This is a genomic window from Pseudomonas sp. 20-5 (assembly GCF_056782835.1).
The window spans coordinates 3661779-4109453 of record NZ_CM165584.1 but is presented as its reverse complement, the minus strand read 5'-3'; the positions used below and the strand labels follow the sequence as shown (position 1 = coordinate 4109453).

Genomic DNA, 447675 nt, shown 5'->3' with positions numbered 1-447675 from the left:
ACCGCGCCGATGGCGTGCTGGCCGGCGGTGCGACCTTCCGCAACTCGTTCAGCCAGCGCTCCAACTACGCCTACCTGGGCAAGCGTTTCGACAGTGACAGCTACCCGGTCTACCTGAAGCTCACCGGCGGCCTGTTGCAGGGCTATCGCGGCGAATACCGCGACAAGATCCCGCTGAACCGCTTCGGCGTCGCGCCGGCGATCATCCCCTCGGTGGGCGTTCGCTTCGGCCCGCTAGGCAGCGAGCTGGTGCTGCTCGGCAATTCGGCGGCGATGATCAACCTCGGCCTGCGTCTCTGAGGCCAGGAACGGGCACGGAACGCTGGCTGGTCTAGGCTGTCGTCTGTTCCCCGAGCCGCGTTCCTGAGCGGTTCGTCACTCGACAGGAGACTCCCATGCAGATCGATCTGAGCGACAAACTGGCAATCGTCAGCGGTTCCACCGCCGGCATCGGCTTCGCCATCGCCAGCGGCCTCGCCGCCGCCGGCGCCACCGTGGTGGTCAACGGACGCAGCCAGGCGGCGGTGGACCGTGCGATCGCGGCGATCCGGAACGGCCAGCCGGATGCCAGGGTGCGCGGCGTCGCCGGCGACCTGGGCACGGCGGAAGGCTGCGCGGCTTTCGTTGCGGCCGAGCCGAAGGCGGACATCCTGGTCAACAACCTGGGCATCTTCGAGCTGAAGGACTTCTTCGACATCGAGGACGCCGAGTGGAGCCGCTTCTTCGAGGTCAACGTGATGTCCGGGGTGCGCCTGGCCCGCGCCTACGTCCCGGGAATGGTCGAGCGCGGTTGGGGGCGAGTGGTGTTCCTGTCTTCGGAATCGGCGTTGAACATCCCGGCGGACATGATCCACTACGGCTTCAGCAAGACCGCCAACCTCTCGGTGTCGCGCGGCCTGGCCAAGCGCCTGGCCGGCACCGGGGTGACGGTGAATGCGGTGCTGCCCGGACCGACCCTCACCGAAGGCGTCGCCGAGATGCTCCGCGAGGATGCGCAGAAGGCCGGGCAGAGCATAGAAGAGGCCGGCACCGCCTTTGTCCGGCAGCACCGTTCCAGTTCGATCATCCAGCGCCTGGCGACGCCCGAGGAAGTCGCCAACCTGGTGGTCTACACCTGCTCGACCCAGGCCTCGGCGACCACCGGCGCGGCCCTGCGGGTCGACGGCGGGGTGCTCGACAGCCTGGCCTGACGAGCGCGCAACGCCAGCGTAAAAATGCTCCTCGGCACTCGCGGCGCGGTGCCCGGCGGCCCTGGCCGGTTGCCGCGCCGGCGTCTGGCGGCGGCGCCCGTAAAGCTTGCGTAACGAGGCGCGACAGGAGGCGCCGGCAGGTCTAGAACGGCAGGTACCGTCATTCAGAGGATACCGCCACTCATGTCAGCAGCCTCGTTAGCCACCCTCGACGGGTCGCTCCGCATGACCCCCGTCGAGCAACCCCGACCGCCGGCTCTCGCCGACCTCGGCAGCCGCCTGATGATCGTCGTCGAGCGACGCGAGGACTGGGCCTCCTACCTGCCCAGCGAGGAAGTACTCACCGCCCAGGAATACCTCGAGCAATCGGCGCGCGACCACGGCGGCCGCCGCGTGCAGGTGATCAACCTGTGCCGCGGCTACAAGTACCTCGGCCTAGGCTACTACTGTTCGCTGCTGGCCGAGGCCCGTGGCCACCGGGTGATCCCGTCGCTGCGCTGCATCAGCGAACTGGCTCGCAAGTCGGTGTACGGGCTGGCCCTGGGTGGCCTCGACAAGGCCCTGGACAAGGCGCTGTGCCGTACGCCCTATGGCGCCACCGACGGCTTCACCCTGACCCTGTATTTCGGCCATACCGAGTTCGAGCCACTGGCCGACCTCGCCCGCCAGTTGTTCGAAGCCTTTCCCTGTCCGATCCTGCTGGTGGAGTTCCGTCGCCAGCAGGGCTGGCATATCGAGGGCGTGCGCCCTGGCGTGCTGAACCGCCTGCGCAGCGACCAGGAGGACGTTTTCGCCGACGCCCTCGACGGTTTCAGCCGGCGCGCCTGGCGCATGCCGCGTTCGCGGCGGGTGGCGCGCTACGACATGGCGATCCTCCACGATCCCGACGAAGCGCTGCCGCCGTCCAACCCGCAGGCGCTGGCCAACTTCGTACGGGTCGGCGCCAGCCTCGGCATCGACGTCGAACTGATCGGACGCAAGGACTACGCGCGCCTGGCCGAGTTCGACGCCCTGCTGATCCGCGAGACCACCCGGGTCGACCACCATACCTATCGCTTCGCCGAGAAGGCCGAGCGCGAAGGCCTGGTGGTGATGGACGACCCGGCATCGATCCTGCGCTGCACCAACAAGGTTTACCTGGCCGACCTGCTTGGTTGCCGGCAACTGGGCATGCCGCTCACCGAGATCCTCTACAAGGAACGCCCGCAGGACTGGCAGCGGGTGGCCCGGCGCCTGGGCTTCCCGCTGGTGCTGAAGATTCCCGATGGCTGCTTCTCCCGTGGCGTGGTCAAGGTCAACGACGACAGCGAACTGCTGGCGGCGGCGAGCGAGCTGTTCGAGCGCTCGGTCCTGTTGCTGGCCCAGGAGTTCTTCTACACCGAGTACGACTGGCGCATCGGCGTGCTCGACCGCCAACCGCTGTACGCCTGCCAGTACTTCATGTCGCGCGGCCACTGGCAGATCTACAACCACAAGGCCGACGGCCAGGACGTCAACGGCGAGTGCCGCGCCGTGCCGCTGGAGCAGGTGCCGCCGGCGGTGCTGGAGCTGGCCCTGGAGGCCGCCGGGCGGATCGGCGACGGCCTCTACGGGGTGGACCTGAAGCAGGCCGGCGACAAGGTGCTGGTCATCGAGGTCAACGACAACCCGAATATCGATGCCGGCGTCGAGGACGGCCAGCTCGGCGACGAACTCTACCGGCGCATCCTCCAGGCCTTCGTCCAGCGCCTGGAACTCAAGCACCGTGGCCAGTTGAGCAAGGCGCTGCGCTGAACGGCGCGCCTCAGTCCGGCCGGCGCGTGGCCAGGCGCAGGCCGGAGCCGCGGGCGAGGGCGGCCGGCCTGACGCAACGGACCCGGTAGCGGCCGCGCTCATCGATCTCGATGCCCTGCAACTCGGGAGCGAAACCGGGAAAGTGCTCGCCGAAGGCCTGCAAGGCCAGCAGGTAGTCGATCAGCGCCGGCGATTCCTCGGCCACCCGTTCGCCGGGCAACAGCAGCGGCGTGGCCGCCGGATGGACGCCGACCAGGCTGGCGACCACACGGCCGCCGAGCCTGTCGATCGCCACCGCTTCGGTTTCGTCCCTGACCAGGTGTCCATAGACCGTGGCCGGCGCCAGCGCGGCGTGGCCGGCAGCCCTGGCGGCGGCGTCGGCGAGGGCGGTCAGGTGCAGCCGCAGGCTGGCTTCGTGGATCATCGCGCAGAGTTCGCGCAGGCCGATGTAGCGGTACAGCGGCGAGCTGTCGAGCAACTCCGGCAACACCTGCTTCAGCGGCGCATCGTCGTCGTGCCGGCGTTTGAATTCGCACAGCCTGTCCACCAGCGGCTGCGCGTGTTCCGCCCTGGCGCCCTGGGGAAACAGCAGCAGGAAGCGATAGTCGCCGGTGCGCAACGGGGCGATGCCGTGCCGGCGCAGGTAGCGGCAGACCACCGCGGCGGGTACTCCGAAGCTGGCCGGGCGACCGCGCGAATCGAGGCCGGGGGCGCTCAGGGCGACGCGCAGCGGGTCCAGCCGAGGACTGCTGTCGAGTGTCTCGGCGAGCCCGTGCCAGCGCTTCGCCGGCGTCTCCCGGCCGGCCTCGATGCCAGGCCCCGGGTTGCCCCGCAGTATCTCGAAGAACCACGTATCGCCATCCTCCCTGGCGAGCCGCGCAGCGGCTTCCCAGAGCGCCCGGCGAAAGGCCTCGGCGATGTCGCCGGCGTGCGCCGCCGGGGCTCCTGCGGACGTCTTGCGGTAGGCCGTGGAGAGGTCGTTCAGCGGTGTCGCCAGGCGCTCCGCGGTGCTCCCCGAGCCGATCCGCCACTGCTTGGCCGGCGCCAGGTCGAGGCGTGCGCGGCCGTTGTAGCGGGCGCTCACCGGCGTGCGCGGGACCGGCGGGGCATAGTCGCGCAGCCGCCTGGGGCCTGCCGGGGCGCGCCATTCGCGCAGGTCGCTGTCGATGCGCTCGGCGATGAAGCGTGCGGGGCCGGCGGCCAGGTTGAAGCATCCCTGGGCCTCGTCCAGTAGCTGGCTGGACAACTGCTCGATGCGCAGTTGACGAAACAACAGGAACAGCGGGATGGACGGCGCGACCTGGCGGAGTTCATCGAGGGCCGCCAATTGTGCGGCCTCGTTCTCGCCTGTCGGCTCCGCGACGAGCAGGAGGATGCCGGCGGGGTGCGCGGCGTTGCCGAGAAAATCCAGGGCGACCTTGCGGCTTGGCGCCTGGAAGAGCCGATAGCCGCGTATTTCCAGTTGTCGACAAAGCTCGGAAAGACGATTCGCATCATTGGCCGCGTTTATGTTGGAAGTGACGAGTATTGAATGACGCGAAGGATTGTTTCGAGACATGCTGTTGTCCTTGTCCATTCGAACCGCTCGGTTTCGCCGGCAAAAGCGTCGCCCGGCACGCCGAAGGCTCTCGCGAGGCGCGACTAGTGATTGATGATGTACTTGGCGCTGGCGAAGGTCGGCGGGATATAGAAGTTCCACTTCTTTTGCCGGGCGAGTGCCTTGAAGGCGCCGATGCAACTGCAACCGACCTTCTGGAAGATGTTGCTCTTGTGAAACTTGACGGTACTCAGGGAGCGGCTGATCTGTTCGGCTATTTCTTTTTCCGAGAGACCGGAAAGCAGCAGGTAGATCACGTCCCATTCGCGCGAGGTGAACAACTCCGAGGGGGGCGTGAAGGTGAAGGTACCGATGCCGTCGGTGGCGATGAAGCCGCGCGGGGCGACCGAGGTCAGGGTCTTGGCATGGGCGATCACCCCGGTGCGGTTGCCGCGCCGGTCATACAGCGGCATGCGCTCGAAGTACAGGCAGCAGGGCGCCGGATGGTCGTCCGGCCTGAGCAGCGCCAGGGCCTCGATGCGCTTGCCGGTCTGGATGACCAGCTTGTCGTGCTCTTCGATGCTGGCACTGAAGGGGGACAGCAGGGAGTTCTTCTGGCCGAACCGCGGGGTGATCAGTTCGGTATAGCGACGATTGACATAGACGAAGTTGAGACAGTTGTCTTTCACACTCCAGGCCTCTTCGCTCTGCTCCCAGGAAATGATCAGTTCGATGGGAATGTGCACCGACATGTGGTGAGTCATGTCCAGCAGCTTTTCGATATCCAATAGCGTCATTGGCTACTCCACTCATTTACATGTGGGCGGGTCTTTGAATGGAAGAAAGATGGCGAGGCGAGTGCGTGCCGGGATGTTCGTTGGGACCTGCGGAAGTTTCTCTGGCAAGTGCTATCTTCTTTTCGGTGGCGTTCGACTCCTGCGTCTGCGAAGTGTTACCGGAGCAACTACGCCGGGGCGCAATTCGATTTCAGGTTATATCCGCGACCTCATGCCCAGGCTGTACTTTTGATCGAGTTTTTTTGCGCTGTTCTAATAGGGGGCGGGCGCGTTGTTCGAAAAGTCGATTGACAGCTGACGGAGGTGGCCAGGGTCCTATCGAACAATTCCAGGAATTCCCTTTTTCCAATGCGCGATGCCACCGGTCCGTACTTCGCTCGCCGGGGCCGTTGCGCGGCTATGGTGGAAGTCCCGAGGCCTATCGAGGCTTTGTCATGTCGCGTGTGCTTTTCCTGCTCCTGGCCATGGTGCTCGCCGGCCTGGGCCAACCGACCCTCGCCGCGCCCCTGCCGGACGAGCTGCCGGCAGCGTTGCCCGCCGCGCCGCCGGTCGCGCCGTTGCCCATGGGCAGCGCGCCACAGCCGCAACCGGAGGCCGCCGAGCCGGACCTGCCGGGTAGCGACGCGGCCAGCGCCGACGGGGAGGCGACGACCAAGGACGGCTTGAAGATCGGCAACGGCAGTCTCCGCCTGCGCCAGGACGATCCCGGGCCGACCCGGGAAAGCCCGCTGCGCGATCCCCGCCTGAATCCCTACGCACCGCGTCAGCCCTGACCGACGGCCCGCGCCCGGTGGTCGGGCGGGTCTAGGCTTGTGCTGCGGTCGGCGGCGTTCCACGGCGAGCGCCGACCGTTCGTCCGCGCCGCGGGCTTTTTTCCCCGCCACTGTCGAAAGGCGCCCTCGCCGGGCGACTACCGAACGAACGGATCGTCGATCCGCACCAGGAGCCCACCGCCATGAAATACCTCTGCCTGATCTATTTCGACGAAGCGAAGCTGGCCGCCGTGCCGGCCGAGGAGCTTGCCGCCATCGTCGACGAGTGCATGACCTACTCCGACCAGTTGGGCAAGGCCGGCCACTACATCGCCTCGCACGCCCTGCAGTCGGTGCAGGCCGCCACCACCCTGCGCCACCAGGGCGGGCGGCTGGCGATGACCGACGGGCCGTTCGCCGAGACCAAGGAGCAACTCGGCGGCTTCTACCTGATCGAGGCGCGCGACCTCAACCAGGCCCTGCAGATCGCCGCGAAGATTCCGCCGGGACGGCTCGGCTGCGTCGAGGTGCGACCGGTCAAGGAATGGGAGTGAGGGCGCCCGGCGCCGGAGGTGAAGCATGTGCCCCCTGTGCATCGCATCCCTGTCCCTGCTGTGCGCCGGCGGCGCTTCGCTGGCCGGCTTCGCCCTGGCGACCGGGCGCCGGCGCCGCTGGCGGAACGACCCCGGGCAGGCTGGAAAACCGAGAATTTCCGTGGAGAATCGGCAATGAATCCTTCTTTGCAGGACCACCCGGTGAGCAGCCGGGAACAATGGCTGGACGCCCGTCGCCGCCTGCTGGCGCGGGAAAAGCAACTCACCCGCCTGCGCGACCAGGTCGCCGCCGAACGACGCGAACTGCCCTGGGTCAGGGTGGACAAGGACTACCGCTTCCAGGGCGAGCGCGGTGAGCGTTCGCTGGCCGAGTTGTTCGGCGGCAATAGCCAGCTAATCGTCTACCACTTCATGTTCGCGCCGGGCTGGAGCGAAGGCTGCGTCGGCTGTTCGTTCCTCGCCGACCACATCGACGGCGCCAACCGGCACCTGGCGCACCACGACGTCAGCCTGGTGGCGGTATCGCGCGCGCCCCTGGAAGAGTTCCAGGCGTTCCGCCGGCGCATGGGCTGGCGTTTCGACTGGTACTCCTCGTACGGCAGCGATTTCAACCGTGACTTCGGGGTGTCCTTCGACAAGGCGCAACTGGCCGCCGGCAGCGTCGACTACAACTACCAGCCGACCCCCGACGCCGGCGAGGAAATGCCGGGTGCCAGCGTGTTCCTGCGCAATCCGGCGGGCGAGGTGTTCCACACCTATTCGGCCTATGCGCGCGGCCTCGACATCCTGCTCACCACCTACAACTTCCTCGACCTGACGCCCAGGGGGCGCAACGAGGACGCGATCATGGACTGGCTGCGTCACCACGACCGCTACGACGAGGCGCCGAAAAGCGCCTGCTGCCATGCGCAGGCCAGCCATTGAGGGAGCACGGCGAGCCGTTGCGCAGCCGCATCGAGGCGCTGTACCGCGAGGAGTCGCGGCGCGTGCTGGCGACCCTTATCCGCCTGCTCGGCGATTTCGAGCTGGCCGAGGAGGCCTTGCACGACGCCTTCATCGCCGCCGTCGAGCAGTGGCCGCGCGACGGTATCCCGCGCAACCCGCGCGCCTGGCTGGTTTCCGCTGGGCGCTTCAAGGCCATCGACAACCTGCGCCGGCGAGCGCGTTTCGACGCCTCGCAGCGACTGCTCGCCGAGCAACTGGAAGAGCAGGCCGAGGCGCCGGCGGAGGAGGGCGATGCGGTGGAAGACGACCGGCTACGCCTGATCTTCACCTGCTGCCACCCGGCGCTGACCCCCGAGGCACAGGTGGCGCTGACCCTGCGCGAGGTCTGCGACCTGCGCACCGAGGAGATCGCCCGCGCCTTCCTCGCCGCGCCCAGCGCCATCGCCCAACGCATCGTGCGGGCCAAGAACAAGATCCGCGAGGCCCGGATTCCCTACCAGGTACCGACCCTGGAGGAACTCCCCGAGCGGCTGGGCAACGTCCTGCAAGTGATCTACCTGGTGTTCAACGAGGGCTACTCGGCCTCCACCGGCGCCAGCCTGACCCGCGCCGATCTCAGCGGCGAGGCGATCCGCGTCGGCCGCCTGCTGGTCGAGCTGCTGCCCGACCCCGAGGCCCTCGGCCTGCTCGCCCTGATGTTGCTGCACGACTCGCGGCGCCAGGCGCGGATCTCGGCCAGCGGCGAACTGGTGCGGCTCGACGAGCAGGACCGCGCTCTGTGGGATCGTGGACTGATCGTCGAGGGGCTCGGCCTGGTCGAGCGGGCCCTGGCCAGCCGCCGCGTCGGGCCCTACACCCTGCAGGCGGCGATCGTTGCGGTGCATGCCCAGGCGCCGCGCGCCGAGGACACCGACTGGGCACGGATCGTCGCCCTCTACGACGCGCTGCTGTACCTGGCGCCGTCGCCGGTGGTCGAACTCAACCGCGCCGTGGCCTTGGCCATGCGCGATGGCGTCGAGGTCGGGCTGGCCGTGGTCGATGCGTTGCTGGCGCGAGGTGAACTGGCCGATTACCACCTGGCGCACTCGGCGCGTGCCGACTTCTGCCGCCGTCTCGGTCGCCGCCGCGAGGCCCGCGAGGCCTACCGCGCGGCGCTGGCCCTGGCGCGCCAGGAGCCGGAGCGGCGCTTCATCGAGCAGCGCCTGCGCGAACTCGATTGAAGCCGGCTCAGGCGCCGTTGGCGCAGGCCGTACGCGCTTCGCCGCCAACGCCACGGGTGAACCACCAGAACGCCAGGGCCGCCAGGCTGATCGCCGCGCCGAGCAGGCTCACCGCGTCCCAGCCGGCCCAGGCGTACATGGCGGTGCCGGCGCTGGCGCCGAGGCCGCTGCCGGCGGCGTAGAACAGCATGTAGCAACCCACCAGGCGGCTGTGGGCGCGCGGGTCGATGGCGAAGACCAGGCTCTGGTTGAGCACATGGATCGCCTGGCCGGCGAGATCGAGCAGCAGCACGCCGAGAATCAGCGCCGCCAGCGAATGCGCGCCGAGGGCGAGCGGCAGCCAGGACAGCAGCAACAGCAGCAGGGCGCCGCCGCTGAGCGCCTGGGCGTGGCCGCGATCGGCCAGGCTGCCGGCCCGCGCCGCGCCCAGCGCGCCGAGCGCGCCGACCAGGCCGAAGGCGCCGATGGCGCTGTGCGACAGCGAATGCGGCGGCGCGCCGAGCAGCAATACCAGGCTGCTCCAGAACACCCCGAAGGCGGCGAACATCAACAGCCCGAGCAGGCCGCGCACCTGCAGCACGCGCTGGCTCGCCAGCAGGCCGAACATCGAGCCGAGCAGTTGCCGGTAGGTCAGCCCCAGTTCGTTGCTCGGCGCCGCCGGCAGTACCCGCCAGAGCAGCAGGCCGAGCCCGCCCATGCTCGCTGCCGAGACCAGGTAGACGCTGCGCCAGCCGCCGAGGTCGGCGAGCAGCCCGGCCAGGCTGCGCGCCAGCAGCAGGCCGATCACCACGCCGCCCTGCGCCGCGCCGACCACCCGCCCGCGCTCGCCAGGCGCCGCCAGCGCCGCGGCGTAGGCCAGCAGTCCCTGGGTCATGGCGGTGCCGAGCAGGCCCAGTCCGAGCAGCCCCAGCGCCAGGCCGAGGGTATCGCCGGCGAAGCCCACCAGCAGCAGCGACAGCACCAGCAGCAGGAGCTGGACGAACATCAGCCGGCGCCGCTCCAGCAGGTCGCCCAGCGGCACCACCAGCAGCAGCGCCAGGGCGCAACCGGCCTGGGTCGCGCCGAACAGCAGGCCGACCCCGGCCTGGCCGATGGCGAACTCGGCACCGAGGACGTCCAGCAGCGGCTGGGCGTAATAGACGTTGGCCACGCTGAGACCGCAGGCGACGGCGAACAGCAGCACCAGCGCGGAGGGGAGGGAGGATGGCGAGGATGGCATGCGAAGCGCTCCGTAAGGTTTCAATATGAAACTAAAGCGGAGGCTAGGAATTTTGGTTTTAAAATGCAACCTAAATTATCGCAGCAGTGCGTCTATCGATCGCGACTCGCGCACAGTGGAACGCGGGCCCGCCGCCGATTCACCTGGCGGCGGGCCCGCGTAGCGGACGCTACCGGTCCTGCTCGCAGTTGACCATCCAGGCCACGCCGAAGCGGTCGGTGAACATGCCGAAGCTCGCCGCCCAGAAGGTCGGGCCCAGCGGCATCTGGACCGAGCCGCCCTCGGCGAGGGCGTTGAACAGGCGCTCGGCCTCGGCCTTGCTGTCGACGTTGAGGCTGATGGAACAGCCCTTGATGCCTTCGTAGGGATAGGCCGGGTGATTGTCCGAGGCCATCAGGGCGAAGCTGCCGACCACCAGCCGTGCGTGCATGATCTTGTCCTTCCAGTCGGCCGGGATGTCGCCGCACTCGGGGCTGTCGCCGAACGGCAGCATGGCCTCCAGCGTGCCGCCTAGGTGCTGGTGGTAGCAGCTGAAGGCCTCCCGGCAATTACCGTTGAAGATCAGGTAGGGGACGATTTGCATGGCGCTTTCCTCGTTCTTGGCGGAGTGCGGGGCGGTTCAGTTGCGTTTTTCCAGCTCGGCGCGCAGACGCTCCTCGCGCTCGCGCAGTTCCGGGGTGAACTCCTCGCCGAAGTCCTCGGCCTCGAAGACCTGGCGGATCTCGATCTCGGATTCGCCGTCGAATGGGTTCGGGCATCGCTTGACCCACTCGATGGCCTCTTCCAGGGAGGCCACCTGGAACATCCAGAAACCGGCGATCAGCTCGCGGGTCTCGGCGAAGGGGCCGTCGATCACCGTCCGCGCGTTGCCGGAGAAACGCACCCGGGCGCCCTTGGCGCTGGGCTGTAGCCCTTCGCCGGCGAGCATCACCCCGGCCTTGACCAGTTCCTCGTTATAGCGGCCCATCGCCGCGAGCAGTTCCTCGCTGGGCATCTCGCCGGCTTCGGAAGCCTGGGTGGCCTTGACGATCACCATGAATCTCATCTGCGTTCTCCTTGTTGTTCTGCGCAATGACGGCCCGTTCTGGCCCGCCTCCCGAACTGGTCGAACGGCAGGCCGGCGGATCGACAGGCGACGGCGGTTTTTTCGCTGGCCGGGGCAGTATAGGAGGCCCGCGCCGAGCGCCCGGGATGGCCGACGAGCGTCGCTGCGGAGTGTGCCGACCGCTGGGCGGGCCGCGCCAGCCGTAGCCTGCAGGGCTTCTACACTGTTCCGGCAGAGCCATTTCCGCGAGCCTCGGCATGCCCCGTATCGTCTTCGCCCCGGCCATCCAGCGGCACGTCGCCATGCCCGCGCTGGACGTCGGCGCCGCCACCGTCGCCGCCGCCTTGCAGGCGGCCTTCGCCCGCGAGCCGCGCTTGCGCGGCTACCTGCTCGACGACCAGGGCAGTCTGCGCCGGCATGTGGCGCTGTTCGTCGATGGCGTGCAGGTCCGCGATCGCCGGGGATTGGGCGATCCGCTCCAAGACGATAGCGAGATCTACGTGGTGCAGGCGCTGAGCGGCGGTTGACCAACAGAGGAGGACATCCGGTGAGCGAGCGACTCTATGTCGGCACCCGCAAGGGCCTGTTCGAGCTGCGGCGCAACGCGGCGGGCCAGTGGCTGCCGATGGCCAGCCACTTCCTCGGCGAGCCGCTGAGCATGCTCCTCGCCGACCCGCGCGATGGCGCGCTCTACGCGGCGCTGAACCTCGGCCATTTCGGCGTCAAGCTGTGGCGTCGCGACGCCGGCGCGACGGACTGGATGGAATGCGCGGTGCCGGTCTATCCGCCGCAGCCGCCAGCGGCCGAACCGCTGGAAGGCCAGGCGGCGGAGCCACCCTGGTCGCTACAGCAGTTGTGGATCCTCGAGCCAGGCGGCGCCGACCGGCCCGGCACGCTGTGGGCCGGGACCATCCCCGGCGGCCTGTTCCGTTCCGACGACCGTGGCGCCAGCTGGCGCCTCAACCGCGAACTCTGGGAACGACCCGAACGCGCCCAGTGGTTCGGCGGCGGCTACGACCATCCCGGCATCCATTCCATCTGCGTCGACCCACGCGACAGTCGCCACCTCACCGTCGCGGTGTCTTGCGGCGGCGTCTGGCAGAGCCACGACGACGGCCGCAGCTGGACCTGCACCACCAGAGGCATGCGCGCCGACTACATGCCGCCGGAGCAGAGCGAGGAGGCGGCGATCCAGGACCCGCACCGCCTGGTGCAGTGCCAGGCGCGCCCGGAGTTCCTCTGGGTGCAGCACCACAACGGCATCTTCCGTTCCCGCGACGGCGGCCTGCATTGGCAGGGCGTGGTCGCCGAGCCGTCCAGCTTCGGCTTCGCCGTCGCCGTGCATCCGCGGCAGCCGGACACGGCCTGGTTCGTCCCGGCGACCAAGGACGAATGCCGCATTCCCAGGGACGCCCGTTTCGTGGTCACCCGCACCCGCGACGGTGGCCACAGCTTCGAGACCCTCGAGCGCGGCCTGCCCGATGGCCCGGCCTACGACCTGGTCTACCGCCACGGCCTGGACATCGACCCCAGCGGCGAGCGCCTGGCCATGGGCTCGACCACCGGCGGCCTGTGGCTCAGCGAGAACGGCGGGGAGGACTGGCAGCAGCTCTCCGCCAACCTGCCGCCGATCTACTGCGTGCGCTTCGCCTGAGCGCGCGGTGCTGGACAGCCTCGGCGCGCTTGCATAAGTTCGTGGGTTTTCGCCAAGGAGCCCACCCCATGAGCCTCGAATCCGTCCGGCGGTTCTTCGCCGAGAAAGCCCCGGACCTGCGCATCATCGAGCTGGAAACCAGCACCGCCACCGTCGCCCTGGCCGCCGAGGCCCATGGCGTGGAGCCGGGGCGGATCGCCAAGACCCTGTCGCTGCGGGTCGGCGAGCGCACCGTACTGGTAGTGGCGCGCGGCGACGCGCGGCTGGACAACCGCAAGATCAAGGCCGCCTTCGGCGGCAAGGCGAAGATGCTCGGCGCCGAGGACGTGGTCGAGCTGACCGGGCACCCGGTCGGCGGAGTCTGCCCGTTCGGCCTGGCGACGCCGCTGGCGGTGTACTGCGACGTCTCGCTGCAAGCCTTCGACGAAGTGCTTCCGGCCGCCGGGGCGGTGCACAGCGCGGTCCGCATCGCCCCGCAACGGATGGCCGAGCTGGTGGATGCGCAGTGGGTCGATGTGTGCCAGGAAGTCCTCCAGGAAGCCTGACGGCAACTGCCGGGCTCAGGCCAGATTGAGCTGCCAGGACACCCCGAAGCGGTCGGCCAGCCAGGCGAAACGCTGGCTGAAGCCGTAGTCGCCGAGCGGCATCAGGGCCTTGCCGCCGTCGCTCAGGGCCTCGGCCAGGCGCTCGATCTGCGCGTTGCTCTCGCAGTCGACGAAGAAGGAGAACGCCGGGGTGAAATCGAAGGCGTGCCGCACATGGCTGTCGATGCAATGCACGCTCTGGTCGCCGAGGCGGAACAGCGCCTTCAGCACCGAGCCCTCCGGGCCCGGCCCCTCGGCGCCGTAGCGCTGGATCTGGAGGATCTCGGCGTCGTCGAACAGTGACAGGTAGAAGTTCATGGCCGCCTCGGCCTGGACCCCCTGGAACATCAGGAAGGGTCGTACGCGTGCGCTCATCGCGGTCTCCTCTGGAAGGCTGGCTCGAGGCTAGAGCCTAGCTCACCACGTTGCGGGTGAAACGCACCACCTCGTCGCCGTCGTTGACGTAGGCGTACGGCTGGTCGCTGGCGAAGGCATGGAAGTCGCCGGCCTTGATGCGCCGTTCGCCGTCGGCCAGTTCCAGGCGCAGGCGACCTTCGATGACCAGAACCATCTCCCGCCAGCCGGCGGCGTCGGGTTCCGATACGTAGCGCTCGCCCGGTCCCAGCGACCAGGCCCAGAGTTCCACCTCGCGCCGCGCCGGTGCGCTGGCGAGGAGGGTGGCGCGGCTCTCGGGGTGGTGGCCGACCCAGGCCACCGCATTGATCCGCGAGCGGTCGGTGGCCGGTGCCTGGACCAGGTCGGGGAACAGCACGCCGAGGGCGGCGGCGATACGGTCGAGGGTCGACAGGCTGACATTGACGTCGCCGCTCTCGATGCCCACCAGCATCCGCCGGCTGACACTGGCCGCGCGGGCCAGCGCTTCCTGGCTGAGGCCGGCTTGCAGGCGCAGGCGGCGGACGTTGCCGGAGACATGTTCGAGGACGCTGGGGCGTTCGGTAGGGTTGGGCAATATATTGCTCACTGTCGCGGTTTTGCGCATTATAGTGCACATCCCGTTTCCCGCAGTCCATCGGGCTGCTTCCCACTGCCGGACCTCTTCCATGACCTCCACCTCCCGCGGCCTCGCCGGAACGCTGTTGCCGGTCGGCCTGCTATTGATCGCCATGGCCTCGATCCAGAGCGGCGCCTCCCTGGCGAAAAGCATGTTCCCCCTGGTCGGCGCCCAGGGGACCACGGCCCTAAGGCTGTTCTTCGCCGCGCTGATCCTGCTGCTGCTCCTGCGTCCCTGGCGCAAGCGCCTGAGCCTGCAATCGCTGCGCTCGGTGGTGGTCTACGGCATCGCCCTGGGCGGCATGAACCTGCTGTTCTATCTCTCGGTGCGCACCGTGCCGCTGGGCATCGCGGTGGCCCTGGAGTTCACCGGGCCGCTGCTGGTGGCGATCCTCTCCTCGCGGCGCCTGCTGGACTTCCTCTGGATCGGCCTGGCGGTGTTCGGCATCTGGCTGTTGCTGCCGCTGGGCAACAGCGCCGAGCCGCTCGACCTGGTCGGCGCCGCCTATGCCCTCGGTGCCGGCGTGTGCTGGGCGCTGTACATCCTCTTCGGCCAGCGCGCCGGCGCCGACCATGGCGCCCAGGGCGCCGCGCTGGGGGTGCTGGTGGCGGCGATCCTGGTTGTGCCGATCGGCGTCGCCCACGCCGGCGCCGACCTCCTCGACCCGGCGCTGATCCCGTTGGCGCTGGGCGTCGCGGTGCTCTCCACGGCCTTGCCCTACACCCTGGAAATGGTCGCGCTGACCCGCCTGCCGGCGCGCACCTTCGGCACCCTGATGAGCATCGAGCCGGCCTTCGGCGCGCTCTCCGGGCTGCTGTTCCTCGGCGAGCGGCTGAGCCCGACCCAATGGCTGGCCATCGGCGCGATCATCCTCGCCTCGGTCGGCACTACCCTCAGCGTCAAGTCGCGTGGCGCCGCCCCGGCGCTACCGGCCAAGGACTGAGGCGGCCTCCGCGTCCTCCCGCTGCAGGCGCTCGTGCTGGCGGATGAAGCGCCGCGCGCTGCGCGCCAGGCGGATGCAGAGCATGATCGCCGCGCCGGTCAGGCCCACCACCAGGCCTTGCCACAGACCGCGCGGTCCGGTGGGTTCCTGGAACCAGTCGGTGAGGCCGAGGCTGTAGCCCACCGGCAGGCCGATGCCCCAGTAGGCGAACAGGGTCATGATCATCGTCACCCGGGTGTCCTGGTAGCCGCGCAGGGCCCCGGCGGCGGTGACCTGCAGGGCGTCGGAGAACTGGAACAGCGCGGAGAACACGATCAGCGAGGCGGCGATGGCGATCACCGCCGGGTCCGGCGAATACATCGCGGCGATCTGCTCGCGCAGCAACAACATCAGGCTCGCCGAGACGCAGGCGTAGCCCAGCGCCGCGGCCATCCCCACGCCGGCGGCGAAGCGCGCGTCGCGCGGCAGGCCGGCGCCGAGGTTGTGGCCGACCCGCACGGTCACCGCCATCCCCAGCGAATAGGGAATCATGAACACCAGCGCGCTGAAGTTCAGGGCGATCTGGTGGCCGGCCACCACGTTCTCGTCGAGCCCGCCGATCAGCAGGGCGATCACCGAGAAGATGCTCGACTCGGCGAACACCGCGATGCCGATCGGCAGGCCGACCGCCACCAGCGGGCCGATGGTCGCGCGATCCGGCCACTCCCAGCGCGAGAACAACTGGCTGGCGCGGTAGATCGAGGCCTTGTTCACCCAGAACAGCATGCCGAGGAACATGAACCACATCACCGAGCCGGTGGCCCAGCCGCAGCCGGGGCCACCCATCTTCGGCATGCCGAAGTGGCCGTAGATCAGCGCGTAGTTGATCGGGATGTTCAGCAGCAGCCCGCCGATCCCCAGCACCATGCTCGGCCGGGTCCGTCCCAGGCCGTTGGTGTAGCAGCGCAGTACGTGGTACAGCGCCGCCGCCGGGAAGCCCAGGGCGATGCCCTTGAGGTACAGCAGGCTCGGCCCGATCAGTTCCGGGCGCACTTTCATCAAGCCGAGGATCGGCTCCGACAACCACCACAGCACCGCCCCCGACAGCGGTCCGATCAGCAGCGCCAGCCACAGCGCTTGGCGCACCAGCGGCCCGGTGCCGGGCTGGTCGCCGGCGCCATGGCGCTGGGCGACCTTGGCCGTGGTGGCGAGCAGGGTGCCGGTCATCAGCAGGAACATCGGGATCCAGATCGAGTTGCCCAGCGCCACCGCTGCCAGGTCGTGCGGACTGGCGCGCCCGGCCATCACCGCATCGACGAAGCCCATGGCGGTGGTCGCCAGTTGCGCGATCATGATCGGCGCGGCGAGGGTCAGCAGTTCCTTGAGTTCGGCGCGGATGCGCAAGCCACGGGAAAGGGGCAGGGCGGGGCTGTTCACGGCAGTCCTTGTCTGGGCAGGGGAACCGCGTAGTTTACGGGTTGACGGGGTGGTCAGGAAGGGTCAGCAGGGTCGTGCCGGTTGCCCAGCCCCCCACCGCGCTACGCGCAGACAAACGACCCCGCGCTGCCCGCTTGAGGCCCGACCCCGTAGGGCGAATAACCGCCTGGCGGTTATCCGCCGGATACCCGTGACAGCGGCGGATGACATGCCCTGGAAACGCCGGACATCTCCCCCAGACTTTTCCGCAGCCTCTCTCAGACGCCCAGGAATTGGATAAAAAACCAGTAGGAGGAAGATGGAGGGGTCGCCAAGTCCATCTGTTTTCTTGGGGGCAGAAAAGACGCGGGCCGCAGGTGCAGGAACACCTACGACCCGCTAACCAGAGACCAGCTAATCAAGGAGCTGACCCATGGCTAAGGCCGATGATACGTCGAATCCCGCAATAACCGCACAGTCCCCTTCCACCTTCATCCCCCTGCGACGCACCTCGCAATGCAACCAGCACCCCGGTTGCGCCACCCTCTACCTGGACAGCAGCGCAGCCAGCGAAGACCTGTTCGACACCGCCCGCCGCCGGCTGGAGTCGGCGATCGGAACGCTGAGCGTCCTCGACCTGCTCGACGAAACCGAAGAGCCCGGCGAAAGCATCTGCCGCATCACCGGTTCCCTGCTGTCGTTGCTCAGCGACGCCCTGTCGCTGTTCGAGGCGGAGTACGCACGCAGACACCGATAACCGACGGAGGCGGTGCCCCCCGGCAAGGCCGGGGGGTTGAGTAGCGGGGCGAAAAGGGGATCCCTCTCCGCCCTGGCTCGGCAGTTGCGCGGGCGGGCGAAAGCCACCTGCCCGCTACGCACGCCAGCCCAGGCAATCCCTGACGATGACCGGTCTTTCATCTGCGACTGTTTCTCATTTACACTCGATCCCCATTCTTCGGAGCCAGGCTCCTTTCCTGGGTGCATCGTGCCGTTCGATCCCGCCAAGCCGACGCTGTTGTCCACACTGGTTCGTCACTACGAGGAACTGGTCGACCATGTTCGCCGGCGCTTCGGCGACCGGGGCATGGCGCGCGAAGTGGTGCACGACGTGTGCGTGCAGTTGCTCGAACGCGACGAGAAGGAGGACGTGCACACGCCCCTGGCCCTGCTGCGGAAAATCTCCCACGACACCGCCGTGAGCCGCTATCGTAGCGACCGTCGTCGAACCGCCTGGGTAGAAGCCGTCGCCGAGCTTCCGGAAGTCGCCTGCATGGCGGCGACGCCCATGGGTCGCCATGAGGCCGAGCGCGAGTTCCAGGCACTGGTCGACGCCATCGCCACGCTTCCTCCTCGCTGCCAGGCCGTTTTCGTCATGCACAAGATCCACGAAGTTCCCCAGGCGCAAGTCGCCGACCGCCTCGGCATCTCCGTCAAGACCGTGGAAAAGCACCTGCGCCTCGGACTGGCGGCCTGCCGGGAACGGCTCGGCCGCGGCGAGGCACGACCATGACCCAGCCCTCGAAACGGAATGGGCAGGTTCCGCTGGACGACGCCCTGGAGCGCCATCGCGACGCGCTGAAGGACCTGTTCCCGCTGCCGCCCTCCCGGCCGAAATCGCGCAAGGCAAGCAAGGCGGCCGGCGTCGCGCTATTGCTGGCGCTGGCCATCGGCGCCCTGGCCTGGCTGGACCCGGCCTACAAGCGCGAGCGCTTCGCCACCGCCATCGGTGAGCGGCGCGACGTGACCCTGGCCGACGGCAGCCAGCTCCTGCTCGACAGCGGCAGCCAGCTCGAGGTCAGTTGGCACCCGCTCAGCCGTCGGGTCGCGTTGCGCGCGGGGCAGGTGCTTTTCGAGGTATCCCCGGCGCGCTATCGGCCCTTCGTGGTGTCCGCGGGTTCGACCGACATCCGCGTGCTCGGCACCCGGTTCAACGTGCGCCGCCTGGACGACGATGTCCGCGTGACCCTGGAGCGTGGCCGGGTGGAGGTCGGCACCTCGGCTACGGCGCAAGCGCCAGTCGTGCTCCTGCCGGGCCAGCAGGTCGATGCCATTGGCGGGCAACTGATGCCGCTGGCCAAGGTCGATGCCGCCACGGCGATGGCCTGGAAAGACGACCGCCTGGTCTTCGAGCGCACGCCCCTGGGCGAAGCCGTCGCGCTGCTGCGCCATTATCGCAAGGCGCCCATTCTCCTGGACGACCCCAGCCTGGCCTCCCTCCGGCTGACCGGCGTCTTCGCCGCGCACAACGCCGACCGGCTGCTCGACCTGCTGCCGAGCATCCTTCCCGTGGCCGTGTCGCGGCAGGAGGACGGCAGCGTCGAGATCCAACGCAAATCGACGCGAAAATAATTCTCGGACGCAGGTAGGGTTTCCCGCGCGCCGTGGCGGCTATCCAGGAAAAGCCAACCTGCATAGGAAATCGAGACGTGCATTTTTCCCTCCGCAGTCGCCACCTGCGTCCTTCATTGCTCGCCAGCAGCCTGCTCCTGGCGGTGTCGGCCCAGGGCCAGGAAAAGCTCGACGTGGATCTGCCCGCCGCGCCGCTCGGCCAGGCGATCAACGCCCTCGCGCAACAATCCTCGGTACAGATCCTTTTCGCCGGCGATCTCGGCGCCGGCCGCCAGGCGCCCGCGCTGAAGGGGCGTTTCACCCCCGAAGAGGCATTGCGCCAGTTGCTCAGGGATAGCGGCCTGAAGGCGCAGGCCAGGGACGAACATACCTTCATCGTCGTTCCGGCCAGCGAAGCCGCCGTGCCCGCTACGCAAGCCCGCAGCGAACCGCTGGACATGGAGCAGATGGAAATCACCGCCTCGCGCACCAGCAGCGACCTGGTCTCCGCCACGCGCCAGTCCACCGTCATCGAGCATGCCCAACTGGAGGAGCTGCGCCAGGGCTCCGACAGCCTGGCCACCGTGCTGGCCAAGGCGGTGCCGGGGATGTCCGATTCCAGCCGCACCATCACCGAATACGGCCAGACCCTGCGCGGGCGCAGCATGCTGGTGATGGTCGACGGCGTGCCGCTGAACACCAACCGCGACTCCTCGCGCAACCTGGCCAACATCGACCCGGCGCTGATCGAGCGGATCGAGGTCATCCGTGGCAGCAGCGCCATCTACGGCAGCGGCGCCACCGGCGGGATCATCTCCATCACCACCCGTCCGGCCGGCGGCGAGAACCGCGCGGAAACCCGCCTCAGCGCCACCTCGTCGCTGACCCGGCTGGGCAGCGATGGCCTCGGCGGCCAGTTCCAGCAATACTTCGCCGGCTCCCTGGGGGCGCTCGACTATTCGTTCGACTTCGGCACCCGTCACGTCGGCGCTTCCTACGACGCCCATGGCGACCGCATCGCCCCGGAACCCAGCCAGGGCGACCTGTTCGACTCGAACGTCTACAACATCGGCGGCAAGCTCGGCCTGCGCATCGACGAGAACCAGCGCGTGCAGCTCGCCCTCAGCCACTACGACGCCCGCCAGGACACCGACTACGCCACCGACCCGAGGGTCGCCAGGCTGCCGCCGGGCTCGGTCCCGGCCAACGCGATCAAGGGCCTGGAGCTGGACGAGCAGAACCGCATCCGCAACACCCTGGCGAACCTCGAGTACGAGAACCTCGACATCCTCGGCAGCCGGCTCTCCGCGCAGCTCTACTACCGCGACTATTTCACCCGCTTCACTCCGTTCGACGCCCGCGCCGTCTCCACCCGCGGCGGCAATGTCGACCAGATCATGCAGAACAGCGAAGTGTTCGGCAGCCGCCTGACCCTGCGCACGCCGCTGGGCGAAAGCGGCAATACCGAACTGGTCTGGGGCGGCGACTACAACCAGGAACGCAGCGACATGCCGCTCGACGTGTTCGACCCGGCGGCCTACGACGCCAGCGGCGGGCTGGTCTTCGACAAGATCGGCAAGCTCACCTACATGCCGCCGCTACGCACCCGCAGCGCCGGCGCGTTCGCCCAGTTGCAGCATCGCTTCGACGAACACTGGTCGATCGACGGCGGCCTGCGCTACGAATACTCCACCGCCGAATTCGACGACTTCGTCCCGCTCTCCGAGTCCAAGGCCGCCTCGCCGGTGACCGTCAAGGGCGGCGACCTCGACTACGACGCGGTGCTGTCGAACCTCGGCATCGTCTATTCGCCGGTGGCTGGCCAGGAAATCTATGCCTCCTTCAGCCAGGGCTTCCAGTTGCCCGACGTCGGCATCCAGCTGCGCAACGCCCGCCGTGGCTTCGATATCGGCTCCTCGAACCTCGAACCGGTGAAGACCAACAACTACGAACTCGGCTGGCGCGGCGCCATCGGCGGCAACACCCTGGGCAGCCTGGCGCTGTTCTACACCACCTCCAAGCTGGGCGACGTGCAGAGCTTCAACAACGGCCTGATCCTCACCCGCACCAAGGAGCGCATCTACGGCGTCGAGGCCAGCGCCGACTGGCTCAGCGACGACGAAGTCTGGGGCGCGGGCGGCAGCGCCACCTGGATGCGCGGACGCGAGAAGCCGGACGGCAAGGACTGGCAGGACATGACCGGCTACCGCGTGCCGCCGCTGAAGCTGACCGCCTACCTGCAATACAAGCCGGATGCCGACTGGAACAACCGCCTGCAGGCCACCTTCTTCGACTCCAAGGACTACCGTCTCGACGGCGTGGAAAGCTTCGGCCGGCGCCAGGTCAGCACCTACACCACGGTCGACCTGGTCAGCCAGTACCGCATCACCCCCGACGACCAGTTGAGCCTGGGCATCCAGAACCTGTTCAACCGCGACTACTACCCGCTCTACAGCCAGTTGCTGCGCAACAACAACAACACCAGCCACCTGCCGGCGCCGGGCACGGTGCTGACGGCGAGCTATACGCACAACTGGTGAGGGGAGGGCGGAGCCACCGGGCCTGGGCCCGGTGGGTGTCTGGGCCGCGGCGTCGAGGGCTGCACGCCTTCGGAGAGAGGACGGTTGGGGGCGGGTTCTTGCGGGGGCGGCAGCTACCGGCCAATTGCGCTCAGTGTGCTGGGCACTCAGGGCCTGGATTGCGCGAAATCCCATACATCCTCCGGCCTGGAGAGCTTAGGGTTCGGAGTCGGGTGTGCCATCTTTGGCTGGGTAGGGATGCTCGGCGTGATACGCCGCATAGACTTTCTGAACCTCGGGATCATCGAGGTTTTCGTAGGTAATGTTCTCACCATCCATACCATCGAGTCCGTTGATTTGCCCGATGATCTCAGGCCACTGATCACGGCTGTGGATAGGCACAACGAATGGGACAAGGTAGCGGTCCAGGTGACCCTTGCCAGGATTGTGAATCTCATCGTCCAGGGCCTGGAGATAGTCGTCCTTACATGTGCTGGCCCAGTCGATGGCAAAGCCGGCTCGATAACTGAGCTCCATGTAGAACAGCAGAATCGAGCGTCCGTTGCCGTCTAGAAAGGGATGCGCAAAGCAAAGAAGTCCCATGACCTCACCGGGCTTCTGCATGAATCCCTGCTTCTTGCTCGCCAGGCTCAGGGCATAGTCCACCGCGCGTTCGATCATCGCGGGACTTTCGAAGAAGGTACGTCTGGGGGCGCCCTTGGGACCTTTCCAGATAGAAAGATGAGGGACCAGCTCGAGACGGTCACGCCCGGCCCAGGGGTAGAATTTCTCGAACAACAACCTGTGTACCTGCAAAAGGGCCTGGTAGTTCAGGTTCTTTGTGCGTTCGAGATAGGAAAGGGCTTCATCGAGCCCCATTTCGAAGGAGAAGTGTTCGTTTTCCTTCACTTCCGCCGGATCTTTCAGACCCAAGCTGTTGCGCAGGTAGCCAGTCGTTTCGAAGTCACCAAAGGGATCGAAACTCATCCACCAGGTATCTCTTTCGCCTTGCGCTTCTCGATGACGTAGCGGCGCTGGAGATCGAACGCCTGGGACTTGCTTAGTGCGCCTTTGCGCTTGAGGTTGATCAGCATCTGCTCAATGCTATCGAGAGATACCGAGTCGCCGGCCAGGCACGTGATGGTGAGCGCCATCCGGCTCAGACCATCGCGCTCCGCGCTAACGCCATTGGCCTGGGCAAGTCTCTGAATTTCGGTTGCGACTAAGCCTTTGCTCTTTTTCATCGGTAAACCTCTTTCCATTCCGCAACTTTAGCATCAAAGCCATACATACGCGGGACCGCTCGACAGCACGAACTCGGCTGCCCCAGCACGTCAGTGTCGCGGCACGCATCCTCCAGCCCTGCATCGAGTGTCCGCTCACGACCGGTTTGCCTGCGACGAATGGGCTCAGAACACGACCTGCCCCGACATGCCCGGCTGCACCTCACCGCCGATCCAGATATCGCCGCCGATCTGCTCGACGCTTATCCGCCCCCGGCGACCCAAGGCCGTGCCCTGGCTCGCCGTGTAGCGCCCGGGCATGACTCCCGTGCCGATCAGCCATTGCGCCAGGCTCGCGTTGAGGCTACCGGTAACGGGGTCTTCATTGAGTTCCTCGCCCATGAAGGCGCGCACTTCCACATCCGCCTCCGCCTGGGGACCTTGCCAGGGCGCGACCACGCCCACGTTGAGCCCGTCGAGCTTCGCGTAGTCCGGGCGAATGGCCAGGACCTCGTCACGCGTGGCCAGCCGAACGGCGACCCAGCCGGGTCCGTTGTCCACCCATTGGCTGCCGAGTACCTGCCCCGGGGACAGGCCAAGCCCGCTCTCGATCCGTCGCAACACCTCGTCTTCGACCGCTCCGCCACGAAGCAGGGGAGGCGCCGCGAACGACAGCAAGGCGCCCTTGCGGCGGATGCGGATCAGGCCCGCCAGACACTCCTGGACGATCTCGTCAGCAGCATTGCCGCCCCCCTGGTTCAGCCAGACCTGGCAGCTTCCCAGCGTCGGATGCCCGGCAAAGGGCAACTCCCGCAACGGGGTGAAGATCCTCACGCGATAGTCGGCTTCGGCAACGGTCGGCCGCAGCAGGAAGGTCGTCTCGCTCAACTGGGTCCAGGCGGCGAACTCGAGCATCTGCTGGCTGCTCAGGCGGTCGGCGCCAATCACCACGGCAACGGCGTTGCCTTTGAAGGGCTGTTCGGAGAAGACATCGACTTGCTCGAAGGGTAACGAAACCGGCATGGAACCTCCTGTTGTTGTGGCGGGGGAGGATAGGGCAGGGGCGGATGTCTGAAACCGGGGCACAGACTTTCGAGGGGCTTGGGGCTTCTTGTCGGGGCAGCAATCGGCCAGAAGCGGATTCAGGTAGACAAGATCATCTGCCTCTGCCAACCAAGCGATGCAATGGAAAATTCGGCCACGACAGGTAGCAGTGACCCACGGCAATGTCATAGCTGCCCCGCATATACGAGCGTACCTTTTACCTAATTGATAGGGAGATCAGGGCGATGATTTCGCACAAATTTGCAGATCATTCAAATGTTCAAGTTGTGCCGGAGAGACCTCCATCGAAGCGCAGGTTCGCCGCGACACAATGTCCTTTGAGTTCATCCGTCAGAGGCTCCGCGTCAAACAAGAATGCCAAATGTGCTAGGTGTGATGTTGCTGAGCTCATTAGCGGAACAGAATTCAAATCACAGTCTCATGCGACGTCGTACAGGTGGCTCACTGTGGGGGCAACACATTTTGCGTTGCGGAACCGAAGGGAATCACACCGATCGATGGCACTTTGACGCTAGCCAGAGCTAGTCCTATAGTGTTGCTATAACCACATACCTCAAAGGGATGTTGAGATGAAAAAACGTGATTTCCTGCTGCCCCTTGCCACCCTGACCGCCGCCGTTACCGCCAACCAAGCTTCGGCCTCCACCGTGATACCCGAGACCGATCAGGCTGACGAAAGCATGTCCATCGAGAACCACGGCGTGACACTGCCAATTGTTAACTTTGGCGAGCAAATGGTCACCGGTCGCCACGGTGACAACCTCTTTGGCTTCGTCCTCAAGCGTGGTGAGGACGGCAAGATGGTCGCTGCGCATTACTCACATAGCTCGCACGCTTCCCATAGCTCTCACAGCTCACACTATTCGAGCCGCTAATGGCTGGTCTCGCTGAGCTGACCTTCGATAGTCAGTTGTATGGTACCGAAGCGATCCAGAAGGCGGCATATCGCTCTATGCATGCCTTCACGGTCGATATTAAAGTCGATGGCGGGATCATCCTTTGCAAGCTGATCGGCAACATCACAACTGAGCAAGACGCGTTCGAACGGGCTGTCGAAGAGTTTCGCAAGGACGTCCTCGACTATCAGCTGCGTGCGCAGCTTCAGATTGAAACCGCTCCCATCCGAAACCTCATCATGGGATTGGCTTTCTCCAACGCCAGGCTGAACTGGAGTGAGTAAATTCCAGGGACTGGATGTCTATACCCGGCGAGATCGGTATGAGTTGCTGCCGTTCAAATTCGATCGCCTCGTAGGTGATGACTATGTCATTACCAACATGACCGGCGAACATCTTGTCGTGCCGATGCCTGAGCTGCGCGCCCTCCTCTCTAAAGCTCTTACCTCTGAGCATCCGCTCTATGCGTCGCTGCGTGCGAAGCATTTCATCCGATACTCCGATGAGCAGGCGCCGCTGGATCTTCTTGCGCTGAAACTCCGCACACGATTATCGCGGCTGACAGGCTTCACCAGTCTGCACATCTTTGTCGTGACACTGCGCTGTGACCATAGCTGCCCGTACTGCCAAGTGTCCCGGCAAATGGACGGGGAAACCTCGTTCGACATGACGCCAGAGATGGCGGACAAGTCGCTGGATTTCGTTTTCCGATCTCCCAACCGAGCGATCAAGATCGAATTCCAGGGGGGCGAGCCGCTCTTGAATTTTGAGATGGTGCGCTATGTGGTCGAGGCCGCCAAACGACGTAACCTGGTTGAAAAGCGTGATCTGGAGTTTGTCATCGCCACGACCCTTTCACTGCTCACCGACGAAGTCCTTGAGTTCTGCCACAAGCACGACATCATTCTATCGACCTCGCTCGATGGCCCTGCAGATCTACATAATGCCAATCGCCCGCGTATCGGTCGCGATAGCTTCGAGCGCTTCGAAGCAGGATTGGCCAAGGCTCGAAACGTTCTTGGCGTGGACAGAGTCAGCGCCCTGATGACTACCACGGATAAGAGCCTGCCTCGCGTCCGTGAAATCATCGATGAATACCTCCGCCTGGGCTTCAACGGTATTTTTCTAAGGGCACTTTCTCCGTATGGTTTTGCGATCAGAACTCGCAAATTCATGACCTACGATACGGAGCGCTGGCTGGAATTTTACAAGGAAGGCCTCGCGTACATCCTTGAGTTGAACAAGGCGGGTATCCCCTTCGTTGAGCACTACGCATCGCTGATCCTGAAGAAGATGCTGACTAGCAATGACCCCGGCTACGTCGACCTGATGAGCCCCGCTGGCGCCGGCATCGCGGCGATCGTCTTCAACTACGATGGATCGGTTTATGCCTCGGACGAGAGTCGGATGCTCGCAGAAATGGGTGATCAGTCGTTCAGGCTGGGCAACATCCTAACTGACAGCTACGAAGACATCATCCTCTCCGATGCGCTACTCGATGCCTTGGAGCAGTCTTTTACCCTAAGTGCGCCGATGTGCTCTGACTGTGCCTTTGAGCCCTATTGCGGCGCCGAGCCGGTCTTCCACCACGCCATTTTCAAAGATGTCTTGGGCCGGAAACCTGAGTCTTCGTTCTGCAAGCGGAACATGACGATCTTCAAACACCTCATCGGCCTGATGCAGTCTGATGCATCCACGCGCCGCCTCTTCATGCAGTGGGCCAACGCATGCTGAAACTCGCGGGGAAAGTCGGTCGAATCCAACTGATCGAAGTCCGAGATCGCCCGTTACTGCTGCAGGTGAGCACCAATCTGGGGCTCCCGAAGGTGCTGCGAGAGAATCGGGCGTTCCTGATTTCTTCGCAGGACATTCCGGAAGGCTACCAGCACTACCTCATCCCGGAATCTCTCGAATGGCGTGCTCAAGAGCTGGAAGGCAAGAGGTCCTTCACCTTGCTGCCCAATGACTACGACTACTTGGGCCACAACGACATCATCCGGTTGGACGGCCAGGCGATTAGAGTACTTTTCAGGGCCAACTCTGGTCATAACTCGTTACTGGTGACCGAGCAATGCAACCACTATTGCCTGATGTGCTCTCAACCACCCAAGAATATCGACGACAGCTGGATCCTCGATGAACTTGAGGCGCTGATACCCCTAATCCCCAGGGAAACGCCCGAGGTAGGTTTTTCAGGTGGAGAGCCGACCCTGGCTGGTATTCGATTCATCAATCTCATAAAGATGATGAAATCGTATTTGCCACGAACTGTTGTTCACGTGCTCTCGAATGGCAGGACATTCGCTGACGAGAGCTTTGCTCGCCAGTATGCGGAGATAGACCACCCCGACATCATGATCGGAATCCCACTCTACTCCGATGATCCCGACCTGCATGACTACATCGTTCAAGCACCGGGAGCATTCCAGGAAACCGTGCAAGGGATCCTCAACCTCAAGCGTCTTGGTCAAAAGGTTGAGATTCGGATCGTGCTGCACAAACAGTCAATCAGTCGCCTGCCGCAGTTGTGCGAATACATCGCAAGAAACCTACTGTTCGTCGATCACGTGACGCTGATGGGGCTGGAGATGATCGGCTTTACACGCGCCAATTTGGACGCCCTGTGGATCGACCCCATTGACTACCGGGATATTCTCAGTGAGGCGGTTGGCATTCTGGCAGCCTATCGCATGAACGTGTCTGTCTATAACCACCAGCTGTGTCTGGTGAGCAGCGATGTACTTCCCTATTACCGCAAGTCCATCAGTGATTGGAAAAACGAGTACGTACCTGAGTGCGAGGGCTGTGCGCGCAAATCGCAGTGCGGTGGTTTTTTTGCTTCTGGCGTGCGCAATGGTTACAGCAGAGCGATAACCCCTTTCCGAACATGACAGGCGGTTAGGCTGTACAGTCGCAGGAAGCACGGGGGCCCATGGATCTAGCTGACTTTCGATGTTAGAAAGTTGCCGTTTATCCGCTATGGGTTGGTAGCAGACCTCGGCGAGCGGCAGCTTCCGACCCGTTGCAGCCATTGGAAAAACCGCGTCTGATGACGGGGCAGCAAATTGAACGCCCACTCCACAAGCAATTTCCCGCCCCCACGAATCCAGATCGTGCCTACACACCGTCACGACGCAGTTACAGCATCAGGAATGCCCACACTCCCTGCGGCAGCGACATGAGTGGCTTCCCCTCCGCCAGTGTGCTCAGGAGTGCCTGGCGGAGGGCCGGCCGCGCTACACCCAGCGCCGGAACAACAGGCTGGCATTCACCCCGCCGAAGCCGAAGCCATTGGACAGCGCGTGTTCCATCGGCCAGCGCCGGGCTTCGCCGCGAACCAGGTCGAGGCCCTCGGCGTCGGTGTCGGGCGTTTCCAGGTTGAGCGTGGCGGGGGCGAGCTGGTCGCGCAGTGCCAGGACCGTGAAGATCGCCTCGATGCCGCCGGCGGCGCCCAGGAGGTGGCCGGTGGCGGATTTGGTCGCGCTGATGGCGAGCCCGCTGCCGGTGCCGAACACGGCCTTGATGGCGGCCAGTTCGCCCTTGTCGCCTACCTGGGTGGAGGTGGCGTGGGCATTCAGGTGCTGCACCGCGGCCGCTTCCACGCCGGCCTGGCGCAGCGCCTGCTGCATGGCCCGGCGGGCGCCGCTGCCATCTTCCGGCCCGGCGGTCATGTGGTAGGCGTCGGCGCTGGTGCCGTAGCCCACCAGCTCGGCGATGGGCCTGGCGCCGCGCGCCAGGGCGTGCTCCAGTTCCTCGATGACCAGTAGGCCGGCGCCTTCGCCCATGACGAAGCCGTCGCGGGCCTGGTCGAAGGGGCGCGAGGCGCGTTCGGGGCTGTCGTTGAAATCGCTGGACAGGGCGCGCGCGGCGGCGAAGCCGGCCAGGCTGACCCGGTGGATGGTCGCTTCCGCGCCGCCGCAGAGCGCCACGTCGACCTCTCCCGCGCGGATCATCCGCGCCGCGTCGCCGATGGCTTGCACGCCCGCCGCGCAGGCGGTCACCGGGGCGCCCAGCGGTCCCTTGAAGCCATGGCGGATCGACACATGGGCGGCCGCCATGTTGCAGAGAAAGGACGGGATGGTGAAGGGCGACAGGCGTCGCGGTCCCTTGCCGTCGGTGGTCCGCACCGCTTCGGCGATGGCATGGAAGCCGCCCACCCCGGAGGCGATGACGGTCGCCGTGCGCTCCTGCGCCTCGGCGCTCTGCGGCGCCCAGCCGGCCTGGGCCAGGGCCTCTTGCGCGGCGGCCAGGGCGAAGAGGATGAAGCGGTCCATCTTGCGTTGTTCCTTGGCGGCCAGCAGCAGGTCGGGATCGAAGCCGGCCTGCGGGTCCTGGACACGGTCGGGGACCTGGCCGCCGATGCTGATGGGCAGGTCGCCGATCAGCTCCGCCGGGAGCCTGGCGATGCCCGATTGCCCGGCCAGCAGGCGTTGCCATATGGGTTCGACTCCGCAGCCCAGCGGGCTGACCGCGCCCATGCCGGTGACGACGATACGTTTGCTCATGAGGTTCCGAGTCCTTCTGTTCCGTTGGAATAGCAGTCAGTGGACGTAACTATCATCATGAAAGTAACATGCGGACCAGCACTTTGTGAGCCTCGCCAAGGAAGAACCATGCAACGCAAGACCTTCGCCGATGCCGAATGCCCCATCGCCCGCAGCCTGGAACGGGTCGGCGAATGGTGGAGCATCCTGATCATGCGCGATGCGCTACAGGGCCTGCGCCGCTTCGACGAATTTTCCCGCAGCCTGGATATCGCGCCGAACATGCTCACCCGGCGCCTGAACGCGCTGGTGGAGGCGGGCCTGCTCGAACGCCAGCCCTACAGCCAGCGCCCGCTGCGCTATCAGTACGTGCCCACGGCCAAGGGCGAGGATTTTCGCGTCGTGCTCATGGCTTTCGTCGCCTGGGGCAATCGCCACTACGCAGAGGAAGGGCAGAGCGTGCAGCTCGTCGAGCGAACAAGCGGGCGGCCGGTGCGCTCGTTCATGGCGGCTCTCGCCGATGGCCGAACGGTACCGCTGGAGCAATGCACCGTGCAGGCCGGGCCTGCCGCCAGCGAGGAAATGCGCCAGCGCCTGGCGGCCATGCCGGAGCGGAGCGAGCTACCGGCTCGATGAACGGGCTCCCTGGCGTCCGCCGCCTGGTCGAGGAGACGGACGAGGCGTTCGCGGTTCTGTTCCTTGTAGCTGGCCATCGTTCGCGGTCGTGGTTGGGAAAAACGCGATCGTCGAGGCTTGCGCATGGCGCTGGCAGGTCCGCCTCGCGAGCCGTTCGGCAACACCGCGAGCCCTCGGCCTGCTAGAGTGTGCAGCCTCGTTCGCGGAGGTCTGCATGCGTATTCTCGCCGATGAAAACATTCCCGTGGTCGACGCCTTCTTCGCCGACCAGGGCTCCATTCGCCGCTTGCCCGGGCGCGCCATCGACCGCGCGGCGCTGGCCGAGGTCGACGTGCTGCTGGTGCGCTCGGTCACCGAGGTCAGCCGCGCCGCGCTGGCCGGCTCGCCGGTGCGCTTCGTCGGCACCTGCACCATCGGCACCGACCACCTCGACCTCGACTACTTCGCCGAGGCCGGCATCGCCTGGTCCAGCGCACCCGGCTGCAACGCCCGCGGGGTGGTGGACTACGTGCTCGGCTGCCTGCTGGCGATGGCCGAGGTGCGCGGCGCCGACCTGGCCGAACGCACCTATGGGGTGGTCGGCGCCGGGCAGGTCGGCGGGCGGCTGGTGGAGGTGCTGCGCGGGCTGGGCTGGAAAGTGCTGGTCTGCGATCCGCCGCGCCAGGCACGCGAGCCGGACGGCGAATTCGTCTCGCTGGAACGGCTGCTGGCCGAGGCCGACGTGATCAGCCTGCACACTCCGCTGAACCGCGACGGCGAACACCCGACCCGCCACCTGCTGGATGAGCCCCGCCTGGCCGCCCTGCGTCCCGGCACCTGGCTGGTCAACGCCAGCCGTGGCGCGGTGGTCGACAACCAGGCCCTGCGCCGCCTGCTCGAAGGCGGCGCCGACCTGGAAGTGGCGCTGGACGTCTGGGAAGGCGAACCGCAGGCCGACCCCGAACTGGCCGCGCGCTGCCTGATCGCCACGCCGCACATCGCCGGCTACAGCCTGGAAGGCAAGCTGCGCGGCACCGCACAGATCTACCAGGCCTACTGCGCCTGGCGCGGCATCGCCGAACGCGTGAGCCTGCAAGACGTGCTGCCGGAAACCTGGCTCGCCGGCCTGCAGCTCAACCCCGGCTGCGACCCGGCCTGGGCGCTGGCCACGCTGTGCCGCGCGGTATACGACCCGCGCAGCGACGACGCCGCCTTCCGCCGCAGCCTGACCGGCGACAGCGCCACCCGCCGCGCCGCCTTCGACGCCCTGCGCAAACACTACCCGCCGCGCCGCGAGATCACCGGCCTGCGCGTCGCCACCGGTGGACGGGCGGAGTTGCAGCGGGTGGTGCGGGCGCTGGGGGCGCAGTTGGTCTAGGAATGTGCGGCTGGTTCGATTCCTGTCTCCGGCACCAGTTCAGGTTCCAGTGAAGGCTACCAAAATCTCTGGAACTCCCGTAAAACCCGCCTTCTGGCGGGTTTTTTCGTTATGGCGTTCCGTCGGAATCCGACAGCTGCCAGCCGATTTAGGGGTAACGTTTGGGATAAAGTCGATTCGATAAAGGGGTTTACCCTTATGGCTCGTACTACTGCTCCCCTGACCGACACCGCATGCCGATCGGCCAAACCTACTGACCGCCCCTACAAGCTTTTCGACGGTGACGGTCTTTACCTCCTCGTTTACCCCAATGGCCGCAAAGGCTGGCGCTTCCGGTATGTGAAGCCGGATGGGCGAGAGGGGCTGACCTCGTTTGGCAACTATCCCGTCATCGGGCTTGCAGATGCTCGGCAGAAGCGTCTGGAGACTAAGCGGATGCTGGCTGAGGGCATTGATCCGATCGCGTCCAAGCAGCAGGCCAAGGCCGAAGCGGTTGTCAGAGGACACACATTTGAACGCGTTGCCTTGGACTGGCATAAGGAAATGTCCGTGAAGTGGGCGCCTGGCCATTCCCGGACAGTGCTGAGTCGTTTGAAGACTCACGTATTCCCGCTGCTAGGAGCGCGCGCCATCGTTGATCTGGATACCTTTGACCTCATGCAGCCACTGGAAGCGATCAAGAAGCGCGGCACGATCGATGTGGCCTTAAGGGTACAAAACTACCTTCAGAGCATCATGCGTGAGGCGAAGCGGCTGCGGCTGATCACGGTGAATCCTGCATATGACTTTGAGGGCTTCATCAGTGCGCCACGGGTTACGCACCGACCTGCACTCCCGCTGTCTCGTCTGCCTGAGTTGATGGACCGCATCGAGAACTACAAGGGACGTACTCTCACTCGGCTGACCGTCATGTTGTCGCTGCATGTGTTCGTACGCTCCAGCGAACTGCGCTTCGCACGTTGGAGTGAGTTCGACCTGAAGCGCGGCGTATGGGAGATACCTGACACGCGGCCCGCGTTGGACGGCGTTCCGTATTCGACCAGAGGGACGAAGATGGCGGGTGACATCCACCTGGTCCCGCTTTCACCGCAAGCGGTGGCGTTGCTCGAACAGATTCATGCGATCACGGGGTACTTCGATCTGGTGTTCACCAGTGACGCTCGCTCGTGGAAGCCTATGTCCGAAAATACGGTCAACAGCGCTTTGCGGAACATGGGCTACGACACCAAGACCGAAATCTGCGGGCATGGCTTCCGGTCCATGGCGTGCAGTGCCTTGGTCGAATCCGGGCTTTGGTCAGAGACGGCTATTGAGCGGCAAATGAGCCACAGGGAGCGCAACAACGTTCGGGCGGCATATATCCACAAGGCCGAGTTCCTGGAGGAGCGGCGAATGATCATGAGTTGGTGGAGCCGTTACCTCGAAGCGAACCGGCAGGAGCATATCTCGCCGCATGAGTTCGCGAATCAGACCGGGGCAAACGTTTCTAGCCTAAGAGCAAGGCGTGGCGCAGTCGAGTGAGCGCACGGCTTTGAAATTTCGGTGATCTGCTTTCCATACGGATCCATCCAAACAGGGCTGCAAAGCCGCCCTGTTTGGATGGACCTCATCTAAAAAAATCAAAAGCACCCAATCGGCCAATGGAAACTACGGGATTCCGTACACGGCCAATGCCATTTTCAACCACAAAATCCAGCGGGCGTGTCGCTTGACCCCCTCGAATTGCGGGCGTAGAAAAGACAGTGCAAAGGCTGTCGTTGACAGCACCCCAGGTGACCCGAGCCTTCAAGGTCACGCCGCTCTCGCGGTGGTTCTCCCCAAGGGCGATTAGCATCCGGCAGCTCGCCCGGTCACTTCCCAGTGATGGATGCTCTTATACTCATGGCCCTCGTGCGCCAGACACACCGTACCTCGCTGCCCTGCAGCAACCTATCCGCTTGGCCGACTATTGCGCCAACCTGCGGCCGTCTCTTTCTTCTGGAAAGAGACGGGCGCTTCTAACACTGCTGCAGCCCTGATCGCATAAGGCTTTGCGGCAATCCCCCTCGTGACAATCGGCGTGACAAACGCCGATGTCACCAGCAACAGCGCTGTAGATGATGGTGCCGCAGACCACGGAATGGACTGCACCTGACTGACAGTCAGGCATGCCCCGGTCATCGCATTGCTGCTTGCACATGCTCAGGATCTTCAGGCGCTGGTCTCGTCAGCCAGTGCTGCCTCCACCCGCCCACCGGTAATGGTGTTCAGGAGGCCAGATCATGAGATGCCCTTGCTCCCGGACGTAAGGAGCCGCCAGTCCCGCGAAGAGGACATTCCCCACAGGTCGCAGGGGCCTTGATCCCTGATAACACTCAGCATTTTTGGCGGGATGACGTGGGGCGAGGATTGGAGAGTAAAAGATGAGGTGACGGCATGGCATTGGTGGGTAGACGCGATGGCCGCAATTTCGGCTACGGCAGGCAATTGAGCTACGCAGGACCACAGGCGCTGAAAGACATGTTCGGCGGTGGCCACTACGGTACGGTCAAGGCGCACAGTGGTCGGTGGCAGGCATTCGTTAAGTGGTGCCGCTCCGAACAGGGGCCAGGTATCAATGATGCGCGGCAGATTGATCGGAAGGTATTGGCGGACTATGCGGCGTATCTGCGCGATGCGGTTGAGTGCGGTAGCCTCGCCATCAGCACCGCACAAAACCGGCTATCCAGCGTTAACAGAACAATGGCGGCGCTGCGCGGTGATCAGCGTGTCAAATTGCCCAGTCCGAGCAAGGCGTTGGGAATGCAGCGCAGCGGAGTTCGCCAATCGGCTCCGCAAGGCCAAGACCGCGAACAGGTTAAGCAGATCGTCGATGCGCTTTGTCGCGATCATCAACAACGGGCTGCAGCGATTGTTCTGTTGGCGCGAGCCACCGGCATGCGCCTGCGTGAGGCCATCCTGGCTGACCTGCCACGGTTAAGTCGTGAGGCTAACGACCTAGGTAGGATCAACATCCAGAATGGCACCAAAGGCGGCCGAGCTGGCGCCTCAGCGCCACGATGGATAGCGGTGGACCACCATGTTCAAGACGCACTTGGGTTTGCACGGCAGGTGTCGCCTGTGAGTAGCCGTAACCTGATTGCGCCAGACGAAAGCTATCTGAATGTTCTGCAGGAAATCATCCGCCCTGCGCGGGAAATCCTCCATGCCCACAATCTCAAAGGCCTCCATGAGCTACGAGCGGCGTATGCGTGTGATCGGTATGAGCAAATCACCCAACACCTCGCGCCCATCAACGGTGGCCAATGTCGCGAGATAGATAAGACCCTTGATCGTGAGGCTTGTAGACAAATCAGCTACGAGCTGGGGCACGGCAGGATCGACGTAGTCGCGGCCTACATAGGTGGCCGGGCATGAGTAAGCCATTCGATATGAATCTGTTCCTGGCTGGCGTTCTGACCGGCTCGCACGCAACCCGGCAACGCCATGTGCGACAGGCAAAAATCATCCAGGCCGAAATTGCAGGGCGCTGGCAAGTAGAAACACCATGGGGTTGGCGGCGAAAGCATGTGAATTGGTTTCTGACTTACCGGCTAGGTCAGCGTAGTAGGTCGACACAATACTACTACTTGCTGACCATCCGACTTTTAGCTCATCGATTAGGTAAGCCTTGGGTATTTAAGTGATAAAAATGCCATGGTCATAGGTAGACTTGACATAGTCACTAGACAGAATCATGGCAAATAGGTAGCGTCAAGAAATTGTGCTGACTGGCGCTGGAGCAAGGTAAGGGGGGGATATGTCAGAGGTAAGGATTAGCTCAGTAAAGTTTACAAATTTCAAAGCGCTTAGCAACTATTTTGTTAGTCTGGCTGAGACAAATATTTTAGTTGGGGCTAACAATGCAGGTAAGTCGACTGTAATCAGTGCTTTTCGAATACTTGATGTCGCTCTTAGGAGAGCAAGACGCCTAAAAGCTGAACGTGTTCCATTACCGGGTGGAGGATCTGGGCTTGGTCATCGAATTCCTGAGCAGCAAATAAGCGTATCTCTTGAAAATGTGGCGACTAATTACAATGGTGAGGACAGCAGGATTGAATTTAAGTTAACAAACAAAAATAAGCTTTGTTTGTTTTTTCCGGGTGATGGTGGTTGCATATTGTATTGGGAGGCAGAAGGGAATCTTATCACTACCACCTCGAGATTCAAGTCTGCTTTTCCTATCCTTATTCAAGTCGTCCCCGTGCTTGGCCCGCTTGAGCATGAAGAGGCCTATGTCTCAGAAGAGACTGTAAAAAACGCACTAAATACGCATAGGGCAAGCAGGCATTTCCGTAACTATTGGCACTACAATAAGAGCGAGTGGAAAAAATTTTCGGATATGATAGCGTCGACATGGCCTGGAATGTTGATGAACGAGCCGGAGCTCGATATAAGTAGTAGAACTTTGCGCATGTTTGTTGCTGAGGACCGTATTGATCGTGAAGTCTATTGGGCGGGATTCGGTTTTCAAATATGGTGTCAGCTTCTAACGCATCTGTCTAGGTCTGATGATGCCACTATAGTTGTAATTGATGAGCCGGAAATTTATCTTCATCCAGATGTTCAGCGTCAGCTATTAAATATTCTTAGGTCTTTGGGCGCAGATGTTTTATTGGCAACTCACTCTGTTGAAATAATGGGCGAAGCAGATCCGTCGGAAATACTATTGGTGAATAAAGGGGCAAAGCAAGCGAAGCGTCTCAGAGATGTTGAGGGCGTTCAATTAGCGGTCGAAGAACTTGGGTCAGCCCAGAACATCACACTTACTCATCTGGCGAGAACAAAAAAGATATTGTTCGTAGAGGGGATGAGTGACTATAAGAGCATTCGGCGGTTTGCTAAGAATTTAGGGCTCAGTGATCTTGCCTCGGGGAATGATCTAACAGCTTTCGAATCAGGAGGTTTTTCATCTTGGGAGAAAATCAAAGCTTTCGCCTGGGGGTTAAAGAATACTATTGATGCTCGAATGAAGCTCTATGTCGTGTATGATCGGGATTACTACTGCCAAGAAGAAATTGAATCGATTTTATGTGGGCTGAGGTCGGAGTTGACATCTGCGCACATTCACAGTCGGAAAGAGATGGAGAATTACTTTTTGGTCTTGCCAGTGCTTCAACGAGTGCTGGAAAAGCGTCTGCAATCGAGAAATCGAAGGTCTGGTGAAGAAGTAGTGCCAAACAAAGGGATCAATGAATATTTAGATGAGATTACTTCTGGGTTGAAAATTGATGCTCAGTCTCAATACATAGCTAGGCGCCTTGGTTATTGTCAAGGGAGGAAGGAAGATACAAGTACTTTAAGTAAGGTTGCTATTGAAACATTTGAGCGAATGTGGGCAGATATCAACTTGCGAATGCATGTAGTGCCTGGGAAGACTACGCTGCGACTACTTAGAGAAGTCGTGCAAAGAGACTACAATGTTAATATGACAGATGTTCAGATTATCGACGAATTTAATCGAGATGAAATTCCAGAAGATTTGTTGGGTTTAATTATGGGGCTGGATGCCTTTCGCAAAAGCTGAGTACTTCATAAAAAGTGATAGGGTGTGATATGAATTGCATATGCAGCTTGCAATATACCCATGGTTAGAAGTAGTTGAAATTGCGCAGCGGTTTTTTATAGGTGTATTAATTTAAAGTTAAGTTTTTATGGTAGTTGGAACGCTTCTAAGATTCGGGTTTCGCCTAGTATGCACCGCGGTGCCAGTACATCGGCATGGATTGCTGATGGAGAGGAAGACATAGTCGAGCGCTATCAAGGTGGATGAAAAACTAGCTAAAGGCTAGCTTCATCCGTCAATTCTTGATAGCGTAAGGCCATCATGCACGGTAGGTGAGTTTAGGAAACGTTATGGAAATCCAAGATCAGATAAAGAATATAGAGCTTTTTTCTCCTAGAGGAATAACTGCCGATTATTTGGCGGAGGTAGATGAAAGCGTTAAGGAAATAGACTCTCAACGTCCGTTGCAACCACACATTGTCGAGAAGCTACAGTCAGAAATATTATATGATAGAGTCCATGCTTCAGCTGTAATTGAGGGTAATAAGCTTTCGCGAAGAGAAACTATTGTTGTATTGAGTTCGGGAATTGTAGAAGCTGGGTCAAGGAAAGATCAACAGGAGGTGATAAATCTGGCGGATGCATGCTTGTATCTGCAAGAGTGTTTGGATAATAAAACTCCGCTATCAGTTCAATTGGTAAAAGAGCTGCATCAGAAAATACTTACTGATATTGACCCAGTTAATGCTGGGTGTTTTAGAGGGGTGGATGTTGCTATTTCAGGAGCAAAAATTTCTCCGCCATCACATTTGGATGTCCCACATCTAATACAATCGATTGTAGCCTTGGAAAACTCTGCCGCGGGACATCCAATACAAATTGCGGCATGGATACACTGGGCTTTTGCTCGAGTTCACCCTTTTGTTGATGGAAATGGTCGTGTAGCCCGCTTAGTTCAAGACTATGTTTTGCTAAAGAATAATTATGTTCCCGCATCAGTACAGCCGGAAGATAGAGAGCGAAACTATTACGAAGCGCTTGAAGGTGCAGATCTTGGCGATGGCGAAGATTTCCTTGAGATCGTTGCTAAAAACGTTCTCAGAACATCCGAAAGGTACCTTTCGATAATCAGAGATGAAAAGTCGAAATCGACATGGATCCAAGGCATCGCGAAAGCAGCTTCGGAAAAGGTCAAACAGACTGAGCATCGCAAGTTTTTGATAACTCAAAAGACCTACGACTCCTTAAAGCATGAGTTTGAAAGCATTTGTTCTGACTTGAATTCTCAACTTACAGATATGAGGGTTAATTTCAAGGACTATGGAAGCCTTGATTTTGATAAGTATCTTGATCTGAAGTCAAAAGGACGAGCGTCAAGGACTTGGTTGTTTGGTCTTAATTTTAAGTACGGCGAAATCGATCAGAGATTTATTTTCTGGTTTGCATGTCACTATCGTTCTGCTCAGGATATTCGAGACTTCGGGCAAAATGCGATAACTATACTGCTGTCAATGCAGGATAGCGCTGGAGGATACAAAAAACTGGAGGATTTCGAGTCCGAAGATCGCATAACGCTAAGGGAGTTGTTAGTCGTTGATCGTGAGTTCTATCGGAAAAGATATAATCCAGTTAAGCGATGCTCAGAGTGGGATGAGGAAGTTTCTACCACAGATATAGCGCAAAACTTTATTCAGGAGGTTTTGGCCAAGGTGGGTCTGATATAAATTTACCTTGATCTCGTGATTGTGGTGTTTTTAACGCACTATCCCATCTGCCATTATCTGCTGATGTCATTCTACAGATACTGGCAGACTTTGGTAAAAATATGCGAGTTGTTAGCGACCTCACGAGAGGAGGACGAATTCAGATTCGTTGATCTTGCAGGTATTAATATATAGATCAGCGTCGAGTGTCTGAGAGTGGTTGATAAAAATGGCCTAGGAATATTTGCTGTCTCCGTGTTGTGATATAAGCTTCTGGTGTGTACTTAAGTTTTAATCCCTCACTCGCTCGATTCGTCATATCACTTGAATCATGTCTGCAACTTTGGTTGGGAGTTTTTCTTTGTTCGATATGTTCTGTTGGTTTTGTGGTTAATTGGATGGGACGGTTGAGGTAAATTTAGGGGTAAAGTTATTATAAAGTTTTCTAGCAGATCAGCTAAATCAATGCGTTAGATATGGGTTCGATTCCTGTCTCCGCACCTACCCGAGCAACTGCTCAGGCGTCTCCTGCCGCCGATAGGGAAACACGTCGATCACCTTGCCCTCGCGGATCTGCTCCTGGAGGCCCTGCCAGTATTTGGCGTCGTAGAGGTTGCCGTGCAGCTTGGCGAATAGCCGGCGCTGGTTGAGGTCGACGAACAGGAAGCGCGGGAATTCTTCCGGGAACACGTCGTTGGGCCCCACCGAATACCAGGGCTCGGACGACATCTCGTCCTCGGGGAAGCGCGGCTCGGGGATGTAGCGGAAGTTCACCTCGGTGAGGTAGCAGATCTCGTCGTAGTCGTAGAACACCACCCGGCCATGGCGGGTCACGCCGAAGTTCTTCAGCAGCATGTCGCCGGGGAAGATGTTCGCCGCCGCCAGTTGCTTGATCGCCAGCCCGTAGTCGTTCAGCGCCTCGCGGGTCTGCGCCTCGCTGGCGTTCTCCAGGTAGATGTTCAGTGGGGTCATGCGCCGCTCCGTCCAGCAGTGGCGGATCAGCACCACGTCGCCTTCCATCACCACCGTCGACGGCGCCACTTCCAGCAGTTCGGCCAGGCACTCCGGCTCGAACTTGCTCACCGGGAAGCGGAAGTCGGCGAACTGCTGGGTGTCGGCCAGGCGTCCGACCCGGTCGTGGTTCTTCACCAACTGGTACTTCTGGATCACCGTGGCGTGGTCGACGCTCTTCGACGGGTTGAAGCGGTCCTTGATGATCTTGAACACCGTGTTGAAGCCGGGCAGGGTGAACACGCTCATCACCATGCCGCGCACCCCGGGGGCCATGACGAAGCGGTCGTCGGTGGTCGCCAGGTGGTTGATCAGGGCGCGGTAGAACTCGCTCTTGCCCTGCTTGTAGAAGCCGATCGACGTGTACAGCTCGGCCAGGTGCTTGCCCGGCAGCAGGCGCTTGAGGAAGGCCACCAGCTCGGCCGGCACCGGCACGTCGACCATGAAGTAGGAGCGGGTGAAGGAGAAGATGATCGAGACTTCCGCCTCGTCGGTGATCACCGTGTCGAACTGGATGCCGTGGCCCTCGCGGTGCAGCAGCGGGAACACCAGCGGCCACTGCTCGTCCGGGGTGAACAGGCGACCCACCAGGTAGGCGCCCTTGTTGCGATAGAACACCGAGCCGATCAGCTCGATGGCCAGGTCCGGGTCCTTGCACACCCAGTCCGGCAGGTTGCTGTGCAGCAGTGCGTCGATCCGTTCGAGGTCGCGCTCGCGGTCGTCGTAGGGCACGTCGAAGCGGTAGTCGTCGAAGATCTTCTCCAGCGCCTGGCGCAGGTCGCCGCCCGGCCGGTAGGTGCGGGTGTAGGGCGCGCGGGCGTGGGCGCGCAGCGAGGGCCGGGTGGTGTGCACGAACATCGTGCCGTCGCTGATGTTGTCGTGGCTGAACAGCCCGCAGAAGATCGAGTTGAACCAGGTCTCGGCCAGCTCGTCGTCCAGCCGCAGGTCGATCTGCGCGATGTAGGCGCTCTTGATGATCGGCCAGCGCTCCACGTCCAGCAGCTCGCTGTCGGCCAGCCCCGCGCGCAGCCCGGCCACCGTCTCGGCGACCTTTTCCTCGTAGAGGTTGATCCGCTGCGCCGAGGCGCGCTGCGCTTCCTGCCACTGCGCCTGCTCGAAGCGGGCACGGGCGCCGTCGGTGATCTCGCGGAACTGCTCTCGGTAATCGTCGAAACCGCGCAGGATGAGGGCGGCGATTTCGCTGGCTGGGGCGCTCTGGACCATGCTGGCGTCCTTTCGTTGTTCGAAGGTCGAGCTTAGCCAGAGCCGCGCGGCAGGGAAAGCGCGATCTCCGACCGGCTGGTCGAGCCCGGCGCAGACGCTTATGCTGGGTGGCCAGACAGCCCAGGGATGACCGCAATGACCGCCGAATCGCCGACGACCCGCCTCGAACGCTACAGCGAACGCCACGTGGAAGGCCTCACCGCCCTGTACAACGACCCCGCCGTGGCCCGCCAGGTCCTGCAGATGCCCTACCAGTCGGTGGAGCAGCGCCGCAAGCGCCTGCACGACAGCGTGGACGACGACCGCCTGCTGATCCTCGTCGCCTTGCACCAGGGGGACGTCATCGGCAGCGCCAGCCTCGAACAGCACCCGCGCATCCGCCGCAGCCACAGCGGCAGCATCGGCCTGGGCGTCGCCGTCGCCTGGCAGGGCAAGGGTGTCGGTAGCCGTCTGCTCGGCGAACTGCTGGACATCGCCGACAACTGGATGAACCTGCGCCGCGTCGAACTCACCGTCTACACCGACAACGCCCCGGCGCTGGCGCTGTATCGCAAGTTCGGCTTCGAGACCGAAGGAGAGATGCGCGATTACGCGGTGCGGGATGGGCGCTTCGTGGACGTGTACAGCATGGCGCGCTTGCGGAGGGTCGAGGGGCGGGTGGGAGAGTGAGGGGCGGGCGCGACGAGAGGCTGCGGACCGGCGCGACCTCCTGGCTCGCCGGGCTTCCGTTCCACGACAGGTTCGTCCTGGGCTTCGGGCATACGGTGACAGTGGACAAGCAGCGCGGCTGTTATCTGGGAGGCGAGGGCGCGTGACGAAGGATCCTGCGACGGACAGCGGCCTGAACGTGCGCCTGGTCGCCGCGTTCGCCGGCTGGAAAGGCATTCCCTGGCTGTGCTGGGCCCACAGCGACCTGTCCCCGCGGCTGGTCCTGCATGCGGACCGTGTCGAGTTCCGCGTCATCCGCACGCGCTCGAAGCCGTATTCCAGCATTTCCCGGGTGGACTACCGGAAATGGCACTACACCGAGAACATCGTACTGGAGTTCACCGACTCGCTGACGACCTTCATCGGCAATGCGATGAACCCCGCCACGGCACGGCAGGCGATTCGGTACTTGCAGGAAAAGGGCTGTCCGTTGTCGGAGCGGGCCAGCAACCTGGCCATGGCGTAGGGCGGATAACCGCAGTGCGGTTATCCGCCGGTTCGGCGCGGTATCAGCGGATAATGCCGTGGAATTATCCGTCTACGACTTTCCAAATCTCATCCATCCGTCGACCGCGTGACCTCTTCCCACGCCGCGATTTCCTCCTCCAGCGCCTTCAGCTTCTGCCGCACCAGCCCCAGTGCATCGCTGCCCAGCAGCAGGTGCGCCGGCGGGTTTTCCGCGTCGATGGCCTGGAGCATGGCGCGCGCGGCCTTGCGCGGGTCGCCCGGTTGCTTGCCGCTCTTTTCCTGGCGCGCCTGGCGGACCGGGTCGAAGAGCGCGTCGTAGTCGGCGATGGTGCGGGGGCTGCGGACCATCGAGCGGCCCGCCCAGTCGGTGCGGAAGGAGCCGGGGGCCACGGCGGTGACGGCGATGCCGAGGCCGGCCACCTCCTTGCCCAAGGCTTCGGAAACCCCTTCCAGGGCGAACTTGCTGCCGCAGTAGTAGGCGATGCCGGGCATGGTGATGTAGCCGCCCATGGAAGTGATGTTGAGGATATGACCGCGGCGGCGCCGACGCATGTAGGGCAGCACGGCCTGGATCATCGCGACCGCGCCGAACAGGTTGACCTCGAACTGCCGGCGCATCTCGGCCAGCGGCGACTCCTCGAGGATGCCTTCATGACCATAGCCGGCACTGTTCACCAGCACGTCCAGCGGACCGATGTCGCGCTCGATGGCTGCGACCGTCGGCTCGATGGCGGCGAGGTCGGTGACATCCAGCAGCCGGCCGAAGGCCTGGCCCGGCGCCACGGCTTCCAGTGCGCTCCTGGCCTCCTCGCTGCGCACCGTGCCCACCACGCGGTGACCGGCATCCAGGGCCTCGCGGGCCAGGGCCTGGCCGAAGCCGCTGCTGGCGCCGGTGATCAACAGGGTCTTGCGAAACGACATGTGTGACTCCGTTACGGGGGAATGAGTGCACAATACGCAGAAATTTCCCTATCTCAGAGACCGGAATTTCTCGTTTCATTGCCTGATTCTATGAGCGCATCACTGCCTGATTCAGAAGCCATCCGCTCCGCCGACCGACAGCGCATGGTCGCGTTGCTCGAAAACCTGGCGCCCCAGGAGGGCTACAACCTCACCGGGCTCGACAGCGTCCGCCTGCTGCGTTCGGATCGTCCGCTGGCGCGGACGCCGGTGCTCTACGATCCGGGGATCGTCATCGTTTGCCAGGGGCGAAAGCGCGGCTATTTCGGCGAGCAGATCTACCTGTACGACGAGCAGCACTACCTGGCCGTGGCGGTGCCGGTGCCGTTCACCATGGAGACCGATGCCACGCCAGAGCGACCGCTGCTGGCGATCTACCTGCATCTGGATTTCCCGCTGGCGGCCGGGCTGGCGGTGGAGATCGACCGTCAGCGCGCGCTTGCGCAGGTCGAAGCGCCGCGCAGTCTGATGTCCAGCCCTATGGACGCGCCGCTGCGGGCATCGGTGATGCGCTTCCTGGAGGCGCTGGGCGATCCGCTGGAGACAGCGATCCTCGCGCCTGCGCTACTGCGCGAGCTGTACTTCCGCGTGCTCACCGGCCCCCAGGGCGGCGCCATGCGCGCGGCACTGGCCATGCGCGGGCGCTTCGGCAACATTGCCCGGGCGCTGCGTCGCATCCACGCGCAATACGCCGAGCCGCTCGAGCTGGCGCAACTGGCGGGCGAGGCGGGGATGAGCGTGCCGTCGTTCCACAGCCACTTCAAGGCGATCACCCAGACCTCGCCGATGCAGTACCTGAAGTGCACACGCCTGCACCAGGCGCGTCTGCTGATGGTGCGCCAGGGCATGAGCGCCCAGGCCGCCTGCCATGCGGTCGGCTACGCCAGCGCTTCGCAGTTCAACCGCGAATTCAAGCGTCTGTTCGGCCGTTCGCCACTGGCCGAGGCCCGACGCCTGCGCGCGGGATTCTCGCTGCCGCCGGCGCAGGGGGGAGAGGAGTACGTGTCGTCGCATTAGTGGGGAGCGGACGCTGAGGTGGGCCCTTGCCATAGAAAATCGGCCTAGTGGCGCCCGGATGGGTTCGGACGAGGAAAAAGGAACGGATCCAACCGGTCATGCAACACTTTTCAGTTCCACTACAGGCAGATTGAGCTCGGACGACACGACCCCGTCGCGTTGCAAGGCCCGCCACAAGCTTCAACAGGGGCTGCTTTGAAGTGGCTGCGTGGTCAAGGGCCCGAACCGAAAATAGTACCTCTGTGCTATTCGAGCTTCTTCGCCGCGACGCTATAGTCCCGCCCTTGATCCCCGCGTTTCGCGGAAACCGGTTGTGCAGGACGCACGCGACTTGGAAGGAACCATGACTCGGCAATCCGTACTCGCCACCGGCCCGGAGGCCAGCGATTGGTGGTGCTTCGGCAGCGGCGACGAGCCGGCGCGCGAGTCGTTCTCTGCCGGTGGGCGTTCGCTTGCGGCGTCGAGGAAACCCGTCGGCGCACAGAGCGGAATGGCCGTGGCCGAGCAGGCGAACCGCGCGCAAGCGTCCGGGCGGGACGCCGCGCCGGGCCTGCGAACCTTCGACCTGCTGCCTGGCAACCCGCCGAAGAACCCCTAGACACGGAGTCAACCCATGCGCCGGATATTCATCGCGCCGTTACTGGCGTCGCTTTCCCTGGGCGGCTGTATCCAGATGGACACGCTGCCCGAGGTCTACGCCCGCAGCCAGTGGAAGGGCCGTTCCGCCGAGGAAGCGATAGCCTTCTTCGGTACGCCGCAGAACATGGAGCGCACCGCTGACGGCTCGCAGGTGGTGATGCAGTGGTACACCGACACCAGCTATTCCCGCTATGAAGTGGTGGGCTCCAGCTCGGAGATGCAGGGCAACGTGATGGTAAACACCAACTACTGGGATACCGTCAACCACCCCAATCGCTGCATCATTTCCGTCACCGTCGACAAGAGCAAGCGGATCACCCAGTTCGAGGCCGACGACGGCGAGTTGCTGCTGTCCCACGGCTGCGCTGGCATCAAGTACGGCCCGCCGTAGGCCTGAGCTCCTCGACCTGCCTTATCTCAGGAAGCGTGGCTGGCGGCCACCGGGCGCTCGCGCAGGGCGCGCAGGGTGGCGCGCAATTCCGTGGGGCGCACGGGCTTGGAGAGCAGGGCGATGTCGGTGTCTTCGACGCTGGCCTGGATACGCTCGATGTCGTGGCCGCTGATCACCAGCGCCGGTATCGCCTCTCCGCGTTGCCGCCGTACCCGCTCGATGCACTCGACGCCGGAGGCGTGGGGGCCGAGGTCGTAGTCGACGACGAGGATGTCGCAATCGGTTCGCCAGCCGTCCGCCTCGGTTTCCGCCTGGACCGTGCAGCCCCAGCGTTCGAGCAACGCCGAGGTGGCGCGCAGGACGTTGCGATCATCTTCCACCAGGCACACCCGCAAGCCGGTGAGCAGGCCGGCCTGCAGGGGATCGTCGCGGCGGGGCAGGGCTTGCGCGGCGACCGCCGGCAGGCCGTGCAGGGTCACCGCGGTGCCGCGTCCGACCCGCGAGCGCAGCGTCACCTCGATCCCGGTCAACTGCCCCAGGCGGCGGACGATGGACAGCCCCAGGCCGATTCCCTCGACGTCGCGGTCGCGCGTCTCGCGTACCCGGTAGAACTCCTCGAACACCCGCGGCAGGTGTTCCTCCGCGATCCCCCGGCCCTGGTCGTAGATGGCTACGGCCAGGCCGTCGCCTCGCCGCCGCACGCCGATCAGCAGCGGGCGCTCGGCGGCGTACTTGAGGCTATTGGAGAGCAGGTTCTGCAGCATGGTCGACAGCAGCCCCGGATCGGTTCGCGTCCACAGGCGGCAAGGGCGCAGGCGCAACTCCACCCCGGCCCAGCGGGCCGCCTCGGCGTTGCGCCGGACCAGGTCGCGCAGCAACTCGCCCAGGTGGACGTTCTCCTGCTTGGGCTGGAGCCGGCCGTTGTCGAGGGTGTAGAGATCGAGGATGGAGCGGAACAGTTGCGAGACGTTGAGCAGCGAGCGGTCGATGTTGTCCACCAGGCGCCGTTCCTCGTCGCCCAGGCGGGCGTCGCGCAGGCAGGCGGTGAACAGGCCGATGGAGTGGATCGGCTGGCGCAGGTCGTGGCTGGCCTGGGCCAGCAGGCGCGATTTCTCCTGGTTCGCCTGCAACGCTTCCTCGGTGGCCTTGCGCGTGCGCTCCAGCAGGAGGTGCGCGTAGAAGGGAATGACGGTGCTGGTGGTCATCAGCATCAGCACCATGAACGGCTGAGCCTGCCAGGCCGGGGTCAGGCGATAGATGACCAGTAGCGCGAGCAGCGCCAGGGCGGTGGCGATGGCCAGGTAGCGCGAGCCGTAGCGCATGCCGTTGCCCAGGTTGATCCAGACCATCACCGCGTACAGCGGCAGCGCCGCCTCGCCGCCCACGATCAGGCCGAACGAGGTGCCGGCGTAGTCGTGCAGCATGCAGAAGATCCGCCGCGCCGGGTAGTGCCCCGGCCAGCGCACGATGGCCTGGCGCAGCAGTATGGAGGCGATCAGGAACAGGCCGTAGTAGGCAACGATCGGCAGGTAGGTCTCGACCTTCAGGCCGGGCAGCAGGCCGATCAGCACCACGTAGAGAATCGCGCAGGTGGCCACGATCAGTCGCAGGTTGGCCTGGTCCAGCTCGGTATTCTTCTCGAACTTCATGTGCACCTCCGTGTGCATGGGAGCGCCGCGCGCCTTTTCCTCTGTTTCGCCCCCTTCGTCACGAAGACGGACGAAGGGTGGGCGCGGCGGTAGCGGGCTAAGGTAGCATGCGCGGCGGAAACTGCGACTCCTGGAGACTACAAGAATGACTGGCCGCATCATCGTCGCCGATGATCATCCGCTGTTTCGCGAGGGCATGCTGAGTATCCTCCAGCGCCTGCTGCCCGAGGCCAGGATCGAGGAGGCCGGCGATCTCGCCGGGGTCCTGCGCCTGGCTGGCGAAGGCGAGCAGCCCGATTCGCTGATCCTCGACCTGCGTTTCCCCGGCCTGACCCGCATCGAGATGCTCGCCGACCTGCGCCGCCAGTTCCCGCGCACCACCCTGATCGTCGTCTCGATGGTCGACGACCCGCAGCTCATCGGCGAAGTGATGAATGCAGGGGCCGACGGCTTCCTCGGCAAGAGCATCGCGCCCGAGGAACTCGGCCAGGCGATTCTGGCCATCCGCGCCGGGGAAGTGCTGGTGCGCTACGAACCCTCCGGTCTCCTGCCGCTGCAGCCCAGCCCGCGCCTGGAGGGGCTCACCGAGCGCCAGCTGGATGTCCTGCGCCTGCTGGCCCAGGGCAAGAGCAACAAGGAGATCGGCCGCGCCCTGGACATCTCCCACTACACGGTGCGCATCCATGTGTCGTCGCTGCTGCGGGCGCTGGACGTGCCGTCGCGGACCGCGGCGGCGGTGAAGTACCGGGCGGCTCTGGGGCATGGCGACGGGGAGTAGCGGCAGCGATGGGCCCGGCGCAGATCAGACGTCGTGCGCCTTGTCCTGCCGCCGGCATGGGGCCTTGGTCCTAACAGGCCAAGACCATGCGGCTCGGCACGTTCAGTAGCGCTGCGAGTATGGCTTGACAGTCGCTTGACTGCCTGAGTGAGACGGCAGCAGGTCCCGACAGAACCACTTCTGGTCAGACAGCGTTTTCAGAATTTTCTGCGCATACGTTCGAAGGGCGACTTGCTAGAGTCCTCGCTCCATGCCCGCGCAGCTGCATTTTTATAAGTGCGCTGTCCAGCTTAAGGAAAAGCAAAATGTTCGCGCCAGCCAATAGTGCGCACTTTGCGCTATCGATCCCCTCCGTACGCAACGACTTCAAGGTACTGGCTTTCGATGGCACCGAAGCCATCAGCACCCTGTATGCCGTCCGTATCGAATTGCTCAGCGAGAACCCCGATTTCGACCTGGAGGGTTTGCTCGGTCAACCGGCATTTCTCCAGTTCGGCCTGAGCGGCGAAGGGATCCATGGGCATATCGAAGACGTGTACGTGGGCGAAGCCGGTAGGCGCCTGGCGCGCTATCACCTGACCCTGGTGCCGGTATTGCACTACCTGCAGTTCAGCTTCAACCAGCGCATTTTCCAGCACCTGACAGTACCGCAGATCATCGCACAGGTGCTGGCAGGCCATGGTATCCAGCCTGATGTCTACGTCTTCAATGTCCACTCCAGCCCGGAACGCGAATACTGCACCCAGTACGGTGAAAGCGATTTCGATTTCATCCAGCGGCTGTGTGCCGAGGACGGCATCGCTTGGCACCACCAGCATTCAGCGGATAATCACCTGCTGGTGTTCACCGAGGACCAGGCCTGGTTCCCCGTGCTGGGATGCACGCCATACCGCCAGGATACTGGAACGGTCGCCGATCATCCGGTGGTCAATCGGTTTTCCCAGCGTTTCAGTTCCCGCACCAGCAAGGTAACTCGCCGCGACTACGACCTGCAGCGGCCAAGCCTGTTGCTGGAAAGCCAGTTCACCGCGGAGTTCGAGCCGGCCCTCGAGGACTATCGTTATCCTTCGCCGATCACCACGCTGGAGCGTGGACAGGTGTTGGCCAGACAGGCTCTGGAACGGCATCGTGTCGATTACCAGTTGGCCGAAGGCCAGAGCGATCAGCCGACGTTGCGCAGCGGTCACTTCTTCAAGCTGACCGAGCATCCGCGCAAGACATGCAACGAACTGTGGTTGTTGCTGAGCGTCACGCACTCTGGTCGGCAACCCCAGTCACTCGAAGAGTCCGTGACCGGGGATAGCCAGGCAGAAGACCGCTTCACCCAGGGTTATCGCAATACCTTCACCGCCATTCCATGGGATGTGTTTTTCCGGCCGCCGCTGCTGCCGCGCCGGCCCCTGCCGGGGTGCCAGACCGCTCGGGTCACCGGTCCGGCCGGCGAGGAGATCTTCTGTGATGAATACGGGCGGGTGAAGGTCGAGCTGCATTGGGACAGACGGGAACTGGGAAGCGACAAAAGCAGTTGCTGGCTGCGGGTTGCTTCCAGTTGGGCAGGCGAGCGTTTCGGCGCGGTGACCATTCCGCGCATTGGCATGGAAGTGGTGGTGAGCTTCCTCGAAGGCAACCCGGACCGCCCGTTGATTACCGGTGTCGTGCCGAACAAGACCACGCCTGTGCCCTACGCGCTGCCGGCGAACAAAAGCAGAACCGTATTGCGTAGCCGAAGTACGCCGAACAGCGGCGGTTACAACGAACTTTCGATCGAAGACCGGGCAGGCCAGGAAAAGATCTTCCTGCGCGCGCAGCGCGATATCGAGCAACTGATCCTCAACGACAGTCACACCAGCATCGGCAATGACCGTCACGAACGGATAAGCCGGGACAGCCGCAGCCTGGTCGAAAACGACCGCTTTGAGCAGGTGAACATGAACAGTTCCAGCCTGATCAAGGGCGATGAGCTGCATACCACCCAGGGTGAGCGCCACACCCGGATCGGCGGCAACGAACTGCTTTCCATCAGCGGCGCCGGCAGCATCGCCGTGGACGGCACCTGGGTCGTGCAAGCCGGATCACAGGCCCGCGTCACCGCCACCAATGTGCTGGTCGATGCCGGCGTGAACCTGACACTCAAGGCCGGTGGACAGCATATCGTCATCAACTCCGCGGGGATTTTCAGCAGCGTGCCGATCGTGCAGGGCGGAGCCCCCATGGCCGGCATCGCACCGCAGCAGGCACTCCAGGCTCTGGCCGAAGCAGCACAGACCGTCGTCGCCAATTCGCTGCCTCTCGTGGCTGCCGCCAGGCAACGCGCCGCGGACTTCTGCCCGCTCTGCGAAATCTGTCGCGATGGACTGTGCCGTGTTGGAGGTGCCGCATGACCACGGCCGAACAATGGCTGCAGAAACAAGGCGAGCTGGGCCGATACCTGTACCTGGTACTGGACTCCGATGGCCAGATCGACGAGCGCGATGCCTTGCTCGAAGGGCGCGAACCCCATCAGTACGGCAATCTGTATAGCGGTACGCCCGCCAGTTCGCTGGCGGCGATAGGTCCCTACCTGTTCCGGCTCGATGCGCTGGACCATCCGGTCATTCAGGCGTTGCTCAAGTCGCCCGAACGTCATTGGGGCTGGCTGGCCAGCAGCGTGAGCAGTGATCTGGAGTCGCTGGCCCGGCATTGGCGCACTCGCCTGGTAACGGGCGAGCGGCCGAACCAGGCGCTTTATCGCTTTCACGACAGTCGCGTGCTGGGTCGCGCCCTGGCACACCTGCAGCCGGAGCAGCGCCCGGCGTTCCTGGGACCGATCTCCAGCGCGTGCTACTGGCTGGCCGGGCGATGGCTCCATGCCGACAACCCCGCCCCTGGCGACCATCCCGTGCCGGCCGAACCGGCGTGGCTCGTTGTCCCCACGGCTTCGGAGACGGCGGCAGGTATTCAGTTCGACAACGCCTGGCGCTACCTGATCGCCGAGTGGACGGAGCCGTTTGCGGAATTGGCCGGGCAGCGGGATGCCGACGCCTGGCTTCGGGCGCAGTTGGAACTGGCCCGCACATGGGGCTGGCGGGCGCCTGAACAGATCCGCTTTCTACTGCTTCAACGCCTGCTCGCATCGGATGACGCCCTGCCCAGGTCCTGGTCACCCCTGCCTGACGAAACCCCCACGACGCATTTCGAGCGTGTGTATCAGGAGGTGCGGTTCTGGCAAGGAGACGCCCCCGTATGAACCGCACCCTTAAAAACATGACCCTTGCCAGTTGCCTTGTGCTGGCACAGGGCTGCACTGCCCTGGGCAAGTCCAACAGTTTTACCGTTACGGCGGACCTGCCGCCTGAGTTCACTTATGAAGCCACGGCAACTTATGTGCCGGCCAACGGTGAAACCTGCACGGTGCCGGGGGGAAAGGATACGCAAATTGGCTACAACTCGGGGCGGGAAAAATATGAACGGGATTCGAAGATATTGTTACGCCGTACGGTCAGTGGCTGCCCCTTGGTACTGCAGAATATCTATTTTTATGTATATGGTTGGTATGGCAAGGATTGGGGGGATTTCGGACGAGACTCAGCAATGATTGCCGTGCGCGAAAAGCTGGTCGAAGTGAAAAAGGGTACTTTTAATGCCGCCGGGGAAAGTGAGTTCTCCGGGCAGTGCCAGTTTCTATTCCGCACGGTAGGAAAATTGCGCCGTATCGTAAAAATCCTCGATTGCAAAAGGATGGATGAGACGGGCGTACGGCGCAAAGCGAAACCTTTCGTGGCTTACACCCTGGATCAACTGCCCGGCAAGACGGTGAAGTTGAGGATCAAGTTGGCTGATGAAGAGCGCCCCTATATGAAGGATACCTGGGTCAAGGTTCCTGGTGGGCGGAAGCGCTGTATGGGGAAAGGGTTTGAAGATCAATATGCATTCTGCTACGGAAACTACAAGGACTTCAGCACCTTCAGAATGCCGGATGGACGCAGTTGCACCCTCTATCCCGGTTGTACGGAAAACAAGGCGGTGACCCCATGACTCTTGGTCTGATGGAGGAGTGGGAAAAGCCGTTCTTCGCTGAGCGTATCCATACCTGCCCACTGCGCTCGCGCTCCAGCAACTTTCAACCCGTGGACGAATAACGTCCAAGACTGCAGTTATTGGCAAGGAGACGCCTCCAGATGAACCGCACCCTTAAAAACATGACCCTTGCCAGTTGCCTTGCGCTGGCCCAGGGCTGCACTGCCTTGGGCAAGTCCAACAGTTTTACCGTTACGGCGGACCTGCCACCTGAGTTTACTTACGAAGCCACGGCGGCCTATGTCCCGGCCAAAGGTGAGACTTGCACAGTGCCGGGTAGGCGGGATACCAAAATTGGCTACAACTCGGGCCGGGAAAAGTACAAACGTGATTCGAAGATTTTGTTACGTCGCACGGTCAGCGGCTGCCCTCTGGTACTGCAGAGCATCGATTTCTATATCTATGGCTGGTACGGCAAGGCTAGGGGGGACTTCGGGCGTGACTCGGCCCTGATCGTCGTACGAGACAAGCTGGTCGAGGTGAAAAAGGGCACTTTCAATGCGGCCGGGGAAAGCGAGTTTGCCGGGCAATGCCAGTGGCTGTTTCGTACAGCTGGGAAGACCCGTGTTCTGAGAAAGCTCCTCGATTGCAAAAGGATGGATGAGACGGGTGTACGGCGCAAAGCGAAACCTTTCGTGGCTTACACCCTGGACCAACTGCCCGGCAAGACGGTGAGGTTGAGGATCAAGCTGGTTGACGAAGAGAGGCCGGGGTGGGGCGACACTTGGGTCAAAGTGCCCGGTGGTTGGAAGCGCTGCATGGGCAAGAGTTTTGACGATCAAAGAGCCTATTGCAACGGCAACTACAAGGATTTCAGCACCTTCAGAATGCCGGATGGGCGCAACTGCACCATCTACCCCGGCTGTACGGAAAACAAGGCGGTGACCCCATGATCCCTGGGCCGATGGAGGAGTGGGAAAAGCCGTTCTTCAGCGAACGTATCCATGCCTGCCCGCGACGTACCCACTCGACCAGTTTTCAACTGGTGGATGAGCGGGGGGATGGCAGGCCCTATGCCGGTCTGGCCTATGAAGTCAGCGATTCTGAGGAGGTTGTCTACCTTGGCATTCTGGACGAAACAGGGACTGGGAAGATCAATCGGCACTATTGCGGGCCGGTGCTGCTCAAGCTTGATAGGAGTTACCAAGGAGGAGATGAGCTTTATAAGGACTTGAGGAATAGACCACATTACCCGCTCCCCATCACTGAACTGCAAGTGCGTGCCGAGAAGACCCGCTTTGTCAACCCTGACGGCGACCGCACCCGGTCCAACCCCGCCCAAGGCCAGGCCGATTCTTTCTGCCAGGTCGAAGTGAGCGAACTGGTGGAGCACCGGGCCCATCTTCCGCCCCTGGCGCCCCGGTTCTTTCCGCCTCGGCACCAGGTGCATGCGCTGATGCGCCGTCCCTCGGCCGCCATGGCGGAGTTGGGATTTGCTCCCAGGCCTCCCCGGGTTCGCGGTATCGCGCTGTTGCCGAACCGGCACCATGTGCTGGAGGTGCGCCCCTTGCGGGCGCTGAGTCCGCTCCTGTCCACGGGCGAAGCGTTCTGCTACCTCAACCTGTACCAGTTGGCGCTGATGTCGACCCTGAGCTATAGCTCGTTTGGCCAGGAACCCGATACGCAACCGGTGGAAACCGACAGCGTGAGCTTTCCGGCGCAACCCAGCGTCGGCAACTGGTTCGGCGATGCCCTGGCCAGGTCCGATGAGCTGTGGCAAGTGGACGCAACTCAGGCCGGCGGGAAGGCTTATTACCCCCTGTATGAAGATGTGGCCTACTCCAGGCGCCTGGAGGTCGTACCGTTCGACCCCGAACTTTACCCCGAAGTGAACAGCCCCGAGCTTGGGGTGGGTCAGGAACATCCGGCCAGGCTCCACTACTTGGATGACTCGGATACAAGGGGTGGTACCGATACGCAAGCCTATATCACCCACAATGATGAGCTGATCCTGCTGGTGGTACGCGGCACCGCGAGTATGGCTGACGTTCTGCGCGATGTGGATGCTGCGCAGACGCCGTTCGAGGAAACCAGCGGCAAGGTACACAACGGCTTTTACGAGTCGGCCAAGGTGGCCTTCAATTTTTTTACAACCTACCTGGATAAGTTCTACAGCGGGCAGAAGCTGTTGATCACCGGTCACAGCCTTGGTGGCGCAGTTGCGCTGCTGATCGCCGAGATGTTGCGGCAAAGACCGGAGAAATATCAAATCGTGCTCTACACCTACGGCAGCCCGCGCGTAGGCGACAAGACCTTCGTGGAAAACGCCAGGCCTCTGGTGCATCACCGCATGGTCAACCAGAACGATCCGGTGCCCAGTGTCCCGGCGGCTTGGATGAAAACGTCCTGGCGCATGTCGGGGGCGGGCGTCCTGCTGATGCTCTTCAACCCAGCCATCGGAGGGGCGGTGGTGCTCCTGAGTCCCGTCAACATCGTCGGCGAGCCTTACACGCACCACGGCAAACTGCGTCATTTCATGCCCGTGTCGTTTGCCGATGGCCACAAGTCCGCGATCCTGTGGACGCCCGGCTGCGAAAGCATTACCGAGCGCGGCGGCGCGGCGGTTTGCGCCAAGGCACTGGCTGCAAGGAATGGCTTGCCGGAGCGAGGCGGGCTGCTGCGGCAGATGCTGGATAATGCCGATCACAAGATGGTCGCCAGCTACATTCCGCATTGCTGGGCTTCCTTGCGCCGTGCACAAGAGGCCTTGGAGGAAGGCCGCACCGTGGTGACCCCGACCGAGTACGAGCGGGTCGGGGAAGCGCTGCAGGACTTCAAGGCGCAGTTGCGGGAAAAGGAGGCGGCGGCCTACGGTTCTGCCAGGGAACAACAGATAATGGGGCCATTGCGCGCTGAAATCGGCAGGTTGCAACAGACCGCTGTGCGACTGAAAGCATTGAGTGTCGAACGTGTCAGCGAGGCCAAGGTCTACGGCCGGGTTGCCGAGCGGCCCGAGGCGCTGGCGGTGAGCCTGGAGCGCTGGCTGGCGCACTCGTTCAATCGCTCGCATGAACAACTCGCGATGGCCCCGCCGGATGCCGACAGCAATGAGCGCGCGATCGCTACCCTGGTAGGCGGCCATGCCCCTGGAGCGGTGTTCGATCTGGACATCGATACGCTTGGATAGAGCGGAGTCAAACAAACCCTATCGAGGGCTCTATCCATATCCGCCTCCCCTCGGCTTTTTGCCTGGGACCTGTTCCAAGCCACATGGGCAGGCGCGCGTCGTAGCGACGTTCGCGCAATACCGACACGTGCTGGCGACGCCCGTCTTTCAGGGCATCGGTTTGAAGCGCGGTGAAGATGCGCAACAGGCGTGGCTTGTGGGTCATCTCCAGGCCGAGGACCATCGGACAGGCTAGCCGCTCGGCCGCCATCTGCCGTTGGGAGAAATGGCTGGCTGGGCACGGCTTGCCGCGTGGGAGCGGCTCTGAGGCGATGGCGGGTGCGCCGAGGCGTCGGGGCTGTTTTAATGGCGCACTCTCCATGGCCAAGGAAACGGACACATGCGTAGCCCGCTTGCCACGATCGCCTGCGCCTGCCTGCTGCTCGGCGGCTGCTCCAAGTCCGCCGAGGACAGCGCCAACCCGTTGCTGGGCAAGGATGCCGAGTGCCTCGAACTGTTCGCCCGCAGCAATGCGCTGTACTGCGACATCCGCGAGGACGAACGCGAATCCCAGGCGAAGGGTACGCCGCGCCGGCACACCGACTACGAGGTAGCCGATGCCGCCTACCTGCTCAAGGCCACCGGGGAGCGCTGCGCGATCGATACGACCTATGTCACGGAGTGTTCGGCGAAGGCCGGGCAGTGGCTGCAGAAGGCCCGCGCCAAGGCGGTGAAGCCCTAGTCGCAGCGCCCGCGCTCAGCGCAGGCGCGTCGCCAGCTCCGCCAGTTCGCCGCGCAGCCAGAGGCTGCCGGCTTCGTCGTCGGCCTGGCGCGACCAGTAGAGATTCAGAGTCACCGCTGGCAGGGCCAGCGGCATCGGCAGCAGGCGGTTGCCCAGGCCGCGGTTGATCAGTTCGGCGTAGCCTCGGGTCAGGGTCAGCAGGTAGCCGCCCTGGGCCACCAGCAACGCCGCCGACAGGTAGTGCTGGCAGCGCTGGCGCACCTGGCGGGTCAGGCCGAGGTGGCCGAGGGCCAGGTCTTCGATGCAGATGCCGCGTCGCCGCGAGGTCACCGCGACATGGTCTGCCGCCAGGTACTCCTCCGCACTCAGTTCGCCGGCGAAGCCCGGCCCGGCCATCACGCACAGGCTGTCGTCGAGCAGGTGCTGGCGGCGCAGGGCGGCGTCGGTGGGCCGGGCGATCTCGATGGCGAGGTCGATGCGTCCGGCGCCCAGTTCCGCCTTCAGGTCCGCCCAGTGCAGGCTGTTGCAGCATATCTCGATGTGCGGCGCGGCCTGGCGCAGGTGGTCGAGGATCGCCGGGAGCACCAGCGGTTCCAGTTGCTCCGGCATGTTCAGCTGGAAGGTCCGCGCGTCGCGCCGAGGGTCGAACGTCTGGCAGCGATTCATGCTGCGGTGCAGGCCGGCGAGGGCGTCATGGATGCCCGGCGCCAGTCGCTCGGCCAGCGGCGTCGGCGCTACTCCGCGTCCCTGGCGAACGAACAGCGGGTCGCCGAGCTGGTCGCGCAGGCGCGCCAGGGCGTGGCTGACGGCCGACTGGCTGAGATGCAGGAGGCCCGCCGCGCGGGTCAGGTTGCGTTCTCGATAGACCACTTCGAAGACCCGGAACAGGTTCAGATCGAAGCGGCTGAGGGGCGACCATTCATGTGGCTGATTCATGTTTGCGCGCGCCTGTCTGGGGAAGGCGCCAGCCTAGCAAGCATGCTCGCCGATAGGACCATGCATAGGCTTCATGGATGTCGATGAATAAGCCTCAGTTCTGCCGCTTCCTTCGGCTGCCTAAGATGCCTGCGACGATGACCAATGCGCCGCCGGGCCAGCTCCTTTCGCCGGCCGCCTGACCCGCTCCCCGGAGAACCTGCCGTGACCGTTCCCTTCAACGCCTTGCTGATCGCCAACCGCGGCGAGATCGCCATTCGCATCGCCCGCGCCTGCGCCGACCTGGGTATCCGCTCGGTGGCGGTGTTCGCTGAAGACGATGCCGCTTCCCTGCACGTGCGCAAGGCCGATGTCGCGCTACCGCTGGCCGGCCGTGGCGTGGCGGCCTATCTCGACATGGATCGGCTGGTCGCGCTGGCCCTGGAGCAGGGCTGCGAGGCGATCCATCCGGGCTACGGTTTCCTCGCTGAGAACGGCGAATTCGCCCGGCGCTGCCAGCGCGCGGGCATCCACTTCGTCGGGCCGCAAGCGGAAGTGCTCGACCTGTTCGGCGACAAGGCTGCCGCGCGTGCCCTGGCCGAGCGCCTGGAGGTGCCGCTGGTGGCCGGGATCAACCGCGCGGTCAGCGTCGAAGAGGCCGAGGCGTTCCTGGAAGGGCTGGGCGATGGCGCCGCGGTGATGCTCAAGGCCCTTGCCGGCGGCGGCGGACGTGGCATGCGCGCGGTGGAGGAGGTTGCGCAACTGGCCGATGCCTACCGCCGCTGCCGTGCCGAGGCGCAGGCGGCGTTCGGCCGGGACGAGTTATACGTCGAGCAACGGGTAGCGCGGGCGCGGCACATCGAGGTGCAGGTGCTCGGCGACGGCAGCGGTGCGGTCAGCCACCTCTGGGAGCGCGATTGCAGCCTGCAACGGCGCCAGCAGAAGCTGCTGGAGATCGCCCCCAGCCCGGACCTGCCGGAGGCCACCCGCGAGGCGCTGATCGATTGCGCCCTGCGCATGGCCGGCGCGGTGCGCTATCGGGGGATCGGTACCTTCGAGTTCCTGGTCGACGAGGAGCGCCCCGGGCGCTTCTATTTCATGGAAGCCAATCCGCGCATCCAGGTGGAGCACACCGTCACCGAGGAAGTCACCGGGGTCGACCTGCTGCACGCCCAGTTGCGTCTCGCCGCCGGCATGGAGCTTGCCGCCCTTGGTCTGGAGCGACCGCCGGCGATCGGCGGCTGCGCGGTGCAACTGCGGATCAACCTGGAGACCCTGGCGGTCGACGGCAGCGCCCGTCCGGCGGTGGGCACTATCGGCGCCTACGAACCGCCCAGCGGTCCCGGCCTGCGGGTGGACGGCTACGGCTATGCCGGCTATCGGGTCAGCCCCAGCTACGATTCGCTGCTGGCCAAGCTGGTCGTGCGCGGTGCGGATTATCCCGCCGCATTGCGCCGGGCCTATCGGGCGCTCTGCGAATTCCGCCTGGAGGGTGTGGCGAGCAACCTGGATCTGCTGCGCAACCTTCTGCTGCATCCGGCGGTACAGGCCAACCGGGTCGACACCCGCTTCGTCGAAAGCCACCTGGAGACACTGCTGGCGCCTATCCCGGCGAGCCATCCGCGGCTCCGCGCCGAGTGCCCGCTCGCTGAGGACGCCGCGCCTGCGCGGGTCGAGGCGCCACTCGGCAGCCTGCCGCTGCCTGCGCCGAGCAGCGGGGTGCTGGTGGCCCTGGAAGTGTCCGTGGGCGAACGGGTGCGTGCCGGCCAGCGGGTCGCGATCCTGGAAGCGATGAAGATGGAGTTCGAGGTCAAGGCACCTGGCGGGGGGATCGTCCGGCGGCTCGCGGCGAGCCTCGGGGAGCCGCTGGAGGAGGGCGCGACGCTGCTGTTCCTCGAACCGACGGAGGATGACGACGAGCAGGCACCGACCGAACAGGCGCTGGACCTGGCGCATATCCGCGCCGATCTCGCCGAGGTACTCGAGCGCCAGGCAGCGCTGGGTTATGAGCGTCGTCCGCAGGCGCTGGCCAGGCGGCGCAAGACCGGACAGCGTACCGCGCGGGAGAACGTGCTCGACCTGCTGGACGAGGGCAGCTTCAGCGAATATGGCGGTTTCGCCCTGGCCGCCCAGCGTCGCCGGCGCTCCGCCGAGGAGTTGTTGGAGCTGAGCCCCGCCGATGGCCTGGTCGCCGGTACCGGTACGGTGGGGGCCGCCAGCTTCGGCGCGCAGGCCGCGCGTTGCCTGGTGCTGGCCTACGACTACACGGTGTTCGCCGGCACCCAGGGGGTGATGAACCACAAGAAGACCGACCGCCTGCTCGGCCTGGCCGAACAGTGGCGCTTGCCGCTGGTGCTGTTCGCCGAGGGCGGCGGCGGGCGCCCGGGCGATACCGATTTCGTCGGCGTCGCCGGCCTCGATTGCCATACCTTCGTCGGCATGGCCCGGCTCTCCGGGCTGGTGCCGCTGGTGGGAGTGGTCTCCGGTCGCTGCTTCGCCGGCAATGCCGCGTTGCTGGGCTGCTGCGATGTGATCATCGCCACCCGCGACGCCACCATCGGCATGGCCGGCCCGGCGATGATCGAGGGCGGCGGCCTGGGCCGTTTCGCCGCCGAGGAGGTCGGTCCGACGGGCGTGCAGGGGCCCAACGGAGTGATCGACGTACTGGTGGAGGACGAGGCCGAAGCGGTCGCGGTGGCCAGGCGCTATCTCGGCTATTTCCAGGGCCCGCTGCCCGACTGGAGTTGCGCCGACCAGCGCGAGTTGCGCCACCTGGTGCCGGAGAACCGCCTGCGTGCCTACGACATCCGCCAGGCGATCGAGGTCCTGGCCGACCGGGGCAGCGTGCTGGAACTGCGGCGCCAGTTCGCTCCCGGCCTGGTCACCGCGCTGCTGCGCATCGAGGGCCGGGCGTTCGGCCTGATCGCCAACAACCCTGGCCATCTCGGCGGCGCCATCGAGGCCGCGGCTGGCGACAAGGCCGCGCGCTTCATGCAGTTGTGCGACGCCTTCGACATCCCGATCGTCTCGCTCTGCGACACCCCTGGCTTCATGGTCGGCCCGGAGGCGGAAAAACAGGCCACGGTGCGCCACGTCTCGCGGATGTTCGTCAGCGCCGCCAGCCTGACGGTGCCGTTCTTCACCGTGGTCCTGCGCAAGGGCTACGGACTGGGAGCCCAGGCCATGGCGGCGGGCAGCTTCCATTCGCCGCTGTTCACCGTCGCCTGGCCCAGCGGCGAGTTCGGCGCCATGGGCCTGGAAGGCGCGGTGCGGCTGGGCTTCGCCAAGGAGCTGGCGGCCGAGGAAGATCCCCAGCGGCGCGAGGCGCTGTTCCGCGGCATGGTGGACAAGGCCTACCGCAACGGCAAGGCGCTGAACATGGCCAGCTACCTGGAGATCGACGCGGTGATCGACCCGGCGGAGACCCGCGCCTGGCTCCTGCGCGGCCTGGCCGTCGCCGGAGAACCGGCGCCGAGGGCGGGGCGCAAGCGGCCGTTCGTGGATACCTGGTAGATGGTCGGCCCGCAGTGCCCTGGCGCCTCAGGACGACGGCGGCGCCACCTGAACCTGCGTGGCGACCGCCGCCTTGTCGATCACCGACCAGACGCCGGCGATGCGCTCGTCTTCGAATTCGTAGAAGACGTTCTCGGCGAAGCGTACCCGCTGGCCGTTGACCGGGATGCCGAACAGCCGGCCGCTGGGTGTGCAGTCGAAGTGCAGGCGGCAGGCGACGCCCGGCGGATCGACGAGCAGGCGTTCGATCTCGAAGCGCAGGTCGGGGATTGCCAGGAAGTCGCCTTCGAGCATCCGCAGGTAGCCGTCGAGTCCGATCTGCACGTCGTTGTAGCGCACCCGGTCATGGACGAAGTCGCCCAGGCGCGCCCAGTCCTGGCGGTTCAGGCAGTCGATGTAGGCGCGGTAGCGCTCGGCGAGTCGGTCACGGGTCATGCGGGTCTCCTTCGAGCTGTCCGGGCGGCATGAGCCAGACCCTAGCAAACCCGCGAGACGCCGTCAGTCGCTAGGCTTCAGCCCAGGCGCATGGACAGCTCGACATCCTCGGCGAAGGGCGTCGACAGGTAGCCGTTGGCCGGCGAGCGGACATGGGCCAGGTACTCGGGACTATGCTCGGCGTTGTCGGCGATCACCAGCGCGCCGGGGCGCAGGCGGCTTTCCAGCAGGGCGAGGACCTCCGGATAGAGCGCCTTGGCGCCGTCCAGCAGGACCAGGTCGATGCTGTCCGGCAGGTCCTTGGCGAGGGTTTGCAGGGCATCACCCTCGCGCAGTTCCACCAGGTCGAGCAGCCCCCCGGCGGCCAGGTTGCGCCGTGCCCGCTCGGCCTTGGAGGGTTCGAACTCGCTGCCGATCAGGCGGCCACCGCCGTTGTCCCGCAGCGCTGCGGCGAGGTGCAGAGTGGACAGGCCGAAGGACGTGCCGAACTCGACGATGCTGCGCGCCGAGCTGCTGCGCGCCAGCATGTAGAGCAGGCAGCCGGTTTCGCGGGAGACGGGCAGCGCCAGGTCCTTCAGGCGGCCGTAGAACTCGCGGTATTCGGTCTTGCTGCCCATGAGGCGCTTCAGTTCGGCCTCCGAGAGGTCGGCGAGGGCGGGACTGTCGCCCGGTGCGCTGGCTTCGGCTTCGGCGAACAGGCGTTGCAGGAGATCGGCGAGCGGGGCGTTGGTGAGGGTATTCATGGATGGCTCCGGGAATGTTTGAGCGCGTAAGTGCGTGGACCTAGAATGCGACGGATTCATCGCATTCCGCCATTCGCATTCCGGAGCCTTCCATGAGCGACAAGCGAAACCCGCGTATTTCCTCGCGCAAGCAGCCGCAGCAGGCCCGTTCCAGTGAGTTGGTGGCGAGCATCCTGGAGGCGGCTGTTCAGGTTCTGGCCAGCGAAGGCGCGCAACGTTTCACCACCGCGCGGGTGGCGGAGCGCGCCGGGGTGAGCATCGGTTCGCTGTACCAGTATTTCCCGAACAAGGCGGCGATCCTCTTCCGCCTGCAAAGCGACGAGTGGCGGCGCACCACGCGTCTGCTCGGCGAGATCCTCGAGGACACCACCCGGCCGCCGCTGGCGCGCTTGCGCCGGCTGGTGCTGGCATTCGTGCGCTCGGAGTGCGAAGAGGCGGCGATACGCGTGGCGCTGAGCGACGCGGCGCCGCTGTATCGCGACGCCGACGAGGCGCGGGAGGTGAAGGCGGAGGGCGCGCGGGTGTTCCAGGCGTTTCTCCGGGAGGCCTTGCCGGAGGTCGCCGAGGCCGAGCGCAGCCTGGCCGGCGACTTGCTCACCACCACGCTCGGCGCGGTCGGCAAGCAGTTCTCCGAACAGCCGCGCAGCGAGGCGGAGATCGAGCGTTACGCTGAGGCCCTGGCCGATATGCTCTGCGCCTATCTCGCCGCCCTTGACGAGCGCTGAGGTGCCGGGTGGACGGAGCAAAACCGTCGCTTGGCCCAGCGGCCCAGGTACGCGGCTGGCGCGTTCGTAGGCTTGGCGGAGCAGGCGTTTATCGGCGGAAGCGACCGGCGTCTGCCGGTCGCGGGAGGGATCAGGCTTCGGCGATGCCGGTGACGACGATGCCGAAGCGGCGCAGCAGCAGTTCCGCCGGCTCGTCGCTTTCCAGCTTGCCGGTGCTGTAGTGGCCCGGCTTGAGGTTGGCCTCGGCCCATTCCAGCAGGTGCTCGGCGACCTCTTCGGGGCTCGGCTTGTGGGGGAACGGCAGGACTTGGCGCTCGGTGGCTTCGTCCTTGCTGTAGGTGATTGCCCAATCGCTCATGGGTAGGCTCCTTGTTTTCGCTGAGTTGGCAGGCCGGCAGGGCCCGAAGGGTAGACCGGCGCGGTCGCGCAAGGGTTGCCCTGGCGCGATGGGCGGTCCGCGTCCGACTGTCGGCCGAGGGCGGAAAACACTTATGATTCAGCCACATGCTTTGTCTGGACCGGTCCCCGATGCTGTCTGCCGTACGGCGCTACAAGTCGATGCTCTCCAGCGCCCTGGCGCGTTGTTTCCCGCGTACCACCGCCTACCTGCAGGCCGAGCGCGAGGCTCGCGAAGCCTTGTTGCAGCCGGCCAAGGCCCGCTCCAGGAAGAACGCCGCGAAGGCTCCGGCCAAGGCCGCCGGCAAGCCTGCGAAGGGCGCCGTTCGGGGGTCTCCACGCAAGCCCGCTGCCGCCTCGCGGCGCGCGCCGCAGGGAATCTATCCGGCTGCCGCACTGAAGGTCGACGAATCCCAGGAGCGCGCCATGCGCGAGCAGGTGGCGCAGGCCGTGACGCTCGGTGTGGTCAGCCCGCCGTCCGAGGAACAGTGGGCGATGATCCTCTGCCGCCAGCCGCTGGCGCGGATCTTCGCCGGTGCCGGCTCGGGCAAGTCGACCACCCTGGTCCTGCGGGTGGTGTTCATGCTCTGCCACCTGGGCGTCGAGCCGCAGCGGCTGACAGTGATTTCCTTCACCAACGCCTCCTGTGCGCAGTTGCGCGAACAATTGCTGCGGCTGCTCGCGCACTGGCAGTACCCGTTCGACGCGGCCCAGGCGCGGCAGTGCGTGCGCACTTTCCATTCGGCGCTCGGCAGCCTGGCCCGCGAGGTGCTCGGCAATCCGCGCTGGTTCGAACAACTGGACGACCGCGACCCCGCCGCCGAGCCGGACAACCCCCTTGCCGCCGGACGCCTGCGTCCGGCCCAGCAGCGCCTGCTGAAGCAGGCCTACCAGCAGTGCTACGCGCAAAGTCCGGCGTTCCGCGCCAAGATCCACAAGCTGCTGGAACTGCCGCCGCCGGCGGAGCCGGAAGAGGGCGCGCGGCGGCAGCCGAAGGCGCCGCTGGAGCCGTTCAAGCTGGCCGGCGAGTTCCAGGCGTTGCCGCTGTACGAAGCCTTCCATGCCCAGGCCGGGTTCGCCGAGAGCCTGGGCCTGCGCGTCGAACGCCTGGACAGCGGCAAGCTGGAATGCGGGTTGCGCGAGAAGATCTTCGTCGAAGCCATGGCACTGTTCTGGGCGAGGTTCCAGGCGCTGTTGCGCGAGGAGGGCCTGATGACCTTCGACGCCGCGTTCCAGCAGCTCGGCGAGCGGATGGCCGGCGGGGCCCTGGCGGAAACGGCGCTGGCGCCGTTCACCCATCTGCTGATCGACGAGTTCCAGGATGTCTCGCCGCAGATCGTCCTCTGGCTACAGGCGTTGCACCGTCGCCTGGCGACCCAGGGCACCGCGCCGAGCCTGATGGCCATCGGCGACGACTGGCAGTCGATCTACGGCTGGCGCGGCAGTTCGCCGGAGCTGTTCATCGACTTCGACCGGCACTTCCCCTCGCGTGGGCGGGGACGCAAGAGCGCGCTGCTGGTGCTGGAAACCAACTACCGCTCCGTCGAACCGATCATTCGCGACGGCGAGAAGGTGCTGGCCGGGGTGCGTTTCAAGCAGGACAAGACCTGCCGCGCGTTCCGCCCGATCCAGCCGGGCGACCATGGCGTGAAGCTGGTGCAGCGTTTCGACCTGCGTGCGCAACTGCCGAAGCTACTGGCGGAAATCCGCGCCCAGTGCGAGCACGCCGCCGCTCGCGAGAGCAGCGAGCGCACCGCGGTGCTGTTGCTGAGCCGGCGCAACGAGCCGTTGCAGGCGATCCAGGCGGAGTTGGATCGCGCGCTGCCGGTGAAGGGCATGACCATCCATCGCGCCAAGGGCCTCCAGGCCGAAGTGGCGATCGTCGTCGACGACTGCCTGCCGGGCGAGAAGCATCCGTTGCGCAACGCGCTGTACGCGGCTTCGGGTTTCTTCCGCAACAGCTACGACCAGGCCATGGAGGACGAAAGCCTGCGCCTGGCCTACGTGGCGATTACCCGTGGCGTCAGCCGGGTGCTCTGGTACACGCGCAAGGCCCAGGGCGCCACGGCCCTGTTGGCCCGACGCTGAGGACGACCGTCTCGGCGGGCTACGCCTGGCGCTGCATCCAGGCGCTGAATGCGCGCAGGCGCTCGATGAACACCGCCGGGTCGGTGACCTGGTCGTCCAGTACGGCCTTGAAATATTCCAGGGCCGGCGCCTGTCCGGGGTGCCGCGCGCGAAACAGCGCCAGGTAATGCTCCAGGGTTTCCGGCCAGACGCTTTCCGTCTCCCCGCGAAGGATGTCGCTGGAGCGGATCAGCTTCTTCGCCGCTTCTCGTTGCAGGCGGCGGCGCTCCTCCTCCGAGGACGCGCTTTCCAGGCGTCGCGCATAGTCTTCCAGCACCTGCGCATAGTCGCCGTTGAGGGCCAGGGCGATGGCTTTCGCCGGACGCAAGGGCGGCAGGGCGCTGGCCAGGTCTTCGCCCCACAGGCAGCGGCAGCGGTGCTTGAGCCAATAGCCCCAGCTATCGCGGTTGGCCGGATCGCGGGCCTGGTCCAGGTGGCCGATATCGAAATCGATCTTGCTGACTTCCGGGTGGCGCGCCTGCAATGCCAGGCGCGCGGTTTCCAGTTGCGCGGCCAGTTCGGGGCTGGGCGGGTCGCGCAGGACCAGGGTCAGGTCGAGGTCGGAGCGCCCCGTGATGGCCTCGCCGCGGGCGACGCTGCCGTACAGGTAGATGCTGTGCACGGCCCGCTCGAACGGAGGCCGGGCCAGGGTCCGGCGCAGGTCGTCGAGCAGGGGGCGAAAGGCCGCCTGCGGTTCGACGCGTGGCGGCAGGGGGATGAAGCCATCGGGCATGTCCATGCCGACAGCCTAGCGACACGCCGCCCGCGCGTCGATCAGCCTGCGTTGCGGAACAGCAGCGCCTTGAGGCCCGCCGCGGGGTCGACATCGGGGAACTCCGGCGGATTCTCCAGGCGTTCGACGAAGTGCAGCGACGGCGCCTCGCGGGCGGTTTCCTCGAGGAGGAAGTCGGGGCCGATGGCCGGGTCATTGATACAGGCCAGCAGGGTGCCGCCGGGCACCAGCAGTTCCGGCAGGCGGCGGAGGATCCTGCGGTAGTCCTGGGTCAGGACGAAGCTGCCTTTCTGGAAGCTCGGCGGATCGACGATCACCAGGTCGTACGGGCCGAGCTTGCGCAGCTTGCCCCAGGACTTGAACAGTTCGTGGCCGAGGAAGCTCACCCGGCCGAGGTCGTGGCCGTTCAGGCGGTGATTGTCGCGGCCGCGGTTGAGCGGGCCGCGGGCCATGTCCAGGTTGACCACCTGGCTGGCGCCGCCGGCAATGGCCGCCACCGAGAAGCCGCAGGTGTAGGCGAACAGGTTGAGCACGCGGCGGCCGGCGGCCTGCTCCTGCACCCAGCGGCGGCCCAGGCGCATGTCGAGGAACAGCCCGGTGTTCTGGTTGCGCCCCAGGTCGAGGCGGAAGCGCAGTCCGTTTTCCACGATGTCCCAGGTTTCCAGCGGCTCGCCCGAAAGCCATTCGCAGGCGCTGTCTGGGCGGTAGCGGTGCTGCAGGACCAGGTGCCGGCCCTGGCTCGCAGCCCAGGCCGGCGCCGTGGTCAGTTGCCCCAGGGTCCGGCGCAAGGCCTGCAGTTCCTCCGGCTGCGGCTCCTTGAACAGAGTCACCAGCAGGACGCCCTGCAGCCAGTCCGCGGTCAATTGTTCCAGGCCCGGCCAGCAGCGGCCGCGACCATGGAACAGACGGCGGGTCTCCGCCGGCGCCGGGGACAGCGCGGCGAGCAGGTGCTGGAGGAGGGTATCGAGGGCTTCGCGATTCATGGCGGTTCGGCGTTGAAAAAGGGGCGGATTCTACCCGTTGCGTGACGGCCAGTCCGCCCCTTCGCTTCAATCGGGCGTCGCGGGCGCAGGCGCGGCGCTGGCCGGGCCGCCATCCTGGATCATCAGCAGGCTCTGCGGCGAGGACAGCGCGATGCCTTCGCTGCGCAAGCGGTCGAGGATGGTGAAGAGCAGGTCGCTGCGCGCGCCGGCCACCGAACGCGGGCTGTTGACGAAGCCGCTGGCGTTGAGCACCAGGCCGTTGCTGGCGAGATCCTTGAACGTCACCGAGGGCGCCGGTGCGTCGAGGATCGCCGGGTGTTCGGCGAAGGCCTGCAGGAGCAGTTCGCGGACCTTCATCGCGTCGGTGTCCAGCGGCAGGGTCAGGTTCACCCCGACCACCCCGAGGGCATTGCCCATGGTCACGTTGCGCACGGTCTGGGAGATGAACTGCGAGTTCGGCACGATCACCGTGGAGCGGTCGCCCATCTGGATCTCGGTGGCGCGCACGTTGATCCGCCGGATATCGCCCTCGACCCCGCCCAGGCTGACCCAGTCGCCGACCTTCACCGGCCGCTCGGTCAGCAGGATCAGGCCGGAAATGAAGTTCTGCACGATGGCCTGCAGGCCGAAGCCGATGCCTACCGAGAGGGCGCTGACCACCCAGGTCAGGCTGGTCAGGTTGATGCGCAGGGTGGACATCACCAGCATCGCCAGGAGCACGAAGCCGAGGTAGCCGACCAGGGTCACCAGCGAGGCGCGCATGCCGGCGTCCATGTTGGTTTCCGGCAGCAACCGCTCGCTCAGCCAGCGCTTGACGATGCGCAGGGCGAACAGGCCGCCGACGAACAGCATCAGGGCGACCAGGATGTCCTGCGGGACGATGTTCAGGTTGCCCAGGGTCTTGCTGCTTTCGCCCAGTTGGGCGAAGCCCTGCAGCAGTTCGCTGGGGCTCGAGCCGACCGGAAGGAAGGCCAGCAGCAGCGCGGTGAGCAGCAGCAGGGTGCGGCCGACCCCGGCCAGCACCGTGCTGGCCTGGGCCTGGTGGCGCGGCGACAGGCCGAGCGCATTGGCCAGCGCCAGGCCGCTGGGATGCTTGGGCGAGAGCAGGGTTTCGCAGATGTCGCCGAAGAAAGCGATCAGCAGGTAGGTGGTGGCCGCGATCACGCTGATCCACAGCAGCTTGCCGGTGAGGAAGTAGGCCAGCGACAGGTAGCCGGTGAACAGGGCGAGGAGGATCGCTGCGATCCATACCGAGGCGACGAAGGGGATCAGCCCGGCGATCCCGCCTGGCCGCTCCAGGTCGTGCTTGCGCCGCACATGGTGGTAGCGCAGCAGGGCGGCGGCGAAGATCAGCGCGGTGACCAGCGCGGTCAGGCCGTTGAGGGCGACGGTCAGGGCCAGGCTGGTGCCGGTGACGCTGTTGATCCGTTCCTCGGTGGCCACCAGCATCAGCGCCACCGCGAGGATCGCCGGGAACGGGCCGAGGGCGCTGGCGATCCTGTCCGGGATCGCCGGCAGCCGCCAGGATGGTCGCGGCAGCATCAGCAGGGCGCGGCCGAGGCCGGCGATGAAGGCGCAGAAGGTCGCCAGGCTCACCAGTTGATCGGTCAGGCTGGCCATGTCGGGGCTCAGGCTGGCGTTGCTTTCCAGGCCCCAGCGCATCAGCGACACCGCGCCGACGATGGTCAGGATGGTCGCCAGCCCGACCGCCAGGGCCAGGGCGCTGCGCCGCAGGCGGCCTTCCGGCAGCCAGCGGATCATCGCCCAGGTAAGCATGCGCTCCAGCAGGCGGCGGCCGAAGCTCCAGATCAGCACGGTGGCCAGCAGGGTTCCGGCGAAGGCCCAGCGGTGTCCGGGCGCGATGGCGCTGTCGAAGGCGACCAGGGCCTCCGCCTTCAGCTTGTCCAGCCGGCGCAGGTCGTCGTCGGTGGGACGGATCAGGGTCGACCAGAAGCTCGGGCTGAACGGTGTCGCCGCGCGGCTGCTGATCTGCGAGTTGAACAGGCTGCGGCGCAGGTTGACGATCTGTGCCGCCAGGTCGCGGGACGACTGGCCGAGCTGGGTGGCCTGGCGTTCGTCATCGAGCAGGGCGTTCTTCTGCCGGGTCAGGGCCTGGCGCTGGGCGGCGAGGCTTTCCGCCTCGTCGGGCTGCGGCGGGCCGATCACTTTCAACTGATCGTCGAGCCGCTCGATGTCGGCCACCCGTAGCGCGAGCAGGGCGTCGGCCTGGCGCTGGACTTGCAGCGCGCTCTGGCGCAACTCGGCGAGGAGGTCGTCGCTGGCGTCGGCGGTGACGCGCTGGCGGATCAGGTCGAGTTGCGCGTTGAGCTGGTCGAGGCTGGCGTCCTCGGCCAGGGCGGGCGGCGCTTCCAGGTCGACGGCCGCCTGCGGAGCCGGCCTGGCGGCCCAGGCCTCGCTGCCCAGGCTCAGGAGCAGGCCCAGGGCCATGGCGAACTGGCAGAGCAACATATGCAGGCTGGCGCGCCTCATCGAATCCCCCTTTCGATCCTGACTGGCTCAAGCAGTATGGACCGGCGCGGGCGCCGAGTAATTCCCCGCGTCGATAATCGCCAGGCGGCGCTAAAGGGACATGGATTCTGGCCATATCGATCCCTTTTTGGCCGCCGCCGCCGTTTTGCCGCGACCGCGCGCTGGGCAGAATCCCTCCACCAAGAACAAGAAACCTGCGAGGTCTCTCCATGCTGAGCGTCTACAGCGACGATCATCGTCTGCACTTCGGCCAGTCGGAACTGGTCGACGGCAAGCTGCAACCCTGTTTCGAAATGCCCAGCCGGGCCGACACCGTGCTGGCCCGGGTGAAGTCGCAGAACCTTGGCGAGGTGATCGCGCCGAAGGATTTCGGCCGCGAGCCGCTGCTGCGCATCCACGACGCCGCCTACCTGGACTTCCTCCAGGGCGCCTGGGCCCGCTGGACCGCCGAAGGCCACAGCGGCGACCTGGTGTCCACCACCTTCCCCGGCCGCCGCCTGCGCCGCGACGGGCCGATCCCCACGGCGCTGATGGGCGAGCTGGGCTACTACAGCTTCGACACCGAGGCGCCGATCACCGCCGGCACCTGGCAGGCCATCTACAGCTCCGCCCAGGTCGCGCTGACCGCCCAGGAGCATATGCGCCAGGGCGCCCGCAGCGCCTTCGCCCTCTGCCGTCCGCCGGGCCATCACGCCGGTGGCGACTTCATGGGCGGCTACTGCTTCCTCAACAATGCCGCCATCGCCACCCAGGCGTTCCTCGACCAGGGTGCCCGGCGCGTGGCGATCCTCGATGTCGACTATCACCATGGCAACGGCACCCAGGACATTTTCTACCGCCGCGACGATGTTCTGTTCGCCTCGATCCATGGCGATCCGCGGGTCGAATACCCGTACTTCCTCGGCTACGCGGACGAGCGCGGCGAAGGCGCCGGCGAGGGCTGCAACCACAACTATCCGCTGGCCCATGGCAGCGGCTGGGACCTCTGGTCGGCGGCGCTCGACGACGCCTGCGTGCGGATCGCCGGCTACGCCCCGGATGCCCTGGTGATTTCCCTTGGCGTGGACACCTACAAGGAAGACCCGATCTCCCAGTTCAAGCTGGATTCGCCGGACTACCTGCGGATGGGCGAGCGCATCGCCCGGCTGGGCCTGCCGACCCTGTTCATCATGGAAGGCGGCTATGCGGTGGAAGCCATCGGCATCAACGCGGTCAACGTGCTGCAGGGCTACGAAGGCGCGGCCCGCTGAGGAGCGAAGCATGCAATCGACTCGCAAGCTGCTGGCCGGCCTCGCGCTGGCCGTTTCCGCCGGGCTGGTCCAGGCCGCGCCGGAAGTACGGATCTACAACTGGTTCGACTACATCGCCCCGGACACCCTGAAGAACTTCCAGGCGCAGACCGGCATCGCGCCGAAGTACGACGTCTACGACAGCAACGAGGTGCTCGAGGCCAAGCTGCTGTCCGGGCATTCCGGCTACGACCTGGTGGTGCCCAGCGACAGCTTCCTGCCCAACTACCTGAAGGCCGAGGTGTTCCAGCCGCTGGACAAGAGCAAGCTGCCGAACTGGAAGAACCTCAACCCGGCCCTGCTCAAGGTGCTCGCCGGCAAGGACCCCGGCAACCGCTACGTGATGCCCTACATGTGGGGCACCAACGGCATCGCCTACAACCTCGACAAGGTCCGCGCGGTGCTCGGCGACGATGCGCCGCTGGACTCCTGGGACCTGGTGTTCAAGCCGGAGAACCTGGCGAAGCTGCAACAGTGCGGCGTGGCCTTCCTCGACTCGCCCACCGAGGTGATCCCCGAGGTGCTGCACTATCTCGGCCTGTCGCCCAACAGCCACCAGCCGGAAGACTACCGCCGAGCCGAGGAGCACCTGGCGAAGCTGCGCCCGTACATCACCTACTTCAGTTCCTCGAAGTTTGTCAGCGACCTGGCCAACGGCAACGTCTGCGTGGCCATCGCCTGGTCCGGCGGAGCGATGCAGGCGGCCAACCGGGCCAGGGAAGCGAAGAACGGCATACGCATCGAGTACCGCATCCCGAAGGAGGGCGCCGCGGCCTGGTTCGACGTGCTGGCGATTCCGCGCGACGCGAAGAACGTCGAGCAGGCGCACGCCTTCCTCGACTACCTGCTGCGCCCGGAGGTAGTGGCGCCGATCTCCGACTACGTGGCCTACGCCAACCCGAACAAGGCGGCGGACGGCCTGATCTCGGCGGAGTTGCGCGACAACCCGAACGTCTACCCGCCGGAAGAAGTGCAGGCCAGGCTGTATTCGGTGGAAATGCTGCCGCCGAAGCTGGAGCGGCTGCGCACGCGGACCTGGAGCAAGATCAAGACCGGCAAGTGAGCGGCCGCGGCCAGATGGCGGGTTCGCAGGACGGATAGCGTCCCCCAGGCCAGGCCAGGCAAGCAGGCCGGAACCGCCGCCCACGGCCCGCTGGAGGTCGCTTCCAGGCTTCGACCGGGCGCGCCGGCTTGTCCATAATGGCGCTGCCCGACGGTCGCCGCTGGCGGCCGCTTCCTTCCATGCCTGCCTGTGAGTCCGCCATGCGTAAGTCCGCCGATGCCTTCGCCTTCCAGACCATGCTGTTGCTCTGCGTGATCTGGGGCATCCAGCAGGTGACCATCAAGTGGGCGGCGACGGACATCGCGCCGGTCATGCAGGCGGCCATCCGTTCCGGCATCGCCGCCGCCCTGGTCGGCCTGCTGATGTGCTGGCGCGGCGGCTGGGAGGGCTTGCGCCAGGGCACCCTGGGCGCCGGCCTGCTGACCGGCACGCTGTTCGCCCTGGAGTTCCTGTTCATCGCCCTCGGCCTGCAATACACCACGGCTTCGCACATGTCGGTGTTCCTCTATACCGCGCCGATCTTCTCTGCCCTCGGGCTGCACTTCCTGCTTCCCAGCGAACGCCTGCGGCCCTTGCAGTGGCTGGGCGTGGCGGTGTGCTTCGGCGGCATAGCGGTGGCCTTCGGCGGAGGCCTGTCGTGGGCGGAAATGGATGGGCGGATGCTGCTCGGCGACGCTTTCGGCCTGCTCGCCGGGATGTCCTGGGGCGCGACCACGGTGGCAGTGCGCGGCACCCGGCTGTCCGAGGCACCGCCAAGCCTGACGCTGTTCTACCAATTGTTCGTGGCATGCGCCGGGTTATTGCTGATCGCTCTTTTCAGCGGCCAGTTCGGCGAGGTCCGCTGGACCCCGGTGAGCACCGCCAGCGTGCTGTTCCAGGGCGTGGTGGTGTCGTTCGCCAGCTACTTCTGCTGGTTCTGGCTACTGCGTCGCTACCTGGCGAACAACCTGGCGATCTTCTCCTTCATGACCCCCCTGTTCGGCGTCACCTTCGGTGTATTGCTGCTGGGCGAGCCGCTCAGCCTGAACTTCGTCGCCGGCGCGGCGCTGGTCCTCGCCGGCATCACCCTGGTCAGCGGCGAGCAGTGGCTGCGACGCCTGCTGCGACGCTGAGCGAGTGCGGCCGGCGCAACAGCAGGCCGGCGGAGACCAGGCCGAGCCCGGCGAGCGCCAGCGCCGGTTGCAGGCCGCCGGCGAAATGCGTGCTGAGCGCCGCCAGCAGCGGGCCGAGCAACTGGCCGAGGGCGAAACCGGTGGTCAGTTGGCCGGCGTTGCGCTGCGGCGTATGCGGCGCCAGTTCGCGGGCGTATTGCATCACCAGTTGCATGCCGGCGAGGAACGGCAGGCCGGTCAGCACTACCCCCAGGGCCAGCCCGCCGATCCCTGGCAGCAGGCAGGCGAGCACGCCGAGGGCCTGTAGCCAGAGCGCGCCGACCAGCCAGCGGCGGGTGCCGTCCGGGCGCTGCCGGCGCAGGCTGATCAGCACTACCCCGGTGGCCGAGGCCAGGCCGAAGCAGGGCCAGAACAGGTCGGCCTGCCATTGCCCGTGGAAACGCGCCGCGGCCATCTGCGAGAGAAAGGTGGCCGGGATGATATAGCCGAGGCCGACCAGTCCGTAGGCCCAGGTCAGGCGGCCGAGGCCGGCGTTCTCGCTTGCCGTGGCAGGCGCGTCGTGGCCGGCGCTGCGTGCGGCCGGGCGCGGCAGCAGCGGCAGGAGCATGAGGATCAGGACCAGCGCGAGGTCGGCGAAGAGCTTCCAGATGAACACCGAGTCCTGGCCCAGGGCGTTGCCCAATGCCGCCAGCAGGCCGGTGACCATCACCCCGATGCCGGGGCCGGCGAACACCAGCGCGCCCAGCCGGGCCCGACCGCTTTCCGCGGCGAGGCGCTGGCTGAGGGCGGTGACCATGATCAGTACCCAGGCGCTGGCCACGCCAAGACCGAAGCGCAGCAGCGCGTGCGGCCAGAAGCCCTCGGCCCAGACCGAGGCCAGGGTCAGGCCGAAGCAGGCCCATAGCCCGACCAGCAGGCGCAAGCGCGCCTGCCGCGCTTCGCGGGCGAACAGCGCGTCCAGCGCGCCGACCAGGTAGCCGAGGTAGTTGGCGGCGGCCAGCAGGCCGGCGCCGGTCAGGTCGAGCTGGCCTTCGCGGATCAGGTGCGGCAGTTGCGGGGTCAGGGAGAAGCGTCCGACCCCCATGGCGACCACCAGCGCCAGCAGGCAGGCGAGCAGGCCGACCAGCGGCGAACGAAGAAAATCACGGGACATGTGCGGATTCCTGCCGGGGGATGAATGGCAGCAGGTTAGGTCTTGCGGCAATTCTGTAAAAATGAATAATCGTGAATTACTTGTTCTGTTTTGGAGAATTAACCGTGGAGTTCGGCCAGTTGAGGATCTTCCAGGCGGTCGCCGAGGAAGGCTCCATCGCCCGCGCCGCCGAGCGCCTGCACCGGGTGCCGTCGAACCTGTCGACGCGCCTGCGGCAACTGGAGGAACAGCTTGGCGTCGACCTGTTCCTCCGCGAACGCCAGCGCCTGCAACTGTCGCCGGCCGGCAAGGTCCTGCTGGACTACGCCGCGCGGCTGTTCGCCCTGCAAGAGGAGGCGCGCGCGGCGGTGCAGGGGGGCGAACCGGTGGGCGACTTCGCCCTCGGCTCGATGTACAGCACCGCGGCGATCCACCTGCCGCCGCGCCTGGCGGAATACCACCGGCGCTATCCGGCGGTGAACCTGCAATTGCAGACCGCGCCCAGCGGCGAGCTGGTCGAGTCGCTGCTGGGCGGGCGCCTGGATGCCGTGCTGGTGGACGGCCCGCTGGACTTCGACGGTCTGGAGGGCCTGCCGATGTTCGAGGAGCGCATGGTGCTGGTCACCGAGAATGGCCACCCGCCGGTGCGCGGTCCCGAGGACGTGGCCGGCAGCGCGGTGATCGCCTTCCGCCCGCGCTGCTCCTATCGCCTGCTGCTGGAGTCCTGGTTCGCCAGCGCGCGGGTGAGCATGGGCCGGGTGATGGAGATCGAGTCCTACCACAGCATGCTGGCCTGCGTGGTGGCCGGCGGCGGGGTGGCGCTGATGCCGGTGTCGATGCTGCAAAGCCTGCCGGGGCGGGAGTCGGTGGCGGTGCATGCGCTGGCCGAACCGTTCGCCCGGGCGAATACCTGGCTGGTCTGGCGCAAGGGCATGGTCGGCGCCAACCTGAAGGCCTGGATCGGTCTCCTGCAAGGGCGGGAATCGGCGTTGGCTTGATTCAGGTCAGGGTCCGGGGCCGGTTTCCCGCAGTAAAGTTGTTTCCAAGGACGGAGTGGAACGTGCGGAGAGTGGGACGCCGGTCTACTCTTTCCTAGGGCGACCTGACTTGTCAGGTCGCCCGATTCTTCTTCCCTTGGACAAGGGGCCTGTCATGAAACTCTGGCTGCAAAACCTGGCGTGGCAACTCGGTGTCGCCCTTGGCCTGATCGAGCCCCCGCGCATGCAACCCATCCCGGTGGAAAACGACGAGCAACGCCGGCGCCTCGCCGCGCGGCAACGTCGCTGAGCCGGTTCCCCGACGCTCTGGCATCCGCCTGCGGCGCTGGCCAGAGTCCCGGTTTTGGTCTATCGATCGTGGTTCCTGAACCAGGCGACGATCATTTCCCTCAAACGCTCCCCGGAAAAGCTCGCGAAATGCCCGCCATGCACGGTGCGCACCGGTAGCTCGCGCAGGCGCGCGAGGCTGGCGGCATAGTCGTCGAGGTTGGAATGATAGGCGTCCTCGACCAGCGGACCGTCGTAGACGATGTCGCCGGAAAACAGCGTCTGTGTTGCCGCTTCCCACAGGCTGATGCCGCCCGGCGAGTGCCCGGGCGTGTGCAGCACTTGCAGCACGCGGTCGCCGAGATCGAGCACGTCGCCTTCGTCGATCAGTCGGGTCGCCGGCGCTGCTCGCACCCGGTATTCGGCGTAGCACAGCGGGCACTCCGGATGCGCCTCGAACATCTCGTCGCCGACATAGGCGCGCGCCAGGGTGTTGTCGCCGTCCGGCGCGGCGAGGATCTCCGCCTCGGCCGGATGCGCCAGGCGCTCGGCGAATTCGTGGTGGCCGGCGATATGGTCGAAGTGGGTGTGGCTGGCCACCGCCAGCAGCGGTCGTTCGGTGAGCCAGGGCAGTTGCTCGCGCAGGCTGACCAGACCGGAGCCGCTGTCCACCAGCACGTCGCGCTCGCGGCCCTGGACATGCCACATGTTGCAGCGATAGAAGGGGCGCACGTAGGGCTCGTGGATCAGGCTGATACCGTTGTAGAAGTGCCGGGTTTCGAACCAGCGGTCGCGGCTGACGATTCTCATCGCGGTCTCTGTCGGTGGAAAGGCTATCCCAGAAGGATAGGCGTTCAGGGTATGACCTTGCCCGGGTTGAACAGCCCGCTGGGGTCGAGCAGTTCCTTGATCTGCGCCATCAGCGCGAGCTTCAGCGGATCGGCGTAGCGTCCCAGGGCTTCCTTCTTCTCCAGGCCGATGCCGTGCTCGGCGGAGATCACGCCAGCGCATTCGCCCAACTCGCCGTAGAGGATTTCCTCCACCGCCTGGTGCAGCGGCAGCAGCGGGACGTCGGCGGCGAGCATGACGTGCAGGTTGCCGTCGAGGAAATGGCCGAAGAGGAAGACCTGCATGCCCTTCACCAGGTCGTCCAGGCGCCGCCGGATGCGCTTGACGTAGCCGGCCAGGGCCGGCACCGGCAGCGATACGTCGAAGGACAGGCTGTCGACGCCGGCGTGGATGGCCGCGTCGGAGTCTTCGCGCAGGCGCCAGATGGCCAGGCGCTGGGTTTCGTTGGCGGCGAGCAGGGCGTCTTCCACCAGCCCGTCCTCGAAGCAGTCTTCCAGCAGGGCGGTGAGCGCCTCGCCGGCATCCAGGTGGCGGTCCTCGGCCAGCTCCACCAGCAGGTAGAGAGGGCAGGGCGCCAGGCTCGGCGCGCTGTCGCCCATGGGGGCGGCGGTGCATTGCAGGTAGTCGTGCCAGAGGATCTCGCAGGCGAACAGGCGTTCGGCGTGCTCGCGGCGCAGGCGCGCGGCGATGGTGATCGCCGCGTCGACGTCGGGCAGGCCGAGCAGGGCGGTGGCGCCGGGACGCTGCAACGGCTCCAGGCGCAGTACCGCACGGGTGACGATGCCGAGGGTGCCTTCGGCGCCGACGAACAACTGCTTGAGGTCGTAGCCGGTGGTGTTCTTCAGCAGCCCGCGCAGGTCGCTGTAGACGCTGCCGTCGGCGAGTACCGCTTCCAGGCCGAGCACGCGCTGGCGCATGGTGCCGAAGCGGAAGGCGCGGATGCCGCCGGCGTTGGTCGCGACCAGCCCGCCGATGCTGGCGCTGCCGCGCGCGGCGAGATCGATGCCGGGGTCGAGTCCGGCCTCGGCGGCCAGCGCCTGGGCCTGTTCGAGGGTGACGCCGGCGTCGAGGTCGAGGGTCTGGCTGGCCGCATCCAGCCGATGTATGCGGTTCAGCCTGCGCAGCGAGAGCAGCACGTCGCCGGCTTGCGCGGCGCCGCCGCCGACCAGGCCGGTGAGTCCGCCCTGGGGTACCAGGGCGCGTCCCGCCTGGCGGCACAGACGCACCACGGCGGCGACCTGGTCGGTGCTTTCCGGCAGGACCAGGAAGCTTCCGGCGAGGTTCTGCGGATGGTAGCCGGGGTCCTGCCCGGCGAGCGCGGTACTGTCGCGCACGCCACGGGCGCCGAGGATCTCGCAGAGGGAGCGGTAGAGTTCGGAATCGTCCATGGCGGGCTCCGGGTCAGGGATGGAAGGGCGCGGCTTGCAGCACCTCGACGATCAGCGGACGGTCCGCCGGGGCGCCGCGCAGCAGTTCGCGCAGGTGTTCGAGATCGCGCGCGCGTTCGGCGGCGCAGCCGAAGCCGCGGGCGATGGCGAGGAAGTCCGGGGTGTAGATATCGACCCCGAGCGGAGTGATCTCGCGCCGCTCCATGTAGCGCTTGATCTCGCCATAGCCGTGGTTGTTCCACAGCAGCACGACGATGCCGACCTTGGCTTCCACCGCGCTGGCCAGTTCCGGCAGGGTGAACTGCAGGCCGCCATCGCCCATCAGGCTGACCACCGGGCGTCCCGGCTCACCGAGCTTGGCGCCGATGGCGGCGGGCAGGCCATAGCCGAGGGTGCCGTAGCCGGTGGAGGCGTTGAACCAGCGGCGCGGCTCGTCGAGATCGACCAGGTGGTTGCCGCTGTAGACGGTCTGGGTCGAATCGCCGACGAAGCGGGCGTCCGGCCACTCGGCGAGGATCGCGGCGAACAGCTGGCGATAGTGCGACCAGCCGGCGAAGTCTTCGGCCAGGCGCTGGCGCACGGCGGCGGCGCGCCGGGCCCCGGGGCTGTCCGGCGAGGCCTCGCCGCCCGGCAGTTCGGCCAGCAGCACGCGCATGGCCAGCCGGGCGTCGCTGTGGATGGCCAGGCTCGGCGTGTAGTTGCGCATCAGTTGCTGCGGGTCGATGTCGATGCGGATCAACTCGCCATCGAGGGCGAAGCCGCCGTCGAACACCACGTCGTAGTCGGTTTCGCCCAGCTCGGTGCCGATGGCCAGCACCACGTCGGCCTCGGCGGCCAGCTCGCGTACCGGCACGCAGGACTGGTTGCTGCCCAGCAGCAGCGGGTGGTCGGCCGGTAGCAGGCCCTTGGCGTTGATCGTCAGGGCGGTCGGCGCGTCCAGCGCGGCGGCCAGGGCACGCGCTTCGGCGGCGGCCTCGACGCAGCCGCCGCCGAGCAGCAGCAGTGGCTTCTTCGCGTTGCGCAGGCGCGCTGCGGCCTCGCGCAAGGGCGCGAGGGCCGGCGCCGGGCGGCTGGCGACGGTGCGTGGGCGCAGGGCCAGGTGTTCGGCGGGAGCGGTGATGACGTCGAGCGGCAGCTCGATGTGCACCGGCCGCGGCCGCTCGCTGTCGAACACGGCGAAGGCGCGGGCGAGCACCGCCGGCAGCTCCTCGGCGCTCATCAGGGTATGGCTGAAGGCGCAGACGTTGCCTACCAGGTTGCGCTGGTTCGGCATCTCGTGCAGGTAGCCGTTGCCGTGGGCCAGGCGCGCGCGTTCGTTGACGCTGGAGATCACCAGCATCGGAATCGAGTCGGCGTAGGCCTGGGCCATGGCGGTGAGGATGTTGGTCATCCCCGGGCCGGTGATGATGAAGCACACGCCGGGCTTGCCGGTGACCCGTGCGTAGCCGTCCGCCATGAAGCCGGCGCCCTGCTCGTGGCGCGGGGTGACATGGCGGATACGGCTGCCGGGCAGGCCGCGATAGAGCTCTACGGTATGCACGCCGGGGATGCCGAAGACGGTCTCGACGCCCCAGGCTTCGAGTTGCTTGACGAGGAATTCGCCGCAGGTGGTCATGGCCGTTCCTTTTTCATGTTCTCGGGAATGGAAAAGGCGAGGGAAAGTCCCTCGCCTGTCGGGGTTGTGCCTGGTTCAGGCGGCGCTGGCGACACCCGTCGGGCGCCGCGAGAACAGGCTGACCAGGACGAAGCTGAGCAGGCCGACCGCCAGGCTGTAGTAGATCGGCGTATTGGCGTCGAGGCCGTCCTTGATCATGAACACCAGTACGGTAAGGAAGCCCAGGGTCATGCTGGTGATGGCGCCGGCGGTGGTGGCGCGCTTCCAGTAGATCGCGCCGATCAGCGGGATCAGCATGCCGCCTACCAGCAGGTTGTAGGCCACGGTCAGGGCGCTGATCACGTCGCTGACCACCAGGGCGATGCCGAGCACTACCAGGCCCAGCAGCAGGGTCGCGATGCGGTTCTCGTGCACGTCGCCGTTGTCGGACTGGCCGCGGCCGCGGCGCAGGCGCGGCAGCAGGTCCTGGGTGACGGTGGTGGACGCCGCCAGCAGGCCGGCGCTGGCGGTGGACATCAGCGCCGCCAGGGCGGCGGCGATGACCAGGCCGCGGATGCCGTTCGGCAGGCTGTGCTCGACCACACTGGCGAAGGCGTTGTTGACGTTCTCCAGGTCCGGCAGCAGGACCTTGGCGGCCATCCCGATCAGCGCCCCGGCCATGCCGTAGAGCACGCAGTAGATACCGGCGGCGGAGCCGGCGACCTTGGCCACGGTCTCGCTGCGGGCGGTGAACACCCGCTGCCAGATGTCCTGGCCGATGAAGATGCCGAAGAAGTAGATCAGGAAGTAGGTGACGATGGTGTCCCAGCCGATCGCGGTGAAGTCGAAGTAGCTGGCCGGCAGCTTGGCTACCAGGGCGTCCCAGCCGCCGGCGTCGTTGATCGACAGCGGCATCAGCAGGAACACCAGGCCGACGGTCATGATCAGGAACTGCACGATGTCGGTCAGGGTCAGCGACCACATGCCGCCGATGGTGGAGTAGAGCACCACGACGCCGCCGCCGATCAGGATCGAGACCCAGAACGGCAGGCCGAACAGGACCTGCATGACGGTGCCGATGGCGATGGTCGAGGTGGCGCCGATCATCAGTGCGTAGACCAGCATGATCAGGGCGCTGGCGTGGCGCGCGGCGGGGTTGTAGCGACGCTCCAGGACCTGGGTGACGGTGTAGATCTTCAGCTTCAGCAGCGGCTTGGCCAGGAACAGGCTGAGGCCGACGATGCCGAGGCCGATCGCGCCGCACAGCCAGAAGCCGGAGATGCCATGGACGTAGCCCAGGCGCACGGTGCCGATGGTGGAGGCGCCGCCGAGGACGGTGGCGGCCATGGTTCCCAGGTAGAAGCCGGGGCCGAGGTTGCGGCCGGCCACCAGGTAGTCGTCGCGGGTCTTGGCGCGGCGCATGCCGTACCAGCCCAGCGCGATCATGCCCGCGGCGTAGATCAGAACGACGAATATGTCGAGGGCCATATCAGGTCTCCCAAGTTTCTCATTGTCATTGTTGTATCCGGCGAGGCGCCGGAAGCGCGGGACGCTGGCGTCCCGCCGTGTGTGTACCCCACCTCAGGCGGTGGCTATCGCCGGTGCCCTCCGCGTGCCGTGCGCGCGCACCCAGCGCGGTCCTCGCGGGCCATAGACGCAAGGCGGTTCCGGGAACAGGCGCAGCAGTGCCAGGTAGAGCAGGGCGGCCAGGCCGAGGGCGACCGGCAGGCTGAGGTCGATGCCGCCGGCCAGTTCGCCGAGCGGACCGACGAATTGCCCCGGCAGGTTGACGAAGGCCAGGCCGGCTGCCGCGCTGGGAATCCAGGCACCCATTCCGCGCCAGTTCCAGCCGTGCTCGAACCAGTAGGCGCCGCCGCGCTGGCCGCGGGTGAACACCTGCAGGTCGTCCGGGCGGTAGAAGCCGCGACGGGTCAGCAGGCCGATCAGCATGATCACCATCCACGGGGTGGTGCAGGTGACGATCAGCACGGCGAAGGTAGAGACGCTCTGCACCAGGTTGAAGGCGAAGCGGCCGACGAAGATGAAGCCGATCGAGGCGACCCCGATCAGCACCGTGGCCTGCACCCGCGAGAGCAGGCGCGGGAACACGCTGGACATGTCCAGCCCGGTGCCGTACAGCGAAGTGGTGCCGGTGGACATGCCGCCGATCACCGCGATCAGGCATACCGGCAGGAAGAACCAGCCGGGAGCGATGGCCAGCAGGCCGCCGACGTAGTTGTTGGCAGCGATGTAGTCCGGCGCGCGGACGGCGACGATGGTCGCGGTGGCGAGGCCGAACAGGAAGGGAACCAGGGTCGCCAGCTGCGCGCCGATCACCGCTAGCATGATCCGTGCCTGCGAGGTCTGGCGCGGGATGTAGCGGGCCCAGTCGCCCAGGAAGGCGCCGAAGGAGATCGGATTGCTCATGGCCAGCAGGGTGGCGCCGATGAAGGCGGCCCAGAAGCCCGGCTGGCCGAGTTGCACGCTGCCGGCGTAGGCGGCGTCGAAGGGGCCGGCGAAGGCGAACAGGCCGAGCAGGAACAGCAGGCTGGCGGCCCACACGGCGATCCTGTTGACCAGCAGCATGAAGCGGAAGCCGTAGATGCATACGGTCAGCACCAGCACGGCGAACAGGCCGTAGGCCAGGCCCAGGTTCAGTTCGCTCTCTTCCAGGCCGACCAGGCGCCGGGCGCCGCCGACCAGGGCATCGCCGGAACTCCACACCGAGAGCGAGAAGAAGGCGATGGCGGTCAGCAGCGAGAGGAAGGAGCCGACGATGCGCCCGTGCACGCCGAAGTGCGCGCCGGAGGAGACCGCGTTGTTGGTGCCGTTGAGCGGGCCGAACAGGCCCATCGGGGCGAGGATCAGCGCGCCCAGCGTGACGCCCAGCAGGATCGCCCACAGCCCGGCCTGGAAGGACAGCCCGAAGAGCACCGGAAAGCTGCCGAGCACGGCGGTGGCGAAGGTATTGGCGCCGCCGAAGATCATGCGGAACAGATCGACCGGCGTGGCGTTGCGTTCGTGGTCGGGAATCTGTTCGACCCCGAAGGTTTCGATGCGTGTGATTGCGTGTTGGTTATTGTTGTTATCCATGACGTTCTCCCGGGAGAGCTAGCTAGTCGATGGCAGGTACTCCGGCATCGCCGACAAGTGCTCATGGCAGGCCAGCCAACGGCCTTCTTGTTGTTCTAGGCGGAACAGGATGGTTTCCCGTTCCCGGTTCAGGCTTTCCGTTCCCTGGAGGCGCAGCCGGGTGGCGACATCGTGGCTGAAGATCGCCAGGTCGCCTTGCAGGCTGACGCAGGTATTGCTGGATTCGCACGCCAGCACTTCGAAGCCGTCCTCGCGTCGCCAGCGCTCCCACAACTTGCGGTAGGCCGCGCGCGAGCGCAGCGGCTGAGGCCAGTTGTGGAAGATGAAGCTGGCGTCCTCGCTGAAGGCGGCGAAATAGGCCTCGGCATCGTTGCGGGCGAAGGCCGCCACCAGTCGGCGGGCGGCCTCCAGCACCTGTTCGACGCGGTCGTCGGTCATGGTCGCGCTACGGCTCAGCGACGCACCACGCCCGGGAGGACGCAGAGCATTTCATAGAGCAGGTTGGCGCCCAGCAACGAAGTGTTGCCGGTGGTGTCGTAGGGCGGCGAGACTTCGACCAGGTCGCAGCCGATCAGGTCCAGGCCCTGGCAGCCGCGGATGATTTCCATCGCCTGGATGGTGGTCAGGCCGCCGATTTCCGGGGTGCCGGTGCCGGGCGCCCAGGCCGGGTCGATGCCGTCGATGTCGAAGCTCAGGTAGACGGGGCCGCCGCCGACCTTCTCGCGGACCTCGGCCATCAGCGGCTCCAGCGACTTGTGCCAGCACTCCTCGGCCTGCACCACGCGGAAGCCCTGCTTGCGGCTCCAGTTGAAGTCCTCGGCGGTGTAGCCCTGGGCGCGCAGGCCGATCTGCACAACACGGTCGCAATCCAGCAGGTCTTCTTCCACCGCGCGGCGGAAGGTGGTGCCGTGGGCGATCTTCTCGCCGAACATGTGGTCGTTGACGTCGGCGTGGGCGTCGACGTGGACCAGGCCGACCTTGCCGTGCTTCTTCTTGATCGCGCGGAGGATCGGCAGGGTGATGGTGTGGTCGCCGCCGAGGGTCAGCGGGAGGATGCCGTGACCGAGGATGCGGTCGTATTCCTGCTCGATGATGCGCACGGCTTCCAGCAGGTTGAAGGTGTTGATCGCGACGTCGCCGATGTCCGCCACGTTCAGCGAGTCGAAGGGGGCGGCGCCGGTGGCCATGTTGTAGGGACGGATCATCACCGATTCGGCGCGGATCTCGCGGGGGCCGAAGCGGGTACCGGAGCGCAGGGAGGTGCCGATGTCGAGGGGCACGCCGACGAAGGCGGCATCGAGGGCGTCGAGTTCGGCGGGGGACTGGACATGGGGCAGGCGCATCATGGTGGCGATGCCGCCGAAGCGGGGCATTTCATTGCCGCCCAGGGGCTGGTGGAGATTCTTGTCCACGGGGTGGCCTCACGGTCGTTGTGGTTGTTTTAGGGGTCGGACGGATTCTCTTCACAGCCGGTAGCGAGTCAAATCGCTGGCTACAAATAATCAGTTCAGAGATTTCTAAACTAACGGCGAAGCGGCTAGACTTCGCCGCCGAGCCCGGACGGCGGCCTTTGCCTCGGCCTGCTGTCCGAAATCCTCGCCCGCAAACCGGAGTCGCCGTGTCCAACGCCTTGCCCGACCTGCGCCTGTTGCGCATCTTCGCCGCGGTGGTGCGCCACCAGGGCTTCGCCGCCGCCCAGCAGGAGTTGAACCTGTCGACCTCGGCGATCAGCACCTACATGAGCCAACTGGAGAACCAGCTCGGCATCGTGCTCTGCCACCGTGGCCGCGGTGGCTTCAGCCTGACCAGCAAGGGCGAGCTGTTCCACCAGGAAACCTTGCGCATCCTCGGCGAACTGGAAGGCTTCGAACGCTACGCTCTGGCGTTGAAGGGCGAGCTGCGCGGCACCCTGAACCTCGGCGTGCTCGATTCCACGGTAAGCGACCCGGCGCTGCCGCTGGCCGAGGTGATCGGCGCCTTCAGCTGCGAACACCCGGCGGTTCACCTGCACCTGCTGGTGCAGAGCCCCTACGAACTGCAACTGAGCGTGCTGGAGAACCGCCAGGACCTGGCTATCGGCGCCTTTTCCAGTCGCATGAACGGACTGGTCTACCAGCCGCTGTACCGCGAACAGCACTGGCTGTACTGCAGCGACCGGCATCCGCTGTTCGACGGGCGGAGAATTTCCGCCGATCTGATCACCCAGCAACGCATGGTCGGCCGCGGCTACTGGAGCCAGGCCGAGCTGGCCCGGCACGGATTCAAGCACAGCGCGGGAACGGTGGAGAGCATGGAGGCGCAACTGATCCTGATCCTTTCCGGCGGCTACATCGGTTACCTGCCGGAGCACTACGCCCACCCGTGGGTCGAGCAGGGGCGCCTGCGCGCCCTGCTGCCGGCGACCTTCGGCTACCAGGCGCCATTCTCCCTGATCCTCCGTCGCGGCCGCTCGCGCGAGCCGCTGATCCAGGCCTTCCGCGACCAGTTGCGGACGCAGATGAGCCTGGCCTGAGCCCTAGAGATCGGCGTTGAGGGTGCGCGAGAATTGCTGCACCGCTTCTACCACCTTGTGCGTGCTCTCGCGGATGCCGAGGATCGCCGCGCCGGCCTCGTTGGCCAGCTCCACGCCGCGCCGCGCCTGTTCCTGGCTGTGCTGCATGTCGTCGATGACGCTGCGGGTGCCGGTCTGGATGCGACCGATCATGTCGGCGATCTCCTTGGTCGACTTGCTGGTGCGTTCCGCCAGTTGCCGCACCTCGTCGGCCACCACGGCGAAGCCGCGACCCTGGTCGCCGGCGCGGGCGGCCTCGATGGCGGCATTGAGGGCGAGCAGGTTGGTCTGCTCGGCGATCTCGCGGATGGTGTTGACGATCGAGGTGATCTGTTGCGAGTGCTGTGACAGTTCGCCGATGTTCAGCGAGGAAGCATCCAGGGTATTCGCGATCTTGAGCATTTCCTCCACCGCGCTCTGGATGATCAGCGCGCCGTGTTCGGCGACGGTGCGGGTCTCGGTGGACAGGGTGTGGGCCTGGTGGGCGTTGTCCGCCTCGGCCTGGTAGCGGCGCATGCGGTCGCTGACGTCGCTGGCGAACTTGACCACCTTGAACAGCTTGCCGTCGGCGTCGTAGACCGGGTTGTAGCTGGCTTCCAGCCAGACCGGCTGGCCGTTGCGGTGGACCCGGCGGAACTGCCCGGTAACGTACTCGCCGCGGTTCAGGCGGCGCCAGAGGTCGGCGTACTGCGGGCCGTCGCGGTAGCCCGGTTCGCAGAACTGACGGTGGTTGGCGCTGGCCAGCTCGGCTCGGCCATAGCCCATGGTGGCGAGGAAGTTGTCGTTGGCCGCGAGGACATTGCCGTCGAGGTCGAACTCGATCATCGCCATCGAGCGGGACAGGGCATCCAGCTTGCTCTGCATCTCGTGTTCCTGGTGGACGATGGCATCGATGTCGCTGGCGTACTTGACCACCTTGAGCAGTCGACCCTGCCCGTCGCGTACGGGGTTGTAGGTGGCTTCCAGCCAGAGTGGCCGGCCCTCGCGGGTAATGCGCTTGCAGCGGCCGGAAAAGTGTTCGCCGCGCCGCAGGCGTTCCCAGAAGCGCCGGTAGTCTTCCGATTGCGCGTAGGCGCCGTCGCAAAGCTGGCGATGCGGTTTGCCGAGGATCTCGTCGCGGCGGTAGCCCAGCAGGGTCAGGAAATTCTCATTGGCATCGGTGATATTGCCGTCCGGATCGAACTCCACGCGCGCCATGGAGCGGTCCAGGGCCGCCATGTGCAGGCGCTCGGCGGCGAGTTGCTGTTGCAAGTCGGCGTTCATCTGTCGGTACTTGCGAGTGAACATGAGAAAAATCCTTGGATAGAGAGAGGGGCTCATCCCTGTCTTCGGCGCCGATGGGCGGGAGTTGAGAGGGTGGGACGATTGTATTTTTTCATCGAACGACAAAAATTCGTCGTTATTCTTAATGGGTGAAACAAATTACCGCCATTCGTCGGAAATATGACGTTTTGCGAGTGAGAGGAAGCCCCTCCGCCTGTGGCACACTGGGCCCCTTCCAGGAGTCGTCCCATGCCACGTATCCGCTGCGAGCGTTGCGCTCGCCCCGCCAGCCATTGCCTCTGCGCGCTGATTCCCTCCTTGCCGTCGCGTACGCGGGTGCTGGTCCTGCAGCACCCCAGCGAGGTCGGGCACGCGTTGAATACCGCAGGATTGGCCGTCCTCGGCTTGTGCAATGCGGAGCTGCGGGTTGGCGAGCGTTTCGCCGAGGAGACCTGGCGGGTACCGGGCTACCGGGCCTGCCTGCTGTTTCCCGGCGAGCAGGCGCGTGCGCTGGCAGAGATGGCCGCCGAGGCCGCCGGCGAGCCCCTCCTGCTGGTGGTGCCGGACGGCACCTGGCGCAAGGCGCGCAAGCTCCTGCACCTGAACCCGGCCCTGGCGGCCTTGCCGCGGGTGAGCCTGGCCGAAGGCATGGCGTCGCGTTATCGCCTGCGCAAGGCGCCGGGAGAGGGCGCGCTGTCGACCATCGAAGCAATCGCCGCGGCGCTCGACGAACTGGAGGCGCCGCGTACCCACGAAGCCTTGCTGAAACCCTTCGATGCCCTGATCGAGGGGCAGATCGCGGCGATGGGCGAGGACACCTATCGGCGCAACCATCTCAGCCAGGAGCGCCGCCGCCGATAGCGGTCGAGCAGTTCCGGGATTGCCGTTTCGCGCCAGAACTCCGGGCTGACCATGCCGCTGGACATGCCGCCGTGGGCGTGGCGCGCGAGGTAGATCAAGGCATCGTATTCCAGCGAATGGCCGCTGAGGCGCTCGAAGGTCTCGCCGAGCAGGTGTTCCAGGGCCGCTGCGGAAGCCGGCCAGGACGCGTCCGCCAGTTGCCCGGCCATTTCCTGCCAGAGGTAGGGGTCGCCACGGCCGCCCCAGCGCGAGGGTTCCTGTTCGAAGAGTTCGGAGATGCGCGGTCTGGCCATGTCGGTCGGTCGTGTCTGTCGGAAACGAAAAGTATGCCCGATTGGCAGGGCCGCATGGGCGGAGTAGACTGCCGCGGTCTTTCCTTCCGTACGAGGTGTTCGTCCGATGCGCAATTGATGCTGCCGTGTCCGCACGGCCGGTTTTCCGTCCCTGGCCCGAGGGCCCGGGGGAATGCATGGCATCAAGGGGGTATCCATGACGAAGACGTCGACCCTGACGCTCGATGGCGTCTCTTTCCAGCTGCCGGACGGCAGCCTTCTGTTTTCCGATCTCGACGAAACCTTCGACACCCGGCACACCGGGCTGGTGGGACGCAACGGCGTAGGCAAGTCGCTGCTCGCGCGCCTGCTCGCCGGACACTTGCAGCCGTCCAGCGGCAGCGTCCGGCGCCAGGGGCGCGTGCGCTACCTGGCGCAGCAGCTCGAACCGGCCGACTACCCGACCGTCGCCGATCTGGCCGGCGTCCGCCCATGGCTGGAGGCGCTGGCGCGGATCGAGGCGGGTAGCCTCGACGCCGCCGACTACGAATGCCTGGGCGAGCGCTGGGACATCCGCCAACGCCTGGCCGACGCCCTGGCCGCCGAGGGGCTCGGCCATCTCCGCGCGGACACCCCGAGCGAACGCCTGAGCGGCGGCGAATGCATGCGCGTAGCGCTGCTCGGCGCATTCCTCGACGACGCCGACTTTCTCATCCTCGACGAACCGAGCAACCCTCTCGACGGGCCGGCACGCGCTTTGCTGCGGGCGCGGCTGGCGGCATGGGACGGCGGCCTGCTGCTGGTCAGCCATGACCGCGAACTGCTGGAGGGCATGCAGCGGATCGTCGAGCTGTCGACCCTCGGCCTGCGCAGCTATGGCGGTGGCTATTCCTTCTACGCGCAGAGCCGGGAGGAGGCGCGCGAGGCCGCCGAACGTCGCCTGGACCAGCGTCGTCTGGAGCGCAAGCGGCAGACCCTGGCCATGCGCGAACAGCAGCAGCGCCAGGAGCGGCGCCAGGCCAGCGGCCGGCGCGAAGGCAAGACGGCGAACCAGGCGAAGATCCTGCTCGGTGGGTTCAGGGAACGTAGCGAGGTCAGCGCCGGCAAGCTGCGCAACGCCCACCAGGCGGAGCGCGAGCGTCTCGACCGCGAGGTGCGCGAGGCTGCCCGGGAGGTCGAGGAGGCGTCGCCGCTGCTGCTCGATTCGCCCGATGCCGAACTGGCGGCACAGCGCCGGATCGTCGAGTTGAAGGGCGCGGTCCTGCCGCATCTGCGCGGGCCGTTGCGCGAAATCGACCTGCTCCTGAGCGGTCCGCGACGGCTGGCACTGGTCGGCCCGAACGGCAGCGGCAAGTCGACCCTGCTGCGGCTGCTGGCCGGGCAACGGGCGCCGCTGGCGGGGACCTGCGCGGTGACGGTGGGCGCCGCCTATCTCGACCAGCGGCTGAGCGTGCTGGACCACGGGCGAGGCGTGCTGGAGCAGTTGCTGGAGGTCAATCGCAGTCGCGGCGAAAGCTGGCTGCGCACGCGCCTGGCGCAACTCGGTTTGCCGGCTGAACGGCTCGCCCAGCCGTGCGCGACGCTGAGCGGAGGCGAACGCCTGAAGGCGGCCCTGGCCCTGGTGCTCTACGCCGACCGGCCGGCGCAGCTGCTACTGCTCGACGAACCGGACAACCACCTCGACCTGGCTGCGCGGCAGGCCCTGGAAAGCATGCTCGGGCAATACCGTGGGGCCTTGCTGGTGGTGTCCCACGACCCGGTGTTTCTCCGCCACCTGGCGCTGGACGGCGAACTGCGGGCTACTGCCGCGGGTTGGCGCCTGGAGGACCGATGAGCTGGCCATCCGCCGCGACCTGCAGGAGGCTGACTCCGCCGTGGCTGAAACCGATGGCGAGGAGTTTGTCGCTGACTGCCAGGCACAGCGGTATGGCGTCTGCCGTGCGGTAGCGCCAGCGACATTCGCCGCTGGCGAGGTCGCGTACCTCGACCTGACCATCGACCAGCGCCAGTGCGATCCATTGTCCGCCGGGCAACGGCGCGAAGGCGCTGACCTGGGCGGACAGGGTCGCGCCCCAGAGCGTGCCGCGGCTCTCCAGGTCGTAGCAGGTCAGGCGCTGGGTACCGTAGGCGTGATGCGGCGAGTTGTAGACCTTGGCGTTGAGCAGCAGGCGATTGCCCAGCAGGCAGCCGTGCAGGTTGTTGAAGTGCTCCGGGTGGCGCTCCAGGCGTAGCACTTCGCGGGTCTTGAAGGTCTGCGGGTCGAGGCGGAACAGGCCCTTGTCCTGGTGCTGCTCCGGCGGATTGCCGGCCAGGTAGAAGAAGGCTTCGCCACGGTCGATGCGCAGATGGTGGTTGAACAGGTCGTAGTGTCCGAGACGGCGCCTGTGGACGATCCGGCCGGCCGGGTCGAGCACGAGGTCTTCCAGGTCTTTGCCCTCGAGGGCGATCTGGCGGGCGAGAAAACCGCCTTGGGCGGATTGCGCCAGCAGATGGCGGCAGTCGCTCAGGAGCAGCGGTTGTCCCGGTGTCAGCGGCACCTTGAACAGTCGCTGGGCGGCATACCCGAGTTGCAGATTGACCAGCAGGCTGTCGTCCGTGGCGTTATGGAAGACCTGCAGGCACTGGCCCCGTTCGGCCAGTTCGAAGCTGCGCAGGCTGTCGTCGGCCAGATTCCAGAGCTCGAGCCGGGGGCTGGCGCGGGCGATGGCCAGGAGTTGGCCGTCGAGAAAGCACAGGTCCCACACCGGTGGACGATGCAGGAACCGCCGATCTTTGCCCAGGGCTAGGTTTTCCAGGATCGGCAGCGCTGCTTCGCGTTGTGTCGAGGCAGGGTAGAGGGCCCAGTCGAAGGGCAGGCGGGTGCCGGGCAGGTCGTCCAGCACCAGTGGGGCGTCGACCGGAAAGGCTAGCGAATGGCGCTGGCGGAACAACGGTCGGTCCTCCAGGTCGTCGCTGGGGGCGACGGTGAAGGCCAGGCGCCGGCCGTCGTCCTCGAAGTCGCAGGCGAGCACTTCGCGGTTGTCGGCGAGCAGCGATTGGGTCTTGCCGCTCGCGTAGTCCCAGGCCAGCAGACCGCCTTCGAAGAAGGCGCCGCCGTCGTAGCGTCCGCCGCCGATCACCAGTACGGGCCGGCTCGGGTGCCAGGCGATGGCGTTGAGCGGAAAGCCCAGGTCCGGCAGGACGGCGATGCATTCGAGGTCGCCGCCGCGGTACAGGCGCAGGCTCTGTTCGTAGACGTCGAGCTGTCGGCCCGGGTGTTGCCCATGAAAGGCGCTGGCCACCGCGAGGAGCGCGCCGCCGGGAGCCTGGAACACGGCGTAGGGCTCGCCGATGTCGGCGAAGGCGCAAGCGGGCAGCCTGCGGCCGGAAGGAAGCGGGGAGTTGGGCATGGGCGATACCGGGAAAGAGAGTCGGGCGCAGTGTCGTTCATTCGTCGTTTCGGGAAAAGCATGGGAAGCGCGGCTGTTCCGACCGGTCGTTTTCTTCTAGGATGGCGCTCCCTTCCTCCCTCGTCGCCGCCGCTGTGCACCGTCCATGCGTTGATTCGCGCCACGGGCATCCAGGCGACGAACCTCAGCGTGGCGCCCGGCCTGGCGGTCGCGGCTGCCTTTCGTTCTACCTGGAATCTTTCGGATAAAGGAATCCAGCATGCACATTCGCAAGCGCGTCGACGCCGACAACACGGCATTGGTCGACCTGTGGGAACGTTCCGTCCGCGCGACCCACGATTTTCTCAGTGAAGCGGACATCGTCGAGCTTTACCCACAGGTCCGCGACCTGTACCTGCCGGCCGTCGAGGTCTGGGTGCTGGTCGACGACGACGGCGTGGCCCAGGGCTTCATTGGCCTGAACCAGGCGCATGTCGAGATGCTCTTCGTCGAACCCGGGCTGCGCGGCCGGGGTATCGGCCGACGCCTGCTCGATCATGCGCGGGCGACCTGGCCGCGCCTGAGCGTCGATGTCAACGAGCAGAACCCGCAGGCCTGCGGTTTCTATCGACACTATGGGTTCCGCCAGACCGGCCGCTCCGCGACCGACTCGGCGGGGCGGCCGTTCCCGCTGCTGCACATGAGCCTCTAGGAGGGCGCGGCACCTCGCCACGTGGGGCGAGGTGCCGCGCAACATCCGGAAAAGTTTTCCCCGGCCAGATGCTTTCAACTGCAAGCATCCGTTTGAGACAGGTCAAACGTTGCGGCGCAGGCCTGCCCGATAGTTCTGTTCATCAGAACGAGGCGCAGGAATCCCATGAACGGCATCCCACCCCTGTCTTCCCGCGACGCCCATGCCAGCCCGCCGCAACGGGTGCTGGAACGATTGCACAGCTCCGCCGCCGGCCTGGACGCGGACGAGGCCGCCCGCCGCCTGGCGGCGCACGGCTACAACCGGTTGCCCGCGCCGAAACGCCAGGGGCCGCTGCTGCGCTTGCTGCGGCAGTTCCACAACGTCCTGCTGTACATGATGCTGTTCGCCTCGCTGGTCACCGCGCTGCTCGGCTTCTGGGTGGACAGTGCGGTAATCCTCCTGGCGGTGGTGGTCAACGCGCTGATCGGTTTCGTCCAGGAGGGCAAGGCGGCCAACGCGTTGGACGCCATCCGCGACATGCTTTCGCTGCATGCCCTGGTCCTGCGCGACGGCCAGCGCCAGGCGCTGGACGCTGAACGCCTGGTACCGGGCGACGTGGTGCTGCTGGCCTCCGGCGACCGGGTGCCGGCCGACCTGCGGCTGTTCGAAACGAAGAACTTCCATGTCGACGAGTCGGCCCTGACCGGTGAGTCGGTGCCGGTGGAGAAGGGCTGCGTCGCGGTGGCCATCGACGCGCTGCTCGGCGACCGCCGTTGCATGGCCTATTCCGGCACCCTGGTGACCAGCGGCCAGGCGCGCGGAGTGGTGGTCGCCACCGCCGGGGATACCGAACTGGGCCGGATCGGTACGCTGTTGCGCGAAGTCCGCACCCTGGCCACTCCGCTGCTGCGACAGATCGCCAGCTTCAGTCGCTGGCTGGCCCTGGCGATCCTGCTGCTGGCCGGCGCCACTTTCGTCCTCGGCACCCTCTGGCAGGGCCAGCCGATGGTGGACATGTTCATGCTGGTGGTGGCGCTGACCGCCTCGGCGATTCCCGAGGGACTGCCGGCGATCATGACGGTGATCCTCGCCCTCGGCGTACAGCGCATGGCCCGGCGCAACGCCATCGTCAGCCGCCTGCCGGCGGTGGAGACGCTGGGTTCGGTGACGGTGATCTGCTCGGACAAGACCGGCACCCTGACCCGCAACGAGATGACCGTGCAGCGTATCGTCACCGCCGACCAGGTAATCGAGGTCAGCGGCGCCGGTTACGCCCCGCTGGGTGGTTTCAGCCACAACGGCGAAGGCCTCGATCCCGCCGGACGCGACGATCTGCAGGAGATCGGTCGCGCGGCGCTGTTGTGCAACGAGGCGCGCCTGCACCAGGAGGGCGAGGCATGGCAACTGGAGGGCGACCCCACCGAAGGCGCGCTGCTCAGCCTCGGCCTCAAGCTGGGCCTCGATCCGCAGGCGCTGGCGGCGGAACGGCCACGCAGCGATGCGATTCCGTTCGAGTCCGAGCATCGCTTCATGGCCACCCTGCACCACGACCACGCAGGCCAGGCGATGGTCTACCTGAAGGGCGCGCCGGAGCGCATCCTCGACATGTGCGAGGCTGAACGGGTGGGCGACTCGGTGCGGCCGCTGGACCCGGACTACTGGCGGCGCCTGGCCACCGACACCGCCGCTCGCGGCCTGCGCCTGCTGGCCATCGCCCGACGGGCGATGCCGGCGGAGCAGCGCACGCTGGATTTCGCCGACGTGGAACATGGCTTCACCCTGCTGGCCCTGGTGGGCATCATCGACCCTCCGCGCGAGGAAGCCGTGGCCGCGGTCGCCGAATGCCAGGTGGCGGGTATCGCGGTGAAGATGATCACCGGCGACCACGTCGACACCGCGCGGGCGATCGGCGCCATGCTCGGGATCGGCATCGACCGGCCGGCGCTGACCGGCGCGGAGATCGAGTTGCTCGACGACCAGCGCCTGCGCGAAGTGCTGCCGGGCGTCGATGTGTTCGCCCGCGCCAGCCCTGAGCACAAGCTGCGCCTGGTGCAGGCCCTGCAGGCCAGCGGCGAGGTGGTGGCGATGACCGGCGACGGGGTCAACGATGCGCCGGCGCTGAAGCGCGCCGACGTCGGCGTAGCGATGGGCAACAAGGGCACCGAGGCGGCCAAGGAGGCGGCCGAGGTGGTCCTCGCCGACGACAATTTCGCCACCATCGCCAATGCCGTGCGCGAGGGAAGGGCGGTCTACGACAACCTGAAGAAATTCATCCTCTTCATGCTGCCGACCAACGGTGGCGAGGCGCTGATCGTGATCGCCGCGATCCTGTTCCAGTTGACCCTGCCGATGACGCCGGCGCAGATCCTCTGGATCAACATGGTCACCTCCAGCACCCTGGGCCTGGCGCTGGCCTTCGATCCGGCCGAGCGCGGCCTGATGCAGCGTCCGCCGCGTCCGCCGGCGGAGCCCCTGTTGTCGCTGTTCTTCGTCTGGCGGGTGCTGCTGGTCTCGCTGCTGATGATGGCGGGCGCCCTGGGCCTGTTCCTCTGGGAGCTGGAGCATGGCACCGGGCTGGAGAGCGCGCGGACCATGGCGGTGAACAGCGTGGTGGTGTGCGAGATGTTCTACCTGCTCAACAGCCGGCATATCTACGATTCGGTGCTCAGCCGCGAGGGCCTGTTCGGCAACCGCCAGGTCTTGCTGGCGATCGCCGCCTGCGTGGTGCTGCAACTGCTCTATACCTACGCGCCGCCGTTGCAGGCGCTGTTCGGCTCGGTCGGCCTGGCCCCGGGCGAGTGGGCGCGGGTGCTGCTGGCCGGGCTCGGCCTGTTCTGCGTCGCCGAACTGGAAAAGTGGCTATGTCGCCGGGTCCGTGCCCGGCAGGCCTGACGCCGCGAGGTCGCCCCCTTGGCCGCGGCGCTGTGCCTTTGCGCGTGCGCCGCGCACAGACGTCTGCGCCTCGGATCGCCCGGCCGAGAGCGGTCGCACGCGTGGCGATGGGCCGACAGTGAACCCGGGGACCAGGTGTGACTGGGTATTCAGTTCGCATAAAATGTGATCTAGATCACATTTAAACGTTTGCTTACCCTCTAGGACGGGTATCGTACTAGGTGCATCAAACGCTGCGGTCTATTGTTAAGTGGGACTGAAATGTGCCTTTCCGGCACAACGCCAACTCTATAGAGTGGGCTGACTGGACATCTTCAGGGGTCGTCGGGCACGGGCGCATGCGCCTCGGCAGGAAGCCGGGATTCTCGGACTGCCGTACAACGTGCCGGATATCGGGTGCCGAATCCATATTTGGCTGATTGGTTAATAGTTTAAGAAGAACGTAGCGCTATGGCCTTGGTTGACGGTTTTCTTGAGCTGGAACGCTCAAGTGGAAAATTGGAGTGGAGCGCCATCCTGCAGAAGATGGCGAGCGACCTTGGATTCTCGAAGATCCTGTTCGGCCTGTTGCCTAAGGACAGCCAGGACTACGAGAACGCCTTCATCGTCGGCAACTACCCGGCCGCCTGGCGCGAGCATTACGACCGGGCTGGCTACGCGCGGGTCGACCCGACGGTCAGTCACTGTACCCAGAGCGTACTGCCGATTTTCTGGGAACCGTCCATCTACCAGACGCGAAAGCAGCACGAGTTCTTCGAGGAAGCCTCGGCCGCCGGCCTGGTGTATGGGCTGACCATGCCGCTGCATGGTGCTCGCGGCGAACTCGGCGCGCTGAGCCTCAGCGTGGAAGCGGAAAACCGGGCCGAGGCCAACCGTTTCATGGAGTCGGTCCTGCCGACCCTGTGGATGCTCAAGGACTACGCACTGCAGAGCGGTGCCGGACTGGCCTTCGAACATCCGGTCAGCAAACCGGTGGTTCTGACCAGCCGGGAGAAGGAAGTGTTGCAGTGGTGCGCCATCGGCAAGACCAGTTGGGAGATATCGGTTATCTGCAACTGCTCGGAAGCCAATGTGAACTTCCATATGGGAAATATTCGGCGGAAGTTCGGTGTGACCTCCCGCCGCGTAGCGGCCATTATGGCCGTTAATTTGGGTCTTATTACTCTCTGATCTTGCCTCTCAGGTCGGCGAGCTGGCGATCGGTAATTTGCCCTTCTATATAGAAATGCAAAAGCAGATATATAGGGAAGGGCAGGTTCTCGCCATTCTCGAAACGACTGCCGCAGGATTGGCTTATCCCGAAGCGGCTCCAGAAAGTTTCCTGGCTTTCCCGTCGGGCGGTGCGGGTGGCCTTTGCCCGGAAGGCCATGTTTTGGGGCTGTGTTCTCTCGTGTGAAGCCATTGCTCTGATCTTTTCGGACGTTTCTTCGAGCCTAGCAAGGGTCCGGGTTCACCGAAATCTATCTCATTTGCTAGTTATAAAATTATGAAATTTGCATAAATTCTTCAGCTTCCTATTTGGAGGAAGTGAAGATGATCGTACAAATTGGTCGGCGCGAAGAGTTCGATAAAAAACTGCTGGGCGAGATGCACAAGTTGCGTGCTCAAGTGTTCAAGGAGCGCAAAGGCTGGGACGTTAGTGTCATCGACGAGATGGAAATCGATGGTTATGACGCACTCAGTCCTTATTACATGTTGATCCAGGAAGATACTCCTGAAGCCCAGGTTTTCGGTTGCTGGCGAATTCTCGATACCACTGGCCCCTACATGCTGAAGAACACCTTCCCGGAGCTTCTGCACGGCAAGGAAGCGCCTTGCTCGCCGCACATCTGGGAACTCAGCCGTTTCGCCATCAACTCTGGACAGAAAGGCTCGCTGGGCTTTTCCGACTGTACGCTGGAGGCGATGCGCGCGCTGGCCCGCTACAGCCTGCAGAACGACATCCAGACGCTGGTGACGGTAACCACCGTAGGCGTGGAGAAGATGATGATCCGTGCCGGCCTGGACGTATCGCGCTTCGGTCCGCACCTGAAGATCGGCATCGAGCGCGCGGTGGCCTTGCGCATCGAACTCAATGCCAAGACCCAGATCGCGCTTTACGGGGGAGTGCTGGTGGAACAGCGACTGGCGGTTTCATGACGGGGACCTGTCGGCTCGCGCCGGCGCGTTCTCTGTCGGAGAGGGAGCGCCTGGCGTCGATGCCGAATCCGCTGTAAAGCGAGTCCGACCCGCTCCGGACTCGCTATCAGGCATCCCCGGACCAGGGCGCCGGGCTGCCGAACAGGCGTCCCATGGCGCCACGCAAACCCATTTCCCGCAGTACTTCGAGTTCACCGAGGGTTTCCACCTGTTCCGCGATCAACGGTAGATCGATGCTGTGGGTGGTGCGATAGACCGCTTCGATGAACAACCGCTTGTCGCCTTCCCGGTCGACGGCGTGCAGGTAGCAGCCGTCCAGCTTGAGGTAGGCCAACCCCAGATGGGTAAGGTTGCCGATCAGGCTGAAGCGGCCGCCGAAATGCTGCAGGCCGAGACCGCAGCCCAGTTCGCGCAGGACCTGGCTGAGGCGTTCCAGTTCGGCCGCGGCTGGCAGGTGCCGCTCGTCCAGTTCCAGGGTCAGCTGGCGCGCCTCCTGCGGATGCGCCTTGAGCAGGGCCAGTAGCGGGGCAAACGTCTGCGCATTGCGGACACTGGCGGCCGACAGGCTCAGCGCCAGCGGCCGTGGATGGCGCCGCAGGTGCTCCAGGCTCTGTTCGAGCATCGCCAGGTCCAGGCGCGCGGCCCAGCCGAAACGTTCTATCCAGGGCAGGAAGCGCCCGGCGGCGATGGCCGTGGCCTGCGGGTCGAGCAGACGCGCGAGGACCTTGTGGTGGAGGACGCGCTGGGTGTCCAGGCAGTCCACCACCGGCTGGAAATAGAGCAGCAGGCGGCGCTCCGTCAGGGCCTGGTCGATCCAGTCGTGCCAGTCCTGGCTATCGTTGAGCGCCGCGAGCGCGGTGCCGTCCTGGCTCGCCCAGGGCTGGGCGGGCTGGCTTTCGGCCTGGGCCAGGGCCTGGTCGGCACGGGCCAGGAGATCCGCGGGCGAGTCGCCTTCGGCGAACGCGCTGATACCGAGATAGGCGACCGGCGTGAGATCGCTGGCACCGGTGCGAGCAAGGTTCTCCAGGCCTTCGCAGAGTTCCTCGGCCAGGCGTTCGGCCTGCTCGCGGGAGCAACCGGGAGCCAGCACGGCGAACTCGCCGCCGCGGCTGCGGGCCAGCAGCCAGTCGGTGCGCCCTTGCTGGCCGCAGGAGTCGACCAGCAAGCGGGCGACCGCCTGGATCAATTCATCCGTGCGTTGCCCGCCGAGACGCTGGTTGAGCCCGTTCAGGTCGTTCAGGCGCAGCAGCAGGAGCTGCCCGGCATGCTCGTGCTCGCCGGCACCCAGCTGTTCGTTGAGGCGGGCGTCGAACAGGCGCCGGTTGGGCAGGCCGGTGAGACTGTCCTGGTAGGCCTGGGCGCGTAGCTTGTCGCTACGCGCGGCCTCCTCGGCGAACAGCGTGCGAAGTTTCTCCACCATCTGGTTCATCGCCTGCACCACGCGGCGCAGCTCCGGCGTGCGCGGCAGCCTGGGCAGGCTGAGGAATTCCCGCCGGCTGATGGCATGGGCCTGGCGCACCATCTGGTCGAGCGGGCGCAGTTGGCGGCGCAGCAGCCAGCCGCCAAGCAGCAGGCTCGCCGCGCCGCAGGCCAGCAACCAGTAGAGGCTGCCCAGGGCGCTGTCCCACAGGCGCGCCAGGGCGAATTGCGGATGGCTGACCACCTCGACCCGCGCCGCCTGTTCCCAGCCGCGCATGATCAGCGCGTCGCCACCCTGGGGCTGGAGATCCACCAGGCGTTCGAACCAGCCGGGCACCGTACGCTCGGCATGCGCCTGCACGCGCTCGACCAGCGGCTTGCCGCTCTTGATGTCGATCACCCGGATGCTGGCGAAGTAGCCGCTGTCGAAGATCGAGCTGACCATCAGTTGCACCATCGCCGGGTCGTCCACGTGTGGCGTCAGGGACAGGCCGAGGGCGGTGGCGGCGTCCTGGGCGTGGGAGCGCAACTGGCCGCGCAACTGCTCGCGGGAGTTCTCCACGCTGCTGACGAAGCTGCCGCTGAAGGCGACGACGAGGAACAGGCAGATGGCGAGGAACAATTGCTTGAGCAGTGACATTCAATCCTCCTTGGGTGCGTCGAGGTCGAGGCCTTCGGCGCGCATCTTGGTCAGCAGGTCCTGCCAGCGCGACAGCTTCTTGCTGTCGCCGGTCCGGCGTCCGCCGTCGGCGCCGGGCAGCCAGAGGCCCTCGGCATTGAAGGCGTACACCGGCAACAGGTCGTCACGTTGCGAAGCGGGGCGGATCTCGCCGATCAGGTTGTCCAGCACCAGTGGGTCGGCGCCCGGGCTGGCGTACCAGGTCAGCACCATGTGCGCCTGGTTCAGGCGCAGGGCCTTGACGTAGGTGATGCGCAGCTTGTCGCTGGCGACGCCTAGGCGACGCAGGGTCACGTACTTGGCGATGGCGTAGTCCTCGCAGTCGGCGGCGCCCTTGACCAGCGCCTCGACCGGAGTCGCCCAATAGTCTTCCTGTTGCCAGATCTCGATGTCGTCGGTGAAACGCAGCGACCGGTTGAAGAAGTCGTTGACCGCGCGCAGCTTGGCCGCTTCGTCGAGCGTGCCGCCCTGTTCGAGCAGGCGGCCCCAGTCGCCCAGGCGTGATTTCGCCGCGCCCAGCTCGCCGTAGCGCTGCTCGGCACGGCTCAGTATCGACTCCAGGTCCCACTGCGCCAGCGCCGCGCCGACTGCCAGCAGCAATGTCGCCGCCAGCGACAGCAGCCAGGGGGCGTAGGCCCTGGGGCAGGGCCGGCGTGCGCCGGGGGTTGGGGACATCGAGCGGGCTCCGGAAGGACTCAGCGAAGTCTACGAGAGCGCCGGGCGGCCTGCCAGCGCGGGGTGTCCGGCGAAACTGACAGGATTGTCATTCAGGGGTCAGGGTGGGGTCCCGCTGCGCTGCTTATAAAGAAGAACGAAGTCGGCCGCGCGAGGCCGGCCACTGGGAAAGGTGGACAGATGCAGGCGTTGCGCAGTGGTGGGGGACGGGTCCTGGTGGGCATGCTGGCGGCGGGCCTGGTCGCCTTCGGCGGTTGGGCATGGCTCGGCGGCGACGCCGGGGCGAAGGCGGCGCCCGCGCCGGCCAGGGTCCCGGTGAACGTGGCGCGGGTGGAGCGGCGCGACGTCGAGCAACAGGTCAGCGGCATCGGCACGGTGACTTCGTTGCACAACGTGGTGATCCGCACCCAGATCGACGGCCAGTTGACCCGCCTGCTGGTGAGCGAAGGGCAGATGGTCGAGGCGGGCGAGTTGCTGGCGACCATCGATGACCGCGCCGTCGTCGCCGCGCTGGAGCAGGCGCAGGCCTCCAGGGCGAGCAACCAGGCCCAGCTGAAATCCGCCGAGCAGGACCTGCAACGCTACCGCAGCCTGTATGCCGAGCGTGCGGTGTCACGCCAACTGCTGGACCAGCAGCAGGCGACGGTCGACCAGTTGCGCGCGACCCTGAAGGCCAACGATGCCACCATCAACGCCGAGCGGGTGCGCCTGTCCTACACCCGGATCACCTCGCCGGTATCCGGCAAGGTCGGTATCCGCAACGTCGATGTCGGCAACCTGGTGCGGGTCGGCGACAGTCTCGGCCTGTTCAGCGTGACCCAGATCGCACCGATCTCCGTAGTCTTCTCCCTGCAACAGGAACAGTTGTCCCAGTTGCAGGCGCTGCTCGGCGGCGAGGCGGCGGTGCGCGCCTACAGCCGCGACGGCGGGAGCGCGCTGGGCGAGGGCCGGTTGCTGACCATCGACAACCAGATCGACAGTTCCACCGGTACCATCCGCGTGCGCGCCTCCTTCGATAACCGCCAGGCCCGGCTCTGGCCCGGGCAGTTCGTCGCGGTGAGCCTGCACACCGGGGTCCGGCGCGACCAGTTGGTGCTGTCGAGCAAGGCGGTGCGCCGCGGCCTGGAGGGTAATTTCGTCTACCGGGTCGCCGCCGATCGGGTCGAGGCGGTGCCAGTGCGGGTGCTCCAGGACATCGACGGCCTCAGTGTGGTGGAAGGCCTGGCCAGCGGTGACCAGGTGGTGGTGGACGGCCACTCGCGGCTGATGCCCGGCGCCCTGGTCGATATCCAGGAGCCGCGCCCGAGCCTGGCTCAGGCGGCGGAGCGGCAGCCGTGACGCCGCGCGCCGGGATTTCCGGCTGGTGCGTACGGCACCCGATCGCCACCGCGCTGCTGACCCTGGCCTCGCTGCTGCTGGGGCTGCTGGCGTTCCTCCGGCTCGGTGTGGCGCCGTTGCCGGAGGCGGACTTCCCGACCATCCAGATCAACGCCTTGCTGCCCGGCGGTAGCCCGGAAACCATGGCCTCGTCGGTGGCCACCCCCTTGGAAGTGCAGTTCAGCGCGATTCCCGGGATCACCGAGATGACTTCCAGCAGCGCCCTGGGCACCACCACCCTGACCCTGCAGTTCAGCCTCGACAAGAGCATCGACGTCGCCGCCCAGGAGGTCCAGGCGGCGATCAACGCCGCGGCCGGGCGGCTGCCGGTGGACATGCCGAACCTGCCGACCTGGCGCAAGGTCAACCCGGCGGACAGCCCGATCATGATCCTGCGGGTCAACTCGGAGATGATGCCGCTGATCGAACTCAGCGATTACGCCGAGACCATCCTCGCCCGCCAGCTCAGCCAGGTGAACGGCGTGGGGCAGATCTTCGTGGTCGGCCAGCAGCGCCCGGCGATCCGCATCCAGGCCCAGCCGGAAAAGCTCGCCGCCTACCAGCTGACCCTGGCCGACCTGCGCCAGTCGTTGCAGTCGGCCAGCGTCAACCTGGCCAAGGGCGCGCTCTACGGCGAGGGGCGGGTGTCGACCCTCGCGGCCAACGACCAGTTGTTCAACGCCAGCGACTATGACGACCTGGTGGTCGCCTACCGCCAGGGCGCGCCGGTGTTCCTCAAGGACGTGGCGCGGATCGTCTCGGCGCCCGAGGACGACTACGTGCAGGCCTGGCCGAACGGTGTGCCCGGGGTGGCACTCGTGATCCTCCGCCAGCCTGGGGCGAACATCGTCGATACCGCCGACGCGATCCAGGCCGCATTGCCGCGCCTGCGCGAGATGCTCCCGGCGACCATCGAGGTAGACGTGCTCAACGATCGCACCCGGACCATCCGCTCGTCGCTGCACGAGGTCGAACTGACCCTGCTGCTGACCATTGGCCTGGTGGTGCTGGTGATGGGCCTGTTCCTCCGCCAGCTGTCGGCGACCCTGATCGTCGCCACGGTGCTGGCGGTGTCCCTGAGCGCCAGCTTCGCGGCGATGTACGTGCTCGGCTTCACCCTCAACAACCTGACCCTGGTGGCGCTGATCATCGCCGTCGGCTTCATCGTCGACGACGCCATCGTGGTCGTGGAGAACATCCACCGACACCTGGAAGCGGGCGCCTCGAAGGTCGAGGCGGCGCTCAAGGGCGCGGCGGAGATCGGCTTTACCGTGATTTCCATCAGCTTCTCGCTGATCGCCGCGTTCATTCCCCTGCTGTTCATGGGCGGGATCGTCGGCCGGCTGTTCCGCGAATTCGCGGTCAGCGTGACGGTGGCGATCCTGATCTCGGTGCTCGCTTCGCTGACCCTGGCGCCGATGCTGGCTTCGCGCTTCATGCCGGCATTGCGGCATGCCGACGCGCCGAGAAAGGGCTTCGCCGAATGGCTGACCGGCGGATACGAGCGCGGCCTGCGCTGGGCGCTCGGGCACCAGCGGCTGATGCTGGTCGGCTTCGCCTTTACCGTGCTGGTGGCGGTGGCCGGCTACGTCGGGATTCCCAAGGGTTTCTTCCCCTTGCAGGACACCGCCTTCGTCTTCGGCACGAGCCAGGCTGCCGAGGATATCTCCTACGACGACATGGTCGCCAAGCACCGGCAACTGGCCGAGATCATCGCCAGCGACCCGGCGGTGCAGAGCTACAACCATGCGGTGGGCGTCACCGGCGGTAGCCAGAGCCTGGCCAACGGGCGTTTCTGGATCGTCCTCAAGGACCGTGGCGAGCGCGATGTCTCGGTCGGCGAGTTCATCGACCGGCTGCGCCCGCAACTGGCCAAGGTGCCGGGAATCATGCTCTACCTGCGCGCGGCGCAGGACATCAACCTCAGTTCCGGACCCTCGCGGACCCAGTACCAGTACGCCCTGCGCAGCAGCGACAGCACCCAGCTGGCGCTCTGGGCGCAACGCCTCACCGAGCGCCTGAAGCAGGTGCCGGGGCTGATGGATGTGTCCAACGACCTGCAGGTCGGCGCCAGCGTCACCGCGCTGGACATCGACCGGGTGGCCGCGGCGCGTTTCGGCCTCAGCGCCGAGGATGTCAGCCAGACCCTCTACGACGCCTTCGGCCAGCGCCAGGTCGGCGAGTACCAGACCGAGGTCAACCAGTACAAGGTGGTCCTCGAACTCGATGCGCGCCAGCGCGGCCGCGCGGAAAGCCTGGACTGGTTCTACCTGCGCTCGCCGCTGAGCGGCGAGATGGTCCCGCTGTCGGCCATCGCCAAGGTCGCGGCGCCGCGCTCCGGGCCGCTGCAGATCAACCACAACGGCATGTTCCCGGCGGTCAACCTGTCCTTCAACCTGGCTGCCGGGGTGTCCCTCGGCGAGGCGGTGCAGGCGGTGCAGCGCGCCCAGGAGGAGATCGGCATGCCCTCGACCATTATCGGCGTGTTCCAGGGCGCGGCGCAGGCCTTCCAGAGCTCGCTGGCCTCGCAACCGCTGCTGATCCTCGCCGCGCTGATCGCGGTGTACATCATCCTCGGCGTGCTCTACGAGAGTTTCGTACATCCGCTGACGATCCTTTCGACCCTGCCCTCGGCGGGGATCGGCGCGGTGTTCCTGCTCTGGGCCTGGGGCCAGGACTTCTCGATCATGGCGCTGATCGGCATCGTGCTGCTGATCGGTATCGTCAAGAAGAACGGCATCCTCATGGTCGACTTCGCCATCGTCGCCCAGCGCGAGCAGGGCATGAGCGCGGAGCAGGCGATCTACCAGGCCTGCCTGACCCGTTTCCGGCCGATCATGATGACCACCCTGGCCGCGCTGCTGGGCGCGATACCCCTGATGATCGGCTTCGGCACCGGTTCCGAGCTGCGCCAGCCTCTGGGCATCGCGGTGGTCGGCGGGCTGCTGGTGAGCCAGGTGTTGACCCTGTTCAGCACGCCGGTGGTATACCTGGCCCTGGAGCGGCTGTTCCACCGGCGCGGGGCGACGACCTCGGACGGCGGAACCGCTGGGGCGACGGCGACATGAGGCGTAACGGACGCGGCTTTCCTGGACGGCGGCGCGTGGCTAGGATGCAGGCAGGCATGCGTCCCGCCCGGGATGCGAAGGCGAACAGAGGATCGGGCGATAGATGCGGGTACTGATTGTCGAGGACGAGGCGAAGACGGCGGACTACCTGAACCGTGGCCTCAGCGAACAGGGGTTCACCGTGGACCTGGCGGACAACGGCATCGACGGTCGCCACCTGGCGCTCCATGGCGAGTACGACGTGATCGTGCTCGACGTGATGCTGCCGGGCGTCGACGGCTACGGCGTTCTGCGGGCGTTGCGCGAGCGGCGGCAGACCCCGGTGATCATGCTCACCGCGCGCGAGCGCGTGGAAGACCGGGTGCGCGGGCTGCGCGAGGGCGCCGACGACTACCTGATCAAGCCGTTCTCCTTCCTCGAACTGGTCGCCCGCCTGCAGGCCCTGACCCGGCGCGGCGGCAACCATGAAAGCCATTCGCAGATGCGCATCGCCGACCTGTCCATCGACCTGCTCAGCCGCAAGGTCTTCCGTGGCAACACCCGTCTGGAGCTGACTGCCAAGGAGTACGCGCTGCTCTGCGTGCTGGCCCAGCGCAGCGGCGAGATCCTGTCGAAGACGGCGATCGCCGAACTGGTCTGGGACATCAACTTCGATACCGACACCAATGTCGTGGAGGTGGCGATCAAGCGCCTGCGCGCCAAGCTCGACGGTCCGTTCGAGAACAAGCTGCTGCATACCATCCGGGGCATGGGCTACGTCCTGGAGAACCGTGCGCTGGCGGAGTCGGGCTGAGGTGGGCATGTCCTTGTCGACCCGCCTGGCGGGAATGTTCGCCGGCGCCGCGGTGGTGATCTTCGCCCTCATCGGCACCATGCTCTATTGCATCCTCGACCGCCAGACCGAGCGCCTGCAGCAGGGCGAGGTGGACGTGCGCTTCAACATGGTCTCGCGGATGCTCGACCATCCCGACCTGGCCGAGCGCTGGCCGCACCTGCAGGGCAAGCTGGACAACCTGAGCCAGGAGTACGAGCTGATTCGTTTCTGGATCGACAGCGACGACCCGCGCTATCACTACGGGCGCTTCAGCGAACCGGTGCAGCGGCTGATCGCCGATGGCGCCGGCCGCTACGAACTGGAGTTGCCGGAGCACCGGTACGCGCTGACCGCGCGGGTCGGCGTGTTGCCGGCGCGCGAGGGGCGGCCGCGGCTGACCTACGTCACCGCCATCGACAGCGCGGCGTTCCATGAGGCGCGGACCTCCACCCTGAAATGGCTGCTCGGCCTGTCCGCCCTCGGTGTGCTGCTGGCCTCGTTGCTTGGCCACTGGATCGCCCGCCTGGGCCTGTGGCCGGTGCATCGGCTGTCCGAGGAGGCCCGGCGGATCAGCCCGCGGCAGTTGTCGCAGCGCTTGCAGCTCTCGCCGCTGCCGGCCGAGCTGCGCGAGCTGGTGGGAGCGTTCAACGGCGCCCTGGACCGCCTGGAGCAGGCCTACGTGCGCCTGGAGTCGTTCAATGCCGACGTCGCCCACGAGCTGCGCACGCCATTGACCAACCTGATCGGCCAGACCCAGGTGGCGTTGTCCCGCGAACGCAGCGGCGAACATTACGAAGAGGTCCTGCAATCCAACCTGGAGGAGCTGGAGCGGCTGCGGGCGATCGTCAACGACATGCTGTTCCTCGCCCGCGCCGACCAGGGACGCCTGGCCTGCGAGCGCGAGGAAACCTCGCTGGCCGGCGAGATCGCCACCACGGTGGATTTCCTCGAGGTGATCTTCGACGAGGCCGGGGTCGGTATCGAGGTGCGCGGCGAGGCCCGCGCGCTGGTCGAGCGCGCCCTGTTCCAGCGGGCGGTGACCAACCTGCTGTACAACGCCGCCCAGCACACCGCCGCCGGCGGCACGCTGCGGGTCGGCGTCGAGCGGCGCGGCGACGAAGTGCGGGTGGCGGTGAGCAACCCCGGCGTGCCGATCGCCGACGAGCACCGCAGGCACCTGTTCGAACGCTTCTATCGGGTCGACGCGGCGCGCAGCAACAGCGAGGCCAACCACGGCCTCGGCCTGTCCATCGTCAAGGCGGTGGCGAGCATGCACGGCGGTTCGGTGTTCGTCGACAGCGCGGACGGCTGGAACACCTTCGGCTTCACCGTGCTGAGCCCCGAGCGGCGCGGGCCCGGCGACCGCTTGCCGCTGGGCGAGGGCGATCCGGCGCTGTCCTGAGCGGGCCATCAGGCGTCGTGCGGCGGGCGGGTCTTCTGGCGGAGGATATAGATGCTGACCAGTACCGCGCTGGTCAGCATGAAGCCCTGGGCCCAGGGGCGTCGGACCAGGTAGCAGGAAAGGGCGATGCTGGCCCACATCAGGCCGATGGCGTAGACCTTGCCCTTGAGCGGGATGCCTTCGCCGTCGAGATAGTCGCGGATCCACGGGCCGAGCCGTGGATGGCCGACCAGCCAGTGGTAGAAGCGCGGCGAGCTGCGCATGAAGCAGGCCGCCGCGAGGAGCAGGAAAGGCGTGGTCGGCAGCACCGGCAGGAAGATGCCGATCACGCCCAGGGCTACGCTTAGGAAACCCACGGCCTGGAGGCTATAGCGCACCCAGGCACGAGCGCTCGGGCGAATTTCCCGCTGCGCCACCGCGGCGCTCCTTAGTGCGTGCGCGGCTTGAGCAGGGCGGGCTTTTCTTCCGGCGCCTGGCAGAGCAGGAACAGGTTGGTCAGCAGGTCGGGAATCTGCGCGACCATGTCGTCCACCAGGTGGCGGTCGCGGGCGATCTCGTCGAACTCGGGCTGCTCGTCGAACAGGCCGGAGCCGACCATGATAGGCAGCAGCAGCTCGCTGACTTCCTCCTCGGCCTGCTCGAACCAGACTTCCTCGCGAAGGAACACGCCTTCCATGAAGCCGATGCACCAGCCGCGCAGGTCGGAGTCGTCCGGCTCGTCGCCGAGGTCGAGGTCGCAGGGCAGCTCGAGGTCTTCGTCGCTGGCCAGCACGCGGGTGATGTGCGCCTTGAGCTGCTCGAGGGAAGTCTCGATCTCCTGGCGCTCCTCATCGCTGCGGTAGTGCGGCGGTTCGGCGAACAGGGCGTCGATCCACTCCCGCTCCGGCACCTGCTCCGGGCAGATGGAGAGGGCGGTCAGGTAGCCGTGGGTCGCCACGTAGTCCAGCGCTTCTTCGTGCAGGTCATCGGCATCGAGGAAGGCTTGCAGACGGGACAGTTTTTCGGCGAAGGACATCAGGGTACTACCTCGGGAGGGATGCGGCTCTGGATTGTAGTCCAGACGGGACCTGCGGGCAAAGCGAGCGTGCCTGCTGCGGCGCCCTGGCGAGCGTTTCGCGGACGCTCTCGGCGAAGTTGGCCCGGACCTTGCTCCATCCCTTGCGCAAGCCACGATGCAATCCCTTCGCAAATGGAGAATTCCCATGGCCGTCGCCCCTGGTGTGTTGTTGCCGCCGACGCCTGATGTAAAGCCCAAGGCCGCTGCGCCGAAGAGCCAGCAGAAAACGCCTGAGCCCAGTAACGACAAGACTTCCAGCTTCTCCGACATGTATGCCAAGGAGACCGCGAAGAAGCCCGCCGAGCGCGCCGACGGTCCCGCGAAGGGTTCGCGGGACAAGCCGCGGGACGCCGGCAAGGAGGCTGCCGAGGCGCAGCCGACGGATGCCGCCGGGCAACCGGCCGTTGCCGAAGACGGCAAGCCTTTGCCGGCCGACGGCCAGGCCAAGGCCGACGGCGAAGATAAAGTCGAAACGCCGGTCGATCCGCTGCAACTGCTCGGCCTCGGCGGCGCCGTGCCGATGCTCGACGAGAATACCCAGGCGACTTTGCTGCCGCCGGCCGTGCCGACGGCCAGCAGTGCTCCGGCCAGCCTGACCGAAGCCAGCAGCGACCCGACCCTGGTCAAGCTCAACGGCGTTCCGGCAGTGAACATGGCCCTGGAGCAGGGTGCCCAGGACGCCGCGCAGGCGGCGAAAGGCGGGCCGGCGAAGAGCGCCGATCCGCGCCAGGCGAACCTCGGCGATGCCCTTGCCAGCCTGACTTCCGATTCCTTGCCCAAGGCCGTCGACGGCAAGGCGCTCGAGGCCCAGTTGCAGCAGACCGCCGAGCCGGCCATCGCCAGCGCCGCCTCCGAGAGCCTGCTGGAGAGCAAGGCGGAGCCGCGCGGCGAGCCTTTCGCGGCCAAGCTCAACGGGCTGACCCAGGCCATGGCGCAGCAGGCCCTGACCAACCGTCCGGTGAACGGTACGGTGCCCGGCCAGCCGGTGGCGATACAGCAGAACGGCTGGAGCGAGGCGGTAGTGGACCGGGTGATGTGGATGTCCAGCCAGAACCTGAAGTCGGCGGAGATCCAGCTCGACCCCGCCGAACTGGGACGCCTGGACGTGCGCATCCACATGACCGCCGACCAGACCCAGGTGACCTTCGCCAGTCCCAACGCCGGCGTTCGCGACGCCCTGGAAAGCCAGATGCACCGGCTGCGCGACATGTTCAGCCAGCAGGGCATGAACCAGCTCGACGTGAACGTCTCCGACCAGTCGCTGGCGCGGGGCTGGCAGGGCCAGCAGCAGGGCGAGGGCGGATCGGCGCGCGGACGCGGCTTTGCCGGCGACGCCTCGGGCGATGAGGAAACCCTTGCCGGAGTCAGCGAGATCCGCAGCCGGCCGGGTTCCTCGGCGGCGCGCGGTCTGGTCGACTACTACGCCTGAGGCGAACGACTGCATTTCCCCTTTGGGCCTCCTGCGGGAGGCCTTTCTTTTTCCGGAGCGGGCGATTTCGCAAAAGACGGGGATGATTTCCTGTGGCCAGGCTGTAATATCCGCGCCGTCTATCATCTCGGACAGCCCTCCGGGGCTGGCCCCAGGGGGCGGGGCGGCGTTGCAGAAATGGCATAACCCTTGCTCTGCCCCTGTGAAACCCTTCATTTGACGCTATAGCGACGGATTTTTGGCATGGCTAAGAAAGAGGCGACACCCGCCGACGCGGGGGCTCCGAGCGGCGGCAAGAGCAAGCTGAAGCTGATCCTGCTGATCGTGGTCGGCCTGCTGCTGGCGATCGGCCTGTCGGTGGGCGGCACCTGGTTCTTCCTCAGCAAGTCGCTGAAGGCCGAGAAGACCGAGGAAGTCGCCAGCGAGGCGGCGAAGCCGGGCAAGCAGCCGGCGCTCTACGAGATCCTGGCGCCGGCCTTCGTCGTCAACTTCAACCAGAACGGCCGGCAGCGCTACATGCAGGTCGGCGTCGCGTTGATGGGGCGCGACAAGGCGCAGATGGACGCATTGCGCGAGCACATGCCGCTGGTTCGCAATAAACTGGTGATGCTGTTCTCGAGTCAGAGTTTCGACTCGCTGGTGACGCCGGTGGGCAAGGAAATGCTCCGCCAGCAGGCGACCGCCGGATTGCAGGAACTGGCCAAGAAGGAAACCGGCCAGCTGGCTATCGAACAAGTGTTGTTCACCAATTTCGTGCTGCAGTAGGTATCCCATGGCCGTGCAAGATCTGCTTTCCCAGGATGAAATCGACGCGCTGTTGCACGGCGTCGACGATGGCCTGGTGGAAACCGAAGTCGAGGCGACGCCGGGATCGGTCAAGTCCTATGACCTGACCAGCCAGGACCGCATCGTCCGGGGCCGCATGCCGACCCTGGAGATGATCAACGAGCGTTTCGCCCGCTACACCCGCATCAGCATGTTCAACCTGCTGCGCCGTTCGGCCGACGTCGCGGTCGGCGGCGTGCAGGTGATGAAGTTCGGCGAGTACGTGCACTCGCTGTACGTTCCCACCAGCCTCAACCTGGTGAAGATGAAGCCGCTGCGCGGCACCGCGCTGTTCATCCTCGACGCCAAGCTGGTGTTCAAGCTGGTGGACAACTTCTTCGGCGGCGACGGCCGCCACGCCAAGATCGAGGGCCGCGAGTTCACCCCGACCGAACTGCGGGTGGTGCGGATGGTGCTGGAGCAGGCCTTCGTCGATCTGAAGGAAGCCTGGCAGGCGGTGCTGGAGATGAACTTCGAGTACGTCAACTCGGAGGTCAACCCGGCCATGGCCAACATCGTCAGTCCCAGCGAGGTGGTGGTGGTCTCCACCTTCCACATCGAACTGGACGGCGGTGGCGGCGACCTGCACATCACCATGCCCTATTCGATGATCGAGCCGATCCGCGAGATGCTCGACGCCGGTTTCCAGTCCGACCACGACGACCAGGACGAGCGCTGGATCAAGGCCCTGCGCGAGGACGTGCTGGACGTCCAGGTACCGCTCGGCGCCACCGTGGTCCGCCGCCAGCTCAAGCTGCGCGACATCCTGCACATGCAGCCGGGCGACGTGATCCCGGTGGAGATGCCGGAACACATGGTGATGCGCGCCAACGGCGTGCCCGCCTTCAAGGTCAAGCTGGGCGCCCACAAGGGCAACCTGGCGCTACAGATTCTCGAAGCGGTCGAGCGCTCGCGCTGACCGCTTCCCCCGGAGGAAAGACGAACCATGGCAGACGAAGAAAAAGTGACCACCGAGGAACAGGCACTGGCCGACGAGTGGGCGGCGGCGCTGGCCGAGGCGGGCGACGCCAGCCAGGACGACATCGATGCGCTGATGGCCCAGGGCGGCGCGACCCCCGTGGCGGAGCCGAGCACCCCGCGGGCGCCGATGGAAGAGTTCGGCGCTTCGCCGAAGGCGCCGACCATTTCCGGCCTGGAGGGGCCCAACCTGGATGTGATCCTGGACATCCCGGTGACCATCTCCATGGAAGTCGGGCATACCGACATCAGCATCCGCAACCTGCTGCAGCTGAACCAAGGGTCGGTGATCGAACTCGATCGCCTGGCCGGCGAGCCGCTGGACGTACTGGTCAACGGCACCCTGATCGCCCACGGCGAGGTGGTGGTGGTGAACGAGAAGTTCGGCATCCGCCTGACCGACGTGATCAGTCCCAGCGAACGCATCAAGAAGCTGCGCTGACATGCGTCGCTACCTGTTCGCCGGCTTCCTGCCGGCACTCGCCTCGCTGAGCGCGCCGCTGTGCGCCGCCGAGGGGACGACGGGTGCCGCCGCACCGACGGTGGGCGCCGCTTCCGGCGCCGCCGCGCAACTGGCCCAACTGGTGCTCGGCCTGGGCCTGGTGATCGGCCTGATCTTCCTGCTCGCCTGGCTGGTGCGCCGGGTGCAACAGGCCGGTCCGCGCGGCAACCGCTTGATCCGCACCCTCGCCAGCCAGCCGCTGGGTCCGCGCGACCGGCTGGTGCTGGTGCAGGTCGGCGAGGAGCAGATCCTGCTCGGCCTGACGCCCGGCCGGATCACGCCGTTGCACGTGCTCAAGGAGCCGGTACACCTGCCGGACGGCGAGCCGGCCACGCCGGAATTCGCCCAGCGCCTGCTGGAGCTGCTGAACAAGGACCCCAAGGGCAAGCCATGACTCCGCGCATCTCCCTGGCCGGCGCGCTCGCCGCGCTCTGCCTCCTGTTGCTGGCGCCGTGGCCGGCGCTGGCCGCCGACCCGACATCGATCTCGGCGATCACCGTGACCACCAACGGCCAGGGCCAGCAGGAGTATTCGGTCAGCCTGCAGATCCTGCTGATCATGACCGCGCTGAGCTTCATCCCGGCGTTCGTCATGCTGATGACCAGCTTCACCCGGATCATCATCGTCTTCTCCATCCTGCGCCAGGCGCTGGGCCTGCAATCGACGCCGTCGAACCAGGTGCTGGTGGGGCTGGCGCTGTTCCTGACCATGTTCGTCATGGCCCCGGTGTTCGACAAGATCAACAGCCAGGCCCTGCAGCCCTACCTGAACGAGCAGATTCCCGCCCAGGAAGCCCTGCAAAAGGCCGAGGTACCGCTGAAGGCGTTCATGCTGGCGCAGACTCGCACCTCCGACCTGGAGCTGTTCGTCCGCCTGTCCAAGCGCACCGACATCGGCAGCCCGGAGGCGACGCCGCTGACCATCCTGGTCCCGGCCTTCGTCACGTCCGAGCTGAAGACGGCGTTCCAGATCGGCTTCATGATCTTCATCCCGTTCCTGATCATCGACCTGGTGGTGTCCAGCGTGCTGATGGCGATGGGTATGATGATGCTGTCGCCGCTGATCATTTCCCTGCCGTTCAAGATCATGCTGTTCGTCCTGGTGGATGGCTGGGCGCTGATCATCGGGACGCTGGCGGGCAGTTTCGGCACCGTCTAGCGGTGGTGCCGCCGGCTTGACGCGCCGCTGGCGCACTGGAGAGAGACATGACCCCTGAGGTGGCACTCGACCTGTTCCGCGAGGCGTTGTGGCTGACGGCGATGATCGTCGGCGTGCTGGTGGTTCCGAGCCTGCTGGTCGGTCTCGTGGTGGCGATGTTCCAGGCCGCCACCCAGATCAACGAACAGACCCTGAGCTTCCTGCCGCGCCTGATGGTGATCCTGCTCACCCTGATCGTGCTGGGTCCCTGGCTGCTGCGGCAGCTGATGGAATACACCCAGACGCTGATCGGCAACATCCCGCTGCTGATCGGCTGATGCTGGAGCTGACCAACGCGCAGATCGGCGGCTGGATCGCCAGCTTCGTGCTGCCGCTGTTCCGGGTCGCGGCGCTGCTGATGACCATGCCGGTGATCGGCACCCAGCTGGTGCCGGTGCGGGTGCGACTGTACCTGGCGCTGGGCGTCTGCGTGGTGCTGGTGCCGAACCTGCCGCCGATGCCGCAGGTGGACGCGCTGAGCATGAAGGCCATGCTGCTGATCGGCGAGCAGATCCTGGTCGGCGCCTTGCTCGGCTTTTCCCTGCAGTTGTTGTTCCACGCCTTCGTGATCGCCGGGCAGATCATCTCGATGCAGATGGGCCTGGGCTTCGCTTCCATGGTCGACCCGGCCAACGGCGTCTCGGTGCCGGTGCTCGGCCAGTTCTTCACCATGCTGGTGACGCTGCTGTTCCTGGCGATGAACGGACACCTGGTAGTGTTCGAGGTAATCGCCGAGAGCTTCGTCACCCTGCCGGTGGGCGAGGGCCTGAGCGGCAACCATTTCTGGATCATCGCCGGCAAGCTCGGCTGGGTGATGGGCGCGGCACTGCTGCTGGCGCTGCCGGCGATCACCGCGCTGCTGGTGGTGAACCTCGCCTTCGGCGCCATGACCCGCGCGGCGCCGCAACTGAACATCTTCTCCATCGGCTTTCCGTTGACCCTGGTGCTGGGCCTGGTGATCCTCTGGATCGGCACCGCCGACCTGCTCAGCCAGTACCAGGTGCTGGCCGGCGAGGCCCTGCAATTCCTCCGTGAACTGGTGCGGGCGAAATAGCCATGGCCGAGAGCGAGAGCGGGCAGGACAAGACAGAGGAACCCACGGAGAAACGCCGCCGCGAGGCGCGCGAGAAAGGGCAGTTGCCGCGTTCGCGGGAGCTGAACACCCTGGCCATCCTCATGGCCGGCGCCGGCGGCCTGCTGATCTACGGCGCCGACCTGGCGGGCGCCCTGTTGCGCCTGATGCGCAGCAATTTCGAGCTGTCCCGGGAAACCGCGATGAATACCGAGAGCATGCTGCAATTGCTCGGCGCTTCGGCCTACCTGGCTGCCCAGGGGCTCTGGCCGATCCTGCTGATGCTGCTGGTGGCGGCGATCGTCGGGCCGATCGCCCTCGGCGGCTGGCTGTTCTCGATGGACGCCCTGCAACCCAAGTTCAGCCGGCTCAACCCGCTGTCGGGGCTGAAGCGGATGTTTTCCGCCAAGTCGCTGCTCGAACTGAGCAAGGCGCTGATCAAGTTCCTGGTGGTGCTGGCGGTGGCCCTGCTGGTGCTCTCCGCCGACCGCGACGCCCTCCTGGCGCTGGCGCACCAGCCGCTCGAGCAGGCGATCCTGCACAGCGTGCGGGTGGTCGGCTGGAGCGCCTTCTGGATGGCCTGCAGCCTGCTGCTGATCGCCGCGGTGGACGTGCCCTACCAGATCTGGGACAACCGCCAGAAGCTGCTGATGACCAAGCAGGAAGTCCGCGACGAATACAAGGACTCCGAGGGCAAGCCCGAGGTCAAGTCGAAGATCCGCCAGATGCAGCGCGAGATGGCGCAGAGACGGATGATGGCGGCGGTGCCGGAGGCCGACGTGGTGATCACCAACCCGACCCACTTCGCCGTAGCCCTGAAGTACGACCCGGCGGGCGGCGGGGCGCCGCTGCTGCTGGCCAAAGGCAACGATTTCCTGGCCCTGAAGATCCGCGAGGTGGCCCAGGAGCACAAGGTGATGGTCATGGAGTCGCCGGCGCTGGCGCGAGCGGTGTACTACTCCACCGAGCTGGATCAGGAGATTCCCGCTGGGCTCTATCTCGCCGTGGCCCAGGTGCTGGCCTATGTCTACCAGCTCAAGCAGTACCAGGCCGGCAAGGGCAAGCGGCCGAGCCCGTTGAAGGACCTGCCGATCCCGCCGGACCTGCGTCGCGACGAGTGACCTGGCTGGAGCTACGCGCCGCGCTGTGGCAGCCTTGGCCGATACCCGCTCGGGATGAGAGCTTTGCCGTTCATGGATCGAACCTTGTCTGATCGTATTTTCCCGCCTGTCCTCCTGTTGCTCGCCCTGGCCTGGCTGCTGCCCTGGATGCCTGCGCACGCCGAAGCGCCGGCGGAATGGGTCGCCTTGCCCCTGTCGGAGCGGGTGGTGGATGCCACCCACACGCTGGACGAGGCGACGCGCCAACGCCTGGTGGAGAAGCTCGAGGCGCTGGAGCGGCGACGCGGTGCGCAGATCGCGGTGGTGATGCTGCCGACTACCGGTACCCTCGATATCGAAGCCTTCTCCGACAAGTTGTTCCAGGCCTGGAAGCTCGGCCGCAAGGCGGTCGACGACGGTCTGCTGCTGGTGGTGGCCAAGGATGACCGGCGCATGCGCATCGAGGTCGGCTACGGCCTGGAGGGTGCGGTGCCCGATGTGGTCGCCGGGCGGATCATTCGCGAGCGGATGGCCCCGGCATTTCGCGAGGGTGACTACGCCGGCGGGATCGAGGCCGCGGTGGACGAGCTGATCCGCCTGGTCGACGGCGAAACGCTGCCGGCGGCCGCGTCGTCGGGTGCGCCGAAAGTCTCGCTGGGGCCATTGCCGGCGGAAGCCTGGGCGCTGCTGGTCGCCTTCATCTACGGATCGTTGGCCGGAGTGCTGTTGAGTGCCCGGGCGCTGCGCTGGCCCTGGCTGCTCGGCGGGGCGCTGCTCTGCTGGCTGTTGGGCACGCTGGCCGGCGCTTCCGGCGAATGGATGAGCGTGCTGCTGGTCGCTCCGCTGTGCATGCTGGTCGGCGGCGCGACCTTCGGCGCGCTGTGGACGGTGCGCCCGGCCTTCTACCTGGTGATCGGCGTACTGGTCTATGTAGCCCTGCTCGGGCTGGCGGCGCATTGGTTCAGCGCGGTGTCCTTCATCTACGGCCTGCTGTGGCCGGCCGGGGTGCTGATGCTGGCGGTTCTCTGCTGGTCGAACTACCGCCTGATGCGCTCGCTATGGCGCGAGCGGCGGAAAAGTTTCCACCGCCGACTGTGGGCGTTGCTGGCGGCCTACCTGCTGCTCGGACTGCTGTCCGGTGGCCTGGACGCACCGCTGGTCTGGCTGGCCCTGCTACCGTTCCAGCTCATGCTCGGGCTGCTGGTGTTCGGCCAGGTACGCCTGAGTGGGGGGGGTGGAGGCTCGTCGGGAAGCTCCGGCGGCGGTTCCTCCTCCTCTTCCTCCTCGTCGTCCGGCGGCTTTTCCGGGGGCGGTGGTTCCAGCGGCGGAGGCGGTGCCTCGGGCAGTTGGTAATGGGTTCCCATTCATTTCATTCGGAGACAAGGATGTCTGCAATCACGCGTTATCTCGCCATGCTTCGGCTGTTCGGCATGCTGCTCTGCGCCGCCGCGATTCCCTCCGTTGCCACCGCGACGGTGCCGGTCACCGTCGCGGTGGCAGCGTCCGATGTCGAGGAGGGGGCCGTGGAGGCATCGGCGGTCGGCGCCGAGGCCGAGGCAGCGCGCGATGCGGGCTACGAGTCCGCGGAGGTTCCAGCGCTGGCGCGGCGGGTGACCGACCTTACCGCGACCCTCGACGCCGCCGAGCGTGCCCGCCTGGAAGCTTCGCTGGCCGCGCTGGAGGCCCGGAAGGGTGCCCAGGTAGCGATCCTGATGGTGCCCAGCACCTATCCGGACAGCATCGAGGCCTATGCGACGCGGGTCTTCGAGGCGTGGAAGCTGGGGCGCAAGGGGATCGATGACGGCGTCCTGGTGCTGGTGGCGAAGGACGACCGGCGCATGCGCATCGAAGTCGGTTATGGCCTGGAAGGAACGATCACCGACATCGATGCCGGGCGGATCATCCGCGAATACATGACCCCTGCGTTCCGTCAGCAAGACTACGCCGGCGGCCTGGAAGCGGCGGCGCAGCGCCTGGTACGACTGATCGACGGCGAGGCGTTGCCGCCGCCGCCGCGCGACCCGCTGGAGCCCGGCGCGGTACGGCAGACCCTGGCTATCGCATTCCTGCTCGGCGCTCTCGGCGGGGTGGCGCTGCTGGTACGTCCGCGCGCCTGGTACTGGACCCTGGGGGCGGTAGTGGCGCTCGCTGCGGCGTTGGCACTGGGGCGGCACTGGCCGGCAGGGGCGATGGTGGCGCTGGCGGAGATGGTGGCGGTCCTGGGCGTCGGCTTCGGCGCGTTGCTCAAGTATTCGCGCGGTGCCCGCTGGTTCTTCGCCATTCTTGTGCTCTATGCGCTGGGGCTGTTCTGGGCCTACCGCCGTTATGGCCTGCCGGTGCTCCATTACGGATTGGCCGTGCCGCTTTCGCTGGGGCTGACCCTGCTGATGCTGGCCGGTGCCTGGCAGGGGCTGCGCAGAGGACGGCGCTGGGCCTACCTGCCGGGCCTGCTCGGCCTGCTGCTGACCCTGGCCCTGGAGTGTCTGCTGTTGCTGGTGGACGACCCGCTGAACAGCATCGAGGCGCTGATCATCCTGCCCGCCGCTTGCCTGCCGCTGCTCATCGGTTGCAATTTCAGCGCCGGCGGCTCGGGGGGAGGGCGTCGACGCGGCGGCGATTACGCTAGCTCATCGGGTTCCTCGTCGTCCAGTTCGTCCAGTTCGTCTTCGGACTCGTTCTCCGGCGGCGGAGGCTCGAGTGGCGGCGGTGGCGCCTCCGGTAGTTGGTGATTGGCGAAAACCCTTTTCAATCAATGAATTGAAAAGTTGGAACGGTTCCTGCAATGACCCGCCCGACGCGCATTCCGGCGTCAAAAGTTTGTTCGGCGCCCACCTACGGGCGCCATACGCAGGGCAGGGGAGTCGAGAGTGGATCGCACGCAACTGATCAGCAATGTGCGCAGCAACCTGGCGGGACTGGGGCGCGGCAGCCTCGGCGTGCCGGTCCTGCTGCTGGCCATGCTGGCGATGATGACCCTGCCGATCCCGCCATTCCTGCTGGACGTGCTGTTCACCTTCAACATCGCCCTGTCCATCGTCGTCCTGCTGGTCTGCGTGTACGCCCTGCGGCCGCTGGACTTCGCCGTGTTCCCGACCATCCTGCTGGTGGCGACCCTGTTGCGCCTGGCGCTGAACGTTGCCTCGACCCGCGTGGTGCTGCTCCACGGCCACGACGGCCATGGCGCCGCAGGCAAGGTGATCCAGGCCTTCGGCGAAGTGGTGATCGGCGGCAACTACGTGGTCGGGGTGGTGGTGTTCGCGATCCTCATGATCATCAACTTCGTGGTGGTGACCAAGGGCGCCGGGCGGATTTCCGAAGTCAGCGCGCGCTTCACCCTGGATGCCATGCCCGGCAAGCAGATGGCCATCGACGCCGACCTCAACGCCGGCCTGATCGAGCAGGAGGAAGCCAAGAAGCGCCGCAGCGAGGTGGCCCAGGAGGCCGACTTCTACGGTTCGATGGACGGTGCCAGCAAGTTCGTCCGCGGCGACGCCATCGCCGGCCTGCTGATTCTCTTCATCAACCTGATCGGCGGCGTCGCCATCGGCATGATCCAGCATTCGATGTCCTTCGGCGACGCCGGCAAGGTCTACGCCCTGCTGACCATCGGTGACGGCCTGGTGGCACAACTGCCGTCGCTGCTGCTGTCGACTGCGGCGGCGATCATGGTGACGCGGGTCTCCAGTTCCGAGGACATGGGCCAGCAGGTCAACCGGCAGATGTTCGCCTCGCCCAAGGCGCTGGCGATTTCCGCGGCGATCCTGATCGCCATGGGCGCCGTGCCGGGCATGCCGCATGTTTCCTTCATCGGCCTCGGCGCCCTGGCCGGTGCTGCCGCCTACTGGATCTGGCACCGGCAGAACAAGGCCAAGCAGGTCGCCGAGCAGGAGGTGCAGCGCCAGCAGGAGCTGCTGCCGGCGCAGCGCGCCCAGGAGGTCAAGGAACTGGGTTGGGACGACGTCACCCCGGTGGACATGGTCGGCCTGGAAGTCGGCTACCGGCTGATCCCGCTGGTCGACCGCAACCAGGGCGGGCAACTGCTGGCGCGGATCAAGGGCGTACGCAAGAAGCTGTCCCAGGAGCTGGGCTTCCTGATGCCCTCGGTGCACATCCGCGACAACCTCGACCTGCTGCCCAACGCCTACCGTCTGACCCTGATGGGGGTCAGCGTGGCCGAAGCGGAGATCTATCCCGATCGCGAGCTGGCGATCAACCCCGGCCAGGTATTCGGCAGCCTCAACGGCATCGCCGGCAAGGACCCGGCCTTCGGCCTGGAGGCGGTATGGATCGAGCCCGGCCAGCGCGACCAGGCGCAGTCGCTGGGCTACACCGTGGTGGATGCGAGCACCGTGGTCGCCACTCACCTGAACCAGGTGCTGCACAAGCACGCCCACGAGCTGCTGGGCCATGAAGAAGTGCAACAGCTCCTGCAATTGCTCGCGCGCAGCTCGCCGAAGCTGGCGGAAGAGCTGGTGCCGGGGCTGATTTCCCTGTCCACCCTGCTCAAGGTCCTGCAGGCGCTGCTCCAGGAGCAGGTGCCGGTGCGCGACATCCGTACCATCGCCGAGGCCATCGCCAACGTCGCTCCACGGAGTCAAGATCCCGGCGCGATGGTCGCCGCGGTTCGCGTCGCGTTGTCCCGCGCAATCGTGCAAAGCATTGTCGGGCTTGAGCCGGAGCTGCCTGTGATCACGCTCGAGCCGAGGTTGGAACAGATTTTGCTGAACAGCATGCAGAAGGCCGGACAAGGCTCCGAGGACGGCATGTTGCTGGAGCCGGGGATGGCCGAGAAGCTGCAACGCTCGCTGATCGAGAGCGCGCAACGCCAGGAGATGCTCGGTAAGCCGGCGATCCTGCTGGTTGCCGGACCGATCCGCTCGATGATGTCGCGCTTCGCGCGGATGGCGGTGCCCAGCATGCATGTGCTGGCCTACCAGGAAATCCCGGACAACAAGCAAGTCACCATCGTCGCGACGGTGGGACAGAACTGAACGAGGGCTGCGCCGGCTCCAGGGCTGGCACACCGGGCAACCTGAGGTTGCCGGCAAGACTACTGAACTGAGGGGTTCGGGCAATGCAAGTCAAACGCTTCTTCGCCGCCGATATGCGCCAGGCCATGAAACTGGTCCGCGACGAACTGGGTCCGGACGCCGCGATTCTCGGCAACCGCCGGGTCGCCGGCGGCATCGAGCTGACCGCGGCGCTGGATTACCAGGCCCCGCCGGCGCCGAGCAAGCCCAACCCGGCGCTGGAAGTGGAGCTGCGCAAGACCCAGGCGCGGATCGCCGAGGCGCGCGCCGAGTTGACGGCGCGTCCGGCGGAAAACCAGCGCAAGGACCGTCAATTGTTCGCCGAGGAGAAGCCGGCGCGTCCGACCCTGGCCGAGTCCATGACGGCGGCGCAGGCCAAGCCCCAGGCGGGCGGCCAGACCCTCGAGGCAATGCGTTTCGAACTGAACGGCCTGCGCGAGCTGATCGAGGTACAACTGGGTTCCATCGCCTGGGGCCAGTTGCAGCACCAGCGTCCGCAGCAGGCCAATCTCTGGCGGCGCCTGCAGCGCATGGGCTTGCCGGCGGAGCTGAGCAAGCCGTTGCTGGAGCGGGTCGCCGCGGTGGGCGATACGCGCCAGGCCTGGCGCATGCTGTTGGCGCACCTGTCGCGTGCCGTGCAGACCCCCGAGCAGGACCCGCTCGACGCGGGCGGCGTACTGGCCCTGGTCGGCCCGGCAGGCGCCGGCAAGACCACCACCCTGGCGAAGATGGCCGCGCGCTACGTCCTCAAGTACGGCGCCCAGAGCCTGGCGCTGGTGAGCATGGACAGCTACCGGATCGGCGCCCAGGAGCAGATCAAGACCCTCGGTCGGATCCTCAACGTACCGGTGACCCTGGTCGATCCCGGCCAGTCGCTGATCCAGGCCCTGGCGCCGCTGGCGCGCAAGCGCATGGTGCTGATCGATACCGCCGGCCTGCCGGCCAGCGACCCGGCATTGCGCATGCAGCTCGAGGCACTGGCGTCGCCGAGCCTGAACGTGAAGAATTACCTGGTGATGGCCACCACCAGCCAGAGCCAGGTGCTCAAGTCGGCCTACCAGACCTATCGGCACTGCGGGCTGGCGGGTTGCATCCTGACTAAGCTGGACGAGGCGGGCAGCCTCGGTGAATCGATGGCGCTGGCTATCGCCCAGCGTCTCCCGGTAGCCTATCTGGCGGATGGGCCGCGGATTCCGGACGACCTGCAGGTGGCGCGCAGTCACCAACTGGTCAGCCGGGCGGTGAGCCTGCAGGCACCGGAAGAGCCCAGCGAGGACGCCATGGCCGAGATGTTCGCCGGGCTCTACCAGCAACCGGCGCGGCGTGCCGGCTGAGGACGTGGGAAGAACCGCGCGTGGCGCGGGTGACGGAAGCGAAGGTGGCTTCCGCCGGGCCGGGAGCGATGGCGCATCGTTCCCGCCAATACCGGAGAGCGCTGGAAGGGGCGTTCCGGGAAGACGACAACACAAGGTATGAAGCAGATGGGTAGCATGCATCCCGTACAGGTGATCGCAGTAACTGGCGGCAAGGGCGGCGTCGGCAAGACCAATGTGTCGGTGAACCTGGCACTGGCTCTGGCCGATCTCGGCCGTCGCGTCATGCTGCTGGATGCCGACCTCGGCCTGGCCAACGTCGACGTCCTGCTGGGACTCACGCCCAAGCGCACCCTGGCCGACGTGATCGAGGGACGCTGCGAACTGCGCGATGTCCTCCTCCTCGGTCCCGGTGGCGTGCGCATCGTTCCCGCGGCCTCCGGCACGCAGAGCATGGTGCACCTCTCGCCGATGCAGCATGCGGGGCTGATCCAGGCGTTCAGCGATATCAGCGACAACCTCGATGTCCTGGTCGTCGACACTGCCGCCGGGATCGGCGATTCGGTGGTCAGTTTCGTCCGCGCCGCGCAGGAGGTGCTGCTGGTCGTCTGCGACGAGCCGACCTCGATCACCGATGCCTACGCCCTGATCAAACTGCTCAACCGCGACCACGGCATGACCCGCTTCCGGGTCCTGGCCAACATGGCCCACAGCCCGCAGGAAGGACGCAACCTGTTCGCCAAACTGACCAAGGTCACTGACCGTTTCCTCGACGTCGCACTACAGTATGTAGGTGTCATCCCTTACGACGAGTCGGTACGCAAGGCCGTGCAGAAACAGCGAGCCGTATACGAGGCATTCCCCCGCTCGAAGGCGTCCCTGGCCTTCAAGGCGGTCGCGCAGAAGGTCGATAGCTGGCCGCTGCCGGCCAACCCGCGCGGGCACCTGGAGTTCTTCGTCGAACGACTGGTCCAACACCCCGCGACAGGTTCGGCCGTATGACAGCGGCCTCTGGAGTGCGTATGTATAGCAAGGCGCAAGCGCAGAACTCCCAGGAGCAACTGATCCAGCGTTACGCACCACTGGTCAAGCGCATCGCCTATCACCTGCTCGGCCGCCTGCCGGCCAGCGTGCAGGTGGAGGACCTGATGCAGGCCGGCATGATCGGCCTGCTCGAGGCCGCGAAGAAATACGACGCCGGCAAGGGCGCCAGCTTCGAGACCTATGCCGGCATCCGCATCCGCGGGGCCATGCTCGACGAGGTCCGCAAGGGCGACTGGGCGCCGCGTTCGGTGCACCGCAACACGCGCATGGTGACCGACGCGATCCGCGCGATCGAGGCGAGAACCGGACGCGACGCTAAAGATCACGAAGTTGCTGCCGAACTCCAATTGAGCCTCGAAGATTACTACGGCATCCTCAGCGACACGCAGGGCAGCCGTCTGTACAGCTTCGACGACCTGTTGCAGGACGGCGAACATGGATTGCCGGAAGACACCAGCCTCAGTCACAACGAACCGATCCACGGCCTGCTCGACGAACGTTTCCAGGCGGCCCTGGCGGATGCCATCGCCAAGTTGCCGGAGCGCGAGCGCCTGGTGCTGGCGTTGTATTACGACGAGGAACTCAACCTCAAGGAGATCGGCGAGGTACTGGGCGTCAGCGAATCGCGGGTCAGCCAGTTGCACAGCCAGTGCGCCGCGCGTTTGCGCGCGCGCCTGGCCGATTGGCGGTCGGCCTGAACCGGCCTCGACCGCAGCTTGTAACCGTTAACGCAAAAGAATGTGTGGCGCGTCCCCTGGGGCGCGCTCTGGTCTGTACGGAGGTTTACTTGGACAAGAACATGAAAATTCTCATCGTGGACGACTTTTCCACGATGAGACGCATCATCAAGAACCTCTTGCGGGACTTGGGCTTCACCAATACCGCCGAGGCCGACGACGGCACCACGGCGCTGCCGATGCTGCACAGCGGCAATTTCGACTTTCTCGTCACCGACTGGAACATGCCGGGCATGACCGGCATCGATCTGCTGCGCGCGGTTCGCGCCGACGAGCGCCTCAAGCACCTGCCGGTGCTGATGGTCACCGCCGAGGCCAAACGCGACCAGATCATCGAAGCTGCCCAGGCCGGGGTCAACGGCTATGTGGTCAAACCCTTCACCGCTCAGGTCCTGAAGGAAAAGATCGAGAAGATTTTCGAGCGGGTCAACGGCTGAAGCCGGCCAAGAGGGTGTCATGGTGCTTGGTAACGATTCCACGGGCGACGAATTCGAATCGACCCTGAAAAAACATGCGCGCGAACTGGTGGACTGTCTCGAACGGGGGCACTTCCAGCAGGCGGTGCAATTGATCCAGGAGCTCAGCCAGGCCAGGGACCGTGGCCTCTACCAGGAAGTGGGCAAGCTGACCCGCGAACTGCACAACGCCATCGTCGATTTCCAGATCGACCCGCATTCCCCCCACGCGCAGGAAATGTCGCAGATCGCCGATGCCACCGATCGTCTTTCCTACGTGGTGGAAATGACCGAGAAGGCCGCCAACCGGACCATGGACCTGGTGGAGCAGAGCGCCCCGCTGGTCAACCAGTTGGGCGACGATTCGCGGGAGCTGCACCAGGAGTGGCAACGCTTCATGCGCCGGGAAATCGACGCTGACGGCTTCCGCGAGCTGGCCAAGCGCATCGAACAGTTCCTCGTGCGCAGCGGCGAGAACGCCGGCCAGTTGTCCTCGCAGCTCAATGACATCCTGCTGGCGCAGGATTACCAGGACCTGACCGGCCAGGTGATCAAGCGTGTCACCAAGCTGGTCACCGAGGTCGAGAGCAACCTCGTGAAGCTGGTCTGGATGGCCGGCCAGGTGGACCGTTACGCCGGAATCGAGCACGACCACGTGAGCATGCGCCACCAGGCCGCGCTGGAGCGTTCGGCCAAGGGCGAGGGGCCGCAGGTCGCCGCGGAAAAACGAGAGGATGTGGTGTCCGGGCAGGATGACGTGGACGATCTGCTGTCCAGCCTGGGTTTCTGACCCGCCCGGCTCAAGACTGCGGCATCGCTGCCGTTAAGTAAGCATTGAACGCTGGCATCCGCGGGCTGCTGGCACAGCCTTCGTCATGCCGGTGATCCCGGCGGGCGGGCTGAAGTCGGTCCGGAAAGCCGGGCCGGTATTTCCGGCAGGACAGCGGTCCTGCCGATCCTTTCGAGTAACACGTCTCTGGGAGCAGCCGAATGAGCTTCGACGCCGATGAAGAAATCCTCCAGGACTTCCTGGTTGAGGCCGGCGAGATTCTCGAGCAATTGTCCGAGCAACTGGTCGAGCTGGAGAGCCGGCCGGACGATATGGACCTGCTCAATGCCATTTTCCGTGGGTTCCATACGGTCAAGGGCGGTGCCGGCTTCCTCCAGCTGAACGCGCTGGTGGAATGCTGCCACATTGCGGAAAACGTCTTCGATATCCTGCGCAAGGGCGAGCGGCGCGTCAGCTCCGAACTGATGGATGTGGTGCTGCAGGCGCTGGATACGGTCAACGCGATGTTCGACCAGGTGCGCGAGCAGTCCGAACCGACCCCGGCGACGCCCGAGCTGCTGGCGGCCCTTGCCCGCCTGGCCGAGCCCGAGGGCGCCGAGCCCGCGGAACCTGTGCAAGCGCCACCGGCGGCCGTTCCGCCAGCCGAGCCTGCGGCGCCGCCGGAAGCGCCCGCGCAGAGTGCCTCCAGCGATATCACCGACGACGAGTTCGAGCAGTTGCTGGATGCTCTGCAGGGCGACGAAGCGCCGGCCTCCGCCGTTGCAGAAGCGCCCGCGGCTCCCGCTGGCGACGAGATCAGCGACGCCGAGTTCGAGGCGTTGCTCGACCAGTTGCACGGCAAGGGCAAGTTCGTCCCGCCGGCGGTCTCGGCCGAGCTTGCGCAAGTCCCCGCCAAGGCGGTCGAGCCGGCCGCGGCTGCCGCTGGTGACGATATCAGCGACGACGAGTTCGAGGCGCTGCTCGACGAACTGCACGGCAAGGGCAAGTTCGGCGATGTCCCGGAAGCCGCCGGCACACCCGCCGCACCGGCTGCCGCGGCTCCAGCGGCTGCGCCGGCGGAGCAGGGCAAGGCGCCGGCCGCCGCGGGCGGCGATGAGATCAGCGACGACGAGTTCGAGTCGCTGCTCGACGAACTGCACGGCAAGGGCAAGTTCAACGGCGCCTCCGAGGCCGTGGCGGCCGCCGCGGCGGTAGCCAAGAACATCGCGGCGAAGAGTCCCGCGGCGAAACCGGTCGCTCCGGCCAAGGCCGCCGCCGCGCGTCCGGCGGCGCCCGACAGGCCCGCGGCGAGCGAGGCGGAGACCACCGTGCGGGTGGATACGGCGCGTCTCGACGAGATCATGAACATGGTCGGCGAGCTGGTGCTGGTGCGTAACCGCCTGGTGCGCCTGGGCCTGAACAGTGGCGACGAGGCCATGGCCAAGGCCGTGGCCAACCTCGACGTGGTCACCGGCGACCTGCAGATGTCGGTGATGAAGACCCGCATGCAGCCGATCAAGAAGGTCTTCGGCCGCTTCCCGCGCCTGGTTCGCGACCTGGCGCGGAACATGAAGAAAGAGATCAACCTGGAGCTGGTGGGCGAAGAGACCGACCTCGACAAGAACCTGGTCGAGGCCCTCGCCGATCCGCTGGTGCACCTGGTGCGCAACGCCGTCGACCACGGCATCGAGAGTCCGGAGGAGCGCGAGGCCGCCGGCAAGCCGCGGGTCGGCCAGGTGGTGCTGTCAGCGGAGCAGGAGGGTGACCACATCCTCCTGATGATCACCGACGACGGCAAGGGCATGGACGCCGAGGTGCTGCGCAACAAGGCGGTGGAGAAGGGCCTGCTGGAGCGCGATGCGGCGGACCGCCTGACCGACCTGGAGTGCTACAACCTGATTTTCGCCCCGGGTTTCTCGACCAAGACCGAGATTTCCGACGTGTCCGGCCGCGGTGTCGGCATGGACGTGGTGAAGACCAAGATTTCCCAGCTCAACGGCACGGTCAACGTGTTTTCGCAGAAGGGGTCCGGCTCGAAGATCGTCATCAAGGTGCCGCTGACTTTGGCGATCATGCCTACCCTTATGGTGATGCTGGGCAGCCAGGCGTTCGCCTTCCCGCTGGTCAACGTCAACGAAATCTTCCATCTTGACCTGTCGCGCACCAATGTCGTGGATGGCCAGGAAGTGGTGATCGTCCGCGACAAGGCCTTGCCGCTGTTCTATCTCAAGCGCTGGCTGGTGCCGAGTGCGGCCCACGAAGAGCAGGGTGAGGGGCACGTGGTGATCCTGTCGGTCGGCACCCAGCGCATCGGTTTCGTCGTCGACCAGTTGGTGGGACAAGAAGAAGTGGTGATCAAGCCACTCGGCAAGATGTTGCAGGGCACCCCCGGCATGGCGGGCGCCACCATCACCGGGGACGGGCGCATCGCCCTGATCCTCGATGTGCCGAGCATGCTCAAGCGTTACGCACGGCGCATCTGACGCCGCGTATGGGTTTCCGGCGGCGCAGGAGCGTCGCCCTCTGAGGAGTAGCTATGGCAGTCAAAGTCCTGGTGGTGGACGATTCGGGGTTCTTCCGCCGCCGTGTCTCGGAGATTCTCTCCGCCGATGGACAGATCCAGGTGGTCGGCACCGCCACCAATGGCCGCGAGGCCATCGAGCAGGCGCTGGCCCTGAGACCCGATGTGATCACCATGGATTACGAGATGCCGCTGATGGACGGCATCACCGCGGTACGCAACATCATGCAGCGTTGCCCGACCCCGGTCCTGATGTTCTCCTCGCTGACCCACGAGGGCGCGCGGGTGACCCTGGATGCACTGGACGCTGGAGCGGTCGACTACCTGCCGAAGAATTTCGAGGACATCTCGCGCAACCCGGACAAGGTCCGCCAGTTGCTCTGCGAGAAGGTCCTGACCATCGCCCGTAGCAATCGTCGCTCGATCACCCTGCCGCCGCTGCCTTCGGCCACCTCGTCCAGCCATGCGCCGGCGTCGTCCTCCAGCGTCGGCGCGAGCGCGCGTGTTGGTGCCGGCGCGTCGCCGGCCCCGGCGTCGACCTCGGCGGCGCCGAAGCGCAAGGCCTACCGGCTGGTCGCGATCGGTACCTCCACCGGTGGACCGGTTGCCTTGCAGCGGGTGCTGACCCAGTTGCCGGCCAACTTCCCGGCGCCGCTGGTACTGATCCAGCACATGCCGGCGGCCTTCACCAAGGCCTTCGCCGAGCGCCTCGACAAGCTGTGCCGGATCAACGTCAAGGAGGCGGAGGACGGCGACATCCTGCGTCCCGGCCTGGCGCTGCTGGCGCCGGGCGGCAAGCAGATGATGGTCGACGGCCGCGGCACGGTGCGCATCCTCCCCGGCGACGAACGCCTGAACTACAAGCCCTGCGTCGACGTGACCTTCGGCTCGGCGGCCAAGGCCTACAACGACAAGGTCCTGGCGGTGGTCCTCACCGGCATGGGCGCCGACGGGCGCGAGGGTGCGCGCCTGCTCAAGCAGGGCGGCAGCCAGGTGTGGGCGCAGGACGAGGCCAGTTGCGTGATCTACGGGATGCCGATGGCCGTGGTCAAGGCCAACCTGGCGGACGCGGTGTACGGGCTCGACGACATCGGCCGGCACCTGGTCGAGGCGTGCCAGTAAGCGTGCGTGCAGGAATGAGGAGACTGCCTTCGATGGCCACCCACGTGACGAGCTGCGCGCGCCTTCGCCGAGCCGAGGGGACGCGCTGATGGATGTGCTCAGCCTGGTCGGGATCACCCTGGCGTTCGTCGCCATCGTCGGCGGCAACTTTCTCGAGGGCGGCCACGCCGGAGCCCTGCTCAACGGTCCGGCGGCGCTGATCGTGATCGGCGGCACCCTGGCCGCGGCGCTGTTGCAGACCCCGGTGAACGTGCTCAAGCGCGGCCTGGGCATGCTCGGCTGGGTGTTCTTCCCGCCGCGCGAGGATCTTTCCGGGGGAATCGACCGGATCGTCTCCTGGAGCATGACCGCGCGCAAGGAAGGCCTGCTCGGCCTGGAGAGCATCGCCGATGCGGAGCCCGATCCCTATGCGCGCAAGGGCCTGCAACTGCTGGTGGACGGCGCCGAGCCGGAAGTCATCCGCAGCATCCTCGAGGTCGACCTGTTCACCCAGGAAAGTCGCGACCTGCAGGCCGCCAAGGTGTTCGAGAGCATGGGCGGCTATGCGCCGACCATCGGCATCATCGGCGCGGTAATGGGCTTGATCCATGTGATGGGCAACCTGGCCAACCCGGCGCAGCTCGGCAGCGGCATCGCCGTGGCCTTCGTCGCCACCATCTATGGCGTCGGCTTCGCCAACCTGCTCCTGCTGCCGATCGGCAACAAGCTGAAAACCCTGGTACTGCGCCAGTCGCGCTACCGCGAGATGCTCCTGGAGGGCCTGCTGTCCATCGCCGAGGGCGAGAACCCGCGTTCCATCGAGTTGAAGCTGCAAGGCTTCATGGACTGACCGGAGCCGAGCATGCAGCGCCGCCGTCGCCACCAGGAGGAACACGAGAACCACGAACGCTGGCTGGTTTCCTATGCCGACTTCATCACCCTGCTGTTCGCCTTCTTCGTGGTGATGTATTCGATTTCCTCGATCAACGAGGGCAAGTACAAGATCCTCTCGGAGACCCTCACCGGCGTGTTCAACCAGCCCGACCGCTCGTTGAAGCCGATTCCCATCGGCGACGAGCGGCCGCGCACCACCGAGCCGGAGCGCACCAGCGTCGAGGAGCAGCCCAGCGACAACGCGGCCAGCGCCGACTCGCTGGAGCGGATCGCCGACAGCGTGCGCGATGCCTTCGGCGACTTGATCGCCTCCGACCAGTTGAGCGTGCGCGGTAACGAGCTGTGGATCGAGATCACTCTCAATTCCAGCCTGCTGTTTCCCAGCGGCGATGCGCTGCCCAACGATGCCGCCTTCGATATCGTCGAGAAGGTCGCCAAGATCCTGGCGCCCTACAAGAACCCGATCCATGTCGAGGGCTTCACCGATGACGTGCCGATCCATAGCCCGCGCTATCCCACCAACTGGGAACTGTCGGCGGCGCGGGCGGCGAGCATCGTCCGCCTGCTCGGCAACGATGGGGTCGAGCCGTCGCGGATGGCTGCGGTGGGCTATGGTGAATTTCAGCCGGTGGCGGACAATGCCAGCGCCGAGGGGCGGGCGAAGAATCGCCGGGTGGTGCTGGTGATCTCGCGCAACCTGGAGGTGCGGCGCAGCGTCAGCGGGGTCGGCAGCGGCAAGGCGCAACCGGATTCGGCGCTCCGCCACGCAGGCTCGGCAGCTGGCACGCAAGCTGCAGATACTGGCGGTACGCCGGCGCCCGCGCCGGCAACCGTCAATTCCCCGTCGCCTTCGCCATGAGCGCGCGAACCATGGTTTGCGTACGGGCGCCGGGGCCGAACTGGCCATTAGCGCGGCCCCAACCGGGTAGACCCATGCCAGGAAGAGTAGAGCAATGAAAGTCTGGGCAGTCGCCAATCAGAAAGGAGGGGTCGGCAAGACCACCTCGTCCATCGCCCTGGCCGGCCTGTTGGCGGATGCCGGCAAGCGCGTGGTCGTGGTCGACCTGGACCCCCACGGCTCGATGACCAGCTATTTCGGCTATGACCCGGACACCCTCGAGCACAGCGCCTTCGACCTGTTCCTGCACCAGGGCAACGTCCCCGAGGGGCTGCCGGCCTCGCTGCTGCGCAGCACCAGCAACGAACGCATTTCCCTGCTGCCGTCGAGTACCGCGCTGGCCACCCTGGAGCGCCAGTCGCCGGGCAAGAGCGGTCTCGGCCTGGTGGTCTCGAAGAGCCTGGCGCAGCTCTGGCAGGATTTCGACCATGCGATCATCGACAGCCCGCCGCTGCTCGGCGTGCTGATGGTCAACGCCCTGGCCGCCAGCCAGCACCTGGTGATCCCGGTGCAGACCGAGTTCCTCGCGGTGAAAGGGCTGGAGCGGATGGTCAACACCCTGGCGATGATCAACCGGTCGCGCAAACAGGCGTTGCCCTATACCATCGTACCTACGCTGTTCGACCGGCGGACCCAGGCTTCGCTGAGCACGCTGCGGATTCTCAACGAGAACTACCCGGACAACCTGTGGCAGGCGTTCATTCCCATCGATACCCGCCTGCGCGATGCCAGCCGGGCCGGGGTCACGCCGTCGCAGCACGACGGCAAGAGTCGCGGGGTGATCGCCTACCGCGCCTTGCTCAAGCATCTGCTGGCGCAGCAGCCGGCCACCCGGGTGGCCTGATGGCGCGCCGGTCGCCGCGCCGACAGGCGCATTCAAGCCGCACCGGAGTGCGGCCGATAACCGTTGTAGACCCCTGTCGCGGAATACCCACATGAGCGCCGCCACCGCCACCCGTTCGCAACTGGCCTTGCAGTCCTACCTGGATGCGTTGCTCCAGGAGGCCACTTTCGAGGACCTGGAACCTCTCGTCGAGACGCCGCCAGCGCCTGCGCCCGCGCCGTTGAAGCCTGTCGCGCTGGCGGTCGCCGAAGTGGCGACACCGGCCCCGGCGCTGGAAACGCTGCCGGTCGACCACGGGTTCGACGAGTTCGAGGCCGCGGTGCTCGAGGAGCAGGTCCGCGATGCGCGCCTGGTTCCGCCGGCGCCGGCGGCCCTGCTCGACGAACCGACGACGTTGCGCGAGCTGCCGGTCGAGCCACGGCCCCACGAAGTCATCGAGTTGCGCGTGCCGAGCGCCCCGGCGAGCGTCGGCGAGCCGCCGCTGCTCGACCTGCCGCTGCTCGACGACGGTCGTCCGGCCTGGGCGGCGGAGCCCTTCGAGTGCCTGCTGTTCGACGTCGCCGGGCTGACCCTGGCGGTGCCGCTGGTGTGCCTCGGCTCGATCTATCCGCTGGAGAACCAGGAACTGACCCCGTTGTTCGGCCAGCCCGACTGGTTCCTCGGCATCCTGCCGTCGCAGGCGGGCAACCTGAAGGTGTTGGACACCGCACGCTGGGTGATGCCCGAACGCTACCGCGACGACTATCGCGACGGCCTCAAGTACGTGATCTCGGTCCAGGGCTACGAGTGGGGGCTGGCGGTGCACCAGGTGAGCCGCTCGATCCGCCTCGACCCGGCCGAGGTGAAATGGCGCAGCCAGCGTAGCCAGCGGCCCTGGCTGGCCGGCACGGTCATCGAACACATGTGTGCGCTGCTGGATGTGGCGGCGCTCGCCGAACTGATCGCCAGCGGCGCCGTCAAGCGCCTGCACGGCGACCATTGATAGACAGCTTCCGCCACTTGCGGCGGTTTTCGAGAGGTTAGGGGAATGAGCAAAGCCACCGCGCAAAGCGCCGAAGATCCGATCCTGCAGTGGGTCACCTTCCGCCTGGACAACGAGAGCTACGGCATCAATGTGATGCAGGTCCAGGAGGTGCTGCGCTACACCGAGATCGCCCCGGTGCCGGGCGCGCCGAGCTACGTGCTGGGCATCATCAACCTGCGCGGCAACGTGGTCACGGTGATCGACACCCGCCAGCGCTTCGGCCTGGACCCTGCGCCGGTCAGCGACAACACGCGGATCGTCATTATCGAGGCGGACAAGCAGGTGGTCGGCATCCTGGTCGACAGCGTCGCCGAGGTGGTCTACCTGAAGCAGTCGGAAATCGAGACCGCGCCGAACGTCGGCAACGAAGAGTCGGCCAAGTTCATCCAGGGTGTCTGCAACAAGAACGGCGAGCTGCTGATCCTGGTCGAGCTGGACAAGATGATGACCGAGGAAGAATGGTCGGAGCTGGGCAGCATCTGATGCGTTCTACCGACACGAGGGCCTGCTGAGATGGAGGTCGTCGCGCTGGCACTGGCGCTCGCCGCCTGCCTCGGCCTGGCGGCGGCGTGCCTGTGGCTGCGCCGTGAATTGCGCCGCCTGCAAGCTGCGCTGGCGCAGCAGGCGGAGGAGGGCGCCGCGCGCGAGCGCCGGCTCAAGGAGCTGAGCAAGCGCATCGAGTCCTACCAGCAGGTCAACGTGCGCATGGGCGAGGCCTTGCAGGACCTCGGCAAGCAACTCGCGCCGCTTCCCGACCGGGTCGCGCGCCTGGAGCAGCGCGATCCGACCACGCTGTCGTTCAGCCAGGCCGCACGCCTGGTCGGGCTCGGCGCCAGCGCCGAAGACCTGACCCAGGCCTGCGGTCTGTCGCAGGCCGAGGCCGAGCTGGTGGCGCGCCTGCACGAAGCCAAGGGCAAGTGACGGTCGCCGGCCCGGCGCTGGCGCTGGCGCTTTTCAGGCGAGCAGGCGGCTCGCCACTTCTGCCAGTGTCACCTCTCCCCTGAACTCCCCGCAGCTCTGCGCCGGCAGGCGATCCTCGATGGCATGGGCGAAGCGCACCGCCGGGTCCTGCTCCAGCTTCTCCAGGTGTCGATGCAGGCGCGGAAAGTCGTGTTGCAGGTCGAAGTAGCCCAGCTCCCGTCCCCAGCGAGCGGTACCCGCGAGGTAGGCGTCGGCCACGCTCGGCCCTTCGCCGGCCAGCCACTTGCGGTCGCCGAGCAGCTTGTCGATCCGGTCATAGGCTCGCGCCGCGCGCGTCAGCGCCCTTGCCGTCGTGGTTGCGTCGGCGTCCTCCAGATAGAACAGGGCTCCCCAGGCCGAATGGCATTCGGTATGCAGGAGGGCGAGGGCGAAGTTCAGTTCGTCGAACTCGGCGCTGCCCTGCGGATAACCGAGCTTCCTGCACAGGTCGCGCGCCGCCAGGTGCTGGAGAATGGCCAGGCTTTCGCTGAGCGCGCGGCCGTCCTCCAGGAGCAGGGTGGGCGTCTGGCGAGCCGGGTTCAGGCGCACGTAGGTGCGCTCGCCGGTCTCCAGCGGCATCTCGATCCGACACAGGCGATAGGGGCGGCCGAGCCACTCGAGGGCCACGATCGAGCCGAAGGAACAGCCGTGGGGTACGCCATAAAACAGTACAGGTTCCATCTTCCATCTCCGTTCAGGTAACGCACGTTGCGCATCGCAACCGGGCTGAACGCAGGGTAGGGGGGATATAGGCTATATTCGGTCCTGATTTTTCCGGTGGATCGAAAAATGTCCAAGCCCACGGTGCGCGTGCTCGCCCTGCTCGAACTGCTGCAGAGCCACGGCCAGCTCAGCGGTAGCGAGCTGGCCAGGCGCCTGGAGGTGGATGGACGGACGCTGCGTCGCTATATCGTCGCCCTCGAGGAGCTGGGCATACCCATCTCGGCGGAGCGCGGACGCCATGGCGGTTACCGCCTGGTGGCCGGTTTCAAGCTCCCGCCGCTGATGTTCAGCGCGGAGGAAACCCTGGCCGTGTCCCTCGGCCTGCTGGCGGTGCGCAGTCTCGGCCTGGGCGAAAGCGAGCTGGCCCTGGAAAGTGCGCAGGCCAAGCTGAGCAGGGTGATGCCCGTTGCGCTGCGGCGGCGCCTCGTGGCGCTCCGCGAGACCGCCAGCCTGGACCTGGCCCGCGCCCGGGCGGGAACCAGTGTGGCGGCGCTGGCGACCCTCGCCGAAGCCGCCCAGGTCCGTGCGCGGGTCGAGTTCCGCTATCGCGACCCGCAGGGCGCCGAAACCCTCCGCCAACTCGATCCCTACGGCCTGGCCTATCGCAACGGCTGCTGGTACGTCAGCGGTTTCTGCCACCTGCGCCAGGCGTTGCGCTCGTTCCGTCTCGATCGCCTGGACGCGCCGCGCATGCTGGCGGAGCGCTTCGAGCGACCGGCGGATTTCGATACCCTCCGCCACCTGCGGGAGAGCTTCGCCCGGATGCCGCGCGCCTACCCGGTGGAAATTCTGATGCGGGCGGCGAGGGAGCAGGTGGTCGCGGTGCTCGGCGAGCCCCTCGGTCTGCTCGCCGAGGTCGATGGCGGTACGCTGTTGCGCGCCAGCACCGACGACCTGGACTGGTTCGCCCGGCGCCTGTGCGGCCTGCCGTTCGACTTCGAGGTCAGGCAGCCGCTGGAGTTGCGCGAGCCGTTGAGGCGCCAGGCCGAGCGTGTCCTGCGTAACCTGGGCCAGGAGGAAGCTTCGGATCACAGGTAGGCATTTAGAGGAAAAGTCCTATTAATTGCGCGGCTGTCGCTTTCTAGAATCGGTCCTGGTCAACCCGCACGTTTCCAGGAGGCCACAAGGATGCCTGCAATACCCCTGCGCGCCATGGTGCTGTGCGCCAACCCCGGCCGTCTGCTCAGGTACGGAGCGCTGTTCAACCGCTGCGGCTACTTCCACCTGAGCCTGTGCCTGGACCGACGGGAGCTGCGGCGCTCCCTGGACCAGGGTTACCCGTACGACTATTGCCTCTACGACGGATTCCGCCTGGACCAGGGCTGCAAGGGCACGCTGGCGATGCTGGGACGCAGCGGCAGCATCCGGCGCTTCCTGCTGGTGGGCGAACTCGATTGCCGCGAGAAGCGCCTGTTGTTCGAGTGGAGCAGAGGCCATGGCCTGAGCATCGGCGCGGTGTCCGACCGGCCTTTGGGCCAGGTCGCCCTGGCTGCGTTGATCAAGCGTGATCGTGGCTGCCCCGACCTCCTGCGCGGCATCGCCTGAGGCGGCTTCCGGGAAGATGAGGTAAGGTCGTTTTCCAACCTTCCATGGCGAGACAGCATGACCGTCCAGGCCGACATCCTCAAGGCGATCGAAGGCATCGAGCATGGCTTCCAGCAAGCCGGCCAGGCACTCTCCGAACGGATATTCCATTGCCGGCAGGTGCATGGCGCCGAGATCGTCGACGCGCGCTCGTTGTCGGAATCGGGACGGCATGCCGCCGACGGTGTTTTCAGCGAAGGGCCGCTGGCGGTCGCGGTGGTCACCGCGGACTGCCTGCCGATTCTCATGAGCAGTCGCGACGGTCGGGTGGTGGCCGCCCTGCACGGCGGCTGGCAGGGGCTCGTCGCCGGTATCGTCGGCGCGGCGGTGGCGCGCTTCAATGCGCGCGGCGTCGCCAGCGCGGACATCCGGGTCGCCATCGGTCCCGGGATCAAAGCCTGCTGCTACGAGGTGAGTGCCGGGTTCATCGAGGCGTTGCAGGTCGGCCACGGCCGCCTCTGGGAGGGCGCGGTGCCGCCCTGGAGCCAGCGTCGTCCGCTCCCCGAGCGGCCACCCCGGTTCGCTCCGCCCGAGCCAAGGCAGGCGGAGCAGGGCGCCTGGCTGGACCTGGTAGCCTTCTGTCGCCAGTTGTTCCAGGCCGCCGGCGTCGGGCCGGCGCAGATCGAAGCCAGCGCCGTCTGCACCTACTGTTCCGGCGATGCGTTCGCCAGTCATCGCCGACGCCAGCGCCTGGGCGAGGAGAAGCGTCAGCAGTACGCCTGGATCGCGCGCAAGCCGTGACCGCGTATCGGTATTGTCCGGAAATCCTGGATAGTCATGACGGTTGTCTGCTGTTTATCCGCCAATACCCGGCTTCTAGACTTTCCCTGTCGATGCGTGGCTGTCGCCACGCTCATTCCAGGAGAGTCCCAGCATGCCTGACATCACCCAAGCCGCCATCGTCACCGGCGCCTCCCGCGGCATCGGTCGCGCCATTGCCCGGCGGTTGGCCGCCGACGGTTTCGCGGTCGCGGTCAACTATGCCGGCAACCAGACCATGGCCGACGAGGTCGTGGCCGAAATCGTCGCCGCCGGCGGCACGGCCATCGCCGTGCAGGGCGACGTGGCCAGCCCGGAGGACATGGACAAGCTGTTCGAAGCCACCAGGGGCGCCTTCGGCCGCATCGACGTGGTGGTCAACAGCGCCGGCACGATGCCCTACCTGAAGATCGCCGACGGCGACCTGGAGGGCTTCGACCGGGTGATCCGCACCAACCTGCGCGGCGCCTTCATCGTGCTCGGCCTGGCTGCCCGGCATGTCGAGCGCGGCGGACGGATCATCGCCCTGTCCACCAGCGTGATCGCCCGGGCGCTGCCCAGCTACGGTCCGTACATCGCGTCCAAGTCCGGGGTCGAGGGGCTGGTGCACGTGCTGGCCAACGAGTTGCGCGGCCAGGACATCAGGGTCAACGCGGTGGCGCCCGGCCCGGTGGCCACCGAGCTGTTCTTCAACGGCAAGAGCGCCGAACAGATCGACCAGATCGCCAGGCTGGCGCCGCTGGAGCGTCTCGGCGAGCCGGACGAGATCGCCGCGGCGGTGTCCTTCCTCGCCGGGCCGGACGGGGCCTGGGTCAATTCCCAGGTGCTGCGGGTCAACGGCGGTTTCGCCTGAGCCGTGTGGGCGGGGCACGAAAAAGCCGGCGCGAAGGCCGGCTTTTTCGTGGTCGCCACTGGCGGTCAGCGGTCGTTCTTGGTCGAGGAGCCGATGGCGTTGCTCAAGCCCTTGCTGTTGTGATCGCCGGGGGTGGTGGCGGAGATCGCGCTGGCCTGCGACAGCCCGCGGCTGTCGCGGGAGCTGGCGATGCCGGAGGTGGCTGAACCATGGCCTTTGCTGGAGTGGCCGCCGAGGTTGCCGCCATGGCTGCCGCCCTTGCCGCCGCCATGACCGCCACCGTTGCCGCCGCCATTTCCGCCCTTGGCATAGGCGGAGCCGACAGGAGAAAGCTCGCCAGGCAGCAGGGTGCTGCCCGCGAACAGCAGGCCGAGAGCAGCTACGGCGAACAGGGTATGTTTTTTCATTTGAGGGATGCCTCCGCAGGCATGTGGTGTGCCGTCTAAAGACCGTTGCGCGAACGACAGGTTCTGTGGAAAGTGACGGATGGCGGGCCCTGCCGGTGGTTCCTCCTTCAGCGGTTGCGCCAGTGCTCGGCGAGCAATCCGTAGAGCGCCGAGTCGGAGACTTCTCCGGAAACGATCCAGCGTTGTGCGAGCAGGCCCTCCTGGCGGAAGCCCAGGCGCTCCAGGCTGGCGGCCGAAGGCCGGTTGCGCGGATCGATCTCCGCCTCCAGGCGGTTCAGGTCGATTTCATCGAAAGCGAACGCCAGCAGCCTGCGCAGCGCCTCGCCCATGTAACCCCGGCCCTGGGCTGCACGTGCCAGGCAGTAGCCGAGTTCGGCGCGGCGCGAGCCTTTCTCGAAATGGAAGAGGATACAACTGCCGAGCAATTGGCCGTCTTCTCGACGCTCGATGGCCAGGTTCAGGTATTCGCCGTCGACGAGCGCCTGGCTGTCCCGCAGGATCGCCTCGCGGGCCTGCGCAGGGGGCGTCCACGGCGGTGTGTTCCAGTAACGCATGACTTCCGGGTCGGACATCATGGCGAACAGCGGCGCGGCGTCTTCCTCTCGGAAAGTGCGTAGCCGCAGGCGCGGGGTGACCAACGGGTGGGGAAAGACGAAGTTCATCGGGCGCTCCTTTGCCGAGGTCGGAGGCTGCGCAGCTTAGCGCGCAGCGGCGAGGTCCTGGAGCTGATGTGCGTGCGGATGTTTCGCCGTGCGGGCTGGCTCAGTCGCCGGGACCGCCGAGTAGCAGCATCTGGTTGCCATCCGCGGCGTCCGGCGCGAATCCCTCGGGACACTTGCCTTTCAGGTGCCAGGCGAAGGCGATGATCTCGGCGATGGTGCGATACAGCGCTTCCGGAATGGCGTCGCCGAGTTCCAGGCGGGCGAGCAGGCGGACCAGCTCGGCGTTCTCGTAGATCGGTACCTCGTAGTCGCGGGCGATGGCCAGGATCGCCTCGGCCAGTTCGGCGTCGCCCTTGGCGGAAAGGGTCGGCGCGGCCTGGCCGTCGTAGCTCAGGGCGATGGCCTGGCGCGGGGCGGGTGACTGCTTTCTGTTCATGCGGTTTCGTCTACCCAGCGTTGTTCGATGGTCGCTCGCGGGCCCTGGGGCGGGCGGCCGCGTTGGCAGGTGATCTCGCCAACGGTCAGGCCGGCGTCGCGCAGGCGTTGGCGCAGGTGGCCGAGTTCATGCTCGACCAGCCGCGCGGTCGCGTCGCGCTCGGCCCAAAGCTGGCTGGACAGGCTGCCGCGTAGCAGGGTCGCCTGGGCGTGCAGCGGTCCCAGCGGCTCCAGGTCGAAGGCCAGTTCGACGCGCCAGAGGCTTTCGCGGGCCTCTTCGCCGGTCTTGCGCTGTTCTTCCTGGAACTTCACCTGCAACGGTACCACCGAGTGCTGATGGCGCATGGGCACCTCCATCTGCCAGGTCGCCAGTTGGGTGCCATCCGGCAGGGTGCTGGTCTGCGCCAGGCTCGACAGCTGATGAGTCTGCAGGCGGGAGATCGCCGCGGCGGCAAGGCGCAGCAGCGACTCCAGTTCCATGTCCTCGTCGAACAGTTGGAGAACCTTGCTCGGCAGGGGAAAGTTCAGTGCCTGGGTCTTGTTGGCGCTCTGTCCCAGGTTGCCCAGGGCGTTGCGGACAAAGGCCGGCAGCGCCTGGGCCAGGTTCGCCGTGTTGCCGGCGAACATGCCCGGCGCCTGGGCGCCGGTCGGCGGCAGCGGCGACAGCTGGGCGAACAGGCGCAACAGGTTGGCCTTCAGGTCCTGGCCGAGATGATCGGTGGCGCCCTGCATCAGGCGCGCCTCGAGGAACAGGCCGCTCTGCTGCAGGGCCTGGCCGAGCAGCTTGGAATCGCCCATCTTCTGCGCCTCCGGCAGGCCGGCGAAGAGGCGCTCCACGGCCTGGCGCAGGCTGTCCGGCAGGTCGTTGCGGCCGTTCAGCCCCTGCAGGGCGGCGAACAGGCCTTCCAGGGAAGCCTGGCGGGCGCTCTGCCCGGCCAGTTGCTGGCCCAGCGCAAGCTGGTCGAGGCGTCCGCTGAGCGGCAGGAAGTCGATCTGCTGGCTGTTTTTCACCAGCGCCGTGAGCAGGCTGCCGACCGGCAGCGCCTGGGGCGAGTCGAGGCTCAGCTTGCTGCCGGCGAGCGGCGTGTTGAGCAGGTTCAGCAGGACCCGGTAGACCACCTGCTGGGCCTTGTCCGCCGGCAGCGCGGTGCTGGACAGGACCTTGCCCTGGAGCAGGGTGCCGGGCGGCAGTTGCTCCAGGTCGAGGCTGCTCAGCGGGCCAGCGCCGGCCATGCTGTCGAGCAGGGTTGCAACCACGCTGGTGTTGCTGGTGGCGCTGACGTTGAGCAGGTTGCCCGGCACCAGCGGCCGATTGCTCTGCACTTCCACCAGGCTCTGCCCGCTGTTCGCCAGGGTCAGCTTGAGCAGGACCTGGAAATTGTTCGCCAGGCCTTCCTTGACCGCCAGCACCTCGGCCTTGCCCGACTCGCCTTCGCCCAGCAGGCCGGCCAGGGTCTGCACCAGCTTCAGGGTCATCTCGGCGTCGGCCTGGGCGTTGCCCTGCGATTGCGCCGGCGGCAGCGGGCGTGGGGCGGAGACCGGGGGTAGTGGCGGGGAAGCGCCTATCTCGGCTGGCATGGGTAACAACCTGTCTTAAACGACCCTGCGGAGGCTGGGGAAGGGCGTGTATAATGCCGCGCCTGTCAAACAGGCTGGCCGCGTCGTCACCAGTATAGCGGCCGTGTTTATCCCGACTTTAGGGTCTGTTCCGTGAAGGCCTCCGGCGCCGCGACGAGGAGAGACGCTTGGCGATGTTGTTCGATGTCCGATCCTGCTGAAGTCCCCACAGCCAGCCCCTTGCTGGAAACCGTCGGGCTCGCCTGCGAGCGCGACTGGCGCATGCTGTTCGAGCGCCTCGACCTGCGCCTGGCCGCCGGTGAGATGTTGCAGGTGGTGGGTCCCAACGGCAGCGGCAAGACCAGCCTGCTGCGCCTGCTGTCCGGACTGATGCAGCCGACCGCCGGGGAAGTCCGCCTGAACGGCCGGCCGCTCGCCGAACAGCGCGGCGAACTGGCCCGCAGCCTGCTGTGGATCGGCCACGCCGCGGGAATCAAGGGCCTGCTCAGCGCCGAGGAGAACCTCACCTGGCTCTGCGCGCTGCACCAGCCGGCCAGCCGCGAGGCGATCTGGCAGGCCCTGGCCGACGTCGGCCTGCGTGGCTTCGAGGACGTTCCCTGCCACACCCTTTCCGCCGGCCAGCAACGCCGCGTGGCGCTGGCCCGCCTGTACCTGGACGCACCGCCCTTGTGGATCCTCGATGAACCCTTCACCGCCCTCGACAAACAGGGGGTGGCGCAACTGGAAGCGCACCTGGCCGGGCATTGCCAGCGCGGCGGGATGGTGGTGCTGACCACCCACCACAGCCTGCAGCAGGTGCCCGCCGGCTACCGCGAGCTGGACCTCGGTGCGCTCAAGGCGGCCAGCGGCGCGACGGTCGAGCCGGCGTTGGGCGATCCGGCATGAGCAACGTCTTCAGCCTGCTTCTGGCGCGCGAGGCGCGCCTGCTGTTCCGCCGACCGGCGGAGCTGGCCAACCCGCTGGTGTTCTTCGCCATCGTCATCGCCCTGTTCCCCCTGGCGGTCGGGCCGGAAAGCCAATTGCTACAAACCTTGTCGCCCGGCCTGGTCTGGGTGGCGGCGCTATTGGCCGTGCTGCTCTCGCTGGAAGGGCTGTTCCGCAGCGATTTCGAGGACGGTTCTCTGGAGCAGTGGGTCCTTTCGCCGCACCCCCTGGCTCTTCTGGTGCTGGCCAAGGTGCTGGCACACTGGCTGTTTTCCGGGCTGGCCCTGGTCCTGATGTCGCCGCTGTTCGCGCTGATGCTGGGCCTGCCGGCCCGTTGCATACCGGTGCTGCTGCTTTCCCTGTTGCTCGGTACGCCGGTGCTGAGCCTGCTCGGCGCCGTCGGCGCGGCCTTGACCGTGGGCCTCAAGCGCGGCGGCCTGTTGCTGGCGCTGCTGATCCTGCCGCTGTACATCCCGGTGCTGATTCTCGGTAGCGGGGCGCTGCAGGCTTCGCTGCAGGGACTGCCCAGCAGCGGACATTTATTGTGGCTGGCGAGCCTGACGGCGCTAGCATTGACACTCACGCCATTCGCCATCGCTGCCGGCCTGAAGATCAGCGTAGGCGAGTGAGTCCGCCCGCCGAAGGCATCGGCGGGCGTGCGGTACCGGGCGGCTGTGCCGCCCACGCTTGACCCGGGCTGGCAGCGGAAGGTCTGCCCGGTATTTCCAAAGAGCCCTGTAAACAGAGCCTGATGATGAATTGGACATGGTTTCACAAGCTTGGGTCGCCCAAGTGGTTCTACGAGATCAGCGGCCGCTGGCTGCCCTGGTTCGCCGTGGCGGCGGCGCTGCTGATCGTCACCGGCTGCGTCTGGGGGCTGGCCTTCGCGCCGCCGGACTACCAGCAGGGCAATAGCTTCCGCATCATCTATATCCATGTGCCGGCGGCCTTCCTCGCCCAGTCCTGCTACGTCATGCTGGCCGTGGCCGGTGCCGTCGGGCTGATCTGGAAGATGAAGATCGCCGACGTGGCGGTGCAGTGCGCGGCTCCCATCGGCGCCTGGATGACCTTCGTCGCGCTGCTTACCGGGGCCGTCTGGGGCAAGCCGACCTGGGGCGCCTGGTGGGTCTGGGACGCGCGCCTGACGGCGATGCTGATCCTGCTTTTCCTCTATTTCGGCATCATCGCCCTCGGCCAGGCGATCAGTAACCGCGACAGCGCGGCCAAGGCCTGTGCCGTACTGGCCATCGTCGGCGTGGTGAACATCCCGATCATCAAGTACTCGGTGGAGTGGTGGAACACCCTGCACCAGCCGGCCACCTTCACCATCACCGAGAAACCGGCGATGCCGGTGGAGATGTGGTTGCCGTTGCTGATCATGGTCCTCGGCTTCTATTGCTTCTTCGCGGCCATGCTGCTGGTGCGCATGCGCCTGGAAGTGCTCAAGCGCGAGTCCCGCACCGCCTGGGCGAAAGCCGAGGTGAAGGCCCTGGTGGAGAAGGCACGATGAGCTTCGAATCGTTCGGCGACTTCCTCGCCATGGGCCATCACGGTCCCTACGTCTGGTCGGCCTACGGCATCAGCCTGCTGGTGCTGGCGATCAATGTCGCCGAGCCGCTGCTGGCCCGGCGCCGCTACCTGCAAGAAGAGGCGCGTCGTCTGCGCCGGGAGGCCCAGCAGTGAATCCGGTCCGCAAGAAACGTCTGATCATCGTCCTCGCCATCGTGGTGGGCGTCGGCGCCGCGGTGGGCCTGGCGCTGTCGGCCCTGCAACAGAACATCAACCTGTTCTACACCCCGACCCAGATCGCCAACGGCGAAGCGCCGACCGACACCCGCATACGCGCCGGCGGCCTGGTGGAAAAGGGTTCTCTGCAACGCAGCGAGGATTCGCTGAACGTGCGTTTCGTGGTCACCGACGGCGCCAAGGAAGTGACCATCGCCTACCATGGCATCCTTCCCGACCTGTTCCGCGAGGGGCAGGGCATCGTCGCCCTCGGCAAGCTGGGCGGCGACGGCGTGCTGGTGGCCGATGAAGTGCTGGCCAAGCACGACGAGAACTACATGCCGCCGGAAGTCACCAAGGCGCTCAAGGACAGCGGCCAACTGAAGCACTACGAGAACGGCAAGGCCGCCGGCGAGACCTCGTACAACCAGGAGGGCAAGTAGATGATCCCCGAACTCGGCCACCTGGCCCTGATCCTCGCCCTCTGCCTGGCCCTGGTGCAGTCGAGCTTGCCGCTGGTCGGCGCCTGGCGCGGCGACCGCCAGTGGATGAGCCTGGCGCGCCCGGCGGCCTGGGGGCAGTTCGCCTTCCTCGCCTTCGCCTTCGGTTGCCTGACCTGGGCCTTCCTGCGCGACGACTTCTCGGTGGCCTACGTGGCCGGCAACTCCAACAGCGCGCTGCCCTGGTACTACAAGTTCAGCGCCGTTTGGGGCGCCCACGAAGGTTCGCTGCTGCTCTGGGCGCTGATCCTCGGTGGCTGGACCTTCGCCGTGTCGATCTTCTCCCGGCAACTGCCGGAGGTCATGCTGGCCCGCGTGCTGGCGGTGATGGGCATGATCAGCACCGGCTTCCTGCTGTTCCTGATCATCACCTCCAACCCGTTCAGCCGCCTGCTGCCGCAGACCCCGATGGACGGCAACGACCTCAACCCTCTGTTGCAGGACGTCGGCCTGATCGTCCACCCGCCGATGCTCTACATGGGTTACGTCGGATTCTCGGTGGCCTTCGCCTTCGCCATCGCCGCACTGCTCGGCGGCCGCCTGGACGCCGCCTGGGCGCGCTGGTCGCGGCCCTGGACCCTGGTAGCCTGGGCCTTCCTCGGTATCGGCATCGTGCTCGGCTCCTGGTGGGCCTACTACGAGCTGGGCTGGGGGGGCTGGTGGTTCTGGGATCCGGTGGAAAACGCCTCCTTCATGCCCTGGCTGGTCGGCACTGCACTGATCCACTCGCTGGCGGTGACCGAGAAGCGCGGCGTGTTCAAGAGCTGGACCGTGCTTCTGGCGATCGCCGCTTTCTCCCTGAGCCTGCTGGGCACCTTCCTGGTCCGCTCCGGCGTGCTCACCTCGGTGCACGCCTTCGCCTCCGACCCGGAGCGCGGGGTGTTCATCCTCGCCTTCCTGCTGCTGGTGGTCGGCGGCTCGCTGACCCTGTTCGCCCTGCGCGCGCCGGTGGTCAAGAGCCAGGTCGGCTTCGCCCTGTGGTCGCGCGAGACCCTGCTGCTGCTGAACAACCTGGTGCTGGTGGTGGCGGCCTCGATGATCCTCCTCGGGACCCTCTACCCGCTGCTGCTCGATGCCCTCAGCGGCGCCAAGCTGTCGGTCGGCCCGCCGTACTTCAACGCCATGTTCCTGCCGCTGATGGCGGCGCTGATGGCGGCCCTGGCGGTCGGCGTGCTGGTGCGCTGGAAGGACACCCCGAGCCGCTGGCTGCTCGGCATGCTGACCCCGGTGCTGGTGGCCAGCGCGGTCCTGGCGGCGGCCGGTTCGATGTACTTCGGCGATTTCAACTGGGCGGTGCTGGCGGTGTTCCTGCTGTCCGCCTGGGTGGTCCTGGCCGGTTTCCGCGACTTCCTCGACAAGACCCGGCACAAGGGCGTGCTGGCCGGCGCCCGCAGCCTGACCCGCAGCTACTGGGGCATGCAACTGGCGCACCTGGGCATCGCCGTGTGCGCCATCGGCATCGTCCTCAGCAGCCAGTACAGCGCCCAGCGTGACCTGCGCATGTCGCCCGGCGACACCGTCGAACTGGGCGGCTACCACTTCCTCTTCGACGGCGCGAAGCACCACGAAGGGCCGAACTACACCTCGGACAAGGGCAGCATCCACGTCAGCCGCGACGGCAAGGAGATCGCCACCCTGCATCCGGAGAAGCGCCTGTACACCGTGCAGAGTTCGATGATGACCGAGGCAGGGATCGATGCCGGCTTTACCCGCGACCTCTACGTGGCGCTCGGCGAGCCGCTGGAGAACGGTGCCTGGGCGGTGCGCGTGCACGTCAAGCCGTTCGTCCGCTGGATCTGGTTCGGTGGCCTGCTGATGGGCCTCGGCGGCGCCCTGGCGGCGCTCGACCGGCGCTACCGGGTGAAGGTGAAAACACGTGTGCGCGAGGCCCTGGGCCTCGCCGGTCAGGGAGCCTGAGTCTTGAAACGAGCGATTCTGCTGCTGCCGCTGGGGATCTTCCTGATCGTCGCGGTGTTCCTCTTCCGCGGCCTCTGGCTGGACCCCAGCGAGCTGCCCTCGGCGCTGATCGGCAAGCCGTTCCCGGCCTTCGACCTGCCCAGCGTGCAGGACCCGGCCCGGCGCCTGACCGAGGCCGACCTCAAGGGCAAGCCGGCGCTGGTCAACGTCTGGGGCACCTGGTGCCCGTCGTGCCGGGTCGAGCACCCGGAACTGACCCGACTGGCCGAGCAGGGCGTGGTGATCTACGGGATCAACTACAAGGACGACAACGCCGCCGCCATCAAGTGGCTGAACGAGCTGCACAATCCCTACCTGCTGAGCATCAGCGACGCCGACGGCACCCTGGGCCTGGACCTGGGCGTGTACGGTGCGCCGGAAACCTACCTGATCGACAAACAGGGCATCATCCGCCACAAGATCGTCGGGGTGGTCGACCAGAAAGTCTGGCGCGAGCAACTGGCGCCGCTGTACCAGCAACTGCTGGACGAGCCGGAGGCCCGATGAAGCGTTTCCTCGTCACCGCGCTGCTCGGTCTCGCCCTCTGCGGCGTGGCCCGGGCCGCCATCGACACCTACGAGTTCGCCAGCGACGCCGAGCGCGAACGCTTCCGCAACCTGACCCAGGAACTGCGCTGCCCGAAGTGCCAGAACCAGGACATCGCCGACTCCAACGCACCGATCGCCGCCGACCTGCGCAAGCAGATCTACGGCCAGTTGCAGCAGGGCAAGAGCGACGGCGAGATCGTCGACTACATGGTTGCCCGCTACGGTGATTTCGTTCGCTACAAGCCGCCGGTCAACGAGCGTACCTGGCTGCTCTGGTTCGGTCCGGGCGCCTTGCTGCTGTTCGGCGTGCTGGTGATCGGCGTGATCGTCCTGCGCCGCCGGCGCACCGCTGCCAAGGTGCAAACCACCCTGTCCGCCGAGGAGCAAGCGCGCCTCGCCAACCTGTTGAAGAACGACAAATGATCGATTTCTGGCTCGCTGCCGGCCTGCTGCTGCTGGCGGCCCTGGCATTCCTGCTGATTCCGCTGCTGCGTGGCCGTCGCGCCCAGGCCGAGGAAGACCGTACCGCCCTGAACGTCGCGCTTTATCAGGAGCGGATCGCCGAGCTGGCCGGCCAGCAGGCCGCCGGCACGCTGACCGCCGAGCAACTGGAGAATGGCCGCGCCGAGGCTGCCCGCGAACTGCTCGCCGACACCGAGGGCAGCGGCGAAGAGCGTAGCTCGCGCCTGGGCCGGGCGGTCCCGCTGGTCGCGGCGCTGCTGGTGCCGTTGGTCGCGCTCGGCCTGTACCTGCATTGGGGCGCCAGCGACAAGGTCGAGCTGGCCCGCGAATTCGCCCAGGCGCCGCACTCCATGGAAGAGATGACTGCGCGCCTGGAGCGCGCGGTACAGGCCCAGCCGGATTCCGCCCAGGGCTGGTACTTCCTCGGTCGCACCTACATGACCCAGGAACGCGGCGCCGATGCGGCGCGGGCCTTCGAACGCGCCGCCGAACTCAGCGGGCGGCAGCCGGAAGTGCTCGGCCAGTGGGCGCAGGCACTGTATTTCTCCGGTGGCAAGAAAATGACCGCGCAGATCAAGGCCCTGGCCGACGAGGCGCTGAAGGGCGACCCGGCCGAAGTGACCACCCTTGGCCTGCTCGGCATCGCCGCCTTCGAAGAGCAGCGTTACGCCGACGCCATCGGCTTCTGGGAGCGCCTTGTGTCGGTGTTGCCGAACGAGGACCCGGCACGCTCGGCGATCCAGGGCGGCATCCAGCGTGCCCGCGAGCGCATGACCGAGGCCGGGCAGACCCCGCCGGCGCCGGCCGCGCCCGCTGCCGCCGGGGTGACCCTGACGGTGAAGGTGGATATCAGCGACGCGGTGAAGGGCCAGGTCAAGGCCGACGACAGCGTGTTCGTCTTCGCCCGCGCCGTCGGCGGCCCGCCGATGCCGTTGGCAGTGAAGCGCCTGACCGTCGCCGACCTGCCGGCCGAGGTCAGCCTGAGCGATGCCGACGCCATGATGCCGCAGCTCAAGCTCAGCGGATTCCCGCAGGTCGAGCTGGTCGCGCGGGTATCCCGCGCCGGCAATGCCATCTCCGGCGAATGGATCGGACGCGGCAAACCGTTGTCTACCGCCCAGTCGTCGGCGCAAGCGCTGACCATCGACGGCCCGGACCAGCCCCAGGCGGCCCGGCCATAACGACAATCGGTTGGGGAGGTGCGGCGGTGAAGGCGAAGTATCTGGGTCTGGCGATTCTCCTGGGCGGTCTCGGCGGGTGCGTGGTGCATCCGCCGCAGACCAGCGAACCGCCGGCCTCGCTGCCGCCGCAGAGCCAGCCGCAGCCCGGTCCGTCCAGCGCGCCCGGCGCCACCCCGCCGCGCATCACCCCGCAACCGCAGACTCCGGCGCAGCCCAGCCGCTCGCGTCCGCAGTTCGCCCCGCCGCCAGGCGGCAAGGGCGTCTGGGACGGCAGCCTGGGGGTCTATGTGATCCGCGGCGAGCGCGATCTCTACTACCGCCAGCGTACCTACTACCGCTGGGACGGCGGCTGGTTCTGGTCCACCAGCCCGCAGGGTCCCTGGACCGAGACCGACGCCCGCGGCATCCCGCCCGGTCTCAGCCGGCGCTACGCCAATCCATGACCCCTAGGGGTTCTCCGGGTCGTGCCCGAGCGACTGGATGAACAGCGAGAACAGTTCCGGTTGCGAGGAAATGTCCAGCTTGGCGTACAGGTGGCGCCGATGGACCTTGATCGTCTCCGGCGAGATCGCCAGGCGCTCGGCCATGGCCTTCGACGAGTAGCCGCGAAGGATCAGGCGAGCGATCTCCAGCTCGCGTTCCGATAGCACGCTGGCGCCGAAGTGGCTGAGGGCGTCGCGTATCTGCGTGGCCATCTCTTCCTGCGGTGCGGCCGGCAACAGGCGCTGGCTGCGCTGCTGCCAGTGCTGCTGCATCAGCGCCAGGACCCAGCTCGAGAGCAGCCCGAGCATCCCGCATTCCTCGTCGGCGAATATCCGCTGCATCCCCAGCGATAGCGACAGCGCGCCCTGGCCGGGTACCTGGAGGATGAACTGCACCTCGTCCTCCAGCACGTTGTCGTGGAAGTAGCTGAGGTAGTACTCGCTCTGCCGGAAATGGTCCGGGGCGATCTCCTCGAGGCGGTACAGTCCGCTGGCCAGGCCTTCCCGGCAAGCCTGGTAGAAGGGGTCGAGCAGGTACAGCCCGTTCAGGTAGGCGAGCATCGAGGCCGGCCCGGCCTGCGGTTCGGCGTCGTATTCCTCCAGGGCCACCGGCACGCCGTTGGCGGGGTAGAAGATCGCCAGGGCGTTGTCGAACGGCAGGTGCTGGCGCAGCAGCAGGATCAATTGCTTCCAGAAGCGGTTGCCGCCGATCTGTTCGATGGCGCGGCCCAGGCTGGCGTGCATGCCGATGTCCCGGAACAGGGTGTGCATCCGTATTCGCTCCACGGTGGGTTTTCGCAGGCTCCGGTTTGCGGCTTTTCCACCCGCCGCGTCAAGGGGCGTAACCCCAAAGGGTGATTGGCCCGCCGGTTCCGCGCTCCTAGAGTCGGCGCATAACCAGCGCCCCGGCAAGGGGCCGCCGCGAGTCTCCGTTACTGCCTCAACTTCAATAACAATCAGAGGACAACGACATGAGCTCTTCCCCCGCGCCCGAAAGTGCGCTGAAACCCACCCTGGGGGTGTTCGACGTGGTCGCCATCACCGTTTCCGCGGTCACTCCCGCCAGTTCCGTCTTCGTCATCGCCCCTTTCGCCATCCAGCAGGCCGGCACCGGCGCGTTCTGGGCCTTCGCCCTGGCCGGGGTGCTGGCGCTGATGTTCGCCTGGTGCTATGCCGAGCTGGGCAGGGCGCACAGCACCGCCGGCGGCGAGTATGTCTACGCCAAGCGCGTGTTCGGCGGCTTGGCCGGCTACGCCACCTTCCTCACGGTGCTGGCGATGCTGCTGTTCATCCCGCCGGTGCTCGCCACCGGCGCGGCGACTTACCTGAACGCTGCCCTCGGCACCCACTTCGATGCGCAGACCGTGGCCCTGGCGATCGTCGCCTTCAGCTACCTGCTGGGCATCCTCAACATTCGCGTCAACGCCTGGGTCACGGGCACCTGCCTGCTGCTGGAAGTGGCGGCGCTGCTGGTGATCGTCGGCCTCGGTTTCGGCCATGCGCAGCAGCCGGCGAGCGTCCTGCTGCAGCCGCAGGTAGTCGGCGACGGCGGGCTGCTGGCGATCGCACCCTGGGCATTGGTGATCGGAGCGGTCGGTACCGCGCTGTTCTCCTACAACGGTTTCGGCGGCGCGGTGCTGCTCGCCGAGGACATGAAGGACGGCGGCCACAGCGTGCATCGCGCGGTGCTCTGGTCGCTGGCGCTGGTGGTGCTGATCGAGATCGTCCCGCTCGCCGCGCTGCTGATCGGCGCGCCGTCGCTCCCGGCGATGCTCGCCAGCCCCGATCCGATCGGCTACCTGTTGAACAGCCATGGCAACGAGACGCTGTCGCGCCTGGTCAGCGCGGGAATCTTCCTCTCGGTGTTCAACGCCATCGTCGCCATCGTCATCCAGAGCGCCCGGGTGATCTTCAGCAGCGGTCGCGACGCGCTCTGGATGCCGGCGTTGAACCGTGCCTTCACCCGTATCCATCCGCGCTGGGAATCGCCCTGGCTGGCCACGCTGTTCCTCGCCATTCCCTCGGCGGCGCTGAGCTTCAGCTCCAACCTGGCCGAACTGACCTCGTTCACCGTGTTGCTGATCGTCATGGTCTACCTGATCGTCGCCCTCTGCGCGCTGTTCAGCCGGGTGCTGCGGCGCGACCGCGAGCATCCCTACCGGATGCCGCTGTGGCCGCTGCCAGCGCTGCTGGCGGTGAGCGGGGCGGGATACCTGCTGCTCAACCTGTTCCTGGCGGCCTCGGCCAGGGACGTGATGATCATTGTCGGACTGCTGGCGGTGTCGGTGATTCTCTACTGCACCTACGGCAAGCTCAGTCCGGCGTTCCAGAAGCTTTGAAACAGGAGTCCGCATGCGCGCTCGACAACTTGGCATCACCCTCGGCCTGGGCACTCCCGGCCCGTTCAACGCGATCACCGACGTTCCCGGCGTGCGCGTCGGCCACAGCACCCTGAACCAGCGGATCGACGGCAGGCAGGTTCGCACCGGCGTCACCCTGGTCCAGCCGCGCGCCGGTGCGGCGCGCCTGCAACCCTGCTTCGCCGGCTGCCATGTGCTCAACGGCAACGGCGACGCCACGGGCCTGGAGTGGATCCGTGAAGCCGGCCTGCTGACCACCCCGATCGCCATCACCAATACCCACAGCGTCGGCGCGGTGCGCGACGCGCTGATCGCCGAGGAGCGCGCCGAACTCGGCGACAGCGGGCTGTACTGGTGCATGCCGGTGGTGATGGAGACCTTCGACGGCCTGCTCAACGATATCTGGGGCCAGCACGTCGGCGCCCGCCAGGTCGGCGAGGCGCTGGCCTGCGCCGAGTCCGGACCGGTCCGCGAAGGTTCGGTGGGCGGCGGCACCGGGATGATCTGCCACGAGTTCAAGGGTGGCATCGGTAGCGCATCGCGGCGGCTGCCGGCGGAGCAGGGCGGCTGGACGGTGGGCGCGCTGGTCCAGGCCAACCACGGCCAGCGTCGCGAGCTGCGGGTCGATGGCTATCCGGTCGGCCGCCGGCTGGGCGACATCCCCTCGCCGTTCAGCGAGGAAGGCACCCCGGGCATGGGCTCCATCGTGGTGATCCTGGCCACCGACGCGCCGCTGCTGCCGCACCAGTGCCAGCGCCTGGCGCAGCGCGCCTCGATCGGCATCGCTCGCACCGGCGGTGGCACCGAGGACTCCAGCGGCGACGTGTTCCTCGCATTCGCCACCGGCAACCAGGACCTGCCGCCAGCCGACTATGCGCGCAAGGACCTGCCGCAGAGCACGCCGCTGCGGATGCTCAACAACGACCACATCTCGCCGTTGTTCGCCGCGGCGGCGGAGGCGGTGGAAGAAGCCATCGTCAACGTGCTGCTGGCCGGCGAGGACATGCGCACCGAGGACGGCCGGCTGGTGCCCGCGCTGAAGGGGGAGACGCTCCTGGCGGCGCTGCGCGAGACCGGCTGGCCGGGACGCTGAAAGCGGCTCAGCGCCAGCCGCGGGTGCGCGCCACCGCTTCGCTGAAACGCACCTGCCAGCGCCGGGCGGTGCCGGCGTCGACCCGCGGCTGGAACTCCGTGCGGGTGTTGCGCGGCTCCGCCAGCTCGTAGCCGAGGCCACGCGCGGCAAGGGCGGCGCAACCGAAGGCGGTGAGTTCGTCGAAGCGCTGGGTGACGATGCGCCGTTGCAGGCTGTCGGCGAGGAACTGGGCGAAGTAGGGGCTGCGCGCCAGGCCGCCGTCGATGGACAGGCGGTCGGTGACCTTCAGGTAGCCGTCCATCGCCTGGATCACCTCGGCGCTGCGCAGCACCACGCCTTCGAGCAGGGCCTGGCAGAGGTCCTCGCGGCGGGTGCCGGCGTCCATTCCCAGCCACATCGCGCCGGCGCTGCGGTCCCAGTGCGGGCATGCGAGTCCCGACAAGGCCGGGACGAAGGCCAGCCCGCGGTCGATGGCCGGCGGCCGGTCGAAGCCGGCCAGTTCCGAGAAGTCGCTGAACAGGCCAAGACGCCCGGCCCACTCGACTGCGGCGCTGGCATCGTAGACCCCGCCGTCCATGGCGTACACCGGCTTGCCATCGATCTGCCAGGCGATGGTGGCGAGCAGGCCTGTCTCCGGCGAGCGGATGATCCGCTCGCCGCTAAGGGTCAGGGCGAAGGCGCCGGTGCCGAAGGTGATCTTCGCATCACCGGGCTGGCGGCAGCCGTGACCGTAGAGCGAGGCCTGCTGGTCAACCACCGAGGCCGTCAGCGGAGTGTTGCCGATCACCCCGAAATGGCCGACGGTATCGCGGATTTCCGGCAGGCACTCGATCGGCACGCCGAACAGGGCGCACAGTTCGGGGTCCCAGCGGCCCTCGGCGAGGTTCATCAATGCGGTGCGCGAGGCGGTGGTGACGTCGGTGGCGAAGGTTCCGCACAAGCGGTCGAGAAACCAGGCGTCGCTGGTTCCCAGGCGCAGGCGGCCGGCCTCGAGAGCCCGGCGAGCGGCAGGAAGGTGCTCGACGATCCAGCCCAGCTTGCTGGCCGAGAAATAGGCATCGAGCGGCAGGCCGCTGCGTTCCAGGACCAGCGCCTCGGCGCCGCTGGCGCGTAGACGCTCGATGTGCGGGGTGGTGCGGTTGTCCTGCCAGACGATCAGCGGCGACAACGGCTCGCCGCTGCGGGCGTCCCAGGCCATGCAGCTTTCGCCCTGGTTGGCGAGGCCGATGGCGTCGACCCGGCCGCTGGCCTCCAGGCAGCGTTGCAGGTTGGCCAGCAGTTCCAGCGGATCGTGCTCGACCCAACCGGACTGCGGATGGTGTTGCTGGTGACGCAGCGCCAACTGAATATCGGCGCTGCCGTCCTGGCTGGCGACCAGCACGCGGGTACTGGTGGTTCCCTGGTCGAGGGCGGCGATTCGCATGGTCGGTTCTCTTCGCGGGTTCAGTGGCCGGAGGTGAGGAAGGCGACTTCCAGGCGCCGGGTGTCCGGCGGTAGGCGCAGGGCGGCCAGCGGCACCAGCAGGCGGCGCTCCGGCAGGCAGGACAGGGCGCGTTCCCACACCGGGCGACCATCGGCCAGTATCCGCAGGCGTCCGCTGGCGGCCTCGCTTACGCGTAGCTGTAGATGCGCCAGGCCGGGTGTCGGATCGTCCAGCAGCCGCTGCGGCACGCACAGCTTGAGCGGACCGCTGCAATCGATGGCGATACCGGGCGCGGCGACCGGCAGTTCGGCCCGCAGGTCGGCGGCCAGCAGGCCGGCGATCCTTCGTCCCTCGCGGAACGACCAGCCGGCGGTCTCGATCGGCCGGAGCAGGTTGCCGGCGGCGAAATAGGCGGGGTCGGAGCAGCGGCCGAACTGATCGATGCGCGGGCCGCCGCTGGCCGGGTCCAGTTCCAGGTGGCTGAGGCGGACCAGGCTCGATTCGGGAACGAAGCGTCCGCTGAGGAGGATGCCGTCGCAGGCGATCCGTTCGACCCGCCCGTCGCCCAGGCGTACCCGCGCCGCCTCGACCCGGCCGCGGCCTTCGATCTCCAGCAGCTCGCTGGAGAAGTGCATCGGCACTCCGCACAGCCTGGGAAACAACGATAGCGGCCAACGCGCGGTGGCCCGTGCGTTGCGTTCGAGCATGGCCACCGGGCGGATGCCGGCACGCCGGCAGCTCATCACGGCGGACAGGCTGACCAACTCGGTGCCGACGATCAGCGGCCGTTCGAACGGCTTCAGGCCTTGCAGATAGAGATAGGCTTGCAGCGCGCCGGTATTGATCACGCCCAGTGGCCGGTCGCCGCCCAGCAGGCGCGCCGAGCGCGGCGTCTCGCGTGCGCCGGTGGCCAGCAGCACGCGTGTCGCGCGCAGACTGCGCGGGCCTTCGGGGGTGGCCAGTTGCAGCAGACCGGCGGCGGCGAGAGCGACCACGCTATGGCGCAGGCGGATATCCACCCCGGCCCGTTCAGCCTGTTCGACGTTACGCAGCGCGTAGGCCGGGCCGGTCAACAGGCGGCCGTGCTCGCGCAGGCCGAACGGCGGATGCGCGCAATGCCGGGGTATACCGCCGGCCTCGCCGTCGCGCTCCAGCACGCAGACCCGGGCGACGCCCTGGCGGCGTAGTTCGATGGCGGCCGCCAATCCGGCGGGACCGCTGCCGATGATGGCGACGTCGACCTGTTCAGTGATGCTCATGGCAACTCCCGGTGGCGAGGGGCTGAGCGAGGCGGCCGGCGCTCAGCTCGGCGACCCGCGCGTTGCAGTAGAAACCCTGGCAGCGTCCCATGCAGGCGCGGGTGCGACGCTTCAGGCCGCCGAAGTCGCCGGCTGGCAGCGGGCCTTCCAGGGCGGCGAGGATTTCCCGGCGGGTGACCATCTCGCAGTGGCAGACGATCTCGTCGTAGCCGGGACGCTGCCAGTCGCGCGGCAGGTGTTCGGCGAGGTTCGGTACCTGCGGCCAGAGCGGCTCGCGAACCGCTTCGTGGAAGCGCCCACCCTGGTAGAGACGATAGACGTGGCGTGCGATGCCCAGCGCCGCGGTGAGACCGGTGGAACGGATGCCGCCGACACTGATCCAGTTGCGTCCGTCGACCTGGCGGATGCGGTATTCCTTCTTTTCGCTGGCCGGCCGCAACCCGGCGTAGGTGGCGGTGACCGGCATGCCGCGCAGGCCGGGGAGCCGCTCGACGGCGGCGTCGATCAGTCGCTGCAGGGTGTCGCTGTCGACCCGTGCCTGTTCGCGGTCGTCCTGTTCCTCGGCGGTGGGGCCGGCAAGCAGGTTGCCGAAGACAGTACGGGTGAATACCACGCCTTTGGTCCGCTCGTTGGGTACCGGCAGCAGGATGTGCCGCAGCAGCGCCGCGGCGGCCTTGTCGAAGACCACGAACTGGCCCTTGCGCGGATGGATGGCGAAGCTCGCCGCGCCGAGCAGGCGCTGTTCCAGTTGGTCACCGAAGAGTCCGGCGCAGTTGATTACCTGGCGCGCGCGCAGATCGCCGCGGCGGGTATGCAACAGCCATTCGCCGCCGTCGAAGGCGCCGTCCAGCACCTCGACGTCGAAACAGGCCTCGGCGCCATGGGCCTGCGCCTGTTGCAGATAGGCGAGCGGCGCGGACCAGGGGTCGATCAGATGCTCACCGGGGACCCGCACCGCACCGAGCACATTGCCGGCCAACTGCGGCTCCAGCGCCAGGACCTCGTCGCGACCGATCTGGCGGACGTCATCGACACCGTTGCCGTGGGCCTGCTCGACGATGGCCGGCAGGCGCGCCAGATCCTCGTCGCTCCATGCCGCCACCAGGGCGCCGGTTTCCAGCAGCGGCAGGTTGAGGCGCGCATGGATGTCGCGGTATTCGCGATAGCCCTCCTGCATGCAGGCCAGTTCGATGCTGCCGGGCGGCGCGTCGAAACCGGTATGGAGGATCGCGCTGTTGCCCTTGCTGGCACCGGAGAGGATGTCGGTGCTTTTTTCCAGCAGGACCACCCGTGCACCTTCCAGGGCGAAGCGGCGGGCCATGGCGCAACCCACCACGCCAGCGCCGATCACTGCAACGTCGAAGATCGCGGTCTTTGTCGCAAGCGGCTCAGTCATCGTTTCTGCCTGTTTCTTTTGGTATCAGTTTGCTTTTTGACCGTAACACTGATTTTTCACACAGAATTCTATGTGAAATTTGTTGTTTTAATGTGGCAACTGAAAGAGAAACAGTCAATCGATTAATCGACGGGCAGCCACCGGCACAGCCCCGGCCTGTCTCCGGGGCTGCGCGCGAGGGGAGTCAGGCCTGCGGGGTGCGCAGGGGGGCTTCGTGGACTTCCACCCGCGCCTGTTGCAGGGCTTCCCAGAGTTCCCCGGTAGGCTTGCGGTCGACCACCAGGCGGTTGATCCGGCTCAGCGGGAAGACCTGAAACAGGGCGCGCCGGCCGAGCTTCGAGGAGTCGGCGATAACCGTCAGTTGGCGGGCCTGGGCGATCATGGCACGGGCGATCTCGGCTTCCTCGATGGAAAAATCCATGGCGCCATCGCCGTTCAGCGCGCCGACGGTGATCACCGCATGCTCGGCGTTGAACCGGGCGATCTGCTCGATGGCCAGGGCGCCGACGTTCTGTTCGGATTCCGGGCGGTATTCGCCGCCGATCATGAATGCACGGTTGCCGGAGGCGCCGACGCTGCCGGCGATCAACAGCGAGTTGGTGATCACCGTCAGATGGCTCTGGCGCGCCAGTTCGCGGGCGAACAGCAGGGTGGTGGTGCCGGTGTCGATGAAGATGCTGTCACCGGGCCCGAACAGGCCGGCGGCGTAGCGGGCGACTGCGCGTTTTTCCTGGGCGTGCTCGTTCATTCGCGTCTGGAAGGCGTTCTCGTGCTCGCCGCTGGGCGGCAGGGCGGCCCCTCCGTGGAATTTGCTGACCAGGCCTTGTTCGGCCAGCGCGGTGAGGTCGCGGCGAATGGTTTCCTGAGAGGTGGAAAGGGTCCGCGCCAGTTCGTCCACCGAGATCCGCTCGCGCTGGCGCAGCAATTCGAGAATGTGGCGGCGGCGTTCCTCGGGGCGCATCGTGTTCTCCCATGGGCCGCATCCTGGTGCGGCGATTGTTACCGTGAATCGCCCGGTAGCGCCTGGCGGCGCTGGGCGGAAGGGGGCGGGGCGAGGCTTTGCGCAGGCCCGGCGGAAAATCCCACAGGTCCGTAAGGCAGGTACGCTCTTGGATTGGCCGCCTACTTGACCGTATGGGTGACCAATTTAGGTAAAACGAACCTTAAAATCAACACGAAAACCAAATTGTGGCACGCGAAATGCGAGTGTTCGCTTCGGCGGAGCGACCGGCGTGGCCGGCCTCCCGACCAGACAACCAGAAGAACGCATCCCGCTACGGGAGCCTGCCGAGGGGAGAACGACGCAGATGGCCGAGTTCGGAAACTATGTGATTTACCTGATCATGCTGGGTGCGGTACTTGGCGCGCTGGCTTCCATCCTGCGCCCGGAAAGCGGTCTGGGCCGCGAGTTCGTCAACGGCATCCACGCCATCGGTCCGGTGTTCCTCGCCCAGGCCGGCATCATGGTAGCCATTCCCTATCTGTCGAAGGCGATTTCCCATGCCCTCGGCCCGTTCTTCCAGACCCTCGGTTCCGACGTATCCATCGCCGCGCTGTCGATCATCGCGGTGGACATGGGCGGCTACCAGTTGGCCGATGCCCTGACCGCCAACCGCGACATGTGGATTACTGCCATGCTGGTGGGCTACACCTCCGGCGCGACCATCGTCTACCTGATCCCGGTCGGCCTGACCATGCTCGAGCGCAAGGACCACAAGTACCTGGCGCTGGGGGCGATGGCCGGGTTGATCAGCATTCCGTTCGCGGTGCTGGCGGCGTTGCTGCTGATTACCCTCAACCACATCCCGGTGCGCGAACTGGTATCGACCGGTTCGCCGGCCCTGCACTACCTGTCGCTGGACTTCCTCGACATGCTTCGGCTGCTGGCGCCGCTGTTCGTCTTCTGCTTCCTGCTGGCCGCCGGCCTGAAGTACCGGGCGACGGCGATGGTCACCGGGTTCCTGGTATTCGGCAAGGTGATGGACGCGTTCATCAAGATGGCCCTGGCGCTTTCCATCGTCCAGCACTTCACCGGAGTCTTCACCAAGGTCTTCGGCGGCTGGGGCTTCGACCCGATGTTCGCCGACGAGAAAGAGTTGTTCCGCGCCATCGAGATCGCTGGCTACATCGGCATCATGCTGGCCGGGACCTTCCCCATCTGCTACCTGTTCCAGCGCTACTGCAAGCGCCCGATGGCGGTCCTCGGCCGTTACCTGGGGCTGTCCCAGCCGGGCGCCACCGCCTTTGTCATGGTACTGGCGAACATCATCGCCACCTACCACCTGTTCAAATACATGAATGCTCGCGACAAGGTGCTTTGCGTGGCCCTGGGCGTCTGCGCCCAGGCCACCATCGGCGATCACCTGGCATTCACCGCCAACTTCCAGCCGACGCTGATCCTACCGATCCTGCTCGGCAAATTGTTCGGCGGCCTGCTGGCGGTATTCATCGCCATCCGCATCTCGGTGCCTGCCGCCGAGCGCTATGCGCGGCAGGAGCAGGAGCATGACGAGGCGGAAAAAAGCGCCCTGCACGCAGCCTGAAACATCCCCCGACGAGCGCCGCGAGCCATCGCGGCGTCGCTTTCCGCAACGAGGTAACCATGCGCAAGATATTCCTAGCCTGTCCCTACAGCCATGCCGACGCCGAGGTGGTCGAGCAGCGCTTCCGTGCCTGCAACGAGGTCGCGGCGACCATCGTCCGCGCCGGCCACGTGGTATTCAGCCAGGTCTCCATGTCCCACCCGATCAACCTGTGCCTGGCCGAGCTCGACCGCGCGGCGATCGGCAGGTTGTGGGCGCCGGTGGACGCCTTCTACATGGATCACCTGGAAGAGCTGATCGTCCTCGACCTGCCGGGCTGGCGAGACAGCGCCGGCATCCGCCGCGAGATGGAGTTCTTCGAGGCCGGCGGACAGCGGGTCAGCCTCTGGTCCGAGGTGGAGCACGAGTTTCGCTGAGGCGGCAGTGGCTGAACTGCAAGCCGAATGAAAAAGCCGGAAGCGCGAGCGCTTCCGGCTTTTTCGTCAAGCGGCGAGGGATCAGTTGGGGCTGTAGATCTGGTCGAATACGCCGCCGTCGATGAAGTGGGTCTTCTGCACGCTGCGCCAGTCGCCGAAGGTCTTCTCCACCGAGAAGAAGTCGACTTTCGGGAAGCGGTCGGCGAACTTGGCGAGGATCTCCGGGTTGCGCGGGCGCAGGTAGTTGTTGGCGGCGATGGTCTGGCCCTCGTCCGACCACAGGTACTTCAGGTAGGCCTCGGCCTGGGCGCGGCTGCCTTTCTTCTCGACCACCTTGTCGACCACCGCCACGGGGGGCTCGGCCTCGGCGGACACGCTCGGGTAGACCACCTCGAAGCCGCCTCGGCCGAATTCGCGGGCGATCATCTCGGCTTCGTTCTCGAAGGTCACCAGTACGTCGCCGATCTGGTTCTGCATGAAGGTAGTGGTGGCGGCGCGGCCGCCGGTGTCGAGCACCGGTACCTGCTTGAACAGCTTGCCGACGAATTCCTTGGCCTTGTTCTCGTCACCGCCGTTCTTCAGCACGTAGCCCCAGGCGGAGAGATAGGTGTAGCGGCCATTGCCGGAGGTCTTGGGGTTCGGCACCACTACCTGGACGCCGTCCTTGAGCAGGTCCGGCCAGTCCTTCAGGGCCTTGGGGTTGCCCTTGCGAACGATGAACACGGTGGCCGAGGTGAACGGCGCGCTGTTGTTCGGCAGGCGGGTCGCCCAGTCCTTCGGCACCAGGCCGCCGTTGTCGGCGAGGGCGTCGATGTCGGTGGCCTGGTTCATGGTGATGACGTCGGCGGGCAGACCGTCGATCACCGAGCGCGCCTGCTTGCTGGAACCGCCATGGGACATCTGGATGGTGATGTTCTCGCCTTTCTCCGCTTTCCAGTATTTCTGGAAGGCCGGGTTGTATTCCTTGTAGAAGTCGCGCATCACGTCGTAGGAGACGTTGAGCAGGGGCTGGGCGGCGTGAGCGGCGCCGCCGAGCGCCAGGCCGGCGGCCAGCAGGGAGGCGCTGAACAGTCGTTTCACAGGGCAGTTCCTTTGAGCATGTTGTAGTGGCTCGACTATAACGTCGGGTTATATGCAGGGTAAATATCAAAAACTGCTTTGCTTATTACCCGCTCGAGCCTATGCCGCGGCCGGCGCTTTGGCCAGCGCTAGTCGAGGCCGCTGACCGCCAGGTCCTTGGGATACTCCACGCTGAACTTCAGGGTGGCGCTGCGTTTCTCGCCGGGTTGCAGGGTCCAGTCCCACTTCAGCTTGCCGTCGTCCTCGCGCTTGACTTCCTGCGCCTTGGGTTCCAGCAAGGTGACCTGGATCTGCTCGTTGCGCGAGACCGGCAACTGGTCCTCGAACTGCACGCGTTCGGCGTTCTTGTGGTTGTTGCGCACGTCGATGCGGAATTCGTAGTTGACCCGCGTGCGGTTGCCGATCAGGCCGCTGCTGTCGGTATAGCGCTTGACCAGCTTGCGTTCGATGCCGATGCCCTCGTCGGCGCCCAGTGCCAGTTCGAAGCTCTCGCCGGGCATCACCCCGCGCAGATGGCCGCTGGCGACGAAGCTGTTGCCGAGAAAGGTATTCAGGGTGCCGGGGAGCAGCGGGTAGTCGCTGTCGTTGCGGGTCTCCGCCTCCAGGTAGGCGGTTTCGCGCAGGGCCGGGGCCGCCAGATAGCGCAGCTTGGCCGGCATTTCCAGGCGGGCGATGGTGACCTTCTGCGCGCTGCCGTCGCTGTTCAGGGTCGCCGGCACGGGGATGTGGAAAGAGGCGCTGGCGGCGCCGCTGCTGACCTCCGCGGTGGCGAGCCGCGCCTCGGCCAGCTTCGGCGCCGGGGCCGGCATGGCCATCTTCGCCGAGGTCCTGGCGATGGGAGCGGCTTGCGGCATGGGCGCCGGAACGTCCTGCATGGCCATCTCGGCACCGTAGTAGGCGTTGGGCGCGTCGATGTCGACGATCCAGGGATTCAGCCGCGGTACGTTGCCGCCCAGGGCCGGACGGGCGGTGGAGAGGGTCAGGTCGACGTCGGTCCAGTCTTCGCCGCTGCTCTGCCGGACCAGGCCCTGGTAGGTCAGTTCGATGGTCTTCGCGCCGTCGCGCAGGCGTGCGTCGTAGGTCGGCTGCCAGGAGGCGTCGCGCAGGGTGTAGTCGAGCTTCACCTCGACCTGTGCCGGTTGCTCCAGGGCGACCCGCAGGACCGCGCGCTTGAAGCGCTTGCCGTCGCCGTTGAGGGTGCCGCGCTGCTCCTGCAACTGCTGCTTGCGCTGTTCCAGTTCGGCGGCGCGGTCGTCCAGCTGGCGCTGCTCGGCGAGCAGGCGTTCGAGGTTGCCTTCGGTCAGTTGCAGCAGGCTTTTCAGCTCGTCGATGCCGGGCATGGGGCGATCCTTGCCGGGCTGGGTGCTGCCGCTCTGGATGTCGGCGAGGAACTTCTTCTGCGCTTCGAGCACGCTGCCGCGGTCATGGATTTCCCGCAGTTGCCGGTCTATCTCGCGCAGTTGCTGGTCGAGCTGCTGCACACGATTGTCGTCCGGGCGCTCGACCCGTTGCGCGGCGCTGCTGACGTCGAGCAGGGTGGCGGCGGCGCTGGCGCCGAGGGACGCGCGCAGGCTGGTGTCGTCGAGCTGGAAGGGCAGTTGCTCCAGGGCGATCTCATGCTGGCCCTTGGGCAATTGCAGGCGGGCGGTGCGGGTGACCACGGCACGGTCGGCGTAGACGGTGACCGCGCTGATGCGGCTGTCGACCGCTTGTGGCGCGGCCAGCAACGGAGCGCTGGCGAACAGGCCGGCGAACAGGAGCGGAGAGGCGGCGAGTCGATTCACGATATCTCTTCCTTGGGCGGATGGAGGGGCGAGGAACCCGTGCGTGCGGTCCCTTCCTGCTGCCTAAGACGCAAGTGCGGCGAAAGACGGGTTAAGCGGCGCGAAGAAATTTTCCCGTGCGGCTCAGGCCGGCTGTTCCAGGCGCTCCAGGGCACCGCGCAGGTTGGCGCGGGCGGCGGCCTCCCAGCGTTGCCGCAGCGGTTCGCAGTGGTACAGCGCCGGTTGCTCCAGCAACTGGCGCAGCAACTTGCCGCGCCCGGCGCGGAACAGCGGTTCCGGCACCCAGGCGTATTCGGCGCGGACGTCCGCCTCGTAGCGCGCGTAGACCGGCGCCGGCGCGGCGAGGATGGCGAGGTCGATATCCACCACCAGGGCGGCGTCGGCGTCTCCCGGCGGCGCCTGGTGACAGGTGGCCATGATCAGTTCGCGCAGGGCCGGCCGCAGCGCCGCCAGCCCGGCCTGGTCGAGCCAGTGCTCGGTGCTGGCGGCGCTGGCGGCCTCGTTGTCCTGGCGCTGGGTGTCGTAGACCAGGTCGTGGGTCCACAACGCCAGCTCCACCAGGTCCGGCCGCAGCGCCAGTTGGCGCCAGCGGTCGAAGTGCTCCAGGCAGGCGAGGATGTGGCGATCGCTGTGGTAGTGCCGGTCGGCCCCGCCATAGGCCGCCAGCAGCGCGTCGAAGGCATCCGCCGGCGGGTTGCCGCCGAGTTGCTGCCAGAGGGCGTCCCAGCGCTGCCGGTCAAGACTTCCCATGGCTGCCTTCCTCGCGAGGGAACAACGGGTTGCCGCAGCGGCAGCAGAATGCCGCCTGCACTTCGTGGGTCGCCTTGCGGCACACCGGGCAATCCCGCTGCAACAGGTTGGCCGGGTCCTGGCGCATCGCGGTGGCGAGTTCGGCGGTGAAGATCCCGGTGGGCACCGCGATGATCGAGTAGCCGGTGAGCATCACCAGGCTGGCGATGGCCTGGCCGAGCGGGGTCTTCGGGGTGATGTCGCCGAAGCCGACCGTGGTGAGGGTGACGATCGCCCAGTAGATGCCGCGGGGGATGCTGGTGAAACCGTGCTCCGGGCCTTCGACCACGTACATCAGCGCGCCGAACACGGTGACCAGGGTCATCACGGTGAGGAAGAACACGATGATCTTCTGCTTGCTGCCGCGCAGGGCGGTGAGCAGGAAATTGGCCTGGCTCAGGTACTGGCGCAGCTTGAGCACGCGGAAGATCCGCAGCATGCGTATCACCCGGACGATCAGCAGGTACTGGGCGTCGGGGTAGAGCAGGGCGAGGAAGCCGGGGAGGATCGCCAGCAGGTCGACCAGGCCGTAGAAGCTGAAGGCATAGCGCAGCGGCTTGGGCGAGCAGTACAGGCGCAGCAGGTATTCCACCAGGAAGATGCCGGTGAAGCCCCATTCGATGTAGGCCAGCAGGTCGCCGTAGTCCTGGTGGATCTCGTCGATGCTGTCGATCATCACTACCAGCAGGCTGGCCAGGATCACCAGCAGCAGCGCGCTGTCGAAGCGCCGGCCGTCGCGGGTGTCGGTCTGGAAGATGACGATGTAGAGGCGTTCGCGCCAGCTGTCGGGTGCGCTCATCGTGGCTCCTGATGATGGATGCGGCACCTTACCAGACTAGCCCGCCGGCGCCAGCGTTCCCCGCTCAGGAGCGCCGCCGGCCGAGGCGCGCGCCGAGGCTGCCGGCCAGGCGCAGGTAAAGGCGCTCGCCGCCAATGCAGAGCAGGCAGGCGAGGATGAACGGTGCGGTCAGCGCCGGCAGGCCGAGCAGGCCGAACAGCGGTTGCAGCGCCACCGCCAGGCCCATGCCGAGCAGTGGCGGCCAGACGCTGCGGTAGCGCAAGGCCAGGGCCAGCCCGGCAAGGGCGGCGTTCAGGCCGTAGAACCCGGCGAGCGCGCTCGCCCAGTCGTAGCCCAGCAGCCAGGCCAGCGGCAGGCTGGCCGCGGCGCCGGCGAGGGCCCAGGCGGCGGAGGGACGCGAGACCAGCAGCAGGCCGAGCCAGACCAGCAGCCCTGCCAGCGGTTCACCGAGGAAGATGATCTCGCCGATCCCCTGCGCTAGCGCCGCCAGCTCCGCCGTGCCGCTCCAGGCGCAGCTGAAGCAGCCGCCATGGGTCGCCGGGGCCAGGCCTAGCCAGGCGCCGAGGGGCACCAGCCACCAGCCGTTGAGGACGAAGCCCAGGGTATAGGGCGGAAGCCAGCGGCGTCGGCGCAGCCCATGCAGGAACAGGCGCTGCAACGCCACGCTGGCCAGGCAGCCGAGCGCTACCAGCGACACCAGCCCCGGCGACCAGGCGAAGCGGAATGCCAGCAGCATGCCGATCAGCACGGCGTTGTAGCCGTACAGCCCGGCCTCGATGTCGCTGTCGGCGCAGTGCAACAGGCGCGCCAGCAACGGGCCGAGGGCGCCGCCAAGGAGGGCGCCGGCGAGCAGCGGCGGCGCGCCGACGGCGATCGCCAGCAGACAGGCCAGGCCCAGGCGTGGGTCGCCCTGGAGGAACACCTGGCTGATGCCGCGCAGGAGGATTCGGGATGCATTGAGGAGAGATTGCAGGGGCATGGCGGTCAGTGCGGCAAGGGCCGCTCGGCAGGCACGGAGATGCCAGGCCTGCGCGAGGGGCGGGGGCGGTCATTGTAGGGTCTGGCGCGGAGGCGACGCACCCCGGACGAGAAGGCCAGGCGAGGGTCATGCATGCAGGGCGTTCCAAGAAGAAAAAAAGACCTCCGGCAGGAGTTGAACCGGAGGCCTTGAATGTCCATGGCCTGCATGGGAGTGCGCGAGGGAGGCCATGGTCCGACAAGAAGGTCTTTCCCGGATGGATGGAGACGCGGCCCCGTATTTCCGGCCCCATCCATCCGAGAGAGACAAGGGTGGCCCGACCCGCATGCCCGGGGGGACGGCGCGAGCCGGACCGAACTCGTTGCTTCAGAGATCTCCCAGCGGCGGCGCCACGGTCTCGATGCGCAGCATGTTGGTCGAGCCGGGGCGACCGAACGGCACGCCGGCGGTGACCACCACGGTGTCGCCGCGGCGCGCCATGCGCTGGGCCAGGGCGATGTCGAGGGCGGTCGAGCAGATCTCGTCGACGTGCGCCAGTTGCTCGTTGACCACCGAATACACGCCCCAGGCCACGGTCAGTCGCCGCGCGGTGCGCAGGTTCGGGGTCAGGCTGAGGATCGGCGCCTTGGGCCGCTCGCGGGCGGCGCGCAGGGTCGAGTTGCCCGACTCGGTGTAGTTCACCAGCACCGCCACCGGGAGGATCCGGCTGACCCGGCGGATCGCGCAGCTGATCGCATCGGAGACGGTAGCGTCGGGCTGCGGACGGTTGGCCTCGAGCTGGACGTGGTAGTCCGGCTCGGCCTCCACCTGGCGGACGATCTTCGCCATCATCTCTACCGCCTCGCGAGGGTATTGTCCGGAAGCGGTTTCCGCCGAGAGCATCACCGCGTCGGCGCCGGCGCCCACCGCGGTGGCTACGTCGGTCACCTCGGCGCGGGTCGGGGCGGGGGAGAAGCGCATCGACTCGAGCATCTGGGTGGCCACCACCACCGGCTTGCCGAGCTGGCGGCAGACCTGGACGATGCGTTTCTGGATGCCCGGCACGCTCTCCGCCGGCACCTCTACGCCGAGGTCGCCGCGCGCCACCATGATCGCGTCGGCGCGCTCGGCGATCGCCTCGATGGCGCTCACCGCGCTGGGCTTCTCGATCTTGGCCATGAGGAAGGCCTTGTCGCCGATCAGCCCACGGGCCTCGTCGATGTCCTCCGGGCGTTGCACGAAGGACAGCGCCACCCAGTCGACCCCCAGTTCCAGGCCGAAGGCCAGGTCGCGGCGGTCCTTGTCGGTCAGCGGGCTGAGTTGCAGCACCGCTTCCGGCACGTTGACGCCCTTGCGATCGGACAGCTCGCCACCCACCGCCACGCGGGTCTCGATGGCGTCGCTGTGGCAGTTGACCACTTCCAGGCGGATCTTGCCGTCGTCCAGCAGCAGGCTCATGCCCGGTTCCAGGGCATGGATGATCTCCGGATGCGGCAGGTTGACCCGCCGCTCGTCGCCGGGGGCGTCGCTGAGGTCGAGGGTGAAGGTCTGCCCACGCTGCAATTGCACGGCACCGGCGGCGAAGCGGCCGACTCGCAGCTTCGGACCCTGCAGGTCCATGAGCACGCCGATCGGGTAGTTCAGCTCCGCTTCCACCTCGCGCACCCAGGCGAAGCGCTGCGCGTGATCGGCGTAGTCGCCGTGGCTGAAGTTCAGGCGGAACAGGTTGGCGCCGGCCTCCACCAGGGCACGGATATCGTCGCGGCTGCGGGTGGCCGGGCCGAGGGTGGCGAGGATCTTGGCTTTCTTGTCGGCTGTCATGTCAGGACTCGAGGATGAGAATGGCGCGGAAGTCGTTCACGTTGGTGCGGGTCGGTCCGGTCACCAGCAGGTCGCCGAGGGTCTGGAAATAGCCGTAGCCGTTGTTGTCGTCGAGCTCGTCGCGGATCTTCAGCCCGGCCTTTTCGCCGCGCGCATGGGAGCAGGGCGTCATCAGCGCGCCGGCGTTGTCTTCCGAGCCGTCGATGCCGTCGGTGTCGCCGGCCAGGGCCCAGATGTTCGGTTCGCCCTTTAGCTCGGCGGTGAGGCTGAGGAGGAACTCGGCGTTGCGTCCGCCGCGACCGTTGCCGCGCACGGTGACGGTGGTCTCGCCGCCGGAGAGGATCACGCAGGGCGCCGCCAGCGGCTGGCCGTGCTTGCGGATCTGCCGGGCGATGCCGGCGTGGACCTTGGCGACTTCCCGCGCTTCGCCCTCCAGGTCGCCGAGGATCAGCGTCGAGAAGCCGGCCGCGCGGCACTTCACCGCTGCTGCGTCGAGGGCGTTCTGTGGCGTGGCGATCAACTGGAAGTGGCTGCGCGCCAGGCACGGGTCGTCGGGCTTGACGGTTTCCGAACGCGGGTCGGCGAGCCAGTCGAGGACGTTCTGCGGCACGTCGATGGCGTAGCGCCTGAGGATCGCCAGGGCGTCGGCGGAGGTGGTCGGGTCGCCGACGCTGGGGCCGGAGGCGATCACCGTGGCCTCGTCGCCGGGAACGTCGGAAATCGCGTAGGTGTAGACGCTGGCCGGCCAGCAGGCCTTGGCCAGGCGACCGCCCTTGATCGCTGAGAGGTGCTTGCGCACGCAGTTCATCTCGCCGATGGCGGCGCCGGACTTGAGCAGCGCCTTGTTCACCGCCTGCTTGTCCGCCAGGCCAATGCCTTCGGCAGGCAGCGAAAGCAGTGCGGAGCCGCCGCCTGAGAGAAGGAAGATCACCCGGTCGCTCTCGTTCAGGCCGCTGATCAGTTCCAGCACGCGACGGGCGACGCGCTCGCCGGCGTCGTCGGGCACCGGATGGGAGGCTTCCACCACCTCGATGCGACTGCATTGCGCGCCGTAGCGGTAAGGCGCCACTACCAGGCCCTGGATCTCGCCCTGCCAGTGCTTCTCCACCACTTCGGCCATGGCTCCGGCGGCCTTGCCGGCACCGATGACGATGGCGCGCCCGCTGCGATCTTCCGGCAGGTGGTCGGCCAGCACCTGGTAGGGATGGCCGGCTGCCACCGCGGTATTGAACAGCTCGGTGAGAAAGGCGCGTGGATCGGTACTCATGACAGGCTCCGAATTTCTTGTTGTCGTGCCGCCGGTCGGACCGGCGGTCGCAGCGTCGTCGACGCTTCCATTCCGCAGCACCCGCGCCGGCGGGAACTGGGGAATGGAAGCGAGGCGCCCGGACGCAGAGGCCGTGAATCTCCCGGCCGGGCGTTCGCTTCCTTTACCCCGCCTTGTGGGCGGGGAAGGAAGAGGGCGGCGGCGAACACCGGAGTTCGCCGACCGTTCCTCTCCCCGAGCCCTTCGAAAAGGGGTTCGTCGCTCCGCGCGGGGTGACGGCCCGCGCGGACTGCGGATCACTCGTCGCGGATCGAGAAGTTGGCCATGTGCTCCAGGCCCTTGATCAGCGCCGAGTGGTCCCAGTTACTGCCGCCGATGGCCGCGCAGGTGCTGAACACCTGCTGGGCGTTGGCGGTGTTGGGCAGGTTCAGGTTCAGCTCGCGGGCGCCGGCCAGGGCCAGGTTGAGGTCCTTTTGGTGCAGGCTGATGCGGAAGCCTGGGTCGAAGGTGCCCTTGACCATGCGTTCGCCGTGCACCTCGAGGATCCGCGAGGAGGCGAAGCCACCCATCAGCGCCTCGCGCACCTTGGCCGGATCGGCGCCGTTGCGGGCGGCGAACAGCAGGGCCTCGGCGACCGCCTGGATGTTCAGCGCGACGATGATCTGGTTGGCCACCTTGGCGGTCTGGCCGTCGCCGTTGCCGCCGACGCGGGTGATGTTCTTGCCCATCGCCTGGAACAGCGGCAGGGCGCGTTCGAAGGTGTTCGGGCAGCCGCCGACCATGATGCTCAGGGTCGCCGCCTTGGCGCCGACCTCGCCGCCGGAGACCGGGGCGTCCAGGTACTGCGCGCCGGTAGCCTTGATCTTCTCGGCGAAGCCCTTGGTGGCGGTGGGGGAGATCGAACTCATGTCGATCACCACCTTGTTCGGGCCGACGCCTTCGGCGATACCGTCCTTGCGGAACAGCACATCCTCGACCTGCGGGGTGTCCGGCACCATGACGATGATGAACTCGGCTTCCTGGGCCACTTCCTTCGGGTTGGCCAGGGCAATGGCGCCGGCTTCCAGCAGGTCGGCCGGAGCGGCGTCGTGGTGGGTGGAAAGGAACAGGCTGTGGCCGGCCTTCTGCAGGTTCTGCGCCATGGGCTTGCCCATGATTCCGGTGCCGATGAATCCGATCTTGGCCATGAGAATGTCTCCTGGTTCTGTCTGTCGAGTGGCTCCGCGCAGGGAAGCGGGAGCGTCTTGTTCGTGGGTGCGGATCAGACGACGTTGTGCGTCTTCATCCAGCCGAGGCCGGCTTCGGTGGTGGTGGCCGGCTTGTACTCGCAGCCGATCCAGCCCTGGTAGCCGATGCGGTCCAGGTGCTCGAAGAGGAAGCGGTAGTTGATCTCGCCGGTGCCCGGTTCGTGGCGGCCGGGGTTGTCGGCGAGTTGCACGTGGTTGATCGCCGCCAACTGGTTTTCCAGGGTGCGGGCCAGGTCGCCTTCCATGATCTGCATGTGATAGATGTCGTATTGCAGGAACAGGTTGGCGCTGCCGACCTTGTCGCGGATCTCCAGGGCCTGGCGGGTGTTCTGCAGGTAGAAGCCGGGGATGTCGAGGGTGTTGATCATCTCCATGACCAGGCGGATGCCTGCGGCTTCCAGCTTGTCGGCGGCGTAGCGCAGGTTGTCGACGAAGGTCTTCTCGACGCTGGCGCAGTCGTGCCCCTGCGGCCGGATCCCGGCGAGGCAGTTCACCTGGCGGTTGCCCAGCACCCTGGCGTAGGCGATGGCCTTGTCGACCCCCTCGCGGAACTCCTGGACCCGATCCGGGTGGCAGGCGATGCCGCGCTCGCCCTTGGCCCAGTCGCCGGCCGGCAGGTTGAACAGCACCTGCTCCAGGCCGTTGGCTTCCAGGCGGGCCTTGATCGCCTCGGCCTCGACGTCATAGGGGAAGAGGTACTCGACGCCGGCGAAGCCGGCCTTGGCGGCGGCGTCGAAGCGTTCGAGGAAATCCACCTCGGTGAACAGCATGGACAGGTTGGCGCAGAAACGGGGCATGTCTTGCTCCTATCGTTCGGTCAAACGTTCGGGAGGCCTTTCGCCGGGGGCGGGGTGCCGCACGCACCGTCCGCGCCTCCGGGAAAGGCCGGCGATCAGTCGAGCAGCGAGATGGCGGTCGGCGCGTCGGCGCCTTTCTCGGCCAGTTCCTCGAACTCGTTGATGGCGTTGATCTCGGTACCCATGGAGATGTTGGTGACGCGCTCCAGGATCACCTCGACCACCACCGGCACCTGGTGCTGTTGCATCAGTTCGCGGGCCTTGGCCAGGGCGGCGCCGATCTCGTTCGGGTCGAACACCCGGATCGCCTTGCAGCCCAGGCCCTCGACCACCGCGACGTGGTCGACGCCGTAGCCTTCCAGCTCGGGGGCGTTGATGTTGTCGAAGGCCAGCTGCACGCAATAGTCCATGTCGAAGCCGCGCTGCGCCTGGCGGATCAGGCCCAGGTAGGAGTTGTTCACCAGTACGTGGATATAGGGCAGCTTGAACTGCGCGCCGACCGCCAGTTCCTCGATCATGAACTGGAAGTCGTAGTCGCCGGAGAGCGCCACCACCTGGCGGCTCGGGTCGGCCTTGACCACTCCCAGCGCGGCGGGAATGGTCCAGCCCAGCGGGCCGGCCTGGCCGCAGTTGATCCAGTGGCGCGGCTGGTAGACATGGAGGAACTGTGCGCCGGCGATCTGCGACAGGCCGATGGTGCTGACGTAGCAGGCATCCTTGCCGAAGAACTCGTTCATCTCTTCGTAGACGCGCTGCGGTTTCACCGGCACGTTGTCGAAGTGGGTCTTGCGCTGCAGCGTGCGTTTGCGCTGCTGGCAGCTTTCCAGCCAGGCGGCGCGCGACTTCAGCTTGCCGGCGGCCTTCCACTCGCGGGCCACTTCGAGGAATGCGTCGAGGGCGGCGCCGGCGTCGGAGACGATGCCCAGGTCGGGCATGAACACCCGGCCGATCTGGGTCGGTTCGATGTCGACATGGATGAAGCGGCGACCTTCGGTATAGACCTCGACGCTGCCGGTGTGGCGGTTGGCCCAGCGGTTGCCGATGCCGAGCACCAGGTCGGATTCCAGCAGGGTGGCGTTGCCGTAGCGGTGCGAGGTCTGCAGGCCGACCATGCCGGCCATCTGCGGGTGGTCGTCGGGGATTACGCCCCAGCCCATCAGGGTCGGGATCACCGGGATGCCGGTCAGCTCGGCGAATTCGCGGAAGCGCTCGGCGGCGTCGGCGTTGAAGATGCCGCCGCCGGCCACCAGCAGCGGGCGCTCGGCTTCGTCGAGCATGGCCAGGACCTTCTCGGCCTGGACCCGGGTGGCCTTCGGCTTGCTCACCGGGAGGGGCTCGTAGGCGTCGATGTCGAACTCGATCTCGGCCATCTGTACGTCGAACGGCAGGTCGATCAGTACCGGGCCGGGCCGGTCGCTGCGCATCAGCTGGAAGGCCTTCTGGAATACATAGGGGACCTGGGCCGGTTCCAGCACGGTGGTCGCCCACTTGGCCACCGGCGCGGCGATGCTGGAGATGTCGACCGCCTGGAAGTCTTCCTTGTGCAGGCGGGCGCGCGGTGCCTGGCCGGTAATGCAGAGAATCGGGATGGAGTCGGCGGAGGCGGAGTAGAGGCCGGTGATCATGTCGGTGCCGGCAGGGCCGGAGGTGCCGATGCAGACGCCGATGTTGCCGGCCTTGGTACGGGTGTAGCCCTCGGCCATGTGCGAGGCGCCTTCGACGTGACGGGCCAGGACATGGTCGATGCCGCCGATCTTCTTCAGCGCGGCGTACATGGGGTTGATCGCGGCACCGGGGACGCCGAACGCGGTATCCACGCCTTCGCGGCGCATCACCAGTACGGCGGCTTCGATTGCTCTCATTCTGGCCATCGTTTTGTTCCTCGTTCTTATACTAATTGTGTACAAAAGTTGGAACGATTCTAGGCAGAGGGGGAGCGCAAGGTCAAGATGGGTTGTATACGCTTGAAAAAGCCGCTGAAATCCATTTTTTCATAATAAAAACAATTAGTTGTAATGCTTGTTAGTAGGCTTATAAAACCAGCGTTTGAAAAAATGTATACAAAATTATGTTCATATTGTTCTGGAATGTTGCTTTCGTAGGGCCGGTCGGCTACTAGATTGGGTACAAATTTTCGAACGCGCCCGCATAGCGGGTGGTTTCCCGATTTCTAGCCTTAACAACTCGAGAGGAACGACCATGACCACCATCAGTCTGGAAACCGCGCTGGGCATTACCCGCCAGGCGCTGGCGGTGGGGCGCGAGCTGTCCACCGCTCCCCTGACCATCGCGGTGCTCGATGCTGGCGGCCACCTGGTGGCGCTGCAGCGCGAGGACGGCGCCAGCATGCTGCGACCGCAGATCGCCATCGGCAAGGCCTGGGGCGCCGTGGCCCTGGGCAAGTCGTCGCGGCTGCTGGCGGCGGATGCGCAGCAGCGGCCTTCGTTCATTTCCGCGGTGAACACCCTGGCCCATGGCAATCTGGTTCCGGCGCCGGGCGGGGTGCTGATTCGCAACGACAAGGCAGAGGTGGTCGGCGCGGTCGGTATCAGCGGCGATACCTCGGATATCGACGAGCAATGCGCGATCCAGGGCGTGCTGGCGGTCGGGCTGGTGCCCGACGCCGGTTGAGCTTGCGGCCCGCTCACCAGGACCGGGCCTTCGCTCCCTTCTTCAGGTAGCGTACGCCGCCATCCACCAGGCTCTCCGTGCCATACCTGCAGCGGGGCTCGTTCGAGGCCAGGAATAGCGCGGCACTGGCGATCTCCAGCGGCTCCCCCAGGCGTCCCGGCCAATCTTCTCCCTCAGCGCCTGGGTGGCCTCGACATCGGTAGCGGCTTTGTCCAGCGCTGGCGTCCGGGTCGGCCCCGGGTTCAGGGCGTTGACCCGGATACCGCGCTCGAGCAACTCCGCCGATAGCGTCCAGGCGAGGTGTATGCGGAGCTGCCGCCGCGGGTCGAATACCGCGTCACGCCGCTCGGTGCGAAGCCGGCGCTGGGGCGGGGGCGGCACGTGATTGAGCGCGCCGCGGCGGGTCAGAGCGGCAGCGGCCGAAGCCGGCCGGTGCTCTTGCCGGATTGCCCGTCGGGCGTGCAGCCTTTCAGGACCAGGCGGGTGATGGTTTCCACCGCAGCGTCGTAGTCGGCGTCGCTGAGCTGTTCCTTGCCGGTGACGATGGAAATCTGCCAATCGAAGTCGGCATAGGTCTGGGTCGCCGCCCAGATGGCGAAGAGCAGGTGATGCGGGTCCACCGGGGCGAGCTGGCCACGGTCGATCCAGGTCTGCAGGCAGGTGACGTTGCGCTGGGCCTGGGCGTTCAGTTCGTCGAGGTATTCCTTCGGCAGGTGCGGCGCGCCGTGCATGATCTCGCTGGCGAAGACCTTGGAGGCATGCGGCAGCTCGCGGGAGATGCGGATCTTCGAGCGGATGTAGGCGGGCAGGGCGAGCAGCGGGTCGTCTTCCACGCGGAACGGTGCCGACGCTTGCAGCAGCGGCTCGACGATGCTTTCCAGCACGCAGCGATAGAGGTTTTCCTTGGACTGGAAGTAGTAGTAGACGTTGGGCTTGGGCAGGCCGGCGCGGGCGGCGATGTCGCTGGTCTTGGTCGCCGCGAAGCCCTTGTCGGCGAATTCCTCGCTGGCGGCGCGGAGGATCAGGCGCTTGTTGCGCTCGCGGATGCTGGTCATCAGTCCTTGTTCTTCATTGCTGCAACGGCGGCAGGAAGCCGAGGATGGTAGCACCCGCCCGGAGCGCCCCTCAAGCAAGGTGCGAGCGAGGCGGAGGCCCGGGAAATCCTGACCCGCCGGTTCATTTGCCCTATACATTTTCCGGTATTTGGAGTATTCGTTAGGGGTATCGAGTCGCCCGCTCGCACTCACCCACCGAGCGCCGGGCGAGCCCCCGGAACAGAACGAGTCACTATGTCCGATTCCCGTCTGGTCGATCCCTTCGGCCGTCGCATCACCTACCTGCGCCTGTCGGTGACGGATCGCTGCGACTTCCGCTGCACCTACTGCATGAGCGAAGACATGCAGTTCCTTCCCCGCGACCAGGTCCTCAGCCTGGAGGAACTTTACGCGGTGGCCGACGCCTTCATCGGCCTCGGCGTGCGGCGCATTCGTATCACCGGCGGCGAGCCGCTGGTGCGCAAGGGCATCACCGGCCTGCTGGCACGCCTGGGGCAGCGTGCGGAACTGGAAGACCTGGCGATCACCACCAACGGTTCGCAACTGCGCGAGCGCGCCGCCGAGCTGAAGGCCGCCGGCGTCCGCCGCCTCAACGTCAGCCTCGACTCGCTGCAGCGCGAACGCTTCGCCGCCTTCACCCGTAGCGATCGCCTGGAGCAGGTGCTGGACGGCATCCAGGCGGCGCGCGAAGCCGGTTTCGAGCGGATCAAGCTGAACTGCGTGGTACAGAAGGGCCGCAACGACGACGAGATCCTCGACCTGGTCGAGTACGCCCTGGCCAACCAGTTGGACATCAGTTTCATCGAGGAAATGCCGCTGGGCAGCATCACCAGCCACCGTCGCGAACTGACCCTCTGCACCAGCGACGAAGTCCGCGCGATCATCGAGCGCCGCTGGCCGCTGACCCCGAGCCTGGCGCGCAGCGGCGGGCCGTCGCGGTATTACCAGATCGGCGACGAGCCCAGCCGGATCGGCTTCATCTCACCTCACAGCAATAATTTCTGCGGCGACTGCAACCGCGTGCGCGTCACCGCCGAGGGCAAGCTGGTGCTCTGCCTCGGCCACGAGGGGGCGCTCGACCTGCGCGAACTGCTGCGCAGCCATCCCGGCGACCGCGAGCGCCTGAGCGCGGCACTGGTGGCGGCGCTGAACCTGAAGCCGGAGCGGCATCACTTCGACGCCCAGGAGCAGGTCCAGGTGCTGCGTTTCATGAGCATGACCGGCGGCTGACGGTATCCTCCTGGGACGATGGCACCAACGGCGCCATCCGCCGCTTCCTCCCCCATGCCACCCGGGTGACCGTGTTCCGGCACGCACCGCTCGCTGCCCCGTCCCGGGAAAAGCGACGCGGCGCAACGCCGAAACGCGGCGAAGAAGTCATGCTACCTGCCGCGCCAGCAAAGGAAAGCCTCCCATGCACCGGGTCCTGTTCATCTGCAGCCGCAACCGCCTGCGTAGTCCCAGCGCCGAACGGCTGTTCGCCGACTGGCCGGGCGTCGAGACCGATTCCGCCGGGCTGGCGGCGGACGCCGAGACGCCCCTGGAGCGGGAGCAACTGGAGTGGGCGACGCTGGTCGTCGTCATGGAGCGCCGCCACCGGCAGGCGCTGCTGCGCCGGCACGCCGCGGCGATGAAAGGCAAGCGCCTGGTCTGCCTGGATATCCCGGACGACTACGCCTACATGCAGGCGGAATTGCTGCATCTGCTGGAGCGCAAGGCGGGGCCTTTCCTTCGGCGGGACTGAGTGGTGCGGACCGCGAGCGGAAAAAAAGAAGCCGGACGAAGTCCGGCCCGAGGGAAGGGCGGACCGGGAGTGTCGCCGGTCCGCCAGGGAGTCAGGAGTGCTTGGGCGCCGGCGCGTGGCTGCCGCACAAGTGGCTGCGGTCGTTGCGGCTGAGGATGTTGAACAGCAGGTTCAGCACCACCGCCCAGATCGCGGTCATGGCGATGCCGCTATGGGTGATCGGCTCCATCCAGACCGGCAGGCGGGCGAAGAAGTCCGGGCGCACCACCGGCACCATGCCCATGCCGATGCTTACCGCCACCAGCAACTGGTTGCGGCGGTCGGTGATGTTGGCCTCGTGGAGGATCTGGATGCCGCTGGCGGCGACCATGCCGAACATGGCGATGCCGGCGCCGCCGAGTACCGCCGGCGGGATCGAGGCGACCAGGAAGGCGGCCTTGGGCAGCATGCTGAGGAGGATCAGGAAACCGGCGGCGGCCACCGTGACGTAGCGGCTGCGCACCCCGGTCATCTGCACCAGGCCGATGTTCTGGGCGAACGAGGAATGGGTGAAGGTGTTCAGGAAACCGGCGAAGAACGAGGCGCCGGCGTCGCAGAGCAGGCCGCGGCGCAGTTCGGTCGGGGTGATCTCGCGGCCGGTGATCTTGCCCAGGGCGAGGAACATGCCGGTGGACTCGACGAAGATGATCACTACCACCAGGCACATCGACAGGATCGGCGCCAGGTCGAAGGTCGGCGCGCCGAAGTGCAGCGGGGTGACGATGTCGAACCAGGGGCGCTCGGCCAGACCGCCGAGGTCGACCATGCCCATGCCGCCGGCGATCGCGTAGCCCAGGCCCATGCCCATCAGCACCGAGATGTTGACCCAGAAACCGCGCATGAAGCGGTTGATCAGGAGGATGGTGCAGAGCACCAGGCTGGAGAGGAACAGGAAGTGCAGGGAGCCGAAGTCTTCCGCGCCCTTGCCGCCGCCGGCCCAATTGATCGCCACCGGGAACAGGCACATGCCGATCGAGGTGATCACCGTGCCGGTCACCAGCGGTGGGAAGAAACGCACGATGCGCGACATGAAGGGGGCGATGAGCATGCCGAAGAAACCGGCGGCGATGGTCGCGCCGAAGATCCCGGTGATGCCCACGCCGGGCATCCCGGCCATCGCCACCATGCTGCCGACGGCGGCGAAGCTGGCGCCCATCATCACCGGCATGCGGATGCCCATCGGGCCGATGCCCAGCGACTGGACCAGGGTGGCGATGCCGGCGACCAGCAGGTCGGCGTTGATCAGGAAGGCGATTTCCTCGCGCGAGAGGCCGGCCGCCTGGCCGACGATCAGAGGCACGGCGACGGCGCCACCGTACATCAGCAGCACATGCTGGAAGCCCACCAGCAGCAGCTGCGTCAGCGGCAGGCGCTGGTCTACGGGTGAGTCGGGGATGCGGCGATCAGTTACCACGGACATGCAACACCTCAGGCGTTTTTATTGTTGTCAGTCGCAGGCGGACACCGGAAAAGGCAGGTTCCGGCGGCCGGGTATTTCTGGCCGAACATCCACCCCAGGCTTCAGGGCGATGCGGTGGGGTGTTTTATATCCCCGTTGTGTGCTCGATTCAATCGATTTTTTGTATACAAAGTAATTTTTTGTAGTTGACCAATCGGTCTACTACAGGCTTTCCAGAGCTGCTTCCACTGTATCCATAGAACTGGCGCCGGCTACCCCCGGGACGCCCGGCGGTGTACGACATTGGTCGGATAGCCGACGTGCTCTAGCCGCTGGGAGTTTTCAGCGACCCCTACCTCAGTGAGCGCAAGCCCGGTGCAGCAAGGCCTTGAACCCTGTCGCCCGGGATCAGCCATGGGTCTTTGCGGAACGCCTGCTTGCATTGGCGACTACAAGCAGCGACGTGCGCGAGAGCAACCGGCTATCTGAGCGCCAGTAGATCCTGGCGGCAATGGAGACGCTCAACGAGCAAAGAGAATGCCGCCAGCGCTTGCTGGAGTGCACAACGGCAGACTGGCCAAGGTGCCAAGGCTCTGGGCAGGTCAGGCTGGACAAGAAGCCGGCGGAGTTTTCCTGAGCGTTCTACAGGAGAGGCACGAAGGAGGTCGCCGAAGTCTTTCGGCATATCGAACGTCCCCCTTTTTCAGTTTTCGGCAGCGCCCAACGGGCCACTGGCAATCAGGCTGGCACCACAAGCTGTTTTCATCCCATGTAGCGCGACCGGGACCCCATTCACATCCAGCAGGGCGCTACCTTCGGTAATGGGGAAGGTTCCCTTGCACAAGGGACAAACCACTTGGTGGCCTACACCGGCCATCGGCTTGCCGTTGAGGTCGGTCTGGCCGAACGCCTCAATCACCGTGCCTCCATGGCTGGTGGTGTCGCCAAGGCGAATGATGTCCATCGCGGGTTGCTCCTATAGGTCGTCCAGCCAGCTGTCTTTTGGCTTCAGGCTGGAGAGGAATTCCTCATAGACATAGTGATCACCGAGCGTTTGGCCGCCAGGCGTAGCGGGTTTCGGAGCAGGGGAAGGACCGGCATTTCCGCCACGTGGCGATGAAGACGTCGGGCGCACGCGAATCGAATCGACAATGGTGTCCCACAGTTCCAATGCTTCTTTATCCGATTTGAAGGCAGGGGGCGGTGGTTTACCGTTTTCATTGCTGCGTTCCAGTACCGCCAGTCCCGCAGTAAGATTGGGCTCGGTTAGCGATTCCTCCTTGCCTTGAACCTCCCACATGAATGTGTAGGCGCGCTGTCCCTTGTTGCTTCCCGCAACCAAGTACTCCTCTCCCGGAAGGCTCCCCACAGGGTGCTTCCCCTTTCTCAATCTCTCGACTCCAGCAACCGTAGCGAGCATGTTCTGCACGAAGCCGTCGACTCGCTCAAGAAGGCTGTTTAGCTCAGATCCCGTGGAGGAGCGGAATTCAAAGCGCGCACCAGGGTGATTGGGAAAGGTAACACCTACGCCAAACTCTTCATCTTGAAAACTCTCCCCTGCAATATAGGCATGATCAATGCAAAAGCCCGGCTCAGTTGGAGCTTCTTTGGGCTCGCGAGAGCGAAGGCTTCGGGATATATCATTGATAGCTTCCTCCCCTTCCTTCTCTTTGTCGTGAGTAACTTCTCCTGAGTATAGAAAAACCTCTCCCTTGGGATGAGCCACAAAATATGAGTCAACCCTATAAGAAAGCAAACTAGCATTCGAATCCCAAGACCACAGGCTAATGGCTCCAGCCTTGTCTTCCGCCCTCCGAACAAACATGCTCTCCTTTGTTTTTTTATGAATGCCATTCCGTAACTCTTGCTCGCGATGGGCAATCCTGGCTGCTAGCTCAGCAGGTGTGCCATCTAGCCGTTGGATGTTGTCGCCCCATAGATAGTATCCGGCGTTAATTACCGCGTCAGGCGGCAGATCAATCAGAAAGCGACCAAAGCAATGAGTAATCCATCCGGTCTTGTCCATGGAAGGGCTCCGAGAAGAAGAAAACGAAGTACAACTGGTCATGCTGGTCAAGACCACCAACCCAAGTACAGCAAACAACCGACGGGGATGCATCATGTCCCTCCTTTGTCATTAGGATGCCAATCCGCCAACTGGGTGATTTTGATCACACCATATAGCGCTGCCCATTGGGCACGAGCATCGTTGTAACTCTCCTGGTGCTCATAGCCCCGTTTGGTATTGGCCTGTCCCTTGCCCTTGCTGCCATGCCGAAAGCTGGCCTTGACACCTGCCAGGGCAGGCGCCTGGCCGGAGTCGGTCGGTACCGTTTCGTCACCTCCGCTGCCGGAAGCGTCCAGTGGATTTCCCGCCTCCAGCGGACCCTGCACTATGGTGGGCAAGCCCCGGCGGAACCAACTGTTGTAAGTGCCGTTCTCATCGTCGTTGAGTGTGGCGCCAGGGGTTTCCAGAGGGGTCGGGTCACCTTTCCAGATCAAATCACGCCAACTATGGCGGCTATCGTCAGCACCGTAATGAACATAGGTTTCGACGTGGTAGCCCGCCGTAGCCAATTCATTATGAAAGTCAGCAATAGCATCAATTTTCTTCTCAAAAATTACCCTGGGATTTTTCTTTTTATTTTCAGTGTTTGATAAGTCTAGATATTGTGCATTTTGTTCAGGCACCAATCCATACCACGTAGAGCTCTTGTATATCTCTTCATAAGGATCCTGGTTCTGCGGATAAGCCCGAGGCTTTCCATCAATATCCTTGAGTACCTGGCCTTGCGCGTCGCACAGAAACAGCCAGGGACGTCCTTCCCGGTATTCGGCGCTAGGGGCCAACTCCAGCGCGCCGGCCGAGTTGGCGACAACGGCTGTCACTTCACCGGCATTTCGTCCCAGCACGACCTGTGCGATACCTTCATAGCCACAACGCATATGATGGTAGATGGTCGAGGAACCCGTCGCAGGTTGCACGCCATGCACCACCCCCAATACGCGCTCATAGCCGTGCAACTGCGTCAAGGCACGCGCCACCAGCCCTCCCATCGAGTGGGTGACCAGAATGACTTTCATACGACTCATTTGCTCGGGATCGAGACCATACTCCTTCTGGTAGAAGGGCCACACCGTGTTCTCGATGTAGTCGCGTACATCCAGCGCCGACTGCCGATTGGACTGTAGCCAGTTATAACCGGCGCACCAGACGTCGAACTGGTATCGGCTGGCCTTGAGCAATTCCTCTTCATCGATCGGCCCAACCTTTCCCTGCTCCTCACCCTGATCTGCGGGAGGAGAGAGGGCTTCGTCATTCCACCATGCCTGGAGTTCCCTACGGCTGACGATGTTATCCAGTCGCCTCTCCATTAATCCCATGACGGGGTTGTACGCACTGCGCATGACCTTGCCCCAGCCGCGTAGGCGGGCAGCGTCTTCATCCAGGCCAGACTGGCCGACATCGATCGTGCCTTGGTCATCGACTTCCACTCTCTCGGCTCTCAGAAGTTTTTGACGGACCTTTGGGCCCCTCCAGGCCCAAGTCCACAACGCACCAAACGAGGCAGCGAAGTCTCCCAGAGGCCACAGACCATTCGGCGGCCTCCAGACCTCGCTTTTATCTGCCTTGTTGCGCAGGTTGGTTCCCATGATCCCCGGAATGAAGATCACCGGCAGGGGAGCGGTCTGCCGAACCAGTGCCACCTTTTCGCTCTGGTTGTCGGTACGGGTCAACTGCGCCTTGTAGACAGGCCGTCCCAGACTGTCGCGAGAGCGAGGGATGATCACATCCTGATTCGGCTCGAGCGGTTCGCTGCTCATGTGTTGGACTCCGTGTCGCTGTTGTGACTGCCCTTGCCCAGGATGCGTATCTGCACCGGGTCCATGGCCAGGTGTTGTTGCTTGGGTAAACGGCCCTGGCTGTCGGTCATCAGTTTCACCACACCACCATCGCCTCGTATCACTTCAACGGCGATATTGGGTAACGGCTCCAGCGTGGCTTCGTCGCGCAGGACATACCGGTCATCGAACGGTGTCGAATCCCAGGCGTTGAAGCTGGTCGATGCATGAGCGGGACCGACATGACTGTGCTTCGCCGCCTTGACCACGAAGTTGCCGGGCATGCCCAGCTCGATGTTGCCGCCCTTGAGGGTCAGGTAGGCGCCGCCGCACATCAGGGTGATGTGCTCCTTCGCGGTGACCAGCACGTGCTGCTGGCTGGCGCTGACCTCCACGCTCTGCTCGGCTTCCAGGCGGATGTCGTTCTTCTGCGCCTGCAGCAGCATCGGCCCCTGGTGGGTGATCTGGCGCAGCTCGCCGCCCTGGGCGAACAGGCCGATGTCGCTGCCGGCGTTGATCACCACCTTCTGCCCGGCGGTCACCTGCTGGTTCTGCCGGGCCACGCTGTCGACGTGCTCGCCGGCGGCCAGGGTCAGGCTCGCCGGCGTCGCCGCAGCGATCCCTGCCGGACCGCTCAAGGCGATCGCCGGCTTGCCTCCGTTGCTCTTGCCGGACTCGTCGTTGGCGCCGTGGCCGAGGTCGCGCACGGCTTCCTGGAGGGTTTGCTGCGGCGCCGCGTCGTGCCCCACGCCCTGGTGCTCCCCGGCGTAGTCACCCAGCTCGCGGGCCAGCTCCAGCGCCGCCTCCAGCACCTGCACCACGACGCCTCGGTCGAGATGGCCGGCGCCGGCCCTGAGCTGCTCCTCGGTGCTCAGCAGCAGCCCCTTGGCCGCACGCACCGCGCCATGTTCGTCGGTGCGCAGTTCGAAGCCCTCGCCGCGCGGCTTGCCGCCTTCGGGCCGAGGATGGGTCAGGTAGCCCAGGTGCAGCGCGCTGGCACCGTGGTCGCTCATCAGCGCCGCACTGATCTGCGCCGTGGTGTCGTCGATGCGCAGCTCGTTGGCCCGACTGCCCTTGTACTCCTTGCTCTTGATGGTGCTGAGGATCTTGTGGTCGGGCAGCGCGTAGGGCGGTCGGTTGGTCGCCCGGTAGGTGCGCCCGGTGACGATCGGCTGGTCGCAGTCGCCGTCCAGGTAATCGACGATCACCTCCTGGCCAATCCGCGGGATCGCCATGTGTCCCCAGTCGGCACCCGCCCAGTTCTGCGCGACCCGTATCCAGCAGGTACTGAATTCATCGTGACGTCCCTCGCGATCCCAGGGGAACTGGACCTTCACCCGTCCCCACTCGTCGCAATGGATCTCTTCCCCTGCCGGGCCGACTACCGTCGCGATCTGCGGACCATCGATACGCGGCCGAGGCAGCGGTGCGGGACGCCATTCGACGTCCTCGGGTACCAGTTCGGCGCGCAGGTCGTAGCTCACCCCCAGAGGGGCGTCGGCGGACTCTTCCTCCTGGCCGGCATACTGGGTGCCGCGATGGACCACCCGCACCGGCCGCCACCAGGCGTTGAAGTCGGCACGCGGATGACCTTCCAGGGCAAAGGCGTGGCCCGGGATCAGCCGTGGGTCGTCGCCGCTGACCGATGCCACCCGCGCATCGCGCCGGTGCCCTCTGAGGCGGCTTTCGCTGAAAGGCCGGCCGGCGCCGCTCCGCTTGTAGCGACCGGGGTAGTCGTAGCGCTCGTAGGACGAGCCCTGATGCTCGAGCGCCTCGCCAGCGAGATGATGCTCCTGGTCGTAGGTCGGGCGCTTGAAGCTGTAGTCCCGCTGGGTCTGTCGAGCCGTACGAACATTTTCGCTGTAGCGGAAAGAATGAAGCACCGGCTGCGGGTTGTCGCCCTCCGGCTGGGCGCTGAACAGCACCGGGCCGCCGGCGATACGCTCCTGGACGTAGAGCCGGTCGCTGCAGACCAGGGTGTGGCGGTGTTCGTCGAAGCGGAAGTAGTAGACCAGGCCTTCCTCGAAGGCCAGCCGGTCGTGCAGGTAGTGATCGCTGTCGCCGGCCTGCACGCAGTATTCGCGTGGCAGGTGCTCATGGTAGATACGCTGTTCGTAGTCGAGCACCCGGTGCTCCTTGAGCAGCGCCTGGAGAATCTCCGGAACACTCTTCTCCTGGAATATCCGCCAGTTGCAGCACAGCTCCAGGCGCGCCAACTGCGGTTCCAGCAGCAGTTCGTAGCGGGTCCGGCGAAAACCCGAGCTGCCCTGGGTGAAGTGGCTGACGATGCCATGGACGTAGCGGGCCGGACGGCCGTCCTGCCAGAGGGTGAAGGTGCCCGGCTGGTCGAGTACCTGCCTGAAATCGATGGCGTTCTTGTCGCTGGCCAGCTTCAGGTTCAGGCGGAAAGGCTCGCAGAGCGCTTCTTCCAGTTCGAACTCGACGACATCGAACGCGAGTTTCCCTTCGCCGACGACGAAGGTGAATTTCAGGTCCCTTTGACGCATGGATCGTTCCTTGTTCCTGGCGGGCGGTTCCTCCCCCATCCGTTGGAGAAGCGAGCCCCACGTTACTCTTGCTCAGCCGCTGCCGAAAGTCTTGGCTCGGTGTCTATTTCGCGAAGTAGCGGACATTTTCGGCTCGACGGAGAACCGGCCGTACAGGTGTACGACCGGTGTGCCTGTCAACTCACCCTGCGACCGGGGAGCGCCAGTCGTCGGAGCCGGAGGTGCCGGAGACTTCGTGGGTCCAGGTGATCTTGCGGTAGGTGAAGTGCACGTCTTCCAGGTGGGTGAAGTGGGCGTTGCCCGGGTCCTGGCAGTTGTGCATGTAGTCCTTGATGTCGACGATGATCGCGTCTTCCAGGACGGTGGTGTAGTAGTGCTCCTGGGTGCCGGCGGCGGAGGTGCGGTACCACTGGATCTCGACCTTGGTCAGGCGCTCGCCGGAGGTCAGGGCGGCCAGCAGCAGCGGCGAGGCCTTGTCGAAGACCTTGGTGATGACCACCGGCTTGTGCACGCGCTGGCCGGTCGGCTGGCCGGACTGCGGGTCGCGCGGGATGATCACTTCGTGGTTGAAGCCCTGGACCATCACCTGGTCCTCGTGGCCTTCCTGGTAGGTGTTGCCGACCGAATCCTCGGTGAAGGCGCCGGCGGTGATCAGGCCCTGCTTGGTGCCGGTGATGGACATGTAGGCGGGGGTTGCCATGGATACGTTCCTTGTCGTTGAAAGTGCCCAGGCGATATGCCGGGGGCATCGGTGCTAGACAAGAACCGTGCCACTAGTCTTGAAACTCTTTTCCATCAAGGCGTTATTGGGGGAAGCCAAAAATTCGCTGGCGATTCTCATGAGAAGAACACTGAAAATTGTGCAACTTTTTGCACACCGCTTGCAAAAAGTTGCGCATTCTCTCGGAGCCCTTTGGGTGTTTGTTCCCTAGCGTTCTATCCACAACGTTATCAACCAAAAAGTTGCACAGTTCTTCATTGGCAAGGTAGGCGAAGATAGCGCCGCACGGTTTCGTTCCATCGGCCCAGGGTGAAGGAAAGTGAGTTATCGGAGAGGTTGGGGGGCTGAAAGATATGGCCAGTTATGGCCAAAAGCCCTCTATGGAGAGGGCTTTTGGGGTAGGGCCAGCAGGGTTGTTCTGCTGCGGGGAACCGGAGGTGCGGTTCTTCGCCTTTCGGCCAAGGCTCAGTTGATCTGTGCGCCCTTGGCGATCCAGCTGCCGATCAGGTTGCGTTCTTCCTGGGTCATCTGCGTGATGTTGCCCAGCGGCATGATCTGCGAGGCCACGGCCTGGGCCTGGATCTTCGGTGCCAGTTGCTGGATCTGCTGCGGGGTGTCGAGCATGATCCCGCCTGGCGCGGTGCTGAACAGCTGGCTGGTCGGTTTCGCCGAGTGGCAGACGGTGCAGCGCTCCTGGATCACGTGATGGACCTTGTCGAAGTCGGCTCCGCTCGCGGTCCCGGCATTGGAGGCCTGGGGCGCGGCTGGTGCGTCGCCGCCGGTCGCCGGTTGTGCCGGTGCCGCCGCCGGGGTGCTGGCCAGCGGTGCGGAAGCCTGCTGGTAGTTCGGCGTGGTGACGAAGGCCAGGGCGATCATGCCCAGCGCGCCGGCGGGCAGTGCCCAGGCGAAGCGGTTGCTTTCGTGGCGGGTGTTGAAGTAGTGGCGTACCAGTACCGCGAGCACCGCGATGGCGGCCAGGATCAGCCAGTTGTACTGGCTGCCGTAGGTGCTCGGGAAGTGGTTGCTGATCATGATGAACAGCACCGGCAGGGTGAAGTAGTTGTTGTGCCGGGAGCGCAGCAGGCCCTTGGCCGGCAGCACCGGATCGGGCTCGCGGTTTTCTTCGATGGCTTTCACCAGCGCGCGCTGGGCCGGCATGATCACCCTGAACACGTTGCCGACCATGATGGTGCCGATGATCGCGCCGACGTGCAGGTAGGCGCCGCGGCCGCTGAACACCTGGGTCAGGCCGTAGGCGGCGGCGACCAGCAGGACGAACAGGACCAGGCCGAGCAGGGCAGGGGTCTTGCCCAGCGCCGAATCGCAGAGGATGGTGTAGACGAACCAGCCGCAGACCAGCGAACCGATACCGATGGCGATGGCCGCCGCCGGCGCCAGGTCGCTGCCGGGGGCGATCAGGTAGAGGGTCGGGTTCAGGTAGAACACGATGGTCAGCAACACCACCCCGGACATCCAGGTGGAGTAGGCCTCCCATTTGAACCAGTGCAGGTTCTCCGGCATTTTCGGCGGAGCCAGCTTGTACTTCTCCAGGTGGTAGATGCCGCCACCGTGGATTGCCCAGAGGTCTCCGGACAGGCCTTCACGCGGGTTGCTGCGGTTGAGGTTGTTCTCCAGCCAGACGAAATAGAACGAAGCGCCGATCCACGCGATCCCGACGATCATGTGAATCCAGCGCACCAGCAGGTTCAGCCATTCGATGAGATGTGCTTCCACAGTCTTGTACCTCTTGCCCTGGCCGGCGGACCGGCGGCAGGACCTCTCTTATTGGTTTGATTGGGGGTCGAGGAGGAGCTGTTCGTCCTCGGTGAAGAAATGCTCGTCGCAGTTGTTCCCGGAACCGCTGCGATCGACCACCAGGAAGTCATCCCGCTTTTCGATCGTCAGCACCGGATGGTGCCAGACGCCGCGGTGGTAATTGACGCCCTGCCTTCCGTTGGTCAGGAAGGCGCGGACGAGGCCCGGTACAGGTACATCGCCAAGTGGCGCGACCACGACCAGAAAGGGGTTGCCGAGCAGCGGGATGAAGGCCTGGCTGCCCAGCGGATGGCGTTCCAGCATGCGGATGCGCAACGGCATTTCCAGCTTCTCGGCGCTGAAGATGCTGATGATCGCGTTATCTTCCGGCTGCGCGGTCTCGACCGTGGCCAGCTTGTGATAACGGCGGGTGGAGCCGTTGTTGATCATGAAATAGTCGCTGCCGGCGGTTTCGATCACGTCACCGAACGGGGCGAAGGCTTCCTTGGTCAACGGCTCGATCTTGAGAGTGCGCATACTGATCCTGTCGATTCTGTTTGTTGTATTCCGGACGCACGCGGGGCCCGGGTCTCACGGTAATTGTGGCCTGCCGAACAGGCGCAGGCGGCTGACGCCGCCGTCGGGAAAGATGTTCAGGCGTACATGGGTGATCGGGCCGAGGGCGTTGAGGTGCCGCTCGAACCGGTGTTCCTGGTGCATTTCCAGCTTCTGCGCTGGCAGCAGCTCGCGCCAGAAGAGGCTCTGCGCCTCGATCCGGGCCTCGTTCCCGCCTTCCACGAAGGCGGCCTGGATGCTGCAGCTTTCCGGATAGTTGCCCTTGAAGTGCAAGGTATCGACGACCGCCGCCTCGATGCTGCCGGGATGGCCGAGGGCGACGATCACCCAGTCGTGGCCCGGCGTGCGGCGGCGGCCGGTTTCCCAGCCGTCGCCCATGTTGATGGCACGTCCGGGGTTGAGCAGGTTGCCCATGCGTCCGAAATGCTGGTCGGAGCAGGCCAGCGCCCGGCCGCCGTTGACCGCTGCGGCCAGGTCGAGCGCCGTTCCCGGCGGCTGGTTGCTCCAGTCGCGGTAGGGCACGCCATAGAGGCGCAGGCGGGCGATACCGCCGTCCGGGTAGATGTTCAGGCGCAGGTGGGTCCAGGGACGTTCGTCGTCTATCGGGTGGTAGTGATGGCTATCGCCCTGCAGCCCCACCGCCGCCAGCACTTCGCTCCAGGACGTGCTGTCGTCCGGGTCGCCTTCGGCGCAGAAGCAGCCATCCAGGGAAGCCGCCGGCGGATGGTTGCCGGTGAAGAAGCGGGTGTCGATGTCGACGCCCTTCAGCACGCCCGGCACACCCAGGCGGATCACCGCCTGGTCATGGCCCTCGAAGCGCTTGCGGCGGGTTTCCCAGCCGTCCATCCACTTGCCGCTGTCGTCGAATACGCCTTCCTTCCACACCGGTTCGCCGGCCTGCAGCATGCGGCTGGCCGGGGCGAACCATTCGTCGCTGACGGCGACCACCTGGCTGCCCAGGCGTGCGTCGGCGAGGTCGAGGTAGTGGCGGAAGGGCGAGTGTTCGGCGTTCATGCTCGTATCCGCAGGCCTCAGAGCTGCTGCAGGCGGAACAGGGCGATCTTGTTGATCTCGGCCAGCGCGGTAGCGAACTCCTCGTCGGCGGAGTGCTGGATGCGTTCCTCGAAGGCCGCCAGGATCTGATGGCGGTTGCTGCCCTTCACCGCCTTGATGAAGGGGAAGCCGAACCTGGCCTTGTAGGCGTCGTTGAGTTCGGTGAAGCGGGCGAACTCCTCGGCGCTGCATTCGTGAATCCCGGCGCCGGCCTGCTCGGAGGTGCTGGAGGCGGTCAGTTCGCCACGGATCGCCGCCTTGCCGGCGAGGTCCGGGTGGGCGTTGATCAGCGCCAGCTGGGCCTCGCGGCTTGCCGACAGGAGAATGTCGGCCATGCGCTGGTGCAGGCCCTCGATATCGTTGAGGCTGTCGTCGATACCCAGGTCATAGGCCTTCTCGGCGACCCAGGGGGAGTGTTCGTAGATGTCGGCGAAGGCTTCGACGAAGGCCTCGCGGGACAGCGAGGCGGGGGTCAGGGTCTGGAAACGGCTCATGCCTCGGTCTCCTGGAAAGGATGCTCACGGTGCCAATGGCGGGCGATGTCTTCGCGGCGGGCGAACCAGACCTTGTCGTGGCTCTGCGCGTACTGGATGAAGCGCTCCAAAGCGGCCATCCGCGCCGGGCGACCGATCAACCGGCAATGCAGGCCGATGGAGAGCATCTTCGGCGCCGTCGCGCCTTCTTCGTAGAGCACGTCGAAGGCGTCCTTCAGGTACTGGAAGAACTGCTCGCCATTGTTGAAGCCCTGCACCTGGGTGAAGCGCATGTCGTTGGTGTCCAGGGTATAGGGAATCACCAGGTGCGGTTTCTCCGCGGTGCTGGCCGGGTCCCAGTAGGGCAGGTCGTCGTCGTAGGTGTCGGAGTCATAGAGGAAGCCGCCTTCCTCCATCACCAGGCGCCGGGTGTTCGGGCCGGTGCGTCCGGTGTACCAGCCCACCGGGCGCTGGCCGGTGAGTTCGGTGAGGATGCGGATGGCTTCGAGCATGTGCTCGCGCTCCTGGGCCTCGTCCATGTACTGGTAGTCGATCCAGCGGTAGCCGTGGCTGCAGATTTCGTGGCCGTCGGCGACCATCGCCCTGATCACCTCAGGGTTGCGCTGCGCCGCCATGGCCACGGCGAACACGGTGAGCGGCACGTTGCGTCGCTTGAACAGCTTGAGCAGGCGCCAGACCCCGGCGCGGCTGCCGTATTCGTAGAGCGATTCCATGCTCATGTGGCGCACGCCCTGCAAGGGCTGGGCAGCCACCATCTCGGAAAGGAACGCCTCGGACTCCTTGTCGCCATGCAGGACGCAGCGCTCGCCACCTTCTTCGTAATTGAGCACGAAGGACAGGGCGATGCGCGCATCGCCGGGCCAGTGAGGGTGGGGAGGGTTGTTGCCGTATCCGATCAGGTCGCGTGGGTAGTCAGCGCTCACAGCAGTGTTCCTTATTGTGGATGGGGCGGCGGGCCGGACGGGCCGGGGATGCCGTGATGGATTTATTGTATACAAGTTTGCCTGCGGTCTGTAAATACAATCCTGCTTGCCGATCCCTGCCATTCATCCAGCAAAAAACCTGCCCGACTGGTCAGTTAGCGAAGAATGAGGCCCTGCGGGGTGGGGCTTGTGGAAGGAATGCCCGATTTCGGGGCGGCTGCCGCATTTTCGGTTGTGGCGGTGTTTTTTGTATACAATTCATCGAAGGATAACTTATATTGCTTCGCAAGCGGCTCCCTGGCGGGCTGCAAGCGAGCGGCGCCGGGCAGGTCCCGGAGCGATCCCCATCGAACGAAGGCAAGAGGAGGAGTGGTGTCCGCCAGCGGGCGCCCGCAACCCATGGGACGTTTGACCACGCATGTACTGGATTCCGCACACGGCTGCCCCGGCCATGGCATCAAGATCGAGCTGTACCGGGTAGAAGGCCAGCAACTGGAACTGATCGCCACCACCCTGACCAACCACGACGGCCGCTGCGACCAGCCGGTGCTGCAAGGCGAGGACTTCCGTCCCGGGGTCTATCAACTGGTGTTCAACGCCGGCGACTACTATCGCGCCCGCGGCGTGCAATTGCCGGAGCCGGCCTTCCTCGACCAGGTGGTGCTGCGTTTCGGCATCGCCTCCGCCGACGATCACTACCACGTGCCGCTGCTGATCTCGCCCTACAGCTATTCGACCTATCGCGGCAGCTAGGTGCGTGCCACGAAACACTGACTCTCCGAGTCCTTTTCCCTGGCCCGCCATCGAGCGGGCTTTTTTTCGTTCGCGGGGAGTGCGCCGAGGGTTGCCGGTTATCCGCCACTCGTGGGCAGGAAGGGAAATGCGGCGCAGGGTACGAATGGGCGGGGGATGAAGCTGCGCGTCGCGAGCCCTGCGGGGCAACGACAGGTTCGAGGCGGATAGCCGCGTGCGGCCATCCGCCATCCGGGCGGGTCAGAGGAAGATGAACTTGGCGACGAAGATCACGAACAACGCATAGAGGCTGGCCGAGACTTCGCGGTGCTTGCCGGTGAGGACCTTCATCGCGACGTAGGTGATGAAGCCCAGGGCGATACCGTCGGCCACCGAGAAGGTCAGCGGCATCATGATCACCGTGACGATCGCCGGGATGGTCTCGGTGTGCTCGTCCCAGTCGATGTGCGCCATTCCGCCCATCATCAGCATGGCCACGTAGATCAGCGCGCCGGCGGTGGCGAAGGCGGGGATCATCCCGGCCAGCGGGGCGAAGAACATCGCGGCGACGAACAGCACGCCGACCACCACCGCGGTGAGCCCGGTACGTCCGCCGGCGGCCACGCCCGCGGCGCTCTCCACGTAACTGGTCACCGGCGGGACACCGAGCATGCCGCCGAACACGCTGGAGGCGCTGTCGGCCTTCATCGCCTTCGACAGATTCTCGATACGTCCGTCCTCCTTCACCAGGTGCGCGCGCTGGGCGACGCCCATGAGAGTGCCGGCGGTATCGAACATGTGCACGAAGAGGAAGGCCAGGATCACGCTGATCATGGTGACGTTGAACGCGCCGGCGATGTCCATCGCCAGGAAGGTCGGCGCCAGGCTCGGCGGCGCCGAGAACACCCCGCCGTACTGCACCAGGCCGAGGGCCCAGCCGACCAGGGTGACGCTGAGGATGCTGATGAGGATGCCGCCGAACACCCGGCGGTACTCGAGCACGGCGATCATCAGGAAGCACAGTGCCGCCAGCAGCGGGCCGGGCGAGGTGAGGTGGCCGAGCTTGATCAGGGTCGCCGGGCTGGCCACCACGATGCCGGCGGTCTTCAGGCCGATCAGGCCGAGGAACAGGCCGACTCCCGCACCCATGGCGAACCTGAGGCTGCGGGGGATGCTGTTGAGCAGCCATTCGCGGACCCGGGAGAAGGTCAGCAGCATGAACATCACCCCGGAGATGAACACCGCGCCGAGGGCGATCTGCCAGCTGTAGCCCATGGTGCCGACCACGGTGTAGGTGAAGAAGGCGTTCAGCCCCATTCCCGGCGCCAGGCCCACCGGCCAGTTGGCGTACAAGCCCATCAGGAAGCAGCCGAGGGCGGCCGCCAGGCACGTGGCGACGAACGCCGCGCCGTGGTCGATGCCGGCGTCGGCCATGATGTTGGGATTGACGAAGATGATGTAGGCCATGGTGATGAAGGTGGTCAGCCCGGCCGCCAGCTCGGTCCTGACCGTCGTACCATGCTGGCGGAGCTTGAACAGGCGTTCGAGCAGGCCGGTGGCGGGCGGTGTCGCAGCGTAGATCCCTTGTTCTTCTTGTTTGGTGCTTTCCACAGCAGGTACTCCTCATCGCTCTTGTTGTTAGGTCCTGCGGGCCGGTTGGTTACCAGGTCCCTGACGCGGCTCGAAGGTGATGTGAGGGCACGATTTTCTGACCTTTGGGTCAAGAACTCGTGCGAGCGATTATGCCTTTGTATACAAAAAGGTCAAAGAATGTTTGAGGGTGTTTCGCCACATTTTTATCAGCTTTCCGTCACGCGTCCTTCCGGGCGGTGCCGCGCGCTCGGAACGAGGGGCGGAAAGGGGTGGTGCGCCGGATGCCGCTGCTTGTGTACACTATTTCGCTATCAGCCGCCGGCGTGCCTCACCCACGCCCGTGAGCGAGGATCAGCCCAGGCCACAAGCCGGACGCACAAGGTTCGAGACCGATGACCGATCAGTTGCAACACATCAGGAAGCCGCCGCGCACCGGCAAGGCTGCCCGCAGCGGTACCCAGGACGAGATCGTCTACGCCCACATCTTCGACGCCATCCTCGAACAACGCCTGGCCCCCGGCACCAAGCTGAGCGAGGAAGCGCTCGGCGAGATATTCGGCGTCAGCCGCACCATCATTCGCCGCGCCCTCTCGCGCCTGGCCCACGAGCAGGTGGTGCTGTTACGGCCGAACCGCGGTGCGGTGGTCGCCAGCCCGAGCATCGACGAGGCCCGGCAGATCCTTTTCGCCCGCCGCACCGTCGAGCGCGCCATCACCGAACTGGCCACCGACAACGCCACCGCCGAGCGCCTGGCCGAGTTGCGCGAGATGGTGGTGCAGGAACAATCCAGCTTCGCCCGTGGCGACCGGGGCGCCGGCATCCGCCTGTCCGGCGAGTTCCACCTGAAGCTCGCCGAGATGGCGCGCAACGCTCCTCTGGTGAGTTTCCAGCGCAGCCTGGTGTCGCAGACCTCGCTGATCATCGCCCAGTACGAAAGCGGCGGTCGCTCGCACTGCTCGTTCGACGAGCACAACGAGATCCTCGACGCCATCGAGAAGGGCGACAAGGAGCGCGCGGTGACCCTGATGATGCACCACATGGAGCACATCGACAGCAAGCTCAACCTGGAGAGCGACAACGCTTCCGGCGACTTGCACGCGGTGTTCTCGCACCTCCTCGGCGGCAAGAAGAAGCCACGCCGGGCCAAGGCCGACAGCGATTCGGCGGCCTGATCCGAAGCATTGAAAAGCCCCGCGATGCGGGGCTTTTTCGTTTCCGCCGGGAGTCAGTCGCGGCGATGCACCGAGCGACCGGCGGCGAAGGTTTCCTTCACCGTGCGGTCGTCGCCGAGGATGGTCAGCGCGAACAGCCGTTCGGCCAGGCTGCCGGCCTGGCTCAGGCGGTAGGAGAGCAGCGGGGTGGCGTGGTAGTCGAGGACCACGAAGTCCGCCTCGTTGCCGGTGGCGAAGCTGCCGATCCGGTCGTCCAGCTCCAGCGCACGGGCGCCGCCGAGGGTGGCGAGGTAGAGCGACTTGAACGGATCGAGGCGGGCGCCCTGCAACTGCATGACCTTGTACGCCTCGTTCAGGGACTGCAGCTGGGAGAAGCTGGTGCCGGCGCCGACATCGGTGCCGAGGCCGACCTTGACCTTGTAGCGCTCCAGCTTCGGCAGGTCGAACAGACCGCTGCCGAGGAACAGGTTGGAGGTCGGGCAGAACGCCACCGCCGAGCCAGTCTCCGCCAGGCGCTGGCATTCGCCGTCGCACAGGTGCACGCCATGGGCGAACACCGAGCGCGGCCCGAGCAGGCCGTGGTGGTCGTAGACGTCCAGGTAGCCGCTGCGCTCGGGGAACAGCTCCTTCACCCACTCGATTTCCTTGAGGTTCTCCGACAGATGGGTGTGCAGGTATACGCCGGGATGCTCGCGCAGCAGCCGCGCCGCCATGTCCAGCTGTTCCGCGGTGCTGGTCGGGGCGAAGCGCGGGGTCACCGCGTAGAGCAGACGGCCCTGGCCGTGCCAGCGCTCGATCAGCGCCTTGCTGTCGCGGTAGCTGCTCTCGGCGGTGTCGGTCAGGTAGTCCGGCGCGTTGCGGTCCATCATCACCTTGCCGGCGATCAGGCGCAGGTCCAGGCGCCGGGCGGCCTCGAACAGCGATTCCACCGATTGCCGGTGCACGCTGCCGAAGACCAGCGCGGTGGTGGTGCCGTTGCGCAGCAGTTCCTGCAGGAAGATCTCGGCGACCTGGTCGGCATGGGCCTGGTCGCCGAATTGGCGCTCGGTGGGGAAGGTATAGGTGTTCAGCCAGTCCAGCAGTTGTTCGCCGTAGGAGGCGATCATCCCGGTCTGCGGGAAATGGATGTGGGTATCGATGAAGCCGGGGGTGATCAGCGCGTCGCGGTACTCGAAGACCTCGACCTCGCCGATCTCGCCGAGCAGGGTTTCGGCGTCACCGAGGCGAGCGACCTTGCCGTCCTCCACCAGCAACAGGCCGTCCTCGAAGTATTCGTAGGAGCGTTCGACGCCGACCTCCGCGGGGTCGGCGATGCTGTGCAGGATGGCGGCGCGGTAGGCTTTGGCGTTGCGGGTCATGGCAGTCTCGAAAAAAGGTTCGTGGGAGGTCCGCCGCCTGGCGGCGGACGCGGGGGAGCGGGGGGCCGCTCAGGATTCGTGGGCGCGGCGCGACTCCGGGGTCAGCCGGGTGACGCTCGACGGCCCCTGCTTGCGTTCCAGGCCGAAGGCGGCGTTGTAGGTGGCGATCACCTCGCCGGCGATGGAGATGGCGATCTCCGCCGGCAGCTTGCCTTTCACCTGCTCCAGGCCCATCGGGCAGCGCATCCGTTGCAGGCGTTCGGCGTCGACGCCACGTTCGCGCAGGCGGTGCTCGAACTTGACGCGCTTGGTCTTCGAGCCGATCAGGCCGAAGTAGGCGAAGTCGTTGCGCGCCAGGATCGCCGCGGTAAGCTCCAGGTCCAGCGGGTGATTGTGGGTCATGACGATGAAGTGGCTGCCGGGCGGCATCCGCTCGACCTCGTCGAGCACTTCGTCGTTCACCACTTTCTCCACGCCGTCGGGCAGGAGCGCGGGAAATTCGTGTTCCCGCGAATCGATCCAGCGCACCCGGCAGGGCAGGCTGGCGAGCAAGGGTACCAGGGCGCGACCGACGTGGCCCGCGCCGAACACGGCGATGTGTGCCTGCGGCTGGCCCATCGGCTCGAACAGCAGCACCGTGGCGCCGCCGCAGCACTGGCCGAGACTGGCGCCCAGGCTGAAGCGCTCCAGGCGGGTGTCCTGGGTCCGCGCGGCGAGCATTTCCCGGGCAATGGCCTGGGCCCTGTATTCCAGGTGGCCGCCGCCGATGGTGTCGTAGAGCCGCTCGGCGCTGACCACCATCTTCGAGCCGGCGTTGCGCGGGGTCGAGCCGCGTTCCTCGATGATGGTCACCAGGACGCAAGGTTCGCCGCTACGCTGCAACTCGGCCAGGGCGCTGATCCAGTTCATCTCGTCATCCTCCCGATCGCGGCGGTTCAGGCCGGTTCGACCGCGGCGTCCGCCGCTTGCGCCTGGGCGGCCTTCAGCCGGCGCATCTGTTCCACGCCCCAGAGCACCCGCTCGGGCGTCGCCGGCGCGTCGATGGCGGGTTGCGCGCGGTAGTCGGCGAGGCTGGCCACGGCGTCCTTGATCGCGCACCAGACCGAGATGCCGAGCATGAACGGCGGCTCGCCCACGGCCTTGGAATGGAACACGGTCTGCTCCGGATTCTTGCGGTTCTCCAGCAGTTTCACCCGCAGGTCCAGCGGCATGTCGGCGACGGCGGGAATCTTGTAGCTGGCCGGGCCGCTGGTCATCAGCTTGCCCTTGGCGTTCCAGACCAGTTCCTCCATGGTCAGCCAGCCCATGCCCTGGACGAAGCCGCCTTCGACCTGGCCGATGTCGATGGCCGGGTTCAGCGAGTCGCCGACGTCATGCAGGATGTCGGTGCGCAGCATGCGGTATTCGCCGGTGAGGGTATCGACTATCACCTCCGAGCAGGCGGCGCCGTAGGCAAAATAATAGAAGGGCCGGCCACGGGCCTGCTCGCGGTCGTAGAAGATCTTCGGCGTGCGGTAGAAGCCGGTGCTGGACAACGAAACCTGGCCGAAGTAGGCCTGCTGGACCAGTTCCTCGAACGGCAGGATCAGCTCGCGGATACGCACCTGGTTGTTGCGGAACTCGACGTCTTCCTCGCTGACCTTCCAGTGCCGTGCGGCGAACTCCACCAGGCGCCGCTTGATGGTTTCGGCGGCATTCTGCGCGGCCTTGCCGTTCAGGTCGGTGCCCGAGGAGGCGGCGGTGGGGGAGGTATTGGGTACCTTGTCGGTATTGGTGGCGGTGATCTGGATGCGCTCCACGTCGACCTGGAAGACCTCGGCGACCACCTGGGCGACCTTGGTATTGAGGCCCTGGCCCATCTCGGTGCCGCCATGGTTCAGGTGGATGCTGCCGTCGGTATAGATGTGGATCAGCGCACCTGCCTGGTTGAGGAAGGTCGCGGTGAACGAAATGCCGAACTTCACCGGGGTCAGCGCCAGGCCTTTCTTCAGGACCGGGCTGGCGGCATTGAAGGCACGGATTTCCTCGCGGCGGCGGGCGTACTCGCTGCTCGCTTCCAGCTCGGCGGTCATCTCCGCCAACAGGTTGTGCTCGACGGTCTGGTGGTAATGGGTGACGTTGCGCTCGTTCTTGCCGTAGTAGTTGAGCTTGCGCACCTCCAGCGGGTCCTTGCCCAGGCTGCGGGCCACGGCGTCCATGATCTCCTCGATGGCGACCATTCCCTGGGGCCCGCCGAAACCGCGGTAGGCGGTGTTCGAGGCGGTGTTGGTCTTGCAACGGTGGCCGTTGATGGTGGCGTTGCCGAGGAAGTAGGCGTTGTCCGAGTGGAACATGGCGCGGTCGACGATCGAGCCGGAGAGGTCCGGCGAATAGCCGCAATTGCCGGCCAGGTCGATCTGGATGCCGTGCAGGCGGCCATCGTCGTCGAAGCCGACGTCGTATTCGACGTAGAACGGGTGACGCTTGCCGGTGATCTGCATGTCCTCCATGCGCGGCAGGCGCATCTTCGCCGGACGCCCGGTGTGGTAGGCGACCACCGCGCACAGGCAGGCCGGCGCCGCGGCCTGGGTTTCCTTGCCGCCGAAGCCGCCGCCCATGCGGCGCATGTCGATGACGATGCGGTTGAAGGAAACCCCGAGGACCTCGGCCACCAGCTTCTGCACTTCGGTGGGGTTCTGGGTCGAGCAATAGACGATCATGCCGCCGTCTTCGCTGGGCATTACCGAGGAAATCTGCGTCTCCAGGTAGAAATGCTCCTGGCCGCCGATGTGCAGCGTGCCTTGCAGGCGATGCGGCGCGCCGGCCAGCGCGGCGGCGGAATCGCCGATGCGGTGCTGGTGGCTGTCGAGGACGAAATGGCGCTTGCGCAGGGCCTCGACCACGTCGAGCACCGGCTCCAGGTCTTCGTACTCGACGATCGCCGCCATGGCCGCCTTGCGCGCGGTTTCCAGGCTGTCGGCGGCGACCGCCAGGACCATCTGTCCGACATACTCCACCTTGCCATCGGCCAGCAGCGGGTCGCCGGCCACCACCGGGCCGATGTCGAGCTGGCCGGGAACGTCGGCGGCGGTGAGGGCGATGGCGACGCCGGGGAACTGGTAGCAGGGCGTCACGTCGAGGCGGGTGATGCGGGCGTGGGCGCGCTCGCTCAGGCGCGCATAGACGTGCAACTGGTTGGGAAACTCCAGGCGATCGTCGATGTAGATCGCCTCGCCGCTGACGTGCTTGGGGGCGCTTTCGTGCTTGACGCTGCGGCCGACTCCGGTGGTCAGCTCGGCGCGGAACAGGTCGGCCAGCTCTTCCTGGCTCTTGTGCGGCTTGCGATGGTTAGACATAGGCGGTCACCCGGGTTTCGACGGCGGGAGCGTGCAGCTCCAGGAAGCATTTGCGCAGCAGGTTCTGCGCGGTCAGCAGGCGATATTCCTTGCTCGCGCGGAAGTCGCTGAGCGGGGTGAAGTCGTTCGCCAGGGCGGCCGCGGCGCGTTCGAAGCTGGCGGCTTCCAGGCGCGCGCCTTGCAGCGCCGCTTCGCAGGCGGCGGCGCGCTTGGGAATCGCCGCCATGCCGCCGAAGGCGACCCTGGCGCGGGCGATCCGGCCATCTTCCAGGTCGAGGCTGATGGCGGCGCAGACCGCGGAAATATCGTCGTCGATGCGCTTGGAGACCTTGTAGGCCTTGAACGCCTGGCTGGGCCGGGCACGCGGGACCAGGATCTTCTCGATGAACTCGCCTTCTTCGCGGGCGGTGACCTTGTAGTCGAGGAAGTACTCCTCCAGCGGCAGCTCGCGGCGCCGTTCGCCGCGGCGCAGGACGATCTTCGCGCCGAGGGCGATCAGCAGCGGCGGGGCGTCGCCGATCGGCGAGGCGTTGCCGATATTGCCGCCGAGAGTGCCCTGGTTGCGGATCTGCAGGGACGCGAAACGCTGCAGCAACTCGCCGAAGTCCGGGTAGTCCGCGGCCAGCGCCTGGTAGCAGTCGGTCAGCGGGGTGGCGGCGCCGATTTCCAGGCAGTTGGCGCCCACTTCGATGCGTTTCATTTCGCGGATGTGGCCGACATAGATCATCACCGGCAGTTCGCGATGGAACTGGGTGACCTCCAGCGCCAGGTCGGTGCCGCCGGCCAGCAGGCGTGCCTGCGGATTAGCGCCGTAGAGGTCGGCCAGGTCGGCGACGGTGAGCGGCAGCAGGCAGCGCCGGTCACCGCTGTTCAGCTCGGCGGTTTCGCGCGGAGCGATGGCGCGCAATTGCTCGATGGTGGCGGCTTCCCGGGCGTCGAACTGGTCTGCGCGCTTGTGGCAGCAGGCCTGCTCGGCGGCGTCGAGGATCGGCCGGTAGCCGGTGCAGCGGCAGAGGTTGCCGGCGAGCGCCTCGTGGGCCTTGGCCGGATCGGCGCCGGCGCTGTTCTTCTGCAGGGCGAACAGCGACATGACGAAACCCGGCGTGCAGAACCCGCACTGCGAGCCATGGCAGTCGACCATCGCCTGCTGCACGTCGTGCAGGCGGTCCTGGTGCTTGAGGTCCTCGACGGTGATCAATTGCTTGCCGTGAAGGGCGGAAACGAAGGTCAGGCAGGAGTTCAGGCTGCGATAGCGGATGCGTTCGGCACCATCCTCGCCGGTGACCAGTTCGCCGACCACCACGGTGCAGGCGCCGCAATCGCCGGAGGCGCAGCCTTCCTTGGTGCCGGTCTTGCCGAGGTGCCGGCGCAGGTAGTCGAGGACGGTGAGGTTGGGGTCCAGGCGTTCTTCGACGCGGATCTCCCGGTTGAGCAGGAACCTGATCAAGGCGTGCCTCCAGGCGGGTTCTTGTTATTGAATTCTAGGCCTTGCAGGAGAACCGGCCGGAGTGGGGCGGTTTCCGCACAGGGCTCCACGGTAGGAGCTATGGAGGCGAATCTAGAAAAAACTGACTTTTGAGTCAAATAATTTTTTGACCTGTAGGTCAGTCAGTTTGCCCATAAACGAAAACGGCACCCGAAGGTGCCGTTTCCCAGGGGCGGGACGCTCAGATGCGCTGGGTGTCGGTAAGCTGGTATTCCTCGCCGGCATAGTAGGCGCGCACCTTCGGGTCCATCACCGCGCGCCAGAGCGGTGGGAACAGGGCGAGGACGATCATCCCGGCGTAGCCGTTGGGCAGTTGCGGGCTGCTGTCGTAGTGGCGCAGCACCTGGTAGCGGCGCTTGGCGTAGGCATGGTGGTCGGAATGGCGCTGCAGGTGGAAAAGGAACAGGTTGGTCAGGAGGAAATTGCTGTTCCACGAGTGTTCCGGCGTGGTGCGTTCGTAGCGGCCGTTGTCCAGGCGCCGCCGATGCAGGCCGTAGTGCTCGACGTAGTTGACGATCTCCAGCAGGGTGAAGGCCATCACCGACTGGCCGAGGAAGAAGATCGCTCCCAGCCAGCCGAAGGCCAGGCTGAAGCCGAGCAGGAAGAGGGCGCTGATGGCGTACCACCAGATCAGCTCGTTGCGCCAGTGCAGGGCCGGCAGGCCCTTGCGCTTCAGGCGCTCGGCCTCCAGGCGCCAGGCGTTGAGGAAGTTGTGCTTGTAGGCGTGCGGGAGGAACGAGTAGAGGCTCTGGCCGTAGCGCGAGGACGAGGCATCTTCCGGGGTCGAGACGTGTACATGGTGGCCGCGCACGTGTTCGACCTTGAAGCCGGCATAGCACACCGCCGCCAGCAGCAGGCCGCCGGCGTTCTGTTCCAGTTGCGGGTCCTTGTGGATCAGTTCGTGGGAGACGGTGATGCCGATGGCGCCCATCACGGTGCCCACCGACAGGATCCAGCCCAGTTGGCCGACCCAGTCCCAGCGGGTCTCGTGGGCGAGGATCCAGCCGGACCAGACGAGCATGCCCAGCAACAGCGGGACGGTGGCCAGGGACAGTACGCGGTAGTAGCCCTGTGCTTCCATCTCCGGCACTTCGCTGGCTTCCTCGGGGTTGGCCGGATCGCGGCCGACGATGGCATCGAGGATCGGGATCAGCCCGAACACCACGCTGATCACCAGCCAGGGCCAGGCGTTGGGGTAGTCGCTACCGAGCGACCACCAGTAGCTGAGCGGGATGCCGAGCACCGCGATCAGCCAGATCCAGTAGCCGTACTTTTTCAGACGCAGCATCCAGGCAGAGGAAAGCGAGGCAAACATGGGAAGTCCTCGTATTTATCTTGTTAGATTGTCTGACAATTGTCCTCCCTTGACCGGCCTGCCCCATCCCAACCTTCGTTCTGTCCGCCGCTTCGCCGGGAAGCCGGCGGGGTAACGCCCTGTGTTACACTTCCCATCCATATACCCCCGGAAAACGCGCCCCTGGATAAAAGGATCACCATGACGTTCAAGGCCCCGGACAGCCTGGCAGAGCAGATCGCCCACCACCTCGCGGAACGCATCATCCGGGGAGAACTCAAGGAACGGGAACGTATCCAGGAGCAGAAGGTCACCCAGACCCTCAACGTCAGTCGCGGCTCGGTCCGCGAGGCGCTGCTGATTCTCGAACGCCGCCACCTGGTGAACATCCTGCCGCGCCGCGGCGCCCAGGTGTCCGAACTGTCCCCGCAACATGTGGAAAGCCTCTACGCGCTGATCGTGCAGCTCTACATCCTGCTGGCGGAAAGCGTCGCCCGGCGCTGGCGCAGCGAAGCCGAGCTGGCACCGTTCCTGGTCATCCAGCAGCGCCTGCTGAACAACCTGGCGCAAAGCGATATCGACGGCTTCGTCGAGGCCAGCTTCGACATCATGCGCGCGGCCTTTCCTTTCGCGAACAATCCCTACCTGCAGGAGACCGTCGAAAACCTGCTGCCGGCGGTGAGTCGCGCCTACCACCTGGCGCTGGAACGGCGCAAGGCGGAAATGAACCAGTTCCTCGGCAGTTTTGCTCAGCTCCTGCAAGCGGTGATCGCCCGTGACGAGGCGAGGATCCGCGAGGTCCTGCTGGAATACGGCCGCCACAACTGCCAGCTGGTGCTGGCCGCGCTCGCCGAACGCTGATGGCGACCCTGGCGGGAGCGCACGCATGCGCCTGAAGAGCATCAAGCTGGCGGGGTTCAAGTCCTTCGTCGATCCGACCACGGTGAACTTCCCCAGCAACATGGCGGCAGTGGTAGGGCCGAACGGCTGCGGCAAGTCGAACATCATCGACGCGGTGCGCTGGGTGATGGGCGAAAGCTCGGCGAAGAACCTGCGCGGCGAGTCGATGACCGATGTCATCTTCAACGGCTCGAATACCCGCAAGCCGGTGAGCCAGGCGAGCATCGAGCTGATCTTCGACAACGCCGAGACCACACTGGTGGGCGAATACGCCCAGTACGCCGAGATATCCATTCGCCGGCGGGTCTCGCGGGATGGGCAGAACACCTATTTCCTCAACGGCACCAAGTGCCGGCGGCGCGACATCACCGACATCTTCCTCGGCACCGGCCTGGGGCCGCGCAGCTACTCGATCATCGAACAGGGCATGATCTCCAAGCTGATCGAGGCGCGTCCGGAAGACCTGCGCAACTTCATCGAGGAAGCCGCGGGCATTTCCAAGTACAAGGAGCGCCGCCGCGAAACCGAAAGCCGCATCCGTCGGACCCAGGAAAACCTGGCACGCCTCACCGACCTGCGCGAAGAGCTGGGGCGGCAACTGGAACGCCTGCACCGGCAGGCCCAGTCGGCGGAAAAATACCAGGAGCACAAGGCCGAGGAGCGCCAGCTCAAAGCCCAGCTGGGTGCCGTGCGCTGGCGCGACCTGAACGAGCAGGTCGGTCAGCGCGAGCGGGTCATCGGCGACCAGGAGATCGCCTTCGAGGCCCTGGTGGCCGAGCAGCGCGGTGCCGATGCCGGCATCGAACGGCTGCGCGACGGCCATCACGAGTTGTCCGAACGCTTCAACCAGGTGCAGGCACGCTTCTATTCGGTCGGCGGCGACATCGCCCGGGTCGAGCAGAGCATCCAGCATGGCCAGCAGCGCCAGCGCCAGTTGCAGGACGACTTGCGCGAAGCCGAACGGACCCGCCAGGAAACCGAATCGCACCTCGGGCATGACCGTACCTTGCTCGCGACCCTGGCCGAGGAAATGGCCATGCTCGCACCGGAACAGGAACTCAGCGCGGCCGCCGCGGAAGAAGCGGGCATCGCCCTGGAACAGGCCGAGCAGGGCATGCAGGCCTGGCAGCAGCAGTGGGATGCCTTCAACCAGCAGAGCGCCGAACCCCGCCGCCAGGCCGAGGTGCAGCAGTCGCGCATCCAGCACCTGGAGCAGAGCCTGGAGCGCCTGCAGGATCGCGAGCGGCGCCTGCAGGAGGAGCGTGGCCAGTTGGCGGCCGACCCCGAGGACGCGGCGATCCTCGAACTCAACGAACAGGTGGCGATCGCCGAACTGGCCCTGGAAGAACTGCAATTGCAGGAGCAGGGCCAAGCCGAGCGACTCGAACAATTGCGCCAGGAATTGCAGCAACTGGCCGCCGAACAGCACCAGGCGCAGGGCGAGTTGCAGCGCCTGAACGGGCGCATCGCTTCGCTGGAGGCCCTGCAGCAGGCCGCTCTCGATCCCGGACAGGGCGCCTTGGAGTGGTTGCGCGAGCAGGGCCTGGAACAACGTCCGCGCCTCGCCGAAGGCTTGCGTGTCGAGCCGGGTTGGGAGCTGGCGGTGGAGACCGTGCTCGGCGCGGATCTGCAGGCGGTCTTGCTGGACGGCTTCGACGGGCTCGCCCTGGCCGGCTTCGGCAAGGGCGAGTTGCGCCTGCTCAGCCCCGCTCGCGGAGCCGCGACGGCGGCCGGTTCGCTGCTGGACAAGGTCCGCGCCGACGCCGACCTGAGTCCCTGGTTGGCCCGGGTGAAACCGGTGGAGACCCTGGAACAGGCGCTCGCCCAGCGCGGCGCCCTGGACGACGGCGAGAGCCTGATCAGTCGCGATGGCTACTGGGTCGGCCGGCACTTCCTGCGGGTCCGGCGCAGCGACGAGGCCCAGGGCGGCATGCTCGCCCGCGCCCAGGAACTGGAGGCGTTGCAGGAGCGGCGGGAGGCCCTGGAAACCCGTGTCGCCGAAGGCGAGGAGCGTCTGGCTGCGGCCCGCGACGAGCAGCGCGAGCTGGAAGGCGCGCGCGAGCAGGTGCGGCGCCAGGTCCAGGAGGAGGGGCGCCGGCACGGCGAGCTGAAGGCGCAGTTGTCCGCGCAGCAGGCCAAGGTCGAGCAACTGGTACTGCGTCGCCGCCGTCTCGACGAAGAAGTGGCGGAACTGGCCGAGCAGCGCGCGCTGGAACAGGAGCAACTGAGCGAGGCGCGCCTGACCCTGCAGGAAGCGCTGGATAGCATGGCGCTGGACACCGAGCGCCGGGAAACCCTGCTGGCGGAGCGTGACGCCCTGCGCGAACGGCTCGACCGGATTCGCCAGGATGCCCGCACCCACAAGGACCATGCGCACCAGTTGGCGGTGCGGGTCGGCTCGCTGAAGGCGCAGCACAATTCCACCCAGCAGGCCCTGGAGCGCCTCGACCAGCAGTCGGCGCGCCTCAACGAGCGTTGCGAACAGCTCAACCTCAATCTGGAGGAGGGGGCGGCACCGCTGGAAGAGCTGCGCATGAAGCTCGAGGAGTTGCTGGAGCGGCGGATGGCCGTCGAGGACGAACTCAAGCAGGCGCGGCTGGCCCTGGAAGACGCCGATCGCGAACTGCGCGAGGTGGAGAAGCGCCGCGGCCAGGCCGAGCAGCAATCGCAACTGCTGCGTGGTCAGCTGGAGCAGCAGCGCCTGGAGTGGCAGGGGCTGGTGGTGCGGCGCAAAGCCTTGCAGGAGCAGCTCGCCGAAGACGGCTACGACCTGCATACGGTACTGGCCAACCTGCCCCTGGATGCCAGCGAACGCGATTGGGAGGAGCGTCTCGAGAGTCTCGCGGCGCGCATCCAGCGTCTGGGGCCGATCAACCTGGCGGCGATCGAGGAGTACCAGCAGCAGTCCGAGCGCAAGCGCTACCTGGACTCGCAGAACGACGACCTGGCCGAAGCGCTGGAGACGCTGGAAAACGTCATCCGCAAGATCGACCGGGAAACCCGCAATCGTTTCAAGGAAACCTTCGACCAGATCAATGCTGGCCTTCAGGCATTGTTCCCGAAGGTATTCGGCGGCGGTACGGCATATCTGGAACTTACCGGCGAAGATCTACTCGATACCGGTGTGGCGATCATGGCGCGTCCGCCGGGCAAGAAGAACAGCACCATCCACTTGTTGTCCGGCGGGGAAAAGGCGCTGACCGCGCTGGCGCTGGTATTCGCCATCTTCCAGTTGAACCCGGCGCCGTTCTGCATGCTCGACGAAGTCGATGCGCCATTGGACGATGCCAACGTCGGACGTTATGCGCGATTGGTGAAGGAGATGTCGGAAAAGGTGCAGTTCATCTATATCACCCACAACAAGATCGCCATGGAAATGGCCGATCAGTTGATGGGCGTGACCATGCATGAGCCGGGCTGTTCACGGCTTGTTGCAGTTGACGTGGAAGAGGCGGTCGCATTGGCTGAAGCCTGAGTGTCAGGCAGTGTAAACTTGTGCATGGGCATGTTAGTTTAATGGCCACTTTTTGTATCGCGTGGGAAAGTTCTGTCAGAACAAGGTTGGCTCCACGTTTCAAGGGACAGGACGTCCTTTTTTCATTTTTTATTCACCATTTTCACTAGGGGCTACGGAATTACATGGATATCGGTCTGCGCGAATGGCTTATCGTTATCGGGCTTATCGTGATCGCCGGCATTCTCTTCGACGGTTGGCGGCGGATGCGGGGCGGCAAGGGCAAGTTGAAGTTCAAGCTCGACCGCAGTTTCGCCAATCTGCCGGACGACGACGGCGACTCGGCTGAACTGCTGGGGCCGGCGCGCGTGGTCGAGCATCGCGAGCCATCCTTCGACGAACAGGACCTGCCCAGCGTCAGCGCCCGCGAAGCCAAGGAACGCAAGGGCGGCAAGCGCCAGGAAGAGCCGCGCCAGGGCGATCTGGACCTCGACGAGGGGCTGGCCCTGGAGGCGGACCCGAGCGATGCCGCCGAGACGGTGGAGCCGCGCAAGGGCAAGTCGAAGGGCCGCAAGGAGAAAGAGCGGGAGAAAGCCCCTGCGGTTGCTGCCGAACCTGCCCCGGTCGACGAGGTGCTGATCATCAACGTCATCGCCCGCGACGAGAGCGGCTTCAAGGGGCCGGCATTGTTGCAGAACATCCTCGAGAGCGGCCTGCGCTTCGGCGACATGGACATCTTCCATCGCCACGAAAGCATGGCCGGCAATGGCGAGATCCTGTTCTCCATGGCCAATGCGGTGAAACCGGGCACTTTCGACCTGGACGACATCGACAACTTCAGCACCCGCGCCGTGAGCTTCTTCCTCGGCCTGCCGGGGCCGCGCCATCCGAAGCAGGCCTTCGACGTGATGGTTGCCGCCGCGCGCAAGCTGGCCCACGAGCTGAACGGCGAGCTGAAGGACGAGCAGCGCAGCGTGTTGACCGCCCAGACCATCGAGCACTACCGCCAGCGCATCATCGACCATGAGCGTCGCAGCCTGATGCAGAAGCGCTGATCCGGCCACAGCCCCTTTCTTCGTACGGGAGGGGGCGAACTACTCTATAGAGCAGCCGAGGCTGCTCTTTTCGTTTCACGGACTCCCACCATGACCGACACCCAGGCTGCCGCCGAACGCATCGCGCAACTGCGAACCGAACTGGACACCCACAATTACCGTTACTACGTGCTCGACGAACCGAGCATTCCCGACGCCGAATACGATCGCCTGTTCCGCGAGTTGCAGGCGCTGGAGGCCGAGTACCCGCAACTGCTGACGCCCGACTCGCCGACCCAGCGGGTCAGCGGCACGCCGGCCTCGGCGTTCGGCGAAGTGCGCCATGAGATCCCCATGCTCAGCCTCGGCAACGCCTTCGAGGAGCAGGACCTGCTGGACTTCGACCGCCGCGTACGCGAAGGACTGGCCGACCTGTTGCCTGGCGGCGACCTGCTCGGCGGTGGCGCGGAGGTCGAGTACAGTTGCGAGCCGAAGCTGGACGGCCTGGCCGTCAGCCTGCTCTACGAGCGCGGCCAACTGGTGCGCGGCGCCACCCGCGGCGATGGCAGCACCGGCGAGGACATCACCAGCAACGTACGCACCATTCGCAACGTACCTCTGAAGCTGCATGGCGAAGGCTGGCCGGAGATCCTCGAAGTGCGCGGCGAGGTGTTCATGTCCAAGGCCGGTTTCGAGGCGCTCAACGCCAAGGCCGTGGAAACCGGCGGCAAGACCTTCGCCAACCCGCGCAACGCGGCGGCCGGCAGCCTGCGCCAGCTGGATTCGAAGATCACCGCCAGTCGCCCGCTGGAGTTCTGTGCCTACGGCTTCGGCCAAGTCAGCGGGACGCTGCCGGACACCCAGGTGGGCATCCTCGAGGCGTTCCGCGGCTGGGGTATCCCCATCAGTCGCGAGCTGCGCCTGGTCAAGGGCGCCCAGGCCTGCCGCGACTACTACGACGACATCGGTCGCCGACGCGATGCGCTGGCCTACGAGATCGACGGCGTGGTGTTCAAGGTCAACCGCATCGCCTTCCAGCGCGAACTGGGCTTCCGCGCGCGCGAGCCGCGTTGGGCGATCGCCCACAAGTTCCCCGCGCGCGAGGAGCTGACCGAGCTGCTGGGTGTCGAGTTCCAGGTCGGCCGCACCGGCGCCGTGACCCCGGTGGCACGCCTCAAGCCGGTGCAGGTGGCCGGCGTCACGGTGTCCAATGCGACCCTGCACAACATGGATGAAGTCGCCCGCCTGGGCCTGCGCATCGGCGATACGGTGGTGATCCGCCGTGCTGGCGATGTGATTCCGCAGGTCATGCAGGTGGTGCTCGAGCGCCGCCCGGCGGATGCGCAGGCTATCGAGGTGCCCGAGCATTGCCCGGTCTGCGGCTCGGCCGTGGAGCGGACCCAGTTGGTCAAGCGCAGCAAGGGCAAGGAGTCGATCAGCGAGGGCGCCATCTATCGCTGCGTCGGCCGCCTCTCCTGTCAGGCGCAGTTGAAGCAGGCGATCATCCATTTCGTATCGCGCCGGGCAATGGACATCGACGGTCTTGGCGACAAGATCGTCGAGCAACTGGTGGATCGCGGGCTGGTCGCCTCGCCGGCGGATCTCTATACCCTGACCTATGAACAGGTGTTCGAGCTGGAAGGGTTCGCCGAGCTGTCCACCAACAACCTGCTGGCGGCCATCGCCGACAGCCGCAAGCCTTCGCTGGCGCGCTTCATCTTCGCCCTGGGGATTCCCGACGTCGGCGAGGAAACCGCCAAGCTGCTGGCGCGTTCGCTGGGTTCGCTCGAGCGGATCGGCAAGGCGCTGCCGGAAGTGTTGACCTACCTGCCGGACGTCGGCGCCGAGGTGGCCTACGAGATCCACAACTTCTTCGCCGACGAGCACAACCGCCAGGTGATCGCCCAGTTGCGCGATGCCGAACATGGCGTGCAGTTGCAGGAAGAGGGCGAGGTCGCCGCGGAGTTCGCCGCTTGTGCCTCGCTGGCCGGTTTCATCGACAAGCTGAACATTCCCTTCATCGCCGCCACCGGCGCGGAAAAGCTGGCCAGCCGCTTCGGTTCGCTCGACGGCATCATCCGCGCCGACTGGCTCGATCTACGCCAGGTGGAGCGTCTGCCCGAGCGAGCGGCGAAAAGCCTGCGCGATTTCTTCGACGAGCCGGCCAACGTGCAGCGTGCCCTGGCCATCGAGGCGCAGTTGCGTGAGTTCGGCATGCATTGGCAGAGCGAGCGCAAGGCGGTCGAAGGCCTGCCTCTGGCCGGGCAGACCTGGGTGCTGACCGGCACCTTGGAGGCGATGAGCCGGGACGTGGCCAAGGACAAGCTGGAAGGGCTCGGCGCCAAGGTGGCCGGCTCGGTGTCGGCCAAGACCCACTGCGTGGTCGCCGGGCCCGGCGCCGGCTCGAAGCTGGCCAAGGCCAACGAGCTGGGCGTGAAGGTGCTCGACGAAGACGGCCTGCTGAAACTGTTCGACGAGCACGGCGTCGCCCGCTGAAGCGGCGGCGCTGCTGCGAAAGATTTCCGAAGACTGGAGTTAACGATGGACAAGGCAAGAAAGCAGCGGTTGCTGGGCGTGCTCGCATTGGTGGTGCTGTTCGGCGCCTACGTGGGTTGGAGCGAGCGGCCGCGCATCCTGCTGCATTACAGTGGCCAGGCTTCGGCGCCGATCGCCTACAGCTACAAGGAGCAGGGCGTGGAAACCTTCTCCGGGGAGATCCGGCCCGGCCAGGTCCGCGAGTTTCCGGTGAAGCTGTTCGGCGGCAGCGATTACCGGATCGCCTTCTCCTTCCATCGCGGTGAGGAGAAGTATGCGTCGTTCAGCACCAAGCCGGGCTGGGGCACCCTGGACCTGTATGTCGATACCGAGCTGAGCGTATCGACCCAGCCGCCGCCGGAGGGTCTGATCCAGCAGCAATGAACCGCTTTCGCGAAATGGATTGCAAACGTAAGTGCTTGAAGTGGTTGTAACTTACGCGCAAGCCGGTAGAATGGCGCGGCCTACCCGAGGGTAGGCTGCAATGGTGGCCCTGTCGGTCCCCCCGCAACGATTACCCGTCAACCTGGTCAGGTCCGGAAGGAAGCAGCCACAGCGGGAACATCGTGTGCCGGGGTGTGGCTGGCGGGGCCGCCTCCATTTCAGGCCCGCCATTTTCCGCACGCCGCCGCCGCTCTTATCGGTAGCGCTGCAGTATCTCCTCGATCTCTCCGCTGCGCTTCATTTCCTCGAACGTCTTCAGTATCGCTTCCACCGGAACCTCTGCGGAGTCCCGCACCATGCAGCTCACCGCCGTCTCTTCGAGCTGCGCGGCTTCCTGGAGTGGCGGCTGCCCCGGCGCCTGGCGGTTGCTCCAGTGCAGCGACAGTTGATGGCTGACCGCGTAGCGGTAGCGGCCGGCGCGCAGCTTTTCCAGCACCAGATCCTGGGTGCGCGCATCGTCGCGGCGCAGTCGGCCGATGTCGAACAGCGCTTGCAAGCGGGGATAGCTGTAGCCAAGGACGGTACCGATACGCTGGGCCGGCAGCGCCTCGGGAATCGGCGCGAAGCCTTCGCGGGCGACCAGGATGTCGCGTTGCACCAGCAGCGCGACGCTCCAGCGATAGCCGGGGAGGTCGTGGCTGAGCCAGGCGGGGCTGATGTAGCAGCGGACATCGATTTCGCCAGCGTTCATCGCCTGCTCGATGCGCCCGCGCGGGTAGGGGTGGTAGAGCGCCTTGCGGCCGACCTGCCGGGCAAGGGAGCGGGTGATGTCGTAGACGATGCCGTCGATCGGCTGGCCCCGTTGCAGGCGGACCAACGGCATGCTCCAGCTTTCCATCACCGAGAAGCGCAATGGCGTCGCGTCGGTCTCCGCGGCCGTCGCTGGCAGGGCCGCGAGCAACTGCAGCAGGAGCAGCGCAGGTGCGCCGAAATGAGGCATGAACGATGTCAGGGAAGGTAGAGTCATTGCCACCGACGAGGGCTGCTGAAGGGCCAGGGGAATTCTTAGCACGCAGTTTGCCAAGTCGGCGAGCGCAGAAGGGGTAAATTGCGCTAGCATTGGCCGACTTGTGCTTCCCTTCTGCGACGGTTTTCGATGAGTTATCAAGTTCTTGCGCGTAAATGGCGTCCCCGTTCCTTCCGTGAAATGGTCGGCCAGACCCATGTGCTCAAGGCTCTGATCAACGCCCTGGACAACCAGCGGCTGCACCATGCCTACCTGTTCACCGGTACCCGCGGGGTCGGCAAGACCACCATCGCGCGGATCCTGGCCAAGTGCCTGAACTGCGAGACCGGGGTCAGCTCCACGCCGTGCGGCGAATGCTCGGTCTGTCGCGAAATCGACGAAGGCCGCTTCGTCGACCTGATCGAAGTGGACGCCGCGAGCCGGACCAAGGTCGAGGATACCCGCGAGCTGCTCGACAACGTGCAGTACTCGCCGACCCGCGGACGCTACAAGGTCTACCTGATCGACGAAGTGCACATGCTCTCGTCGCACAGTTTCAATGCGCTGCTCAAGACCCTCGAGGAGCCGCCGCCGCACGTCAAGTTCCTGCTGGCCACCACCGACCCGCAGAAGTTGCCGGTGACCATCCTCTCGCGCTGTCTGCAGTTCTCCCTGAAGAACATGCCGCCGGAGCGGGTGGTCGAGCACCTGACCCACGTGCTCGGAGCCGAGAACGTGCCCTTCGAGGATGACGCCCTGTGGTTGCTCGGGCGCGCCGCCGACGGCTCGATGCGTGACGCCATGAGCCTGACCGACCAGGCCATCGCCTTCGGCGAGGGCAAGGTGCTGGCCGCAGACGTGCGGGCGATGCTCGGTACCCTCGATCACGGCCAGGTCTATGGCGTGCTCCAGGCCTTGCTGGAGGGCGATGCGCGCGCCCTGCTCGAAGCGGTGCGCCACCTGGCCGAGCAGGGCCCGGACTGGGGCGGCGTGCTTGCCGAAATACTCAACGTGCTGCACCGCGTCGCGATCGCCCAGGCCCTGCCGGAAGCGATCGACAATGGCCAGGGCGACCGCGAGCGGGTGCTGGCCCTGGCCCAGGCGTTGCCGGCGGAAGACGTACAGTTCTATTACCAGATGGGCCTGATCGGCCGCCGCGACCTGCCGCTGGCGCCCGATCCGCGTAGCGGCTTCGAGATGGTGTTGCTGCGGATGCTCGCGTTCCGCCCGGCGGACGCCGACGGCGTGCCGAGGACGCCGCTAAAGGACCTGGGGATCAGCAAGGCCACGACTGATCCCGCCAACTCCCCCGTGGCCGGCGCGGCCTCGCCTGCGCCGGTCGCTACCGTTGCTCCCGCGCCTGTCGTGGCTGCGCCCGTCGAAGCCCCGGCTGCCCCGCCGGCAGCGCCATCCGCGCCGCCGGCGGCGGTCGAGGCGCGCGTCACGGAAGCGGTTGTCGAAGAGCCCGCCGCCGCGGCAGAGGTCGTCGACTTGCCCTGGGAAGAGCCGGCGCCGAGCCTCGCTGCCGAGCCCGAGCCCGAGCCCGAGCCCGAGCCCGAGCCCGAGCCCGAGCCGCTAGCCGTGGAGGCTCCCTCGGTCCCTCCGGCAGTGGCGGTCGAGGCGGTGGTGGAAACCGTTCTGGAAGCCCTGCCGGCTGCGTTGCCGGTAGCACCTGACGAGCAGGACGAGCAGGACGACGAGCCACCGCCCGCAGACGACTACTACGAAGTCGACATGGATACCCTGGCCTACCTGGATGCCGCGCCCGAGCCTGACGTGGTCGTGGTGGAGGAGCCGCTGCCGGCGGCGAAGCCGGCCACCGGCCTGGCCGCGGAGTGGCTGGAGCTGTTCCCGCGGCTCGGCCTCGGCGGCCTGACCGCCAGCATCGGTGCCAACTGTACGCTGGTAGCTGCCGACGGCGACCACTGGCATCTGCATCTCGATCCGGGCCAGAGCGCGCTGTTCAACGCCACCCAGCAGCGGCGGCTGAACGATGCGCTGAACCAGCACCTGGGGCGCACCCTCAAACTGGAGGTGACCCTGCAGAAGCCTGAGCAGGAGACCCCGGCTCAGGCAGCGGCACGCCGGCGTGCCGAGCGCCAGCGGGCGGCCGAGGCATCGATCGATGCCGACCCGTTGGTCCGGCAGTTGCGCGAGCAGTTCGCCGCGGTGGTCCGTGACGGTACCATCGAACCTTTGGAAGCCAAGGCCTGACCGGCGCTTGGCGCACGCAACAAGACGACATTCGAGGTGAAGAACATGATGAAAGGTGGCATGGCCGGCCTGATGAAGCAGGCGCAGCAGATGCAGGAAAAGATGCAGAAGATGCAGGAAGAACTGGCCAACGCCGAAGTGACCGGGCAATCCGGCGCCGGTCTGGTCAGCGTGGTGATGACCGGGCGCCACGACGTCAAGCGCGTCAGCCTGGACGACAGCCTGATGCAGGAAGACAAGGAAATCCTCGAAGACCTGATCGCGGCCGCGGTCAACGATGCGGTGCGCAAGATCGAGCAGAACAACCAGGAAAAGATGTCCGGCTTCACCTCGGGCATGCAACTGCCGCCCGGCTTCAAGATGCCCTTCTGATCCCGCGTTCGTGCCGGGTCCGCCTTCTTCGGACGGCGCCCGGCAGCCATTCCCCTCCCTCTATCCGACGAGTCCTGCATGAGTTTCAGCCCGCTGATCCGCCAACTGATCGAGTCCCTGCGCATTCTTCCCGGTGTCGGGCAGAAGTCGGCCCAGCGCATGGCGCTGATGCTGCTGGAGCGCGATCGCAGCGGCGGCCTGAAGCTGGCCCAGGCGTTGACCGCCGCGATGGAAGGGGTCGGTCATTGCCGGCAGTGCCGTACCCTCAGCGAGGAGGAGTTGTGCCCGCAGTGCGCCGACCCGCGACGCGACGACTCGCTGCTCTGCGTGGTGGAAGGCCCGCTGGACGTATTCGCGGTGGAGCAGACCGGCTACCGCGGCCGCTATTTCGTGCTCAAGGGACACCTGTCGCCGCTCGACGGCCTGGGGCCGGAGGCGATCGGCATTCCCGAACTGGAAGCGCGGATCAGGGACGGAGCCTTCAGCGAGGTGATCCTCGCCACCAACCCCACCGTCGAAGGCGAGGCCACCGCCCACTATATCGCCCAGCTACTGGCCGGCCGCGGCCTGACCTTGTCGCGTATCGCCCATGGCGTGCCGCTGGGCGGCGAGCTGGAGCTGGTCGATGGCGGCACCTTGGCCCACGCCCTGGCCGGACGGCGGCCGATCTCCTGAGCTCTGTGCCTCCCGTATCCGTAGGACGGGCGGCCTATACGCCCTCGCCGATGGCCAGTTTCCCGTATTGAAAACCAAGCAAGCGCTAGGTAAGTTCTGAGGCTCCCATCAGGAGCCCGGCCATGACTGACTTCCAGCAGTACTTCGACGAGTCCCATCAACTGATCCGGGATTCGGTGCGCCGTTTCGTCGAGCGCGAGGTGTTGCCGTACATCGATGAATGGGAGGAGGCCGAGGAATTTCCCCGCGAACTCTATCTCAAGGCCGGCGCGGTCGGGATCCTCGGCATCGGCTACCCGGAAGCCTACGGCGGCAGTTGCGAAGGCGATCTGTTCGCCAAGGTGGCGGCCAGCGAAGAGCTCATGCGCTGCGGTTCCGGCGGCTTGGTCGCCGGGTTGGGATCGCTGGATATCGGCTTGCCTCCGGTGGTCAAGTGGGCCCGTCCCGAGGTGCGCGAGCGGGTAGTGCCGGCGGTGCTGCGCGGCGAGAAGATCATGGCCCTGGCGGTCACCGAGCCCTCTGGCGGCTCCGACGTGGCCAACCTGAAGACCCGTGCGGTGCGCGATGGCGATCACTATCGCGTCAGCGGCAGCAAGACCTTCATCACCAGCGGCGTGCGCGCGGACTACTACACGGTGGCGGTGCGTACCGGCGGCGAGGGTTTCGCCGGCATCAGCCTGCTGCTGGTGGAGAAGGGCACTGCCGGGTTCAGTGTCGGCCGCAAGCTGAAGAAGATGGGCTGGTGGGCGTCGGATACCGCCGAACTGTTCTTCGACGACTGCCGGGTGCCTGCGGAAAACCTCATCGGCGTGGAGAATGCCGGCTTCGCCTGCATCATGGCCAATTTCCAGAGCGAGCGCCTGGCCCTGGCGGTGATGGCCAACATGACCGCGCAACTGGCTCTGGAGGAGTCGCTGCGCTGGGCGCGCGAGCGAGAAGCGTTCGGCAAGCCGATCGGCAAGTTCCAGGTGCTGCGCCATCGTCTCGCGGAAATGGCCACGCAACTGGAGGTTTCCCGGGAGTTCACCTATCGCCAGGCAGCGAAGATGGCCGCCGGCAAGAGCGTGATCAAGGAGATATCGATGGCCAAGAACTTCGCCACCGATGTCGCCGATCGCCTGACCTATGATGCCGTGCAGGTGCTCGGCGGCATGGGCTACATGCGCGAAAGCCTGGTGGAGCGGCTGTATCGCGACAACCGGATTCTCTCCATCGGCGGCGGTTCGCGGGAAATCATGAACGAGATCATCGGCAAGCAGATGGGGTTGTAGGGCCGCGTTCTATCAGGTGAAGTCCAGGTCGTAATGCGCCTGGCCACAGTGCAGGCAGTCGAAGCGGTAGATGGCCGGATTGCCGCCGGGCGTATAGGCGTCGACGAGGCGTTGCCAGGTGATAGCCGGCCAGGCGAAATCGGCGAAGCGCTGCGCCAGGCCCTCGGCTCCCAGTTGCCCGATTTCCTCACGCCCCGCGTCGCCGCGAAAGGCGCAGGCATCCTCGCAGCAAACCAGCCAGCGCTCCTGCTGCCAGGAGGTGTAGCCGGGCGTGCGCTCGCAGACTTCGGTGACGATATCCGCGGCGACGCCGGCGTCGAGCAGCGGATAGTCGTCGGAAAAGCTCGCTTCGTAGCGCGCGGCCGCGCTGCCGTCGGCTATGCACCAGGGGCAAAGGCTGCCGGGCGGCAACTCGTGGCGGGAATAGGGCGAACCGGTGTAGACGTAGCCACGAGCCTTGCCACAGCACTGGCAGGTGGTGGCGGAAGCCTCGATGCTGCCGCTGGCGAGCGGTTCGGGATGGTAGCGGAAGTGAGGAAGGGGAGGGTTCATGACGGCCGTACCCTGGAGACTGGCCGTCGAGTATGACGTGCCGGGCAGCCTAGCGGCTACCCGGCGGGCCTGTTCACTCGCTGGCTTCGCGGGCGCCCTGGGGGCTCTTCGGGCGCGGCGCGAAGCGCGCTGCCAGGCGCATGCTGGCGGTGACCAGGCGCTGGTAGAGCACTGGTGCCAGGCGCAGCATCACGTCGATCGCGTGGGCGTCGGTGCCGATCAGGATGCGCCGGCTGTCGCGCTGCACGCCGCGCAGGATGACCTGGGCGGCCTTCTCCGGGGTGGTCCGCAGCAACTGGTCGTTGAATTGCTCGCGAGCCTTGTCCGGAGCCTGGCCGGTGACCTTGGCCATGCTCTCGTTCATTCGCGCGGTCTTGGCGATGTTGGTCTTGATCCCGCCGGGATGCACGCAACTGGCGGAGACGCCGGAGTCCTCCATGTCCAGTTCCTGGCGCAACGACTCGGTGAAGCCGCGCACCGCGTACTTGGTGGCGTTGTAGGCGCTCATGCCGGGCTGGGCGAACAGCCCGAAGACGCTGGAGACATTGACCACGTGGCCGTTGCCGGAGGCCTTCAGGTGCGGAAGGAACGCCTTGGTACCGTTCACCACGCCCCAGAAGTTGATGTTCATGATCCACTCGTATTCCGAGTAGTCGCTGCCTTCCACGGTACCTGCGTGGGCGACGCCCGCGTTGTTGAAGATCAGGTTCACCCGGCCATGTTCGCTGGCCGCCTTGTCGGCCCAGGCCTGCACCTGCTCGCGGTCGGCCACGTCGACGACCGCGGTGGAGACGCGTACCCCGCTGCTGGCGAGCAATTGGCGGGTTTCCTCGAGAGCTGCGGCATTGACGTCGGCCAGGGCCAGGTGACAACCCTGCCTGCCCAGCTCCACGGCCAGGGCGCGACCGATGCCCGAGCCTGCGCCGGTGATGGCGGCGACTTTGTTTTCGAACGACTTCATGCGGGTACCCCTTCGGCCTGTTGGCGGGCTTCGTTGCTCAGGGCGGCGAGCGGTGTCGTGGTGAGGTGGTAGGCGGAGGCGTCGAACTGCCGGGTCAGGGCACGGAAGCGCCAGGTGAATCCCGGCCACAGGGTGCAGTTGCGGCCGCTGACCGGATGCAGGTACCAGCTCTTGCAACCGCCCACGCTCCAGACGCTGCGGTCCAGCTTGCGCTGGAGGTATTCGTTGTAGCGTTCCTGCACCGGGGCCTTGACCTCGAGACTGAGCAGTTCGCGGCGCTTCATCAGCTTCAGCGCATCGAGGACGTAGGCGATCTGCGACTCGATCATGTAGACCATCGAGTTGTGGCCGAGGCCGGTGTTCGGTCCCATCAGGAAGAACAGGTTGGGGAAGCCCGCGGTGGTAGTGCCCTTGTAGGCTTCCGGGCCCTTGGTCCAGCTGTCCAGCAGGTCGCGGCCGTCGCGACCGAAGACCACTCCGCGGGGGATAGGGTCGTTGGCGGTGAAGCCGGTACCGAAGATGATCGCGTCGACCTCGCGTTCCCGGCCGTTGCCGTCGACGATTCCATTGGCGGTGACGGCGCGGATGCCTTCGGTGATCACCGTGGAGTTGGCGGCAGCCAGGGCAGGGTAGTAGTTGTGCGACATGAGGATGCGCTTGCAGCCGATGGTGTAGTCCGGCGTGACCTTGCGGCGCAGTTCCGGATCCTTGATCTGCTTGTGGATGTGGCGGATCGCCAGGCGCTGCACCAGCTTCATTACCTGCGGGGCGAAGGTGAAGCCCAGCACCCGCCCTTCGAGCAGGCTGTAGAGGCCGCCGCGCCAGAGCTTCTGCACCAGCGGGAAGCGCCGGAAGCGCCGGCGCTCGGTTTCGCTGATTGCCCGGTCGGGTTTGGGCAGGATCCATGGCGGAGTGCGCTGGTAGAGATCGAGCGCGGCCACCAGCGGCTGGATCTCCGGGACGAACTGGATCGCCGAGGCGCCGGTGCCGATCACCGCCACGCGCTTGCCCTTGAGGTCGTAGTCATGGTCCCACTGCTGGGAATGGAAGACCTTGCCCTGGAAGTTCTCCAGGCCATCGAGGCGTGGATAGGCCGGGGTGGACAGGCCGCCCATGCCGGAAACCACGGCGTTCGCGGTGTAATGGTTGCCCTGGGCGTCATGCAGGTGCCAGAGGCTTTGCCGCTCGTCCCAGGCCAGTTTGCCGATCTCGGTGTTCAGCAGGGTCTTTTCCTGCAAGCGGTATTTTTCCCAGCACTTCTCCAGATAGGCGCGGATTTCCGGCTGGCGGGCGAACATCCGCGTCCACTCCGGGTTCGCTTCGAAGGAGAAGGAATAGACGTGGGATTGCACGTCGCAGGCGCAACCAGGGTAGTTGTTGACTCTCCAGGTGCCGCCGACGCCGGCGTCCTTTTCGAAGATCAGGAAGTCGTCCTCGCCTTCCTGGCGGAGACGGATCGCCATCCCCAGCCCGGAGAAACCGGTGCCGATGATGGCGACCTTGCAGTGCCGGGCGGCGGCAGGGGTGGGTTGGGTACTCATGGCCAAGCTCCTGTTATGATTGTTTGCTGGCGTATACACTCGTCTACCTGCGAATGTAGACATCTGTATACTTCAGGGTCAAGCCAACCTTAGGTAGGGTCGGCGCGGCGCAACGGCCGAACTTGTGGCGCATGGAAACAACCAGGTGGAACATGAGCGATATGAACGAAACGAAGGACAGGGTTGCCGACGCTCCCGGCAAACGCGCCTTGCTGGAGGCGGCCTTGCGCCTGGGCAGCAGCAGCCGCAGCCTGGGGGCCATCGGCTTGCGCGAGCTGGCGCGCGAGGCGGGCCTGAATCCGAACACCTTCTATCGGCATTTCCGCGATATCGACGATCTTGGCCTGACCATGATCCGCGACATCTCTACCCAGCTGCGCCAGCCGCTGCGCCAGCTTCGCCGCGAGGCCGCGACTCGTGCGGCGCCCGGCGCCCGAGCGCAGACGACGCCGTTCGGGCTGGACCTGGAAAGGGGGCGGCGGGTCTGCCGGGAGACGGTGCGGCTGTTCTTCGACTTCGTGGAGAGCAATCCCGCCGCGTTCATCGTCGGCGTGCGCGAACTGCATGGGGCTTCGCCGGTGCTGCGTGGTGCCCTGCGTCAGATCATGGATGAGTTCGCCGAGGACATGTCGGAGGACATCATCGAATTCAGGTTGTTGCCGGCGGTGAGCGAGGCGACCATCCGTCGCCTCTCCAGCCTGATCGGCCGCCAGCTGTTTCAGTTGTCGCTGGACTATATCGGCCAGCCGGAGCGGCGTCGGGAAATCTGCGCCCTGGGTGAGGAACAGATACTGCTGTTGTTCACCGGCGCCGCGGTCCTGCAGATGATGGGCGTTTCGTTGGACGCCGAGGCGTCAGGCCAGCTTGAGCAGGCTCATGCCGGCCAGCAGCAGCAACAGGCCGAGCCAGCCGCGCCAGGCCAGGCGCTGGCCGAACAGCGCCCAGCCCATGGCGACGGTGGCGAGGATGCCGAAGCCGCCCCAGATCGCATAGGCGAGTGACAGCTCGATGTCCTTCACCGCCTGCGCCAGCGCGGTGAAGGCGGCCATCACGCAGAGGATCGAGGCGATCCCGAGGCCGCGCCTGCGGAAACCGTCGGAGTATTTCAACAGCAGGTTGGCGACGACCTCGAGGGCGATTGCCAGGCCGAGCCAGGCGAAGGGAATCCAGTTCAGGGTCAGCATGTGACGGCCTCCCCACGGGGCTGTGCCGGCGTGCCGCTGGCGTTGCGGGTGCCGGACTTGATCAGCAGGATGCCGGCGATCATCACGCCGAGGCCGACGGCCTTGTACAGGCCGATGCTTTCGTCCAGCCAGGCGACGCTGACCGCCGTGATCAGGACGATGCCAATGCCTTCCCAAAGGGCGTAGGCGACTCCGACGGGGACACGCTTGACCGCCAGGGCGAGGAAGAAATAGGACAGGCCGATCATCCCGTACATCAGCAGCATGCCTGCGACAGGGGCGTGGGTGGCGGCCAGTTTCATCGAGGTGGTGCCGATCACTTCGGCGCCGATAGCCAGTAACAGATAGATCCAGGAACGCATGTTGCCCTCCCATGGGCACCGCGGAATGGAGGCCGCGGCCAAAGATGACGAAGAGCGGTGGCGAGGGGCGGGAAAGACCGCGAAGCGCAGGGGCGGTCGCCACCGACAGCAGGTGTCGAGGGAGGGAGCTAGAGGTCGCCGGTCCAGTGACGCTCGCGGGAGACCAGACGGGAAGTGGGGAGAGGTAATGCCTTAGTGTTCAACATAATGAACATGATATTACCTCAGGGCATCGTAAAAAGCCAATCGATAGGAATTGACTAATTATTTCCTCCGTAAAATGGCGGATTCAGGAACGGTAGTCGAAACGGAGGCTTTTCCGTGTGCAATATCCTGTTCTTCTCTCGAATAAGAAACGCCAGGCGGGGCCTGGCGTCGGGGGCGGAGCGGCACTGGCGGAGGCGGGCTTCAATCGGCGAAGGCCAGTTTGTCCTTCCAGTATTTCTCCAGTTTCGCGGTGTCGTGGTCGCTGGGGTGGAAGCCCGGCCGGTAGTAGTCCAGGTAGGGCAGCAGCAGGCGGGTGAAGAAGCCCTTGCGCAGGCCGAACAGGGTGCCCAGGCCATGCTTCCAGGAGCGCCAGTTGAACAATTGGCCGTCCTTGCGTAGCAGGTCGAGCTGGAACCAGCCGATGACGCCGAAGAACATCAGGGTGGTCAGCATCATCACCAGAACCCGGGTGAAGTAGCCGCCGTAGACTTTCTGGTACACATCGTAGGCGACATTCTTGTGTTCGTTCTCCTCGATGGCATGCCACATCCACAGCTTGTACATCTTCGGCGACTGCATCTGGATGGTCAGGTCTTCGCGCTTGAGCAACTGCGCGGCCATGGTCGCGGTGAAATGCTCGAGGGCGCAGGTGATCGCCAGCTGGTGTTTCCTGGTGGTGACCTTGCTGACGTTTTCCAGCAGGACCTTGATCCGCAGTTCGAGGCACTCCAGGTCGACCCCGTGCTCCTCGGCATATTCGTTGTAGGCGGCATGCTCCTTGGAGTGCATCGCCTCCTGGCCGATGAAGGCGCTGACGTCCTTCTTCAGTTGCGGATCCTCCAGGCGGTCGCGCACCGCGCGGACGCTATCGACGAAGAATTTTTCGCCGTAGGGGAAGAGCGAGGACAGGTTGTTCATGAACTGGGTCATGAAGGGTTGGCCGTCCCACCAGTACTTCGGGGTTTCGCTGAAGCTGAAATCCATCCGCCGCACGGGGAAATTGGCGCGAACCGGGGAGGCGGTGCCAGTGGCAGTCATGGCTAACTCCTTTTGTTGTTCTGGGGAGGGGAAACGCACAGGTTTCCTCGGGTTCCCTATGGCGAGTTCGCTATAACACCTCTGAATGTGTCATTAGCTGATGTAATTATTGCAGGATTGTCCAACAGCGGGAGGTCATTCCTGGCCATTTCGAAGTCATTAATGGCCAGGTCGGCTCGACCAGACGGAAGATGGGGCGCAAGGAGCGAGCGCGGGGCGCCAGGGCGCCCCCCGGCGTATCAACGCTCGTCGAGAGCGAACGCGGTGAGACTGAAGGTGGAGATGCCGGCGTCCTGCAGGCGAGTGGAGCCGCCGAGTTCCGGCAGGTCGATGATCGCCGCGGCCTCGAAGACCCTGGCCCCGAGGCGTCGTACCAGGCTCGCGGCCGCCAGCAGGGTCCCGCCGGTGGCGATGAGGTCGTCGAAGATCAGTACGCTGTCGCCTTCGCAGAGGCTGTCGGCATGTACTTCGAGGAAGGCCTCGCCGTATTCGGTCTGGTAGCCCTCGGCGAGTACGTCGGCGGGTAGCTTGCCCTGCTTGCGGAACAGGACCAGCGGCTTGTTCAGCGCATAGGCCACCGCCGAGCCGATGAGGAAGCCGCGGGCATCCATGGCGCCGATGTGGCTGAAATCGGCCTCGATGTAGCGCTGGACGAAGCTGTCCACGGTCATGCGCAGCGCGCGTGGCGACTGGAACAGCGGGGTGATGTCGCGGAACACCACGCCGGGCTTGGGAAAGTCCGGCACGGCGCGGATCTGCGACTTGAGGGTGAACTCGTCGAAAATCATGGAAGATCCTGGGCTGGGCGTTTTTCGGGGCCCATCATACAACGGGCCCGCGCTGAGGCGGGCCCGTTGGCGGTTCGCAGGCGCTTCAGCCTTCCAGCTGGCCGCCGGCGAGGGCGCACAGCTCGATGGAGTCGAGGATGTGCACTTCCTTGCCTTCCGCGCTGATCAGGCCGTTCTGCTGGAAGCGGGTGAAGACCCGCGACACGGTTTCCACGGCCAGGCCGAGATAGTTGCCGATCTCGTTGCGCGACATGGCCAGGCGGAACTGCTGGGCGGAGAAGCCACGGGCACGGAAGCGCGCCGACAGGTTGACCAGGAAGGTGGCGATGCGCTCGTCGGCAGTCTTCTTCGACAGCAGCAGCATCATCTGCTGGTCATCGCGGATTTCCCGGCTCATCAGGCGCATCAGTTGGCGGCGCAGTTGCGGCAGCTGCTCGGACAGTTCGTCCAGGCGCTCGAAGGGAATCTCGCAGACCGAGGTGGTTTCCAGGGCCTGGGCGGATACCGGATAGGTCTCGGTATCCATCCCGGACAGGCCGACCAACTCGCTGGGCAGGTGGAAGCCGGTGATCTGCTCTTCGCCGGCATCGGTGATGCTGAAGGTTTTCAGGGCGCCGGAGCGCACGGCAAAGACCGAGCCGAAAGGATCGCCCTGGCGGAACAGGAATTCGCCTTTCTTCAGGGGACGACCGCGCTTGACGATCTCGTCCAGCGAATCCATGTCTTCCACGGTCAGCGACAGGGGGAGGCACAGCGGGGCCAGACTGCAATCCTTGCAGTGTGCTTGGGGCAGTGCGCGCACCTTGATGGTTTCGGCCATTGAGGGGTCCTTGCTAGGTTAAAGGCACAACAGGAGTAAGGGTAACGCAGCCGCGATGCGGGTGCCAGCCATAGGTCTGGCAACGACCATTTCTGACAGGCCGATGGCGTTTCCAATCAGTGACTTGCGTCAAACAACTGCGACTACCTGTCGCACCCTGTCAAGGGGCGACGAAAAGGGGGCTCAAGTTCGCGACGCGTGGGCCGATCCAATGGAAGAATTCCATTTTTCCCGGAGTGACTGGAATGTTGACCCTCAGTGGCTGGATCACCACCCAGGTGCCACCCTCGTCGCGCGCCGCCGCGGACGCCAAGGCCGCGCGGACCGGCACCGCCGAGCAGGCGGAAGACCCGGCCGCCGGCACCGACGCCGCCGATCAGCATGTACGGCTTTCCCAGGCAGGGCGCGAGCTGGCCGCCACCATGGGGGTGCCGGTGGAGGAGGAGGACGAGGATATCCCGCAGGAGTTGCGGCCGATGGTGAAGATGATCCGCCAGTTGAAGAAGAAGATCGAAGAGAAGCTCAGGGAGCTGCAGGAGGCCATGAGGTCGTCCGATCCGGGGGCGAAGGAGGCTCGCGTGCCTGAGTTGCAGAAGGAGTTGCAACAACTCAACTCCGCCCTGCAGACGGCGACGGCAGCGATGGCATCGGCCATCAAGGAGATGGGTATCAGCGACCCGGCGCTGATCATGAAGGTCATGGGCAGCCGGTAGAAGGGGCGGGGATTCACCGCCCTGTCGTGCGGGCAGGGCGGTGCGCTTTCAGATCACCCGGGAGAAGCGCTGCCGGTTGAGGCTGGGCAGGTAGCGGTCGAACAGCATGCAGATCGAACGCACCAGCAGACGTCCGGAAGACGTGATGTCGATGCCCTTGGCGTCCAGGCGGATCAGGCCGTCGGCGGCGAAGCGTTCGAGGTCGGGCCACAGCTCGGCGAAGTAACTGCGGAAGTCGATGCCGAACTCCGTCTCGATATCCTCGAAGGCCAGTTCGAAGTGGCAGATCAGTTGCTGGATCACCGCGCGCCGCACCCGGTCGTCGCTGTTGCAGTGCAGGCCGCGACGGATCGCCAACTGGCCGTTGTCGAGGCTGGTCTGGTAGTCGTTGATGTCGCTGCTGTTCTGGCTGTAGAGGTCGCCGATCTGGCTGATCGCCGAGACCCCGAGACCTACCAGGTCACAGTGCCCGTGGGTGGTGTAGCCCTGGAAATTGCGTTGCAGGGTGCCGTCTTCCTGGGCGCTGGCCAGCTCGTCGTCGGGCAGGGCGAAGTGATCCATGCCGATATAGCGGTAGCCCGCCGCGGCGAGTTGCTCGGTGGTGCGCTGGAGCATTTCCAGCTTCTGGCCCGGGCTCGGCAGGTCGTCGGCGTTGATCCGCCGCTGCGGCATGAAACGCTCGGGCAGGTGGGCGTAGTTGAACACCGAGAGGCGATCCGGCTGTAGCGCGATCACTTCGTCGACCGTGCGGGCGAAGCTGTCCGGCGTCTGTTTCGGCAGTCCGTAGATCAGGTCGAGGTTGATCGAGCGGTACTGCAGGGTGCGCGCGGCCTCGACGATGGTACGGGTCTCCTCCGGGGTCTGCATGCGGTTGACCGCCTTCTGCACCTCCATGTCGAAGTCCTGTACGCCGAGGCTGACGCGGTTGAAACCGAGTTCGCGGAGCAGGCCCATGGTCGACCAGTCGGCCTCGCGCGGGTCGATCTCGATGCCGTAGTCGCCCGAATCGTCGTCCAGCAGGTTGAGGTGGGTGCGCAATTGCGACATGAGTTCGCGCAACTGGCCGGGACTGAGGAAGGTCGGGGTTCCGCCACCGAAGTGCAGTTGCTCGACCACCTGCTCGCGGGAGAGGTGGCGGCTGACGATCTCGATCTCGCGGACCAGGCGCGCAAGGTACGGCGCGCTGCGCCCGCGATCCTTGGTGATCACCTTGTTGCAGGCGCAGTAGTAGCAGATGTTGGCGCAGAACGGGATGTGCACGTAGAGCGACAGGGGGTGTCCGGCCTTCCGGCTGTCGCGCAGGGCGTGCAACTGGTCGAACGGGCCGATGCCTTCGTGGAACTGCACGGCGGTCGGATAGGAGGTGTAACGCGGGCCGGAAAGGTCGTAGCGCCGAATCAGGTCAGCGTCCCAGCGAATGGTGTCGAGCATGCCAGAGATCCCCAGTTGGCGAGCTTTAGTCGGGAAGTCTAGGGATTGCGCCGGGAAGGCCTGTTGATTTGTATCAAGCGGGTGAATGTATACAGGATGTGTCGCCCGATGTTGGGACGGGCGTCCGTCAATGCCCCATCAGCCAGGCCTGGTGCGGTCCTGGGAGGGTCCAGAGGCCGAAGAGGATGACCATCAGGCCGCCCACGATGCGTACGCCGCGACGGCGCAGCAGGGCGGTCACCCGTTCGGCGGCCATGCCGGTGGCCAGCAGAACCGGCCAGGTGCCGAGGCCGAACGCCAGCATCAGCAGCGCGCTGTCCAGTGCCGATCCCTGGCTGGTGGCCCAGAGCAGGGTGCTGTAGACCAGCCCGCAGGGCAGCCAGCCCCAGATCGCTCCGAGCAGCAGGGCCCGTGGCAGACTGGAGACCGGCAGCAGGCGCCGGGCGAAGGGTTCCAGGTGGCGCCAGAGGCCGCGACCGAGCGCCTCGACGCGGGTCAGGCCGCTCCACCAGCCGGCCAGGTAGAGTCCCATGGCGATCAGCAGCAGCCCGGCGACCACCCGCAGCGCGCCGGCCAACGGGGTGCGCGCCACCGCCCAGCCGGCCAGGCCGAGCAGCAGGCCGGCGCAGGCGTAGCTGAGGATGCGGCCGAGGTTGTAGGCCAGCAGCAGGCGCAGACGACGGCCGCGCTGTTCGGCGGGAATGGCCAGGGTCAGGGCGCCCATCAGGCCGCCGCACATGCCCAGGCAGTGGCCTCCCCCGAGCAGGCCGAGGATCAGCGCGGAAACCAGCAGCGGCGCCAGTTCAGCCACGCGGTCGGTCCTCGGGTTTCGACGGCTTCTCCGCTTCGTCGACGCCGGCCTGGTGCTTCGGGTCTTCGTCGTCGAAGAGAATGCTGTGGGCGGGGCCGTCGAGATCGTCGTACTGGCCGCTGTCCACCGCCCAGAAGAACACGTAGATGGCGATGGCGACGATGACGATCGCGACGGGGATCAGGATGTAGAGCGCGGCCATACGGACCTCGGCGAAGGGATTCGGGTCAGCCGCAGGGCGTTGACCACCACCAGCAGCGAACTGACCGACATGCCGATCGCCGCCCAGCCCGGGGTGATCCAGCCGAGCGCGGCGAAGGGCAGGACCAGGCCATTGTACAGGCTGGCCCAGGCCAGGTTCTCGATGATGATATGGCGGGTGCGGCGCGCCAGCCGGAAAGCCTGCACCAGGCTGTCCAGGCGGTTGGACAGGAGCACCGCGTCGGCGCTGGTCTTGGCCAGGTCGGTGGCGCTGCCCATGGCGACGCTGATGTCGGCACCGGCGAGCACCGGTACGTCGTTGACTCCGTCGCCGAGCATCAGCACCCGGCGGCCCTCGCCGTGCAGGCGTTCGAGCATGGCCAGCTTGTCGTCCGGGGTCAGGCCGCCGCGGGCTTCGTCGATGCCCAGTTCGGCAGCGACGCTGGCGACCATCGGCGAGGCGTCACCGGATAGCAGGAGGGTGCGCCAGCCGCGCGCCTTGCAGGCGGCGAGCAGGGCGGGGGCGTCGCTGCGCAGGCGGTCGTCGAGACCGAACCAGGCCAGCGGTCCCTGCTCGTCGCCGAGCAGCAGCCACTGTCCGGAGTCGCCGGGCATCGCGGGCGTGGCGCTGCCGCCCAGGTTGCTGACGAAGGCGGCCTGGCCGATGCGCAGGCGGCGGCCTTCCACCAGGCCTTCGAGGCCCAGTCCCGGATGGCTTGCGACGCTGTCGGCGGCCTCCGGCGCACGGCCGAAGGCGCGGGCGATGGGGTGTTCGGAACGGTTCTCGAGGGCGGCGGCGAGGGCCAGGCAGCGATCCGCGTCGAGATCGCGCAGGGGTAGCACCTGCTTGAGCGTCAGGCGGCCTTCGGTGAGGGTGCCGGTCTTGTCGAAGATTACCGTGTCGATGTGGTTCAGCCCTTCCAGCACGTGCCCGCGCGTGATCAGCAGGCCGAGCTTGTGCAGGCTGCCGGTGGCCGCGGTGAGCGCGGTGGGCGTGGCCAGCGACAGGGCGCAGGGGCAGGTGGCGACCAGCAGCGACAGCACCACCCAGAAGGCGCGCTGGTGGTCGACCTGCCACCACAGCGCGCCGACCGCTGCGGCGACCAGCAGGACGATGAGCAGGAACCACTGCGCCACCTTATCGGCCAGTTCCGCCAGGCGCGGCTTGTCCGCCTGGGCGCGTTCCAGCAGGCGGACGATGGCCGACAGGCGGCTGTCGTCGCCAAGGGCGCCGACCTCGACGGTCAGCGGCCCCTCGACGTTCAGGGTACCGCCGGTGACGGCGTCGCCGGCCTGGCGTGGATGGGGCAGGTACTCGCCGGTGAGCAGCGACTCGTCGACGCTGGACTGGCCGTCGAGGATCACTCCGTCGGCCGGCAGCACGGCGCCTGGCGGTACCAGTACGCGGTCGCCGACGCGCAGTTCGCTGAGCAGGATGCGCTCGCCCTGGTTGGCGGCGTCCAGGCGCAGGCAGGACGCCGGCAGCAGGTTGACCAGTTGCGCGGTGGAGGCGGCGGTGCGCTCCCGCGCGCGGCGTTCGAGGTAGCGGCCGGCGAGGAGGAACAGGGCGAACATGCCGACCGCGTCGAAATACAGCTCGCCCTGGCCGGTGATCGTCGACCAGATGCCGGCGACGTAGGCGCCGCCGATCGCCAGCGACACCGAGACGTCCATGGTCAGGTGGCGGGTGCGCAGGTCGCGCAGGGCGCCACGGAAGAACTGGCCGCAGCAGTAGAAGACGATCGGCGTGGTGAGGATCAGGCTGACCCAGCGCAGGATGCGGTCCATGCCGGCGGAAAGGTCGAGGTTGAATTCCGGCCAGGTCGCCATCACCGCCATCATCACCTGGATCCACAGCAGCCCGGCGACACCGAGCTGGCGCAGGGCGCGGCGGTTCTCCATGGCCAGGCGCTCGGTGGCGCGGTCGGGTTGGAAGGGATGGCCGGCATAGCCGATCTGGCGCAGTTCGCCGAGCAACTGGCTGAGCGGCAACTGGCTGTCCTGCCAGCGCACGTGCAGGCGATGGTTGGACAGGTTGAGCCGCGCCTCGGCCACGCCAGGCAACTGGCGCAGGTGCTTCTCGATCAGCCAGCCGCAGGCGGCGCAACTGATGCCTTCGATCATCAGGCTGGTTTCCGCCAGCTCGCCCTCATGGCGGACGAAGCCGCCCTGTACGTCCGGGCGGTCGTAGAGCTGCAACTCTTCGCTGAGCGCCTTGGGCAAGGCTTCGGGATTGGCGGCGTTTTCGCTGCGGTGCCGGTAGTAGCTTTCCAGGCCGCCGGCGACGATGGCCTCGGCCACCGCCTGGCAGCCCGGACAGCACATGGCCCGCGTCTCGCCGAGCACGCGGGCCTCGAAGCGGCTGCCGGCGGGGACCGGCAAGCCGCAGTGGTAGCAGGGCAGGGGGGCGCTCATGGGCGCTTCGCTTCTGCTCCCTGGAGCGGTTCGTCACCCAGCTCCATGACCACGGTCGGCGATACCACCTCTTCCTCGAAAAGACGCCACTGGCCGCTGCCTTCCTGGCCGAGCAGTTCGACGAAGCGACGGCCCTCGACGGCGTCGGTCAGTTGCCCGACGTAGCGCTCGCGGTCGGAGTTGCTGCGCAGCAGCTCCACGCGGCGGTCCTTCTCCGGCTGGGTCGGCGAGATCAGGTTGAGGGTGAGCCGATCCGGACGGCTGTTGCCGGTCAGGCGCACTTCGACTTCGCCGGTCAGGTCGTCGACCTTGACCTTGGCGTGCACCTGCAGGCGTACGGCCAGGTTCTCGCGTTCCAGGGAGCGGTTGATGCCCTTGCCGGCCTCGTAGTAGTTGTCGGTGACCAGGGTGTCCTGGTTGCGCACCGCGATGGTGACCAGGCTCAGCCCGAGCACCACCGAGGTCGCCAGGAGGGCCACGATGAACCAGGCCCAGAAGTGTTTGTACCAGGGTTGAGGGTGGGTCTCGGACTGCATGCTCAAGTTACTCAACGGGTGCGTGGGCCAATGAAGCGACTCTTCGCTTCTTTATGGATGCTCGGGTCGTCGGCCGACTCGATGGTGAAGACGATCTCGTTGGTGGTCGAAGGCAGCTTCTCCGGCTCGATGGACAGTTCCATCGGCAGGTTGAGGATGTCGCCCGCCGCCACCTTCAGCTCGCGCCGGCCTTCCAGGGTCAGGCCTTCGAGGCCCTTGGCGCCGAGGATGTAGGTGTGGTCCTGCTGATCCTTGTTCATGATCTTCAGGCTGTACACGTTCTCGATGCGGCCGAGTTCGTTCTCGCGGTAGAGCACGCGGTCCTTGCTGACGTCGAAGCCGACCAGCGGACGCAGGACCACCGCGGTGATCAGGGCGGAGATCATCAGCACCAGGGCGATGGCGTAGCCGATCAGGCGCGGCCGGGCCAGGTGGGTCTTCTGGCCGTTGAGGTTGTGCTCGGTGGTGTAGCTGATCAGCCCTTTCGGGTAGTTCATCTTCTCCATGATGCTGTCGCAGGCGTCGATGCACGCCGCGCAGCCGATGCACTCGATCTGCAGGCCGTCGCGGATGTCGATGCCGGTCGGGCAGACCTGCACGCACATCGTGCAGTCGATGCAGTCGCCCAGGCCCTGGGCCTTGTAGTCGAGGGACTTCTTGCGCGGGCCGCGCTTCTCGCCACGACGCGGATCGTAGGAGACGATCAGGGTGTCCTTGTCGAACATCACGCTCTGGAAGCGCGCGTAGGGGCACATGTAGATGCACACCTGCTCGCGCAGCCAGCCGGCGTTGCCGTAGGTGGCCAGGGTGAAGAAGCCGACCCAGAAGTAGGCCCAGCCGTCGGCCTGGCCGGTGAGCAGCTCGGGAATCAGCTCGCGGATCGGCGAGAAGTAGCCGACGAAGGTCAGGCCGGTGACCAGGCCGATCAGCAGCCACAGGCTGTGCTTGGCGGTCTTGCGCAGCAGCTTGTTGCCGCTCATCGGAGCCTTGTCCAGCTTGATGCGCTGGTTGCGGTCGCCTTCGGTGACCTTCTCGCACCACATGTAGATCCAGGTCCACACGCTCTGCGGGCAGGTATAGCCACACCAGACGCGACCGGCGAACACGGTGATGAAGAACAGGCCGAAGGCGCAGACGATCAGCAGCCAGGAAAGCAGCATGAAGTCCTGCGGCCAGAAGGTGGCGCCGAAGATGTAGAACTTGCGCTCGGGTAGGTCCCACCAGACGGCCTGGCGGCCGCTCCAGTTGAGCCAGACGGTACCGAAGTAGAGGAGGAAGAGCGCCGCACCGCCCACCATGCGCAGTCGGCGGAAGATACCGGTGAAGGCCCGGGTGTAGATCTTCTCGCGCTTGGCGTAGAGATCGTTGTTATTGGTGTCGCCCTTGGCAGGCGGGGTGACGTCTTGAACGGGAATCTGTTTGCTCATCAGTGCGTACCACGGCAGTGGGGGGCGCCCGGCCGGTACATGCCGACAGGGTCAGAAAATAGTTGCACGCCTACTGATTATACGCCTGATCTATCAGGCTTTTTGCGGTAACTGTGCGACTTTTGGTCGCGTATTGTCCCATTCGCGCTTTTCTTTTGCACAAAATAAAACGGCGCCGGGGTTGCCGGCGCCGTCTGGGTCGTGGGGGAGGGAGCGCTTATTCGGCGCTCTTCTCGCCGTGCGACAGGCTGTATACGTAGGCGGCCAGCAGGTGCACCTTGTCGTTGCCCAGGTGTTCCTGTTGCGCCGGCATCACACCCTGGCGACCGTAGCGGATGGTCTGCTGCAGTTGCGCGAAGCTGGAGCCGTAGATGAACGCGCCGGGGTGGGTCAGATCGGGAGCGCCCATCGCCGGGGTGCCCTTGCCTTCCGGACCGTGGCAGGCGACGCAGGTGGTAGCGAAGACCTGCTTGCCGGCCTCGATGTCCGCCTTGGCGCCTTCCGGCAGCTTGCGGCCATCCATCTGGGTGAGGACGAAAGCGGCGACGTTCTTCACGCCTTCCTCGCCGATCACTTCACCCCAGGCCGGCATGGCGGCGTGGCGGCCAGCCATGATGGTGGTCTTGATGGTTTCCGGCTCGCCGCCCCAGCGCCAGTCGGCGTCGGTCAGGTTGGGGAAGCCGTAGGCGCCCTTGGCGTCGGAGCCGTGGCAGATCGAGCAGTTGGAGGCGAACAGGCGACCGCCCATTTTCACCGCCTGCGGATCCTTGGCGACTTCCTCGATGGGCATCGCGGCGAACTTGGCGAAGATCGGGCCGTATTTCTCGTCGGCCTTGGCCATTTCCTTTTCCCACTGGTGGACGCCGGTCCAGCCTTTTTCCTTGTCGGCGAATTCGTCGGCGGACTGGTAGCCCGGCATCAGGCCTTTCCAGGTGCCCAGGCCCGGGTACAGGGCCAGGTAGCCCACGGCGAACACCAGGGTGCCGACGAACAGCATGAACCACCACTTCGGCAGCGGGTTGTCGTACTCCTCGATGCCGTCGTAGGAGTGGCCCACGGTCTCGTCGGTGGTGCTGCTGCGCTGGCCCTTGCGGGTGGCGAAGATCAGCCAGGTCAGCGCCAGCAGGGTGCCGAGGGTGAGAGCTGTAATGTACAGACTCCAGAAGGTCGTCATTCTTTGTTACTCCTAGAAGCTTGCTCGACGTGCTTTTTGGCTTCGGGATCGTCTGCGAAGGGCAGCATCGTCGCTTCGTCGAAGCTTTTCTTGCGCTTGCCGCTGTAGGCCCAGATCACCAGGCCGATGAAGGCGACCATGATCACCACGGTGCCCAGTCCACGCAGAGTCCCGATATCCATCACACTCACCGTTTGCTCTTGATAGAGGTTCCCAGGCCTTGAAGGAACGCCACCAGGGCGTCCATCTCGGTCTTGCCCTTCACGGCTTCACGTGCACCGGCGATGTCCTCGTCGGTGTAAGGCACGCCCAGCTTGCGCAGGACTTCCATCTTGGTGGCGGTGTCCTTGCCATCAAGCTTGTTCTCTACCAGCCACGGGTAGGCAGGCATCTTCGACTCGGGCACCACGTTGCGCGGGTTGTACAGGTGCGCGCGGTGCCAGTCGTCGGAGTAACGGCCGCCGACGCGGGCCAGGTCCGGGCCGGTACGCTTGGAACCCCACAGGAACGGGTGGTCCCAGACGCTTTCACCGGCGACCGAGTAATGGCCGTAGCGTTCGGTCTCGGCACGGAACGGACGGACCATCTGCGAGTGGCAGCCGACGCAGCCTTCGCGGATGTAGATGTCGCGACCTTCCAGTTCCAGGGCGGTACGCGGCTTCATGCCTTCGACCGGGGTATTGGTCACGTCCTGGAAGAACAGCGGAACGATCTGGGTCAGGCCGCCGATGCTGACGGCGATCACCATGAAGATGGCCAGCAGGCCGACGTTCTTCTCGAGTATTTCGTGGTTCTTCATTTACGTCGGGCTCCTCAGGCGATCTGCGCGGCGGCTTCGTATTCGGCCGGCTTGGCAGCACGCACGGTGCGCCAGGTGTTGTAGGCCATCAGCAGCATGCCGGTGAGGAAGAAACCACCGCCGATCATGCGCACGATGAAGCCCGGGTGGCTTGCGACCAGTGCTTCAACGAAGGAGTAGGTCAGGGTGCCGTCCTCGTTGACCGCGCGCCACATCAGGCCCTGGGTGATGCCGTTGACCCACATCGAGGCGATGTACAGCACGGTACCGATGGTGGCCAGCCAGAAGTGCGCGTTGATCAGACCGATGCTGTGCATCTGCGGACGGCCGAAGACTTTCGGGATCAGGTGGTAGAGCGAGCCGATGGAGATCATCGCCACCCAGCCGAGGGCGCCGGCGTGCACGTGGCCGATGGTCCAGTCGGTGTAGTGGGAGAGGGCGTTGACGGTCTTGATCGCCATCATCGGGCCTTCGAAGGTGGACATGCCGTAGAAGGCCAGGGATACCACCAGGAAGCGCAGGATCGGGTCGGTGCGCAGCTTATGCCAGGCGCCGGAGAGGGTCATCATGCCGTTGATCATGCCGCCCCAGCTCGGTGCCAGGAGGATCAGCGACATCACCATGCCCAGCGACTGCGCCCAGTCCGGCAGCGCGGTGTAGTGCAGGTGGTGCGGGCCGGCCCAGATGTACAGGGAGATCAGCGCCCAGAAGTGGACGATGGACAGGCGATAGGAATAGACCGGACGCTCGGCCTGCTTGGGCACGAAGTAGTACATCATGCCGAGGAAGCCGGTGGTCAGGAAGAAGCCCACGGCGTTGTGCCCGTACCACCACTGGACCATCGCATCGGTGGCGCCGGAGTAGGCGGAGTAGGACTTGAACCAGCTCACCGGCAGCGACATGTGGTTGACGATGTGCAGCATCGCCGTCACCAGGATGAAGGCACCGTAGAACCAGTTGCCCACATAGATGTGCTTGACCTTGCGCTTGACGATGGTGCCGAAGAACACGATCGCGTAGGTGATCCAGACGATCGCCAGGAGGATGGCCAGCGGCCATTCCAGTTCGGCGTATTCCTTGGAGGTGGTGAAACCCTGCGGCAGGGTCAGCACGGCGCCCACGATCACGGCCTGCCAACCCCAGAAGGTGAAGGCCGCCAGCGTGTCTGAAATCAGTCGGGCTTGCGAGGTACGTTGCACCACGTAGTACGAGGTGGCGAAGAGGGCGCACCCACCGAAGGCGAAGATCACCGCGTTGGTGTGCAGGGGGCGAAGGCGGCCGAAGCTCGTCCACGGCAGGTCGAAGTTCAATTCGGGCCATACCAGTTGGGCGGCGATCAGGACACCGAGACCCATTCCAATGACCCCCCAGACCACCGTCATAACGGCGAACTGGCGGACCACCTTATAGTTATAAGCAGTCTGACTGATTGCTGTGCTCATGCTAGGGGTTCCACGGTTAATGGACTTTTTTAGGGACAAAAAATCGGCGGCAAGTATGGAGAAAGCGGGTGGGCATTGCAACGCGCCAGGCCAGGGGCGACGCCAGTTTGATGCCTGCTTCAGAGCGCTTTCCAAGGCGGCCGTATGGCTTTTTGGCGCTATCCGGGCGAGTGGGTTCGGCCGGTGAAGTTAGGTGTCCCGTCGCTCTGCCGGAGAGGGACGAATGCAGAGCAGCTTAGACGCGATTGAAAAGGATGGGTAGGAAAGGCGTCCGCTGGTGCGACACTTCGTCGCGCCGCCTGGGACTAAGGTCTGAGACCGGGGGAAGGACCCGCGCCCGGGAGGGCGCGGGTGGAGGAGGGGTCAGTTGCTGCCCTGGTTGTGCGACAGGTTGTAGATGTAGGCGGCCAGGATGTGCACCTTTTCCTTGCCCAGGTAGGGCTCCTGGGCCGGCATCTGGCCCTGGCGGCCATGGCGGATGGTTTGTTGGAGCTGGGCGTAGCTGGAGCCGTAGATGAACGCGCCGGGGTTGGTCAGGTTCGGCGCGCCGACCAGGGCGGTACCCTTGCCTTCCGGGCCGTGGCAGGCGACGCAGTTGACCGAGAAGATCTGCTTGCCGGCCTCGACGTCGGCCTTGGTGCCTTCCGGCAGCTTCAGCCCGGCGAGTTCGGTGCGGACGTAGGCGGCGACGTTCTTCACCCCGTCTTCGCCGAGGATGTCGCCCCAGGCCGCCATGATCGCGTGGCGACCGCCGAGGATGGTGGTCTCGATGCTCTGCGGGTCACCGCCCCAGCGCCACTCGTTGTCGGCCAGGTTGGGGAAGCCGAGGGCGCCCTTGGCGTCGGAACCGTGGCAGATCGAGCAGTAGGTGGCGAACATGCGGCTGCCCATCTTCATGGCGTGCTCGTCCTTGGCCACTTCCTCGATGGGCATGGCGGCGTACTTGGCGAAGATCGGCCCGTACTTCTCCTGGGCGATGTTCATCTCGCGTTCCCACTGCTTGTCCTGGGTCCAGCCGCCCTCGTAGCCCGGCAGCACGCCTTTCCAGTTACCCAGGCCCGGGTACAGGACCAGGTAGCCGACGGAGAAGACGATGGTGCCGATGTACAGCATGAACCACCACTTCGGCAGCGGGTTGTCGTACTCCTCGATGCCGTCGTAGGAGTGGCCCATGGTCTTTTCGGTAGTACCCTTGGCCTCGCCCTTGCGGGTGGCGAAGACCAGCCAGAGCAGGGCGATCAAGGTACCGACGGTAAGAGCTGTGATGTACAGACTCCAGAAGGTGGTCATTCTTTGTTACTCCTAGAAGCTTGCTCGACGTGCTTTTTGGCTTCGGGATCGTCTGCGAAGGGCAGCATCGTCGCTTCGTCAAAGCTCTTCTTGCGTTTGCCGCTGTAGGCCCAGATCACCAGACCGATGAAGGCGACCATGATCAGCAGCGTGCCGAGTCCTCGCAGCGTCCCGATATCCATTGCCGTCACCGTTTGTTCTTGATCGAGGTGCCGAGCACCTGCAGGTAGGCGACCACGGCATCCATTTCGGTCTTGCCTTTCAGCGAGTCCTTGGCGCCCTTGATGTCTTCGTCGGTATAGGGCACGCCGAGGGTGCGCATCACTTCGAGCTTCTTCTCGATGTCCTTGCCGTCGAGCTTGTTCTCCACCAGCCACGGGTAGGCCGGCATCTTCGACTCGGGCACCACGTTGCGCGGGTTGAACAGGTGTGCGCGGTGCCAGTCGTCGGAGTAGCGGCTACCGACGCGGGCCAGGTCCGGACCGGTACGCTTGGAACCCCACAGGAAGGGGTGGTCCCAGACGCTCTCGCCGGCCACCGAGTAGTGGCCGTAGCGTTCGGTTTCGGCGCGGAACGGACGGATCATCTGCGAGTGGCAGCCGACGCAGCCTTCGCGGATATAGATGTCGCGGCCTTCCAGTTGCAGCGCGGTATAGGGCTTCATGCCTTCGACCGGGGTGTTGGTCACGTCCTGGAAGAACAGCGGCACGATCTGGGTCAGGCCGCCGATGCTCACGGCCACGGCCATGCATAGCGCCAGCAGGCCGACGTTCTTCTCGAGTATTTCGTGTTTCATGCTCGGCTCCTCAGGCGATCTGTGCGGCGGCTTCGTATTCGGCCGGCTTGGCGGCACTGACGGTGCGCCAGGTGTTGTAGGCCATCAGGAACATGCCGAGCAGGAAGATGAAACCGCCGAGCATGCGCACGATGAAGCCGGGGTGGCCGGCGGCCAGCGCTTCGACGAAGGAGTAGGTCAGGGTGCCGTCCTCGTTGACCGCGCGCCACATCAGGCCCTGGGTGATGCCGTTGACCCACATCGAGGCGATGTAAAGCACGGTACCGATGGTGGCCAGCCAGAAGTGCGCGTTGATCAGGCCCAGGCTGTACATCTTCTCGCGGCCGAAGACCTTCGGGATCAGGTGGTAGAGCGAGCCGATGGAAACCATCGCGACCCAGCCGAGGGCGCCGGCGTGTACGTGGCCGATGGTCCAGTCGGTGTAGTGGGAGAGGGCGTTGACGGTCTTGATCGCCATCATCGGGCCTTCGAAGGTGGACATGCCGTAGAACGCCAGGGACACCACCAGGAAGCGCAGGATCGGGTCGCTGCGCAGCTTATGCCAGGCGCCCGAGAGGGTCATCATGCCGTTGATCATGCCGCCCCAGCTCGGCGCCAGGAGGATCAGCGACATCACCATGCCCAGCGACTGCGCCCAGTCCGGCAGCGCGGTGTAGTGCAGGTGGTGCGGGCCGGCCCAGATGTACACCGCGATCAGCGCCCAGAAGTGGACGATGGACAGGCGGTAGGAGTAGACCGGACGCTCGGCCTGCTTGGGCACGAAGTAGTACATCATGCCGAGGAAGCCGGCGGTGAGGAAGAAGCCCACGGCGTTGTGCCCGTACCACCACTGGACCATGGCGTCGGTGGCGCCGGCGTACAGCGAGTAGGACTTGGTGAAGGTCACCGGCAGCTCGAGGTTGTTCACCACGTGGAGCATGGCGACGGTGAGGATGAACCCGCCGAAGAACCAGTTGCCCACATAGATGTGCTTGACCTTGCGCTTGACCAGGGTGCCGAAGAACACCACCGCGTAGGCGACCCAGACCACCGTGATCAGGATGTCGATCGGCCATTCCAGCTCGGCGTACTCCTTGGACGAGGTGTAGCCCAGCGGCAGGCTGATGGCGGCCAGCAGGATCACCAGTTGCCAGCCCCAGAAGGTGAAGGAGGCGAGGGTGTCGGAGAACAGTCGCACCTGGCAGGTGCGCTGCACCGCGTAGTAGCTGGTGGCGAACAGTGCGCAACCGCCGAAGGCGAAGATCACCGCGTTGGTGTGCAGCGGGCGCAGGCGGCCGAAGCTCGTCCACGGCAAGCCGAAGTTCAGGTCGGGCCATACCAGCTGGGCGGCGATCAGGACACCGACGGTCATGCCGACGATGCCCCAGACCACGGTCATGATGGCGAATTGGCGGACCACCTTGTAGTTATAGGCGGACTCTGGGTTAGTGGTGCTCATGCTATGGGCTTCCATCCACGGTTATACGCTATGGCTTTTTCCGGCAGTTGGGATGCCGGGCGTCCCCCCATTGGGGCTGGTCTAATTGGCGTAATTAGCGAGAGGAAGCATGGATAATGGGGCGTTATGAAATATTGATCGGGATCAATTGGCTTCCCGACCCCCACTGCATACGAGGTGTGGCAAGTTGTCGCTGAAATGGAACCGCCCGGCCGGCTCGCTGTCGGCCACCCTGATTCTCGCCCATGGCGCCGGGGCGCCGATGGACAGCCCGTTCATGGAGCGCATCGCCGAACTGCTCGCCGCCCAGGGCATCGCCGTCGCGCGCTTCGAGTTTCCCTACATGGCCCAGCGCCGCGAGGACGGCCGCAAGCGTCCGCCGAATCCGCAGGCGCAGTTGCTCGACTGCTGGCGGCGAGTCCATGCGCAGGTCCGCGAGACCCTGGACGGGCCCTTGGCCCTGGGCGGCAAGTCGATGGGCGGGCGCATGGCCAGCCTGCTGGCCGACGAGCTGGGCGCGGATGCCCTGGTCTGCCTCGGCTACCCGTTCTACGCCGCCGGCAAGCCGGAGAAGCCGCGGGTCGCGCACCTCGCCGGGCTGCGCACGCCGACCCTGATCGTCCAGGGCGAGCGCGACGCCCTGGGCAACCGCGAGGCGGTGGCGGGCTATGCGCTGGCGCCGACGATCCGCCTGCACTGGCTGGCCGCGGCGGACCACGACCTCAAGCCGCTGAAGGCCTCCGGCCTGACCCACGAGCAGCACCTGGCGGCAACGGCGCGGGAGGTGGCCGGCTTCCTTCGCGGGCTCCAGGGCCATTAACGGTTCCTTAAGGCATCCCCTCATAAGCTGCGGCGCAACCACCCTCGCATCGAGGCGTGGGCGACTGACTTCTCTGAGGGGGGAAGACATGAACATGCATGCCGACGGTGAGCAGATCACCGCTATCGATACCCGCGAACGCATCCTGCTGACGGGGGCCACCGGCTTTCTCGGCGGTTCGGTCGCCGCCCAGCTGATCGCCGCCGGGCACGGCGCCAACCTGTCCTTCCTGGTCCGCGCCGAATCCCGCCAGCAGGGGCTCGAACGCCTGCGCGGCAACCTGCTGATGCATGGCGTCGACGAAGCCGACTGCCTGGCACTGCGGGCGGAGCAGATCCTCTGCGGCGATTTCCTCGACACCTCTTGGCTGGCCCGCGAGACGCCGCGCCTGATGCAGGTGGAGCGGGTGATCAATTGCGCCGCCGTGGCGTCGTTCTCGAAGAACCCGACCATCTGGCCGGTCAACGTCGACGGCACTTTCGCCTTCGCCGACGTGCTGAGCCGTTCGAAGCGACTGAAGCGTTTCCTCCACGTCGGTACCGCGATGTGCTGCGGACCGCAGCGAGAGTCGCCGATCAGCGAGTCCTGGGAATTCCCGGCGGCGGAGCAGCAACTGGTGGACTACACCGCGTCCAAGGCGGAAATCGAGCGGCGCATGCGCGAGGAACTGCCGGGCCTGCCCCTGGTGGTGGCGCGGCCATCCATCGTGGTGGGCCACCGTACCCTTGGCTGCCAGGCCTCCGGCAGCATCTTCTGGGTCTTCCGCATGGGCTTCGCCCTGGAAAGCTTCACCTGCGGCCTGGACGAGCAGATCGACGTGATTCCGGTCGACTACTGCGCCGAGGCGCTGATCGGCCTGGCGCTGAAGCCGTGCCTGGGGCACAGCCTCTATCATATCTCCGCCGGCCATCGCGCGGCCTGCACCTTCGGCGAGATCGACGAGGCCTTCGCCCGCGCCAACGGGGCGGCGCCGGTAGGCGAGCGCTACCGCAAGGTGGAGGTGGACGACCTCAAGGAACTGGCGAAGAGCTTCGAGTCGCGCATCGGCCCGGCCAATCCGCGTCTGGTCCTGCGCGCGTTGCGCTTGTACAGCGGCTTTGCCGACCTCAACTACCTGTTCGACAACAGCCGTCTGCTGGAGGAGGGGATCTCCGCGCCGCCGCGCTTCACCGACTACCTCGACGTCTGCGTGCAGTCGTCAAGCGCGGTAAGCATCCCGGCGCAGATGCAATGGGACTTCAAGTGACGGCAGGTGCGGGGAGCTTCCTCCCCGCGGCCTGATCTCAGCGGTTGAAGCGCTCGACCAGGGAATACTGGCTCTGCGCGGTGGTGGTCAGTTCCTCGCTCAGTTTCGCCGTGCGCAGCGCCTCGTCGGAGGTCTGCTCGGCCAGGGCGGCGATGGTGCTGATGTTGCGGTTGATTTCCTCGGCCACCGCGCTCTGTTCCTCCGCGGCGGCGGCGATCTGGGTGGTCATCTCGGTGATGTTGCTGACCGCCTCGCTGATGCCGACCAGCGCGCTGTCGGCTTCCAGCACCCGCTGGACCCCGGCTTCGGCCTGCTGCAGGCCGCTCTCCATGGTATGTACCGCATCGTTGGCGGTGTTCTGCAACTTGGCGATCAGGTGGTGGATCTGCTCGGTGGAGGCCGCGGTGCGTTGCGCCAGCGAGCGCACTTCGTCGGCCACCACGGCGAAGCCGCGTCCCTGGTCGCCGGCCCGCGCCGCCTCGATGGCGGCGTTGAGGGCGAGCAGGTTGGTCTGGTCGGCGATGCCCTTGATCACATCGACCACGCCGCCGATCTCGTTGCTGTCCTGGGCCAGGCGACTCACCGCGGCCCCGGTCTCGCCCACCGACTCCGACAGGCGCTGGATGGCGTTGCGCGTCTCCGCGGCGATGTCGCGGCCGCGCGAGGTCAGTTCGTTGGCCTTCTGTGTGGCGTCGGCGGTCAACTGGACATTGTTCGCCACTTCCTGGGTGGTGGCGGCCATCTCGTTGACCGCGGTGGCCACCTGTTCGGTCTCTGCGCGCTGCTGTTCCAGACCGGCGGAGCTGTGGTGGGCCAGGGTGTCGGCCTGGCGCGCCTGTTCGGTGAGGTATTCGGCGGTGTCCTGCAGGCGCGTCAGGCAGGTCTTCAGGCGCGCGTCCTGGCTGAGGATGGCCATTTCCAGGCGCGCCTGGTCGCCGCGGCTGTCGGTGTACATCTGCGCGATCAGCGGGTCGGAGGTGGTCTGTTCGGCGAGCCGCATCAGGCGCTTCAGCCCGCGCTTCTGCCAGCGCAGTCCGGCCAGGCCGAGCGGAACGGCGAGCAGGCCGGCGAGGATGAAGCCCCACCAGGAGTTCAGCCAGATACCGATGAGGAAGCCGATCTGGCTGATCAGGATGAACGGCAGCCAGTCGAGCAGTACCGGCAGCCAGCGGTCGCGCCGGGGGATCGCCGGCTTGCCGGCGCCGAGGCGACGGTAGAGGGCCTCGGCGCGCTGGATCTGTTCGGCGGTCGGCTTGACCCGCACCGACTCGTAGCCGACCACCGCGCCCTGGTCGTAGATCGGCGTGACATAGGCGCTGACCCAGTAGTGGTCGCCGTTCTTGCAGCGGTTCTTGACGATCCCCATCCACGGGCGGCCGGCTTTGAGGGTGGTCCACATGTGGGCGAACACCGCCGGCGGGACGTCGGGGTGACGGATCAGGTTGTGCGGCGCGGACATCAGCTCCTCGCGACTGAAGCCGCTGATGTCGATGAAGGCTTCGTTGCAGTAGGTGATGATGCCTTTGAGATTGGTGGTGGTGATCAGGCGTTGTTCCGCCGGATAGACGCGCTCGTGCTGGGTGATGGGCTGATTGTTGCGCATGGGCCTTCCAAAACAAGTGAAGCATTTACCTCTGCATCGGCGAAAACGCCTTTCACATGAGGGATTTGTGAATGCTTTCACGAGGAAAAACAGATAGCTATTGACCCAAAGCATGAGAACCGACCACGTGGTCGGATAGATGGCGGATTCGCTGATGGAGGTCAATGCGTTACGGTTTCGTGTCGTTCCCGGCGGCGCGCATGGGCTGGGGAGGGGCCTGGCGGATAAGCGCGAGGCGGCCATCCGCCGGTCCTGCGGGGTATCGGCGGATGACGCCGGGGCGTCGTTCGCCCTGCGAAGCGCTCGCGGCCCCGGGCGCCGGAATGAAAAAGGGGTGGCCGAAGCCACCCCTCCGCGCGTACCGCCGCTGCCTCAGAGCATGCTGCGCAGCACGTAGTGGAGGATGCCGCCGGCCTTGAAATACTCGACCTCGTTGAGGGTGTCGATGCGGCAGAGGACCTTGAAGCTGTCCTGGCTGCCGTCCTCGCGGGTCACTTCCACGCTGAGCGGCATGTGCGGCTTGAGTTCGCCGCCGAGGCCGCGGATGTTCAGCACCTCCTTGCCGGTCAGCTTCAGGCTCTTGCGGTCCTGGCCGTTCTCGAACTGCAACGGCAGCACGCCCATGCCGACCAGGTTGGAGCGGTGGATGCGCTCGAAGCTCTCCGCGATCACCGCCTTCACGCCCAGCAGGTTGGTACCCTTGGCCGCCCAGTCGCGCGACGAGCCGGTGCCGTATTCCTTGCCGGCGACGATCACCAGCGGGGTGCCGTCCTCCTGGTAACGCATGGCCGCGTCGTAGATCGCCAGTTTCTCGCCGCTGGGCACGTACAGGGTATTGCCGCCTTCCTCGCCGCCGAGCATCTCGTTCTTGATGCGGATGTTGGCGAAGGTGCCGCGCATCATCACCTCATGGTTGCCGCGACGGGAGCCGTAGGAGTTGAAGTCCTTCGGTTCCACGCCGTGCTCGCGCAGGTAGCGGCCGGCCGGGCTGTCGGCCTTGATGTTGCCGGCAGGGGAGATGTGGTCGGTGGTCACCGAGTCGCCCAGCACCGCCAGCACCCGCGCCTGCTCGACGTCGGCGATGGCCGGCGGCGCCTCGGCGATGTGTTCGAAGAAGGGTGGATGCTGGATGTAGGTGGAGTCGGCCTGCCACTCGTAGGTGTCCGACTGCGGCACCTGGATCGCCTGCCATTTCTCGTCGCCGGCGAAGACCTCGGCGTACTCCTTGTGGAACATCTCGGTGTCGACCTTCTGGATCGCCTCGGCGATTTCCTTCTGGCTCGGCCAGATGTCCTTCAGGTAGACCGGCTGGCCGTCCTTGCCGGTGCCCAGCGGTTCCTCGCTGAGGTTGATCCGCACGCTGCCGGCCAGGGCGTAGGCCACCACCAGCGGCGGCGAGGCCAGCCAGTTGGTCTTCACCAACGGGTGCACGCGGCCTTCGAAGTTGCGGTTGCCGGAGAGTACCGAGGCGACGGTCAGGTCGGCCTGCTGGATGGCTTTCTCGATCGGCTCCAGCAGCGGGCCGGAGTTGCCGATGCAGGTGGTGCAGCCGTAGCCGACCAGATCGAAGCCGAGTTCGTCGAGGTAGCGGGTCAGGCCGGCGGCCTTGAAGTAGTCGGTGACCACCTTGGAGCCCGGCGCCAGCGAACTCTTCACCCAGGGCTTGCGTTGCAGGCCTTTCTCCACTGCCTTCTTCGCCAGCAGGCCGGCGGCCATCATCACGCTGGGGTTGGAGGTGTTGGTGCAGGAGGTGATGGCGGCGATCACCACCGCGCCGTTCTTCAGGCGGTGGGTCTGGCCGTCGTGCTGGTAGTCGATCTCGCCGAAGGCGGCGTTGGCGCCGACCGCGGTGCCGCCGCCGCCCTCGCTGAGCAGGCGGCCTTCTTCGGTGCTGGAGGGATGCAGTTGCAGGCCGAGGAACTCGTTGAAGGCGCTGGCGACGTTCTGCAGGGCCACGCGGTCCTGCGGGCGCTTCGGTCCGGCCAGGCTGGCCTCGACTTCGCCCATGTCCAGGTGCAGGGTGTCGGTGAACACCGGCTCGTGGCCCTTCTCGCGCCACAGGCCCTGTTCCTTGCTGTAGGCCTCGACCAGCTTGACCGTGCTTTCCGGACGTCCGGACAGGCGCAGGTAGCCGAGGGTGATCTCGTCCACCGGGAAGAAGCCGCAGGTGGCGCCGTATTCCGGTGCCATGTTGGCGATGGTGGCGCGGTCCGCCAGGGGCAGGTCGGCCAGGCCGTCGCCGTAGAACTCGACGAATTTCCCCACCACGCCCTTCTTGCGCAGCATCTGCGTGACGGTCAGCACCAGGTCGGTGGCGGTGATGCCCTCGCGCAGCTTGCCGGTGAGCTTGAAGCCGATGACCTCGGGGATCAGCATCGATACCGGCTGGCCGAGCATGGCGGCTTCCGCCTCGATGCCGCCGACGCCCCAGCCGAGCACGCCGAGGCCGTTGATCATGGTGGTGTGGGAGTCGGTGCCGACCAGGGTGTCGGGGAAGGCGTAGGTCCTGCCATCCTCGTCCTTGGTCCAGACCGTGCGGCCCAGGTACTCCAGGTTGACCTGGTGGCAGATGCCGGTGCCCGGCGGTACCACGCTGAAGTTGTCGAAGGCGTTCTGGCCCCAGCGCAGGAAGGCGTAGCGTTCGCCGTTGCGCTGCATCTCGATCTCGACGTTCTGTTCGAAGGCCGATTCGCTGGCGAACTTGTCGACCATCACCGAGTGGTCGATGACCAGGTCCACCGGCGACAGCGGGTTGATCTTCTGCGGGTCGCCGCCGGCCTTGGCCATGGCCGCGCGCATGGCGGCCAGGTCGACCACCGCGGGAACCCCGGTGAAGTCCTGCATCAGGACCCGCGCCGGGCGGTACTGGATCTCGCGGTCGGAACGGCGCTCCCTGAGCCAGCCGGCGAGGGCCTTGAGGTCGTCGCCGGTGACGGTGCTGCCGTCCTCCCAGCGCAGGAGGTTTTCCAGCAGGACCTTCAGCGACATCGGCAGCTTGCCGAGATCGCCCAGGGTCCGGGCGGCTTCCGGGAGGCTGTAGTAGTGGTAGGTCTTGCCGTCCACAGCGAGACTGCGAAGGGTTTTCAGGCTGTCCAAAGCAGGCATTTCTGATTTCCTCACGGCGGGCCCGGGGGCGGCGGGCCTGGCCTCGTCCTGACGCCAGGCCCGTCGTCGAGCCGATAGTGCCTGGCTTCGCCCGGGACCCGCGGCGTCCGCGGACGCCAGGGTGCCGTTACCTCGGTAATGCGCGGTGGCCCGATCCCATCGGTACCGGCCGCTGGCGAGAGTCAGACTTTGGGATAGCGTTGTTCGAAACCTTCAAGCTAGACCGGCTCGAGGGCTCCTGCCATATACACTGGACCGACGAACGGTCGCTGCAGTTCCCTTGAGGCATGCCCGGCACTATAGTGCGCGGCCAAGGAGACAACCCCATGAATACCCTGTTGATGCACTGCCGGCCAGGCTTCGAAGGTGAAGTCTGCGCCGAAATCGCCGAGCATGCAGCCACTCTCGAGATTCCCGGCTACGCCAAGAGCAAGCCGGCCAGCGCCCACGTCGAGTTCGTCTGCCAGGACGCCGACGGCGCCGAGCGCCTGATGCGCCGCCTGCGTTTCGCCGACTTGATCTTCCCGCGCCAGTGGGCGCGCGGGCCCGGCTTCATCGAATTGCCGGAAAGCCAGCGCATCGAGGTACTGCTGGCGGAACTGGCGAGTTATCCGGTTTGCGGCAGCCTCTGGCTGGAGGTGCTGGACACCAATGCCGGCAAGGAGGTGTCGACCTTCTGCCGCAAGTTCGAGAAACCGCTGCGCGCGGCGCTGGTGAAGGCCGGGCGGTTGCAGGAGGACCCGGCGCTGCCGCGCCTGCTGCTGACCTTCCGCTCCGGCCGGGAAGTCTTCGTCGGCCTCGCCGAGCCGCGCAACAGCGCGCTCTGGCCGATGGGCATCCCGCGCCTGAAGTTTCCCCGCGAGGCGCCGAGCCGTTCGACGCTGAAGCTGGAGGAAGCCTGGCACCAGTTCATCCCGCGCAGCGAATGGGACAAGCGCCTGGCGCCGGACATGCTCGCCGTGGACCTCGGTGCGGCGCCGGGCGGCTGGACCTGGCAACTGGTTAACCGGGAGATGCGGGTGACCGCCGTGGACAACGGGCCGATGGCGGAGAACCTGATGTATTCCGGGCTGGTCGACCACCAGAAGGTCGACGGCTACCAGTACCGCCCGCGCCAGCGGGTCGACTGGATGGTCTGCGACATCGTCGAGAAGCCGGCACGCACCGGTGCGTTGATCGAGACCTGGATCGGCGAAGGGCTTTGCCGCGAGGCGGTGGTCAACCTCAAGCTGCCGATGAAGCAGCGCTACGCCGAGGTGCGCAAGATCCTCCAGCGCCTGCGCGAGAGCTTCGACGCGCGCGGCCTGAAGGTAGCGATCGGCTGCAAGCAGCTGTATCACGACCGCGAGGAAGTGACCTGCCATCTACGCCGCCTCGAACGCTGAGGGGCGGCGTCATTCCGGCCGGGGACAGGTGACCGGCCGCGCCGCATGCGCGACAATGCGCGGATTCTGTTGCGGAGTTTCCCGATGACCCATTCTGTCGACGCCATTCTCGACGCCACCGGCCTGAACTGTCCCGAGCCGGTGATGATGCTGCACAACAAGGTCCGCGACCTGGCGCCCGGCGGCCTGCTCAAGGTGATCGCCACCGATCCCTCGACCCGCCGCGACATCCCCAAGTTCTGCGTGTTCCTCGGCCACGAGCTGGTCGAGCAGCAGGAAGAGGCGGGCACCTATCTCTACTGGATCCGCAAGAAGGCCGACTAGGCCTTCCGCGGACCCCGCCATCCCTCGCGCTTCAGCGCAGCTTCTCCATGAGCTGGTAGTACCACATCCCGGCGGCCAGCATCGGATTGCCGAAGAGGTCGCCCAGCGGCACCCTGAGGTGCTTGCAACGGGCGAAGGTGTCGAACTGCTCCAGGCTCCCGCTCATCGCCTTGGCCATGATCTCGCCCATGATGTGGCTGGTGGCTACGCCATGCCCCGAGTAGCCCTGGCAGTACCAGACGTTGTCGGAGAGCTTGCCGAGCTGGGGGATCCGGTTCATTACGATGCCCATGGCGCAACTCCACTGGAACTCGATCTCCACGCCCTTCAGGCGCGGGAAGGTGCGCTCGATGCATGGCCGCAGCTCGGCGGTGATGTCCCGCGAGTCGCGGCCCGAGTAGTTGGCGCCGCCACCGAACAGCAGGCGGCCGTCGGCGGTGGGGCGGTAGTAATCGAGGACGAAGCGGCAATCGTAGACCGCCAGCCCCTGCGGGTTGATCTCCCGTGCCAGCTCGCCCAGCGGCCGGGTGGTAACGATTCCGCCCATGGCCGGGAAGATCATCCCCTTGAGCTGCCTGCGTTCGAGCTTGTGGTAGACATCGCCGGCAAGCAGGATCTGCTGCGCCTCGATCCTTCCCTCGCGGGTAATCACCGCCGGCCGCGGGCCGTGGACGATATCCAGCACCTCGGAATGTTCGAAGATCAGCGCGCCGAGGCCGGCCGCCGCCCTGGCCTCGCCGATGCACAGGTTGAGCGGGTGCAGGTGCATGTTGCGGGTGTTCTTCAGCGCGCCGCAGTACAGCTCGGTCTCCAGGTGGGCCTGGACGCCGGCCTTGTCCAGCAGGACCACCTGGTCGCCCATGCCGCGGCGCACCGCCTCCTCGTAGGAGGCCTGCAGCTCGCCCATGTGGCTGGCCTTCATCGCCGCGTGCAGGTGGCCATGGCGAAGGTCGCAGGCGATGCCGTACTTCTCCACCCGCTGGCGGATGATCTCGTGGCCGCGCCAGCGCAGGTGCCAGATGAAGTCCTCGACCTCGGCGCCCAGCCATTGGCGCATCTGCTTGTGCATCGCCGCGTCGCCGGACAGGCTGCCGGTGACCTGGCCGCCGTTGCGCCCGCTGGCGCCCCAGCCGATGCGATGGGTCTCGACCAGGGCTACCTTGTAGCCACGCTCGGCCAGTTCGACCGCCGTGGCGACGCCGGTGAAGCCGCCGCCGATGATGGCGATGTCGACCGTCACCGCGCCCAGCAGGGTCGGATAGTCGGTTTCCTCGTTGAGCGTGGCGGCGTAGTAGGACGGCGCGCGTTCCGCGGCCGGACGGGGATGGATTGCTGCGTTCATCGGGTATTCCTTGTTCCAGTGCGGCGCGTCCTGCCGGCGCGCCGCCGTATGCGGGCGGGTCCGGGATCTCAGGCCTGGGTCAGGTACCAGCGCCAGTCCTGCTCGCCGACCTCGCCCATGAATTGCCGGTATTCCGCGCGCTTCACCGCCAGGTAGACGCCGAGGAACGGCTCGCCGAAGGCTTCCCGCGCCCACTCGGAGCCTTGCAGGGTATCGAGGGCGGTCAGCCAGTCGGTGGGCAGGCGCTTGCCGGCCTGGGCGTAGCCGTTGCCCTCCACCGGCGCACCCGGATCGATGCCTTCGCGGATGCCGCGGTGGACCCCGGCGAGGAGCGCCGCGGCGGCCAGGTAGGGGTTGGCGTCGGCGCCGCAGATGCGGTGCTCAATATGCCGACTGGAGGCCGGGCCGCCCGGCACGCGCAGGCTCACGGTGCGGTTGTCGACGCCCCAGGTCTGCGCCAGCGGCGCGTAGCTGTTGGCCTGGAAGCGCCGGTAGGAGTTGGCGTTGGGACAGAACAGCAGGAGCGAGTCGAGCAGGCTGGCGAGCATGCCGCCGACCGCCTGGCGCAGCAACGGCGTGCCGGCGGGGTCGTCGCTGGCGAACAGGTTGTGGCCTTGTTCGTCGGCCAGGCTGACGTGCAGGTGCATGCCAGTGCCGGCCAGGTCGTCGAACGGCTTGGCCATGAAGCAGGCGAGCATCCCGTGCTTGTGCGCGATGCCCTTGACCAGGCGCTTGTAGCGGATCGCCTGGTCCATGGCGGCGAGGGCGTCGCCGTGGTCGAGGGTGATTTCCACCTGGCCCGGGGCATATTCCGAGATCGCCGTGCGTGCCGGCAGGCCCTGCGCCTTGCAGGCGGCATAGAGGTCGGCGAGGAACGGCTCGATCTGCTCCAGTTCGCGCAGGCCGTAGACCTGGGTCGCCCGTGGGCGGCCGCCATCGGCGTCGCGGGCCGGTTGCGGGCGGCCGTTGGCGTCGCGCTCACGGTCGAGCAGGTAGAACTCCAGCTCGGCGGCCATCACCGGGTGATAGCCCTCGCTCTTCAGCGCGTCGATGGTTCGCACCAGGAGGTGCCGCGGATCGGCGACGCTGGCGGGCAGGCCCTCGCTCGGGTGCATGCTGACCTGCACCGCCGCCGTCGGGATCTGTCGCCAGGGCAGGCGCACCAGGCTGCCGGACAGGGGGTAGGCGCGGCAGTCGATGTCGCCGACGTCCCAGACCAGGCCAGAGTCCTCGACGTCCTCGCCGTTCATCGTCAGCCCGAGGATGGTGCTCGGCAGCGGCCGGCCGCTGCGGTAGACGGCCAGCAGCTCGTCGCGGTGCAGCAGCTTGCCGCGCGGCACGCCGTTGGCGTCGAGAATGAACAGTTCGAAGAGTTCGATGTCGGGGTTGGCGGCCAGGAAATCCTGGGCTTCTTGTTCGCAGGCGAAGTTCATGGGGCTCTCTTGTCGGTCTTGTCCGGTAGCGTCGCGACGCTCGCAGCGGCGCTCCGGCGACGGCAGCGTCGCGGAACGGCATGCAAGCGGCAGGCCGGCCCCGCCGTTGCGCGGGGCCGGAGGGATATCAGGCGTGACGAGCGTCCGGCGGACGCGCGTGGCGGCAATGCCAGAGCGCCCAGAAGGCCAGTTCGAGAGGGAGGGAGAGCGGCTCCAGTTCCAGCCAGCGGCTGTGCTTGCGGGGTAGACGCGCGGGCGTTCCGGCCGGGTTGGCGGAAGGCTGGTAGGGCAGGGTGCGCGTCGTCGGTAGGTGCATGAAGGAAAACTGGGCCAGGGGTTGGAACAGCCTCGCACAGGCTGACGGGTGAATTAAATGCGCTTTTTACGACCTTTGCTTGAGCGAAATCGAAACCGAAGGAAAAAGAAGGGCGCCCCCGAATGGGCTGAAGAGACGCCCGGAAAGCGGCTCAACCCTTGTCGGCCTTGCCCGCGGCGGCGGCGAACCTGGCCAGGCGTACGTCGAGATGACGCGGGCGCCGGCCGGCGTCTTCGGCGTGCTCCTTGCGACGGATCGCGTTGCGCACCATCAGCGAACCGACATAGCGGATCGGCTCCGGCGGGAAGCGGCCGAGCGGCCCCTGGGTCAGCGGCGAACGGGTCCAGGGATTGTCCAGGCCGAGCGCCAGCGAAGAAAGGATCTGCCCGCCCATGTGGCATGGACCGACGCCGCTGCCGGAGTAGCCGAAGCCGTAGAACACATTGTCGCGGCCGTCGAGCCGGCCGAAGAACGGCAGGCCGGTCACCGAGCGATCCGACGGACCGTTCCAGCTGGCCTCGATGGCGACCTCGGCTAACTCGGGGAAGAACTCCCGCAAACTGCCGCGCAGTTGTCCGAGATACGGCGAGGGGCGGTCGAACACCGGCAGCATGCGTCCGCCGTAGGCGAAGGTGTTGCCGCCCTTGCCGAGCATCAGCCGGCCGTCCGGGGTGTTGTGGTAGTAATGCACGAAGATCCGTGAGTCGAGCACGCTGACCCCGCTGGTCAGGCCGATCTCCTGCAACAGGTCTGGTCGTGGCTCGGTGATGAGCATGTCGCTGGAGACGATCGCCACGCTGCGTTCGAACTGCGGGAAGGCCCTCGCCATCCAGGCGTTCAGCGCCAGCACCACGCGGCCGGCGACGACCCGCCCGTGGGGGGTGACCACTTCCGCCGGGCGGCCGTGCTCCAGTCCTCGCATCGGCGTGCCTTCGTACAGGCGTACCCCCAGTTGCAGGGCGACCCGGCGCAGGCCGCGAACCAGCTTGCCTGGTTGCACCGTCGCGGCAGCCGGCGAGAACCAACCCTCCAGGTGCCTGCGCGAGCCGGCCAGGCGCTGCACGTCGGCCAGCGGGCGCTTGGCGAAGGAGTTGATGCCGTGGCGCTCCAGAGCGGCGATCACGCTGTCGGTGCTGCCGACCTGGGCCGGGTTGGTGGCGGTATAGAGGGTGCCGTCCAGCCGGTAGTCGGCCTCGACGTCGTAGCGCTGGCAGAAGGCGCCGATGGCCCGGATGCTGTCCTCGGAGGCCTTGACCAGGCGGATCGCCTCGGTTAGTCCGAACAGCCGTTCCAGGGTGAAGAACTTGGCCGACCAGGACAGCGCGCAGCCGCCGTTGCGGCCGCTGGCGCCGGCGCCGCAGAGATCGGCCTCGACCAGCACCACGTCGAGCCCGGGATCGTGCTCCTTGAGCATGATGGCGGTCCACAGGCCGGTGTAGCCGCCGCCGACGATGCACACGTCGGCGCGGGTATCCCCGGCCAGCGGCGGGCAGGGTGCCGCATGTTCGGAGCGTAGGGCCTGGTCCAGCCAGAATGGGCGGAAGGTCATGGCTGTGCTCTCACTGCGGGCGGGCGGCGACGACGATCATTTCCACCCGCCAGCGCGGGTCGATCAACTCGGCCAGGCTACAGGCGCGGGTCGGCGCCCGGCCTTCGGGAAACCACTGGTCCCAGACCTGGTTGAGACCGGCGTAGTCCTCCCGGTGGGCTAGCAGTATGCGTACCGAGAGCACCTGGCCGCGGTCGCTGCCAACGCTCTGGAGCAGCCGGTCGATGTTCTCCAGGATCTGGCGGGTCTGGTCCTGGATGTCACCGCTGGGGTCGTCTGCGACCTGGCCGCCGATGTAGACCGTGTTGCCGTGCAGGGCCATCTCGGCCCGACGCTTGACGACTTCGAAACGTTCGATATGCATGAGGGGGTTCCCGGTTCGTGGAGAAGGACGCGGCGGAGGTTCCCGCCGCGGACGGTCAGGAGCGGATGGGACGGAAGTCCGCCAGGCTGGGGATATTCCGCAGGCTTTCCCGTGCGCCGCCGGGCCGGCTGTTCCAGTGCGGGAGGAGCACCGCGGTGGCGATCAGGGCTGCGATGGTGAAGCCGATGAACACCGTGTAGGTGTCGAAATAGCCGGGCAACAGACCGCCGAGGATCGCGCCCACCGAACCGCAGCCATTGACGAAGCCGGAGGCGGTGCCGGCGGCCTCGCTGGTGCCGAAGTCGATGGCGGCGGAGCCGCAGATCATCGAGTCCGGGCCGTACAGGGTCAGTCCCATCATGAACAGCAGGCCGACCACTATCGGAATGCTGCCGGTGGTCATCGCCGGGACGAACAGCGCCAGGCAGACGGTCAGCGCCAGCAGGCTGATCACGCAGGCCGGCATGCGCCGTGCGCCGAACAGCTTGTCCGAGGCGAAGCCGATCAGGATCGGGCCGAGCAGGCCGGCTACCTCGAAGGCGGTGGGAACGATCGCCGCGCCGACCTTGCCGAGTGCCGGCATGCGTTCGTAGACGATCACCGGTCCCCACAGGAGGATCGCGTAGCGCGCCGGCTTGAGCAGGAAGTAGGCCAGGCCGAGGCAGAGCACCGTGCGGTTGCGCACCACCTTGGCGAGCACCTGCAGGCTGCCGCCGTTGCCGCCTTCCGGCCTGAAGCCGGCATAGCGCACGGCTTCGCTCGCGGCCTGCGGTTCGACGGGAGGATGGCCGACGTCTTCCGGGCGGTTGCGCTGCAACAGCAGGAACAGCAGGGCCACGCCGCCGACCACCGCGGCGCTGGAGTAGAACGCCGCGTGCCAGGTACCGAACACGCTGTACGCCCACCAGCCGGCGAACGGCGAGGCGACCAGGCCGCCGAAGGCGTAGCAGGTGCTCCACAGGCCAAGCACCCGACCGCGTTCGTGGGTGGCGAAGAAACTGCCGATGTTCTTGCACAGCCCCGACCAGCCGGTGGACTGCGCCAGTCCCTGGACCACCATGCAGGTGGCGAAGATCGGCAGGGTGGCGAAGGTGCCCATGACCAGCGCGGCCAGTGCGGAGATCAGCAGGCCGCCGAACACCACGATGCGCGGGCCGAAGCGGTCGGCCAGCACGCCCCAGGTGAACTGGCCGACGGCATAGGCGGCGAGATAGATGGCGTCGAGATCGGCCATCGCCATCTTGTCCAACTGGAAGTCCGGATCTTCGGCGATGCCGAGCTTGGCGACGGAAAAGGCCTTGCGGGTGAAATAGAAGGCGGCGTAGGCCAGCCAGGTGATCGCGAATATCTGCAGGCGCCAGCGCTGGAAGCTGGACACGGGAGAGGACGGCAGCGCCGTCCCGGGACGTTGATTCATGGTTCTGACCTCGATCTTGTTATCGGTGCCGGCAGGTGTGAGGGGAACACGCCTTGTTGTTGTTCTGATGAGCACTTCCGCACCGCCATGTCGCGGTGCCTGGTCAGAGGGATCTGGAGTCGGCTTCACCTCCTGGGTAAGGGTTGCGGATGCCCAGGCAGGGGCTGGCTGCCGAGGCGCTGGCGCGCTGTGGTGAAGCGATGGAAACAATTCCGGATAAATAAATGAAATCGATTTATCAAATTTTAAATATAAGTTTTACTTGTTTGTCCGTAGGCCTGGCGCGGCGTGGGTCGAGGAAGTTGACCGAACGGTCATTCCCGTGTGCGCCGCCCATGGCGCGGAACCCCTTGTCCTGCCTGGAGTGGTGAAGGTCCATGTCGGTATCCCATGCGCAGTTGAAGGCTTTCCATGCAGTCGCCGTGTACGGCAGCTTCACGCGCGCCGCTGAGCGCCTGTTTCTCACCCAGCCGGCGGTTTCCGACCAGGTGCGCAAGCTGGAGGAGCGTTACGGCGTGCTGCTGTTCCACCGTAACAAGCGCTCGGTGCGCCTGAGCGAACTGGGCGAGCGCCTGCTCGCGGTGACCCAGCGGCTGTTCGCGATCGAGGCCGAGGCGGAGGAGCTGTTGTCCGCCTCCAGCGCCCTGCAGACCGGCACCCTGACCCTGGCGGTGGATGCGCCGGTGCACGTATTGCCGCAGATCGCGCGTTTCTGCGAGCGCTATCCGGGCATCGCGGTGCGGGTGGAGACCGGCAATACCGACGAGTCTCTGCAGCGACTGTTCAGCTACCAGGCCGACCTGGCCCTGTTGGGCCGGGACGTCAGCGACGAGCGGTTGCTTTCGCTGACCCTGCGCAACGATCCGATCGTCGCCTTCGTTTCGCTCAGCCATCCGTGGGCCGGGCGCGAGTCGATCCGGCTCGCCGATCTCGACGACATGCCGCTGGTGCTGCGCGAGCAGGGCTCGGTGACCCGCCAGACCCTGGAGGAGGAGATGAGCCGCGCCGGCCTGCGGATCCGTCCGGCGATCCAGGTCGAGGGCCGCGAGGCCTCGCGCGAGGCAGTGGTGGCGGGGATCGGCGTGGGGGTAGTGTCGGCCGCGGAGTTCGGCGCCGACACGCGGGTCCATGCGCTACCCATCGTCGATTGCCAGCGACGCCTGACCGAGACCCTGGTGTGCCTGCGCGAACAGCGTTCGCGGCGGATCGTCGAGACCTTCCTCGACCTGGTCGGCGAGGACCTGCCGGCGCCGAGCTAGGGCGCGGCTTCGCGCAAGCGAAAAAAAGCCCGGCGGATGCCGGGCTTCGAAGTCGTGCTGGCGGGCGCTCAGGCCTGCTTCTGTTCCTGCTCCAGGGACCTGTCCAGTTCGCGGCAGGCGCGCTGGATCATCACCTCGGTGATCGGGATCTCCCGGCCCTGGGCGTCGATGATGGCGCCACCGGTGTGCTGCTGCGTATTGAAGGGGATCACGCGGCGCTTGGCGGTATCGGTGTGTTGCGAATTCATTGCCCGTCTCCTCATCAGGTTTATCGGCAGTCTAGGGAGCGCAGATGAAACCGCCGTGACAAACGGCGGATGTCGTGCCGCTCCAACGCGAAAGCCATGGACCATAGCAATCTTGCAGTCGGCGTGCCAGCTTGCCGGCTACCGCTGGGTTTTTCTGGTTATAGTGGTCCGACCGGTGTGGGCGTCCTGGAGTTCGCCCGAGGATGAGTATGGACATGTTTCGCCTGGGGTTGGTGGTCAATCCCCTGGCCGGGCTGGGTGGCCCGGTCGCCTTGAAGGGTAGCGACGGGGTGGCCGCCGAGGCCCTGGCCAGAGGCGCCGAACCACGTGCGCTGGAGCGCACCCGGATAGCCCTGGAGTGCCTGTTGCCGCTGGTCGAGAAGATCGAGTTCCTGACCTTTCCCGGGGCCATGGGTGGCGAGTTGCTCGAGCGCATGGGCTTCCGCCATCGCCTGCTCGGCGAGTGGCAGGGAGCGGTCAGCAGCGCGGCGGATACCCGGTTGGCGATCGAGCGCCTGCAGGAGGCCGGTGTCGCCCTGATCCTGTTCGCCGGTGGTGATGGCACAGCACGGGATGTTGCCGGGGTGGTGCGCGAGCAACAGCCGGTGCTCGGCATTCCGGCCGGGGTGAAGATCCACTCCGGGGTCTATGCCATCAGTCCGCGCGCGGCCGGCGAATTGGCCAGGCGCCTGGTCGAGGGCGGCCTGGTGCGCCTGGCCAGCGGCGAGGTGCGCGACCTCGACGAAGAGGCGCTGCGCGCCGGCCGCGTCGCCGCGCGTTGGTACGGCGAGATGACAGTGCCGGAGGAGGGCCACTTCATGCAGCACGTGAAGCAGGCAGGGATGGAGTCCGAGGAGCTGGTGCTGGTGGACCTCGCCGACTGGCTGGCGGAAAACTGGGAAGACGGCGTGCGCTATGTGCTCGGACCGGGCTCGACCTTGCATGGCCTGGCGCGCAATCTCGGCCTGGAAACCACCCTGCTGGGCGTCGACGTGCTGGAGAATGGCGCGGTGATTGCCCGAGACGTCGACGAGGCGCGGCTGTTCGAACTGGTGGACGGTCATCCGGCGTACCTGCTGGTCACCGCCATCGGCGGCCAGGGCCACGTGATCGGTCGCGGCAACCAGCAGATCAGTCCCCGGGTGTTGCGCGCCATCGGCCTGGAGCGCATGCGGGTGGTCGCCACCAAGCGCAAGCTGGGGACCCTCGGGGGCCGGCCGTTGCTGGTCGACAGCGGCGACCCGGTGCTGGACGACAGCTTCCCGGACGCCATCCGGGTCTGGGCCGGCTACAAGGAAGAACTGCTGTATCCGCTGGGATACGCGAAGGACCAGGACGCGCCCGCGGGCGCTTAGGAGGAAAAGGATGTACAAGGACGTATCCGGCGCGCTGCGCCGCCTGTTGCTGCTCGCCATGCTCGGACTGCCGCTGGTGGCGGCCGCTGCGGTCGAACCGCAGCGACTGGTGGATGCGGCGCGTGCCCAGGTGGGCGTTACCCTGGGCTACGACCCGGCCTACCGGCAACTGGACTATCCGGGCGGCGACGTGCCGCTGCAGACCGGGGTCTGCACCGACGTGGTGGTCCGTGCGCTGCGCGGACAGGGGCTGGATCTACAGAAGGCGGTGCACGAGGACATGCGTCGCCACTTCGCGGCCTACCCGCAGCAATGGGGAATGAAAGGTACCGACCGCAACATCGATCACCGCCGCGTACCGAACCTGATGACCTGGTTCAGCCGCCAGGGCCTGGCCCTGGCGCCTAGCCGCGACGCTTCCGCCTACCGGGCCGGAGACATAGTCGCCTGGCGCCTGGACAACGGCCTGCTGCATATCGGCGTGCTTTCCGATCGCAGGCTGGAGGGCAGGCCGCTGGTGTTGCACAACATCGGTGCCGGCGTGCGGGAAGAGGACCTGCTGTTCCGCTACCAGGTCATCGGCCACTACCGCTTCCCGCAGGGCTGAATGGGCTGGGCAAGCCGTTCCAGCGGCGGATGAGCGCAGCTCGATTCCTCCGCCGCAGCCGCTGGACGACGGGCAAGAAAAAACCGGCCTGCGGCCGGTTTTCCTGTCTGCCCGGGCTCAGCGATATTCGCAGAGGTAGGCGGTGTCCTGGGCGACCTTGAGCTGGAACTTGCTGTTCGCCGGGACGGTGAACTGGCTGCCGCTGGCGTATTCCTGCCACTCGTCGCTGCCCGGCAGCTTGACCGTCAGCGCGCCGGCGACCACATGCATGATCTCCAGCTGGCTGGTGCCGAACTCGTATTCGCCTGCCGCCATCACGCCGATGGTGGCCGGGCCGGCGGTCATGTCGAAGGCGATGGATTTGACGGTGCCGTCGAAGTATTCGTTGACCTTGAACATGGGCTTCTCCTGAAGGGGTGAACAGGCGGGTTTGAAAAGGCCCGCCAGTATGCCCAAGCCTCGGAAAGGCGTCACTAGGCGGCGCGGGCCTCGTTCAATGCTCCACCGGCAATACCAGCGGCAGCAGCCGTGCGGTATTGCGGGCATCCTCCAGGGCGCGGTGCTGCTGGCCCTGGAAACTCATCCCGGCCAGTTGCAGGGCCGCGTTCAGGCCGACTGGGCGGGGCAACTGGCGGACTTCGCCGAAGCGTTGCTTGAGATTGACGTGCGGCACTTCGCTGAGCTGGCTGGTCAGCCCGTGCTGGCGCCATTCCTGCTCCAACTGGCGGCGGTCGTAGTCGCCCCAACTGGCCCAGCCGGCCAGTCGCGGACGATGCTGGGCGAGCCAGCGCTCGAAGGCTTCCCAGACCGTATTGAGATGGGCTGCGCCATCGACGTTGGCCTGGCTGATATGCGTGAGGTCGCGGCAGAAGTGGGTCAGCAGCGGCCGCCTGACCGGCCGTACGAAACGCTGGAAGTGGTCCAGTTCGCGGGCGTCCGCGGCGGCGACCAGGGTGGCGCCGATCTCGATGATTTCCATTTCCTCCAGGGGCCAGCCGCCTTCCGCGGTGGTGGCCTCCAGATCGATTACCAGCCAGTGAGGCATCGGAGCTATCCATACCAGGGTCCGCGCTGAGTATGGCGGGGCTTCCGGACCTCGGCAAACCGCTGTGCTAGGCTGCGGGATCGGATTTCGAGGAGATGACGGAATGACTGCGGTCGCATTTCTCGGCCTGGGCACGATGGGCTACCCGATGGCCGGGCACCTGCAACGAGAGGGCTACGACGTCTGTGTCTACAATCGCTCGTCGGCCAAGGCGCTGCGCTGGGTCGAGGAGTACGCCGGACGGCGCGCCGATACGCCGCGCGAGGCCTGTGCTGGCGCCGAGCTGGTGTTCTGTTGCGTCGGTAACGACGACGACCTGCGTGCCGTGGCGCTGGGCGAGCAGGGCGCCTTCGCCGGAATGGCGCCGGGCAGCCTGTTCGTCGACCACACCACCGCTTCGGCGGAAGTCGCCCGCGAGCTGTCGCTGCTGGCTGCCGAGCGTGAGCTGGGCTTTCTCGACGCGCCGGTCTCCGGCGGCCAGGCAGGCGCGGTCAACGGCGCCCTGACGGTGATGGTCGGTGGCGAGGAGGCCTTCTATCGACGCGCCGAACCGCTGTTGCGCAGCTATGCGCGGATGGTCCGGCGAATGGGCGACGTGGGTAGCGGGCAATTGACCAAGATGGTCAACCAGATCTGCGTCGCGGGGCTGCTCCAGGGCCTGGCCGAGGCGCTGCACTTCGCCCGGTGCGCCGGTCTCGATGGCGAGGCGGCGATGCAGGTGATCGGCAAGGGCGCGGCCCAGTCCTGGCAACTGGAAAACCGCCACCAGAGCATGCTGGCCGGAGAGTTCGACTTCGGCTTCGCCGTGGACTGGATGCGCAAGGACCTGTCGATCCTGCTCGCCGAGGCGCGGCGCAACGGCGCGCAGTTGCCGGTCACGGCGCTGGTCGACCAGTTCTACGCCGAAGTGCAGGCGATGGGCGGCGGTCGTTGGGATACCTCCAGCCTGATCGCCCGGCTGCGTTCGTGACGCGGCTCAGGCGCGGAAGATGAAGTACACCGCGCCGAGCAGGCACAGGCCGGCCCAGAGGTAGTCCAGTTTCAGCGGCTGCTGCATGAAGTAGACGCTGAACGGGACGAAGATCGCCAAGGTGATGACTTCCTGCATGATCTTCAGTTGGCCGACCGAGAGTTCGGTGTAGCCGATGCGATTGGCCGGTACCTGCAGCAGGTATTCGAACAGCGCGATACCCCAACTGATCAGGGCGGCGATGATCCAGGGCTTGCTGTTGAGAGTCTTCAGATGACCATACCAGGCGAAGGTCATGAACAGGTTGGAACAGGCTAGCAACAAGGCGGTTTGCAGCCAGACGGGCATGATGGGTGGGCTCCGGGGGATTGGGACGGCGCCGCAGCCTAATTGGCTGCGGCGATAAATCCAAGTGGGCAGGCATCGACCGGTAGGGGCTGGTGCTCGGAAAAGGATGAAAGGTATGCGGTTGCACAAACGCTCGCTGGTCTGGGGGCTCGCCTTGAGCGGGCTGGCCGTCGTGCTGGCGGCCGCCTGGTGGGCGAGCCAGGCGTCGCGGGAGCCGGCTCTGTGGAGCGAGCTGCGGGTGCCGCCGGCGTTTGCCATCCCGCGCGATTTCGACCTGGGCGAATACCGCTTGAGCTGGGGCGGCAAGAGCCTCGCCCTGTCAGTGGCGGGTAGCGCTCGGCCGCCGTTGTGGGAGAGCGAGGGCGGTTTTCTCGGGGCCGGGCGGGAAAGCGCCGGTCGCCTGCAGTTGCGCTGCCAGGAGCAGAGCCTGGAGAGCTTCGAACTGGTCGGTCGACGCTTGTCCCTGAAGGGGCACCTGCGCTGCGCCGATGGCCGGCTCAGCGCCTACGAGCTGTCGTTCGAGCCGCGCCAGGGCGGCGTGGAGGTGCGCGTCGCGCTGGCGGACAGCGAGCTGAACCGGGTCGCCCTGTCCTGGCGGCGTGGAGCGGGGGAGCGCTTGTCCGGTATCGTCGATGACGAGGCGGAAGGTCGCTCCTGGGTCTTGCCGGCCGGGATCGCTGGCTACTGGAGTTCCGCTGGCAACGCCTTCCTCGGCCACTCGACGGCGGCGCAATCCCTCGACCTGCGCGAGCCGGGCCGCGTGCAATGGCGGGCAGCGACGGAGTCGGCCAGGGCCTGGCTGTTCGCTGCCGGCAACCGCGAGCAGTGGCAGCTTCGCAGCGCACGTCTCGAGGCGGAAACGCGCCGCTGATCCGCCGGGCTTGGCGGCGGCCTGGCCGGTCCGTATTCTTTGCGCCCGTTTCGGACGGCTGTCCTGGCCGCTCCTCTGCCAACTTTCGGGCGAGATCCTTCCCATGCAATGTAGAGCCGGCTGCGGCGCCTGCTGCATAGCACCGTCGATTTCCTCTCCGCTGCCGGGCATGCCGGCCGGCAAGCCCGCGGGCGTACGCTGCCTGCACCTGGACGAAAACCATCTCTGCGGGCTGTTCGGCCGACCGGAGCGACCGGCCGTATGCGGCCAGTTCGGCGCCGATCCGGAAATCTGCGGCGACAGCCGTGAGCAGGCGCTGGCCCTGATCGCGGAGTGGGAAGTCATCACTGCCGCTTGAACGGGTTGGAAGTCTGGCTGTCTCACGCCATACTGCTGCGCATCCTGCGCCGAAGGCTCAGGATCGCGGCTTGCAGGGCGTCGACCGCCCGGCCGGCGAACCGAAAATAACCATAAAGAGAGGAACAGGAACGATGCGTGGCATTTTGCGTATGACCGTGCTGGCTGCCGCAGTGTTCGGGGTGGCCGGCAATGCGCTGGCCGAAGACTGGAAGCTGGCCAAGGACGAGGATGGCGTGAAGGTCTACCTCAGCAGTGTCCAGGGCTCCAAGTACAAGGCTTATCGCGGCGTTACCGACATCAAGGCCGACGTGGCGACCATCGAGGCGCTGCAGGAGGACGTCAAGGGTTCCTGCAAGTGGATCCATGCCTGCGCCGAGATGAAACTCCTGAAGCAGGAAGGCGCCGACGCCTGGACCTACTCGAAGATCGACATGCCCTGGCCAGTTACCGGTCGCGACGTGGTCATCCATGTCACCACCGAGAAGACTGCGGATGGCACCGTGATCCGTCACCTTAAGGCCGATCCGACCTATATCCCCGAGGAAAAGGGCCAGATCCGCGTGCCCAAGCTGGTCGGCGAGTGGAAGTTGCAGCCGAAGGGGCAGGGCGTGACGGAAGTGACCTACCAGGTGGAAACCGAGCCGGGTGGCAGCATTCCTTCCTGGTTGGCCAACAGCTTCGTGGTCGACGCGCCGCTGAACACCCTCAAGGGCCTGCGTAGCGCTGCCGAGAAGCGCTGAGCGCGCCTTCCTTGCAAAAAGACCGCCTCCGGGGCGGTTTTTTTGTGTCCGGCGGAAAGGGGCGGGCACAAAAAAGGCTGCCGAAGCAGCCTTTCTCGCCGGGCGTGACGGGTTTCAGCCGCGATCCTTGAGGGCGGTGAAGTCGCGCTGGGTGTGGCCGGTATAGAGCTGGCGCGGGCGGCCGATCTTGTAGGGGCCGGAGAGCATCTCCTGCCAGTGCGAGATCCAGCCGACGGTACGCGCCAGGGCGAAGATCACGGTGAACATGCTGGTCGGAATGCCGATCGCCTTGAGGATGATCCCCGAGTAGAAGTCGACGTTCGGGTACAGGTTGCGTTCCACGAAGTAGGGGTCGTGGCGGGCGATTTCTTCCAGCTTCATCGCCAGTTCCAGTTGCGGGTCGTTGATGCCCAGCTCCTGGAGGACCTCGTCGCAGGTCTGCTTCATGACCTTGGCGCGCGGGTCGAAGTTCTTGTAGACACGATGGCCGAAGCCCATCAGCTTGAACGGATCGTTCTTGTCCTTGGCCTTCTCGACGAACTTGTCGATGTTGGACACGTCGCCGATCTCGTCGAGCATGCGCAGCACCGCTTCGTTCGCGCCGCCATGGGCCGGTCCCCACAGGGCGGCGATGCCGGAGGCGATGCAGGCGAACGGATTGGCGCCGGAGGAGCCGGCCAGACGCACCGTGGAGGTGGAAGCGTTCTGCTCGTGGTCGGCGTGGAGAATGAAGATGCGGTCCATGGCCTTGGCCAGCACGGGGCTGATCGGTTTGGTCTCGCAGGGGGTGTTGAACATCATGTGCAGGAAGTTTTCCGCGTAGTTCAGGTCGTTACGCGGATACATCATCGGCTCGCCCTTGGAGTACTTGTACACCATGGCGGCGATGGTCGGCATCTTGGCGATCAGGCGATGCGCGGAGACTTCGCGATGCTTCGGGTTATTGATGTCCAGGGAGTCGTGGTAGAAGGCCGAGAGGGCGCCGATCACGCCGCACATCACGGCCATCGGATGGGCGTCGCGGCGGAAGCCGTTGAAGAAGGTCTTCAACTGCTCGTGAACCATGGTGTGGTTCTTGATGGTGCCGACGAACTGTTCCTTCTGCGCGGCGGTGGGCAGCTCGCCGTTCAGCAGCAGGTAGCAGGTTTCCAGGTAGTCGGATTTCTCTGCCAGTTGCTCGATGGGGTAGCCGCGATGGAGGAGGATGCCTTTGTCGCCGTCGATATAGGTGATCTTCGACTCGCAGGAGGCGGTCGACATGAAGCCAGGATCGAAGGTGAAGTGGCCCGTGGCGGTGAGGCCCCGTACATCCACTACATCGGGACCCATGGTACCGGATAGGACGGGCAGTTCGACGGGGGCTGAGCCCTCGATGATCAACTGCGCTTTTTTGTCAGCCATGATGGCCTCCTATTTATGCTTGAAATCATCAGTACCCCCCACGCAGGGCCCGCACCACTATAGAGGGATAAATTCGAAAGTCAATTTGCGCGAATCCATGCCGTAGAGCCTTCCGTGGCGGGGTTTTCGCAGAAAAAGGGGGCTATTTACGCCTTTTATAAAAGGCCCGCAATCAACCATTTGGCGATGGGTGTTTTCGTTGTCATTAGTAGCCTAACTGTCTATACTCGGCGTCCGACCGCAAGGGGTATTCCTGGCCCGCTTTCATAGACGGTCGCCACTCCCTGGTGATGGGTACCTGACAAGTGCACTTCCCGACAACTAGCCCTGTTCGTTAGGGCTCTCAGTGTGAAAAAAGCCGTGAATAGCAAACGACCTGTAAACCTAGACCTAAGGACCATCAAACTCCCTGTCACCGCTTACACGTCCATTCTCCACCGTATCTCTGGCGTCATCCTGTTCCTCGGTATTGCCGTGCTGCTGTTCGCGCTCGACAAGTCGCTGAGTTCGGAAGAAGGCTTCGAGCAGGTGAAGGCGTGCCTGACCAGTCCCCTGGCCAAGCTGGTGATCTGGGGCCTGCTGTCTGCGCTGCTGTACCACCTGGTGGCCGGTGTTCGCCACCTGGTCATGGACGCTGGCGTCGGCGAGACGCTGGAAGGCGGTAAGCGTGGCTCCAAAATCGTCATCGCCATCGCGGTGGTGCTGATCGTTCTGGCGGGGGTATGGGTATGGTAACTAACGTCACAAACTTCTCGCGCTCCGGCCTCTACGACTGGATGGCCCAGCGCGTTTCCGCGGTCGTTCTCGCGGCTTATGTCATTTTCCTGCTGGGCTACCTCATTGCTCACCCCAACATTTCCTACGCGGACTGGCACGGCCTGTTCTCGCAGGGTTGGATGCGCATCTTCAGCCTGTTGACCCTGGTTGCCCTGAGCGTCCATGCGTGGGTCGGTATGTGGACCATCTCCACCGACTACCTGACTTCGATGGCTCTCGGCAAGGCGGCGACAGTCGTGCGTTTCCTCTTCCAGGCGGTTTGCGGCATGGCGATGTTCGCATTCTTCGTCTGGGGTGTGCAGATTCTTTGGGGTATGTGATCCATGGCTAGCATTCGTACACTTTCCTTTGACGCCATCATCGTCGGTGGCGGTGGCGCCGGCATGCGTGCCGCGCTGCAACTGGCCCAGGGCGGCCACAAGACCGCCGTGGTGACCAAGGTCTTCCCGACCCGTTCCCACACCGTATCCGCACAGGGTGGCATCACCTGCGCGATCGCTTCGGCCGACCCGAACGACGATTGGCGTTGGCACATGTACGACACCGTCAAGGGCTCCGACTACATCGGTGACCAGGACGCGATCGAATACATGTGTTCCGTCGGCCCCGAGGCCGTGTTCGAGCTCGAGCACATGGGCCTGCCGTTCTCCCGTACCGAAACCGGCCGCATCTACCAGCGTCCGTTCGGCGGCCAGTCCAAGGACTTCGGCAAGGGTGGCCAGGCCGCCCGTACCTGCGCCGCCGCCGACCGTACCGGCCACGCGCTGTTGCACACCCTGTACCAGGCCAACCTGAAGAATGGCACCTCGTTCCTCAACGAGTGGTACGCGGTCGACCTGGTGAAGAACCAGGACGGCGCGGTGGTCGGCATCATCGCCATCTGCATCGAGACCGGCGAGACCGTCTACATCCGTTCCAAGGCCGTGGTCCTGGCCACTGGCGGTGCCGGCCGTATCTACGCCTCCACCACCAACGCGCTGATCAACACCGGTGACGGCGTGGGCATGGCCCTGCGTGCCGGCGTGCCGGTGCAGGACATCGAGATGTGGCAGTTCCACCCGACCGGCATCGCCGGCGCCGGTGTACTGGTCACCGAAGGTTGCCGCGGCGAAGGCGGTTACCTGATCAACGCCCACGGCGAGCGCTTCATGGAGCGTTATGCGCCGAACGCGAAGGACCTGGCCGGCCGCGACGTGGTCGCCCGTTCCATGGTCAAGGAAGTCCTGGCCGGCAACGGCGTGGGCCCGAACAAGGACCACGTGCTGCTGAAGCTCGACCACCTCGGCGAGGAAGTCCTGCACAGCCGCCTGCCCGGCATCTGCGAACTGTCCAAGACCTTCGCCCACGTCGACCCGGTCGTTGCGCCGATCCCGGTGATCCCGACCTGCCACTACATGATGGGTGGCGTTGCCACCAACATCCATGGCCAGGCCATCACCCAGGACGCCAACGGCAACGACCAGATCGTCGAAGGCCTGTTCGCCGTGGGCGAAGTGGCCTGCGTATCGGTACACGGCGCCAACCGCCTGGGCGGCAACTCGCTGCTCGACCTGGTGGTATTCGGCCGTGCCGCCGGTCTGCACCTGGAAAAAGCGCTGAAAGAGGGCATCGACGCCCGCGGCGCTTCCGAGAGCGACCTGGAAGCCTCCTTCAAGCGCCTGAACGGCGTGAACGAGCGCACCAGCGGCGAAGAAGTCGCTCCGCTCAAGCGCGAGCTGCAAAGCTGCATGCAGAACTACTTCGGTGTGTTCCGCACCGGCGAGTACATGCAGAAGGGCATCGCCCAGCTGGCCGACCTGCGCGAGCGTATCGCCAACGTCAAGATCAACGACAAGAGCCAGGCATTCAACACCGCGCGCATCGAAGCGCTGGAACTGCAAAACCTCCTCGAGGTGGCCGAGGCCACCGCGATCGCGGCCGAGCACCGCAAGGAGTCCCGTGGCGCCCACGCCCGTGAAGACTTCGAGGAGCGCGACGACGAGAACTGGCTGTGCCACACCCTGTACTTCCCGGGTGAGAAGCGCGTATCCAAGCGTTCCGTCAACTTCGCGCCGAAGACCGTTCCGGCATTCGAACCCAAGGTTCGGACTTACTAAGGGTGCCCGCCATGTTGCAAGTGAGTGTTTATCGTTACAACCCCGACAAAGATGCTGCGCCGTACATGCAGGATTTCCAGGTCGACACCAACGGCAAGGACGTGATGGTCCTCGACGTGCTGGCGCTGATCAAGGAACAGGACGAGGGCTTCTCCTACCGTCGTTCCTGCCGTGAAGGCGTCTGCGGCTCCGATGGCATGAACATCAACGGCAAGAACGGCCTGGCCTGCATCACCCCGCTGTCGGCCGCCGGCCTGAAGGGCGGCAAGCTGGTGATCCGTCCGCTGCCGGGCCTGCCGGTCATTCGTGACCTGGTCGTGGACATGAGCATCTTCTACAAGCAATACGAGAAGGTGAAGCCGTTCCTGCAGAACGATACGCCGGCCCCGGCCATCGAGCGTCTGCAGACCCCGGAAGAGCGCGAGAAGCTGGACGGTCTGTACGAGTGCATCCTGTGCGCCTGCTGCTCGACCTCCTGCCCGTCCTTCTGGTGGAACCCCGACAAGTTCCTCGGTCCGGCCGCACTGCTGCAAGCCTATCGTTTCCTGGCCGACAGCCGTGACACCAAGACCGAAGAGCGCCTGGCTTCGCTGGACGATCCGTTCAGTGTGTTCCGCTGCCGCGGAATCATGAACTGCGTGAACGTTTGCCCGAAGGGTCTGAACCCGACCAAGGCGATCGGCCACGTGCGTAATATGCTGCTGCAGAGCGGAACCTGATCCTCTCGCAGTTGTTATATGAGTTGTACCTAGCAACACCTGTGGCGCCGGAGTTCTTCCGGCGTCGCAGCAACTAAGCGGGCCAAGCTCACAAAGCCATGGCCCAGATTTGAAAAATATGACCAGCAGGGGCATCCGGGCTGGTACCCGGACTATCTGCGGGATCTGTAGTGGCCATACCGATGTCGCTGCCTGAGGACTTCGGAGCCTTCAAGGTTTCGCCAGGTGGTTGTCCCCTTACCGAGGGTGACCTAGCATGCACGAAAGCGTAATGCAGCGGATGTGGAACAGTGCCCATCTATCCGGTGGTAACGCTGCCTACGTCGAAGAGCTCTACGAGCTCTACCTGCACGACCCTAACGCTGTGCCAGAAGAGTGGCGCACGTATTTCCAGAAGCTTCCCGCCGATGGCAATCCCGCCCCCGACGTCTCGCACTCCACTGTGCGCGATCATTTCGTCCTGCTGGCCAAGAACCAGCGCCGTGCCCAGCCGGTTTCCGCCGGTAGCGTGAGCAGCGAGCACGAGAAGAAGCAGGTCGAAGTCCTTCGTCTCATTCACGCTTACCGTCTCCGCGGCCACCAGGCTTCCACCCTCGACCCGCTCGGCCTGTGGCAGCGTCCCGCGCCTGCCGACCTGTCGATCGACCACTACGGTCTGACGGGTGCCGACCTGGACACCACTTTCCGCACCGGTGAGCTTTACATCGGCAAGGAAGAGGCGACCCTGCGTGAAATCGTCGACAGCCTGAAGAGCACCTACTGCGGTACCTTCGGCGCCGAGTTCATGCACATCGTCGATTCCGAGCAGCGCAAGTGGTTCCTCCAGCGTCTGGAAAGCGTGCGTGGCCGTCCCGGCTTCTCCGCCGAGGCGCGTGCGCACCTGCTCGAGCGCCTGACCGCGGCCGAAGGCCTGGAGAAGTACCTGGGCACCAAGTACCCGGGCACCAAGCGTTTCGGCCTGGAAGGCGGCGAAAGCCTGATCCCGATGGTCGACGAGATCATCCAGCGCTGCGGTTCCTACGGCGCCAAGGAAATCGTCATCGGCATGGCTCACCGCGGTCGCCTGAACGTCCTGGTCAACACCCTGGGCAAGAACCCGCGCGACCTGTTCGACGAGTTCGAAGGCAAGAAGATCGTCGAGCTGGGCTCCGGTGACGTGAAGTACCACCAGGGCTTCTCCTCGAACGTGATGACCAGCGGTGGCGAAGTCCACCTGGCGCTGGCGTTCAACCCGTCGCACCTGGAAATCGTTTCCCCGGTGGTCGAGGGTTCCGTTCGTGCTCGCCAGGACCGCCGCAAGGACAGCTCCGGCGACAAGGTGGTACCGATTTCCATCCACGGCGATGCCGCCTTCGCGGGACAGGGCGTGGTCATGGAAACCTTCCAGATGTCGCAGACCCGCGCCTACAAGACCGGTGGCACCATCCACCTGGTGATCAACAACCAGGTCGGTTTCACCACCAGCCGCCAGGACGATGCGCGTTCCACCGAGTACGCCACCGACGTGGCGAAGATGATTCAGGCGCCGATCTTCCACGTCAACGGCGACGATCCCGAAGCCGTGCTGTTCGTCACCCAGCTGGCCGTCGACTACCGCATGCAGTTCAAGCGTGACGTGGTCATCGACCTGGTCTGCTACCGTCGCCGCGGCCACAACGAGGCGGACGAGCCGAGCGGCACCCAGCCGCTGATGTACCAGCAGATCGCCAAGCAGCGTACTACCCGCGAGCTGTACGCCGATGCCCTGGTGAATGCCGGCGTGCTCAGCGCCGAGCAGGTTCAGTCGAAGATCGACGACTACCGCGACGCCCTGGACAACGGCCTGCACGTGGTGAAGAGCCTGGTCAAGGAACCCAACAAGGAACTGTTCGTCGACTGGCGTCCGTACCTGGGTCATGCCTGGACCGCGCGTCACGACACCCGCTTCGACCTGAAGACCCTGCAGGAACTGTCCAGCAAGATGCTGGAAGTGCCGGAAGGCTTCGTGGTTCAGCGCCAGGTTTCGAAGATCTACGAAGATCGCCAGAAGATGGCGGCCGGTGGCCTGCCGATCAACTGGGGCTTCGCCGAGACCCTGGCCTACGCGACCCTGCTGTTCGAAGGCCATCCGGTACGGATGACCGGCCAGGACGTCGGCCGTGGCACCTTCTCGCACCGTCACGCGGTGCTGCACAACCAGAAGGATGACTCGGTCTACGTACCGCTGGCCAATCTGTTCGACGGCCAGCCGCGCCTGGATATCTACGATTCCTTCCTTTCGGAAGAGGCCGTGCTGGCGTTCGAATACGGTTTCGCCACCACCACGCCGAACTCGCTGGTGATCTGGGAAGCCCAGTTCGGCGACTTCGCCAACGGCGCCCAGGTGGTCATCGACCAGTTCATCACCAGTGGCGAAAGCAAATGGGGCCGACTCTGCGGCCTGACCATGCTGCTGCCGCACGGCTATGAGGGGCAGGGCCCGGAGCACTCCTCCGCGCGCCTGGAGCGCTACCTGCAGCTCTGTGCCGAGCAGAACATCCAGGTCTGCGTGCCGACCACCCCGGCTCAGGTCTACCACATGCTCCGCCGTCAGGTGATCCGCCCGCTGCGCAAGCCGCTGGTGGTGATGACGCCGAAGTCCCTGCTGCGTCACAAGCTCGCCATCTCGACCCTGGAAGATCTGGCCAACGGTTCCTTCCAGACCGTGATCCCGGAAATCGACAGCCTGGATCCGAAGAAGGTCGACCGCGTCGTGCTGTGCAGCGGCAAGGTGTACTACGACCTACTGGAGAAGCGTCGCGCGGAAGGCCGCGAAGATACCGCGATCGTCCGTATCGAGCAGCTGTATCCGTTCCCGGAAGACGACCTGGCGGAAGTTCTGGCTCCGTACAAGAACCTCAAGCACATCGTCTGGTGCCAGGAAGAGCCGATGAACCAGGGCGCCTGGTTCTGCAGCCAGCATCACATGCGTCGTGTCATCGCCGCGCACAAGAAGGGCCTCAACCTCGAGTACGCCGGCCGCGAAGGCTCCGCTGCTCCGGCTTGCGGCTACGCCTCGATGCACGCCGAGCAGCAGGAAAAACTGCTGCAAGACGCCTTTACTGTTTAACGCCTACGCGCTGAAGAAACCGAATTTAAGGAAACGCACACAATGGCTATCGAAATCAAAGCCCCAACCTTCCCGGAATCGGTCGCCGACGGCACCGTCGCCACCTGGCACAAGAAGCCGGGCGAAGCAGTCAAGCGCGACGAACTGATCGTCGACATCGAGACCGACAAGGTGGTCATCGAGGTTCTCGCCGAGGCTGACGGCGTGCTGGCCGAGATCATCAAGAACGAAGGCGACACCGTTCTGAGCAACGAGCTGCTCGGCAAGCTGAACGAAGGCGGCGCCGCCGCTCCGGCCGCTCCGGCTGCCGCTGCGCCCGCCGCCGCTCCGGCTGCACAGGCCGCCGCTCCGGCCGCCGCTGGCGGCGACGACGCCATCCTGTCCCCGGCCGCGCGCAAGCTGGCCGAGGAAGCCGGCATCGATCCGAACAGCATCGCCGGCACCGGCAAGGGCGGTCGCGTGACCAAGGAAGACGTGGTCGCTGCGGTCGAAGCGAAGAAGAACGCCCCGGCCGCCCCGGCCAAGCCTGCCGCCCCGGCTGCCGAGGCGCCGATCTTCGCCGCCGGCGACCGTGTCGAGAAGCGCGTGCCGATGACCCGCCTGCGGGCCAAGGTCGCCGAGCGCCTGGTCGAGGCGCAGTCCGCCATGGCCATGCTGACCACCTTCAACGAGGTCAACATGAAGCCGATCATGGACCTGCGTTCGAAGTACAAGGACCTGTTCGAGAAGAAGCACAACGGCGTGCGCCTGGGCTTCATGTCCTTCTTCGTCAAGGCCGCCACCGAGGCGCTGAAGCGCTTCCCGGGGGTCAACGCTTCCATCGACGGCAACGACATCGTCTACCACGGCTACCAGGACATCGGTGTTGCCGTTTCCAGCGACCGCGGCCTGGTGGTTCCGGTACTGCGTAACGCCGAGTTCATGAGCCTGGCCGAGATCGAGGGCGGCATCGCCAACTTCGGCAAGAAGGCGAAGGAAGGCAAGCTGACCATCGAAGACATGACCGGCGGCACCTTCACCATCTCCAACGGTGGCGTGTTCGGTTCCCTGCTGTCGACCCCGATCGTCAACCCGCCGCAGACCGCTATCCTCGGCATGCACAAGATCCAGGAGCGCCCGATGGCCGTGAACGGCCAGGTGGTGATCCTGCCGATGATGTATCTGGCGCTGTCCTACGACCACCGTCTGATCGACGGCAAGGAAGCGGTGAGCTTCCTGGTGGCGATCAAGGACCTGCTGGAAGATCCGGCTCGCCTGCTGCTGGACGTCTGATTTAGCGTTTCTCTTCACGGCGGCCCCCTCGTGGGGCCGTCCGGTTTCACCCGAATAAGGATTGAGATATGAGCCAGAAATTCGACGTGGTAGTGATTGGTGCCGGCCCCGGCGGTTACGTTGCCGCCATCCGCGCTGCCCAGCTGGGCCTGAAGACCGCCTGCATCGAGAAGTACATCGGCAAGGAAGGCAAGGTGGCGCTCGGCGGTACCTGCCTGAACGTTGGCTGCATCCCGTCCAAGGCGCTGCTGGACAGCTCCTACAAGTACCATGAGGCCAAAGAGGCCTTCAAAGTCCATGGTATCGAAGCCAAGGGCGTCACCATCGACGTTCCGGCGATGGTTGCGCGCAAGGCCAACATCGTCAAGAACCTGACCGGCGGCATCGCTACCCTGTTCAAGGCCAACGGCGTGACCTCCTTCGAAGGCCACGGCAAGCTGCTGGCCAACAAGCAGGTGGAAGTGACCGGTCTGGACGGCAAGACCCAGGTCCTGGAAGCCGAGAACGTGATCATCGCTTCCGGCTCCCGCCCGGTGGAGATCCCGCCGGCCCCGCTGACCGACGACATCATCGTCGACTCCACCGGCGCCCTGGAATTCCAGGCCGTACCGAAGAAGCTGGGTGTGATCGGCGCCGGCGTCATCGGCCTGGAGCTGGGTTCGGTATGGGCCCGCCTGGGTGCCGAGGTGACCGTGCTGGAAGCCCTGGACAAGTTCCTCCCGGCTGCCGACGAGCAGATTGCCAAGGAAGCCCTGAAGGTCCTGACCAAGCAAGGCCTGAACATTCGCCTGGGTGCCCGCGTGACCGCTTCGGAAGTGAAGAAGAAGCAGGTCACCGTGACCTTCACCGACGCCAACGGCGAGCAGAAGGAAACCTTCGACAAGCTGATCGTCGCGGTCGGCCGTCGCCCGGTGACCACCGACCTGCTGGCCGCCGACAGCGGCGTGACCCTGGACGAGCGTGGCTTCATCTACGTCGACGACCACTGCAAGACCAGCGTTCCGGGCGTCTTCGCCATCGGTGACGTGGTTCGCGGCGCGATGCTCGCGCACAAAGCCTCGGAAGAGGGCGTGATGGTCGCCGAGCGCATCGCCGGCCACAAGGCGCAGATGAACTACGACCTGATTCCGTCGGTCATCTACACCCACCCGGAAATCGCCTGGGTCGGCAAGACCGAGCAGACCCTCAAGGCCGAGGGCGTCGAAGTCAACGTCGGCACCTTCCCGTTCGCCGCCAGCGGTCGCGCGATGGCTGCCAACGACACCACCGGCCTGGTCAAGGTCATCGCCGATGCGAAGACCGACCGCGTCCTGGGCGTCCACGTGATCGGCCCGAGCGCCGCCGAGCTGGTACAGCAAGGCGCGATCGGCATGGAATTCGGCACCAGCGCCGAAGACCTGGGCATGATGGTCTTCTCTCACCCGACGCTGTCCGAAGCCCTGCACGAAGCTGCCCTGGCAGTGAATGGCCATGCCATCCACATCGCCAACCGCAAGAAGCGCTGAGTGATCCGACGCCCCGGTTCACGCCAGGGGCGTCACAGCGACGCGGGACGCGTCGTCCGTCAGGCCAGGACAGGTTCCTGGCCTTGTCGGGTCCGGGTTCTGTAGAATCCACGGTTTGCCGCCTGCGTCGGGATGCCGCAGGCGGCAGACTTTCAGAAGAACCACGGCGGGTGAGCGCCGGCGACCGTTGCGAGGTGGCCGCGGGCGTATGCCGCCGGACTGTTTTTTCGCGAGCCGGGTGGTTCGCGAAACGACGGTCACAGGTGGTGGGGCGCCACGAGCGCTCCGCCGAAATGCGCAATACCTAGACGAATAACGGTAGACAAGCATGAATCTCCACGAATATCAGGGTAAGCAGCTGTTCGCTGAATACGGCCTGCCTGTATCCAAGGGCTTTGCCGTAGACACCCCCGAAGAGGCCGCAGAAGCCTGCGACAAGATCGGCGGCAGCGAGTGGGTCGTCAAAGCTCAGGTGCACGCCGGCGGCCGCGGTAAAGCGGGCGGTGTGAAGCTGGTGAAGAGCAAAGAGGACGCCAAGGCGTTCGCCCAGCAGTGGCTGGGCAAGAACCTGGTGACCTACCAGACCGACGCCAACGGCCAGCCGGTCAGCAAGATCCTGGTGGAGTCCTGCACCGACATCGACAAGGAGCTGTACCTCGGCGCCGTCGTCGATCGTTCCAGCCGCCGCATCGTGTTCATGGCTTCCACCGAAGGTGGCGTGGACATCGAGAAGGTCGCCCACGACACTCCCGAGAAGATCCTCAAGGCTACCATCGACCCGCTGGTCGGCGCGCAGCCGTACCAGGGCCGCGAGCTGGCCTTCCAGCTGGGCCTGAAGGGCGACCAGATCAAGCAGTTCACCCATATCTTCGTCGGCCTGGCGAAGCTGTTCCAGGACTACGACCTGGCCCTGCTGGAAGTGAACCCGCTGGTGATCAAGAAAGACGGCAACCTGCACTGCCTGGATGCCAAGATCAACATCGACAGCAACGCCCTGTACCGTCAGCCGAAGCTGCGCGCCATGCACGACCCGTCCCAGGACGACGCCCGTGAAGCCCATGCGCAGAAGTGGGAGCTGAACTACGTCGCGCTGGAAGGCAACATCGGCTGCATGGTCAACGGCGCCGGCCTGGCCATGGGTACCATGGACATCGTCAACCTGCACGGCGGCAAGCCGGCCAACTTCCTCGACGTTGGCGGCGGTGCGACCAAGGAGCGCGTGACCGAAGCGTTCAAGATCATCCTGTCCGACAGCAACGTGAAGGCTGTCCTGGTGAACATCTTCGGCGGCATCGTGCGTTGCGACATGATCGCCGAAGGCATCATCGGCGCCGTCAAAGAAGTCGGCGTGAAGGTTCCGGTTGTCGTCCGCCTGGAAGGCAACAACGCTGAACTGGGTGCCAAGGTCCTGGCCGAAAGCGGCCTGAACATCATCGCGGCAACCAGCCTGACCGACGCTGCCCAGCAAGTCGTCAAGGCCGCGGAGGGTAAGTAATGAGCGTCCTGATCAACAAAGACACCAAAGTCATCTGCCAAGGCTTCACCGGTAGCCAGGGTACCTTCCACTCCGAACAGGCCATCGCCTATGGCACCAAGATGGTCGGCGGCGTGACCCCCGGCAAGGGCGGCACCACCCACCTCGGCCTGCCGGTGTTCAACACCGTCAAGGAAGCCGTGGAAGCCACCGGCGCCGAAGCCTCGGTCATCTACGTTCCGGCTCCGTTCTGCAAGGACTCGATCCTGGAAGCGGCATTCGGCGGCATCAAGCTGATCGTCTGCATCACCGAAGGCATCCCGACCCTCGACATGCTGGACGCCAAGGTCAAGTGCGACGAGCTGGGCGTACGCCTGATCGGCCCGAACTGCCCGGGCGTGATCACTCCCGGCGAGTGCAAGATCGGCATCATGCCGGGTCACATCCACCTGCCGGGCAAGGTAGGCATCGTGTCGCGTTCCGGCACCCTGACCTACGAAGCCGTGAAGCAGACCACCGACGCCGGCTTCGGCCAGTCCACCTGCGTGGGCATCGGCGGCGACCCGATCCCGGGCTCCAACTTCATCGACATCCTGAAGCTGTTCCAGGAAGATCCGCAGACCGAAGCCATCGTCATGATCGGCGAGATCGGCGGTTCCGCCGAAGAAGAAGCCGCGGCCTTCATCAAGGCCAACGTGACCAAGCCGGTGGTGTCCTACATCGCTGGTGTGACTGCCCCTCCGGGCAAGCGCATGGGCCACGCCGGCGCCATCATCTCCGGCGGCAAGGGCACCGCGGACGAGAAGTTCGCCGCCCTGCAGGACGCCGGTGTGAAGACCGTGCGTTCCCTGGCCGACATCGGCAAGGCCCTGGCCGAGCTGACCGGTTGGGAAGTGAAGAAGGCCTGATTTCCCGGGTTTTCTGAGTTCCAGGACGAAGGCCACCGCCTCACAGCGGTGGCCTTCGTCGTTCTATCGCATCCGTCAAACGAATGTTGCCGCGATGCGCTATCATTGCCAACGGTTCGTGTCCGACAAAACCCCGGGCGCGCCACGCATCATCCCGCAGGCCAGCGCGCCTGCAGCTATAGCGCCACATGGCCCTCAAAAGGGGTCGGGCGGCTTGACCGGTCCTCCTCATCCGGAAGGACGATGTTTCCTAACACCCCCAAAGGGAAACCCCGAACAACCGAGACTTCTGCCAGTGGTACATCCTCCTATGACTCATTTGAAAGGGTTCGACCTGCTCGCCCTTGGCTTCATGACGTTCGCGCTTTTTCTCGGCGCGGGTAACATCATCTTTCCTCCCAGTGCCGGCATGGCGGCGGGCGAACACGTATGGAGCGCGGCTTTCGGCTTCCTCCTTACCGGTGTCGGCCTGCCGTTGCTGACGGTGGTCGCCCTGGCCCGGGTCGGAGGCGGTATTGGCCGCCTGACCCAGCCGATCGGGCGGCGCGCGGGAGTGGCGTTCGCCATCGCCGTCTATCTTGCCATCGGCCCGCTGTTCGCCACCCCGCGTACAGCCGTGGTGTCCTTCGAGATGGGCGTCGCACCCTTCACCGGGGACGGCGGCGTGCCGTTGCTCGTCTATACCGTCGCTTACTTCTCCGTGGTTCTGTTCCTGGTGCTGAACCCGGGTCGCCTTGTCGACCGGGTCGGAAAGGTCATCACGCCGGTGCTGCTGTCGGCCCTGCTGGTCCTTGGCGGCGCGGCGATCTTCGCGCCGGCGGGAGAGATCGGCAGCAGTTCCGGCGAGTACCAGAGCGCGCCCCTGGTGCAGGGTTTCCTGCAGGGCTACCTGACCATGGATACCCTCGGTGCGCTGGTCTTCGGTATCGTCATCGCCACCGCCATTCGCGACCGCGGCATCAGCGACAGCCGGCTGGTCACGCGCTATTCCATGATCGCCGGGGTCATCGCCGCCACCGGCCTGTCCCTGGTCTACCTGGCGCTGTTCTATCTTGGCGCCACCAGCCAGGGCATCGCCGGCGACGCCCAGAATGGCGTACAGATCCTCACCGCCTATGTGCAGCAGACCTTTGGCGTTTCCGGCAGCCTGTTGCTGGCGGTGGTCATCACCCTGGCCTGCCTGACCACGGCGGTAGGGCTGATCACGGCGTGCGGCGAGTTCTTCAGCGACCTGCTGCCGGTTTCGTACAAGACGGTGGTGATCGTGTTCTCGCTGTTCAGCCTGCTGGTCGCCAACCAGGGACTGACCCAGTTGATCAGCCTTTCGGTACCGGTTCTGGTGGGACTCTATCCGCTCGCCATCGTGCTGATCGCCCTGAGCCTGTTCGACCGGCTCTGGGTGTCGGCCCCGCGGGTGTTCGTGCCGGTGATGATCGTCGCGCTGCTCTTCGGCATCGTCGACGGGCTGGGGGCGGCCAAGCTGAACGGGTGGGTGCCGGACGTCTTCGCCAAGCTCCCGCTCGCCGATCAGAGCCTTGGCTGGCTGCTGCCGGTATCCATTGCGCTGGTCCTGGCAGTCGTTTGCGATCGGCTGCTGGGCAAGCCGCGCGAAGCGGTCGCCTGAGACGTCAGGCGAACCCCAGGAAGGCCGCCTCCGGGCGGCCTTTTTCATGAGCCGACGAAAGTCGTGTCCTGGCCGCGGCGAGCGGCGTCCCAACGGCGCGAAACAACGGCGGGGCGATTCCCGGCCGGCTCAAGAGGGAGTTTTCATGACCGCCGAACTCGGCATTTTCAACGGGCACCTGCCGCAACACCTGCTGGCGGCGCTCTGGTTCCTGTTCTGCTGGGTGGGCTACACCCGCTACGCCACCTGGAAGGGCCGCGACACCGCCTGCCTGGCCAGCGTCCTGCACCTCTACCGGGAGGACTGGATGCGCCGGCTGCTGCTGCGTGACAACCGTATCGCCGACGCCAGCGTGATCGGCAACCTGGAGCGCAACGCGTCGTTCTTCGCTTCCAGCACGCTGATCATCCTCGCCGGCATCCTCACCCTGCTGGGCTCCACCGACCGCGCCGTCTCGGTACTGGCCGACCTGCCGTTCGTGGAGGAGGCCAGCCGGGGACTATCGGAACTGAAGCTGCTGTGCCTGGCAGTGGTCTTCGTCTATGCCTTCTTCACCTTCAGCTGGTGCATGCGCCAATACAACTTCGCGGCGATCCTGGTCGGCTCGGCACCGATGATCGGCGAGCGCAACGTCGGCGAGCTGGAGCGCAAATCCTTTGCCGAACGTGCCGCCCGGGTCATCTCGCTGGCGGCCAACCAGTTCAACTTCGGCTTGCGCTCGTACTATTTCGGCCTGGCCATGCTCGCCTGGTTCATCAATTCCTGGTTCTTCATGCTGGTGACGGCCGGCGTGGTGCTGGTCCTGTATCGCCGCGAATTCCATTCGGACGTGCTGGAGGTGATGGTCTACACCGAGACCGCAATCGCCGAAAGCCCGCGGGAAGGCGAGGGCGAGGTGCCCAGGGGCTGAATCCCGGGCATGAAAAAGCCCGCTTGCGCGGGCTCTTTCAGGGTACGTCAACGAGAACTTATTGCTGGTTCTGTTGCGGTTGCTCCGGAGTCGGTGCCGGAGTCTGCGGGGTTGCCGGAGTGTCGCTCGACGGCGCCGGGGCGCTGGGCTCGGCAGGGGGAGTAGCCGGAGCGCTCGGCTGGGTCTCGGTAGCCGGAGCTGCCGGGGCCGCTGCCTTGTCTTCCTCTTTCTTGTCGCAAGCGGCCAGGCCAAGGCTGGCAGCGAGCAGCAGGGCAAGAGTTACGGTCTTTTTCATCGTTTAGCCTCCATGTGCGGCTTTCCTCGTTGTAGCCCTTTGAACATTTGCGCTGGCGTGAAGTTCCACACACTTCGACTATTTCGATCGTTATGTCCAAAACCCCGGCTGCCGGGGCTTTGGCGGCAGGGTATGATTCGCCCTCCAGAAAACTCCCAGCAAGGTCGCCGTCATGTCGGAAAATCCTCTCCTCGAGCGCGCCCGGCGCTTTCTCTCGGCCTTGCGTCATTGCCAGGTGCTGGGGTTGACGGTCGAGGCCGCCGACGAGAAAGGACTGACCCTGCGCCTGCCCTACAGCCAGGCGATCATCGGCAACCCGGAAAGCGGGGTCGTCCACGGCGGCGCGATCACCACCCTGATGGACACCACCTGTGGTATTTCCACGGTCTGCGTGCTGCCGGACTTCGAGATCTGCCCGACGCTCGACCTGCGCATCGACTACATGCATCCCGCCGAACCGCACAAGGATGTCTATGGCTTCGCCGAGTGCTACCGGGTCACGCCGAACGTGATCTTCACCCGCGGCTTCGCCTACCAGGACGATCCGGGCCAGCCCATCGCCCATGTCGTCGGCGCTTTCATGCGCATGGGCGGTTCGGCCCGCGCCGGGGCGGCCAGGCCGGCCGCGCAGGGAGGTGCGGCATGAGCCCGACCAGCCTCGAGCAACTGGTCCGCGACGCGCGTCGGAACAACGACTACAGCCCGCTGGTGGAGCTGATCCCGTACGCCAAGCTGCTCGGCATCGAATGCCTGCGCCTGGGCGACGACATGGTCTTCCGCCTGCCGGCGAACAAGGACAACATCGGCAACCCGACCCTGCCGGCCATCCATGGCGGCGTGATCGCCGGCTTCATGGAGCATGCGGCGATGTTGCACCTGCTGACCTTCATGAGCATTCCGCACCTGCCGAAGATCATCGATTTCTCCATCGACTACCTGCGTGCCGGGCACTTCCGCGATACCTACGCGCAATGCCAGGTCTGGCGCCAGGGGCGACGGGTGGCGAACGTCGCGATCAACGCCTGGCAGACCACCCAGGGCGAGCCCATCGCCACTGCGCGGGCGCATTTCAAGGTGGACGAGCCGTGAGCCGTACGCTGCGGAAAGTGGGCTGAGGATATCGCGATGGATGCCTTGCTGATTCTGGGCGGCCTGCTGCTGATGGTCGCCGGCTATATCTGGGTCATCGTCCTGGCCTTCGGTACCGGTCTGCTGTGGGGTTACGGCAGCCTTTTCCCGCCGGTGGCGCTGGCCTATATCGGCGTGCACTGGCGTACGGCGCGCAAGGGCGTCGGGCTGGCCGCGCTGGGTTGCATCCCGCTGGTGGTCGGCCTGGCGCTGCTGGCCAGTCACGACGCTGCGCGGCTGGAGGCGATCCTCAGCCTGCGCTGGCTGAAACCGGAGGCCAGGCCGCCGGCGGAACTGTCCATCGCGCTCAGCGGGGAGTTCAACGGCAAGCCTTTCGCGCCGCAGAGCGGCGAGTTGATTGGCGGCGTGCTGAGCCTGCGCCAGGGGCACGATTTCTACGCCCAGCGCGAGCTGCAGATCCGCCTTCCGGCACAGCCGCTCGGGGCGCTGCGCCTGGATGTGCTGCCCGAGGACGGCGGCGCGTTGCCAGAAGTCGAGCTGAGCTGGCTGCAACCGGATCAGGACCTGCCCGAGGCGCGTCGTCTCCTGCGTGGCTATACCTTGCACCTGGACCTGCGGCCCAAGGCGCCGAACCGCCTGGAGGGCGAGTTCCACCTGAGCCTGCCGAGCGACTACCGGACCACCCTCAGCGGCCACGTCGAGCTGTATACCGACCGGCTGCGCTATCGGCACGGCAAGGTCGACCTGGGATACGACTCCGACGATACCCTGGCCCTGGTCTTGCGCGATTATCTGCAGCGACGTTTCGCCAGCCGCGACGTCAGCCTCGTGCGGGCGCCGTCCTGGCGCGCGGCCAGCCATGCGCGGCCGCTGCGTATCGAGGCCCTGGTGGCCGGCCAGGCTCAGGTGCTGGAGCTGACGCTGGAGAAGAACGCCCGGCGGGAGTGGACGGTGCGCGGCGACGCGTTCCCCGCCTTGCCGGCGGAGCCTGCGACCGTGGCCGCGGCGGCGGCGCCGCCCGAGCCGCAGGCGCTGCCGGCGCCGGGTAACGCCACCCTCGACCTGGAGCTGGTCCAGGTCGAACCGCAGCGCTACAGCCAGCGCCTGGTCAAGGCCACTACGGTACGCGGGCGTATCGCCGAGGGCCGTTTCACCGGCCTCGACAGCGAGGGGCGCCTGGTGATCCGCCGGGAAATGCCCGGTGCGGGGGAGGCGAGCTACCTGTTGCGCCCGGCGGAGATCGCCCGTCTCGAACTGCTCGAACGCTAGTCGTCGCACGATGGTGCGCGGTTTTTTCGCATAAGCGCTTGAAAAGCCGGAAGAAGGCCCCACCTAGGGGACATCCGCCGTGGTACGCGGCTTATGTCATTGATGGAGCTTGGAGCGATGAGCGTGGAAACCCAAAAAGAGACACTGGGCTTTCAGACTGAAGTGAAGCAACTGCTTCACCTGATGATTCATTCTCTCTATTCGAACAAGGAAATCTTCCTCCGCGAACTGATTTCCAACGCCTCGGACGCCGCCGACAAGCTGCGTTTCGAAGCCCTGGCCAATCCCGAGCTGCTCGAGGGCGGCGCCGAGCTGAAGATCCGCGTCAGCTTCGACAAGGAAGCCAACACCGTCACCCTGGAAGACAACGGCATCGGCATGAGCCGCGAGGATGTGGTGACTCACCTGGGCACCATCGCCAAGTCCGGGACCGCCGACTTCCTGAAGAACTTGTCTGGCGACCAGAAGAAGGATTCGCACCTGATCGGCCAGTTCGGCGTCGGTTTCTACAGCGCCTTCATCGTCGCCGACAAGGTCGATGTCTACTCCCGTCGCGCCGGCCAGCCGGCCAGCGAAGGGGTGCACTGGTCGTCGAAGGGCGAGGGCGAGTTCGACGTCGCTACCATCGACAAGCCCGAGCGCGGTACCCGCATCGTCCTCCACCTGAAAAAGGGCGAGGAGGAGTTCGCCGATGGCTGGCGCCTGCGCAACGTGATCAAGAAATACTCCGATCACATCGCTTTGCCGATCGAGCTGCCCAAGGAATTCCACGGCGAAGAGGCCGACAAGCCGGCCGAGCCGGAATGGGAAACGGTCAACCGCGCCAGCGCGCTGTGGACCCGTCCGCGCGCCGAGGTGAAGGACGAGGAATACCAGGAGTTCTACAAGCACGTCGCCCATGACTTCGAGAACCCGCTGAGCTGGAGCCACAACAAGGTCGAAGGCAAGCTGGAATACACCTCGCTGCTCTACGTGCCGGGCCGCGCGCCGTTCGACCTGTACCATCGCGAAGCGCCGCGGGGCCTGAAGCTGTACGTACAGCGCGTGTTCATCATGGACCAGGCCGACGAGTTCCTGCCGCTGTACCTGCGCTTCATCAAGGGTGTGGTCGACTCCAACGACCTGTCGCTGAACGTCTCCCGGGAAATCCTGCAGAAGGATCCGGTGATCGACTCGATGAAGTCGGCGTTGACCAAGCGCGTGCTGGACATGCTGGAGAAGCTGGCGAAGAACGAGCCGGAGCAGTACAAGACCTTCTGGAAGAACTTCGGCCAGGTCCTCAAGGAAGGCCCGGCGGAAGACTTCGGCAACAAGGATAAGATCGCCGGCCTGCTGCGCTTCGCCTCCACCGGCGACGATTCGGGCGAGCAGAGCGTAGCGCTGGCCGACTACATCGGTCGGATGAAGGAAGGCCAGGACAAGATCTACTACCTCACCGGCGAGAGCTACTCGCAGGTGAAGAACAGCCCGCACCTGGAAGTCTTCCGCAAGAAGGGCATCGAGGTGCTGCTGCTCACCGATCGCATCGACGAGTGGCTGATGAGCTACCTGCCGGAGTTCGACGGCAAGCAGTTCGTCGATGTCGCCCGCGGCGACCTGAACCTGGGCAGCCTGGACTCGGAAGAGGACAAGAAGGCCCAGGAAGAAGTCGCCAAGAGCAAGGAAGGCCTGATCGAGCGCCTGAAGAAGGTGCTCGACGAGCAGGTCAGCGAAGTCCGCGTTTCCCACCGCCTGACCGATTCGCCGGCGATCCTCGCCATCGGCGAACAGGACCTTGGCCTGCAGATGCGCCAGATCCTCGAGGCCAGCGGGCAGAAAGTGCCGGACTCGAAGCCGATCTTCGAGATCAACCCGCAGCATCCGCTGATCGAGAAGCTGGATGCGGAGCCGGACGAGGACCGCTTCGGCGAGCTGTCGCATATTCTCTTCGACCAGGCCGCCCTGGCCGCAGGGGACAGCCTCAAGGATCCGGGCGCCTACGTACGCCGACTGAACAAGCTGCTGGTGGAGCTGTCCGCTTAAGCAGTAGCCCCGACAAAGCCCGCTTCGGCGGGCTTTGTCTTTTCCAACTCTCGCAGGAGCAGTACCCATGAGTGAGATTCGTGTAGAGCCGGTCGCCTACGACATCGATGGGCAGCCGTACGAAGGTCAACTGGTGTACGACGCCAGCCACGCGGGGCCGCGCCCGGGCCTGCTGATGGCGCCGAACTGGATGGGCGTGAGCGCCGCCGCGCTGGACATCGCCCGGCAGGTCGCCGGCCGTGGGCACGTGGTGCTGGTGGCGGACCTCTACGGCAGGGACGTGCGTCCGCAGAACGGCGACGAGGCGGGCGCGGCGATGATGCCGCTGAAGAACGACCGGGCCCTGCTGCGCAAGCGCATGCAGGCAGCGCTGGCGGCCTTGCGCGGACAGGCGCTCGCGGCTGTCGATACGACCCGCCAGGCTGCCTTCGGTTTCTGCTTCGGCGGTTGCTGCGCGCTGGAGCTGGCTCGCGACGGCGCCGAGCTGAAGGCCTTCGTGTCCTTCCATGGCACCCTGGATACGCCGGACCCGGCGCATGCCAGGAACATCAAGGGCGCGGTACTGGTCCTCGACGGCGCCTCCGATCCGCTGGTGCCGCGCGAGCAGTTGCCGGCCTTCGCCAGGGAGATGACCGATGCCGGCGTCGACTGGCAGCTCACCAGCTACGGCGGCGCGGTGCATTCCTTCACCGATCCGAACGCCAAGGTGCCGGGCAAGATGCACTATGACGCCAGGACCTCCCGGCGTGCCTTCCAGGCGATGGACGACCTGCTGGCGGAAGTCTTCGCCTGAGACCGCCGGCTCACTCGCGCATGGCGAAGCAATGCCTGGCCTCGGGGAAGCGCCGTTCGCGCACGTCCTCGGCGAAGCGCCGGGCCGCCTCGTCGATTTCCCGGTCGAGGCGCGCGTAGCGTTCGACGAAGCGCGGTACCTGTTCGCCGCTTAGCCCGAGCAGGTCCTCGCTGACCAGTACCTGGCCGTCGCAGGCCGGCGAGGCGCCGATACCGATGCAGGGGATCGCCAGTTCTTCGCTAAGGCGACGGGCCAGCGGCTCGCCTACGCCTTCGATGACCACCGCGAAGGCGCCGCCGCGCTGCATGGCGAGGCCGTCGCGGCGTACCCGTTCGGCGCTTTCCGGGTCACGCCCCTGGGCCTTGAAGCCGCCCATGGCGTTGACCTGCTGCGGCATCAGGCCGATATGGGCGAGCACCGGTATGCCACGGCGTACCAGGAAGTCCACGGTTTCTTCCATTTCCTCACCGCCTTCCAGCTTCACCGCCTGGGCGCCGCTGTCGGCCAGCAGGCGTGCGGCGTTGCGGAACGCCTGTCGGGGCGATTCCTGGTAGCTGGCGAACGGCAAGTCGGCCACCACGCAGGCGCGCCGACTGCCGCGCATCACCGCCAGGGTGTGGGCGACCATCATCTCCAGGCTCACTCCCAGGGTGCTGGGCATGCCATAGAGCACCATGCCCAGCGAATCGCCGACCAGCAGCAGGTCGGCATGCGGATCGAGGAGGCGGGCCATGGGCGTGCTGTAGGCGGTCAGCGCCACCAGGCTGCCGGCACCCTTGCGGCGCTGGATATCGGGAACGGACAGGCGATGTTGCGGGCGATGACTGCTCATGGCGTGGCTCCGGTTTGTCTATGGGGAGCCACACGCTACCATCGGCCGCGCACCGCTCACTCGACGGATGGGGACAACCGATGCCGCAAACGGGACAAGAACGCGACCTGCCGCGATTCCGCAGCCTGCCCTGCGCGGTGTACCTGCGCGCCTTCGAGATGCCCGCCGGGCACCGGGTGGAGATGCACGAGCACCCCTGGGGCCAACTGATGTACGCCGCCAGCGGCACCTTGCGCGCCAGCACCGAGCGGCACAGCTATCTGGTGCCGGCGCAGCGGGCGCTGTGGATTCCGCCGGGCGTCCGGCACGCCGCGGAGGCTTGCAACCCTGTGCTGTTCCGCAGTCTCTACCTGGATCGTTCGCTGCCCGGCGGTTGCCGGGTACTGGAGGTGTCCGGCCTGCTGCGCGAACTGTTGCTGCGGGCGGCGGAGTTTCCCCGTGAATATCCGCCGGGTGGCGAGGCCGAGCGTCTCATGCAGGTGGTCGCCGATGAGGTCGGGCGCCTTCGCGAGGCGCCGCTGAACCTGCCGTTGCCTGGCGACCCGCGCTTGCGCCGGATCACCGACGCGCTACAGGCGGATCCCGCCGATCCGCGCGGCATCTCGGATTGGGCGGGACTGGTGGGGGCGTCCCGACGGACCCTGGCGCGGTTGTTCCGCGAGCAGACCCAGTTGTCGTTTCGCGAGTGGCGCCAGCGCCTGCGTCTGCTCAACGCGGTCGCCGCGCTGGAGGAGGGCGCCAGCGTGACGCGGGTGGCCAGCGACCTTGGCTACGACTCCACCTCTGCGTTCATCAGCCTGTTCCAGCGTCATTTCGGCCAGACCCCCGGTTGCTTCGCCCGCTCCCTGCGCTTGCCCAACTGAGCCGCATGCTTCAGGGCGCCGCCTGTCGGCGCAGGCTTGCCGCCTTGGCCGCGAGGTCCGGCCAGGCGGGCTTGCCGGCGAAACGCTCGCGCAGGTAGTTGGCCAGGGCGGCGACTTGCCGGTCGTCGAGGCTGTGGCGGAAGCCGGGCATATAGCCGAGGTCGCCGGTGGCCGGGCTGTGGATGCCGTCGAGGATGATCCGCAGCAGGTTGTCCGGGCTGTCCGCATGCACATTGCTGTTCAGCGCCAGGGATGGACGCACGCCGAAGAAGCGCGGTCCGTCGCCGTCATGGTGGCAGGCCAGGCAGGCCCCGGCGAACAGGCGCGCGCCGCTGCCGCTGGGCGGTTGCACGCGGCCGTAGCCCTGCCGGTCGAGGCGTTGCGCCTGTTGCTGATCGGTTTCCCCGGCCGGGGCAGCGGCGTAGGACGCAAGGTAATGGGCCAGGGCCCGCAGGTCCTCGTCCGGCTGCTTGGCCAGGCCTTCGCCGACCACTGGCGCCATCGGCCCGCTGGCGACCCCGTGGTAGGCCGAATAGCCGTGGCGGAGGTAGGCGTAGAGGGCCTCCTCGCTCCAGGCGATGGGCGCCGGCGAACTGGCGTTCAAGGCTGGCGCGGTCCAGCCCTCCGCCTCGCCGCCGGCGAAGTGCGCGCTGCCGGACTTTTCCGCGCCGAGCGCATTGCGCGGCGAGTGGCAGGCGCTGCAATGGCCGAGGCCTTCGGCGAGATAGGCGCCGCGGTTCCATTGCTGGTTGCGCGTCGGCTCGTCGCGGTAGGCGCCGGGCTCCAGGAACAGCAGGTTCCAGCCGGCCATCAGCTGGCGTTGGTCGAAGGGGAACGGCAGCTGGTTGGCAGGCGTTTCGCTGTGCACCGCCGGCTGGCTCATCAGGTAGGCGTACAGGGCCTTCAGGTCTTCGTTGCGAGTCCTGGTGAAGGCGGTGTAAGGGAACGCCGGATACAGGTAGCTGCCGTCGCGGGCCACGCCATGCCGCATGGCCCGCTCGAAGGCGGGGTAGGACCAGCCACCGATGCCGCTCGCGCGATCCGGCGTGAGGTTGCTGCTGTAGATCGTCCCGAACGGCGTCGGCAAGGCCCGTCCGCCGGCGTTGCGCGGGCCGCCTTCGCGAGTGTGGCAGACCGCGCAGTCGCCGAGGGCGGCGAGGCGTTCGCCGCGGGCGATCTGCTCGGCGCTGAAGGGACCGGGTGTGCCTTCCAGTGGCGCGATGGCCGGTTGCCAGGCGTAGCCGAGGGCGATGGCGGCGAGCGCGACGAGGCTGCCGGAGGCCCAGAGGCCGATACGTGTTGCCTTCTTCATCTGTCAGTCATCCACTGCGCGGGGCGCCGCGGCGCCCCGGGGAAAAGGATCAGGCCCGCGCGCTGCGCAGCGCCGCGAGTACGCGTTCCGGAGTGAACGGCACCTGTCGCAGGCGCGCCCCGGTAGCGTCGAAGATCGCATTGGCGATGGCCGCGGCGCTGGGCACCGAGGCTGACTCGCCAGCGCCCATCGGTGGCTGCTCGGGGCGGTCGAGCAGCAGCACGTCGATCTCCGGCAGTTCGGGGAAGCCGAGGATCGGGTAGCCGCCCCATTCCAGGCTGGTGACGCCGCGGCGGTCGAAGGTGGCGAACTCCTTGAGTACCCGGCTGGTGGACTGGATGACGTTGCCGTGGACCTGGTGCCTGACCCCATCGGGATTGACCATCTGCCCGCAGTCATGGGCGACCCAGACCTTGGCGACGCGCACCGCGCCGTTCTCCGGGTTCACCTCGACGTCGACGATCCAGGCGGCCCAGGCGGCGCCGAAACCGGGAAACTTGCTGTGGAAGTAGCGCGCATAGGCGAAGCCGCGTCCCTTCAGCAAGCCGTCCCGGCGCGCCTCTGGGTTGGGGGAGGTGCGTGGCTGCCAGCCGGCGCGGGCGACCAGGGCGTCGATCAGCGCCAGGGCGCGCTGGTCGTCCAGGTAGCGGCGGCGGAAGGCGATGGGGTCGATGCCGGCCAGGTGCGCCAGTTCGTCGGCGTAGGACTCATGGGCGAACACGTTCGGCAGCGCCGAGACGCCGCGCATCCAGGACGCGCGGACGATGGGGGCGGCGTCGTTGGCCACCACCCGCATCCGCGGGTAGCGGTATTGCGGGATCGCGGTGCGGTCGCCCATGTCGGCCACCTGCGGGGTGGCCGGGATCCGCCTGGTGAGGAGCAGGGCCAGGGTCGGCGCACCGTTGGAGGGGTAGCAGGTGGCGAAGTCGTAGGCCGCCACCCGGCCTTGCTCGTCGAGACCGCCGCGGACCTCGATCAGTTGCGCGGTGCCTTTCGGTTCCCAGCCATGTTCCTGTTCGCGCATCAGTTGTACCCGCACCGGCCGGCCCACCGCCTGCGCCAGGAGCACGGCGTCGGCGCTGACGTCGTCGGCGCCGTTGCGTCCGTAGCAGCCGGCGGCTTCCATGCGGATCACCTCGATGTCCCCGGTCTCGCGCTGCAGCAGCCTGGCCAGGTCGTTGCGCAGGTCGTGCGGGTTCTGCGTGCCGGACCAGACGCGAGCGCGCTGCGCATCGACCTCGGCGAGGGCGCAGGAAGGGCCGATGGAGGCATGCAACTGGTAGGGCCAGACATAGGTGGCCGACAGCGGCCGGGCGATGCCCGCGAGGTGCTGCTCGAGACCGGGCGAGTCGTGCAGCGTGCGTGGCTTCTTCGGATGCCGGCGAAGCGTGTCCTCGAGCCGGTCGGGTTCCAGCGGCGGCAGGCCCTGCCAGTCCTTCCAGCGCACCTTGAGCTGGCGCGCGGCGCGGATCGCCTGCTCCTCGCGTTCGCAGACCACGCCGACGAAGTCGCCGATCACGACCACCTTGACCAGCCCCGGCAGCCCGGCGACCGAGCTTTCGTCCACCGCCAGCAGGCCGCTGCCGAGCGGGGCGCTGACATCCGCGCCGGTATAGGGCGGGCGTACCACTCGTCCATGCAGCATGCCGGGCAAGCGCATGTCGTGGACATAGGTCAGTTGACCGGTCAGCTTCGCCGGGATGTCCACCCGACGCACCGGCTTGCCGACCAGACGGTACTCGCTGCGCGGCTTGAGCGGCGCCTTGCCGTCGATGTTCAGGTTGAAGCGCTGGCCTCGCAGCAACTCGCCGTAGCCGATCCGTCGCTGCGGATTGGCGGCGGCGAAGACCTGGCCGTTTTCGCTGCGCAGGCTGTCCGGATGCACCGGGAAATGGCTTCCGGCCTGGCGCAGGAGGAAGCGCCGGGCTTCGGCGGCGGCCTGGCGCAGCGGCACGGCGCTGACCTGGATGCTGGCGCTGGCGATGGTCGGCCCCTGGTCCGGTGTGCGACGGGTGTCGCCGAGGATCATCTCGACCTGCTCGAACGCGACGTCCAACTCTTCGGCGACGATCTGCGCCAGTGCCGTGCGGATGCCGGTACCAAGGTCGACGTGGCCGCAGAAGGCGGTGACCTTGCCGTCCGCGGCAATGGCGATGAACGAGTCGACCTGGTCCAGCGGCAGGTCGGTGGCGCCCTGCTCGGCAAGGGCGAGCAGCGGGGCGGGCAGGTTGACGGTGACCAGCAGCAGGCCGCCGGCCTTGAGGAAGCCGCGTCGCGAGGGATTGGCCAGGCTCATGCCGGGTGCTCCTCCTGATGCTCCTTCAGGCTCTCGGCGGCACGCCGCACGGCCTTGAGAATCTCCACATGGGTGCCGCAGCGACACAGGTTGTAGGCCAATTCCTGGCGGATCTCGCCGTCGCTGGGGTTCGGGTTGCGATCCAGCAACGCCTTGGCGGTCATCACCATGCCGTTGATGCAGTAGCCGCATTGGGCGGCCTGTTCGTCGATGAAGGCCTGTTGCAGCGGATGGGGATGGGCGGCATCGCCGAGTCCTTCGAGGGTAACCACCCGGCGGCCTACGGCGGCCTCCACTGGGGTGATGCAGGAGCGGGTGGCGACGCCATCCATCAGCACGGTGCAGGCGCCGCACTCGCCGAGGCCGCAGCCGAACTTGGGACCGTTCAGTTGCAGGTCGTTGCGCAGGACATAGAGCAGGGGGGTATCGGGGGCGACATCGAGGCGCAGGGACTGACCGTTGACGGTCAGGGCAAGGGCATCGCTCATGGCGGTTTCTCCCCATGCCGGCGGCATGGCTGTTCATCAGGCGGATATCCCGTCAGCCGTGCCTGGTAGCATGCGGCTATGCGGGAATTTGTTTGTATACAAACATGTTATGAACGCCTGCGGCGAACTGTCAATGGCAGGCCGCTACGACGAAAGGCGCAGCTCCGGGCGACGCAACGCGGACAAAAGGATAGACCGCAATGGCCTCAGGTCAGGCGAGCGAGCAACCCGCGCAGGGTTTCCTGTTCTTGCGGGGAGAGGGGGGCCAAGGCCTGCCGGTTGATCTCGCGGGCGGCCGCCAGGCCGGCCTCGAGTTCGGCGCGTCCGGCAGGACTGAGACTGACCAGCAGGCGCCGGCCGTCGTCCGGATCGGCGCTGCGCTGGATCAGTCCCCGTTTGTCCAGGCGCTCGACGACGCCCTTGATGGTCGCGGCGTCCATGGCGGTGAGTCGGCCGAGCTGGTTCTGCGGGCAGGGTCCGGTCTCGCCGAGGCGGACCAGGGCGGCCCACTGGGTGGGGGTCAGGCCGTTGCCGATGCCATTGGCGAACAACGCCGCATAGCGCTGGTTGGCTTGGCGCAGGATGAAGCCGATCTGGTCGTCGAGGCGGTACGGGGCGTTACGGGACATGCTGGACATCGGTGGTGGCGTGAGGGCTTCATTCTAGCTCACGGCCGGTACCAGAGCGCCTCGCGCTGAAAAGGAGTTTTTCCTGGAAGATAGGGGTTTTTCAGCTCGATTATTCTCCGCTGCCGAAGGGCAAGCTTGCCCAGCCGCGTCTTGAAATGTCGCTCGAACAGCCGTTCGAAGCTACCGTCGGCAATCGCCTTCTCCAGGCCCTGGCGAATGGCCTCGGCCAGTTCCGGGCGTTGACGCGAAACGAAGAAATAGAAGGCCGCGGGGTAGTGCAGGGCCACGTGCTGGTCGATCGCCAGGTGCAGCCCGGCGCGGGAGGCGTCCTCCAGTTCTCCGTCGATCACTACGACCTCGCGGGGGAAGACCTCGAAGCGGCCGGCATCGAGCATGCGGAACAGGCTCTCGTAGTTCTGGCTGGTCTTCACCTCCAGGCCGTTGGCGCGCAGGATCGGTGTGTCGGCCCAGTCCTGGCGCTGGCCGAAGCGCAGGCGGCGGAGATCGTCGAGGGTCCGCGCCGAGGCCAGGAGATCCTTGTTGGCGGCGCTGACCAGGGGGATGCGCCAGCCGATCAGGCCGCGATAGATCGGAATGCGGATCGGCAGCAGGGTCTCTTCCAGGTCGTCGCGGGACTGCGCCCACATCACCTGCAGGCCCGGATCGTCCTGCTCCAGGCGCAGTTGCGCACGGGACTGCGGCATGGGCTGCGCGCTGGGCTCCAGGCGGTAGTCGCCGCCGCTCCTGGCCAGCGCCAGTTGCAGCAGCTCGACGACGTAGGGTTCGGGGTTGCGCCCTTCGGAGTGGCGCGGATAGATCACCCGTTCGCCAGCCCCGGCATGCCAGGCCAGCAGGCCGAACAGCAGGGCCAGCCAGCGGAGCGGCGAACCCTGGCCGAGCGGCAGCGGTCTATGTTCACTCAGGCCTATCAGGAGGAATGCCATGGCTGGCCCCCGTACGCGTGCCCTGTTTTCGACATTGTTCGCCCTGTCCCTGGTGACATCCTTGACCCATGCCAGGGATTATCGCTACAGCGACGCTCACGTGCACTATGTGGATTTCTTCCAGGAAAGCGAAGGCATGCCGCGGCTGCTGGAGGCGATGGACAAAGGCCGGGTCGACCATGTGATGCTCAGCGGCGTCGCGGTCGCCAAGAAATGGCACGAGGACGAGCCGAAGCGGCCGCGCTACTACGCTGGTGACGATGCCGGAGCCTATTGGTACAGCGCCACCGACGTGATCGTGGCGGCGGCGGTGAAATCCCTGCCAGCCGAGCAGCGGCGGCGCGTGCATCCGTTCCTGACCGGTTTCAACCCGACCGACAAGAACGCCGACGCGCACATCCGTCGCATGCTGGAGCTGGACCCGGGACTCTGGCAGGGCATCGGCGAGATCTTTACCCGTCACGACGACCTCACCGCGCTGACCTACGGCGACGTGCCGAGGGCCAACAACGAGGCGCTGGCGCGGGTCTATCACCTGGCCGCCGAATTCGACCTGCCGGTGTTGCTGCACGCCAACGTCACTTCCAAGCGCGAACGCAACCCGCTGTACCTGGCGGAAATCGAGGAGCCCCTGCGCAATCACCCGCATGTGCGGTTCATCTGGGCCCATGCCGGGACCAGCATGGAGATCCATCGCCACCAGAAGAAACTGGACTTCCTCCTGCCGACCCTTCGGCGTCTGCTACAGCGCTACCCGAACCTCTACATCGACCTGTCCTGGTCGGTGTTGCGCCCGTACCTGCTGGACGAGCAGGGCAAGCCCGATCCGCAGTGGCTGGCACTGGTCGAGCGGTTTCCGCAACGCTTCATGCTCGGTTCCGATGTGGTCGGCCAGTTCGACAGCCTGCCCGAGTTGATGGCGAGCTTCGATCCGTTCCTCGACGCCTTGCCCGAGCAGGTCGCTCGCCAGGTGGCGCGGGACAACTTCCTGGCGGTGCTGCCGCGCCAGCCCGCCGATCCGCGAGGCGAATAACCCGGATTCGTCATCAGTCTGTCATGCCGGCGTCATAGGCTCGCGCCAGTCCCATCCAGGAGTGAGTCATGTCCTTCATCCGTTCTTGCATCAGTCGTTCCGTCTTCCTGCTCGGCGCCGGCGTCGCCGTGGCGGCGCAGGCCGAGGTGCGTATCGACGGCCCCATCGAATATGGCGTGTTCGAAAGCCGCTACCAGGATTTCCAGCCCGGCGAACGGGTATTGACCCGTGGCGAGCAGAACATCCAGCAGACCACCGAAGTCCCGGCCAAGCTCGGCACCAAGTTCGGCATGCGTTATCAACTCAGCGGCAAGCAGGAAGGCGATACGCCTTTGACGCTGCTCTACCTCACCCCGGGCGTGGTCACTCCGGATGGTCAGCGGCATGACAAGTTCGAAGTGGTGCAGAAGCTGGTGCCGGGCGCGCCGACCGATGTCATGGCCTACGAATTCACCGAGCCGCACGAAGTGGTGAAGGGCGAATGGCGGTTGATGGTGTTCCAGGGCGATCGCCTGCTGGCGGAGAAATCCTTCGACGTGCGCTGAGCGCGAGCCATGCAAAGCGCTGGTTTTCTTGTGTGGCGTGGATAACGCGGGGGCGCCATTCGCTCTACCGGGCAAGGGTTGCCTGCGTGCGGTAGGGCGGATAACCGCCTGCGGTTATCCGCCGTTTGGGCGGCGTACGAACGGATGCCGACGGTAGCCTGTTCGTCCTTCGATCAGTCCCTGCTGACCCGGGTATCTTCCGCGGCGAGCGGACTGCCGTCGCCGGCGCGTACCTGCAGGCGCGGCACCGGCTGGCCGCTGTCGCGCTCGACCAGGCGGACATGGGATTCGTCCGGGGCGAAGAAATAGTCCTCGCCCCACTGCCGAATCGCCACCAGCAGGGGGAAGAGCGCGCGTCCCTTGTCAGTCAGGCGGTATTCCTGGTGACTGCCGCTTTCGGCCGGGACCGCCACCATCACGCCGTGCTCCACCAGGTTGCGCAGGCGCGCCGCCAGGATGTTCTTGGCCAGGCCGAGGCTCTTCTGGAATTCGCCGAAGCGCGTCAGTCCTTCGAAGGCATCGCGCACGATGAGCATCGACCAGCCGTCGCCGATCACGTCCAGCGGGCGGGCGACTGGACAACTGGCTTGCTTGTGGCTGGTGCGCTTGACCATCTGGGCGGCTCCGGAGGGGGAGAGGATCGGGTTTCATGGTAAAACCCGGGCTCCACGCTGGGCAACCGGAGGAAGTGCGCCGCCGTGAGACGGCGCACGGCATGGTCAGACGACGAAGCGGGTGACCATGTTGTTCAGGTCGATGGCCAGTTGCGACAGTTCCTGGCTGGCGGCTGCGGTCTGGTTGGAGCCGGCGGACGTCTGCAGCGAGATGTCGCGGATGTTCACCAGGTTGCGGTCGACCTCGCGGGCCACCTGGGCCTGCTGCTCGGAGGCGCTGGCGATCACCAGGGTACGCTCGTTGATCTGGCCGACCCGCTCCGCGATCTCGTTGAGCGCCAGGCCGGCGGCTTCGGCGATCTCCAGCATGTTGCGGGCGCGTACGCTGCTGCTGTCCATGGCGCCGACCGCGGCGCCGGTGCCTTCCTGGATGTTGGCGATCATCTGCTCGATCTCGCGGGTGGATTCCTGGGTGCGATGGGCGAGGGCGCGAACCTCGTCGGCGACCACGGCGAAACCGCGGCCCTGCTCGCCGGCGCGAGCCGCCTCGATGGCCGCGTTGAGCGCCAGGAGATTGGTCTGTTCGGCGATACCGCGGATTACGTCGAGGACCTTGGAAATGTCCTGGGCCTTTTCCGCCAGGCCGCCGACCAGCGCCGAGGTATTGTCCACTTCTTCGCTCATCAGGCGGATCGCCTGGACCGTCTCCAGTACCCGCTGGCGTCCGTTCTGCGCCGATTGCTCGGAGGCGGACGAGGCGTCCGAGGTGGAGCTGGCGTTGCGCGCCACTTCCTCGACGGCGGCGGTCATCTCGTTGACCGCGGTGGCGGCCATCTGGATTTCGTCGTTCTGCTGGGTCAGCGAGCGGTTGCCCTGCTCGGTGACGGCGCTGAGTTCCTCCGCGGCGGAGGCCAGTTGGGTCGCCGAGCTGCCGATCTGCTGGATGGTCTGGCGCAGTTGTGCCTGCATGCCCTGGAGGGCGACCAGCAGCTTGGCCGGTTCGTCGCGGCCAGAGGTGTCGATGCGGCTGGTGAGGTCGCCGGAAGCGATCACCTCGGCCACTCGCAGCGCCTCGCCGATCGGTTGGGTGATGCTGCGGGTGAACAGCCAGGCCAGTACCACGGTAGCGAGGCCGGCGACCAGCAGTACGCCGATCACTGCGGCGAAGGCGCTGTCATAGACCTCATCGGCCGTGTGGCTGGCCTGGCTGGCGCCCTTGACGTTGAAGTCGATCAGCGCCTGCAGTTGCTGCTGGGTGGCGCGGTACTGGTCGAGCAAGGTGCTTTCGGTGTACTGGCGGGTCTCTTCCAGCGGCTTGCTGCGCGACATCTGCACCAGGGTCTGCTGGCTTTGCAGGAGCGTCTGCCGGGTAGCCAGGTAGCGCTCGTAGATCGAGCGCTCGTCGGCACCACTGATCAGCCGTTGGTAGGCGCCCTCGCGATCGGTCAGTTCCTTGCCGATTTCCGTCATGCGGCTTTCCAGGAAGCGCTTGCTGCTATCGTCCGCCGCCAGCACATGGGCCAGTTGCACCTGCCGCAGTTCGGCGAGTAGAACGTTCAACTCGGCGCTTTCGCGGACGCTAGGCAGCCAGTTGTCGCTGATGTCCGAAGAGGCTTCGTTGAGCGAACCCATCCGGTTCAGGGAAAAGATGCCGGTGATGACCAGCAGAGCGGTGATCAGGGCGAAACTCAGGGCGGCACGGGTCGCGATGGGCATACTGCGCAAAGACATGATGGCGGATTCCAGGGGGCAGGAAGAGGGACGGGGCTGACCAGTACTATCGGCAGGCAGGGCGGGAGGTTTAGCCCGTTCATGCAGTCCGGGTAAAGAAACGCTGGGTACAAAAAAGCGCCCCGGAGGGCGCTTCATGCGGCGATGGAGGGAATCAACCCTGCCAGCGCTTGAGGACCAGGGTGGCGTTGGTGCCGCCGAAGCCGAAGCTGTTGCTCATGACGGTATCGAGCTTGGCGTTCTCGCGGGTCTCGCGGAGAATCGGCAGGTCGGCCACTTCCGGGTCGAGTTCGTCGATGTTGGCGGAGCCGGCGATGAAGCCGCCCTCCATCATCAGCAGGCAATAGATCGCCTCGTGCACGCCGGCGGCGCCCAGCGAGTGGCCGGACAGGCTCTTCGTCGAGCTGATGGCCGGCGCCTTGTCACCGAACACTTCGCGCACGCCTCGGATCTCGGCGACGTCGCCGACCGGGGTGGAAGTGCCGTGGGTGTTCAGGTAGTCGATCGGCGCGTCGACGGTGGCCAGCGCCTGCTGCATGCAGCGGATCGCGCCTTCGCCGCTCGGGGCGACCATGTCGTAGCCGTCGGAGGTGGCGCCGTAGCCGACGATCTCGGCGTAGATCTTGGCGCCGCGCTTGAGCGCATGCTCCAGCTCCTCGACCACCACCATGCCGCCGCCGCCGGCGATGACGAAGCCGTCACGCTTGGCGTCGTAGGCGCGGGAGGCCTTTTCCGGCGTGTCGTTGTACTGGGTGGAGAGGGCGCCCATGGCGTCGAACAGGCAGCTCTGGCTCCAGTGTTCCTCTTCGCCGCCGCCGGCGAAGACCACGTCCTGCTTGCCCAACTGGATCTGTTCCATGGCCTGGCCGATGCAATGGGCGCTGGTGGCGCAGGCGGAGGAGATCGAGTAGTTGACGCCCTTGATCTGGAACGGTGTGGCCAGGCAGGCCGATACGGTGCTGCCCATGGTGCGGGTCACGCGGTATGGGCCGATGCGCTTGACGCCTTTCTCGCGCAGGGTGTCGATGGCTTCCATCTGGTTCAGGGTGGAAGCGCCGCCGGAGCCGGCGATCAGGCCGGTGCGGGGGTTGGAAATCTGTTCCGGAGTCAGGCCGGAGTCCTTGATCGCCTGCTCCATCGCCAGGTAGGCGTAGGCGGCGGCATCGCCCATGAAGCGGAAGACCTTGCGATCGATCAGCTCTTCGAGGTTCAGGTCGACCGAACCGGAAACGTGGCTGCGCAGGCCCATCTCGGCGTAGGACGGATTGAAGCGAATGCCGGGCCGACCCGCACGGAGGTTGGCGGAAACGGTGTCTTTGTCATTGCCGAGGCAGGAAACGATGCCCAGACCGGTGATAACGACGCGACGCATGCGGATAACCCTTAGAAGCTGTCAGTGGAGGTGAACAGGCCGACGCGGAGGCCTTCGGCACTGTAGATTTCGCGGCCATCGACGCTGACGGTGCCGTCGGCGATGGCCAGGACCAGCGAACGATTGATCGTGCGCTTGATATGAATGTTATACGTGACCTTCTTCGCTGTCGGCAGAACCTGACCGAAGAACTTCACTTCGCCCGAACCCAGGGCGCGGCCGCGGCCGGGGTTGCCCTGCCAGCCGAGGTAGAAACCGACCAGCTGCCACATGGCATCCAGGCCCAGGCAACCGGGCATGACCGGATCGCCTTCGAAGTGACAGGCGAAGAACCACAGGTCCGGGTTGATATCCAGCTCGGCGACCAGCTCGCCCTTGCCATACTTGCCGCCGACATCGCTGATGTGAACGATGCGATCGATCATCAGCATGTTGGGGGCGGGAAGTTGCGCGTTACCCGGGCCGAACAGCTCGCCGCGACTGCAGCGCAGCAGGTCTTCTCGGGTGAAGGCGTGTTGTTTGGTCATGCGAGCTCCTCAAAAATCCCTGAACTGCAGGGTTGTGGCGGTTCGTCCAGCGGCCGTCGCGCCGGGTTATTGTATCGGCGTCGCAGCGGCAGCCTAGTCATAGACTGTTGCGTTGCGGTGAAAGTCACAGTGTCCGGCGAACAGATGTTCACTTTATTCCCGCGTCCGCTTGCCGCCCTTGTCGTAGATCATTCCGGCTCCCCTCGTCCGGTTTCGTTCGATGTCACGGGGAGTTCCGGCTGCGAGCCGATCCAGCGTTGCAGTATGCGTTGCAATTCCGCCCGTTTGAATGGCTTGGCCAGGTAATCGTTCATTCCCGCCTGCAGGCAGTTCTCCCGATCGCCCTGCAGGGCGTTGGCGGTCAGGGCGATGATCGGTACCTGCCGGCCGTTCTCCTGGGCCCTGATTTCCCGTGTCGCCGAGTAGCCGTCGAGCACCGGCAGGCGGCAGTCCATCAGGATCGCGTCGTAGCGCTGGCGCTCGGCGCTGCGTACCGCCTGGATACCGTCGGCGACCAGGGTGACGCGATAGCCGAGGCTGCGCAACATGGCTTCTATGACTGTCTGGTTCACCGGATTGTCCTCGACCAGGAGGATTTCCTGACCGGCGGCGACCGGGGCGGCGTCGCCGGCGGCCTGCTGCCGGTGCGCCGGCGACTGCTGGAAGGGCAGCGGAATCTCCAGGGTGAAGGTCGATCCCGAGCCTTCCTTGCTCTCTGCCTGCAGGGTGCCGCCCATCCGTTCCGCCAGGGTCCTGGCGATCGCCAGGCCGAGCCCGGTGCCGCCGTAGCGTCGGGAAATCGACGAATCCGCCTGCTGGAAGGCGTCGAACATATGTTCCAGGCGTTCCGGCGAGATGCCGATGCCGCTGTCGTGCACCGCGCAGGTCAGCCACAGTACGTCGTGATCGAGAGCCTGCCACTCCAGGCTGAGATGGATGGCGCCTTCCTCGGTGAACTTCAGCGCATTACCCAGCAGATTCACCAGGATCTGTCGGATCCGCGTCGGATCGCCGCAGACCTCGATATTCTCCAGGCCGGCCTGGATCTGCAATTCCAGCGCCAGTCCGCGTTGCTGGGCGCTGTGCTGGAACACCAGGGCGGAGCCTTGCACCAGTTCCAGCAGGTTGAAGGGGATGCACTCCAGTTCCAGCGCGCCGCGTTCGATCCTTGAGAAATCGAGAATGTCGTTGATGACCTTCAGCAGGTGTTCGGTGGACTCGGTGGCCAGCGCCGTGTACTCGGCCTGTTCGCGGGTCTGCTCGGTGGTTTCCAGCAGTTGCAGCATGCCCAGCACGCCATTCATCGGGGTGCGAAGCTCGTGGCTCATCATCGCCAGGAAGTCGGACTTCGCCCGGTTCGCCTGCTCCGCTTCCTCGCGGGCGCTGATCAATTGGCTGATCGCCTGTTCCTGTTCCCGGCTCGCGCGGTCCAGCCCGCTGGCGAGATTGTTGATGTGACGGGCCAGGTCGCCGATCTCGCCGTCGTCGAGGATCGGCAGGCTGGTCTTGTAGTCGCCGCTCTGGATCGCCTCGACCGCCTGGCCCATGGTGCTGATCGGCGCCGACAGGCGCTGCGCCAGGCGGCGCGCGACGAGGAAGGTGAGGATCAGGGCGAAGGCGGCCAGCAGGGCGGCCTTCAGGAGGATTTCCTGTTGCCGCTGGCTGAAGGCGTCGTTGGACATGCCGACCACCACCCGGCCGAGGTAGTCCTCGCCGGACTGGCCGTCGCCTTCGCTGGCGCCATCCAGCAGCGGGTCGCTGGCCAGGGCGATACGCTGGCGCTGGATGGTGGAGTGGAAGATGTCGATCGGCGCGGCGTTCTGCAACGCGCCGGGCAACTGTTCGACGTACACCAGGATATTGTCGTTGCGGTCGCGTACCTCGATGAAGCGCACATGCGGGGTGTCGAGGGTGGCCTGCAGCAGCTTCTGCAGCACGGGCGTGTTGCCGGCGATCACGCCGTATTCGGCGGCCGGCGCCAGCTGGTCGGCGATCAACTGGCCGGTATGGGTCAGTTCCTGGCGCAGGTCCTGCAGGCGCGAGTAGGTGAAGTAGGCGGTGAGCAACAGGGTCAGCAGCAGCGCCGGGCCCAGGCTGATCGCCAGCATGCGGGTACGGATGTCCCAGCCGTGGCGCTGGCTCATGGTTCTTCTCCTTCGGCGAGGCGCCGGCCGAGGTCGGCGTCGCTGGCCAGGTCGATACCCAGGGAACGGGCTACCTGCCGATTGCCGAGCACCTTGAAATGCCCTGGATAGAGGCTGAGGGGCCAGTGCCTGGGCGCCTGGCCGAGCAATTCGTCGAGGGTGTCCAGCCAATCCTCCTGGTCGCTGTAGCTGCTCGCCAGGCTGCCGGCCTTGACGAAGGCTGCGGTGGGGCCGAGCAGCGCGCGGTTCTTGGCGTAGCTGCCGAGCAGCAGGCTCTTGATGCTCTGCGAGTTGTACAGCTGTTTGTCGTCGATGCCGAGCAGCAGGTCACTATTGCCGAGCAGGAACTGCAGCGGGCGCGGGTCGTCGTTGCCGCTGCTGCTGGCGACGAACAGCTGGAGCCCCTGGCTGCGGGCCTCGCGGCGAAGCTCGTCGAGGAGGAATTCGCTGTCCTTGCCGTAGAGCACGCCGATGCGCTGGATGCCCGGCAGGATCAGGCGCGCCAGGCGGAGCTGGCGGGACGCCGGCGGGTCGCTCCAGAGTACGCAGAGACCTCCGACGCCGTGTCCGCCATGTCCGTTGGCGCCTGGCAGCAGGCGCTGGCCATCGACCCGGTTGAGCAGCAGCGCCAGGGTCGGCGGCGCCCGGTGCTGGCGCAGGCGCCAGGCCAGGGCCTCGGGGCCGAGCAGGAGCAGGCGGGTGTCGTCGGCGAAGACCATCCCCTCCGCCAGGGCCGCGGGCGTGCGCAGTTCCACCTGGTCCTGCGGCCGTCGCTGCGCCAGGGCATCGCGAAAGGCGTTCACCGCGGCCCCCTGGTTGGCGCTGACCAGGACCAGTTGCGCGGCCTCGCCGACATGCGGGAGACAGCAGAAGACGAGCGCGAGCAGCGCCTGGAAAGCCCGGCGGGCGGGGCGCAAGCGACGCATCTAGAACGTCACCTCGGCGCTGAAGTAGAGCAGGTGGCGGCTGTCGTAGCGGTTGTCGGGAAACGTCAGCGGTTCGTCGTCGAGACGCTGCTGGAGCACGCCGGCCAGTTCCAGGGCGGCCTTGCCCAGGGGAATGCGCTTGGCCAGGCGCAGGTCGACGCGTTCGAAACGATGTCCATTGAGCGAGTCGTCGCCATAATAGAAGAGGGCGCTGGACCAGCCTTGGCCCCAGTCGTGCATCCAGCCGGCCGAGCCGCCGTGGCGGGCGGTCAGGCGCCGGTCGTAGCGACTGGTGGCGTCGTAGTCGAGATAGGCGTAGGTGGCGCGCAGGCGGTCGCGTAGGCCCAGGCGCCAGTCGAGCTGGCCTTCCGCGCCGGAGAAGCGGATGCGATCGCCGTTGTCGGGACTGAAGTCGACGACGCTGAGCGGATCGCTGATCAGTCCGGTGATTTCCTCGTGGAACAGGCGTACATCCACGGCCAGCCCGGTCTCGCGGAAAAAACCGTTGTAGCCGATCTCGCGCGAACGGGTGTGTTCCTTGCCCAGGTCGCCGGGGCCGTGGGCGCTGGCGAAGTAGTAGGCTTCGCTCTGCCCATAGGGCGCCGGTGTCAGGTGGCGGACCCGGTAGCGCCAGTCGACGTCGTTTTCGTACATGCCCGGTGACCGCACTGCCTCCGAATAGACCGCGCGCAGGCTGTGCTGGGGGTTGAACAGGTAGTTCACCGCCAGCCGCGGGCTGAACGAACTGCCGGAGCCCTCGACGTCTTCGAGCATCCCCCCGCCCTGCAGCAGCCAGTGTTCGCCGGCATGCCACTCCAATTGGCTGAACAGCCGCCAGATCTGGCTGCTGACCCTGCCGCCGTAGAAGGTCTCGGAGTTTGCCTGGTCGTAGCGGTAGCTCAGGCCGTTCAGCAGGCGCAGGTTGTCGCCCAGGCTGAGGGTGTCCTGCATCTCCAGGTCGTAGCGGCTTTCCCGGATGTTGCGGTCGACCCGTCCGCAGACCGGGCGCAGTCCGCCGTTGCGTAGCTGGTCGAGGACCTGGGTCGCCAGTTGCAACTCCTGGGCGCTGCCGGGCGGCAGCCGGGTCGGATCGTCGGCGAACCTGCGCAGGTAGTCCGGGTTCAGTTCCCAGAGCTGCGCCAGTTGCGGGCTGAAGGCAATGGCCGCCTCGCAGGCGTTCCATTCCTGCCGGCGCTCCCAGTGCTGTGCGTAGCCTTGTATATAGAAGCTGTGGCGCGGGTCGAGGTCGACATTCCAGCGCAGCGAACCGGCATAGTCGTGGGCGAGCGTATCGGAGTTGTCGATGTCGTCGGGAACCTGGGGAAACGGCGAGCGATAGGCGTAGGGGTGCTGGTTCGAGCCTTCCTTGGCCGCCAGTTGCCACTCCAGGCTCTGGTTCGGCGCCAGGCTGTGGCTGGCGTTGAGGTTGAAGCGGCTGAGCCGGCGGCCGTCGCGCAGGGCGTGACCGTCGTGGTCGCGGTCGAAGCCGTCGTCTTCCTGGCCGGACAGCGACAGGCGGAAGTCGCTGTCTTCCAGGGCGATGCTCTGGCTGGCGTACCAGTCGCGGATGCCGCGCTGGCCCGCCGTGTACTTCAGGCGCGTGCCGGGCGACTCGCCGGGGGCGCGGGTGATGATGTTGATCACCCCCATCAATGCGTTGGCGCCGTAGCTGACGGTATTCGGCCCACGGAACACTTCGATCCGCTCGACATCCTCGAGGGCCAGCGGCAGGTCGCTCCAGTCGACGCTGGCAAGGCCCGGGCGGTACACCGAGCGGCCGTCGATCAGCACCTGCAGGCGCCGCGCCCCCGACATGCTGGTGCCGTGGTAGTTGACCGTGGGCTGGTTGCCGGACAGGTAGCCGACCATCATGCCCGGGACCAGGCGCATCAGTTCGGGAATGTCGCGGGCGCCGCTGGCGACGATCAGCTCGCGGTCGAGCACGCTGATGCTGCCGGGAACTTCCGCTGGGGATTGTTTCAGGCGTGTCGCGGTCAATACTTCGGGAACGCCGCTGGGATCGTTGAACAGGTCGGCGGCCGCGAGCTTGCCGCCGAACAGCAGGGCCAGCAGGGTCAGGGAGGCGGGAGCACGTGAAGCGATGGGCACGGAACGACCTTGTTCTCGATAGGTATTGTCTGGCCCCGGCATGGTAAACGAGGCGCGGGCTTTTGCCAGCGCCGGCGTCAAGACTGGTCGGCCGGCTGGCCGACCGTATAATGGCGTGATTGCCGCGTGGCGGCCAGAAATGGATGAATCATGACAGAGCAGCAACCGATTGCCGTGCTCGGCGGCGGCAGTTTCGGCACCGCCATCGCCAACCTGCTGGCCGAGAACGGCCAGGCGGTCCGCCAGTGGATGCGCGACCCGGAGCAGGCCGAGGCGATCCGCAGCCGACGCGAGAACCCGCGCTACCTGAAAGGGGTCAAGGTGCATCCCGGGGTCGAGCCGGTCACCGACCTGGAGCGCACCCTGGCCGATTGCCAACTGATCTTCGTCGCCTTGCCCTCCAGCGCCCTGCGCAAGGTGCTGCAACCACACCAGGCGGCATTGACGGACAAGCTGCTGGTGAGCCTGACCAAGGGCATCGAGGCGCACACCTTCAAGCTGATGAGTGAGATCCTCGAGGAAATCGCCCCGCAAGCCCGCATCGGGGTGATTTCCGGCCCGAACCTGGCGCGCGAGATCGCAGAGCACGAGCTGACCGCCACGGTGGTCGCCAGCGAGGACGACGAGCTGTGCGCCCGCGTCCAGGCGGCCCTGCACGGCCGCACCTTCCGCGTCTACGCCAGCCGCGACCGCTTCGGAGTGGAACTCGGCGGTGCGCTGAAGAACGTCTACGCGATCATGGCCGGCCTGGCCGCGGCGATGGACATGGGCGAGAACACCCGCAGCATGCTGATTACCCGCGCGCTGGCGGAAATGACCCGGTTCGCCGTCAAGCTCGGTGCCAACCCGATGACCTTTCTCGGCCTCGCCGGCGTCGGCGACCTGATCGTCACCTGTTCCTCGCCGAAGAGCCGCAACTACCAGGTCGGCCACGCCCTTGGCGAGGGGCTCAGCCTGGAGGAGGCGGTATCGCGCATGGGCGAGACCGCGGAGGGTGTGAACACTCTCAAGGTACTCAAGGAAAAGTCCGACGAGATGCAGGTGTACATGCCGCTGGTCGCCGGTCTCCATGCGATCCTCTTCGAAGGCCGCACCCTGGCGCAGGTCATCCAGCTGCTGATGCGCGGCGAGCCGAAGACCGACGTCGATTTCATTCCCACCACCGGCTTCTGACGAGGAGACCGCCATGTCCGCAGACCCGCAAGCACGCGAATCGATCGCCATCCGCATCCTCTGGATGCTGCTGTTCGTCCTGGTCTGGCAGGTCGCCGAACTGCTCCTCGGGGCGGTGGTGGTGATCCAACTGGTCTACCGACTGATCTACGGCGCGCCGAACGGCAGCCTGATGGCTTTCGGCGACAGCCTCAGCCAGTACCTGGCGCAGATCGGCCGTTTCGGTACCTTCCACAGCGACGAGAAACCCTGGCCGTTCGCCGACTGGCCGAGCGCCCGCGCCGCCGAGGGCGAGGCCGCCCACAGCGTGCCGCCCGCCGCGCACCCGGCGCGCGACGAAGAGCCGAAGTTGTGAAACTCTGGCTGTTGCGCCACGGCGAGGCCGAACCGCACGCCAGCCGGGATTCCGAGCGGCGCCTGACCGCCCATGGACGCAAGGAGGTGCTGCAGAGCGCCGCGCGGCTGGCCGGGTTGCCGCTGGACGGGATTCTCGCCAGCCCCTACGTGCGCGCCCAGCAGACCGCCGAGCTGGTGCGCGAGGCACTGGGCCTGGTCGAGCCGGTCGGCACCGCGCCCTGGTTGACCCCCGACGACGATCCGCGCGAGGTGCTCGGTTTCCTCGACGAGCGCAGCGAGCGCAATCTCCTGCTGGTCAGCCACCAGCCCCTGGTCGGGGCGCTGGGCGGTCTGCTGGTGCATGGCAACCGGCGCGATCCGTTGCCGATGAGCACTGCCTCGCTGGCCGAACTGGAAGGCGACTTCGCCGCCGCCGGGCTGATGACCCTGGTCTCGCTGCATCACCCGCGGCACGGCTAGGAAGCGCCTGGCACAACGACTACAAACCGAAACATTTCCCGGCTTGCCTGCGGTTGGCTGTGATGGAATATTCGACCAAGCAAGTGCTTGGTCGATCTCCCAGAACAACAACAACGGAGGCGGTACGTGGTCACTGCAAATCGTCTGCCGCTCGAAGTCTTCTTCGAGCGCGAAAAGCGTCATCCGCAACGGCGTTACCTGGTGCAGCCCATCGGTGGCGGCCGGGTCGAGGAGCTGAGCTGGGGCGAGGTGGGCGACCAGGCGCGGCGTGCAGCCGCCTGGTTGCGCAGCCTGGATCTCCCCGCCAGCAGCCGTATCGCGATCATCTCGAAGAACTGTGCGCACTGGATCGTCACTGACCTGGCGATCTGGATGGCCGGGCACGTTTCCGTCCCCCTCTATCCCAATCTCACCGCCGAGTCGGCGCGCCAGGTGCTGGAGCATTCCGAGTCGGCGGTGGTCTTCGTCGGCAAGCTCGACGACTGGCCGGCGATGGCGCCCGGAGTCCCCGAGGGCATACCGACCGTGGCCATGCCGTTGCACCCGGAAGGGCGTTTCGACCGCCAGTGGAGCGACCTGCAGGCCTGCGCGCCGCTCGAAGGCGACACGCCGACCGCCGCCGAGCAACTCGCCACCCTGATCTACACCTCTGGAACCACCGGCGTGCCCAAGGGGGTGATGCACAACTTCAGCAGTTTCGCCTTCGCCGCCAGCCGCGGCGTGGAACTGTTCGGCACCCGCGAAGACGACCGGATGCTCTCCTACCTGCCGCTGTGCCACGTGGCGGAGCGGATGTTCGTCGAGATGGGGTCGCTCTACGGGGGAACCACGGTGTTCTTCGCCGAAAGCCTGGACACCTTCGTCGAGGACATGAAGCGTGCGCGGCCGACCCTGCTGTTCGGCGTGCCGCGCATCTGGACCAAGTTCCAGATGGGGGTGTATTCGAAGATGCCGGCGCAGAAGCTCGACCGCCTGCTGAAGCTGCCGTTCCTCGGCCGCATCGTCGGTCGCAAGGTGCTCGCCGGGCTAGGCCTGGACGCGGTGCGCTACGCGCTCTGCGGCGCGGCGCCGGTACCCGAGGCGCTGCTGCTCTGGTATCGCCGCCTGGGCCTGGATGTGCTCGAGGTCTACGGGATGACCGAGAACAGCGGTTACTCCCACGTCTGCCGGCCCGGCAGGCAGAAGACCGGCTGGATCGGCCAGAACAGCCCCGGCGTCGAGGTACGCATCAGCGACGAGGGCGAGGTGCAGGTGCGTAGCGGCGCGACCATGGTCGGCTACTACAAGGAGCCGGAGAAGACCGCAGAGGTGCTCACCGCCGATGGTTTCCTGCGCACCGGCGACAAGGGCGAGCAGGACGCCGAAGGCAACCTGCGCCTGACCGGGCGGATGAAGGAAATCTTCAAGACCAGCAAGGGCAAGTACGTGGCGCCGGCGCCGATCGAGAACCGCCTGGCGGTACACGATCGCATCGAGCAGGTCTGCGTGGTCGGCGAGGGCCTCAGCGCGCCGTTGGGGCTCTGCGTGCTCTCCGAGGTCGGTCGCCGGGAGGCCCTCAACGGGACCCGCGGGGCGCTGGAAAGCAGCCTGCGGGCGCACCTGGAACAGGTCAACGGTGCGCTTGACAAGCACGAGCGCCTGGTCGGCCTGGTCCTGGTGCAGGAAACCTGGGCGGTGGACAACGGTTTCCTCACGCCGACCTTGAAGATCAAGCGCAATATGGTGGAAGGTGCCTATGGCTCGCGCTTCCACGAATGGGTGGAACGCCGCGAGGCCGTGCTCTGGCACGAATGACTCCCACCGACGGGAAGCCCTTGGCTTCCCCCTTGCGCAAGGAATTCCCATGAGCCTCTGGCGACAAATGCCCGACCTGGAGCAACTGAACGCCTCGCAGAAGAACAGCATCGGCGACCTGCTTGGCATCCGCTTCGAAGCCTTCGACGACGAGTCGCTGACCGCGAGCATGCCGGTCGACTCGCGTACCCACCAGCCGTTCGGCCTGCTGCATGGCGGCGCCTCGGTGGTCCTCGCGGAAAGCCTGGGCTCGATGGCCAGCTACCTGTGCGTCGATACCAGCCAGTACTACTGCGTCGGCCTGGAAGTGAACGCCAACCACCTGCGTGGCCTGCGCAGCGGCCGGGTCACCGCGGTGGCCAGGGCGATCCACCTGGGGCGCACCACCCATGTCTGGGACATCCGCCTCAGTGGCGACGACGGCAAGCCGAGCTGCATCGCCCGCCTGACCATGGCGGTGGTGCCATTGGCGGGCAGGGCGGGCTGAGCGCGGTCCGCAATTTTGTCCAAGATCGTTCCGTCCCGCGGGCGGTAGAGTAGCGGGATGGAACAGATCACCCATCTCAGCAGCGGGATTCCCGGCGTACGCCTGATAGACGCCGAGCACAACCGCTTTTCCTTTCCCCGGCACTTCCACCTGGAGTACCACATCGGCTTGCTGTTGCAGGGCCGGCATCGCTATGCCGCCGGCGGCGAACGGCGCCTGGCCGGGGCCGGCGACGCGTTGCTGATGGCGCCGGAAAGCATCCACGACGGCAGCAGCGCCGGCGAGGAGGGCTACCGTATCCGCGTCCTGGCGCTCGATGCCGACTGGCTGGAGCGCGCCAGCCGTGACTTCAGCGACGGCCGTCGGGGGGCGCCGCGTCTGACCAGTAACCTGGTCCGCGACGAGCGTCTGCAGCAGCGCCTGCGTCAGTTGCACCTGGGCATGCTCGGCGGAGCGGCGGCGCTGGAGAACCGTCTGGCCTTGGAAGAGCACCTCTGGCAGGCGCTGGCCTGCCTGCTCAGCCTGGGCAGCAGCCTGCGCCTGGAGGAGGGCGACCGGGAAGGCTTCGGCCAGCGCGACTGGACGCGGCTGCGCGACTGGCTGGAGTCGCGCCTGGAGTACCCGCCGAACCTGGAGGAACTGGCCGCCTTCTGCGGCCTGAGCCCCTGGCAGGTGCTGCGGCGCTTCCGCCGTCACTGCGGCCTGCCGCCCCACCAGTGGCTGACCCAACTGCGCCTGGAGCGCGCCTTGCCGCTGGTTCTGCGCGGCGAGCAGCCATTGAGCCAGGTGGCCCAGCAGTTCGGTTTCTACGACCAGGCGCACTTCAGCCGTCTGTTCCGGCGCACCTATGGGTTACCGCCGGCGCGCCTGCGCCAGCGCTGATTCGCGTTTTCCTTTCCGATCCCTTTTTCGTGGAGTAGCCATGCAGGAATTGTCTGTCTTGCTGACCCTGGCGGCGGTGTTCGCCATAGCCCTGGTCAGCCCCGGTCCCGATGTCGCCCTGGTGGTGCGCACGTCCCTGCACCAGGGGCGGCGGGCCGGCCTGGCCAGCGCGCTGGGGCTGGCCTGCGGGATTCTCCTGCATACCACCCTGGTGCTGACCGGCGTGTCGCTGCTGCTCAGCCGTACGCCTGTGCTGTTCGCCATCCTGCAGGCGCTCGGCGCGCTGTACCTGGCCTGGCTCGGCGTCGGCGCGCTGCGCGCCTGGCTGCGGCGCGGCGACGGCCAGCCGGGCCGGCTCGACGGGGCACTGCCGCCGTCGCCCCTGGGGCCCTGGCTGCGCGGAGTGGCGACCAATCTGTTCAATCCCAAGGCGCTGGTGTTCTTCATCGCCTTGCTCGGCAGCCTGATTCCCGCGCAGATGTCGCTCGGCGGCAAACTGGCGGTGGCGGCGCTGCTGTTCGGCATGGGCGCCTGCTGGTTCGGCCTGCTCAGCCTGACCCTTACCCGCCCGGCCCTGCAGGCCCGCCTGTTGCGCGCGGTGCCCTGGCTGGACGCGGCCTGCGGGGTGGTGTTCCTGCTGGTGGCGGCGGCGATCCTCGAGCATCTCGTCCGCTCTGCCTGAGGTTTTGGCCGCTTCGCCGTGCAAGGCAGCCGGCAAAGCCATTGCCGCCTCGGCGAGGCTGCCGGAGAATCCCTGGCATCAGCCCTGTCGAGACGTCGCGCATGTCGCAATCGGTTTTCTTCGCCCACGCCAACGGCTTCCCGTCGGCTACCTACGCCAAGCTGTTCGAGGCGTTGGCGCCGGAGTACCGGGTGGATCACCTGGAAATGCACGGGCACGACCCGCGTTTCCCGGTGAACGACAACTGGGACAACCTGGTGGACGAACTGCTGCACCATCTCGCCAGCCTGGAACAGCCGGTCTGGGGCGTCGGCCATTCCCTCGGCGGCGTGCTGCACTACCACGCGGCGCTGCGCCGGCCGGAACTCTACCGCGGCGTGGTGATGCTCGATTCGCCGGTGCTGACCCTCGCCGACCGCCTGGTGATCCGTGCCGCCAAGCGCTTCGGCTTCATCGACCGGATCACTCCGGCCGGGCGCACCCTGGGGCGTCGCGAGGCGTTCCCCGACCTGGAAGAGGCGCGGGCGTACTTCTCCGGCAAGGCGCTGTTCCGCCGCTTCGACCCCGATTGCCTGGAGGCCTACGTACGCCACGGGCTGGCCGACAGCGGCGGCGGTTCCGGCCTGCGCCTGCGCTTCGATCCGGCCACCGAGATCAGCATCTACCGCAGCGTGCCGCACAGCAGTCCGGGGCGTCCACGACAGTTGCAGGTGCCGCTGGCGATGGTGCGCGGGCGGCACAGCAAGGTGGTGTTGCCGCACCACACCCGGCTGATCCGGGCGATGCCGCGCGGCGAGTTCATGTCGCTGCCCGGCGGCCACATGTTCCCGCTGGAGCGCCCGCGGGAAACCGCCGAACTGCTGAAAGGCGTGTTCGATCGCTGGTCGCGGGCGACCGAGGAGCGTTCGGCATGAGCCTGCAGGTCGAGGAAGTACGCATCAGCCTGCCGCACATCGAACTGGCCGCGCATCTGTTCGGTCCGCCGGACGGCAAGCCGGTGATCGCCCTGCATGGCTGGCTGGACAACGCCATGAGCTTCTCGCGCCTGGCGCCGAAGCTCGCCGGGCTGCGTATCGTCGCCCTCGACTTCGCCGGCCACGGGCATTCCGCGCATCGTGCCGAGGGCGCCAGCTACCTGCTCTGGGACTACGCGCTGGACGTGCTGATGGTGGCCGAGCAACTGGGCTGGGAGCGTTTTTCCCTGTTGGGGCACTCGATGGGCGCCATCGTCTCGGTGCTGCTCGCCGGGGCCTTGCCCGAGCGCATCGAGCGGCTGGCGTTGATCGATGGCCTGATTCCCTACACTGGCGAAGCCGACAAGGCGCCGCAGAAGCTCGGCGAAGCGCTGAAGGCGCAACTGGCGCTACGCCACAAGCGCAAGCCGGTCTATGCCGAGCTGGAAAAAGCCGTGGAAGCGCGGATGCGCGGGGTCGGCGAGATCTCCCGGGAGGCCGCCGAACTGCTCGCCCAGCGCGGCCTGGAACCGGTGCCCGGTGGCTATACCTGGCGCACCGACGCGCGCCTGACCCTACCGTCGCCGCTGCGCCTGACCCAGGCCCACGCGCTGAACTTCGTGCGCAGCGTGGAATGCCCGGTCAGCCTGGTACTGGCCGAACAGGGCATGCTGGCGGTGGAGCCGCGCATGCGGGCGCTGCTGGAGACCCTGCCGTTCGAGCGGCACCACCTGCCGGGCGGGCATCACCTGCATCTGGACGACGAGGCCGGGGCGCAGGCGGTGGCCAGGGTCTTCGCGGCCTTCTTCGCGCGCTGAAACACCGGCTTGCCGTTGTTTCCTTGACTATTCCGGGTCCAGCCGTAAGGCTGGACGGATCGTTACGGAGAGTCACCGCATGATCGATCTCTACACCGCCGCCACGCCGAACGGCCACAAGGTTTCCATCGCCCTCGAGGAAATGGGCCTGCCCTACAGGGTGCACGCGCTGTCGTTCGACAAGAAGGAGCAGAAGGCTCCGGAATTCCTCAGGATCAATCCCAACGGCCGCATCCCGGCCATCGTCGACCGCGACAACGACGACTTCGCCGTCTTCGAGTCGGGCGCGATCCTCATCTACCTCGCCGAGAAGACCGGGCAACTGATGCCCACCGACGTCAAGGGCCGCTCGCGGGTGATCCAGTGGCTGATGTTCCAGATGGGCGGGGTCGGCCCGATGCAGGGGCAGGCCAACGTGTTCTTCCGTTATTTTCCGGAGAAGTTGCAGGGCGCCATCGACCGCTACCAGCATGAGACCCGGCGCCTCTACGAAGTTCTCGACGGGCGCCTGGGCGAGGCCGAGTACCTCGCCGGCGACTACAGCATTGCCGATATCGCCACCTATCCCTGGGTGCGCATCCACGACTGGTCCGGTGTCGCCGTCGACGGGCTGGACAACCTGCAGCGCTGGATCGCCGCCATCGAGGCGCGTCCCGCGGTGCAGCGCGGACTGCTGGTGCCGCGGCGGGAGAAGGAGGGCGACGACGCCATCCGTACCGCCCAGTCGATGCTGACCCGTTGAGGGCCGGTATGCGAGGGTTCCTGTTGCTATCCCTGGGCGTTTTCAGCTTTTCGGCGCTGGCCGCCGACCTTCCCGGCAGCCATGACCTGGACATCCTGCCGCGCTTCCCGCGCGCCGAGATCGTCGACTTCCGTCAGGCGCCGAGTGAGGAACGGATCTACCCGCTAGGGGCGATCAGTCGCATCAGCGGTCGCCTGCGCATGGAGGGCGAGGTGCGCGCCGAAGGCGAGCTGACCGCACTGACCTACCGCTTGCCGCCCGAGCACAGCAGCCAGGAGGCGTTCGCCGCGGCGCGCACCGCGCTGCTCAAGGCCGACGCCACGCCGCTGTTCTGGTGCGAGCGACGCGACTGCGGCTCCAGCAGCCTGCTGGCCAACGCCGTGTTCGGTAATGCCAAGCTGTACGGCCCGGACGAGCAGCAGGCCTACCTGCTGGTGCGTCTGGCGGCGCCGCAGGAGAACAGCCTGGTGGCGGTCTACTCGATCACCCGTGGCAATCGCCGCGCCTACCTGCAGGCCGAGGAACTCAAGGCCGATGCGCCGCTGGCGGAACTGCTGCCGAGCCCGGCGACCCTGCTGCGCCTGCTCAAGGCCAACGGCGAACTGACCCTCAGCCATGTGCCGGCGGAGCCGGCCGGCTCCTGGTTGGAGCTGCTGGTGCGGACCCTGCGCCTGGATACCGGGGTGCGGGTCGAGCTGTCCGGCAAGCACGCCCAGGAGTGGCGCGACGCCCTGCGCGGGCAGGGCGTGCTGAACAGCCGCATGGAGCTGGGCCAGTCGGAGGTCGAGGGCCTGCACCTCAACTGGCTGCGTTGAACGCGTTCGCCCGGGCCTGCGGGCCCGGGCGATGGCGAAAATGCCTTCGGCAAGGCCGCCCGCCAGAGTAGACTGCCTTTCCCCCGCGCCCCACGCTCCGGCTGGAAACGGCGCACGCCGAGCGCTGTCTATCGGTGTATCCCCCTTTGAGGAAGGCCTGCCTTGATGTTCGATAACGATCGGCTGTTGCTTCGCGTGCTGCTGTTCGGTCTGCTCGGTGCCAGTCTCTGGGTGCTGGCGCCATTCTGGTCGGCGCTGTTCTGGGCCGCGGTGCTGGCTTTCGCCAGTTGGCCGCTGATGCGCATGCTCACGCGCCTGCTCGGTGGCCGCGAGTCGCTGGCGGCGGGCCTGCTGACCCTGGGCTGGATCGTCCTGGTGGCATTGCCGCTGATCTGGCTCGGCTTCGGCCTGGCGGACAACGTTCGCTCGCTGATGGAGCTGCTGAAGAATCTCCAGGTCGAGGGCCTGCCGCCGCCGCCTTCGTGGATGGCCGGCGTACCGCTGATCGGCGACCGCCTGATCGGCTGGTGGGACTCCATCGACCAACAGGGCGTGGCGTTCTTCTACGTGCTCAAGCCCTATGTCGGCGAGGTCGGCAACTGGCTGCTGGCGCGCAGCGCGAAGATCGGCGGAGGGATCCTGGAACTGGTCCTCAGCCTGATCCTGATCTTCTTCTTCTACCGCGACGGGCCGCGCCTGGAGTCCATCGTCCACCGTGCCCTGGAGCGCCTGATCGGCAACCGCGCGGAGCACTATCGCGACCTTGTCGCCGGCACCGTACAGCGGGTGGTCAACGGGGTGATCGGTACCGCCGCGGCGCAAGCCCTGCTGGCCTGGATCGGCTTCATGATCGCCGGCGTACCGGGAGCCATGCTGCTCGGCCTGCTGACCTTCGCCTGCAGCCTACTGATGGTCCCGCCGCTGGTCTGGGGTCCGGCCACCGCCTGGCTGTTCTTCAAGGGCGACTATGGCCACGGGGTGTTCCTCGGCCTGTGGGGCTTCTTCATCATCAGCGGGGTGGACAACATCCTCAAACCCTACCTGATCAGCCGTGGCGGCAACCTGCCGCTGGTGGTGGTGCTGCTCGGGGTATTCGGCGGCCTGCTGGCGTTCGGCTTCATGGGCCTGTTCCTCGGCCCGATCCTGCTGGCAGTGGCCTACAACCTGCTCAGCGACTGGATCGCCAGCACGCCGCGGACGCCGCCCGCCGAAGGGCGCGGCCCGGATGCCTGAGTGACGAAGGAGAAAAAGCCCCGCGATGCGGGGCTTTTTGCGTCTGCGGGGCTACAGGTGTTCGCTGCGGGCCCCCACGTACTGGCTGCGCCCGGCGCCGAGGCCGAACAGGGTGGCGGCGATGGCGACGCCGATGAAGATATAGCCGACCGCGTTCCAGCCGCCGGTCAGGTCGTGGACCACGCCGACCATGAACGGCCCCATGGCCGCCAGGGTGTAGCCGACGCCCTGGGCCATGCCCGACAGATGCGAGGCGACGTGGGCGTCGCGCGAGCGCAGGACGATCAGCGCCAGGGCGATGCTGAAGGTACCGCCCTGGCCGAGGCCGAGCAGGACCGCCCAGCCCCAGATGGTCTGCAGCGGCGCATAGAGGAAGCCGAGCAGGCCGGCGAGGGTGGTCGCCATCACCAGCACCACCGCCAGGCGCTGGTCCCTGGCGCGAGCGGCGAGCCAGGGCGCGAGCAGGGCGGTGATCAGTTGCAGCATCACCGAGCCGGACAGCACCAGGCCGGCTTCTACCGCAGTCATGCCGCGGTCGATCAGGATCGACGGCAGCCAACCGAAGACGATGTAGGCCAGGGACGATTGCAGGCCCATGTACAGCGTGACCTGCCAGGCCAGCGGGTCGCGCCACAGGCCGATGACACGGAAGGCCTGGCGATGGGCGTGCTGGCCCTGGCGGGTCTGCGGCAGCCAGAAGGCGGCGGCGAGGATCGCCGGCAGCGACCAGAACGCCAGCGCCAGTTCCCAGTTGCCGAAGAGCTTCTCCAGCGGCGCGGTAGCGCCGGCGGCGAGCGCTGCGCCCAGGCACAGGGCCATGGTGTAGACCCCGGTCATCACCCCGGCCTGGCGCGGGAAGTCGCGTTTGACGATGCCCGGCAGGAGCACGCCGATGATGCCGATGCTGGCGCCGGCCAGGACGCTGCCGGCGAACAGGCCGAACACCGGGAACAGGCTGCGCAGGACGATGCCGCCGGCCAGGCAGAAGAGGATCAGCAGCACGCTGCGTTCGGCGCCGATACGCCGGGCCAGGCGCGGCGCGAGCGGCGCGAACAACCCCAGGCAGAGTACCGGCGCGGTGGTCAGCAGGCCGGCGGCGGCGGCCGAGAGGCCGGTATCGTCGCGTACCTGGTTGAGCAGGGGGGCGAGGCTGGACAGCGCCGGGCGCAGGTTCAGCGCCACCAGCACCAGGCCCAGCAGGAGCAGCCAGGGGCGTAGCGGCGGCGCCGGCGGGGCTGGTTCGTCGTCGACTTCGGCATCGATCAGCAGTTCTTCCGGAGGATGGCCGGGGTGCGCTCCCGGCCGGGCATTCAAGGCGTGAGTCATGGGTCTGTCCCGGGTTCAGATCAGCAGTGCGCGGTTGGCCGCGGCGGCAGCGTCCGGGTCTCCGCGTTCTATGGCATCGAGCAGTTGCTGGTGCAGCTCGAAGCAGGGCTGGGCCCTTTGTGGGTCGGCCATGGTGCGTTCCAGCGAGGTCCGGATGACCTGCGAGAAGTAGCGGTAGAGTTCGCTGAGCACCGGATTGTGGGCGGCATCGACCATCCGTTGGTGGAAGCGGACGTCGTGCTCGATGTAGTCCTGCAGGTCGGCGCTGCCGTAGCGCTGGCGCGAAGCGTCGAGATGTTCGCGCAATGCGCTCAGGTCGCTGTCGTCGCGGCGAACGGCTGCCAGGCGCGCCGCCTCGATCTCGATCATCCCGCGTGCCTCCAGGGAGTGCTGCACCGCGCTGCGCGCCAGCACCAGCATGGTTTCCAGCGGATCGGCGCAGGCGCGCACGTAGGTGCCGTCGCCCTGGCGGACTTCCAGCACGCCGGAGAAGGTCAGCACCCGCACCGCTTCGCGCACGGTGTTGCGGCTCATGCCGAGCAGCTCGGCGAGTTCCGGCTCCGGCGGCAGGCGCTGGCCGAGCGGCCAATGGCCGGCGTCGATGCGCTGGCGGATCTGCTCCAGGGCGATGTCCACCAGGGAGCGCTTGAGGGGAATGGTCTCGGAAGAAACATCCAATCATCGGATGAATTTGCGCGCAGGATACCTCGGCAGCTGCAAGCCCGGAAAGCGTCGCTCGGGGAAAAAGCGTTGGCCTGGCGGCGAGACGCATGACGCTGCGCCGCCAGGTCGCCGATGCGTCAGCCTACGGCGGCGGTTTCGCCGGCGCGCAGGGACATGCCCAGTTGCGCTCGTCGGCGCAGCCAGGGACTGGGCCGGTAGCGCGGGTCACCGGTAAGCGTCTGCAAGCGCTGGAGAATGCTCAGCAGGCGCCGCGGGCCGAGGCGGTCGCCCCATTCCAGCGGGCCGTGGGGATAGCCGAGGCCGAGGTGCACCGCCTGGTCGATATCCTCGACGCTGGCAATGCCCTGCTGGGCGATGTCGCAGGCGAGGTTGACGATCATCGCCAGTACCCGCTGGACGACGAAGCCGGGACTGTCGCGCAGCACCGTGACCCCGACGCCGTCGCCAGCCAGTAGCGCGTGGGCGGCGTCGCGCATGGCCGGGGTAGTCAGTGGCGAGAGCATCAGGCAGCGCCGGCGCTCGAGGTCGCAGAGCAGGTCGATGCCGACGCTGCGCTCGGCGGGACAGGCGAAGCGCTGCACGGCGCTGCTCAGGTCCTCGCCCCAGGCGGCCAGCAGGCAGAGCGCTGCGGCGGAAGGGCGTTCGCCGGTTTCCGGCTCGACGCCGAGGCGATGCAGCAGTTCGGCGAGCGTGCGGCGGTCGTCCTCGTTTTCGCAGCCCAGCCACACCGGGGGCCGGATGGCGGCCTGCGGCACCGGTTGCGGACCGGGCTTGTCCTGCGGCTGGCCGTCGACGTAGCGATAGAAGCCCTGGCCGCTCTTGCGCCCGAGACGGCCGGCGGCGAGCAACTGGCGGGTCAGCGGGTGCGGGCGGTAGCGCGGTTCCTGGTAGTACTGCTGGTAGATCGATTCCATTACCGGGTGCGACACGTCGAGGCCGGTAAGATCGAGCAGTTCGAACGGCCCCATGCGGAAGCCGGCACACTCGCGCAGCACACGGTCGATCTCGGCGCATTCGGCGACGCCTTCGCCGAGGATGCGCAGGGCCTCGGTGCCATAGGCGCGGCCGGCATGGTTGACGATGAAGCCGGGGCTGTCCTTGGTCCGTACGCCGCGGTGGCCCAGGCGCGCGGCGAGGGCGAGCAGGGCGTCGCCGACTTCCGGAGCGCTGGCCAGGCCGTCGACCACCTCGACCACGCGCATCAGCGGCACCGGGTTGAAGAAGTGAAAGCCGGCGACCCGCTGCGGCCGCTCGCAGGCGGCGGCGATGGCGGTGATCGACAACGACGAGGTATTGCTGGCGAGGATGGTCTCCGGCGCGACTATGGCTTCCAGCCGGCGCAGCAATTCCTGCTTGGCCTCCAGGCGCTCGACGATGGCCTCCACCACCAGTTCGCAGTCGCCCAGTTGTTCCAGGCGTTCCGCCACCCGCAGCCGGTTTTGCGCGGCCGCGGCGTCGGCGGCGCTCAGCTTGCCTTTGCCGCACAGGCTCTCGAAGGTCTGCCGCAGGCGCTGGCGTGCCTCGGCGGCGGCCTCGGCGCGGCTGTCGAACAGCCACACAGTCAGGCCGGCCTGGGCGGCGATCTGGGCGATCCCGGTGCCCATCGCACCGGTACCGACCACGGCGATACAACGAATATCGGGCATCGTCTATTTCCCCTGGTAGTTCGGCGGGCGTTTCTCCAGGAAGGCCTGCATGCCTTCCTTCTGGTCCTGCGAGTCGAACAGCAACTGGAACGCCTTGCGTTCCAGGGCCAGGGCACTGTCCAGCGGCAGGTCGGCACCGGCCAGGACCACCTCCTTGATCTGCGCCAGCGCCAGAGGGGGCAGGCGGGCGATCTCCGTGGCCAGTTCCAGGGCGCGCGCCAGCGTCGACTCGTCCGCCACCACTTCGCTGACCAGGCCCATGGCCAGCGCTTGCGGAGCCTTCACCAGGCAGCCGGTGAACAGCATGCGCAGCGCCTGGAACTTGCCCACCGCCCGTACCAGGCGCTGGGTGCCGCCGGCACCCGGCATCACCCCGACCTTGATCTCCGGCTGGGCGAACTGTGCCGACTCGCCGGCGACGATCAGGTCGCAATGCATCGCCAGTTCGCAGCCGCCGCCCAGGGCGAAGCCGTTGACCGCGGCGATCACCGGCTTCGGGCAGCGCGCGATGGCTTCCCAGTAGCGCTCGCCGTGGCGGCCGTACAGGCCGATCGCCGTGCTCGTCGAGAGATCGCGGAGATCGGCGCCAGCTGCAAAGCAGCGCGAGTCGCCGGTGAGCACGATGACGCGGATCGCCGGATCCGCGCCGAGCGTCTGGAAGTGGCTGGCGAGGCGCTGGCGCACTTCGTCGTTCAGCGCGTTCCTGGCTTGCGGACGATTGAGGCGAAGCAGGGCGATATCGGCTGCGGGAAATTCGAGCAGGACCACGGGCGAAGGATCGGCGGACATGGAAGCTCCGATGAATTGATATTTCGCTATGCGAAATATAGTTTCATGATTTATCGAAAATAATCAGCGCCAGCCGGGGCGTTGTAAATACTCGCGTCGGATTTTGGACGATCTACTTATACAATTTACTGTTTTAAAAGGATTTTATTTTCGTTGTTGAAAGTGCATGGGTTCTTCTATTAGTTTCGCTATGCGAAATATGATTTTGTTTTATTGATTTTTTGAAAAAGAGGTCCCTACTATGCGCGGCAACGACGAGCGCCGGAGTCCGGCGGAAGGTGCCAGTACGGAAGCGGAAGTGTCCGCCTTCGAAGCTGTGCTGATCGACCCGATGCAGGAGAAAGACGAGGAACTCAAGGACCGCCAGTTCGTCACCGCGCTGGCCCGCGGGTTGGAATTGCTGCGCTGTTTCACACCACGGGAAAGCCTGCTGGGCAACCAGGAACTGGCGAAGAAGACCGGCCTGCCGAAGCCGACGGTGTCGCGTCTGACCCACACCCTGACCCGGCTGGGCTATCTGCGTCACCTGCCGCATAGCGGCAAGTATCAATTGGAAGTGGGGGTGATGTCGTTCGGCTACGCGATGCTCTCGAACCTGTCGATTCGCGCGCTCGCCCGCCCTTTGATGGAAGAGATGGCCGGCTACGCCAAGGCCGCGGTGGCCATGGCGGCCCGCGACCGGCTGAGCATGGTCTACCTCGACGTGGTGCATGGCGAGGCCAACCTGACCATGCGTCGCCAGGTCGGCAGCCACCTCTCGCTGCACCGCAGCGCGATCGGTCGGGCCTGCCTGGCGGCGATGCCGGAGGACGAGCGGGAGTTCATCCTCGGGCACATCCGCAAGCGCCACCCGGAAGACTGGCCGGAAGTGCGCAAGGGGCTGGAGCGGGCCTTCCGCGACTATGCCGACTACGGCTTCTGCCTGTCGCTCGGCGAGTGGCAACGCGACGTCAACGCGGTGGGCGTGGCCTTGCACCATGAGAGCCATGGGCTACTGGCGTTCAATTGCGGCGGGCCGAGTTTCCATCTCAAGCGCGAGAAACTGGAGGACGACATCGGCCCGCGCCTGCTGCACATGGTCCACAACATCGAGGCCGCCACCCGCTGACCGAGGCCGGTGACGGAATCATGGCAACCGGCCTAGGGGCCTATTGGAGTGAGCATGATTCGTGATCCGGAAACCCTGAACCTGCTGCTGGACAGCATCCGCCAGTTCGTCCGCGAAAGCCTGGTGCCTCATGAGCAGGAAGTGGCGGAAACCGACCGCATTCCCGAGGCGATCATCGCCCGCATGCGCGAGATGGGCCTGTTCGGCCTGTCGATCCCGGAGGCCTACGGCGGCCTCGGGGTGACCATGGAGGAAGAGGTGAGCATCGCCTTCGAGCTGGGGCGGACCTCGCCAGCGTTCCGTTCGCTGCTGGGCACCAACAACGGCATCGGCTCCCAGGGCATCGTCATCGACGGCACCGAAGAACAGAAGCGGCGCTACCTGCCGCGCCTGGCGTCGGGCGAACTGCTCAGTTCGTTCTGCCTCACCGAACCGGACTCCGGTTCCGACGCCGCCTCGCTGAAGACCACGGCGGTGCGTGACGGCGAGCACTACGTGCTCAACGGTACCAAGCGCTTCATCACCAACGCCCCGCAGGCCGGCATCTACACCGTGATGGCGCGCACCGACCCGGCGATCCGTGGCGCCGGCGGAATCTCCGCTTTCGTCGTCGAGCGCGGTACGCCCGGGCTGTCCCTGGGCAAGCCGGATCGCAAGATGGGACAGAAGGGCGCGCATACCTGTGACGTGATCTTCGACGACTGCCGGGTGCCTGCCAGTCAGTTGATCGGCGGGGTCGAGGGCGTCGGCTTCAAGACCGCGATGAAGGTGCTCGACAAGGGCCGCCTGCACATCGCCGCAGTCTGTGTGGGGGTCGCCGAGCGGATGCTCGAGGATGCGTTGCGCTATGCCCTGGAACGCAAGCAGTTCGGCCAGCCGATCGCCGAGTTCCAGTTGATCCAGGCGATGCTTGCCGACAGCAAGGCCGAAGCCTACGCGGCGCGCTGCATGGTCATCGACGCCGCGCGGCAGCGCGACGAAGGCCGCGATGTCGGTACCGAGGCGTCCTGCGCCAAGCTGTTCGCCTCGGAAATGTGCGGCCGCGTCGCCGACCGCGCGGTGCAGATCTTCGGCGGCGCCGGCTATATCGGCGACTACGGGATCGAGCGCTTCTATCGCGACGTGCGGCTGTTCCGCATCTACGAGGGCACCACGCAGATCCAGCAACTGCTGATCGCCCGCAACATGATCCGCGCCGCCCAGGGCTAGCGTCGATCCTTCGCCTTGTCACCGGCCGTGGCGCAGTCCCCGGCCGGTTGCTGTCCCAGGCGCTGTCCGCGCCACTCTTTACGCTTTCTTTATGCCGTCCGACGCGGCCCTGAATCGCTTCTTTACGCCCCCTTTGCGGAGACTTTCCCTCAAGCGGCAGAGGCCGCTCGAAGGAGAGATCGCACACATGACCGTTCTGGATTGGTTGTCCCTGGCCCTGGCCACGGGACTGTTCGTCTATTTGCTGGTGGCGCTGCTACGCGCCGACCGTGCCTAGGGGAGGGCACATGAACAGCCACGAGATTCTCTTGATCCTGGCCTTTTTCGCCCTGGTCCTGGTGCCTGCACCGTTCCTCGGGCGCTACTGCTTCAAGGTGATGGAAGGCCAACGCAATCTCCTCAGCGCGCCGCTGGCGCCACTGGAGCGCGTCTGCTATCGCCTGTTCGGCGTCGATCCGGCGAGCGAGCAGGACTGGAAGACCTACACCCTGGCGCTGCTGGCATTCAACCTGGCCGGCCTGGTCCTGCTGTTCTCGATCCTCATGCTGCAGGGCAGCCTGCCGCTGAACCCGCAGCACCTGCCGGGCCTGGAATGGACACTGGCGTTCAACACCGCGGTCAGTTTCGTCACCAACACCAACTGGCAGGCCTACAGCGGCGAGGCCTCGCTGAGCTACTTCAGCCAGATGGTCGGCCTCACGGTGCAGAACTTCGTCAGCGCGGCGGTCGGCCTCTGCGTGCTGGTGGCCCTGGCGCGCGGCATCAGCCGCCGCTCCACACGACAGCTGGGCAACTTCTGGGTCGACCTGACCCGCGGCACCCTCTACGTGCTGCTGCCGCTGTGCCTGCTGCTGGCGTTGCTGCTGGTCTGGCAGGGTGTGCCGCAGACCTTCTTCGACTATGTCCATGCCACCACCTTGCAAGGCGCCGAGCAGACCATCCCGCTCGGCCCGGCGGCCAGCCAGATCGCCATCAAGCAGCTGGGCACCAATGGCGGCGGCTTCTTCGGCGTCAACTCGACCCATCCGTTCGAGAACCCGAGCGCCTGGAGCAACCTGTTCGAAGTGGCCTCGATCATCCTGATCCCGGCGGCGCTGGTATTCACCTTCGGCCATTACGTGAAGGACCTGCGCCAGAGCCGCGCGATCCTCGGCTGCATGCTGCTGCTGTTCTGCCTCGGCCTGGGCCTGTCGCTGTGGGCCGAATACCAGCCGAACCCGGCGCTGGCGCAGTTGCCGATCGAGCAGGGCGCGCCGATGGAGGGCAAGGAGAGTCGCTTCGGCACCGCCGCCAGCATGCTCTGGGCGATCACCACCACCGCCGCCTCGAACGGCTCGGTGAACGCCATGCACGACAGCCTGAGCCCCCTGGGTGGCATGCTGCCGCTGCTGAACATGATGCTCGGCGAGGTGATCTTCGGCGGCGTCGGCGCCGGCCTCTACGGCATGCTGCTGTTCGTCCTGATCGCGGTGTTCCTCGCCGGCCTGATGGTCGGGCGGACGCCGGAGTACCTGGGCAAGAAACTCGAGGCGAAGGAGGTCCGCCTGCTGGTCTTCACCCTGCTGGTGATGCCTGTCGGCGTGCTGGTGCTCGGCGCCATCGCCGCCAGCCTGCCGGGGCCGGCCTCGGCGGTGACCAATCCCGGCCCGCACGGCTTCAGCCAACTGCTCTACGCCTACACCTCGGGGAGCGCCAACAACGGCTCGGCGTTTGCCGGTTTCGGTGCCAACACGCCGTTCCACAACCTGATGATCGGCCTGGCCATGCTCATCGGCCGCTTCGGCTACATCCTGCCGATCCTCGCCATCGCCGGCAGCCTGGCGGCGAAGAAGGCCAGCCCGGTGGGGCCGAACAGTTTCCCGACCCATGGTCCGCTGTTCGTCAGCCTGCTCACCGTGACCATCCTGCTGGTCGGCGGCCTGACTTTCCTGCCGACCCTGGCCCTCGGCCCGATCGCTGAACAACTGAGCCTCGGCTTCTGAAGGAATCGCACATGAACGCTCAGACCCAGGCGTCCAAGAACGCCTTGCACAAATCGCTCGAACGTCGCCACAACGCGTCCACCAGCCTCGCCGCCTTGTGGCGGCCGGCGCTGCTGCAAGCCTTCGTCAAGCTCGACCCGCGCCAGTTGCTGCGCTCGCCGGTGATGCTGGTGGTCGAACTGACCGCCGTGCTCACCACCTTGCTGTGCTTCGTCCCCGACCAGGCGGTGCCGACCTCGGTGGCGCTGCAGATCGCCCTCTGGCTGTGGTTCACCGTGCTCTTCGCCAATTTCGCCGAAGCGCTCGCCGAGGGGCGTGGCAAGGCCCGCGCGGACAGTCTCAAGGCCGGCAGCCAGGGCCTCTCCGCCAATAAGCGGCGCGCCGACGGCAGTTTCGAGAGCGTCGTTGCCAGCAGCCTGCGCAAGGGCGATGTGGTACGGGTCCAGGCCGGCGAGATGATTCCCGGCGACGGCGAAGTCATCGAAGGGGTGGCGGCGGTCAACGAGGCCGCCATCACCGGCGAATCGGCGCCGGTGATCCGCGAGTCCGGCGGCGATCGCTCGGCGGTGACCGGCAACACCCAGGTGGTGTCCGACTGGCTGCTGGTACGGATCGGCGCCAACCCGGGCGAGTCGACCCTGGACCGGATGATCGCCCTGGTGGAAGGCGCCAAGCGGCAGAAGACCCCCAACGAAGTGGCGCTGGACATCCTGCTGATCGGCCTGACCCTGATCTTCCTGCTGGTAGTGGTGACCCTCAAGCCGTTCGCCCTGTTCGCCGGCGGCAACCTGCCGCTGGTGTTCCTGGTGGCGCTGCTGGTGACGCTGATCCCGACCACCATCGGCGGCCTGCTCTCGGCCATCGGCATCGCCGGCATGGACCGCCTGGTGCGCCTGAACGTGATCGCCAAGTCCGGTCGCGCGGTGGAGGCGGCCGGCGACGTCCACGTGCTGCTGCTCGACAAGACCGGCACCATCACCTTCGGCAACCGCCGCTGCAGCGCGCTGTACGCCGCGCCGGGGGTGAGCGGCAAGGAACTGGCCGAGGGCGCGTTGCTGGCCTCGCTGGCCGACGACACCCCGGAAGGCAAGTCGATCGTCGAATACCTGCGCATCCTGCATCCGATCGAGGAGCCGCGCCGCGAGGAGCTGACGCCGATCGCCTTCAGCGCGGAAACCCGCCTGTCCGGGGTCGACTGGAACGGCCAGGTGTACCGCAAGGGGGCGGTGGATGCGGCGCTGCGCTTCATCGACCTGCCGCGGGAGAAGATGCCCGAGGTGCTTTCGCGGGAGGTGGACAAGATCGCCCAGAGCGGCGGCACCCCGCTGCTGGTGGTAGCCAACGGCCGGCTGCTCGGCGCCATTCACCTGAAGGACGTGGTCAAGCCGGGCATTCGCGAGCGCTTCGCCGAACTGCGCCGGCTGGGCATCCGCACCGTAATGGTGACCGGCGACAACCCGCTGACCGCCGCTGCCATCGCCGCCGAGGCTGGGGTCGACGACGTGATCGCCGAGGCTACCCCGGAGAAGAAACTGGCGCGGATTCGCCAGGAGCAGGGCGAAGGTCGCCTGGTGGCGATGTGCGGTGACGGTGCCAACGACGCCCCGGCGCTGGCCCAGGCCGACGTCGGCATGGCCATGAACGATGGCACCCAGGCCGCCCGCGAGGCGGCCAACCTGGTCGACCTGGACAGCGACCCGACCAAGCTGCTCGACGTGGTCCAGGTGGGCAAGGAGTTGCTGGTCACCCGCGGCGCGCTGACCACCTTTTCCATCGCCAACGACGTGGCCAAGTACTTCGCCATCCTGCCGGCGCTGTTCGTCGGCATCTACCCGCAGCTCGACGTGCTCAACGTGATGCGCCTGCAAAGCCCGCAGAGCGCGATCCTGTCGGCCATCGTGTTCAACGCGCTGATCATCGTCGCGTTGATCCCATTGGCCTTGCGCGGCGTGCGGGTGCAGGCGGCGGACGCTTCGCAACTGCTGCAGCGCAACCTGCTGATCTATGGCGTCGGCGGCCTGGTGGCGCCGTTCCTCGGGATCAAGGCGATCGACCTGCTGCTGACCGCCGTCGGCCTGGCATGAACAACGGCCCTCGCCGTCGGGCGAGGGCCTGGGACTGAAGAGAGGATCTGCACATGTTCAAGCAACTCCGTCCGGCACTGGCGTCACTGCTGGTGCTGAGCATGGTCACCGGCGTGGCCTATCCGCTGCTGGTCACCGGTATCGCCCAACTGGCGTTCCCCGAGCAGGCCAATGGCAGCCTGCTGCGCGACGCCGAGGGCAAGGTGCTCGGCTCGCGGCTGATCGCGCAGAAGTTCGACGGCGAGGAGTGGTTCCATTCGCGGCCTTCGGCGGGCGACTACGCCACCGTTTCCAGTGCCGCGAGCAACCTGGCGCCGAGCAACCCGGCACTGGCCGAGCGCATCGCCAGGGACGCCGCCCAGGAGCGTATCGCCGACCAGGGGCCGGTGCCGCTGGCGCTGGTCACTACCTCCGGTAGCGGACTCGATCCGCAGCTGCCGCCGCAGGCCGCGCGTTACCAGGCGCTGCGGGTGGCCACGGCGCGCGGGCTGCCGCTGCGGCTGGTGGAAGACCTGGTGGAAGGCCACACCGAGCGGCCGCTGGTGGGGCCGGCGGTGGTCAACGTGCTGGCGCTGAACATGGCGCTGGCGGGGTTGAAGCGCTAGGTTTCCCCAGAGACCCACGCAAGGGCTTGCAATATCGCCGCATCGGCGGATGATCGCCGGCGATCGTCCGCCCTGCGCGGCGCAGAGCAACGGAGTACGACCGATCCATGACCGACACCGCACGCGCCGACGCGCTGCTGGCCGACCTGCCCGCTGACGGGCGCGGCCGCCTGAAAGTCTTTCTCGGCGCGGCGCCGGGGGTGGGCAAGACCTTCGCCATGCTGCAGGCCGCCCAGGCCCAGTTGCGCCAGGGCGTGAAACTGCGCGCCGGGGTGGTCGAGACCCACTCGCGGGCGGAAACCGAGTCCCTCCTCGCAGGCGTGCCGCAGCAGCCGCTGCGCAGCCTCGAGTATCGAGGGATGAAACTGCAGGAAATGGACCTCGACGGTCTCCTCGCCGACCCGCCGGCGCTGGCCCTGGTCGACGAACTGGCCCACAGCAACGTTCCCGGCAGCCGCCACGCCAAGCGCTGGCAGGACATCCAGGAGTTGCTGGCGGCGGGAATCGACGTCTACACAACGGTCAACGTCCAGCACCTGGAGAGCCTCAACGACCAGGTCCGCGACATCACCGGCGTGCAGGTCCGCGAGACGGTGCCGGACTGGGTGTTGCAGGAGGCCTACGAGATCGTCCTCATCGACCTGCCGCCGCGCGAGCTGCTGGAGCGCCTGCGCGAGGGCAAGGTCTACGTGCCGGAACAGGCGCGGGCGGCGATCGATGCGTTCTTCTCGCAGACCAACCTCACCGCGCTGCGTGAACTGGCGATGCAGACCGCCGCCGCGCGGGTCGACGCCGACCTCAACCACCGCTACCGCCAGCGCGGCGAGGAAGCGCCGGCGTTGCGCGGGCGGCTGCTGGTGGGCATCGACGGTGACGAACAGGCCGAACGCCTGGTGCGCCACGCCTGCCGGGTCGCCGAACGTCGGCACCTGCCCTGGAGCGTGGTACACGTCGATACCGGCGGCTTGCGCGGCGAGCAGGCGCGGATGCGCCTGCAGGGTGCGCAGCAACTGGCCGAGCGGCTCGGCGGCGAGATCGTCGTGCTGCGCGCCGGCGAGGTGGCGCGGACCCTCCTGCAACATGCCCGCGAGCGCCGCGCCAGCCTGGTCCTGGTTGGCCAGTCGCGGCGCCGCTGGCACCGCCGGGCCTTCGGCGGTGGTCTCGCCGGGCGTCTGCTGCGCGACGGCCAGGGCCTGGAGATCAGTGCCCTGGACAGCGAGGCCGACCTACGCCCGGCGGAACCGCGGCCACGCTATCCGGTGGTGTGGAACGACTATCTGCTGGCGCTGCTGGCGACCGCCCTGGCCAGCGGCCTGGCCTGGATCGTGGCGCACCTGCTGGAGCTGCCGAACATCTCCCTGGTGTTCCTGATGGCGGTGCTGCTGGTGGCAGTGCGCAGCAGCCTGATGCCGGCACTGCTGTGCGCGGTGGCGTCGTTCCTGGCCTATGACTTCCTGTTCATCCCGCCGCATTTTTCCTTCGCCATCCATCGCCACGAAGACCTGCTGAGCCTGGCGTTCTTCCTGTTCATGGCCGGCCTCACCGGCAACCTGGCGGCACGCCAGCGGCGCCAGCTGGAGGCGCTGCGCGATACCCAGGAGGAAACCAGCCTGCTGCTGGAGCTGTCGCGCAAGCTCACCGCCGCCACCGACCGCCAGGCGGTGCTGGCCGCCGCCGCCCAGCAGTTCGACGACTGGAAGGACGTCGAGGTCTGCCTGCTCGGTCAGGTCAATGGCGAGTGGAAGACCGAGGCCGGCGTGCAGCGGCAACTCGCCGACCAGGAACGGGTCGCCGCGGACTGGGCCTGGGCCCACGACCAGCCGGCCGGCCTCGGTACTGGCACGCTGCCCGGAGGACGCTGGTGGTGGTGGCCGCTGTCGGCGGAAGAGGGACCGCTGGCACTGCTCGGTGTCGCGCCGCTGGACGGCCAGCCGCTGAGCCCGCAGCGCCGGCGCCTGCTCGCCGCCCTCGGCCAGCCTCTGGCCCAGGCCCTGGCGCGGGCTCGCCTGGCCGAGGACCTGGAGGCCGCGCGCCTGCACGGCGAGACCGAGCAACTGCGCAGCGCCTTGCTCGCCTCGGTGTCCCACGACCTGCGCACGCCGCTGACGGCCATGCGCGGCTCCATCGACAGCCTGCTGGCGCTGGGTGAGGCGATCCCGCCGGCGGATCGTCGCGAACTGCTGGAAAGCACCCGCGACGAGGCCGAGCGACTGGACCGCTATATCCAGAACCTGCTCGACATGACCCGTCTCGGCCACGGTGGCCTGAAGCTGGCGCGCGACTGGGTGGCGCCGGGCGACATCGTTGGCAGCGCGCTGAACCGCCTGCGCGCGGTGCTGGCGCCGTACCGGGTGCAGGCGATCGTGGCCAACGACCTGCCGTTGCTCTACGTGCATGCGGCGCTGATCGAGCAGGCGCTGATCAACGTGCTGGAAAATGCCGCGCGCTTCTCGCCGAACCACGGCCGGTTGCGCATCGAGGTCAGCCAGGATGCCGCCGAGCTGCGTTTCGCGGTGAGCGACGAGGGGCCGGGGATTCCCGAGGCCGAGCGGGAGAAGATCTTCGACATGTTCTACACCGCTGCCCGTGGCGACCGCGGTGGCCAGGGCACCGGCCTGGGCCTGGCGATCTGCCAGGGCATGATCGGCGCCCACGGCGGGCGCATCAGCGTCGGCGAAGGCCTCGACGGTCGCGGCACCACGCTGATCCTGCACCTGCCGCTGCATCCGCAGCCGGACCTCGGGCAACTGGAGGGCGACGAATGAGCCCGGCGCACTTGCCTGGCGCCCGCGCTCGCGCTATTCCTGCCGTTTCCGCGACGCCGCCGCTGGCCTGTCGCCGTGTTCACCTGCCGTGCCGAGTGCCATGACCCAATTGCAGAACAGCATCCTGCTGATCGACGACGAACCGCAGATCCGCAAGTTCCTCCGTATCAGTCTCAATGCCCAGGGCTACCGGGTGCTCGAGGCCGGCACCGGCGAAGAGGGGCTGGCCCAGGCCGCGCTGAACCGACCGGACCTGGTGGTGCTCGACCTCGGCCTGCCGGACCGCGACGGCCAGGACATCCTTCGCGACCTGCGCGAATGGTCGCAGGTGCCGGTGCTGGTGCTGTCGGTGCGCGCCAGCGAGGGCGAGAAGGTACTGGCCCTGGACGGCGGCGCCAACGACTACGTGACCAAGCCGTTCGGCATCCAGGAGTTCCTCGCCCGCGTGCGCGTCCTGCTGCGCCAGGCGGCGCAGGGCGAAAGCCCGGAGGCGTCGGTGGCGGTCGGCCCGTTGCAGGTGGACTTCGCCTATCGCCGAGTCACCCTGGAGGGTGCGGAAGTGGCGCTGACGCGCAAGGAGTATGCAGTGCTCGCCGCGCTGGCACGCCATCTCGGACGGGTAGTGACCCAGCAGCAACTGCTCAAGGATATCTGGGGTCCGACCCATGTCGAAGACACCCATTACCTGCGGGTCGTGGTCGGCCACCTGCGGCAGAAACTCGGCGACGATCCGGCCAGCCCGCGCTTCCTGGTGACCGAGGCGGGCGTCGGCTATCGCCTGCGCGACAGCTGACGCGCAGCGCAATTCTGCGCGAGGGGCATGCCTCCCGCGCGTTCATCGCCTATGATGCCGCGCATTCGCGCTGGCCCGGATGCGCCGGGTCGGCGCCCCGGTGTCACGACGAAGGTCATCATGCAGCAACTGTTGAACGAGATTCTCGATGAAGTCCGCCCGCTGATCGGGCGCGGCAAGGTCGCCGACTACATTCCCGCGCTCGCCGGCGTCGAGCCGAACCAACTGGGGATCGCCGTGTACAGCCGCGACGGCGAGCTGTTCCATGCCGGCGACGCCCTGCGGCCGTTTTCCATCCAGAGCATTTCCAAGGTGTTCAGCCTGGTCCAGGCGATCCAGCATTCCGGCGAGGACATCTGGCAACGCCTCGGCCACGAGCCCTCCGGCCAGCCTTTCAACTCCCTGGTGCAGCTGGAGTTCGAGCGCGGCAAGCCGCGCAACCCGTTCATCAATGCCGGCGCCCTGGTGATCTGTGACATCAACCAGTCGCGTTTCGCCGCGCCGGCGCAATCGATGCGCGATTTCGTCCGGCGCCTGTGCGGCAACCCGGAAGTGGTGTCGGACTCGGTGGTGGCGCGCTCGGAGTACCAGCACCGCTCGCGCAACGCGGCGGCGGCCTACCTGATGAAATCGTTCGGTAACTTCCACAACGACGTCGAGGCGGTGCTGCTCAGCTATTTCCATCATTGCGCGCTGCGCATGAGCTGCGTCGACCTGGCGCGGGCGTTCTGCTTCCTCGCCGACAAGGGCTTCTGCAAGCACAGCGGCGAGCAGGTACTCAACGAGCGGCAGACCAAGCAGGTCAACGCGATCATGGCCACCAGCGGGCTCTACGACGAGGCCGGCAACTTTGCCTATCGGGTCGGCCTGCCGGGCAAGAGCGGTGTCGGCGGCGGCATCATCGCGGTAGTGCCGGGGCGCTTCACGGTCTGTGTCTGGTCGCCGGAACTGAACGCCGCGGGCAATTCGCTGGCGGGTATCGCCGCGCTGGAGAAACTCAGCGAGCGGATCGGCTGGTCGATCTTCTGAAACCGCCGCCCGTCGTGGCGGCGCTCGAATTCCCGGCGCCGCTGCGCTATGTTCTGCGGCTACCGCTTGCCGGCGCCGGATGCGCCGGTCCACTCGCCAGGAAGGTCGCCATGTCCCGTCCGATCCCCGTTTCCCGTGTCTTCGCCTGCCTCACCGTTCTCGCCGCCTGCGCGCATGCCGGCGCCGCCGAACCGGACTGGCGTGGCTACACCAGCGAACAGCAGCAGCGCAGCGTGCTGGCCGTCGAGCAGGACGCCGAGGCCATCAACAAGCGCTACTACGACAGTGCCTTCGAGGAATTCCTGCCGGAACTGGAGCAACTGGAACTCAGCCTGGCGCAGCCCGTCGTCGCCGTCGACGAGAAAGGCCTGCTGGGCGACTGGAAGTGCCGCTCGACCCAGGCCGACCAGTACGGCATCTATCGCTATCCGAACTTCCAGTGCCGCATCCGGCGTACCGACCGCGGCCTGTTCCTGGAGAAGACCAGCGGTTCGCAGCGGGTCAGCGGCTACCTGTTCCGCGAAGGCACGCAGCGCTACGTGTTCCTCGGCGGCGCCACGGTCAACGACGAGCCCCAGGTGGCCTTCAGTGGCCTGGCCCACGGCGCGCCGGCTGAGTCCGACGTGGTCGCGCTGCTGCGCCCGCACGCCGGTGGCTTCCTCCTGCTGTTCCCGGAACGGCGCGGCGGCTACGAGGTCCTCGAGTTCAGCCGCTGAGGCTCAGGCGTTGTCTTCCTCGTAGCGGTCCAGGGTGTCGCTGGCGATCTGCCGGCCGAGGGCGATCAGTTCCGGCGCCTTGTAGAACTCGAAGAAGCGGCAGACCCGCTTCGGCACGTTGATCAGGATGTCCGGCGGGTAGCCGGCGATCTTGTACTGCGCCAGCGAGGTCTGCATCACCTCGAAGCTCTGGTTGACCAGTTCCAGCAGCGATGCCGGACCGCTGCTTTCCACCACCGTGGTGCCGCTGGCCGACTTCGGCGAGTCCTTGCCTTGCGGCGCCGCGGCTGGCTGTTGCAGTTGCGGCTCGGCGGGCTCCTCGGATTCCGCCGGAACCGGATGGAGCAGGGCGTCGGCGCTCAGCTCCGGCGGGGTATTGTCGTCGCCGTGGCGGCGGAAGAACGAGAGTTTGTGGCCGAGGCTCTCGATCATGCTGTCGAAGCGCCCCTTGAGCGCGGCCGGACGCTCGATCACCGGCAGGTGGTACTGCTTCTGGTTGGTGGCGTTGAGATTGACCGCGATGATCAGGTCGCTGTGGGCCGACACCACCGGCACGATCGGCAACGGGTTGAGCAGGCCGCCGTCGACCAGCATGCGGCTGCCCTGCATGACCGGTGTGAACAGGCTGGGGATTGCCGCCGAGGCGCGCATGGCCTGGTGCAGGCAGCCTTCCTGGAACCAGATTTCCTGCTGGTTGGTGAGGTCGGTGGCAACCGCCGTGTAGGGAATCGACAGGTCCTCGATGTTTACCTCGCCGAGGATCTCGTGGATCTTGCCGAACACCCGCTCGCCGCGGATCGCGCCGAGGCGGAAGCTGACGTCGAGCAGGCGCAGCACGTCGAGGTAATCCAGGCTTTCCACCCACTCGCGGTACTCGCGCAGCTTGCCGGCGGCGTAGATGCCGCCGATCACCGAGCCCATGGAACAACCGGCGATGCAGGTGATCTCATAGCCGCGTGCCTCGAGTTCCTCGATCACGCCGATGTGCGCGTAGCCGCGCGCACCGCCGGAGCCCAATACCAGGGCGACCTGTTTGCTCATCTGCAACCCCTTGCCAATACTGCGTGACGAAGCGAAAACGATACGCGTGTCGCCCGGCCGCCGCCAAGTGCGTCGCGGCGATGCGCGGCCCTTTCCCTGTCCGGAGATCGTTCGATGAAAACCTGGATCGTTCTGCCCGTCCTTGCCCTGACCCTGGCCGGCTGCGCCGGCAAGACCGCCTACCGGGAGAACTGCGCCGACCAGTTGGACGCGGCCTGGAAGGAACTCGACCTGGCCAAGGCCGAAGGCTTCGCCGGCACCGTCAGCTACTCGAAGGCCCTGACCCTGCTCACCGGGGCCAAGACCCAGCAGCAGTTCGAGGCCTACGAGGGCTGCACCAGCAAGGCCGAGAAGGCGCGCTTCTATATCCGCGAGTCGCGCGCCGGGCGCTGAGCCGGGCGCGGCGATCGGTCCTCTGGCGGCGGCGCCGGCTTTGCTAGAATGGGCACTTTTCCGACATCCACGGGAGTACACCGATGAGCGAGGCGATCCGCCTGACCCAGTACAGCCACGGCGCCGGCTGCGGCTGCAAGATTTCGCCCAAGGTACTGGAGGTGATCCTCGCCGGCAGCGGCGCGCAGAACCTCGATCCGAAGCTCTGGGTCGGCAACGCCTCGCGCGACGACGCGGCTGTCTACGCCCTCGACGAGGAGCGCGGGGTGGTCTCCACCACCGATTTCTTCATGCCGATCGTCGACGACCCCTTCGACTTCGGCCGTATCGCCGCGACCAACGCCATCAGCGATATCTACGCCATGGGCGGCGACCCGCTGATGGCCATCGCCATCCTCGGCTGGCCGGTCAACGTGCTGGCCGCGGAAGTCGCCCGCGAGGTGATCGCCGGCGGCCGCAAGGTCTGCGAGGAAGCCGGCATCCCGCTGGCCGGCGGACACTCCATCGACGCCCCCGAGCCGATCTTCGGCCTGGCCGTGACCGGCGTGGTGGAGAAGCGCTTCATGAAACGCAACGACACCGCCGAGGCCGGCTGCAGGCTGTACCTGACCAAGCCGCTGGGCATCGGCATCCTCACCACCGCCGAGAAGAAGGCCAGGCTGCGCGCCGAGGACGTCGGCGTGGCGCGTGACTGGATGTGCACCCTGAACAGGCCCGGCGCGCGCTTCGGCCGGTTGGCGGGGGTCAAGGCGATGACCGACGTCACCGGTTTCGGCCTGCTCGGCCACCTGGTGGAAATGGCCGACGGCAGCAAGCTCACCGCACGCGTGGAGTACGCCGCGGTACCGCGCCTGGCCAGTGCCGAATATTACCTGGAGCAGGGCTGCGTGCCTGGCGGCACACTGCGCAACTTCGACAGCTATGGCGAGCGCATCGCGCCACTGCCGGAAGTGCAGAAGCTGTTGCTTTGCGATCCGCAGACCAGCGGCGGCCTGCTGGTGGCGGTGGCTCCGGAAGGCGAGGCGGAGTTCCTCGCCGTGGCGGCGGAACTCGGCCTGCAACTGGCGCCGATCGGCGAGCTGGTCGAGCGACAGAGTCTCGCGGTACAGGTGCTGTAATGCGCGACAACACCCAGCACTACCGCGAACTGTTTCTCGACGATATCCCCCTGATGGATGTGCGCGCCCCGGTGGAGTACCACAAGGGCGCCTTTCCCAACACTGTCAACCGGCCGCTGATGAACGACATCGAGCGGCAGAAGGTCGGCACCAGCTACAAGCAGCACGGCCAGCAGGCCGCCATCGCCCTTGGCCACGAACTGGTCTGCGGGGCGCTCAAGGCCGAACGGCTGGCGGCCTGGAAAGCCTTCGCCGAAGCCAACCCGAACGGCTACCTGTATTGCTTCCGCGGCGGCCTGCGCTCGCAGATCGTCCAGCAGTGGCTGAAGCAGGACGCCGGCATCGACTACCCACGGGTGATCGGCGGCTACAAGGCGTTGCGCAACTTCCTTTTCGAAACCACCCGCGCGGCGGTCGACGAGTGCGATTTCGTGCTGGTCGGCGGCCTCACCGGTTGCGGCAAGACCGAGGTGATCGCGGCGCTGGACAACAGCCTCGATCTCGAAGGCCACGCCAACCATCGCGGCTCCAGCTTTGGCCGGCGAGCCACGCCGCAGCCGGCGCAGATCGACTTCGAGAACCGCCTGGCCATCGACATCCTGAAAAAGCGTCATCGTGGCGTCGGCCAGTTCGTCCTCGAGGACGAGGGGCGGATCGTCGGCAGCTGCTCCTTGCCGCTGGAGCTGTACCAGGGTATGCAGAGCTACCCGCTGGTCTGGCTGGAGGATGCCTTCGAGCAGCGTGTCGAGCGTATCCTCAGGGACTACGTGATCGATCTGCGCAGCGAGTTCGAGCGCGTGGTGGGCGTGGAGGAGGGCTTCGCCGCCTTCTCCGCCTACCTGCAGAAGAGCCTCGCCGGCATCGTCAAGCGCCTCGGCGGCGAGCGCTACCAGCGGCTGGCGGCGATCCTCGTGCAGGCGCTGGAAGAGCAGGGCCGCGACGGCTCGGTGGATACCCATCGCGGCTGGATCGAGGGGCTGCTCAAGGAGTACTACGACCCGATGTACGCCTTCCAGCGGCAGAGCAAGGAAGACCGCGTCGAGTTCCGCGGCAACCAGGCCGAGGTGATCGGCTACCTGCGCCAGCGTCAGGCGTTGCGGCCATCGTAGTGCTGTACCGGGAGCGCGTTGGCGTCGATGTCCTCCAGGCAGCGCGCGTTGACCGCGGCCATCGCCTGGCCGTCCGGACCTATGCCTTCGCTGAACGGCGCGCAGCCGCAGGTGGGGCAGAAGTGATGCTGCAGGCGGTGGGTGTTGAAGGTGTAGGTGTGCATCGCGCTGGCCGGCGTCTTCAGCGCCAGACGGTCGCGCGGGACGAACCACAGCAGCCAGCCGCGCCGGCTGCACAGTGAACAGTTGCACTGGATCACCTGGTCGAGGTCGCCTTCGACTTCGTAGGCGATGGTTCCGCAGTGGCAGCTTCCTCGATAGTTCATGGCAGGGCTCCTGGGTGAGGGTAGGGCAAGTCTAGCCGCTGCCTCCAGGTGGCGCAGGGCTGCGGCGCAGACGGTCGCGAGAGCTGCGGGGCTGCGGCATAATCGGCGTCCCCTCCGTCGATTTCCGCGAGACCGCCATGCAACTGGACTTCACCACCATCGCTCCCGCCGAGGCCTATCGCTGGTTGGCTTCCACCGTCACCCCGCGACCGATTGCCTGGGTCTCGACCCTGTCCGCCGAGGGCGCCAGCAACCTGGCCCCGTTCAGCTTCTTCCAGGTGATCAGCGACGAGCCGCCGACCCTGATGGTCAACGTCAGCCTGCGCGACGACGGCAGCCTCAAGGACACCCTGCGCAACGTCCAGGCCACCGGGCAGTTGGTGATCCACCTGGTCGGCGCCGCCCAGGCCGAGACCATGAACGCCACCTCCGCCTGGCTGCCCCATGGTGTGAGCGAGATCGAGACGGTCGGCATCCCTACCGTGTCCAGCGTACGCGTGGCGCCGCCGCGGATCGCCGCGGCGGCGGTGGCCTTCGAGTGCGAGGTGGCGGAGATCAAGCCGTATCCGGCGGAGAACCCCAATTGCCACCTGATCTTCGCCCGCGTGCTGCTGGCCCATGTCGACGATGCCGTGCTGGCCGACGAGCGCCATGTGGATAGCGCCCGGCTCGACCTGGTCGGTCGCCTGGGCGGCAGCCACTACAGCCATACCCGCGACACGTTCAGCATGATCCGGCCCAGGTAGCCGGGCTCAGTCCGGCGCCCGCAGGCACTCGTCGACCGTGCGCCGGCACACCGGCGCCTGGCCCGCGGCCTGGCGTTCCTGCCACTGGCGATAGGCGAACTGGTAGCTTTCCGGATACACCCCGCCGCGCTTCAGCGGCGCCACGATACTCGCGCGCAGCGCCTGTTCGGTCAGCGCCAGGTGCGCGGCCAGGCGCTGGAACTGCCAGGGCTGCTGGCCCTGGCGGCGCTCCAGGACCTCGACGTGGTACAGGCCGTCGGCCGCCGCGCTCGACAGGTTGTGCACGATCAGCCAGCGCGACAGGCCCGGCGCCGCCGGCAACGACCAGAGCGGCTGCTCGATCGGGCCGCTCCAGTCGGCCAGGGCGGGGGCGCACAGACTCAGCGACAGCAACAGCGGCAATACGGGACGCATGGCAAGCTCCTTTTCCATGGGGCGCCCAGTATGGCTCCGCGCTCGACCGACGTCAGCCCGGATATCCTGGAAACGACCTGCGCATATCTCTCCTGGCCATTATCGTGCCACTACCTTGCCCGGCCGCTCAGGTTCGGCGAAAAACGCGCGACACAGCGGGAAATGCGCACGCAGACGGCGCGTCACGGGGGAGGGGAGTCATGCTGGGGTTGCTGCGCAGGCGTCTGGCCGATCTCGGCACGGCGAAGAAACTGGCCATCGGTTTTACCCTGGTCCTGCTATTGACCGCGCTGGTGGCCGCGCTCGCGGTGCTCTCGCTGCATGCGCTGGGGCAGCGCTTCGCGCGCCTGCAGGAGATGAGCGCGATCAATCGCGACGTGCTGGAGGTTCGCCAGGCCGAGAAGGACTTTGCCCTGCACGGGGAAAAGAGCGACGCCGAGCGCTTGCGCCAGCGCCTGGCCGCGACCCTTGAACGGGTGGGCCGGCTCAAGGCCGACGGCGACGCCGATCAGGCGCTTGGCATGGCCGAGGTGGAGCAGGTGCTGGCGGCATACCTAGAAGCGTTCGGCCGCTTCGAGCAGTCCATCCAGGGACGCCAATTGGCTTGGGAAAGCGCCAGTTGGTCGCTGAACGGCGCCGCCAACAGCCTCGATATCCTCCAGTCCAGCCTGGCCGAGGATGGCGCCTATGCGCTGAAGGAGAGCCAGGGGCACGACGGCGAGCCGCTGTTGCAGCAGGCGGCCCAGGTCGCCCAGGTCAATCGCCTGGTCCTTCAGGGGCTGGACGAGGCCCGCTCGCGTCTCGAAGCGCGCGCCGCGGATGCGCAGGAGGGGCCGCCGAAATCGCTGCGCGAGGCGCTGGAGCTGGCAGCCCGGCTGGAGCAGGCGATCACCGACGATGCCTACGTGTCGGTGGTCAAGGACGTGCTGACCAATATCCGCGGTTTCGCCGACAAGCTCGCCGAGTACCGCGCCAGTCAGCTCCAGGAGCGGCAGATGTACGCCGCCATGGGCGAGCGCGCCGGGCAGGTGATGGCGCGTGTCGACCGTAGCTGGGAGGCGCAGCAGCAGGCCATGCTCCACAGCCTGCGGACAAACTCCCTGCTGATCGTCGGCGCCGCCGTGCTGGCGCTGCTGGTGGGCCTGGGCGCGGCCTTCGGCATCAGCCTGCTGATCGTCCGTCCGCTGCGCCAGGCGATGGGTGTGGCGCAGCGGATCGCCGAAGGCGACCTTGCGGTACGGGTCGACAGCGAGCGGCGCGACGAGGTTGGCCAACTGATGGCCGCGATGCGCGCCATGACCGGCAGCCTGCGCGGTATCGTCAGCCAGTTGCAGGACGGCGTCGGGCGGATTGCCGGCGCTTCCGAGGCGCTGTCCGGCGTTACCACGCGCACCCGCCTGGGAATCGACAGCCAGCGGGCGGAAACCGAACAGGTGGCCACGGCGATGAACCAGATGGCCGCCACCGTCCATGAAGTGGCGCACAACGCCGAGGAAGCCGCGGGGGCGGCGGAAAGCGCCGACGGCAAGGTCAGCGTCGGCCAGGAGGTGGTACGCCAGACCCTGGAGCGGATCGAGCGACTGGCCGAGGCGGTGCGCGCGGCCACCGCCAGCGTCGAGGCGCTGAGCGCCGACAGCCAGCGCATCGGCAGCGTGCTGGACGTGATCAAGAGCGTGGCCGAGCAGACCAACCTGCTGGCGCTGAACGCCGCCATCGAGGCGGCGCGGGCCGGCGACCAGGGTCGAGGCTTCGCCGTGGTCGCCGACGAGGTGCGGGCGCTGGCGCGGCGCACCCAACAGTCCACGGCCGAGATCGAGACCCTGATCGGTGCCTTGCAGAATGGCACGCAGCAGGCGGTGCAGCGTATGCAGCGCAGCCACCAGTTGGTGGACCAGAGCGTCGACGACGCGTTGCAGACCGAGGCGGCGCTGGGCAACATCGCCACGGCGGTGGCGCTGATCCAGCAGATGAACCAGCAGATCGCCGCGGCCTCCGAGCAGCAGAGCGCGGTCGCCGAGGAGATCAACCGCAGTGTCACGGCGATCCGCGAGGTGGCCGATCAGTCGGCCCAAGCCATGCAGTCGACGGCTTCGTCCAGCGAACAACTGGCGGAGCTGGGCCGCGAACTACAGGGCATGGTCAGGCATTTCCGCTTGTAGCCGCGGCCTGGGCGGCGAGTCTTTCCTGCTGGCGCAGCCAGTAGCGATAGGCACTGACCCCGGAGCGCACCGAGCTGAACACCAGCGGCGGCTTGATCTCGCCGAGCATGCTCGAGCGTTGCAGCAGGTCCAGCGTCTGCCCGGTCACCCGCGCCAGCGACAGGTGCACGCCCTGGGCCTTGAGGATCTGTTGCACCTCGTGGAGGGTGGCCAGGCCGCTGATGTCGAGGTTGGTCATGGCTTCGGCGTTGAGCAGCACCGCATTCGGCCGCTCGCTGCCGTCCACCACGGCAAGCACCCGCTGCTTGAAGTAGTCGGCGTTGAAGAACAGCAGGGGGGCGTCGAAGCGGTAGATCACCAGGCCGGGAAGAGTGGTGGCCTGCGGGTACTTGGCCAGCTCGACCTGGCCGTCGATGCCGTGCATCCAGCCGAGCACCGCGTCGCTCGGGCGATAGGTGTAGTAGAGCAGGCGCAGTACGGCGATGCTGACGGCGACGAAGATTCCCGGCAGCACGCCGACGCTGAGCACGCCGACGGTGGTCAGCAGGCAGAGGCTGAACTCGAAGCGGCTGAGCTTCCAGAAGCCCTTCAGCGCCTGCACGTCGATCAGGCCCCAGCCGGCCAGCAACAGGACCGCACCGAGCGCCGGCATCGGCACCCAGCCCAGGGGCTTGTTCAGCAGCAACAGGGTGGCGGCGATCACCAGCGCGGCGACCACGCCGACCAGTTGGGTCTTGCCGCCGACCATGTCGTTCACCGCGGTGCGTGAGTCGGCGCCGCTGATGGCGAAGCCCTGGGAGACCCCGGCGCCGATGTTGGCCAGGCCGAGGGCGACGAATTCGTGGTTGGGGTTGATGCTGTAGCCGTGACGGGCGGCGAAGCTGCGTGCGGTGAGCATGGCGCTGCAGAAGCTGACCACCGTGATGCCGGTGGCGTCGCGCAGCAGGCTTTTCAGTTCCTCCAGGCTGGTCTGCGGCCAGCTCAGTTGCGGCAGCCCGGCCGGTACCTCGCCAAGCAGTTCCACGCCGTAGCGATCCAGGCCCAGCAGCGCCGCGGCGAGGCTGGCCAGGAGGACGCCGCAGAGCGCCCCGGGCAACTGCGGGAAGCGCCGCGGCAGCAGCACCATCAGCAAGAGCGAGAGGCTGCCGAGGATCAGCGTCGGCCAATGGATGTGCAGCAGGTTCTCCAGCAGCGCGAGGATGCCGGCGACGAAGCCGCTGGTCGCCGCCTCGTAGCCGAACAGCTTGCCCAGTTGCCCGACCAGCAGGCTCAGGCCGATGCCGTTGAGGTAGCCGACCAGGATCGGTCGCGAGAGGAAGCTGGCGATGAACCCGGCGCGGGCCAGGCCGGCGACGATGGAGAACAGCCCGACCATGATCGCGACGATCATCGACAGGTCCACCAGGCGCTGCGGATCGCCCGCCGCCAGCGGGGTGATGGCGGCGGCGACCATCGCCGCGGTCGCCGCGTCGGGGCCTACCATCAACTGCCGCGAGCTGCCGATCAGGGCGTAGATCAGCATCGGCAGGATGCACGCATAGAGGCCTACCTGGGGCGGGAAGCCGGCGATCTGGGCGTAGGCGATGGCGGTGGGGATCTGGATCGCCGCTACCGACAGCCCGGCCTGGACATCCGGACGGAACCAGGCGCGGCGGTAGTGGAGCAGGCTATCGAGTCCGGGTACCCAGCGGGCGAGTGGCATGCGGCTGATTCCTTGCAGGCGCGGATGCCGCAGCTTAGCCCGAAGGACAGGCGGCAGGATTGCCGGGAATCATTATTTCTTCAGTGCACACGCTCTTCGAGGCGAGGCGCTATCCGCCGCTTCTTCGCGCCAGCGGCGGACCTCAGACCTTCAACACCAACTTGCCGAAGTTTTCCCCGCTGAACAGCTTGAGCAGCGTTTCGGGGAAGGTCTCCAGGCCTTCGACGATGTCCTCGCGCGATTGCAGCTTGCCTTCCGCCAGCCAGGTGGCCATCTCCTTCAGGCCTTCTGGGAAGCGCTGGGCATAGTCCATCACCACCATGCCTTCCATGCGCGCCCGATTGACCAGCAGCGACAGGTAGTTGGCCGGGCCGCGCACCGCTTCCTTGTTGTTGTACTGGCTGATCGCCCCGCAGAGGACGATGCGTGCCTTGAAGGCGATGCGGGTGAGCACTGTGTCGAGGATTTCGCCGCCGACGTTGTCGAAGAACACATCGATACCCTTCGGGCATTCGCGCTTGAGTCCGGCGGCGAGGTCTTCGTTCTTGTAGTCGATGGCGCCGTCGAAGCCCAGTTCTTCGACCAGGAAGCGACATTTCTCGGCGCCGCCGGCGATGCCCACCACCCGGCAGCCCTTGAGCCTGGCGATCTGCCCGGCAACGCTGCCCACCGCACCGGCGGCGCCGGAGATCACCACGGTCTCGCCGTTCTTCGGCTGGCCGACGTCGAGCAACGCGAAGTAGGCGGTCATGCCGGTCATGCCCAGCGCCGAGAGATAGCGTGGCAGCGGCGCGCGGGACGGGTCGACCTTGTAGAAACCCTTGGGCTCGCCGATGAAATAGTCCTGCACGCCGAGGGCGCCGTTGACGTAGTCGCCGGCCTGGAAGCCGGGGTGCTTCGAAACCAGCACCTTGCCGACGCCGAGCGCACGCATCACCTCGCCGATCCCCACCGGCGGGATGTAGGAGCGGGCGTCGTTCATCCAGCCGCGCATCGCCGGGTCCAGCGACAGGTACTCGTTCTTCACCAGAATCTGGCCCTCGGCCGGTTCGCCGAGCGGGGTTTCGACGAAACTGAAGGTGTCGCGGCCGGGCAGCCCGCTGGGACGCTGGGCCAACTGGTATTGCCGATTGATCTGGGAGGTCATGGCAGGGCACTCGAATGTCGGGAAACAGGCCCCTAGGGATAGCTGGCGCCGGCGCCGGCGGCAAGCGAAGGCGAGTGCGGAAATGACCGGTCATCTATGCCGATGATTCGCCGCCATCAGTCTTATCAGCGGGCTGGATGGCCCATCCTCCAGTCCCCTGATAGTGCTATGCCTTGCGCCGGCCCTGGCTAGACTGGCGCGGCCCGGTTCCGTCGCAGTTGGCGGAAGGCGATTTTCCGAGGAGCAGCAGATGAGCAAACTTCTTTCCGGCCAGGTCGCACTGGTCACTGGCGGTGCGGCGGGCATCGGCCGCGCTACCGCGCTGGCCTTCGCCGCCGCCGGGGTCAAGGTGGTGGTCGCCGACCTGGACAGCGCCGGCGGCGAGGGCACGGTCGAAGCGATCCGCCAGGCAGGTGGCGAAGCCGTCTTCATTCGCTGCGACGTCACCCGCGACGCCGAGGTCAAGGCGCTGGTAGAGGGTTGCGCGGCGGCCTACGGCCGTCTCGACTACGCCTTCAACAACGCCGGTATCGAGATCGAGCAGGGCAAGCTGGCCGACGGCAACGAAGCCGAGTTCGACGCCATCATGGCTGTCAACGTGAAGGGCGTCTGGTTGTGCATGAAGCACCAGATCCCGCTGATGCTGGCCCAGGGCGGTGGCGCGATCGTCAACACCGCCTCGGTCGCCGGGCTCGGCGCGGCGCCGAAGATGAGCATCTACGCTGCTTCCAAGCACGCGGTGATCGGCCTGACCAAATCGGCGGCGATCGAGTACGCGAAGAAGGGCATCCGCGTCAACGCCGTGTGTCCGGCGGTGATCGACACCGACATGTTCCGCCGCGCCTACGAGGCCGATCCGCGCAAGGCCGAGTTCGCCGCCGCGATGCATCCGCTGGGTCGGGTCGGGCGGGTCGAAGAAATCGCCGCCGCGGTGCTCTATCTGTGCAGCGACAACGCAGGCTTCACCACCGGTATCGCCTTGCCGGTGGACGGCGGGGCGACGGCGATCTGAGCGGGCGGCGATACAACCGGGATGCCCCGGCGCGGGGCATTCGCATTCTGTTACAGGTCGGCGCGCGGTTTGGCGCGCCAGGCCACTGCCGGGGGACTAACCTGGGTCGAGAATCCGGGGCCTGAGCCCGTCTCCATCGCATCGGAGCAATAACAATAATGACCGCCGATCCCATCCTGACCCTGTTCCTCCCCATCGCCCTGGGCATCATCATGCTCGGTCTCGGACTGTCCCTGACCCCGGCCGACTTCCTCCGCGTGGTGCGCTACCCGAAGCCGGTGCTGGTCGGCCTGGTGTGCCAGATCGTCCTGCTGCCCCTGGCCTGTTTCCTGATCGTCCAGGGCTTCGCCCTGGAGGCGGCCCTGGCGGTCGGCATGATGTTGCTGGCGGCCTCGCCCGGCGGCACCACCGCCAACCTCTACAGCCACCTGGCGCATGGCGACGTGGCACTGAACATCACCCTGACCGCGGTGAACTCGGTGATCGCCATCCTCACCATGCCGCTGATCGTCAATCTGTCGCTGCAATACTTCATGGGCGACGGGCAGGCGATTCCCCTGCAGTTCGGCAAGGTCGTGCAGGTCTTCGTCATCGTCCTCGGCCCGGTGGCCATCGGCATGCTGGTGCGCAACCGCCTGCCGGCCGTGGCGGATCGCCTGCAGAAGCCGGTGAAGATCCTTTCCGCGCTGCTGTTGCTGGTGATCATCCTGCTGGCGCTGGCCAAGGACTGGCAGACCTTCGTCACCTACGCGCCGGTGGTCGGGCTGGCCGCGCTGGCCTTCAACCTGCTGAGCCTGGCGGTGGGCTACTGGGTGCCGCGCCTGCTGCGCCTGCCGAAGGCCCAGGCGGTGGCCATCGGCATGGAGATCGGCATCCACAACGGCACCCTGGCGATCGCCCTGGCGCTGAGTCCGAGCCTGCTGAACAACAGCACCATGGCGATTCCGCCGGCGATCTACGGAGTGCTGATGTTCTTCACCGCGGCGGCCTTCGGCTGGTGGGTCAGCCGTGGCCACCAGGCCACGCCGGCGCCCGTGACGGCGCCGGACTGAGGTCGGTCAGCCGCGCCGCCAGTTGAGCACGAACTGAGTCAGCAGGCCGGCCACCAGGCCCCAGAACGCCGAGCCGATGGACAGCAGGGTGAAGCCGGAGGCGGTTACCATGAAGGTCACCAGCGCGGCCTCGCGCTGGCGCTCGTCGGCCATCGAGTTGGCCAGGCCGTTCATGATCGAGCCGAGCAGGGCGATGGCGGCGATGGACAGTACCAGTGCCTTGGGGAACGCCGCGAACAACGCTGCCAGGGTGGCGCCGAAGGTTCCTGCGACGCAGTTGAAGAAGCCGCACCAGAGCGCCGCGGTATAGCGCTTGTGCGGGTCCTCGTGGGCCGAGGGACCGGTGCAGATCGCCGCGCTGATCGCCGCCAGGTTGATCCCGTGGGAGCCGAACGGTGCCAGCAGGATCGAGGCGATGCCGGTACTCGAGATCAGCGGCGAGGCCGGCACCTGGTAGCCGTCGGCGTGCAGCACGGCGATGCCGGGCATGTTCTGCGAAGCCATGGCGACGATGAACAGCGGGATGCCGATGCTGATGGTGGCGGCCAGGGAGAAGCTCGGCGTGGTCCACTCCGGTACCGCCAGTTCCAGGCGGAACCTGCTGAAGTCCAGTTGGCCCAGTATCCCGGCCAGCAGCACCCCCACCAGTAGCGCAGCGAACACCGCATAGCGCGGCGAGAAGCGTTTGCACAGCAGATAGCTGAAGAACATCGCCAGCACCAGCAGGGTCTGTTGCTCGGCGGCGTTGCAGATCTCGATGCCGATGCGGAACAGCACCCCGGCCAGCAGCGCCGAGGCCAGCGAGGAGGGAACCTGGCGCATCAGGCGTTCGAAGCTGCCGGTGACGCCGCACAGGGTGATCAGGAGGGCGCAGACGATGAAGGCGCCGATCGCCTCGCTGTACGGCACTCCGGGCAGGCTGCTGATCAGCAGCGCCGCGCCGGGGGTGGACCAGGCGATCACGATCGGCACCCGGTAGCGCAGGGTCAGGCCGATGGTCGCCAGGCCCATGCCGATCGACAGGGCCCAGATCCACGAGGAAATCTGCGCGCTGCTGAGACCGGCGTTCTGCCCGGCCTGGAACATCAGTACCAGCGAGCTGGTGTAGCCGGTGAGCATGGCGACGAAGCCGGCCACCACGGCGGCGGGAGAGGAGTCGGCGAACGGACGCAGACGAGGCTGGGGCTGGGTGGTTTCGGTCATGCCGGGTACTTCCATGGAGTGTGCGGGACGACCGGGCACGGCGGTGGGCGGAGCCACGGGGCAGGTTGCGCGAGGCGCGGAGTGCCGATCATCTTTTTCTGTTTTGCGCAGCCTAAACAGCCGGCCAGGGGCTGTCCCGGTACAGCCGCGGACATAGTTGGCCATACAGTCGCAGCTGCCGGAAGCTGGCGGAGCTGGTAACTTCCCGGCATTTGCCGAGGAGCTTCGCCATGGATGCAAACCCCTACGCCACGCCGCGTGTCGAATTGGTCGAGCAGGGCATACCGGATGCTTTCCGCCGGCGCTGGACGCCCGCGCAACTGCGCATCCTCGCCTGGCTCTGCCTGGCCTCGATAGCCGGCGGCGTGGTGCTGATGGTGCTCAGCCTGCTGGAGGCATTCGGCGACGGCGCCGCGTTCAGGGTCTACGCCGACTGGCTGGGCCTGCTCCTCAGCCTGCTCGGCGCCTACCTGCTGCTGCGGCTCAAGCACCTGGTCGAGTCGCGCTTTCGCGGCCCCTCGCTGGCCTGGCCGGTATGGTTGTCGATTCTCCTGACCCTGCTGGGCGAGGGCTGGAGCCTGCTGGCGGTTACCGACGATGCGCTGCAGGGCTGGAACTGGCAGGCGCTGGTGTACTTCGCGCTGCTTGCGCTGATCGGCGCTACCACCCTCTGGCTGGGCCTGCGTCTGCTCAAGCAGGAAAATCTCTATCCGTCGCTGCGGATCATGGCCTGGCTGGACATCGCCGGCGGCGCGATGCTGGCTTCGGTGCTGTTGCTGGTGCTGGCGGTACTGCCGCTGCTGGCCGCCACCGTGGCCATGGCGCTGGCCTGCTGGCGCGCGGCGCGGGAGTTGGAGCGGAGCTAGCGGGCAGCCGGTCGGCTTGTCGAGCGTCCAGGCGCCAGGCCCATGGGGCGTCAGTCGGTGGCCTCCGTCGCCGCTTCGCCGCGGCTGCCTGCATGCGCCCGAGCCAGGGTGCGATTGACCGCCAGCCAGCCGGAGACCGCTTCGCCGCCGGCTTCCTCGAAGCAGCGTTGGAGCAGCCGCGACTGCTCGCGACGCAGCGCCTTTTCCAACCGCACGCCCTCGGCGGTGAGGCCGAGGAGGCGTTTGCGCTTGTCGTCGTCGGCGGTGGCGCTGCCGATCAAGTTCATCTCCAGCAACTGGCGCAGCGGGATGTTCAGCGCCTGCTTGGTCACGCCGAGCAGGGCCAGCAGTTCCTTCACGCTGAGGCCCGGATAGCGGGCGATGAAGAACAGCACGCGGTGGTGCACACGTCCCAGGCCGCGGCGGGCGAGCATCTCGTCAGGCTTGGTGGTGAAGGCCTGGTACGCGAAGAAGAAGGCTTCCATCATGGCCTGCTGCTGGACGGCGTGGTTTTTCAGGTCAGGCATATTGACGCTTCCGGGTGCGGCATCGTAGTTTCGGTCAAGCAGTTTGACTCATTTTTCCCCGCCTACGCTACCGGTGATCCCATGGCCTTCTCTGAACGCATCTCCCGCCTGAAAAGCTCCTTGATCCGCGAAATCCTTGCCGCGGCGCAGCGTCCGGAGGTGATGTCGTTCGCCGGCGGGCTGCCGGCCGAGCCGATGCTGCCGAAGGTGCAGTGGGAGCAGATGCCGGCCTCCATGGGCCAGTACGGCATGAGCGAAGGCGAGCCTGCCCTGCGCGAAGCCATCGCCGCCGAAGCGCGTGCCCTCGGCGTCCCCTGCGAGGCGAGCCAGGTGCTGATCGTCAGCGGTTCGCAGCAGACCCTCGACCTGGCCAGCAAGCTGTTCATCGATCCGGGCACCGAGGTGCTGCTCGAGGCGCCGACCTACCTCGCCGCGCTACAGGCCTTCCAATTGTTCGGCGCCGATTGCGTGACCGTGCCGCTGGGTGCCGAGGGCCCCGACCTGGTTGCCCTGCGGCAGCGCCTGGAGCGACACAAGCCGGCCTTCGCCTACCTGATCCCGACTTTCCAGAATCCGTCCGGCGTGCGCTACAGCGAGGAACGCCGCGACGCGGTGGCGGCGCTGCTAGACGAATTCGGCGTGACCCTGATCGAAGACGAACCCTATCGCGAACTGGTGTTCGACGAGGGCCGCGCAACCCCGCTGGTCAGCCGCCTGCGCAAGTCCAGCTGGATCTATACCGGCACGGTGTCGAAGACCCTGCTGCCGGGCCTGCGCGTCGGTTTCCTGATCGCCACCCCGGACCTGTTCCCCCACCTGCTGCGGCTGAAACAGTCGGCCGACCTGCATACCAACCGGGTAGGGCAGTGGCAGGCGCTGCAATGGTTCGGCAGCGAGGCCTACCGCCAGCACCTGGCCGAACTGCGCGAGTTCTACCGGGTCCGCCGCGACGCCATGCAGGAGGCGCTGCTGGAGCACTTCGGCGAGCTGGCCGAATGGAATATCCCGGAGGGCGGGCTGTTCTTCTGGCTGACCCTCAGGCAGCCGCTGGATACCCGCACCCTGCTCCAGCCGGCGCTGGCCGCCGATGTCGCATTCATGCCCGGCGAACCTTTCTTCGCCGAGCCGGAGCAGAACCTCGGGCGTCTGCGGCTGAACTTCAGCCACGTCGCCCCGGAGCGCCTGCACGAAGGCCTGCGGCGCCTGGCCAAGGTCGTCCGCGACGCCCAGGCCGCCGAAGCGGCCTGAACCCTCATCGGCGCTCCTCCGAGGGCGCCGGCCATCCGATCCGAGGAGCGACACGATGTACAAGGTCTACGGTGATTACCGTTCGGGCAACTGCTACAAGATCAAGCTGGCCATGTCGCTGCTCGGCATCGACTACCAGTGGATACCGGTGGACATTCTCAAGGGCGAGACCCAGACCCCGGAGTTCCTGGCGAAGAACCCCAACGGCAAGATACCGGTGCTGGAGCTGGAGGACGGCAGTTTCCTGTGGGAGTCCAACGCCATCCTCAACTTCCTCGCCGACGGCAGCGCCCTGTTGCCCAGCGAACCGCGCCTGCGCACCCAGGTGCTGCAATGGCAATTCTTCGAGCAATACAGCCATGAGCCCTATGTGGCCGTGGCGCGCTTCATCAAGCTCTACCTCGGCCTCCCGGAAGCCCGCCGCGCCGAGTTCGAAGAGAAGAAGATCGGCGGCTACAAGGCCCTCGACGTCATGGAGAAACAGCTGTCGCGCACGCCATTCCTGGTCGGCGAACAGTTCTCCATCGCCGATATCACCCTCTACGCCTACACCCATGTCGCCCATGAAGGCGGCTTCGACCTGACGGCCTACCCGGCGATCCGCGCGTGGATCAAGCGAGTGGGGGAGGTGCCGGGGTATGTGGGGATGCTGGATTGAGGGGAGCTTCGATCAGCGGTTGGCGAGGCAGTGATTTCTGTCATGAGCGGGAGTTTCGGGTAGAGCGAAATTTTTATGCATCGGGCTGGATGCGCGTTTTTCCTGATTATTCGTAGCTCGCTTTCCTGGCGCTGCTGTTGGTACCCGGCGCTGCGCTGGTGGCGGGTCAGTTACTGGCCGTTGAGGTCGATGCCCAGGAGGGCATCGACCGACTGGCCGCGCTAGCCGACCCGACTACTGTCGGGCAGCTTTCTCGCCAGTAGGCGCACAGCACTGTCGAGCGGGTAAGCGGTGCGCAATTCTCTGTCGTCGCCGTACGCGGCCTACCGCATAAGTTGGTCATCGAGGGCTTGGCGATAGGCGCTGCGGCGGTCATCGAATCCTGCTTTCCTGACTGCTCGGGTCGCTATCGATTTCCGCCCAGCCGGTGCGGTACGGGCGTGTCCAGGGTAAACGCAGCGGTGCGTCCCGCCTACAGTCGGTCACGGCGCAACTTCCTCGCCGGTGGCCATGGGACCGCCCATCTCGATTAATTTCTCTAACAATTCCCGTGCCAGTCTTTTCATGGCTCTTTTAATCAATCTCATTCAATGGCTGATTGTTATCCATGTCTCATTCTGAAAAGAAATATAACAAGTGAATTGAGCAAGAAGTTGCGCAGTGCTGTGCAACTTTTTGCGCAGTAGTGTTCAGGCCAGTATTTTCAAGGGCTGTGGACTGTTATTGGGGATGTTTCTTGGTTTTCATTGTGCAACTTCTTGCACAATCGCTATTACGCTCTAAATCAGCTGTTGGTCCGCTTGGAAGGCCTATGTTTCGAGGTTCTCCGGAGAAATCCATACTGCCTGCCTTATTTTTTATAAATTGTTAACTACCTGTTTTGGTAGGGTTTTCCAAATGGCCATCAATGTCGTTATGATGGCTATAGCCAAGCCGTAAAGGGCATGGACGCAGACGCCTGACGTTTGGCTGAAAATCTTTCATTGATTCGTATCAATGAATAGGAAAATTCCCAAAGAGGGAATGTCCTGTTGCTTGCCAGTTTTTATGTTGTTTTCATGGAAAAGGCAAAGAGCTCTTCAGACTATTGGGATTTTCGTTCGGTTTTTATGCCAACTAGTTGAATTGTTAAGATATTCATTGGCGCACATGGTGTGCATTGAAGGGTTAGGATGACCTATTCGAGCAAGCTCTCCTCGCATTATCTGGAACTCGCGGAACAGCCGATTTCAAAGGATGTCTTTGCGGGTGAGGATGTGCGTTTTTCCAGCGAATACGAGGCGCTGGAAAATGAGCTGGGCAAGGCGCTCTCGCTCCATGAGAACGGCCAGACCGACTGGTTGAAAATCCTGGAAAACAGCGAAGCGCTGCTTCGTGCCCAATCCAAGGACCTGCGTGTTGCAGCCTGGTTGACCTGGGCCCTCTACCAACGGGAATCCTTTCCCGGTTTGCTGGCCGGACTGGGATTGCTGGAACGTCTGTGCAGCCGGCACTGGGTCGAGATCCATCCGCTCAAGGCGCGCACTCGCGCCGCGGCCATTGCCTGGCTGGTGCCCCGGCTGGAGCAGGCGCTGAACGAGAACGTACCGATCAAGGAGCAACTCCCCCTGTTCCGGCGTCTCGCCGAGCACCTGGAAAAACTCGATACCGCGCTGACCGCGCAACTGGGCGACGACGCGCCCTTGTTGCTGCCGATCAGCCGACGCCTTTCGGGCATGCTCCAGCGCGCCGCCGACAACCAGCCCGAACCTGGCGTGGTCGGCGCCGTGGTGGCCCAGGTCAAGCAGGCGGCCAGCCAGTTGCTGGCGCCGGGTGCGCCCATCGACAACGAGCGCGACGCCCACAAGGCCATGCGCGCCCAGCAGGAGGCCGCACGCCCCCTGTGCGCCTGGTGGCTGAAGCAGAAAGCCACCGATCTGCGCGCGCTGCGCCTCAACCGAACGATGCTTTGGCTGCCCATCGAGTCCATGCCCGAGCGCAATGCCGAACAGGTCACCGCGCTAAGGGGAGTGCCGGCGGACAAGCTGAAAAGCTACCAGGAGCGTTTCGCCCAGGGCCTGTACGCCGATCTCCTGGTGGAGCTGGAGGCGAGCCTGGCACGGGCGCCGTTCTGGTTCGACGGCCAGCGCCTGGTCTGGGAGTGCCTGCAAGGGCTCAACGCCGAGCAGGCGATGCGGGAAGTCGAAATGCATTTCGCCTTGCTCCTGCAGCGTCTGCCGGGGCTGGTGGAGCTGCGTTTCCACGACGGCAGCGCATTCGCCGATGCGGCCACCCGCGGCTGGATCAGCGCCCATGTCATGCCCCATCTCCAGAACGACAGTGCGCCGTGCAAGGTCGAGACCGTGGCCCTGCAGGCCGAATGGGACGTCGCCCTGGACGAGGTCCAGCCGGTGTTGCGCAAGGACGGCCTGAAGGCGGCGGTACAGGTGTTGAAGCAGGGCATGAAGCGCGCCCACGGCGGACGCGCCCGGTTCTTCTGGCAACTGAGCCTCGCGCGACTGTGCTTCCTGGCGAAGAAGTACGAGCTGGCCAAGACCCAGCTGGAGAGCCTCGACCATCAGTTGCACGAATCGGGATTGCACGCCTGGGAGCCCGATCTGGCGCTGGATGTACTGCACCTGCTGCATAGCTGCTGCGAGCTGTTGCCGCAGAACCACGCCGTGCGAGAACGCAAGGAAGACATTTATCGCAGGCTGTGCCACCTCGATCTCGAGGTGGTGCTCGAATAGGGCTTCGCGCCCTCAATTCTCAAGGAGAAAAAGCCATGGCCAAAGAAGGCTCGGTAGCCCCAAAGGAACGCATCAACGTCACCTTCAAGCCCGCCACTGGCGGTGCCCAGGAAGAAATCGAACTGCCGTTGAAGCTACTGGCGATCGGCGATTACACCCAGCGCGCGGATGAGCGCAAGGTGGAGGACCGCAAGCCGATCGGCATCGACAAGATGACCTTCGACGAGGTTCTGGCCAAGCAGGAGCTGGGGCTGACGCTGAGCGTACCCAATCGTCTCCAGGAGGAGGGCGGCAGCGACGAGCTGGCGGTGGGGCTGCAGATCAACTCGATGAAGGACTTCAACCCGGCCAGCATCGTCGAGCAGGTGCCCGAGCTGAAGAAGCTGATGGAGTTGCGCGATGCGCTGGTGGCCCTCAAGGGCCCGCTGGGCAACGCCCCGGCGTTCCGCAAGGCCATCGAAAGCGTACTCGCCGACGACGAGTCCCGTAGCCGTGTGCTGGGCGAGCTGGGGCTGAGCGCCGCCCCCTCCCAGGACGCCTGAGCCACCCCCTAGCCAAGGAAGCAGATACATGAGCACCAGTGCCGCACAGCAAGGCCGGAACCAGAACGGCGAATACAACATTCTCGACAGCATCATCGCCGAGACCCGCCTGAGCCCGGACGACGAGGCCTACGACATCGCCAAGCGCGGCGTCTCCGCCTTCATCGAGGAATTGCTCAAGCCGCAGAACGACGGCGAGCCGGTGAAGAAGGCGATGGTCGACCGGATGATCGCCGAGATCGACGCCAAGCTCAGCACGCAGATGGACGAGATCCTCCATCATCCCGATTTCCAGGCGCTGGAGTCGGCCTGGCGCGGCCTGCAACTGCTGGTCGACCGCACCAACTTCCGCGAGAACATCAAGATCGAGATTCTCAGCGTTTCCAAGCAGGACCTGCTGGACGATTTCGAGGACTCGCCCGAGGTGATGCAGTCCGGCCTGTACAAGCACATCTACACCGCCGAATACGGCCAGTTCGGTGGCCAGCCGGTCGGCGCCATCATCGCCAACTACTACATGTCGCCCAGTTCGCCCGACGTCAAGCTGATGCAATACGTCTCCAGCGTGGCCTGCATGGCCCATGCGCCATTCGTGGCGGCCGCCGGTCCGAAGTTCTTCGGCCTGGAAAGCTTCACCGGCCTGCCGGACCTGAAGGACCTGAAGGATCATTTCGAAGGCCCGCAGTTCGCCAAGTGGCAGAGCTTCCGCCAGTCCGAGGATTCCCGCTACGTGGCGCTGACCGTACCGCGCTTCCTGCTGCGCACGCCCTACGATCCGGAAGAGAATCCGGTCAAGTCGTTCGCCTACAAGGAGACCGTGGCCAACAGCCACGAGCATTACCTGTGGGGCAACACCGCCTATGCCTTCGGCACCAAGCTGACCGACAGCTTCGCCAAGTATCGCTGGTGCCCGAACATCATCGGGCCGCAGAGCGGCGGTGCGGTAGAGGACCTGCCGTTGCACCACTTCGAGAGCATGGGCGAGATCGAGACCAAGATCCCCACCGAGGTGCTGGTGTCCGATCGCCGCGAGTACGAACTGGCCGAGGAAGGCTTCATTTCCCTGACCATGCGCAAGGGCAGCGACAACGCCGCGTTCTTCTCCGCCAGCTCGGTGCAGAAGCCGAAGTTCTTCGGCATCAGCGCCGAAGGCAAGGCCGCGGAGCTGAACTACAAGCTCGGCACCCAGTTGCCGTACATGATGATCGTCAACCGCCTGGCCCATTACCTGAAGGTCCTGCAACGCGAACAGCTGGGGTCGTGGAAGGAGCGTACCGACCTCGAGCTGGAGCTGAACAAGTGGATCCGCCAGTACGTCGCCGACCAGGAAAACCCCAGCGCCGAAGTGCGCGGCCGTCGCCCGCTGCGCGCTGCACAGATCATCGTCAGTGACGTCGAGGGCGAGCCGGGCTGGTACCGCGTCAGCCTGAACGTGCGCCCCCACTTCAAGTACATGGGGGCGGACTTCACCCTGTCGCTGGTCGGCAAGCTGGACAAAGAGTAAGCGGAGCTTTCCATGACCGGATACGGCAGCCTGTTCGAGCGCCTGAACGGCGACGCGGATAAGCGCGTCGGCTGGAGCCGCGAGGTTTCCGCCATGGCGTCGGTGGCTGCCCATCTGGGCAAGATGCTCAGCACCCGGGCGGGCAGCGTGCAGACGCTGTCCGACTACGGGTTGCCCGATCTCAACGACATGCGCCTGAGCCTGCACGACTCCCTGAGCCAGGCCCGCTCGGCCATCGAAGGTTTCATCGAGGCTTACGAACCGCGCTTGAGCGACGTGCGTGTCGTTTCCCTGCCACGCGACAACGACCAGCTCCGCCTGGCCTTCAGCATCGAAGGGTTGCTGGAGGTGGAAGGTTTCAAGCGCCAGGTGAGTTTTTCCGCATGCCTGGATGGCAGCGGCCAGGTGAAGGTCAGCTAAGGAGGTTTCGATGTCCGGCAAACCCGCAGCCCGCGTTTCCGATCCCACCGCTTGTCCGCTCCCCGGGCACGGCAGCAATCCCATCGGCGTCGGTTCCGCCGACGTGTTCTTCGACGGCCTCGCGGCGGCCCGCCAGGGTGACGCCTCGGCCTGGCGCTGTACCGCTTCGATGCCTGGTTCGTCCATGAGGTCTTCTGAGATGGGCGCGAATCGGGTCGATTACGGAAAGACAACGGACACCGTGGGTTTCCGATCTTCAGGCCAGAAATGTCATTGCGGTTTTGGCGGCAGCGGTCAGACGACTGCCATCAGTGAAACGATATCCAGCAGGTAAGCCGTGTCCTTCAATCATTACTACCAGAGCGAACTCACCGCACTGCGCCAGCTGGGGCGCCGTTTCGCCGAGCGTAGCCCGGCCCTGGCCCCGTTTCTCGGGCAGGTCGGACGCGATCCGGATGTCGAGCGCCTGCTCGAGGGCTTTGCCTTCCTGACCGGGCGGTTGCGGCAGAAGCTGGACGACGAGTTGCCGGAACTCAGTCACTCGATGATGCACCTGCTGTGGCCGAACTATATGCGCCCGCTGCCGGCTTTCAGCATTCTCCAGTTCGACCCCCTGACCCGCCCGGGCGGGGCGCTGCGCGTGGAGCGCGATACGCCGGTCGAGAGCCGGCCGGTGGGCGAGGTCGCCTGTCGCTTCCGTACCTGCTACGCCACCGAGGTCCTGCCGCTGGTGCTGGAGGCGCTCAACTATTCGGTGACCGGCGAGGGTGCGCTGCTCGGCCTGCGCCTGGCGATGAACTGCGACGGGCATCTCGGCGAGCTGGGCCTGAGTCGGCTGCGCCTGCACCTGGCCGGCGAGCGCTACATCAGCCAGATGCTCTATCTGTGCCTGCTGCGCAACCTCGAGAGCATCCAACTGATTCCGCTGGACGCCCATGGGCGGCCGCTGGATGGCGTGGCCGGCAAGCCGATGTCGTTCCGCCTGACGGGCGAGCGGGTGCAGCCGGTGGGGTTCGCCGAAGACGAGGCGTTGATTCCCTATCCGCTGAATACCTTCCGTGGCTATCGCTACCTGCAGGAATACTTCGCGTTCCAGGACAAGTTCCTGTTCGTCGACGTGGATGGCCTTGACCTGCTCGGCGCTCTGCCCGAGGAAACCCTCAAGCAGGTTCGCGGCCTCGAGTTGCGCTTCGATATCCGCAAGAGCGGCATCCAGCGCCTGCACCCGACGCTGGAGAACGTCAAGCTGTACTGTACGCCGGTGGCCAACCTGTTCCGCCACGATGCGCTGCCGATCCGCCTCGACGGCAAGCAGGACGAGTACCTGCTGATGCCGGCCGAATACAGCCTGGAGGACTGCGGGGTGTTCTCGGTAGAGGGCGTCACCGGCTGGCGGCCGGGCGGGCTCGGCTACCAGGCCTATGTGCCGTTCGAGTCCTTCGAGCACGATCCCAGCTTCGACGTCCCGGAAGCACGGCCCCACTACAGCGTCCGGCAACGGACCTCGTTGCTGCACGATGGCCTGGACACCTACCTGAGCTTCGGCATCCGCCATCCCGAGCAGACCGAGACGCTGTCGGTGGAACTGACCTGCACCAACCAGAACCTGCCCCAACGGCTGCGCCTGGGCGATATCTGCGTCGCCTGCGAAGGCACGCCGGAGTTCCTCGGTTTCCGCAATATCACCCCGCCGACGCCGAGCTACGCGCCGCCGCTGAACCGCGATTTCCTCTGGAAACTGATCAGCAACATGTCGCTCAACTACCTGTCGCTGGCCAACGTCGACGCACTCAAGGTGATCCTCGAAACCTACGACCTGCCGCGCTACTACGACCAGCATGCGGCGAAGGTCAGCAAGCGCCTGCTGGGCGGGCTCAAGGCGGTCCGCCACGAGCATGTCGACCGCCTGCATCGGGGCCTGCCGCTGCGCGGCTTGCGTACCGAGCTGACGATCGATCCGGAAGGCTACATCGGCGAGGGCGACCTGTTCGTGTTCGCTTCGGTTCTGAACGAATTTTTCGCGCTTTACGCCAGCATCAACTCCTACCACGAGTTGCGGGTGAGGAGCACACAGGGAGACGTGTACCAATGGAAACCGCGCATGGGTTTGCAGCCCCTGCTGTAAGCGCGCTGGCCCGGGGCATTCGCGAGTACTCGCTGTTCCAGGCGGTCCTGCTGGTCATGGATCGCCTCCGCGAGGAATATCCCGGCCTGGGAGACGAGGCGCTCTACGATCAGTTGGAATTCCAGGCCAATCCTAGCCTCGGTTTCCCGGGCAGCGATGTCGATCGGGTGGAGTTCTTCGAAGAGCGCGGCATGCTGCGGGCGCGGCTGCGTTTCAACCTGATCGGCTTGTTCGGTGCCAGTTCGCCGTTGCCGGCGTTCTACAGCGAGCAGGCTCTGGGCGACAGCGAGGAGGGCAATCCTACGCGGAACTTCCTCGATCTCTTCCATCACCGCCTGCATCGGCTGCTGTTGCCGATCTGGCGCAAGTACCGCTACCGGGTGAGCTTCCAGAGCGGCGCGAGCGATGCGTTTTCCGCCCAATTGTTCGCCCTCGTCGGATTGGGCGGGGAAGAGATCCGCAAGGCCAGGGAACTGAACTGGAAACGCCTGCTGCCCTACCTGGGCCTGCTCAGCCTGCGGGCGCACTCGGCGGCCTTGATCGAGTCGGTGCTGCGCTACTACTTCAAGCATGCCGAACTGGTCGCCGAGCAGTGTATCGAACGGCGCGTCGCGATCCTCGAAGAGCAGCGCAACCGGCTCGGCCTGTTCAACAGCCAGCTTGGCGAAGACGCGGTGCTGGGCGAACGGGTCCGCGACCGCAGCGGCAAGTTCCGCATTCATATCCGCCAGCTCGACTGGCAGCGCTTCCACGAGTTCCTGCCGATCGGTCCCGGCTACCAGCCGCTTTGCGCGCTGGTTCGCTTCACCCTGCGCGACCCGCTCGACTACGACATCCGGCTGGTCTTGCGCCACGAGGAAATCCGTGAGTTCCGCATCGGCGCGCAGAACGCCTGCCGCCTTGGCTGGACCAGCTGGCTGGGCCGGGAGCGCGCGGATGGCGTGGTGACGCTGGGCAGCAAGATTCATTAAGGATGGATGAGCATGATCAACGTAGACCTGCAACAACTGATTCAGGCGCTGGATGCCGACACCCGGCGCGACCTCGAAGGCTCGGCCGAGCGCTGCGTAGCCCGTGGCGGCAGCAAGGTACTGGTGGAGGACCTGTTGCTGGGCCTGCTGGAGCGTCCCCAGGGACTGCTGGCGCGCGCCCTGCAGGATGCCGCGGTGGACGCCGGCGAACTCAACGCCGCGTTGCAAGCGCGGGGCGAGCATAGTGCCTCGCGCAATCCGGTGTTCGCGCCCGAGCTGGTGCAGTGGCTGCAGGATGCGCTGTTGCTGGCCAACCTCGAACTGGGCCGTAGCCAGATCGACCAGGCGGCATTGATCCTGGCCCTGCTACGCAACCCGTTGCGCTATGCCGGCAGCCGCTACCAGCCGCTGCTGGCGCGGCTCGACATCGAGCGGTTGAAGGATTTCGCGCTCTCGCAGCCGCTGGAGGGCGCGCCCAGCGGCAAGCCGGGCGGCGGCGAGTCCCTGTTGCAGCGTTTCACCCACAACCTTACCCAGCAGGCGCGCGACGGCAAGCTCGATCCGGTGCTCTGTCGCGACGGGGCTATTCGCCAGATGGTCGACATCCTGGCCCGTCGGCGGAAAAACAACCCCATCGTGGTCGGCGAGGCCGGCGTCGGCAAGACCGCCATCGTCGAAGGCCTGGCCTCGCGGATCGCCGCAGGGGAAGTGCCGCCGGCGCTGAGGGACGTCGAGCTGTTGTCCCTCGACATGGGCCTGTTGCAGGCCGGTGCCAGCGTGAAGGGCGAGTTCGAGCGGCGCCTGAAAGGCGTCATCGACGAAGTGAAGGCAGCGCTCAGGCCGACCATCCTGTTCATCGACGAGGCCCATACGCTGATCGGCGCGGGCGGTCAGGCCGGCGGCTCGGATGCCGCCAACCTGCTCAAGCCGGCCCTGGCACGTGGCGAGTTGCGCACCATCGCGGCGACGACCTGGGCCGAATACAAGAAGTATTTCGAGAAGGACCCGGCGCTGGCCCGGCGCTTCCAGCCCGTGCAGTTGCATGAGCCGAGCGTTGCCGAGGCGGTGACGATCCTGCGTGGCCTGGCCCGGGTTTACGAGGAAAGCCACGGTATCTACCTGCGCGACGACGCGGTGGTGGCCGCCGCCGAACTGTCCGCCCGCTACCTGGCGGGTCGCCAGTTGCCGGACAAGGCCGTCGACGTCCTCGACACCGCCTGTGCGCGGGTGCGCATCAGCCTGGCGGCGGCGCCGGAGAGTCTCGAGCGCCTGCGCGGCGAGCTGGCCGAAGGCGAGCGCCAGCGCCAGGCCCTGCGCCGCGATGCCGAGGCAGGCCTGCCGATCGACCACGATACCCTGCAGGCGCTGGAGGAGCGCCTGGCCCAGGCGGAAAGCGAGCGGCACGTACAGGAGGACCAGTGGAGCCGCCAGCGCGAACTCGCCGAGCGCCTGCTCGCCCTGCGCCAGCAATTGGCCAGGGCCCGCGAGGCGAACCGGGAAGAGCAGGGCGGCGAGGCGGACGCGGAGACTTTCCCGGCCGACGAGCATGGCGGTGTCGAAGCCCTGGAAAAGGCCCTTCACGAAACCCGCCAGGCGCTCGCCGATGCCCAGGCCCAGGGGCGGCTGGTCAGCTTCGAGGTCTGCCCGCGCCTGGTTGCCGAGGTGATCGGCGCCTGGACCGGCGTACCGGTGGAACAACTGGCGCGGGAACACAACGCCAAGGTGATGGGGTTCGCTGACGACCTGCGGGCGCGGATCCGTGGCCAGGAACAGGCGGTCAGCGCCCTGGACCGCGCGATGCGCGCCACCGCGGCCGGGCTGAACAAGCCCGATGCGCCGGTCGGCGTGTTCCTGCTGGTGGGCCCGAGCGGGGTGGGCAAGACCGAGACCGCGCTGGCGCTGGCCGACCTGCTGTATGGCGGCGAGCGTTTCATCACCACCATCAACATGTCCGAGTTCCAGGAGAAGCACACCGTCTCGCGCCTGATCGGCGCGCCGCCCGGCTATGTCGGCTATGGCGAGGGTGGCATGCTCACCGAGGCGGTACGCCAGAAGCCCTATTCGGTGATATTGCTGGACGAGGTGGAGAAGGCCGATCCGGACGTGCTCAACCTGTTCTACCAGATCTTCGACAAGGGCGTGGCCAACGATGGCGAAGGGCGCGAGATCGATTTCCGCAATACCTTGATCCTGATGACCTCCAACCTCGCCAGCGAGCACATCGCCGCGCTTTGCCAGGACGGCGCGCGGCCTTCCGCCGAACTCCTGGAGGAAACCATCCGGCCGGCGCTCAGCCGGCATTTCAAGCCGGCGCTGCTGGCGCGCATGCGCGTGGTGCCTTACTACCCGGTGGGCGGCCCGGTACTGCGCGAGCTGATCGAGATCAAGCTGGAACGCCTCGGCGAGCGTCTGGCCCGCCGTCAACTGGCTTTCGACTACAGCCAGGCGCTGGTGGACCACCTGGCCGAGCGTTGCACCCAGAGCGACAGCGGCGCACGGTTGATCGACCACCTGCTGGACACGCACCTGCTGCCGCTGGTGGCCGACCGTTTGCTGGAAGCGATGGCGCGCGACGAGCGTCTCGAGCGGGTCCATGCGACGCTGGGCGAGCACGGCCGCGTGCTCTGCGAGTTCGCCTGAGGTGGGTGCGATGTTCAGCCGCGTACCGCAACCCCTGGCCTTCGCCGAAGCCCTGCTCGCTCAGTTCGGCGCGCTGTCGCGGGAAACCGACATCACGGCCCTGCTGGGCGGTTTCGCACGCGCAGTCGGCGAACTCAGCGGCTGCGAGCTGAGCCAGTTGTATCTGCTCGACCAGACCCATACCGCGCTCACCCTCAACGCCGAATGCCGGGACGGCCTGTTGCAGGCGCTGGAGCCGTCGAGCCTGCCGGCGGACTACACCGGCGAGCAGTTGCTGCAGTTCGCCCTGTGCCAGAACCGCGTGGTCAGTCTCGTCGACCTGCCGTCGCGGCTGCACGAGACCGGCTTCCTGCCGGCAGGGGAGCAGCCCTGGCTGTCCCTGCTCTGCGTTCCGCTGGTGAGCCCGGAGAAAACGGTCGAGGGCATGGTGGTCTGCGCTACCCGGCGCCCACTGGACCTGCAGGGATTCGCCCATCCACTGGGCCAGCTGGGCTCGTTCGTGCTGGCCCAGCTGCATCTGCTGCAACGCCTCTCGCAACCCTCCGGCGAGCCGCAGGGACCGTCCAGCGCACCGGTGGTCAGCGGCTACGGGCTGATCGGCAGGAGCGCGGCGATGCGTGAGACCTGCCGCCTGATCAGCAAGGTCCTGCACAACCCCTATACCGTGTTGCTGCAGGGCGAGACCGGCACCGGCAAGGAGGTGGTCGCACGGGCGATCCACGAGTACGGCCCGCGGCGTGCACAGGCATTCGTGGTGCAGAACTGCGCGGCGTTTCCGGAAAACCTGCTGGAAAGCGAGCTGTTCGGCTACCGCAAGGGCGCCTTTACCGGTGCCGAGCGCGATCGTCCCGGGTTGTTCGATGCCGCGGATGGCGGAACCCTGCTGCTCGACGAAATCGGCGACATGCCCCTGTCGCTCCAGGCCAAGCTGTTGCGCGTGTTGCAGGAAGGCGAGATTCGCCCGCTCGGCGGCAACGACACGCACAAGGTCGATGTACGCATCATCGCCGCTACCCACCGTGACCTCGCCCTGCTGGTACGCGATGGCAAGTTCCGCGAAGACCTCTACTACCGGCTGGCGCAGTTTCCCATCGAGTTGCCGCCGTTGCGCCAGCGCGAGGGCGACGCCCTCGAACTGGCCCGGCATTTCGCCGAGCGCGCCTGCGTGTTCCTGCGCCGCGCGCCGCTGGGCTGGTCCGCGGAAGCGCTGGAACTGCTCGACGGCTATGGCTTTCCCGGCAACGTTCGGGAGCTGAAGGGACTGGTGGAATGCGCGGTACTGCTCTGCGAAGGCGAGGTGCTGCTGGCCGAACACTTTTCCCTGCGCGCGCCCCCGGAAGCGGAGGCGCCGCTCAAGCTGCGCGAGCATCTGGAGCAGATCGAACGGGACCTGCTGCTCGCCTGCCTGCGCAGGAACGCTGGCAACCAGACCCTCGCCGCGCGCGAACTGGGTCTGCCGCGACGAACCCTGATCTATCGCATGGGACGCCTGAACATTCATTTCGGCGATCCCCGGACCTGAAGCCCATGATCGAGATTTCCTTCCAACCAGCCCAGCCGGGCGCGCGCCTGGAGCGCGGCGTCCGCGGCCCTTCCATGGAGACTCCCTGATGCCTGTTCGTCACTGGCCCGCCGTGCTTCTGGCCCTGGCCGTCCTCTGCGGCCTCGCCGGTTGCAGCGGCAACTACAAATTCAACGACGGCGACTATCGCCCGCTTGGCGATCCGCAGGCGGTCAATCGCGGCAAGTGACCGCAAGGAGCGATCTCATGGAACTGGTATTGGAAATGCTCAGCGCCAAGCAATTCGTACCGACAGAGCTATGCAGCAAGACCTTCGGCAGGAACGGCGGCCTCATCGGCCGCGGCGGTGAGTGCGATTGGGCGATTCCCGATCGCAAGCGGCACCTGTCCAAGCAGCATGCGCGGGTCAGCTATCGCAACGGCGCGTTCTACCTGACCGACACCAGCAGCAACGGCATCCGCGCCGGCAACGGCAGCCGCCTGCCGCATGGCGAGCCGCAGCGCATCGAGCAGGACAGCGTCTTCCTGCTCGGCGACTTCGAGATCCGCGCGCGGTTGCTGCGCGAGCCCGACGAGCTCGCCATGGACGTCGGGCGGCCGCAGCCGGCGGGCAGCATCATTCCGGACGATGCCTTCCTGGCCCTCGATCCGTTGCAGGCGCTCGACCAGGACGGTGCAGATGCCTACGAACTCGACGACCTGAGCGCGATCGCCCAGCCCAGTCATGAGGCCGGGGCGCGTGCGGACTACGCGCGGATCGACATGGAAAGCCTGGTCGTACCGGAGCTGGTGCCCGCCCCGGCGGCTCCGCAGGAACCCGTGGAAAGTCCGCGTCCGGGTCGCGACGAAGCCTTCTGGCAGCGTTTCGGCCAGGCCCTGGGAATGGACCTCGAAGGCCTCGACGGCGCTGCGCGCGAAGCGCTGGCGATCGACGCCGCCGGTTTGCTGCGGCAGTGCATCGGCGGCTTGCAGCAGAGCCTGCGGACCCGCAGCGAACTGAAGAACGAACTGCGCCTGTCGCTGAGCACATTGCGCGATACCGGCAAGAATCCCTTGCGCTTCAGCGCCGATGCCGGCGAGGCGCTGGGGCATCTGCTACGGGATGGCAAGCCTGGCCAGTTGAGTGGCGAACAGGCCGTCGCACGCAGTTTCCGCGACCTCCAGGCGCACCAGGTGGCGCTGCTCGGCGCCAGCCGGGCGGCGGTGCGCGCGACCCTCGAGCATTTCTCGCCGCAGCAGCTGGCCCTGCGTTTCGAGCGCGACGGTCGCCGGCCGTTGCTGGCCACCTCGGGCAGCCGCTGGCGTGCCTACGGTCGCTACCACCAGTCGCTATGCCAGGACGACGATTGGAGCGAGCGTCTGTTGGCGCGTGATTTCGCCCAGGCCTACGAAGAGCAGGTTCGCCTGATTTCCACCCTCTACACCGAGCACCAAGGATGATCGCCATGTCTCGTCGCCCGATCCCGCCAGCCAGGGCGCTGGCCATGCTCGCCGTCCTGGCGCTGCTGGCCGGCTGTTCCACGCTGTCGCCGTATTCCAGACTGACCAAGCTCGACCTCGCCCTGAGCGCCGGCGAGCGGGTCAATCCCGACCTCAATGGCCGGCCGTCGCCGGTGGTAGTGCGGCTGTTCGAGCTGAAGCACCCGGTGGCGTTCGAGAACGCCGACTTCTTCAGCCTCTACGAACGTCCCAAGGAGACCCTGGACCCCGACCTGGTGACCAGCGAGGAGCTGGAGCTTCGTCCCGGCGAGCGGGTCGAACTCAAGCTCAGCGTGGGGGAGGGGAGCCGCTACGTGGGCGTGCTCGCCGCCTACCGTGATCTCGGCGAGGCAAGCTGGCGCTACGTGGTGCCGGTCACGGCGAAAGAGCTGACCCGGGTAGAGCTGAAGCTGGGCCAGAAGGGCATCCTGAATGCCGGCGAACTGCTCGGCAAGGCGGGTGACGCGCGATGAACGTGCACAAGATCGTCTGGCAGGAAGGCATGCTGCTGCGCCCGCAGCACCTGCAACACAACGACCGCTACTACGACAACCAGATGAAGGCCCGGACCCAGTTGCTGGGCAGCTACAACTGGGGCTTCCTCGCCCTGGAGCTGGACCGCCAGTTCCTCAACATGGGCAAGCTGGTGATCAGCCAGGCCTCCGGCGTATTGCCCGACGGCAGCCTGTTCGAACTCGGCGGCAACACCGAGCCGCTCGCCCTCGACGTGCCGCCCAATACCTCGAACGTGCCGATCTACCTGGCCCTGCCGCTGGTCACCGGCAACCACATCGAGGCGCGCCGGCCGGAGCAGGCCGAGGTCCTGGCGCGCTATACCGCCTACGACCTGGAGGTGGCGGACTCCAACGCCGGCGAGGATTCCATGGTGCAGGTCAGCTGCGCGCGGCCGGATTTTCGCCTGCTGCTCGGCGAGCAGCAGAGCGACCAGGCCTACGTCAAACTGAAGGTGGCGGTGGTGCTGGATACCACGCCGGACGGGGTGATCAGCCTCGACCCCGACTTCGTGCCGAGCTACCTCCACGCCCACGCATCCGCCTACCTGCTGTCCTGCCTGAAGGAGGTGATCAGCATGCTCGGCCATCGCGGCGACACCATCGCCGAGCGTATCCGGTCCAATGGCAAGGTCGGCGGCGCGGAGGTCGGCGATTTCATGATGCTGCAACTGATCAATCGCACCGAGTTGCTGCTGCGCCACTACCTGGGATTGGAGCAGGTGCATCCGGAGCAGTTGTACCGGGTGCTGCTGACCATGCTCGGCGACCTCGCCACCTTCGGCAGCGAGAGCAAGCGTCCGCGCCTGGACAGCCGTTACCAGCACAGCGACCAGGGCGCCAGCTTCCGCAGGCTGATGGAGGCGATCCGCCAGGTCCTGTCGATGGTGCTCGAGCAGCATGCCATCGAACTGCCTCTCCAGGCCCGCCAGTACGGCATCCTGGTCTCGCCCCTGCACGACCACAAGCTGCTCGGCAGCGCCTCGTTCGTGCTCGCCGCCAGTGCCAATTGCGAGTCGGAGGAACTGCGCCAGCGGCTGCCCGCGCATCTCAAGGTGGGTGCGGTCGAGCACATTCGCCAACTGGTCAACCTGCACCTGCCGGGGATCCGGGTCAAGCCGCTGCCGGTGGCGCCGCGGCAGATCCCGTTCCACTCCAACAAGACCTATTTCATTCTCGAACCCAACGCCGAGGACATGGCCCAGCTGGAGCGCTCCGGCGGTTTCGCGTTCCACGTATCCGGCGAGTTCTCCGAGCTTGAACTGAAATTCTGGGCCATCAGGAACTGAACATGATCAAGGAAAGGGAATACCACGAGGACGAGAAGACCGTCCTCCTCGATCACCAGGGACAGGTACCGGCCCAGGGGCCGCTGACCGATTTCGCCGAACCGCCGCGCTTCGAGCAGCTCGAGGAGCGGATGATCTACGCGGCGCGCCTGCGTCCGGGCGAGGCCTTCAACGTCAGCCTGAACCCGCTGGTGGCGGCGGCTTCCGAACTGCTTTCGGAAGTGGTCCGGCTCAAGCACAGCACCGTGCTGGAGAACCTTGCGGCGCTCAAGGAGCGGTTGACCTCCGCCATGAAGCTCTTCGAATTCCGCGCCGTGCAGGATGGCGTGGAAAACAGCCAGGTCATGGCGGCGCGCTACGTGCTGTGCACGGTGGTCGACGAGGCGGTGGTGACCACCCCGTGGGGCAACGAAAGCGAATGGTCGAAGATCAGCCTGCTGAGCAGCTTCCATAACGAGACCTTCGGCGGCGAGAAGTTCTTCCAGTTGCTCGACCGGCTGTCGAAGAACCCGGTCAAGCACCTGCCGATGCTGGAGCTGATGTACCTCTGCCTGGCCCTCGGCTTCGAGGGCAAGTACCGGGTGATGGCTCGCGGCGTGCTCGACCTGGACGGTATTTCCGATGCGCTCTACCGGCAGATCCGCCAGTTGCGCGGCGACGTGCCGCGCGAACTGTCGCCGCACTGGCAGGGGCTCAGCGACCAGCGTCGCGGCCTGGTGCGGATCGTGCCCTGGTGGATGGTGGCGCTGTTCACCCTGGTCTGCCTGGTGGTGATGTATTCGGGATTCGCCTGGGTTCTCGGCGAACAACGCGACACGGTGCTGCAGCCTTACCAGTCGCTCGATGCGGCGGCAGGACAGCCCGGTTCGTAAACACAGGGACGCGAAATGAAAAACTTCTTCAAGAAAGTCGGCGCCTTCCTGCGCAAGACGTGGGTCTGGACGCTGTTGCTGGTACTCCTGGCGGCATTGCTGGTGTGGTTCGTCGGGCCGCTGCTGGCGGTCGCCGACTACAAGTTCTGGGAAAGCCCGACCTCGCGGTTGCTGAGCATCAGCCTGATGTTCCTGGTCTGGGGGCTGGCGATGGTCTTCGTCAGCTGGCGCGCCGGAGTGCGGCGCAAGGCCGTCGAGGACAGCGACGAGGGCCAGGAGCGCCTGCGCCGCGACGGTCTGATCGAAGACGAACAGAAGGAATTGCGCAGCCGCTTCAAGGACGCCTTGCGCACCCTGAAGACCTCCAGCCTGTACCGCGGCCGCAGCGAGCGCTGGCGCAACGAGCTGCCCTGGTACCTGCTGATCGGCCCGCAGGGAAGCGGCAAGACCAGCCTGCTGGACTTTTCCGGACTGGAATTCCCGATCAACCGGATCGACCGCAAGCTGACCCGCGACACCGCCGGCACGCGCTACTGCGACTGGTACTTCGCCGACCACGGCGTCCTGATCGACACCGCCGGGCGCTACCTGACCCAAGCCGACGGCGAGGTCGACGGGGGCGCCTGGGCGACCCTGCTCGGCCTGTTGCGCAAGCGCCGCCGCGCACGGCCGCTGAATGGCGTGATGGTGTCGATTCCGGTGGAAACGTTGCTCAGCGACGACGAGATGGCGCTGGATACGCTGGCTCGCCAGGTGCGCGCGCGCCTGCAGGAAATCCAGCAGACCCTGCACCTCGATCTGCCGGTCTACCTGGTGCTGAGCAAGGCCGACCAGTTGCTCGGCTTCGACGAGTTCTTCGACCAGTTGAGCCGCGAGGAGAGCGACCAGGTTCTGGGCACCAGCTTCGGCAAGGAGCAGAACGGCACCGATGTGACGGTTCTGCGCCAGGCGTTCGAGGACCTTCTGCGACGTCTGAACAGCCAGGTGATCATGCGCATCCACCAGGAGCGCGATACCCTGCGTCGCGGTCGCATCCTCGACTTCCCGCACCAGCTTGGCCAGATCGGCGAGCGGTTGTGCCTGTTCGTCGAACTCGCCTTCACTGGCAATCGCTACCAGCGCGCCAGCCGCCTGCGCGGCTTCTACCTGACCAGCGCGCCGCACCTGGCCCAGCAGCTGGATGAAGACACCGCCGGCATCGGCGCCAACCTGGGGATCGCCAGCGGCCTGTTGCCGACCCTGCGCAACGGGCGCTCGCGCTTCATCCATCACCTGCTGAGCCAGGTGATCTTCCCCGAGGCCAACCTGGCAGGTCTCGATCGCCGCGAACGCACGCGCATCCACTGGGGCCAGCGCGCCCTGTACGTCGGTTCGCTGGCGCTCCTTCTGCTATTCGGCCTGCTCTGGGCTGGCGGTTTCTCGGCCAACCACGAGCGCCTGGAGCGGCTACGCGAGCTGGCGCAGCAATGGACCCAGCAGCGCCAGGCGCTTGGCGAGCGCGATGACGCCATGGCGGCGCTGAAGACGCTGGATAGCAGCTATGCGGCGACCACCGTGTTTCCGCCCAAAGGGGAAGTCTCGCTGCACGAGCGCGCCGGGCTGTACCAGGGCAACGAGGTCAACCCGCCGCTGGCCGCGGCCTATCGCCGCGAGCTGGAGACGCAACTGCTGCCGCGCGTGGCGCGGATGCTCGAAGCGCAGATCCGCGGCAACATGCAGAATCGCGAACGCCTGCTCAACAGCCTGCGGGCCTACCTGATGCTGAATCTGCGCGAGCGCCGCGAGAACGGATGGCTCAAGGACTGGGTGGCTACCGACTGGTCGCAGCGCTATGCCGGCAACGGCACCGTGCAGAATGGCCTGAACACGCATTTCGCCCGTCTGCTCGAGCAACCGTTCAGCTATCCGCTGAACGAGACCCTGGTGGCCCAGGCACGCCAGGTGCTGCGCAGCGAGTCCCTGGCCAACGTGGTCTACCGGGTGCTGCGCGAACAGGCGCGAAGCCTGCCCGAGTATCGCTTCGGCCAGCACCTGGGGCCGCAGGCCGGTCTGTTCGTCGGCACCGACTACGTGATCCCGGGGTTCTACACCCAGCAGGGCTACCAGCAGTACTTCGTGGTCCAGGGCGCCAGCCTGGTCAACGACATCCTTCGCGACAACTGGGTCCTGGGCGAGGGCAGCGGGATCAGCGACATGGACCTGCGGCGCCTGATGGTCGAACTCGAGCAGCTGTATTTCCGCGACTACGCGAACTTCTGGAGCGAGGCGGTCGGACGCCTGGGCCTGCTGCCGTTCAACGATGCCGGCGAGGGCGCCGACCAGGTTTCCGGGCTGCTCGCCGCCAACTCGCCGATCCTCCAGTTGTTGCTGGAGGTCCGTGAGAACACCCGTTTCCCGGTCCTGGCGGAGAGCGCCGAGGCGCTGGCAGAGGCCAGCGACAAGGCCGCGGAAAAGGGCGGCAAGCTGGGCAAGGCGGCCGCCGCGGCGGCCGGCAAGGCCAGGGACGCGTTGGCGAAGAACCTGCCGGATACCGCGAAGAAGTCCCTGCAACGCCGCTTCGAGCCCCTGCATCGCCTGCTCGACGATAACAACGGCCCGGCGGCCGACCTCACCCCGCTGTTGCAGGCGCTCAACGAGTTGCAGTTGCAACTCGCCGGACTGGCGCGCGCCAGCCAGCCGGAGCAGGCGGCTTTCGACATGGCGAAGAGCCGCATGGGCGGCCAGCGCGATGCCCTGAGCAACCTGCGCAACGCCTCCGCGCGACTGCCGCGACCGCTCGGCGGATGGTTCAGCGTGCTGGCCGAAGACGCCTGGCGGCTGGTCCTCGGCGATGCCTACCTGTACCTCAACCAGCGCTACCAGAGCGAGCTGTACGGTTTCTACAGCAAGGCGATCAACAAGCGCTACCCGTTCAACGCGCACAGCGCCAGCGATGTCGCGGTCAGCGATTTCCGCGAGTTCTTCAAGGCGCAGGGCGTCGCCGAGCGCTTCTTCGAAACCTACATGCGGCCCTTCGTCAGCGGCGACCCGGGCAGTTACCGCCTGCGCAGCGTGGACGGTTACAGCCTGCCGATGTCCAAGGTCTATCTCGACCAGATGGGCACGGCCCAGGTGATCCGCCAGAGCTTCTTCGCCGAGAACCCGGCCGAGCCACAGGTGCGCTTCCGCCTGGAGCCCTATACCCTCGATCCTGGCGTCAGCCGCGCCGAGTTCCGTTTCGACGGTCAGTCCATGGAGTACCGCCACGGCCCGATCGTGCCGATGTCGTTCAAGTGGCCCAGCGACGCCGACGGCGGCCGCACCAGCCTGGTGCTGGAGAAGATGGCCGGACGACCGGTGGGAATCGAACGCAATACCGGGCCCTGGTCGCTGTTCAGGCTGTTCGACCTGATGCAGACCGAGTACCTCAGCGGGCGTGACGTGATGGTGCTCAAGGCCGACCTGGGCGGCCTGCGCGCCAACTACCTGCTGCTCGCCCAGCGCACGCCGAATCCGTTCGATCTCGCGGTCCTGCGCAGCTTCCGCATGCCGGTGCAGCTCTGATGCAACGCACCGAGCCCTGGCGCAGCGCGGCACGCACGGATCGCGGCAAGGTCCGCGCGCGCAACGAGGATGCCTTCCTGGACTGCCCGGATCGCGGACTCTGGGCGGTCGCCGATGGCATGGGCGGGCACCAGGCCGGCGACCTGGCCAGCCGGATGATCGTCACCAGCCTGGCGGAACTGCCGGCCCGGGCGGGATTCGACGAGCGCCTGAACGCGATGCGCCAGTGCCTGCACTGGCTCAACCGGCGCCTGGGCGAGGAACTCACCCTCAGCGCCGAACGCGGCGACAGGATCATCGGCAGTACGGTGGTGGCGCTGGTCGTGGAGGGTTCGCGGGCGGCCTGCGTGTGGGTCGGCGACAGCCGCTGCTACCTGTGGCGCGGCCAGCGGCTGTACCAGCTGTCCCGCGACCACTCGCTGTTGCAGCGACTGGTCGACGAACGGCGGATGGATATCGAGCAGGCCCGCGCCTATCCCTCGGCGCGCGCGCTGACCCGTGCCGTCGGCGCCAGCGAACAACTGGTGCTGGACGTGTTGGAACTGGAGGTGCATCCCGGTGATGTCTTCCTGCTCTGCAGCGACGGGCTCTACGAAGAGCTGAGCGCCGATGCGCTGGGTCGCGCGTTGAGCCTGGCATCGCCGCAGGTGGCGGTGGAGCGGCTGTTCGACGGTGCCCTGAGCGGCGCCGCACGGGACAACCTGACGGCCGTGGTGATCCGCCAATGAACGAACCGCTGTCGTCGCTGGAGCTGCTGCCGGAGGAGGAGGGCGGCGCGAACCTGACCTATTTCGCCTTCGCCGCCCCGACCGCCTCGGCGCCGGACCTGCCGGCGGTGTTGCCCGGTCCGCTGCCGGACGTTCTTTCCGGACGCTACCGTCTGGAGCGGATGCTCGGCGCCGGCGGCATGGGGACGGTCTACCGTGCCCGAGACCTGCTCCATGAGCAGTTCGGCGACCCGGCGCCGCTGGTAGCGCTGAAGCTGCTCAACGAGTCGGTCGCCGAGTCACCCGACGCCAGCGCCTTGCTCTATAGCGAGTTCGCCCTGACCCGGCGCTTGCGCCATCCGAACGTCGTGCGTCTGTTCACCTTCGACGTCGACACCGCATGCCAGCGCGCCTACATCGTCATGGAACTCATGCCTGGCCTGCCGCTCGACCGCCTGCTCTGCGAGCGTCCCGAAGGCCTGCCCTGGTCCGAGCTGAGCGCGATCGCCCGGCCGTTGCTGGATGTTCTGGCCTACGTCCACGAACAAGGAGTACTGCATGGCGACCTGAAACCGAGCAACGTGATGCTCGGCGAAGAGGGCGTGCGGCTCTTCGACTTCGGCCTCGGCCAGGCGCAGGCAGGCATCCTGGATGGCCTGCCGCAGCTCAGCCGGGGCCGCATCGACGCCTGGACTCCGGGCTACGCCGCTCCCGAACTGCTCGAGGGCGCGCCATTGTCGCCGGCGGCCGACCTGTATGCGCTGGCCTGCGTCCTCTACGAACTGGCCGACGGTCGCCATCCGTTCCGCCGCCTGCCCTCGAACCAGGCCCGGGAGCAGGGGCTGGAGCGCCAGCTGCGCGCGCCCGGACACCTGCCTCGGCGCTGCTGGCCGGCGCTGCGTACCGCCCTGAGCCTCGACCCCGAACGGCGCTGCATCGGCGTCCGCGAATTACAGGAAGCGCTGGGCGCGCGGCGTTCCTGGCTGGCCGGCGTTCTTGCCCGTTGAGCCGGCGGCGCTCGGTTTGCAGGACCTCTACGGCCGCTCTCCGCAAGCGCTCTGCAGGGCGATACGATTGCCTTCGCTGTCCCTGATCTCGGCGATGAACACGCCGTCGCCAAGCGGCGTCTTCGGGAAGAGGATTTCGCTGCCTTCGCCGAGGGCCCGGGCAATGACGGCATCCAGGTCCGCGACATTCAGGTAGATGATCGCCCCATGTAGCGTAGGCACGTAGACGTCACCCTCGGCGAGTGCGCCGCTGGCACCGTCACGGCCTTCCTCGAAGGGGAAATGCGCCATTCTGCTTCCGTGCAGGGTGGCTACCTCGCCGAACGCCACTCCGAACACCGAGGCGTAGAAACGCATCGCCCTCTCCAGGTCGGACACCGGTATTTCCACGTGCGCGATCAGGTTCATTTCCTTCCTGTCCTGTCGGGACCACTGGTGACGCCGCTTTCCGGCGACGATGGCGGATGTTCAGCCGCGCGAAACCGAGCGGATCGAGCGGGCATGCCGCCGCGAGGGGGGCGAATGAATTCATGCGAAATTCATTAACATCTTGTCCCGCTTGACCGGCGTCAATACCCGTACTGCGTCACAAAAATACCCTGGCCCCAGGCCGTTCGGAAAGGCCGTTCGCTGTTCGCTTGGGGGAAGTCATCATGGCGCATCTGGTCTGGCAGGATGACCTGAATACCGGTATTCAGGTCATCGACAATCAACACAAACGCATCGTCGAGATGATCAATCACCTGCACGACGCCCAGCAAGGCAAGGAACACGCGGCGATCGCCGAGGTGATCGAGGAGCTGGTGGACTACACGCTGTCGCACTTCGCCTTCGAGGAAACCCTGATGGAGGACGCCGGCTACCAGTTTTCCCGGGCGCACAAGAAGATCCACGAGCTGTTCATCCGCCGGGTCTCCGAATACCGGGTGCGCTTCCAGGCCGGCGAGGATGTCGGCGATGAACTCAAGGGCTTGCTCTCGCGCTGGCTGTTCAACCACATCCGCAACGACGACGCCGGATATGTGGATGCGGTACGCCACAGCATGTCCGAACTGGTCAAGGACAAGAGCGAGGGCGGTTGGTTGTCGCGCTCGATGAAGCGCTTCTTCGGCTGATCGCCGGGGAAGGAAACGCAAAACCGGCCCAGTGGGGCCGGTTCTTTCGCCAGCGGACCTGGCCTCAGCGGATCAGGCTGAGGAATTCGCTGCGGGTGGCGGCGTTGTCGCGGAATTCGCCGAGCATCACCGAAGTGACCATGGACGAGTTCTGCTTTTCCACGCCGCGCATCATCATGCACATGTGCTGGGCCTGGATCACCACCGCGACGCCGAGGGCGCCGGTGACCTGCTGGACCGCCTCGGCGATCTGCCGGCTCATGTTCTCCTGGATCTGCAGGCGGCGGGCGTACATGTCGACGATCCGCGCGACCTTCGACAGGCCGAGCACCTTGCCGTTCGGGATATAGGCCACGTGGGCCTTGCCGATGAAGGGCAGCAGGTGGTGCTCGCAGAGCGAGTACAGCTCGATGTCCTTGACCAATACCATTTCGCTGTTGTCGGAGCTGAACAGGGCACCGTTGACGACTTCTTCCAGGCTCTGTTGGTAGCCGCGGCACAGGTACTTCATGGCCTTGGCGGCACGCTTGGGCGTGTCCAGCAGACCTTCGCGGTTAACGTCCTCGCCGAGCTGGGTGAGGATCGAGGAGTAGTGTTGTTCCAGGGACATGGGCGTTCCAGTCAGACGATTACCAGCGCGGAGGGTAGGACGTCGCCGGGCCGCTGGCAAGACTCGGCGCTTGCCGGCTACTCGTCGCGGCCTTCGAGCATGGTCCTGCGCAGCATCACGTAGACCGAGCCGGTGCCGCCGTGGCGTGGCAGGCAGGAGGTGAAACCGAGCACCTGCGGGTGCTGGCGCAACCAGGTATTGACGTGGCTTTTCACCAGCGGGCTGCGTCCGTCCTTGCGCGCGGCCTTGCCATGGGTCACGCGCACGCAGCGGATTTCCAGGCGGGTGGCCTCGGCAAGGAAGTCCCATAGCGTCTGCCGGGCCTTCTCCACGCTCATGCCGTGCAGGTCGAGGCTACCGTCGAAGGGCACCAGGCCCTGCTTGAGCTTGCGCAACTGGCTTTCCTGGACGCCGTCGCGGGCCCAGGACAGCTCGTCCTCGGGGCCGACGTCGATGACGAACTGGTCGGACAGGCCATCGACGCGGATTTCGTCGTTGCGCACGCTGGCATTGAGCTGGCGTTGCTTGAGTTGCTGGCGGTCGTTGCGAGGTTTGCCGGTATCGGCTCGATCGACCGAGATGCGCTTGACGCCGCGCATCTCGCTCTTGAACAGGGAAAAGTCGTCGTCTTGCATGGGAGCCTCCGCGAAGCGGCGCAGTTTACCGGATCGGCCGGACGCCGGCAGCCCGCTCAGTCGCGCTTTTTCATCAGGTTCGGCGACAGGCTCAGGTCGCTGTTGCGGCGGCTGCGGCGGCGGCTGAAACGCCAGAAGAACACGCCGAGGCAGAGCGACAGCAGGCCAAGGGCCAGCAAGACGCCGCCAGCGGCGGGTTCGATATGCAGCATGCCGACAGCCGGCTGGCGGCCGATCAAGGCCGAGGTGCCGGCCAGCGACAGCAGCACGCCCAGGCTCGCCACCAGGGCCGCGAACGCCGCCGCCAGGCGCCAGCGCCAGACTCTCGGCCGGCGCGGGCGCAGCCGGCGCGCATCGAAACTATCGGACAACTTCATCCCGACTTCCTCGTGTGTCATCGGGGCTAGGACCGGAACCTTCCGGCCGGGTTCCCGGATTCCCGGGAGCCGTGGGCAAACCGTGCGCCACTCGTCTTCTCGCCGCAAGCCATGGCCCTGCAGGCAGACTAGTCCTCCGCAGGGCGGGACGGGAGGGCGGCTGGATGGGCGGTCAGAGAAGTTCCCGGGCCTGGGCGACGATCGCCGCGAAGTTGTCGCCGAGGGCGGCGATCTCGGCGCGTTGCAGGTCCGCGGCGCTCAGGACCCCGCCGTTCAGGGTGGGTATGTCGCGGGTGGCGCAGGCGCTATCGGCGAGGGTGCAGCGGTAGCCGTAGTCCTTGGCCGCGCGCACGGTGGTGCTGACGCTGGAATGGGTCATGAAGCCGCAGACGATCAGGTCGAGACGGCCGTGGTTCTGCAGCAGGTCGTGCAGCTCGGTGCCGGAGAAGGCATTGGGCAGGCGTTTCTCCACGACCTTTTCCCCGGCTTCCGGTTGCAGTTCCGGGAGGAACTGGCCGCGCGGCCCTTGCGGATCGAACAGGCCGCCCTGGATACCCAGGTGGCGTACATGCACGATGGGCGTACCGCTGGCGCGGGCCGCCTGCACCAGCACGCCGATCTCCGCGGCGGCGGCGTCGAGGCCTGGCAGGCGCAGGGCGCCGCTGCGGTACTCTTCCTGGGCATCGATGATCAGCAAGGTGCTCTGCCGAAGGGGGGCTGGCGGGTAGCCGCGTCCGCTGATCTGCAAAAGGGTGAGCGGATGAGGCATGTCACTACTCCTGAGAAGGCACATGCCTTTCATTCTGGCCCCTATCGGCGAGCCTGTGAACCTTTGCCGCATGCGCACTAAAGTGGTATGGACTTCCCGCGCTGGAGGCCAGCTCCGGCGCGATCGGCTAGAATGTCGCCCTTTTGTGCGTTGCGAGGAGCAATTCCGTCATGTCCGAGTCCCGTCTGCTCACCCTGCGCGACTACATCCGCTGGGCTGTCAGCCGTTTCCACGCCGCCGGCCTGTTCTTCGGTCACGGCACCGACAATGCCTGGGACGAGGCGCGCCACCTGGTTCTGGGCTCCCTGCACCTTCCCTGGGAAATTTCTGACAGCTACCTGGATTGTCGCCTGGAAGACGATGAACGCGCCGAGTTGGCGGAGATCCTCCGGCGGCGCATCGAGGAACGGATTCCGGCGGCCTACCTGCTGGGCGAAGCCTGGTTCTGCGGGATTCCCTTCAGCGTCGACGAACGCGTGCTGGTGCCGCGCTCGCCTATCGCCGAACTTATCGAACAGCGCTTCGCGCCCTGGCTGCCGGCCGAGCCGGCGCGAATCCTCGACCTCTGCACCGGTTCCGGCTGCATCGGCATCGCCTGCGCCTATGCGTTCGAGCAGGCGGAGGTGGTGCTCGCCGACCTGTCCTTCGATGCGCTGGAGGTGGCCAACGTCAATATCGAGCGCCACGACCTCGGCGAGCGGGTCTACACCGTCCAGGGCGACGGTTTCGCCGGGCTTCCCGGCCAGCGCTTCGACCTGATCGTGTCCAATCCGCCCTACGTGGATGCCGAGGATTTCGCCGACATGCCGGCGGAGTTCCATCATGAGCCTGAACTCGGCCTGGCCTGCGGCGACGACGGCCTGGACCTGGTGCGACGGATGCTCGCCGAGGCGGCCGACCACCTCAGCGAGAAAGGCCTGCTGATCGTCGAGGTGGGCAACAGCGAGGTCCATGTGCAGGCGCTGTATCCGGAAGTGGACTTCACCTGGCTGGAGTTCGAGCACGGCGGCCACGGGGTGTTCATGCTGTCCGCCGCGCAGTGCCGCGAGCACCGGGAACTGTTCCGTTCGCGCTTGGAAAAGTGATCGGAGGCGGCTGGTGCCGCCGGTTCAGTGAGTGGCGATCCAGATCAGCAGGCCGGCCTGGAACACCGCGAAGGCGGTCAGGCAGGCGATGGTGAAGCGCAGGCTGGTGTCGTCGCGGCGGTAGTGGTTGATGCGCTGTTCCAGTTGGCGGATCTCCGCATCCTGGGCCTGCAGGGTCTGCTCGGCCTGTTCCAGCATCGCCGCGGCGTCCAGCAGCGGCACGATCTGCACCTTGTCCTTGTGCCAATCGCTGTGCAGCTCACTGACCCGGCCGGCGCTGTAGCGGGCCTTGAGCAACCGCTGGTCCTCATAGCTGACGTCGAAGCCCTGGGCGCGGATGAAATGGTCGCGGCGCAGGCGTGCGTCTTCGGTCAGGCCATCCTTCAGCGCCAGTGCGCCGCCTTCCACCTTGTAGTGGGCCCAGCGTCGTTGCGCCCAGGCGATCGCCTGGGCCAGCAGGAAACGGCCCAGCCCGCGGTTCAAGGGTTCCAGGCTGAGCCCGGCGTCCGAACCGAAACGCACTTCCTTGTTGCGATGATCGGCCCAGACCTCCAGCAGGTTCTGCTCCTTGCGCAGCATCAGGCCTGGCACCTGGATGCTCAGGCGCAGCAGGCTCTGGTCCGCGCTGTGCCGTTCGACCCTGCCGAGCTGGACGAAGCGCAGGGGGCGGGCGCCGGTCGCGCGGTCGGTGGGCAGTGGCGCCAGGCGGAGCAGGCGGAAATGCTCCGGGGCCAGTTCGGCCCAGGGGTGCGGCGGTTTCTTCTCGGCTTCTTCTGCGGCCGGTTGGGTATCGCTATCGATCATCGGACATCCTCTGGCCGGCCGCCTTCACGGGCCGGCTTTCAGAACTTGTCGGCGCGGGAAGCGATTTCTGTAGCGGCTCAGCGGCCTTTTTCCGCCTCTGCGCCGCGCAGGATGAAGCGGCTGACCGCCTCGACCAGTTGCCGGGCCAGCGGCAGGTTCGGGTCGTTGTAGGCGGAAAGCTGCTGGAGACCGGTGCTCGGGGCGATCCGCAGGATGTGGTTCATGCCGTCGATGAGCACCAGTTGCGAGTCGGGCTTGGCTCGCTGGAGCGCCTCGGCGTCGGCGACGCCGACCTGGATGTCATTGCGGCCCTGGACGATCAGGGTCGGGATGCGCAGGCGGCCGAACGCGCGGGCCGGGTCTTCGCGGAACAGCGAGATCAGGTACGGCTGCACGCTGGGGCGGAGCAGGCTGGCGAGCGCCGGCGGGATATCGCCGCGGGTCTCGCCGGCCTTCAGCGAAGCCAGCACCGAGTCGGCCTGGCGCAGTTGTGCCGGCGGCAGGCGACCGCGCAGTTGCTCGCGCAGCACCCGGTCGATGGGTTGGCCGCTGCCGGCGATGGCGATCAATTCCTCGGCCGGCGTGCGAGGCGCCGCCAGGCTGGCGATCAGCGCGCCTTCGCTATGGCCGACCAGGATCAGCCGGGAGAAGCGCGGGTCGCGGGCCAGCCGCTCGCTCCAGGCGACCACGTCGTCGACATAGACGCCGACGCTGAGGTCTTCCTCGCGCGGCGCCGCCGCCAGGCTGCGGGCGACTCCACGCTTGTCGTAGCGCACGCTGGCGATTCCGCGTTCGGCCAGGGCCTCGGCGAGACGCAACAGGTAGCGGTTGTTGCCGCCGAAGGGGTTGTTGCCGTCGCGGTCGGTGGGACCGGAGCCGGCGACCAGCAGGACCACCGGCGGCGGCACGGCGCTGCGCGGCAGCAGCAAGGAGCCGCGCAGCACGCCGTGCCCGGTGTCCAGGTCGTAGGGGCGGTGCAGGATGCTGTTGGGAGCGGCGTGGGCCAGGCTGGCGAGCAGGCAGAACAGGGCGAGGAAGGCGCGCGGCATGGAGGTCTTCATGGGCCGATGATAGCGCTTTGATCGCGTCCTCCGGGGAAGGTTCGCAGGCCCGTCCTTGACGGGTATACTCCGATGTCTTTCCCTCTCGTCCTCACGCGGAGCCTCGCATGTCCGGCAACACCTACGGCAAGCTCTTCACCGTCACCACCGCAGGCGAAAGCCACGGCCCGGCGCTGGTCGCCATCGTCGATGGGTGCCCCCCGGGGCTGGAACTGTCCGCCCGGGACCTGCAACGCGACCTCGACCGGCGCAAGCCCGGCACCAGCCGGCACACCACCCAGCGCCAGGAAGCCGACGAGGTGGAGATTCTTTCCGGGGTGTTCGAGGGCAAGACCACCGGCACGCCGATCGGCCTGCTGATCCGCAATACCGACCAGAAGTCCAAGGACTACTCGGCGATCAAGGACCTGTTCCGCCCGGCCCACGCCGACTACACCTACCACCACAAGTACGGCGTGCGCGACTACCGCGGCGGCGGCCGTTCCTCGGCGCGCGAGACCGCCATGCGCGTGGCCGCCGGGGCTATCGCCAAGAAATACCTGGCGGGCCTGGGCATCCAGGTGCGCGGCTACATGAGCCAGCTCGGGCCGATCGAGATTCCGTTCAGGAGCTGGGACAGCGTCGAGCAGAATGCCTTCTTCAGCCCCGACCCGGACAAGGTGCCGGAGCTGGAGGCCTACATGGACCAATTGCGCCGCGACCAGGATTCGGTCGGGGCGAAGATCACCGTGGTTGCCGAAGGCGTGCCGCCGGGCCTGGGCGAGCCGATCTTCGACCGCCTGGACGCCGAACTGGCGCATGCGCTGATGAGCATCAACGCGGTGAAGGGCGTGGAGATCGGCGCCGGCTTCGCCAGCATCGCCCAGCGCGGCACCGAGCACCGCGACGAACTGACCCCGCAAGGCTTCCTGTCGAACAATGCCGGCGGCATCCTCGGCGGGATCTCCTCCGGCCAGCCGATCGTCGCCCACCTGGCGCTGAAGCCGACCTCCAGCATCACCACTCCCGGCCGTTCGATCGATACCGCCGGCGAGCCGGTGGACATGATCACCAAGGGCCGTCACGACCCGTGCGTCGGCATCCGCGCCACGCCGATCGCCGAGGCGATGATGGCCATCGTCCTGCTCGACCAGTTGCTGCGCCAGCGTGGGCAGAACGCCGACGTGCGCGTCGACACGCCGGTCCTGCCGCAGCTGTGAGGGCTGTGGCAGGCCGCGGTGCGGGACGGGTGAACGGCGGATCGTGACCAGCGCGGTTCCCTACTGGCGCCTGTCCAGCTTCTATTTCTTCTATTTCAGCCTGCTCGGCGCCACGGCGCCGTTCCTCGCCCTGTATTTCCATCACCTGGGCTTCCCCAGCCCGCGCATCGGCGAGCTGGTGGCGATTCCCATGCTGATGCGTTGCGTCGCGCCCAACCTGTGGGGCTGGCTGGGCGACCGCAGCGGCCAGCGCCTGGCCATCGTGCGCTTCGGCGCGGTATGCACGGCGCTGGGCTTCTCGCTGATCTTCGTCAGCCACAGCTACGCCTGGCTGGCCTTGGTGATGGCGTTGCACGCGTTCTTCTGGCACGCCGTGCTACCGCAGTTCGAGGTCATCACCCTGGCCCACCTGCGCGAGCGCAGCGCCAGCTACAGCCGGATTCGCCTGTGGGGCTCGATCGGTTTCATCTGCACCGTGGTCGGTCTCGGCGCGCTGTTCGAGCGCCTGAGCCTGGATGTCTACCCGGCGACGCTGCTGGGTATCATGCTCGGCATCGTGCTGTGCAGCTGGTGGGTGCCCAATGCCCAGCCGGCCCATCGCGAACCGCGCGAAGGCGAGGGCGGCTTCCTCGCCCAGTTGCGCCAGCCGGGCGTGCTGGCGTTCTACCTGTGCGTGTGCCTGATGCAGCTGTCCCATGGGCCGTACTACACCTTCCTGACCCTGCACCTGGAATCGCTGGGCTACAGCCGGGCGCTGATCGGTCTGCTCTGGGCGCTGGGGGTGGTCGCCGAGGTCATGTTGTTCCTCGCCATGCCACGCCTGCTGCAACGTTTCAGCCTGCGCCAGGTGCTGGCCGCGAGCTTCCTGCTGGCGTCGTTGCGCTGGCTGCTTCTCGGCAACCTGGCCGACAGCCTGGCGCTGCTGGTCTTTGCCCAGACGCTGCATGCCGCCACCTTCGGCAGTTTTCATGCGGCTGCCATCCATTTCGTGCAGCGTAGCTTCGGCCCGCGCCAGCAGGGCCAGGGCCAGGCCCTGTATGCTGCGCTGGCCGGTACCGGCGGAGCCCTGGGCGCGCTGTATTCCGGCTATAGCTGGAGCAGCCTGGGCCCTGCCTGGACCTTCGCCATCGCCAGCCTGGCAGCCTTGCTGGCAGCCGCTATCATCAGTACCCGTTTGCAAGAGGTGCGGGCATGAACGACAACCGTGAACAGCTGACCCAGCAGATCATCGACGCCGGCCGGTTCCTCTACGGCCGCGGCTGGTCGCCGGCGACCAGCAGCAACTACTCCGCGCGCCTGGACGAACAGCGCGCGCTGCTCACCGTCTCGGGCAAGCACAAGGGCCAGTTGGGCTTCGACGACGTGCTGGCCACCGACCTGGCCGGCAACAGCCTGGAACCGGGCAAGAAACCCTCGGCGGAGACCCTCCTGCACACCCAGCTGTATGCCTGGAACCCGGCGATCGGCGCGGTGCTGCATACCCACTCGGTGAATGCCACCGTGCTTTCCCGCCTGGTCCGCGGCGACCGCCTGGTGCTGCAGGACTACGAACTGCAGAAGGCCTTCGCCGGGGTCACCACCCACGAAGGCCAGGTCGAGGTGCCGATCTTCGACAACGACCAGGACATCGCCCGCCTGGCCAGCCGCGTGCAGCCCTGGCTGGAGGCGCATCCGCACTGCCCGGGGTATTTGATCCGCGGCCACGGGCTGTACACTTGGGGCGCGCGCATGAGCGATGCCCTGCGTCAGGTGGAAGCTTTCGAGTTTCTGTTCGAGTGTGAACTGAAAGTACTGAGTCTGAGCCGATGAGCAGCCTTACCGTCTATCACGAGAACCAGCCGGAGCAGCCGCTGAAGCTGCTGACCCATGCCGAGGACATCGCTTCGACCCTGGCCGAGGTCGGCGTCCGTTTCGAACGCTGGGAAGCCGCCGCGCCGATCGCCGCCGGCGCCAGCCAGGACGAGGTGATCGCCGCCTACGCCCACGAGATCGAGCGGCTCAAGCGCGAGCGCGGCTACATCACCGTGGACGTGGTCAGCCTGAACAGCGACCACCCGCAGAAGGCCGAATTGCGCGCCAAGTTCCTCGACGAGCACCGCCATGGCGAAGACGAGGTGCGCTTCTTCGTCGCCGGGCGCGGCCTGTTCGTCCTGCATATCGAGGAGCATGTCTACGCCGTGCTCTGCGAGCGCAACGACCTGATCTCGGTGCCGGCTGGCACCCGCCACTGGTTCGACATGGGCGAGCACCCGCATTTCGTCGCCGTGCGCCTGTTCAACAACCCGGAGGGCTGGGTCGCCCAGTTCACCGGCGACGACATCGCCAGCCGCTTCCCCCTGCTGGAAGACTGAGCGAGGCACCGTCCCATCCGTCACCATCCGCGCCCCCGGTCCTGCCGGGGGCGGTTTCATCCGGAGTCCGCATGACCATCAAAGCCATCCTCACCGACATCGAAGGCACCACCAGCGCGGTCAGCTTCGTTTTCGACGTGCTGTTTCCCTATGCCGCCCGGCACCTGCCGGACTTCGTCCGCGAACACGCCGGAGAGACCGAGGTAGCCGCACAGTTGGCGGCGGTGCGTGCCGAGAGCGGTGAGGCGGACGCCGATGTCGAGCGGGTGATCGCGATCCTCCTGCAATGGATCGCCGAGGACCGCAAGGCGACGCCGCTGAAGGCCCTGCAAGGCATGGTCTGGGCCCAGGGCTACCGCGACGGTCAGTTGAAGGGCCACGTCTACCCGGACGCGGTGCAGGCGCTGCGCGAGTGGAAGGCCCGTGGGCTGGACCTGTACGTCTATTCCTCCGGCTCGATCCAGGCGCAGAAGCTGATCTTCGGCTGTTCCGAGGCCGGCGACCTGGGCTCGCTGTTTTCCGGCTACTTCGACACTACCAGCGGGCCGAAGCGGGAAAGCGCCTCCTATGCGCGGATCGCCGGGGCCATCGGCCTGCCGGCCGCGGAAATCCTTTTCCTTTCCGACGTGGTGCAGGAACTGGATGCCGCGCGCGACGCGGGCATGCGCACGCTCGGCCTGGCCCGCGAAGGCGGCAGCCTGGACGGCCATCCGACGGTGGCCAGCTTCGCCGACATCCTCGTGGAGTGAACGCGCCGGCTATCCTGAGGGAACACTCTTGCTCGGGAGCATCGCGCCATGGGTTCCACCCTCAGCGGGCTGATCAGCCTGGTCATCCTGGCCCTGGATATCTGGGCCATCGTCAACATCCTGAAAAGCGCTGCGGAAACCGGGATGAAGATCATCTGGGTCCTGGTGATCATCGTCCTGCCGGTGCTCGGCCTGATCATCTGGGCTATCGCCGGCCCGCGCGGCAACGTCAGGCTGTAGCCTCCCGCCGCGGCGTTAGCCGCCTGCGGCGTAGTGGTTCCACAGGTGGATCGCGGCGTAGGCGCGCCAAGGCCGCCAGGCCTCGGCGCGGGCCTTCAGGCTGCGCGCATCGATGCCTTGCGGTCCCCAGACCGTGGATTTCAGCAGGCCGAGGTCGGCGGCGGGGAAGGCGTCGGCTTCGCCCATGGCACGCAGGGCTATGTATTCGGCGGTCCAGGGGCCGATGCCGGGCAACGCGCAGAGGCGCTCCACCAGGGCCTCGGGGCCGTCCGCCAGGTCCAGGCTCAGCTCTCCCGAGGCGATCGCCGCGGCGAAGCGTTGCAGCGTCTGTACCCGCTTGCCGGGCATGCCGATGCCGTCGAGGTTGGCTTGCGCCAGCGCGGCGGGCGTCGGGAACAGGTGGCTGATGCCGTCGTAGCCGAGATCTTCCAGCGGCTCGCCGAGGCGCTGGATCAGGCGCCCGGTGATGGTCACCGCGGCCTTCACCGTGACCTGCTGGCCGACGATGGCGCGCACCGCCTGTTCGAAGGGATCGAAGGCCACCGGCAGGCGCAGTCCCGGATTGGCGGCCACCAGCGGGCCGAGCAGGGGATCCCCGGCGAAATGCCGGGCGATGGCGGCCGGGTCGCTGTCCAGGTCGAACATCCGGCGGACCCGTGCCTCGAGTTCGGCGGCCAGGGCATGGGCGGACGGGCTGAGGCTCAGCGCCAGGACCTGGCGTTCCGCCAGCGGTCGCACCTCGAACCAGGCCGGGCGGCCGTTGGCCCGGAAGCTGCGGGCATAGTGGTCGTCACCCAGGCTTTCGACACCGGCGAGCAGGCGCAGGGCGAAATGCTGGTGGAACTGGCGCCATTCCCAGGGTGACTGGTAGGGCAGGTGCAGGACGAGGGGAGAGGTAGGCTGGCTCATGGGCAGACGATACCTGTCCGGCGCAGCCGGCGCCATCCGCCGGCGGGGTTCGACCTGTCATTGCCGCCAGCGTAGAATGCGCGCCTTTCTTCGCGGCGCGGGCAAGTCCCGCTGCCAGATTGCAGCCTTACCAGGGAGATCCCGGCCCATGAGCGATTATCAGGAAACTCTGTACCAGGGCTACGGCCAGCGCTTCAGCATCGACAACATGCTGCATGAGGTGCGCACCGAGCACCAGCACCTGGTGATTTTCGAAAACGCCCGGATGGGCCGGGTGATGGCGCTCGATGGAGTGATCCAGACCACCGAGGCCGACGAGTTCATCTACCACGAGATGCTCACCCACGTGCCGATCCTCGCCCACGGCGCGGCCCGGCGCGTGCTGATCATCGGCGGCGGCGACGGTGGCATGCTGCGCGAGGTGGCCAAGCACAAGAGCGTCGAGCGGATCACCATGGTCGAGATCGACGGCACCGTGGTCGACATGTGCAAGGAGTTCCTGCCCAACCACTCCCAGGGCGCCTTCGACGACCCGCGGCTGAACCTGGTGATCGACGACGGCATGCGCTTCGTGGCTACCACGGAAGAACGCTTCGACGTGATCATCTCCGACTCCACCGACCCGATCGGCCCTGGCGAGGTGCTGTTCTCCGAGAACTTCTACCAGGCCTGCCGGCGCTGCCTGAACGAGGGTGGCATCCTGGTCACCCAGAACGGCACGCCGTTCATGCAACTGGAGGAAGTGCGCACCACCGCCGCACGTACCGACGGGCTGTTCGCCGACTGGCATTTCTACCAGGCGGCGGTGCCGACCTATATCGGCGGCGCCATGACCTTCGCCTGGGGTTCGACCCGCGAAGGCCTGCGTCGCCTTCCGCTGGAAACGCTGCGCCAGCGCTTCCGCGACAGCGGCATCGCCACCCGCTACTACAACGCCGATATCCACCTGGGCGCGTTTGCTCTGCCGCAGTACGTGCTGCAGGCCATTGGCAAGCAGGACAACGACTGACGCTTCACCAAGAAGGGCCGCAAGGCCCTTTTTCATGCGTCGCTCCGACATCCCCTGTTACTGCCAGCTAACATTTTTTTCACAATCGATCCGGGAAAATCTGCGCGCTTTTTTCCGTTGCCATGGCTATAAATGGCAGTTTTGTCCTTGAGTGCATCGAATGCTGACCAAACGATTGCGCCGGAGCGGCGTAGTAGTCTCCTGCCTGCTCGGTAGCGTCCTCTTCATCGCCCTGGCCTTCCTCGGCTGGCAGCGTTTCGCCCCGGCAGCCACCGTATCCGGCTGGACCTACCGGGTAGTGCTCGAGGACATTCCCCACGTCAGCGCCCTGGCCCGCGACCCGGACGGCCTGCTCTACGTGAGCCAGGAGTTGCAGGACGGCAAGGGCCTGGTGTTCCGCATCGCCGCCGATGGCAGCCGCGATACGGTGCTCGACGGGCTGTCCAAACCCGACGGCATGGCCAGCTTCCGCGACGGCATCGCGATCAGCCAGGAGCAGGGCGCCTCGCCGGTGTTCTGGTGGCATGCCCAGCAGGCCCGGCCGCTGTTCGACGGCATCCAGGTGGAGGGCGTCGCCAGCGACGGCCGCTACCTGTACGCCGCCGAGGATCGCGACCTGGACGGGCGGATTCTCCGCTACGACCCGGAGACCGGCGGACTGACGGTACTGCGCGAGGGATTGCAGCGCTCCGAAGGGGTGGCCGCCTGCCCGGACGGAAGCGTCTTCTACACGGAAAAGAAACGTGGCCACGTCATGCGTCTGCATGAGGGGGCCGAGGACGAGGTGGTGCTGAACGGACTGAATGCACCGAGCTTTTTGCTGTGCGACAGCGAAGGCCTGTGGATCACCGAGGACTCGACGCATAACGCGCGAGCCTTGCTGCTGCCGCCCGACGGGCCGCTGCAGGTGATCGTACGGCGCCTGCGTTCCGCACAGTCCCTACTGCCCATCGGGCCCGGCCGCTACCTGCTGGCCGAGCAGGGGCGGGACCGCATTCTCGAAATCGAACGACAGAAGAGCGAATTGTAAACATGGACCAAACGGAAGTCCGAACCACCCAATCGCCCCCACGGCTGTTCCAGCCCACCATCCGCAGCCACCTGGCGTTCACCGCGCTCAGCGCGCTGGTGCTGCTGGTCATGTTCAGCCTGCTGCGCCTGGCCTTGCTGATCTACAACCGCGAACTGATCGGCGCGACCCCGGCGAGTACCTTCCTCGAGGCGTTCGGCAACGGCGTGCGTTTCGACCTGCGGGTCGTCGTCTATGCCGTGGCGCCGCTGGTGCTGTCGTTGTTCGCGGTACGCGCGATGGCCGCTCGTGGCCTGTTCCGTACATGGTTGACGCTGTTCGCCAGCATCACCCTGTTCCTCGGCGTACTCGAACTGGACTTCTACCGTGAGTTCCACCAGCGTCTGAACAGCCTGGTCTTCCAGTACATGTCGGAAGACCCGAAGACCGTCATGAGCATGCTCTGGTACGGCTTCCCGGTGGTCCGCTACCTGCTGGCCTGGGCCTTCGCCACCTGGGTGCTGTACCGGGTGTTCAAGGCCATCGACCTGGCGACCCGCCCGAGCCAGCGCAAGCCGCGCGAAGACAGCGTGATCGCCCGGCCGAGCGCTGCCGCGCCCTGGTACGTGCGCGGCGTGGTGCTGTTCCTCTGCGTGCTGGTCTGCGTCCTCGCCGCCCGCGGCACCCTGCGCCAGGGCCCGCCGCTGCGCTGGGGCGATGCCTTCACCACCGAGTCCATGTTCGCCAACCAGTTGGGCCTGAACGGCACCCTGACCCTGGTCAAGGCGGCCAAGGAGCGCTTCTCCGAAGACCGCGCGAACATCTGGAAGGCCACCCTGGACGACAAGGTCGCCCTGGAGACCACCCGGCAGATGTTGCTGACCCCCAACGACAAGCTGGTGGACGCCGATGAGGCCGCGGTGCGCCGCGAGTTCACCCCGCCGGCGGCGAATACCCTGCCGATCCGCAACGTGGTGGTGGTCCTGCTGGAAAGCTTCGCCGGCCACTATGTCGGCGCCCTGGGCGCGCCGGGCAACATCACGCCGTATTTCGACAAGCTGTCGAAGGAAGGCCTGCTGTTCACCCAGTTCTTCTCCAACGGCACCCATACCCACCAGGGCATGTTCGCCACCATGGCCTGCTTCCCCAACCTGCCGGGCTTCGAATACCTGATGCAAACCCCGGAGGGCGGCCACAAGTTCTCCGGCCTGCCGCAGTTGCTCAGCGCCCGCCAGTACGAGGACGTCTACGTCTACAACGGCGATTTCGCCTGGGACAACCAGTCCGGCTTCTTCAGCAACCAGGGCATGACCACCTTCATCGGCCGCAACGACTATGTCGACCCGGTGTTCTCCGATCCGACCTGGGGCGTCTCCGACCAGGACATGTTCGCCCGTGGCAACGAGGAACTGGACAAGCTGGCGAGCACCGGCAAGCCGTTCTATGCGCTGTTGCAGAGCCTCTCCAACCACGTGCCCTATGCGTTGCCGAAGGACCTGCCGGTGGAGCGCGTGACCGGCTACGGTTCGCTCGACGAGCACCTGACCGCCATGCGCTATTCCGACTGGGCGCTGGGCCAGTTCTTCGAGAAGGCGAAGAAGTCGCCGTACTACAAGGACACCCTTTTCGTGGTGGTCGGCGACCATGGCTTCGGCAGCCCCGAGCAGCTCACCGAGATGGACCTGCACCGCTTCAACGTGCCGCTGCTGCTGATCGCCCCCGGCATCCAGGAGAAGTTCGGTACCCACCTGCCGACCGTCGGTACCCAGGTCGACATCGTGCCGACCATCATGGGCCTGCTCGGCGGCGAGACCGTCCACCAGTGCTGGGGCCGCGACCTGCTGAACCTGCCGGAAGGCGACAAGGGCTTCGGCGTGATCAAGCCGTCGGGCAGCGAGCAGAACGTCGCCATCGTCTCCGGCAACCGCATCCTGGTGCGGCCGAAGGACGGTGACGTGCGCGTCTACGATTACCAGCTGGGCGGCGATGCCAAGGCGGTGATCACCAAGGACGTGCCGGACCAGGCCGAGCTGCAGAAGAAGCTGGAGTCGTTCATCCAGACCGCGACCAAGAGCCTGCTGGAGAATACCGCGGGCGTGGTACACGGGATCCCGGACAAGGACTGACCCGTAGCAAGCATGTGAAAGGGGCCTTCGGGCCCCTTTTTTTCGGCGCCAGGTCGCAGCGTCTTGCGTCGCCGGTGCCGCGGCGGCCGCCCTGCCCGATAGCGATCAGGGCGTATCCGTCTGCTGGCTTTCCAGCCAGCGCAGGACTTCGGCGGTGGCCTGGATCAGGTCCGCCGGTATGTACTGGTCGACATTGCCGTCGCGCAGCAGCGCCCGTGCCAGCGGAATTCGTTGCAGCACCGGGATTCCTTCTTCCTCGGCGATGCGCCGGACCCGCAGGGCCAGGGCGTCGGTGTGCTTCAGGGTGACCAGCGGCAGGGGCGTTTCGCCGCGTCGATAGCGTATGCCGATGGCGACGTGGGTCGGGTTGGCGACGATCACCGAGGAGCGCCGGACATCCGCGCGCAGGTTGCTCGATTGCAGTTCCTGATGGAATTGCCGGCGCTTGCTCTTGATCTCCGGACTGCCCTCCATCTCCTTGTACTCGCGCTTCACCTCGTCCTTGCTCATGCGCAACTGCTTGTAGTGCTGGTGGCGTTCGAAGGCGTAGTCGGCGACGGCAATCGCCAGGAAGCCGACCGCGCAGACCAGCATCAGTTGCCTGAGCATCAGCCCGCTCACCGGTGCCACGCAGTCCAGCCCGCAGGCGGGAATCCGCAGGAGGCTGGCCAGGTTGCCCTGCAAGGTCAACCAGACCAGCAGGGAGAGCAGGGCGACCTTCAGGGTCGACTTGAGGAACTCCACCAGGCTCCGGATCGAGAAGATCTTCTTCGCGCCCTCCACCGGGTTGATCTTCTTCAGGTCCGGTTTGACGCTGTCGAGGCTGAGCAGGAAACCGTACTGGCCGACATGGCTGAGCACCACCACCAGCGCCGCGACCAGCAGGACCGGCGCCAGCAGGTAGAGGAGCTCCTGGAGAAGGTTCTCCAGGATGGTCTCCAGCGCCTGGCGAAACGGCAGGTCGATGTACTCGGCGGGCAGCAGGAGCAGCTTGCCGAGATGCTCCAGGTAGTAGTCGGAAAAGCCCATCAGCAGCGCCACCAGCGACAGGATCAACGCGCTGGAGACAATTTCCTTGCTCTTCACCACCTGGCCTTGCCGGCGGGCGTCGCGCAGCTTCTTCGCCGTGGGCTGCTCGGTCTTCTCGGCGCTCATGGCGTCTCCAGCACGGGACGCAGCAGGCGCAGCGGGTCGACGGCGAGCAGCAGGGCATCGTAGGCGTGCTCCATGAGGATGCCCAGGTAGAGCACCAGCAGCAGGCTGGCCACCAGGCTCTTGATCGGCATGGCGAGGATGAACACGTTCAGCGACGGGGCGAAGCGGCTGACCAGCGCCAGGCCGAACTCGGCGAGGAACATGGCGATCAGCAGCGGCGCGGCGAACAGCGCGCAGAGCATCAGCATCTGCGAGAACTGCGCGTAGAAGAATGCCACCCATTGGCTGCCGAGCTGCGGGAAGAAACTGCTCACCGGCCAACTGGCATAGCTCCTGAACAGCGAGCCGACCAGCGCGAGGAAGGCGCCGCCGGAGAAGAACAGGGTGATCAGCGTCTGCGTCAGCAACAGCCCGGTGGGGCTGGTCTGGCTGCCCAGGCTGGGGTTGAAGGTCGAGGCGAGTGCCGCGCCACGCTGGTTGTCGATGATGAAGCCGGTCGCTTCCATGGCCCAGAAGGGAATGGTGGCGACGAAGCCGATGAGCAGGCCGAGCAGCACTTCCTTGCCGATCAGCAGGGCTATGTCCAGCGCGTCGAGGGCCGGCGGCAGGCTGCCGGCGACGATCGGGTAGGCGAACAGCGCCAGCGAGCAGGCCACGCCGTTGCGCACCAGGCCGCCGCCCAGGGTTTGCTTGGCCAGCACCGGCAGGACCACGAAGCAACTGATGATCCGCGGCAGCAGCAGGCTGTAGGTCAGCAGCAGTTGCTGCAGGTCCTGGACGCTCATCGCACCAGCGGCACCTTCAGCAGGGTCATTTCGGCGAAACGGTACAGCTCGCCGCCCAGCCAGCCGCTGGTGGCGAACAGTACCACCACCACGGCCACCAGCTTGGCGACGAAGCCGAGGGTCTGCTCCTGGATCTGGGTGAGCGCCTGGACCAGCGATACCAGGGTGCCGATCAGGGCCGCGACCAGTACCGGCGGCAGCGACAGGACCAGCACCAGCCACAGGGTCTGGTTGGTGAAGTGGAGGATGTCGGCGCTGCTCATGGTCAGCCTCCGTAGCTGATGACCAGGCCGTGGGTCAGCCGCGCCCAGCCGTCGAGGAGGACGAACAGGAGCAGCTTGAACGGCAGGGAAATGGTCATCGGCGACACCATCATCATGCCCATCGCCAGGAGGATGTTGGAGATGATCAGGTCGATGGCGATGAAGGGCAGGTAGATCAGGAAGCCGATCTCGAAGGCACGGGTCAGTTCGCTGACGGTGAAGGCCGGCAGCAGGATCAGCAGGCTGTCCGGGTCGAGCCGCTCGGCGTATTCGCTGGGCCAGACCTGGCGGGTGCTTTCCATGAAGAAGGTGTGTTCGCGCTCCTGGATCTGCCGCTTGAGGAAGTTCCGGTAGGGCGCCATGCCCTCGTCGAGAAAGCGTTCCACCGATGCCGAGTCGCTCAGGCTGACGTCGTGGTTGCGCAGGTAGTCGCGGGTGGCGAAGCCGACCGGTGCCATCACGTACAGGCTGAGGATGATCGCCAGCCCGTACATCGCCATGTTCGGCGGAATCTGCTGGACGCCCAGGGCGTTGCGCAGCAGCGAGAAGACCACGGTCATCTTGATGAAGGAGGTCGCCATCACCGCGATGAACGGGACCAGCGCGAGCAGGGCCAGACCGAGGATCAGGCCGAGCTCGTCGGGCAACTGGATCATGCTTCGTCGTGTCCGAACAGGCGGGTTACGCGCACCCCGAGCCGATCCTGGAGCCTGACCAGTTCGCCGATACCGAGGCAGCGCTGGTTGGCGAGGATGCGCACTTCGCCGTCCAGGGCACTGTCGAGATCGAGCAGCGAGCCTGGCTGCAGGGTGGAGAGGGTATGCAGGTCCAGGGTGCGGCGGCCGACCTCGAAGCTGACCGGGATCGGCAGTTGGTCGAGTTCGTGCAGGTCCTCGCCGTCGGCGAGGGAGTGGGTGTCGTGCATGTCGAGCAGTTCCAGTTGCGTGGAGTGGAGTTGGCAGCGCGCCCAGGGGCGTCCTTCGAGAACCCCCAGCAGCGCTGCGTCGGGGCGATGACCGGCAGGCAGCAGCAACAGGTCGCCGGGCTCCAGGGTGCGCAGCTCGCCGGCGTCCAGCGGCAGGCCGGGCCATTGCAGCGACAGGCGCAGCGGTATGGCCAGGCGTTGCGCCGAGGGGCGCGGCGGCAGGCGTGCCAGCAGCGTCGCGGGATCGCCGTCGAGCCAGAGCGCCAGGCGCTGGTCGTCGCGTTCCAGGCTCAGGCGCAGGCCCATCGCAGCGCGTGGTTGCGCCGGGCTCAGGCCGTACCAGACCAGGCCGGGAAAGACGTTGCCTTCGCGCTCCAGCAAGGCCAGTTGCAGGGCCGCCGGCAGGCTGGCGAAGGCTGCCTCCTGCAGGTTCGGCGCGAGCCAGTGGGCCAGTGCCGGAGCCTGGCAGAGAAAGCGCAGGGGCAGGCCGTCCCACGCCAGGCTCAGTTCGAGATCGACGTCGGGGGCGGCCTGGGCGATGTCCAGGCGCGCTTGCAAAGCGTTGCCGACATAGTGGCGACGGCAACGCGCGAGACGTCGCTGGAGATCCAGTTCGGCGCGGCTGGCGAGCGGCAGGTCGAGGTCCGTACCGTTCATTCGGCTTGCCACTCTTCATGCAGGTAGCGACGTTGCCGCGAGCGCTGGCCGCTGTCCTGCTGCTGGTTGAAGGTGAGTTGCACCGGTTGTTCCGGATGCAGCCGTTGCAGGCGTTCGAGCAACTCGCCACGGGCTTGCTGGAGAAACGCCAGGCTGCCGGGGCTGGCACTGATCTCGACCTGCAACTGGCCATGGCCATGCAGGACCTGCACCTCCACGGCGCCGAGCTGGGGCAGTCGCACCTGCAGGCGCGCCGCATGGCTTTCGGCTGCGCTGGCGACCTGGATGCGCCCCTGCACGGCATCGAGCAGGCGCGCGAGATCGGCCAGCGGCAGTGGCCGGCTCCCGCTCGATGCCAGCAGGCGTGCCAGCAGGCGGTCGCCGGGGGTTTGCATGGCAGGCAGTGGCACAGGCGCTTGGTCGTCGGGGGGCAGTGCGGATGGATCGGTTTCTCCGGGTTGCCGACGCTCCTCTCCGCGGCCTTCGCCGCCCGCTGTCGGCGCGGGCGGCGAAGCCTGGACACTGGCCTGCGCCGTGGACGCGACCTCGGCTGCGGTTTTCGCCGGGAAGCCGGGGCCGGGCTGTGGCCGCTCATGCGTCCGACCTGCGATTTGCGGGTGGGAGGACACCGGCACCAGCGGCGGTTCGTCGACCGGAGGCGCCGAAACGCTGGCCGGCTCCCGGCCTTGCGTGGACGCCGCGACGCGCGCGGTGACTGCCGGCGCTTGCCGTGCTACCGATCCGGACGGCGACACTGTTGGCGTTGGCGTTGGCGTTGGCGTTGGCGTTGGCGTTGGCGTTGGCGTTGGCGTTGGCGTTGCGTCCGCGGCAACTGGCATGGGATCCTGCCGAGTGGTCGGCGGCCGGTCGGCGGCAGGCGCCGCGGGCTGGTCGGCGAGAGGCGTCGAGGTCGGCGCGTCGGCTGTCGCGGCGGCCTCCGTCGTTTCGTCGCCCTTGTCGAACGGTGGCCTGGGCGCCGGCGGTCGGTGCGCGGGCAGGGCCTGTTCGAAGGCGATCTGCTGCGCGCGCAGCGGCGGAAGGGGGGCAAGGGTGTCGGACGACACGAGCGGAGCCGTATCCACGGCGTTCAGCTTGAGCATGGCCAGGTCTCGTGGCGGGTGAATTCTTCCAGTTCGCCTTCCTCGCTGCGTTCGCGCAGCCCCTGGCGCTCGGCGTCGACGTGGCGCTCCAGTTCGGCGAACTTCTCCAGTTGCCGCTGGCGTTCCAGCAGCTCTCGCCGGCACTGCCGCAGGCGCTCGCGCTCCCCTTCGAGGCGCTGCGCGGCCTCGGCGCAGTCCTGTTCCAGGCCGGCTTCCTTTTCCCGCAGCAGCCCTACCTGCTGCTGCCAGGCTTCCAGGCGCCGGCGGTCGAGCATGGCCGCCTGGCAGGCGAGAAACAGCCGTTGCTCTTCGGCCAGTCGCCAGTCGCGGTAGTCCCGTTGCGCCGCCTGGCGCTCGGTGTGTTCCTGCGCCGCGGCGCGAACCCGTAGCAATTGGCGGCCCTGGGCGCGCTCGGCCCGGTCCAGGCGCAGGCGTCGGACGCGCAACAGCAGCGCCAGGCTCATGCGCAGAGGCTCCGCAACTGCGCGCAGGCCTGTGCGTAATCGCTGGTTTCGTGGGTACCCTGGCGCAGCCACTGGCGGATCGCCGCGATCTTCTCGATGGCCCGGTCGGCTTCACTGTCCTGGCCTTTCTGGTATTCGCCGATCTTCAGCAGCAACTCGACTTCCTCGTACTTCGCTAGCCATTCGCGCAAGCGTCCGGCCGCATGGCGCTGATCGTCGTCGACGATCTGGTTCATGACCCGGCTCACCGAGTGCAGCACGTCGATGGCCGGATAGTGGTTGGCGGCGGCCAGCTTGCGCGACAGCACGATGTGCCCGTCGAGAATCGAGCGGGTCTCGTCGGCCACCGGCTCGCTCATGTCGTCGCCTTCCACCAGTACGGTGTAGAGCGCGGTGATCGAGCCCCGCTCGGATTGCCCGGCACGCTCCATCAGGCGTGGCAGCGCGGCGAACACCGAGGGCGGGTAGCCGCGGCGGGTGGGCGGTTCACCGGCCGCCAGGCCGATTTCGCGCTGGGCCCTGGCGAAGCGGGTCAGCGAGTCCATCAGCAGCAGGACGCGGCGACCCTGATCGCGGAAATACTCGGCGATGCTGGTGGCGACGAAACCGGCCTTGGCGCGTTCCATCGCCGGTCGGTCGGAGGTGGCGACCACCAGCACCGAGCGGCGCAGCCCCTGTTCGCCGAGGTCGCTTTCGATGAACTCGCGGACTTCGCGACCGCGTTCGCCGACCAGGGCGAGTACCGTCACATCCACCTCGGCATTGCGCACCAGGCTGGCCAGCAGGGTGCTCTTGCCGCCGCCGGCGGCAGCGAAAATGCCCATGCGCTGGCCTTCGCCGCAGGTCAGCAGGCCGTCGATGGCGCGCACACCCAGCGATAGCGGCCGCTCTATCAGGCGCCGGCTCATCGGCGGCGGGGCATCCCGGTAGACCGGATACCAGGCCGCCGGCTCGGCCGGCGGGCTGCCGTCGAAGGGGCGGCCGAGGCCGTCGAGCACCTGCCCGAGCAGGTGCTCGCCGACCGCCACGCGATGCATGCCGCCGGTAGGGCTGACTTCGGTGTTGGAGGAAACCCCGAGCATCTCGCCGAGCGGGGTGAGCAGCGCCTGGTGCTGCTGGAAGCCGATGACCTCGGCGAGCAGCGCCAGGCTCTGGTCGGGATTGCGCAACTGGCAGAGTTCGCCGATGCGCACGCCGGGCACCACGGCCTTGAGCAGGGTTCCGGTGACCTGGGTGACCCGCCCGCGGATCTGGATCGGCCGGCAGCCTTCGATGGCGTGGCGCATCCGGACGATGAGAGGAGAGAGAGGCGCGGGCATGGCGGGTCGGTTCGGCTGGAGTCGGCGCGCACTATAGAGAAAGCCTCGCGCGACGAATTTCAGTGCCAGCCGGGAGTTTTTAGAAATCGGTTGCCGCCGCGGCTAAAAAAAACCGGCCGATATTGGCATCGGCGGCACTGGACCGGTTCCTATACTGCGCCGCCTTTGCAGACCAGGAACCACAGCCACGATGGACATCCTCCAGAGTTCCTCCGCCGCGCCCCTCGCGCCGCGGGAGGCGGCCAACGCCCCCGCGCAGCAGGCCGGCGGCAGCTTCCAGGGCGAGCGCGTCCACTACGTCTCCGTTTCGCAGTCGCTGGCCGATGCCGCGGAAGAGCTGACCTTCGCCTTTTCCGAGCGCGCCGAGAAATCCCTGGCCAAGCGCCGCCTGAGCGACGCCCATGCGCGCCTGAGCGAAGTCCAGGCCATGCTGCAGGAGTACTGGAAGCGCATTCCGGACCTGGAAAGCCAGCAGAAGCTCGAGGCGCTGATCGCCCACCTGGGCAGCGGTCAACTGAGCAGCCTGGCGCAGCTCAGCGCTTACCTGGAGGGCTTCTCCAGCGAGATCAGCCAGCGCTTCCTGGCGCTGTCGCGGGCGCGCGACGTCCTGGCCGGGCGGCCGGAGGCGCGGGCGATGCTGGCGCTGGTCGACCAGGCGTTGCTGCGGATGGCCGACGAGCAGGGCCTGGAGATCGAACTCGGCCTGCGCATCGAGCCGCTGGCCGCCGAGGCTTCCGCCGCCGGTGTCGGCGATATCCAGGCGCTGCGCGATACCTACCGTGACGCAGTACTCGACTACCGGGGCCTGTCGGCGGCCTGGCAGGACATCCAGGCGCGCTTCGCCGCGACGCCGCTGGAGCGGGTCGTGGCCTTCCTGCAGAAAGCCCTGAGCGCCGACCTGGACAGTCAGTCGAGCCGGCTCGATCCGGTGAAGCTGGAGCGGGTCATGAGCGACATGCACAAGCTGCGCGTGCTCGGCGGCCTGGCGGAGCAGGTGGGGGCGCTCTGGCAGGTGCTGGTGACGGGGGAGCGGGGCCATGGCATACGGGCCTTCTGAATTGACCGGCGCAGTCATCGCCTTGCTCGAGAAGCGCTGGGTCGGCGTCGCCGAGGTGCAGGCGTTGCTCGAGCCGTTGCCGCTGGCCGACGTCGCCCGGCAGATCCATTTCTTCCGCGAACTGAAGCGTCTCTACCGCTTGTTGCCGGTCGAAGTGTTCGGCGACGACGAGCAGCGCCAGAATCTTTTGAATGCCTGCCAGATGGCACTCGACCTGGCGATCGAGCGCGAAGAGGAGCAGCAGCATGGACTGGGTTGAGCTGGCCGTCGCGCAGTTCTGCCAGGACCTGCGGGTGAGCGTACCGGCGCCGCTGGCGCGCGTGGTGCAACTGGATTTCGAGGACAGCGGCACCTTGCAGCTGGAACGCCATGGCGAACAGTTGTCGCTCTGGCTGGCCTGTGACCTGGCCTGGCACCAGGCCTATCGCGGCACCCTGCGGGCGTTGCACCTGTGCCATGCGCGCGCGGCCGGGAGCCTGCCGCTGCGTTGCGCCTGGAGCGGCGAATCGCGCCTGCTGCTGTGCATCACCCTGGAAGCCCGGCAGGTCGGCATCCCGACGCTGCACCAGGCCTTGCAGGCGCTGCGCTCGGCGCGCAGCGAAGTGCTCGCCGCATGAGCCGGGTCGGTGCCTGGCACATCGGCATCGAACGGCTCGACCTGGCGCATGCCGAGCCGTTCGCGCCGCCCCTGCCGGAGCGCCATCTGCTGGCGCCCGACGGCCGGCCGGTGGAGACCCACGTCGCCAGCCTGTATCCCGCGCAGCAGGCGCAACAGCGCCTGTTCGACTACGCCCGGCCCCAGCTGGAGTTCCACGGCCTGCTGCGCCCCGGCGACTTCCGCCAGGCGCTGCGCGATCTCCGCCTGGCCCTCACGCTGCCCCGCCAGCCGGCCCTGCAGGCCGCGGCCTGCCTGCTCGGCGAGCGCGATGAAGACGAGCGACTGCTGCAAATGGCCCTGAACCTGTTGCACAAGGTATGAATCGATGACGTTGAAACCGACGCAACAGCGCCTGTTGCTGATGCTGGGCTGGTTGCACCTGCAATGCGGCCAGCCGCGACGCGCCCAGGTGTTGCTGGAGGCCTTGCTGAGCGTTGCGCCGGAGCGCCGCGACGGGCGCCGCGCCTTGCTCCTGGCGTTGCTCCAGCAAGGCCTCGGCGAGCCCGCCGTGCGCCTGTGCCGGCAGTTGCAGGAGGATGGCGAGGAGGAGCCCGGTCTGTGGCTTTGCCTGAGCCGTGCCGAACAGCTCGCCGGGCGTCTCGACGCGGCGCGTGCCGCGCACGCCCGGGCGCTGGAGCTGGAGGCGCGGGAATGAACGACCTGAGCGGGCTTCTCGGCCGGGTCGGCGAGCGCAAGGACATCCTGCTGGTGGTGTTGCTGCTGGCGGTGGTGTTCATGATGGTGCTGCCGCTGCCACCGCTGCTGCTGGACATCCTCATCGCCGTCAACATCACCATCTCCGTGGTCCTGCTGATGATGTCGGTGTACATCGGCTCGCCGTTGCAGTTCTCGGTGTTCCCGGCGGTGCTGCTGATCACCACGCTGTTCCGCCTGGCGCTGTCGGTGAGCACCACGCGGATGATCCTGCTGCAGGCCGACGCGGGGCAGATCGTCAACACCTTCGGCAGCTTCGTGGTCGGCGGCAACCTGGTGGTGGGCATCATCATCTTCCTGATCATCACCATCGTGCAGTTCCTGGTGATCACCAAGGGTGCCGAGCGGGTCGCCGAGGTCAGCGCGCGCTTTTCCCTGGATGCCATGCCAGGCAAGCAGATGAGCATCGACGGCGACATGCGTGCCGGCGTGATCGATGTCAACGAGGCGCGGGCGCGGCGCGCGGTGATCGAAAAGGAAAGCCAGATGTTCGGCTCCATGGACGGCGCGATGAAGTTCGTCAAGGGCGACGCCATCGCCGGGCTGATCATTATCGTCGTCAACATCCTCGGCGGCATCGCCATCGGCGTCACGCAGAAGGGCCTGAGCACCGCCGACGCGCTGCAACTGTACGCGGTGCTGACCGTCGGCGATGGCATGGTCTCGCAGGTGCCGGCGTTGCTGATCGCCATCACCGCCGGGATCATCGTCACCCGGGTGTCTTCCGACGAATCGGCGGACCTCGGCAGCGACATCGGCGAACAGGTGGTGGCGCAGCCCAAGGCGCTGCTGATCGGCGGCCTGTTGCTGGTGCTGTTCGGCCTGATTCCCGGTTTCCCGACCCTGACCTTCCTGGCTCTCGCGCTGCTGGTCGGCGGCGGCGGCTATTTCATGCTCTGGCGCCAGCGGGCCCAGGCCAGCGCCGGTTCCCGCGACCTGCCGGCGCTGCTCGCGCAGGGCGCCGGAGCGCCATCGGCCAAGGCGCGTGGCAAGGCTGGCGGCGGCAAGCCGAAGGCCGGGCGTCTCGCCGAGCAGGAAGAATTCGCCCTCACCGTGCCGTTGCTGATCGACGTCGATGCCAGCCTCCAGGAACGTCTCGAGGCGATGTCGCTGAACGAGGAGCTGGTGCGGGTACGACGCGCGCTGTACCTGGATTTCGGCGTGCCGTTCCCGGGTATCCACTTGCGCTTCAATGAAGCGATGGGCGATGGCGAATACCTGGTGCAGCTACAGGAGGTCCCGGTCGCGCGCGGATGCCTGCGGCCGGGCTGGTTGCTGGTGCGCGAACGCGCCGCGCAGCTGGAACTGCTCGCGGTCCCCCACGAGCCGGCAGAGCTGCAGGTGCCGGGAGAAGAGGCGAGCTGGGTGGAGCAGGCGCATCAGGATCGCCTGGAGCGTTCCGGCTGTGCCTGCCTGGGCCTGGAGCAGGTGCTCACCTGGCACCTGTCCCATGTGCTGCGGGAGTACGCCGAGGATTTCATCGGCATCCAGGAGACGCGCTACCTGCTGGAGCAGATGGAGCAGGGTTACGGCGAGCTGGTGAAGGAGGCGCAGCGGATCGTTCCCCTGCAGCGGATGACCGAGATTCTCCAGCGCCTGGTCGGCGAGGACATCTCGATCCGCAACATGCGGGCGATCCTCGAGGCGATGGTGGAGTGGGGGCAGAAGGAGAAGGACGTGGTGCAGCTCACCGAGTACATCCGCAGCAGCCTCAAGCGCTACATCTGCTACAAGTACTCCAGCGGCAACAATATCCTTCCCGCCTACCTGCTGGACCAGGCGGTGGAGGAGCAGATCCGCGGTGGCATCCGCCAGACCAGCGCCGGCAGCTACCTGGCCCTCGACCCGGCGATAACTCAGGCCTTCCTCGAGCGCGTGCGGCAGACCGTCGGCGATCTCGCGCAGATGCAGAACCGGCCGGTGCTGATCGTTTCCATGGATATCCGCCGCTACGTGCGCAAGCTGGTGGAGAGCGACTATGCCGGGCTGCCGGTGCTGTCCTACCAGGAGCTGACCCAGCAGATCAACATCCAGCCGCTTGGCAGGATCGTGTTGTGAGCGCCGATCCGCTGATTCCCTGGTTTCTCGCCCGCGGCCTGGCGGTGCGTCCGCACTGCCTGCGCGACACCTCGATCGCGCTCGGCTGGCAGGTCCTGGCCCATGGCTGCGAACTGGCCTGGCGCTGCGACGGCGAGCGGGTCTGGATCGTGATGTTGCGTCGGCGGCAGGCGCGCAGCGGATTGGCCAATCCATTCGCCGCGCTGTACCTGCTGGCGGAGGCCACGCTCGATACGCTGGGGCCGCGCCAGCGTCTCTACGGCAAGGTCCTGGCGCTGGCCGGCAGCCCACTGCCTGGCGAGCGCATGGCGCGCTTCTATCGCCGCTGGACCGGCGCCGCCGAGCCCGCCGACGGCTGGTTCGAGCTGGAGGCCGGGCGGGTGGTGACGCAGCGAAGCCTGCGAAAACGACAAAAACCCGACCGTGCCTGACAGGCTCCGGCAACGTCGATCCCTACCATGGGCGACATGAACGAATACACCGAAGACACCCTGCGGGCGACCGTCCAGGCCGCCGAACTGGCGATTCGCGACAGCGAGGAACGCGGCCGCCTGCTGGCGGAAATGTGGCAAGGCCTGGGGCTTGCCGCGGACGCCGGCGAGCTGCTGTTCCAGGCGCCGGAGCGAGAGCTGGCGCGAGCCGCCGAAGAGGAGCTGCTGGCCGAACTGCGGCGCATGCGCAGTTCCCAGCCGACGCAGGGCGAGCAGGGTACCCGGCCGCGGCGTCCGACGCCGATGCGTGGCTTGTTGATCTGAGGAATCACGATGGAAGTCAGAAACCTTAATGCCGCTCGCGAGCTGTTCCTGGACGAGCTCCTGGCCGCGTCGGCGGCGCCTGCCAGTGCCGAGCAGGAGGAACTGCTGGCCCTGTTGCGCAGCGAGCGGATCGTGCTGGCCCACGCCGGCCAGCCGCTGAGCGAGGCGCAAGTGCTCAAGGCGCTCGCCTGGTTGCTCGCGGCCAATCCGTCCGCGCCTCCGGGGCAGGGCCTCGAGGTACTCCGCGAAGTCCTGCAGGCACGTCGGCAGCCCGGTGCGCAGTGGGATCTGCGCGAGTTCCTGGTGTCGGCCTATTTCAGCCTGCACGGGCGTCTCGACGAGGATGTCATCGGTGTCTACAAGGATGTCCTGCAGACCCAGGACGGCAAGCGCAAGGCGCTGCTCGACGAGCTCAAGGCGCTGACCGCGGAGTTGAAGGTCTACAGCGTGATCCAGTCGCAGATCAACGCCGCGCTGTCGGCCAAGCAGGGCATCAGGATCGACGCTGGCGGTATCGATCTGGTCGACCCCACGCTCTATGGCTATGCCGTCGGCGATCCCAGGTGGAAGGACAGCCCCGAGTATGCGCTGCTGAGCAATCTGGATACCTTCAGCGGCAAGCTGTCGATCAAGGATTTTCTCAGCGGCTCGCCGAAGCAGAGCGGGGAGCTCAAGGGCCTCAGCGATGAGTACCCCTTCGAGAAGGACAACAACCCGGTCGGCAATTTCGCCACCACGGTGAGCGACCGCTCGCGTCCGCTGAACGACAAGGTCAACGAGAAGACCACCCTGCTCAACGACACCAGCTCCCGCTACAACTCGGCGGTCGAGGCGCTCAACCGCTTCATCCAGAAATACGACAGCGTCCTGCGCGACATTCTCAGCGCGATCTAGAGGTATCCATGAACCAGCAAGCGACCCCTTCCGACACCGACCAGCAACAGGCGCTGGAGGCCTTCCTGCGCGACGGCGGCACCCTGGCGATGCTTCGCGGACTCAGCGAGGACACCCTGGAGCAGCTCTATGCGCTGGGCTTCAACCAGTATCAGGCGGGCAAGTGGGACGACGCGCAGAAGATCTTCCAGGCACTGTGCATGCTCGACCACTACGACGCCCGCTACTTTCTCGGCCTGGGCGCCTGCCGCCAGTCCCTCGGTCTCTATGAACAGGCCCTGCAGAGCTACAGCTACGGCGCGCTGATGGACATCAACGAGCCGCGCTTTCCCTTCCATGCCGCCGAGTGCCACCTGCAACTGGGTGATCTCGACGGAGCCGAGAGTGGCTTCTACTCGGCCCGGGCCCTGGCCGCGGCACAGCCGGCGCACGAGGCCCTGGCCGCGCGTGCCGGCGCCATGTTGGAAGCCGTAACCGCGAGAAAGGATCGAGCATATGAATCCGATAACGCTTGAACGCGCCGGACTGCCCTACGGGGTGGCCGACGCCGGGGATATCCCGGCGCTCGGCAGGCCGGTCGCGAGGGATGTCGAGAGTCTGCGGGTGGAGCGCCTGGCGGCGCCGGCTGCGGCTTCCGCGAGCGGCACGGGGGTGGCGCTGACGCCGCCGTCCGCAGCCAGCCAGCAGCGCCTGGAGGTCGCCAATCGTGCGGAGATCGCCAGCCTGGTGCAAGCAGTGGGCGAGGATGTCGGACTGGCGCGGCAGGTTGTGCTGGCCGGCGCTTCGACGCTGTTGTCCGCCGGCCTGATGTCGCCGCAGGCGTTCGAGATCGAGCTGGCGAAAATCACCGGCGAAGTCGAGAACCAGCAGAAGAAACTCAAGCTGACCGAAATCGAGCAGGCGCGAAAGCAGAACCTGCAGAAGATGGAGGACAACCAGCAGAAGATCAGGGAATCGGAAGAAGCCGCGAAAGAAGCCCAGAAGTCCGGTCTGGCAGCCAAAATCTTTGGTTGGATCAGTGCAATAGCTTCGATCATCGTCGGCGCAATCATGGTGGCAACCGGCGTCGGCGCGGCCGCGGGTGCACTGATGATCGCGGGCGGTGTCATGGGAGTGGTCTCCCAGTCGGTACAGCAGGCAGCCGCGGACGGATTGATCAGCAAGGAAGTGATGGAAAAGCTCGGCCCGGCACTGATGGGTATCGAGATCGCCGTCGCGCTGCTGGCGGCGGTGGTCAGCTTCGGCGGCTCAGCGGTCGGCGGGCTGGCCAGACTGGGAGCGAAGATCGGCGGCAAGGCGGCCGAGATGACCGCCAGCCTGGCGAGCAAGGTCGCCGACCTGGGCGGCAAGTTCGGCAGTTTGGCCGGCCAATCGCTGTCGCACTCGCTGAAACTCGGCGTGCAGGTTTCCGACCTGACCCTGGACGTCGCCAACGGCGCGGCCCAGGCCACTCATTCGGGATTCCAGGCGAAGGCCGCGAACCGCCAGGCCGACGTGCAGGAATCGCGTGCCGACCTGACCACCCTGCAGGGCGTGATCGAGCGCCTGAAGGAAGAGCTGAGCCGCATGCTGGAAGCATTCCAGGAAATCATGGAGCGGATCTTCGCCATGCTCCAGGCCAAGGGTGAAACCCTGCACAACCTGTCCAGCCGACCGGCAGCGATCTGAGGAGACGTCACATGATCGACACGCAATATTCCCTGGCGGCTACCCAGGCCGCGATCCCCTCCGAGCCGATCGCTCCCGGCGCCGCCGGGCGTTCCGTCGGCACGCCGCAAGCGGCTGCGGACCTGCCGCAGGTGCCGGCCGCGCGGGCCGACCGGGTCGAACTGAACGCTCCGCGCCAGGTGCTCGACCCGGTGCGCATGGAAGCGGCCGGCAGCGAGCTGGACAGCAGCGTCGAGCTTCTGCTGATTCTCTTCCGCATCGCGCAGAAAGCGCGCGAGCTGGGCGTGCTCCAGCGCGACAACGAGAACCAGTCGATCATCCACGCGCAGAAGGCGCAGGTGGACGAGATGCGCAGCGGCGCCACGCTGATGATCGCCATGGCGGTGATCGCTGGCGTCGGCGCATTGGCCTCGGCGGTGGTCGGCAGCCTCGGCGCGTTGAAGAACGGCAAGGCCATCAGTCAGGAGAAGACCCTGCAGAAGAACATCGATGGGCGCAACGAACTGATCGACGCGAAGATGCAGGCGCTTGGCAAGACCTCCGACGAGGATCGCAAGATCGTCGGCAAGGTCTGGGCGGCGGACCAGGTGCAGGACAGTGTGGCGTTGCGTGCGGCGGGCCGTGCCTTCGAGAGCCGCAACGGCGCCCTGCAGGTGGCCAACACGGTGATCCAGTCCTTCGTCCAGATGGCCAACGCCTCGGTCCAGGTGCGCCAGGGCGAATCGCAGGCGAGCGCCCGGGAAGGAGAGGTCAACGCCACCATCGGGCAGAGCCAGAAGCAGAAGGTCGAGGACCAGATGAGCTTCGATGCCGGCTTCATGAAGGACGTCCTGCAGCTCATCCAGCAGTACACCCAGAGCCATAACCAGGCCTGGCGTGCGGCGGCCGGAGTGGTCTGAGCCGTCTCCGCGCGGGAGGAAAAGGCCACAGCGATGTGGCTTTTTTCTTAAAAGAAAAGTCTCTCAGTGACAAAAGCGATGCATAGCCCGGTGCTAGCATGCGCTGAGCTTTAGGAGGCGCCCCCATGGATTTAACGAGCAAGGTCAACCGACTGCTTGCCGAGTTCGCAGGCCGTATCGGTTTGCCTTCCCTGTCCCTCGACGAGGAGGGCATGGCGAGCCTCCTGTTCGACGAACAGGTGGGCGTCACCCTGTTGCTGCTCGCCGAGCGCGAGCGTCTGTTGCTGGAGGCCGATGTGGCGGGCATCGATGTGCTGGGCGAGGGGATCTTTCGCCAGCTCGCCAGCTTCAACCGCCATTGGCACCGTTTCGATCTGCATTTCGGCTTCGACGAGCTGACCGGGAAGGTCCAGTTGTATGCGCAGATTCTCGCAGCGCAACTGACCCTCGAATGCTTCGAGGCGACCCTGGCCAACCTGCTCGACCACGCCGAGTTCTGGCAACGCCTGCTGCCGTGCGACAGCGATCGCGAGGCGGTCGCTGCGGTCGGCATGAGGGTTTGAGTGGCCCCATGAAAATCGAATCGATTTCGCCGGTGCAGCCGTCCCAAGACGCAGGAGCCGAGACGGTGGGGCATTTCGAGGGGCGTTCGGTGACCCGCGCGGCCGTTCGCGGCGACGACCGTTCCAGCGTGGCCGGGCTGGCGCGCTGGCTGGCGCGCAACGTGGCTGGCGATCCGCGTAGTGAGCAGGCCTTGCAGCGTCTCGCCGACGGTGACGGCACGCCGCTGGAGGCGCGCACGGTCCGGCGCAGGTGAGGTGCTGGATGCTGTTGCCGCTGGCGCTGCTGCTCGGCGGTTGCGTCAGCCAGCCCGCGCCGATGTCGCCGAAGGTGACGGTGGGTGGTTCGGTGGGCGGCGTTTCCCTGCAGGCGCGCCAGGCGCAACTCAGGCTGCGCCTGTATGCCGTCGTTCAGGGAAGGATGCAAACGATTGCCGAGCGGCGCTACCGGGTGTCCGGGTTGCCGTTGCGCTATGCCTTCGATCTGGAGGTCGACAGGTTGGAGGGCGAGGCATTGTACCTGCGTACCGAGCTTTCCTGGGTGGGCGTCGCGGCGGTCCAGGCGAGTGCCTGGCAACAGGTGGCGGCGGGCGTCGATGAGCGGGTCCGGCTGGTTCGGCGCGACTGTTTTCCGAATTGTACGGCCGCTCGCCCGGAAGAAAGATCTGGCAACGATTGATACATTGCCTGCTGTTTCGGAAAGTGCGTATGGAGATTAAAGAAGTGCAAGTCTCGTTCGTTTTCAGGGAAGGCCTCGAATAATAAAACTGGTACTTTTGTTCCGCTTCTAAAGAAGGCTGGATTAATTGGCGGAAGCCGACTCGCTCTGCGAATCAGCGCACGTCGGATAATCCTGATTATTATAAAATCGACTCCGTGCTCATGGCTTTGAAAATCAATAAAACGGAGCGTATTCATGCCTCTCCGCTCGGCGGGGCATTCAAGGTACGACGGGAAGTGTTGGGGTTCTTATAATATGCAAGGAGCCAAATCTCTTGGCCGAAAGCAGATAACGTCTTGTCATTGGAACATTCCAACTTTCGAATACAGGGTAAACAAGGAAGAGGGCGTATATGTTCTGCTCGAGGGCGAACTGACCGTCCAGGACATCGATTCCACTTTTTGCCTGGCGCCTGGCGAGTTGCTTTTCGTCCGCCGCGGAAGCTATGTCGTAAGTACCAAGGGAAAGGACAGCCGAATACTCTGGATTCCATTATCTGCCCAGTTTCTACAAGGCTTCGTCCAGCGCTTCGGCGCGCTGTTGAGTGAAGTCGAGCGTTGCGACGAGCCCGTGCCGGGCATCATCGCGTTCGCTGCCACGCCTCTGCTGGCCGGTTGCGTCAAGGGGTTGAAGGAATTGCTTGTGCATGAGCATCCGCCGATGCTCGCCTGCCTGAAGATCGAGGAGTTGCTGATGCTCTTCGCGTTCAGTCCGCAGGGGCCGCTGCTGATGTCGGTCCTGCGGCAACTGAGCAACCGGCATGTCGAGCGTCTGCAGCTATTCATGGAGAAGCACTACCTCAACGAGTGGAAGCTGTCCGACTTCTCCCGCGAGTTCGGCATGGGGCTGACCACCTTCAAGGAGCTGTTCGGCAGTGTCTACGGGGTTTCGCCGCGCGCCTGGATCAGCGAGCGGAGAATCCTCTATGCCCATCAGTTGCTGCTCAACAGCGACATGAGCATCGTCGACATCGCCATGGAGGCGGGCTTTTCCAGTCAGTCCTATTTCACCCAGAGCTATCGCCGCCGTTTCGGCTGCACACCGAGCCGCTCGCGGCAGGGGAAGGACGAATGCCGGGCTAAAAATAACTGACGTTTTTTGAAAGCCCGGTAGCGGCTGCATGAGTAGAATCGGCCCAAATTGCAGGCTCTGACGAGCGCGCAATGTAGTGAGGAAGCCAAGGCAGAGAATGGAGCAGGAAGACGATAAGCAGTACTCCCGAGAAGCGGTGTTCGCTGGCAGGCGGGTATCCGTGGTGGGCTCGGACGCCCGCTCGCGGGGTCGGGTGCCGGGTTACGCATCGAGCAGTTTGTATCGTGAGTCCGGAATCATCAGTGCGCGGCAACTGGCGTTGCTGCAGCGGATGCTGCCGCGCCTGCGGCTGGAGCAACTGTTCCGCTGCGAGTGGTTGCAGCAGCGCCTGGCGCGCGGCCTGGCGCTGGGGCGCGAAGAGGTGCGGCAGATTCTCCTCTGCGCGGCGCAGGACGACGACGGCTGGTGCTCCGAACTGGGCGACCGGGTCAACCTCGCCGTGCCGCAGTCGATGATCGATTGGGTCCTGCTGCCGGTCTATGGCTGGTGGGAAAGCCTGCTCGACCAGGCGATCCCCGGCTGGCGCCTGTCGCTGGTGGAGTTGGAGACCCAGTCCCGGCAACTGCGAGTCAAGTCCGAATTCTGGTCCCGCGTGGCCGAGCTGGAGCCGGAGCAGGCCCGCGAGGAACTGGCCAGGGTCGCCAAGTGCCAGGCGCGCACCCAGGAACAGGTGGCCGAACTGGCCGGCAAGCTGGAGACGGCTTCGGCACTGGCGAAGAGCGCCTGGCCGAACTGGCAGCGGGGCATGGCGACGCTGCTCGCCAGCGGCGGGCTGGCCGGCTTCGAGCCGATCCCCGAGGTCCTCGAATGCCTCTGGCAACCTCTCTGCCGGCTGGACGACGACGTCGGCGCGGCGGACGCCGTCCAGGCCTGGCTGCACGAACGCAACCTGTGCCAGGCACAGGATCACTTCTACTGGCAGAGCTGAGCGGCCGGCGAAAGCCGGCCCTACCGAGGAATCATGGATCATCTGTTGAGCGGATTGGCCACTCGCCTGGGCCAAGGGCCCTTTGTTGCCGATCGGACGGGTTCGTACCACCTGCGCATCGACGGACAGAGCGTCCTGTTGCTGCGCCAGGGCGACGACCTGCTGATGGAAAGCCCGCTGGAGCACGCCCCCCTGGACCCGCAGCGCGACCAGCTGGGGTTGCTGCGGGCGCTGTTGTCGCGGGTCGCCAGTTGGAGCCGGCGCTATCCCCAGGCCATCGTCCTGGACGCGGACGGGCGCCTGCTGTTGCAGGCGCGGCTGGGCCTCGACGGCCTCGATCCCGAGCGACTCGAACGGGCCCTGGCCGCCCAGGTGGGGCTGCTCGAGGCGCTGGCGCCGGAGCTGGAGCCGCTGCCCCGCGGGTTGCCGCCGCAGGCTCCGGTGTGGCGTCCCTGATGCGCCGCCTGCTGATCGGCGGACTGCTGGCGCTGCTGCCTGGCGCGGTCTTGCGCGCGCAGCCGCTGGACTGGCCCAGCCTGCCTTACGACTATGTGGCGCAGGGCGAAAGCCTGCGCGACGTGCTGGCCAACTTCGGCGCCAACTACGATGCCTCGGTGATCGTCAGCGACAAGGTCAACGACCAGGTCAGCGGTCGCTTCGACCTGGAAAGCCCGCAGGCCTTCCTGCAGTTGATGGCCTCCCTCTACAACCTCGGCTGGTACTACGACGGCACCGTGCTGTACGTATTCAAGACCACCGAGATGCAATCGCGGCTGATGAGGCTGGAGCAGGTCGGCGAGGCCGAGCTGAAGCGCGCGCTGACCGCCGCCGGCATCTGGGAACCGCGCTTCGGCTGGCGTGCCGACCCTTCCGGGCGGCTGGTGCACGTGTCCGGTCCGGGGCGCTATCTCGAACTGGTCGAGCAGACCGCCCAGGTGCTGGAGCAGCAATACACCCTGCGCAGCGAAAAGACCGGCGACCTCAGCGTGGAGATCTTCCCGCTGCGCTATGCGGTCGCCGAGGACCGCAAGATCGAGTACCGCGACGACGAGATCGAGGCGCCGGGCATCGCCAGCATCCTCTCGCGGGTGCTCAGCGATGCCAACGTGGTTGCGGTGGGCGACGAGCCGGGCAAGCTGCGCCCGGGACCGCAATCGAGCCATGCGGTGGTCCAGGCGGAACCGTCGCTGAACGCGGTGGTGGTGCGCGACCACAAGGACCGGTTGCCCATGTATCGCCGCCTGATCGAAGCCCTCGACCGGCCCTCGGCGCGGATCGAGGTCGGCTTGTCGATCATCGACATCAATGCCGAGAACCTCGCCCAGCTGGGCGTCGACTGGAGCGCCGGGATTCGCCTGGGCAACAACAAGTCGATCCAGATCCGCACCACCGGCCAGGATAGCGAGGAGGGCGGCGGCGCCGGTAACGGGGCGGTCGGCAGCCTGGTGGACAGTCGCGGGCTGGATTTCCTGCTGGCCAAGGTCACCCTGTTGCAGAGCCAGGGACAGGCGCAGATCGGATCCCGGCCGACCCTGCTGACCCAGGAGAATACCCAGGCGGTGCTCGACCAGAGCGAAACCTACTATGTGCGGGTCACGGGCGAGCGGGTGGCCGAGCTGAAGGCGATCACCTACGGCACCATGCTGAAAATGACGCCGCGAGTGGTGACTCTCGGCGATACGCCGGAGATCAGCCTCAGCCTGCACATCGAGGACGGCAGCCAGAAACCCAATAGCGCCGGCCTGGACAAGATCCCCACGATCAACCGCACGGTGATCGATACCATCGCCCGCGTGGGCCATGGCCAGAGCCTGCTGATCGGCGGCATCTACCGCGACGAACTGAGCCAGAGCCAGCGCAAGGTACCCTGGCTCGGCGACATTCCCTATCTCGGCGCGCTGTTCCGCACTACCGCGGACACCGTGCGCCGCTCGGTGCGGCTGTTCCTCATCGAGCCGCGGCTGATCGACGATGGCGTCGGCCATTACCTGGCGCTGAACAACCGTCGCGACCTGCGCGGCGGCCTGCTTGAAATCGACGAGTTGTCGAACCAGAGCCTGTCGTTGCGCAAGCTGCTCGGTAGCGCCCGCTGCCAGGCGCTGGCGCCGGCCAGGGCCGAACAGGAGCGCTTGCGCCAGGCCGGGCAGGGTTCGTTCCTCACGCCCTGCCGGATGGGTGCGCAGGAGGGCTGGCGGGTGACCGACGGCGCCTGTCCCAAGGACGGCGCCTGGTGCGTCGGCGCGGAGCGCGGGAATTAGCATGGCCTGGAAGATCCGCTTCTACAGCGGGCTGAACCAGGGCGCCGAAGTCTCGCTCGGAGAGGGCCGGGTGGCGCTTGGCAGCGATCCGTTGCAGGCCGACCTGGTGTTGCTCGACGAGGGCATCGCGGCAGTCCACCTGGTGCTCGAGGTCTATGCCCAGGGCGTGCGCCTGCTGGAGTGGGCGGAGGGCTGCGAGCCTCGCCAGGACGGCCAGGCGCAAGTCGCCGGAGCGATCCTGCAGGCGCTTGCCGGGCAGACCTGTGGCCCGCTGCGCTGGGCATTCTGCGACCCGCAGCGGAGTTTTCCCGAGCGTTTCCCCGAAGCCGAGGCGCAGACCGCGCCAGTGCGCCGCAAGTCGTCCGCCCGTGCCGGCGGGGCCTGGCTGCTCGGCGTCAGCCTGGCGCTGGCGCTGTGCCTGCTGGGCATGCTCGTCGAACCCTGGTCGGCCCGCCAGCACGGCATGGCCGGCGAGGAGCCCCTGGCGAAGGTGCGCGCCTACCTGCGCGAGCAGGGCATGAGCGAGGTGGATGTGCAGCGCCAGGGCGACAGTCTCCTGCTCGGCGGCTACCTGGAGGACAACGCCCGGCGCCTGGCGCTGCAGCGCTACCTCGATGGCAGCGGCGTGGACTACCGACTGGAAGCACGGAGCATGGAAGACATTCGCCAGGGCGTGGATTTCATCCTGCAGAAATTCGGCTATCGGCAGATCCTCAGCAGCAACGCGGACAAGCCTGGCTGGGTCCGGCTCAACGGCGAACTGGCGGAACAGGACGAACGCTGGGCGCGGATCGACGCATTGCTGGAGTCCGAGGTGCCGGGCCTGCTCGGGGTGGAAAACCAGGTCCGGGTGGCCGGCTCGCACCTGCGCCGCCTCGAGCGCCTGCTGGCGGACGCCGGCCTCGACCGGCAACTGAGTTTCCGCGAGCGCGGCGAGCGCATCGAGTTGAGCGGTACGCTCGACGAGGTCCAGCTCAGCGCCTTCTACCGCCTGCAGCGCGAGTTCCAGCAGGAGTTCGGCAACCGCCCGAGCCTGGAGCTGCTCAGTCGCGGCAAGCGCGCCAGCGGCGACGAACTGGAGTTCACGGTGCGCTCGGTGTCGCTGGGGCGGGTGCCCTATGTAGTGCTCGGCGACGGCCAGAAATACCCGGTGGGCGCCTCGACATCCCGCGGTGTGCGAATCCTCGCCATCGAGCCGGAGTCGATCCTGGTGGCCCGCGGCAAGCAGCGTTTCATCATCAATCTCAAAGGGGAGGTGCTCCATGATGACAGCCTTGGAAACGCGACTGTCGGTCGCTGACGGCACGCATGCCGCAGCGCTCCGGCAGCGTCTGCAGGCGGCGCTGGCGGAGTGTCGCCGGGAACTGGCCAGAGGCGCCGGCCCGGAGCGCTTCCAGTTCCTGCAACAGCAGGCCCGGGCCCTCGAAGGCGGTCTCGGCATTCTTTCGCAGCTCACAGAGGACTAAGCATGGCGCAGATATTCAACCCCAACCCGGGGAATACCCTCGATACCGTGGCCAATGCCCTGAAGGAGCAGGCCAACGCAGCGAACAAGGACGTCAACGACGCGATCAAGGCCTTGCAGGGGACCGACAATGCCGACAACCCGGCGCTGCTGGCCGAGCTGCAACACAAGATCAACAAGTGGTCGGTCATCTACAACATCAACTCGACGGTGACCCGTGCGCTGCGCGACCTGATGCAAGGCATCCTGCAGAAGATCTGAACATGGACACTTCACTGATACGCGAATTGGCGGAACTGGCGCTGGCCGGCAGCGGGCAGCACTGCCACGAAGAGGCGCTGTGCATCGCCGAGTGGCTGGAGCGCCTCGGACAGGACGAAGCGGCGCGGCTGATCCGGATTTCCAGCCTGGCCAACCAGGGGCGCTATCAGGAAGCCCTGGCCTTCGCCCATGGCAATCCCTGGCCGGCGCTGGAGCCCTGGTTCGCCTTGTGCGAGTGGCACCTGGGGCTGGGCGCCGCGCTGGACCGCAGGCTGGCCGGGCTGGGCGGCAGCAGCGATCCTGCCCTGGCCGACTTCGCCGCCGGCATGCGCGCCCAGGTGCGGACATGAGCCGCATCGACACGCCGCCGGGATTCGCCGTCTATCCGTCGGCCAGTCCAAAGGCGGCGAACCTGCCGGCTGTCGATCAGGTGCTGGCTTTCGAGCAGGCCCTCGGCGGCGAGCCGCCGGCGGCCGGACGCCGCCTGGCCGGGTTGGAGAACGGCGCTCTCAGCGAGCGCCTGCTGCAGCGCTTTGCCCAGCCGCTGCAAGGGTTGGAGGCGGACCGCCTGGAGCTGAAGGCGATGCTCCGTGCGGAACTGCCGCTGGGGCGCCAGCAGCAAACCTTTCTCCTCCAGTTGCTCGGTGCAGTCGAGCATGCGCCGGGCGGCGAATACCTGGCGCAACTGGCGCGTCGCGAATTGCAGGTGCTGATCCCGCTCAACGGCATGCTCGACAACCTCGTGCGCAACAGCCACAAACTCGACCTGGAGTCATGATGGATATCTCTCGGATGGGCGCCCAGGCGCAGATCACCAGTCTCGAAGAACTCTCCGGCGGCCCGGCCGGCGCGGCCCACGTCGCCGAGTTCGAACGGGCGATGGGCGGTGCCGGCAGCCTGGGCGGCGACCTGCTCAGCGAACTGGGGCAGATCAGGGAGCGTTTCAGCCAGGCCAAGCAGGAGTTGCAGGTGAAGCTGTCGACGCCCGGCGACGATCCCAACAGCCTGATGCAGATGCAGTGGTCGCTGATGCGCATCACCATGCAGGAAGAGCTGATCGCCAAGACCGTCGGGCGCATGAGCCAGAACGTCGAAACCCTAATGAAGACCCAATGAGGCGAACGGTGAAAGGTCTGTCGCGCATGGCGCTCCTGGCGCTGGTCCTGGCGTTGGGCGGGTGCAAGGTCGAACTCTATACCGGGATCAGCCAGAAGGAAGGCAACGAGATGCTGGCGCTGTTGCGTTCGGAGGGCGTTTCCGCGGACAAGCAGGCGGACAAGGATGGCACCGTGCGCCTGCTGGTGGAGGAATCGGATATCGCCGAGGCGGTGGAGGTGCTCAAGCGCAAGGGCTATCCGCGGGAGAACTTCTCCACGCTGAAGGATGTGTTTCCCAAGGACGGGCTGATTTCCTCGCCCATCGAAGAGCGCGCGCGGCTCAACTACGCCAAGGCCCAGGAGATTTCCCATACCCTTTCCGAGATCGATGGCGTGCTGGTGGCGCGGGTCCATGTGGTGCTGCCAGAGGAGCGCGACGGACTGGGCAGGAAGTCCTCGCCGGCATCGGCCTCGGTGTTCATCAAGCACGCCGCCGACGTGCAACTGGATGCCTACGTGCCGCAGATCAAGCAACTGGTGAACAACGGCATCGAAGGACTCAGCTACGACCGCATCAGCGTGGTCCTGGTGCCGTCGGCCGGGGTCCGCCAGGTCCCGCTGGCGCCACGCTTCGAGAGTGTCTTCTCGATCCAGGTGGCGGAGCACTCGCGCGGACGCCTGCTCGGTCTGTTCGGCCTGCTGCTGGCGTTGCTGCTGGCGAGCAACCTGGCGCAGTTCTTCTGGCACCGGCAACGGGGCTGAGCGGCGCGATGACATTGACGGCCTACCAGTTGCGCTTCTGCCCGGCCCGCTACATCCACGAGTCGCACCTGCCCGCGGTATTGCTGCGGTTGCTGCCGGCGCTGCCGGACTGGCGGCGACAGAGCGTTCTCAACGCCTGGCTGCTGGAGCAACTGGAATTGGACTGCGCGTTCCGCATGCCCGCGCAACTGGGCGGGCTGGCCCTTTACCCGCAGGCGGCGCTGGAACGGACCCTGGGCTGGCTCGGCGCGTTGCTGCACGGCCAGGCCTTGCGGCAGGTGCTGGACGGTGCGCGGGTACGGCGCATCCGCGCGCAGATCGGCGAACAGGGCCAGCGTTTCTGCCTGGAGCAGCTCGACCTGCTCATCGGTCGCTGGCCACCCGGCTGGCAGCGGGCCTTGCCGGAAAACCCGGAAGAAGGCTATTTCCGGCGCTGCGGCCTGGCTTTCTGGCTGGCCGCCTGTAGCGATGCCGACTGCGGTTTCTCGCGGCGCCTGCGCCTGCGCCTGGAGGCCATGCCGGCCCCGGCGGACTGGACCTTCGACGAACAACGGCGATCCCTGGCGCGGACCCTGTGCCTGAAGGTCGCCCGACAAGCGAGCGATGAATGCTTCCATTTGTTGAACTAGACGCCAGTCGCGTACGGCTGGCCCCCGGGCAGGCCCTGTTGCGCGCCCGCGACTACCAGGACTACCTCAGCGCCAACCGCCTGGTGGAAGCGGCCCGCGAGCGTGCCGCCGAAATCGAGCGCGAGGCCCACGAGGTTTACCAGGAGCAGAAGCGCCTGGGCTGGGAGGCCGGACTGGAGGAGGCGCGTCTGCGCCAGGCCGGGCTGATCCAGGAAACGCTACTGCGCTGCAATCGCTACTACCGGCAGGTCGATCGCCAGCTTGGCGAGGTGGTGCTGCAGGCGGTGCGCAAGGTGTTGCGCCACTACGACGCTGTCGAGCTGACCCTGGCGGCCACGCGCGAGGCACTGGCATTGGTGAGCAACCAGAAGCAGGTGATCCTGCACGTCCAGCCGGAACAACTGGCCGCGGTGCGCGAGCAGGTCGCCCGGGTGCTCAAGGATTTCCCCGAGGTGGGCTACCTGGAAGTGGTCGGCGATGCCCGGCTGGACCAGGGCGGTTGCATCCTGGAAACCGAGATCGGGATCATCGACGCTTCGCTCGACAGCCAGTTGGCGGCGTTGCAGGCCGCATTGACGGAGAGCGTGGCGCGGAGCGGCGAGGAGGAAGGGGACGCCGGTTGAGGGAACCAGGCGACGCCCCCGGCCCGGGCGTTGGCTCCGGGCCGAGGGCGGAGACGCTGCCGTTCGCCCGCGGCGGCGACGCTGGCGGTGCGGTCGGCGCCTTCAGAGCAGGGTGAAGCTGCGGCTTTCGGTTTGCGCCGAATCCAGGCCGACGAAGACCTTGAACTCGCCCGGCTCGGCCGTGTGCCTGAGCTGGCTGTCGTAGAACTTCAGGTCTGCCTCGCCGAGGCGGAAGACGATCTCCCGCGATTCGCCGGGCTCCAGCATCACCTTGCGGAACCCGCGCAGTTCCTTCACCGGACGGCTGAGGCTGGCGACCGGGTCCTGCAGATAAAGCTGGACCACCGTGGCGCCGGCGCGCTTGCCGCTGTTGCTGAGCGTGACCCGCGCTTCCAGGGTAGCGCCGCGGGCCAGCCGTTCGCTGGACAGGCGCAGGGGCGAGAGACTGAACTCGGTGTAGCTGAGGCCGTAGCCGAACGGGTAGAGCGGGCCGTTGGCTTCGTCGAAATAGCGCGAGGTGTATTTGCCGGGGTTGTCGTGGTCCATCGGCCGGCCGGTGTTCAGGTGGTTGTAGTAGACCGGAACCTGGCCCACCGAGCGCGGGAAGGACATGGTCAGCTTGCCGCTGGGGTTGTGCTCGCCGAACAGCACGTCGGCGATGGCGTTGCCGCCTTCGGTGCCACTGAACCAGGTTTCCAGGATCGCGTCGGCGTTTTCCTGCTCCCAGCCCAGCGACAGCGGTCGGCCGTTCATCAGCACCAGCACCAGCGGCTTGCCGGTGGCCTTCAGTGCCTTCAGCAGCCGCCGCTGGCTGGCCGGGATGCGCAGGTCGGTGCGACTGGAGGCCTCGTGGGCCATGCCCTGCGATTCGCCGACCACGGCGACCACCAGGTCGGCGTCGCGCGCGGTACGCAAGGCCTCCTCGAGCATCGCCTCGGCGGAGCGCGGATCGACCTCGACTTCCGGGTTGTAGCTGTTCAGGTAGTCGAGGATCGCCTGGTCGCCACTGACGTTGGCACCCTTGGCGTAGAGCAGGGTGGCACGCTCGCCGACGGCATTGGCCAGGCCCTGGTAGACGGTTACCGCCTGGCGTGGCACGCCGGCTGCCGACCAACTGCCGATGACGTCGCGCTGGCTCTTGGCCAGGGGGCCGATCACGGCGATCCGCCCCTGTTTCTTCAGCGGCAGCAGACCGTCGCGGTTCTTCAGCAGGACCAGTCCTTCGCGAGCCACCTCGCGGGCGGCCTGGCGGTGCAGGCGGCTCTCGGCGTTGGTGTCGAACGGCGGGTCGTCCGGCTTGCCCAGGCGCCGGTAGGGATCGGCGAACAGGCCGAGGTCGTACTTCGCCGCCAGCACGTCGCGGCAGGCGCGATCGATGTCGGCCTGGTCGATCTCGCCGGCCGCCAGCAGCTTCGGTAGCCAGGTCGAGTAGAGATCGTCGTTCATGTTCATGTCGACACCGGCCTGGATCGCCAGGCGCGTGGCGTCCCGCTCGTTGCCGGCGAGGCCGTGCTTGATCAGTTCCTTCACCGCGCCATGGTCGCTGATGGTCAGCCCCTTGAAGCCCCACTGCTGGCGCAACAGGTCGGTCAGCAGCCAGCGGTTGGCGGTGGCGGGCACGCCGTTGATGGTGTTCAGCGAGACCATCACCGCGCCGGCGCCGGCGTCCACCGCGGCCTTGTAGGGCGGCAGGTAGTCCTGGAACATGCGCGGCAGGCTCATGTCCACGGTGTTGTAGTCGCGGCCGCCTTCGGCCGCGCCGTACAGGGCGAAGTGCTTGACCGCCGCCATGATGCTGTCCGGGGCGGCCAGGTTGGAGCCCTGGTAGGCACGGACCATCACGCCGGACAGCAGCGAGGTCAGGTAGGTATCTTCGCCGAAGCCTTCCGAGACCCGCCCCCAGCGCGCGTCGCGGGTGATGTCGACCATCGGCGAGAAGCTCATGTCGAGCCCGTCGGCGCTGGCTTCGAGGGCGGAGATCCGCGCGCTGCGGGCGACCACCTCGGGGTCCCAGCTGGCGGCGAGGCCGAGGCTGATGGGGAAGATGGTGCGGTGGCCGTGGGCCACATCGTAGGCATGGAACAGCGGGATCTTCAGGCGGCTATGGCGGACCTGATCCTGCATGGCGCGAATGTCCGGGCGGGTCACGGTATTGAAGATGGCGCCGACCTTGCCGGCGCGGATGTCCGCCATCAGCGCTTCCTTGGGATGGTCGGCGCCGACGCTGACCAGGCGTAGCTGGCCGATCTTTTCCGCGTTGCTCATGCGAGCCATCAGGCTGGCGATGAAACGCTCCTTGTCGGTAGCCGGTGGATTGCCGGATTCGCCCTGGCCAGCCGCCAGTGCCGGGCTCCCGCTCAGCCCGATGAGAAGCCCCAGTACACACAGCCTGTTCATGCATGTTTTCTCGTTATTGGATAGACGCTCGTCGTGGCGGCGTGACATGTCGCGGCATGCCGCCCGGCGGGCGCGACATAAGGTGTTCGCAGCGCGGGCGGAAGTCAACGAGACGGCGATGGGCGAATCTGCCGGTTCTGACAGGTCCCGTGGCACGCCGCTGGCGGCGCTCAGGCGACGCTGGCGAGCAACTGCTCGGCCGGCATCGGCCTGCCGAGCAGGAAGCCTTGCAGCGAATTGCAGCCGAGGCGGGTCAGGAACTCCTGCTGGGCCTCGGTTTCCACGCCCTCGGCGACGATCTTCAGGTTCAGCGTGCGGCCGAGGGCGACGATCGCCGAGACGATCGCGGCGTCGTCGCTGTCGTGGGCCAGCTCGTTGATGAAGCCACGGTCGATCTTCAGTTCGCTCGCCGGCAGGCGCTTGAGATAGAGCAGGCTGGAGTAGCCGGTGCCGAAGTCGTCGATGGAGATGCCGACGCCCATCGCCGACAACTGCTCGAGGATCACCAGGCTGGCATCGGCATCGCGCATGGCGGTCGATTCGGTCACCTCGAGGATCAGGTGGCTGGGCTCCAGGCTGTGGCGCAGGAGTGCGTTGCGCACCGAGTCGACCAGGCCGGCATGGGCGAACTGCAGGGCCGAAAGGTTCACCGCGATGTTCCACTCCGCATGCCCGCCGTCCAGCCAGAGGCGCATCTGCCGGCAGGCTTCGTCGAGCACCCACTCGCCGATCTGCACGATCAGGCCGGTTTTTTCCGCCAGCGGCAGGAACTGGTCGGGGGGGATCAGTCCGTGTTGCGGATGCTCCCAGCGCAGCAGCGCTTCCACGCCGACCATCGGTCCGTTCGGCGCCAGTACCTTGGGTTGGTAGTGCAAGACCAACTGCCGGCGCTCCAGGGCCTGGCGCAGGTCATGGAGCAGTTGCAACTGTTCCTGGGCGTTGGCGTTCATCGAACTCTCGAAGAAGCAGTAGCCGTTCCGTCCCTGGTCCTTGGCGTGATACATCGCCGCGTCGGCATTGATCATCAGTTCGTGGCGGGTCTGCCCGTCGCCGGGGTAGAGCGCGATGCCGATGCTCGCCGAGATCCGCACCTCGTGGCGGGATATCTGGTACGGCTGGCTGATCCGCTTCACCAGCTTCTCGGCCAGGGTCGCGGCGTCGGCGGGCTCTCGGGCCTCGATCAGCAGGACGAACTCGTCGCCGCCGAGGCGGGCGATGGTGTCCTGGGCGCGGACGTTGGCGCGGATACGCTCGGCGACTTCGATCAGCAACAGGTCGCCGAGGTGATGGCCGTAGGCATCGTTGACCGCCTTGAAGCCGTCCAGGTCCATGAACAGCACGGCGAACCGGCGATCGTCGCGGATCGCCTGCTGGATCGCCTGCTCCAGGCGGTCGTCGAGGAGCATGCGGTTGGGCAGCTTGGTCAGGTTGTCGTGCAGGGCCAACTGGATCAGCTCGCGGTTGGCTCGTGCGAGGGAGGTGGCGAGCACCGAGGTACGTGCCTCGAGGCGCGAGTCCAGCACCGACACGATCAGGGCGATGGCGATCACCGCCAGGGTGATCACGATGACCAGCACCGCCAGCCAGCCGTTGTCGATGCCTCGGCCGGCGGCGCCGCAGAAGCTGCCTAGGGGGAACTGCGCGGCGGCCATCCCGGTGTAGTGCATGCCGACGATGGCGCAGCCCATCACCAGGGCGGCGCCGGCGCGGACCAGGACGATGCGCCGGCTGCCATGGCGCAGGCGGAAGGCGATCCACAGCGCGGCGCCGGAGGCGATCACCGCGATCAGGATGGAGAGGCCGAGCCACAGCGGGTCGTAGACGATCCCCGGCATCATCAGCAGGGCGGCCATCCCGGTGTAGTGCATGGCGGCGATGCCGCTGCCCATCAGCAGGGCGCCCAGCGCCAGGCGTTGCCAGGGGAGTTCCGCCTGGCACACCAGCCAGAGGGCGAAGGCCGAACTGCCGACGGCCAGCAGCAGCGACAGCAGGGTCAGGCCCAGGTCGTAGCCGAGCGGGATCGGCAGGCTGAAGGCGAGCATGCCGACGAAATGCATCGACCAGATGCCGAAGCCCATGGCGAAAGCGCCGCCGATCAGCCAGGAGAGCGCCTCGCGGCCTTTCGCCAGGGTCACCCGGCCGGCCATGTCGAGAGCGGTGTAGGACGCCAGGATGGCCACAATCAGGGAAAAGGCGACAAGAACCTGGTTGTAGCTGCTGATAAGCATGAAAGCGTCCGAACGGGATAGCGGGAGAGAAGTGGTTGATATCAACCTGATATTATTGCACGAGTCGCTTTCGCCAATGCCATCGGGCAGGACCAACGGTCGCCGGCGCAGGCGGAATCTTGCTCAACGGCCGGGCCTTTTGTACAGCGCTTTGTCTGCCGCCGGTCGCCGCCCGCCGGGGCAGGCGGCGGAAAGCTCGGCAGCGCTGGCAGGTTGACGCTACCCTGAAAGAAGCCATGGTCGTCCGATCTTCCTCTGGCTTGATCAAAAAACTCTCATGATCGCCGACGATGGCTTCAGCTGAATGGGGAATCGGTGAACTTTCTGAATGTCTCGACAGGAGGTGCGTCTCATGGAAAAGCCCTTCTCGGATGATGTCAGCGTGAATGTCCTGCGTCGCATGAAAGAAGGCGGCTTCGACTTCGCGCGCATCCATCCCATCGACTTCTTCGCCATCTTTCCCAGTGAGCGGGAGGCTCGCCAGGCAGCGGGCCAGTTTCGCGGCGAATCCCTCAGGGCCCAGGTCGTCGCTCGCGACGATGGCTCCTGGAACCTGCAGGTCAGCAAGGTGATGTATGCCACCCATGCCGCCATCGGTGCCTTCGAACACGACCTGGAGGAAGTCGTGGTGCCGCTGGGCGGCGTGCTGGACGGGTGGGGCGTGACCCAGGAGGTCACTTCGCTGCGTCCGTGACGGCGGCGGGACCCCGGCCGCGATCCCGGGCCGGGGCTCCTGCGTCGGGCTTTCCTTCCTCGAAGGCTTTCCTTCAGACTGGGGAAGGAGGTAAGCCATGAGCGATATTCTGATCCTGACCCATGCCGAGTTCTGTCCGCCAGGCCATCTGGGTGTCGTGCTGGCGGAGCGCGGCCTGGACTTCCGCGTGATCCGCGCCGACCTCGGCGAACTCGCCGGTCTCGACGCCGAACGCCCGCGAGCGGTGGCGATCATGGGTGGGCCGATGAGCGTCAACGACGACCTGCCCTGGTTGCGCGACGAACTGGCGCTGCTGCGTCGCTTCATCGAGCGGCGCATCCCGCTGATCGGCCATTGCCTCGGCGGCCAGTTGCTGGCCCGCGCCCTGGGCGCGACGGTGCGGCACCAGCCCTACACCGAAATGGGCTGGCAGCCCATGCAGCGGGAAAGCCGCGACAGTCCATGGCTGGCCGGGCTGCCGGAGCGCTTCTCGATCTTCCAGTGGCATGGCGATGCCTTCGACCTGCCGCAGGGCGCCGAGCGCCTGCTGTCCAGCCCGTGGTGCGAGAACCAGGGGTTTTCCTGGGGTGGTCACGTACTCGGCCTGCAAGGCCATCCGGAAATGACCGAGGAACTGGTGCGGCGCTGGATCGCCGGCTGGCCGCACCTGCTCGATCCCTCCCAGCCCAGCCAGCAATCCGCCGAGGACATGCTGGCCGGGTTGCCTGCCAGGATTGCCGGGCTGAATCGGGTGGCCGAGGGTTTCTACCGTCATTGGCTGTCGCTGATCGATTGACCTTCCCGGCCGCGGGCGCCCCCCTGGCACTACCGCCGGTCCGCTTTATCGCTCGTTCGAGCGAGACGGCTGTCTGCATGGAAGGGAGGGGATAAGCCGTCTCCCTTCCGGGTCTGTTCTAGACTTATCGGTCCCACAGGTCGCTTCGCGATCGGCAGGTCGATGCCGGTCCGTGGCCGCGGGGCGCGCATGCCGTCGAACGGGGCGCCCTTCCTCTCCCTGTGGGCAGGATGCACCAGACTGGGGCGAACCCGCCGCGCCGACCCTGCGAATCGCCGACGAGCCGTGATCCGCGCGCTGGCACGGGCTTTGCGAGTTCCCCATCGTTCGTGACGACAAGGAGTCCGGCATGGCACGCATGTTTTACGACGAGATGCACGATGCTGGCGGCGAATGCCGCTCGCATTATCGGGAATTCGCTCGCTGGCTGGCCGACACCCCTGAAGAGCAACTGCTGCAACGCCGGCGTGAAGCCGACCTGCTGTTCCACCGCGCCGGCATCACCTTCACCCTGTACGGCGACGAGCAGGGCACCGAGCGCCTGATCCCCTTCGACACCATCCCGCGCAGCATTCCCGCGGCGGAGTGGGCGCACATCGAGGCCGGCTGCATCCAGCGCGTCCAGGCGCTGAACCTGTTCCTCGCCGACCTCTACCACGAACAGCGCATCCTCAAGGCCGGGGTGATTCCTGCCGAGCAGGTCCTGGCCAACGACCAGTACCAACTGGCGATGCAGGGACTGGACCTGCCGGGCAACGTCTACGCGCACATTGCCGGGGTCGACCTGGTCCGCGACGGCAGCGGCAACTACTTCGTGCTGGAGGACAACCTGCGCACGCCCAGCGGTGTTTCCTACATGCTGGAAAACCGCAAGATGATGATGCGCCTGTTCCCCGAGCTGTTCGTCCGCCAGCGCGTGGCGCCGATCGACCACTACCCGGACCTGCTGCTCGACACCCTAAAGCGGGCCAGTGACGTCGAATCGCCGAGCGTGGTGGTATTGACGCCGGGACGTTTCAACAGCGCCTACTTCGAACACGCCTTCCTCGCCCGCGAGATGGGCGTGGAACTGGTCGAAGGCGCCGATCTGTTCGTCCGCGACGAGCGGGTCTACATGCGCACGACGGCCGGACCGCAACCGGTGGACGTGATCTACCGAAGGATCGACGACGCCTTCCTCGACCCGCTGGCGTTCAACCCGGATTCGCTGCTCGGCGTGCCCGGCCTGCTGGCCGCCTACCGGGCCGGCAACCTGGTGCTGGCCAACGCGATCGGTACCGGGGTGGCCGACGACAAGTCGATCTACCCCTACGTGCCGGACATGATCCGCTTCTACCTCGGCGAAGACCCGCTACTGCACAACGTGCCGACCTGGCAATGTCGCAAGCCGAAGGAACTGGCGCACGTCCTGGCGCACCTGCCGGAGCTGGTGGTGAAGGAGACCCAGGGTTCCGGCGGCTACGGCATGCTGGTCGGACCGGCGGCCAGCCGGGAGGAAATCGAGCTGTTCCGCGAGCGCCTGAAGGCTCGCCCGGAGGCCTATATCGCGCAACCGACGCTGTCCCTGTCGACCTGTCCGACCTTCGTCGAGAGCGGCGTCGCGCCGCGCCATATCGACCTGCGGCCGTTCGTCCTGTCGGCGCCGGATCGGGTTCGCCTGGTGCCTGGCGGGCTGACCCGGGTGGCGTTGCGCGAAGGCTCTCTGGTGGTCAACTCGTCCCAGGGCGGCGGCACCAAGGACACCTGGGTGGTGGAGGAATAAGCATGCTCAGCCGGACCGCTTCCGACCTGTACTGGATGTCGCGCTACCTGGAACGCGCGGAGAACCTCGCCCGCATGCTCGACGTCAGCTACTCGCTGTCGCTGTTGCCGCAGGACCGCAACGGCGGCGGCCTGGACGAACTGGCCATGCCGCTGCTGATCACCGGCACCCTCGACGCCTACCTGGAGCGCCACGGCGAACTGGCCGCCGAGCGCCTGCTGAGTTTCTTCGCCCTCGACCCGGACAACCCGGCGAGCATCTACAGCTGCCTGGCCGCAGCGCGCGCCAGTGCCCATGCGGTACGCGGGCGGATCACCCTGGACATGTGGGAGAACATCAACGCCACCTGGCTGGAAATGCGCGGCATCGCCGCCGAGGGCATCCTGCGCTATGGCATCAGTCGTTTCTGCGAATGGGTGAAGGACCGCTCGCACCTGTTCCGCGGCGCGACCTTCGCCACCAGCATGCGCAACGATGCGTTCCGCTTCATCCGTCTCGGAACCTTCATCGAACGCGCCGACAATACCTTGCGCCTGCTCGATGCGCGCTACCAGACCCAGGGCGAAGCGGCGCTCGCCGGGGCGGACGAGGGCACCGCGCGCGGCTACTACCAGTGGAGCGCGCTGCTGCGGGCGCTATCCGCCTTCGAGGGCTACACCGAGCTGTACCGCGCCTCGCCCAACGCGCGCAACATCGCCGAATTGCTGCTGTTGCGCGAGGACGTGCCACGTTCGCTGCTGTCCTGCATCGAGGAACTGAGCGAGATCCTTTCCGGCCTGCCCGGCGTCAACGGCCGGCCGGCGCAGCGCCTGGCCGCCGAGCTGGAGGCGCGGGTGCGCTACACCGGCATCGACGAGGTGCTGGAACAGGGCCTGCATACCTGGATCACCGACTACATCCTGCTGGTTCGCCAGTTGGCCAACGCCATTCACAGCTCCTACCTGGAGGCCGCATGAGACTCTCGATCACCCACGACACCACCTATCGCTACGAAGACCGGGTGCGCGCCAGCATCCAGTACCTGCGCCTGACCCCGCAGGACAGCGAGCGCCAGCACGTGGTCGATTGGCGCCTGGACCTGCCGCGCCCGGCGCGGCCGCTGCGCGATCCGTACGGCAACATCCTGCACGTCCTGACCCTGGACGAACCGCATGAGTCGGTCCTGATCGCCGCCCACGGCCTGGTCGAGATCGACGAGGAGCGCGAGGTGGAGCACGATCGCCAGTCGCCGTTGCCGTTCCTGCGCAGCACCCGCCTGACCGGCGCCGATGCCGAGATGCGCGCCTTCGCCGAACGCGCCATGGGCGGCCGCAAGGACCGCGGCGGCCTGCTCGACCTGATGCATGCGCTGCACGAGCATATCCTCTACCAGCCGGGGGCGACCCGCGTCGACAGCACCGCAATCGAGGCTTTCGGCGCACGCGCCGGGGTCTGCCAGGACCATGCGCATGCCTTCCTCGCCTGCATCCGCAGCCAGGGCGTACCGGGGCGCTACGTCTCCGGCTACCTCTACACCGAGGACGATACGCACCTGGCCAGCCATGCCTGGGCCGAGGCCTGGCTCGGCGACGGCTGGTACAGCTTCGACGTGACCAACCGGCTCGGCCGTCCGGAGCGCCATCTCAAGCTGGCCGTCGGCCTCGACTACCTGGATGCCTGCCCGGTGCGCGGCTTGCGCCGTGGCGGCGGTTGCGAGCAGATGCATGCGAGGGTGCTGGTCAGCGCGCCGCTGCTGCAGGTGCAGCAACAGTGACGATCCATTGCGCGCCTGGCGTTATCGGCGATTGCCTTTACGCTTGAGGGGCGGGGACGGACGGAATAAGGAAGATTCGAGATGACCTACTGTGTCGCGATGCACCTGGCCGATGGGTTGGTGTTCGCCTCCGATTCGCGGACCAACGCCGGGATCGACCATATCGCCACCTTCCGCAAGCTGTTCACCTTCGGCACGCCTGGCGAGCGCCTGCTGGTGGTGCAGACGGCCGGCAACCTGGCGACCTCGCAATCGGTGATCAACCTGTTGCAGCAGCGCATCCGCCGGGACGGCGCCAGCCTGCTCAACGTGCCCTCGGTCTACGACGCCACGGCGCTGGTCGCCGAGACCACCCGCGAGGTGCTGGCCCGCGACAGCGGCAATCTGGCCGGCAATACCGACCTGAGCTGTTCCTTCCTGGTCGGCGGGCAGATCGCCGGCGGACCGCCGGCGCTGTACAGCATCTATCCCCAGGGCAACTTCATCCAGGCCACGCCGGACACGCCTTTCCTGCAACTGGGCGAAAGCAAGTACGGCAAGCCGATCCTCGACCGCAACCTGACTTTCGACACGCCGCTGGAGCAGGCCCTGCGCTGCGCGCTGGTGTCGTTCGACTCGACCATCCGCAGCAACCTCTCGGTGGGCATGCCGCTGGACCTGCTGGTCTACCACCGCGACAGCCTGATCCTGCCGGAGGGCTACCGGGTCACCGAGGACGACGCCTATTTCAGCGCCATCCGCCGCCAGTGGAGCGCCGGCCTGCACGACTTGCTGGAGCGCCTGCCGTCGCCGCCCTCGGCGTACAACATCTGACGCCGCTTCAGCCGGCCGCGCCCGCCTTGTGGCCGGCCATGTGGCGCAGGTAGCCGATCAACTGGCGCAACTCCTGGTCGTCGATCACCCGTTCCGGGAACGCCGGCATCTTCGCCTGCGGCCATTGCCGCAGCGCCTGCGGGTCGCGGATGTAGCGGGCGAGGAATTGCGGCTGGAAGTACTCGGTGGGGTTGTACGGCAGGTTCAGGTCCGGGCCGAACTGGGCGTCGCCGGCACCGTTGAGACGGTGGCAGGCCAGGCAGTTCTTCTGGAACACGGCGAAGCCGGCGCGCACCTCCGCGCTGGCGTCAGCGGCCGGCAGCAGGGCCGGGAAGCGTTCGGCCAGAGGGGACTGGTAGCGGATGCGGACGACCTGGAAGGGCCATTGCTCCGGACCGATGCGTTTTTCCTCGGGTTTGCTCCAGACCAGATAGAACGGCCCGGCGGACGGCTTGCCCGCGCCCAGCGGCGGCCAGGGGCGCTGCGGATCCTCTATCGCCAGCCAGGCTTGCGAGCCCTGTTCGGCGAGCAGCGGGGCGGCCGGCAACTCGGCGGCGAAGCCGTCGCTGGCCACGGCCTGCAAATGGTCTTCGGGATGCACGCCTTTCAACAACGCCGCCAGTGGCACGGCGCGGTAGCGCATGTTCCGGCGGTAGGCGACGTCGGCCGGGATGTCCAGGTCGCGGGCCTGCGGATGCCTGAGCAGTTCTTCGCTGCTCCAGGTCTGCGTGCCCCCCGGCAGTTCCAGGCGGAGCTCGGCGGCCCAGGCGGCAGCCACAGGGAAGAGCAGGGCACCTAGCAACGCCAGGCGCGGGAGAGTGACAGGCATGCGGGTTCCTCGTGCATCCGCCGGTTATGGCATGGAGCGAGAGATTGGCACGGAACGGGGGCCTCGCGGTAGCATGCGGGCCATTGCATAGCTGGCTAACCAAGGGGTTCCCGTGCTCGCCGAGTTGTTCGCCGTGATGGCGCCCGTGCTGTTCGGCGCCGGTGTCGGTTACGTCTGGGTCCGTCTCGGACACGCCTATCCGACCGAGTTCGTTTCGCGCATCGTGTTCAACATCGGTTCGCCATGCCTGATCCTCGCCACCCTGGCGCATACCCGGGTGGACCTGCACAGTTTCGGCCGGATGGCCCTGGCCAGCGCGCTGATCTGCGTCTGCATGGCTGCGCTGGGCTGGGCGGCGGCGCGCCTCGGGCGCCAGGAGTGGCAGGTGCTGGTGCCGGCCTACAGCTTCCCGAATGTCGGCAACATGGGCCTGCCGGTGTGCCTGTATGCGTTCGGCGAGGCGGGGATGACCCTGGCGGTGGCGTTCTACCTGATCATGTCGATCGGCAACTTCAGCCTCGGCGTGTTCTGGATGAGCGGCGAGCGCTCCTGGCGCTCGCTGCTGGGCAATCCGATCCTGCTCAGCGTGCTGCTGGCCTTGTTGTTGATGGGGCTCGACCTGCAACTGCCGCGCTGGATGGCGAATACCGTCGACCTGATGGCCGGGCTGACCATTCCGCTGATGCTGATCACCCTCGGTGTGTCCCTGGCCAGCATCCGTCCGCGGCAACTGGGCAATGGCTTCTTCTATGGCGGCCTGCGTCTTCTGCTGGGGGCGCTGGTGGGCTGGTCGGTGGCGCTGGCGTTGCAATTGCCGCCGCTGGCGCAGGGGGTGCTGGTGGTGCAATCGTCGATGCCGGTGGCGGTGTTCAACTATCTCTACGCCTTGCGCGGCAATCGTTCGCCGGATCAGGTCGCCAGCCTGGTGCTGTGTTCGACCTTGCTGTCGTTCGCCTTCATTCCGCTGCTGCTGACCTGGTGGCTGCCTGCGCTGCGCTGACCGCGAGGCGGTGCGCAGCGTGCAGGCAGCAGGGTGCCCTAGCGGATCAGACTGTTAAGGTTGGGAAGGATCAGGATGACTGTGGTGGCGAAGACGATGAGGCTCGCTTGCCGCCATCTTTTTGGCTGCTCGTTCAACATGGCCTGTCTGCCTTTCTTGTTGTCGGGTGGCTGCCTGCTCCGCGCTACGGCCCGGCGGAACGGCTTGCCACGCAGTGGCGTACTCTTCGGTCGGCCCGGCATCCCCGGCGTCGACCTCCCTTTCGAACGCTTGCATGAATCAGTCTAAGCCCCGGCCTGCGCGGGCTTAGACCACTTGGATACAAGCTGCTCCGGTCTAGACATATTCCCTCTATATGACAGCGTGGTGACGGCTCTGGCGTGCGTCTCGACCGTTCGTCCGGTGTCCGGGTTTCCGGTCGAAAGATGGCATGGTGCTATCTTCCCGGCGTTGCAGGCTGAGCTGGGCGGTCAATCAGCCTGAGCGGTTCGGTCATTGTCCCGCCGGCGAGCCTGTTTAAGGTAGGCGGAGGCCCGCTCGGCCGGACGAGAACAGGATAAGAGAGACCGCCATGACCGACGCATTCATTTACGACGCCGTGCGTACTCCCCGCGGCAAGGGCAAGAAGGATGGCGCGCTGCACAGCGTCAAGCCGGTGAACCTGATGGCCGGGCTGTTGCGCGCGGTCCAGCGGCGCAACGACCTGGATACCGCCCAGGTCGACGATATCGTGCTCGGCTGCGTGACGCCGGTGGGCGACCAGGGCGCCGATATCGCCAAGACCGCGGCGCTGGTGGCCGACTGGGACGAACAGGTTGCCGGCGTGCAGATCAACCGTTTCTGCGCCTCCGGCCTGGAGGCGGTGAACCTGGGGGCGATGAAGGTACGCTCCGGTTTCGAGGACCTGGTCCTGGTCGGCGGCGTCGAGTCCATGTCACGCGTGCCGATGGGCTCCGACGGCGGCGCCTGGGCACTGGATCCGGAAACCAACCTGCACACCAGCTTCGTCCCGCAAGGGATCGGCGCCGACCTGATCGCCACCCTGGAAGGCTTCAGTCGCGCCGATGTCGATGCCTTCGCCCTGCGCTCCCAGCAGAAGGCCGCCAAGGCCCGCGCCGAAGGGCTGTTCGGCAAGTCGCTGGTGCCGGTCGCCGACCAGAATGGCATCGTCCTGCTCGACCACGATGAGTTCATTCGCGCCGACTCCACCCTGGAAGGGCTCGCCGCGCTCAAACCGAGTTTCGAGATGATGGGGCAGATGGGCTTCGACGCCACCGCGCTGCGCAAGTACAGCCAGGTCGAGCGCATCGAGCACGTGCATACGCCGGGCAACAGCTCGGGGATCGTCGACGGCGCCAGCGCCATGCTCATCGGCTCCGAGGCCAAGGGCCGCGAACTGGGCCTGAAGGCGCGGGCGCGGATCGTCGCTACCGCGGTGACCTCCACCGACCCCACCATCATGCTTACCGGCCCCGCGCCGGCGACCCGCAAGGCCCTGGCCAAGGCCGGCCTGAAGGTGGAAGACATCGACCTGTTCGAAGTCAACGAGGCGTTCGCTTCGGTGGTGATGAAGTTCATGAAGGACATGGGCGTGGCGGAAAGCAAGGTCAACGTCAACGGCGGCGCCATCGCCATGGGCCACCCGCTCGGCGCCACCGGCTGCATCATCCTCGGCACGCTGCTCGACGAACTGGAGCGGCGCAACCTGCGCTACGGCCTGGCCACCCTCTGCGTAGGCGGCGGCATGGGCATCGCCACCATCATCGAGCGCGTGTGAAGGGAGAACCGGAATGACTGACGCTATCCGTTACGAAAAAGGCCAGGACAACGTCGTCGTCCTGACCATGGACATGCCCGGGCAGAGCGCCAACACCATGAACGGTGTCTACCGCGAGGCGATGGCGAAGACCATCGCACGGCTGGAGGCGGAGAAAGAGGGGATCGCCGGCGTGGTGCTGACCTCGGCGAAGAAGACCTTCTTCGCCGGCGGCGATCTCAACGAGCTGATCAAGGTCACCAAGGCCGACGCCCCGGCCTTCTACCAGGGCATCCTCGAACTCAAGGGCCAACTGCGGCGCCTGGAGACCCTCGGCAAGCCGGTGGTCGCCGCGATCAACGGCGCTGCGCTGGGCGGCGGCTGGGAGATCTGCCTGGCCTGCCACCACCGCATCGCCCTGGACAATCCCGGCGTGCAGCTCGGCCTGCCGGAGGTGACTCTCGGCCTGTTGCCGGGCGGCGGCGGGATCGTGCGCATGGTGCGCCTGCTTGGCCTGGAGAAAGCCCTGCCGTACCTCGCCGAAGGCAAGAAGGTGCGTCCGGCGGAAGCGCTCAAGGCCGGGCTGATCCACGAACTGGCCGACAGCCCCGAGGAAATGCTGGAGAAGGCCCGCGCCTGGATCCTCGCCAACCCGGCGGCGAAGCAGCCCTGGGACAGCGCCGGCTACAAGATTCCCGGCGGTACGCCTGCCAGTCCCAACGTGGCGCAGATGCTGGCCATCGCACCGTCGGTGCTGCGCGACAAGACCAAGGGTTGCTTCCCGGCGCCCGAGAAGATCATGTGCGCGGCGGTGGAGGGCGCCCAGGTCGATTTCGACACCGCGCAACTGATCGAGGCGCGCTATTTCACCGAGCTGACCACCGGCCAGGTGGCGAAGAACATGATCGGCACCTTCTGGTTCCAGCTCAACGAGATCAACGCCGGCAAGTCGCGGCCGCAGGGGTATCCGGTGCGGGCGACGAAAAAGGTCGGCGTGCTCGGCGCCGGGATGATGGGCGCGGGCATCGCCTACGTATCGGCGGCGGCCGGCATCGAGGTGGTGCTCAAGGACGTCTCGCTGGAAGCGGCGGAGAAGGGCAAGGCTTATTCGGCCAGGCTGCTGGACAAGAAGGTTGCGCGCGGGCACCTGTCCGCCGAGAAGCGCGACGCCTTCCTCGCGCGGATCGTGCCGAGCGTCAGCGAAGCCGACTTCGAAGGCTGCGACCTGATCATCGAGGCGGTCTTCGAGGACCGCGCGCTGAAAGGCAAGGTCACCGCCGAGGCCGAGAAACATGCCCTGGCCGATGCGGTGGTGGCGTCCAATACCTCGACCCTGCCGATCACCGGTCTGGCCCAGGCGGTGGCGCGGCCGGAGAAGTTCATCGGCCTGCACTTCTTCAGCCCGGTGGACAAGATGCCGCTGGTGGAGATCATCCGCGGCGAAAAGACCAGTGACGAAACCCTGGCACGCGGTTTCGACTACGTGCTGCAGATCAAGAAAACGCCGATCGTGGTCAACGACAGCCGCGGCTTCTTCACCTCGCGGGTATTCGGCACCTTCACCAACGAAGGCATCGCCATGCTCGGCGAAGGCGTGAGCGCCGCGATGATCGACAACCAGGCGCGCCAGGCCGGTATGCCGGTGGGGCCGCTGGCGATTTCCGACGAAGTCTCCCTGAGCCTGATGACCCACATCCGCAACCAGACCGCCCGCGACCTCGAGGCCGAGGGCAAGGCTCTGCCGACGCATCCTGCGTTCGCCGTGATCGACCTGATGGTCAATGAGTACAAGCGCCCGGGCAAGGCGGCCGGCGCCGGCTTCTACGACTACCCGGCGAACGGCAGGAAACATCTCTGGGCGGAACTCAAGAGCCGCTTCGAGAAGCCCGATGCGCAAATATCCGCCGAGGACGTACGCGACCGCCTGCTGTTCATCCAGGCCATCGAGACCGTGCGTTGCGTGGAGGAGGGGGTATTGCACTCCACCGCCGACGCGAACATCGGCTCGATCTTCGGTATCGGTTTCGCCGCCTGGAGCGGGGGCGCCTTGCAGTTCATCAACCAGTACGGCCTGAAGGACTTCATCGCCCGCGCCCAATACCTGGTCGAACAGTACGGCGAGCGCTTCGAGCCGCCGGCGCTGTTGCTGGAGAAGGCGGCGAAGGGCGAGCTGTTCTGAGTCCTGGCGTCGCATGGAGAGCCGGCCTTCGGGCCGGCTTTCTCGTGGTCGCGTACCGCGGCGGATGACGCCACCCCGGTATCCCCTGGTTCTTGCCAGCCAGGCCGCCACGGGTAGGGCGAATAGCGCCATGGGCGCTATCCGCCGATATGCCGAGGTTCGGCGGATAACCGCGATGCGGTTATGCGCCCTACGCCGCGCGGCGGTACAGGCCCTTGCCTCCAGCCGCCATTGGTAGGGCGAATAGCGCCACAGGCGCTATCCGCCGATATACCGAGGTTCGGCGGATAACCGCGATGCGGTTATCCGCCCTACGCCGTGCGTCGATACAGGCCAGCCTCCATGCTTGCCTCCAGGCCGCCACGGGCGCTTCCGCCGATGTGCCTACGCGGGACCTGGGTGTTCCTCGCCGGGGTAGCGCAGCAGGTCGATCACGGCGCTCAACGCCGCCGGGTGGTTGCGGCGGTTCGGATAATAGAGATGGAAACCGGGAAAGGGGGCGCACCAATCCGCCAGGACCCGTTCCAGGCGGCCGGCGGCGAGGTGCTCGGCGACTTCCTCCTCGATGGCGAAGGCAATCCCGACATCGGCCAGCGCCGCCTGTAGCATCAGGCGCGGGTCGTCGAGGACCAGCGGTCCGCTCACGGCCACCGAAAGCGTTTTCGCACCCTTGCTGAATTGCCATTTGTACAGCTCTCCGGAAGACACCTTGCGCCAGCCGATGCAACGGTGGCCGAGCAATTCCTCCGGGCTACCCGGCCTGCCTTGCCGTCGGAAGTAGGCCGGGGTCGCGACGATGGCCAAGCGCAGGTCCGGGCCGACCCGCACGGCGCGCATGCCGTGCTGGAGGTCTTCGCCGAGGCGGATGCCGGCGTCGAAACCGGCTTCGACGATATTGGCGAAACCCTCGTCCGCCACCACTTCCAGGGTGATGCCGGGATAGTCGCGGGCCAGTTCGCCGAAACGTGGCGCGAGGACGAGACCGATGGCGTTTCGCGGTGCGTTGATTCGTACCAGGCCGTGAGGCGTTTCGCGAAAGCGGTTAAGGCTGTCCAGCGCGGCGGCGATGTCTTCGAACGCCGGGTCCAGGTGTACCAGCAGGTGCTCGCCGGCCTCGGTCGGCGAGACGTTGCGAGTGGTGCGGTTGAGCAGGCGGATACCGAGCTGGGTTTCCAGTTCGCGCAGGGTGTGGCTGAGCGTCGGCGGGGTTACGCCGAGGGTGGCGGCGGCGCGGCGGAAACTGCGTTCGCGAGCGATGGCGACGAAGGCGGCGAGACCGGCGAGATCGGGCTTTTTCATTGGATTATTAAAATAACTCGATCAGTGAAAGAGATTTTTCCAGGATAGTTAGCTATTCGGCAGCAATATAGCATCGTCGGGAAACCTGGCTCATGAACAGGGTGGACCGGGGAAACCGCTCTTTTCAGAGCCTTCCGACGAGGTCGTACGATGCAGCATGTCCGTCTTGGCAATAGCGGCCTGAAAGTCTCCCGGCTCTGCCTGGGGTGCATGACCTATGGCGATCCGGCGTGGCGTCCATGGGTGCTGGACGAGGAACGGGCGCGTCCGTTCATTCGCGAGGCGCTGGAAGCCGGGATCGACTTCTTCGACAGTGCCGATATCTATTCCACCGGCGAGAGTGAGCGGATCCTCGGACGCGCGCTCAGGGACTTCGCGCAGCGCGAGGACCTGGTAATCGCCACCAAGGCGTTCTTTCCCATGAGCGACAGGCCCAACGCCTGCGGCTTGTCGCGCAAGCATCTGCTTGCCAGCGTGGATGCCTCGCTGCGGCGGTTGGGTACGGACTACCTGGATCTCTTCGTGATCCATCGCTTCGATCCGGAAACCCCGATCGAGGAAACCTGCGAAACCCTCGACAGCCTGGTGCGTGCCGGCAAGGTCCGTTACCTCGGCGCCTCGTCGATGCCGGCCTGGCGCTTCATGAAGATGCTCGCCTTCCAGCGCCACCACGGCCTGGCGCAATTCATCTCGATGCAGAGCCAGTACAACCTGATCGTTCGCGAGGACGAGGAGGACCTCGTGCCGCTGTGCCGGGAAGAGGGGATCGCGTTGACGCCCTGGTCGCCGCTGGCGCGTGGGCTGCTGGCCGGAGCGCGAAGCGCCGGCACGCTGCGGACCCGGACGGACGAACAGGCCCCGCGCTGGTACGGCGGCAGGGAGGAAGTCGAGTCGACCCTCGGCGCGTTGGAGAAACTCGCCGCTGCCCGCGGGCTTCCACCGGCGCAACTCGCCCTGGCCTGGCTGCTTGGCCGGAACGGTGTCGCCGCGCCGATCGTCGGCCTGTCCAGGCCGCATCACCTCGAGGATGCCCTCGCGGCGCTGACGCTGGACCTCGCCGAAGAGGAGTGCGCCACGCTGGAGGCGCCGCTCACGGTGCGCGCCCGGACCCCGCGCTGGTAGGGCGCACATCGACGGAGAAAGCATGATGAGACGACAGGCTTCCGTGTTGCTGCTGGTATCCATGGTATCGGCGACCGTCTTGCCGGTTTTCGCCCGTGCGCCGGGCGAGCGCGAGCCGTCCTGCGCCGCGACGAGCATCGTCCTGCCAGCGGGGGCCCGGTATCCCAACGGCATCGCCCATGCCGCCGATGGAACGCTGTACGTCGGCCTGGTCACCAGCGGGCGCATCCTGAGCAAGCCTCCCGGGGGCGAGTGGGAAACCTTCTTCGCCGGCAGCCCGGCGATCTTCGCTGCCACCGCGCTGCGGCTGGACGAGCCGCGTGGCCTGCTCTGGGGCAATTCGCCGGACTTCCTACCCGCTGGCCGGCGCCGGCCGCATGGGGTGTTCGCCCTGGATCTCGCGACCGGTGCCGTGCGCCGATATCTGACCCTGCCCGGCGACGGGATGGGCAACGATCTCGCGGTGGCGCCGGACGGAACGGTCTACCTGAGCGAAACCCGGGATGGCAGCCTGATGCGGCTGCGGCCCGGGGAACCGGCGTTCCAGGTGTTGCTGCGCGACAGCCGCCTGGCCGACCCCGGCGGCCTGGGCGCGGCGGGCATCGTCCGGGTGGACGAGGACACCCTGCTGGTCGGCAACTTCGGTAGCGGGGCGATCCATGTCGTCGAAGGGGTCGCCACGCGTCCGCGGCTGCGCGAGATGGAGCTGCCCCGAACGCTGGAGAATCCGGACGGCATGGCGCTGGCTCCGGACGGCTCGCTGATCGTGCTGGAGAACGCCATCCGCAGCGGTGCCGGCAAGGTGCTGCGGATCGCCGAGCCGCTCGCTCCAGGGCGGCGCGGCATCGAAGTGATACGCGAGGGCCTGGAGTCGCCGGTCAACCTGACCGTCACCGGACAGGGTTGCGCCTATGTCAGCGAGTCACGCATTCGCCACCGCCTGTTGCCGGGGCGCGAGGGCGAGGCGCCGGCGCGTTTCCTGATCCACCGGCTGCCCCTGGACGCGGCCGGGGGCGGTTGATCGGCCGCTCAGGCGTTGGCGAAACGACCCTCCAGATAGGCGATGATCTCGCTGGATTCGTACATCCAGCGCACCTGGCCGTTTTCCTCGATGCGCAGGCACGGCACCTTGACCTTGCCGCCGCCTTCCAGCAAAGCCTGGCGGGCCTGCGGATCGTTCATGGCGTCCTTGAGTTGCATCGGCAGGTTCAGCCGGTGCATGGCGCGGCGTGTCTTCACGCAGAACGGACAGGCGCGGAACTGGTAGAGCGACAGGTTCCGCAGCGCCCGCTCGACCTCGGCCTGGGCCTCGGCGCTGCGCTGCAGCTTGCGGGGGCGGCTGACGAAGTCGGCGAGGATAATCGCCTGACCCAGTCCGTTACGTACTGCCTTGAGCAACATGGCGTGTGCCTCGCGGGAAAACCGCCAGTTTACGTGGCGGTTCCGGGCATGGGGAGTCCTTCCGTCTCCTGTGCAGATTTCTTTACGGCTGGGCGTCTCGGGAATCTTTCTGCCGGCTGCTTGTTTTTTGGCGAATCGTCCGGATATTCCTTTCGAGGCCAGGGCGACGGTTCCCTTGCCCGCGCTCCTGTGTTAATTAAATCAAACGAAAACGACAATAACCCCACTTCTTCAGAGAGTCTTTATGTCGCTCCGCATCTGTATCCTGGAAACCGATATCCTTCGTCCCGAGCTGATCGAGCGCTACGAAGGCTACGGCCGGATGTTCCAGCAACTGTTCGCCAAGCAACCGATCGCCGCCGAATTCGTCATCTACAACGTGGTGGAGGGGCGCTATCCGGCGGACGACGAGCGCTTCGACGCCTACCTGGTGACCGGCAGCAAGGCCGACTCCTTCGGTCCCGACCCGTGGATCCAGACCCTGAAGACCTTCCTCCTGGACCGCTACGAGCGCGGCGACAAGCTCCTCGGCGTGTGTTTCGGCCACCAGTTGCTGGCCCTGCTGCTCGGTGGCAAGGCCGAGCGCGCCAGCCAGGGCTGGGGCATGGGCATCCACCAGTACCAGTTGAACGAACGGGCCGACTGGATGAGCCCGGCGCTGCCGGACCTGACCCTGTTGATCAGCCACCAGGACCAGGTCACCCGGCTGCCGGAAAACGCGCGGGTGATCGCTTCCAGCGACTTCTGTCCCTATGCCGCCTACGCCATCGGCGACCAGGTGCTGTGCTTCCAGGGGCATCCCGAGTTCGTCCACGACTATTCCCGCGAACTGCTCGAACTGCGCCAGCAGCACCTGGGCGAGGAACTCTATCGCAAGGGGGTCGATAGCCTGGCGGGGGATCACCAGGGCACCGTCGTCGCCGAATGGATGATGCGTTTCGTCGCGCGCCAGCCGACCGGCGCCTGAGCCGGCCCCGCGCCATGCGAGCGCCGCCAGCCTCCCGGGGTTGGCGGCGTTTTCGTTTCAGGCCGGGCAGTCGAGGATGAAGCGCTCCGGGATCCAGCGCTGCGGGCGTGCCGGCGGGGTGCCGCTCTGCAGCTTCAGCGCCAGGTTGGCCGCCAGCGCGCGGACCATCGCTTGGTTGCATTCGATGGTGCGCGCCAGTGCGCCTGCCGAGCCTTGGGCGAGGCCGAGTAGCGAGTAGCCATTGGTCAATATCGCCAGGGCGGCGACGATCCAGAATTTCCGTGTTTGCCTTCTCATGCTGTTTCCCGGGAAAGAAGCCGGCGTTCAACCGGCGCGTCGACTGTTCAACCCCGAGAGCAGGCCTGGCAGGGCCTGGCCGATCTGGTTGGAGAAGGTCGTGGCGGTGTCGTTGTCCGGTGTGGCGTTCCTGGCGCTTTCGGCGCCGGCGACGAGGCTCAGCACGACCAGCATGAGGATGGCGTACAGACCCAGGGTGGCCAGGGCGGTGTTGCGGGCGTAATGGCGTGGGCTGCGACGTTTCATGGCGGCTTCCGTGATCGATACCTCGGATGGGCATAGGATCGCGGAGAAGAATTCGATTGGATAACGAATTGTCGCGCTATTAACTATCGACAGAAATGATGCTTTGGCCGAACGACCGGTACGGGTTGCGGGGCCCGGGTTCGGGCCCGATGGATCAGGACGAAGTCGGCGCGAGCAGGCGATCGACCACCTGCCGGGCTCGCTCGAAGGAGGGGTAGCCGCTGCGCGCGACCGGCAGCTCGGCGTAGGCCTGGCGATAGGTCTCGGCCTTGGGAATGTCGGCGCGCGGCAACAGGAAGGGCTCGGCGTAGATCTTGTAGAGCATCGCGTTGGCCAGCGGGTAGCGTCGCTCGGCGGAACGTTCGAGGAGGCGGGTGATGCGCTCGCAATCGCTGGCCTGGCCGTCGCGGCGAGCGATCAGCACGGCCTGGTAGAAGTCCGCCTCGCCGCTGCGGTCGTCGCGCGCCGCGCGCTCCAGCAGGGCCTGGGCCAGCGGCAGGCGATCGCGGTCGTTGGCGACGATGATCAGTTTCGCCTGCAGCATGTCGTTCTCGTACAGCAGTTTTTCCCTGTCGCTGTCCTGGCGGCAGGTGGCGCAGCTTGCCAACAGCGGGATCAGGCAAAGTGCAATCCATTTCGGCATGGCGGTTGTTTCCTTGTCATGGATGAGACGGCACGAGGCTGGAATCCAATGGAGAGGCGAGGCGCCTCCAAGGTTCCCTCGCATGCAGTCTAGTCGGCCCGTAGCGGATGGGACCGGCCGTCTTTGATACGCATCAACTGGCGCCGGCGGGCAAGGCGTACGGTGAAAGATGCAGGGCGGCGCACGAAGCGCCTGTTCCGAAGCCAAGAAGGAAACGCTCATGATTCGTGAAGTTGAAGGTGACATTCTGCTTTCCGGGGCCCAGGTGATCGCCCACGGCATCGCGCCCCAGGACCATTTCGACAGCGGCCTGGCCCTCGCCTTGCGCGAACGCTGGCCGTCGATGGTTCGCGACTACCGGCATGCCGCCCATGCCAGGGCGCCCGAGCCGGGCGGCATCTGGGTCTGGGCCGGGGTCGACGAGCAGGGCAAGACCCAGTGCATCGTCAACCTGATCACCCAGGGCATGCTGCACAGCGGTCGCAGCGCCAAGCCGGGCAAGGCGAGCCTGGAGGATGTCGGCCATGCCCTGCGCGAGCTGGCCCGCTATGTGCGCAGCGAAGGGGTGAGCAGCCTGGCTCTGCCCTGCGTGGCGACGGGAGTGGGCGGGCTGGACTGGTCCGAGGTCAAGCCGCTGGTGGTTCGCCACCTGGGCGACCTGGAGATCCCGGTGATTCTCTACGAGGTCTATCGCAAGGGCGTGGCGGCCGAGGAAAAGCTGGCCTGAACGAGAAGCCCGGCGTGAGCCGGGCTTTTCAGGGTTGCGGGGAAAAGAAAAACGTTCCTGGCAGGCGGCGTTCAACCCTGCGCATCGGTGTCGCTCGCGGTTGGCGCCGTGGCCTGTTGCTGCTGGGCCTGCTCGATGGCGTGCTGGTTCAGTTGGACCATGCGGTTTTCCATCAGGCTGGATTCGTCGGCGAAGCTGGCTTGCACTGCGAGGGTGGTAGCCATGCCGAGGAGAATGGCGGCGAAGACGTTGCGTTTCATGATGACCTCCGGTTTTCCTTGGGAATGTCACCAGGATAATCCGTAATAATTTTTTAAAAATAGCAGTTAGGGAGAGTTACCTTTGCGTAATAAGTAATTATTGGGCGCAAAAAAGCCCGGTACCAACCGGGCTTTCGCTGGCGCGGGCCTTAGCCCAGGTGCTTCTTGTCCAGCTCGATCGCCTGGTCGAGGGTTTCCAGCAGTGCCTTGCGCACCTTGAGCTTGGTATTGCGATGCGCGGTCATGTTGAGTTTCTTCAACTGCTGGGCCGCTGCACGCGCGCTTTCCTGCAACTGGTCGGCGCTGACCAGGGTGTCGAGGAAGCCGGCATCCACCGCAGCGGCCGGACTGAACATCTCGGCATTGATGACCGAGCGGGTGAACGCCGACTTGCGCAGGCGATCGCGGGCCAGTTCGATGCCGACATGGTGCATGGTCATGCCGATGGCGACTTCGTTCAGGCCGATCTGGAACGGCCCGTCGACGCCGATCCGGTAGTCGGCCGAGAGCAGCAGGAAGGCGCCCTTGGCTACCGCGTGCCCGGGGCAGGCGACGATCACCGGATAGGGATGGGAGAGCAGGCGGCGAGCCAGGGTCGAGCCGGCGGCGACCAGGTTGACGGCATTCTCCGGGCCGGAGGTCATGACCTTCAGGTCGTAGCCACCGGAGAGGATGCCCGGCTGGCCGGTGACGATGACCACGGCCTTGTCCTGCAGGGCCTGGTCGAGAGCCTGGTTGAAGGCGTCGATCACCGCCGGGGAGATGGCGTTCACCTTGCCGTTGTTGAGGGTCAGGGTGGCGATGCCGTCTTCGAACTGGTAGCTGATCAACTCGCTCATGGCAGGATTCCTTTTGGTGGAGTGGCGCAGACCTTACTGATGGGCGTCGTCGGCGTAAAGCGCTTTGGCTGACCCGCGGGTCATGCGCGATTGTGCTTGCGCGGGCCTCCCGAGCAGGGCTCCAGTGACGCCTGCGCGTTTCTGGCAGAAGAAACGGTTGAGTCTGGCCGGGGAAGACAGCAATATGGGCCCTATCGTTAGTCCGGCCTTGCATGCGGTGCAGGTCACCCGTTTCGAGGATGTCCGCCAGGCGCGCTCAGCCGCCGGGACGAGAACGGACGAAGTTATCCGGCGGCCTGCTGAAGGCCGGTACGCGGGGGCATCCTCGCGAGGAACCCTATCAATCAGGCGCGGGTCGGGTTACGAACCCGTTGAGGAGATCCAAAGTGAGCGAGTCCCTGTCCATCCATCATGACGTGGGCGGCCATCAGTTCGAGACGACGGTGGATGGCCATCGTGCCTATCTGGCGTATATGGACCTGGGCAAGCAGACGCTGGACATCTACCGGACCTTCGTACCGGATTCGCTGCGGGGTCGCGGTATCGCCGCCGCGCTGACCGAACACGCCCTGCAGTACGCCGACCGCATGGGCTACAGCGTGATCCCGTCCTGCTCCTACGTGGAGCGTTACATCGAGCGTCGCCAGCGTCAGGCCGATCCGGCCGCCTGAGCAGGTGCGCAATGAAAAACGCCGGGCATCAGCCCGGCGTTTTCGTTTCCGCCTCGCTCAGCCGCGCTGGCGTTTCGGCAGCACGTCCTTGAGCTTGGCGTGCATGCTGCGGATGCTCTTCTCGGTGGTCGCCCAGTCGATGCATGCATCGGTGATGGAGACGCCGTACTGAAGTTGGTCGAGATCCTTCGGAATCGGCTGGCTGCCCCAGCCCAGGTGGCTTTCCACCATCAGGCCGACGATCGAGTTGTTGCCTTCGACGATCTGGTTGCTGACGTTGTCCATCACCAGCGGTTGCAGGGCCGGGTCCTTGTTGGAGTTGGCGTGGCTGCAGTCGACCATGATGTTCAGCGGGATTTTCGCCTTGTTCAGGTCCTGCTCGCAGAGCGCGACGCTGACCGAATCGTAGTTCGGCTTGCCGTTGCCGCCGCGCAACACCACGTGACCATAGCGGTTGCCCTTGGTGGTGACGATGGATACGCCGCCCTGCTGGTTGATGCCGAGGAAGCGATGCGGGCTGGAGACCGACTGCAGGGCATTGATCGCCACGGTCAGGCTGCCATCGGTGCCGTTCTTGAAGCCGACCGCGGAAGACAGGCCGGAGGCCATCTCGCGGTGGGTCTGCGATTCGGTGGTACGGGCGCCGATCGCCGACCAGCTGATCAGGTCCTGCAGGTACTGCGGAGAAATCGGGTCGAGCGCTTCGGTGGCGGTGGGCAAGCCTTTCTCGGCGAGGTCGCGGAGCAGTTGGCGACCGATGTGCAGGCCATCCTGGATCTTGAACGAGTCGTCCAGGTACGGATCGTTGATCAGGCCTTTCCAGCCCACCGTGGTACGCGGCTTCTCGAAGTACACGCGCATCACCAGGAACAGCGTATCCGCCACTTCGGCCGCGAGCGCCTTGAGGCGGTCGGCGTATTCGTGGGCGGCCTTGATGTCGTGGATGGAGCAGGGGCCGATCACCACGAACAGACGGTGGTCCTTGCCATCCAGGATGTCGCGCACCACCTGGCGACCATGGGCCACGGTCTGCAGGGCCTTGTCGGTCAGGGGAATTTCACGCTTGAGCTGCTCCGGCGTGATCAGGGTCTCGTTGGAGGCAACGTTAAGGTCGTCGATCTGTAAATCAGCCATCGTGGTACTCAATCAGGTCACGGGCGCCGGCCGCCGGGAGGCCCCCTGCGAAAGGGCGCAGGCATGAAGTTCGCAAACGGGGAGACGAACCTTAACGTGTCGGGCCGGGCCTAGACAATGGGCGGGACGCGGTTCGCCGGTGTTTTCCCCGCTCTGCGCACGTTTTCTTCGTTGCTCCGGGCCAAGGCTGCCAGCGGAGTTGCAGGTGAGGCCGCCGCGGACGATATTGTGCAGGTGCTGCGGAGGGGCGCGCCTTGCGCGTATCCGCTGGCCGAGGAGGGCGCCAGCGCTATCGCAGGAGCCGAAGCCTACGGATGATGGTCGGGCCCCATTTCTTCCTTTCTATCGAGGTCAGCAGCGTGCCGTCCCTGGAACTCACCGATCTGGACGCCGACCGGCAGTTGCTTGCCCTGGAAGGGGTTTCGCTGTTGGTATTCACCAGCGAAGGCTGCGCGTCGTGCCGCTGGGCCCGGCGCCATCTCCCCGCGATGGACCTGCCCATCGAGCGCCTGTGCTGGGTGGACGCCGGCCGCAATGGCGGCCTGGTGGAACGCTACGGCGTCTTTCACCTGCCGGCCCTGTTCATGGTCCGCGACGGCCGCTTCCATGGCGCACTGAACGTTCCGCTGCACCAGGAAGCCTTGCGGGGTGCGGTGCTGGCGGGGTCGACCGCTTTACCTGAGGAGTTGCCCTGATGGATTCAAAGCAGCAACGGATCGGCGTCATCGGTACGGGAGCCATCGGCGGCTTCTATGGATTGATGCTGGCGCATGCCGGTCACGACGTGCATTTTCTCCTGCGCAGCGAGTTCGAGGCGGTCAATCGCGCCGGACTCAGCCTGAATAGTGCGGTGCATGGCTTCCGGCGCCTGGCGCCGGTCCAGGCCTACCATTCGGCGCAGGACATGCCGCCCTGCGACTGGTTGCTGGTGGGCGCCAAGACCACCGGCAATCACGAACTGGCACCCCTGATCCGCGCAGCGGCGGCGCCGGGAGCCAAGGTTCTGCTGCTGCAGAACGGTCTGGGCGTGGAGGAGCGGCTGCGGCCGCTGCTGCCGGAAAGCCTGCATCTGCTGGGCGGCCTCTGCTTCATCTGTGTGCATCGCGGCGAACCGGGCGTGATCGAGCACCAGGCCTACGGCGGAGTGAATCTCGGCTATCATTCCGGACCGGCCGACGAGCGACGCCGGCGCGAGATCGTCGAGGAGGGTGCCGCGCTGTTCCGCGAGTCCGGGCTGGAGTCCACGGCGATGCCCGACCTGGAGCAGGCGCGCTGGCAGAAGCTGGTCTGGAACATCCCCTACAACGGGCTGTCGGTATTGCTGAAGAGCAGCACCGCGCCGCTGATGGCCAACGCGGACAGTCGGTCGCTGATCGAGGCGATCATGGAGGAAGTCATCGGTGCTGCCGGCGCCTGCGGCTTCATCCTGCCTGAGGGCTATGCGGACCAACTGCTGGCGGCGACCGAGCGGATGCCCGACTATCGGCCGAGCATGTACCACGACTTCGCCCATGGGCGGCCATTGGAGCTGGCGGCGATCTATGCCGCGCCCCTGGCCCGCGCTGCTGCTACGGGCTACCGGATGCCCAGGGTCGAGGCGCTGTACCAGGCGTTGCGCTTCCTCGAAGCACAACCGCGCTGAAGGGCCGAGCGCGGCGACCAGCCGGCGCCGCGCTCGCAGGGAGAAAAGGGATTTACCCCAACGGGCCGGAAAAAGCCCGAAACAGCAGGGAACGCTAGGAGAATGGATGCTTGCTGCTAATCTGCTAATGAGGCCCGCCGCGCAGGCTGTCGAGGAGGCCGCATGATTCGTTCGATTCTCTACGCCACCGATCTGGGGCTCTATGCTCCCTATGTCCTGCAACACGCCCTGTCGCTGACCCGCGCCTACAACGCCGAGCTCTATGTCGTCCATGTGGTGGAGCCCCTCGGGCTGTTCGCCGAGTCGGTCCTGCAGACCTACCTTGACACCGAGCGTCTCCAGGACCTGCGGGCGCAAGGGCTGGACAACGTCATGGAAAGCATCGAGAAGCGGGTCCTGGAAGGGTTTCGCGATGAACTCGGCGAGTTGCCCCAGGATGCGGCGCTGGTCAAGAGCGTGCGGGTGGTGCAGGGCGACCCGCCGCAGATGATCCTCGATGAGGCGGAAAAGCTGGCCGTGGACCTGATCGTCGCCGGCAGCCATAGCCACGGCACCCAGCTCGACACGCCGCTGGGCCGGACTGCCGCGCGTCTGGTGCAACTGGCGGAGGTACCGGTGTACCTGGTGCCGATGTTGCAGCACCGTAGTCGCGACCTGTAGGCCAGCGGTCGGCTGGTGAAAAAGCGTGCAAAATCAAAAAAAACGTCTAATTTTATTCCTCAAACCATTAATATGGTTATATACCTTCGGTTCTTGATCGCCGGTCGCGACAACCTTTTCGAGGAATCTCCATGAAGCTTCAGCAATTGCGCTATATCTGGGAGGTTGCGCACCACGACCTCAACGTCTCCGCCACGGCGCAGAGCCTCTATACTTCGCAGCCGGGCATCAGCAAGCAGATCCGCCTGCTGGAGGACGAACTGGGCGTCGAGGTGTTCGCTCGCAGCGGCAAGCACCTGACCCGTGTGACGCCGGCGGGGGAGCGGATCATCCATACCGCCGGCGAGATCCTGCGCAAGGTCGAGAGCATCAAGCAGATCGCCCAGGAATTCTCCAACGAGAAGAAGGGCACGCTGTCCATCGCCACTACCCACACCCAGGCGCGCTATGCGCTGCCCAACGTGATCAGCGGCTTCATCAAGCAGTACCCGGACGTCTCCCTGCACATGCACCAGGGCACGCCGATGCAGATCGCCGAAATGGCCGCCGACGGCACCGTCGACTTCGCCATCGCCACCGAGGCGCTGGAGTTGTTCGGCGACCTGATCATGATGCCCTGCTACCGCTGGAATCGCTGCGTCATCGTGCCCCACGGGCATCCGCTGACCAAGCTGCCGAAACTGACCCTGGAAGCCCTGGCCGAGCAGCCGATCGTCACCTACGTGTTCGGCTTCACCGGCCGCTCCAAGCTCGACGAAGCCTTCAGCCAGCGCGGCCTGGTGCCCAAGGTGGTATTCACCGCGGCCGATGCCGACGTGATCAAGACCTACGTGCGGTTGGGCCTGGGGGTCGGCATCGTGGCGCACATGGCGGTCGATCCGAAGCTCGACAACGACCTGGTGATCCTCGACGCCAGCCACCTGTTCGAGTCCAGCGTGACCAAGATCGGCTTCCGCCGCGGCACCTTCCTGCGCGGCTTCATGTGCGACTTCATCGAGAAATTCGCTCCGCACCTGACCCGCGAGCTGCTGGCCAAGGCCGTGCAATGCCACAACAAGGCCGAGCTGGACGAGTTGTTCGACGGCATCGAACTGCCGGTCTACTGATCGCCTCGGCCCATGAAAAAGCCCGGCCTGGTGCCGGGCTTTTTCATGGCTGGCCCTCAGAGCATGTCGAGATTGTCGCGACCGGCCAGCCTGGCCAGCGCTTCGCGATCAGCGTCCGCGGACTGCTCGGCTCGCGGTTCGAGGACTTCATGGAGGAAGCTCATGAACACGGTGTAGACCTGTTCGCGCCCGTCGTCGTGGCGAACCACGAAGAACGGCGCGGTCTCTACGCCATATTGGGCGGCGACCATCCAGCCTGCGCTGTTCGGGTCGCGTTCGTCGGCCACCAGGGTGCGATGGATGCGCGGCAGGTAGCCGCCTTGTTCCAGGCGTTGCCGGACTTCCTTGCACTTGCGGCAGTCCTCGCCGTTGGCGAGGACTTTCTTGACCATGGTGATGCGCATGCTGGGTCTCCGCTCGGGGTTCGACCCGCACTTTACCCCGATTGCATACGCTCTATCGACGGTTTCAGGCCTTGCTGATCAGGTTGCCGGCGTGCAGCCCGCACTCCTTGTGGGTGGCTTCCTCCCACCACCAGCGGCCCTCGCGCTCGTGCTGGTTGGGCAGCACCGGACGGGTGCAGGGTTCGCAGCCGATGCTGATATAGCCGCGTTCGTGCAGGCTGTTGTAGGGCAGTTCGAGCATGCGGATATAGCCCCAGACCTCCTCGCTGGTCATGGACGACAGCGGGTTGAATTTGTACAGCGGCTTTTCCGGCGTGGAAAAGGCACCGTCGATTTCCAGCACCGCCACCTGGCTGCGCGTGCCGGGGCTCTGGTCGCGGCGTTGGCCGGTGGCCCAGGCGCGCACGCCGGCGAGCTTGCGCTTGAGCGGTTCGATCTTGCGGATGCCGCAGCACTCGCCGTGGCCGTCCCGGTAGAAGCTGAACAGGCCCTTTTCCTTCACCAGGGGTTCGAGCAGGCGCGGGTCGGGGGAAAGCACGTCGATGGCGATGCCGTAGTGTTCGCGGACCTGGTCGATGAAACGATAGGTTTCCGGGTGCAGGCGACCGGTGTCGAGGCTGAACACCTTCACGTTGCGGTTGAGCTTCCAGGCCATGTCTACCAGGACGACGTCCTCGGCGCCGCTGAAGGAGATCCACAGCTCGTCGCCGAAGTGCTCGAAGGCGGCTTTCAGGATGTCCTGGGGGGATTTGTCGGCAAGGCTGGAGGCGAGGGCGGGAAGGTCGAAAGGCTGGCTCATCGGGCTGGGGTCCTGGTGCTGGGCGGCGCTGTTGCGCTCTGTGGCGGGAATGGTAGCAAAGGGCGGCATATGGCCCTAAATAACCATTTACCCCTGTCGACCTTGATTCCAGGAATAAGCCGGCGTTGCCTTGCCCTCGGCGAGGGGCTAGAGTGCCGCGTCCGTCGTCACCCCATCGTTCAGAGAATTTCGAGGAGAGTCCTGTGGAAATTGCCTGTCTTGACCTGGAAGGCGTGCTGGTTCCGGAAATCTGGATCGCGTTCGCGGAAAAAACCGGTATCGACGCCTTGAAGGCGACCACCCGGGACATTCCGGACTACGACGTGCTGATGAAGCAGCGCCTGCGCATCCTCGACGAACATGGCCTGAAGCTGGGCGACATCCAGGAGGTGATCGCCACCCTGAAGCCGCTGGAGGGGGCGGTGGAATTCGTCGACTGGCTGCGCGAGCGCTTCCAGGTGGTGATCCTCTCCGACACCTTCTACGAGTTCTCCCAGCCGCTGATGCGCCAGCTGGGCTTCCCGACCCTGTTGTGCCACAAGCTGGAGATCGACGACAGCGACCGGGTGGTCGGCTATCAATTGCGCCAGAAGGATCCCAAGCGGCAGTCGGTGATCGCCTTCAAGAGCCTCTACTACCGGGTGATCGCCGCCGGTGATTCCTACAACGACACCACCATGCTTTCCGAGGCCCACGCCGGCATCCTGTTCCATGCCCCGGAAAACGTGATCCGCGAGTTTCCCCAGTTCCCCGCGGTGCATACCTACGAAGACCTCAAGCGCGAGTTCCTCAAGGCTTCCAGCCGTTCGCTGAGTCTGTAGCCGCGCCGCCGATGAAAGAGCCCGCGGAACGCGGGCTCTTTTTCTATTCCGGGGACGCTGTCCCGGCCATCCCTTCCAGGGTTTCCAGCAGTACCCGGACCTTGTCCAGGGTTTCCTGGTACTCGTCCTCCCAGTGCGAGTCGGCGACGATGCCGCCGCCGCCCCAGCAACTGACCTGGCCGTTCCTGACCAGCAGGGTGCGGATGGCGATCGAGCTGTCCATCTCGCCGCGCACGTCGAGGTAGAACAGGCTGCCGCAGTAGATGCCGCGTCGGCTCGGTTCCAGTTCGTCGATGATCTGCATGGCGCGAATCTTCGGCGCGCCGGTGATCGAGCCGCCGGGGAAGCTGCCTTCCAGCAGGTCGAGGGCGTCCTTGCCCGGCGCCAGTTCGCCGGTGACGCTGCTCACCAGGTGATGCACGTTGGGATAGCTTTCCAGGGCGAACAGCTCCGGTACCCGTACGCTGCCAGGTTGGCAACTGCGTCCGATGTCGTTGCGCAGCAGGTCGACGATCATCAGGTTTTCCGCGCGGTCCTTGGGGCTGGCCAGCAGCGACGCCGCCAGCGCCATGTCCTCCTCGGGGGTCTTGCCGCGCGGGCGGGTGCCCTTGATCGGCCGGGTTTCCACCTTGCCCTTGCCGAGCTTGAGGAAGCGCTCCGGCGACAGGCTGAGGATCGCGCCGTCGGCCAGTCGCAGGTAGCCGGAGAACGGCGTCGGGCAGGCCTCGCGCAGGGCGCGATAGGCCGGCCACGGCGAGCCGCTGCAAGCGGCCTGGAAGCGCTGGCTATAGTTCACCTGGTAGCAGTCGCCTGCCTGGATGTAGTCCTGGATGCGGCGGATCGCCTGCCGATAGTCGGATGCGCTGATGCTCCGTCGGAATTTTCCCAGAAGCTTGAAGTTGCCGGCCGCGCCTTGCGTTTCCTCGCTGAACAGGGCGATCAGGCGCTGGCGTTCGCGCTCGTCCAATCGCGGGTGGAATACCAGTTGGCTGGTGCCGGCCTGGTGGTCGCTGATCAGCGCCCAGGCATACAGGCCGACGGAGGCCAGCGGCAGGCCCAGGTCATCGCGGGCGTGTTCGCCGATGCGCTCGATGCGCCGACCCAGGTCGTAGGATAAATAGCCCAGCAGACCGCCGGCGAAGGGCAGTTCGTACGGCGCTGGCAGCTGCGCGGGGCCCAGGCTTCCGGCCGCTTCGCGTAGGCGGGCGAAGAAGCGGTTGGCCGATTCGTCGGGCAGCGGCGCCAGTTCTGCCAATGGCCAGGCGCTCATAAGGTCATAGCGTCCACGGGTAGCGATGGGGCGACCCGAATCGAGCATCACCGCACCGGGCGCCTCATGGATGATGGCAAAGAGACAGCTTGGGTCGCTATGGTAGGGCAGGGGGTGAACATGACAACTGGGCATGGAAAGTGGGGGTAGTGGGACAGTCAGGAATTCTAGTTCGCCGGAATCGTCGATCCTAGAGCCATTTCTTCAGTTTACGTAAGAAGGGTGATCTGCTAATTATGGAAATATCCCACGGAGATTTGGCTCCGTACCACAATGATAATGACACAGGGATACAGGCCGTGGATGCAGTACAGAATCCAGCAGCCGGCAGCCTTTCGCGCTCCAGAATAGTGCCGCCTCAGGTGCCAGCCGAATATTCTCTTCGCCCCGCGATCCGCAACCTGCTGGATCGCAATCCCCATTCACGCGTTCTGATGTTTTCCGCACCTGCCGGCTTCGGCAAGACCTGCGCGCTCGCCGCCCTGGCCAGGGAGCGCACTGTAGCAGACCAGGCGGTGGCCTGGCTGTCGCTGGCCGAAGAAGACGACGACCCCGCCCGTTTCTGCCGGCAGCTGATCGAGGCGCTGGGCGAAGCCGTGCCGCAGCTTGGCGACGACGCCCAGACCTACCTGCAGAACACCATGCGGGTCCCGGTGGTGGCGGTGATCGAAAGCCTGCTCGGCGATCTCGATCGCTATGCGCGGCCGTTGCTGCTGGTGCTGGACGACCTGCACCTGGTTAGCAACCCGGACATCTTCACCGGCCTCAATCGCCTGGTGCAGTACGCACCGCCCGGGCTGGTCCTGGCCCTGGGCACGCGTTCGCAGCCGGCGCTGAGCCTGGCTACCTGGCGGGCCAAGGGACTGTTGCTGGAAATCGGCCTCGAGGAGCTGCGCCTCGGCTTCGAGGAAACCCGCGAATACCTCGAGCGCAGCGGTCTCTATCTGGACGAGCCCTGCCTGAAGGCGCTCTATGGCCAGACCGAAGGCTGGGTGGTGGGCGTGCATCTCGTCAGCCTGTGGCTGCGCCAGCAACCGCAGGCGCAGGAAATGGCCCTGCTCGACGGCGACAAGCAGGCGGTCAGCGCCTATCTGCTGGCGGCGGTCTTCGAACGCTTGCCTGGCGACCTGCAGGAAGCGCTGCTGGCCCTTGGCGTTGCCAGCCAATTGAGCGGCGACCTGGCCAACGCCCTGACCGGGCGCCAGGACGGCCAGGCGCTGCTGGAACGCCTGGAGTCCATGCAATTGTTCCTCCTGCCGCTGGATCGCGAACGCCAGTGGTATCGCTTCCACCTGCTGTTCGCCGATTTCCTCCGCAACCGCCTGCGCGACTCCGATCCGGACCGTTTCAAGCAACTGCATTTCAACGCCAGCCTGTGGTTCACCAACCACCACATGCCGACGTTCGCCATCGAGCATGCCTGTGCGGCGGAAGACCCGGAGATGATCGCCGCGCTGGTCGACGGATGCGGACTGGAATTGATCAACCGCGGCCAGCTCAGCCTGATCTACCGTTGGCGCAAGCATGTGCCGGACGAAATCGCCGAGCGCTATCCGATCCTGGTCCTTACCGATGTCTGGTCGCGGGCCAGCGACCTCAGCCTGGGCGAGGCCAACCGGATCATCGACGAACTGCTGGCGCGCTGGGGGGAGAGCCGCGGCGACGGGCCGATGGGCGACCAGTACCTCTCCGCGCTGGCGGTGAAGGCGGTGGTGGCGTTGCAGAAGGACGATCTGGAACTGTGCATCGCCCTGGCTCGCCGGGTCGAAGTCCAGCTCGGGCAGAACGCTGCCTTCCTCGAAGTGGCGGTGTTGATCACTGCCGCGCTGGCCCAGGTGGTCCGTGGCCAGGGCGACCAGGCGCGGCGCCTGCTGGGGCTGGCGCAGCAGCGCAATCATTTCCTCGAAGGGCGCTACCTGGACATGCAACTGGCCAACGTCGAGGTGATCCTCGCACTCGAGCAGGGCCAGGTGAAACAGGCGCAACTGCTCATCGAGCGGCTCCGCCAGCGCGCCCGGCCGCTGTTCGAGAAGTCCAGGAGCGCGCTGGCGCTGCCGACCATCACCGAGGCCCTGACCGCCTACTACAGGATCGAGCTGGACGGGCTGGAAGAGCGCCTGGGCTGGGCGCTCGGGCATGTGGATGTGATCAATCCGATCGATTTCTATGCCCAGGGACAGATCTGCCTGGCGCGCACCCAGCGCCTGCTGGGACGGCCGAAGGAGGCGCTGGCCAGCCTGGCGGCGATGCAGGCCCTGGCCTCGCGCAATCAGTCGTGGCGCTTCTTCGCCCAGGCCATGGCCGAAGAGATCAACCTGATCCTCCAGGACAGCGGCCCCGACCGCCTGAAGCGCGCCGAGCAGCGGTTGAAGAGCGTGGACTGGAACAAGATGGCGGCACACTACCGCAACATGGCCTTCAACCCGGTCAACTGGTCGCTGGGTGTGAGCCGCGTGCGCCTGTTGCAGGGGCGAGGACATTTCAGCGAGGCGCTGCACGAGATCACTCAGTTGCGCGGCACCTTGCAGCCCGGCTGGCACGGCCTGCAGCGCCTGCGCCTGGATATCCTGGCGGCGCTCAGCTATCAGCGCCTGGGCTACCAGGAACGGGCCAACAGCCTGCTCGGCGAATGCCTGATCAATGCCGAACGGGAAGGGGTGCGCAGCCTCTTCATCGAGGAAGGCGACGGTATTCGCCAGTTGCTCCAGCAACTCGAATCCACCGAGCGCCAGCCGGCGCTACAGACCTTCATTCGCGGCCTGCTCGGCATCTGGCCCGGGCAGGGCGTGCGCAAGCCCCAGGATGCGCTCGAGGAAGGCCTGACGGAGCGCGAGCGCGAAGTGGTCTGCCTGGCCGCACAGGGCCTATCCAACGAAGAAATCGGCCAGCGCCTGTCGCTGGCCCTGGGGACCGTCAAATGGCATCTGCACAACATCTACGAAAAGCTCAAGGTGCGCAATCGCACCCAGGCGATCCGGCGAGCCCGCGAGCTGAGCCTGCTCTGACCATGGGCCATCGCGACGGTGTTCCCGCCAGCACCATTCCGCTGTTGCAGACCAAGCTGTTCCCGCCAGGCGCCGGAGGGCTGCCGCTGCTGCCCCGCCAGGCGCTGATCGACCGCCTGTACGAGGCCCGCGGGCGACGCGCGATGGTGCTCAGCGCGCCGGCCGGCTTCGGCAAGAGCACCATCCTCTGCCAGTTGCGCCTGCGCCTGCTGGAGCAGGGCGCGGCGGTGGCATGGTTGTCCTGCGACGAGACCGACAGCGAACCGCAGCGTCTGATCCAGTACCTGCTGGCGAGCATCCAGCGAGTGGTCCCGGCATTCGGCGGCAATACCGCCAATCTGCTCGGCACCGACGTCGCGGTGCCGCTGGAGGGTATCCTGGATGCCTTCCTCGCCGACTTGCGTCGCCTGGAAGGCCCCTTGTACCTGTTCCTCGACGATTTCCACCGCATCCGCCACGCCGCCTTGCCGCATGGGGTTCGCTACCTGATCGAGAACCTGCCCGATCACGTGCGGGTGGTGGCCTCGACCCGCTTCCGCCCGCGCTTCCTGGTCGACGAGCCGACCCTCAAGCCCTGGACCTTCTGCCTGAGCGCGGAAGACCTGCGGCTATCGCGCGAGGAGAGCGATGCGTTTCTCCTCGACCTCAAGGGGCTGGAGCTGGGCGAACGCGAGCTGAAGCTGCTGTTCAAGCGCACCGAAGGCTGGATCACGGCGTTGCACCTGGCGGCCCTGGCCCTCAGTCGCAATACCGACCGGGAAGGTTTCCTCCGCGGGCTCTCCGGGACCGAACGGAACATCGCCGACTACCTGGCGGAAGACGTGCTGGCCAGCCTGCCCGCCGACCTGCAGCTGTTCCTCGACCAGACCTCGGTGCTCGATGAGTTCAATGCGGAACTGTGCAATGCGCTGACCGGGCGTCGCGACGGCCTGGACATGCTCATGCGCCTGCAGAACGAGCAGTTGTTCGTCATCGCCCTGGACGACCAGCGCGAATGGTTCCGCTACCACCATCTGTTCGCCGAGTTCCTCCAGGGGCGGCTGTCCCGGCATGCCGATCCGACCCCGTTGCTGCATGCGGCGGCGCGCTGGTGCGAGGGGCGCGACCTGGCCGACCGGGCGATCAAGTACGCCCTTCGCGCCCGCGACTACCTGTTCGCCGCCGAGTTGCTGGAGCGCCAGGGCGCGCGCCTGATCGCCGGTAACCGGGTGTACGGCATCCTCGGCATGCTCAACGGCATTCCCGCCGAGGTGATCCGCGAGCATCCGGTGTTCCAGATCTTCTACGCCTGGCAACTGGCGTTCGAGCAACGCTTCGCCGAGGCCGAGGCGTTGATCGAGGAGGTCAGCCACCGCCTCTTGCAGGGGCGCGGCAAGGTCATGCACTTCGGGCTCGGCGAGTTGCTCGCCGCCGCCCAGGTGCTCAAGGCCCTGGTGTTGCTCTACCAGGACAAGCTCGAAGCCTGCCTGAAGGTCGCCCGTCACTGGCTGTCCATGGTCCCGAGCAACCAGCCGGTGTTCCGCGCCAGCCTGCTCTGCGTGCAGGCTTCGGCGCATGCGCTGCTCGGCGACTACGCCGAGGCCGCCGGCGCCATCGGTTCCGCGCGGGAGGACCTGAAAGTCGCCGACAGCGAGTACCTGCAGGTGGTGACCAGCCTGATCGAATCCCTGATCTGCAAGGAGAGTGGCGACCTGGAGCGGGGCAGGGCGATAGCCGAGTCGGCGCGCAACCGGGTCGAGCAGGTATTCGGCCGGCGCAGCCGGGTCGGCGGACCCTTGTCGCTGGCCTATGCCGACCTGCTCTACGAGCAGGACCGGCATGCCGGCGTGCTCGCCGAACTACCGCTGGCGACGGTCTGGCGGGATGTCGCGACGCCGGTGGAACTGCTCAGTCGCGGCCAGTTGGTCATGGCCAAGGCTCGCTTCTTCTCCGGCGCCGCCGAGCAGGGGCTGGCGCAACTCGACGAATGGCTGAGCGGTCTGCTCTCGCCCGGCTACGAGCGTGTCTATGCTCACGCCATGAGCTGCAAGGTGCAGTTCCTGCTGTGGCTGCGCCGTCCGAACGAAGCCGAACGGGTCTGCCTGCAACTGGAGCGGCATCTTGCCGGGCTCTCCGGCGAGCGGCATGCCGACGCACAGACCGCCCTGGTCCTGGCGGAGGCTCGGCTGGCATTGTCCGAGCGTCACGCGGAACGCGCGCAGAGCAAGCTGGAAAGCTGTCTGGCCGGCTACTCTTCCGCTTACCAGAGGGATCGGCGGCTGCGTTTGTCCTTGTTACTTTCTGTGGCGTATTGGCAGAAAGGTAACAGCGAAAAAGCCATCGGCCTGTTCCTCGCCACGCTCGAGGAAGCCTGGAATCTCGGCTACCGCCGGCTGTTCCAGGACGACGCGTTGTGGCTGTTGCCGATGTGGGAAAGCTGGAGGGAAGCGGAGCCCAAGCGTGCCGCGGCCTGGCAGGGGCTGGCCGACCTGCTCCGCGAGCAGTGCCGGAAGCTCTCCGTGGACCCGGAAAGTTTCGATGAAAATCAGGATGTTAGCCATCGCGAACGGGAAATCCTGCGGCTGGTGGCGGCGGGCTTGTCGAACCGCGATATCGCGCAGGCGGTGCACCTGTCGGAAGCCACCATCAAGTGGCACCTGCACAACCTGTTCGCCAAGCTGGGTGTGAAGAGCAGAACGCAAGCCGTACTAAAGGGTAAAAGCCTGGGACTGCTGAGCGAGGCGTGAGCGGCAGCCGCCATCGCTCCATCCCTTGGATGGGCTGGCGGCGGAAGGGGTGGCCCAGTAGCTTGGAATCCAGGACGAGAGAGCATGAGGCTCTACCGAATCCATGTCCGGGACGCCTAGGGAAGCAGTACCGGACCTGGAGACCGGCGAGATGCCGGTCGATCTGCCGGGGACAGGATGCAAACGGCAGTGCCCTGGGGCAAACCACACCTGAACACTGGAGAAATAACAATGAAAAAGCACCTGTTCCTTGCAACTGCTGTTCTGGCTGCTCCCTTGCTGGCGCATGCCGACCTGAAAGCCATGGACGATGGCGCGCTGTCCGACGTGACCGGCCAGGCAGGCATCAGCATTTCCGGTACTTTCCAGGGCTCCGTCGGGGCCGTGACCTACACCGATACCGACACCAACGGCGGCTCCCTGCGGCTGGAGAACATCAGCCTGCCGGCGCTGACCATCGACGATACCAAGCCGCTGACCATCGACGTCGTCACCACCGATATCGGCGGCAAGTCGACCCAGCAACTGGCCATCGGCCTGCCGGCCATCACCGGCGACGTGACCGTTGGCGCCATCAAGGTGGGCGACACCAGCGCCGCCAGCATCGGCTCGCTGACCGTCTCCGGGCTGAACATGGCCGGTTCCACCATCAAGGTCTGGGGTCACTGATCCAGGAACCGAGTCGAGACGCGAAGACCTCGCCGAGGCATCGGCGGGGTCTTTCTCCGAAAGAGGTACGACGGGGCGATGTTCGAGATTTTGCTGGGAAGTCTGATCGGGCTGTTCGGGTTCACCCAGACGGTCGATACCAAGCCGCAACCGCAGGGCACGGTCAACCTCAGCCAGCCTCTGACCCCCAATGGACCCTACCGCGAATCGGTGCAGCTGGAGCCGATGAGCCAGTTGCAGTTCCGCAACGTCATCCGCCAGGCCTATGACTACAGCTGCGGCTCGGCGGCGCTTACCACGCTGCTGGACTACTACCTCGGGCGCAACCTCGAGGAACGCCAGGTCATGGAAGGGCTGCTGCGCTATGGCGAGGCCGATAAGATCGTGCAGCGCCGCGGTTTCTCGCTGCTCGACATGAAGCGCTACGCCGCTGCGCTGGGCTACAAGAGCGGTGGTTTTCGCGCCGAGTTCAGCGACCTGGACGCTCTCGAGCATCCGGCGCTGGTCCCCATCCACTATGCCGGCTTCAAGCATTTCGTGGTGGTGCGCGATGTCTACAACGATCACGTCTTCGTCGCCGATCCGGCCTTGGGCAACATCAGCTTCACCCGGACGCGCTTCGAGGAAATCTGGGACCAGAACGTCCTGTTCGTGATCTTCCCGAGTGGGCAGGAGCCCCGCAACGCGCTGGCGCTGAACGATCGCGACATGCGCCTGGTGGACGACCGCACCGTCAGCCTGCTGGCGTTCCGCGAGTTTCCGCAGATCAACAAGATCACTGAAAACCAGGTCCGTGAGCTGGGCACTGGTGGCGACGTCATACACCTGCGCACCAAGTAGCAGATACCCAAAAACAAGAACAATCTCTGGGGATAGCGCCATGAGAATCAGGGGGTACACATGCGCGGCGGCGCTGATGCTGTCTATCAGCGGTTTGTCCGTTGCCGAGGAAGCCTCGGTCGACCAGGCCCGTGACGCGCTGGCCAAGAAGAATGACGATGCCGACAGCGCCAAGGCGCTGGAGGAAGTCTTCCAGGCCGCCGAGAAGAGCTACACCTTGCTGAAGAAGGGCGAGCGGACCCTGACCTACGGTTTCGACTACGCGCTGGTGCGCGACCAGCGGCTGACCCTGGTGCCGCTGACCAAGACCAGCGGCGGCACGCAGATCTACGGCCTCGCCGGCCGGCAGAGCCAGTCCCAGCACACCTTCACCAACTCCTTCACCTTCGACTACGGGATCTGGGACAACCTCACCTTCAGTTTCCGCCTGCCGCTGATAGCCAAGTACGACACCGAGATGGATACCCACGCCTACAGCCTCGGCGACGTTTCCGCGACCTTGCGCTGGCAGCCCTGGGCGGCGGTGCGCGGGCGGCCGGTCACCACGCTGTATACCACCATCGGCCTGCCGACCGGCGACAGTCCCTACAAGACCAACCTGGACAAGGACATCTCCACCGGCAACGGCTACTACAGCCTGGGCTTCGGCGCGAACATGTCCTATGTGATCGACCCGGTGGTCCTCTACGGCTCGCTCGGCTACACCTGGAACCTGCCGGTGGACGACGTGCACCAGACCCTGGCCGACAACTCCCAGCTGGAGAAGGTCTCGCCCGGCAACACGATCAACTTCAACATGGGCATGGCCTACGCGCTGTCCTACGACGTCTCGCTGGCGACCTCGTACCAGATGGCCTACACGCTGAAGAACCGCTACCACACCACTGCCGGTACGTTCGAGTCGTCCGAACAGACCAGTAGCATCATGAACTTCTCGCTCGGCTTGCGGACGTCACCGGACTACATCGTCAACGTCAACGCCGGTTTCGGCCTCACGGAAGACTCGCCGGATGTACTGCTGGGGTTATCCGTACCCCTCGATATCAAAGGGCTGAAGGCCCAGTAACCCGCGAGCGAGGCCTGTTATGAAGATGCGCATTGCGCCGCTCTGGCTGGCGTTGGCAGGGGTGTGCCTGGCCTGGATTCCGCCGGCCGGCGCGCAGATGGCCAACGACCTGACCATCGGCAACCCGAAAGCCATGGCCCTCGGCAACGCCGTGACCGCCGACGAGACCGGCATCGATTCGGTGCACTACAACCCGGCGGCGCTGACCAGGATGAAGGGCCGCCAGGCGACCGTGAAGCTGCTCACCGGGGTGATGGACATCCGCGCCGGCTTCAAGGCGCCGCCGAACTACGGCGAAGGCACCTTCGGCCTGCGCGACGACCCGGTCGCCAACAGCGACAGCCGGACCCTGACCCCGACCATGTACCTGCCCGGTCTCGGCGGCATGACCGACGTGCCGTTGCTGGTGGCGCCGCTGGCCGGGATCTCGATCAACCCGCCGGGCTCCAAGTTCACCTTCGCCACCAACGTCTACACCCCGCAAGCGCTGGGCTACAGCCGCGATTCCGATAGCGATCCGGCGCGCTACCAGGGACGCGAGGTGTCGTTGCAGCGGCTCACCTACTTCTCGCCGACCCTGGCCTACCAGGTCAACGACGAGCTGTCGGTCGGCCTGTCTGTGGGTTTCTCCCACCAGGCAGTAGCGTTGAACGAGGATTTCCGGGCGCCGAACCAGTTGCTCGGGCTGTTGCAGCAGACCAAGGAGATCGGTTGCCTGCCGGGAATGCAGGAGATCCTCGAGGTGTTCTTCAACGTCTGCGGCGGCAATATCGGTCCGTTCCAGAACCTGGCCAATATCGACCTGGACATGCAACAGTCGCTTTCGCCCAGCTTCAACCTCGGCGTGCTCTGGGAGCCCACCGACTGGTTCGCCTGGGGCGCGACCTACCAGAGCGAGTCGCGGATGAAGCTCAAGGGCAAGTACCGGGTCGACTACGGCCAGGGCTGGCAGGGTTTCTGGACCGGGGTGCACAAGTCGCTCGGCGGTGCGATCCTCGGCCAGATGTTCCCCTACGGGAACGTCGACGAAGAGCATGGCAACGCCACGATGAACATGGTCTACCCGGATGCCTTCTCCACCGGTGTGAAGCTGCGCCCGTTCAAGAAGTGGCAATTCAACTTCGACCTGAAATGGAACGGCTACAGCGACTGGAACGAGTTCAAGATCGAGTTCGACCGCGAGCTTGACCTGCTGCGCATCGCCAAGTACCTCGACTCGAAGGACGCCACCAGCCACAGCATCACCCTCGACCGCGGCTACCGCGATACCTGGAGCTGGGCCATGGGCGTGCAGTACGACGTCAACGACCGTTTGCAGCTACGCGCCGGCTACGAATACCGGCCTTCGGCGATCCCCAAGGGCCAGGCGGACATCCTGGTGCCGATCGGCGATGCCAATCTCTACGGCCTGGGGCTGGGCTACCAGTGGGACAAGGACACGGTGATCGATGTCGGTTTCAACTACTTCGTCACCAAGCAGAGCGTCAAGGCCGATACCAGCTGCAACCTGAACTGCACCGGGCTCGACAACCTGGTGTACAACCCCTACGCGGGACTGGACGTGGACACCACGGTGAAGGCCTATATTTTCGCCATGACCTACCGTACGACCTTCTGAGGGCTGGAGCATGATGCGCGCATCCATCGTACTTTGCGTCTTCTCCCTGGCGCTGCCGGCATCTTCGCCGGGCTGGGCCTCCGGCGGGCGCTACCTGACCTGGGTGGACGACAATGGCGGGGTGCACAACACCTTCGTCGACGGCCAGTTCGACCGCCAGCAGCGCCAGGCGCGGCAGCGCATCGGCCAGAGCGACCAGGCGCGGGTGCTGAACAAGGCGGACAACGCCACGCAGTGGCCGGGGAACAGCAGCGGAGGGGAGAGCAAGCGTCGCTACTACACCTGGATCGATGCCAACGGCAACGTGCAGAACAGCTTCTATGCCGGCGCCCAGGTCGCCGGCCAGCGCGCCGACTACGTCCTGCCCAACGGCGAGCACTCTGCCGAATACATCGATGCCGAGGCCTTCGAGGGCAAGGGTTTCGTTCGCAGCGAGAACGGCAGTCCCTACTACACCTGGGTGGACGAGAAGGGCCGCATGCACAACTCGCAGATCCCGCCCGAGGAGCGCGCGGCGCGCTTCAAGCGGGAGGCCGCGCCTTCGTCGCAGATCGCCTTCACCGAGGGCCGGCAGATCGAGTTCAAGCAACGTCCGACGGCGTTGCCCGGGCTGGATGGCGCCGGCCAGCAGAGCGATGCGCTGAAGGCTTTGCTCAAGGGCACCGAGATGACCATCGACGATCTCTACCAGGACCTGCAACGGCGCTGCTGCGAGCAGATCGCCGAGAGCGACTTCACCGAACTGGATGCCGACGAACCGCGCTACGAGGAGTTGAACCGCTTCTCGCCGAGCTTCGACTTTCCCATGGGCAGGAGCTTCTACGCGGCGATCCGGCTGCCGCGCTCCCAGGGGGTCTACGGCCTGCGCATCCGCAGTTTCGCCAACCGCCAGGTGGTCTACCCGTCGCTGCTGTTCCTCGACGAGCAGAAGCGTCCGACCCGGCTGGTCAGCGACGCGGTGTACAAGCTGAACCCGGAAACCTGGTATCGCTACGCTTTCATCGAGGGTACGGTGCCGGTGCGAGCCAATCGCGGCGAGCGCTACGTGCTGCTGCTGACCACCGACGAGGACCGCTCGCTGCAAACCCTCGACAACAAGCCGTTCAAGCGTCCGCTACAGGGCCTGGCGGTGAACGAGGCGGGTATGCAGGTGCATGAGCACGCCCGGCAGGGCGGCTTCGAGCTGGCCGTGGTGCGTTGAAATCCGAGACATGAAAAAGCCCGGCCGGAGCCGGGCTTCTTCATACCGGAAGCACGTCAGCCCTGGTGCTGCTGGACGTGGCCGAACAGCTGCTGGGAGAAGCGTACGCGCTCTTCCGCGGACTCTTCGATGCCTTTCGCCTTGAGTTCTTCCAGTCGCGCCTCGACGGCGTGGCAGCGGTGCACCAGGCCGCTGTCGTTGGCGATCTGGATGTTCAGGCCCGGGCGGGCGTTGAGTTCTAGGATCAGCGGGCCTTTCTCCTGGTCGAGAACCATGTCCACGCCGATGTAGCCGAGGCCCGACAACTCGTAGCAACCGGCCGCCAGCTTCATGAAGCCGTCCCAGTTCGGCAGTTGCACACCGTCCACCGCGTTGGTGGTGTCCGGGTGCTTGGCGATCTTGTTGTTCAGCCAGGTGCCGCGCAGGGTGACGCCGGTGGCCAGGTCGACGCCCACGCCGATGGCGCCCTGGTGCAGGTTGGCCTTGCCGCCCGACTGCCGGGTCGGCAGGCGCAACATGGCCATCACCGGGTAGCCCATCAGCACGATGATGCGGATGTCCGGCACACCTTCGTAGCTGATGCTCTTGAAGATCTGGTCGGGGGTCACCCGGTACTCGATCAGTACGCGGTCGCGATGACCGCCGAGGGAGTAGAGGCCGGAGAGGATGCTCGAGATGTGGTGCTCGATCTCCTCGTGGCTGACGATCTTCCCCGACACGGTCTTGTAGCGGCCCTCGAAGCGGTCGGCGATCACCATGATGCCGTCGCCGCCGGCGCCCTGCGCCGGCTTGATGACGAAATCGTTGTGCTCGCCGATGATCTCGTTGAGCTTGTCGATGCCTTTCTCGGTCTCGATGATGCCGTACATCTCCGGCACGTGGATGCCGGCCTCGAGCGCGCGTTCCTTGGTGATGATCTTGTCGTCCACCACCGGATACAGGTGCCGCTTGTTGTACTTCAGGACGTAATCGGCATTGCGTCGGTTGATGCCCATCACGCCTTTCGCGGTCAGGTCTTTCCAGGTCTTCCAGATCGACATGGTTCAGTCCTTGAGCAGGGCCTTGAAGCGGAACAGCTCGGTCAGGCGGTAGCCGCGGTAGCGGCCCATGGCGAGCATGAAGGCGACCAGGATCAGCAGCACGGCCGGGAAGGTGAAGATGAAGTACACCAGTTCCGGGATGCGCATGAGGATGTGCGCCAGCGATGCCGCGAACAGGGTGCCGATGGCCACCTTCATCGCATGGCCGCCGCCGCGCTCTTCCCAGGTGATCGACAGGCGTTCGATGGTCATGGTCAGGATCACCATCGGGAACAGGGCGATCGACAGGCCGCTCTCGAAGCCGAGCTTGTGGCTGAACAGGCTGATCACCGCGATCATCACCACCACGAAGGTCAGCACCACCGAGAGGCGCGGCAGCATCTGCAGCTTCAGGTGCTCGAGATAGGAGCGCAGCGACAGGCCCAGGGCGGTGATCACGGTGAACAGGGCGATACCCCATTGCAGGCCGGTCTCGCGGAAGGCCAGGGCGATCAGCACCGGGGTGAAGGTGCCAAGGGTCTGCAGGCCGATCAGGTTGCGCAGGATCAGGATCACCAGCACGCCGATCGGGATCATGATCATGATCTGGAAGGTCTGCTGGGTGGACAGCGGCAGGCCGTACAGGGAGTACTCGAGGAAGGCCGCCTCGGTGTTCTCGTCGGACAGCTTGGCCAGGCGGATGGCGTTCATCTCGCTGCTGTTCAGGCTGAAGCTGACCTGGGCCTTCTTGCCGCCGTCGATGGTCATCAGCGGCTCATCGCCAAGCCACCAGATCAGGCGATCGGAGGGCAGGCCCTGTTCGCCGGTGACCACGTTGAAATACAGCCAGTTCTCGCCGTTGAAGCTGCGCAGCCACAGTTCCGGGCTCTGTTGCAGGTCGGCGACCAGGCGGATGGTATGGACCCGCTCCATCGGCACGTGGGCGATGGACAGCAGGGTTTCGACGATATGCGCTTTCTTTTCCAGGCTGGTGTCGCCGGCCATCAGCAGCTTGACGTTGTCGTCGTTGCCGTTGTTGGCGCGCTTGATGGCTTCGCTGACGAAGGTCTCGACGTCGGCCGAGTGCTGGCGAATGGGGGCCAGCAGGGCTTCTGCGGCGATCTTCTCCGGGCCTTCCAGGGGCAGGCTGTCGCGGAAGATCGGGCCTTTCTCCTTGGTCTTCTCGCCGGTGTAGCGCTTGGTCAGCACCAGGCGGTAGTACAGGGTCTGCTTGCCGTTGGCGCGGCGGGCGGACCAGGTCACCTTGCGATTGCCGTCGGCGCGATTGATGCTGACGCCGTAATTGTTGGAGACGAAGCTTTCGTTGAGGCTGACGTAGTCCTGGCTCAACGGCGGAACGAACATCTGCACCTTGACCGGGGTTTTCGGCGTGGCGACGAAGTCGACCTTGGCATCGATGTTCCAGAGGTCATCGGTTTCGGCTTCGGTAACGGGAATACCCTGGACGAAAATCTGATAGGCGGTGATCGCCACACCCAGGGTCAGCAGGATGGCGATCAGGACTTTCAGATGCAGGTTGAGAGAGCGCATGTCGTTTACTCAGCAGGTTTTGCATCAGGTTTGCAGCCGGGTTTCCCGGCCGAGTATTTCAAGCTCGGATCGACCAGTGCGTCGAATTTCTTCAAGGCCTCCGAGCCGATCAAAAGCGGGTATTGGAATGCACTTCGGTCGGTCAGGTTCACTTCGAT

The 447675-nt window shown here is 66.1% G+C and carries 428 protein-coding genes, 1 other RNA gene and 2 pseudogenes (2 of these 431 running past the window's edge); 261 read left to right on the top strand and 170 right to left on the bottom strand.

Annotated elements, in window-relative coordinates; genetic code table 11:
• The 3 genes from pagP to AC1RB9_RS18860 form a co-directional block, all read left to right on the top strand.
• On the top strand, positions 1-299 hold the 3' portion of the coding sequence (gene pagP / locus AC1RB9_RS18870) for a palmitoyltransferase PagP (protein WP_003082771.1). 160 nt of this gene lie to the left of the window's left edge; 299 of the gene's 459 nt are visible here — the last part of the coding sequence; its start codon lies beyond the left edge, outside the window; it ends in the stop codon at positions 297-299.
• A 95-nt stretch (positions 300-394) separates the two neighbouring features.
• On the top strand, positions 395-1189 hold the full coding sequence (locus AC1RB9_RS18865; protein ID WP_003082773.1) for an SDR family NAD(P)-dependent oxidoreductase: 795 nt from the start codon (positions 395-397) through the stop codon (positions 1187-1189).
• A 183-nt stretch (positions 1190-1372) separates the two neighbouring features.
• Positions 1373-2962, top strand: coding sequence for a RimK family alpha-L-glutamate ligase (locus AC1RB9_RS18860; protein ID WP_016253675.1), 1590 nt, complete (start codon positions 1373-1375; stop codon positions 2960-2962).
• Positions 2963-2972: 10 nt separating this feature from the next.
• Here the strand turns inward: AC1RB9_RS18860 and AC1RB9_RS18855 are convergent, their stop codons facing one another.
• The gene (locus tag AC1RB9_RS18855) at positions 2973-4538 is read right to left on the bottom strand and encodes an aminotransferase class I/II-fold pyridoxal phosphate-dependent enzyme (protein ID WP_003159884.1); all 1566 of its coding nucleotides are present in this window, start codon (positions 4536-4538) and stop codon (positions 2973-2975) included.
• Between the two features lie 65 nt (positions 4539-4603).
• A complete protein-coding gene (locus AC1RB9_RS18850) occupies positions 4604-5296 on the bottom strand; it encodes a helix-turn-helix transcriptional regulator (protein WP_003082787.1) in 693 nt (230 codons plus the stop codon).
• A 434-nt stretch (positions 5297-5730) separates the two neighbouring features.
• Here AC1RB9_RS18850 and AC1RB9_RS18845 point away from each other — a divergent pair, with 434 nt between their 5' ends.
• The 4 genes from AC1RB9_RS18845 (at position 5731) to AC1RB9_RS18830 (ending at position 8767) form a co-directional block, all read left to right on the top strand.
• On the top strand, positions 5731-6069 hold the full coding sequence (locus AC1RB9_RS18845; protein WP_003112384.1) for a hypothetical protein: 339 nt from the start codon (positions 5731-5733) through the stop codon (positions 6067-6069).
• A gap of 182 nt (positions 6070-6251) precedes the next feature.
• Positions 6252-6602 (top strand): YciI family protein, encoded by a 351-nt coding sequence (locus AC1RB9_RS18840; protein WP_003449526.1) that lies wholly within the window; start codon positions 6252-6254, stop codon positions 6600-6602.
• Between the two features lie 174 nt (positions 6603-6776).
• Positions 6777-7526 (top strand): DUF899 domain-containing protein, encoded by a 750-nt coding sequence (locus AC1RB9_RS18835; protein WP_003449528.1) that lies wholly within the window; start codon positions 6777-6779, stop codon positions 7524-7526.
• 17 nt (positions 7527-7543) lie between these two features.
• Entirely contained in the window at positions 7544-8767 is a 1224-nt protein-coding gene (locus AC1RB9_RS18830; RefSeq protein ID WP_003082803.1) for an RNA polymerase sigma factor, read from the top strand.
• A 7-nt stretch (positions 8768-8774) separates the two neighbouring features.
• Here the strand turns inward: AC1RB9_RS18830 and AC1RB9_RS18825 are convergent, their stop codons facing one another.
• The 3 genes from AC1RB9_RS18825 to AC1RB9_RS18815 form a co-directional block, all read right to left on the bottom strand.
• Positions 8775-9986, bottom strand: a complete 1212-nt coding sequence (locus tag AC1RB9_RS18825) for an MFS transporter (RefSeq protein WP_016253673.1) — start codon at positions 9984-9986, stop codon at positions 8775-8777.
• Between the two features lie 169 nt (positions 9987-10155).
• Positions 10156-10569 carry a VOC family protein gene (locus tag AC1RB9_RS18820; protein WP_003082839.1) on the bottom strand — a complete coding sequence of 138 codons (414 nt, stop codon included), beginning with the start codon at positions 10567-10569 and terminating at the stop codon, positions 10156-10158.
• A 36-nt stretch (positions 10570-10605) separates the two neighbouring features.
• On the bottom strand, positions 10606-11031 hold the full coding sequence (locus AC1RB9_RS18815) for a YciI family protein (protein ID WP_003086910.1): 426 nt from the start codon (positions 11029-11031) through the stop codon (positions 10606-10608).
• A gap of 257 nt (positions 11032-11288) precedes the next feature.
• Here AC1RB9_RS18815 and AC1RB9_RS18810 point away from each other — a divergent pair, with 257 nt between their 5' ends.
• From AC1RB9_RS18810 to AC1RB9_RS18800, 3 genes are all read left to right on the top strand, one after another.
• Complete coding sequence (locus tag AC1RB9_RS18810; protein WP_003086912.1) at positions 11289-11558, top strand: MoaD/ThiS family protein; 270 nt, start codon at positions 11289-11291, stop codon at positions 11556-11558.
• Positions 11559-11578: 20 nt separating this feature from the next.
• A complete protein-coding gene (locus AC1RB9_RS18805) occupies positions 11579-12685 on the top strand; it encodes a WD40/YVTN/BNR-like repeat-containing protein (protein WP_003120473.1) in 1107 nt (368 codons plus the stop codon).
• Between the two features lie 68 nt (positions 12686-12753).
• Positions 12754-13230: a YbaK/EbsC family protein gene (locus AC1RB9_RS18800; RefSeq protein ID WP_003086914.1), complete on the top strand. Its 477-nt coding sequence runs from the start codon at positions 12754-12756 to the stop codon at positions 13228-13230.
• Positions 13231-13245: 15 nt separating this feature from the next.
• On the opposite strand, the gene AC1RB9_RS18795 is transcribed toward AC1RB9_RS18800, so the two are convergent.
• Positions 13246-13644 carry a VOC family protein gene (locus AC1RB9_RS18795; protein WP_003106807.1) on the bottom strand — a complete coding sequence of 133 codons (399 nt, stop codon included), beginning with the start codon at positions 13642-13644 and terminating at the stop codon, positions 13246-13248.
• A gap of 37 nt (positions 13645-13681) precedes the next feature.
• A complete protein-coding gene (locus AC1RB9_RS18790) occupies positions 13682-14332 on the bottom strand; it encodes a helix-turn-helix domain-containing protein (RefSeq protein WP_033873300.1) in 651 nt (216 codons plus the stop codon).
• Between AC1RB9_RS18790 and rhtA the strand changes: the two genes are divergently transcribed.
• Positions 14331-15224: a threonine/homoserine exporter RhtA gene (gene rhtA / locus AC1RB9_RS18785; RefSeq protein WP_003086919.1), complete on the top strand. Its 894-nt coding sequence runs from the start codon at positions 14331-14333 to the stop codon at positions 15222-15224. The two genes, AC1RB9_RS18790 and rhtA, sit on opposite strands and share 2 nt — an antisense overlap.
• Here the strand turns inward: rhtA and pmpM are convergent.
• The gene (gene pmpM / locus AC1RB9_RS18780; protein ID WP_003112388.1) at positions 15207-16640 is read right to left on the bottom strand and encodes a proton-coupled multidrug efflux MATE transporter PmpM; all 1434 of its coding nucleotides are present in this window, start codon (positions 16638-16640) and stop codon (positions 15207-15209) included. The genes rhtA and pmpM overlap by 18 nt on opposite strands.
• Positions 16641-17052: 412 nt before the next feature.
• Between pmpM and AC1RB9_RS18775 the strand changes: the two genes are divergently transcribed.
• The 4 genes from AC1RB9_RS18775 (at position 17053) to AC1RB9_RS18760 (ending at position 21487) form a co-directional block, all read left to right on the top strand.
• The gene (locus tag AC1RB9_RS18775) at positions 17053-17376 is read left to right on the top strand and encodes a hypothetical protein (protein WP_003082848.1); all 324 of its coding nucleotides are present in this window, start codon (positions 17053-17055) and stop codon (positions 17374-17376) included.
• 228 nt (positions 17377-17604) lie between these two features.
• Entirely contained in the window at positions 17605-18129 is a 525-nt protein-coding gene (locus AC1RB9_RS18770; protein ID WP_003449595.1) for an RNA polymerase sigma factor, read from the top strand.
• Positions 18126-18968, top strand: coding sequence for a FecR family protein (locus tag AC1RB9_RS18765; RefSeq protein ID WP_003449597.1), 843 nt, complete (start codon positions 18126-18128; stop codon positions 18966-18968). Before AC1RB9_RS18770 ends, AC1RB9_RS18765 begins: the two co-directional genes overlap by 4 nt.
• Before the next feature lie 77 nt (positions 18969-19045).
• Positions 19046-21487, top strand: a complete 2442-nt coding sequence (locus tag AC1RB9_RS18760; RefSeq protein ID WP_003449599.1) for a TonB-dependent receptor — start codon at positions 19046-19048, stop codon at positions 21485-21487.
• A gap of 195 nt (positions 21488-21682) precedes the next feature.
• Here AC1RB9_RS18760 and AC1RB9_RS18755 read toward each other — a convergent pair whose 3' ends face one another.
• From AC1RB9_RS18755 to AC1RB9_RS18745, 3 genes are all read right to left on the bottom strand, one after another.
• Positions 21683-22453, bottom strand: coding sequence for a Fic/DOC family protein (locus tag AC1RB9_RS18755; protein WP_003449601.1), 771 nt, complete (start codon positions 22451-22453; stop codon positions 21683-21685).
• Entirely contained in the window at positions 22450-22710 is a 261-nt protein-coding gene (locus tag AC1RB9_RS18750) for a hypothetical protein (protein WP_003449604.1), read from the bottom strand. Before AC1RB9_RS18750 ends, AC1RB9_RS18755 begins: the two co-directional genes overlap by 4 nt.
• 165 nt (positions 22711-22875) lie before the next feature.
• Complete coding sequence (locus AC1RB9_RS18745; protein WP_003109588.1) at positions 22876-23712, bottom strand: PhzF family phenazine biosynthesis protein; 837 nt, start codon at positions 23710-23712, stop codon at positions 22876-22878.
• 611 nt (positions 23713-24323) lie between these two features.
• Here AC1RB9_RS18745 and hxsA2 point away from each other — a divergent pair.
• From hxsA2 to hxsC, 4 genes are read left to right on the top strand one after another with little or no spacing between them, the layout of a single operon-like run.
• Positions 24324-24629 carry a His-Xaa-Ser repeat protein HxsA2 gene (hxsA2, locus tag AC1RB9_RS18740; RefSeq protein ID WP_003449607.1) on the top strand — a complete coding sequence of 102 codons (306 nt, stop codon included), beginning with the start codon at positions 24324-24326 and terminating at the stop codon, positions 24627-24629.
• Positions 24629-24934, top strand: a complete 306-nt coding sequence (hxsD, locus tag AC1RB9_RS18735) for a His-Xaa-Ser system protein HxsD (protein ID WP_003449610.1) — start codon at positions 24629-24631, stop codon at positions 24932-24934. The genes hxsA2 and hxsD overlap by 1 nt, the downstream gene beginning before the upstream one ends.
• Positions 24927-26384, top strand: a complete 1458-nt coding sequence (hxsB, locus tag AC1RB9_RS18730; protein ID WP_031684774.1) for a His-Xaa-Ser system radical SAM maturase HxsB — start codon at positions 24927-24929, stop codon at positions 26382-26384. The genes hxsD and hxsB overlap by 8 nt, the downstream gene beginning before the upstream one ends.
• A complete protein-coding gene (gene hxsC / locus AC1RB9_RS18725; RefSeq protein ID WP_003449616.1) occupies positions 26378-27541 on the top strand; it encodes a His-Xaa-Ser system radical SAM maturase HxsC in 1164 nt (387 codons plus the stop codon). The genes hxsB and hxsC overlap by 7 nt, the downstream gene beginning before the upstream one ends.
• A gap of 345 nt (positions 27542-27886) precedes the next feature.
• Here hxsC and fabF read toward each other — a convergent pair whose 3' ends face one another.
• Positions 27887-29155: a beta-ketoacyl-ACP synthase II gene (fabF, locus tag AC1RB9_RS18720; protein WP_033873303.1), complete on the bottom strand. Its 1269-nt coding sequence runs from the start codon at positions 29153-29155 to the stop codon at positions 27887-27889.
• A gap of 108 nt (positions 29156-29263) precedes the next feature.
• On the opposite strand from fabF, the gene AC1RB9_RS18715 reads away from it, so the two are divergent.
• The 7 genes from AC1RB9_RS18715 to AC1RB9_RS18685 all read left to right on the top strand — a co-directional run bounded on the left by AC1RB9_RS18715 (position 29264) and on the right by AC1RB9_RS18685 (position 38375).
• Positions 29264-29770 carry a winged helix-turn-helix transcriptional regulator gene (locus tag AC1RB9_RS18715; RefSeq protein ID WP_003086962.1) on the top strand — a complete coding sequence of 169 codons (507 nt, stop codon included), beginning with the start codon at positions 29264-29266 and terminating at the stop codon, positions 29768-29770.
• A gap of 214 nt (positions 29771-29984) precedes the next feature.
• On the top strand, positions 29985-31127 hold the full coding sequence (gene pdxB / locus AC1RB9_RS18710; protein WP_003102011.1) for a 4-phosphoerythronate dehydrogenase PdxB: 1143 nt from the start codon (positions 29985-29987) through the stop codon (positions 31125-31127).
• A 198-nt stretch (positions 31128-31325) separates the two neighbouring features.
• Positions 31326-32648: a tyrosine-type recombinase/integrase gene (locus tag AC1RB9_RS18705; RefSeq protein WP_033873307.1), complete on the top strand. Its 1323-nt coding sequence runs from the start codon at positions 31326-31328 to the stop codon at positions 32646-32648.
• Positions 32649-33542: 894 nt separating this feature from the next.
• Positions 33543-34523: an integrase domain-containing protein gene (locus AC1RB9_RS18700; protein ID WP_003449624.1), complete on the top strand. Its 981-nt coding sequence runs from the start codon at positions 33543-33545 to the stop codon at positions 34521-34523.
• A complete protein-coding gene (locus tag AC1RB9_RS18695; protein WP_071557694.1) occupies positions 34520-34792 on the top strand; it encodes a hypothetical protein in 273 nt (90 codons plus the stop codon). Before AC1RB9_RS18700 ends, AC1RB9_RS18695 begins: the two co-directional genes overlap by 4 nt.
• Before the next feature lie 113 nt (positions 34793-34905).
• A complete protein-coding gene (locus AC1RB9_RS18690; RefSeq protein WP_003449627.1) occupies positions 34906-36672 on the top strand; it encodes an ATP-dependent nuclease in 1767 nt (588 codons plus the stop codon).
• A 329-nt stretch (positions 36673-37001) separates the two neighbouring features.
• On the top strand, positions 37002-38375 hold the full coding sequence (locus AC1RB9_RS18685) for a Fic family protein (protein ID WP_003449630.1): 1374 nt from the start codon (positions 37002-37004) through the stop codon (positions 38373-38375).
• Positions 38376-38855: 480 nt separating this feature from the next.
• On the opposite strand, the gene aceK is transcribed toward AC1RB9_RS18685, so the two are convergent.
• Positions 38856-40589, bottom strand: coding sequence for a bifunctional isocitrate dehydrogenase kinase/phosphatase (gene aceK, locus AC1RB9_RS18680; RefSeq protein ID WP_003082886.1), 1734 nt, complete (start codon positions 40587-40589; stop codon positions 38856-38858).
• Positions 40590-40724: 135 nt separating this feature from the next.
• Between aceK and AC1RB9_RS18675 the strand changes: the two genes are divergently transcribed.
• Both AC1RB9_RS18675 and AC1RB9_RS18670 read left to right on the top strand, forming a co-directional pair.
• Positions 40725-41258: a GNAT family N-acetyltransferase gene (locus AC1RB9_RS18675; RefSeq protein WP_003449633.1), complete on the top strand. Its 534-nt coding sequence runs from the start codon at positions 40725-40727 to the stop codon at positions 41256-41258.
• Positions 41259-41400: 142 nt separating this feature from the next.
• Entirely contained in the window at positions 41401-41763 is a 363-nt protein-coding gene (locus AC1RB9_RS18670) for a hypothetical protein (protein ID WP_003449636.1), read from the top strand.
• A gap of 89 nt (positions 41764-41852) precedes the next feature.
• On the opposite strand, the gene AC1RB9_RS18665 is transcribed toward AC1RB9_RS18670, so the two are convergent.
• Positions 41853-42686, bottom strand: a complete 834-nt coding sequence (locus AC1RB9_RS18665; RefSeq protein WP_003112398.1) for an oxidoreductase — start codon at positions 42684-42686, stop codon at positions 41853-41855.
• 90 nt (positions 42687-42776) lie between these two features.
• On the opposite strand from AC1RB9_RS18665, the gene AC1RB9_RS18660 reads away from it, so the two are divergent.
• From AC1RB9_RS18660 to AC1RB9_RS18650, 3 genes are all read left to right on the top strand, one after another.
• Entirely contained in the window at positions 42777-43742 is a 966-nt protein-coding gene (locus tag AC1RB9_RS18660) for an AraC family transcriptional regulator (protein ID WP_078465595.1), read from the top strand.
• Between the two features lie 343 nt (positions 43743-44085).
• Complete coding sequence (locus tag AC1RB9_RS18655) at positions 44086-44340, top strand: hypothetical protein (protein WP_031640716.1); 255 nt, start codon at positions 44086-44088, stop codon at positions 44338-44340.
• Positions 44341-44355: 15 nt separating this feature from the next.
• Positions 44356-44772 carry a hypothetical protein gene (locus AC1RB9_RS18650; RefSeq protein WP_003082897.1) on the top strand — a complete coding sequence of 139 codons (417 nt, stop codon included), beginning with the start codon at positions 44356-44358 and terminating at the stop codon, positions 44770-44772.
• Positions 44773-44798: 26 nt separating this feature from the next.
• On the opposite strand, the gene AC1RB9_RS18645 is transcribed toward AC1RB9_RS18650, so the two are convergent.
• Positions 44799-46421 (bottom strand): two-component system sensor histidine kinase, encoded by a 1623-nt coding sequence (locus AC1RB9_RS18645; protein WP_014603138.1) that lies wholly within the window; start codon positions 46419-46421, stop codon positions 44799-44801.
• A gap of 145 nt (positions 46422-46566) precedes the next feature.
• Here AC1RB9_RS18645 and AC1RB9_RS18640 point away from each other — a divergent pair, with 145 nt between their 5' ends.
• The 7 genes from AC1RB9_RS18640 (at position 46567) to AC1RB9_RS18610 (ending at position 55103) form a co-directional block, all read left to right on the top strand.
• Positions 46567-47199, top strand: coding sequence for a response regulator (locus AC1RB9_RS18640; RefSeq protein ID WP_003449647.1), 633 nt, complete (start codon positions 46567-46569; stop codon positions 47197-47199).
• A gap of 305 nt (positions 47200-47504) precedes the next feature.
• Positions 47505-49580 carry a type VI secretion system Vgr family protein gene (locus AC1RB9_RS18635; RefSeq protein WP_003449649.1) on the top strand — a complete coding sequence of 692 codons (2076 nt, stop codon included), beginning with the start codon at positions 47505-47507 and terminating at the stop codon, positions 49578-49580.
• Complete coding sequence (locus AC1RB9_RS18630) at positions 49577-50425, top strand: DUF4123 domain-containing protein (RefSeq protein ID WP_003449652.1); 849 nt, start codon at positions 49577-49579, stop codon at positions 50423-50425. Before AC1RB9_RS18635 ends, AC1RB9_RS18630 begins: the two co-directional genes overlap by 4 nt.
• Positions 50422-51213, top strand: coding sequence for a hypothetical protein (locus AC1RB9_RS18625; RefSeq protein WP_003449655.1), 792 nt, complete (start codon positions 50422-50424; stop codon positions 51211-51213). Before AC1RB9_RS18630 ends, AC1RB9_RS18625 begins: the two co-directional genes overlap by 4 nt.
• A gap of 143 nt (positions 51214-51356) precedes the next feature.
• Positions 51357-52148 carry a hypothetical protein gene (locus AC1RB9_RS18620; protein WP_003449659.1) on the top strand — a complete coding sequence of 264 codons (792 nt, stop codon included), beginning with the start codon at positions 51357-51359 and terminating at the stop codon, positions 52146-52148.
• Complete coding sequence (locus AC1RB9_RS18615) at positions 52145-54382, top strand: lipase family protein (protein WP_003449661.1); 2238 nt, start codon at positions 52145-52147, stop codon at positions 54380-54382. The genes AC1RB9_RS18620 and AC1RB9_RS18615 overlap by 4 nt, the downstream gene beginning before the upstream one ends.
• Before the next feature lie 379 nt (positions 54383-54761).
• Complete coding sequence (locus AC1RB9_RS18610; protein WP_003449667.1) at positions 54762-55103, top strand: hypothetical protein; 342 nt, start codon at positions 54762-54764, stop codon at positions 55101-55103.
• Positions 55104-55118: 15 nt separating this feature from the next.
• On the opposite strand, the gene AC1RB9_RS18605 is transcribed toward AC1RB9_RS18610, so the two are convergent.
• The gene (locus AC1RB9_RS18605; RefSeq protein ID WP_003449672.1) at positions 55119-56039 is read right to left on the bottom strand and encodes a LysR family transcriptional regulator; all 921 of its coding nucleotides are present in this window, start codon (positions 56037-56039) and stop codon (positions 55119-55121) included.
• A 204-nt stretch (positions 56040-56243) separates the two neighbouring features.
• Here AC1RB9_RS18605 and AC1RB9_RS18600 point away from each other — a divergent pair, with 204 nt between their 5' ends.
• Positions 56244-59531 carry an acetyl-CoA carboxylase family protein gene (locus AC1RB9_RS18600; RefSeq protein WP_003449675.1) on the top strand — a complete coding sequence of 1096 codons (3288 nt, stop codon included), beginning with the start codon at positions 56244-56246 and terminating at the stop codon, positions 59529-59531.
• A gap of 27 nt (positions 59532-59558) precedes the next feature.
• Here the strand turns inward: AC1RB9_RS18600 and AC1RB9_RS18595 are convergent, their stop codons facing one another.
• Together AC1RB9_RS18595 and AC1RB9_RS18590 are read right to left on the bottom strand one after the other, a co-directional pair.
• Positions 59559-59966, bottom strand: coding sequence for an ester cyclase (locus tag AC1RB9_RS18595; RefSeq protein ID WP_003082915.1), 408 nt, complete (start codon positions 59964-59966; stop codon positions 59559-59561).
• Between the two features lie 77 nt (positions 59967-60043).
• Complete coding sequence (locus tag AC1RB9_RS18590) at positions 60044-60709, bottom strand: O-methyltransferase (RefSeq protein ID WP_003082920.1); 666 nt, start codon at positions 60707-60709, stop codon at positions 60044-60046.
• A 92-nt stretch (positions 60710-60801) separates the two neighbouring features.
• Here AC1RB9_RS18590 and AC1RB9_RS18585 point away from each other — a divergent pair, with 92 nt between their 5' ends.
• Complete coding sequence (locus AC1RB9_RS18585) at positions 60802-61434, top strand: TetR/AcrR family transcriptional regulator (protein WP_003158268.1); 633 nt, start codon at positions 60802-60804, stop codon at positions 61432-61434.
• Positions 61435-61564: 130 nt separating this feature from the next.
• Here the strand turns inward: AC1RB9_RS18585 and AC1RB9_RS18580 are convergent, their stop codons facing one another.
• A complete protein-coding gene (locus tag AC1RB9_RS18580; protein ID WP_003082927.1) occupies positions 61565-61792 on the bottom strand; it encodes a hypothetical protein in 228 nt (75 codons plus the stop codon).
• A gap of 170 nt (positions 61793-61962) precedes the next feature.
• Here AC1RB9_RS18580 and AC1RB9_RS18575 point away from each other — a divergent pair, with 170 nt between their 5' ends.
• Entirely contained in the window at positions 61963-63918 is a 1956-nt protein-coding gene (locus AC1RB9_RS18575; RefSeq protein ID WP_003116560.1) for a UvrD-helicase domain-containing protein, read from the top strand.
• A 19-nt stretch (positions 63919-63937) separates the two neighbouring features.
• Here AC1RB9_RS18575 and AC1RB9_RS18570 read toward each other — a convergent pair whose 3' ends face one another.
• From AC1RB9_RS18570 to AC1RB9_RS18560, 3 genes are all read right to left on the bottom strand, one after another.
• The gene (locus AC1RB9_RS18570) at positions 63938-64696 is read right to left on the bottom strand and encodes a nucleotidyltransferase domain-containing protein (protein WP_003082932.1); all 759 of its coding nucleotides are present in this window, start codon (positions 64694-64696) and stop codon (positions 63938-63940) included.
• Between the two features lie 35 nt (positions 64697-64731).
• Positions 64732-65673 (bottom strand): class I SAM-dependent methyltransferase, encoded by a 942-nt coding sequence (locus tag AC1RB9_RS18565; protein WP_003082935.1) that lies wholly within the window; start codon positions 65671-65673, stop codon positions 64732-64734.
• 66 nt (positions 65674-65739) lie between these two features.
• Positions 65740-68163 (bottom strand): DUF3772 domain-containing protein, encoded by a 2424-nt coding sequence (locus AC1RB9_RS18560; protein WP_003122958.1) that lies wholly within the window; start codon positions 68161-68163, stop codon positions 65740-65742.
• Between the two features lie 209 nt (positions 68164-68372).
• On the opposite strand from AC1RB9_RS18560, the gene aphA reads away from it, so the two are divergent.
• The 3 genes from aphA (at position 68373) to AC1RB9_RS18545 (ending at position 71627) form a co-directional block, all read left to right on the top strand.
• Positions 68373-69413: an acetylpolyamine amidohydrolase AphA gene (aphA, locus tag AC1RB9_RS18555; RefSeq protein ID WP_003082940.1), complete on the top strand. Its 1041-nt coding sequence runs from the start codon at positions 68373-68375 to the stop codon at positions 69411-69413.
• 10 nt (positions 69414-69423) lie between these two features.
• Complete coding sequence (locus AC1RB9_RS18550; protein ID WP_003082943.1) at positions 69424-70515, top strand: extracellular solute-binding protein; 1092 nt, start codon at positions 69424-69426, stop codon at positions 70513-70515.
• A gap of 200 nt (positions 70516-70715) precedes the next feature.
• Positions 70716-71627 carry a DMT family transporter gene (locus AC1RB9_RS18545; protein ID WP_003082945.1) on the top strand — a complete coding sequence of 304 codons (912 nt, stop codon included), beginning with the start codon at positions 70716-70718 and terminating at the stop codon, positions 71625-71627.
• On the opposite strand, the gene AC1RB9_RS18540 is transcribed toward AC1RB9_RS18545, so the two are convergent.
• Positions 71587-72780, bottom strand: a complete 1194-nt coding sequence (locus AC1RB9_RS18540; protein ID WP_003082947.1) for an MFS transporter — start codon at positions 72778-72780, stop codon at positions 71587-71589. The genes AC1RB9_RS18545 and AC1RB9_RS18540 overlap by 41 nt on opposite strands.
• Before the next feature lie 104 nt (positions 72781-72884).
• Between AC1RB9_RS18540 and ptrR the strand changes: the two genes are divergently transcribed.
• Together ptrR and AC1RB9_RS18530 are read left to right on the top strand one after the other, a co-directional pair.
• Positions 72885-73757, top strand: a complete 873-nt coding sequence (gene ptrR, locus AC1RB9_RS18535) for a putrescine utilization regulator PtrR (protein WP_003082949.1) — start codon at positions 72885-72887, stop codon at positions 73755-73757.
• A 154-nt stretch (positions 73758-73911) separates the two neighbouring features.
• Entirely contained in the window at positions 73912-74046 is a 135-nt protein-coding gene (locus tag AC1RB9_RS18530; protein WP_003087006.1) for a PA1414 family protein, read from the top strand.
• A 59-nt stretch (positions 74047-74105) separates the two neighbouring features.
• Here AC1RB9_RS18530 and AC1RB9_RS18525 read toward each other — a convergent pair whose 3' ends face one another.
• From AC1RB9_RS18525 to speB, 7 genes are all read right to left on the bottom strand, one after another.
• Positions 74106-74834: an MBL fold metallo-hydrolase gene (locus tag AC1RB9_RS18525; protein ID WP_003082954.1), complete on the bottom strand. Its 729-nt coding sequence runs from the start codon at positions 74832-74834 to the stop codon at positions 74106-74108.
• 44 nt (positions 74835-74878) lie between these two features.
• Positions 74879-76261: an FAD-binding oxidoreductase gene (locus tag AC1RB9_RS18520; RefSeq protein ID WP_003449681.1), complete on the bottom strand. Its 1383-nt coding sequence runs from the start codon at positions 76259-76261 to the stop codon at positions 74879-74881.
• A 13-nt stretch (positions 76262-76274) separates the two neighbouring features.
• Positions 76275-77876 carry a 5-guanidino-2-oxopentanoate decarboxylase gene (locus tag AC1RB9_RS18515; protein ID WP_033941883.1) on the bottom strand — a complete coding sequence of 534 codons (1602 nt, stop codon included), beginning with the start codon at positions 77874-77876 and terminating at the stop codon, positions 76275-76277.
• Positions 77877-77951: 75 nt separating this feature from the next.
• Positions 77952-79343: a sodium:solute symporter family protein gene (locus AC1RB9_RS18510; RefSeq protein WP_003100479.1), complete on the bottom strand. Its 1392-nt coding sequence runs from the start codon at positions 79341-79343 to the stop codon at positions 77952-77954.
• A 93-nt stretch (positions 79344-79436) separates the two neighbouring features.
• Positions 79437-80948 (bottom strand): purine-cytosine permease family protein, encoded by a 1512-nt coding sequence (locus AC1RB9_RS18505; protein ID WP_003112429.1) that lies wholly within the window; start codon positions 80946-80948, stop codon positions 79437-79439.
• 18 nt (positions 80949-80966) lie between these two features.
• Entirely contained in the window at positions 80967-81386 is a 420-nt protein-coding gene (locus AC1RB9_RS18500; RefSeq protein WP_003112430.1) for a YybH family protein, read from the bottom strand.
• Between the two features lie 14 nt (positions 81387-81400).
• A complete protein-coding gene (gene speB, locus AC1RB9_RS18495) occupies positions 81401-82360 on the bottom strand; it encodes an agmatinase (protein ID WP_003082966.1) in 960 nt (319 codons plus the stop codon).
• A gap of 206 nt (positions 82361-82566) precedes the next feature.
• Between speB and AC1RB9_RS18490 the strand changes: the two genes are divergently transcribed.
• On the top strand, positions 82567-83460 hold the full coding sequence (locus AC1RB9_RS18490) for a LysR family transcriptional regulator (RefSeq protein ID WP_003162994.1): 894 nt from the start codon (positions 82567-82569) through the stop codon (positions 83458-83460).
• A 3-nt stretch (positions 83461-83463) separates the two neighbouring features.
• On the opposite strand, the gene bdlA is transcribed toward AC1RB9_RS18490, so the two are convergent.
• Entirely contained in the window at positions 83464-84717 is a 1254-nt protein-coding gene (bdlA, locus tag AC1RB9_RS18485; protein WP_073670453.1) for a biofilm dispersion protein BdlA, read from the bottom strand.
• Positions 84718-85011: 294 nt separating this feature from the next.
• On the opposite strand from bdlA, the gene AC1RB9_RS18480 reads away from it, so the two are divergent.
• Entirely contained in the window at positions 85012-85623 is a 612-nt protein-coding gene (locus AC1RB9_RS18480) for a tRNA-uridine aminocarboxypropyltransferase (protein WP_003082973.1), read from the top strand.
• Here the strand turns inward: AC1RB9_RS18480 and AC1RB9_RS18475 are convergent.
• Positions 85581-85916: a hypothetical protein gene (locus AC1RB9_RS18475; RefSeq protein ID WP_003112431.1), complete on the bottom strand. Its 336-nt coding sequence runs from the start codon at positions 85914-85916 to the stop codon at positions 85581-85583. The genes AC1RB9_RS18480 and AC1RB9_RS18475 overlap by 43 nt on opposite strands.
• A gap of 196 nt (positions 85917-86112) precedes the next feature.
• Here AC1RB9_RS18475 and AC1RB9_RS18470 point away from each other — a divergent pair, with 196 nt between their 5' ends.
• Positions 86113-87729: an ATP-binding cassette domain-containing protein gene (locus AC1RB9_RS18470; RefSeq protein WP_003100462.1), complete on the top strand. Its 1617-nt coding sequence runs from the start codon at positions 86113-86115 to the stop codon at positions 87727-87729.
• On the opposite strand, the gene AC1RB9_RS18465 is transcribed toward AC1RB9_RS18470, so the two are convergent.
• The gene (locus AC1RB9_RS18465) at positions 87695-89284 is read right to left on the bottom strand and encodes a hypothetical protein (protein ID WP_003162990.1); all 1590 of its coding nucleotides are present in this window, start codon (positions 89282-89284) and stop codon (positions 87695-87697) included. The genes AC1RB9_RS18470 and AC1RB9_RS18465 overlap by 35 nt on opposite strands.
• 259 nt (positions 89285-89543) lie before the next feature.
• Here AC1RB9_RS18465 and AC1RB9_RS18460 point away from each other — a divergent pair, with 259 nt between their 5' ends.
• The 3 genes from AC1RB9_RS18460 (at position 89544) to lasR (ending at position 94019) form a co-directional block, all read left to right on the top strand.
• On the top strand, positions 89544-89975 hold the full coding sequence (locus tag AC1RB9_RS18460; RefSeq protein WP_003082981.1) for an acetyltransferase: 432 nt from the start codon (positions 89544-89546) through the stop codon (positions 89973-89975).
• Between the two features lie 165 nt (positions 89976-90140).
• Positions 90141-92849 (top strand): cation-transporting P-type ATPase, encoded by a 2709-nt coding sequence (locus AC1RB9_RS18455; protein ID WP_003449740.1) that lies wholly within the window; start codon positions 90141-90143, stop codon positions 92847-92849.
• Between the two features lie 450 nt (positions 92850-93299).
• Positions 93300-94019 (top strand): transcriptional regulator LasR, encoded by a 720-nt coding sequence (gene lasR, locus AC1RB9_RS18450; RefSeq protein WP_003082999.1) that lies wholly within the window; start codon positions 93300-93302, stop codon positions 94017-94019.
• Here the strand turns inward: lasR and rsaL are convergent.
• Positions 94009-94251 carry a quorum-sensing transcriptional regulator RsaL gene (rsaL, locus tag AC1RB9_RS18445; RefSeq protein ID WP_003083010.1) on the bottom strand — a complete coding sequence of 81 codons (243 nt, stop codon included), beginning with the start codon at positions 94249-94251 and terminating at the stop codon, positions 94009-94011. The genes lasR and rsaL overlap by 11 nt on opposite strands.
• A gap of 131 nt (positions 94252-94382) precedes the next feature.
• Between rsaL and lasI the strand changes: the two genes are divergently transcribed.
• Positions 94383-94988, top strand: a complete 606-nt coding sequence (gene lasI, locus AC1RB9_RS18440; protein ID WP_003083017.1) for an acyl-homoserine-lactone synthase LasI — start codon at positions 94383-94385, stop codon at positions 94986-94988.
• A gap of 106 nt (positions 94989-95094) precedes the next feature.
• Here the strand turns inward: lasI and lapD are convergent, their stop codons facing one another.
• Together lapD and lapG are read right to left on the bottom strand one after the other, a co-directional pair.
• Entirely contained in the window at positions 95095-97047 is a 1953-nt protein-coding gene (gene lapD, locus AC1RB9_RS18435; RefSeq protein ID WP_003122949.1) for a cyclic di-GMP receptor LapD, read from the bottom strand.
• Positions 97048-97761: a cysteine protease LapG gene (lapG, locus tag AC1RB9_RS18430; RefSeq protein ID WP_003083022.1), complete on the bottom strand. Its 714-nt coding sequence runs from the start codon at positions 97759-97761 to the stop codon at positions 97048-97050. It lies immediately after the preceding gene.
• A 180-nt stretch (positions 97762-97941) separates the two neighbouring features.
• Here lapG and mexM point away from each other — a divergent pair, with 180 nt between their 5' ends.
• From mexM to AC1RB9_RS18410, 4 genes are all read left to right on the top strand, one after another.
• Complete coding sequence (gene mexM / locus AC1RB9_RS18425) at positions 97942-99099, top strand: multidrug efflux RND transporter periplasmic adaptor subunit MexM (protein WP_003162988.1); 1158 nt, start codon at positions 97942-97944, stop codon at positions 99097-99099.
• Positions 99096-102206 carry a multidrug efflux RND transporter permease subunit MexN gene (gene mexN, locus AC1RB9_RS18420; protein WP_003162987.1) on the top strand — a complete coding sequence of 1037 codons (3111 nt, stop codon included), beginning with the start codon at positions 99096-99098 and terminating at the stop codon, positions 102204-102206. The genes mexM and mexN overlap by 4 nt, the downstream gene beginning before the upstream one ends.
• A 103-nt stretch (positions 102207-102309) precedes the next feature.
• On the top strand, positions 102310-102999 hold the full coding sequence (locus AC1RB9_RS18415; protein WP_003083028.1) for a heavy metal response regulator transcription factor: 690 nt from the start codon (positions 102310-102312) through the stop codon (positions 102997-102999).
• A complete protein-coding gene (locus AC1RB9_RS18410; RefSeq protein WP_003083034.1) occupies positions 102977-104422 on the top strand; it encodes a sensor histidine kinase in 1446 nt (481 codons plus the stop codon). The genes AC1RB9_RS18415 and AC1RB9_RS18410 overlap by 23 nt, the downstream gene beginning before the upstream one ends.
• A gap of 8 nt (positions 104423-104430) precedes the next feature.
• On the opposite strand, the gene AC1RB9_RS18405 is transcribed toward AC1RB9_RS18410, so the two are convergent.
• Positions 104431-104838: a YbaN family protein gene (locus AC1RB9_RS18405; RefSeq protein ID WP_003087079.1), complete on the bottom strand. Its 408-nt coding sequence runs from the start codon at positions 104836-104838 to the stop codon at positions 104431-104433.
• 11 nt (positions 104839-104849) lie between these two features.
• Entirely contained in the window at positions 104850-105437 is a 588-nt protein-coding gene (locus AC1RB9_RS18400; protein WP_003083037.1) for a UPF0149 family protein, read from the bottom strand.
• Between the two features lie 187 nt (positions 105438-105624).
• Here AC1RB9_RS18400 and AC1RB9_RS18395 point away from each other — a divergent pair, with 187 nt between their 5' ends.
• The 25 genes from AC1RB9_RS18395 (at position 105625) to AC1RB9_RS18275 (ending at position 130133) form a co-directional block, all read left to right on the top strand.
• Positions 105625-106908 (top strand): flagellar hook-length control protein FliK, encoded by a 1284-nt coding sequence (locus tag AC1RB9_RS18395; RefSeq protein ID WP_023116657.1) that lies wholly within the window; start codon positions 105625-105627, stop codon positions 106906-106908.
• A 243-nt stretch (positions 106909-107151) separates the two neighbouring features.
• On the top strand, positions 107152-107673 hold the full coding sequence (gene fliL, locus AC1RB9_RS18390; protein ID WP_003083042.1) for a flagellar basal body-associated protein FliL: 522 nt from the start codon (positions 107152-107154) through the stop codon (positions 107671-107673).
• 7 nt (positions 107674-107680) lie between these two features.
• The gene (gene fliM / locus AC1RB9_RS18385; protein ID WP_003083045.1) at positions 107681-108652 is read left to right on the top strand and encodes a flagellar motor switch protein FliM; all 972 of its coding nucleotides are present in this window, start codon (positions 107681-107683) and stop codon (positions 108650-108652) included.
• Positions 108653-108679: 27 nt separating this feature from the next.
• A complete protein-coding gene (gene fliN, locus AC1RB9_RS18380; protein ID WP_003083049.1) occupies positions 108680-109153 on the top strand; it encodes a flagellar motor switch protein FliN in 474 nt (157 codons plus the stop codon).
• A 1-nt stretch (position 109154) separates the two neighbouring features.
• Positions 109155-109607, top strand: a complete 453-nt coding sequence (gene fliO, locus AC1RB9_RS18375) for a flagellar biosynthetic protein FliO (protein ID WP_003083051.1) — start codon at positions 109155-109157, stop codon at positions 109605-109607.
• The gene (gene fliP / locus AC1RB9_RS18370; RefSeq protein WP_003083052.1) at positions 109604-110371 is read left to right on the top strand and encodes a flagellar type III secretion system pore protein FliP; all 768 of its coding nucleotides are present in this window, start codon (positions 109604-109606) and stop codon (positions 110369-110371) included. Before fliO ends, fliP begins: the two co-directional genes overlap by 4 nt.
• Before the next feature lie 47 nt (positions 110372-110418).
• Positions 110419-110688 (top strand): flagellar biosynthesis protein FliQ, encoded by a 270-nt coding sequence (gene fliQ, locus AC1RB9_RS18365; RefSeq protein ID WP_003083053.1) that lies wholly within the window; start codon positions 110419-110421, stop codon positions 110686-110688.
• Positions 110688-111464 (top strand): flagellar biosynthetic protein FliR, encoded by a 777-nt coding sequence (gene fliR / locus AC1RB9_RS18360; RefSeq protein WP_003083054.1) that lies wholly within the window; start codon positions 110688-110690, stop codon positions 111462-111464. Before fliQ ends, fliR begins: the two co-directional genes overlap by 1 nt.
• Positions 111465-111466: 2 nt before the next feature.
• Positions 111467-112603 (top strand): flagellar biosynthesis protein FlhB, encoded by a 1137-nt coding sequence (gene flhB, locus AC1RB9_RS18355; RefSeq protein WP_003083056.1) that lies wholly within the window; start codon positions 111467-111469, stop codon positions 112601-112603.
• Positions 112604-112675: 72 nt separating this feature from the next.
• Positions 112676-113935: a TPM domain-containing protein gene (locus tag AC1RB9_RS18350; RefSeq protein ID WP_003449747.1), complete on the top strand. Its 1260-nt coding sequence runs from the start codon at positions 112676-112678 to the stop codon at positions 113933-113935.
• A 32-nt stretch (positions 113936-113967) separates the two neighbouring features.
• Complete coding sequence (locus AC1RB9_RS18345) at positions 113968-115311, top strand: TPM domain-containing protein (RefSeq protein WP_031632829.1); 1344 nt, start codon at positions 113968-113970, stop codon at positions 115309-115311.
• A 138-nt stretch (positions 115312-115449) separates the two neighbouring features.
• On the top strand, positions 115450-117573 hold the full coding sequence (gene flhA / locus AC1RB9_RS18340) for a flagellar biosynthesis protein FlhA (protein ID WP_003083059.1): 2124 nt from the start codon (positions 115450-115452) through the stop codon (positions 117571-117573).
• Positions 117574-117656: 83 nt separating this feature from the next.
• Entirely contained in the window at positions 117657-118946 is a 1290-nt protein-coding gene (gene flhF / locus AC1RB9_RS18335; protein WP_003117138.1) for a flagellar biosynthesis GTPase FlhF, read from the top strand.
• 138 nt (positions 118947-119084) lie between these two features.
• Positions 119085-119927: a flagellar synthesis regulator FleN gene (gene fleN, locus AC1RB9_RS18330; RefSeq protein WP_003083064.1), complete on the top strand. Its 843-nt coding sequence runs from the start codon at positions 119085-119087 to the stop codon at positions 119925-119927.
• Positions 119924-120667, top strand: coding sequence for an RNA polymerase sigma factor FliA (fliA, locus tag AC1RB9_RS18325; RefSeq protein ID WP_003083070.1), 744 nt, complete (start codon positions 119924-119926; stop codon positions 120665-120667). The genes fleN and fliA overlap by 4 nt, the downstream gene beginning before the upstream one ends.
• 101 nt (positions 120668-120768) lie before the next feature.
• Positions 120769-121143 (top strand): chemotaxis response regulator CheY, encoded by a 375-nt coding sequence (locus AC1RB9_RS18320; RefSeq protein WP_003083073.1) that lies wholly within the window; start codon positions 120769-120771, stop codon positions 121141-121143.
• A 19-nt stretch (positions 121144-121162) separates the two neighbouring features.
• A complete protein-coding gene (locus AC1RB9_RS18315) occupies positions 121163-121951 on the top strand; it encodes a protein phosphatase CheZ (protein ID WP_003083075.1) in 789 nt (262 codons plus the stop codon).
• 200 nt (positions 121952-122151) lie between these two features.
• Positions 122152-124413, top strand: coding sequence for a chemotaxis protein CheA (locus tag AC1RB9_RS18310; RefSeq protein ID WP_003449750.1), 2262 nt, complete (start codon positions 122152-122154; stop codon positions 124411-124413).
• A 53-nt stretch (positions 124414-124466) separates the two neighbouring features.
• A complete protein-coding gene (locus AC1RB9_RS18305) occupies positions 124467-125573 on the top strand; it encodes a protein-glutamate methylesterase/protein-glutamine glutaminase (protein ID WP_003449751.1) in 1107 nt (368 codons plus the stop codon).
• An 88-nt stretch (positions 125574-125661) separates the two neighbouring features.
• Positions 125662-126402, top strand: a complete 741-nt coding sequence (locus AC1RB9_RS18300; RefSeq protein ID WP_003159935.1) for a flagellar motor protein — start codon at positions 125662-125664, stop codon at positions 126400-126402.
• 12 nt (positions 126403-126414) lie between these two features.
• A complete protein-coding gene (motD, locus tag AC1RB9_RS18295) occupies positions 126415-127305 on the top strand; it encodes a flagellar motor protein MotD (protein WP_003083090.1) in 891 nt (296 codons plus the stop codon).
• Positions 127306-127399: 94 nt separating this feature from the next.
• The gene (locus tag AC1RB9_RS18290) at positions 127400-128188 is read left to right on the top strand and encodes a ParA family protein (protein ID WP_003083092.1); all 789 of its coding nucleotides are present in this window, start codon (positions 127400-127402) and stop codon (positions 128186-128188) included.
• 91 nt (positions 128189-128279) lie between these two features.
• Positions 128280-129170, top strand: a complete 891-nt coding sequence (locus tag AC1RB9_RS18285) for a CheW domain-containing protein (protein ID WP_003083094.1) — start codon at positions 128280-128282, stop codon at positions 129168-129170.
• A 45-nt stretch (positions 129171-129215) separates the two neighbouring features.
• On the top strand, positions 129216-129695 hold the full coding sequence (locus tag AC1RB9_RS18280) for a chemotaxis protein CheW (RefSeq protein WP_003083098.1): 480 nt from the start codon (positions 129216-129218) through the stop codon (positions 129693-129695).
• 30 nt (positions 129696-129725) lie between these two features.
• Positions 129726-130133 (top strand): DUF2802 domain-containing protein, encoded by a 408-nt coding sequence (locus AC1RB9_RS18275; RefSeq protein ID WP_003083101.1) that lies wholly within the window; start codon positions 129726-129728, stop codon positions 130131-130133.
• Positions 130134-130166: 33 nt separating this feature from the next.
• Here the strand turns inward: AC1RB9_RS18275 and AC1RB9_RS18270 are convergent, their stop codons facing one another.
• Complete coding sequence (locus tag AC1RB9_RS18270; protein ID WP_003449752.1) at positions 130167-130853, bottom strand: glutathione S-transferase family protein; 687 nt, start codon at positions 130851-130853, stop codon at positions 130167-130169.
• Between the two features lie 108 nt (positions 130854-130961).
• Between AC1RB9_RS18270 and AC1RB9_RS18265 the strand changes: the two genes are divergently transcribed.
• The 4 genes from AC1RB9_RS18265 to AC1RB9_RS18250 all read left to right on the top strand — a co-directional run bounded on the left by AC1RB9_RS18265 (position 130962) and on the right by AC1RB9_RS18250 (position 134091).
• Positions 130962-131933, top strand: coding sequence for a helix-turn-helix transcriptional regulator (locus tag AC1RB9_RS18265; protein ID WP_003083105.1), 972 nt, complete (start codon positions 130962-130964; stop codon positions 131931-131933).
• Positions 131934-132023: 90 nt separating this feature from the next.
• A complete protein-coding gene (locus AC1RB9_RS18260; RefSeq protein ID WP_003083108.1) occupies positions 132024-132440 on the top strand; it encodes a hypothetical protein in 417 nt (138 codons plus the stop codon).
• 57 nt (positions 132441-132497) lie between these two features.
• Positions 132498-133220 carry a purine nucleoside phosphorylase YfiH/LACC1 family protein gene (locus AC1RB9_RS18255; protein ID WP_003083110.1) on the top strand — a complete coding sequence of 241 codons (723 nt, stop codon included), beginning with the start codon at positions 132498-132500 and terminating at the stop codon, positions 133218-133220.
• Between the two features lie 133 nt (positions 133221-133353).
• Positions 133354-134091: an SDR family oxidoreductase gene (locus AC1RB9_RS18250; RefSeq protein ID WP_003083112.1), complete on the top strand. Its 738-nt coding sequence runs from the start codon at positions 133354-133356 to the stop codon at positions 134089-134091.
• 65 nt (positions 134092-134156) lie between these two features.
• On the opposite strand, the gene AC1RB9_RS18245 is transcribed toward AC1RB9_RS18250, so the two are convergent.
• From AC1RB9_RS18245 to fliK, 4 genes are all read right to left on the bottom strand, one after another.
• Positions 134157-134498: a hypothetical protein gene (locus tag AC1RB9_RS18245; RefSeq protein ID WP_003117799.1), complete on the bottom strand. Its 342-nt coding sequence runs from the start codon at positions 134496-134498 to the stop codon at positions 134157-134159.
• Positions 134499-134605: 107 nt separating this feature from the next.
• Positions 134606-135160: a GNAT family N-acetyltransferase gene (locus AC1RB9_RS18240; protein WP_003449753.1), complete on the bottom strand. Its 555-nt coding sequence runs from the start codon at positions 135158-135160 to the stop codon at positions 134606-134608.
• Between the two features lie 100 nt (positions 135161-135260).
• Complete coding sequence (locus AC1RB9_RS18235) at positions 135261-135596, bottom strand: EscU/YscU/HrcU family type III secretion system export apparatus switch protein (RefSeq protein ID WP_003083121.1); 336 nt, start codon at positions 135594-135596, stop codon at positions 135261-135263.
• Positions 135593-137071, bottom strand: coding sequence for a flagellar hook-length control protein FliK (gene fliK / locus AC1RB9_RS18230; RefSeq protein WP_003083123.1), 1479 nt, complete (start codon positions 137069-137071; stop codon positions 135593-135595). The genes AC1RB9_RS18235 and fliK overlap by 4 nt, the downstream gene beginning before the upstream one ends.
• Before the next feature lie 285 nt (positions 137072-137356).
• On the opposite strand from fliK, the gene ccmA reads away from it, so the two are divergent.
• From ccmA to AC1RB9_RS18180, 10 genes are all read left to right on the top strand, one after another.
• Positions 137357-138058 carry a cytochrome c biogenesis heme-transporting ATPase CcmA gene (gene ccmA / locus AC1RB9_RS18225; RefSeq protein ID WP_003140265.1) on the top strand — a complete coding sequence of 234 codons (702 nt, stop codon included), beginning with the start codon at positions 137357-137359 and terminating at the stop codon, positions 138056-138058.
• Positions 138055-138726, top strand: a complete 672-nt coding sequence (ccmB, locus tag AC1RB9_RS18220) for a heme exporter protein CcmB (protein WP_003083130.1) — start codon at positions 138055-138057, stop codon at positions 138724-138726. Before ccmA ends, ccmB begins: the two co-directional genes overlap by 4 nt.
• Positions 138727-138848: 122 nt before the next feature.
• Positions 138849-139607, top strand: a complete 759-nt coding sequence (locus AC1RB9_RS18215) for a heme ABC transporter permease (RefSeq protein ID WP_003083135.1) — start codon at positions 138849-138851, stop codon at positions 139605-139607.
• A complete protein-coding gene (ccmD, locus tag AC1RB9_RS18210; protein WP_003083136.1) occupies positions 139604-139780 on the top strand; it encodes a heme exporter protein CcmD in 177 nt (58 codons plus the stop codon). The genes AC1RB9_RS18215 and ccmD overlap by 4 nt, the downstream gene beginning before the upstream one ends.
• A complete protein-coding gene (gene ccmE, locus AC1RB9_RS18205; RefSeq protein WP_003083137.1) occupies positions 139777-140265 on the top strand; it encodes a cytochrome c maturation protein CcmE in 489 nt (162 codons plus the stop codon). The genes ccmD and ccmE overlap by 4 nt, the downstream gene beginning before the upstream one ends.
• The gene (locus tag AC1RB9_RS18200) at positions 140266-142239 is read left to right on the top strand and encodes a heme lyase CcmF/NrfE family subunit (RefSeq protein WP_003107324.1); all 1974 of its coding nucleotides are present in this window, start codon (positions 140266-140268) and stop codon (positions 142237-142239) included.
• Between the two features lie 3 nt (positions 142240-142242).
• Positions 142243-142785, top strand: coding sequence for a thiol:disulfide interchange protein DsbE (dsbE, locus tag AC1RB9_RS18195; RefSeq protein ID WP_003083138.1), 543 nt, complete (start codon positions 142243-142245; stop codon positions 142783-142785).
• On the top strand, positions 142782-143249 hold the full coding sequence (gene ccmH / locus AC1RB9_RS18190; RefSeq protein ID WP_003087150.1) for a cytochrome c maturation protein CcmH: 468 nt from the start codon (positions 142782-142784) through the stop codon (positions 143247-143249). Before dsbE ends, ccmH begins: the two co-directional genes overlap by 4 nt.
• Complete coding sequence (gene ccmI, locus AC1RB9_RS18185; protein ID WP_003083145.1) at positions 143246-144469, top strand: c-type cytochrome biogenesis protein CcmI; 1224 nt, start codon at positions 143246-143248, stop codon at positions 144467-144469. Before ccmH ends, ccmI begins: the two co-directional genes overlap by 4 nt.
• Before the next feature lie 26 nt (positions 144470-144495).
• Positions 144496-144912 (top strand): hypothetical protein, encoded by a 417-nt coding sequence (locus AC1RB9_RS18180; RefSeq protein ID WP_003087156.1) that lies wholly within the window; start codon positions 144496-144498, stop codon positions 144910-144912.
• 3 nt (positions 144913-144915) lie between these two features.
• Here AC1RB9_RS18180 and AC1RB9_RS18175 read toward each other — a convergent pair whose 3' ends face one another.
• The gene (locus tag AC1RB9_RS18175) at positions 144916-145722 is read right to left on the bottom strand and encodes a helix-turn-helix transcriptional regulator (protein WP_003449754.1); all 807 of its coding nucleotides are present in this window, start codon (positions 145720-145722) and stop codon (positions 144916-144918) included.
• A 200-nt stretch (positions 145723-145922) separates the two neighbouring features.
• Here AC1RB9_RS18175 and AC1RB9_RS18170 point away from each other — a divergent pair, with 200 nt between their 5' ends.
• Both AC1RB9_RS18170 and AC1RB9_RS18165 read left to right on the top strand, forming a co-directional pair.
• Complete coding sequence (locus AC1RB9_RS18170) at positions 145923-147290, top strand: APC family permease (protein ID WP_003110692.1); 1368 nt, start codon at positions 145923-145925, stop codon at positions 147288-147290.
• A gap of 13 nt (positions 147291-147303) precedes the next feature.
• Positions 147304-148404: a DmpA family aminopeptidase gene (locus tag AC1RB9_RS18165; protein ID WP_003087164.1), complete on the top strand. Its 1101-nt coding sequence runs from the start codon at positions 147304-147306 to the stop codon at positions 148402-148404.
• A gap of 7 nt (positions 148405-148411) precedes the next feature.
• Here AC1RB9_RS18165 and AC1RB9_RS18160 read toward each other — a convergent pair whose 3' ends face one another.
• From AC1RB9_RS18160 to AC1RB9_RS18145, 4 genes are all read right to left on the bottom strand, one after another.
• Positions 148412-149827 (bottom strand): glycerol kinase, encoded by a 1416-nt coding sequence (locus tag AC1RB9_RS18160; protein WP_003087165.1) that lies wholly within the window; start codon positions 149825-149827, stop codon positions 148412-148414.
• Positions 149828-149847: 20 nt separating this feature from the next.
• Positions 149848-151086, bottom strand: coding sequence for an NAD(P)/FAD-dependent oxidoreductase (locus tag AC1RB9_RS18155; protein WP_003449755.1), 1239 nt, complete (start codon positions 151084-151086; stop codon positions 149848-149850).
• Entirely contained in the window at positions 151073-152482 is a 1410-nt protein-coding gene (locus AC1RB9_RS18150) for an NAD(P)/FAD-dependent oxidoreductase (RefSeq protein ID WP_003449756.1), read from the bottom strand. Before AC1RB9_RS18150 ends, AC1RB9_RS18155 begins: the two co-directional genes overlap by 14 nt.
• Before the next feature lie 184 nt (positions 152483-152666).
• Complete coding sequence (locus AC1RB9_RS18145) at positions 152667-153443, bottom strand: DeoR/GlpR family DNA-binding transcription regulator (RefSeq protein ID WP_003449757.1); 777 nt, start codon at positions 153441-153443, stop codon at positions 152667-152669.
• A gap of 346 nt (positions 153444-153789) precedes the next feature.
• Here AC1RB9_RS18145 and eutH point away from each other — a divergent pair, with 346 nt between their 5' ends.
• Together eutH and AC1RB9_RS18135 are read left to right on the top strand one after the other, a co-directional pair.
• Positions 153790-155025: an ethanolamine utilization protein EutH gene (gene eutH, locus AC1RB9_RS18140; RefSeq protein ID WP_003083171.1), complete on the top strand. Its 1236-nt coding sequence runs from the start codon at positions 153790-153792 to the stop codon at positions 155023-155025.
• Between the two features lie 59 nt (positions 155026-155084).
• Complete coding sequence (locus tag AC1RB9_RS18135; RefSeq protein WP_003083172.1) at positions 155085-155441, top strand: DUF1937 family protein; 357 nt, start codon at positions 155085-155087, stop codon at positions 155439-155441.
• A gap of 81 nt (positions 155442-155522) precedes the next feature.
• Here AC1RB9_RS18135 and AC1RB9_RS18130 read toward each other — a convergent pair whose 3' ends face one another.
• From AC1RB9_RS18130 to gcl, 10 genes are all read right to left on the bottom strand, one after another.
• Positions 155523-156521, bottom strand: a complete 999-nt coding sequence (locus AC1RB9_RS18130) for a sulfate ABC transporter substrate-binding protein (RefSeq protein ID WP_003087175.1) — start codon at positions 156519-156521, stop codon at positions 155523-155525.
• A 128-nt stretch (positions 156522-156649) separates the two neighbouring features.
• Positions 156650-158305, bottom strand: a complete 1656-nt coding sequence (gene muiA, locus AC1RB9_RS18125; RefSeq protein ID WP_003117788.1) for a mucoidy inhibitor MuiA — start codon at positions 158303-158305, stop codon at positions 156650-156652.
• A gap of 123 nt (positions 158306-158428) precedes the next feature.
• Positions 158429-159055, bottom strand: a complete 627-nt coding sequence (locus AC1RB9_RS18120; protein ID WP_481864874.1) for an HD domain-containing protein — start codon at positions 159053-159055, stop codon at positions 158429-158431.
• Positions 159042-159893 carry an ion transporter gene (locus AC1RB9_RS18115; RefSeq protein ID WP_003083179.1) on the bottom strand — a complete coding sequence of 284 codons (852 nt, stop codon included), beginning with the start codon at positions 159891-159893 and terminating at the stop codon, positions 159042-159044. The genes AC1RB9_RS18120 and AC1RB9_RS18115 overlap by 14 nt, the downstream gene beginning before the upstream one ends.
• 64 nt (positions 159894-159957) lie before the next feature.
• Positions 159958-160872, bottom strand: coding sequence for an urea transporter (locus AC1RB9_RS18110; protein WP_003122928.1), 915 nt, complete (start codon positions 160870-160872; stop codon positions 159958-159960).
• Between the two features lie 366 nt (positions 160873-161238).
• Positions 161239-162672: a pyruvate kinase gene (pyk, locus tag AC1RB9_RS18105; protein ID WP_003159951.1), complete on the bottom strand. Its 1434-nt coding sequence runs from the start codon at positions 162670-162672 to the stop codon at positions 161239-161241.
• A gap of 1 nt (position 162673) precedes the next feature.
• Positions 162674-163939 carry a glycerate kinase type-2 family protein gene (locus AC1RB9_RS18100; RefSeq protein WP_003117785.1) on the bottom strand — a complete coding sequence of 422 codons (1266 nt, stop codon included), beginning with the start codon at positions 163937-163939 and terminating at the stop codon, positions 162674-162676.
• Positions 163940-164235: 296 nt separating this feature from the next.
• Positions 164236-165126 (bottom strand): 2-hydroxy-3-oxopropionate reductase, encoded by an 891-nt coding sequence (locus AC1RB9_RS18095; RefSeq protein WP_003087180.1) that lies wholly within the window; start codon positions 165124-165126, stop codon positions 164236-164238.
• A gap of 74 nt (positions 165127-165200) precedes the next feature.
• A complete protein-coding gene (gene hyi / locus AC1RB9_RS18090; RefSeq protein WP_003087181.1) occupies positions 165201-165983 on the bottom strand; it encodes a hydroxypyruvate isomerase in 783 nt (260 codons plus the stop codon).
• 95 nt (positions 165984-166078) lie between these two features.
• Positions 166079-167854 (bottom strand): glyoxylate carboligase, encoded by a 1776-nt coding sequence (gene gcl / locus AC1RB9_RS18085; RefSeq protein ID WP_003087182.1) that lies wholly within the window; start codon positions 167852-167854, stop codon positions 166079-166081.
• A 328-nt stretch (positions 167855-168182) separates the two neighbouring features.
• On the opposite strand from gcl, the gene AC1RB9_RS18080 reads away from it, so the two are divergent.
• Positions 168183-168614 carry a GlcG/HbpS family heme-binding protein gene (locus tag AC1RB9_RS18080; RefSeq protein ID WP_003083199.1) on the top strand — a complete coding sequence of 144 codons (432 nt, stop codon included), beginning with the start codon at positions 168183-168185 and terminating at the stop codon, positions 168612-168614.
• Between the two features lie 404 nt (positions 168615-169018).
• Here AC1RB9_RS18080 and AC1RB9_RS18075 read toward each other — a convergent pair whose 3' ends face one another.
• Positions 169019-169669, bottom strand: a complete 651-nt coding sequence (locus AC1RB9_RS18075; protein WP_003083201.1) for a TetR/AcrR family transcriptional regulator — start codon at positions 169667-169669, stop codon at positions 169019-169021.
• Positions 169670-169903: 234 nt separating this feature from the next.
• Here AC1RB9_RS18075 and moaA point away from each other — a divergent pair, with 234 nt between their 5' ends.
• Together moaA and AC1RB9_RS18065 are read left to right on the top strand one after the other, a co-directional pair.
• The gene (gene moaA / locus AC1RB9_RS18070; RefSeq protein WP_003083204.1) at positions 169904-170899 is read left to right on the top strand and encodes a GTP 3',8-cyclase MoaA; all 996 of its coding nucleotides are present in this window, start codon (positions 169904-169906) and stop codon (positions 170897-170899) included.
• Positions 170900-171083: 184 nt separating this feature from the next.
• A complete protein-coding gene (locus tag AC1RB9_RS18065) occupies positions 171084-171413 on the top strand; it encodes a low molecular weight protein tyrosine phosphatase family protein (RefSeq protein WP_003087185.1) in 330 nt (109 codons plus the stop codon).
• Between the two features lie 91 nt (positions 171414-171504).
• On the opposite strand, the gene AC1RB9_RS18060 is transcribed toward AC1RB9_RS18065, so the two are convergent.
• From AC1RB9_RS18060 to puuE, 11 genes are all read right to left on the bottom strand, one after another.
• Positions 171505-172872: a nucleobase:cation symporter-2 family protein gene (locus tag AC1RB9_RS18060; protein WP_003083208.1), complete on the bottom strand. Its 1368-nt coding sequence runs from the start codon at positions 172870-172872 to the stop codon at positions 171505-171507.
• Positions 172873-173554: 682 nt separating this feature from the next.
• Positions 173555-173815, bottom strand: coding sequence for a PAAR domain-containing protein (locus tag AC1RB9_RS18055; RefSeq protein WP_003083211.1), 261 nt, complete (start codon positions 173813-173815; stop codon positions 173555-173557).
• Between the two features lie 12 nt (positions 173816-173827).
• Entirely contained in the window at positions 173828-174973 is a 1146-nt protein-coding gene (locus AC1RB9_RS18050) for a T6SS immunity protein Tli4 family protein (protein ID WP_033873337.1), read from the bottom strand.
• A complete protein-coding gene (locus tag AC1RB9_RS18045; RefSeq protein ID WP_003449760.1) occupies positions 174970-176676 on the bottom strand; it encodes an esterase/lipase family protein in 1707 nt (568 codons plus the stop codon). Before AC1RB9_RS18045 ends, AC1RB9_RS18050 begins: the two co-directional genes overlap by 4 nt.
• Positions 176673-179201 carry a type VI secretion system spike protein VgrG2a gene (gene vgrG2a / locus AC1RB9_RS18040; RefSeq protein ID WP_023083057.1) on the bottom strand — a complete coding sequence of 843 codons (2529 nt, stop codon included), beginning with the start codon at positions 179199-179201 and terminating at the stop codon, positions 176673-176675. Before vgrG2a ends, AC1RB9_RS18045 begins: the two co-directional genes overlap by 4 nt.
• 181 nt (positions 179202-179382) lie before the next feature.
• Positions 179383-179901, bottom strand: a complete 519-nt coding sequence (locus tag AC1RB9_RS18035) for an Hcp family type VI secretion system effector (RefSeq protein ID WP_003083317.1) — start codon at positions 179899-179901, stop codon at positions 179383-179385.
• Between the two features lie 486 nt (positions 179902-180387).
• Complete coding sequence (locus AC1RB9_RS18030) at positions 180388-181656, bottom strand: urate hydroxylase PuuD (protein WP_003449817.1); 1269 nt, start codon at positions 181654-181656, stop codon at positions 180388-180390.
• Between the two features lie 48 nt (positions 181657-181704).
• Positions 181705-182214: an ureidoglycolate lyase gene (locus tag AC1RB9_RS18025; protein WP_003083329.1), complete on the bottom strand. Its 510-nt coding sequence runs from the start codon at positions 182212-182214 to the stop codon at positions 181705-181707.
• A 54-nt stretch (positions 182215-182268) separates the two neighbouring features.
• Entirely contained in the window at positions 182269-183267 is a 999-nt protein-coding gene (alc, locus tag AC1RB9_RS18020) for an allantoicase (protein ID WP_003114681.1), read from the bottom strand.
• 17 nt (positions 183268-183284) lie between these two features.
• Positions 183285-183800, bottom strand: a complete 516-nt coding sequence (gene uraD / locus AC1RB9_RS18015; protein ID WP_003087205.1) for a 2-oxo-4-hydroxy-4-carboxy-5-ureidoimidazoline decarboxylase — start codon at positions 183798-183800, stop codon at positions 183285-183287.
• Positions 183797-184723 (bottom strand): allantoinase PuuE, encoded by a 927-nt coding sequence (puuE, locus tag AC1RB9_RS18010; RefSeq protein ID WP_003083336.1) that lies wholly within the window; start codon positions 184721-184723, stop codon positions 183797-183799. Before puuE ends, uraD begins: the two co-directional genes overlap by 4 nt.
• A gap of 372 nt (positions 184724-185095) precedes the next feature.
• Between puuE and uraH the strand changes: the two genes are divergently transcribed.
• Entirely contained in the window at positions 185096-185476 is a 381-nt protein-coding gene (gene uraH, locus AC1RB9_RS18005) for a hydroxyisourate hydrolase (RefSeq protein WP_003087207.1), read from the top strand.
• A gap of 240 nt (positions 185477-185716) precedes the next feature.
• Here the strand turns inward: uraH and AC1RB9_RS18000 are convergent, their stop codons facing one another.
• The gene (locus tag AC1RB9_RS18000; protein WP_003087209.1) at positions 185717-187066 is read right to left on the bottom strand and encodes an NCS2 family permease; all 1350 of its coding nucleotides are present in this window, start codon (positions 187064-187066) and stop codon (positions 185717-185719) included.
• A 374-nt stretch (positions 187067-187440) separates the two neighbouring features.
• On the opposite strand from AC1RB9_RS18000, the gene AC1RB9_RS17995 reads away from it, so the two are divergent.
• A complete protein-coding gene (locus tag AC1RB9_RS17995) occupies positions 187441-188220 on the top strand; it encodes a GntR family transcriptional regulator (RefSeq protein ID WP_003083340.1) in 780 nt (259 codons plus the stop codon).
• A gap of 53 nt (positions 188221-188273) precedes the next feature.
• On the opposite strand, the gene guaD is transcribed toward AC1RB9_RS17995, so the two are convergent.
• The 5 genes from guaD to alkB2 form a co-directional block, all read right to left on the bottom strand.
• Positions 188274-189578, bottom strand: a complete 1305-nt coding sequence (gene guaD / locus AC1RB9_RS17990) for a guanine deaminase (protein WP_003083342.1) — start codon at positions 189576-189578, stop codon at positions 188274-188276.
• A 69-nt stretch (positions 189579-189647) separates the two neighbouring features.
• Positions 189648-190487 (bottom strand): xanthine dehydrogenase accessory protein XdhC, encoded by an 840-nt coding sequence (xdhC, locus tag AC1RB9_RS17985; RefSeq protein WP_003083344.1) that lies wholly within the window; start codon positions 190485-190487, stop codon positions 189648-189650.
• Positions 190488-190513: 26 nt separating this feature from the next.
• The gene (gene xdhB, locus AC1RB9_RS17980) at positions 190514-192913 is read right to left on the bottom strand and encodes a xanthine dehydrogenase molybdopterin binding subunit (RefSeq protein WP_003122919.1); all 2400 of its coding nucleotides are present in this window, start codon (positions 192911-192913) and stop codon (positions 190514-190516) included.
• Positions 192906-194360, bottom strand: a complete 1455-nt coding sequence (xdhA, locus tag AC1RB9_RS17975; protein ID WP_003083347.1) for a xanthine dehydrogenase small subunit — start codon at positions 194358-194360, stop codon at positions 192906-192908. The genes xdhB and xdhA overlap by 8 nt, the downstream gene beginning before the upstream one ends.
• A 220-nt stretch (positions 194361-194580) precedes the next feature.
• Positions 194581-195714 (bottom strand): alkane 1-monooxygenase AlkB2, encoded by a 1134-nt coding sequence (gene alkB2 / locus AC1RB9_RS17970; protein ID WP_003083349.1) that lies wholly within the window; start codon positions 195712-195714, stop codon positions 194581-194583.
• Positions 195715-195894: 180 nt separating this feature from the next.
• Here alkB2 and AC1RB9_RS17965 point away from each other — a divergent pair, with 180 nt between their 5' ends.
• The 6 genes from AC1RB9_RS17965 (at position 195895) to ffs (ending at position 204207) form a co-directional block, all read left to right on the top strand.
• Complete coding sequence (locus AC1RB9_RS17965) at positions 195895-196554, top strand: GntR family transcriptional regulator (RefSeq protein WP_003083350.1); 660 nt, start codon at positions 195895-195897, stop codon at positions 196552-196554.
• Between the two features lie 25 nt (positions 196555-196579).
• Positions 196580-200068: a chromosome segregation protein SMC gene (gene smc / locus AC1RB9_RS17960; RefSeq protein WP_003083351.1), complete on the top strand. Its 3489-nt coding sequence runs from the start codon at positions 196580-196582 to the stop codon at positions 200066-200068.
• 164 nt (positions 200069-200232) lie between these two features.
• Positions 200233-201102, top strand: coding sequence for a cell division protein ZipA (gene zipA, locus AC1RB9_RS17955; protein WP_003083352.1), 870 nt, complete (start codon positions 200233-200235; stop codon positions 201100-201102).
• Between the two features lie 90 nt (positions 201103-201192).
• Positions 201193-203577, top strand: a complete 2385-nt coding sequence (ligA, locus tag AC1RB9_RS17950; RefSeq protein WP_003083353.1) for an NAD-dependent DNA ligase LigA — start codon at positions 201193-201195, stop codon at positions 203575-203577.
• A gap of 45 nt (positions 203578-203622) precedes the next feature.
• Positions 203623-204000, top strand: coding sequence for a hypothetical protein (locus tag AC1RB9_RS17945; RefSeq protein WP_003083354.1), 378 nt, complete (start codon positions 203623-203625; stop codon positions 203998-204000).
• Positions 204001-204110: 110 nt separating this feature from the next.
• Positions 204111-204207: signal recognition particle sRNA small type (gene ffs / locus AC1RB9_RS17940), an RNA gene on the top strand.
• Between the two features lie 46 nt (positions 204208-204253).
• Here ffs and AC1RB9_RS17935 read toward each other — a convergent pair.
• Entirely contained in the window at positions 204254-205120 is an 867-nt protein-coding gene (locus AC1RB9_RS17935; protein ID WP_079275379.1) for a substrate-binding periplasmic protein, read from the bottom strand.
• Positions 205121-205156: 36 nt separating this feature from the next.
• On the opposite strand from AC1RB9_RS17935, the gene dnaX reads away from it, so the two are divergent.
• From dnaX to AC1RB9_RS17915, 4 genes are all read left to right on the top strand, one after another.
• Complete coding sequence (gene dnaX / locus AC1RB9_RS17930) at positions 205157-207220, top strand: DNA polymerase III subunit gamma/tau (protein ID WP_003449826.1); 2064 nt, start codon at positions 205157-205159, stop codon at positions 207218-207220.
• A 45-nt stretch (positions 207221-207265) separates the two neighbouring features.
• Positions 207266-207592, top strand: a complete 327-nt coding sequence (locus AC1RB9_RS17925) for a YbaB/EbfC family nucleoid-associated protein (protein WP_003087236.1) — start codon at positions 207266-207268, stop codon at positions 207590-207592.
• A gap of 78 nt (positions 207593-207670) precedes the next feature.
• The gene (gene recR, locus AC1RB9_RS17920; RefSeq protein WP_003087237.1) at positions 207671-208267 is read left to right on the top strand and encodes a recombination mediator RecR; all 597 of its coding nucleotides are present in this window, start codon (positions 207671-207673) and stop codon (positions 208265-208267) included.
• Between the two features lie 122 nt (positions 208268-208389).
• Complete coding sequence (locus tag AC1RB9_RS17915) at positions 208390-209538, top strand: acyl-CoA dehydrogenase family protein (RefSeq protein WP_003449829.1); 1149 nt, start codon at positions 208390-208392, stop codon at positions 209536-209538.
• 12 nt (positions 209539-209550) lie between these two features.
• Here the strand turns inward: AC1RB9_RS17915 and AC1RB9_RS17910 are convergent, their stop codons facing one another.
• From AC1RB9_RS17910 to AC1RB9_RS17900, 3 genes are all read right to left on the bottom strand, one after another.
• Entirely contained in the window at positions 209551-210090 is a 540-nt protein-coding gene (locus AC1RB9_RS17910; protein WP_003103931.1) for a CbrC family protein, read from the bottom strand.
• Positions 210091-210163: 73 nt separating this feature from the next.
• Positions 210164-211051, bottom strand: coding sequence for an SDR family NAD(P)-dependent oxidoreductase (locus AC1RB9_RS17905; protein ID WP_003103932.1), 888 nt, complete (start codon positions 211049-211051; stop codon positions 210164-210166).
• Positions 211048-212631 carry a flavin-containing monooxygenase gene (locus tag AC1RB9_RS17900; RefSeq protein ID WP_003121915.1) on the bottom strand — a complete coding sequence of 528 codons (1584 nt, stop codon included), beginning with the start codon at positions 212629-212631 and terminating at the stop codon, positions 211048-211050. The genes AC1RB9_RS17905 and AC1RB9_RS17900 overlap by 4 nt, the downstream gene beginning before the upstream one ends.
• A gap of 92 nt (positions 212632-212723) precedes the next feature.
• Between AC1RB9_RS17900 and AC1RB9_RS17895 the strand changes: the two are divergent.
• Positions 212724-212921, top strand: a pseudogene (locus tag AC1RB9_RS17895) (TetR family transcriptional regulator); the annotation flags it as partial.
• A gap of 525 nt (positions 212922-213446) precedes the next feature.
• On the opposite strand, the gene mdtI reads toward AC1RB9_RS17895, so the two are convergent.
• The 5 genes from mdtI to anr form a co-directional block, all read right to left on the bottom strand.
• Positions 213447-213776, bottom strand: coding sequence for a multidrug/spermidine efflux SMR transporter subunit MdtI (mdtI, locus tag AC1RB9_RS17890; RefSeq protein WP_003103934.1), 330 nt, complete (start codon positions 213774-213776; stop codon positions 213447-213449).
• A complete protein-coding gene (locus AC1RB9_RS17885) occupies positions 213770-214138 on the bottom strand; it encodes a multidrug/spermidine efflux SMR transporter subunit MdtJ (protein ID WP_003449833.1) in 369 nt (122 codons plus the stop codon). Before AC1RB9_RS17885 ends, mdtI begins: the two co-directional genes overlap by 7 nt.
• 408 nt (positions 214139-214546) lie before the next feature.
• Entirely contained in the window at positions 214547-215383 is an 837-nt protein-coding gene (locus tag AC1RB9_RS17880; protein WP_003087258.1) for a metal-dependent hydrolase, read from the bottom strand.
• Between the two features lie 239 nt (positions 215384-215622).
• Positions 215623-216171, bottom strand: a complete 549-nt coding sequence (locus AC1RB9_RS17875) for an adenine phosphoribosyltransferase (RefSeq protein WP_003087259.1) — start codon at positions 216169-216171, stop codon at positions 215623-215625.
• A gap of 85 nt (positions 216172-216256) precedes the next feature.
• Positions 216257-216991: a transcriptional regulator Anr gene (gene anr / locus AC1RB9_RS17870; protein WP_003087262.1), complete on the bottom strand. Its 735-nt coding sequence runs from the start codon at positions 216989-216991 to the stop codon at positions 216257-216259.
• A 245-nt stretch (positions 216992-217236) separates the two neighbouring features.
• Here anr and AC1RB9_RS17865 point away from each other — a divergent pair, with 245 nt between their 5' ends.
• Positions 217237-217704, top strand: coding sequence for a hypothetical protein (locus AC1RB9_RS17865; RefSeq protein WP_003103936.1), 468 nt, complete (start codon positions 217237-217239; stop codon positions 217702-217704).
• 48 nt (positions 217705-217752) lie between these two features.
• Here the strand turns inward: AC1RB9_RS17865 and hemN are convergent, their stop codons facing one another.
• The 14 genes from hemN to ccoN (AC1RB9_RS17795) form a co-directional block, all read right to left on the bottom strand.
• Complete coding sequence (gene hemN / locus AC1RB9_RS17860) at positions 217753-219135, bottom strand: oxygen-independent coproporphyrinogen III oxidase (RefSeq protein ID WP_003087267.1); 1383 nt, start codon at positions 219133-219135, stop codon at positions 217753-217755.
• A gap of 127 nt (positions 219136-219262) precedes the next feature.
• Positions 219263-219946: a sulfite exporter TauE/SafE family protein gene (locus AC1RB9_RS17855; protein ID WP_003087270.1), complete on the bottom strand. Its 684-nt coding sequence runs from the start codon at positions 219944-219946 to the stop codon at positions 219263-219265.
• Positions 219939-220148, bottom strand: coding sequence for a cbb3-type cytochrome oxidase assembly protein CcoS (ccoS, locus tag AC1RB9_RS17850; RefSeq protein WP_003087273.1), 210 nt, complete (start codon positions 220146-220148; stop codon positions 219939-219941). The genes AC1RB9_RS17855 and ccoS overlap by 8 nt, the downstream gene beginning before the upstream one ends.
• The gene (locus AC1RB9_RS17845; RefSeq protein WP_003449837.1) at positions 220127-222562 is read right to left on the bottom strand and encodes a heavy metal translocating P-type ATPase; all 2436 of its coding nucleotides are present in this window, start codon (positions 222560-222562) and stop codon (positions 220127-220129) included. Before AC1RB9_RS17845 ends, ccoS begins: the two co-directional genes overlap by 22 nt.
• Entirely contained in the window at positions 222559-223098 is a 540-nt protein-coding gene (locus AC1RB9_RS17840; RefSeq protein ID WP_003114667.1) for a FixH family protein, read from the bottom strand. Before AC1RB9_RS17840 ends, AC1RB9_RS17845 begins: the two co-directional genes overlap by 4 nt.
• Before the next feature lie 11 nt (positions 223099-223109).
• Positions 223110-224525 (bottom strand): cytochrome c oxidase accessory protein CcoG, encoded by a 1416-nt coding sequence (ccoG, locus tag AC1RB9_RS17835; protein ID WP_003087288.1) that lies wholly within the window; start codon positions 224523-224525, stop codon positions 223110-223112.
• A gap of 217 nt (positions 224526-224742) precedes the next feature.
• Positions 224743-225699 (bottom strand): cytochrome-c oxidase, cbb3-type subunit III, encoded by a 957-nt coding sequence (ccoP, locus tag AC1RB9_RS17830; RefSeq protein ID WP_003087292.1) that lies wholly within the window; start codon positions 225697-225699, stop codon positions 224743-224745.
• The gene (locus tag AC1RB9_RS17825) at positions 225696-225881 is read right to left on the bottom strand and encodes a CcoQ/FixQ family Cbb3-type cytochrome c oxidase assembly chaperone (RefSeq protein WP_003087298.1); all 186 of its coding nucleotides are present in this window, start codon (positions 225879-225881) and stop codon (positions 225696-225698) included. Before AC1RB9_RS17825 ends, ccoP (AC1RB9_RS17830) begins: the two co-directional genes overlap by 4 nt.
• Positions 225882-225886: 5 nt before the next feature.
• Positions 225887-226498, bottom strand: coding sequence for a cytochrome-c oxidase, cbb3-type subunit II (gene ccoO, locus AC1RB9_RS17820; protein ID WP_003087303.1), 612 nt, complete (start codon positions 226496-226498; stop codon positions 225887-225889).
• Positions 226499-226512: 14 nt separating this feature from the next.
• Positions 226513-227940, bottom strand: coding sequence for a cytochrome-c oxidase, cbb3-type subunit I (gene ccoN / locus AC1RB9_RS17815; protein ID WP_003087306.1), 1428 nt, complete (start codon positions 227938-227940; stop codon positions 226513-226515).
• 363 nt (positions 227941-228303) lie between these two features.
• On the bottom strand, positions 228304-229230 hold the full coding sequence (gene ccoP, locus AC1RB9_RS17810; protein ID WP_003087308.1) for a cytochrome-c oxidase, cbb3-type subunit III: 927 nt from the start codon (positions 229228-229230) through the stop codon (positions 228304-228306).
• Positions 229227-229412: a CcoQ/FixQ family Cbb3-type cytochrome c oxidase assembly chaperone gene (locus AC1RB9_RS17805; RefSeq protein WP_003087314.1), complete on the bottom strand. Its 186-nt coding sequence runs from the start codon at positions 229410-229412 to the stop codon at positions 229227-229229. Before AC1RB9_RS17805 ends, ccoP (AC1RB9_RS17810) begins: the two co-directional genes overlap by 4 nt.
• A gap of 5 nt (positions 229413-229417) precedes the next feature.
• Complete coding sequence (gene ccoO, locus AC1RB9_RS17800) at positions 229418-230026, bottom strand: cytochrome-c oxidase, cbb3-type subunit II (protein ID WP_003087318.1); 609 nt, start codon at positions 230024-230026, stop codon at positions 229418-229420.
• Positions 230027-230036: 10 nt separating this feature from the next.
• Positions 230037-231464 (bottom strand): cytochrome-c oxidase, cbb3-type subunit I, encoded by a 1428-nt coding sequence (gene ccoN, locus AC1RB9_RS17795; protein ID WP_003087322.1) that lies wholly within the window; start codon positions 231462-231464, stop codon positions 230037-230039.
• Between the two features lie 187 nt (positions 231465-231651).
• Here ccoN (AC1RB9_RS17795) and AC1RB9_RS17790 point away from each other — a divergent pair, with 187 nt between their 5' ends.
• Positions 231652-232284: an alpha/beta hydrolase family protein gene (locus AC1RB9_RS17790; protein WP_003105994.1), complete on the top strand. Its 633-nt coding sequence runs from the start codon at positions 231652-231654 to the stop codon at positions 232282-232284.
• Between the two features lie 88 nt (positions 232285-232372).
• A complete protein-coding gene (gene cprA / locus AC1RB9_RS17785; RefSeq protein ID WP_003087328.1) occupies positions 232373-233530 on the top strand; it encodes a cationic peptide resistance protein CprA in 1158 nt (385 codons plus the stop codon).
• 37 nt (positions 233531-233567) lie between these two features.
• Here the strand turns inward: cprA and AC1RB9_RS17780 are convergent, their stop codons facing one another.
• Positions 233568-235133, bottom strand: coding sequence for a methyl-accepting chemotaxis protein (locus AC1RB9_RS17780; RefSeq protein WP_003087330.1), 1566 nt, complete (start codon positions 235131-235133; stop codon positions 233568-233570).
• A 372-nt stretch (positions 235134-235505) separates the two neighbouring features.
• Complete coding sequence (gene acnA / locus AC1RB9_RS17775; RefSeq protein WP_003105996.1) at positions 235506-238238, bottom strand: aconitate hydratase AcnA; 2733 nt, start codon at positions 238236-238238, stop codon at positions 235506-235508.
• Between the two features lie 326 nt (positions 238239-238564).
• Here acnA and rlmM point away from each other — a divergent pair, with 326 nt between their 5' ends.
• Both rlmM and tusA read left to right on the top strand, forming a co-directional pair.
• Complete coding sequence (rlmM, locus tag AC1RB9_RS17770) at positions 238565-239623, top strand: 23S rRNA (cytidine(2498)-2'-O)-methyltransferase RlmM (RefSeq protein ID WP_003087345.1); 1059 nt, start codon at positions 238565-238567, stop codon at positions 239621-239623.
• An 84-nt stretch (positions 239624-239707) separates the two neighbouring features.
• Positions 239708-239947, top strand: a complete 240-nt coding sequence (gene tusA, locus AC1RB9_RS17765) for a sulfurtransferase TusA (protein WP_003105999.1) — start codon at positions 239708-239710, stop codon at positions 239945-239947.
• 31 nt (positions 239948-239978) lie between these two features.
• On the opposite strand, the gene AC1RB9_RS17760 is transcribed toward tusA, so the two are convergent.
• The 6 genes from AC1RB9_RS17760 to AC1RB9_RS17735 form a co-directional block, all read right to left on the bottom strand.
• Complete coding sequence (locus AC1RB9_RS17760) at positions 239979-241289, bottom strand: NAD(P)/FAD-dependent oxidoreductase (RefSeq protein ID WP_003114273.1); 1311 nt, start codon at positions 241287-241289, stop codon at positions 239979-239981.
• A gap of 68 nt (positions 241290-241357) precedes the next feature.
• Entirely contained in the window at positions 241358-242722 is a 1365-nt protein-coding gene (locus AC1RB9_RS17755; protein WP_003106001.1) for a glutamine synthetase family protein, read from the bottom strand.
• 127 nt (positions 242723-242849) lie between these two features.
• Complete coding sequence (locus tag AC1RB9_RS17750; RefSeq protein WP_003449842.1) at positions 242850-243038, bottom strand: hypothetical protein; 189 nt, start codon at positions 243036-243038, stop codon at positions 242850-242852.
• A 151-nt stretch (positions 243039-243189) separates the two neighbouring features.
• Positions 243190-244587 carry an FAD-dependent oxidoreductase gene (locus AC1RB9_RS17745; RefSeq protein WP_003104413.1) on the bottom strand — a complete coding sequence of 466 codons (1398 nt, stop codon included), beginning with the start codon at positions 244585-244587 and terminating at the stop codon, positions 243190-243192.
• A gap of 10 nt (positions 244588-244597) precedes the next feature.
• On the bottom strand, positions 244598-244951 hold the full coding sequence (locus AC1RB9_RS17740) for a RidA family protein (RefSeq protein ID WP_003104412.1): 354 nt from the start codon (positions 244949-244951) through the stop codon (positions 244598-244600).
• A gap of 55 nt (positions 244952-245006) precedes the next feature.
• Entirely contained in the window at positions 245007-246368 is a 1362-nt protein-coding gene (locus tag AC1RB9_RS17735) for an MFS transporter (protein ID WP_003144858.1), read from the bottom strand.
• A gap of 377 nt (positions 246369-246745) precedes the next feature.
• Here AC1RB9_RS17735 and AC1RB9_RS17730 point away from each other — a divergent pair, with 377 nt between their 5' ends.
• Positions 246746-247627 carry a LysR substrate-binding domain-containing protein gene (locus AC1RB9_RS17730; protein WP_003104408.1) on the top strand — a complete coding sequence of 294 codons (882 nt, stop codon included), beginning with the start codon at positions 246746-246748 and terminating at the stop codon, positions 247625-247627.
• Positions 247628-247695: 68 nt separating this feature from the next.
• On the opposite strand, the gene AC1RB9_RS17725 is transcribed toward AC1RB9_RS17730, so the two are convergent.
• Positions 247696-247875: a PA1571 family protein gene (locus AC1RB9_RS17725; RefSeq protein WP_003104406.1), complete on the bottom strand. Its 180-nt coding sequence runs from the start codon at positions 247873-247875 to the stop codon at positions 247696-247698.
• 209 nt (positions 247876-248084) lie between these two features.
• Here AC1RB9_RS17725 and AC1RB9_RS17720 point away from each other — a divergent pair, with 209 nt between their 5' ends.
• Complete coding sequence (locus AC1RB9_RS17720) at positions 248085-249230, top strand: ATP-NAD kinase family protein (protein WP_003144857.1); 1146 nt, start codon at positions 248085-248087, stop codon at positions 249228-249230.
• A 10-nt stretch (positions 249231-249240) separates the two neighbouring features.
• Positions 249241-249837: a DUF1287 domain-containing protein gene (locus AC1RB9_RS17715; RefSeq protein WP_003449852.1), complete on the top strand. Its 597-nt coding sequence runs from the start codon at positions 249241-249243 to the stop codon at positions 249835-249837.
• 117 nt (positions 249838-249954) lie between these two features.
• Here the strand turns inward: AC1RB9_RS17715 and ppnP are convergent, their stop codons facing one another.
• Both ppnP and AC1RB9_RS17705 read right to left on the bottom strand, forming a co-directional pair.
• Positions 249955-250236: a pyrimidine/purine nucleoside phosphorylase gene (gene ppnP / locus AC1RB9_RS17710; protein WP_003087375.1), complete on the bottom strand. Its 282-nt coding sequence runs from the start codon at positions 250234-250236 to the stop codon at positions 249955-249957.
• Positions 250237-250330: 94 nt separating this feature from the next.
• A complete protein-coding gene (locus AC1RB9_RS17705) occupies positions 250331-250882 on the bottom strand; it encodes a 3'-5' exonuclease (protein ID WP_003104398.1) in 552 nt (183 codons plus the stop codon).
• A gap of 103 nt (positions 250883-250985) precedes the next feature.
• Between AC1RB9_RS17705 and AC1RB9_RS17700 the strand changes: the two genes are divergently transcribed.
• Positions 250986-251852, top strand: a complete 867-nt coding sequence (locus AC1RB9_RS17700; protein WP_003104396.1) for an NAD(P)-dependent oxidoreductase — start codon at positions 250986-250988, stop codon at positions 251850-251852.
• A 6-nt stretch (positions 251853-251858) separates the two neighbouring features.
• Here the strand turns inward: AC1RB9_RS17700 and AC1RB9_RS17695 are convergent, their stop codons facing one another.
• Positions 251859-252200 (bottom strand): DMT family protein, encoded by a 342-nt coding sequence (locus AC1RB9_RS17695; RefSeq protein ID WP_003104394.1) that lies wholly within the window; start codon positions 252198-252200, stop codon positions 251859-251861.
• Positions 252201-252315: 115 nt separating this feature from the next.
• Here AC1RB9_RS17695 and AC1RB9_RS17690 point away from each other — a divergent pair, with 115 nt between their 5' ends.
• The 3 genes from AC1RB9_RS17690 (at position 252316) to AC1RB9_RS17680 (ending at position 254171) form a co-directional block, all read left to right on the top strand.
• Positions 252316-253071, top strand: a complete 756-nt coding sequence (locus AC1RB9_RS17690; RefSeq protein WP_003449855.1) for a hypothetical protein — start codon at positions 252316-252318, stop codon at positions 253069-253071.
• Between the two features lie 103 nt (positions 253072-253174).
• Positions 253175-253429, top strand: a complete 255-nt coding sequence (locus AC1RB9_RS17685; RefSeq protein ID WP_003087397.1) for a YkgJ family cysteine cluster protein — start codon at positions 253175-253177, stop codon at positions 253427-253429.
• A gap of 133 nt (positions 253430-253562) precedes the next feature.
• Positions 253563-254171, top strand: coding sequence for an START domain-containing protein (locus AC1RB9_RS17680; protein WP_003104390.1), 609 nt, complete (start codon positions 253563-253565; stop codon positions 254169-254171).
• Positions 254172-254285: 114 nt separating this feature from the next.
• Here AC1RB9_RS17680 and gltA read toward each other — a convergent pair whose 3' ends face one another.
• Positions 254286-255572 carry a citrate synthase gene (gltA, locus tag AC1RB9_RS17675; RefSeq protein WP_003449859.1) on the bottom strand — a complete coding sequence of 429 codons (1287 nt, stop codon included), beginning with the start codon at positions 255570-255572 and terminating at the stop codon, positions 254286-254288.
• A gap of 348 nt (positions 255573-255920) precedes the next feature.
• Between gltA and sdhC the strand changes: the two genes are divergently transcribed.
• The 11 genes from sdhC to AC1RB9_RS17620 all read left to right on the top strand — a co-directional run bounded on the left by sdhC (position 255921) and on the right by AC1RB9_RS17620 (position 269945).
• A complete protein-coding gene (gene sdhC / locus AC1RB9_RS17670; protein ID WP_003104388.1) occupies positions 255921-256307 on the top strand; it encodes a succinate dehydrogenase, cytochrome b556 subunit in 387 nt (128 codons plus the stop codon).
• Positions 256301-256669 carry a succinate dehydrogenase, hydrophobic membrane anchor protein gene (gene sdhD, locus AC1RB9_RS17665; RefSeq protein ID WP_003104386.1) on the top strand — a complete coding sequence of 123 codons (369 nt, stop codon included), beginning with the start codon at positions 256301-256303 and terminating at the stop codon, positions 256667-256669. Before sdhC ends, sdhD begins: the two co-directional genes overlap by 7 nt.
• 3 nt (positions 256670-256672) lie before the next feature.
• Entirely contained in the window at positions 256673-258445 is a 1773-nt protein-coding gene (sdhA, locus tag AC1RB9_RS17660) for a succinate dehydrogenase flavoprotein subunit (protein ID WP_003087407.1), read from the top strand.
• Positions 258446-258456: 11 nt separating this feature from the next.
• Positions 258457-259164, top strand: coding sequence for a succinate dehydrogenase iron-sulfur subunit (locus AC1RB9_RS17655; protein ID WP_003087410.1), 708 nt, complete (start codon positions 258457-258459; stop codon positions 259162-259164).
• Positions 259165-259420: 256 nt separating this feature from the next.
• Positions 259421-262252, top strand: a complete 2832-nt coding sequence (locus AC1RB9_RS17650) for a 2-oxoglutarate dehydrogenase E1 component (protein WP_003087413.1) — start codon at positions 259421-259423, stop codon at positions 262250-262252.
• 42 nt (positions 262253-262294) lie between these two features.
• The gene (odhB, locus tag AC1RB9_RS17645) at positions 262295-263524 is read left to right on the top strand and encodes a 2-oxoglutarate dehydrogenase complex dihydrolipoyllysine-residue succinyltransferase (protein ID WP_003114264.1); all 1230 of its coding nucleotides are present in this window, start codon (positions 262295-262297) and stop codon (positions 263522-263524) included.
• 68 nt (positions 263525-263592) lie between these two features.
• On the top strand, positions 263593-265029 hold the full coding sequence (gene lpdA / locus AC1RB9_RS17640; protein ID WP_003087422.1) for a dihydrolipoyl dehydrogenase: 1437 nt from the start codon (positions 263593-263595) through the stop codon (positions 265027-265029).
• A gap of 328 nt (positions 265030-265357) precedes the next feature.
• Positions 265358-266524: an ADP-forming succinate--CoA ligase subunit beta gene (sucC, locus tag AC1RB9_RS17635; RefSeq protein ID WP_003087425.1), complete on the top strand. Its 1167-nt coding sequence runs from the start codon at positions 265358-265360 to the stop codon at positions 266522-266524.
• Complete coding sequence (gene sucD, locus AC1RB9_RS17630; protein ID WP_003087428.1) at positions 266524-267411, top strand: succinate--CoA ligase subunit alpha; 888 nt, start codon at positions 266524-266526, stop codon at positions 267409-267411. Before sucC ends, sucD begins: the two co-directional genes overlap by 1 nt.
• 310 nt (positions 267412-267721) lie before the next feature.
• On the top strand, positions 267722-269035 hold the full coding sequence (brnQ, locus tag AC1RB9_RS17625; RefSeq protein ID WP_003120443.1) for a branched-chain amino acid transport system II carrier protein: 1314 nt from the start codon (positions 267722-267724) through the stop codon (positions 269033-269035).
• A gap of 145 nt (positions 269036-269180) precedes the next feature.
• Positions 269181-269945: a DUF599 domain-containing protein gene (locus AC1RB9_RS17620; RefSeq protein WP_003111671.1), complete on the top strand. Its 765-nt coding sequence runs from the start codon at positions 269181-269183 to the stop codon at positions 269943-269945.
• 58 nt (positions 269946-270003) lie between these two features.
• Here AC1RB9_RS17620 and AC1RB9_RS17615 read toward each other — a convergent pair whose 3' ends face one another.
• Positions 270004-270240, bottom strand: a complete 237-nt coding sequence (locus AC1RB9_RS17615) for a hypothetical protein (protein ID WP_003087435.1) — start codon at positions 270238-270240, stop codon at positions 270004-270006.
• Positions 270241-270412: 172 nt separating this feature from the next.
• Between AC1RB9_RS17615 and AC1RB9_RS17610 the strand changes: the two genes are divergently transcribed.
• The 5 genes from AC1RB9_RS17610 (at position 270413) to AC1RB9_RS17590 (ending at position 275413) form a co-directional block, all read left to right on the top strand.
• Positions 270413-270886, top strand: coding sequence for a PaaI family thioesterase (locus AC1RB9_RS17610; RefSeq protein WP_003106488.1), 474 nt, complete (start codon positions 270413-270415; stop codon positions 270884-270886).
• Positions 270883-271329, top strand: coding sequence for a PaaI family thioesterase (locus AC1RB9_RS17605; protein ID WP_003087441.1), 447 nt, complete (start codon positions 270883-270885; stop codon positions 271327-271329). The genes AC1RB9_RS17610 and AC1RB9_RS17605 overlap by 4 nt, the downstream gene beginning before the upstream one ends.
• 36 nt (positions 271330-271365) lie before the next feature.
• Positions 271366-272598 carry an MFS transporter gene (locus tag AC1RB9_RS17600; protein ID WP_003120441.1) on the top strand — a complete coding sequence of 411 codons (1233 nt, stop codon included), beginning with the start codon at positions 271366-271368 and terminating at the stop codon, positions 272596-272598.
• 117 nt (positions 272599-272715) lie between these two features.
• Positions 272716-274620, top strand: a complete 1905-nt coding sequence (htpG, locus tag AC1RB9_RS17595; RefSeq protein ID WP_003449864.1) for a molecular chaperone HtpG — start codon at positions 272716-272718, stop codon at positions 274618-274620.
• A 67-nt stretch (positions 274621-274687) separates the two neighbouring features.
• Positions 274688-275413: a dienelactone hydrolase family protein gene (locus tag AC1RB9_RS17590; RefSeq protein ID WP_003087448.1), complete on the top strand. Its 726-nt coding sequence runs from the start codon at positions 274688-274690 to the stop codon at positions 275411-275413.
• A 10-nt stretch (positions 275414-275423) separates the two neighbouring features.
• On the opposite strand, the gene panB is transcribed toward AC1RB9_RS17590, so the two are convergent.
• The gene (gene panB / locus AC1RB9_RS17585) at positions 275424-276245 is read right to left on the bottom strand and encodes a 3-methyl-2-oxobutanoate hydroxymethyltransferase (protein ID WP_003087450.1); all 822 of its coding nucleotides are present in this window, start codon (positions 276243-276245) and stop codon (positions 275424-275426) included.
• A gap of 80 nt (positions 276246-276325) precedes the next feature.
• Between panB and AC1RB9_RS17580 the strand changes: the two genes are divergently transcribed.
• A complete protein-coding gene (locus AC1RB9_RS17580) occupies positions 276326-277108 on the top strand; it encodes an AraC family transcriptional regulator (protein WP_003117756.1) in 783 nt (260 codons plus the stop codon).
• Between the two features lie 10 nt (positions 277109-277118).
• Here the strand turns inward: AC1RB9_RS17580 and AC1RB9_RS17575 are convergent, their stop codons facing one another.
• From AC1RB9_RS17575 to AC1RB9_RS17555, 5 genes are all read right to left on the bottom strand, one after another.
• Positions 277119-278420 (bottom strand): cytochrome c, encoded by a 1302-nt coding sequence (locus tag AC1RB9_RS17575; protein ID WP_003449880.1) that lies wholly within the window; start codon positions 278418-278420, stop codon positions 277119-277121.
• A 49-nt stretch (positions 278421-278469) separates the two neighbouring features.
• On the bottom strand, positions 278470-280716 hold the full coding sequence (locus AC1RB9_RS17570; RefSeq protein WP_003449883.1) for a xanthine dehydrogenase family protein molybdopterin-binding subunit: 2247 nt from the start codon (positions 280714-280716) through the stop codon (positions 278470-278472).
• Positions 280713-281204, bottom strand: coding sequence for a (2Fe-2S)-binding protein (locus AC1RB9_RS17565; protein WP_003097907.1), 492 nt, complete (start codon positions 281202-281204; stop codon positions 280713-280715). The genes AC1RB9_RS17570 and AC1RB9_RS17565 overlap by 4 nt, the downstream gene beginning before the upstream one ends.
• A 206-nt stretch (positions 281205-281410) precedes the next feature.
• A complete protein-coding gene (locus AC1RB9_RS17560; RefSeq protein ID WP_003120438.1) occupies positions 281411-281833 on the bottom strand; it encodes a MarR family winged helix-turn-helix transcriptional regulator in 423 nt (140 codons plus the stop codon).
• A 38-nt stretch (positions 281834-281871) separates the two neighbouring features.
• Positions 281872-282777, bottom strand: a complete 906-nt coding sequence (locus AC1RB9_RS17555; RefSeq protein WP_003120437.1) for a substrate-binding periplasmic protein — start codon at positions 282775-282777, stop codon at positions 281872-281874.
• Here AC1RB9_RS17555 and AC1RB9_RS17550 point away from each other — a divergent pair.
• Positions 282776-283810 (top strand): amidohydrolase family protein, encoded by a 1035-nt coding sequence (locus AC1RB9_RS17550; protein WP_003097898.1) that lies wholly within the window; start codon positions 282776-282778, stop codon positions 283808-283810. The genes AC1RB9_RS17555 and AC1RB9_RS17550 overlap by 2 nt on opposite strands.
• Before the next feature lie 68 nt (positions 283811-283878).
• A complete protein-coding gene (locus AC1RB9_RS17545; RefSeq protein WP_003449891.1) occupies positions 283879-284355 on the top strand; it encodes a DUF3859 domain-containing protein in 477 nt (158 codons plus the stop codon).
• Between the two features lie 173 nt (positions 284356-284528).
• On the opposite strand, the gene bosR is transcribed toward AC1RB9_RS17545, so the two are convergent.
• The 7 genes from bosR to AC1RB9_RS17510 form a co-directional block, all read right to left on the bottom strand.
• A complete protein-coding gene (gene bosR / locus AC1RB9_RS17540; protein WP_003087468.1) occupies positions 284529-284969 on the bottom strand; it encodes a biofilm oxidative stress transcriptional regulator BosR in 441 nt (146 codons plus the stop codon).
• A 105-nt stretch (positions 284970-285074) separates the two neighbouring features.
• A complete protein-coding gene (locus AC1RB9_RS17535) occupies positions 285075-286700 on the bottom strand; it encodes a methyl-accepting chemotaxis protein (RefSeq protein ID WP_003097894.1) in 1626 nt (541 codons plus the stop codon).
• A 154-nt stretch (positions 286701-286854) separates the two neighbouring features.
• The gene (gene fabB, locus AC1RB9_RS17530; protein ID WP_003097892.1) at positions 286855-288072 is read right to left on the bottom strand and encodes a beta-ketoacyl-ACP synthase I; all 1218 of its coding nucleotides are present in this window, start codon (positions 288070-288072) and stop codon (positions 286855-286857) included.
• 11 nt (positions 288073-288083) lie between these two features.
• A complete protein-coding gene (gene fabA / locus AC1RB9_RS17525; RefSeq protein WP_003087475.1) occupies positions 288084-288599 on the bottom strand; it encodes a 3-hydroxyacyl-[acyl-carrier-protein] dehydratase FabA in 516 nt (171 codons plus the stop codon).
• Between the two features lie 188 nt (positions 288600-288787).
• Positions 288788-290743 (bottom strand): ATP-binding protein, encoded by a 1956-nt coding sequence (locus AC1RB9_RS17520; protein ID WP_003097889.1) that lies wholly within the window; start codon positions 290741-290743, stop codon positions 288788-288790.
• The gene (locus tag AC1RB9_RS17515) at positions 290740-291498 is read right to left on the bottom strand and encodes an ABC transporter substrate-binding protein (RefSeq protein ID WP_003120435.1); all 759 of its coding nucleotides are present in this window, start codon (positions 291496-291498) and stop codon (positions 290740-290742) included. The genes AC1RB9_RS17520 and AC1RB9_RS17515 overlap by 4 nt, the downstream gene beginning before the upstream one ends.
• A 171-nt stretch (positions 291499-291669) precedes the next feature.
• Entirely contained in the window at positions 291670-293778 is a 2109-nt protein-coding gene (locus AC1RB9_RS17510) for a TonB-dependent receptor plug domain-containing protein (protein ID WP_003097885.1), read from the bottom strand.
• Between the two features lie 150 nt (positions 293779-293928).
• Here AC1RB9_RS17510 and AC1RB9_RS17505 point away from each other — a divergent pair, with 150 nt between their 5' ends.
• From AC1RB9_RS17505 to AC1RB9_RS17450, 12 genes are all read left to right on the top strand, one after another.
• Positions 293929-294951 (top strand): NAD(P)H-dependent glycerol-3-phosphate dehydrogenase, encoded by a 1023-nt coding sequence (locus AC1RB9_RS17505; RefSeq protein ID WP_003097883.1) that lies wholly within the window; start codon positions 293929-293931, stop codon positions 294949-294951.
• Between the two features lie 13 nt (positions 294952-294964).
• The gene (locus AC1RB9_RS17500) at positions 294965-295306 is read left to right on the top strand and encodes a DUF4389 domain-containing protein (RefSeq protein ID WP_003097882.1); all 342 of its coding nucleotides are present in this window, start codon (positions 294965-294967) and stop codon (positions 295304-295306) included.
• Positions 295303-295767, top strand: a complete 465-nt coding sequence (sixA, locus tag AC1RB9_RS17495) for a phosphohistidine phosphatase SixA (protein ID WP_003117751.1) — start codon at positions 295303-295305, stop codon at positions 295765-295767. The genes AC1RB9_RS17500 and sixA overlap by 4 nt, the downstream gene beginning before the upstream one ends.
• A gap of 126 nt (positions 295768-295893) precedes the next feature.
• Positions 295894-297561 carry an AMP-binding protein gene (locus AC1RB9_RS17490; protein WP_003449892.1) on the top strand — a complete coding sequence of 556 codons (1668 nt, stop codon included), beginning with the start codon at positions 295894-295896 and terminating at the stop codon, positions 297559-297561.
• A gap of 49 nt (positions 297562-297610) precedes the next feature.
• The gene (locus tag AC1RB9_RS17485; protein WP_003120433.1) at positions 297611-298048 is read left to right on the top strand and encodes a hotdog fold thioesterase; all 438 of its coding nucleotides are present in this window, start codon (positions 297611-297613) and stop codon (positions 298046-298048) included.
• A 57-nt stretch (positions 298049-298105) separates the two neighbouring features.
• Positions 298106-298930: an AraC family transcriptional regulator gene (locus AC1RB9_RS17480; protein WP_003449893.1), complete on the top strand. Its 825-nt coding sequence runs from the start codon at positions 298106-298108 to the stop codon at positions 298928-298930.
• 40 nt (positions 298931-298970) lie between these two features.
• A complete protein-coding gene (locus AC1RB9_RS17475) occupies positions 298971-299612 on the top strand; it encodes a LysE family translocator (RefSeq protein ID WP_003122890.1) in 642 nt (213 codons plus the stop codon).
• 101 nt (positions 299613-299713) lie between these two features.
• Entirely contained in the window at positions 299714-300526 is an 813-nt protein-coding gene (locus AC1RB9_RS17470; RefSeq protein WP_003097869.1) for an alpha/beta fold hydrolase, read from the top strand.
• Positions 300523-301383: an alpha/beta fold hydrolase gene (locus tag AC1RB9_RS17465; RefSeq protein ID WP_003097867.1), complete on the top strand. Its 861-nt coding sequence runs from the start codon at positions 300523-300525 to the stop codon at positions 301381-301383. Before AC1RB9_RS17470 ends, AC1RB9_RS17465 begins: the two co-directional genes overlap by 4 nt.
• 79 nt (positions 301384-301462) lie before the next feature.
• A complete protein-coding gene (locus AC1RB9_RS17460; RefSeq protein WP_003114590.1) occupies positions 301463-302125 on the top strand; it encodes a glutathione S-transferase family protein in 663 nt (220 codons plus the stop codon).
• 8 nt (positions 302126-302133) lie between these two features.
• The gene (locus AC1RB9_RS17455) at positions 302134-302940 is read left to right on the top strand and encodes a DUF4892 domain-containing protein (RefSeq protein WP_003097863.1); all 807 of its coding nucleotides are present in this window, start codon (positions 302134-302136) and stop codon (positions 302938-302940) included.
• Positions 302941-303105: 165 nt separating this feature from the next.
• Entirely contained in the window at positions 303106-304173 is a 1068-nt protein-coding gene (locus AC1RB9_RS17450; RefSeq protein ID WP_003097861.1) for an AI-2E family transporter, read from the top strand.
• A 51-nt stretch (positions 304174-304224) separates the two neighbouring features.
• Here AC1RB9_RS17450 and AC1RB9_RS17445 read toward each other — a convergent pair whose 3' ends face one another.
• The 4 genes from AC1RB9_RS17445 to AC1RB9_RS17430 form a co-directional block, all read right to left on the bottom strand.
• Positions 304225-305499, bottom strand: a complete 1275-nt coding sequence (locus AC1RB9_RS17445; RefSeq protein WP_003097859.1) for a CynX/NimT family MFS transporter — start codon at positions 305497-305499, stop codon at positions 304225-304227.
• Positions 305500-305514: 15 nt separating this feature from the next.
• A complete protein-coding gene (locus AC1RB9_RS17440) occupies positions 305515-306177 on the bottom strand; it encodes a FadR/GntR family transcriptional regulator (protein WP_003449950.1) in 663 nt (220 codons plus the stop codon).
• A 122-nt stretch (positions 306178-306299) separates the two neighbouring features.
• Entirely contained in the window at positions 306300-307829 is a 1530-nt protein-coding gene (locus AC1RB9_RS17435) for a 3-hydroxyacyl-CoA dehydrogenase (RefSeq protein WP_003449952.1), read from the bottom strand.
• A gap of 3 nt (positions 307830-307832) precedes the next feature.
• A complete protein-coding gene (locus AC1RB9_RS17430) occupies positions 307833-308618 on the bottom strand; it encodes an enoyl-CoA hydratase (protein ID WP_003449957.1) in 786 nt (261 codons plus the stop codon).
• A 241-nt stretch (positions 308619-308859) separates the two neighbouring features.
• On the opposite strand from AC1RB9_RS17430, the gene AC1RB9_RS17425 reads away from it, so the two are divergent.
• The 10 genes from AC1RB9_RS17425 to AC1RB9_RS17380 all read left to right on the top strand — a co-directional run bounded on the left by AC1RB9_RS17425 (position 308860) and on the right by AC1RB9_RS17380 (position 320909).
• Positions 308860-309726 carry an IclR family transcriptional regulator gene (locus AC1RB9_RS17425; protein ID WP_003097851.1) on the top strand — a complete coding sequence of 289 codons (867 nt, stop codon included), beginning with the start codon at positions 308860-308862 and terminating at the stop codon, positions 309724-309726.
• A 54-nt stretch (positions 309727-309780) separates the two neighbouring features.
• Positions 309781-310935: an acyl-CoA dehydrogenase family protein gene (locus AC1RB9_RS17420; protein ID WP_003097850.1), complete on the top strand. Its 1155-nt coding sequence runs from the start codon at positions 309781-309783 to the stop codon at positions 310933-310935.
• 187 nt (positions 310936-311122) lie between these two features.
• Positions 311123-311212, top strand: a complete 90-nt coding sequence (locus AC1RB9_RS17415; RefSeq protein WP_003097848.1) for a K(+)-transporting ATPase subunit F — start codon at positions 311123-311125, stop codon at positions 311210-311212.
• A gap of 10 nt (positions 311213-311222) precedes the next feature.
• Positions 311223-312917 carry a potassium-transporting ATPase subunit KdpA gene (kdpA, locus tag AC1RB9_RS17410; protein WP_003097846.1) on the top strand — a complete coding sequence of 565 codons (1695 nt, stop codon included), beginning with the start codon at positions 311223-311225 and terminating at the stop codon, positions 312915-312917.
• 11 nt (positions 312918-312928) lie between these two features.
• Positions 312929-315001, top strand: coding sequence for a potassium-transporting ATPase subunit KdpB (kdpB, locus tag AC1RB9_RS17405; RefSeq protein ID WP_003097844.1), 2073 nt, complete (start codon positions 312929-312931; stop codon positions 314999-315001).
• Positions 315002-315054: 53 nt separating this feature from the next.
• Positions 315055-315606 carry a potassium-transporting ATPase subunit KdpC gene (kdpC, locus tag AC1RB9_RS17400; RefSeq protein ID WP_003449959.1) on the top strand — a complete coding sequence of 184 codons (552 nt, stop codon included), beginning with the start codon at positions 315055-315057 and terminating at the stop codon, positions 315604-315606.
• Between the two features lie 107 nt (positions 315607-315713).
• Entirely contained in the window at positions 315714-318371 is a 2658-nt protein-coding gene (locus AC1RB9_RS17395) for a sensor histidine kinase (RefSeq protein WP_003449960.1), read from the top strand.
• A gap of 100 nt (positions 318372-318471) precedes the next feature.
• Positions 318472-319164 (top strand): response regulator, encoded by a 693-nt coding sequence (locus AC1RB9_RS17390; RefSeq protein ID WP_003114598.1) that lies wholly within the window; start codon positions 318472-318474, stop codon positions 319162-319164.
• Between the two features lie 120 nt (positions 319165-319284).
• A complete protein-coding gene (glsB, locus tag AC1RB9_RS17385; protein ID WP_003087537.1) occupies positions 319285-320193 on the top strand; it encodes a glutaminase B in 909 nt (302 codons plus the stop codon).
• Between the two features lie 110 nt (positions 320194-320303).
• Entirely contained in the window at positions 320304-320909 is a 606-nt protein-coding gene (locus AC1RB9_RS17380; RefSeq protein WP_003097837.1) for a DUF4893 domain-containing protein, read from the top strand.
• A gap of 3 nt (positions 320910-320912) precedes the next feature.
• Here the strand turns inward: AC1RB9_RS17380 and AC1RB9_RS17375 are convergent, their stop codons facing one another.
• Positions 320913-321950 carry a patatin-like phospholipase family protein gene (locus tag AC1RB9_RS17375; RefSeq protein WP_003087542.1) on the bottom strand — a complete coding sequence of 346 codons (1038 nt, stop codon included), beginning with the start codon at positions 321948-321950 and terminating at the stop codon, positions 320913-320915.
• Positions 321951-322064: 114 nt separating this feature from the next.
• On the opposite strand from AC1RB9_RS17375, the gene AC1RB9_RS17370 reads away from it, so the two are divergent.
• The 3 genes from AC1RB9_RS17370 to mnmH all read left to right on the top strand — a co-directional run bounded on the left by AC1RB9_RS17370 (position 322065) and on the right by mnmH (position 324570).
• A complete protein-coding gene (locus AC1RB9_RS17370) occupies positions 322065-322343 on the top strand; it encodes a hypothetical protein (protein WP_003097836.1) in 279 nt (92 codons plus the stop codon).
• A gap of 83 nt (positions 322344-322426) precedes the next feature.
• Positions 322427-323461 carry a selenide, water dikinase SelD gene (gene selD, locus AC1RB9_RS17365; RefSeq protein WP_003087546.1) on the top strand — a complete coding sequence of 345 codons (1035 nt, stop codon included), beginning with the start codon at positions 322427-322429 and terminating at the stop codon, positions 323459-323461.
• Positions 323461-324570 carry a tRNA 2-selenouridine(34) synthase MnmH gene (gene mnmH, locus AC1RB9_RS17360; RefSeq protein ID WP_003449961.1) on the top strand — a complete coding sequence of 370 codons (1110 nt, stop codon included), beginning with the start codon at positions 323461-323463 and terminating at the stop codon, positions 324568-324570. Before selD ends, mnmH begins: the two co-directional genes overlap by 1 nt.
• Here the strand turns inward: mnmH and AC1RB9_RS17355 are convergent.
• Positions 324549-324896, bottom strand: coding sequence for a GFA family protein (locus AC1RB9_RS17355; RefSeq protein ID WP_003114600.1), 348 nt, complete (start codon positions 324894-324896; stop codon positions 324549-324551). The genes mnmH and AC1RB9_RS17355 overlap by 22 nt on opposite strands.
• A gap of 137 nt (positions 324897-325033) precedes the next feature.
• On the opposite strand from AC1RB9_RS17355, the gene AC1RB9_RS17350 reads away from it, so the two are divergent.
• Positions 325034-325642 (top strand): flavin reductase family protein, encoded by a 609-nt coding sequence (locus AC1RB9_RS17350; protein ID WP_003097831.1) that lies wholly within the window; start codon positions 325034-325036, stop codon positions 325640-325642.
• Between the two features lie 6 nt (positions 325643-325648).
• On the opposite strand, the gene AC1RB9_RS17345 is transcribed toward AC1RB9_RS17350, so the two are convergent.
• On the bottom strand, positions 325649-326056 hold the full coding sequence (locus tag AC1RB9_RS17345) for a DUF5086 domain-containing protein (protein WP_003087555.1): 408 nt from the start codon (positions 326054-326056) through the stop codon (positions 325649-325651).
• 200 nt (positions 326057-326256) lie between these two features.
• On the opposite strand from AC1RB9_RS17345, the gene AC1RB9_RS17340 reads away from it, so the two are divergent.
• Positions 326257-328215, top strand: a complete 1959-nt coding sequence (locus AC1RB9_RS17340; RefSeq protein WP_003114601.1) for a methyl-accepting chemotaxis protein — start codon at positions 326257-326259, stop codon at positions 328213-328215.
• On the opposite strand, the gene AC1RB9_RS17335 is transcribed toward AC1RB9_RS17340, so the two are convergent.
• Both AC1RB9_RS17335 and AC1RB9_RS17330 read right to left on the bottom strand, forming a co-directional pair.
• Positions 328196-329917, bottom strand: a complete 1722-nt coding sequence (locus tag AC1RB9_RS17335) for a SulP family inorganic anion transporter (RefSeq protein ID WP_003097828.1) — start codon at positions 329915-329917, stop codon at positions 328196-328198. The two genes, AC1RB9_RS17340 and AC1RB9_RS17335, sit on opposite strands and share 20 nt — an antisense overlap.
• Positions 329918-330059: 142 nt before the next feature.
• On the bottom strand, positions 330060-331064 hold the full coding sequence (locus AC1RB9_RS17330) for an NADP-dependent oxidoreductase (protein WP_003097826.1): 1005 nt from the start codon (positions 331062-331064) through the stop codon (positions 330060-330062).
• A gap of 250 nt (positions 331065-331314) precedes the next feature.
• On the opposite strand from AC1RB9_RS17330, the gene AC1RB9_RS17325 reads away from it, so the two are divergent.
• On the top strand, positions 331315-332076 hold the full coding sequence (locus AC1RB9_RS17325; protein WP_003117742.1) for an SDR family oxidoreductase: 762 nt from the start codon (positions 331315-331317) through the stop codon (positions 332074-332076).
• 158 nt (positions 332077-332234) lie between these two features.
• Positions 332235-333128, top strand: coding sequence for a bile acid:sodium symporter family protein (locus AC1RB9_RS17320; RefSeq protein ID WP_003114604.1), 894 nt, complete (start codon positions 332235-332237; stop codon positions 333126-333128).
• A 6-nt stretch (positions 333129-333134) separates the two neighbouring features.
• Here the strand turns inward: AC1RB9_RS17320 and AC1RB9_RS17315 are convergent, their stop codons facing one another.
• Positions 333135-334331 carry a benzoate/H(+) symporter BenE family transporter gene (locus AC1RB9_RS17315; RefSeq protein WP_003120414.1) on the bottom strand — a complete coding sequence of 399 codons (1197 nt, stop codon included), beginning with the start codon at positions 334329-334331 and terminating at the stop codon, positions 333135-333137.
• Positions 334332-334561: 230 nt separating this feature from the next.
• Between AC1RB9_RS17315 and AC1RB9_RS17310 the strand changes: the two genes are divergently transcribed.
• On the top strand, positions 334562-335197 hold the full coding sequence (locus tag AC1RB9_RS17310) for a hypothetical protein (RefSeq protein WP_003097821.1): 636 nt from the start codon (positions 334562-334564) through the stop codon (positions 335195-335197).
• Between the two features lie 50 nt (positions 335198-335247).
• Here AC1RB9_RS17310 and AC1RB9_RS17305 read toward each other — a convergent pair whose 3' ends face one another.
• On the bottom strand, positions 335248-335724 hold the full coding sequence (locus AC1RB9_RS17305) for a MarR family winged helix-turn-helix transcriptional regulator (protein ID WP_003110641.1): 477 nt from the start codon (positions 335722-335724) through the stop codon (positions 335248-335250).
• An 81-nt stretch (positions 335725-335805) separates the two neighbouring features.
• Between AC1RB9_RS17305 and AC1RB9_RS17300 the strand changes: the two genes are divergently transcribed.
• From AC1RB9_RS17300 to AC1RB9_RS17210, 19 genes and pseudogenes are all read left to right on the top strand, one after another.
• Positions 335806-336972 (top strand): aminotransferase-like domain-containing protein, encoded by a 1167-nt coding sequence (locus AC1RB9_RS17300; protein WP_003097818.1) that lies wholly within the window; start codon positions 335806-335808, stop codon positions 336970-336972.
• A gap of 55 nt (positions 336973-337027) precedes the next feature.
• Complete coding sequence (locus AC1RB9_RS17295) at positions 337028-337630, top strand: glutathione S-transferase family protein (RefSeq protein ID WP_003449964.1); 603 nt, start codon at positions 337028-337030, stop codon at positions 337628-337630.
• A gap of 1172 nt (positions 337631-338802) precedes the next feature.
• A complete protein-coding gene (gene tssA / locus AC1RB9_RS17290; RefSeq protein WP_003449966.1) occupies positions 338803-340359 on the top strand; it encodes a type VI secretion system protein TssA in 1557 nt (518 codons plus the stop codon).
• Between the two features lie 35 nt (positions 340360-340394).
• The gene (gene tssB / locus AC1RB9_RS17285) at positions 340395-340901 is read left to right on the top strand and encodes a type VI secretion system contractile sheath small subunit (RefSeq protein ID WP_003114607.1); all 507 of its coding nucleotides are present in this window, start codon (positions 340395-340397) and stop codon (positions 340899-340901) included.
• A gap of 28 nt (positions 340902-340929) precedes the next feature.
• Positions 340930-342405 (top strand): type VI secretion system contractile sheath large subunit, encoded by a 1476-nt coding sequence (gene tssC / locus AC1RB9_RS17280; protein ID WP_003087596.1) that lies wholly within the window; start codon positions 340930-340932, stop codon positions 342403-342405.
• A gap of 12 nt (positions 342406-342417) precedes the next feature.
• Positions 342418-342825 carry a type VI secretion system baseplate subunit TssE gene (tssE, locus tag AC1RB9_RS17275; RefSeq protein ID WP_003097809.1) on the top strand — a complete coding sequence of 136 codons (408 nt, stop codon included), beginning with the start codon at positions 342418-342420 and terminating at the stop codon, positions 342823-342825.
• Between the two features lie 10 nt (positions 342826-342835).
• Positions 342836-343003 (top strand): annotated as a pseudogene (locus AC1RB9_RS17270) (PAAR domain-containing protein); the annotation flags it as partial.
• 159 nt (positions 343004-343162) lie between these two features.
• Complete coding sequence (gene tssF / locus AC1RB9_RS17265; RefSeq protein WP_003449968.1) at positions 343163-344950, top strand: type VI secretion system baseplate subunit TssF; 1788 nt, start codon at positions 343163-343165, stop codon at positions 344948-344950.
• Positions 344914-345921, top strand: coding sequence for a type VI secretion system baseplate subunit TssG (gene tssG / locus AC1RB9_RS17260; protein WP_003087607.1), 1008 nt, complete (start codon positions 344914-344916; stop codon positions 345919-345921). Before tssF ends, tssG begins: the two co-directional genes overlap by 37 nt.
• A gap of 6 nt (positions 345922-345927) precedes the next feature.
• Entirely contained in the window at positions 345928-348561 is a 2634-nt protein-coding gene (gene tssH, locus AC1RB9_RS17255; RefSeq protein ID WP_023464476.1) for a type VI secretion system ATPase TssH, read from the top strand.
• A 10-nt stretch (positions 348562-348571) separates the two neighbouring features.
• Entirely contained in the window at positions 348572-350083 is a 1512-nt protein-coding gene (locus AC1RB9_RS17250; protein WP_003097799.1) for a sigma-54 interaction domain-containing protein, read from the top strand.
• A gap of 88 nt (positions 350084-350171) precedes the next feature.
• Positions 350172-350312 (top strand): hypothetical protein, encoded by a 141-nt coding sequence (locus tag AC1RB9_RS17245; protein WP_003087614.1) that lies wholly within the window; start codon positions 350172-350174, stop codon positions 350310-350312.
• Between the two features lie 17 nt (positions 350313-350329).
• Entirely contained in the window at positions 350330-351523 is a 1194-nt protein-coding gene (gene tagH, locus AC1RB9_RS17240) for a type VI secretion system-associated FHA domain protein TagH (protein ID WP_003097796.1), read from the top strand.
• 5 nt (positions 351524-351528) lie between these two features.
• Positions 351529-352035 carry a type VI secretion system lipoprotein TssJ gene (gene tssJ, locus AC1RB9_RS17235; protein WP_003122875.1) on the top strand — a complete coding sequence of 169 codons (507 nt, stop codon included), beginning with the start codon at positions 351529-351531 and terminating at the stop codon, positions 352033-352035.
• The gene (tssK, locus tag AC1RB9_RS17230) at positions 352032-353363 is read left to right on the top strand and encodes a type VI secretion system baseplate subunit TssK (RefSeq protein WP_003097790.1); all 1332 of its coding nucleotides are present in this window, start codon (positions 352032-352034) and stop codon (positions 353361-353363) included. The genes tssJ and tssK overlap by 4 nt, the downstream gene beginning before the upstream one ends.
• Before the next feature lie 2 nt (positions 353364-353365).
• Positions 353366-354235, top strand: a complete 870-nt coding sequence (icmH, locus tag AC1RB9_RS17225; RefSeq protein WP_003087622.1) for a type IVB secretion system protein IcmH/DotU — start codon at positions 353366-353368, stop codon at positions 354233-354235.
• 15 nt (positions 354236-354250) lie between these two features.
• Positions 354251-357778: a type VI secretion system membrane subunit TssM gene (gene tssM / locus AC1RB9_RS17220; RefSeq protein WP_003449977.1), complete on the top strand. Its 3528-nt coding sequence runs from the start codon at positions 354251-354253 to the stop codon at positions 357776-357778.
• Complete coding sequence (locus AC1RB9_RS17215; RefSeq protein ID WP_003087627.1) at positions 357778-358506, top strand: PP2C family protein-serine/threonine phosphatase; 729 nt, start codon at positions 357778-357780, stop codon at positions 358504-358506. Before tssM ends, AC1RB9_RS17215 begins: the two co-directional genes overlap by 1 nt.
• Complete coding sequence (locus AC1RB9_RS17210; RefSeq protein WP_003097784.1) at positions 358503-359492, top strand: serine/threonine-protein kinase; 990 nt, start codon at positions 358503-358505, stop codon at positions 359490-359492. Before AC1RB9_RS17215 ends, AC1RB9_RS17210 begins: the two co-directional genes overlap by 4 nt.
• A gap of 27 nt (positions 359493-359519) precedes the next feature.
• On the opposite strand, the gene AC1RB9_RS17205 is transcribed toward AC1RB9_RS17210, so the two are convergent.
• The gene (locus AC1RB9_RS17205) at positions 359520-359900 is read right to left on the bottom strand and encodes a VOC family protein (RefSeq protein ID WP_003114616.1); all 381 of its coding nucleotides are present in this window, start codon (positions 359898-359900) and stop codon (positions 359520-359522) included.
• 245 nt (positions 359901-360145) lie between these two features.
• On the opposite strand from AC1RB9_RS17205, the gene AC1RB9_RS17200 reads away from it, so the two are divergent.
• Positions 360146-360607, top strand: coding sequence for a bacteriohemerythrin (locus tag AC1RB9_RS17200; protein ID WP_003087637.1), 462 nt, complete (start codon positions 360146-360148; stop codon positions 360605-360607).
• Between the two features lie 64 nt (positions 360608-360671).
• Here AC1RB9_RS17200 and folE read toward each other — a convergent pair whose 3' ends face one another.
• The 4 genes from folE to AC1RB9_RS17180 form a co-directional block, all read right to left on the bottom strand.
• Entirely contained in the window at positions 360672-361217 is a 546-nt protein-coding gene (gene folE / locus AC1RB9_RS17195) for a GTP cyclohydrolase I FolE (protein ID WP_003087639.1), read from the bottom strand.
• Positions 361218-361294: 77 nt separating this feature from the next.
• The gene (locus AC1RB9_RS17190) at positions 361295-361852 is read right to left on the bottom strand and encodes a Smr/MutS family protein (RefSeq protein WP_003087642.1); all 558 of its coding nucleotides are present in this window, start codon (positions 361850-361852) and stop codon (positions 361295-361297) included.
• A gap of 56 nt (positions 361853-361908) precedes the next feature.
• A complete protein-coding gene (locus AC1RB9_RS17185; RefSeq protein ID WP_003087644.1) occupies positions 361909-362229 on the bottom strand; it encodes a hypothetical protein in 321 nt (106 codons plus the stop codon).
• A gap of 172 nt (positions 362230-362401) precedes the next feature.
• Positions 362402-362998 (bottom strand): cysteine hydrolase family protein, encoded by a 597-nt coding sequence (locus AC1RB9_RS17180; RefSeq protein WP_003103179.1) that lies wholly within the window; start codon positions 362996-362998, stop codon positions 362402-362404.
• 170 nt (positions 362999-363168) lie between these two features.
• Between AC1RB9_RS17180 and prmB the strand changes: the two genes are divergently transcribed.
• The gene (gene prmB, locus AC1RB9_RS17175) at positions 363169-364083 is read left to right on the top strand and encodes a 50S ribosomal protein L3 N(5)-glutamine methyltransferase (protein WP_003087648.1); all 915 of its coding nucleotides are present in this window, start codon (positions 363169-363171) and stop codon (positions 364081-364083) included.
• A 24-nt stretch (positions 364084-364107) separates the two neighbouring features.
• On the opposite strand, the gene AC1RB9_RS17170 is transcribed toward prmB, so the two are convergent.
• On the bottom strand, positions 364108-364887 hold the full coding sequence (locus tag AC1RB9_RS17170) for a hypothetical protein (protein ID WP_003087649.1): 780 nt from the start codon (positions 364885-364887) through the stop codon (positions 364108-364110).
• Positions 364888-364964: 77 nt separating this feature from the next.
• Positions 364965-365948, bottom strand: a complete 984-nt coding sequence (locus AC1RB9_RS17165; RefSeq protein WP_023103278.1) for an alpha/beta hydrolase — start codon at positions 365946-365948, stop codon at positions 364965-364967.
• A 107-nt stretch (positions 365949-366055) separates the two neighbouring features.
• On the opposite strand from AC1RB9_RS17165, the gene aroC reads away from it, so the two are divergent.
• The 6 genes from aroC to AC1RB9_RS17135 all read left to right on the top strand — a co-directional run bounded on the left by aroC (position 366056) and on the right by AC1RB9_RS17135 (position 370487).
• Positions 366056-367147, top strand: coding sequence for a chorismate synthase (gene aroC, locus AC1RB9_RS17160; protein WP_003087653.1), 1092 nt, complete (start codon positions 366056-366058; stop codon positions 367145-367147).
• Between the two features lie 43 nt (positions 367148-367190).
• On the top strand, positions 367191-368342 hold the full coding sequence (locus tag AC1RB9_RS17155) for an MFS transporter (protein WP_003449986.1): 1152 nt from the start codon (positions 367191-367193) through the stop codon (positions 368340-368342).
• Positions 368339-368956 (top strand): methylthioribulose 1-phosphate dehydratase, encoded by a 618-nt coding sequence (locus AC1RB9_RS17150; protein WP_003103182.1) that lies wholly within the window; start codon positions 368339-368341, stop codon positions 368954-368956. Before AC1RB9_RS17155 ends, AC1RB9_RS17150 begins: the two co-directional genes overlap by 4 nt.
• Positions 368953-369498 (top strand): 1,2-dihydroxy-3-keto-5-methylthiopentene dioxygenase, encoded by a 546-nt coding sequence (locus tag AC1RB9_RS17145; protein ID WP_003087656.1) that lies wholly within the window; start codon positions 368953-368955, stop codon positions 369496-369498. The genes AC1RB9_RS17150 and AC1RB9_RS17145 overlap by 4 nt, the downstream gene beginning before the upstream one ends.
• A gap of 71 nt (positions 369499-369569) precedes the next feature.
• A complete protein-coding gene (mtnC, locus tag AC1RB9_RS17140) occupies positions 369570-370247 on the top strand; it encodes an acireductone synthase (protein WP_003103183.1) in 678 nt (225 codons plus the stop codon).
• Between the two features lie 48 nt (positions 370248-370295).
• On the top strand, positions 370296-370487 hold the full coding sequence (locus tag AC1RB9_RS17135; RefSeq protein ID WP_003103184.1) for a PLDc N-terminal domain-containing protein: 192 nt from the start codon (positions 370296-370298) through the stop codon (positions 370485-370487).
• Between the two features lie 15 nt (positions 370488-370502).
• Here the strand turns inward: AC1RB9_RS17135 and AC1RB9_RS17130 are convergent, their stop codons facing one another.
• On the bottom strand, positions 370503-371396 hold the full coding sequence (locus AC1RB9_RS17130; protein ID WP_003449989.1) for a DNA-3-methyladenine glycosylase family protein: 894 nt from the start codon (positions 371394-371396) through the stop codon (positions 370503-370505).
• A gap of 148 nt (positions 371397-371544) precedes the next feature.
• Between AC1RB9_RS17130 and speE the strand changes: the two genes are divergently transcribed.
• The 3 genes from speE to AC1RB9_RS17115 all read left to right on the top strand — a co-directional run bounded on the left by speE (position 371545) and on the right by AC1RB9_RS17115 (position 375540).
• The gene (gene speE, locus AC1RB9_RS17125; protein ID WP_003103196.1) at positions 371545-372405 is read left to right on the top strand and encodes a polyamine aminopropyltransferase; all 861 of its coding nucleotides are present in this window, start codon (positions 371545-371547) and stop codon (positions 372403-372405) included.
• Positions 372406-372565: 160 nt separating this feature from the next.
• Positions 372566-373435 carry an NHL repeat-containing protein gene (locus tag AC1RB9_RS17120; RefSeq protein ID WP_003449998.1) on the top strand — a complete coding sequence of 290 codons (870 nt, stop codon included), beginning with the start codon at positions 372566-372568 and terminating at the stop codon, positions 373433-373435.
• 2 nt (positions 373436-373437) lie between these two features.
• Positions 373438-375540 (top strand): LTA synthase family protein, encoded by a 2103-nt coding sequence (locus tag AC1RB9_RS17115; protein WP_003122869.1) that lies wholly within the window; start codon positions 373438-373440, stop codon positions 375538-375540.
• Between the two features lie 105 nt (positions 375541-375645).
• On the opposite strand, the gene pscU is transcribed toward AC1RB9_RS17115, so the two are convergent.
• From pscU to pscN, 8 genes are read right to left on the bottom strand one after another with little or no spacing between them, the layout of a single operon-like run.
• Positions 375646-376695, bottom strand: a complete 1050-nt coding sequence (gene pscU / locus AC1RB9_RS17110) for a SctU family type III secretion system export apparatus subunit PscU (RefSeq protein WP_003103203.1) — start codon at positions 376693-376695, stop codon at positions 375646-375648.
• Complete coding sequence (pscT, locus tag AC1RB9_RS17105) at positions 376692-377480, bottom strand: SctT family type III secretion system export apparatus subunit PscT (protein WP_003103206.1); 789 nt, start codon at positions 377478-377480, stop codon at positions 376692-376694. Before pscT ends, pscU begins: the two co-directional genes overlap by 4 nt.
• Complete coding sequence (gene pscS, locus AC1RB9_RS17100) at positions 377477-377743, bottom strand: SctS family type III secretion system export apparatus subunit PscS (RefSeq protein ID WP_003087672.1); 267 nt, start codon at positions 377741-377743, stop codon at positions 377477-377479. Before pscS ends, pscT begins: the two co-directional genes overlap by 4 nt.
• Positions 377744-377745: 2 nt before the next feature.
• On the bottom strand, positions 377746-378399 hold the full coding sequence (pscR, locus tag AC1RB9_RS17095) for a SctR family type III secretion system export apparatus subunit PscR (RefSeq protein ID WP_003087674.1): 654 nt from the start codon (positions 378397-378399) through the stop codon (positions 377746-377748).
• Positions 378396-379325, bottom strand: a complete 930-nt coding sequence (pscQ, locus tag AC1RB9_RS17090; RefSeq protein ID WP_003450006.1) for a SctQ family type III secretion system cytoplasmic ring protein PscQ — start codon at positions 379323-379325, stop codon at positions 378396-378398. Before pscQ ends, pscR begins: the two co-directional genes overlap by 4 nt.
• A complete protein-coding gene (gene pscP, locus AC1RB9_RS17085; RefSeq protein ID WP_079275380.1) occupies positions 379322-380425 on the bottom strand; it encodes a type III secretion system needle length determinant PscP in 1104 nt (367 codons plus the stop codon). Before pscP ends, pscQ begins: the two co-directional genes overlap by 4 nt.
• Complete coding sequence (pscO, locus tag AC1RB9_RS17080) at positions 380413-380889, bottom strand: type III secretion system central stalk protein PscO (RefSeq protein WP_003087688.1); 477 nt, start codon at positions 380887-380889, stop codon at positions 380413-380415. Before pscO ends, pscP begins: the two co-directional genes overlap by 13 nt.
• On the bottom strand, positions 380886-382208 hold the full coding sequence (gene pscN, locus AC1RB9_RS17075) for a SctN family type III secretion system ATPase PscN (protein ID WP_003122866.1): 1323 nt from the start codon (positions 382206-382208) through the stop codon (positions 380886-380888). Before pscN ends, pscO begins: the two co-directional genes overlap by 4 nt.
• 190 nt (positions 382209-382398) lie before the next feature.
• On the opposite strand from pscN, the gene popN reads away from it, so the two are divergent.
• From popN to pscL, 28 genes are all read left to right on the top strand, one after another.
• On the top strand, positions 382399-383265 hold the full coding sequence (popN, locus tag AC1RB9_RS17070) for a SctW family type III secretion system gatekeeper subunit PopN (RefSeq protein ID WP_003087692.1): 867 nt from the start codon (positions 382399-382401) through the stop codon (positions 383263-383265).
• Complete coding sequence (pcr1, locus tag AC1RB9_RS17065; RefSeq protein WP_003087693.1) at positions 383246-383524, top strand: Acr1 family type III secretion system gatekeeper subunit Pcr1; 279 nt, start codon at positions 383246-383248, stop codon at positions 383522-383524. The genes popN and pcr1 overlap by 20 nt, the downstream gene beginning before the upstream one ends.
• A complete protein-coding gene (gene sycN, locus AC1RB9_RS17060; RefSeq protein ID WP_003450010.1) occupies positions 383511-383882 on the top strand; it encodes a type III secretion chaperone SycN in 372 nt (123 codons plus the stop codon). The genes pcr1 and sycN overlap by 14 nt, the downstream gene beginning before the upstream one ends.
• Positions 383879-384244 (top strand): type III secretion system protein PscX, encoded by a 366-nt coding sequence (pscX, locus tag AC1RB9_RS17055; RefSeq protein WP_003100794.1) that lies wholly within the window; start codon positions 383879-383881, stop codon positions 384242-384244. The genes sycN and pscX overlap by 4 nt, the downstream gene beginning before the upstream one ends.
• A 4-nt stretch (positions 384245-384248) precedes the next feature.
• Complete coding sequence (pscY, locus tag AC1RB9_RS17050) at positions 384249-384578, top strand: type III secretion system chaperone PscY (RefSeq protein ID WP_003087695.1); 330 nt, start codon at positions 384249-384251, stop codon at positions 384576-384578.
• Entirely contained in the window at positions 384575-386695 is a 2121-nt protein-coding gene (gene pcrD / locus AC1RB9_RS17045; protein WP_003100792.1) for a SctV family type III secretion system export apparatus subunit PcrD, read from the top strand. Before pscY ends, pcrD begins: the two co-directional genes overlap by 4 nt.
• Positions 386692-387126 (top strand): LcrR family type III secretion system chaperone PcrR, encoded by a 435-nt coding sequence (gene pcrR / locus AC1RB9_RS17040; protein ID WP_003100791.1) that lies wholly within the window; start codon positions 386692-386694, stop codon positions 387124-387126. Before pcrD ends, pcrR begins: the two co-directional genes overlap by 4 nt.
• Before the next feature lie 27 nt (positions 387127-387153).
• Positions 387154-387450, top strand: a complete 297-nt coding sequence (gene pcrG / locus AC1RB9_RS17035) for an LcrG family type III secretion system chaperone PcrG (protein WP_003100790.1) — start codon at positions 387154-387156, stop codon at positions 387448-387450.
• 9 nt (positions 387451-387459) lie between these two features.
• Positions 387460-388344 carry a type III secretion system needle tip protein PcrV gene (gene pcrV / locus AC1RB9_RS17030; protein WP_003100789.1) on the top strand — a complete coding sequence of 295 codons (885 nt, stop codon included), beginning with the start codon at positions 387460-387462 and terminating at the stop codon, positions 388342-388344.
• Between the two features lie 8 nt (positions 388345-388352).
• A complete protein-coding gene (gene pcrH / locus AC1RB9_RS17025; protein WP_003100779.1) occupies positions 388353-388859 on the top strand; it encodes a SycD/LcrH family type III secretion system chaperone PcrH in 507 nt (168 codons plus the stop codon).
• On the top strand, positions 388840-390012 hold the full coding sequence (popB, locus tag AC1RB9_RS17020) for a type III secretion system translocon subunit PopB (RefSeq protein WP_004342870.1): 1173 nt from the start codon (positions 388840-388842) through the stop codon (positions 390010-390012). The genes pcrH and popB overlap by 20 nt, the downstream gene beginning before the upstream one ends.
• An 11-nt stretch (positions 390013-390023) precedes the next feature.
• Positions 390024-390911: a type III secretion system translocon subunit PopD gene (popD, locus tag AC1RB9_RS17015; RefSeq protein WP_003113550.1), complete on the top strand. Its 888-nt coding sequence runs from the start codon at positions 390024-390026 to the stop codon at positions 390909-390911.
• A gap of 125 nt (positions 390912-391036) precedes the next feature.
• A complete protein-coding gene (gene exsC / locus AC1RB9_RS17010; protein ID WP_003100769.1) occupies positions 391037-391474 on the top strand; it encodes a type III secretion system regulatory chaperone ExsC in 438 nt (145 codons plus the stop codon).
• A gap of 8 nt (positions 391475-391482) precedes the next feature.
• Positions 391483-391728: a T3SS regulon translocated regulator ExsE gene (exsE, locus tag AC1RB9_RS17005; RefSeq protein WP_003117722.1), complete on the top strand. Its 246-nt coding sequence runs from the start codon at positions 391483-391485 to the stop codon at positions 391726-391728.
• Between the two features lie 8 nt (positions 391729-391736).
• Positions 391737-392150, top strand: a complete 414-nt coding sequence (exsB, locus tag AC1RB9_RS17000; protein WP_003100765.1) for a YscW family type III secretion system pilotin ExsB — start codon at positions 391737-391739, stop codon at positions 392148-392150.
• Positions 392151-392447: 297 nt separating this feature from the next.
• Positions 392448-393284 (top strand): T3SS regulon transcriptional activator ExsA, encoded by an 837-nt coding sequence (gene exsA, locus AC1RB9_RS16995; protein WP_003120334.1) that lies wholly within the window; start codon positions 392448-392450, stop codon positions 393282-393284.
• A gap of 97 nt (positions 393285-393381) precedes the next feature.
• Positions 393382-394212 (top strand): T3SS regulon anti-activator ExsD, encoded by an 831-nt coding sequence (gene exsD, locus AC1RB9_RS16990; protein ID WP_003100755.1) that lies wholly within the window; start codon positions 393382-393384, stop codon positions 394210-394212.
• A gap of 33 nt (positions 394213-394245) precedes the next feature.
• The gene (gene pscB, locus AC1RB9_RS16985) at positions 394246-394668 is read left to right on the top strand and encodes a YscB family type III secretion system chaperone PscB (protein ID WP_003450013.1); all 423 of its coding nucleotides are present in this window, start codon (positions 394246-394248) and stop codon (positions 394666-394668) included.
• Positions 394668-396470 carry a SctC family type III secretion system outer membrane ring subunit PscC gene (gene pscC, locus AC1RB9_RS16980; protein WP_003450015.1) on the top strand — a complete coding sequence of 601 codons (1803 nt, stop codon included), beginning with the start codon at positions 394668-394670 and terminating at the stop codon, positions 396468-396470. The genes pscB and pscC overlap by 1 nt, the downstream gene beginning before the upstream one ends.
• 1 nt (position 396471) lies before the next feature.
• Positions 396472-397770, top strand: a complete 1299-nt coding sequence (gene pscD, locus AC1RB9_RS16975) for a SctD family type III secretion system inner membrane ring subunit PscD (RefSeq protein ID WP_003450017.1) — start codon at positions 396472-396474, stop codon at positions 397768-397770.
• Positions 397733-397936, top strand: coding sequence for a YscE family type III secretion system co-chaperone PscE (gene pscE / locus AC1RB9_RS16970; RefSeq protein ID WP_003100751.1), 204 nt, complete (start codon positions 397733-397735; stop codon positions 397934-397936). The genes pscD and pscE overlap by 38 nt, the downstream gene beginning before the upstream one ends.
• Before the next feature lie 2 nt (positions 397937-397938).
• A complete protein-coding gene (gene pscF, locus AC1RB9_RS16965; protein WP_003087729.1) occupies positions 397939-398196 on the top strand; it encodes a type III secretion system needle filament protein PscF in 258 nt (85 codons plus the stop codon).
• Positions 398197-398198: 2 nt separating this feature from the next.
• Complete coding sequence (gene pscG, locus AC1RB9_RS16960) at positions 398199-398546, top strand: YscG family type III secretion system chaperone PscG (protein ID WP_003100735.1); 348 nt, start codon at positions 398199-398201, stop codon at positions 398544-398546.
• Positions 398543-398974, top strand: a complete 432-nt coding sequence (gene pscH / locus AC1RB9_RS16955) for a YopR family T3SS polymerization control protein PscH (RefSeq protein WP_003122856.1) — start codon at positions 398543-398545, stop codon at positions 398972-398974. The genes pscG and pscH overlap by 4 nt, the downstream gene beginning before the upstream one ends.
• Entirely contained in the window at positions 398974-399312 is a 339-nt protein-coding gene (gene pscI, locus AC1RB9_RS16950) for a SctI family type III secretion system inner rod subunit PscI (RefSeq protein ID WP_031688872.1), read from the top strand. Before pscH ends, pscI begins: the two co-directional genes overlap by 1 nt.
• Complete coding sequence (pscJ, locus tag AC1RB9_RS16945) at positions 399309-400055, top strand: SctJ family type III secretion inner membrane ring lipoprotein Psc (protein ID WP_003120329.1); 747 nt, start codon at positions 399309-399311, stop codon at positions 400053-400055. The genes pscI and pscJ overlap by 4 nt, the downstream gene beginning before the upstream one ends.
• 8 nt (positions 400056-400063) lie before the next feature.
• Positions 400064-400684: a SctK family type III secretion system sorting platform protein PscK gene (gene pscK / locus AC1RB9_RS16940; RefSeq protein ID WP_003450027.1), complete on the top strand. Its 621-nt coding sequence runs from the start codon at positions 400064-400066 to the stop codon at positions 400682-400684.
• Positions 400663-401307, top strand: coding sequence for a SctL family type III secretion system stator protein PscL (gene pscL, locus AC1RB9_RS16935; RefSeq protein ID WP_003120328.1), 645 nt, complete (start codon positions 400663-400665; stop codon positions 401305-401307). The genes pscK and pscL overlap by 22 nt, the downstream gene beginning before the upstream one ends.
• Before the next feature lie 102 nt (positions 401308-401409).
• Here pscL and bglX read toward each other — a convergent pair whose 3' ends face one another.
• Positions 401410-403704, bottom strand: a complete 2295-nt coding sequence (gene bglX / locus AC1RB9_RS16930; protein WP_003113557.1) for a beta-glucosidase BglX — start codon at positions 403702-403704, stop codon at positions 401410-401412.
• A gap of 170 nt (positions 403705-403874) precedes the next feature.
• On the bottom strand, positions 403875-405932 hold the full coding sequence (locus tag AC1RB9_RS16925) for a putative bifunctional diguanylate cyclase/phosphodiesterase (RefSeq protein WP_003087737.1): 2058 nt from the start codon (positions 405930-405932) through the stop codon (positions 403875-403877).
• Positions 405933-406284: 352 nt separating this feature from the next.
• On the opposite strand from AC1RB9_RS16925, the gene AC1RB9_RS16920 reads away from it, so the two are divergent.
• The 6 genes from AC1RB9_RS16920 to AC1RB9_RS16895 all read left to right on the top strand — a co-directional run bounded on the left by AC1RB9_RS16920 (position 406285) and on the right by AC1RB9_RS16895 (position 411750).
• Complete coding sequence (locus AC1RB9_RS16920; RefSeq protein WP_003087738.1) at positions 406285-406626, top strand: ribonuclease E inhibitor RraB; 342 nt, start codon at positions 406285-406287, stop codon at positions 406624-406626.
• A gap of 97 nt (positions 406627-406723) precedes the next feature.
• A complete protein-coding gene (locus AC1RB9_RS16915) occupies positions 406724-407422 on the top strand; it encodes a type 1 glutamine amidotransferase (protein ID WP_003450028.1) in 699 nt (232 codons plus the stop codon).
• Positions 407423-407771: 349 nt separating this feature from the next.
• Entirely contained in the window at positions 407772-409184 is a 1413-nt protein-coding gene (locus AC1RB9_RS16910) for a circularly permuted type 2 ATP-grasp protein (RefSeq protein ID WP_003450029.1), read from the top strand.
• Between the two features lie 2 nt (positions 409185-409186).
• Positions 409187-410140: an alpha-E domain-containing protein gene (locus AC1RB9_RS16905; protein ID WP_003087742.1), complete on the top strand. Its 954-nt coding sequence runs from the start codon at positions 409187-409189 to the stop codon at positions 410138-410140.
• Positions 410137-410937: a transglutaminase family protein gene (locus AC1RB9_RS16900; protein WP_003087743.1), complete on the top strand. Its 801-nt coding sequence runs from the start codon at positions 410137-410139 to the stop codon at positions 410935-410937. Before AC1RB9_RS16905 ends, AC1RB9_RS16900 begins: the two co-directional genes overlap by 4 nt.
• Positions 410938-411018: 81 nt before the next feature.
• On the top strand, positions 411019-411750 hold the full coding sequence (locus tag AC1RB9_RS16895) for a proteasome-type protease (protein ID WP_003113561.1): 732 nt from the start codon (positions 411019-411021) through the stop codon (positions 411748-411750).
• 7 nt (positions 411751-411757) lie between these two features.
• Here the strand turns inward: AC1RB9_RS16895 and AC1RB9_RS16890 are convergent, their stop codons facing one another.
• A complete protein-coding gene (locus AC1RB9_RS16890) occupies positions 411758-412579 on the bottom strand; it encodes a cytochrome c (RefSeq protein WP_003450030.1) in 822 nt (273 codons plus the stop codon).
• Between the two features lie 112 nt (positions 412580-412691).
• Between AC1RB9_RS16890 and AC1RB9_RS16885 the strand changes: the two genes are divergently transcribed.
• The 3 genes from AC1RB9_RS16885 to AC1RB9_RS16875 all read left to right on the top strand — a co-directional run bounded on the left by AC1RB9_RS16885 (position 412692) and on the right by AC1RB9_RS16875 (position 417514).
• Complete coding sequence (locus AC1RB9_RS16885) at positions 412692-413579, top strand: AEC family transporter (RefSeq protein WP_003087746.1); 888 nt, start codon at positions 412692-412694, stop codon at positions 413577-413579.
• A 571-nt stretch (positions 413580-414150) separates the two neighbouring features.
• Positions 414151-415356, top strand: coding sequence for an acetyl-CoA C-acetyltransferase (locus AC1RB9_RS16880; protein ID WP_003087747.1), 1206 nt, complete (start codon positions 414151-414153; stop codon positions 415354-415356).
• Positions 415357-415369: 13 nt separating this feature from the next.
• Positions 415370-417514: a 3-hydroxyacyl-CoA dehydrogenase NAD-binding domain-containing protein gene (locus AC1RB9_RS16875; RefSeq protein ID WP_003100703.1), complete on the top strand. Its 2145-nt coding sequence runs from the start codon at positions 415370-415372 to the stop codon at positions 417512-417514.
• A gap of 384 nt (positions 417515-417898) precedes the next feature.
• Here AC1RB9_RS16875 and AC1RB9_RS16870 read toward each other — a convergent pair whose 3' ends face one another.
• On the bottom strand, positions 417899-418813 hold the full coding sequence (locus tag AC1RB9_RS16870) for a LysR family transcriptional regulator (RefSeq protein WP_003450031.1): 915 nt from the start codon (positions 418811-418813) through the stop codon (positions 417899-417901).
• 150 nt (positions 418814-418963) lie between these two features.
• Here AC1RB9_RS16870 and AC1RB9_RS16865 point away from each other — a divergent pair, with 150 nt between their 5' ends.
• Together AC1RB9_RS16865 and AC1RB9_RS16860 are read left to right on the top strand one after the other, a co-directional pair.
• Positions 418964-419935, top strand: a complete 972-nt coding sequence (locus AC1RB9_RS16865) for an aldo/keto reductase (RefSeq protein ID WP_003117709.1) — start codon at positions 418964-418966, stop codon at positions 419933-419935.
• Between the two features lie 22 nt (positions 419936-419957).
• Positions 419958-420956 carry an SMP-30/gluconolactonase/LRE family protein gene (locus AC1RB9_RS16860; protein ID WP_019396581.1) on the top strand — a complete coding sequence of 333 codons (999 nt, stop codon included), beginning with the start codon at positions 419958-419960 and terminating at the stop codon, positions 420954-420956.
• Positions 420957-420964: 8 nt separating this feature from the next.
• Here the strand turns inward: AC1RB9_RS16860 and AC1RB9_RS16855 are convergent, their stop codons facing one another.
• Entirely contained in the window at positions 420965-421336 is a 372-nt protein-coding gene (locus AC1RB9_RS16855; protein WP_003087752.1) for a glutaredoxin family protein, read from the bottom strand.
• Positions 421337-421580: 244 nt separating this feature from the next.
• Between AC1RB9_RS16855 and AC1RB9_RS16850 the strand changes: the two genes are divergently transcribed.
• Positions 421581-422303 carry an amidotransferase gene (locus AC1RB9_RS16850; protein ID WP_003098093.1) on the top strand — a complete coding sequence of 241 codons (723 nt, stop codon included), beginning with the start codon at positions 421581-421583 and terminating at the stop codon, positions 422301-422303.
• Between the two features lie 57 nt (positions 422304-422360).
• Here AC1RB9_RS16850 and AC1RB9_RS16845 read toward each other — a convergent pair whose 3' ends face one another.
• The 3 genes from AC1RB9_RS16845 to AC1RB9_RS16835 form a co-directional block, all read right to left on the bottom strand.
• Positions 422361-422600, bottom strand: coding sequence for a hypothetical protein (locus AC1RB9_RS16845; RefSeq protein WP_003087754.1), 240 nt, complete (start codon positions 422598-422600; stop codon positions 422361-422363).
• A 27-nt stretch (positions 422601-422627) separates the two neighbouring features.
• Entirely contained in the window at positions 422628-422846 is a 219-nt protein-coding gene (locus AC1RB9_RS16840; protein ID WP_003098091.1) for a hypothetical protein, read from the bottom strand.
• A 154-nt stretch (positions 422847-423000) separates the two neighbouring features.
• Positions 423001-423489: a hypothetical protein gene (locus AC1RB9_RS16835; RefSeq protein ID WP_003087756.1), complete on the bottom strand. Its 489-nt coding sequence runs from the start codon at positions 423487-423489 to the stop codon at positions 423001-423003.
• 220 nt (positions 423490-423709) lie between these two features.
• Here AC1RB9_RS16835 and AC1RB9_RS16830 point away from each other — a divergent pair, with 220 nt between their 5' ends.
• The gene (locus AC1RB9_RS16830; RefSeq protein WP_003087757.1) at positions 423710-424216 is read left to right on the top strand and encodes a macro domain-containing protein; all 507 of its coding nucleotides are present in this window, start codon (positions 423710-423712) and stop codon (positions 424214-424216) included.
• 71 nt (positions 424217-424287) lie between these two features.
• On the opposite strand, the gene AC1RB9_RS16825 is transcribed toward AC1RB9_RS16830, so the two are convergent.
• Positions 424288-424476, bottom strand: coding sequence for a hypothetical protein (locus AC1RB9_RS16825; RefSeq protein WP_003087758.1), 189 nt, complete (start codon positions 424474-424476; stop codon positions 424288-424290).
• Between the two features lie 149 nt (positions 424477-424625).
• The gene (locus AC1RB9_RS16820) at positions 424626-425315 is read right to left on the bottom strand and encodes a crotonase/enoyl-CoA hydratase family protein (protein WP_003087759.1); all 690 of its coding nucleotides are present in this window, start codon (positions 425313-425315) and stop codon (positions 424626-424628) included.
• A 386-nt stretch (positions 425316-425701) separates the two neighbouring features.
• On the opposite strand from AC1RB9_RS16820, the gene AC1RB9_RS16815 reads away from it, so the two are divergent.
• Positions 425702-425986 (top strand): GNAT family N-acetyltransferase, encoded by a 285-nt coding sequence (locus tag AC1RB9_RS16815; protein WP_003087762.1) that lies wholly within the window; start codon positions 425702-425704, stop codon positions 425984-425986.
• Positions 425987-426043: 57 nt separating this feature from the next.
• On the opposite strand, the gene AC1RB9_RS16810 is transcribed toward AC1RB9_RS16815, so the two are convergent.
• Positions 426044-427120: a 3-deoxy-7-phosphoheptulonate synthase gene (locus AC1RB9_RS16810; RefSeq protein WP_003087765.1), complete on the bottom strand. Its 1077-nt coding sequence runs from the start codon at positions 427118-427120 to the stop codon at positions 426044-426046.
• A gap of 317 nt (positions 427121-427437) precedes the next feature.
• On the opposite strand from AC1RB9_RS16810, the gene AC1RB9_RS16805 reads away from it, so the two are divergent.
• The 4 genes from AC1RB9_RS16805 to cysB all read left to right on the top strand — a co-directional run bounded on the left by AC1RB9_RS16805 (position 427438) and on the right by cysB (position 430528).
• Entirely contained in the window at positions 427438-427815 is a 378-nt protein-coding gene (locus tag AC1RB9_RS16805; protein ID WP_003120319.1) for a thioredoxin family protein, read from the top strand.
• Positions 427815-428762 carry a putative 2-dehydropantoate 2-reductase gene (locus tag AC1RB9_RS16800; RefSeq protein ID WP_003450038.1) on the top strand — a complete coding sequence of 316 codons (948 nt, stop codon included), beginning with the start codon at positions 427815-427817 and terminating at the stop codon, positions 428760-428762. The genes AC1RB9_RS16805 and AC1RB9_RS16800 overlap by 1 nt, the downstream gene beginning before the upstream one ends.
• Positions 428763-428924: 162 nt before the next feature.
• Positions 428925-429422, top strand: coding sequence for a universal stress protein (locus tag AC1RB9_RS16795; RefSeq protein WP_003087770.1), 498 nt, complete (start codon positions 428925-428927; stop codon positions 429420-429422).
• Between the two features lie 131 nt (positions 429423-429553).
• A complete protein-coding gene (cysB, locus tag AC1RB9_RS16790; protein ID WP_003087775.1) occupies positions 429554-430528 on the top strand; it encodes an HTH-type transcriptional regulator CysB in 975 nt (324 codons plus the stop codon).
• Between the two features lie 56 nt (positions 430529-430584).
• On the opposite strand, the gene AC1RB9_RS16785 is transcribed toward cysB, so the two are convergent.
• Entirely contained in the window at positions 430585-430932 is a 348-nt protein-coding gene (locus tag AC1RB9_RS16785) for a hypothetical protein (protein ID WP_003098081.1), read from the bottom strand.
• Between the two features lie 64 nt (positions 430933-430996).
• Complete coding sequence (locus tag AC1RB9_RS16780; RefSeq protein WP_003120317.1) at positions 430997-431800, bottom strand: phosphoadenylyl-sulfate reductase; 804 nt, start codon at positions 431798-431800, stop codon at positions 430997-430999.
• A gap of 134 nt (positions 431801-431934) precedes the next feature.
• On the opposite strand from AC1RB9_RS16780, the gene thrH reads away from it, so the two are divergent.
• Positions 431935-432552, top strand: coding sequence for a bifunctional phosphoserine phosphatase/homoserine phosphotransferase ThrH (thrH, locus tag AC1RB9_RS16775; RefSeq protein ID WP_003098078.1), 618 nt, complete (start codon positions 431935-431937; stop codon positions 432550-432552).
• A gap of 43 nt (positions 432553-432595) precedes the next feature.
• Here the strand turns inward: thrH and pabB are convergent, their stop codons facing one another.
• A complete protein-coding gene (pabB, locus tag AC1RB9_RS16770; protein ID WP_004349129.1) occupies positions 432596-433957 on the bottom strand; it encodes an aminodeoxychorismate synthase component I in 1362 nt (453 codons plus the stop codon).
• Between the two features lie 164 nt (positions 433958-434121).
• Here pabB and AC1RB9_RS16765 point away from each other — a divergent pair, with 164 nt between their 5' ends.
• From AC1RB9_RS16765 to AC1RB9_RS16735, 7 genes are all read left to right on the top strand, one after another.
• Positions 434122-436827: a winged helix-turn-helix domain-containing protein gene (locus AC1RB9_RS16765; RefSeq protein WP_017148928.1), complete on the top strand. Its 2706-nt coding sequence runs from the start codon at positions 434122-434124 to the stop codon at positions 436825-436827.
• Between the two features lie 2 nt (positions 436828-436829).
• Positions 436830-439553 carry a winged helix-turn-helix domain-containing protein gene (locus AC1RB9_RS16760; RefSeq protein ID WP_003087788.1) on the top strand — a complete coding sequence of 908 codons (2724 nt, stop codon included), beginning with the start codon at positions 436830-436832 and terminating at the stop codon, positions 439551-439553.
• 231 nt (positions 439554-439784) lie between these two features.
• Positions 439785-440222 (top strand): DUF6160 family protein, encoded by a 438-nt coding sequence (locus AC1RB9_RS16755; RefSeq protein WP_003098074.1) that lies wholly within the window; start codon positions 439785-439787, stop codon positions 440220-440222.
• Between the two features lie 78 nt (positions 440223-440300).
• Entirely contained in the window at positions 440301-441062 is a 762-nt protein-coding gene (locus AC1RB9_RS16750; protein ID WP_003098072.1) for a C39 family peptidase, read from the top strand.
• Between the two features lie 40 nt (positions 441063-441102).
• Entirely contained in the window at positions 441103-442128 is a 1026-nt protein-coding gene (locus AC1RB9_RS16745; protein ID WP_028681458.1) for a transporter, read from the top strand.
• 19 nt (positions 442129-442147) lie between these two features.
• Positions 442148-443746 (top strand): outer membrane protein transport protein, encoded by a 1599-nt coding sequence (locus AC1RB9_RS16740; protein WP_003450055.1) that lies wholly within the window; start codon positions 442148-442150, stop codon positions 443744-443746.
• Positions 443747-443759: 13 nt separating this feature from the next.
• Positions 443760-444947 (top strand): MalM family protein, encoded by a 1188-nt coding sequence (locus tag AC1RB9_RS16735; protein ID WP_003450056.1) that lies wholly within the window; start codon positions 443760-443762, stop codon positions 444945-444947.
• Between the two features lie 56 nt (positions 444948-445003).
• Here the strand turns inward: AC1RB9_RS16735 and AC1RB9_RS16730 are convergent, their stop codons facing one another.
• The 3 genes in view from AC1RB9_RS16730 to rloA are tightly spaced (at most 5 nt apart) and all read right to left on the bottom strand, a layout consistent with a single transcriptional unit that may run on beyond the window.
• Positions 445004-445987: an alpha-L-glutamate ligase-like protein gene (locus AC1RB9_RS16730; protein ID WP_003087807.1), complete on the bottom strand. Its 984-nt coding sequence runs from the start codon at positions 445985-445987 to the stop codon at positions 445004-445006.
• Positions 445988-445990: 3 nt separating this feature from the next.
• Positions 445991-447517 carry an osmotic stress tolerance membrane protein RloB gene (gene rloB / locus AC1RB9_RS16725; RefSeq protein ID WP_003087809.1) on the bottom strand — a complete coding sequence of 509 codons (1527 nt, stop codon included), beginning with the start codon at positions 447515-447517 and terminating at the stop codon, positions 445991-445993.
• Between the two features lie 5 nt (positions 447518-447522).
• Positions 447523-447675: the 3' portion of a retropepsin-like aspartic peptidase RloA gene (gene rloA / locus AC1RB9_RS16720; protein ID WP_003087811.1), read on the bottom strand. Its footprint extends 387 nt past the window's final position; 153 of the gene's 540 nt are visible here — the last part of the coding sequence; the start codon falls outside the window, past its right edge — the gene reads right to left on this strand; its stop codon occupies positions 447523-447525.

Bases quoted from the DNA above. Each gene is read 5' to 3' on its own strand.
- AC1RB9_RS18865 (WP_003082773.1), top strand. From the start codon at position 395: ATGCAGATCGATCTGAGCGACAAACTGGCAATCGTCAGCGGTTCCACC.
- AC1RB9_RS18860 (WP_016253675.1), top strand. From the start codon at position 1,373: ATGTCAGCAGCCTCGTTAGCCACCCTCGACGGGTCGCTCCGCATGACC.
- AC1RB9_RS18855 (WP_003159884.1), bottom strand. From the start codon at position 4,538: ATGGACAAGGACAACAGCATGTCTCGAAACAATCCTTCGCGTCATTCA.
- AC1RB9_RS18850 (WP_003082787.1), bottom strand. From the start codon at position 5,296: ATGACGCTATTGGATATCGAAAAGCTGCTGGACATGACTCACCACATG.
- AC1RB9_RS18845 (WP_003112384.1), top strand. From the start codon at position 5,731: ATGTCGCGTGTGCTTTTCCTGCTCCTGGCCATGGTGCTCGCCGGCCTG.
- AC1RB9_RS18840 (WP_003449526.1), top strand. From the start codon at position 6,252: ATGAAATACCTCTGCCTGATCTATTTCGACGAAGCGAAGCTGGCCGCC.
- AC1RB9_RS18835 (WP_003449528.1), top strand. From the start codon at position 6,777: ATGAATCCTTCTTTGCAGGACCACCCGGTGAGCAGCCGGGAACAATGG.
- AC1RB9_RS18825 (WP_016253673.1), bottom strand. From the start codon at position 9,986: ATGCCATCCTCGCCATCCTCCCTCCCCTCCGCGCTGGTGCTGCTGTTC.
- AC1RB9_RS18820 (WP_003082839.1), bottom strand. From the start codon at position 10,569: ATGCAAATCGTCCCCTACCTGATCTTCAACGGTAATTGCCGGGAGGCC.
- AC1RB9_RS18815 (WP_003086910.1), bottom strand. From the start codon at position 11,031: ATGAGATTCATGGTGATCGTCAAGGCCACCCAGGCTTCCGAAGCCGGC.
- AC1RB9_RS18810 (WP_003086912.1), top strand. From the start codon at position 11,289: ATGCCCCGTATCGTCTTCGCCCCGGCCATCCAGCGGCACGTCGCCATG.
- AC1RB9_RS18800 (WP_003086914.1), top strand. From the start codon at position 12,754: ATGAGCCTCGAATCCGTCCGGCGGTTCTTCGCCGAGAAAGCCCCGGAC.
- AC1RB9_RS18795 (WP_003106807.1), bottom strand. From the start codon at position 13,644: ATGAGCGCACGCGTACGACCCTTCCTGATGTTCCAGGGGGTCCAGGCC.
- rhtA (WP_003086919.1), top strand. From the start codon at position 14,331: ATGACCTCCACCTCCCGCGGCCTCGCCGGAACGCTGTTGCCGGTCGGC.
- AC1RB9_RS18790 (WP_033873300.1), bottom strand. From the start codon at position 14,332: ATGGAAGAGGTCCGGCAGTGGGAAGCAGCCCGATGGACTGCGGGAAAC.
- AC1RB9_RS18775 (WP_003082848.1), top strand. From the start codon at position 17,053: ATGGCTAAGGCCGATGATACGTCGAATCCCGCAATAACCGCACAGTCC.
- AC1RB9_RS18765 (WP_003449597.1), top strand. From the start codon at position 18,126: ATGACCCAGCCCTCGAAACGGAATGGGCAGGTTCCGCTGGACGACGCC.
- AC1RB9_RS18755 (WP_003449601.1), bottom strand. From the start codon at position 22,453: ATGAGTTTCGATCCCTTTGGTGACTTCGAAACGACTGGCTACCTGCGC.
- AC1RB9_RS18750 (WP_003449604.1), bottom strand. From the start codon at position 22,710: ATGAAAAAGAGCAAAGGCTTAGTCGCAACCGAAATTCAGAGACTTGCC.
- AC1RB9_RS18745 (WP_003109588.1), bottom strand. From the start codon at position 23,712: ATGCCGGTTTCGTTACCCTTCGAGCAAGTCGATGTCTTCTCCGAACAG.
- hxsA2 (WP_003449607.1), top strand. From the start codon at position 24,324: ATGAAAAAACGTGATTTCCTGCTGCCCCTTGCCACCCTGACCGCCGCC.
- hxsD (WP_003449610.1), top strand. From the start codon at position 24,629: ATGGCTGGTCTCGCTGAGCTGACCTTCGATAGTCAGTTGTATGGTACC.
- hxsC (WP_003449616.1), top strand. From the start codon at position 26,378: ATGCTGAAACTCGCGGGGAAAGTCGGTCGAATCCAACTGATCGAAGTC.
- fabF (WP_033873303.1), bottom strand. From the start codon at position 29,155: ATGAGCAAACGTATCGTCGTCACCGGCATGGGCGCGGTCAGCCCGCTG.
- AC1RB9_RS18715 (WP_003086962.1), top strand. From the start codon at position 29,264: ATGCAACGCAAGACCTTCGCCGATGCCGAATGCCCCATCGCCCGCAGC.
- pdxB (WP_003102011.1), top strand. From the start codon at position 29,985: ATGCGTATTCTCGCCGATGAAAACATTCCCGTGGTCGACGCCTTCTTC.
- AC1RB9_RS18705 (WP_033873307.1), top strand. From the start codon at position 31,326: ATGGCTCGTACTACTGCTCCCCTGACCGACACCGCATGCCGATCGGCC.
- AC1RB9_RS18700 (WP_003449624.1), top strand. From the start codon at position 33,543: ATGGCATTGGTGGGTAGACGCGATGGCCGCAATTTCGGCTACGGCAGG.
- AC1RB9_RS18695 (WP_071557694.1), top strand. From the start codon at position 34,520: ATGAGTAAGCCATTCGATATGAATCTGTTCCTGGCTGGCGTTCTGACC.
- AC1RB9_RS18690 (WP_003449627.1), top strand. From the start codon at position 34,906: ATGTCAGAGGTAAGGATTAGCTCAGTAAAGTTTACAAATTTCAAAGCG.
- AC1RB9_RS18685 (WP_003449630.1), top strand. From the start codon at position 37,002: ATGGAAATCCAAGATCAGATAAAGAATATAGAGCTTTTTTCTCCTAGA.
- aceK (WP_003082886.1), bottom strand. From the start codon at position 40,589: ATGGTCCAGAGCGCCCCAGCCAGCGAAATCGCCGCCCTCATCCTGCGC.
- AC1RB9_RS18675 (WP_003449633.1), top strand. From the start codon at position 40,725: ATGACCGCCGAATCGCCGACGACCCGCCTCGAACGCTACAGCGAACGC.
- AC1RB9_RS18665 (WP_003112398.1), bottom strand. From the start codon at position 42,686: ATGTCGTTTCGCAAGACCCTGTTGATCACCGGCGCCAGCAGCGGCTTC.
- AC1RB9_RS18660 (WP_078465595.1), top strand. From the start codon at position 42,777: ATGAGCGCATCACTGCCTGATTCAGAAGCCATCCGCTCCGCCGACCGA.
- AC1RB9_RS18655 (WP_031640716.1), top strand. From the start codon at position 44,086: ATGACTCGGCAATCCGTACTCGCCACCGGCCCGGAGGCCAGCGATTGG.
- AC1RB9_RS18650 (WP_003082897.1), top strand. From the start codon at position 44,356: ATGCGCCGGATATTCATCGCGCCGTTACTGGCGTCGCTTTCCCTGGGC.
- AC1RB9_RS18645 (WP_014603138.1), bottom strand. From the start codon at position 46,421: ATGAAGTTCGAGAAGAATACCGAGCTGGACCAGGCCAACCTGCGACTG.
- AC1RB9_RS18640 (WP_003449647.1), top strand. From the start codon at position 46,567: ATGACTGGCCGCATCATCGTCGCCGATGATCATCCGCTGTTTCGCGAG.
- AC1RB9_RS18635 (WP_003449649.1), top strand. From the start codon at position 47,505: ATGTTCGCGCCAGCCAATAGTGCGCACTTTGCGCTATCGATCCCCTCC.
- AC1RB9_RS18630 (WP_003449652.1), top strand. From the start codon at position 49,577: ATGACCACGGCCGAACAATGGCTGCAGAAACAAGGCGAGCTGGGCCGA.
- AC1RB9_RS18625 (WP_003449655.1), top strand. From the start codon at position 50,422: ATGAACCGCACCCTTAAAAACATGACCCTTGCCAGTTGCCTTGTGCTG.
- AC1RB9_RS18620 (WP_003449659.1), top strand. From the start codon at position 51,357: ATGAACCGCACCCTTAAAAACATGACCCTTGCCAGTTGCCTTGCGCTG.
- AC1RB9_RS18615 (WP_003449661.1), top strand. From the start codon at position 52,145: ATGATCCCTGGGCCGATGGAGGAGTGGGAAAAGCCGTTCTTCAGCGAA.
- AC1RB9_RS18610 (WP_003449667.1), top strand. From the start codon at position 54,762: ATGCGTAGCCCGCTTGCCACGATCGCCTGCGCCTGCCTGCTGCTCGGC.
- AC1RB9_RS18605 (WP_003449672.1), bottom strand. From the start codon at position 56,039: ATGAATCAGCCACATGAATGGTCGCCCCTCAGCCGCTTCGATCTGAAC.
- AC1RB9_RS18595 (WP_003082915.1), bottom strand. From the start codon at position 59,966: ATGACCCGTGACCGACTCGCCGAGCGCTACCGCGCCTACATCGACTGC.
- AC1RB9_RS18590 (WP_003082920.1), bottom strand. From the start codon at position 60,709: ATGAATACCCTCACCAACGCCCCGCTCGCCGATCTCCTGCAACGCCTG.
- AC1RB9_RS18585 (WP_003158268.1), top strand. From the start codon at position 60,802: ATGAGCGACAAGCGAAACCCGCGTATTTCCTCGCGCAAGCAGCCGCAG.
- AC1RB9_RS18580 (WP_003082927.1), bottom strand. From the start codon at position 61,792: ATGAGCGATTGGGCAATCACCTACAGCAAGGACGAAGCCACCGAGCGC.
- AC1RB9_RS18575 (WP_003116560.1), top strand. From the start codon at position 61,963: ATGCTGTCTGCCGTACGGCGCTACAAGTCGATGCTCTCCAGCGCCCTG.
- AC1RB9_RS18570 (WP_003082932.1), bottom strand. From the start codon at position 64,696: ATGGACATGCCCGATGGCTTCATCCCCCTGCCGCCACGCGTCGAACCG.
- AC1RB9_RS18565 (WP_003082935.1), bottom strand. From the start codon at position 65,673: ATGAATCGCGAAGCCCTCGATACCCTCCTCCAGCACCTGCTCGCCGCG.
- AC1RB9_RS18560 (WP_003122958.1), bottom strand. From the start codon at position 68,163: ATGAGGCGCGCCAGCCTGCATATGTTGCTCTGCCAGTTCGCCATGGCC.
- aphA (WP_003082940.1), top strand. From the start codon at position 68,373: ATGCTGAGCGTCTACAGCGACGATCATCGTCTGCACTTCGGCCAGTCG.
- AC1RB9_RS18550 (WP_003082943.1), top strand. From the start codon at position 69,424: ATGCAATCGACTCGCAAGCTGCTGGCCGGCCTCGCGCTGGCCGTTTCC.
- AC1RB9_RS18545 (WP_003082945.1), top strand. From the start codon at position 70,716: ATGCGTAAGTCCGCCGATGCCTTCGCCTTCCAGACCATGCTGTTGCTC.
- AC1RB9_RS18540 (WP_003082947.1), bottom strand. From the start codon at position 72,780: ATGTCCCGTGATTTTCTTCGTTCGCCGCTGGTCGGCCTGCTCGCCTGC.
- AC1RB9_RS18530 (WP_003087006.1), top strand. From the start codon at position 73,912: ATGAAACTCTGGCTGCAAAACCTGGCGTGGCAACTCGGTGTCGCCCTT.
- AC1RB9_RS18525 (WP_003082954.1), bottom strand. From the start codon at position 74,834: ATGAGAATCGTCAGCCGCGACCGCTGGTTCGAAACCCGGCACTTCTAC.
- AC1RB9_RS18520 (WP_003449681.1), bottom strand. From the start codon at position 76,261: ATGGACGATTCCGAACTCTACCGCTCCCTCTGCGAGATCCTCGGCGCC.
- AC1RB9_RS18515 (WP_033941883.1), bottom strand. From the start codon at position 77,876: ATGACCACCTGCGGCGAATTCCTCGTCAAGCAACTCGAAGCCTGGGGC.
- AC1RB9_RS18510 (WP_003100479.1), bottom strand. From the start codon at position 79,343: ATGGCCCTCGACATATTCGTCGTTCTGATCTACGCCGCGGGCATGATC.
- AC1RB9_RS18505 (WP_003112429.1), bottom strand. From the start codon at position 80,948: ATGGATAACAACAATAACCAACACGCAATCACACGCATCGAAACCTTC.
- AC1RB9_RS18500 (WP_003112430.1), bottom strand. From the start codon at position 81,386: ATGACCGACGACCGCGTCGAACAGGTGCTGGAGGCCGCCCGCCGACTG.
- bdlA (WP_073670453.1), bottom strand. From the start codon at position 84,717: ATGGCGGCCCTGGACCGCTCCATGGCGCGCGTGGAGTTCGATCCGGAC.
- AC1RB9_RS18480 (WP_003082973.1), top strand. From the start codon at position 85,012: ATGCCACGTATCCGCTGCGAGCGTTGCGCTCGCCCCGCCAGCCATTGC.
- AC1RB9_RS18475 (WP_003112431.1), bottom strand. From the start codon at position 85,916: ATGGCCAGACCGCGCATCTCCGAACTCTTCGAACAGGAACCCTCGCGC.
- AC1RB9_RS18470 (WP_003100462.1), top strand. From the start codon at position 86,113: ATGACGAAGACGTCGACCCTGACGCTCGATGGCGTCTCTTTCCAGCTG.
- AC1RB9_RS18465 (WP_003162990.1), bottom strand. From the start codon at position 89,284: ATGCCCAACTCCCCGCTTCCTTCCGGCCGCAGGCTGCCCGCTTGCGCC.
- AC1RB9_RS18460 (WP_003082981.1), top strand. From the start codon at position 89,544: ATGCACATTCGCAAGCGCGTCGACGCCGACAACACGGCATTGGTCGAC.
- AC1RB9_RS18455 (WP_003449740.1), top strand. From the start codon at position 90,141: ATGAACGGCATCCCACCCCTGTCTTCCCGCGACGCCCATGCCAGCCCG.
- lasR (WP_003082999.1), top strand. From the start codon at position 93,300: ATGGCCTTGGTTGACGGTTTTCTTGAGCTGGAACGCTCAAGTGGAAAA.
- rsaL (WP_003083010.1), bottom strand. From the start codon at position 94,251: ATGGCTTCACACGAGAGAACACAGCCCCAAAACATGGCCTTCCGGGCA.
- lasI (WP_003083017.1), top strand. From the start codon at position 94,383: ATGATCGTACAAATTGGTCGGCGCGAAGAGTTCGATAAAAAACTGCTG.
- lapD (WP_003122949.1), bottom strand. From the start codon at position 97,047: ATGTCACTGCTCAAGCAATTGTTCCTCGCCATCTGCCTGTTCCTCGTC.
- lapG (WP_003083022.1), bottom strand. From the start codon at position 97,761: ATGTCCCCAACCCCCGGCGCACGCCGGCCCTGCCCCAGGGCCTACGCC.
- mexM (WP_003162988.1), top strand. From the start codon at position 97,942: ATGCAGGCGTTGCGCAGTGGTGGGGGACGGGTCCTGGTGGGCATGCTG.
- AC1RB9_RS18415 (WP_003083028.1), top strand. From the start codon at position 102,310: ATGCGGGTACTGATTGTCGAGGACGAGGCGAAGACGGCGGACTACCTG.
- AC1RB9_RS18400 (WP_003083037.1), bottom strand. From the start codon at position 105,437: ATGTCCTTCGCCGAAAAACTGTCCCGTCTGCAAGCCTTCCTCGATGCC.
- AC1RB9_RS18395 (WP_023116657.1), top strand. From the start codon at position 105,625: ATGGCCGTCGCCCCTGGTGTGTTGTTGCCGCCGACGCCTGATGTAAAG.
- fliL (WP_003083042.1), top strand. From the start codon at position 107,152: ATGGCTAAGAAAGAGGCGACACCCGCCGACGCGGGGGCTCCGAGCGGC.
- fliM (WP_003083045.1), top strand. From the start codon at position 107,681: ATGGCCGTGCAAGATCTGCTTTCCCAGGATGAAATCGACGCGCTGTTG.
- fliN (WP_003083049.1), top strand. From the start codon at position 108,680: ATGGCAGACGAAGAAAAAGTGACCACCGAGGAACAGGCACTGGCCGAC.
- fliO (WP_003083051.1), top strand. From the start codon at position 109,155: ATGCGTCGCTACCTGTTCGCCGGCTTCCTGCCGGCACTCGCCTCGCTG.
- fliP (WP_003083052.1), top strand. From the start codon at position 109,604: ATGACTCCGCGCATCTCCCTGGCCGGCGCGCTCGCCGCGCTCTGCCTC.
- fliQ (WP_003083053.1), top strand. From the start codon at position 110,419: ATGACCCCTGAGGTGGCACTCGACCTGTTCCGCGAGGCGTTGTGGCTG.
- fliR (WP_003083054.1), top strand. From the start codon at position 110,688: ATGCTGGAGCTGACCAACGCGCAGATCGGCGGCTGGATCGCCAGCTTC.
- flhB (WP_003083056.1), top strand. From the start codon at position 111,467: ATGGCCGAGAGCGAGAGCGGGCAGGACAAGACAGAGGAACCCACGGAG.
- AC1RB9_RS18350 (WP_003449747.1), top strand. From the start codon at position 112,676: ATGGATCGAACCTTGTCTGATCGTATTTTCCCGCCTGTCCTCCTGTTG.
- AC1RB9_RS18345 (WP_031632829.1), top strand. From the start codon at position 113,968: ATGTCTGCAATCACGCGTTATCTCGCCATGCTTCGGCTGTTCGGCATG.
- flhF (WP_003117138.1), top strand. From the start codon at position 117,657: ATGCAAGTCAAACGCTTCTTCGCCGCCGATATGCGCCAGGCCATGAAA.
- fleN (WP_003083064.1), top strand. From the start codon at position 119,085: ATGAAGCAGATGGGTAGCATGCATCCCGTACAGGTGATCGCAGTAACT.
- fliA (WP_003083070.1), top strand. From the start codon at position 119,924: ATGACAGCGGCCTCTGGAGTGCGTATGTATAGCAAGGCGCAAGCGCAG.
- AC1RB9_RS18320 (WP_003083073.1), top strand. From the start codon at position 120,769: ATGAAAATTCTCATCGTGGACGACTTTTCCACGATGAGACGCATCATC.
- AC1RB9_RS18315 (WP_003083075.1), top strand. From the start codon at position 121,163: ATGGTGCTTGGTAACGATTCCACGGGCGACGAATTCGAATCGACCCTG.
- AC1RB9_RS18310 (WP_003449750.1), top strand. From the start codon at position 122,152: ATGAGCTTCGACGCCGATGAAGAAATCCTCCAGGACTTCCTGGTTGAG.
- AC1RB9_RS18305 (WP_003449751.1), top strand. From the start codon at position 124,467: ATGGCAGTCAAAGTCCTGGTGGTGGACGATTCGGGGTTCTTCCGCCGC.
- AC1RB9_RS18300 (WP_003159935.1), top strand. From the start codon at position 125,662: ATGGATGTGCTCAGCCTGGTCGGGATCACCCTGGCGTTCGTCGCCATC.
- motD (WP_003083090.1), top strand. From the start codon at position 126,415: ATGCAGCGCCGCCGTCGCCACCAGGAGGAACACGAGAACCACGAACGC.
- AC1RB9_RS18290 (WP_003083092.1), top strand. From the start codon at position 127,400: ATGAAAGTCTGGGCAGTCGCCAATCAGAAAGGAGGGGTCGGCAAGACC.
- AC1RB9_RS18285 (WP_003083094.1), top strand. From the start codon at position 128,280: ATGAGCGCCGCCACCGCCACCCGTTCGCAACTGGCCTTGCAGTCCTAC.
- AC1RB9_RS18280 (WP_003083098.1), top strand. From the start codon at position 129,216: ATGAGCAAAGCCACCGCGCAAAGCGCCGAAGATCCGATCCTGCAGTGG.
- AC1RB9_RS18275 (WP_003083101.1), top strand. From the start codon at position 129,726: ATGGAGGTCGTCGCGCTGGCACTGGCGCTCGCCGCCTGCCTCGGCCTG.
- AC1RB9_RS18270 (WP_003449752.1), bottom strand. From the start codon at position 130,853: ATGGAACCTGTACTGTTTTATGGCGTACCCCACGGCTGTTCCTTCGGC.
- AC1RB9_RS18265 (WP_003083105.1), top strand. From the start codon at position 130,962: ATGTCCAAGCCCACGGTGCGCGTGCTCGCCCTGCTCGAACTGCTGCAG.
- AC1RB9_RS18260 (WP_003083108.1), top strand. From the start codon at position 132,024: ATGCCTGCAATACCCCTGCGCGCCATGGTGCTGTGCGCCAACCCCGGC.
- AC1RB9_RS18255 (WP_003083110.1), top strand. From the start codon at position 132,498: ATGACCGTCCAGGCCGACATCCTCAAGGCGATCGAAGGCATCGAGCAT.
- AC1RB9_RS18250 (WP_003083112.1), top strand. From the start codon at position 133,354: ATGCCTGACATCACCCAAGCCGCCATCGTCACCGGCGCCTCCCGCGGC.
- AC1RB9_RS18245 (WP_003117799.1), bottom strand. From the start codon at position 134,498: ATGAAAAAACATACCCTGTTCGCCGTAGCTGCTCTCGGCCTGCTGTTC.
- AC1RB9_RS18240 (WP_003449753.1), bottom strand. From the start codon at position 135,160: ATGAACTTCGTCTTTCCCCACCCGTTGGTCACCCCGCGCCTGCGGCTA.
- AC1RB9_RS18235 (WP_003083121.1), bottom strand. From the start codon at position 135,596: ATGAACAGAAAGCAGTCACCCGCCCCGCGCCAGGCCATCGCCCTGAGC.
- fliK (WP_003083123.1), bottom strand. From the start codon at position 137,071: ATGACCCTGAAGCTGGTGCAGACCCTGGCCGGCCTGCTGGGCGAAGGC.
- ccmA (WP_003140265.1), top strand. From the start codon at position 137,357: ATGTCCGATCCTGCTGAAGTCCCCACAGCCAGCCCCTTGCTGGAAACC.
- ccmB (WP_003083130.1), top strand. From the start codon at position 138,055: ATGAGCAACGTCTTCAGCCTGCTTCTGGCGCGCGAGGCGCGCCTGCTG.
- AC1RB9_RS18215 (WP_003083135.1), top strand. From the start codon at position 138,849: ATGATGAATTGGACATGGTTTCACAAGCTTGGGTCGCCCAAGTGGTTC.
- ccmD (WP_003083136.1), top strand. From the start codon at position 139,604: ATGAGCTTCGAATCGTTCGGCGACTTCCTCGCCATGGGCCATCACGGT.
- AC1RB9_RS18200 (WP_003107324.1), top strand. From the start codon at position 140,266: ATGATCCCCGAACTCGGCCACCTGGCCCTGATCCTCGCCCTCTGCCTG.
- ccmH (WP_003087150.1), top strand. From the start codon at position 142,782: ATGAAGCGTTTCCTCGTCACCGCGCTGCTCGGTCTCGCCCTCTGCGGC.
- ccmI (WP_003083145.1), top strand. From the start codon at position 143,246: ATGATCGATTTCTGGCTCGCTGCCGGCCTGCTGCTGCTGGCGGCCCTG.
- AC1RB9_RS18175 (WP_003449754.1), bottom strand. From the start codon at position 145,722: ATGCACACCCTGTTCCGGGACATCGGCATGCACGCCAGCCTGGGCCGC.
- AC1RB9_RS18170 (WP_003110692.1), top strand. From the start codon at position 145,923: ATGAGCTCTTCCCCCGCGCCCGAAAGTGCGCTGAAACCCACCCTGGGG.
- AC1RB9_RS18165 (WP_003087164.1), top strand. From the start codon at position 147,304: ATGCGCGCTCGACAACTTGGCATCACCCTCGGCCTGGGCACTCCCGGC.
- AC1RB9_RS18160 (WP_003087165.1), bottom strand. From the start codon at position 149,827: ATGCGAATCGCCGCCCTCGACCAGGGAACCACCAGTACCCGCGTGCTG.
- AC1RB9_RS18155 (WP_003449755.1), bottom strand. From the start codon at position 151,086: ATGAGCATCACTGAACAGGTCGACGTCGCCATCATCGGCAGCGGTCCC.
- AC1RB9_RS18150 (WP_003449756.1), bottom strand. From the start codon at position 152,482: ATGACTGAGCCGCTTGCGACAAAGACCGCGATCTTCGACGTTGCAGTG.
- AC1RB9_RS18145 (WP_003449757.1), bottom strand. From the start codon at position 153,443: ATGCGCCCCGAGGAACGCCGCCGCCACATTCTCGAATTGCTGCGCCAG.
- eutH (WP_003083171.1), top strand. From the start codon at position 153,790: ATGGCCGAGTTCGGAAACTATGTGATTTACCTGATCATGCTGGGTGCG.
- AC1RB9_RS18135 (WP_003083172.1), top strand. From the start codon at position 155,085: ATGCGCAAGATATTCCTAGCCTGTCCCTACAGCCATGCCGACGCCGAG.
- AC1RB9_RS18120 (WP_481864874.1), bottom strand. From the start codon at position 159,055: ATGGGAAGTCTTGACCGGCAGCGCTGGGACGCCCTCTGGCAGCAACTC.
- AC1RB9_RS18115 (WP_003083179.1), bottom strand. From the start codon at position 159,893: ATGAGCGCACCCGACAGCTGGCGCGAACGCCTCTACATCGTCATCTTC.
- AC1RB9_RS18110 (WP_003122928.1), bottom strand. From the start codon at position 160,872: ATGCCCCTGCAATCTCTCCTCAATGCATCCCGAATCCTCCTGCGCGGC.
- pyk (WP_003159951.1), bottom strand. From the start codon at position 162,672: ATGACAGCCGACAAGAAAGCCAAGATCCTCGCCACCCTCGGCCCGGCC.
- AC1RB9_RS18100 (WP_003117785.1), bottom strand. From the start codon at position 163,939: ATGAGTACCGATCCACGCGCCTTTCTCACCGAGCTGTTCAATACCGCG.
- AC1RB9_RS18095 (WP_003087180.1), bottom strand. From the start codon at position 165,126: ATGGCCAAGATCGGATTCATCGGCACCGGAATCATGGGCAAGCCCATG.
- hyi (WP_003087181.1), bottom strand. From the start codon at position 165,983: ATGCCCCGTTTCTGCGCCAACCTGTCCATGCTGTTCACCGAGGTGGAT.
- gcl (WP_003087182.1), bottom strand. From the start codon at position 167,854: ATGGCCAGAATGAGAGCAATCGAAGCCGCCGTACTGGTGATGCGCCGC.
- AC1RB9_RS18080 (WP_003083199.1), top strand. From the start codon at position 168,183: ATGACCACCATCAGTCTGGAAACCGCGCTGGGCATTACCCGCCAGGCG.
- AC1RB9_RS18075 (WP_003083201.1), bottom strand. From the start codon at position 169,669: ATGACCAGCATCCGCGAGCGCAACAAGCGCCTGATCCTCCGCGCCGCC.
- moaA (WP_003083204.1), top strand. From the start codon at position 169,904: ATGTCCGATTCCCGTCTGGTCGATCCCTTCGGCCGTCGCATCACCTAC.
- AC1RB9_RS18065 (WP_003087185.1), top strand. From the start codon at position 171,084: ATGCACCGGGTCCTGTTCATCTGCAGCCGCAACCGCCTGCGTAGTCCC.
- AC1RB9_RS18060 (WP_003083208.1), bottom strand. From the start codon at position 172,872: ATGTCCGTGGTAACTGATCGCCGCATCCCCGACTCACCCGTAGACCAG.
- AC1RB9_RS18055 (WP_003083211.1), bottom strand. From the start codon at position 173,815: ATGGACATCATTCGCCTTGGCGACACCACCAGCCATGGAGGCACGGTG.
- AC1RB9_RS18050 (WP_033873337.1), bottom strand. From the start codon at position 174,973: ATGATGCATCCCCGTCGGTTGTTTGCTGTACTTGGGTTGGTGGTCTTG.
- AC1RB9_RS18045 (WP_003449760.1), bottom strand. From the start codon at position 176,676: ATGAGCAGCGAACCGCTCGAGCCGAATCAGGATGTGATCATCCCTCGC.
- vgrG2a (WP_023083057.1), bottom strand. From the start codon at position 179,201: ATGCGTCAAAGGGACCTGAAATTCACCTTCGTCGTCGGCGAAGGGAAA.
- AC1RB9_RS18035 (WP_003083317.1), bottom strand. From the start codon at position 179,901: ATGGCAACCCCCGCCTACATGTCCATCACCGGCACCAAGCAGGGCCTG.
- AC1RB9_RS18025 (WP_003083329.1), bottom strand. From the start codon at position 182,214: ATGCGCACTCTCAAGATCGAGCCGTTGACCAAGGAAGCCTTCGCCCCG.
- alc (WP_003114681.1), bottom strand. From the start codon at position 183,267: ATGAACGCCGAACACTCGCCCTTCCGCCACTACCTCGACCTCGCCGAC.
- uraD (WP_003087205.1), bottom strand. From the start codon at position 183,800: ATGAGCCGTTTCCAGACCCTGACCCCCGCCTCGCTGTCCCGCGAGGCC.
- AC1RB9_RS17995 (WP_003083340.1), top strand. From the start codon at position 187,441: ATGACCGATCAGTTGCAACACATCAGGAAGCCGCCGCGCACCGGCAAG.
- guaD (WP_003083342.1), bottom strand. From the start codon at position 189,578: ATGACCCGCAACGCCAAAGCCTACCGCGCCGCCATCCTGCACAGCATC.
- xdhC (WP_003083344.1), bottom strand. From the start codon at position 190,487: ATGAACTGGATCAGCGCCCTGGCCGAGTTGCAGCGTAGCGGCGAACCT.
- xdhB (WP_003122919.1), bottom strand. From the start codon at position 192,913: ATGTCTAACCATCGCAAGCCGCACAAGAGCCAGGAAGAGCTGGCCGAC.
- alkB2 (WP_003083349.1), bottom strand. From the start codon at position 195,714: ATGTTTGCCTCGCTTTCCTCTGCCTGGATGCTGCGTCTGAAAAAGTAC.
- AC1RB9_RS17965 (WP_003083350.1), top strand. From the start codon at position 195,895: ATGACGTTCAAGGCCCCGGACAGCCTGGCAGAGCAGATCGCCCACCAC.
- smc (WP_003083351.1), top strand. From the start codon at position 196,580: ATGCGCCTGAAGAGCATCAAGCTGGCGGGGTTCAAGTCCTTCGTCGAT.
- zipA (WP_003083352.1), top strand. From the start codon at position 200,233: ATGGATATCGGTCTGCGCGAATGGCTTATCGTTATCGGGCTTATCGTG.
- ligA (WP_003083353.1), top strand. From the start codon at position 201,193: ATGACCGACACCCAGGCTGCCGCCGAACGCATCGCGCAACTGCGAACC.
- AC1RB9_RS17945 (WP_003083354.1), top strand. From the start codon at position 203,623: ATGGACAAGGCAAGAAAGCAGCGGTTGCTGGGCGTGCTCGCATTGGTG.
- AC1RB9_RS17935 (WP_079275379.1), bottom strand. From the start codon at position 205,120: ATGCTAGCGCAATTTACCCCTTCTGCGCTCGCCGACTTGGCAAACTGC.
- dnaX (WP_003449826.1), top strand. From the start codon at position 205,157: ATGAGTTATCAAGTTCTTGCGCGTAAATGGCGTCCCCGTTCCTTCCGT.
- AC1RB9_RS17925 (WP_003087236.1), top strand. From the start codon at position 207,266: ATGATGAAAGGTGGCATGGCCGGCCTGATGAAGCAGGCGCAGCAGATG.
- recR (WP_003087237.1), top strand. From the start codon at position 207,671: ATGAGTTTCAGCCCGCTGATCCGCCAACTGATCGAGTCCCTGCGCATT.
- AC1RB9_RS17915 (WP_003449829.1), top strand. From the start codon at position 208,390: ATGACTGACTTCCAGCAGTACTTCGACGAGTCCCATCAACTGATCCGG.
- AC1RB9_RS17910 (WP_003103931.1), bottom strand. From the start codon at position 210,090: ATGAACCCTCCCCTTCCTCACTTCCGCTACCATCCCGAACCGCTCGCC.
- AC1RB9_RS17905 (WP_003103932.1), bottom strand. From the start codon at position 211,051: ATGAAGTCGTTCGAAAACAAAGTCGCCGCCATCACCGGCGCAGGCTCG.
- mdtI (WP_003103934.1), bottom strand. From the start codon at position 213,776: ATGCTGACCCTGAACTGGATTCCCTTCGCCTGGCTCGGCCTGGCAATC.
- AC1RB9_RS17885 (WP_003449833.1), bottom strand. From the start codon at position 214,138: ATGCGTTCCTGGATCTATCTGTTACTGGCTATCGGCGCCGAAGTGATC.
- AC1RB9_RS17880 (WP_003087258.1), bottom strand. From the start codon at position 215,383: ATGACTGCCACTGGCACCGCCTCCCCGGTTCGCGCCAATTTCCCCGTG.
- AC1RB9_RS17875 (WP_003087259.1), bottom strand. From the start codon at position 216,171: ATGATTTTCGACGAGTTCACCCTCAAGTCGCAGATCCGCGCCGTGCCG.
- anr (WP_003087262.1), bottom strand. From the start codon at position 216,991: ATGGCCGAAACCATCAAGGTGCGCGCACTGCCCCAAGCACACTGCAAG.
- AC1RB9_RS17865 (WP_003103936.1), top strand. From the start codon at position 217,237: ATGTTGACCCTCAGTGGCTGGATCACCACCCAGGTGCCACCCTCGTCG.
- hemN (WP_003087267.1), bottom strand. From the start codon at position 219,135: ATGCTCGACACCATTCGCTGGGACGCTGACCTGATTCGGCGCTACGAC.
- ccoS (WP_003087273.1), bottom strand. From the start codon at position 220,148: ATGGCCGCGCTCTACATCCTGATCCCCGTCGCGATCGTCATCGTCGCC.
- AC1RB9_RS17845 (WP_003449837.1), bottom strand. From the start codon at position 222,562: ATGAGCGCCCCCCTGCCCTGCTACCACTGCGGCTTGCCGGTCCCCGCC.
- AC1RB9_RS17840 (WP_003114667.1), bottom strand. From the start codon at position 223,098: ATGCAGTCCGAGACCCACCCTCAACCCTGGTACAAACACTTCTGGGCC.
- ccoG (WP_003087288.1), bottom strand. From the start codon at position 224,525: ATGAGCAAACAGATTCCCGTTCAAGACGTCACCCCGCCTGCCAAGGGC.
- ccoP (WP_003087292.1), bottom strand. From the start codon at position 225,699: ATGACGACCTTCTGGAGTCTGTACATTACAGCTCTCACCCTCGGCACC.
- AC1RB9_RS17825 (WP_003087298.1), bottom strand. From the start codon at position 225,881: ATGGATATCGGGACTCTGCGTGGACTGGGCACCGTGGTGATCATGGTC.
- ccoO (WP_003087303.1), bottom strand. From the start codon at position 226,498: ATGAAGAACCACGAAATACTCGAGAAGAACGTCGGCCTGCTGGCCATC.
- ccoN (WP_003087306.1), bottom strand. From the start codon at position 227,940: ATGAGCACAGCAATCAGTCAGACTGCTTATAACTATAAGGTGGTCCGC.
- ccoP (WP_003087308.1), bottom strand. From the start codon at position 229,230: ATGACCACCTTCTGGAGTCTGTACATCACAGCTCTTACCGTCGGTACC.
- AC1RB9_RS17805 (WP_003087314.1), bottom strand. From the start codon at position 229,412: ATGGATATCGGGACGCTGCGAGGACTCGGCACGCTGCTGATCATGGTC.
- ccoO (WP_003087318.1), bottom strand. From the start codon at position 230,026: ATGAAACACGAAATACTCGAGAAGAACGTCGGCCTGCTGGCGCTATGC.
- ccoN (WP_003087322.1), bottom strand. From the start codon at position 231,464: ATGAGCACCACTAACCCAGAGTCCGCCTATAACTACAAGGTGGTCCGC.
- cprA (WP_003087328.1), top strand. From the start codon at position 232,373: ATGAACATGCATGCCGACGGTGAGCAGATCACCGCTATCGATACCCGC.
- AC1RB9_RS17780 (WP_003087330.1), bottom strand. From the start codon at position 235,133: ATGCGCAACAATCAGCCCATCACCCAGCACGAGCGCGTCTATCCGGCG.
- acnA (WP_003105996.1), bottom strand. From the start codon at position 238,238: ATGCCTGCTTTGGACAGCCTGAAAACCCTTCGCAGTCTCGCTGTGGAC.
- rlmM (WP_003087345.1), top strand. From the start codon at position 238,565: ATGAATACCCTGTTGATGCACTGCCGGCCAGGCTTCGAAGGTGAAGTC.
- tusA (WP_003105999.1), top strand. From the start codon at position 239,708: ATGACCCATTCTGTCGACGCCATTCTCGACGCCACCGGCCTGAACTGT.
- AC1RB9_RS17760 (WP_003114273.1), bottom strand. From the start codon at position 241,289: ATGAACGCAGCAATCCATCCCCGTCCGGCCGCGGAACGCGCGCCGTCC.
- AC1RB9_RS17755 (WP_003106001.1), bottom strand. From the start codon at position 242,722: ATGAACTTCGCCTGCGAACAAGAAGCCCAGGATTTCCTGGCCGCCAAC.
- AC1RB9_RS17750 (WP_003449842.1), bottom strand. From the start codon at position 243,038: ATGCACCTACCGACGACGCGCACCCTGCCCTACCAGCCTTCCGCCAAC.
- AC1RB9_RS17745 (WP_003104413.1), bottom strand. From the start codon at position 244,587: ATGACCTTCCGCCCATTCTGGCTGGACCAGGCCCTACGCTCCGAACAT.
- AC1RB9_RS17740 (WP_003104412.1), bottom strand. From the start codon at position 244,951: ATGCATATCGAACGTTTCGAAGTCGTCAAGCGTCGGGCCGAGATGGCC.
- AC1RB9_RS17735 (WP_003144858.1), bottom strand. From the start codon at position 246,368: ATGAATCAACGTCCCGGGACGGCGCTGCCGTCCTCTCCCGTGTCCAGC.
- AC1RB9_RS17730 (WP_003104408.1), top strand. From the start codon at position 246,746: ATGTCGGTATCCCATGCGCAGTTGAAGGCTTTCCATGCAGTCGCCGTG.
- AC1RB9_RS17725 (WP_003104406.1), bottom strand. From the start codon at position 247,875: ATGAATTCGCAACACACCGATACCGCCAAGCGCCGCGTGATCCCCTTC.
- AC1RB9_RS17720 (WP_003144857.1), top strand. From the start codon at position 248,085: ATGGACATGTTTCGCCTGGGGTTGGTGGTCAATCCCCTGGCCGGGCTG.
- AC1RB9_RS17715 (WP_003449852.1), top strand. From the start codon at position 249,241: ATGTACAAGGACGTATCCGGCGCGCTGCGCCGCCTGTTGCTGCTCGCC.
- ppnP (WP_003087375.1), bottom strand. From the start codon at position 250,236: ATGTTCAAGGTCAACGAATACTTCGACGGCACCGTCAAATCCATCGCC.
- AC1RB9_RS17705 (WP_003104398.1), bottom strand. From the start codon at position 250,882: ATGCCTCACTGGCTGGTAATCGATCTGGAGGCCACCACCGCGGAAGGC.
- AC1RB9_RS17700 (WP_003104396.1), top strand. From the start codon at position 250,986: ATGACTGCGGTCGCATTTCTCGGCCTGGGCACGATGGGCTACCCGATG.
- AC1RB9_RS17695 (WP_003104394.1), bottom strand. From the start codon at position 252,200: ATGCCCGTCTGGCTGCAAACCGCCTTGTTGCTAGCCTGTTCCAACCTG.
- AC1RB9_RS17690 (WP_003449855.1), top strand. From the start codon at position 252,316: ATGCGGTTGCACAAACGCTCGCTGGTCTGGGGGCTCGCCTTGAGCGGG.
- AC1RB9_RS17685 (WP_003087397.1), top strand. From the start codon at position 253,175: ATGCAATGTAGAGCCGGCTGCGGCGCCTGCTGCATAGCACCGTCGATT.
- AC1RB9_RS17680 (WP_003104390.1), top strand. From the start codon at position 253,563: ATGCGTGGCATTTTGCGTATGACCGTGCTGGCTGCCGCAGTGTTCGGG.
- gltA (WP_003449859.1), bottom strand. From the start codon at position 255,572: ATGGCTGACAAAAAAGCGCAGTTGATCATCGAGGGCTCAGCCCCCGTC.
- sdhD (WP_003104386.1), top strand. From the start codon at position 256,301: ATGGTAACTAACGTCACAAACTTCTCGCGCTCCGGCCTCTACGACTGG.
- sdhA (WP_003087407.1), top strand. From the start codon at position 256,673: ATGGCTAGCATTCGTACACTTTCCTTTGACGCCATCATCGTCGGTGGC.
- AC1RB9_RS17655 (WP_003087410.1), top strand. From the start codon at position 258,457: ATGTTGCAAGTGAGTGTTTATCGTTACAACCCCGACAAAGATGCTGCG.
- AC1RB9_RS17650 (WP_003087413.1), top strand. From the start codon at position 259,421: ATGCACGAAAGCGTAATGCAGCGGATGTGGAACAGTGCCCATCTATCC.
- odhB (WP_003114264.1), top strand. From the start codon at position 262,295: ATGGCTATCGAAATCAAAGCCCCAACCTTCCCGGAATCGGTCGCCGAC.
- lpdA (WP_003087422.1), top strand. From the start codon at position 263,593: ATGAGCCAGAAATTCGACGTGGTAGTGATTGGTGCCGGCCCCGGCGGT.
- sucC (WP_003087425.1), top strand. From the start codon at position 265,358: ATGAATCTCCACGAATATCAGGGTAAGCAGCTGTTCGCTGAATACGGC.
- sucD (WP_003087428.1), top strand. From the start codon at position 266,524: ATGAGCGTCCTGATCAACAAAGACACCAAAGTCATCTGCCAAGGCTTC.
- brnQ (WP_003120443.1), top strand. From the start codon at position 267,722: ATGACTCATTTGAAAGGGTTCGACCTGCTCGCCCTTGGCTTCATGACG.
- AC1RB9_RS17620 (WP_003111671.1), top strand. From the start codon at position 269,181: ATGACCGCCGAACTCGGCATTTTCAACGGGCACCTGCCGCAACACCTG.
- AC1RB9_RS17615 (WP_003087435.1), bottom strand. From the start codon at position 270,240: ATGAAAAAGACCGTAACTCTTGCCCTGCTGCTCGCTGCCAGCCTTGGC.
- AC1RB9_RS17610 (WP_003106488.1), top strand. From the start codon at position 270,413: ATGTCGGAAAATCCTCTCCTCGAGCGCGCCCGGCGCTTTCTCTCGGCC.
- AC1RB9_RS17605 (WP_003087441.1), top strand. From the start codon at position 270,883: ATGAGCCCGACCAGCCTCGAGCAACTGGTCCGCGACGCGCGTCGGAAC.
- AC1RB9_RS17600 (WP_003120441.1), top strand. From the start codon at position 271,366: ATGGATGCCTTGCTGATTCTGGGCGGCCTGCTGCTGATGGTCGCCGGC.
- htpG (WP_003449864.1), top strand. From the start codon at position 272,716: ATGAGCGTGGAAACCCAAAAAGAGACACTGGGCTTTCAGACTGAAGTG.
- AC1RB9_RS17590 (WP_003087448.1), top strand. From the start codon at position 274,688: ATGAGTGAGATTCGTGTAGAGCCGGTCGCCTACGACATCGATGGGCAG.
- panB (WP_003087450.1), bottom strand. From the start codon at position 276,245: ATGAGCAGTCATCGCCCGCAACATCGCCTGTCCGTTCCCGATATCCAG.
- AC1RB9_RS17580 (WP_003117756.1), top strand. From the start codon at position 276,326: ATGCCGCAAACGGGACAAGAACGCGACCTGCCGCGATTCCGCAGCCTG.
- AC1RB9_RS17575 (WP_003449880.1), bottom strand. From the start codon at position 278,420: ATGAAGAAGGCAACACGTATCGGCCTCTGGGCCTCCGGCAGCCTCGTC.
- AC1RB9_RS17570 (WP_003449883.1), bottom strand. From the start codon at position 280,716: ATGAGCCTGGCCAATCCCTCGCGACGCGGCTTCCTCAAGGCCGGCGGC.
- AC1RB9_RS17565 (WP_003097907.1), bottom strand. From the start codon at position 281,204: ATGAGCGATGCCCTTGCCCTGACCGTCAACGGTCAGTCCCTGCGCCTC.
- AC1RB9_RS17560 (WP_003120438.1), bottom strand. From the start codon at position 281,833: ATGTCCCGTAACGCCCCGTACCGCCTCGACGACCAGATCGGCTTCATC.
- AC1RB9_RS17550 (WP_003097898.1), top strand. From the start codon at position 282,776: ATGGCTGGCCCCCGTACGCGTGCCCTGTTTTCGACATTGTTCGCCCTG.
- AC1RB9_RS17555 (WP_003120437.1), bottom strand. From the start codon at position 282,777: ATGGCATTCCTCCTGATAGGCCTGAGTGAACATAGACCGCTGCCGCTC.
- AC1RB9_RS17545 (WP_003449891.1), top strand. From the start codon at position 283,879: ATGTCCTTCATCCGTTCTTGCATCAGTCGTTCCGTCTTCCTGCTCGGC.
- bosR (WP_003087468.1), bottom strand. From the start codon at position 284,969: ATGGTCAAGCGCACCAGCCACAAGCAAGCCAGTTGTCCAGTCGCCCGC.
- AC1RB9_RS17535 (WP_003097894.1), bottom strand. From the start codon at position 286,700: ATGTCTTTGCGCAGTATGCCCATCGCGACCCGTGCCGCCCTGAGTTTC.
- fabB (WP_003097892.1), bottom strand. From the start codon at position 288,072: ATGCGTCGCGTCGTTATCACCGGTCTGGGCATCGTTTCCTGCCTCGGC.
- fabA (WP_003087475.1), bottom strand. From the start codon at position 288,599: ATGACCAAACAACACGCCTTCACCCGAGAAGACCTGCTGCGCTGCAGT.
- AC1RB9_RS17520 (WP_003097889.1), bottom strand. From the start codon at position 290,743: ATGAGCCAGCGCCACGGCTGGGACATCCGTACCCGCATGCTGGCGATC.
- AC1RB9_RS17505 (WP_003097883.1), top strand. From the start codon at position 293,929: ATGACAGAGCAGCAACCGATTGCCGTGCTCGGCGGCGGCAGTTTCGGC.
- AC1RB9_RS17500 (WP_003097882.1), top strand. From the start codon at position 294,965: ATGTCCGCAGACCCGCAAGCACGCGAATCGATCGCCATCCGCATCCTC.
- AC1RB9_RS17485 (WP_003120433.1), top strand. From the start codon at position 297,611: ATGAGCCTCTGGCGACAAATGCCCGACCTGGAGCAACTGAACGCCTCG.
- AC1RB9_RS17480 (WP_003449893.1), top strand. From the start codon at position 298,106: ATGGAACAGATCACCCATCTCAGCAGCGGGATTCCCGGCGTACGCCTG.
- AC1RB9_RS17475 (WP_003122890.1), top strand. From the start codon at position 298,971: ATGCAGGAATTGTCTGTCTTGCTGACCCTGGCGGCGGTGTTCGCCATA.
- AC1RB9_RS17470 (WP_003097869.1), top strand. From the start codon at position 299,714: ATGTCGCAATCGGTTTTCTTCGCCCACGCCAACGGCTTCCCGTCGGCT.
- AC1RB9_RS17465 (WP_003097867.1), top strand. From the start codon at position 300,523: ATGAGCCTGCAGGTCGAGGAAGTACGCATCAGCCTGCCGCACATCGAA.
- AC1RB9_RS17460 (WP_003114590.1), top strand. From the start codon at position 301,463: ATGATCGATCTCTACACCGCCGCCACGCCGAACGGCCACAAGGTTTCC.
- AC1RB9_RS17455 (WP_003097863.1), top strand. From the start codon at position 302,134: ATGCGAGGGTTCCTGTTGCTATCCCTGGGCGTTTTCAGCTTTTCGGCG.
- AC1RB9_RS17450 (WP_003097861.1), top strand. From the start codon at position 303,106: ATGTTCGATAACGATCGGCTGTTGCTTCGCGTGCTGCTGTTCGGTCTG.
- AC1RB9_RS17445 (WP_003097859.1), bottom strand. From the start codon at position 305,499: ATGACTCACGCCTTGAATGCCCGGCCGGGAGCGCACCCCGGCCATCCT.
- AC1RB9_RS17435 (WP_003449952.1), bottom strand. From the start codon at position 307,829: ATGCCCGATATTCGTTGTATCGCCGTGGTCGGTACCGGTGCGATGGGC.
- AC1RB9_RS17430 (WP_003449957.1), bottom strand. From the start codon at position 308,618: ATGTCCGCCGATCCTTCGCCCGTGGTCCTGCTCGAATTTCCCGCAGCC.
- AC1RB9_RS17425 (WP_003097851.1), top strand. From the start codon at position 308,860: ATGCGCGGCAACGACGAGCGCCGGAGTCCGGCGGAAGGTGCCAGTACG.
- AC1RB9_RS17420 (WP_003097850.1), top strand. From the start codon at position 309,781: ATGATTCGTGATCCGGAAACCCTGAACCTGCTGCTGGACAGCATCCGC.
- AC1RB9_RS17415 (WP_003097848.1), top strand. From the start codon at position 311,123: ATGACCGTTCTGGATTGGTTGTCCCTGGCCCTGGCCACGGGACTGTTC.
- kdpA (WP_003097846.1), top strand. From the start codon at position 311,223: ATGAACAGCCACGAGATTCTCTTGATCCTGGCCTTTTTCGCCCTGGTC.
- kdpB (WP_003097844.1), top strand. From the start codon at position 312,929: ATGAACGCTCAGACCCAGGCGTCCAAGAACGCCTTGCACAAATCGCTC.
- kdpC (WP_003449959.1), top strand. From the start codon at position 315,055: ATGTTCAAGCAACTCCGTCCGGCACTGGCGTCACTGCTGGTGCTGAGC.
- AC1RB9_RS17395 (WP_003449960.1), top strand. From the start codon at position 315,714: ATGACCGACACCGCACGCGCCGACGCGCTGCTGGCCGACCTGCCCGCT.
- AC1RB9_RS17390 (WP_003114598.1), top strand. From the start codon at position 318,472: ATGACCCAATTGCAGAACAGCATCCTGCTGATCGACGACGAACCGCAG.
- glsB (WP_003087537.1), top strand. From the start codon at position 319,285: ATGCAGCAACTGTTGAACGAGATTCTCGATGAAGTCCGCCCGCTGATC.
- AC1RB9_RS17380 (WP_003097837.1), top strand. From the start codon at position 320,304: ATGTCCCGTCCGATCCCCGTTTCCCGTGTCTTCGCCTGCCTCACCGTT.
- AC1RB9_RS17375 (WP_003087542.1), bottom strand. From the start codon at position 321,950: ATGAGCAAACAGGTCGCCCTGGTATTGGGCTCCGGCGGTGCGCGCGGC.
- AC1RB9_RS17370 (WP_003097836.1), top strand. From the start codon at position 322,065: ATGAAAACCTGGATCGTTCTGCCCGTCCTTGCCCTGACCCTGGCCGGC.
- selD (WP_003087546.1), top strand. From the start codon at position 322,427: ATGAGCGAGGCGATCCGCCTGACCCAGTACAGCCACGGCGCCGGCTGC.
- mnmH (WP_003449961.1), top strand. From the start codon at position 323,461: ATGCGCGACAACACCCAGCACTACCGCGAACTGTTTCTCGACGATATC.
- AC1RB9_RS17355 (WP_003114600.1), bottom strand. From the start codon at position 324,896: ATGAACTATCGAGGAAGCTGCCACTGCGGAACCATCGCCTACGAAGTC.
- AC1RB9_RS17350 (WP_003097831.1), top strand. From the start codon at position 325,034: ATGCAACTGGACTTCACCACCATCGCTCCCGCCGAGGCCTATCGCTGG.
- AC1RB9_RS17345 (WP_003087555.1), bottom strand. From the start codon at position 326,056: ATGCGTCCCGTATTGCCGCTGTTGCTGTCGCTGAGTCTGTGCGCCCCC.
- AC1RB9_RS17340 (WP_003114601.1), top strand. From the start codon at position 326,257: ATGCTGGGGTTGCTGCGCAGGCGTCTGGCCGATCTCGGCACGGCGAAG.
- AC1RB9_RS17335 (WP_003097828.1), bottom strand. From the start codon at position 329,917: ATGCCACTCGCCCGCTGGGTACCCGGACTCGATAGCCTGCTCCACTAC.
- AC1RB9_RS17330 (WP_003097826.1), bottom strand. From the start codon at position 331,064: ATGACCTCCCAGATCAATCGGCAATACCAGTTGGCCCAGCGTCCCAGC.
- AC1RB9_RS17325 (WP_003117742.1), top strand. From the start codon at position 331,315: ATGAGCAAACTTCTTTCCGGCCAGGTCGCACTGGTCACTGGCGGTGCG.
- AC1RB9_RS17320 (WP_003114604.1), top strand. From the start codon at position 332,235: ATGACCGCCGATCCCATCCTGACCCTGTTCCTCCCCATCGCCCTGGGC.
- AC1RB9_RS17315 (WP_003120414.1), bottom strand. From the start codon at position 334,331: ATGACCGAAACCACCCAGCCCCAGCCTCGTCTGCGTCCGTTCGCCGAC.
- AC1RB9_RS17310 (WP_003097821.1), top strand. From the start codon at position 334,562: ATGGATGCAAACCCCTACGCCACGCCGCGTGTCGAATTGGTCGAGCAG.
- AC1RB9_RS17305 (WP_003110641.1), bottom strand. From the start codon at position 335,724: ATGCCTGACCTGAAAAACCACGCCGTCCAGCAGCAGGCCATGATGGAA.
- AC1RB9_RS17300 (WP_003097818.1), top strand. From the start codon at position 335,806: ATGGCCTTCTCTGAACGCATCTCCCGCCTGAAAAGCTCCTTGATCCGC.
- AC1RB9_RS17295 (WP_003449964.1), top strand. From the start codon at position 337,028: ATGTACAAGGTCTACGGTGATTACCGTTCGGGCAACTGCTACAAGATC.
- tssA (WP_003449966.1), top strand. From the start codon at position 338,803: ATGACCTATTCGAGCAAGCTCTCCTCGCATTATCTGGAACTCGCGGAA.
- tssB (WP_003114607.1), top strand. From the start codon at position 340,395: ATGGCCAAAGAAGGCTCGGTAGCCCCAAAGGAACGCATCAACGTCACC.
- tssC (WP_003087596.1), top strand. From the start codon at position 340,930: ATGAGCACCAGTGCCGCACAGCAAGGCCGGAACCAGAACGGCGAATAC.
- tssE (WP_003097809.1), top strand. From the start codon at position 342,418: ATGACCGGATACGGCAGCCTGTTCGAGCGCCTGAACGGCGACGCGGAT.
- tssG (WP_003087607.1), top strand. From the start codon at position 344,914: ATGGAAACCGCGCATGGGTTTGCAGCCCCTGCTGTAAGCGCGCTGGCC.
- tssH (WP_023464476.1), top strand. From the start codon at position 345,928: ATGAGCATGATCAACGTAGACCTGCAACAACTGATTCAGGCGCTGGAT.
- AC1RB9_RS17250 (WP_003097799.1), top strand. From the start codon at position 348,572: ATGTTCAGCCGCGTACCGCAACCCCTGGCCTTCGCCGAAGCCCTGCTC.
- AC1RB9_RS17245 (WP_003087614.1), top strand. From the start codon at position 350,172: ATGCCTGTTCGTCACTGGCCCGCCGTGCTTCTGGCCCTGGCCGTCCTC.
- tagH (WP_003097796.1), top strand. From the start codon at position 350,330: ATGGAACTGGTATTGGAAATGCTCAGCGCCAAGCAATTCGTACCGACA.
- tssJ (WP_003122875.1), top strand. From the start codon at position 351,529: ATGTCTCGTCGCCCGATCCCGCCAGCCAGGGCGCTGGCCATGCTCGCC.
- tssK (WP_003097790.1), top strand. From the start codon at position 352,032: ATGAACGTGCACAAGATCGTCTGGCAGGAAGGCATGCTGCTGCGCCCG.
- icmH (WP_003087622.1), top strand. From the start codon at position 353,366: ATGATCAAGGAAAGGGAATACCACGAGGACGAGAAGACCGTCCTCCTC.
- tssM (WP_003449977.1), top strand. From the start codon at position 354,251: ATGAAAAACTTCTTCAAGAAAGTCGGCGCCTTCCTGCGCAAGACGTGG.
- AC1RB9_RS17215 (WP_003087627.1), top strand. From the start codon at position 357,778: ATGCAACGCACCGAGCCCTGGCGCAGCGCGGCACGCACGGATCGCGGC.
- AC1RB9_RS17210 (WP_003097784.1), top strand. From the start codon at position 358,503: ATGAACGAACCGCTGTCGTCGCTGGAGCTGCTGCCGGAGGAGGAGGGC.
- AC1RB9_RS17205 (WP_003114616.1), bottom strand. From the start codon at position 359,900: ATGAACCTGATCGCGCACGTGGAAATACCGGTGTCCGACCTGGAGAGG.
- AC1RB9_RS17200 (WP_003087637.1), top strand. From the start codon at position 360,146: ATGGCGCATCTGGTCTGGCAGGATGACCTGAATACCGGTATTCAGGTC.
- folE (WP_003087639.1), bottom strand. From the start codon at position 361,217: ATGTCCCTGGAACAACACTACTCCTCGATCCTCACCCAGCTCGGCGAG.
- AC1RB9_RS17190 (WP_003087642.1), bottom strand. From the start codon at position 361,852: ATGCAAGACGACGACTTTTCCCTGTTCAAGAGCGAGATGCGCGGCGTC.
- AC1RB9_RS17185 (WP_003087644.1), bottom strand. From the start codon at position 362,229: ATGAAGTTGTCCGATAGTTTCGATGCGCGCCGGCTGCGCCCGCGCCGG.
- AC1RB9_RS17180 (WP_003103179.1), bottom strand. From the start codon at position 362,998: ATGCCTCATCCGCTCACCCTTTTGCAGATCAGCGGACGCGGCTACCCG.
- prmB (WP_003087648.1), top strand. From the start codon at position 363,169: ATGTCCGAGTCCCGTCTGCTCACCCTGCGCGACTACATCCGCTGGGCT.
- AC1RB9_RS17170 (WP_003087649.1), bottom strand. From the start codon at position 364,887: ATGATCGATAGCGATACCCAACCGGCCGCAGAAGAAGCCGAGAAGAAA.
- AC1RB9_RS17165 (WP_023103278.1), bottom strand. From the start codon at position 365,948: ATGAAGACCTCCATGCCGCGCGCCTTCCTCGCCCTGTTCTGCCTGCTC.
- aroC (WP_003087653.1), top strand. From the start codon at position 366,056: ATGTCCGGCAACACCTACGGCAAGCTCTTCACCGTCACCACCGCAGGC.
- AC1RB9_RS17150 (WP_003103182.1), top strand. From the start codon at position 368,339: ATGAACGACAACCGTGAACAGCTGACCCAGCAGATCATCGACGCCGGC.
- AC1RB9_RS17145 (WP_003087656.1), top strand. From the start codon at position 368,953: ATGAGCAGCCTTACCGTCTATCACGAGAACCAGCCGGAGCAGCCGCTG.
- mtnC (WP_003103183.1), top strand. From the start codon at position 369,570: ATGACCATCAAAGCCATCCTCACCGACATCGAAGGCACCACCAGCGCG.
- AC1RB9_RS17135 (WP_003103184.1), top strand. From the start codon at position 370,296: ATGGGTTCCACCCTCAGCGGGCTGATCAGCCTGGTCATCCTGGCCCTG.
- AC1RB9_RS17130 (WP_003449989.1), bottom strand. From the start codon at position 371,396: ATGAGCCAGCCTACCTCTCCCCTCGTCCTGCACCTGCCCTACCAGTCA.
- speE (WP_003103196.1), top strand. From the start codon at position 371,545: ATGAGCGATTATCAGGAAACTCTGTACCAGGGCTACGGCCAGCGCTTC.
- AC1RB9_RS17120 (WP_003449998.1), top strand. From the start codon at position 372,566: ATGCTGACCAAACGATTGCGCCGGAGCGGCGTAGTAGTCTCCTGCCTG.
- AC1RB9_RS17115 (WP_003122869.1), top strand. From the start codon at position 373,438: ATGGACCAAACGGAAGTCCGAACCACCCAATCGCCCCCACGGCTGTTC.
- pscU (WP_003103203.1), bottom strand. From the start codon at position 376,695: ATGAGCGCCGAGAAGACCGAGCAGCCCACGGCGAAGAAGCTGCGCGAC.
- pscT (WP_003103206.1), bottom strand. From the start codon at position 377,480: ATGAGCGTCCAGGACCTGCAGCAACTGCTGCTGACCTACAGCCTGCTG.
- pscS (WP_003087672.1), bottom strand. From the start codon at position 377,743: ATGAGCAGCGCCGACATCCTCCACTTCACCAACCAGACCCTGTGGCTG.
- pscR (WP_003087674.1), bottom strand. From the start codon at position 378,399: ATGATCCAGTTGCCCGACGAGCTCGGCCTGATCCTCGGTCTGGCCCTG.
- pscQ (WP_003450006.1), bottom strand. From the start codon at position 379,325: ATGAACGGTACGGACCTCGACCTGCCGCTCGCCAGCCGCGCCGAACTG.
- pscP (WP_079275380.1), bottom strand. From the start codon at position 380,425: ATGCTCAAGCTGAACGCCGTGGATACGGCTCCGCTCGTGTCGTCCGAC.
- pscO (WP_003087688.1), bottom strand. From the start codon at position 380,889: ATGAGCCTGGCGCTGCTGTTGCGCGTCCGACGCCTGCGCCTGGACCGG.
- pscN (WP_003122866.1), bottom strand. From the start codon at position 382,208: ATGCCCGCGCCTCTCTCTCCTCTCATCGTCCGGATGCGCCACGCCATC.
- popN (WP_003087692.1), top strand. From the start codon at position 382,399: ATGGACATCCTCCAGAGTTCCTCCGCCGCGCCCCTCGCGCCGCGGGAG.
- pcr1 (WP_003087693.1), top strand. From the start codon at position 383,246: ATGGCATACGGGCCTTCTGAATTGACCGGCGCAGTCATCGCCTTGCTC.
- sycN (WP_003450010.1), top strand. From the start codon at position 383,511: ATGGACTGGGTTGAGCTGGCCGTCGCGCAGTTCTGCCAGGACCTGCGG.
- pscX (WP_003100794.1), top strand. From the start codon at position 383,879: ATGAGCCGGGTCGGTGCCTGGCACATCGGCATCGAACGGCTCGACCTG.
- pscY (WP_003087695.1), top strand. From the start codon at position 384,249: ATGACGTTGAAACCGACGCAACAGCGCCTGTTGCTGATGCTGGGCTGG.
- pcrD (WP_003100792.1), top strand. From the start codon at position 384,575: ATGAACGACCTGAGCGGGCTTCTCGGCCGGGTCGGCGAGCGCAAGGAC.
- pcrG (WP_003100790.1), top strand. From the start codon at position 387,154: ATGGGCGACATGAACGAATACACCGAAGACACCCTGCGGGCGACCGTC.
- pcrV (WP_003100789.1), top strand. From the start codon at position 387,460: ATGGAAGTCAGAAACCTTAATGCCGCTCGCGAGCTGTTCCTGGACGAG.
- pcrH (WP_003100779.1), top strand. From the start codon at position 388,353: ATGAACCAGCAAGCGACCCCTTCCGACACCGACCAGCAACAGGCGCTG.
- popB (WP_004342870.1), top strand. From the start codon at position 388,840: ATGAATCCGATAACGCTTGAACGCGCCGGACTGCCCTACGGGGTGGCC.
- popD (WP_003113550.1), top strand. From the start codon at position 390,024: ATGATCGACACGCAATATTCCCTGGCGGCTACCCAGGCCGCGATCCCC.
- exsC (WP_003100769.1), top strand. From the start codon at position 391,037: ATGGATTTAACGAGCAAGGTCAACCGACTGCTTGCCGAGTTCGCAGGC.
- exsE (WP_003117722.1), top strand. From the start codon at position 391,483: ATGAAAATCGAATCGATTTCGCCGGTGCAGCCGTCCCAAGACGCAGGA.
- exsB (WP_003100765.1), top strand. From the start codon at position 391,737: ATGCTGTTGCCGCTGGCGCTGCTGCTCGGCGGTTGCGTCAGCCAGCCC.
- exsA (WP_003120334.1), top strand. From the start codon at position 392,448: ATGCAAGGAGCCAAATCTCTTGGCCGAAAGCAGATAACGTCTTGTCAT.
- exsD (WP_003100755.1), top strand. From the start codon at position 393,382: ATGGAGCAGGAAGACGATAAGCAGTACTCCCGAGAAGCGGTGTTCGCT.
- pscB (WP_003450013.1), top strand. From the start codon at position 394,246: ATGGATCATCTGTTGAGCGGATTGGCCACTCGCCTGGGCCAAGGGCCC.
- pscC (WP_003450015.1), top strand. From the start codon at position 394,668: ATGCGCCGCCTGCTGATCGGCGGACTGCTGGCGCTGCTGCCTGGCGCG.
- pscD (WP_003450017.1), top strand. From the start codon at position 396,472: ATGGCCTGGAAGATCCGCTTCTACAGCGGGCTGAACCAGGGCGCCGAA.
- pscE (WP_003100751.1), top strand. From the start codon at position 397,733: ATGATGACAGCCTTGGAAACGCGACTGTCGGTCGCTGACGGCACGCAT.
- pscF (WP_003087729.1), top strand. From the start codon at position 397,939: ATGGCGCAGATATTCAACCCCAACCCGGGGAATACCCTCGATACCGTG.
- pscG (WP_003100735.1), top strand. From the start codon at position 398,199: ATGGACACTTCACTGATACGCGAATTGGCGGAACTGGCGCTGGCCGGC.
- pscH (WP_003122856.1), top strand. From the start codon at position 398,543: ATGAGCCGCATCGACACGCCGCCGGGATTCGCCGTCTATCCGTCGGCC.
- pscI (WP_031688872.1), top strand. From the start codon at position 398,974: ATGGATATCTCTCGGATGGGCGCCCAGGCGCAGATCACCAGTCTCGAA.
- pscJ (WP_003120329.1), top strand. From the start codon at position 399,309: ATGAGGCGAACGGTGAAAGGTCTGTCGCGCATGGCGCTCCTGGCGCTG.
- pscK (WP_003450027.1), top strand. From the start codon at position 400,064: ATGACATTGACGGCCTACCAGTTGCGCTTCTGCCCGGCCCGCTACATC.
- pscL (WP_003120328.1), top strand. From the start codon at position 400,663: ATGCTTCCATTTGTTGAACTAGACGCCAGTCGCGTACGGCTGGCCCCC.
- bglX (WP_003113557.1), bottom strand. From the start codon at position 403,704: ATGAACAGGCTGTGTGTACTGGGGCTTCTCATCGGGCTGAGCGGGAGC.
- AC1RB9_RS16925 (WP_003087737.1), bottom strand. From the start codon at position 405,932: ATGCTTATCAGCAGCTACAACCAGGTTCTTGTCGCCTTTTCCCTGATT.
- AC1RB9_RS16920 (WP_003087738.1), top strand. From the start codon at position 406,285: ATGGAAAAGCCCTTCTCGGATGATGTCAGCGTGAATGTCCTGCGTCGC.
- AC1RB9_RS16915 (WP_003450028.1), top strand. From the start codon at position 406,724: ATGAGCGATATTCTGATCCTGACCCATGCCGAGTTCTGTCCGCCAGGC.
- AC1RB9_RS16910 (WP_003450029.1), top strand. From the start codon at position 407,772: ATGGCACGCATGTTTTACGACGAGATGCACGATGCTGGCGGCGAATGC.
- AC1RB9_RS16905 (WP_003087742.1), top strand. From the start codon at position 409,187: ATGCTCAGCCGGACCGCTTCCGACCTGTACTGGATGTCGCGCTACCTG.
- AC1RB9_RS16900 (WP_003087743.1), top strand. From the start codon at position 410,137: ATGAGACTCTCGATCACCCACGACACCACCTATCGCTACGAAGACCGG.
- AC1RB9_RS16895 (WP_003113561.1), top strand. From the start codon at position 411,019: ATGACCTACTGTGTCGCGATGCACCTGGCCGATGGGTTGGTGTTCGCC.
- AC1RB9_RS16890 (WP_003450030.1), bottom strand. From the start codon at position 412,579: ATGCCTGTCACTCTCCCGCGCCTGGCGTTGCTAGGTGCCCTGCTCTTC.
- AC1RB9_RS16880 (WP_003087747.1), top strand. From the start codon at position 414,151: ATGACCGACGCATTCATTTACGACGCCGTGCGTACTCCCCGCGGCAAG.
- AC1RB9_RS16875 (WP_003100703.1), top strand. From the start codon at position 415,370: ATGACTGACGCTATCCGTTACGAAAAAGGCCAGGACAACGTCGTCGTC.
- AC1RB9_RS16870 (WP_003450031.1), bottom strand. From the start codon at position 418,813: ATGAAAAAGCCCGATCTCGCCGGTCTCGCCGCCTTCGTCGCCATCGCT.
- AC1RB9_RS16865 (WP_003117709.1), top strand. From the start codon at position 418,964: ATGCAGCATGTCCGTCTTGGCAATAGCGGCCTGAAAGTCTCCCGGCTC.
- AC1RB9_RS16860 (WP_019396581.1), top strand. From the start codon at position 419,958: ATGATGAGACGACAGGCTTCCGTGTTGCTGCTGGTATCCATGGTATCG.
- AC1RB9_RS16855 (WP_003087752.1), bottom strand. From the start codon at position 421,336: ATGTTGCTCAAGGCAGTACGTAACGGACTGGGTCAGGCGATTATCCTC.
- AC1RB9_RS16850 (WP_003098093.1), top strand. From the start codon at position 421,581: ATGTCGCTCCGCATCTGTATCCTGGAAACCGATATCCTTCGTCCCGAG.
- AC1RB9_RS16845 (WP_003087754.1), bottom strand. From the start codon at position 422,600: ATGAGAAGGCAAACACGGAAATTCTGGATCGTCGCCGCCCTGGCGATA.
- AC1RB9_RS16840 (WP_003098091.1), bottom strand. From the start codon at position 422,846: ATGAAACGTCGCAGCCCACGCCATTACGCCCGCAACACCGCCCTGGCC.
- AC1RB9_RS16835 (WP_003087756.1), bottom strand. From the start codon at position 423,489: ATGCCGAAATGGATTGCACTTTGCCTGATCCCGCTGTTGGCAAGCTGC.
- AC1RB9_RS16830 (WP_003087757.1), top strand. From the start codon at position 423,710: ATGATTCGTGAAGTTGAAGGTGACATTCTGCTTTCCGGGGCCCAGGTG.
- AC1RB9_RS16825 (WP_003087758.1), bottom strand. From the start codon at position 424,476: ATGAAACGCAACGTCTTCGCCGCCATTCTCCTCGGCATGGCTACCACC.
- AC1RB9_RS16820 (WP_003087759.1), bottom strand. From the start codon at position 425,315: ATGAGCGAGTTGATCAGCTACCAGTTCGAAGACGGCATCGCCACCCTG.
- AC1RB9_RS16810 (WP_003087765.1), bottom strand. From the start codon at position 427,120: ATGGCTGATTTACAGATCGACGACCTTAACGTTGCCTCCAACGAGACC.
- AC1RB9_RS16805 (WP_003120319.1), top strand. From the start codon at position 427,438: ATGGTCGGGCCCCATTTCTTCCTTTCTATCGAGGTCAGCAGCGTGCCG.
- AC1RB9_RS16800 (WP_003450038.1), top strand. From the start codon at position 427,815: ATGGATTCAAAGCAGCAACGGATCGGCGTCATCGGTACGGGAGCCATC.
- AC1RB9_RS16795 (WP_003087770.1), top strand. From the start codon at position 428,925: ATGATTCGTTCGATTCTCTACGCCACCGATCTGGGGCTCTATGCTCCC.
- cysB (WP_003087775.1), top strand. From the start codon at position 429,554: ATGAAGCTTCAGCAATTGCGCTATATCTGGGAGGTTGCGCACCACGAC.
- AC1RB9_RS16785 (WP_003098081.1), bottom strand. From the start codon at position 430,932: ATGCGCATCACCATGGTCAAGAAAGTCCTCGCCAACGGCGAGGACTGC.
- AC1RB9_RS16780 (WP_003120317.1), bottom strand. From the start codon at position 431,800: ATGCCGCCCTTTGCTACCATTCCCGCCACAGAGCGCAACAGCGCCGCC.
- pabB (WP_004349129.1), bottom strand. From the start codon at position 433,957: ATGCCCAGTTGTCATGTTCACCCCCTGCCCTACCATAGCGACCCAAGC.
- AC1RB9_RS16760 (WP_003087788.1), top strand. From the start codon at position 436,830: ATGGGCCATCGCGACGGTGTTCCCGCCAGCACCATTCCGCTGTTGCAG.
- AC1RB9_RS16755 (WP_003098074.1), top strand. From the start codon at position 439,785: ATGAAAAAGCACCTGTTCCTTGCAACTGCTGTTCTGGCTGCTCCCTTG.
- AC1RB9_RS16750 (WP_003098072.1), top strand. From the start codon at position 440,301: ATGTTCGAGATTTTGCTGGGAAGTCTGATCGGGCTGTTCGGGTTCACC.
- AC1RB9_RS16745 (WP_028681458.1), top strand. From the start codon at position 441,103: ATGAGAATCAGGGGGTACACATGCGCGGCGGCGCTGATGCTGTCTATC.
- AC1RB9_RS16740 (WP_003450055.1), top strand. From the start codon at position 442,148: ATGAAGATGCGCATTGCGCCGCTCTGGCTGGCGTTGGCAGGGGTGTGC.
- AC1RB9_RS16735 (WP_003450056.1), top strand. From the start codon at position 443,760: ATGCGCGCATCCATCGTACTTTGCGTCTTCTCCCTGGCGCTGCCGGCA.
- AC1RB9_RS16730 (WP_003087807.1), bottom strand. From the start codon at position 445,987: ATGTCGATCTGGAAGACCTGGAAAGACCTGACCGCGAAAGGCGTGATG.
- rloB (WP_003087809.1), bottom strand. From the start codon at position 447,517: ATGCGCTCTCTCAACCTGCATCTGAAAGTCCTGATCGCCATCCTGCTG.